Annotated in this window: 393 protein-coding genes, 4 tRNA genes, 2 pseudogenes and 3 riboswitches (2 of these 402 running past the window's edge); of the genes and pseudogenes, 223 read left to right on the top strand and 176 right to left on the bottom strand. The window is 37.2% G+C overall.

The annotated features are described in order from the left end of the window. From QOX35_RS02270 to metQ, 4 genes are all read left to right on the top strand, one after another. A protein-coding gene (locus QOX35_RS02270) for a cystathionine gamma-synthase (protein ID WP_283685617.1) crosses the window boundary here: on the top strand, positions 1 to 382 show its 3' portion. The gene continues 800 nt to the left of window position 1, outside the view; the window shows 382 of its 1,182 coding nt (coding positions 801-1,182); the start codon falls outside the window, past its left edge; its stop codon occupies positions 380 to 382. 420 nt (positions 383 to 802) lie between these two features. After that, positions 803 to 1,723: a hypothetical protein gene (locus tag QOX35_RS02265; RefSeq protein WP_283685616.1), complete on the top strand. Its 921-nt coding sequence runs from the start codon at positions 803 to 805 to the stop codon at positions 1,721 to 1,723. Positions 1,724 to 1,812: 89 nt separating this feature from the next. Beyond that, positions 1,813 to 4,383 (top strand): M14 family zinc carboxypeptidase, encoded by a 2,571-nt coding sequence (locus QOX35_RS02260; protein ID WP_283685615.1) that lies wholly within the window; start codon positions 1,813 to 1,815, stop codon positions 4,381 to 4,383. A 131-nt stretch (positions 4,384 to 4,514) separates the two neighbouring features. Continuing rightward, a complete protein-coding gene (gene metQ / locus QOX35_RS02255) occupies positions 4,515 to 5,318 on the top strand; it encodes a methionine ABC transporter substrate-binding lipoprotein MetQ (RefSeq protein ID WP_283685614.1) in 804 nt (267 codons plus the stop codon). A gap of 302 nt (positions 5,319 to 5,620) precedes the next feature. On the opposite strand, the gene QOX35_RS02250 is transcribed toward metQ, so the two are convergent. From QOX35_RS02250 to QOX35_RS02230, 5 genes are all read right to left on the bottom strand, one after another. Next, positions 5,621 to 7,540, bottom strand: a complete 1,920-nt coding sequence (locus QOX35_RS02250; protein WP_283685613.1) for a glycoside hydrolase family 43 protein — start codon at positions 7,538 to 7,540, stop codon at positions 5,621 to 5,623. A gap of 161 nt (positions 7,541 to 7,701) precedes the next feature. Next, a complete protein-coding gene (locus tag QOX35_RS02245) occupies positions 7,702 to 9,312 on the bottom strand; it encodes a glycoside hydrolase (RefSeq protein ID WP_283685612.1) in 1,611 nt (536 codons plus the stop codon). A 78-nt stretch (positions 9,313 to 9,390) separates the two neighbouring features. After that, positions 9,391 to 10,968: a RagB/SusD family nutrient uptake outer membrane protein gene (locus QOX35_RS02240; protein ID WP_283685611.1), complete on the bottom strand. Its 1,578-nt coding sequence runs from the start codon at positions 10,966 to 10,968 to the stop codon at positions 9,391 to 9,393. Between the two features lie 11 nt (positions 10,969 to 10,979). Then, entirely contained in the window at positions 10,980 to 14,024 is a 3,045-nt protein-coding gene (locus tag QOX35_RS02235) for a SusC/RagA family TonB-linked outer membrane protein (protein ID WP_283685610.1), read from the bottom strand. 35 nt (positions 14,025 to 14,059) lie between these two features. Beyond that, on the bottom strand, positions 14,060 to 15,529 hold the full coding sequence (locus QOX35_RS02230) for a hypothetical protein (protein WP_283685609.1): 1,470 nt from the start codon (positions 15,527 to 15,529) through the stop codon (positions 14,060 to 14,062). Positions 15,530 to 15,756: 227 nt separating this feature from the next. Here QOX35_RS02230 and QOX35_RS02225 point away from each other — a divergent pair, with 227 nt between their 5' ends. Continuing rightward, on the top strand, positions 15,757 to 19,812 hold the full coding sequence (locus tag QOX35_RS02225) for a hybrid sensor histidine kinase/response regulator transcription factor (protein WP_283685608.1): 4,056 nt from the start codon (positions 15,757 to 15,759) through the stop codon (positions 19,810 to 19,812). A gap of 109 nt (positions 19,813 to 19,921) precedes the next feature. Beyond that, on the top strand, positions 19,922 to 22,417 hold the full coding sequence (locus QOX35_RS02220; protein ID WP_502846752.1) for a glycoside hydrolase family 2 TIM barrel-domain containing protein: 2,496 nt from the start codon (positions 19,922 to 19,924) through the stop codon (positions 22,415 to 22,417). A 455-nt stretch (positions 22,418 to 22,872) separates the two neighbouring features. Here the strand turns inward: QOX35_RS02220 and mnmE are convergent, their stop codons facing one another. The 5 genes and pseudogenes from mnmE to QOX35_RS02200 all read right to left on the bottom strand — a co-directional run bounded on the left by mnmE (position 22,873) and on the right by QOX35_RS02200 (position 29,251). Next, positions 22,873 to 24,264 (bottom strand): tRNA uridine-5-carboxymethylaminomethyl(34) synthesis GTPase MnmE, encoded by a 1,392-nt coding sequence (gene mnmE, locus QOX35_RS02215; protein ID WP_283685607.1) that lies wholly within the window; start codon positions 24,262 to 24,264, stop codon positions 22,873 to 22,875. 260 nt (positions 24,265 to 24,524) lie between these two features. After that, positions 24,525 to 25,301: a carboxypeptidase-like regulatory domain-containing protein gene (locus QOX35_RS02210; RefSeq protein ID WP_283685606.1), complete on the bottom strand. Its 777-nt coding sequence runs from the start codon at positions 25,299 to 25,301 to the stop codon at positions 24,525 to 24,527. Positions 25,302 to 25,420: 119 nt separating this feature from the next. After that, positions 25,421 to 26,119 (bottom strand): annotated as a pseudogene (locus QOX35_RS16455) (amidophosphoribosyltransferase); the annotation flags it as partial. Between the two features lie 71 nt (positions 26,120 to 26,190). Continuing rightward, positions 26,191 to 27,316 (bottom strand): annotated as a pseudogene (locus QOX35_RS16450) (amidophosphoribosyltransferase); the annotation flags it as partial. Between the two features lie 171 nt (positions 27,317 to 27,487). After that, positions 27,488 to 29,251, bottom strand: a complete 1,764-nt coding sequence (locus tag QOX35_RS02200; RefSeq protein ID WP_283685604.1) for a DNA polymerase III subunit gamma/tau — start codon at positions 29,249 to 29,251, stop codon at positions 27,488 to 27,490. 137 nt (positions 29,252 to 29,388) lie between these two features. Between QOX35_RS02200 and QOX35_RS02195 the strand changes: the two genes are divergently transcribed. From QOX35_RS02195 to QOX35_RS02185, 3 genes are all read left to right on the top strand, one after another. Then, positions 29,389 to 29,583 carry a CDGSH iron-sulfur domain-containing protein gene (locus QOX35_RS02195; protein ID WP_135106486.1) on the top strand — a complete coding sequence of 65 codons (195 nt, stop codon included), beginning with the start codon at positions 29,389 to 29,391 and terminating at the stop codon, positions 29,581 to 29,583. A 133-nt stretch (positions 29,584 to 29,716) separates the two neighbouring features. Beyond that, positions 29,717 to 29,798 (top strand) — tRNA-Leu (locus QOX35_RS02190). 260 nt (positions 29,799 to 30,058) lie between these two features. Continuing rightward, positions 30,059 to 30,745 carry an Arm DNA-binding domain-containing protein gene (locus tag QOX35_RS02185; RefSeq protein WP_283685603.1) on the top strand — a complete coding sequence of 229 codons (687 nt, stop codon included), beginning with the start codon at positions 30,059 to 30,061 and terminating at the stop codon, positions 30,743 to 30,745. 163 nt (positions 30,746 to 30,908) lie between these two features. On the opposite strand, the gene QOX35_RS02180 is transcribed toward QOX35_RS02185, so the two are convergent. From QOX35_RS02180 to QOX35_RS02160, 5 genes are all read right to left on the bottom strand, one after another. Beyond that, positions 30,909 to 31,622, bottom strand: coding sequence for an RNA ligase family protein (locus QOX35_RS02180; RefSeq protein ID WP_283685602.1), 714 nt, complete (start codon positions 31,620 to 31,622; stop codon positions 30,909 to 30,911). Positions 31,623 to 31,757: 135 nt separating this feature from the next. Beyond that, positions 31,758 to 32,300: an RNA 2'-phosphotransferase gene (locus QOX35_RS02175; RefSeq protein WP_283685601.1), complete on the bottom strand. Its 543-nt coding sequence runs from the start codon at positions 32,298 to 32,300 to the stop codon at positions 31,758 to 31,760. A gap of 15 nt (positions 32,301 to 32,315) precedes the next feature. Beyond that, the gene (locus QOX35_RS02170) at positions 32,316 to 32,909 is read right to left on the bottom strand and encodes a hypothetical protein (protein ID WP_283685600.1); all 594 of its coding nucleotides are present in this window, start codon (positions 32,907 to 32,909) and stop codon (positions 32,316 to 32,318) included. Positions 32,910 to 32,912: 3 nt separating this feature from the next. Further along, positions 32,913 to 33,539: a peptide chain release factor H gene (gene prfH / locus QOX35_RS02165; RefSeq protein ID WP_283685599.1), complete on the bottom strand. Its 627-nt coding sequence runs from the start codon at positions 33,537 to 33,539 to the stop codon at positions 32,913 to 32,915. Between the two features lie 30 nt (positions 33,540 to 33,569). Continuing rightward, positions 33,570 to 34,967: an RtcB family protein gene (locus QOX35_RS02160; RefSeq protein WP_283685598.1), complete on the bottom strand. Its 1,398-nt coding sequence runs from the start codon at positions 34,965 to 34,967 to the stop codon at positions 33,570 to 33,572. 386 nt (positions 34,968 to 35,353) lie between these two features. Here QOX35_RS02160 and QOX35_RS02155 point away from each other — a divergent pair, with 386 nt between their 5' ends. Next, positions 35,354 to 35,983, top strand: coding sequence for a hypothetical protein (locus QOX35_RS02155; protein ID WP_283685597.1), 630 nt, complete (start codon positions 35,354 to 35,356; stop codon positions 35,981 to 35,983). A 4-nt stretch (positions 35,984 to 35,987) separates the two neighbouring features. Then, entirely contained in the window at positions 35,988 to 36,995 is a 1,008-nt protein-coding gene (locus QOX35_RS02150; RefSeq protein WP_283685596.1) for a helix-turn-helix transcriptional regulator, read from the top strand. A gap of 234 nt (positions 36,996 to 37,229) precedes the next feature. On the opposite strand, the gene QOX35_RS02145 is transcribed toward QOX35_RS02150, so the two are convergent. The 4 genes from QOX35_RS02145 to QOX35_RS02130 form a co-directional block, all read right to left on the bottom strand. Next, a complete protein-coding gene (locus QOX35_RS02145; protein WP_283685595.1) occupies positions 37,230 to 38,570 on the bottom strand; it encodes a DEAD/DEAH box helicase in 1,341 nt (446 codons plus the stop codon). Between the two features lie 171 nt (positions 38,571 to 38,741). Continuing rightward, positions 38,742 to 39,689, bottom strand: a complete 948-nt coding sequence (locus QOX35_RS02140) for a DUF6414 family protein (RefSeq protein WP_283685594.1) — start codon at positions 39,687 to 39,689, stop codon at positions 38,742 to 38,744. A 137-nt stretch (positions 39,690 to 39,826) separates the two neighbouring features. After that, complete coding sequence (locus QOX35_RS02135; protein WP_283685593.1) at positions 39,827 to 40,237, bottom strand: hypothetical protein; 411 nt, start codon at positions 40,235 to 40,237, stop codon at positions 39,827 to 39,829. Between the two features lie 203 nt (positions 40,238 to 40,440). Then, positions 40,441 to 40,860 carry a helix-turn-helix domain-containing protein gene (locus QOX35_RS02130; RefSeq protein ID WP_283685592.1) on the bottom strand — a complete coding sequence of 140 codons (420 nt, stop codon included), beginning with the start codon at positions 40,858 to 40,860 and terminating at the stop codon, positions 40,441 to 40,443. A 161-nt stretch (positions 40,861 to 41,021) separates the two neighbouring features. Between QOX35_RS02130 and QOX35_RS02125 the strand changes: the two genes are divergently transcribed. Further along, on the top strand, positions 41,022 to 41,261 hold the full coding sequence (locus QOX35_RS02125; RefSeq protein WP_283685591.1) for a hypothetical protein: 240 nt from the start codon (positions 41,022 to 41,024) through the stop codon (positions 41,259 to 41,261). Positions 41,262 to 41,471: 210 nt separating this feature from the next. Beyond that, on the top strand, positions 41,472 to 42,359 hold the full coding sequence (locus tag QOX35_RS02120) for an OmpA family protein (RefSeq protein ID WP_135105320.1): 888 nt from the start codon (positions 41,472 to 41,474) through the stop codon (positions 42,357 to 42,359). Positions 42,360 to 42,479: 120 nt separating this feature from the next. Here the strand turns inward: QOX35_RS02120 and QOX35_RS02115 are convergent, their stop codons facing one another. From QOX35_RS02115 to thiL, 4 genes are all read right to left on the bottom strand, one after another. Further along, entirely contained in the window at positions 42,480 to 43,211 is a 732-nt protein-coding gene (locus QOX35_RS02115; RefSeq protein WP_135105322.1) for a lysophospholipid acyltransferase family protein, read from the bottom strand. A gap of 84 nt (positions 43,212 to 43,295) precedes the next feature. Then, on the bottom strand, positions 43,296 to 45,911 hold the full coding sequence (locus tag QOX35_RS02110; protein ID WP_283685590.1) for a valine--tRNA ligase: 2,616 nt from the start codon (positions 45,909 to 45,911) through the stop codon (positions 43,296 to 43,298). 138 nt (positions 45,912 to 46,049) lie between these two features. Beyond that, the gene (locus tag QOX35_RS02105) at positions 46,050 to 46,976 is read right to left on the bottom strand and encodes a hypothetical protein (protein ID WP_283685589.1); all 927 of its coding nucleotides are present in this window, start codon (positions 46,974 to 46,976) and stop codon (positions 46,050 to 46,052) included. A gap of 81 nt (positions 46,977 to 47,057) precedes the next feature. Next, entirely contained in the window at positions 47,058 to 48,089 is a 1,032-nt protein-coding gene (thiL, locus tag QOX35_RS02100) for a thiamine-phosphate kinase (protein ID WP_283685588.1), read from the bottom strand. Positions 48,090 to 48,210: 121 nt separating this feature from the next. Here thiL and QOX35_RS02095 point away from each other — a divergent pair, with 121 nt between their 5' ends. Beyond that, positions 48,211 to 49,407 (top strand): MFS transporter, encoded by a 1,197-nt coding sequence (locus QOX35_RS02095; RefSeq protein WP_283685587.1) that lies wholly within the window; start codon positions 48,211 to 48,213, stop codon positions 49,405 to 49,407. On the opposite strand, the gene QOX35_RS02090 is transcribed toward QOX35_RS02095, so the two are convergent. The 4 genes from QOX35_RS02090 to sppA form a co-directional block, all read right to left on the bottom strand. Continuing rightward, positions 49,404 to 50,846, bottom strand: coding sequence for a transglutaminase-like domain-containing protein (locus QOX35_RS02090; protein WP_283685586.1), 1,443 nt, complete (start codon positions 50,844 to 50,846; stop codon positions 49,404 to 49,406). The two genes, QOX35_RS02095 and QOX35_RS02090, sit on opposite strands and share 4 nt — an antisense overlap. Positions 50,847 to 50,939: 93 nt before the next feature. Beyond that, positions 50,940 to 51,755: a purine-nucleoside phosphorylase gene (locus QOX35_RS02085; RefSeq protein ID WP_283685585.1), complete on the bottom strand. Its 816-nt coding sequence runs from the start codon at positions 51,753 to 51,755 to the stop codon at positions 50,940 to 50,942. Positions 51,756 to 51,783: 28 nt separating this feature from the next. After that, on the bottom strand, positions 51,784 to 52,869 hold the full coding sequence (gene lpxK / locus QOX35_RS02080; RefSeq protein WP_283685584.1) for a tetraacyldisaccharide 4'-kinase: 1,086 nt from the start codon (positions 52,867 to 52,869) through the stop codon (positions 51,784 to 51,786). A gap of 16 nt (positions 52,870 to 52,885) precedes the next feature. Continuing rightward, the gene (gene sppA, locus QOX35_RS02075; protein ID WP_283685583.1) at positions 52,886 to 54,640 is read right to left on the bottom strand and encodes a signal peptide peptidase SppA; all 1,755 of its coding nucleotides are present in this window, start codon (positions 54,638 to 54,640) and stop codon (positions 52,886 to 52,888) included. A gap of 643 nt (positions 54,641 to 55,283) precedes the next feature. Between sppA and QOX35_RS02070 the strand changes: the two genes are divergently transcribed. From QOX35_RS02070 to QOX35_RS02025, 10 genes are all read left to right on the top strand, one after another. After that, positions 55,284 to 56,024 (top strand): GDSL-type esterase/lipase family protein, encoded by a 741-nt coding sequence (locus QOX35_RS02070; protein WP_283685582.1) that lies wholly within the window; start codon positions 55,284 to 55,286, stop codon positions 56,022 to 56,024. Position 56,025: 1 nt separating this feature from the next. Then, positions 56,026 to 56,559, top strand: a complete 534-nt coding sequence (locus tag QOX35_RS02065) for a hypothetical protein (protein WP_283685581.1) — start codon at positions 56,026 to 56,028, stop codon at positions 56,557 to 56,559. A 20-nt stretch (positions 56,560 to 56,579) separates the two neighbouring features. Then, on the top strand, positions 56,580 to 57,269 hold the full coding sequence (locus QOX35_RS02060; protein ID WP_006841594.1) for an SGNH/GDSL hydrolase family protein: 690 nt from the start codon (positions 56,580 to 56,582) through the stop codon (positions 57,267 to 57,269). A gap of 325 nt (positions 57,270 to 57,594) precedes the next feature. Next, positions 57,595 to 58,380 carry a hypothetical protein gene (locus QOX35_RS02055; protein WP_283685580.1) on the top strand — a complete coding sequence of 262 codons (786 nt, stop codon included), beginning with the start codon at positions 57,595 to 57,597 and terminating at the stop codon, positions 58,378 to 58,380. A gap of 96 nt (positions 58,381 to 58,476) precedes the next feature. Beyond that, on the top strand, positions 58,477 to 59,580 hold the full coding sequence (ychF, locus tag QOX35_RS02050) for a redox-regulated ATPase YchF (RefSeq protein WP_283685579.1): 1,104 nt from the start codon (positions 58,477 to 58,479) through the stop codon (positions 59,578 to 59,580). 163 nt (positions 59,581 to 59,743) lie between these two features. Then, complete coding sequence (locus tag QOX35_RS02045; protein ID WP_283685578.1) at positions 59,744 to 60,565, top strand: alpha-1,2-fucosyltransferase; 822 nt, start codon at positions 59,744 to 59,746, stop codon at positions 60,563 to 60,565. 25 nt (positions 60,566 to 60,590) lie between these two features. After that, entirely contained in the window at positions 60,591 to 61,019 is a 429-nt protein-coding gene (locus QOX35_RS02040; RefSeq protein ID WP_283685577.1) for a GNAT family N-acetyltransferase, read from the top strand. Between the two features lie 34 nt (positions 61,020 to 61,053). Next, positions 61,054 to 61,848, top strand: a complete 795-nt coding sequence (locus QOX35_RS02035) for a M48 family metalloprotease (protein ID WP_283685576.1) — start codon at positions 61,054 to 61,056, stop codon at positions 61,846 to 61,848. Positions 61,849 to 61,992: 144 nt separating this feature from the next. Next, on the top strand, positions 61,993 to 62,643 hold the full coding sequence (locus QOX35_RS02030; RefSeq protein WP_135105339.1) for an HAD family hydrolase: 651 nt from the start codon (positions 61,993 to 61,995) through the stop codon (positions 62,641 to 62,643). 135 nt (positions 62,644 to 62,778) lie between these two features. Beyond that, entirely contained in the window at positions 62,779 to 63,636 is an 858-nt protein-coding gene (locus QOX35_RS02025; RefSeq protein WP_283685575.1) for an AraC family transcriptional regulator, read from the top strand. Positions 63,637 to 63,670: 34 nt separating this feature from the next. On the opposite strand, the gene QOX35_RS02020 is transcribed toward QOX35_RS02025, so the two are convergent. Next, positions 63,671 to 64,642, bottom strand: coding sequence for a polyprenyl synthetase family protein (locus QOX35_RS02020; protein ID WP_135105341.1), 972 nt, complete (start codon positions 64,640 to 64,642; stop codon positions 63,671 to 63,673). 358 nt (positions 64,643 to 65,000) lie between these two features. Here QOX35_RS02020 and polA point away from each other — a divergent pair, with 358 nt between their 5' ends. The 8 genes from polA to QOX35_RS01980 all read left to right on the top strand — a co-directional run bounded on the left by polA (position 65,001) and on the right by QOX35_RS01980 (position 74,329). After that, positions 65,001 to 67,802: a DNA polymerase I gene (polA, locus tag QOX35_RS02015; protein WP_283685574.1), complete on the top strand. Its 2,802-nt coding sequence runs from the start codon at positions 65,001 to 65,003 to the stop codon at positions 67,800 to 67,802. 119 nt (positions 67,803 to 67,921) lie between these two features. Then, positions 67,922 to 69,595 (top strand): putative glycosyltransferase family protein, encoded by a 1,674-nt coding sequence (locus QOX35_RS02010; RefSeq protein ID WP_283685573.1) that lies wholly within the window; start codon positions 67,922 to 67,924, stop codon positions 69,593 to 69,595. Beyond that, positions 69,582 to 71,267, top strand: coding sequence for a putative glycosyltransferase family protein (locus tag QOX35_RS02005; RefSeq protein ID WP_283685572.1), 1,686 nt, complete (start codon positions 69,582 to 69,584; stop codon positions 71,265 to 71,267). The genes QOX35_RS02010 and QOX35_RS02005 overlap by 14 nt, the downstream gene beginning before the upstream one ends. 8 nt (positions 71,268 to 71,275) lie before the next feature. Then, positions 71,276 to 71,491 carry a hypothetical protein gene (locus tag QOX35_RS02000; RefSeq protein WP_135105345.1) on the top strand — a complete coding sequence of 72 codons (216 nt, stop codon included), beginning with the start codon at positions 71,276 to 71,278 and terminating at the stop codon, positions 71,489 to 71,491. Further along, complete coding sequence (locus QOX35_RS01995; RefSeq protein ID WP_135105346.1) at positions 71,484 to 71,927, top strand: YqaA family protein; 444 nt, start codon at positions 71,484 to 71,486, stop codon at positions 71,925 to 71,927. Before QOX35_RS02000 ends, QOX35_RS01995 begins: the two co-directional genes overlap by 8 nt. A gap of 472 nt (positions 71,928 to 72,399) precedes the next feature. Continuing rightward, a complete protein-coding gene (locus QOX35_RS01990; protein WP_283685571.1) occupies positions 72,400 to 73,185 on the top strand; it encodes a radical SAM protein in 786 nt (261 codons plus the stop codon). Positions 73,186 to 73,210: 25 nt separating this feature from the next. Continuing rightward, positions 73,211 to 73,765, top strand: a complete 555-nt coding sequence (locus QOX35_RS01985; RefSeq protein WP_283685570.1) for an NAD(P)H-dependent oxidoreductase — start codon at positions 73,211 to 73,213, stop codon at positions 73,763 to 73,765. 297 nt (positions 73,766 to 74,062) lie between these two features. After that, positions 74,063 to 74,329 (top strand): hypothetical protein, encoded by a 267-nt coding sequence (locus QOX35_RS01980; protein ID WP_006841609.1) that lies wholly within the window; start codon positions 74,063 to 74,065, stop codon positions 74,327 to 74,329. Between the two features lie 108 nt (positions 74,330 to 74,437). Here QOX35_RS01980 and deoC read toward each other — a convergent pair whose 3' ends face one another. The 4 genes from deoC to QOX35_RS01960 form a co-directional block, all read right to left on the bottom strand. Continuing rightward, a complete protein-coding gene (gene deoC / locus QOX35_RS01975) occupies positions 74,438 to 75,301 on the bottom strand; it encodes a deoxyribose-phosphate aldolase (RefSeq protein WP_283685569.1) in 864 nt (287 codons plus the stop codon). Position 75,302: 1 nt separating this feature from the next. After that, positions 75,303 to 75,629, bottom strand: a complete 327-nt coding sequence (locus QOX35_RS01970; protein WP_006841611.1) for a nucleotide pyrophosphohydrolase — start codon at positions 75,627 to 75,629, stop codon at positions 75,303 to 75,305. Position 75,630: 1 nt separating this feature from the next. After that, positions 75,631 to 76,083, bottom strand: a complete 453-nt coding sequence (dtd, locus tag QOX35_RS01965) for a D-aminoacyl-tRNA deacylase (RefSeq protein ID WP_283685568.1) — start codon at positions 76,081 to 76,083, stop codon at positions 75,631 to 75,633. Positions 76,084 to 76,217: 134 nt separating this feature from the next. Further along, positions 76,218 to 77,060, bottom strand: coding sequence for a methylated-DNA--[protein]-cysteine S-methyltransferase (locus QOX35_RS01960; RefSeq protein WP_283685567.1), 843 nt, complete (start codon positions 77,058 to 77,060; stop codon positions 76,218 to 76,220). A gap of 174 nt (positions 77,061 to 77,234) precedes the next feature. Between QOX35_RS01960 and QOX35_RS01955 the strand changes: the two genes are divergently transcribed. Continuing rightward, entirely contained in the window at positions 77,235 to 77,990 is a 756-nt protein-coding gene (locus tag QOX35_RS01955) for an SDR family oxidoreductase (protein ID WP_283685566.1), read from the top strand. A gap of 81 nt (positions 77,991 to 78,071) precedes the next feature. Here the strand turns inward: QOX35_RS01955 and QOX35_RS01950 are convergent, their stop codons facing one another. The 5 genes from QOX35_RS01950 to QOX35_RS01930 form a co-directional block, all read right to left on the bottom strand. Next, positions 78,072 to 78,671, bottom strand: coding sequence for an HdeD family acid-resistance protein (locus QOX35_RS01950; RefSeq protein ID WP_283685565.1), 600 nt, complete (start codon positions 78,669 to 78,671; stop codon positions 78,072 to 78,074). 180 nt (positions 78,672 to 78,851) lie between these two features. Further along, on the bottom strand, positions 78,852 to 80,660 hold the full coding sequence (gene uvrC, locus QOX35_RS01945; protein ID WP_283685564.1) for an excinuclease ABC subunit UvrC: 1,809 nt from the start codon (positions 80,658 to 80,660) through the stop codon (positions 78,852 to 78,854). Positions 80,661 to 80,798: 138 nt separating this feature from the next. Next, a complete protein-coding gene (locus tag QOX35_RS01940) occupies positions 80,799 to 81,350 on the bottom strand; it encodes an adenine phosphoribosyltransferase (protein WP_135105355.1) in 552 nt (183 codons plus the stop codon). Positions 81,351 to 81,427: 77 nt separating this feature from the next. Continuing rightward, positions 81,428 to 83,302 (bottom strand): tRNA uridine-5-carboxymethylaminomethyl(34) synthesis enzyme MnmG, encoded by a 1,875-nt coding sequence (gene mnmG, locus QOX35_RS01935; RefSeq protein WP_283685563.1) that lies wholly within the window; start codon positions 83,300 to 83,302, stop codon positions 81,428 to 81,430. Between the two features lie 103 nt (positions 83,303 to 83,405). Continuing rightward, positions 83,406 to 84,146 (bottom strand): copper homeostasis protein CutC, encoded by a 741-nt coding sequence (locus tag QOX35_RS01930; RefSeq protein ID WP_283685562.1) that lies wholly within the window; start codon positions 84,144 to 84,146, stop codon positions 83,406 to 83,408. 263 nt (positions 84,147 to 84,409) lie between these two features. On the opposite strand from QOX35_RS01930, the gene QOX35_RS01925 reads away from it, so the two are divergent. Further along, the gene (locus QOX35_RS01925; RefSeq protein ID WP_283685561.1) at positions 84,410 to 85,291 is read left to right on the top strand and encodes a DMT family transporter; all 882 of its coding nucleotides are present in this window, start codon (positions 84,410 to 84,412) and stop codon (positions 85,289 to 85,291) included. Here the strand turns inward: QOX35_RS01925 and dacB are convergent. Beyond that, on the bottom strand, positions 85,280 to 86,725 hold the full coding sequence (gene dacB / locus QOX35_RS01920; RefSeq protein WP_283685560.1) for a D-alanyl-D-alanine carboxypeptidase/D-alanyl-D-alanine endopeptidase: 1,446 nt from the start codon (positions 86,723 to 86,725) through the stop codon (positions 85,280 to 85,282). The two genes, QOX35_RS01925 and dacB, sit on opposite strands and share 12 nt — an antisense overlap. An 83-nt stretch (positions 86,726 to 86,808) precedes the next feature. On the opposite strand from dacB, the gene QOX35_RS01915 reads away from it, so the two are divergent. The 8 genes from QOX35_RS01915 to QOX35_RS01880 all read left to right on the top strand — a co-directional run bounded on the left by QOX35_RS01915 (position 86,809) and on the right by QOX35_RS01880 (position 93,611). Next, positions 86,809 to 87,939: an AI-2E family transporter gene (locus QOX35_RS01915; protein ID WP_135105360.1), complete on the top strand. Its 1,131-nt coding sequence runs from the start codon at positions 86,809 to 86,811 to the stop codon at positions 87,937 to 87,939. Between the two features lie 63 nt (positions 87,940 to 88,002). After that, entirely contained in the window at positions 88,003 to 88,380 is a 378-nt protein-coding gene (locus QOX35_RS01910) for a DUF3127 domain-containing protein (RefSeq protein ID WP_283685559.1), read from the top strand. Between the two features lie 246 nt (positions 88,381 to 88,626). Next, a complete protein-coding gene (locus QOX35_RS01905) occupies positions 88,627 to 90,210 on the top strand; it encodes a hypothetical protein (protein ID WP_283685558.1) in 1,584 nt (527 codons plus the stop codon). Between the two features lie 2 nt (positions 90,211 to 90,212). Then, positions 90,213 to 90,665 (top strand): hypothetical protein, encoded by a 453-nt coding sequence (locus QOX35_RS01900; RefSeq protein ID WP_283685557.1) that lies wholly within the window; start codon positions 90,213 to 90,215, stop codon positions 90,663 to 90,665. A 46-nt stretch (positions 90,666 to 90,711) separates the two neighbouring features. Then, positions 90,712 to 91,254 carry a DUF6705 family protein gene (locus QOX35_RS01895; protein WP_283685556.1) on the top strand — a complete coding sequence of 181 codons (543 nt, stop codon included), beginning with the start codon at positions 90,712 to 90,714 and terminating at the stop codon, positions 91,252 to 91,254. A 311-nt stretch (positions 91,255 to 91,565) separates the two neighbouring features. Further along, on the top strand, positions 91,566 to 91,835 hold the full coding sequence (gene rpsO / locus QOX35_RS01890; RefSeq protein WP_006841625.1) for a 30S ribosomal protein S15: 270 nt from the start codon (positions 91,566 to 91,568) through the stop codon (positions 91,833 to 91,835). A gap of 226 nt (positions 91,836 to 92,061) precedes the next feature. Beyond that, positions 92,062 to 92,829: an acetylglutamate kinase gene (gene argB / locus QOX35_RS01885; protein ID WP_283685555.1), complete on the top strand. Its 768-nt coding sequence runs from the start codon at positions 92,062 to 92,064 to the stop codon at positions 92,827 to 92,829. A gap of 128 nt (positions 92,830 to 92,957) precedes the next feature. Next, a complete protein-coding gene (locus QOX35_RS01880; RefSeq protein WP_283685554.1) occupies positions 92,958 to 93,611 on the top strand; it encodes a porin family protein in 654 nt (217 codons plus the stop codon). A gap of 55 nt (positions 93,612 to 93,666) precedes the next feature. On the opposite strand, the gene thrC is transcribed toward QOX35_RS01880, so the two are convergent. From thrC to QOX35_RS01830, 10 genes are all read right to left on the bottom strand, one after another. Continuing rightward, complete coding sequence (gene thrC, locus QOX35_RS01875) at positions 93,667 to 94,965, bottom strand: threonine synthase (protein WP_283685553.1); 1,299 nt, start codon at positions 94,963 to 94,965, stop codon at positions 93,667 to 93,669. A gap of 195 nt (positions 94,966 to 95,160) precedes the next feature. Continuing rightward, entirely contained in the window at positions 95,161 to 95,697 is a 537-nt protein-coding gene (locus QOX35_RS01870; RefSeq protein ID WP_283685552.1) for a DUF4251 domain-containing protein, read from the bottom strand. A gap of 142 nt (positions 95,698 to 95,839) precedes the next feature. Then, positions 95,840 to 96,445, bottom strand: a complete 606-nt coding sequence (locus QOX35_RS01865; RefSeq protein WP_006841631.1) for an SIS domain-containing protein — start codon at positions 96,443 to 96,445, stop codon at positions 95,840 to 95,842. A gap of 166 nt (positions 96,446 to 96,611) precedes the next feature. Next, positions 96,612 to 97,118 (bottom strand): 5-(carboxyamino)imidazole ribonucleotide mutase, encoded by a 507-nt coding sequence (gene purE, locus QOX35_RS01860; RefSeq protein ID WP_006841632.1) that lies wholly within the window; start codon positions 97,116 to 97,118, stop codon positions 96,612 to 96,614. A gap of 7 nt (positions 97,119 to 97,125) precedes the next feature. Further along, a complete protein-coding gene (gene gcvH / locus QOX35_RS01855; RefSeq protein ID WP_135105369.1) occupies positions 97,126 to 97,506 on the bottom strand; it encodes a glycine cleavage system protein GcvH in 381 nt (126 codons plus the stop codon). Positions 97,507 to 97,531: 25 nt separating this feature from the next. Beyond that, positions 97,532 to 98,263 carry a hypothetical protein gene (locus QOX35_RS01850; RefSeq protein WP_283685551.1) on the bottom strand — a complete coding sequence of 244 codons (732 nt, stop codon included), beginning with the start codon at positions 98,261 to 98,263 and terminating at the stop codon, positions 97,532 to 97,534. Beyond that, positions 98,260 to 99,717 carry an RNA polymerase factor sigma-54 gene (gene rpoN / locus QOX35_RS01845; RefSeq protein WP_283685550.1) on the bottom strand — a complete coding sequence of 486 codons (1,458 nt, stop codon included), beginning with the start codon at positions 99,715 to 99,717 and terminating at the stop codon, positions 98,260 to 98,262. The genes QOX35_RS01850 and rpoN overlap by 4 nt, the downstream gene beginning before the upstream one ends. Before the next feature lie 52 nt (positions 99,718 to 99,769). Then, positions 99,770 to 100,282 carry a DNA-deoxyinosine glycosylase gene (locus QOX35_RS01840; RefSeq protein WP_283685549.1) on the bottom strand — a complete coding sequence of 171 codons (513 nt, stop codon included), beginning with the start codon at positions 100,280 to 100,282 and terminating at the stop codon, positions 99,770 to 99,772. Positions 100,283 to 100,288: 6 nt separating this feature from the next. Then, entirely contained in the window at positions 100,289 to 102,052 is a 1,764-nt protein-coding gene (locus tag QOX35_RS01835; protein ID WP_283685548.1) for a peptide MFS transporter, read from the bottom strand. 74 nt (positions 102,053 to 102,126) lie between these two features. Then, positions 102,127 to 103,488 carry an MFS transporter gene (locus QOX35_RS01830; RefSeq protein WP_283685547.1) on the bottom strand — a complete coding sequence of 454 codons (1,362 nt, stop codon included), beginning with the start codon at positions 103,486 to 103,488 and terminating at the stop codon, positions 102,127 to 102,129. A 239-nt stretch (positions 103,489 to 103,727) separates the two neighbouring features. On the opposite strand from QOX35_RS01830, the gene coaBC reads away from it, so the two are divergent. Next, complete coding sequence (gene coaBC / locus QOX35_RS01825) at positions 103,728 to 104,921, top strand: bifunctional phosphopantothenoylcysteine decarboxylase/phosphopantothenate--cysteine ligase CoaBC (protein ID WP_283685546.1); 1,194 nt, start codon at positions 103,728 to 103,730, stop codon at positions 104,919 to 104,921. A 264-nt stretch (positions 104,922 to 105,185) separates the two neighbouring features. Next, on the top strand, positions 105,186 to 109,028 hold the full coding sequence (locus tag QOX35_RS01820; protein ID WP_283685545.1) for a hypothetical protein: 3,843 nt from the start codon (positions 105,186 to 105,188) through the stop codon (positions 109,026 to 109,028). Here QOX35_RS01820 and mnmL read toward each other — a convergent pair whose 3' ends face one another. Further along, positions 109,029 to 109,952 (bottom strand): tRNA modification radical SAM protein MnmL/YtqA, encoded by a 924-nt coding sequence (gene mnmL / locus QOX35_RS01815; RefSeq protein ID WP_135105377.1) that lies wholly within the window; start codon positions 109,950 to 109,952, stop codon positions 109,029 to 109,031. It lies immediately after the preceding gene. 134 nt (positions 109,953 to 110,086) lie between these two features. Beyond that, positions 110,087 to 110,908, bottom strand: coding sequence for an aldo/keto reductase (locus tag QOX35_RS01810; protein ID WP_283685544.1), 822 nt, complete (start codon positions 110,906 to 110,908; stop codon positions 110,087 to 110,089). A gap of 232 nt (positions 110,909 to 111,140) precedes the next feature. Between QOX35_RS01810 and QOX35_RS01805 the strand changes: the two genes are divergently transcribed. The 7 genes from QOX35_RS01805 to tsaE all read left to right on the top strand — a co-directional run bounded on the left by QOX35_RS01805 (position 111,141) and on the right by tsaE (position 117,932). After that, positions 111,141 to 112,532, top strand: a complete 1,392-nt coding sequence (locus QOX35_RS01805) for a tryptophanase (protein WP_283685543.1) — start codon at positions 111,141 to 111,143, stop codon at positions 112,530 to 112,532. A gap of 383 nt (positions 112,533 to 112,915) precedes the next feature. After that, the gene (locus QOX35_RS01800) at positions 112,916 to 113,683 is read left to right on the top strand and encodes a 4Fe-4S binding protein (RefSeq protein WP_283685542.1); all 768 of its coding nucleotides are present in this window, start codon (positions 112,916 to 112,918) and stop codon (positions 113,681 to 113,683) included. A gap of 23 nt (positions 113,684 to 113,706) precedes the next feature. Beyond that, positions 113,707 to 114,291 (top strand): hypothetical protein, encoded by a 585-nt coding sequence (locus QOX35_RS01795; protein ID WP_283685541.1) that lies wholly within the window; start codon positions 113,707 to 113,709, stop codon positions 114,289 to 114,291. After that, positions 114,284 to 114,568: a winged helix-turn-helix domain-containing protein gene (locus QOX35_RS01790; protein ID WP_283685540.1), complete on the top strand. Its 285-nt coding sequence runs from the start codon at positions 114,284 to 114,286 to the stop codon at positions 114,566 to 114,568. The genes QOX35_RS01795 and QOX35_RS01790 overlap by 8 nt, the downstream gene beginning before the upstream one ends. A gap of 71 nt (positions 114,569 to 114,639) precedes the next feature. Continuing rightward, the gene (locus QOX35_RS01785) at positions 114,640 to 115,776 is read left to right on the top strand and encodes a glycoside hydrolase family 18 protein (RefSeq protein WP_283685539.1); all 1,137 of its coding nucleotides are present in this window, start codon (positions 114,640 to 114,642) and stop codon (positions 115,774 to 115,776) included. A gap of 129 nt (positions 115,777 to 115,905) precedes the next feature. After that, a complete protein-coding gene (gene porX / locus QOX35_RS01780) occupies positions 115,906 to 117,450 on the top strand; it encodes a T9SS response regulator signal transducer PorX (RefSeq protein ID WP_283685538.1) in 1,545 nt (514 codons plus the stop codon). Positions 117,451 to 117,515: 65 nt separating this feature from the next. After that, positions 117,516 to 117,932 (top strand): tRNA (adenosine(37)-N6)-threonylcarbamoyltransferase complex ATPase subunit type 1 TsaE, encoded by a 417-nt coding sequence (tsaE, locus tag QOX35_RS01775; RefSeq protein WP_283685537.1) that lies wholly within the window; start codon positions 117,516 to 117,518, stop codon positions 117,930 to 117,932. Here the strand turns inward: tsaE and QOX35_RS01770 are convergent. Further along, positions 117,929 to 120,631: a TonB-dependent receptor domain-containing protein gene (locus tag QOX35_RS01770; protein WP_283685536.1), complete on the bottom strand. Its 2,703-nt coding sequence runs from the start codon at positions 120,629 to 120,631 to the stop codon at positions 117,929 to 117,931. The genes tsaE and QOX35_RS01770 overlap by 4 nt on opposite strands. Positions 120,632 to 120,889: 258 nt before the next feature. Here QOX35_RS01770 and QOX35_RS01765 point away from each other — a divergent pair, with 258 nt between their 5' ends. Both QOX35_RS01765 and QOX35_RS01760 read left to right on the top strand, forming a co-directional pair. Further along, a complete protein-coding gene (locus QOX35_RS01765; protein ID WP_283685535.1) occupies positions 120,890 to 122,428 on the top strand; it encodes a glycine--tRNA ligase in 1,539 nt (512 codons plus the stop codon). A 28-nt stretch (positions 122,429 to 122,456) separates the two neighbouring features. Next, a complete protein-coding gene (locus tag QOX35_RS01760; RefSeq protein ID WP_283685534.1) occupies positions 122,457 to 123,035 on the top strand; it encodes an FKBP-type peptidyl-prolyl cis-trans isomerase in 579 nt (192 codons plus the stop codon). A 50-nt stretch (positions 123,036 to 123,085) separates the two neighbouring features. Here the strand turns inward: QOX35_RS01760 and QOX35_RS01755 are convergent, their stop codons facing one another. From QOX35_RS01755 to QOX35_RS01725, 7 genes are all read right to left on the bottom strand, one after another. Beyond that, complete coding sequence (locus QOX35_RS01755; protein WP_283685533.1) at positions 123,086 to 124,297, bottom strand: cofactor-independent phosphoglycerate mutase; 1,212 nt, start codon at positions 124,295 to 124,297, stop codon at positions 123,086 to 123,088. Positions 124,298 to 124,379: 82 nt separating this feature from the next. Further along, positions 124,380 to 126,821 carry a bifunctional aspartate kinase/homoserine dehydrogenase I gene (gene thrA, locus QOX35_RS01750; RefSeq protein ID WP_283685532.1) on the bottom strand — a complete coding sequence of 814 codons (2,442 nt, stop codon included), beginning with the start codon at positions 126,819 to 126,821 and terminating at the stop codon, positions 124,380 to 124,382. A 14-nt stretch (positions 126,822 to 126,835) separates the two neighbouring features. After that, positions 126,836 to 128,380, bottom strand: a complete 1,545-nt coding sequence (locus tag QOX35_RS01745; RefSeq protein WP_283685531.1) for a S41 family peptidase — start codon at positions 128,378 to 128,380, stop codon at positions 126,836 to 126,838. A gap of 80 nt (positions 128,381 to 128,460) precedes the next feature. Further along, the gene (locus QOX35_RS01740) at positions 128,461 to 129,069 is read right to left on the bottom strand and encodes an L-threonylcarbamoyladenylate synthase (RefSeq protein WP_135105388.1); all 609 of its coding nucleotides are present in this window, start codon (positions 129,067 to 129,069) and stop codon (positions 128,461 to 128,463) included. A gap of 108 nt (positions 129,070 to 129,177) precedes the next feature. Further along, positions 129,178 to 129,996, bottom strand: coding sequence for an enoyl-ACP reductase FabI (locus tag QOX35_RS01735; protein ID WP_006841656.1), 819 nt, complete (start codon positions 129,994 to 129,996; stop codon positions 129,178 to 129,180). A gap of 129 nt (positions 129,997 to 130,125) precedes the next feature. Continuing rightward, positions 130,126 to 130,521 carry a Dabb family protein gene (locus QOX35_RS01730; RefSeq protein ID WP_283685530.1) on the bottom strand — a complete coding sequence of 132 codons (396 nt, stop codon included), beginning with the start codon at positions 130,519 to 130,521 and terminating at the stop codon, positions 130,126 to 130,128. A 56-nt stretch (positions 130,522 to 130,577) separates the two neighbouring features. Beyond that, positions 130,578 to 132,389: a YgiQ family radical SAM protein gene (locus tag QOX35_RS01725; RefSeq protein WP_283685529.1), complete on the bottom strand. Its 1,812-nt coding sequence runs from the start codon at positions 132,387 to 132,389 to the stop codon at positions 130,578 to 130,580. Positions 132,390 to 132,640: 251 nt separating this feature from the next. Here QOX35_RS01725 and tamL point away from each other — a divergent pair, with 251 nt between their 5' ends. Continuing rightward, complete coding sequence (tamL, locus tag QOX35_RS01720; protein WP_283685528.1) at positions 132,641 to 134,953, top strand: translocation and assembly module lipoprotein TamL; 2,313 nt, start codon at positions 132,641 to 132,643, stop codon at positions 134,951 to 134,953. 69 nt (positions 134,954 to 135,022) lie between these two features. On the opposite strand, the gene QOX35_RS01715 is transcribed toward tamL, so the two are convergent. The 8 genes from QOX35_RS01715 to QOX35_RS01680 form a co-directional block, all read right to left on the bottom strand. Next, positions 135,023 to 136,063: a linear amide C-N hydrolase gene (locus QOX35_RS01715; RefSeq protein ID WP_283685527.1), complete on the bottom strand. Its 1,041-nt coding sequence runs from the start codon at positions 136,061 to 136,063 to the stop codon at positions 135,023 to 135,025. Positions 136,064 to 136,200: 137 nt separating this feature from the next. Next, positions 136,201 to 137,538, bottom strand: a complete 1,338-nt coding sequence (locus tag QOX35_RS01710; RefSeq protein WP_283685526.1) for a dihydroorotase — start codon at positions 137,536 to 137,538, stop codon at positions 136,201 to 136,203. A 243-nt stretch (positions 137,539 to 137,781) separates the two neighbouring features. Further along, entirely contained in the window at positions 137,782 to 138,003 is a 222-nt protein-coding gene (locus QOX35_RS01705; protein WP_006800744.1) for a DUF2795 domain-containing protein, read from the bottom strand. Positions 138,004 to 138,071: 68 nt separating this feature from the next. Beyond that, entirely contained in the window at positions 138,072 to 138,632 is a 561-nt protein-coding gene (locus QOX35_RS01700; protein ID WP_006841663.1) for a cob(I)yrinic acid a,c-diamide adenosyltransferase, read from the bottom strand. An 11-nt stretch (positions 138,633 to 138,643) separates the two neighbouring features. After that, positions 138,644 to 139,324: an O-methyltransferase gene (locus tag QOX35_RS01695; RefSeq protein WP_283685525.1), complete on the bottom strand. Its 681-nt coding sequence runs from the start codon at positions 139,322 to 139,324 to the stop codon at positions 138,644 to 138,646. Position 139,325: 1 nt separating this feature from the next. Continuing rightward, positions 139,326 to 140,051, bottom strand: coding sequence for a porin family protein (locus QOX35_RS01690; protein ID WP_283685524.1), 726 nt, complete (start codon positions 140,049 to 140,051; stop codon positions 139,326 to 139,328). After that, entirely contained in the window at positions 140,052 to 141,803 is a 1,752-nt protein-coding gene (locus tag QOX35_RS01685) for an amino acid ABC transporter substrate-binding protein (protein WP_283685523.1), read from the bottom strand. Between the two features lie 176 nt (positions 141,804 to 141,979). Further along, the gene (locus QOX35_RS01680; protein WP_283685522.1) at positions 141,980 to 142,711 is read right to left on the bottom strand and encodes a lysophospholipid acyltransferase family protein; all 732 of its coding nucleotides are present in this window, start codon (positions 142,709 to 142,711) and stop codon (positions 141,980 to 141,982) included. Positions 142,712 to 142,853: 142 nt separating this feature from the next. Between QOX35_RS01680 and uvrB the strand changes: the two genes are divergently transcribed. From uvrB to QOX35_RS01665, 3 genes are all read left to right on the top strand, one after another. Beyond that, the gene (uvrB, locus tag QOX35_RS01675) at positions 142,854 to 144,875 is read left to right on the top strand and encodes an excinuclease ABC subunit UvrB (RefSeq protein ID WP_135105403.1); all 2,022 of its coding nucleotides are present in this window, start codon (positions 142,854 to 142,856) and stop codon (positions 144,873 to 144,875) included. 362 nt (positions 144,876 to 145,237) lie between these two features. Next, entirely contained in the window at positions 145,238 to 145,474 is a 237-nt protein-coding gene (locus tag QOX35_RS01670) for a hypothetical protein (RefSeq protein WP_135105404.1), read from the top strand. Positions 145,475 to 145,539: 65 nt separating this feature from the next. After that, complete coding sequence (locus QOX35_RS01665) at positions 145,540 to 146,187, top strand: NAD(P)-dependent oxidoreductase (RefSeq protein WP_283685521.1); 648 nt, start codon at positions 145,540 to 145,542, stop codon at positions 146,185 to 146,187. Positions 146,188 to 146,305: 118 nt separating this feature from the next. On the opposite strand, the gene QOX35_RS01660 is transcribed toward QOX35_RS01665, so the two are convergent. The 5 genes from QOX35_RS01660 to miaA form a co-directional block, all read right to left on the bottom strand. Beyond that, a complete protein-coding gene (locus QOX35_RS01660) occupies positions 146,306 to 147,295 on the bottom strand; it encodes a PhoH family protein (protein ID WP_135105406.1) in 990 nt (329 codons plus the stop codon). Between the two features lie 253 nt (positions 147,296 to 147,548). Continuing rightward, positions 147,549 to 149,042 (bottom strand): glycoside hydrolase family 125 protein, encoded by a 1,494-nt coding sequence (locus QOX35_RS01655; RefSeq protein ID WP_283685520.1) that lies wholly within the window; start codon positions 149,040 to 149,042, stop codon positions 147,549 to 147,551. A gap of 38 nt (positions 149,043 to 149,080) precedes the next feature. Next, entirely contained in the window at positions 149,081 to 150,079 is a 999-nt protein-coding gene (locus QOX35_RS01650; RefSeq protein WP_283685519.1) for a glycosyltransferase, read from the bottom strand. A gap of 3 nt (positions 150,080 to 150,082) precedes the next feature. After that, positions 150,083 to 152,395: a GH92 family glycosyl hydrolase gene (locus tag QOX35_RS01645; RefSeq protein ID WP_135105409.1), complete on the bottom strand. Its 2,313-nt coding sequence runs from the start codon at positions 152,393 to 152,395 to the stop codon at positions 150,083 to 150,085. A gap of 268 nt (positions 152,396 to 152,663) precedes the next feature. Beyond that, on the bottom strand, positions 152,664 to 153,587 hold the full coding sequence (gene miaA / locus QOX35_RS01640) for a tRNA (adenosine(37)-N6)-dimethylallyltransferase MiaA (protein ID WP_283685518.1): 924 nt from the start codon (positions 153,585 to 153,587) through the stop codon (positions 152,664 to 152,666). A gap of 314 nt (positions 153,588 to 153,901) precedes the next feature. Between miaA and rsfS the strand changes: the two genes are divergently transcribed. The 4 genes from rsfS (at position 153,902) to QOX35_RS01620 (ending at position 158,204) form a co-directional block, all read left to right on the top strand. Continuing rightward, positions 153,902 to 154,261, top strand: coding sequence for a ribosome silencing factor (gene rsfS / locus QOX35_RS01635; protein WP_135105411.1), 360 nt, complete (start codon positions 153,902 to 153,904; stop codon positions 154,259 to 154,261). Between the two features lie 82 nt (positions 154,262 to 154,343). Then, complete coding sequence (ftsH, locus tag QOX35_RS01630) at positions 154,344 to 156,365, top strand: ATP-dependent zinc metalloprotease FtsH (RefSeq protein WP_135105412.1); 2,022 nt, start codon at positions 154,344 to 154,346, stop codon at positions 156,363 to 156,365. A 318-nt stretch (positions 156,366 to 156,683) separates the two neighbouring features. Then, positions 156,684 to 157,526: a phosphatidate cytidylyltransferase gene (locus QOX35_RS01625; protein WP_283685517.1), complete on the top strand. Its 843-nt coding sequence runs from the start codon at positions 156,684 to 156,686 to the stop codon at positions 157,524 to 157,526. Positions 157,527 to 157,847: 321 nt separating this feature from the next. Further along, positions 157,848 to 158,204 carry a DUF1801 domain-containing protein gene (locus QOX35_RS01620; protein WP_283685516.1) on the top strand — a complete coding sequence of 119 codons (357 nt, stop codon included), beginning with the start codon at positions 157,848 to 157,850 and terminating at the stop codon, positions 158,202 to 158,204. A gap of 9 nt (positions 158,205 to 158,213) precedes the next feature. Here QOX35_RS01620 and QOX35_RS01615 read toward each other — a convergent pair whose 3' ends face one another. Genes QOX35_RS01615 through QOX35_RS01605 form a run of 3 tightly spaced genes read right to left on the bottom strand, consistent with a single transcriptional unit; the run spans position 158,214 to position 161,277 of the window. Further along, positions 158,214 to 159,677, bottom strand: coding sequence for a hypothetical protein (locus QOX35_RS01615; RefSeq protein ID WP_135105415.1), 1,464 nt, complete (start codon positions 159,675 to 159,677; stop codon positions 158,214 to 158,216). Positions 159,678 to 159,725: 48 nt separating this feature from the next. After that, complete coding sequence (locus tag QOX35_RS01610; protein ID WP_283685515.1) at positions 159,726 to 160,199, bottom strand: CYTH domain-containing protein; 474 nt, start codon at positions 160,197 to 160,199, stop codon at positions 159,726 to 159,728. 1 nt (position 160,200) lies between these two features. Next, positions 160,201 to 161,277, bottom strand: coding sequence for a DUF4831 family protein (locus QOX35_RS01605; RefSeq protein ID WP_283685514.1), 1,077 nt, complete (start codon positions 161,275 to 161,277; stop codon positions 160,201 to 160,203). Between the two features lie 440 nt (positions 161,278 to 161,717). On the opposite strand from QOX35_RS01605, the gene QOX35_RS01600 reads away from it, so the two are divergent. The 11 genes from QOX35_RS01600 (at position 161,718) to QOX35_RS01550 (ending at position 172,908) form a co-directional block, all read left to right on the top strand. Continuing rightward, positions 161,718 to 162,248: an RNA polymerase sigma factor gene (locus QOX35_RS01600; RefSeq protein ID WP_006841683.1), complete on the top strand. Its 531-nt coding sequence runs from the start codon at positions 161,718 to 161,720 to the stop codon at positions 162,246 to 162,248. Positions 162,249 to 162,263: 15 nt separating this feature from the next. Beyond that, the gene (locus QOX35_RS01595) at positions 162,264 to 162,809 is read left to right on the top strand and encodes a hypothetical protein (protein ID WP_135105419.1); all 546 of its coding nucleotides are present in this window, start codon (positions 162,264 to 162,266) and stop codon (positions 162,807 to 162,809) included. A 12-nt stretch (positions 162,810 to 162,821) separates the two neighbouring features. Next, complete coding sequence (locus tag QOX35_RS01590; protein WP_283685513.1) at positions 162,822 to 164,126, top strand: DUF4097 family beta strand repeat-containing protein; 1,305 nt, start codon at positions 162,822 to 162,824, stop codon at positions 164,124 to 164,126. A 13-nt stretch (positions 164,127 to 164,139) separates the two neighbouring features. After that, a complete protein-coding gene (locus tag QOX35_RS01585; RefSeq protein ID WP_283685512.1) occupies positions 164,140 to 164,832 on the top strand; it encodes a GIN domain-containing protein in 693 nt (230 codons plus the stop codon). A 147-nt stretch (positions 164,833 to 164,979) separates the two neighbouring features. Beyond that, entirely contained in the window at positions 164,980 to 166,494 is a 1,515-nt protein-coding gene (gene gltX / locus QOX35_RS01580) for a glutamate--tRNA ligase (RefSeq protein WP_283685511.1), read from the top strand. A 7-nt stretch (positions 166,495 to 166,501) separates the two neighbouring features. After that, positions 166,502 to 167,743, top strand: a complete 1,242-nt coding sequence (locus QOX35_RS01575) for a 3-deoxy-D-manno-octulosonic acid transferase (protein WP_283685510.1) — start codon at positions 166,502 to 166,504, stop codon at positions 167,741 to 167,743. Between the two features lie 76 nt (positions 167,744 to 167,819). Beyond that, entirely contained in the window at positions 167,820 to 169,916 is a 2,097-nt protein-coding gene (locus QOX35_RS01570; protein ID WP_283685509.1) for an HD family phosphohydrolase, read from the top strand. Positions 169,917 to 169,957: 41 nt separating this feature from the next. Then, a complete protein-coding gene (locus tag QOX35_RS01565) occupies positions 169,958 to 171,145 on the top strand; it encodes a C1 family peptidase (RefSeq protein ID WP_283685508.1) in 1,188 nt (395 codons plus the stop codon). Between the two features lie 420 nt (positions 171,146 to 171,565). Then, on the top strand, positions 171,566 to 171,937 hold the full coding sequence (locus QOX35_RS01560; protein WP_228093879.1) for a DUF6249 domain-containing protein: 372 nt from the start codon (positions 171,566 to 171,568) through the stop codon (positions 171,935 to 171,937). Positions 171,938 to 171,939: 2 nt separating this feature from the next. Next, positions 171,940 to 172,497, top strand: coding sequence for an RNA polymerase sigma factor (locus QOX35_RS01555; RefSeq protein WP_135105427.1), 558 nt, complete (start codon positions 171,940 to 171,942; stop codon positions 172,495 to 172,497). A 21-nt stretch (positions 172,498 to 172,518) separates the two neighbouring features. Continuing rightward, positions 172,519 to 172,908, top strand: coding sequence for a hypothetical protein (locus QOX35_RS01550; protein WP_283685507.1), 390 nt, complete (start codon positions 172,519 to 172,521; stop codon positions 172,906 to 172,908). Between the two features lie 101 nt (positions 172,909 to 173,009). On the opposite strand, the gene QOX35_RS01545 is transcribed toward QOX35_RS01550, so the two are convergent. From QOX35_RS01545 to QOX35_RS01530, 4 genes are read right to left on the bottom strand one after another with little or no spacing between them, the layout of a single operon-like run. Then, positions 173,010 to 174,185: a M24 family metallopeptidase gene (locus QOX35_RS01545; RefSeq protein WP_283685506.1), complete on the bottom strand. Its 1,176-nt coding sequence runs from the start codon at positions 174,183 to 174,185 to the stop codon at positions 173,010 to 173,012. Then, complete coding sequence (nadD, locus tag QOX35_RS01540; RefSeq protein WP_283685505.1) at positions 174,175 to 174,768, bottom strand: nicotinate (nicotinamide) nucleotide adenylyltransferase; 594 nt, start codon at positions 174,766 to 174,768, stop codon at positions 174,175 to 174,177. The genes QOX35_RS01545 and nadD overlap by 11 nt, the downstream gene beginning before the upstream one ends. Then, positions 174,765 to 175,328 (bottom strand): guanylate kinase, encoded by a 564-nt coding sequence (gmk, locus tag QOX35_RS01535; protein ID WP_283685504.1) that lies wholly within the window; start codon positions 175,326 to 175,328, stop codon positions 174,765 to 174,767. The genes nadD and gmk overlap by 4 nt, the downstream gene beginning before the upstream one ends. A gap of 15 nt (positions 175,329 to 175,343) precedes the next feature. Further along, positions 175,344 to 176,216: a YicC/YloC family endoribonuclease gene (locus QOX35_RS01530; RefSeq protein ID WP_135105432.1), complete on the bottom strand. Its 873-nt coding sequence runs from the start codon at positions 176,214 to 176,216 to the stop codon at positions 175,344 to 175,346. 134 nt (positions 176,217 to 176,350) lie between these two features. On the opposite strand from QOX35_RS01530, the gene QOX35_RS01525 reads away from it, so the two are divergent. Both QOX35_RS01525 and QOX35_RS01520 read left to right on the top strand, forming a co-directional pair. After that, positions 176,351 to 176,710 carry an arsenate reductase family protein gene (locus QOX35_RS01525; protein WP_135105433.1) on the top strand — a complete coding sequence of 120 codons (360 nt, stop codon included), beginning with the start codon at positions 176,351 to 176,353 and terminating at the stop codon, positions 176,708 to 176,710. A gap of 7 nt (positions 176,711 to 176,717) precedes the next feature. Beyond that, the gene (locus tag QOX35_RS01520; protein WP_283685503.1) at positions 176,718 to 181,259 is read left to right on the top strand and encodes a translocation/assembly module TamB domain-containing protein; all 4,542 of its coding nucleotides are present in this window, start codon (positions 176,718 to 176,720) and stop codon (positions 181,257 to 181,259) included. A 42-nt stretch (positions 181,260 to 181,301) separates the two neighbouring features. Here the strand turns inward: QOX35_RS01520 and uvrA are convergent, their stop codons facing one another. From uvrA to QOX35_RS01505, 3 genes are all read right to left on the bottom strand, one after another. Further along, positions 181,302 to 184,094, bottom strand: a complete 2,793-nt coding sequence (gene uvrA, locus QOX35_RS01515; protein WP_283685502.1) for an excinuclease ABC subunit UvrA — start codon at positions 184,092 to 184,094, stop codon at positions 181,302 to 181,304. Between the two features lie 130 nt (positions 184,095 to 184,224). Further along, positions 184,225 to 184,713 (bottom strand): DUF5004 domain-containing protein, encoded by a 489-nt coding sequence (locus QOX35_RS01510; protein ID WP_283685501.1) that lies wholly within the window; start codon positions 184,711 to 184,713, stop codon positions 184,225 to 184,227. Positions 184,714 to 184,917: 204 nt separating this feature from the next. Then, the gene (locus QOX35_RS01505) at positions 184,918 to 185,508 is read right to left on the bottom strand and encodes a bifunctional nuclease family protein (protein ID WP_006841702.1); all 591 of its coding nucleotides are present in this window, start codon (positions 185,506 to 185,508) and stop codon (positions 184,918 to 184,920) included. A gap of 220 nt (positions 185,509 to 185,728) precedes the next feature. Here QOX35_RS01505 and QOX35_RS01500 point away from each other — a divergent pair, with 220 nt between their 5' ends. Beyond that, positions 185,729 to 187,522: a helix-turn-helix domain-containing protein gene (locus QOX35_RS01500; RefSeq protein ID WP_283685500.1), complete on the top strand. Its 1,794-nt coding sequence runs from the start codon at positions 185,729 to 185,731 to the stop codon at positions 187,520 to 187,522. A gap of 498 nt (positions 187,523 to 188,020) precedes the next feature. On the opposite strand, the gene QOX35_RS01495 is transcribed toward QOX35_RS01500, so the two are convergent. The 4 genes from QOX35_RS01495 to susR form a co-directional block, all read right to left on the bottom strand. After that, positions 188,021 to 190,207, bottom strand: coding sequence for a glycoside hydrolase family 3 C-terminal domain-containing protein (locus tag QOX35_RS01495; protein ID WP_283685767.1), 2,187 nt, complete (start codon positions 190,205 to 190,207; stop codon positions 188,021 to 188,023). Positions 190,208 to 190,342: 135 nt separating this feature from the next. Beyond that, entirely contained in the window at positions 190,343 to 191,797 is a 1,455-nt protein-coding gene (locus QOX35_RS01490; protein ID WP_283685499.1) for an endo-1,6-beta-glucanase, read from the bottom strand. A gap of 125 nt (positions 191,798 to 191,922) precedes the next feature. Beyond that, a complete protein-coding gene (locus QOX35_RS01485; protein WP_283685498.1) occupies positions 191,923 to 193,455 on the bottom strand; it encodes a M12 family metallopeptidase in 1,533 nt (510 codons plus the stop codon). 277 nt (positions 193,456 to 193,732) lie between these two features. Continuing rightward, positions 193,733 to 195,379 carry a SusR family glycan utilization regulator gene (susR, locus tag QOX35_RS01480; protein ID WP_283685497.1) on the bottom strand — a complete coding sequence of 549 codons (1,647 nt, stop codon included), beginning with the start codon at positions 195,377 to 195,379 and terminating at the stop codon, positions 193,733 to 193,735. 323 nt (positions 195,380 to 195,702) lie between these two features. Here susR and QOX35_RS01475 point away from each other — a divergent pair, with 323 nt between their 5' ends. After that, positions 195,703 to 198,921: a DUF2135 domain-containing protein gene (locus QOX35_RS01475; protein WP_283685496.1), complete on the top strand. Its 3,219-nt coding sequence runs from the start codon at positions 195,703 to 195,705 to the stop codon at positions 198,919 to 198,921. Between the two features lie 182 nt (positions 198,922 to 199,103). After that, positions 199,104 to 200,492: an alpha-L-fucosidase gene (locus QOX35_RS01470; protein ID WP_283685495.1), complete on the top strand. Its 1,389-nt coding sequence runs from the start codon at positions 199,104 to 199,106 to the stop codon at positions 200,490 to 200,492. 576 nt (positions 200,493 to 201,068) lie between these two features. Here the strand turns inward: QOX35_RS01470 and QOX35_RS01465 are convergent. Continuing rightward, positions 201,069 to 204,647 (bottom strand): glycoside hydrolase family 2 TIM barrel-domain containing protein, encoded by a 3,579-nt coding sequence (locus QOX35_RS01465; protein WP_283685494.1) that lies wholly within the window; start codon positions 204,645 to 204,647, stop codon positions 201,069 to 201,071. Between the two features lie 282 nt (positions 204,648 to 204,929). Between QOX35_RS01465 and QOX35_RS01460 the strand changes: the two genes are divergently transcribed. From QOX35_RS01460 to QOX35_RS01450, 3 genes are all read left to right on the top strand, one after another. Beyond that, the gene (locus tag QOX35_RS01460) at positions 204,930 to 205,646 is read left to right on the top strand and encodes a terminase small subunit-like protein (RefSeq protein ID WP_283685493.1); all 717 of its coding nucleotides are present in this window, start codon (positions 204,930 to 204,932) and stop codon (positions 205,644 to 205,646) included. 256 nt (positions 205,647 to 205,902) lie between these two features. After that, positions 205,903 to 206,766, top strand: a complete 864-nt coding sequence (locus tag QOX35_RS01455; protein ID WP_135105449.1) for an AraC family transcriptional regulator — start codon at positions 205,903 to 205,905, stop codon at positions 206,764 to 206,766. Between the two features lie 197 nt (positions 206,767 to 206,963). Beyond that, positions 206,964 to 208,271 (top strand): alpha-L-fucosidase, encoded by a 1,308-nt coding sequence (locus tag QOX35_RS01450; RefSeq protein WP_283685492.1) that lies wholly within the window; start codon positions 206,964 to 206,966, stop codon positions 208,269 to 208,271. Between the two features lie 85 nt (positions 208,272 to 208,356). On the opposite strand, the gene QOX35_RS01445 is transcribed toward QOX35_RS01450, so the two are convergent. Further along, on the bottom strand, positions 208,357 to 209,418 hold the full coding sequence (locus QOX35_RS01445) for a tyrosine-protein phosphatase (protein ID WP_135105451.1): 1,062 nt from the start codon (positions 209,416 to 209,418) through the stop codon (positions 208,357 to 208,359). 228 nt (positions 209,419 to 209,646) lie between these two features. Here QOX35_RS01445 and QOX35_RS01440 point away from each other — a divergent pair, with 228 nt between their 5' ends. From QOX35_RS01440 to QOX35_RS01420, 5 genes are all read left to right on the top strand, one after another. After that, positions 209,647 to 210,603, top strand: coding sequence for a tyrosine-protein phosphatase (locus tag QOX35_RS01440; RefSeq protein WP_283685491.1), 957 nt, complete (start codon positions 209,647 to 209,649; stop codon positions 210,601 to 210,603). A 291-nt stretch (positions 210,604 to 210,894) separates the two neighbouring features. After that, positions 210,895 to 211,299 (top strand): DUF5856 family protein, encoded by a 405-nt coding sequence (locus QOX35_RS01435; RefSeq protein WP_006841719.1) that lies wholly within the window; start codon positions 210,895 to 210,897, stop codon positions 211,297 to 211,299. A gap of 207 nt (positions 211,300 to 211,506) precedes the next feature. Then, positions 211,507 to 212,310: an N-acetylmuramoyl-L-alanine amidase-like domain-containing protein gene (locus tag QOX35_RS01430; protein WP_283685490.1), complete on the top strand. Its 804-nt coding sequence runs from the start codon at positions 211,507 to 211,509 to the stop codon at positions 212,308 to 212,310. Between the two features lie 4 nt (positions 212,311 to 212,314). Then, the gene (locus tag QOX35_RS01425) at positions 212,315 to 213,214 is read left to right on the top strand and encodes a CPBP family intramembrane glutamic endopeptidase (RefSeq protein ID WP_283685489.1); all 900 of its coding nucleotides are present in this window, start codon (positions 212,315 to 212,317) and stop codon (positions 213,212 to 213,214) included. Positions 213,215 to 213,263: 49 nt separating this feature from the next. Continuing rightward, the gene (locus tag QOX35_RS01420; protein WP_283685488.1) at positions 213,264 to 214,673 is read left to right on the top strand and encodes an undecaprenyl-phosphate glucose phosphotransferase; all 1,410 of its coding nucleotides are present in this window, start codon (positions 213,264 to 213,266) and stop codon (positions 214,671 to 214,673) included. 7 nt (positions 214,674 to 214,680) lie between these two features. Here the strand turns inward: QOX35_RS01420 and mltG are convergent, their stop codons facing one another. Beyond that, positions 214,681 to 215,694 (bottom strand): endolytic transglycosylase MltG, encoded by a 1,014-nt coding sequence (mltG, locus tag QOX35_RS01415; protein WP_283685487.1) that lies wholly within the window; start codon positions 215,692 to 215,694, stop codon positions 214,681 to 214,683. 22 nt (positions 215,695 to 215,716) lie between these two features. Further along, on the bottom strand, positions 215,717 to 216,940 hold the full coding sequence (locus tag QOX35_RS01410; RefSeq protein ID WP_283685486.1) for an S-adenosylmethionine:tRNA ribosyltransferase-isomerase: 1,224 nt from the start codon (positions 216,938 to 216,940) through the stop codon (positions 215,717 to 215,719). Positions 216,941 to 217,027: 87 nt separating this feature from the next. Here QOX35_RS01410 and QOX35_RS01405 point away from each other — a divergent pair, with 87 nt between their 5' ends. The 3 genes from QOX35_RS01405 to QOX35_RS01395 are packed head-to-tail and all read left to right on the top strand — an operon-like array spanning position 217,028 to position 219,014. Beyond that, a complete protein-coding gene (locus QOX35_RS01405; RefSeq protein ID WP_283685485.1) occupies positions 217,028 to 218,074 on the top strand; it encodes a DUF2027 domain-containing protein in 1,047 nt (348 codons plus the stop codon). A 33-nt stretch (positions 218,075 to 218,107) separates the two neighbouring features. Then, positions 218,108 to 218,692, top strand: coding sequence for an LEA type 2 family protein (locus tag QOX35_RS01400; RefSeq protein WP_283685484.1), 585 nt, complete (start codon positions 218,108 to 218,110; stop codon positions 218,690 to 218,692). Positions 218,693 to 218,738: 46 nt separating this feature from the next. Continuing rightward, positions 218,739 to 219,014, top strand: a complete 276-nt coding sequence (locus tag QOX35_RS01395; RefSeq protein WP_006841727.1) for a GNAT family N-acetyltransferase — start codon at positions 218,739 to 218,741, stop codon at positions 219,012 to 219,014. 79 nt (positions 219,015 to 219,093) lie between these two features. Here QOX35_RS01395 and galE read toward each other — a convergent pair whose 3' ends face one another. Continuing rightward, positions 219,094 to 220,128, bottom strand: a complete 1,035-nt coding sequence (gene galE, locus QOX35_RS01390; protein WP_135105460.1) for a UDP-glucose 4-epimerase GalE — start codon at positions 220,126 to 220,128, stop codon at positions 219,094 to 219,096. A gap of 108 nt (positions 220,129 to 220,236) precedes the next feature. Further along, positions 220,237 to 221,298, bottom strand: coding sequence for a S66 peptidase family protein (locus QOX35_RS01385; RefSeq protein WP_283685483.1), 1,062 nt, complete (start codon positions 221,296 to 221,298; stop codon positions 220,237 to 220,239). A 276-nt stretch (positions 221,299 to 221,574) separates the two neighbouring features. Between QOX35_RS01385 and QOX35_RS01380 the strand changes: the two genes are divergently transcribed. The 5 genes from QOX35_RS01380 (at position 221,575) to QOX35_RS01360 (ending at position 226,998) form a co-directional block, all read left to right on the top strand. Further along, the gene (locus QOX35_RS01380; protein WP_283685482.1) at positions 221,575 to 221,829 is read left to right on the top strand and encodes an outer membrane protein assembly factor BamD; all 255 of its coding nucleotides are present in this window, start codon (positions 221,575 to 221,577) and stop codon (positions 221,827 to 221,829) included. A 29-nt stretch (positions 221,830 to 221,858) separates the two neighbouring features. Further along, positions 221,859 to 223,553 carry a glutamine--tRNA ligase/YqeY domain fusion protein gene (locus tag QOX35_RS01375; protein ID WP_283685481.1) on the top strand — a complete coding sequence of 565 codons (1,695 nt, stop codon included), beginning with the start codon at positions 221,859 to 221,861 and terminating at the stop codon, positions 223,551 to 223,553. 328 nt (positions 223,554 to 223,881) lie between these two features. Then, positions 223,882 to 225,300: a tetratricopeptide repeat protein gene (locus QOX35_RS01370; protein ID WP_283685480.1), complete on the top strand. Its 1,419-nt coding sequence runs from the start codon at positions 223,882 to 223,884 to the stop codon at positions 225,298 to 225,300. A gap of 167 nt (positions 225,301 to 225,467) precedes the next feature. Next, positions 225,468 to 225,540, top strand: a tRNA-Lys gene (locus QOX35_RS01365). Between the two features lie 240 nt (positions 225,541 to 225,780). Then, positions 225,781 to 226,998, top strand: coding sequence for a site-specific integrase (locus QOX35_RS01360; protein ID WP_283685479.1), 1,218 nt, complete (start codon positions 225,781 to 225,783; stop codon positions 226,996 to 226,998). A gap of 218 nt (positions 226,999 to 227,216) precedes the next feature. Here the strand turns inward: QOX35_RS01360 and QOX35_RS01355 are convergent, their stop codons facing one another. Together QOX35_RS01355 and QOX35_RS01350 are read right to left on the bottom strand one after the other, a co-directional pair. Beyond that, positions 227,217 to 227,939 carry a LytR/AlgR family response regulator transcription factor gene (locus QOX35_RS01355; RefSeq protein ID WP_283685478.1) on the bottom strand — a complete coding sequence of 241 codons (723 nt, stop codon included), beginning with the start codon at positions 227,937 to 227,939 and terminating at the stop codon, positions 227,217 to 227,219. 2 nt (positions 227,940 to 227,941) lie between these two features. Continuing rightward, positions 227,942 to 228,970 carry a sensor histidine kinase gene (locus tag QOX35_RS01350; RefSeq protein WP_283685477.1) on the bottom strand — a complete coding sequence of 343 codons (1,029 nt, stop codon included), beginning with the start codon at positions 228,968 to 228,970 and terminating at the stop codon, positions 227,942 to 227,944. A 370-nt stretch (positions 228,971 to 229,340) separates the two neighbouring features. Between QOX35_RS01350 and QOX35_RS01345 the strand changes: the two genes are divergently transcribed. The 11 genes from QOX35_RS01345 (at position 229,341) to QOX35_RS01295 (ending at position 243,806) form a co-directional block, all read left to right on the top strand. Then, complete coding sequence (locus QOX35_RS01345; protein ID WP_283685476.1) at positions 229,341 to 230,696, top strand: TolC family protein; 1,356 nt, start codon at positions 229,341 to 229,343, stop codon at positions 230,694 to 230,696. Then, positions 230,693 to 231,757: an efflux RND transporter periplasmic adaptor subunit gene (locus QOX35_RS01340; RefSeq protein ID WP_283685475.1), complete on the top strand. Its 1,065-nt coding sequence runs from the start codon at positions 230,693 to 230,695 to the stop codon at positions 231,755 to 231,757. The genes QOX35_RS01345 and QOX35_RS01340 overlap by 4 nt, the downstream gene beginning before the upstream one ends. Positions 231,758 to 231,811: 54 nt before the next feature. Next, entirely contained in the window at positions 231,812 to 232,795 is a 984-nt protein-coding gene (locus tag QOX35_RS01335) for a hypothetical protein (protein WP_283685474.1), read from the top strand. Positions 232,796 to 232,812: 17 nt separating this feature from the next. Beyond that, complete coding sequence (locus QOX35_RS01330; RefSeq protein WP_283685473.1) at positions 232,813 to 235,920, top strand: efflux RND transporter permease subunit; 3,108 nt, start codon at positions 232,813 to 232,815, stop codon at positions 235,918 to 235,920. Between the two features lies 1 nt (position 235,921). Next, positions 235,922 to 236,812, top strand: coding sequence for a phospholipase A (locus QOX35_RS01325; RefSeq protein ID WP_283685472.1), 891 nt, complete (start codon positions 235,922 to 235,924; stop codon positions 236,810 to 236,812). Between the two features lie 540 nt (positions 236,813 to 237,352). Then, positions 237,353 to 237,694, top strand: coding sequence for an RteC domain-containing protein (locus QOX35_RS01320; protein WP_283685471.1), 342 nt, complete (start codon positions 237,353 to 237,355; stop codon positions 237,692 to 237,694). 159 nt (positions 237,695 to 237,853) lie between these two features. Then, positions 237,854 to 238,189: a helix-turn-helix domain-containing protein gene (locus tag QOX35_RS01315; protein ID WP_283685470.1), complete on the top strand. Its 336-nt coding sequence runs from the start codon at positions 237,854 to 237,856 to the stop codon at positions 238,187 to 238,189. Between the two features lie 304 nt (positions 238,190 to 238,493). Beyond that, positions 238,494 to 239,081 (top strand): BfmA/BtgA family mobilization protein, encoded by a 588-nt coding sequence (locus tag QOX35_RS01310; RefSeq protein ID WP_283685469.1) that lies wholly within the window; start codon positions 238,494 to 238,496, stop codon positions 239,079 to 239,081. A gap of 27 nt (positions 239,082 to 239,108) precedes the next feature. Next, the gene (locus tag QOX35_RS01305) at positions 239,109 to 239,915 is read left to right on the top strand and encodes a DUF5712 family protein (RefSeq protein WP_283685468.1); all 807 of its coding nucleotides are present in this window, start codon (positions 239,109 to 239,111) and stop codon (positions 239,913 to 239,915) included. Between the two features lie 130 nt (positions 239,916 to 240,045). Then, positions 240,046 to 243,063: a DNA methyltransferase gene (locus QOX35_RS01300; RefSeq protein WP_283685467.1), complete on the top strand. Its 3,018-nt coding sequence runs from the start codon at positions 240,046 to 240,048 to the stop codon at positions 243,061 to 243,063. Then, positions 243,060 to 243,806, top strand: a complete 747-nt coding sequence (locus tag QOX35_RS01295; RefSeq protein ID WP_283685466.1) for a hypothetical protein — start codon at positions 243,060 to 243,062, stop codon at positions 243,804 to 243,806. Before QOX35_RS01300 ends, QOX35_RS01295 begins: the two co-directional genes overlap by 4 nt. Positions 243,807 to 244,230: 424 nt before the next feature. On the opposite strand, the gene QOX35_RS01285 is transcribed toward QOX35_RS01295, so the two are convergent. The 6 genes from QOX35_RS01285 to QOX35_RS01260 form a co-directional block, all read right to left on the bottom strand. Then, positions 244,231 to 246,738: a nucleoside triphosphate pyrophosphohydrolase gene (locus QOX35_RS01285; RefSeq protein WP_283685465.1), complete on the bottom strand. Its 2,508-nt coding sequence runs from the start codon at positions 246,736 to 246,738 to the stop codon at positions 244,231 to 244,233. After that, positions 246,731 to 247,285: a hypothetical protein gene (locus QOX35_RS01280; RefSeq protein ID WP_283685464.1), complete on the bottom strand. Its 555-nt coding sequence runs from the start codon at positions 247,283 to 247,285 to the stop codon at positions 246,731 to 246,733. The genes QOX35_RS01285 and QOX35_RS01280 overlap by 8 nt, the downstream gene beginning before the upstream one ends. A gap of 15 nt (positions 247,286 to 247,300) precedes the next feature. Then, entirely contained in the window at positions 247,301 to 247,918 is a 618-nt protein-coding gene (locus QOX35_RS01275; protein ID WP_283685463.1) for an HIT family protein, read from the bottom strand. 279 nt (positions 247,919 to 248,197) lie between these two features. After that, complete coding sequence (locus QOX35_RS01270; protein ID WP_283685462.1) at positions 248,198 to 249,133, bottom strand: HipA domain-containing protein; 936 nt, start codon at positions 249,131 to 249,133, stop codon at positions 248,198 to 248,200. Next, complete coding sequence (locus QOX35_RS01265) at positions 249,123 to 249,458, bottom strand: HipA N-terminal domain-containing protein (RefSeq protein WP_283685461.1); 336 nt, start codon at positions 249,456 to 249,458, stop codon at positions 249,123 to 249,125. Before QOX35_RS01265 ends, QOX35_RS01270 begins: the two co-directional genes overlap by 11 nt. Then, complete coding sequence (locus QOX35_RS01260; RefSeq protein ID WP_283685460.1) at positions 249,455 to 249,676, bottom strand: helix-turn-helix transcriptional regulator; 222 nt, start codon at positions 249,674 to 249,676, stop codon at positions 249,455 to 249,457. The genes QOX35_RS01265 and QOX35_RS01260 overlap by 4 nt, the downstream gene beginning before the upstream one ends. 887 nt (positions 249,677 to 250,563) lie before the next feature. Between QOX35_RS01260 and QOX35_RS01255 the strand changes: the two genes are divergently transcribed. From QOX35_RS01255 to guaA, 5 genes are all read left to right on the top strand, one after another. Beyond that, positions 250,564 to 252,447 carry a fibronectin type III domain-containing protein gene (locus tag QOX35_RS01255; protein ID WP_283685459.1) on the top strand — a complete coding sequence of 628 codons (1,884 nt, stop codon included), beginning with the start codon at positions 250,564 to 250,566 and terminating at the stop codon, positions 252,445 to 252,447. 13 nt (positions 252,448 to 252,460) lie between these two features. Next, the gene (locus QOX35_RS01250) at positions 252,461 to 254,299 is read left to right on the top strand and encodes a hypothetical protein (protein ID WP_283685458.1); all 1,839 of its coding nucleotides are present in this window, start codon (positions 252,461 to 252,463) and stop codon (positions 254,297 to 254,299) included. 1 nt (position 254,300) lies between these two features. Next, complete coding sequence (locus tag QOX35_RS01245; protein WP_283685457.1) at positions 254,301 to 256,202, top strand: hypothetical protein; 1,902 nt, start codon at positions 254,301 to 254,303, stop codon at positions 256,200 to 256,202. Then, positions 256,199 to 256,897, top strand: coding sequence for a hypothetical protein (locus QOX35_RS01240; RefSeq protein ID WP_283685456.1), 699 nt, complete (start codon positions 256,199 to 256,201; stop codon positions 256,895 to 256,897). Before QOX35_RS01245 ends, QOX35_RS01240 begins: the two co-directional genes overlap by 4 nt. A gap of 538 nt (positions 256,898 to 257,435) precedes the next feature. Next, complete coding sequence (guaA, locus tag QOX35_RS01235; RefSeq protein WP_283685455.1) at positions 257,436 to 258,956, top strand: glutamine-hydrolyzing GMP synthase; 1,521 nt, start codon at positions 257,436 to 257,438, stop codon at positions 258,954 to 258,956. Between the two features lie 67 nt (positions 258,957 to 259,023). Here the strand turns inward: guaA and trxA (QOX35_RS01230) are convergent, their stop codons facing one another. Continuing rightward, positions 259,024 to 259,491, bottom strand: a complete 468-nt coding sequence (trxA, locus tag QOX35_RS01230) for a thioredoxin (protein WP_283685454.1) — start codon at positions 259,489 to 259,491, stop codon at positions 259,024 to 259,026. A 10-nt stretch (positions 259,492 to 259,501) separates the two neighbouring features. Continuing rightward, positions 259,502 to 259,666 (bottom strand): hypothetical protein, encoded by a 165-nt coding sequence (locus QOX35_RS01225; protein WP_167755448.1) that lies wholly within the window; start codon positions 259,664 to 259,666, stop codon positions 259,502 to 259,504. Positions 259,667 to 259,956: 290 nt separating this feature from the next. On the opposite strand from QOX35_RS01225, the gene mutS reads away from it, so the two are divergent. From mutS to QOX35_RS01210, 3 genes are all read left to right on the top strand, one after another. Next, positions 259,957 to 262,539, top strand: coding sequence for a DNA mismatch repair protein MutS (gene mutS / locus QOX35_RS01220; protein ID WP_185146742.1), 2,583 nt, complete (start codon positions 259,957 to 259,959; stop codon positions 262,537 to 262,539). A 206-nt stretch (positions 262,540 to 262,745) separates the two neighbouring features. Then, on the top strand, positions 262,746 to 263,687 hold the full coding sequence (locus tag QOX35_RS01215; RefSeq protein ID WP_135105468.1) for a UDP-glucuronic acid decarboxylase family protein: 942 nt from the start codon (positions 262,746 to 262,748) through the stop codon (positions 263,685 to 263,687). A 12-nt stretch (positions 263,688 to 263,699) separates the two neighbouring features. Further along, a complete protein-coding gene (locus QOX35_RS01210) occupies positions 263,700 to 264,359 on the top strand; it encodes a porin family protein (protein WP_283685453.1) in 660 nt (219 codons plus the stop codon). Between the two features lie 96 nt (positions 264,360 to 264,455). On the opposite strand, the gene QOX35_RS01205 is transcribed toward QOX35_RS01210, so the two are convergent. From QOX35_RS01205 to QOX35_RS01185, 5 genes are all read right to left on the bottom strand, one after another. Beyond that, on the bottom strand, positions 264,456 to 265,574 hold the full coding sequence (locus tag QOX35_RS01205) for a glycosyltransferase (RefSeq protein ID WP_283685452.1): 1,119 nt from the start codon (positions 265,572 to 265,574) through the stop codon (positions 264,456 to 264,458). Next, positions 265,571 to 266,608 carry a glycosyltransferase family 9 protein gene (locus QOX35_RS01200; protein ID WP_283685451.1) on the bottom strand — a complete coding sequence of 346 codons (1,038 nt, stop codon included), beginning with the start codon at positions 266,606 to 266,608 and terminating at the stop codon, positions 265,571 to 265,573. Before QOX35_RS01200 ends, QOX35_RS01205 begins: the two co-directional genes overlap by 4 nt. Positions 266,609 to 266,629: 21 nt before the next feature. Continuing rightward, positions 266,630 to 267,241, bottom strand: a complete 612-nt coding sequence (locus QOX35_RS01195; RefSeq protein ID WP_283685450.1) for a DUF4254 domain-containing protein — start codon at positions 267,239 to 267,241, stop codon at positions 266,630 to 266,632. Between the two features lie 33 nt (positions 267,242 to 267,274). Beyond that, on the bottom strand, positions 267,275 to 268,819 hold the full coding sequence (locus QOX35_RS01190; RefSeq protein ID WP_283685449.1) for a YifB family Mg chelatase-like AAA ATPase: 1,545 nt from the start codon (positions 268,817 to 268,819) through the stop codon (positions 267,275 to 267,277). Between the two features lie 88 nt (positions 268,820 to 268,907). Further along, the gene (locus QOX35_RS01185; RefSeq protein WP_283685448.1) at positions 268,908 to 270,044 is read right to left on the bottom strand and encodes a TlpA disulfide reductase family protein; all 1,137 of its coding nucleotides are present in this window, start codon (positions 270,042 to 270,044) and stop codon (positions 268,908 to 268,910) included. A 327-nt stretch (positions 270,045 to 270,371) separates the two neighbouring features. Between QOX35_RS01185 and QOX35_RS01180 the strand changes: the two genes are divergently transcribed. The 6 genes from QOX35_RS01180 (at position 270,372) to QOX35_RS01155 (ending at position 275,440) form a co-directional block, all read left to right on the top strand. After that, positions 270,372 to 272,534 carry a S9 family peptidase gene (locus QOX35_RS01180; RefSeq protein ID WP_502846751.1) on the top strand — a complete coding sequence of 721 codons (2,163 nt, stop codon included), beginning with the start codon at positions 270,372 to 270,374 and terminating at the stop codon, positions 272,532 to 272,534. Positions 272,535 to 272,545: 11 nt separating this feature from the next. Next, positions 272,546 to 272,995, top strand: a complete 450-nt coding sequence (locus QOX35_RS01175) for a GNAT family N-acetyltransferase (protein WP_283685446.1) — start codon at positions 272,546 to 272,548, stop codon at positions 272,993 to 272,995. A gap of 192 nt (positions 272,996 to 273,187) precedes the next feature. After that, on the top strand, positions 273,188 to 273,550 hold the full coding sequence (gene queD / locus QOX35_RS01170; RefSeq protein WP_283685445.1) for a 6-carboxytetrahydropterin synthase QueD: 363 nt from the start codon (positions 273,188 to 273,190) through the stop codon (positions 273,548 to 273,550). Further along, positions 273,531 to 274,112 carry a 7-carboxy-7-deazaguanine synthase QueE gene (locus tag QOX35_RS01165; protein ID WP_283685444.1) on the top strand — a complete coding sequence of 194 codons (582 nt, stop codon included), beginning with the start codon at positions 273,531 to 273,533 and terminating at the stop codon, positions 274,110 to 274,112. Before queD ends, QOX35_RS01165 begins: the two co-directional genes overlap by 20 nt. Further along, positions 274,112 to 275,026 carry a ribonuclease Z gene (locus tag QOX35_RS01160; protein ID WP_283685443.1) on the top strand — a complete coding sequence of 305 codons (915 nt, stop codon included), beginning with the start codon at positions 274,112 to 274,114 and terminating at the stop codon, positions 275,024 to 275,026. Before QOX35_RS01165 ends, QOX35_RS01160 begins: the two co-directional genes overlap by 1 nt. 78 nt (positions 275,027 to 275,104) lie before the next feature. Next, positions 275,105 to 275,440: a T9SS type A sorting domain-containing protein gene (locus QOX35_RS01155; protein WP_283685442.1), complete on the top strand. Its 336-nt coding sequence runs from the start codon at positions 275,105 to 275,107 to the stop codon at positions 275,438 to 275,440. A 60-nt stretch (positions 275,441 to 275,500) separates the two neighbouring features. Here QOX35_RS01155 and QOX35_RS01150 read toward each other — a convergent pair whose 3' ends face one another. Both QOX35_RS01150 and QOX35_RS01145 read right to left on the bottom strand, forming a co-directional pair. After that, a complete protein-coding gene (locus QOX35_RS01150; protein WP_283685441.1) occupies positions 275,501 to 276,175 on the bottom strand; it encodes a helix-hairpin-helix domain-containing protein in 675 nt (224 codons plus the stop codon). Between the two features lie 3 nt (positions 276,176 to 276,178). After that, on the bottom strand, positions 276,179 to 276,778 hold the full coding sequence (locus QOX35_RS01145) for a MarC family protein (RefSeq protein ID WP_252638010.1): 600 nt from the start codon (positions 276,776 to 276,778) through the stop codon (positions 276,179 to 276,181). A gap of 147 nt (positions 276,779 to 276,925) precedes the next feature. Here QOX35_RS01145 and QOX35_RS01140 point away from each other — a divergent pair, with 147 nt between their 5' ends. From QOX35_RS01140 to ubiE, 5 genes are all read left to right on the top strand, one after another. Further along, entirely contained in the window at positions 276,926 to 278,914 is a 1,989-nt protein-coding gene (locus QOX35_RS01140; protein ID WP_283685440.1) for an NAD(+) synthase, read from the top strand. 228 nt (positions 278,915 to 279,142) lie between these two features. Then, entirely contained in the window at positions 279,143 to 279,826 is a 684-nt protein-coding gene (locus tag QOX35_RS01135) for a porin family protein (RefSeq protein ID WP_283685439.1), read from the top strand. 282 nt (positions 279,827 to 280,108) lie between these two features. Further along, complete coding sequence (locus QOX35_RS01130) at positions 280,109 to 281,059, top strand: phosphoribosylaminoimidazolesuccinocarboxamide synthase (protein ID WP_283685438.1); 951 nt, start codon at positions 280,109 to 280,111, stop codon at positions 281,057 to 281,059. A gap of 6 nt (positions 281,060 to 281,065) precedes the next feature. After that, positions 281,066 to 281,632, top strand: a complete 567-nt coding sequence (locus QOX35_RS01125) for an ATPase (protein ID WP_006841758.1) — start codon at positions 281,066 to 281,068, stop codon at positions 281,630 to 281,632. A 42-nt stretch (positions 281,633 to 281,674) separates the two neighbouring features. Further along, positions 281,675 to 282,412, top strand: a complete 738-nt coding sequence (gene ubiE, locus QOX35_RS01120) for a bifunctional demethylmenaquinone methyltransferase/2-methoxy-6-polyprenyl-1,4-benzoquinol methylase UbiE (RefSeq protein WP_283685437.1) — start codon at positions 281,675 to 281,677, stop codon at positions 282,410 to 282,412. A gap of 8 nt (positions 282,413 to 282,420) precedes the next feature. Here the strand turns inward: ubiE and QOX35_RS01115 are convergent, their stop codons facing one another. Beyond that, the gene (locus tag QOX35_RS01115; protein WP_283685436.1) at positions 282,421 to 282,957 is read right to left on the bottom strand and encodes an HD domain-containing protein; all 537 of its coding nucleotides are present in this window, start codon (positions 282,955 to 282,957) and stop codon (positions 282,421 to 282,423) included. 213 nt (positions 282,958 to 283,170) lie between these two features. Between QOX35_RS01115 and QOX35_RS01110 the strand changes: the two genes are divergently transcribed. Then, complete coding sequence (locus tag QOX35_RS01110) at positions 283,171 to 284,319, top strand: hypothetical protein (protein WP_283685435.1); 1,149 nt, start codon at positions 283,171 to 283,173, stop codon at positions 284,317 to 284,319. 26 nt (positions 284,320 to 284,345) lie between these two features. Here QOX35_RS01110 and QOX35_RS01105 read toward each other — a convergent pair whose 3' ends face one another. After that, positions 284,346 to 285,239 carry a 3-keto-disaccharide hydrolase gene (locus tag QOX35_RS01105; RefSeq protein WP_283685434.1) on the bottom strand — a complete coding sequence of 298 codons (894 nt, stop codon included), beginning with the start codon at positions 285,237 to 285,239 and terminating at the stop codon, positions 284,346 to 284,348. 349 nt (positions 285,240 to 285,588) lie between these two features. Between QOX35_RS01105 and QOX35_RS01100 the strand changes: the two genes are divergently transcribed. Both QOX35_RS01100 and QOX35_RS01095 read left to right on the top strand, forming a co-directional pair. After that, the gene (locus QOX35_RS01100; RefSeq protein ID WP_502846750.1) at positions 285,589 to 286,551 is read left to right on the top strand and encodes an NAD(P)H-dependent flavin oxidoreductase; all 963 of its coding nucleotides are present in this window, start codon (positions 285,589 to 285,591) and stop codon (positions 286,549 to 286,551) included. Between the two features lie 179 nt (positions 286,552 to 286,730). Then, positions 286,731 to 288,116, top strand: coding sequence for an MltF family protein (locus tag QOX35_RS01095; protein WP_283685432.1), 1,386 nt, complete (start codon positions 286,731 to 286,733; stop codon positions 288,114 to 288,116). A gap of 22 nt (positions 288,117 to 288,138) precedes the next feature. Here QOX35_RS01095 and folP read toward each other — a convergent pair whose 3' ends face one another. From folP to QOX35_RS01080, 3 genes are all read right to left on the bottom strand, one after another. Then, on the bottom strand, positions 288,139 to 288,978 hold the full coding sequence (gene folP / locus QOX35_RS01090) for a dihydropteroate synthase (RefSeq protein WP_283685431.1): 840 nt from the start codon (positions 288,976 to 288,978) through the stop codon (positions 288,139 to 288,141). A gap of 146 nt (positions 288,979 to 289,124) precedes the next feature. Continuing rightward, entirely contained in the window at positions 289,125 to 289,949 is an 825-nt protein-coding gene (locus tag QOX35_RS01085) for an MBL fold metallo-hydrolase (RefSeq protein ID WP_283685430.1), read from the bottom strand. A 117-nt stretch (positions 289,950 to 290,066) separates the two neighbouring features. After that, a complete protein-coding gene (locus tag QOX35_RS01080) occupies positions 290,067 to 290,396 on the bottom strand; it encodes a zinc ribbon domain-containing protein YjdM (RefSeq protein ID WP_135105494.1) in 330 nt (109 codons plus the stop codon). A 355-nt stretch (positions 290,397 to 290,751) separates the two neighbouring features. Here QOX35_RS01080 and QOX35_RS01075 point away from each other — a divergent pair, with 355 nt between their 5' ends. Genes QOX35_RS01075 through bla form a run of 5 tightly spaced genes read left to right on the top strand, consistent with a single transcriptional unit; the run spans position 290,752 to position 294,062 of the window. Continuing rightward, entirely contained in the window at positions 290,752 to 291,327 is a 576-nt protein-coding gene (locus QOX35_RS01075; RefSeq protein ID WP_283685429.1) for a DUF5063 domain-containing protein, read from the top strand. Next, complete coding sequence (locus tag QOX35_RS01070; RefSeq protein WP_006841769.1) at positions 291,321 to 291,914, top strand: 3'-5' exonuclease; 594 nt, start codon at positions 291,321 to 291,323, stop codon at positions 291,912 to 291,914. Before QOX35_RS01075 ends, QOX35_RS01070 begins: the two co-directional genes overlap by 7 nt. Before the next feature lie 35 nt (positions 291,915 to 291,949). Then, on the top strand, positions 291,950 to 292,870 hold the full coding sequence (locus QOX35_RS01065) for a DnaJ C-terminal domain-containing protein (RefSeq protein WP_283685428.1): 921 nt from the start codon (positions 291,950 to 291,952) through the stop codon (positions 292,868 to 292,870). Positions 292,871 to 292,887: 17 nt separating this feature from the next. Continuing rightward, a complete protein-coding gene (locus QOX35_RS01060) occupies positions 292,888 to 293,175 on the top strand; it encodes a chaperone modulator CbpM (protein WP_006841771.1) in 288 nt (95 codons plus the stop codon). A gap of 5 nt (positions 293,176 to 293,180) precedes the next feature. After that, positions 293,181 to 294,062 (top strand): class A beta-lactamase, subclass A2, encoded by an 882-nt coding sequence (gene bla, locus QOX35_RS01055; protein ID WP_283685427.1) that lies wholly within the window; start codon positions 293,181 to 293,183, stop codon positions 294,060 to 294,062. 13 nt (positions 294,063 to 294,075) lie between these two features. On the opposite strand, the gene QOX35_RS01050 is transcribed toward bla, so the two are convergent. The 4 genes from QOX35_RS01050 to QOX35_RS01035 all read right to left on the bottom strand — a co-directional run bounded on the left by QOX35_RS01050 (position 294,076) and on the right by QOX35_RS01035 (position 298,403). Beyond that, entirely contained in the window at positions 294,076 to 295,713 is a 1,638-nt protein-coding gene (locus QOX35_RS01050; RefSeq protein ID WP_283685766.1) for a glycoside hydrolase family 32 protein, read from the bottom strand. Between the two features lie 21 nt (positions 295,714 to 295,734). Next, positions 295,735 to 296,520, bottom strand: coding sequence for a diadenylate cyclase CdaA (cdaA, locus tag QOX35_RS01045; RefSeq protein ID WP_006841774.1), 786 nt, complete (start codon positions 296,518 to 296,520; stop codon positions 295,735 to 295,737). 89 nt (positions 296,521 to 296,609) lie between these two features. Continuing rightward, positions 296,610 to 297,485 carry a GNAT family N-acetyltransferase gene (locus tag QOX35_RS01040; RefSeq protein WP_283685426.1) on the bottom strand — a complete coding sequence of 292 codons (876 nt, stop codon included), beginning with the start codon at positions 297,483 to 297,485 and terminating at the stop codon, positions 296,610 to 296,612. Between the two features lie 18 nt (positions 297,486 to 297,503). Then, positions 297,504 to 298,403: a DUF2156 domain-containing protein gene (locus QOX35_RS01035; protein ID WP_135105502.1), complete on the bottom strand. Its 900-nt coding sequence runs from the start codon at positions 298,401 to 298,403 to the stop codon at positions 297,504 to 297,506. 163 nt (positions 298,404 to 298,566) lie between these two features. Here QOX35_RS01035 and QOX35_RS01030 point away from each other — a divergent pair, with 163 nt between their 5' ends. Together QOX35_RS01030 and QOX35_RS01025 are read left to right on the top strand one after the other, a co-directional pair. Continuing rightward, on the top strand, positions 298,567 to 299,175 hold the full coding sequence (locus QOX35_RS01030) for a response regulator transcription factor (protein ID WP_283685425.1): 609 nt from the start codon (positions 298,567 to 298,569) through the stop codon (positions 299,173 to 299,175). 11 nt (positions 299,176 to 299,186) lie between these two features. Next, the gene (locus QOX35_RS01025; protein WP_006841778.1) at positions 299,187 to 299,891 is read left to right on the top strand and encodes a hemerythrin domain-containing protein; all 705 of its coding nucleotides are present in this window, start codon (positions 299,187 to 299,189) and stop codon (positions 299,889 to 299,891) included. Here the strand turns inward: QOX35_RS01025 and QOX35_RS01020 are convergent, their stop codons facing one another. Both QOX35_RS01020 and QOX35_RS01015 read right to left on the bottom strand, forming a co-directional pair. Then, on the bottom strand, positions 299,892 to 301,361 hold the full coding sequence (locus QOX35_RS01020; protein ID WP_283685424.1) for an oligosaccharide flippase family protein: 1,470 nt from the start codon (positions 301,359 to 301,361) through the stop codon (positions 299,892 to 299,894). Between the two features lie 9 nt (positions 301,362 to 301,370). Next, on the bottom strand, positions 301,371 to 301,874 hold the full coding sequence (locus QOX35_RS01015; protein ID WP_283685423.1) for a hypothetical protein: 504 nt from the start codon (positions 301,872 to 301,874) through the stop codon (positions 301,371 to 301,373). A 265-nt stretch (positions 301,875 to 302,139) separates the two neighbouring features. Here QOX35_RS01015 and QOX35_RS01010 point away from each other — a divergent pair, with 265 nt between their 5' ends. The 34 genes from QOX35_RS01010 (at position 302,140) to rplQ (ending at position 322,251) form a co-directional block, all read left to right on the top strand. Then, entirely contained in the window at positions 302,140 to 303,738 is a 1,599-nt protein-coding gene (locus tag QOX35_RS01010; protein ID WP_438358876.1) for an aromatic hydrocarbon degradation protein, read from the top strand. A 267-nt stretch (positions 303,739 to 304,005) separates the two neighbouring features. Continuing rightward, the gene (gene rpsL / locus QOX35_RS01005) at positions 304,006 to 304,419 is read left to right on the top strand and encodes a 30S ribosomal protein S12 (protein ID WP_006841782.1); all 414 of its coding nucleotides are present in this window, start codon (positions 304,006 to 304,008) and stop codon (positions 304,417 to 304,419) included. Positions 304,420 to 304,581: 162 nt separating this feature from the next. Beyond that, complete coding sequence (rpsG, locus tag QOX35_RS01000) at positions 304,582 to 305,058, top strand: 30S ribosomal protein S7 (RefSeq protein ID WP_006841783.1); 477 nt, start codon at positions 304,582 to 304,584, stop codon at positions 305,056 to 305,058. 23 nt (positions 305,059 to 305,081) lie between these two features. Then, positions 305,082 to 307,205 (top strand): elongation factor G, encoded by a 2,124-nt coding sequence (gene fusA / locus QOX35_RS00995; protein WP_135105507.1) that lies wholly within the window; start codon positions 305,082 to 305,084, stop codon positions 307,203 to 307,205. Between the two features lie 91 nt (positions 307,206 to 307,296). Further along, positions 307,297 to 307,602: a 30S ribosomal protein S10 gene (rpsJ, locus tag QOX35_RS00990; RefSeq protein ID WP_006841785.1), complete on the top strand. Its 306-nt coding sequence runs from the start codon at positions 307,297 to 307,299 to the stop codon at positions 307,600 to 307,602. Between the two features lie 38 nt (positions 307,603 to 307,640). Then, positions 307,641 to 308,261, top strand: coding sequence for a 50S ribosomal protein L3 (gene rplC, locus QOX35_RS00985; RefSeq protein WP_135105508.1), 621 nt, complete (start codon positions 307,641 to 307,643; stop codon positions 308,259 to 308,261). Next, on the top strand, positions 308,261 to 308,893 hold the full coding sequence (gene rplD, locus QOX35_RS00980; RefSeq protein ID WP_135105509.1) for a 50S ribosomal protein L4: 633 nt from the start codon (positions 308,261 to 308,263) through the stop codon (positions 308,891 to 308,893). Before rplC ends, rplD begins: the two co-directional genes overlap by 1 nt. A 12-nt stretch (positions 308,894 to 308,905) precedes the next feature. Next, a complete protein-coding gene (gene rplW, locus QOX35_RS00975) occupies positions 308,906 to 309,199 on the top strand; it encodes a 50S ribosomal protein L23 (RefSeq protein ID WP_006841788.1) in 294 nt (97 codons plus the stop codon). 7 nt (positions 309,200 to 309,206) lie between these two features. Beyond that, positions 309,207 to 310,031, top strand: coding sequence for a 50S ribosomal protein L2 (gene rplB / locus QOX35_RS00970; RefSeq protein WP_135105511.1), 825 nt, complete (start codon positions 309,207 to 309,209; stop codon positions 310,029 to 310,031). Between the two features lie 25 nt (positions 310,032 to 310,056). Further along, positions 310,057 to 310,326 carry a 30S ribosomal protein S19 gene (gene rpsS, locus QOX35_RS00965; RefSeq protein ID WP_006800257.1) on the top strand — a complete coding sequence of 90 codons (270 nt, stop codon included), beginning with the start codon at positions 310,057 to 310,059 and terminating at the stop codon, positions 310,324 to 310,326. Between the two features lie 42 nt (positions 310,327 to 310,368). After that, complete coding sequence (gene rplV / locus QOX35_RS00960; RefSeq protein WP_006841790.1) at positions 310,369 to 310,776, top strand: 50S ribosomal protein L22; 408 nt, start codon at positions 310,369 to 310,371, stop codon at positions 310,774 to 310,776. A 7-nt stretch (positions 310,777 to 310,783) separates the two neighbouring features. Continuing rightward, entirely contained in the window at positions 310,784 to 311,536 is a 753-nt protein-coding gene (gene rpsC / locus QOX35_RS00955) for a 30S ribosomal protein S3 (RefSeq protein ID WP_006841791.1), read from the top strand. Positions 311,537 to 311,557: 21 nt separating this feature from the next. Continuing rightward, positions 311,558 to 311,989, top strand: coding sequence for a 50S ribosomal protein L16 (gene rplP, locus QOX35_RS00950; protein WP_006841792.1), 432 nt, complete (start codon positions 311,558 to 311,560; stop codon positions 311,987 to 311,989). A gap of 5 nt (positions 311,990 to 311,994) precedes the next feature. Next, positions 311,995 to 312,189 carry a 50S ribosomal protein L29 gene (gene rpmC, locus QOX35_RS00945; RefSeq protein WP_135105512.1) on the top strand — a complete coding sequence of 65 codons (195 nt, stop codon included), beginning with the start codon at positions 311,995 to 311,997 and terminating at the stop codon, positions 312,187 to 312,189. A gap of 10 nt (positions 312,190 to 312,199) precedes the next feature. Further along, positions 312,200 to 312,457 (top strand): 30S ribosomal protein S17, encoded by a 258-nt coding sequence (gene rpsQ / locus QOX35_RS00940; protein ID WP_006800252.1) that lies wholly within the window; start codon positions 312,200 to 312,202, stop codon positions 312,455 to 312,457. Between the two features lie 2 nt (positions 312,458 to 312,459). Beyond that, positions 312,460 to 312,825, top strand: coding sequence for a 50S ribosomal protein L14 (rplN, locus tag QOX35_RS00935; protein ID WP_135105513.1), 366 nt, complete (start codon positions 312,460 to 312,462; stop codon positions 312,823 to 312,825). A gap of 19 nt (positions 312,826 to 312,844) precedes the next feature. Further along, complete coding sequence (gene rplX / locus QOX35_RS00930; protein WP_006841795.1) at positions 312,845 to 313,162, top strand: 50S ribosomal protein L24; 318 nt, start codon at positions 312,845 to 312,847, stop codon at positions 313,160 to 313,162. Continuing rightward, positions 313,162 to 313,725 carry a 50S ribosomal protein L5 gene (rplE, locus tag QOX35_RS00925; RefSeq protein ID WP_006841796.1) on the top strand — a complete coding sequence of 188 codons (564 nt, stop codon included), beginning with the start codon at positions 313,162 to 313,164 and terminating at the stop codon, positions 313,723 to 313,725. The genes rplX and rplE overlap by 1 nt, the downstream gene beginning before the upstream one ends. A 1-nt stretch (position 313,726) precedes the next feature. After that, positions 313,727 to 313,996, top strand: a complete 270-nt coding sequence (rpsN, locus tag QOX35_RS00920) for a 30S ribosomal protein S14 (protein WP_135105514.1) — start codon at positions 313,727 to 313,729, stop codon at positions 313,994 to 313,996. A gap of 65 nt (positions 313,997 to 314,061) precedes the next feature. Next, a complete protein-coding gene (gene rpsH / locus QOX35_RS00915) occupies positions 314,062 to 314,457 on the top strand; it encodes a 30S ribosomal protein S8 (protein ID WP_135105515.1) in 396 nt (131 codons plus the stop codon). 22 nt (positions 314,458 to 314,479) lie between these two features. Beyond that, entirely contained in the window at positions 314,480 to 315,034 is a 555-nt protein-coding gene (gene rplF / locus QOX35_RS00910; RefSeq protein WP_135105516.1) for a 50S ribosomal protein L6, read from the top strand. A 19-nt stretch (positions 315,035 to 315,053) separates the two neighbouring features. After that, a complete protein-coding gene (gene rplR, locus QOX35_RS00905) occupies positions 315,054 to 315,398 on the top strand; it encodes a 50S ribosomal protein L18 (protein ID WP_135105517.1) in 345 nt (114 codons plus the stop codon). Between the two features lie 5 nt (positions 315,399 to 315,403). Then, on the top strand, positions 315,404 to 315,922 hold the full coding sequence (gene rpsE, locus QOX35_RS00900) for a 30S ribosomal protein S5 (protein WP_006841801.1): 519 nt from the start codon (positions 315,404 to 315,406) through the stop codon (positions 315,920 to 315,922). A gap of 20 nt (positions 315,923 to 315,942) precedes the next feature. After that, positions 315,943 to 316,119: a 50S ribosomal protein L30 gene (gene rpmD, locus QOX35_RS00895; RefSeq protein WP_135105518.1), complete on the top strand. Its 177-nt coding sequence runs from the start codon at positions 315,943 to 315,945 to the stop codon at positions 316,117 to 316,119. 31 nt (positions 316,120 to 316,150) lie between these two features. Next, the gene (gene rplO / locus QOX35_RS00890; protein ID WP_135105519.1) at positions 316,151 to 316,600 is read left to right on the top strand and encodes a 50S ribosomal protein L15; all 450 of its coding nucleotides are present in this window, start codon (positions 316,151 to 316,153) and stop codon (positions 316,598 to 316,600) included. A gap of 1 nt (position 316,601) precedes the next feature. Beyond that, the gene (secY, locus tag QOX35_RS00885; RefSeq protein WP_135105520.1) at positions 316,602 to 317,918 is read left to right on the top strand and encodes a preprotein translocase subunit SecY; all 1,317 of its coding nucleotides are present in this window, start codon (positions 316,602 to 316,604) and stop codon (positions 317,916 to 317,918) included. A gap of 12 nt (positions 317,919 to 317,930) precedes the next feature. Next, the gene (gene map / locus QOX35_RS00880) at positions 317,931 to 318,731 is read left to right on the top strand and encodes a type I methionyl aminopeptidase (RefSeq protein ID WP_283685422.1); all 801 of its coding nucleotides are present in this window, start codon (positions 317,931 to 317,933) and stop codon (positions 318,729 to 318,731) included. A gap of 18 nt (positions 318,732 to 318,749) precedes the next feature. Then, positions 318,750 to 318,968, top strand: coding sequence for a translation initiation factor IF-1 (infA, locus tag QOX35_RS00875; RefSeq protein ID WP_006841806.1), 219 nt, complete (start codon positions 318,750 to 318,752; stop codon positions 318,966 to 318,968). 14 nt (positions 318,969 to 318,982) lie between these two features. Further along, positions 318,983 to 319,099, top strand: a complete 117-nt coding sequence (gene ykgO, locus QOX35_RS00870) for a type B 50S ribosomal protein L36 (protein ID WP_006841807.1) — start codon at positions 318,983 to 318,985, stop codon at positions 319,097 to 319,099. Positions 319,100 to 319,132: 33 nt separating this feature from the next. Continuing rightward, on the top strand, positions 319,133 to 319,513 hold the full coding sequence (gene rpsM, locus QOX35_RS00865; RefSeq protein ID WP_135105522.1) for a 30S ribosomal protein S13: 381 nt from the start codon (positions 319,133 to 319,135) through the stop codon (positions 319,511 to 319,513). A gap of 10 nt (positions 319,514 to 319,523) precedes the next feature. Beyond that, complete coding sequence (rpsK, locus tag QOX35_RS00860; RefSeq protein ID WP_006841809.1) at positions 319,524 to 319,913, top strand: 30S ribosomal protein S11; 390 nt, start codon at positions 319,524 to 319,526, stop codon at positions 319,911 to 319,913. Positions 319,914 to 320,018: 105 nt separating this feature from the next. Continuing rightward, complete coding sequence (gene rpsD, locus QOX35_RS00855; protein ID WP_006841810.1) at positions 320,019 to 320,627, top strand: 30S ribosomal protein S4; 609 nt, start codon at positions 320,019 to 320,021, stop codon at positions 320,625 to 320,627. A gap of 8 nt (positions 320,628 to 320,635) precedes the next feature. Further along, positions 320,636 to 321,628 carry a DNA-directed RNA polymerase subunit alpha gene (locus QOX35_RS00850; protein WP_006841811.1) on the top strand — a complete coding sequence of 331 codons (993 nt, stop codon included), beginning with the start codon at positions 320,636 to 320,638 and terminating at the stop codon, positions 321,626 to 321,628. Positions 321,629 to 321,636: 8 nt separating this feature from the next. Next, the gene (rplQ, locus tag QOX35_RS00845) at positions 321,637 to 322,251 is read left to right on the top strand and encodes a 50S ribosomal protein L17 (protein ID WP_135105523.1); all 615 of its coding nucleotides are present in this window, start codon (positions 321,637 to 321,639) and stop codon (positions 322,249 to 322,251) included. Positions 322,252 to 322,540: 289 nt separating this feature from the next. On the opposite strand, the gene pbpC is transcribed toward rplQ, so the two are convergent. The 3 genes from pbpC to QOX35_RS00830 are packed head-to-tail and all read right to left on the bottom strand — an operon-like array spanning position 322,541 to position 325,870. Further along, complete coding sequence (gene pbpC, locus QOX35_RS00840; protein WP_283685421.1) at positions 322,541 to 324,934, bottom strand: penicillin-binding protein 1C; 2,394 nt, start codon at positions 324,932 to 324,934, stop codon at positions 322,541 to 322,543. Continuing rightward, entirely contained in the window at positions 324,927 to 325,445 is a 519-nt protein-coding gene (locus QOX35_RS00835) for a GNAT family N-acetyltransferase (RefSeq protein WP_283685420.1), read from the bottom strand. The genes pbpC and QOX35_RS00835 overlap by 8 nt, the downstream gene beginning before the upstream one ends. Further along, a complete protein-coding gene (locus tag QOX35_RS00830) occupies positions 325,442 to 325,870 on the bottom strand; it encodes a C-GCAxxG-C-C family protein (protein WP_228093887.1) in 429 nt (142 codons plus the stop codon). The genes QOX35_RS00835 and QOX35_RS00830 overlap by 4 nt, the downstream gene beginning before the upstream one ends. 99 nt (positions 325,871 to 325,969) lie before the next feature. On the opposite strand from QOX35_RS00830, the gene QOX35_RS00825 reads away from it, so the two are divergent. From QOX35_RS00825 to QOX35_RS00800, 6 genes are all read left to right on the top strand, one after another. Beyond that, on the top strand, positions 325,970 to 327,013 hold the full coding sequence (locus tag QOX35_RS00825; RefSeq protein WP_283685419.1) for a lysylphosphatidylglycerol synthase transmembrane domain-containing protein: 1,044 nt from the start codon (positions 325,970 to 325,972) through the stop codon (positions 327,011 to 327,013). A 112-nt stretch (positions 327,014 to 327,125) separates the two neighbouring features. After that, on the top strand, positions 327,126 to 327,554 hold the full coding sequence (locus tag QOX35_RS00820; RefSeq protein WP_283685418.1) for a DUF2147 domain-containing protein: 429 nt from the start codon (positions 327,126 to 327,128) through the stop codon (positions 327,552 to 327,554). A gap of 20 nt (positions 327,555 to 327,574) precedes the next feature. Continuing rightward, a complete protein-coding gene (locus tag QOX35_RS00815) occupies positions 327,575 to 328,711 on the top strand; it encodes a glycerate kinase (RefSeq protein ID WP_283685417.1) in 1,137 nt (378 codons plus the stop codon). 17 nt (positions 328,712 to 328,728) lie between these two features. Next, positions 328,729 to 329,547, top strand: coding sequence for an alpha/beta hydrolase (locus tag QOX35_RS00810; RefSeq protein WP_283685416.1), 819 nt, complete (start codon positions 328,729 to 328,731; stop codon positions 329,545 to 329,547). Positions 329,548 to 329,580: 33 nt separating this feature from the next. Beyond that, positions 329,581 to 330,237, top strand: a complete 657-nt coding sequence (locus tag QOX35_RS00805; RefSeq protein ID WP_283685415.1) for a helix-turn-helix transcriptional regulator — start codon at positions 329,581 to 329,583, stop codon at positions 330,235 to 330,237. Positions 330,238 to 330,541: 304 nt separating this feature from the next. Continuing rightward, positions 330,542 to 331,039 carry a low molecular weight protein-tyrosine-phosphatase gene (locus tag QOX35_RS00800; RefSeq protein WP_283685414.1) on the top strand — a complete coding sequence of 166 codons (498 nt, stop codon included), beginning with the start codon at positions 330,542 to 330,544 and terminating at the stop codon, positions 331,037 to 331,039. Here QOX35_RS00800 and QOX35_RS00795 read toward each other — a convergent pair whose 3' ends face one another. From QOX35_RS00795 to tatA, 4 genes are all read right to left on the bottom strand, one after another. Next, entirely contained in the window at positions 331,040 to 331,990 is a 951-nt protein-coding gene (locus QOX35_RS00795) for an NAD(P)-dependent oxidoreductase (protein ID WP_283685413.1), read from the bottom strand. 10 nt (positions 331,991 to 332,000) lie between these two features. Continuing rightward, positions 332,001 to 333,290, bottom strand: coding sequence for a hypothetical protein (locus QOX35_RS00790; protein WP_283685412.1), 1,290 nt, complete (start codon positions 333,288 to 333,290; stop codon positions 332,001 to 332,003). A 140-nt stretch (positions 333,291 to 333,430) separates the two neighbouring features. After that, on the bottom strand, positions 333,431 to 333,853 hold the full coding sequence (locus tag QOX35_RS00785) for a hypothetical protein (RefSeq protein WP_135105535.1): 423 nt from the start codon (positions 333,851 to 333,853) through the stop codon (positions 333,431 to 333,433). Positions 333,854 to 333,954: 101 nt separating this feature from the next. After that, entirely contained in the window at positions 333,955 to 334,146 is a 192-nt protein-coding gene (gene tatA / locus QOX35_RS00780) for a twin-arginine translocase TatA/TatE family subunit (protein ID WP_006841825.1), read from the bottom strand. 252 nt (positions 334,147 to 334,398) lie between these two features. Between tatA and QOX35_RS00775 the strand changes: the two genes are divergently transcribed. After that, positions 334,399 to 335,007, top strand: a complete 609-nt coding sequence (locus QOX35_RS00775; protein ID WP_283685411.1) for a porin family protein — start codon at positions 334,399 to 334,401, stop codon at positions 335,005 to 335,007. A gap of 234 nt (positions 335,008 to 335,241) precedes the next feature. Here the strand turns inward: QOX35_RS00775 and QOX35_RS00770 are convergent, their stop codons facing one another. Beyond that, entirely contained in the window at positions 335,242 to 335,961 is a 720-nt protein-coding gene (locus QOX35_RS00770) for a DUF5131 family protein (RefSeq protein ID WP_283685410.1), read from the bottom strand. Between the two features lie 115 nt (positions 335,962 to 336,076). On the opposite strand from QOX35_RS00770, the gene ffh reads away from it, so the two are divergent. After that, on the top strand, positions 336,077 to 337,396 hold the full coding sequence (ffh, locus tag QOX35_RS00765; protein WP_006841828.1) for a signal recognition particle protein: 1,320 nt from the start codon (positions 336,077 to 336,079) through the stop codon (positions 337,394 to 337,396). Positions 337,397 to 337,471: 75 nt separating this feature from the next. On the opposite strand, the gene trxB is transcribed toward ffh, so the two are convergent. From trxB to QOX35_RS00750, 3 genes are all read right to left on the bottom strand, one after another. Continuing rightward, complete coding sequence (gene trxB / locus QOX35_RS00760; protein ID WP_135105539.1) at positions 337,472 to 338,413, bottom strand: thioredoxin-disulfide reductase; 942 nt, start codon at positions 338,411 to 338,413, stop codon at positions 337,472 to 337,474. 114 nt (positions 338,414 to 338,527) lie between these two features. Beyond that, on the bottom strand, positions 338,528 to 339,166 hold the full coding sequence (lolA1, locus tag QOX35_RS00755) for an outer membrane lipoprotein periplasmic chaperone LolA1 (protein WP_283685409.1): 639 nt from the start codon (positions 339,164 to 339,166) through the stop codon (positions 338,528 to 338,530). A 107-nt stretch (positions 339,167 to 339,273) separates the two neighbouring features. After that, the gene (locus QOX35_RS00750; protein WP_283685408.1) at positions 339,274 to 341,766 is read right to left on the bottom strand and encodes an FtsK/SpoIIIE family DNA translocase; all 2,493 of its coding nucleotides are present in this window, start codon (positions 341,764 to 341,766) and stop codon (positions 339,274 to 339,276) included. Positions 341,767 to 341,980: 214 nt separating this feature from the next. Between QOX35_RS00750 and QOX35_RS00745 the strand changes: the two genes are divergently transcribed. The 9 genes from QOX35_RS00745 to QOX35_RS00705 all read left to right on the top strand — a co-directional run bounded on the left by QOX35_RS00745 (position 341,981) and on the right by QOX35_RS00705 (position 354,860). Continuing rightward, the gene (locus QOX35_RS00745) at positions 341,981 to 344,827 is read left to right on the top strand and encodes a TonB-dependent receptor (RefSeq protein WP_283685407.1); all 2,847 of its coding nucleotides are present in this window, start codon (positions 341,981 to 341,983) and stop codon (positions 344,825 to 344,827) included. 205 nt (positions 344,828 to 345,032) lie between these two features. Then, positions 345,033 to 347,429: a TonB-dependent receptor gene (locus tag QOX35_RS00740; protein WP_283685406.1), complete on the top strand. Its 2,397-nt coding sequence runs from the start codon at positions 345,033 to 345,035 to the stop codon at positions 347,427 to 347,429. Positions 347,430 to 347,673: 244 nt separating this feature from the next. Then, positions 347,674 to 349,086: a S8 family peptidase gene (locus QOX35_RS00735; RefSeq protein WP_283685405.1), complete on the top strand. Its 1,413-nt coding sequence runs from the start codon at positions 347,674 to 347,676 to the stop codon at positions 349,084 to 349,086. Then, complete coding sequence (gene xseA, locus QOX35_RS00730) at positions 349,083 to 350,450, top strand: exodeoxyribonuclease VII large subunit (protein ID WP_283685404.1); 1,368 nt, start codon at positions 349,083 to 349,085, stop codon at positions 350,448 to 350,450. The genes QOX35_RS00735 and xseA overlap by 4 nt, the downstream gene beginning before the upstream one ends. Before the next feature lie 22 nt (positions 350,451 to 350,472). Then, positions 350,473 to 351,597 carry a TlpA disulfide reductase family protein gene (locus tag QOX35_RS00725; RefSeq protein ID WP_283685403.1) on the top strand — a complete coding sequence of 375 codons (1,125 nt, stop codon included), beginning with the start codon at positions 350,473 to 350,475 and terminating at the stop codon, positions 351,595 to 351,597. A 95-nt stretch (positions 351,598 to 351,692) separates the two neighbouring features. Then, a complete protein-coding gene (locus QOX35_RS00720) occupies positions 351,693 to 352,688 on the top strand; it encodes a WG repeat-containing protein (protein WP_283685402.1) in 996 nt (331 codons plus the stop codon). An 86-nt stretch (positions 352,689 to 352,774) separates the two neighbouring features. Beyond that, positions 352,775 to 352,972 carry an exodeoxyribonuclease VII small subunit gene (xseB, locus tag QOX35_RS00715; RefSeq protein ID WP_252637950.1) on the top strand — a complete coding sequence of 66 codons (198 nt, stop codon included), beginning with the start codon at positions 352,775 to 352,777 and terminating at the stop codon, positions 352,970 to 352,972. After that, entirely contained in the window at positions 352,969 to 353,643 is a 675-nt protein-coding gene (locus QOX35_RS00710) for a 2-C-methyl-D-erythritol 4-phosphate cytidylyltransferase (RefSeq protein WP_283685401.1), read from the top strand. Before xseB ends, QOX35_RS00710 begins: the two co-directional genes overlap by 4 nt. Positions 353,644 to 353,792: 149 nt before the next feature. Further along, positions 353,793 to 354,860 carry a M20 family metallo-hydrolase gene (locus QOX35_RS00705; RefSeq protein ID WP_283685400.1) on the top strand — a complete coding sequence of 356 codons (1,068 nt, stop codon included), beginning with the start codon at positions 353,793 to 353,795 and terminating at the stop codon, positions 354,858 to 354,860. Here the strand turns inward: QOX35_RS00705 and QOX35_RS00700 are convergent, their stop codons facing one another. From QOX35_RS00700 to QOX35_RS00690, 3 genes are all read right to left on the bottom strand, one after another. Next, on the bottom strand, positions 354,861 to 356,828 hold the full coding sequence (locus tag QOX35_RS00700) for a KUP/HAK/KT family potassium transporter (RefSeq protein ID WP_135105551.1): 1,968 nt from the start codon (positions 356,826 to 356,828) through the stop codon (positions 354,861 to 354,863). Between the two features lie 123 nt (positions 356,829 to 356,951). Further along, complete coding sequence (locus QOX35_RS00695) at positions 356,952 to 358,724, bottom strand: ABC transporter ATP-binding protein (protein ID WP_283685399.1); 1,773 nt, start codon at positions 358,722 to 358,724, stop codon at positions 356,952 to 356,954. A gap of 4 nt (positions 358,725 to 358,728) precedes the next feature. Beyond that, positions 358,729 to 360,453: an ABC transporter ATP-binding protein gene (locus QOX35_RS00690; RefSeq protein WP_283685398.1), complete on the bottom strand. Its 1,725-nt coding sequence runs from the start codon at positions 360,451 to 360,453 to the stop codon at positions 358,729 to 358,731. A 329-nt stretch (positions 360,454 to 360,782) separates the two neighbouring features. Between QOX35_RS00690 and QOX35_RS00685 the strand changes: the two genes are divergently transcribed. Further along, complete coding sequence (locus QOX35_RS00685) at positions 360,783 to 361,361, top strand: helix-turn-helix domain-containing protein (protein ID WP_283685397.1); 579 nt, start codon at positions 360,783 to 360,785, stop codon at positions 361,359 to 361,361. A gap of 22 nt (positions 361,362 to 361,383) precedes the next feature. After that, positions 361,384 to 363,036 carry an AMP-binding protein gene (locus QOX35_RS00680; protein WP_283685396.1) on the top strand — a complete coding sequence of 551 codons (1,653 nt, stop codon included), beginning with the start codon at positions 361,384 to 361,386 and terminating at the stop codon, positions 363,034 to 363,036. A 50-nt stretch (positions 363,037 to 363,086) separates the two neighbouring features. On the opposite strand, the gene QOX35_RS00675 is transcribed toward QOX35_RS00680, so the two are convergent. Together QOX35_RS00675 and prfB are read right to left on the bottom strand one after the other, a co-directional pair. Then, positions 363,087 to 365,855: an alpha/beta hydrolase family protein gene (locus QOX35_RS00675; protein WP_283685395.1), complete on the bottom strand. Its 2,769-nt coding sequence runs from the start codon at positions 365,853 to 365,855 to the stop codon at positions 363,087 to 363,089. Positions 365,856 to 365,881: 26 nt separating this feature from the next. Beyond that, a protein-coding gene (gene prfB, locus QOX35_RS00670; protein ID WP_135105557.1) for a peptide chain release factor 2 occupies positions 365,882 to 366,995 on the bottom strand; the annotation gives its coding sequence in 2 pieces (ribosomal slippage) (positions 365,882 to 366,931 and positions 366,933 to 366,995; 1,113 coding nt in all). Positions 366,996 to 367,285: 290 nt separating this feature from the next. On the opposite strand from prfB, the gene coaA reads away from it, so the two are divergent. Continuing rightward, a complete protein-coding gene (gene coaA / locus QOX35_RS00665) occupies positions 367,286 to 368,227 on the top strand; it encodes a type I pantothenate kinase (RefSeq protein ID WP_135105559.1) in 942 nt (313 codons plus the stop codon). Positions 368,228 to 368,241: 14 nt separating this feature from the next. On the opposite strand, the gene QOX35_RS00660 is transcribed toward coaA, so the two are convergent. Further along, positions 368,242 to 368,628: a VOC family protein gene (locus QOX35_RS00660; protein ID WP_283685394.1), complete on the bottom strand. Its 387-nt coding sequence runs from the start codon at positions 368,626 to 368,628 to the stop codon at positions 368,242 to 368,244. A gap of 133 nt (positions 368,629 to 368,761) precedes the next feature. Continuing rightward, complete coding sequence (locus QOX35_RS00655) at positions 368,762 to 369,838, bottom strand: aldose epimerase family protein (RefSeq protein WP_283685393.1); 1,077 nt, start codon at positions 369,836 to 369,838, stop codon at positions 368,762 to 368,764. Between the two features lie 426 nt (positions 369,839 to 370,264). Here QOX35_RS00655 and QOX35_RS00650 point away from each other — a divergent pair, with 426 nt between their 5' ends. Genes QOX35_RS00650 through folK form a run of 6 tightly spaced genes read left to right on the top strand, consistent with a single transcriptional unit; the run spans position 370,265 to position 374,583 of the window. Continuing rightward, positions 370,265 to 371,158: a cell division protein FtsX gene (locus QOX35_RS00650; protein WP_283685392.1), complete on the top strand. Its 894-nt coding sequence runs from the start codon at positions 370,265 to 370,267 to the stop codon at positions 371,156 to 371,158. Between the two features lie 5 nt (positions 371,159 to 371,163). Further along, complete coding sequence (locus QOX35_RS00645) at positions 371,164 to 371,421, top strand: DUF3098 domain-containing protein (protein WP_283685391.1); 258 nt, start codon at positions 371,164 to 371,166, stop codon at positions 371,419 to 371,421. A gap of 25 nt (positions 371,422 to 371,446) precedes the next feature. Next, on the top strand, positions 371,447 to 372,316 hold the full coding sequence (locus QOX35_RS00640; protein ID WP_283685390.1) for an undecaprenyl-diphosphate phosphatase: 870 nt from the start codon (positions 371,447 to 371,449) through the stop codon (positions 372,314 to 372,316). Beyond that, the gene (gene truB, locus QOX35_RS00635) at positions 372,316 to 373,011 is read left to right on the top strand and encodes a tRNA pseudouridine(55) synthase TruB (RefSeq protein ID WP_283685389.1); all 696 of its coding nucleotides are present in this window, start codon (positions 372,316 to 372,318) and stop codon (positions 373,009 to 373,011) included. Before QOX35_RS00640 ends, truB begins: the two co-directional genes overlap by 1 nt. Before the next feature lie 19 nt (positions 373,012 to 373,030). Further along, positions 373,031 to 374,080, top strand: a complete 1,050-nt coding sequence (queA, locus tag QOX35_RS00630; RefSeq protein WP_283685388.1) for a tRNA preQ1(34) S-adenosylmethionine ribosyltransferase-isomerase QueA — start codon at positions 373,031 to 373,033, stop codon at positions 374,078 to 374,080. Next, positions 374,080 to 374,583, top strand: coding sequence for a 2-amino-4-hydroxy-6-hydroxymethyldihydropteridine diphosphokinase (gene folK / locus QOX35_RS00625; protein ID WP_283685387.1), 504 nt, complete (start codon positions 374,080 to 374,082; stop codon positions 374,581 to 374,583). The genes queA and folK overlap by 1 nt, the downstream gene beginning before the upstream one ends. Before the next feature lie 120 nt (positions 374,584 to 374,703). On the opposite strand, the gene QOX35_RS00620 is transcribed toward folK, so the two are convergent. From QOX35_RS00620 to QOX35_RS00610, 3 genes are all read right to left on the bottom strand, one after another. Continuing rightward, complete coding sequence (locus tag QOX35_RS00620; protein ID WP_283685386.1) at positions 374,704 to 376,158, bottom strand: glycoside hydrolase family 10-like protein; 1,455 nt, start codon at positions 376,156 to 376,158, stop codon at positions 374,704 to 374,706. 2 nt (positions 376,159 to 376,160) lie between these two features. Next, entirely contained in the window at positions 376,161 to 377,480 is a 1,320-nt protein-coding gene (locus tag QOX35_RS00615) for a TldD/PmbA family protein (RefSeq protein ID WP_283685385.1), read from the bottom strand. 801 nt (positions 377,481 to 378,281) lie between these two features. After that, positions 378,282 to 378,818: an RNA polymerase sigma-70 factor gene (locus tag QOX35_RS00610; RefSeq protein ID WP_283685384.1), complete on the bottom strand. Its 537-nt coding sequence runs from the start codon at positions 378,816 to 378,818 to the stop codon at positions 378,282 to 378,284. A gap of 170 nt (positions 378,819 to 378,988) precedes the next feature. On the opposite strand from QOX35_RS00610, the gene QOX35_RS00605 reads away from it, so the two are divergent. From QOX35_RS00605 to QOX35_RS00580, 6 genes are all read left to right on the top strand, one after another. Next, positions 378,989 to 380,020 carry a FecR family protein gene (locus QOX35_RS00605; protein WP_283685383.1) on the top strand — a complete coding sequence of 344 codons (1,032 nt, stop codon included), beginning with the start codon at positions 378,989 to 378,991 and terminating at the stop codon, positions 380,018 to 380,020. Positions 380,021 to 380,280: 260 nt separating this feature from the next. Further along, positions 380,281 to 383,655: a SusC/RagA family TonB-linked outer membrane protein gene (locus QOX35_RS00600; RefSeq protein ID WP_283685382.1), complete on the top strand. Its 3,375-nt coding sequence runs from the start codon at positions 380,281 to 380,283 to the stop codon at positions 383,653 to 383,655. Between the two features lie 21 nt (positions 383,656 to 383,676). Then, on the top strand, positions 383,677 to 385,341 hold the full coding sequence (locus QOX35_RS00595; protein WP_283685381.1) for a RagB/SusD family nutrient uptake outer membrane protein: 1,665 nt from the start codon (positions 383,677 to 383,679) through the stop codon (positions 385,339 to 385,341). A 20-nt stretch (positions 385,342 to 385,361) separates the two neighbouring features. Further along, positions 385,362 to 386,723, top strand: a complete 1,362-nt coding sequence (locus QOX35_RS00590) for a DUF3863 domain-containing protein (protein WP_283685380.1) — start codon at positions 385,362 to 385,364, stop codon at positions 386,721 to 386,723. Between the two features lie 163 nt (positions 386,724 to 386,886). Continuing rightward, entirely contained in the window at positions 386,887 to 388,518 is a 1,632-nt protein-coding gene (locus QOX35_RS00585; protein ID WP_283685765.1) for a hypothetical protein, read from the top strand. Positions 388,519 to 388,599: 81 nt separating this feature from the next. Beyond that, entirely contained in the window at positions 388,600 to 390,030 is a 1,431-nt protein-coding gene (locus QOX35_RS00580) for a DUF3863 domain-containing protein (RefSeq protein WP_283685379.1), read from the top strand. A 543-nt stretch (positions 390,031 to 390,573) separates the two neighbouring features. On the opposite strand, the gene drt3b is transcribed toward QOX35_RS00580, so the two are convergent. The 3 genes from drt3b to QOX35_RS00565 all read right to left on the bottom strand — a co-directional run bounded on the left by drt3b (position 390,574) and on the right by QOX35_RS00565 (position 394,274). Next, positions 390,574 to 392,526, bottom strand: a complete 1,953-nt coding sequence (gene drt3b / locus QOX35_RS00575) for an antiviral reverse transcriptase Drt3b (protein WP_283685378.1) — start codon at positions 392,524 to 392,526, stop codon at positions 390,574 to 390,576. A gap of 1 nt (position 392,527) precedes the next feature. Beyond that, on the bottom strand, positions 392,528 to 393,700 hold the full coding sequence (gene drt3a, locus QOX35_RS00570; RefSeq protein WP_283685377.1) for an antiviral reverse transcriptase Drt3a: 1,173 nt from the start codon (positions 393,698 to 393,700) through the stop codon (positions 392,528 to 392,530). Between the two features lie 499 nt (positions 393,701 to 394,199). Next, positions 394,200 to 394,274 (bottom strand) — tRNA-Pro (locus QOX35_RS00565). 213 nt (positions 394,275 to 394,487) lie between these two features. Between QOX35_RS00565 and QOX35_RS00560 the strand changes: the two genes are divergently transcribed. The 5 genes from QOX35_RS00560 to sufB all read left to right on the top strand — a co-directional run bounded on the left by QOX35_RS00560 (position 394,488) and on the right by sufB (position 403,801). Next, the gene (locus tag QOX35_RS00560) at positions 394,488 to 395,216 is read left to right on the top strand and encodes a DUF5020 family protein (RefSeq protein ID WP_006841862.1); all 729 of its coding nucleotides are present in this window, start codon (positions 394,488 to 394,490) and stop codon (positions 395,214 to 395,216) included. Positions 395,217 to 395,229: 13 nt separating this feature from the next. Then, complete coding sequence (locus QOX35_RS00555) at positions 395,230 to 396,552, top strand: NCS2 family permease (RefSeq protein ID WP_135105587.1); 1,323 nt, start codon at positions 395,230 to 395,232, stop codon at positions 396,550 to 396,552. Between the two features lie 250 nt (positions 396,553 to 396,802). Then, complete coding sequence (ppdK, locus tag QOX35_RS00550) at positions 396,803 to 399,538, top strand: pyruvate, phosphate dikinase (protein WP_283685376.1); 2,736 nt, start codon at positions 396,803 to 396,805, stop codon at positions 399,536 to 399,538. Between the two features lie 196 nt (positions 399,539 to 399,734). After that, complete coding sequence (locus tag QOX35_RS00545) at positions 399,735 to 402,038, top strand: outer membrane beta-barrel protein (protein ID WP_283685375.1); 2,304 nt, start codon at positions 399,735 to 399,737, stop codon at positions 402,036 to 402,038. A 305-nt stretch (positions 402,039 to 402,343) separates the two neighbouring features. Next, the gene (gene sufB / locus QOX35_RS00540) at positions 402,344 to 403,801 is read left to right on the top strand and encodes a Fe-S cluster assembly protein SufB (protein WP_283685374.1); all 1,458 of its coding nucleotides are present in this window, start codon (positions 402,344 to 402,346) and stop codon (positions 403,799 to 403,801) included. Between the two features lie 68 nt (positions 403,802 to 403,869). Here the strand turns inward: sufB and QOX35_RS00535 are convergent, their stop codons facing one another. The 4 genes from QOX35_RS00535 to glsA are packed head-to-tail and all read right to left on the bottom strand — an operon-like array spanning position 403,870 to position 406,765. Then, positions 403,870 to 404,448, bottom strand: a complete 579-nt coding sequence (locus QOX35_RS00535) for a Maf-like protein (RefSeq protein WP_283685373.1) — start codon at positions 404,446 to 404,448, stop codon at positions 403,870 to 403,872. Continuing rightward, positions 404,449 to 404,910, bottom strand: a complete 462-nt coding sequence (locus QOX35_RS00530; RefSeq protein ID WP_283685372.1) for a methylated-DNA--[protein]-cysteine S-methyltransferase — start codon at positions 404,908 to 404,910, stop codon at positions 404,449 to 404,451. It abuts the gene before it with no gap. Next, entirely contained in the window at positions 404,858 to 405,931 is a 1,074-nt protein-coding gene (gene glsB / locus QOX35_RS00525) for a glycine N(alpha)-acyltransferase GlsB (protein WP_135105597.1), read from the bottom strand. The genes QOX35_RS00530 and glsB overlap by 53 nt, the downstream gene beginning before the upstream one ends. Beyond that, positions 405,932 to 406,765, bottom strand: a complete 834-nt coding sequence (glsA, locus tag QOX35_RS00520; RefSeq protein ID WP_283685371.1) for a lyso-glycine lipid O-acyltransferase GlsA — start codon at positions 406,763 to 406,765, stop codon at positions 405,932 to 405,934. Positions 406,766 to 406,906: 141 nt separating this feature from the next. On the opposite strand from glsA, the gene trxA (QOX35_RS00515) reads away from it, so the two are divergent. Further along, positions 406,907 to 407,335 (top strand): thioredoxin, encoded by a 429-nt coding sequence (gene trxA / locus QOX35_RS00515; RefSeq protein ID WP_283685370.1) that lies wholly within the window; start codon positions 406,907 to 406,909, stop codon positions 407,333 to 407,335. Positions 407,336 to 407,405: 70 nt separating this feature from the next. On the opposite strand, the gene QOX35_RS00510 is transcribed toward trxA (QOX35_RS00515), so the two are convergent. Both QOX35_RS00510 and QOX35_RS00505 read right to left on the bottom strand, forming a co-directional pair. Then, positions 407,406 to 410,060, bottom strand: a complete 2,655-nt coding sequence (locus QOX35_RS00510; protein ID WP_283685369.1) for a transglutaminase domain-containing protein — start codon at positions 410,058 to 410,060, stop codon at positions 407,406 to 407,408. A gap of 77 nt (positions 410,061 to 410,137) precedes the next feature. Further along, positions 410,138 to 412,948 carry a putative LPS assembly protein LptD gene (locus tag QOX35_RS00505; protein WP_283685368.1) on the bottom strand — a complete coding sequence of 937 codons (2,811 nt, stop codon included), beginning with the start codon at positions 412,946 to 412,948 and terminating at the stop codon, positions 410,138 to 410,140. A gap of 194 nt (positions 412,949 to 413,142) precedes the next feature. On the opposite strand from QOX35_RS00505, the gene QOX35_RS00500 reads away from it, so the two are divergent. Together QOX35_RS00500 and QOX35_RS00495 are read left to right on the top strand one after the other, a co-directional pair. Next, on the top strand, positions 413,143 to 414,420 hold the full coding sequence (locus tag QOX35_RS00500) for a M64 family metallopeptidase (RefSeq protein WP_283685367.1): 1,278 nt from the start codon (positions 413,143 to 413,145) through the stop codon (positions 414,418 to 414,420). A 105-nt stretch (positions 414,421 to 414,525) separates the two neighbouring features. Beyond that, entirely contained in the window at positions 414,526 to 415,230 is a 705-nt protein-coding gene (locus QOX35_RS00495; RefSeq protein WP_006841876.1) for a tetratricopeptide repeat protein, read from the top strand. 280 nt (positions 415,231 to 415,510) lie between these two features. On the opposite strand, the gene ahcY is transcribed toward QOX35_RS00495, so the two are convergent. Then, the gene (gene ahcY / locus QOX35_RS00490; protein WP_135105607.1) at positions 415,511 to 416,929 is read right to left on the bottom strand and encodes an adenosylhomocysteinase; all 1,419 of its coding nucleotides are present in this window, start codon (positions 416,927 to 416,929) and stop codon (positions 415,511 to 415,513) included. Between the two features lie 15 nt (positions 416,930 to 416,944). Next, positions 416,945 to 418,027, bottom strand: coding sequence for a mannose-1-phosphate guanylyltransferase (locus QOX35_RS00485; RefSeq protein WP_135105608.1), 1,083 nt, complete (start codon positions 418,025 to 418,027; stop codon positions 416,945 to 416,947). 162 nt (positions 418,028 to 418,189) lie between these two features. Between QOX35_RS00485 and QOX35_RS00480 the strand changes: the two genes are divergently transcribed. Continuing rightward, positions 418,190 to 418,273: transfer RNA gene (locus QOX35_RS00480), tRNA-Leu, on the top strand. Between the two features lie 82 nt (positions 418,274 to 418,355). On the opposite strand, the gene QOX35_RS00475 is transcribed toward QOX35_RS00480, so the two are convergent. The 10 genes from QOX35_RS00475 to QOX35_RS00430 form a co-directional block, all read right to left on the bottom strand. Further along, entirely contained in the window at positions 418,356 to 418,601 is a 246-nt protein-coding gene (locus tag QOX35_RS00475) for a hypothetical protein (protein WP_283685366.1), read from the bottom strand. A gap of 21 nt (positions 418,602 to 418,622) precedes the next feature. Further along, complete coding sequence (locus QOX35_RS00470; protein ID WP_283685365.1) at positions 418,623 to 418,877, bottom strand: hypothetical protein; 255 nt, start codon at positions 418,875 to 418,877, stop codon at positions 418,623 to 418,625. 33 nt (positions 418,878 to 418,910) lie between these two features. Next, entirely contained in the window at positions 418,911 to 420,182 is a 1,272-nt protein-coding gene (locus tag QOX35_RS00465) for a type II restriction enzyme (protein ID WP_283685364.1), read from the bottom strand. Beyond that, a complete protein-coding gene (locus QOX35_RS00460) occupies positions 420,175 to 421,023 on the bottom strand; it encodes a DNA adenine methylase (protein WP_502846753.1) in 849 nt (282 codons plus the stop codon). Before QOX35_RS00460 ends, QOX35_RS00465 begins: the two co-directional genes overlap by 8 nt. 147 nt (positions 421,024 to 421,170) lie before the next feature. Then, a complete protein-coding gene (mobV, locus tag QOX35_RS00455; protein ID WP_283685362.1) occupies positions 421,171 to 422,490 on the bottom strand; it encodes a MobV family relaxase in 1,320 nt (439 codons plus the stop codon). A 228-nt stretch (positions 422,491 to 422,718) separates the two neighbouring features. After that, complete coding sequence (locus QOX35_RS00450; protein ID WP_283685361.1) at positions 422,719 to 423,696, bottom strand: DUF8464 domain-containing protein; 978 nt, start codon at positions 423,694 to 423,696, stop codon at positions 422,719 to 422,721. A gap of 197 nt (positions 423,697 to 423,893) precedes the next feature. Beyond that, positions 423,894 to 424,958 carry an AAA family ATPase gene (locus tag QOX35_RS00445; protein WP_283685764.1) on the bottom strand — a complete coding sequence of 355 codons (1,065 nt, stop codon included), beginning with the start codon at positions 424,956 to 424,958 and terminating at the stop codon, positions 423,894 to 423,896. Between the two features lies 1 nt (position 424,959). Then, entirely contained in the window at positions 424,960 to 425,250 is a 291-nt protein-coding gene (locus tag QOX35_RS00440) for a helix-turn-helix domain-containing protein (RefSeq protein ID WP_283685360.1), read from the bottom strand. Between the two features lie 124 nt (positions 425,251 to 425,374). Then, a complete protein-coding gene (locus tag QOX35_RS00435) occupies positions 425,375 to 426,256 on the bottom strand; it encodes a hypothetical protein (protein ID WP_283685359.1) in 882 nt (293 codons plus the stop codon). Continuing rightward, on the bottom strand, positions 426,249 to 427,394 hold the full coding sequence (locus tag QOX35_RS00430) for a site-specific integrase (RefSeq protein WP_283685358.1): 1,146 nt from the start codon (positions 427,392 to 427,394) through the stop codon (positions 426,249 to 426,251). Before QOX35_RS00430 ends, QOX35_RS00435 begins: the two co-directional genes overlap by 8 nt. A 425-nt stretch (positions 427,395 to 427,819) precedes the next feature. On the opposite strand from QOX35_RS00430, the gene QOX35_RS00425 reads away from it, so the two are divergent. From QOX35_RS00425 to QOX35_RS00415, 3 genes are read left to right on the top strand one after another with little or no spacing between them, the layout of a single operon-like run. Beyond that, entirely contained in the window at positions 427,820 to 428,143 is a 324-nt protein-coding gene (locus tag QOX35_RS00425) for a hypothetical protein (protein ID WP_283685357.1), read from the top strand. Further along, positions 428,140 to 429,351 (top strand): PfkB family carbohydrate kinase, encoded by a 1,212-nt coding sequence (locus QOX35_RS00420; protein WP_283685356.1) that lies wholly within the window; start codon positions 428,140 to 428,142, stop codon positions 429,349 to 429,351. Before QOX35_RS00425 ends, QOX35_RS00420 begins: the two co-directional genes overlap by 4 nt. After that, positions 429,339 to 429,938, top strand: a complete 600-nt coding sequence (locus tag QOX35_RS00415) for a 7-cyano-7-deazaguanine synthase (protein WP_283685355.1) — start codon at positions 429,339 to 429,341, stop codon at positions 429,936 to 429,938. The genes QOX35_RS00420 and QOX35_RS00415 overlap by 13 nt, the downstream gene beginning before the upstream one ends. A 10-nt stretch (positions 429,939 to 429,948) precedes the next feature. Here the strand turns inward: QOX35_RS00415 and QOX35_RS00410 are convergent, their stop codons facing one another. Further along, the gene (locus QOX35_RS00410; protein ID WP_283685354.1) at positions 429,949 to 430,884 is read right to left on the bottom strand and encodes a 5'-nucleotidase; all 936 of its coding nucleotides are present in this window, start codon (positions 430,882 to 430,884) and stop codon (positions 429,949 to 429,951) included. A 4-nt stretch (positions 430,885 to 430,888) separates the two neighbouring features. After that, positions 430,889 to 431,293: a helix-turn-helix domain-containing protein gene (locus tag QOX35_RS00405; RefSeq protein WP_283685353.1), complete on the bottom strand. Its 405-nt coding sequence runs from the start codon at positions 431,291 to 431,293 to the stop codon at positions 430,889 to 430,891. Positions 431,294 to 431,532: 239 nt separating this feature from the next. Between QOX35_RS00405 and QOX35_RS00400 the strand changes: the two genes are divergently transcribed. Then, positions 431,533 to 431,769 (top strand): hypothetical protein, encoded by a 237-nt coding sequence (locus tag QOX35_RS00400; RefSeq protein WP_283685352.1) that lies wholly within the window; start codon positions 431,533 to 431,535, stop codon positions 431,767 to 431,769. Positions 431,770 to 431,844: 75 nt separating this feature from the next. Here QOX35_RS00400 and QOX35_RS00395 read toward each other — a convergent pair whose 3' ends face one another. From QOX35_RS00395 to pflB, 10 genes are all read right to left on the bottom strand, one after another. Further along, complete coding sequence (locus QOX35_RS00395) at positions 431,845 to 432,297, bottom strand: GNAT family N-acetyltransferase (RefSeq protein WP_283685351.1); 453 nt, start codon at positions 432,295 to 432,297, stop codon at positions 431,845 to 431,847. An 89-nt stretch (positions 432,298 to 432,386) separates the two neighbouring features. Continuing rightward, positions 432,387 to 432,758, bottom strand: a complete 372-nt coding sequence (locus tag QOX35_RS00390) for a hypothetical protein (protein ID WP_283685350.1) — start codon at positions 432,756 to 432,758, stop codon at positions 432,387 to 432,389. After that, complete coding sequence (locus QOX35_RS00385; RefSeq protein WP_283685349.1) at positions 432,724 to 433,146, bottom strand: hypothetical protein; 423 nt, start codon at positions 433,144 to 433,146, stop codon at positions 432,724 to 432,726. Before QOX35_RS00385 ends, QOX35_RS00390 begins: the two co-directional genes overlap by 35 nt. Before the next feature lie 288 nt (positions 433,147 to 433,434). After that, positions 433,435 to 435,312 (bottom strand): hypothetical protein, encoded by a 1,878-nt coding sequence (locus tag QOX35_RS00380; RefSeq protein WP_283685348.1) that lies wholly within the window; start codon positions 435,310 to 435,312, stop codon positions 433,435 to 433,437. A gap of 406 nt (positions 435,313 to 435,718) precedes the next feature. After that, the gene (locus QOX35_RS00375) at positions 435,719 to 436,714 is read right to left on the bottom strand and encodes a hypothetical protein (protein WP_283685347.1); all 996 of its coding nucleotides are present in this window, start codon (positions 436,712 to 436,714) and stop codon (positions 435,719 to 435,721) included. A gap of 396 nt (positions 436,715 to 437,110) precedes the next feature. Continuing rightward, a complete protein-coding gene (locus QOX35_RS00370; protein ID WP_283685346.1) occupies positions 437,111 to 438,091 on the bottom strand; it encodes a hypothetical protein in 981 nt (326 codons plus the stop codon). Positions 438,092 to 438,250: 159 nt separating this feature from the next. Continuing rightward, positions 438,251 to 438,739 (bottom strand): anaerobic ribonucleoside-triphosphate reductase activating protein, encoded by a 489-nt coding sequence (gene nrdG / locus QOX35_RS00365; RefSeq protein WP_283685345.1) that lies wholly within the window; start codon positions 438,737 to 438,739, stop codon positions 438,251 to 438,253. Continuing rightward, complete coding sequence (locus QOX35_RS00360) at positions 438,732 to 440,939, bottom strand: anaerobic ribonucleoside triphosphate reductase (RefSeq protein ID WP_283685344.1); 2,208 nt, start codon at positions 440,937 to 440,939, stop codon at positions 438,732 to 438,734. Before QOX35_RS00360 ends, nrdG begins: the two co-directional genes overlap by 8 nt. A 117-nt stretch (positions 440,940 to 441,056) precedes the next feature. Continuing rightward, a riboswitch (cobalamin riboswitch) is annotated at positions 441,057 to 441,246 on the bottom strand. A gap of 211 nt (positions 441,247 to 441,457) precedes the next feature. Next, complete coding sequence (gene pflA / locus QOX35_RS00355) at positions 441,458 to 442,177, bottom strand: pyruvate formate-lyase-activating protein (protein ID WP_283685343.1); 720 nt, start codon at positions 442,175 to 442,177, stop codon at positions 441,458 to 441,460. Between the two features lie 83 nt (positions 442,178 to 442,260). Beyond that, positions 442,261 to 444,492 (bottom strand): formate C-acetyltransferase, encoded by a 2,232-nt coding sequence (pflB, locus tag QOX35_RS00350; protein ID WP_283685342.1) that lies wholly within the window; start codon positions 444,490 to 444,492, stop codon positions 442,261 to 442,263. A 173-nt stretch (positions 444,493 to 444,665) separates the two neighbouring features. Next, a riboswitch (cobalamin riboswitch) is annotated at positions 444,666 to 444,868 on the bottom strand. Between the two features lie 166 nt (positions 444,869 to 445,034). Further along, positions 445,035 to 445,219: riboswitch (cobalamin riboswitch) on the top strand. A gap of 150 nt (positions 445,220 to 445,369) precedes the next feature. On the opposite strand from pflB, the gene QOX35_RS00345 reads away from it, so the two are divergent. From QOX35_RS00345 to QOX35_RS00335, 3 genes are read left to right on the top strand one after another with little or no spacing between them, the layout of a single operon-like run. Then, positions 445,370 to 446,212: a threonine/serine exporter family protein gene (locus QOX35_RS00345; RefSeq protein ID WP_283685341.1), complete on the top strand. Its 843-nt coding sequence runs from the start codon at positions 445,370 to 445,372 to the stop codon at positions 446,210 to 446,212. 2 nt (positions 446,213 to 446,214) lie between these two features. Further along, the gene (locus QOX35_RS00340; protein WP_283685340.1) at positions 446,215 to 446,721 is read left to right on the top strand and encodes a threonine/serine exporter family protein; all 507 of its coding nucleotides are present in this window, start codon (positions 446,215 to 446,217) and stop codon (positions 446,719 to 446,721) included. Positions 446,722 to 446,751: 30 nt separating this feature from the next. Then, positions 446,752 to 448,482 (top strand): phosphoenolpyruvate carboxykinase, encoded by a 1,731-nt coding sequence (locus QOX35_RS00335; RefSeq protein ID WP_135105689.1) that lies wholly within the window; start codon positions 446,752 to 446,754, stop codon positions 448,480 to 448,482. Positions 448,483 to 448,568: 86 nt separating this feature from the next. Here QOX35_RS00335 and QOX35_RS00330 read toward each other — a convergent pair whose 3' ends face one another. The 3 genes from QOX35_RS00330 to QOX35_RS00320 all read right to left on the bottom strand — a co-directional run bounded on the left by QOX35_RS00330 (position 448,569) and on the right by QOX35_RS00320 (position 452,195). Beyond that, positions 448,569 to 449,999 carry a TldD/PmbA family protein gene (locus QOX35_RS00330; RefSeq protein ID WP_283685339.1) on the bottom strand — a complete coding sequence of 477 codons (1,431 nt, stop codon included), beginning with the start codon at positions 449,997 to 449,999 and terminating at the stop codon, positions 448,569 to 448,571. 1 nt (position 450,000) lies between these two features. Continuing rightward, entirely contained in the window at positions 450,001 to 451,371 is a 1,371-nt protein-coding gene (locus QOX35_RS00325; RefSeq protein ID WP_283685338.1) for an MATE family efflux transporter, read from the bottom strand. 140 nt (positions 451,372 to 451,511) lie between these two features. Then, entirely contained in the window at positions 451,512 to 452,195 is a 684-nt protein-coding gene (locus QOX35_RS00320; protein WP_283685337.1) for a polysaccharide deacetylase family protein, read from the bottom strand. Positions 452,196 to 452,523: 328 nt separating this feature from the next. On the opposite strand from QOX35_RS00320, the gene lysS reads away from it, so the two are divergent. From lysS to QOX35_RS00280, 8 genes are all read left to right on the top strand, one after another. Next, the gene (gene lysS, locus QOX35_RS00315; protein ID WP_283685336.1) at positions 452,524 to 454,251 is read left to right on the top strand and encodes a lysine--tRNA ligase; all 1,728 of its coding nucleotides are present in this window, start codon (positions 452,524 to 452,526) and stop codon (positions 454,249 to 454,251) included. 30 nt (positions 454,252 to 454,281) lie between these two features. Then, positions 454,282 to 455,280, top strand: a complete 999-nt coding sequence (locus QOX35_RS00310) for an NAD(P)H-dependent glycerol-3-phosphate dehydrogenase (RefSeq protein ID WP_006841900.1) — start codon at positions 454,282 to 454,284, stop codon at positions 455,278 to 455,280. A 9-nt stretch (positions 455,281 to 455,289) separates the two neighbouring features. After that, positions 455,290 to 456,636: a glucose-6-phosphate isomerase gene (locus tag QOX35_RS00305; protein ID WP_283685335.1), complete on the top strand. Its 1,347-nt coding sequence runs from the start codon at positions 455,290 to 455,292 to the stop codon at positions 456,634 to 456,636. Positions 456,637 to 456,705: 69 nt separating this feature from the next. After that, positions 456,706 to 457,758 (top strand): dual-specificity RNA methyltransferase RlmN, encoded by a 1,053-nt coding sequence (rlmN, locus tag QOX35_RS00300; RefSeq protein ID WP_283685334.1) that lies wholly within the window; start codon positions 456,706 to 456,708, stop codon positions 457,756 to 457,758. Between the two features lie 75 nt (positions 457,759 to 457,833). Then, positions 457,834 to 458,919 (top strand): 4-hydroxythreonine-4-phosphate dehydrogenase PdxA, encoded by a 1,086-nt coding sequence (gene pdxA, locus QOX35_RS00295; RefSeq protein ID WP_283685333.1) that lies wholly within the window; start codon positions 457,834 to 457,836, stop codon positions 458,917 to 458,919. 35 nt (positions 458,920 to 458,954) lie between these two features. Continuing rightward, on the top strand, positions 458,955 to 459,650 hold the full coding sequence (locus tag QOX35_RS00290; protein WP_283685332.1) for a sugar phosphate nucleotidyltransferase: 696 nt from the start codon (positions 458,955 to 458,957) through the stop codon (positions 459,648 to 459,650). Positions 459,651 to 459,680: 30 nt separating this feature from the next. Beyond that, positions 459,681 to 460,550: a hypothetical protein gene (locus QOX35_RS00285; RefSeq protein ID WP_283685331.1), complete on the top strand. Its 870-nt coding sequence runs from the start codon at positions 459,681 to 459,683 to the stop codon at positions 460,548 to 460,550. A gap of 67 nt (positions 460,551 to 460,617) precedes the next feature. Then, on the top strand, positions 460,618 to 461,373 hold the 5' portion of the coding sequence (locus tag QOX35_RS00280) for a CDP-alcohol phosphatidyltransferase family protein (protein WP_283685330.1). It continues 162 nt past the right edge of the window; the window shows 756 of its 918 coding nt (coding positions 1-756); it begins with the start codon at positions 460,618 to 460,620; the stop codon falls past the right edge of the window.

Here is a 461,373-nt window from a genome sequence, read left to right as displayed (position 1 = left end):
TGCTTTATTAATTGGAGCTTTTTTAGAAGAACACCCGAATGTTAGGAAGGTTATTTATCCGGGTCTTAAGAGCCACCCTCAATACGATTTGGCAAGAAAACAAACAACAGGTTCTGGTGGAATTATCTCATTTGAACTAAAAGGAAATATAGATAATTCGAAACACTTTCTAGAATCTCTTCATCTATTTGCTCTGGCCGAAAGTCTTGGAGGTGTAGAATCTCTTATCGAACTGCCGGCATTAATGACTCATGCTTCTGTTTCGAAAGAAGAACGTGAAGCTATAGGTATAACAGATACCCTGATACGCTTGTCTGTAGGTATAGAAAATATAGAAGATCTTATTACTGATCTTAAAAAGGCATTGGATACTTATCTCTAAATTCATATTGCGTAGGATAGTGCCATTTGTTTCTATCCTACGCAATTGATATAGATCGTTGTATGCAAAATACCATAATTGTGGTATTTTATAAAGCCATTCATATTTTTATTTTTGTATCAGATAGTTTTATAAATATATCTTATAGAATATTGAAAAAATGAAAATCATTCGAAACAGCATTGCTAAGTTGAAAAAGCCAAACCAACAAGCATCACAACACAAAAAAAGTGATGATTATGTTGCAGGAATTATCTCTGTTCCTGCTCGTTCTTTACTATTACCTTCCTTCCTCTTTTTCTCAATGCGAATGCATTGCTGTTGATTCCAACTCTCCCTCTCAATATTTTACTATTTATTTTCATTTGATATTGTGCCTCTAGCAATATTGGCTCATTTTATATATAAAATTTCAAAATTATGAAAGCTATAAAGCAGGTTCTTGCAACTATAATATTATCCATTTTAGCATTATCGCTTAATGCCCAAAATACAATATCCGTCAAAAACCAAAAACTGGTTTCGCCATTAGTGAGTAAGTGGGTATCTGAATATAAGAATGTTAATCCAGGTCTAAAAATAGAAGAAGCTCATAAAAATAATTCAAATCCAGATATAGAATTAATAATAACTGATCAACCCGATAGTTTACTATATGGCAAAGATGTTTTTTATGTAGTGAAATATGCATTACTGCCAATTGTCTCCAAAAATTATATATATACAGAGAATCTCGAAAAAGAAAAGTATAACAAGAAAAAATTAAGAGAAATATTTTTCGAAAAAGACCTTTTGGATGAAGACGATAGTAAACCATCAAAACTGGCAGAACGATTTACAGTATATTCAGGCAATAGAAAAGAATCTGTAGCCAGTGTTTTTGCCGCACATTTTGGTTATCCGGCAAATACCTTAAGAGGGACAAAAATAGCAGGAGATGATATATTTCTACTAAACGCGATAAATAAAGATAATACAGGCGTAACATTCAATAGCCTATCTTATTTATATGATCTGTCTACCCGTCAACTAAAATCAGATATAAAGCTATTGCCATTAGATATAAAAAAGGAATATCGAGAAGTATTGGAATCGTCAACAATAGACGATGTGTTAACCCTAGTTGAGAATGAAGATTTAGACTTGATTCCAATACAAAAAATAGGTTTTGTAATTAACAGCTCCGCTGCAACCAAACCCGAAGTTAAAGATTTTATAAAATGGGTTTTAACTGAAGGACAGCAATATAATCACGACTATGGATTTCTTCGTCTAAGCCGGGATATTCAATTAGCCCAAATCCGGCAAATAGAATCTAAGTATCTTACGCTCAATAAATAGTAAAAAAACAGCTAAAACATCTCAGACAAATAACTCACCTCTTTCTCCGACGGCAAATTGGTATTGGAGGTTTTTAATCAAAATAGAATATGAAAAAACTTGCTATTATTATCCTGCTATTTATAGCAGGGCTATATTCCTTTGCTCAAAACGACTATTATTTCGGGAGGGATAATCTGTTCGATCCTAAAATACCTACCCCCGAACAGTTTTTTGGATTTCCCATTGGTTCGTCATTAGCCAGATATGACAAAGTTGTTGAATATTACAAGTTACTGGATAATTTATCCGATAGGGCGCAACTCGAAGTTATCGGGAAAACTTACGAAAACAGAGAGCAGGTTGTACTCATTGTCACAAGTCCTGACAACCAAAAGAATCTGGAATCTATACGTCAAAATCACTTAAAACTTATAGATCTTAAGAGTTCCTCTTCAAATAATGATCAGAAAGTCATAGTGCACTTAGGCTATAATGTTCATGGAGGAGAAATAGCCGGAACAGAAGCTGCAATACTTGCCGCATATTACTTTGTAGCTTCTACAAACAATGAAACAATCAAAAATCTGGAACAAGCAGTTGTTTTGATAGACCCAGCATTAAATCCTGATGGAAGAGACAGAGCTGCCTCATATTTTAATACATTCAAATCCTTTCCTCCTGTATCCGATCCGAATGATATAGAGCATGCCGGAGGATTTACCCCACATAGAGGAAATCACTTTTGGACAGATCTTAATCGTGACTGGTTTCCACTGGTACACGTTGAAAGTAAAGCAAGAGTTGATTTTTATCACAAATGGTATCCTAATATATATGCCGACTATCACGAAATGGGAAGCAACAGTGCCTATTACTTCGAGCCGTCGCCACCACGCAGCACATGGAACCCAACAATCCCCGAAGAAACATACAATGTGTTAAATCCTATATTAGCGAAATACTATTCGGAATCTTTGGATAAAATAGGGTCTCTTTACTATACAAAAGAAGATTTTGACAATATTTCACCAATTTATGGATCTACTTATCCCGATTTTCAAGGAGGTGTAGGGACTACCCTCGAAGTAGGAAGCTCAGCCGGAATAGAGATAGAAACCGAAGTGGGGGTAAGAAAATTCTCCCGAAACATCAAAGACAATGTTGTTACCAGCATAGCAGCAATAAAAGCCGCAGTAGCAGAAAAAGACGTATTATTCAAACATCAGAAAGATTTCTTCTCCAGTGCACTTTCTTTAGCGAATAAAAGAGCTGACAAGTATATTGTATTCGGAGACAAAAATGATAACAATCTGACAAAATTATTTCTCGATCATTTACTTAGCCACAAAATAGATGTGTATGAACTCCCTGACAAGTTTTCTCAAAATGGAAAAGATTTTGAACCGGGGAATGCTTATGTTGTGCCATTTTCTCAACCTCAATATCGTATTTTAAATGCTGTATTCGAAGAAAACACAACATTTGTAGATAGTATCTTTATGGACATTACAGCATGGAGCACTGTACATGGATATGGAATACCATTTGTGAAAGTAAAAGGAGCAGTAAGACAAGGACAAAAAGTAACAGATATCCCTCAGATAAAGAAAGGAGGAGTCAGTCAAAAATCTGACTATGCCTACATATTTAATTATACTGACTATCTAGCATCTAAGTCTCTGTACTATCTACTAGACAAAGGTGTTGTTGTAAAAGCCGCATACAAAGACTTTTCTGCTTCTGTAGCAGGGACAGAATATAAGTTTAACAAAGGAGCAATAGTCATACCTGTTGAATATCAAAACATATCTTCCGACCAATTGTATAATATAGTAAAAGAGGCGGCCGAGCTGACAGATATAAAAATATTAGGAGTAACAACTGGTTTCAGCACCACTGGTATAGACTTAGGTAGCAATAATATAAGAAGAGTAGAAAAACCTGTTGTAGCGACATTGGTCGGAAGTGGAATAAATTGGACAGATGTGGGTGAAACCTGGTTTTTGTTAGGCAACAGATTAAATATACCTTTAACCAAAATCAATGTAGCTTCAGCTGATTGGGCAGACCTCAATCGTTATACATCAATAATCTTATCAGATGGTAATTACAACTCGTTGTCTCCTAACTTTATCGGAAAGCTCCAACAATGGGTCGCTAACGGAGGAACACTTATCACATCAGAAGGTGCTTCTAAATGGGCTATTGATAATAAAATAGTAACAGGTTTCGTTCCTGATAGCATTCCGCGAAGCAAAAACGAATATAAACGATTAGACTATATTTCACAACGAGAAAACGAAGGTCCTCAGAGAATTGGCGGTGCTATATTCGATGCAGATTTGGATATAACCAATCCTCTTGCCTTCGGAATAGTATCGAGAGAGACATACGCAATCAAAACCAGTAATTACAAATTACCAAGACCTAAAAGTAATTACGCTACAGTTCTACAATTGACAGATAAACCTCAAATAAGCGGATTTTTGACAAAGAAAAATCAACAGGAACTAAAAAATGCACCGTTAGTAGTCTTCGAAAACAAAGGTAAAGGAACTGTTGTTCTGTTTGCGGAATCGCCTACTTTTAGAGGGTATTGGTTAAGTAGCGGACGAATATTGACTAACGCTATCTTTTTTGGGAGCAATCTTTCTTCTCCGGGACGATACAGACCTTAAGTTTTTTAAATTATAGTTAGATTAGTTGCTTTTGTAAAGATAAAAAGTTGAGGCTATTAATTTATTATTGGAGACAACGATTATTAATGGCCTCTCCAATTATTTACTAATTAATATAACAGAAAATCAATATGAAAATTATAAACGGATTTATTATTGTATCTGCGCTTACAATGCTACTCACTTCTTGCGGAGGTAAAAAGAACAACGACCCTAACTATATTAAAGTAGGTGTAGCCTCGGGACCTGAATATGTTATAGCTGAAGCGGCAAAAAAAGTAGCAAAAGAGAAATACGGACTTGATGTAGAACTAGTTCAATTTAATGATTACATAATGCCAAACACAGCATTAGATCAGGGTGATATTGATGCTAATGTTTTTCAGACGAAGCCGTTCTTAGACGAACAGATAACACGTCGCGGATATAAATTTGCTATTGTTGGAAATACATTTATATATCCTATGGCAGCATATTCAAGGAAAATTAAGAGCTTGGATGAATTAAAAGACGGAAGTACAGTAGTCATCCCCAATGATGCAGCTAACAATAGCAGAGCTTTGTTGCTATTACAAAAAGTAGGGTTGCTAAAACTTAAAGAAGGAGTAACAGCTCCAAGGCTAGTTGATATAGTAGAGAATCCTAAAAATCTGGAGATACTGGAACTCGAAGCCCCTCAATTACCTAGAGTCTTAGATGATGCAAAAGTAGCTTTGTCTATTATCAACAATAACTTTGCAGGGCAAGCAGGACTGCTCCTTAAAGATGGAGTGTTTGCCGAAGATAAAGACTCTCCTTATGTCAATCTTATTGTTACAAGAGAAGAAAATAAGGATGAGGAGAAAGTAAAAAAATTCGTTCAGGCATATCAGTCAGACGAAGTAGATAAAGTAGCTACCGAAGTATTTAAAGGTGGTGCCGTAAAAGGTTGGTAACCAAACGGGAGGAAAACGAACAGGAGTGAATCTAAAGAAAGAACTCATTCTCAAATTGTAATCATATGGTATCAAACTCATTAGCCTTGTATCAGTAGACCGATGGGCTAAATATAACGAAATGCCTGAATACTATTTTCCTCAGAATGTATTTCCAAACATTAAAGGTTTTCGCGGAGTATTTTTCCCCCGAGACGGATATGGAGGCATACCTATTTTGGATCTAATCAGACGAAGATAATAAAGAAAAATCCAGTGAAAGTTCACTGGATTTTCTTATCTATATTAATCTGGACTATAATCTATAACGAGGGTATCACTCTCCTTATACTTCCATCTTTTTCAAATTCAAGTCGATCCATACACACTTCACGTGAAGTCCCCGGGTAAACTTTCTTAATACCATCAGGACGAGATATACGGTGGTAAACAATATACCACTCATCTTTGCCGGGAATCTGTAAAACAGAGTTATGCCCTGTTCCAAAAATTGCTTTGGAATCATCTTTCATTATCACTATATTATCCGAAGGAATAGTCAATTGACCTAACGGTGATTTCGCTGTAGCATAGCGTACTTTATAGTTGGCACTACCAGTATCATCCTCTGACCACAAAAAATAATACAAACCCTTGCGATAGAATACATAAACAGCCTCTCTAAAAGTATTATCAGGAGTCATTACCTTAATAGTTTTCTTTTTTAGAGAGATCATATCAGCATTTAGCTCTGCTCCGGCCATATAGCCATTACCCCAATAGATATAGTTCTTTCGGGTCTTTGGGTCACAAAATACATCCGGATCAATCTCTTGTCCTCCATCTACACCTTTAGGCTTGAAATCAATAAGCGGACTTCCCGAATCTAAAAACGGACCTGAAGGATCATCGGCTACTGCAACTCCAATTTTCTTAGAACCTCCATCTTTACCTCCACTAAAGTAATAATAATACTTATAGTCATTCCCAACTTTCTTTTCTATAATACAAGGAGCCCATGCATTTCCATTTGCCCACGAAACATTGTTTTTCAAGTTTAGAATAACACCCTCATCTTTCCAATCTTTCAGGTTATCAGAAGAAAAAGTTTTAAAGTAATAGCCACCCCATCCGTCAAATCCATCGCTGGTAGGATAAATATAATATTTCTGAGTCTTATTGGAATAAAGAACATCGGGATCGGCATAATAACCTGCTAATACTGGATTATTTGGTATCAGAGGATAGCTCTCGGGTTTTCCCCATTTATCAATAAGTGACTCTAATTCTTTTTTTGTAATAGGAATAACAGAACCATGACGAGGATGAAAATCCATTGATATTTCATGATCTATAACTTTAAAACTCTCCAAATCGGTACTCTCACAAAACTGATATTTCCCTTTCATATATACATCGTACATCAAAATATACGTATCGGTATTTATCATTCTGAACACACTAGATCCTTCAACAGCATCAGATGTTTGCTGCTTATACCCTTCATGTTCTGTCCATCTTCCAGACGTAAGAGAAGTCGTTGTTGCCAGCTTGATACCATTTCCATGTCCTTCTGTTTTATAAAACATATAGAAGACACCACCTTTCAAAACAATATCCGCATCTATACACGATTTACCATTGGATGGAAAAAACAATTGCTTTGGCTCACCTACCAAGTCAGAGAAATCATTATTTGCGTATGCATAATATATAACATCCTCTCCTTCTCCATGCTTCATAGACCAGTATACCATATATTTACCGACCTCCGGATCATAAACTGTTTGTGGAGCCCATACTCTTTTCAGATCATCCTGACCAGAGTATTTTTTCTGAATATTAATTATACTTGATGTCCAATTTATTAAATCATCAGATTTCATCAAGATCATCGCCCTATTTGAATCCCATCCCTCAGACGAAGTCATATCGGTAACTACCATATAGAAGCATTTACCATCTTCTGATCTCAACAAATGAGGATCACGGACACCTCCGGTCGAACTTATAATCTTGGAATCAACAACAGGCTTATTGTTATTCAAAGAAAAATAGTTATAACCGTCTGCACTGATTGCATAATGGATAGCTTCTTCCTCTACCTGATTCCCGGTAAAATAGGTAAACAGATAAGCTACGTAGTCTTTTTCTTGAATACCCGTCCGATATTCCTGAGAAAAAATCACATGGGGTATAACAGACAAAAAAGTAACAAATAATATAAATCTCACAATTTTCATAATAAATTAGTTATCAGCACATCTATCAGAAAAAAGTAACAAAAGTGACAGTTTTCACAGAGTTTATTCATGTCACTTTTGTTTCTTATTTCATGTTTATAATTCTATAAATAGATAAATTTCCCGGATTTTATTTATTCCATAAAAGCACACTATATTTCTTATTTTAAATCATATACAACCGTCAATACAGAAGCCGGATTAACAAATATAGAGTTCCCTACATTCTGAACAACCGCCTCTGCCAAATCTTGAGTCTGACTTGTTGTATATGTTTTTATTGAATTCACCTCCGCACTACCAATATCAGCCCTCACATCATAGCGGGTTGAAGATAAATTGGTGTAAACAGCAACAAGTTTTTTACCATCGGGTGATAGATATGCGCTACCAAAGAGATTTTTGGATGTGTTTTCCATTTTAAGTTCCACTCGTTTATAGTCAGGACGGATAAACAAACTATAATTACCTAAAACCCACAAAGTCTTAGTCGCTTCGTGTGTACCGCTTTGTGTAATATCTCCGTAATCACCTCCTGCAGGAGTTACTTTTATCAGCAAGAATCTGTTCTTATGACTCCAACGCTCCAGATCAAGACTTGTCCAGTAAGACCATGATGAGACATTGGCATACACCAGATCGCAATGTATTACTTTCGACATATATAAGGCAATATCCATATACGAGGCATTGTCGAAGCCAACAAATTCATTCCCATAGCCATCGCCGAGCATACTCCATTCGGTTTGATAAACCTTCAATCCTGCTGCTGATGCCTTCGATGCCACTTGTGACCTTACATCTACCATTGTTTGCCAGCTTCCGTCTGTCCAATAGCTATGACCGGCAATAACTGGAGCCACATGAGTCAGATCTCCTACATAGTTAGACGAAGCATTATCAAACAAGTTATAGATAACATTTTTCCTTCCGGCATCGCCATCCGTTTCATATAAATAATTCCATGCACCGGATTCACCTAACAATATCTTAGTATTTAATCCTTTTGCCTCTATTGCCTTATCTATTTCTACGGTAAGCCTTTTTATTTCACTATTCTGCCAACCTGAACCTTCCTGTCCGCTTTCCCAATTGTACTGAGGTTCATTAACCGGGCTGATATAGGTAAAGTTTATTGCTTTATTCGATTTGAAGTAATCTAAAACAGTTGCTATATATTTAGCAAAATCATCGTAACTGTCATCCTTCAGATTTGAATAAGCTCCCATATCCGAATATCCCTTACCATTACGGGTTAGATATACAGGAGGAGTGTTACTAAACATGACGAACTGTTCACAACCATATTGCTTTGCCTTTTCCAGGAAGTACTGTTGTCCGGCTTGCTTTGTCCAGTCTAATGTACCATCAACAGGGCTCATAAATGATTCGGCACGTCTGGCTGGATCTTCTATTCCGCTGGCAGCACCTTGCTGAGCTGTACCACCACCTAGATTAAAACGCCATCCCGATAAACCTATACCTTCGGGTTGTCCATCAGCAACCTTGGCTGAAAATAAAAGCTTAGCAATCGCTTCTTTCTCTTCGTTAGCCCAATAGGTACCAATATAGTTAGGTGCCCAGCAATCGGATGCCGAAAAACTTTCTATTGTCTGATATGTCTGACTGAGATTGATAACCACGTTCTCTGAACCTTCCGGAGTTTCATTGCCGGAACCTTTATCAGGGGCTATTGTCGGGTCAGGTCCATCATTACAGGAAAAAGCAGCCAAAAGCAGCCAAGCGGATAATATATATCGTATTTTCTTCATAAATATAATGTTTAATTAATATAGATAGTGTACCCACCTCTGAGTACACTATCCGAGCCTAAATACCTCTTATCCCAATTAAAAATTAGGATTTTGAGCGATGCTTCCACCCGAAAGAAGAACTTCAGTGTTAGGTATAGGGAATAACAAGTCTCTGTTTTCCTGAAATGTTATACCTTTATTACTATTCTCTTTCTGGTTTGTTATTTCATATTCATCTGTCGATTCAATCATATTATACCTGACAAATGTCCCATTTTCACCCATAATATTGCATATCGCTTTCTTTCCGTTGTCATCTGTCCATCTGCGAATATCATATAAACGTTGAAATTCAAGTGCTAACTCAAGCCTTCTCTCCAACCTGATCGCATCACGCAGTGTTTTCCCGGATGCCGTTACTTCCGGCAGGCTCACCCTGTCTCTCACTCTCTTCAAAGCTTTACGAGCCTCGCTGTCATTCCCTTCTTCATTCGCAGCCTCTGCATACATAAGCAGTACATCCGCATAACGAAGTAAGCGATGATTCAAATTATTATGATCCGAATCATAAGGACTGGGACGCAAATCATGTGGTACATAAAATTTCCTGTTGATGCGAGCTGATTTGTGTTTATTTGGAGATATAACATAATCCTTACCCTCATCAGTATCGTCTCCGGGAACGTCGTCTCCATTTTTCACGATTGTCCAGCGAAGACGCTCTGTGTCACCTGCATCAATAAAAGCCTTCTCCAGATTGCTGGTAGGTAATCCCCAAGACCATCCCGAATCGTCACGAGAACCGGTAAATACAGGCAATCGCCCTCCAAGGCTATAGCTTATATCAGAACTATATTGTACTTCGAATAAAGATTCTATACTATTGTTATTCGCAATAGACCATACATCTTTAAAATTGGTACACAAGTCGTACTCCTGAGTATTAATCAAGTCTCCCAGTATTTTCAATGCCTCTTTGTATTTTCCCTGATACAGATAAGCTTTTCCTAAATATCCCATTGCTGCACCTTGTGTCGCACGTCCCAAATCAGCCGAAGAATACTCACTTTTAAGAGGTAAATCGGTAATTGCATCTTTCAGGTCTTGTTCTATTACAGCGTATGTACCCTCTACTGTTTCTCTTTGTATACCCTGAATTTCACTTGGTAACTTCATTCCGGTAATAACAGGAACTCCGCCGTAATTCTTAACCAGCTCAAAATAATTAAATGCGCGTAAAAACTTAGCCTCTGCTATAATTCTCTTCCGTAAATCCTCATTTGAAATAGGCGCTGTAGCTACTTTTTCAATAACAATATTACATCTCAATATTGACTTATAGCGATATTGCCAATAATTGCTTAAAGGCCCATCTTGCTTCGGGTTTCCATAATGAGCCATTCTTAGCCAGTCACTCTGAGACTGAGTTGTATTACCCATCCATAAGTCATCTGTAGCCATATCAAAGCCTACATTTGGTGCTGCTATCTGCCACCAACCATCCCAGAATATACCTTGGTAACATCCTGCCAGCTGCTTTAAACACTCCTCTTCACTTTGAAAATATGTATCGAGATTTTCCTGACCTAAAACAGGTTCATCCAAGAAGGAGGAGCAACTACTCGACAACAGCGCAAATGCTCCAAATATGAATATTTTGAATATATTTTTCATTTTATTTCTGATTAAAAGTTAATGTTAACACCTAGCAGGAATGTACGAGGATTAGGGTAACCCAAATTATCGATTCCGGCTTCCAACACACTGTAAGTACCATTCACGTTTGCTCCCATTGACGCTCTTTCCGGATCCATACCCGAGTAGCTAGTAATTGTGAATAGATTCTGAGCCGAAGCAGAAATACGAACTCCGATACCTTTTGTCATCTTCCTCGGTAATGTATATCCCAACTGTAATAGTTTGCAACGGAAATATGAACCATCCTCAACAAAGAAAGAAGAAACACGGCGATAGTTTAAGTTCTTGTCATTAACAGAAAGACGTGGATAAAAATTGCTTGTTCCTTCGCCTCTCCAAGCTTTGTCGTATGCATCTGCAAAAACGTTTTGTCCATCGGTTCCTGCATACAGACCTCCCATTGCGCTATTGTATATATCATTCCCGATTGTTCCATAGAAGTTAGACACTAAATCGAAATCTTTATAACCCAAACGGATATTTAATCCGATCATAACATCCGGAAAAGCTTTACCAATATAGGTTTTATCGCTTTCGTCCAATACTCCGTCATTATTTAAATCTTTGAAACGAATGTCTCCCGGTTGTGCATTGGGCTGAAGAAGTGTTCCATTATTACTTGTATGACTATTTATTTCTGTCTGATTCTGGAATATTCCATCAGCAATATAGCCATAGAAACGGCTGATTTCGCCACCCTCTTCATTTCGGATAATATAGTCATTAAAAAAGCCTCCTCTAAGTACAGGTGTATTATCTACCAGGGTCTTAGCCTTATTCTTCACTCCTGAAAGATTGATTCCGGCTTCATAGGTAAAATCACTTATCTTATCTCTCCAGTTAATGGATAACTCCCAACCTTTAGCTTCCATACTACCTATGTTTGTCCACATCTCACCATTCCACATCGGATAACCCAAGATTAGAAGATTTTGTCTTTTCATAAGCATATCCTTTGACTTCTTAGAAAAGAGATCTGCAGTGATTTCAAGACGGCTATCTAAAAAGCTGGCATCAATCCCCAGATTATAATCCTCTACTGTTTCCCATTTCAGTTTATTATTTCCTACTGAACTGATTGCAGTTCCTACATAACGATCTCCGTTAGCTCCGAAAACATAATCTCCTGCTCCTATCAAATTCAGGTAAGCATTGGGATCAATACTTTGATTTCCGACACGTCCCCATCCGGCTCTCAACTTAAGATTAGAAACAACGCTCTGGTTCTTCATAAATGCTTCTTCTGAAATTCTCCAAGCAACTGACACCGCCGGAAATGTAGCATATTTACTTCCTGATGGGAATTTAGATGAACCATCTACACGAACAGATCCTGTCACATAATAGCGGTTATCATAATTATACATTACACGTCCAAGATAAGATAGCAGTGAACTGTAAATATTAGTTCCTTCTGCTTTCGGATTTATTGTTCCGGCATTCACATATTGCAGTTCTGAGATGTTGCTCGGGATACCTTCACGAGAACCTACCAGATTATATTCAGCGAATCGTTCCATTGTATAACCAGCCATGAAATTGAAGTTATGCTTCTCTTCAATAGTTTTCATATAATTAAGGGTATTTGTCCAGTTCCAGTCTACCCAGTTATATGATTTACGTTCAGCTTTAGACTCTGCATTCTGTTCGAGATTGTCGATAAAGAATTTTGGCGTAAATTCATCTGTCATTCTAAAACGCGCATTTACACTGAACTGAGTACGAAAAGTCAATCCTTTTATTGGCTCTACACTCACATATGGATTCATCATTAAACCGTACTCATTGCTATGCTTGTTCTGACGGGCAAGAGTAGCTACCGGATTCCATTCCTGATTGTTATAGGAACGCGCATAGTTATTTAACGAATTTGAAGTCCAATCTTCTTTAGCTCTATATACAGGTGTAGTGGGATCCATTTTCATTGCTGCTCCGAACAAATTTGGAGTATCATCCCAACTTTCGTAACGAGGGGCAAAATCAATCCCGGCTTTTACTTTTTCTGAAAATTTATATTCAGTATTGAAACGTCCTGTTATACGCTCCCAGTAACCAACATCATATTGTGAGTTCTGACGAAAATAACCAAGGCTACCACTATATGTAAATTTGTCTATACCTCCCTGAAAACTGATATTATAGTTTTGTGTATATGCAAAATCATTTATTGTCTGATCCCACCAATCTGTATTTCCCGAACCTTCAGGCGTATTCCACACAGGAACGCTACCATCATTGGTATATCTTTCTTTAAATACTTTTTCGTAAGTTGTAGCATTTGCCATTTTAGGCTTATTCAATGTCTGAAAGCCAAAAGATGCATTTGCCTGAAATCTGGTTTTACCTGCACTACCCTTTTTAGTAGTCACCATAATGACACCATTTGAACCTCTTGTACCGTAGATTGCTGATGCTGATGCATCTTTCAACACTTCTATACTTTCTATATCATCCTGATTGAGAAAATTAATGTTAGTACCAATCGGTACACCATCTACAACATAGAGCGGACTAGAACCATTTATAGTAGTAACCCCACGTATAATAACCTGAGGTGAACTACCCGGACCACCTTCTCCCGTAATCTGTACTCCATTAGCCTTACCTTGGAGCGAGTATAGCGCATTTCCTGATGTTATACTTTTCAGATCATCGCCTTTTACTGTAGTAATGGAACTTGTAAGGTCACTTTTCTTTACTACACCATAGCCAATGACTACAACATCATCCAGTATCTTTGTATCATCTGCCATAGATATATTCCTTACTCCTCCCTGACCGACTTTTATCTCTTGCGAGACAAAACCTATCATTGAGAAAACGACAGTACCGCCTTGCGAAACATTCGGCAAACTATAATTACCATCTAAATCGGTCAGAACACCATTCGACGAACCTTTCTCTACAACTGTAACTCCGATAAGCGGTTCATTATCAACTGCTGATGTAACCTTTCCTGTTACAGCCACCTTATTTTGAGCAAAAAGATAGAGAGGCAAGGTTAACAATAGGAATATTAGATATTTTTTCATGTTAGATATATGTTATATTATTACTCAAATTTATTCTACTCACGAACTAGTTTTCCTCTACCTAAGTGAGCATCAAAGTATAATTTGTAGCTACCAGTCTGCTTGACAAGCGGTTTTGCCCAATTATCAAGAGTTGTATTAGGCTTGGTCCAAGCCGGATTTTTATAATTACCGTAGTAACCAAATATTTCCGGCTCCTGAGAGTCATCTACACGCCAAGTACAATAATTCCACCAACCATCAGAATGCCAATTATGAATAACGAAATTCATATTTTCACCCGCTTCTAAGGTTAGAGCTTTATCTAAATAAAAAAGGTGAGGATTGGTCGCATCTTGTACAAACCGTGTTACTTCTTTTGGATTAGAAGTCATATAACCGAAATAGAACTCCTGAAGCCAGCTACCTCCATCTCCCCAAGTATCCAGACTCACAGAACCAAATTTATGAGGAATAGGGTCAATTGCCTCAGCGATAGAATAAGTCTTAATATCATAAACCGCAGTTTTCACATTAAATGTAATTTCGTAATATACATTGGCTTGATTCAACACAATTGGTTTTGCAACATCTGGGTCATCTGTCAATTTTGTATTATCTACGGGATCAATACCGAAACAGATTGGAGTGAAGTCACTTTTTTGAGGAAGGAAGAATATCTCTGTGCCTGCCTTCCGACAATAGTAATTAGCTTTATATTGATAAGCTCCGGTACGTTCTATACGCATAGGCACGCCAAACACATCACTGTTCAGCTCGTTTACCGTTGCAACATCCGCCAGATACATTTTAGGGAAATCTGGCATTTCAGAAACAGTTATCACACTAGTCTTGGATGTTTCTAAACCAGATTTGTCTATCGCACGCAATATCAAATTATATGTTGCAACAGTTGAAGGCAATGTTACAGGATCATTAAATACCAGAGTCTTACTTGAGTTTGTAAATTCTGTTATTTCTTTTGAATAATTGAGTTCAGGGATATTAATTACAACAAGACCTAATGCTTTATCGTCTTCTACAGTAAACTTAACATTCAGTCTGGTTTGGCTTTTAAGAAGAACAGTAATGGCTTCATCAGGAGAGACAGTGAATACAGGATTGGTAAAATCACCATCCATTGTTACCAATACAGTTTCATTTACTGTACGACCACCTAAGTCTGTAACTGTTACTTCCACCGAAAAGCTATCTCCTTCAAGACCTTTTATCGTTTTGTATTTATAGTCTAAATCGAAAGAATAAACAATACTATCTAAGGTAAGATCTATTGTTTTATCCAAATTGAAACTTGTGTTTTTCAGATTGATTGACCGAAGACCATCTTTATCTTCTACCTTAGCTTTAATTACAAATTCGCGCCCGGGTTCAGTCTTGATATTAGATGTACTAAGGACAATAGTAGGAGGTAATCCGTCTACATCCGAATACTTATAATCATCACTACATGCGGTGAAGAAAAATAAAAGAACCATCAAAAAGCTTAAATACTTTCTTGTTTTCATGAAATTAGATTTTAGTTTATCATATATATATAACTCAGAAACACATAATTAAAATATACTTTACGGCAGATATGCTTCGAGTTAAATAACCAGAACAAATATATGTATTGCTTAACAACAGGCAGGGATATAAAACAATCATTAATAGGATTCAAATCAGTCAATAGCTAGTTTGAGGGTCTATATTCTCAAAATATAATTACTTTTGATATACTAATACAGATCGCATGAAAATAAAGCTTCTCTTTCTCTTTACCCTAATAGCTTTGCCAACTCAGGCTCAACAGTATAACATAAAACAGTTAGGCTTAGAACAGGGTCTTTCTTGTAATTATGTTGTAAGCGTCACTCAAGATAAAAGAGGTTTTTTATGGTTTGCCACCGAATCAGGGTTAAACAGATTTGATGGTAATAAGTTCAAGGTTTACAAAAAAAATGGGACATCAGAATCAAACAATATTAGCGGAAATGAACTGAATAAAGTATATGCTGACAAATATGAAGATAAAATATGGATCGCAACCCAGCGGGAAGGATTAAATATGTTTGATTGCAAAACTGAAACATTCAAACACTACAAACACACAACGGAAAGTAAAACAGGCATTATAACGAACGACATAACTGACATTACCTCCTCTAAAGATGGCAATTTATGGCTTTCTACATACCATAGAGGGGTGGATTATTTTGATAAGAAAACCGAAACATTTACACATTACAATCGTACCACCATTCCAAATATGGTTAGTAACAATGTATGGTCTGTAATGGAGGACAATAAAGGATTTGTATATATAGGGCATGTGTCATCCGGTTTGAGTATCTTGTCTCTAAAGGATAAGAAAATAAAGAATTTCAGGCATGATGCCAACAATAAAGAAAGCTTGCCTGGAGATGAAGTAAAAACAATATATGTAGATAAGAATGACAATATATGGATAGGAACAAACAATGGTTTGGCTCTTTTCAACAGTGATAAAGAATCATTTACGACATTCAGACATAACCCTCAAAACAAACAATCGCTCATATCCAATTATATATATACAATAAATCAGGTAAGCGATGGTAAACTATGGGTTGGTACAGAAAAAGGAGGAATAAGTGTTCTGGATTTGAAACAGAATATGTTTCTTACCCCTCAAAGTATTCCCTTTGAGAATATCTCATACGATGATGGTTACAGGGGGCTTTCTAATCCTACAATACGCAGTATATACCAAGATTCTTTCAACAATATGTGGATTGGCACATATGGAGGTGGAATTAACTTTATCAGTCATCACCCCACAGACTTTAATACATGGATCTATTCTCCTATACCCGGATTAAAAAACACATTGAATAACCCTACAGCATGGGGCATATGTGTAGACAAATATGATCGCATCTGGGTGGGTACGGATGGTGGAGGCATCAATCTTTTTGCAAATGGAGAAAGGGTACAGATATTTGATAAAAAAACAAATAGAATTACTGATGACGCCATATTGGCGGCAATTAAAGATTCTGAAGATAATCTATGGTTTGGGACATTCAACGGTGGAGTAAACATTTATGATCAAAAAAGAAACGACATACAAAAATGCCTGATAGACGACAAGAGCAGAGATATAAGGTGTTTCTTTGAGGATAAGGAGAAAAATATGTGGATCGGGTGCAATAACGGTTTATACAAATATAATATTATAACAAAACAAGGCCAACTCTATTCTACCGACAATTCCGATTTATCGGATAATCTTGTTCGTGCTATATCAAAAGATGACAAAGACCAGATATGGATTGGTTTTTTCGGTGAGGGTCTTGCTGTCTTTGACAAGAATCTCAAAATTATAAAAACATTCAAAACAGACAAAGGGTTCCCTTCCAACACCGTAGACAATATATACAAAGATAACAGAGGGCAAATGTGGGTTGCCACTGGAGAAGGCTTAGTATGCTTTACCTCCCCCGGAAAAACTGATGAATATATTGTCCTCAATACACAGAATGGAATTACAAACAGCCACATCAGAGCTATAACAGAAGACAAGCAAGGAAATATATGGTTTAGCACCAATAGAGGCATAAACAGATTTATTCCATCTCTAAATAAAGTTTATAATTACAATCATTATAATGGAATCCCTTTGGGTGACTTTATGAGTGGGTCTGTCACAAAAGATTCTAAAGGTACAATCTACTTCGGGTCTCAAAATGGACTATGCTACTTCAATCCTGAATCAATTCCAACAACAATAGAGCTACCTGAGACTATTATCACCGGATTCAGAATTTATGGAAACCAAACAAATACATTTGAAAATGAGATCTATAAACCCATAACATCCATTATCGAATTAAAATACAACCAAAACACATTTAATGTGTCATTCAATGTCCTTGATTATTCACTCAATCATTTAGTAGACTATGCATACATGTTAAAGGGCTTAGAAGATTTATGGTATAACACACAGGATGAAAATGCAATTACTTTCCGGAATGTTCCTCCCGGAACATACGAGTTGCAGATAAAATCGAGAGTAAAAAATCAGGAATGGTCAGACTCTATAACATCATTAAAAATTATCGTAAATCCGCCGATATGGCTTACTTGGTGGGCAAAGACCCTGTATATACTGACTGTATTAGGCATTGTTTTTCTTATACTTCGCTTTTATAAACGAAAGCTGGATTTGGAAAATACTCTCACTTTAGAAAAGAAGAACCATATACAGGAACAAGAATTGAATAATGAGAGACTTCGGTTCTTTACGAATATAACTCACGAGCTACGCACTCCCTTAACGCTGATACTTGGCCCATTAGAAGATTTACAAGCAGATACAAATCTACATGAAAAACATGCGTCTAAAATATCGGTCATATACAGAAGCGCAACACGCCTGTTGAACCTCATCAATCAGATATTGGAATTCAGAAAAACTGAGACACAAAACAAGAAACTTTGTGTATACAAAAGTGATATATCCCAATTAGTTCAAGAAATAGGATTAAGATACAGAGAACTCAACACCAACAAGCGCATTTCTGTTAATACTATAATAGATACTCAAAATATTAATCTATATTTTGACCCCGATGCAGTAATTACAATCCTAGAGAATCTATTATCCAATGCATTCAAATACACACAAAAAGGAAATATAACACTCACCCTAAGAGATGTAACTGAAAACAATATAAATTATACGGAAATAGAAGTAAGCGATACAGGAAAGGGTATTCCTACAGAATCGATATCCAAAATATTCGACAGATACTATCAGGCTGAGAGAGATCAACAACTATCAGGAACGGGTATCGGATTAGCTCTTGTACAAAATCTGGTATCAATACATCAAGGAAGCATATCAGTAGAGAGCAAGCCAGGAGAAGGTTCTATATTTCGTTTCAGAATATTGTCTGACAATACTTATCCCCACGCGTTACATATCAATGCTACTAACAATGATATTATTGAAAACGGCATTGAAGCCAAAGACACTGAAAATTCGGACTCCAAACAAATCATACTCATTATAGAAGATAATGAAGATATCAGGGACTACATTTACAGCTCCTTATCGGAACAATACAAAGTATACACGGCTAATAATGGAAAACAAGGACTAAAAGCAGCTTATAAACACATTCCTGACATTATTATAAGTGATATCATGATGCCTGAAATGGATGGTTTTGAATTAAGCAAGATTTTAAAAGAAGATGTAAGAACCAGCCATATTCCTATTGTACTTCTTACAGCTAAAGATTCAATACAAGACCGTACCGAAGGTTATAACATCGGTGTCGAATCTTATATCACCAAACCTTTCAGTGCCACACTATTGCAAAGCCGTATTGTAAATTTACTGGAAGCCAGAAAGAAAATTGCCGAACTGATAAACAATAATACGACAAATAAAAACGTCATTATAACGGAATCTTTAAGTAAAATAGATAACGAATTTATCGAAAAAGTAACCACGATTATCGAAGACAACTTGGATTCAGATAAAGTGGATGTGACTTTTATTGCAGACAAAATGAATATGAGCCATTCTACACTTTACCGAAAAATTAAAGCTCTTTCTGGCATATCTGCAAATGAATTTATAAGAAAAGTAAGAATACGCAACGCAGAACAATTACTTTTAACTGGTAAATATACAATATCTGAAATATCCTACATGGTAGGAATAAACAGTATCACGTATTTCAGGCAGTGTTTTAAAGAAGAGTTTGGTATGGTACCATCAGAATATATAAAGCAAATAATGAATAAGAAATGACTAAATGGTGAAATGACGAGTTTACTAATCAAACTTGCATGAAACAAGCCCCTCCATATTCTGACACATAGTCTATTTTTGTCATTAAATAAATGCAAATTATTATATCATGAAAATTACTACGCTATTTCTGACTACGATACTATCCATAACTTCCATTTCTATAATGGGACAGGTTTCTTTCGGTCAGTCCGAAAAAATTAATTCTTCTTGGAAGTTCTATCTATCGGATATCCCTGAAGCGAAGTCGAAAGCTTATGACGACTCGAAGTGGAAGTCAGTAGAGATTCCACATGACTGGAGTGTAAAAGAACAACTAAGCCCAACTTTGGCCAGTGCAACAGGTTATCTACCCGGAGGCATAGGATGGTACAGAAAAACAATAAATATCCCAAAAGAAAAGCAAGACGAAAAAACATATATTTATTTCGAAGGTGTGTATAACTATAGTGAAGTGTTCATTAATGGGCATCTGTTAGGAAAGCGCCCGAATGGTTATATCTCTTTTATGTATGACATTACTCCGTATATCGAATATGGAAAAGATAATACAATAGCTGTTCGTGTAGATCATAGCCAATCGGCAGACTCCAGATGGTATACAGGCTCCGGTATCTACCGTGATGTATGGCTCATTTATGCAAATCCGATACATATAGCTCAATGGGGTGTATATGCATATCCCGAAATGGATAAGAGTACAGGAATACTAAATATCGAAGTAGAACTAGAAAACAACACAACAGACAAATCCAATTTGACTATAGTTAATGAACTTGTTAGCCCTGATAATAAAGTAATCGCAAAAAACACTCAGAAATTATCAGTTGCAGGAAATCAGAATGGAAAAATTACGACAAATCTGAAAGTAAAGAATCCCGCATTATGGAATCTAAATAATCCGAATCTATATAGCCTCAAAACATCTGTAATTAAAGACGGAAAAGAAATAGATGCAACAATAACCAAGACTGGGTTCAGATCATTCACTTTCGATCCGAATAAAGGATTTGCTTTGAATGGCAAATGGATGAAAGTAAAAGGTGTATGCATCCATCATGATGCTGGGGTATTAGGTTCTGCTGTGCCTCATGATGTATGGAAACGTAGGTTACTAACCCTTAAAGAGATTGGAGTGAATGCTATCCGCACCAGCCATAATCCACAAGCTCCGGACTTATACAGCTTATGCGATGAACTGGGATTATTAGTTCTCAACGAAGCGTACGATGAGTGGGAGTATCCTAAACGAAAATGGCTCGAAGGCTGGAATGTAGGTACTCCGGGATTTCAGGGCAACTATTCTTTCTTTGAAGAATGGGGAGAGAAAGACCTTGCCGATTTGGTTCGCCGAGACAGAAATCACCTCTCTATATTTGCATGGAGCATCGGAAATGAAGTAGACTATCCGAACGACCCATACTCTCACCCTATATTGGATGGAGGAAAAAACACAGGTTTTACTCAGGCTACATTTGGCGGATATAAAAAAGATGCACCCGATGCAATGCGTTTGGGAGATATAGCAAAACGTCTAGTTGGCGTTGTTAAGAAATACGACGAATCACGACCTACAACAGCAGGCTTAGCCGGTGTTGCCATGTCAAATGAAACAGCATATCCGGGAGCATTGGATATTGCGGGATATAATTATACCGAAAATAGATATGAGCTTGATCATAAGAAATATCCTAATCGTGTTATATTTGGCAGTGAAAATCGTCATGAACTTGGAGCATGGAAAGCCGTAAAAGACAATGAATATATATTCGGTCAGTTTCTTTGGACAGGGATAGACTATCTGGGAGAATCGGGCAGATGGCCTTCCAGAGGATTCTATTCGGGACTATTAGACTTCGGAGGCTTCATCAAGCCGAGAGGCTATTTCCGTCAATCGCTCTGGTCTGACAAGCCGATGGCCTATTTGGGAACCTATCCTACTCCTGGCAGAGGTAGCAAAAGCCAAGTAAAGGATGTTTGGTCACAACTGGATGCAGAAAACGAAGGGAGTAACTATGAAGAAAAAATACCATCTATGGATGCATGGTCTATCTGGAATTACCAAGAAGGGCAGTCCATACGGGTAGTATGTTATACAAACACAGAAAAAGCCCGATTGCTGCTAGACGGAAAAGAAGTAGGACAAGTAAAAGATTATGATGACAATACAGGGATTATCTTTTGGGATATTCCTTATCATGATGGAAAGCTTGAAGTGATGGGAATGGATAAAAACGGGAATGAAACAGCTCGCTATGCAATACAGTCTTCAAGACAACCATATGCATTGGACATACAAGCAGCAGATAGAGAAATCAGTAAAGATGGCTTGGCACAGATTGTAATACAAGTAGTAGACGAGAATGGTACACCTGTTATGCTGTCCGATAATGAAATAACTTGCCAAATACAAGGCCCGGCTAAATTACTAGGATTGGAAGCAAGCAACAATGAAGATATGTCTGACTATACAGATAACAGGCATCGCACTTATCATGGTCGCATACTGGCTTATATACAGCCTACAGGCAAACAAGGTGAAGTAAAAGTAACATTCACATCTCCTTGGCTAAAGCCGGTGGAAGCGATTATAAATATAAAATAAAGACTCTTTTCTATATCGTAAAAGCGGCGAGAATAAAATCTCGCCGCTTTTTTATACTTAAAACGATATCTTTGTGCATTATTGCAGGCCGCTATAGCTTGTTGGTGATGCAGGTGTGGATAAATGGCAAACACCTGGTAGAGAATAATCATCGTATTCATTTCTAAAAGATAAAGCTTTCGACCTGTGGCTCATGCAAACTATAAATTTCATTTTTATCGCGTCATTTTTGATGTAAAATTCATATGAATAAATTCAATGAATCGCTGTAATTGTCCTTATTGGATAGTTTTCTTTCTAATTCTCTTACCAATCGACCTACAATAGTTCTGATTTTAAACTGGTTGCACGAGTTTCCTCCTTTATCTTTGGTATGATTGCTAAAACGAACATCAACATAAAGCTTTTTTAATGTTCGAGTGTACAGTATATTTATTTGATATTGTTTTACTAGGTTACTTTCCGATACAGAACTTACTAAAAATATTACCCAATATCTCATCAGTAGAAATTTGACCCGTAATTTCGCCCAGATAATACATGCATTCACGAATATCCTGTGAGAGAAAATCTCCCGATATTTTTAGGTCTAACCCTTCTGAAACACGCTTTATAGCAACCAATGCATTTTGGAGAGCCTCATAGTGACGAACATTCGTAACAATAATATCCTGCTCACTAATTTCAGGGATATTTGCCGTTTTTACCAATAAGTCTTCCAACAGATTAGTTCCTTGCTCATATTTAGCCGAGATGAAAACCCGTTCAGGAATTTTATCCAATAGAAGCTTTTCTTTTTCCGCTTTTCTTTCTGCTGAAATAATATCAACCTTATTGAATATAAGAATCAACTTCCTATCACCAACTACAGGCAGTATTTTTTGAGACAACTCCTCAATATGCTCATTTATAGTTTCGCAATCGGCTACCCACAAAACAATATTCGCCTGTTCTATCTTCTTAAATGTACGCTCAATGCCAAGGCTTTCTATCTCGTCATGAGTATCCCGTATTCCTGCAGTATCAATGAGTCTGAAAGTCAGTCCTTGTATATTAATCGTGTCCTCAATAACATCCCTCGTTGTACCATGAATATCGGATACAATTGCTTTTTCTTCATGCAAAAGGAGGTTGAGTAAGGTAGACTTCCCGGCATTTGTTTCGCCTATAATTGCAACCGGAATACCGGATTTAACTGCGTTTCCTATGCTAAAAGAATCGGCCAGCTTTTTTATATGTGATTCTATCTGGTGTGCTGCTTCTTTGAGGTGGTCTCTATTTGCAAATTCAACATCTTCTTCGGAAAAGTCTAATTCGAGCTCTATCAAAGAAGTAAAATTCAACAGTTCAGTACGAAGCTCAATCAGTTTATTACTAAAACCTCCACGCATCTGATTCATTGCCAAGCGATGTGTAGCGGCTGAAGATGATGCGATTAAGTCTGCCACCGATTCAGCCTGAGACAAATCCATCTTTCCATTTAAGAAAGCGCGTTGGGTAAACTCCCCCGGTTGAGCCAAAGACGCTCCTTTTGATATAAGAAGCTGTAATATATTTTGTTGAATATAAATAGAACCATGACAGGATATCTCTATTATATCTTCACCGGTAAACGAATGCGGATTTCGGAATACACTCACCAGTACGTCATCTAAAACAACGTTCTCTTTGATGATAGATCCGAAATGAACTGTATATGCTTTTGCTTCTGCAAGTTTTTTCGCCTTAAAGGATTTAAAAACAGCGTCAACTAATTCTATACATCCATTTCCCGACAGACGTATAATGGCTATCCCTCCTATACCTGCAGGTGTAGATATAGCTGCTATTATATTGTTTTCTTTCATAATCAATTCTTAATACGAATCAGCAATATGTTAAGTCCTAAAAAGTGACAAAGGTGACAAAAGTGACATGTTTTTACATTCTTTTTACTGTCACCTTTCTGCTTGCAATGCTCGGTATTCAGTATCACCTTAAATAGATAAAATTATACAGATCAAATAACTATTGCAAATTAATAAAACAAAGATATTAAATTGTTGGTTGGTTCTGAAATTATCCGACTTTCAAGAACATAATAAATTGATTATGAAATATAGCTTCCTCAGTTTTTCGGGGTTTCCTCGTAATTCTTTACTTCATAGAAATATATATTCTCACCCATCTCATTATGCTCCAGGTTTTCTCCCACTACTCTTATTATCCGATATGGTTTTTCGGATTTTTCTTTGGGTAACTCTGTCTGGATAATATAAGCACCCATGCTGGGATTATCTTTCCCTACATATTCCTGCACACGCTGTACAGAGTTGACTGCAACCTCCTTATCATCAATAAATACCTTCACTCTGAAAAATTCAGTTTTAACTGATACATCCATTTCTTTTTCTGCCTTAGCTTTATTTAGCTGCAATTCTTTGGAGTATGTAAGTACTTTTCCCACACTCATAGGTCGTGTGTATATAAAGAGGCCATTATATCCTCCCTCGACTTTGAATGCGTTTGTGCCATAAAGCTCCAGACGGTGATAACGTGGATTTATCGTCAGATCTCGATCTGCTATTACATTCCATGCCCAAAACTCAAGACGCTTGTCGTCGTCCGCCACTGCATCTCTTCGAGGATACTCTTTGGGACGAAGTGCATAAAAAGACTTATATTTCCCTTTCTTTACATTCTCCAGAGAGTAATAGCCGTCTTTATCTGAATACGTTTGATAAACAGGCGAAAAATCCGAATAATTAAGCCCTATCCAGCAACTGTCGATAGGATTTCCGTCGAAATCTGTAACCCGTCCTGATATTGTTACAAATTCTTGAGAATAAATGTTGCTGATACCTACTACGAATAAAATTAACAGAAATAGCCGAGTCCTTTTCATATTATATATTTAATGGTTTACATCTTTTATAATAAGACTATTCTAAGAAGGACATGGTTACATGAAAAGTAAATAAAAAAAGCTGATATAAAATCAGCTCTCTTATATATTTATTACCCTTAATAAGAGCGGTTGTTTTTTCCTTCTATATAATTCAAGAAAGCGGTGTTTACCATTCTGTTTCCACCCGGAGTCGGATAATTTCCTGAAAAATACCAGTCTCCCTTGTGATTAGGTGTCGCTTTATGAAGGTTTTCAATACTTTGGAAAACAATTTCTATTTCGCCCTTTGTTCCTTTTGGTGTTAGCATTTCAGCCATCTTTTTCGAAATATCTTCGTCTGTAAAAGGAGCATAAATTTCTTTCACATAGTTTACTATTTCCTCTTTTGGCTTATCCTTCTGAGCCAAAGATTTACGATACACTTCATCTATCACCGATTGCATTCCTCTTTCTTTCAGCAATTCGATGGCAGCCCTGAATGCAGCAAATTCATTCATTCTCGACATATCGATACCATAACAGTCAGGATAACGTATCTGAGGAGAAGAAGATACGATAACAATTTTCTTCGGATGAATCCGATCGAGGATCTTTATTATACTTTGTTTCAGCGTAGTACCTCTCACTATACTATCATCAATAACAACCAGGTTATCTTCGTACGGCTTTACCGAATCATAAGTAACATCATACACGTGTGCAGCCAAATCGTCGCGGCTCTTATCTTGTGCAATAAAGGTTCTTAGCTTTATATCTTTTATCACAACTTTTTCGGTACGAACCCGCATAGATAGAATTTTTTGCAATTCCTCTTCAGTGATAGATGCCCCTTTTTCTTTTATCTTTCTAAGTTTAACATCATTCATATGTTTATTGAATGCATCGGTCATCCCGAAGAAAGCAACTTCTGCCGTATTGGGAATAAAAGAAAATACGGTATGTTGAATATCCGAATCTATGGCTTTCAGAATTTGAGGCAAAAGAAGTTTCCCCAATTTCTTGCGTTCGTTATATATGTCAGAATCAGATCCTCGAGAAAAGTAAATGCGTTCAAATGAGCACGGAGAAACATTTCTAGGCTCTTGTATCTGAGAAAACATAACTGTACCATCTTTCTTTACGATAATGGCCTGTCCCGGGTTTAACTCTTTTATATCGGCAACATCAAGTCCTAGAGCTGTCTGGATAACAGGTCTTTCTGATGCAACAATAACAATTTCGTCGTCATTGTAATAGAAAGCCGGACGAATACCCGAAGGATCTCTGTAAACAAATCCATCGCCACATCCGATAAGCCCTCCTATAGTATAACCTCCATCCCATTTCTCACTTGCCTTGTTGAGCATAAAATGGATATCAAGATTTTTCTCTATCAGTGTGTTCAGCTCCTCTCCTTTTGCACCAGTACTCTTGTTGTGTTTATCAAACTGATATTGAACTTCTCTGTCTAGATAATGACCAACCGATTCGAGAAGTACAAATGTATCTGTATAGTCGCGAGGATGTTGACCTTGTGCCAACAACTCAGCAAACAATTCATCTACATTTGTCATATTGAAATTGCCGGCTAAAGCCAAGTTTCTTGACCGCCAGTTGTTACGACGCATAAATGGATGGACGTATGATATTCCGCTTTTTCCGGTAGTGCTATAACGCAAATGCCCTAAAAACAATTCTCCGGCAAAGGGAAGATATTTACTGGCATACTCAGCATCATTGAGTTTATCTTCCGATATTTTTTCATAGTTCTGATAAACGTTTGTGAAAATCTCTGAGATGGCACTTGATCCCACTGCTCTTTCTCTGAATATAAATTCATTACCGGGAGGTGACTCTAACTTTACAACAGCCAAGCCTGCGCCCTCTTGACCTCGATTGTGTTGTTTTTCCATTAGCAGATAGAGTTTATTCAACCCATATTGCCATGTACCATATTTTTGTTGGTAATATTCGAGCGGTTTTAATAAGCGTATCATGACGATACCGCATTCATGCTTTAATGGCTCTGTCATAAAAAGATCTCCTTTGTTGGAATTGTGAGAATAATTTTTTTTGAGGCTACAAAGATAGCACGATTTTTCCTCTCGTCCTAGAAATATATTTATTTTAAACCTTCGAGGTTTTTATCTAAAATTTTTATTTTGTTCTACCTTCTCAATCTAACTCTTTTTGTGATTTTCTCATTATGATAACTCCAGGCCAAACTCATCTTTCAACCTTCGCAAACTTTCGTTTTCTTCCATCATCAGATTAAACTTCTCGGCAGGCGTGAAAGCCAATTTTTTCTCATTATTTTCACTTATCCTAACCTCCATCCTCAGATGAGTATTACGAAGTTGTGCTCGCAGCCTTGACAATATATCCATCTGATATTCAAGAAGACGTTGTTCCTGAACAGGATTATTTACAATCACCTCAAACACCGTATTGGCGACAAGATTAGGGAGGCAATTGAGCATTGTATTTCTCAGATGGAGCTCTTCGGTCAAATTCTCAGCATACGCCTTCCATTCGTTGATAAGTTGGAGTGGAGTAAATCTGTCGTTAAGGACTTCTATTGTTATATCAGCTTTTGTCGTTTCCTCATCTTTTTTCTTTCCGAACGCTGAGATAGAAACACCAAAACCTCCGGCATTCGGTGTTGTTTTAGCAGGCTCTACACTGACAGTCGGCTCTTTGGCTGCGACAGAAGGTGTTACCCTTTGCTGAACGGGAGGTTGCTGAGCAGGCTGCGGACTCTGCGCCGTCGGCCTCTGATTTGTAGTCGGTGCAGCCGCTTGTACAGGTTGTTCCTGCTTGGAGAAGATCGGATCAATTACCTGCTTTTTTTTTTGATCTTCAATTCCTGCTTGAGGTGAAGATAATTGGCAAAGCCTAATTATTGTCAAGTCGGAGAGTAATCGCTTATTTCGGCTATATTTATAATTGAGGTCACTTTCGTTGACCAACTCAATGGCTTTATACAAAAATTCGTTGGTGCACTTCTTCGCTGTTTCTATGTAGCGATCTCTGATGGAAGCCCCTACTTCAAACAGTTCTGCGGTCTTTGCATCTTTGCAAAGCAATAAATCCCTAAAGTGCGAGGCAATACCTGTTATCACATTATTACCATCAAAACCTTTACTAAGGATCTCATTCAGGATCAACAAACCCTCTACCACATTATTAGTTAAAATAGAATCTGTCAATCGGAAATAATATTCATAATCCAGAACATTCAGATTCTCGATAACAGCTTTGTACGTTACATTACCCCCTGTAAAACTTACTACCTGATCGAAGATAGACAAGGCATCACGCATTCCTCCGTCTGCCTTCTGAGCCAAAACGTTCAAGGCTTCGGGCTCGGTCTGTACATGCTCCTGATCGGCCACATACTGAAGGTGCTCTACTGTATCTTTGATTGTAATACGGCTGAAATCGTATATCTGGCAACGAGAAAGTATTGTTGGAAGTATTTTATGCTTTTCGGTTGTAGCCAAGATAAAAATAGCATGGTGAGGCGGTTCTTCCAATGTTTTCAGAAAGGCGTTGAATGCAGCTTGTGAAAGCATGTGCACCTCATCTATTATATATACCTTGTATTTTCCTATCTGCGGAGGGATACGCACTTGCTCGATCAAAGATCGTATATCATCTACCGAGTTGTTAGACGCAGCATCCAATTCGTGTATATTGAAAGACCGCTGCTCGTTAAAGGCAACACACGATTCGCACCGATTACAAGTTTCGCCATCGGGAGTTGGAGACAGGCAATTTATGGTTTTCGCAAAAATACGGGCACATGTTGTTTTACCAACACCTCTAGGTCCACAAAAAAGATATGCATGAGCCAGCTTACCCGACATTATTGCATTCTTTAGTGTAGTGGTTAATGCCCTTTGCCCCACAACTGAGTTGAAAGTCATAGGACGGTATTTCCTTGCCGAAACTATATAATTATCCATTCTTGATTTTTCTTCTTTGGTATCACAAAGCTATGAAAAAAAATGGAAAGATAAAATGTAAAAGAAAGCAAGAGAGTGACCTTTTTAGCATCTAAAATGTTATATTAATATCAACGTTTTTAAAACTATCATCTATTATGGAAAAGAATGAAACACTATTGAAAATCAAAGTGATTCCTAATGCACCGCTATTGGTGGAAGGAACTGTAGAACTAATTTTAGCAGACGGAACCTCAGTTATCAAAGACAAACCACACCTTTGCCGTTGTGGCGGATCGCAAAACAAACCGTATTGTGACGGTACACATGCTAAAATTGGCTTTAAAGGCTAATTTATAGGAATTTATTTACGGGATAAGAGCATCTAAATTAAAATATTAGTTTAAATGCCCTTATTTTTTTATGATTAAGTGTTGGATGAAACACATTTTATTATATCTTTGTACCCGCTAACGCAAATTAGCCGCGGATGTGGCGTAATTGGTAGCCGCGCCAGACTTAGGATCTGGTGCCGAGAGGCGTGGGGGTTCGAGTCCCTTCATCCGCACTAGGCCGAAAGGCAAAACAAAGCAAATCCTTGAAAATCAATTGGTTTTCAAGGATTTTTTTATTCCCTGAATTTTACGAGAACAGCAAAATAGTGCATTTTTGAGCATTATTCCATAGCCAATTCGTAGCCAAGAATTATTTTTCAGTTCTGGCTACGAATTGGCTACGAGAATGACTTCAATTCATTGTTATACAACATTTTGCATAGAGTTAGTTTTTTGTTAAAAAAGTAATTTTACAACGACAAAAATCAATTTTATGGAAACAATTATGGCTAAAAAAAGAAACACGTTCAATGTAGTCTGTTTAATCAGAAAAAACAGGGTGATGAAAAACGGGCAGGTCCCTCTATTTATGCGTATTACTGTAAACAGTAATGTAGTCGATATTCCAATTGCCGGTAGTGTAAATCCTTCCCAGTGGAGCCAGGCACAAGGAAAAACAAGAGGCAATAGTAGGGAGGCACAAGAATTGAATTATAATATTCAATCCGTAAAATCCCGGATTCATCAAATCTTTTGTGACCTTGGGCTGGCTGGTAAGCCTATCACTGCACAGATTATAAAAGATATTTATTTAGGAAACCACAAAGACGAAGAAGAAGATGGTAAGACCTTAGTTGAGGTGCACTCCGAACATAATGAGAGATGCAGACAATTATTAAATATCGAATATTCACAATCAACTATTTATAAGTTTAATACTTCCCTGAAATATCTGAAAGAATTTATCATGATTATGAAAAAGATAACAGAATCAGATGCCAGAGTCTCGTACTTCTTTAACACCATAGATCGTATAACCCTGCTGCTCGAAGATTTACGAGCCAACCAGAAGCCTTTATTGAACGGCCAGCGTTTTATTACAGATGAAGATCGTTTTTCTATATCGTGCATCAATGCTGCAGCCCAAAGGATTTCTTTATCCTGTTCGTCTAAATTCTGAAAGGATGATAATTTTAGTAGCTCATTTAATACCATCTGAGTATGAATGACCACATTTCCTTCGGCATGATGGAGCTTGTGTTGTTCCACATGCTTCATTTCAGCAACCCACGAAAATTGCCTTTCAAGGGATGCCCAGTCTTTATTCTTTGTCAATTGCCAAATCATAGTTCGTCCTCCTTTCTATATTCTGTTTCCCAATACAGTTTTGCACGTTTCCAGTTACGAGTCCAATGCTCATCGGTTTTTACATGACCTTTACGGACATACTTGAAAACATTATGCATAAATTCCTTAACAGGATATTCTTCTATATTCCGTGTTACGACACCCTCACGCGTACAGTCTTCGCCTGTAAAAGGATTGAAGGAGCCGAAAACACTTTCTTCCTGTGCCCAATTTTCTATTTCAATCTGGAAAGATTCTTTCTTAAATTCTATTATAGGTTCGATAGCCAATTCAGGGACAGTAGGAAAATCGAACATTGCAGCATAAAATTTCACCTCTTCCCACGACAGCCATTTATCCAGCTGCCGTACAGCGAAAACAAAATAATATTCCTCGATGTGCTTATATTCAATCGAATGAACTGCATAAAGATTTTCGCCAAAGAGTTCTATATTTCCCAAGTCATTTTTCATCAGCTCCCAACGTTCTCTCAATTGGCTTGTCCAAGGTGATGTCGTGGGGGCAACGTGTGATCTGGCAAATACTCCAAACTGATTGAAACAATTATTCTCTCCATCCAGCTTCTCTGTATGTACAAGGGTTTCCATCCGTTGGATATCTTCCCAGTAAGTATGATTGAATCGGTCATCACTTGTTGTTCCCGGTGAAAAGGGAAAGTGGTAGGTACGACCATATTTTTGTGATAACATAATTGTAATTGTTTCGTTTATAAATATATAAATTTCTTATCTGATAAATTTTCAGGTTTATCAGACAGATAAAATAGGGAGCATATCCCTTATGAAACTAACAATTACATGATTTCTAATTTTTTATACTGTTATTTACTTCGATATATATTTCACATCTACATAATCTGTCAGCCAAACTCCATTGTCCGATTGATAAAAAAGAATGCCATCCTTATGCATTTTACCTGTCATAATGGTTAAGACAATAACTTTTCCATGCCGTGAACCGACCTTTGTTGCTGTTTCCTTATCCTTGCTCAGATGCACATGCTGGCGACTACCTTTTATTATGCCTTGTTCCATAATGGACGAAAGAAATCGGGTAGCTGTACCATGATAGAGAAATTCAGGTGGCTCTACCGGAGATAAGGCAAGGTCAATATTAATGGAGTGCCCTTGATTAGCTCTGATTTTATTTCGCTTTTCATTGAACGAGTAGCGTTGCTTATCATTCGTTTCCACAATTTCAATCAGGTCTTCCATTGAAAAGTGATAACGATACTTCTTGCATTTATCAATCATATCTTTCACATTCGCCCAACCTTGCTCGTCAAGCTCCAACCCTATTTTGTCGGGATCGTGTCTAAGTACGAGACTCAGAAATTTACCGATCCGTTTTTTATCTTGTTCTGTCATTGTTCTACTCTTTTATTAAAACGGAAAGTACTCAAAATACTTATTCCATATTTTCTTTTCATATACTTTTTCAAACTTAAAAGCGAAAACCTCTCCTTGTGGACACGTTCTTCTTTTTCGGGTTCTTATTCGGTCAATATGATGTCCTATTTCATGGGTCATTACTCTGAGTAGTTGAAACGCTTTTATTTGATTCTCATTAAAATCGCAGACAACAGAGTCTTTCTTGAGAATATATTTTACCTCCAATCGCTCGAATAAGTCTTTATGATCTTCAAAATATTTATAATTCATTTCCCTGCTCATTTCTTTTTCCCAAGCACATATGCAGATAACTCCATTTTGATACCACCCATCGCACATATTATTGCCTTCCGCTAATATTATAGCATCTAACTCAATTCCTATCTTTTCCTTATCAGGAAGAATATTCCAGAATTGAATTAAATCCCTTTTCTTAAGGAAATGCTTATATCCTTTTCCTGGCTTTTGGATATCTATTTGAATCTCACTCTGGCGAGTGTTCCAATAATTAGGAGTTTTTTCATTTCGGTTTTTATTGCTTACTCTGCCATTCCTTATTTTAGTTGCTGTTCGTCTTGCAAACATAATTTACTTTGTTAATGGTTCTTGTATCACTTTCACCGGATTCCCTCTTTCGAGGTTATTATGGTTATCCCAATTATCCTGTGCTTTTTGCATAGTCTGTTCTATATTCCATGCCGAAAGTTTAATTAATAGCCGCTCAGTTGCCAACTTCTTGTTTTGTAATTGCGACCGCTGATCAGATGCTGTTACACTCATTCCCGACGGAGCATGAGTAGCTCGTACAGCCGATTCTGTTTTATTGACATGCTGACCGCCGGGACCGGAAGATCGTAATGTTTGATAGGTGATATATTTTGTATCTATTTCACTCAGTTCTGTCGAAGTAAAGGAATTTACTCCAACAAACCAGTTTTTCCGTTTATGATAGATACGGTAAGGGCTTTGTGCTATCCATTGAATAGTTCCGTCCCATTCATCCACTATTTCATCTACCTTACTGCCTTCAAGAAATACAATTGCTGAAAACAGCGTGCGATTCATATCTACTTCCTCCCGTTCAATAACCTCAGCTATCAATCCCACCTTTCGGGCTTGTATCAGGATCTTCTCCAATACCAATGCTACTACACGGCAACATTCGGCAGGACCACGTCCGGAAGTTATTTGTAAGTATATTTTATTATTATTCATCTAGTTTGTTTAATAAAAGGGTCTGCGACCCTATTCTTTATTCATTCTTACTATCCGTGGCATAAATTTACCATGAATTTCTACTAATGACTCCTGTGCCGGCATTATACGGTCGATGTCTTTATAAGCTAGAGGCATCTCCTCTACACTACCACCGATAAGGGTCACTTCATTCTGAGAAAGCAGTTTTTTTAATGCCGATTGTGTAAACTGGCTTTTTGCTTTCTGGCGTGACATGGCTCGTCGTGCTCCATGTGATGCCGAGTTGAGCGATTGAATTTCGCCTTTTCCACAAACCAGATAGCCTGCTGTTGCCATACTTCCCGGAATAAATCCTGCAACACCTTCTCCTGCAGGAGTAGCCCCTTTGCGATGTACGATTGTGTACCTGTTTGGAGCAATCTCTTCTCGCCATGCAAAATTGTGATGATTGTTCACATTGGCTATGGCTTTCAAGCCTAAAGCCTTTGACAGATTGATATGTATCCGTTCGTGGCATGCTCGTGCAAAATCACCTGCCAAATTCATACTCATCCAATACTCCTGTCCCGCTTCCGTATCCAGTCCAAGCCATGCAAAATGCTGCGCCTCTCTCGGCAACTTACACACTTCGCGGGCAATATCGCTGTAGTGCCTTGCAATAGCTGCACCCATTCCCCTTGACCCTGAATGTGAGAGTAATGCCAGATAGTTTCCTTGCGGAAGATTCAAAACATTGTTTTCAACTAATTCAATCTCTCCGAATTCTACGAAATGATTTCCGCCTCCGGATGAACCTAATTGGCGAACTACTTTGCCATGTAATTGCTTCAGCAAAGAGGTTAATTGAAATTCACTTCTGTCCAGTATCTCATGTTCCTGCGGAAAATCTAGGCATCCATCCATTCCGAAGTGGGTGTATTCTTTCAAAGCCTCTTTGATCTGGTGCGAATAACGTTTCAGATAATCGGCTTTTGCATCAAATACCGTCAGGCTCATCCTGCAACCGATATCTACACCTACAGCATAAGGTATAACTGCATTTTCTACAGCCAATACTCCGCCGATAGGTAAGCCGTATCCGGCATGAGCATCAGGCATTAATGCCCCTGCAACTGTAATTGGCAGTCGCATAGCCAATTCCATTTGTTGTTTTGCTATACTTTCTATAAACTTACCGCCGTAAGTTTTGAATGATAAAGGTTCATCAAGTAGGTTGTAAACTGAAAAATGTTTCTTTTCCATAACCGGTGAAAAATGTTCAGCTAATTTGCCCCAAACTTCATTGTTTTTATACTTTTCGGGATTATTCAACAAATCGACTAAAGTTATTTTAATCTCTTCTTTTGTATTGTGTTTGCAGTACTTGCTGATTGTATTTATTGCCAGACTGCGAGCTATATTGTTGGTATATCCCAGTTTACTTAATTCTTTTGGTTGTATGCCCATGTTTGTTTGGTACACAAGAATATACAGGTATCAGACTAATCTTTATCCAAGACCAGATATCCTTTCATTTGTGATACAGTGCAGCCGAACGGATATAATAATCCCTCAAGCTGATATATCAGCAATTAATAATAAAATTTAATGATGAGTTTGAAACTAACCAATGTCTATCAACTTTGCAGCCGTGAATTGTGATAGATATGTTCAAATATTGTAAGGTTCATCATCCCGATAAACCAAATTAGTTTCTTTGCGTGTATGTTATTTTTTGACCAACATAATTATACCCTTTCTCTAAAATTTTAAGGGTTAGTATTCTATTTACGGATGCAAATATATAAAGGATTTTCATATTAACAAATTTTTAGAATAAAAAGATATAAATAATGAAAAAATTACTCTTCGAATTGTTTTATATTTCTTCAATACAATGTTATTCACAAATAGAATTATCTGAAATTACAGTTTACAAAGACACAATTATATCATCAAAAGTTAAGATAGTTGATTTCGGAAAATACAAAGGTTTTGTGTTCCCGAAAGAGTACGGACTTGTTAGATTTTCTCATCCTAAAGAGAAAAGAGAATGTTTTGATATTGATACAATATTGGTTCGTAAAATTGAGGAGGAACTAACTCGCCAATATTATTCTGCTCAAAAATATTTTATGGAGCAGAGATATAATGAAATCTATGAATATGAAAGAAAGTATCCAGGCTCATATATTTTGAAAGACTTAAAGAAAGAGGAAAAACAATATTGGAAAAGTTTCGAAAAGAATAAAGATAACATGGAGAAATATTTAGAAGATTCTGATCGGCAGTATATTGGCTATATATCAAACAAAGGGGAAAAAATCATTCAAATACAAATAACTCCTCGTCATTATAATTATGATGACAATTTTATGAAGAAAGGATTTAGCCCAATATGGTTAACTCAGGAAGGTTCTGATATCGAAATAATACACTATCATTTGTTTACCAATAAAATAACTATCAACGAAGATTATTAATCATATGCCAGTTAACCGTAACGCCCTCATCCGTTATAAAACGATAGATACTTGTCTGCGAAACAAATACAGGCAATGGACACTCGAAGATTTAATAGATGCCTGTTCGGATGCCTTGTATGAATATGAAGGTATAGACAAAGGTATCAGTAAACGTACTGTGCAAATGGATATCCAAATGATGCGCAGCGAGAAACTAGGTTATAACGCGCCTATTGTTGTATATGATAATAAATACTACAAATATGAAGATGAGGATTACAGCATAACCAATACCCCTTTATCAGAACAGGACTTAAAAACAATGTCGGAGGCAGTAGAGGTGCTTCGCCAATTCAAAGGCTTTTCTTATTTTTCAGGAATGGGAGATATTGTCAGTCGTCTTGAAGACCATGTAACATCTGCAAAACAGAAAACCATACCCGTTATTGATTTTGAGAAAAATGAAAGCTTGAAAGGATTGGCCTATCTTGATATTATCTATCATGCAATTGTGAATAAGCAGGTACTGAGTATGAAATACCGATCCTTCAAAGCCCGTTCTGCCAACACATTCATGTTTCACCCATACTTGTTAAAGGAATACCGTAACCGATGGTTTGTTTTCGGTCAAAGAAAAGGAAATCTTATCAACTTAGCATTGGATAGAATCCACCATATCGAAATAGCCGAAAAAGAAAGATTCATTACAAATGATTTATTCGATCCTCAGACATTCTTTGACGATTTAGAGGGAGTTACGAAGAACGTAGGCATGAAAGCTGAAACTGTCCGCTTTTGGGTAAATAAAGAAAATGCACCCTATGTTCAGACTAAACCTTTTCATAAAAGCCAACAGCTGATCGAGGCACAAGAAGATGGTTCTATGGTGTTTGAAATAAAGGTTGTTATCAATCAGGAGTTACAGAGAGAGTTCTTCGGATATGTAGATACCATAAAAATTTTATCTCCGCAATCATTGGGCGATTTTATGGCATGGAAATTCAGGGCGGCACAAGAGAGATATTTCTGATTTAATAATTGCATAATCATATTTCTTTCAAAGATCGAAGCAAAGGACTCTAAATTAAGGAATATGGCATATATCTGAGTCGTTTTCAGGTCGGAACAGGAAAAATATATTCCGTCTTATTCCTGTACTTCTCAAATAATCCAATACCCCGACACCATATCACACAAAAAGCGACAAACCAAAGAAATCTTCAATTTGTCGCTTTTTTATTTATTGTTTCCTAATGGCCGAAAATCAATCTGTCTTCTTGATAACGTTTCTTGCCACTTCTATCTTATATTTCTTACCCTTCATCTTCTCATCTCTGATATTACCCAAAAGAGTTTTTACGGCAGATGTTCGCACTGCCACAAAAGAGATAAAATCTTTAACGTCAATCAATCCCAAATCCGATTTATCCAACTTCCCTTTTTGCAAGAAGAAGCCGACAATATCGCTTTTATTTAGTTTATTCTTCTTACCTCCACTAATATATACAGTCTGATATTCAGGACGGTTTGGTAATTTCTTCCCCGGCGCAACTTTGAGAATATCCAAGGTATCGGAAATATAATCCAGCATTTTTTCGTCTTTGAATTGTATGATATACGAGGTTCCTGAAGCATGCATACGAGCTGTACGCCCGTTACGATGAACAAATTCGCTCTCTTTAGCCGGAAGGTGGTAATGTATCACATGCTTCATTTCGGGAATATCCAATCCTCTGGCTGCCAGATCGGTAGTAATTAAATAATTCAGACTCCCATTTCTAAATTGGATTAAGATTCTTTCCCTGTCATCCTGATCCATACCCCCATGATAATACCCAGCCTGTATGCCTTTCTTGTTCAATAAATCACTGATACGCTGCGTAACCTCTCTGTGATTGCAGAAAATAAGTGCGGGTTCGGAATTAAATGAACATATTAAGTGGAATAAAGATTCTATCTTGTCTTTTTCGGGAGATAAAACGAGTTTAATTGAAAGGTTATCGCTTTTTTCTTCTTGTATATAATCAAGAACCACAGTCTTTTGCATTCCTACAAATTCAGGAATTTCCACATCGGAAGTAGCCGAGAGAAGAACTCTTTTTTGCAGGTTGGGCAGTTGGCTGATGATTGTATCCATTTCCTCCTGAAAACCTAATTGTAACGATTTATCAAATTCATCGAGAACCAGAATACGAATAGAATCTGTATCAAAAGATTTCCGTTCCAGATGGTCGGTCAACCTGCCCGGAGTTCCGATAAGTAAAGCGGGAGGATTGCTTAGGTTTTTCAACTCGGTATCAATAGAGTGCCCGCCATAACAAACATTTACTTTGAATTGTGTACCCATCTTTTTCCAAACCTGCTCTATCTGAAGAGCCAGCTCCCTTGATGGAACAATTACAAGGCATTGTACTTTCTTTACATCTTCTTTCAGCAATCGGAAGATAGGCAGTAAGAAAGCGAGTGTTTTGCCCGAACCTGTAGGAGATAATAGCAATGTATTTTGACTATCTATTATCGCCTTTTGGGCGGCAAACTGCATTTTATTCAGATTGTCAATCCCCAGATTGGATAATATGGCTGTATGTTGATTTTCTGTATTCATCCCACAAAGGTAATATATTATCTTATAGCACTCTATTCCGTTTCTTATTTTCAATATTCGCTTTTATTTATATATCTTAAAATGAAAGAAGCGTACCTTAAGGCACTTCTTTCATTAGTTTCTTAATATTGATTGCGAACGAAAATCGTACGCTTATATAAATATTTCTAATTATAATTCACTATAAATTGCAATAGGGTCAATAATATATTCATTACTTAATCTGCCCAAAAAGAAATTCTCCATTCCAGTAAGAGAATTAATTACATTTTTTGCCCCTCTTTTTAATGTTGTTTTTTCATCTGTATCAGAAAAGTATGAAAATGCAAAATCGGGATCAAATGCTTCTTTTCCTGATTGGGTTAATATCCCTAATAAGATAAATTCTACTTCTGTCTTTCTTGAATATTTTGAAATTAAAATATCTTCTTCTTCTCTAAGGTATTTGCGGTTAAGAATGGAGGAATATATAATATTATTATCATCATCATATAAGTTTATTTCAAATAAGTTCTTATATCCATATTCGATTAAAATATCCATTCTTTTCAAAACTTCAGCATCAAGCATAAGACCTTGATTTATCAAGTCTTGGTGAAATTCCTTTTCCAATTTTTTAGTCATTTGAGAGAACTTAGCAATACTGTTTCTATCATTTTGCTTGCTTATATTTTCTTTCAAATTATTAAGTTGGTCTAATCCGTCCTTATTAGATATATATCCAATAGCTTCCCCTATCTTATTGAAATTCCTTAATGTTTCTAAAAGTACTTTGTAATCATTGAAAAGAATTTTTCCCTTCATTTTAACAAATGGTTTATCCTCAATATTATCAAAAGATTCACTAACTTTATTTAATCTAATTAATTCTTTTTCAAACAAATTGAAAGCATAATCATGTAAATACCTTTTCTCAGTAGACACCTTTTCTTTTAACAAAATATCTCCCATTACCTGACCACTTCCAATTTTACCCTTCTGAGTGTTATTTTCGCTTAAAGATTCCTTATCATTGGCTAATATATATTCTGTTAAGCCTTCGAATAACTGAGATGATATTGAATACATCTTATATTCATCAAGATATACAAATGATTTAATTCTTTTATTTTCTTCCATTTTCGAAATCTTTTTTGCGTTTCTCTAATCCTTTTTTATATTCGCTTATACTTTTATTTCGAGTATCTATAATACTTCTAATACCTATATATAAACCATATACGATAGCTATAAAACCTACTATTAATAATATGTAATCAGCCGTTTGCATTGTGTAACTGATTTAATTTTGAAAATATAGCATAACTAATAACAAAAGAAGTAATCCCTAGTAGTACTGCTACAATAAATGTAGAAAAATCACTGATTATTGGGGATGACTGTTGTTCTGAGAAATATAACATACCCAATATTGCAGAAAAAACTATTATCGCAATTATAGAAAATCCTTTGAATTTAGTTGCCCATTGATTATCTACACTTGCATTAAAATTTTCAATCTCATTAATATTAGAAAGATTCAAAGCCAATCCAAAAAACACAAAATCAATTGAATTTGCTAAAAAATCCCATGACCTTTCCTTTGAAAGAATAAATACAAAAATTCTTAATATAAAAGGCATAAGACCAATTATAACAGTATAAATTATCCACTTTATTTTAATCATATGAAAAAAATATGCTCTTTTACAAATTTAATAAACTTTACTTTTATATGTATGATAGATATAGATAATTTATTTTCTTATTATTAAGTCTAACCATTAAATCCATAACCTCACTCACAACCCTCTATAATTCCCCACCATATCCATAAAAAAATACCCCTTGAAAAATCAAAGGGTACTCCAACACTATATTCTTGTTAATTCTATTTTTTGTCTTTCAGAACTTCTTGTAGTAATTGCACTTTTTCTTGTTCGGCTTTTAGCATCCGTTCTAAAAGCTCTACTTTTTCATCATATAAACTAACAACCTTTTCAAGAGGATTAAATGTACATTTATAGTGTACAGCATAACTTACAGCTTCATCCTGATAAGTATTTCCAACAATACTTATAACACCCTCTTCACTAAAATTCTTTATAGCATCCACAGGAATACTAAGAGCAGTAGCAATTTTATCTAAAGTTTCATCATCAAGTTGTGGTGTTTGCTCAAATCTGGAAACAGTCTGTTGAGATACTCCCATACGCTCTGCTAAATCTTCTTGTTTTATGCCAAGTATTTCCCTCAGCCGTTTAGCATTATATCCGTAATCGCTTTTCTTTGTTTCGAAAGTAGTTTCCATATCTTATTTTATAGCTGTTATATTCGTACAACGATCAAAAATACAAAAATATACCTTATTGATAAGTATTTTACTTACAAAATTGGTTTTCTTACTTCTAGTATGGTTTAAATACATCGGATTAAAGATAGAACTTTGTACTTATTCATTAATAAAGAGATATGGAAAATAGTGCAAAGAGAAAAATAGATCTCGAACCACTTTATACATTTTTTACAGAGGACACCAACCCCAAAGCATTTGCAAAATTATTGGATGATCTATTACTCGAACATTTAAGAATGATTGTTATGCTGCAATTATCTGATGAAAAAGATAAGAGAATACACAAACTTACAGACGAATTTATCCTTTATATAAGGATATTAAGAGATATTTTGCCTTATTGCGATAAAAAGTAAGAGGCAAAATATTTTCTAATTTGCTGGATTCTAGTTATTCATTCCCTCAATTGATAAAGTACGAATAGTTAAATAATCTGACGTCTTATCATTTTACTGTAAAAGTTCAACTTCTGACGGTCTAACTCTTAATAAATCTTTTTTTTAACAACCAAATGGCGAGGCTCATTGTTTAAATATGAATTATAAACATATAAAATCAGACTAGCTATGAAGTATTCTTTTTCCTTGCTGGTATTAACTGCGAGCATCATTTTTACTAGTTGTGTTAGTAAAAAGCAGTTTACGAATTTAGAAACGGACTATAATCGCCTGCAAACAGAACAGAAAGATTTACAAAGAAATTATCAAGAGAGCCAATTGCAATTAGCCGAAAGCCGTACCCGGGTAGCAAGCCTTGAAGAACGATTGGCAGAAGCCCGAAAAAACAATGAGGATTTGCGTGCTGCCTATGCAGAAATGCAAGGTTTATTGAACAAGAGCCTTTTGCAAAACACGCAAGGCAATGTAAACATCACGAAGCTGGTAGATGAGATCAATTCGTCTAACCGCTTTATCCAGCATCTGGTACAGGCCAAAAACCGATCCGACTCTTTGAATATCGTAATGATAAATAACCTCACACGTTCGCTTACACGCGACGAAATGCAGGATTTGGATATCAAGGTATTGAAAGGTGTTGTATATATTTCTTTGGATGACAGAATGCTGTATCGTTCGGGTGGTTACGAGATAAGCACTAAGGCGGGAGAAATTCTTAGCAAGATTGCCAAAATCATTATGGATTATAAAGATTATAGCGTGTTGGTGGAAGGAAATACGGATACAGACCCTATTTCGCGTCCTAATATCCGAAACAACTGGGACTTGAGCGCTTTGCGTGCTTCTTCTGTGGTTCAGGCACTTCAAAACAATTATGGTGTCGATCCTAAACGTCTGACAGCAGCTGGACGTGGAGAATATAATCCGGTAGCAACAAACAGCACTGCCGAGGGAAAAGCTCTCAACCGTAGAACTCAGATAATTATCACTCCGGAACTGAATCAGTTTATGGAACTTATCGATCAGGCTCCAAAAGGCCCTTCGAATATAGATTGATTATTCCTACAACAAATAGCTTATATAAACCAATAAAGAGGTTATCCAACGAGTAAAACGTCATTAGCTAAACGTTACTTTTAGGATAGCCTCTTTCTCATACACAAGTATAAGTAACCTTTATTTGTTCTCCTCAGGCAAAGCAGATTGAATAGTTGAATACACTTTATCCATCAATTCTGCAATATCATCTGCTTTAAGATCCTTAGTTTCTATAGGGTCATGAAATGTCAATTTTATCTTTGCCGGACTCATTTTCCACGAGTGTATTGGCAAAACTTTATATGCCCCATCAATCGTAAGAGGGACAATAGGTAATTTCAAGCTCACTGCCGTTTGAAAAGCGCCTTTCTTAAATTCTGCCATCCGTCCGTCCGGTGAGCGATGCCCTTCGGGGAAAACTACGGTAGACATTCCGTCTTTCAGTGTATTTTTGGTATTTCTCATTGTATCTACAATCCCCTTTCTTGTAGTAGAATCTACAAAAACATGTCCCGCTTTTGCTGATGCAAAGCCTACTAAAGGCATTTTTTTGAGACCTTGTTTCATCAACCACTTAAAGTTGTGATCGAGATAACCATATATAAGAAATATATCGAACGCTCCCTGATGATTGGCTACAAAGACATACGATTGGTTTTTATCCAATTTTGAATTCCTATTCACCTTGATCTTCAACAGAGCAGCCATACAAACAAAACGCCCCCATATCACTCCGGGATAGTATCCCCAAAACTTATTGTTTCCTAAGGTCGATCCTATAATAATAGTAAGGGTACACCAAATGGTAGCTAATATTAATAGCGGAACAAATATGATCCATTGGTATAAGAGGTAGAGAATCTTTATCATTCGTTTAAATTTGAATAATTTTATTTGAAACTATATTTTGTGTAAAAAGGAGCTATCTGAACATAGCTCCTCTCCTACTTAATATCATTTGCTTAAGTTTGCAATACTTTCCTTAATCGTCTTTATCTTGCTTTCGGCATCAGCTTGCTTTTTACGCTCGTTTTCTACGATTTCGGGCTTAGCGTTAGCAACAAACTTCTCGTTGCTTAATTTCGCTGCAACTGATTTTAGGAAGCCTTCAAGATATTTAAGCTCGTCATTCAGTCTTTTCAATTCGGCTTCTATATCTATATTATTTCCAAGAGGAACAGAAAACTCTGTAGTGCCAACAAGGAAAGAAACCGAAGTAGGATCTTTTTCGGCAACAGTATTTATCGAAGTAAGGTTACCCATCTTAGAAATCACAGTATCGAAATCTGTATTATATTGTCCTATTACTTCTAACGATAATTCCTCTTTATTCGGAATGTTCTTTTGCAAACGAATAGTACGCACACCTGCAATCACTTCTTTTACTTTCTCGAAAGTATCAATCAAATCATTGCTGAAAGAAACCTCTTTCGGCATTTCAGATACCATGATACTCTCTCCTGCTTTGCGTTCGGCAAGAGCCTGCCATAGTTCCTCTGTAATAAACGGCATAAATGGGTGAAGTAAACGAAGCAGAGAATCGAAGAAACCTAACGTTGCTTCATAAGTCTTTTTATCGATAGGCTGTTGATAAGCGGGTTTTGCCATCTCAAGATACCAAGAAGAGAACTCGTCCCAGAAAAGCTTATAGAGAGACATTAATGCTTCAGAAAGTCGATATTTTCCAAACAAATCATCAAGCTCCGAAGCAGTCTTAGCCAGCACATTTTGGAACCATTCTATTGCTATTCTCGACGACTCAGGCTGTTCGATAGAGTCGCTTACCTCCCACCCTTTTACCAAGCGGAAAGCATTCCATATTTTATTATTGAAATTACGTCCCTGTTCGCAAAGGCTTTCGTCAAATGGCAAGTCGTTACCCGCAGGTGAAGTTAGCAACATACCCATACGAACACCATCGGCTCCGTACTTTTCCATCAGTTCGATAGGATCAGGTGAGTTACCCAAAGATTTAGACATTTTACGTCCTTGCTTATCACGAACAATACCTGTGAAATAAACATTTCGGAAACATGGCTGATCTTTGTATTCATATCCGGCCATGATCATACGCGCCACCCAGAAGAAAATAATCTCAGGCGCTGTGACAAGATCATTCGTTGGATAATAGTATTTGATATCCTTATTGTCCGGATTATTTATACCATCGAATACCGAAATAGGCCACAACCATGATGAGAACCATGTGTCGAGACAATCCTCATCCTGGCGGAGGTCTTCCATCTTGAGGTTTGGATTTTGCTTTTGAGCCTCTGCCAAAGCTTTCTCAGGGGTCTCTCCTACTACAAATCCACCTTCGGGCAGATAGTAAGCCGGAATCTGATGTCCCCACCACAACTGGCGGCTGATATTCCAGTCCTTTATATTTTCCATCCAGTGACGGTAAGTATTCTTAAACTTCGCAGGGTGGAATTTGATTGTGTCATTTTCCACAGCTTCCAATGCCGGCTTTGCGAGATCCTCCATCTTGAGGAACCATTGCATAGAAAGCTTCGGTTCGATAGGTACATTTGTACGTTCAGAGTAACCCACACTATTTGTATAGGCCTCTGTTTTTTCCATCAAGCCCAATTCTTCAAGATCTTTTTCGATTTTCTTACGTACATCGAAACGATCCATCCCTTCGTATTGAAGTCCATGAGAATTTAACGTTCCATTATCGTTGAAGATATCAATAACCTCAAGATTATATTTTTCGCCCAGCATATAGTCATTTACATCGTGGGCAGGTGTTACTTTCAAAAATCCTGTACCGAATTCCATATCCACATATTCGTCTTCGATAATAGGAACTACACGATTGGCAATCGGCACGATCACTTTCTTGCCTTTCATGTGTGCAGTCTTCGGATCATTCGGATTGATACATACCGCAATATCTCCAAAAATTGTTTCGGGACGAGTGGTAGCTATTACTGCATAGCCATCTTCACCTTCTATTTTATATCTTAAATAATATAATTTACCGTTTACTTCGTGATGTATAACTTCCTCATCCGAAACAGCGGTTTTAGCTGACGGATCCCAGTTTACCATACGTATTCCACGATAGATAAGACCCTTATTATATAAATCTACAAAAACTTTCAATACGCTTTCGGAACGTTTCTCATCCATCGTGAAGCAGGTGCGATCCCAGTCGCAAGACGCTCCTAGTTTTTTCAACTGTTCGAGGATAATTCCCCCGTGCTTGTGAGTCCACTCCCAGGCATGTTCAAGGAATGCTTCACGGGTCAGGTCGTTTTTGCTTATTCCTTCGGCAGCAAGTTTACCCACTACCTTTGCTTCTGTAGCGATAGATGCATGGTCTGTTCCCGGTACCCAACACGCATTTTTACCCATCATACGGGCACGGCGTACAAGTATATCCTGTATCGTATTATTCAGCATATGCCCCATATGAAGGACACCTGTGACGTTTGGTGGAGGTATGACGATTGTATAAGGTTCGCGACTATCAGGTTCTGAATGAAAGAACTTATTCTCTAACCAGTATTTATACCATTTATCCTCTACTTCGGCAGGATTATACTTACTTGCAATTTCCATATTATGTGGTTAATATATATTTTGAGATACAAAAATACAAAATAGTTGCTTATATATTTGTATTTTCCTTTTTATAAAAAGCCTCAGATACTCGAAGATGAATACCTGAGGCGAACTGTAAATGTAGAAAAGTTATAATTAATATGGTCTAATCTGTGATACTTTTGCTTTTACATATTCGTAAGTTGTTTTACTGCCCCATATGCCCTCTAGTTCAGAATTGGGACGATATACAGACTCTTTAGCATAGTATTCGGAGCTGTATCTATATATATTTTCTGCGAAAGGTGTTTCTTTGCCAGCATGCACAACATATATTTCTCTTATATTATGAATACGTCCTTCGTTTCCGAAAAGAGCAATAAACAACCATTGAGGGATATTCATATGCTTATATACTCCATTAAAGCTATCATATAAATATTTTTCTTCACTGGCGTACCTATCATCCAATAGTGAGATATAGTTGTACTGCGAAACATCGCCTTTACTATTATACTTATATTCCTCTGTATAATTAATCGTATTTTCTTCAGGAGGGTTAGAAAACCTCACTTTATTATATTTTACGGCTAAGCCCTTGGATAACTCGATAGTTTCTTTGAATTTTCCGTTCAGGGTAATTTCAATAAGATTATTTTTTTCGCTTTTTAGATCATATACTCGAATTTCGGTATGTGTAGAATAGTCATTATCCTTAATCCAGCTTTTTATCACATCTGTTTGTGTAATACCTACTAGATCTGTTGAGCTAAGAGACTTCTCAGATGTAGAATATACAGAATATTCCAATTTTCGGGAGATGCTGTATACTAATACATTTTTATCTGCTTTTTCGTTATTCAATCTACGATAAGTTTCCTTTAGTATATTTACCGGACGGTCAGAATTATCATATTCAAAAGTTGTAATATGCGTATAATCATACTGAGGCTCGGCATCATAAGACTGCTCTGTTTTTATTGTTTTTGGCAATAAACTATTATCACTTTCTATAGGCTCAGAAGTATCACATCCTGCAAAAAATATCAGGAAAAAAGAAGAAAGAAAAAATATCTTTTTCATAATATTGTAATTAAAGTTAATCATCTAATAAGATAGATGAATAACATGCATGATTTGTTGCGTCCTACAAAAATTATGAGCTTATTTCTCTCCTATCGAATCCCAGCCTTGCGCTTTTATTTCTATTTCTGCCCCATCACGGGTTTCAAGAATAAAGCCATTCCCCTCTTTGGTGATATGACCGATCACATGTACTCCCTTTATCTTAGATACTTTGTCGTGCATAAACAGAGGAACAGTAAACAACAATTCATAATCCTCTCCCCCATTCATTGCCACAGTAGTTACATTCATATTGAACTGTTCGGCCATCATGGCTGTCTGATAATCGATAGGTAGTCTTTCTTCGTAGATATGACATCCTACATTACTTTGTTTGCAGATATGTTTCAGCTCGGAAGATAATCCGTCTGAAATATCGATCATCGAAGTCGGCACAATCCCTTCTTCAGCAAGAAACTTCACAATATCTTTCCGGGCTTCAGGTTTCAATTGGCGTTCCAAAAGATACTCTTTTCCCGTAAAATCAGGTTGAAAATCGCTTTTCCCGTCGTATATGGCCTTTTCGCGTTCTAATAATTGAAGCCCCATAAATGCAGCACCCAAATCTCCTGAAACACAAACCAGATCTGTTTCTTTTGCTCCGTTACGATATACGATTTTTCCTTCTTCTCCTTCGCCAAGGCAAGTAATACTGATAGCCAAGCCGGTAAGCGAAGCCGAAGTATCGCCACCAACAAGATCTACGCCATATTCCTGACAGGCAAGGGCAAGACCATCATAAAATAATTCTAAATCTTCAACAGAAAATCGCTTTGAAATACCCAACGATACGGTCACTTGTTTTGGTTGCCCGTTCATTGCATAAATGTCTGAAAAATTGACTATCGCCGATTTATATCCCAAGTGTTTTAGAGGAACATACATCAGATCGAAGTGAATACCTTCGAGCAGCAGATCGGTTGTTACGAGTGTCTTCTTATTTCCATACGACAAAACAGCAGCGTCATCCCCTACCCCTTTTTCTGAACTTGAATTTTTTAGTTCTATATTTTTTGTCAGATGATCTATTAGACCAAATTCTCCTAGACTGGCAATTTCTGTTCTTTTCATTTATCTAAAAATTAATTGAATACAAAAATAGTCATTCTATCCTACAATGGCAGTAAAACAAACCGCCCTTTTTTATATATCAATATTTAAGTCTACATTTGCAGACTTTTACTCCATTTTGATGAAAACAACAACGCAAACAGGAACAGCTTTTGCTATACTTTCGATGTTGGCTGTATGCCATATGTTGAATGATATGCTGCAATCGATCATTTCGGCGGTATATCCCTTACTTAAAGATTCGTTATTGCTCAACTTTACTCAAATAGGGCTTATCACACTCGTCTTTCAGTTATCGTCCTCCATATTCCAGCCTGTAGTGGGGCTTATCACAGATAAACGACCTCAACCCTATTCTTTGCCGATAGGAATGGCATTTTCTATGATTGGAATCCTTTCGCTTTCTTTTGCAGGAAGTTTTATTCATGTGTTGATCGCCGTATTTCTTACGGGACTTGGATCATCCATCTTCCATCCTGAAGCATCCCGCTTGGCCTATATGGCTTCGGGAGGAAAGACAGGATTGGCACAATCTATCTTTCAGGTAGGGGGAAATTTCGGATCATCCGTAGGCCCATTATTAGCCTTATGGATAATTACACCATATGGTCAACAGAATATCAAGTGGCTGTCGCTTATAGCTCTTGTATGTATTGGTATTATGCTTGTTATAAGTAAATGGTATAAGAGCAATCTGTATAGACTGAAACCTACCAAAAAAGATGATAGCTCCATAGAAAAACAGTCTGTATATTCTTCGAGTAAAGTAGCTTTTGCCATCACGATTCTACTCATACTCATATTTTCAAAATATGTATATATGGCGAGCCTGAATAGTTATTACATGTTTTATTTGATCGATAAGTTTGGTGTTTCGGTAAAAGATGCACAACTATTTTTGTTTGCATTCTTATTTGCTGTGGCACTTGGTACAATTATAGGAGGTCCTATAGGAGACCGTATCGGACGAAAATATGTAATTTGGGCATCGATATTGGGTACAGCTCCTTTCGCTCTCATCATGCCTCATGTAGGACTTGTATGGACATGCGTACTGAGCATCTTTATAGGATTTATACTTTCTTCCGCCTTTTCAGCGATTCTGGTATATGCACAAGAACTTGTTCCCGGAAAAGTAGGGTTAATTGGTGGTTTATTTTTCGGACTGGCATTTGGAATAGCCGGCATAGCATCTGCCATACTGGGAAAAATAGCGGACGAAACCAGCATACAGCATGTATATGATATCTGTGCTTATTTGCCACTAATCGGATTGGTAGCAGCATTTTTACCTAATACGAAGAAGGAAAAAGCTTAGTTCAAATATTCTACATCAATGTCCCAATTCCATTGGTTGAAATAGATATTTCCTCCCCGCCATTCTAGTTCACCTCGCTGAAAATCGACAGTTTCGCTTCGAGGATATATTTTTTCAGGGAAAAGAGGCTGTGAATAATCATCATTTACAATCCAACGATATGCGTCGATACCGTTGGCATAGAAATATTTGATATCGTCACTCATTTCTAAGTCTCGTCTACCAAAAGACTGATCGACAGGCACCCAGCCTATACCCTCAAAATAAACCTCTGCCCAGTCATGTAAATTGAGCTCATTGGGATGCATCATAAATCCACTTTGCCATTTTGCCGGAATACCATTATAACGAGCAAGCGTAATGAAAAGTAAGGATACTTGCCCACAATCTCCATGATGGTTTTCAATCACATACTCAGGTATATTGGATATCGTAGAATATTCACGAGCACCTGCCCAAGGATAGTTATCACTAATGAAGTCGAATATCTTCTTAACTTTCAGGTATGGATTCGTTTCATTCCCTATGATCCGATCAGACAATCGTTTTATCTGATCAGTAAAAATTATATGAGCCTCCCTCTCCGCAGTATATTCTTTATACAAATCTGAATTCGTATCATAATCTCTTATACTTTCAGGTTTTATATTGAACCACTCGGCAGCCGAAGCATAAGAAAATTCGAATGAAAAGGTTAACGGCTTATCCTTTTCTGCTATTTTTTGCATATACAATGTCCGCTGAGCATAATCAGATGGGGATATAACATAGTTATTATCATTTACAGAGAGTAACTTTACGTCTGTCTGACGACGACTATCTTCGCGCGGATAAGGCAGCCAACACCGCACCATTTCTCCGGCTGGAACAACATTCGGCTTAAGGGTTACAGTATATTTTACTTTCATTTTCACAGGAGGCATTTGAGTGCTTCCTGTATTTTTCAAACCATCTACAATAGATGGTAAATGTGTTTTCAGTACATTCTGTAATTCATCTTTTTGGTTTCCGTCTACTTCCAATTTGCGTTTTATCGCTTGTTTATTTATTCTGAATAGATTTGGAGTAGCTCTGCTCATATACTTTTTTTCTCCATTGATAATCATCGATTCGAGAGATTTCTCATTTTCCCACTTGGAGAGCATCTTATCATTTACATCAGGATAATATTTTTTAATGAACTCAACAACATCAGATTTGTTTTTCGAAAAATCTATCGCTATCCTATCGAGCACATCTTTCTTAAAATTCAGATTATAAATTTCCTCCGACGATAAACTGTTTTGAGCAATGTACAGGTCTATCATTTTTTTCGATTTATCGAAGTTTCCCTTCGATATTTCAACATTTATCTGATTGATTGTTACTTGCTGCTGCGCATAAGATACAGTGGAAACACAAAAATATAGGATGATAATAGATAGAATGTATGCTTTCATAAGAAATGGATTTGAATAAAACCTATCTATAAAGATAAATAAAAAAGGATACAGAAATTCTGCATCCTTTATATTTCTAATATTTTCAATTTGTTAATTCAGTCTTTTTATAACCTCCTGCATAATATAAGCCATCTTGGGCTGTGCTATTTTAGCGGCTTCCTGCACATCTTCGTGCGTCACCTCTACAATCTTTCCAATGATACCTATATCAGTGATTATAGAAAATGCCAGTACTTTCATTTTTGCGTGATTGGCAACAATTACTTCAGGCACTGTAGACATACCAACGGCATCGCCACCGATAATCTTAAACCAATTATATTCGGCAGGAGTTTCGAATGTAGGGCCTTGTGTACCTATATAAACACCGTGCTGCAACTTAATATTATTTTCTTTGGCAATATTCATAGCCATCAGGCGGAGTTCTTTGTTATACGCTTCGCTCATATCCGGAAAGCGAGTACCAAGCTCTTTGTAATTCTTACCCCTTAATGGATGTTCGGGAAATAAATTTATATGGTCATCGATAAGCATGATATCGCCTATATCGAAGCTTCCATTCATTCCTCCCGCTGCATTTGATACAAACAAGTACTGAATACCCAATGCCTGAAAAACACGAATAGGGAATGTTACCTCCTGCATAGTATAGCCTTCGTAGTAGTGAAATCTTCCTTGCATAGCCAATACGGGCTTTCCGCCAAGCTTTCCAAAAATAAGTTTTCCGCTATGTCCTTCTACTGTAGAAAGTGGAAAATTAGGAATTTTTTCGTATGGTATTTCTTTCTTATCGCTTATTTCGTTTACTAATTCTCCCAAACCTGTGCCCAAAATAATAGCTATATTGGGTACAGTACCCACAACATTTTTTATAAACGATGCTGTTTCGTATATTTTTTCTAGCATATATTCTATTTGTTATTCCTAAAACAGTTTAGTTAAGTTTAAATCTACTGTCTTCTACGTGCTTTAATATTTTATCTTCAAAATCGTCTCCTTTGTCCATAAATGCAACTTCGATAGGAAGATAATACAGATATTTTCTTATTTCTTCATCTATATCTTTCAAAACTAATCGGCTTGCATCTTTTTCTGTAACCAGAATTATTTTTTTCTCTGAACTTATATTTCTAAACTTATCGGAAATATACTTTATGTCCTTTGTCTTAAAATTATAATGATCAGGATATGTTATTGTTTCTATTTTACGGGTATACTCCGATAGTTTTTTTATTATCACTTTAGGCGAAGCTATACCTGTAGCCAATAAAACAGTCTTGTTTCGTAAAAATTCTAACGACCTGCTTTCTCCGCTATTAGGAAATACAGGTTTTAATTCTAAATAATCCAAAGTAGTAAAATAGAGACTTTGATATGGGAAAGGATTCACATCATGCAAAATAATGCGATAATCGATAGGCTGCAAGTCCCGAGGACATTTAGTTACGATTATCATATTTGCATCATCTATCTTTAAAAAAGGTTCTCGCAAACGTCCTGCAGGAAGCAAAGTATCTGCATATATAGGACGATTGAAATCTGACAGGATAATTGTAAAAGAAGGTTTTACATAACGGTGCTGAAAGGCATCATCCAATAAGATTATTTGAGGTGGGTTCTTTAGCGATAAAAGCTTTTTTATACCTCTACGCCTGTCTCCATCCACAGCAACGATAACATCCGGAAATTTGTTTTTTATTTGGAACGATTCGTCCCCAATGTCTTTACTGGTCGTGTTGTCGTCTGCAAGAACAAATCCTTTGGTTCTGCGCTTATATCCCCTGCTTAGCACCCCTACCCTATATTTATCCTTCAACAAACGGATAACATACTCAGTATGCGGAGTTTTTCCCGTACCTCCTACAGTGATATTTCCTATGCAGATAACAGGAATATCAAACTCTTCCTGTTTGAGTATTCCCCAATCGAAAAACTTATTTCTAAAAAATACAATCAGCCCGTACAACCATGAAAATGGTAGCAGCCATTTGTTTATATGCACGGGCTGTTGTTTTATCATTATATAGTTACAATCTTTATCTTATGCTTATGTCATAAGGCATGCGAGCTTGAACAAAATCTTGCTCCTTTATCTCTTTTATAGTCTTGAATAATTCATAATCCTTACCAAGGTATTCTTTCATTGCCTTTGTTGCAAATTCTTCTTTCTGGTTGGATAATAAACTTTCTAAAAAGTCAACTTTTTTAGGATAATCCTGCAAAGAATAATCATCAAGTTTGGCAAGTTTTGCTGCTTCTTGTATCGCAGTATCTATATTTCCAAGAGCATCTACCAATCCTATCTTCAAGGCTTGATTACCTGTCCATACCCTACCCTGAGCAATATGATCCAGCGAATCTTTCGGGATATTACGTCCTTCTGAACAACGAGTTAAAAACAGATCGTAACCATGTTCAATATATTGCTGCAATATTACTTTTTCCTCAGGTCTCATCGGACGGGTAGCATCGCCAAAATCAGCAAATTTATTTGTTTTCACATTATCAAACGATAATCCTACTTTTTTAGTCAATCCTTCGAAATTTGGGAACATACCAAAAATACCAATTGATCCTGTCAATGTATTTGGTTGAGCAATAATTTTAGAGGCATTACATGCAATATAATAGCCTCCCGATGCAGCATAGTCTCCCATAGATACTACCACCGGTTTCTTTGCTTTCAGGTCGGTAATGGCTTTCCATATTTGTTCCGAAGCATAAGCACTTCCTCCGGGCGAATTGACACGGAAAACGACAGCTTTTACTTTATCGTTATCTTTCAGTTTTTCAATTTCCTTCACATATCTCTTATCAGTTATACCGTCTTTACCGGATCCATTGTTTATAGATCCTTCGGCATAAAGTATGGCAATAACATCTTTAGAATTACTTTCTTTTACAAAGGATACGGAAGTCATATCCTTGATAGATGCCATTCTCACGTCTTTCGCTTTTTCTACTTTAAGCAAATCTTTCAGATATTCTTTTACTTCTGTCTCATACATTAACGTATCCACAAGCCCATCACTAACTGAAGCATTGGCTAATTTGAATGTTTGTAAAGAATCTGTCAGTTGGTTTATTTTATCTACTGATATTTTTCTGGAGTCTGATATTTCGGATGTAATAGTAGACCATATATCGTTTATATATGCTGTAACCTGCTCTCTATTTGCATCACTCATTTTATCAAGCATAAAAGGCTCAACCGCAGATTTGAATGTACCTACTTTAAAGATCTGCATCTCGATACCTACTTTATCAAGCAACCCTTTGTAGAAAGTAGGTGAAGATGAAAGTCCATGCAAATCGAGATTACCCTGAGGATTCATTATTACTTTATCTGCTACTGACGATAAGTAATAGCATCCTTGTGAATAAACATCGGCATAAGCAATAATAAATTTTCCACTTTCTTTAAAGTCTGCTAACTGATCGCGTATTTCTTTCAACGAAGCATTAGAAGCAGCAAATGCACCGGCATTAATATAAATTCCCTTTATATTATCATTTTCCTTTGCTTTCTTTATAGATGAAAGAATATCATCCAATCCTATTTCTAAATCCGTATTTTGACCTATCAAGTCTAAAAACGAATTTGGTTCTACTCTTTCAGACAGAGTACCTTCAAGTTTCAATGTCAATACAGTATTATCTTTCAAATTATATTTATCAGATGAGCCGAAAGACATAGCGGCTATTATAAGAATAAATATAAAAATAAAAATACCTATAACGATGGAACAGCCTACTATAGAGGCTAATAAACTCTTAAGAAAACCTTTCATCTTTTACATTATTATATTAATGAATAACAAAATTATATATTTATCTGTGAATATGCTACTTAAATTAGTATTTCTTATCAATTGTTTCTTATTCTTCATTTACATATTTCGATTATCAAAAAAGATTGTTGATAAACTGTTGATAACTGTTAATAGATTTTTAAAACAAAATCAATTATTTTATGAAACTAAACAACATATATGAAATAAGTCGCAGATAACAATTAAAAATCACAGGCTTTTATCATTCTGCTATGAAAGGTTTATCAACAATTATTAATAGATTAAAAAATGAAAAATTATCAACAATCATAGTTATTAACATTGTTTTAATAAAGTTCATAATACGCTTTATATAAATAATTTGTATAATTTTACTCTGTTTAATAACTCACTTTTATAAGTGAATGAACTTTTAATATCGATATTTACAAGTATTCTTCAAAAAAAGAATAAACACAATTAACAGTCTATTACAAACACAATGATTTTTTGTTAAGTTTAAATTAAAAATTAATAATATATATAATGTTTAATAAACTCCTTTTAGTTTTTAAATATATCCTTTTTATAATAGCATGTTGTTTTGTTACCACCTCCAATTGGTGCAATCGGGTAAATAATCAGATCATTTATAATTGATATGAAAAAGAAATTTATTTATACCATTTTTGTTATATCTGTATTACTTAATTTTATATTGATACCATACATAGGATATCGGTTATACAAAGACAGATTGAATAACGATATCTTTAAGCTAAATGCTTATGCATGGGCTAACAGTCAACTGAAAATACCTGAAGTTAATGAAAATAGAGTAGTGTTTATAGGGAATTCTATCACTGAAAATTGGGTACATCTACGATATAAATTCTTTGTTGATAATAATTACGTATGCAGGGGAAAGGGTGGACAAACAAGTTCATTGATGCTTTTACGTTTTAGGCAAGATGTTATAGAATTGCATCCTAAAGTTGTTGTTATAAGTGCAGGTATAAATGATATAGCCGAGAAAACAGGTGAGTACGATCCTGTGTTTACGATGGATAATATAAAATCGATGGCCGAATTAGCTGATATGAATGGCATAAAAGTAATATTAGTTTCTCTTCTGCCATGCAAAGGTCATGGATGGGAACCTATTAAGGATGTACCAGTGAAAATAGATGAACTGAATGAACGTATAAAAATTTATGCTACAGAGAAAGGGTATTACTATTTAGATTTGAATACTCCTATGCGTGATAGTGAAAACGGAATGATAAATACTTATTCGCTTGATGGATTGCATCCTAACGAAGAAGGGTATAAAAAAGTAATGGAACCTTTGGTACAAAAGGCTATTGATAATATTTTGAATAAAAATGATAAAAACAAATGATATGAAAAAAGTAATTTTAATTCTTTCTTTAATATTAAGTACCGGTCTTGCGTATTCGCAATATGGAGGAAGTTATAAATCTGGTTCCGGCTTTGATCCTTCTAAACTTACTTTCGGAGGTAATATGAATTTACAATTCGGGAATTATACAGCTGTGGGTATTTCTCCTCAGGTTGGTTATAATTTTTCTAAATATTTTACTGCCGGGGTAGGATTAGGATATAACTATTTCAGAGAGAAAAATTATGATGTTAAATGGAGCAGGCATTATGTAAGTTTTAATGTTTTTGGACGTTTTTATCCTGTTGATTTTCTTGTCATAAGCCTTCAGCCCGAAGCCAGCCGTGTATGGGAGACTATAGAAAATAGTGGAAATAAATATAAAACTAATAAATTTGTACCGTCTGTTCTTATAGGAGGAGGTTTGCGGTACATGAATATGATAGCCATGATACAATACGATGTAGTACAGGACGAATATTCACCTTATGGTAATAATCTTTTCTATAGTATAGGATATTCATTCAATTTTTGAAATATAAATACTTATTTATCATGAAAAAAGTAATTTTAATTATGTCCTTTTTTTCCTTTTTTGGATTATTCTCTCAAGCACAAGAATTTAATAAACTTATAAATCTCGATAGGTATGCCGAAGCGAATGCTGCATTGCCTGCACCTGCCAAAGGTGAAAAGAGAGTTGTATTTATAGGAAATTCTATTACCGATGGATGGCCTAATGCACACCCTGATTTTTTTAAATCAAACAATTATGTAGGTCGTGGAATAAGTGGACAAACCAGCCCGCAATTGTTGTCCCGTTTTCGTCAGGATGTAATTAATCTTAAGCCGGTTGCAGTATTGATAAATATAGGTACAAATGATGTTGCTCAAAATACAGGTCCATATAATGAAGAATTTACTTTAGGAAATATCATGTCGATGGCCGAGCTGGCTGATGCTAACGGCATAAAAGTGATATTATCATCTGTAACACCTGCGGGCGAATATCCTTGGAGAAAAGAGATAAAAGATGTACCTCAAAAAATAATGTCTCTGAATGCGAAAATAAAAGCTTATGCTAAGGAAAAAGGATTTTCATATATAGATTATTTTTCGGTGATGTGCGACGAAAATAATGCTTTAAAAAGTAATCTAGGTACCGATGGAGTACATCCTAATGAAGAAGGTTATAAGATAATGGAAGCTACAGCTAAAAAGGTAATAGATAAAGTAATAAAATAAGATATTTTTATTCTTAATTATTTGGAGAGTATCCCTGTAAAGGATGCTCTTTTTTCTTTGTATAGAAGTATTTATCGATTATATATGCCTATATGTAGATATTGTTTTAATGATCATTACAATTGTTATAAACTTGGTTTTTAAAAATAAATGAAAACCAAAAATGATTAACTTTTTTGATACTTTATATACATTTATACATATAAAACATAATCCTTTATCCAGATATTTTTTATATCCGTTTCTACGTGTTCCGACCCTCTATTTTGTCAATTTGTTTGTTCCAATATATTTCAGGATAACAGCAAATAAGGATGAATATAAATTGAAAAAATCGGATAAAGCAAGTAATCGTATTATAGTTTCATTGACTTCTTTTCCTCCACGTATAAATAAAGTATGGCTTGTGATAGAATCTATCATGAGACAGGAATTAAAACCTGATAAGATTTTATTATGGTTATCTAAAGAACAGTTTTCCTCGTTATCAGAATTGCCAAAAAACTTACTTCGGTTACAGGACAGAGGACTTGAAATAAGGTTTTGTAATGAAAATCTGAAGGCACATACAAAATATTATTATACTATGCAGGAGTTTCCTGATGATATTATTATAACTGTTGATGATGACATTTTATATAATTCATATATAACACAACATCTTATCGAATTATCTGAAAAATATCCTCAAACTATTTGCTGTTGTCGCGGATGGGAAGTAAAGATTAATGATAGAAATCTGGCAAAGTATAATGAATGGAAAATGATAAATGATGCGAAGTCACCTTCTATTGATATATTCCCTACAGGTGTAGGAGGAGTACTTTATCCTCCTCATTCTTTGCATAAGGATGTCTTTAATATTGATTTATTAAGAGAATTATGTTTTTATGCAGATGATGTTTGGTTGAATGTTATGGCACATCTGAAAGGAACAAAATATGCTAAAACTGAATATTCGTCACACTATCTACCTATTAAATTTAAAAATAGAATCCGACTTAGGGATATAAATGTAACTGAATCTGGGAATGATACCCAGATAAATAATCTTAGGAATTATTATAAGAAGATATTGGATAAAGATCCTTATCATATGTTATTTAGATAATTATTTACGGAGATCTTTACTTCGTAAAATCAAAAAACTGTATGTCATTGATTTTTCACTACCTTTGTACCCTGAAAAAATAATTTATATAAAATAATGGCATTACAATGTGGTATTGTAGGACTTCCTAATGTGGGTAAGTCTACTCTTTTCAACTGTTTATCGAACGCAAAAGCACAATCGGCAAATTTTCCTTTTTGTACAATAGAACCAAATGTAGGAGTAATAACCGTTCCGGACGAAAGATTAAATAAATTAGCGGAATTGGTTAAACCTAATCGTATTTTGCCTACAACAGTAGAAATAGTAGATATAGCCGGGCTCGTTAAAGGAGCTAGCAAAGGGGAGGGGCTTGGTAATAAATTCCTTGCCAATATACGTGAAACAGATGCAATTATTCATGTACTTCGTTGTTTCGATGATGATAATATCACTCATGTGGATGGAAGTATAAATCCTGTGAGAGATAAAGAAATTATAGATATAGAGCTCCAACTGAAAGATTTGGAAACAGTACAATCCCGTATTCAGAAAGTAGAAAAACAAGCGAAAACAGGAGGGGATAAAGAAGCGAAACGTGCTTATGATATCTTGGTTCAGTTCAAAGAAGCGCTTGAGCAAGGTAAGTCGGCCCGTACTGTAAAATTTGATAATAAAGAGGATGAAAAAATAGCGAAAGAGCTTTATCTTCTTACATACAAACCTGTGCTTTATGTATGCAATGTAGATGAAGCCAGTGCTGTTTCGGGAAACAACTATGTAGAGCAAATACGTGAATCTGTAAAGGATGAAGATGCTGAAATTCTTATTGTAGCTGCAAAAATAGAGTCTGAAATAGCTGAATTTGAATCTTACGAAGAGCGTCAAATGTTTCTTGAAGAAATTGGACTTAAAGAATCGGGAGTAGCAAGGCTGATTAAATCGGCGTACAAGCTTCTCGGATTACAAACATATTTTACTGCCGGAGTTCAGGAAGTACGTGCTTGGACATTCACTTCAGGATGGAAAGCTCCTCAGTGTGCAGGTGTTATACATACCGACTTTGAAAAGGGATTTATTCGTGCCGAGGTTATAAAATACAATGATTTTATAACATTGGGTTCAGAAACTGCTGTGAAGGAAGCCGGTAAAATGAATGTAGAAGGAAAAGAATACATCGTTCAGGATGGTGATATAATGCATTTCAGATTTAACGTGTAAATCTGTAGGTATTTAGAATATTTTTATCATTGTTGCTAATATTCATGCTATTATACTACTATATGTGATATAGTGTCATGATTGATATTAGCAACAATTTTATTTTATAATCGCCTCCATATTTCTTTAATTTATAACTTTACAAATTCTCACTAATATTCTTATGATTATTAACTACGATTCTCCGGGTCAGTTGTGTAACAGAATATGGTCTCTTATTCCATCTATAGCTTATGGATTGAAGTACGAAGAGAAAGTATTGGTTATAAATTTCGATGAATATTTACCTGTTTTTTCCAATCTGAACAGAAATAAACTTATACGTTTTAAGTCTAAAAAACTTCTGCAAAGAGTATTCCTTTCACTCAAGGCAAGAGGATATATACAAAACGGAAGATCTAATGTATTCAGAAAATTATTCAATCTTAATTTGATAGAGGGCTGGTCTAATCGTCTTGGAAATAGAGAAATGGTAATAGAGCAGTCGGATAATATACGTCCTTTATTTGATTTCAAAAAAGATGCAGTGATTGCTGTAAACGACTTTCTATCTTCTCAAGAAAAAGCTACCATAGTTGGTGTACATATACGTAGAGGAGATTATAAAGAGTGGCTCGATGGTATATACTATTTCTCTGATGAAGCTTATTATAGAGCAATGAAAGATTTAGAAAAACAGCTTTTAGAGAAAGGAGAGAAGGTTAAATTTTTGATTTGTTCTAATGAAAAGATAAACCTCAATTCTTTTTCAGAATTAGATTGTTTTATCATACCCGAATCATCCTCAGAAAAAGATTTATACGCTTTATCTAAAAGTGATTATATAATAGGTCCTCCAAGTTCATTCTCGCAATGGGCTTCATTTTATGGAGAAGTACCGGTGTATTATATGATGTGTGAAAACCAAGAATTAAAACTTTCCGATTTTTCTAGAATCATATCTTTTAATACCTTTGAAAACGGAAATATTCTTGATATAGACTAAAGTTTAACCTAAATAATTTTACACTATGATTAGTTCTGCTGAGAAAAAAGATTACCCTGTATTAATAGATATTTGGGAGAGTGCGGTAAAGGCTACTCATGATTTTTTATCAGACGAAGATTTTGAATTTTATAAAACTCACATTCCCATCTATTTTCAACATGTTTCTCTATATGTTTATAGAAATAAGAAGGGTATCATAAAAGGATTTCTAGGTATAAGTGATGATAGCATAGAAATGCTTTTTGTAGAGAATGAAAGTAGGGGAGAGGGTATAGGTAAAATATTGATGGACTATGCTGTAAATACACTGAATGCGCGAAAAGTGGATGTAAACGAACAAAATACACAAGCCTTGGATTTTTATTATCATTTAGGTTTTAAAGAAGTAGGCAGAGACGAATATGATGGAGAGGGAAAAGGTTATCCTATATTACATTTAGAGAAAAGCTAATATTTTAAAATACGAATCATTAACATTTATTTTTATGAAAAAACTACTAATTGCCTTAACACTAATTTTAATATGTTCTCACACTGCAAATGCGCAGCTGGGAGGACTAAAAATTAATAAAAAGCATCTTGACGCAGCTACTAAAACAGCAAAGGCATTAACACTTACCGACGAACAAATAGCTACCTATTGCCAGGAATATATTGACTGGATGGATGCTCATAACCTGGTTTGTAAAACAACCGACTCTGATCCCGGAATGAAAGCCGTAGCAGATCGTCTCGAAAAAATAAAAGCAACAATGCCTTCAGATGTAAAACTTGATATTCAGGCTTATTATGTTGTAGATCAGAATGCTTTTGCTTGTGCAAACGGAAGTATCCGTGTATTTGCGGGCTTAATGGAATTGATGACAGATGACGAAATATTGGGAATAATAGGTCATGAAGTAGGTCATATCGTTAATAAGGATTCTAAGGAAGCATTCAAAAAAGCATTGCTTACGTCTGCACTCAAAGATGCAGTAGGTTCTACCGGAGATGTAGCAGCTACACTAACCGATTCTCAGTTGGGTGAACTTGGCGAAGCACTAGCCGGTGCTCAATTTTCACAGAAGGCAGAGTATGCTGCTGACGATTATGGTTATGAATTCTTAAAAAAGAGTGGTAAAGATCCGATGGGAATGGTAACAGCTTTACGCATTATTCAAAAATTGTCTGACGATGCAGGTGTAGATAAAAGCAAGGCTAAACAATTGTTTTCTACTCATCCCGAAAGTGGCAAAAGAGCAGACAAACTTGAAGCCAAATATAAGAAGGAATATAAATAAGAAATTATAGGCTACGATATCTTAAAAACGGGGACATCATCATGTTTCCGTTTTTATTTTATGATGATATATAGCAGGATTCCCAATAAAATTATCTTACTTTGTTCAGTTTTTATTATTAGCTAATAGTATTAATAAAATAAAATGGCAAAAAGTAAAATAACAACCGTACTGTTTGGTTTAGATGGTGTTGTCGTAGACACAGAGCGCGCTTATGATGAGTTTTGGAGTAAGATAGCACAAGAGAATGAGTTGAAAATTAATAACTTTTCGGACGTAATAAAGGGAATGACATTGAGTTCTATCATTGAACTTTATTTTACGATTTCAACTCTCGAAGAAAAACAAGCTATAAGAGATGCATGTTCGAAGATGGAACAAGCCATCGATTATAAAAAAACGGTTATTCCTGGCGTTCTTGATTTTATCAAATACCTTAAAGATGAAGGTTATAAAATAGGGCTTGTTACCAGTTCTCCTTCTAGCAAAGTAAAGGTTGTATTAGACCAGTTATCTTTAGGCGATACTTTCGATACAATAATTACATCTGATAGTATAAAGAAAGGAAAGCCCGACCCGATGGGATATGTATTGGCTAAGACAAATCTTGGAGTACAATCGGGAGAGTGCATCGTATTCGAAGATGCATTTACCGGTATCAAAGCTGCTACTTATGCATTTATGCGTGTAATAGGTGTATCTACAACCTTATCTGTCGATTTCCTGAAAGACTATACATACGGTGTGATAGCTGATTTTACTGATACAGAAAAGCTAAAAAGTTTGATGGCTTAAATAGTCTATAAAAATATAATAAAGAAGAGAGAGCATCTGAATGATGCTCTCTTTTTGTTAGTTTTCAATAAATAGCAAGTTTGGAAAAGTAACTATATTGCACTATATATAATTTTGTAACAGAAAGTTATAAGTATGAAGCAGAAAATATCAACCAGAGAAGATTATGCGAAACGTATTAATATCATTATCGAATACATAGGCAATCATTTGAATGATGAAATGGATTTGAAAGAATTAGCAGATATATCAAATTTTTCGGAATTTCATTTTCATCGTATTTTTAAAGCTATAATTGGAGAATCTGTAGGGACATTTGTTGTAAGAATGCGCATCGAGACTGCAGCTCGTTTATTAAGATATTCCAATCTTTCGGTACAAGATATTGCATATAATGTAGGATATAATACCCCTTCTTCTCTTACAAAAGTTTTTCGCCAGTACTATAATATTTCACCATCAGATTATAGAAATAACAAAAGTTATAAAATTATGAAACCATTGCAAGTATCTTCTGATATAAAACTGAAAAATCCAAAAGTAGTAGAGCTCGACTCCAAAAAAGCTATATATGTGCGTCTTCAGGGTGATTATCGTACTCTTGATTACGGAAGTGCATATAGTAAACTATGGTCTTTTGTAAAAGAAAATAAACTGTTTACCGCAGGCATCGAACATCTTACTATGTCTCATGACGACCCTCATGTAACAGATTCGGATAAGCTCATAACAGACGTTTGTCTTGTAATCCATAAGGAAGTGTCACCAAAGGGAGAAATAGGCGTAAAAAACGTTTTAGGGGGTAAATTTTTAGTGTTTACTTATATTGGACCTTATAATAATTTGTCCTCTGTGTTTGACACTATATTTAGATGGGTTCCTGATAATGGATATGAATTACGGATCGATCAGGGGTTTGAGAAATATTTAAATAATCCGGATCGTACAACTCCGGATAAATTGAAAACGGAGATTTATATCCCTATCCAATAAGTAAAAGAGCAACTTCCTTAAAGTTGCTCTTTTATTAATATACTCTTTTTATAATATAATCTACTGTGGCTTCGAGTGCTTCACGCACATCTGAATCAGGAATAGTTTCTATAATTTTTTCGGCTTGTTCCTTAAATTCTTCTATTTTCCTGTATGCATAATCTATTCCTCCATGCTCTTTGGCATAGTTGATCAGATGCTGAATATTTTCGTCTGTATAGTTATAAGAATATACGATAGATAGTATTTCCTTTTTTTCTTCTTCCGAAGCATTTTTAATAGCATACAGAAGAGGTAAAGTTATTTTCCCTTCACGTATATCATTTCCTGTTGGCTTGCCAATAGCATCGGTAAAATAATCGAAAATATCATCGCGTAATTGAAAACACAATCCAAATAATTCTCCCAAACGGGTAAATTTTTCTATTTCTTCTTCCGAAGCACTTACAGATATTGCCCCTATACGCATACATACCGACATCAGAGAGGCAGTTTTTTTCTTTATTACCTGAAAATACTCATCTTCGTCAATAATCAATTCTTTTACCAGCGAAAGCTGATTAAGTTCTCCTTCGGCCAAGTCGCGCCCTAAGTCAGATATATTGGATATGATTTCTATATTGCCTGTCAACACGCTCTTTATAAGAGCAGTAGATAAAAAGTAATCACCTGCCAGAACTGCCATTTTATTATCATAAATAGCGTTCAACGAAGCTTTTCCCCTTCTTATTTTCGATTCGTCTACAACATCATCGTGTATAAGCGAAGCTGTATGCAAAAGTTCTACAGTGATAGCAGCGTTGTAAGTAATATTATTGATCTCGCCACAGGCTTTAGCAGCCAGAAGTAGTAAAATGGGACGGATTCTTTTACCATCCGATTTCATAATGTGATCTATAATTTCCTGAATCCTTACATTATTGCAAAAAACAGAATCTTTGTAATAAGTATTGAATATTTTTAATTCTTCCGCTACAGGTTTAGCTATTAAAAGCTTTTTATCCATATCTTGTTTTGTTGAGTTGCAAATTTAAGAATATTTCGGCTTTAAGCATTATATATGGGTAACTTTACATACATATAAGGAATTTTTTAAAGAATAATTGCATTTTAATGTTTTTGAATTCTTTTTTAATACTTAGTATCCTCAAATAGTTCTTGATATTTGGTTCTATTACTCTGTTTTTTTACTTTTTTGTAAAGAAGAATATCAATAAGTAAAGCTGTTTATTTTTTCTTTCCCCCTCGGTTACGGATAGAGGGTCTTACGGTGAAGATTGATTATCTATTTTAATTTGTCTCTTTTGTAGTTCATCAGTTTTTCCTTAACTTTCCACTGTTTTATAATATAAATATATTCCCCAATGAAATTATTCCTATTAGACGCGTATGCGCTCATATACCGTTCTTACTATGCATTTATAAAGAATCCGAGGGTTAACTCTAAGGGTCAGAACACATCTGCTGTGTTTGGTTTTGTAAATACATTAGAGGAACTTCTTCGCAAAGAAAACCCGACACATATTGCCGTCGCATTCGATCCTCCGGGAGGAACGTTCCGTCATGATGCTTATGAGAAATACAAAGCGCAGCGTCAGGAGACTCCTGAAGATATAAAGGCGGCCGTTCCTATTATCAAGGAGATTATTGCAGCTTACAACATCAAAGAGTTGGAAGTTCCTTATTATGAGGCTGACGATGTAATTGGTACTATTGCGAAGAAAGCAGAAAAGGAGAATATAGATGTTTATATGATGACTCCCGACAAGGATTATGGTCAGCTTACATCCGATCATATATTCATGTACAAACCAAAGTTTGCAGGATCGGGATTTGATGTATTAGATGCTAAAGCCATCATGGAGAAATATGAGCTATCTTCTCCCGACCAGATGATCGATTTACTGGGTCTTATGGGTGATGCTTCAGATAATATACCGGGATGCCCGGGAGTAGGCCCTAAAACTGCTCAGAAACTGTTAGAGGAATACGGAACTATCGAAAACCTTCTTGAACATACATCGGAGATTAAAGGAGCATTAAAACAACGACTGGAAGATAATAAAGAGCAAATTATATTCTCAAAATTTCTGGCTACTATAAAGACCGATGTACCTGTCGATTTCAACAAAGATGAATTTGCTCGTAGAGAAATAAACGCTGAAAAAATAAGTGCTCTTTTTGAAGAGCTAGAATTCAGAACGCTTATCAGCAGGGTTCTCAAGACTGATGGTATCCCATCAAACCCTGTGAGAAATACTACAACGCATGAAGCTATACAGGGCGATTTATTTGCCGAATTATTGCCGCCTGTAGACTCTTCTTCAGATAATACAACCGTTAACTATTCCGCGTTACAGGAGCTGAAAGATATACCTCACTCTTATCATCTTGTGGAGGAAGAGAAAGAGATTTTGGAACTGATAAGTACTCTTTCTAATCAGGAATCTTGCTGTTTCGATACCGAGACTACAGGTCTCGACCCTATAGTGAGCGAACTGGTAGGGATGTCCTTTGCCTTCAAAGAGGGAGAAGCTTATTACGTTCCCGTTTCTGCCGACTTTGACCAAGCGAAGAAACTGATAGATAAATTCCGTCCGTTTTTTGAAAATGAGAAGATACTGAAAATAGGACAGAATATAAAATACGATATTATTGTTCTCAAAAAATATGATATTCATGTACGAGGCAAATTGTTTGATACAATGATTGCTCATTACCTTATCAATCCTGAGTTGAGACACAATATGGATTATATGGCAGAAACATATCTGAAATATAGAACAATACATATTGATGAGCTGATAGGTGCTAAGGGTAAAAATCAGCTGAATATGCGTTCTCTGCGTCCTGATCAGATTAGTGATTATGCATGTGAGGATGCAGATGTTACATTGAAACTGAAAAGCATACTCGAAAAGGCGATTGAGAAACAGGATTTAAGTAAATTATTCTACGAAATAGAGTTACCTCTTATTTATGTTCTTGCAGACATGGAATTTATAGGAGTAAGACTGGATACGGTTGCTTTAGGAGAGTATTCAAAGACTCTTACCATCGAATTGCAGAACATCGAATTGGAGATATATAAGCTTGGAGAAACAGAATTTAATATAAATTCGGCTAAGCAGGTAGGAGAGGTGCTTTTCGACAAATTAAAGATTGTAGATAAGCCCAAAAAGACTAAAACAGGACAGTATGTAACCAGTGAAGAGACATTGGAAAGCATTAAAGATACGCATCCGATTGTAAATAAAATATTAGAATACAGAGGTCTTAAAAAACTTCTGAGTACTTATATTGATGCACTTCCGCTGCTTGTTGACCCCAAAGACGGGAAGATACACACATCTTTTAATCAGACAGTAACAGCTACCGGAAGACTAAGTTCTACGAATCCCAATCTTCAGAATATTCCTATACGCGATGCACAAGGAAGAGAGATTCGGAAATCATTTATTGCCGATGAGGGATGCTTGTTTTTCTCTGCCGACTACTCTCAGATCGAGCTTCGTATTATGGCACATCTTAGCCAAGACCCGTCGATGGTAGAAGCCTTCAATAGCGGGGAAGACATACATGCTGCTACAGCCGCTAAGATTTATAAACTAAAGATAGATGAAGTGACAAGTGATATGCGTCGAAAGGCAAAAACAGCCAACTTTGGTATCATATACGGTATTTCTGTTTTTGGACTGGCCGAACGACTTACCATTCCAAGGGGAGAAGCCAAAGAGCTTATTGACGGTTATTTCGAGACTTATCCGAAGGTGAAAGAATATATGGATAAATGCATAACTGATGCACGCGAGAAGACCTATGTAGAAACTGTTTTTGGACGAAAAAGATACCTGCCAGATATCAACTCACGCAACGCAACTGTACGTGGTTATGCCGAGCGAAATGCCATAAATGCTCCTATACAAGGGAGTGCGGCTGACATTATAAAAGTGGCGATGAATAATATTTTTAAACGCTTCGAAAAAGAGAATATCAAATCGAAGATGATTCTTCAGGTACATGATGAGTTGAATTTTAATGTTCTTGAAAATGAACTTGATAAAGTTCAGAAGATAGTAATTGAAGAAATGGAAAATGCATATAAACTGGCTGTTCCACTAAGAGCCGATTGCGGAAAGGGAAAGAACTGGCTGGAAGCGCATTAAAGTATTATATGGTTTTAATAATAAAGAGGTTCTTGGTTTTTTACTCACAATGACAATTTAGATGTATAAAATAGTGAAATAAATCTTTCTGATTATCTTTACCCAAATTTACTTGGTTTATGAATGATCTTTTAGAAAAAATAATGCAAAGCAAAAGGTATCAGTTTTTGGTATTTTTTGCTTTGTTGGTTTTTCTGTCTTTGTTGATGATGTATTTTTATCAGCCCTTATGTCCGGGGCAGGATTTCTTTTTTCACTACAGGAGGCTACAGGCATTGATGGATGGTCTGAAAGATAGTCCGTGGCTCATCTATCTCGATTATAGTGCCATCGATGGTTATGGCTATCTTACAAAGGCTTTCTATCCCGACTTTATACTTATACCTTTTGCTTTGATTGGTAATCTTACCGATGCTGCGTTTGCATATCAGTTTATGATATTTACCATGACTATTTTGTGTGGTGTATTCACTTACATAACAGTCAATACCATTTATAAAAGTTCGTATGCTGCTGTAATAGCAGCACTGTTATATACATTTGCTGCTTATCGGTTGCTTGATATATATCACAGGGCTGCAATAGGAGAGGCCTTGTCTTTTACTTTTGTACCTATTGTCTTTTTGGGATTGTACCATATTATCAAGGGTGATTATAAGAAATGGTACGTTTTGGCTATAGGTTTTAGCCTGATGATATTTACGCACCTTATATCATCGGTTCTGATGTTTGTGACTATACTTATCTTTTTAGGGATTTACTATAAATCATTGCTAAGAGAGCCTAAACGTATAAAATATCTTGTTTTTGCAGGTGTTGCAACTTTGATTGTAACCGCTTACTATATTTTCCCGATGATGGAGCAAATGCTTTCCAATACGTTTTATTATGAGAGCAGGGGATTGATGTCTAAAGCTCAGGATTCTGCACTCGGACTGCATTGGATTATCTGGGGAATGTTTGTCGGGATTATTATTCCGGAGCAAGCTCTTATTCCCGGTGTAGGTCTCTTGCTTACATTTGGTATCATTTTGCGGTTGTTTGTATATGAAAAATCGAAAGAATTAAGGAGCCTTGATATCGCCGTTATTGTAGGTTTTATCTATATTATCGCTTGTCTGCCGATATTTCCCTGGTCGGTATTTCCGTTCAGCTTGTTGAACTTTATTCAGCTGCCATGGCGTTTGCTTGAATTTTCGTGTTTCTTTTTTGCAGTGGCAGGGGGATATTATTTATCACGAATTTTAAAGACGAATAAGCGATTTTTGGCTGGGGGGATAATGATTGTTGCCGGAATAGCTTTGGTGCTTGTAAACGATGCGCAATCATACAAAAACTATCGTTGTGGGCGACCTGTTACTCAGAGTGCAGATATTTCGAATGATTATCATTTAGGAGGACTGGAATATATTCCCGATAGAATACCTTCTGTAGAATATCTTCATCAGAGAGGGGACAGTGTGAAATCAAATTATGGAGGGATGCAGATATCTGACTTTAAACGGTCAGGAAGAGTAACGGCTTTTAACCTGAATGCAACCAATGGTGAAGCTCTGGAATTGCCTTTGATTTACTATAAAGGTTATACCGCCCGTCTTGAAGGGAAGGCTATTCCTGTTTCGGAAAGTTATAATGGATTGGTTCAATTGACTGGTAATCAATCGGGTATGGTAGAAGTATATTATGGGGGAACTATTATACAGAGAATAAGCCTGTGTATAACTGTTTTGAGCATATTGAGCTTGTGTCTTTTTATATTTTTACAGAAAAGAAGAGAAAATGAAGCTAGATAGCCTTATAGCAGATAAGAAATATCATTTTTGGATTTTCTTCTCTGTTTTATTATTTCTTTCTGTTTTCTGTTCTTTTGTATACGGAACTCAGTTTTTGGGTGGCGATGACTATTACTTTCACAATGCTCGTTTCGAGGCCTTAATGCAAGGGTTGAAAGATGGAACATTTCCTTCCTATATAGACTATCAGGGGCTTTATGGCTATGGCTACCTTGTAAAAACATTTTATTCCGATTTTATTCTCATTCCATACGCTCTATTAGCTAATTTGACGAGTAAGGATTTTGCCTATTGGTTCCTTTATTTTTCTATGACAATGATGTGCGGAACTTTTATGTACATTTTTGTTCATAGAGTTTATAAGAGTGTGTATGTGGCATCTGTGAGTTCGATACTGTATACTTTTTGTTTATACCGTTTGCTCGATTTATATTATAGAGGAGCATGGGGCGAAGCCTTTTCATTTACTTTTCTGCCGATTGTTTTTCTAGGACTTTTTTATATCATTAAGGGTGATTATCGGAAGTGGTACGTTATTGCCATTGGATTTTCTCTGATGATTTTTACGCATGTCCTTTCCACTTTGCTGTTGTTTATTACAATAAGTATCATGCTGGTTGTTTATTATAGAGATATGATAAAAGAGCCCAAACGTATATACTATTTGATTTTGGCAGGCGTGGTTACAATCGTTTTGACGAGCTATTATTTGTTTCCGTTTTTTGAACAGCTCTTATCCGATACGTTTTACTTTCAGAAGTTTAAATACTCGCCTTACACTACTGCACAGAGCAGGCTCGATTGGTTGACCATCTTGAGAGGTTCAGTTGAAGGCTTTACGCTCGGTCAGAAATCTACAGGGATAGGGTTGTTGCTCCTTGCTCCGTTATGCTTGCGCTTTTTTGTGAGAGGAAATAAGGAACAAAATAAATATATAAGAAGTATCGATATAGGGGTTCTTATCGGGTTGTTTTATATTGTTCTCACATCCACTTTAACACCCTGGACACGCTTCCCTTTGTCTTATCTGAGTCTGATACAGTTCCCGTGGAGGCTATACGAGTTTGTTGTTTTCTTCTTTTCTGTGGCAGGAGCTTATTACATATACTTGCTGTGTAAAAAAAAGAATATTCAGCTTGTGGCGTTTTTATTATTGGTCGTTTTAACTTCAGTTGTTATTGTAATTGATGCTTCAACGTATAGAGAAATAAAGGTAGAGGCTCGTTTATCCGATAAAGATTATTTGAACGAAACCACTCATTATACAATGGCGGGAATGGAATATTATCCTTCAAGAATGCCCTATCCTGATCCATTTATCCTACAACGTGGAGATAGCGTGACGTCTCAGCTAAAGGAAACAGAAGTATATAACTTTGAAAGATTTGACTATATTACCCGGTTTGATATAAAAACCAATGTAAAAGACAGTATCGAATTGCCTCTCATTTATTATAAAGGATATGCTGCGTCCCTCGACGGAGTAAGTATTCCTGTTACAGAGAGTAGCCAAGGTCTTGTGCAGATCCCTATCGATCGATCGGGTAGGGTAGAGGCTTATTATAAAGGAACTTTGGTACAAAAACTAAGTTTTTATATTACTATTCTAAGTATATTTGTGCTGTGTTCATATATTTTTCTTCAAAGAAGAAAGGACAAACATTTTAAATAATAACGAGTATGCGTAATTTTATTTATCTAGATCTCTTATATCCTGTCTTTATGTTTATTTTCGGTATTATAATGATATCGAGCCCTCGCTCTTTGATGCGTAAAGCAAAATACGACGAAGAAAGCCTCAAAACCGAGTCGTGGGTAAAGAAACTCGGGATAGGACTGTGTGTATTTGCTGTTGGTTTTGGGATATACATATTCTATAAGTTGAAATATGCTTGACGGATTTGTAGAGTATGGCTACATAGGTCTGTTTTTGGCATCCTTTCTTGCGGCTACTATATTACCTTTCGGTTCCGAAGTCGTTTTTGTAGGTCTTATTGCAGCCGGTCTTAACGGTTGGTCGTGCGTTCTCATCGCTTCTGTGGGAAACTGGTTAGGGGGAATGACTAATTACTATTTAGGACATCTCGGAAAGGTAGAATGGATAGAGAAATACCTGAAAGTAAAGAAAGATAAAATAGATAAAATGCAGCGATGGTTGGAAGGGAAAGGTGCGGCGATGGCATTTTTTAGTTTTCTGCCCGTTGTAGGTGATATTATAGCCCTTGCCTTAGGCTTTATGCGTGCCAATGTTTATATCGTAAATGCAACCATGTTTGCCGGTAAGTTTGTGCGCTATGTACTGATAATGTATGGCGTAAATTGGATTATCTAATTCTATAGATTCCTATTTTTTCATGTTGAATAAAATGCCCCGTTAAGTAAAACAAAATTCCTCTCTATTTCTGTTTATTCTCAAAAATTATCTATTTATATCTATTCTCTTATCATGCTGAGGATGGAAAGATCAATTATTGTAAATTATATGAAGGAGAATATAAAGTGACAGAATAAAGCAACTAAATAAGTGTCACTTTTGTCACCTTTTTATATTTAATATGCATTATATCAGTTTATTATGTATATTTCTGGTTGTCACCTTTTGAAGTAAAATATTGTTGTGCTTCGTTTCATGTGGAACAAAAAATGGAATTTGTTAATTTTTAGGTCTTTATTCTCGCTGTATATCTTATTTCTGTTAAAACTCCAAGATTGTAGAACTGAAAAATCAATATGTTTATATTGCAGAGAGTGATAAAGCAGTAACTTTGTATATTATTAAAAATTAGAGCTTAGAATAAAATAATATGTCGACAATATTGTTTCATGAAATAGTGTTTGGTCCTATACACAGTCGTCGTTTAGGGTCATCTTTGGGTATGAATTTGCTTCCGTACGATGGCAAGTTATGCTCGTTCGATTGTATCTATTGTGAATGTGGGTATAATGAAAATTTCAGGACAAAGACTAAATTGCCTAGTCGTGAAAATGTTAAAGCTGCTCTGGAAGACAAGCTGATGCATTTGCAAAAAGAAGGAACAGCATTGGACGTAATCACTTTTGCCGGAAATGGAGAACCGACGATACATCCTCAATTTGCTGAAATTATTGATGATACAATCGAACTTCGGGACAAGTATTACCCTCAAACTAAAATCAGTGTGCTTTCGAATGCTATGCATGTCGGAAAGGAGAAGGTGTTTAATGCACTCAAGAAGGTAGATAATAATATACTTAAGCTTGACTCGGCATGTATTGATACTGTGCAGTTGATAGATCGTCCTAATTCGCCTGAGTATAGTATAGAAAAGCAAATAGAACTTTTTAAACGTTTCGAAGGCAATTTTATTATGCAAACAATGTTTGTAAGAGGTAGTCATAAGGGTAGGGTAGTGGATAATACAACAGAGAGCGAAGTTTCGGCTTGGTTAGAGGCTGTTAGAGCCACAAAACCCCGCGAGGTTATGATTTACACTATCGACAGAGAAACCCCTGAAAAAAACCTTGAAAAAGTGCCTGTGGAAGATTTAAGAAAGATAGGAGACCGTGTTGAAGGGCTTGGTCTTGGTATTGAAGTTTTGGTTACAGCATAAGTTTGAATTATATAAATAAAAAGATATGGTAACAATCGTTTTTGCTCATCCTTGGCATGGTAGTTTTAATAAAGCAATATTGGATGCAATTATTGACGAATATGATAATAATAATGTGGCTTATGAGGTATTAGATCTCCATAAAGATAACTTTAATCCGGTGTTTACAGAAGATGAATTGTCTGTATATAATAAAGGAAAAGTACTTGATCCATTAATTCTTAGATATCAGCAAGTGATAAAAAAATCTGACAAAATGATATTTATTTTCCCTAATTGGTGGAATACTATGCCTGCTATTTTGAAAGGTTTTTTTGACAAAGTGCTGTTGAAAGATTTTGCTTTTAATTACGAAGGAGGCTTCAATGCTCTTTTGGACATAGAGCAATCCCTTATTATTACTACGTCTGAGCATCCGAGCCCTAACTTTAAAAATACGATCGAAAATGGCCTTATTGGAGATATGCTCAAGCCGGTTGGTATCCGTAACAGTCTTTGGTTGAGCTGTGAAGGAACATCAAAAGGAACTGACGAGATGCGAAAATCCTTTATTGATCGTGTAAGACAGGCGATTAGGTAATGCTTTGTTGGACTTTTATAGGCTACTATTTTTACTTTTGATAGTGGATTCTGACATTTTGATCTAATTATATGTTAAATTAAGTTTTTTTCAGATTTTTTGATTGATACAGTATCTATTTTTATTTTGTAAACAGTGCATTTGTATACCATTTAAACGAAGAAAATATTCTTTAGTAATACTTACACAAAGTGGCTTTTTTTTTAACGCGGTTTAACCTGTGTTAATTCAAAAACCAGCATACATTTGTTGCGTATTTAAACAGTATAGTTTAACACTTTTAATTAAGTATTATTTATGAAAAAGATTATTCTTTCAGGTATCATGGCTATCGCATTAATCGCCTCTACCAGTGTAATGGCTCAAGATGTAAAAACAGCTAATCAAGCAAAAAAAGCCCCTAAAACAGAAGTTAAGGAAGCCAAACAAGCAGCTAAAACTGAAGTGAAAGAAGCTAAAGAAACTGCAAAAACAGAAAAGAAAGCAGCTAAGACAGAAGTGAAAGCAAAAAAGGAAGAAGCTAAAGGTAACGTGAAAGCAGCAAAAGCTGAACTGAAAAAGTAAATAGCTCACTGTGAACCTTTTCACAGTTATCAGAATCTTATTCTGAAAATAAAAGATCGGTACGATTTTCGTGCCGATCTTTTTTATGTGTTTGGTTATAGGTATGCTCTACTTAATACTTTCCAATAGGTTGTTAGCTAATCTGCTTGCTCCTATACGGAAATATTCTTTATTCAGATATTCATCGCCCAGTACTTCTTTTACTATCGTATAGTACTTTACGGCATCTTCTGTTGTGGAAATACCTCCTGAAGCTTTAAATCCGGCTTTATTCCCTGTTTTCTGGTTATATTCTTTAATTGCAGTACACATAACGTATGCTGCCTCGAGAGTAGCACCTTCATATACTTTTCCTGTTGAAGTTTTTATAAAATCAGCACCTGAGTATAATGCGAGGATAGAGGCTTTCATTATATTCTTAGCGCTTTTTAGTGCCCCTGTTTCAAGTATTACCTTTAGCTTTGCTTCACGGCATGCGTTCTTTATTTCGTCTATTTCTTCACAAACGTCTTCGTAGTTTTCTTCTAGGAAGTATCCTAGATTGAGTACAATATCTATTTCATCGGCTCCACTTGCAACAGCAAGTCCTGTTTCTGCTATTTTAACTTCGGTAAATGTTTGAGATGAGGGGAATCCACCTGCTACTGAGGCTATATTTACATTTGCCGTTAAAGCTTCTTTTACTGTTTCTACAAAATTGGGGAAAACGCATATTGCTGCTACATTGTCTACATCGCTTGATCCTTCGAAGTCGTTTACTGTTTCTGTAAAATTCCAGATTTCTTCGCGCGTATCTGTTGCATTCAATGATGTGAGATCTATGCAGGAATATATCCTCTTATATACCTCTTTGGTATTATTCTGATCGAATTTCTTACTGATTATCTCATTCACTTTCTGAGTGATATCAGCATCCTTAATGTCTGTTTTATATTTTTTTAGAGTATCTCTGTATTTATCTACTTCTGCCATTCTATTTCAATTTTTCGTTGTTTATATGCCTGTCTTTATCTCTGTTAGTCTTTTTTTCAATATTCTTTTTTAGGGCGTCTGTGAGATCTATCCCTGTTTGATTTGCGAGGCAGATAAGTACCCACAGTACATCGGCCATTTCGTCACCAAGATCTTTGTTCAGATCAGATTTCTTGAAAGATTGATCTCCGTATGTACGCGCCATGATGCGGGCTAATTCGCCCACTTCTTCGGTGAGGATAGCCATGTTGGTTAGTTCGCTGAAATAGCGTACGCCCACGGTTTTTATCCATTGGTCTACTTCCTGTTGTGCTTCTTTTATTGTCATATTATTCTTTTACTTTCGAGTCGATCCATATAGTAACAGGACCGTCATTTATGAGTTCTACCTTCATATCTGCTCCAAATTCGCCTGTTTGTACCGATTTACCTAGCTTGTTCTCTAAAACGGCACAAAATTCTTCGTACAAAGGTACTGCTATTTCGGGTTTGGCTGCATATATATAGGACGGACGATTTCCTTTTTTAGTGGAAGCATGTAAGGTAAATTGCGATACTACAAGTATTTCGCCATTGATATCTTTTATTGATAAATTCATTACACCTTCCTTATCGTCAAATATCCTGAGGTTTACAGCCTTGTTGCAGAGCCACTCTATGTCGTCTTTACTATCTGAATTTTCTATGCCTACAAGGATAAGAAACCCTTGATTTATTGCTGATTTTATACTGTCGTTGATTGTAACTGATGCTTTACTTACTCTTTGTATTAATATCCTCATGTTTGATAAAATAGAGTCGCATAATTAGATATGGACTTTAAAATTAGAGATTAATTTGCAAATATACCTAAGTTGCTTCATTTATTACTAACACAAGTTGAGGTTAATAATTATTTGTATAATCCACTATATTACTATTGATATACTTTAGCAGCTTCCCACCCGATCATAGATGTCTTGCGGATATGTCCCCAATGATAGTCTCCCAGAGCCCCTGTAGACTGTATTATTCGATGGCAAGGTATGAGGTATGCTACGGGGTTTTGCCCCACAGCATTTCCCACTGCCCGACTAGCTTTAGGGCTCTTTATGAGATTAGCAATATTCTGGTATGACGATAATTGCCCCATCGGGATATTTAGTAAAGCTTGCCACACTTTAAGTTGAAAATCAGAACCTTTGATGTGTAATTTTATTTTATCAAGACTCTCCCAATCCAAATTGAATATCCGTATTGCATTCTTTTGGATTTCGTCTGCTGAATTCTGATAATTTGCTTTAGGAAAAATACTTGTGAGGTTTTTAATTGCTTCTTTATGGTCTTCTGCAAATGACATGTGGCAAATTCCTTTTGGGGTTGAAGCCACAATTATTTTTCCAAATGGACTGAGAGCAAAGCTATAGTTTATAGTAAGATAGCTTCCCTCATTTTTGTATTCGGCAGGGGTCATTCCTTCTATATTTATTAATAGATCATGCAATCTGCTCGTGCCTGATAAGCCAACTTCGAATGCGGTATCGAATAGTGTTGCTTGTGTTTCTCTTAAGATCTGTTTTGCATGTTGTATGCTTATATACTGTAGGAAGCGTTTAGGGCTAACACCTGCCCATTCTTTGAATAATCGCTGAAAATGGAAGGGACTAAGATGGATATGTTCTGAAATCTTATCCAAACTAGGCTGATATTTGTAGTTTTCACTAATATATTCTATTGCCTTTTTGATGCGATTGAAATCTAATGATTCTTGATTAAGCATAGTTTTGGTTTTTTATTCTACAAAGCTACATCGTAGTTTATAATTATAGAATCCATTTCTTGCTGAATTTGTTCGCTTTTAGTCTAATTACTTTTCCTCTATAATAGCAAGAAATGGATTTTAGGCGACTGTATGACAGAATATATTTGTACTGTTTAATTAAATAGAACAAATATGAAAAAGCTAGAAGGAAAGGTAGCCCTTATAACAGGAGCTACAAGCGGTATAGGTAAGGCGACAGCTATCGATTTTATTGAGAACGGAGCAAAAGTAATTTTTACAGGACGCTATCAAGATACAGTAGATAAAACAATGGCTGAATTAGGAAATCAGGCTATAGGTTTCGTTTCGGATAGTGGGAATATGTCTGACTTATTGGCTATTAATGAAAAGATCAAGTCGATTTCACCTCGGATAGATATCCTGTATGTAAATGCAGGTTTTGGGAAATATGCGCCTATTGAGGCAGTCACAGAAGAACATTTCGATGACATGTTTAATGTGTTGGTTAAAGGAACTTTGTTTACGGTACAACAAGTATTACCATTGATGGGAGAGGGGAGTTCCATAATATTGAATTCTTCGAACGTGACAAAGATGGGAATGCAGAATTCTTCTGTTTATTCTGCTGCCAAATCGGCGATTTTATCCTTTGTGAAGACATTTGCGGCAGAATTATCTTCGAGGAATATTCGTGTAAATGCAGTAAGTCCCGGGCCGGTAAGTACAAATTATTTCGATCGATCTAATCTTTCTAAAAATCAGATAGATAGTATTGTAGAATATGTGTTACCTCAAGTTGCACTAAAGAGGTTTGCGCAGCCTTCTGAAATTGCTAAAGTGGTAACATTCCTTGCCCCTGATGATGCTTCTTTCATACAGGGAGCAGAAATATCTGTCGATGGCGGTTTTCCGGAGGTTAGGATATAATCTATATATGATTAGGGGTGTCTTAAAAGTAGACACCTCCCAATCTTTTGTTCCAAAAAATTAAATGTTATCCCATTCTACTTACTCGTTATGTATTTCTTTTTCAATATTTTCCATTTCCTTGTGAAGAGATTTTAATCTCATCCCAAGGTATATTCTGAAGAAACCATAAGAGATGAACGAAATACTAATGAGCGCTACTATAAATCCTGATGTTAGAACAGGACTCATTATGAAAATAAATGACAGAATCACACCCAAAACAGCTAATGTTAGCAACCATCCCCAGCCTTTAGCTCCATTTCTTTGTAATTCTACGGCTCCTCCTATTCCCCAGATAGACTGGAACATTACCCAGAATCCAACAAAATATGAGAGTACAATTGCTATTACTGCAGGGGACATTGATATAAGAATGATACCGAATAATAAGTCTATAATACCACTTACTAAAGTCCATCCCCAGCCCTTGAGTGTATTTCTATTTGACACAGCAAATATTATTTCGAAAACACCACTAACAAAGAAAGTTACGGAAAATACAATTGATAATGCTGTAATTGTAGTCCACGGTGATGTTAAGCACCAAATTCCCAGCATTATAGCTAGTAGTCCGATTAACAATGAAACCCACCAGTATTTGACGGCTTGTTTTACAGAATAAAATAAATCATTTCTCATGTGTACGTTATTTTTAATTAGTTTATGTGTTATAATATTATAACGTCTACGAACTTATTTAGTTTCGAGAAAGTTAAATGTGATGAATGATTATACGCTATTTTAGAGCGAATCTTTTTAGGTATAATTTACTTTATTCTTTCTTAAAAGTGTAAAGTTTTATTGTACAGTTATTTAGGCTTATGACTCTTTTTCTTCGGTAAAATATTTCTCAATTAATGTAGCTTTGTGTTTACCGACTACTTTTTCGATTTCCTCGTTAGACGCTGATTTTATTCTTTTTACACTTTTGAATTCTTTCAGTAGAAGCCGTTTAGTCTCTTCACCAATGCCTTTGATATTATCTAATTCAGATTTTACCTGCCCTTTGCTCCTTTGGTTTCGGTGAAATGTAATGCCAAATCTATGTGCTTCATCTCTAAGGTGTTGTATAATCTTTAAAGATTCACTGTTTTTGTCTAGATAGAGTGGGATAGAGTCTTCCGGGTAGTAGATCTCTTCAAGCCTTTTTGCTATCCCGACAATGGCTACTTTGCCATAAATACCAAGTTCTTTTAACGATTCACAAGCTGCACTTAGCTGACCTTTGCCTCCGTCGATAACAATAAGCTGGGGTAGAGGACTTCCTTCTTCTATAAGTCTGTGGTATCTGCGATATACAACTTCTCGCATTGTTGAAAAATCGTCAGGCCCAACTACTGTTTTAACATTGAAGTGGCGATAGTCTTTTTTTGAAGGTTTTCCCATTTTGAAGACTACACATGCCGACACGGGGTTGGTTCCCTGTATGTTAGAGTTGTCGAAACATTCAATGTGTGATGGCAAGTCTTTGAGGTTCAGGTCTTTTTGCATTTCTTTCAGAATGCGAGTACCCCTTTGTTCCGGATTTAAGCTTTCTGCTCTTTTTAATTTGTCTAGTTTGTATTGCCTTACGTTCTGAGTTGAAAGAAGCAATAGTTTTTTCTTATCGCCTCGTTGAGGAATATTAATTTCTACACCATCTAATTTCAGGTCGGGAAGAAATGGAACAACAATTTCTTTCGCTGTAGAGCCAAATCTTTTTCTTACCTCAATAATTCCCAAAGCAAGCAATTCTTCTTTTTCTTCTTCTATCCGTTTTCTATATTCGAATGTATATGCCTGTATAACAGCACCATTATACACATTCAAATAATTGATATATCCTGCATCTGCATCTTCGTCATAACTGAATACATCAATGTTATATTTGATTGAACTTACTACGGTTGATTTATTTTTGAAATTCTCAATTAATATAAATTTTTCTTTCAGTTTATTTGCCTCTTCAAATTCTTGCTTCTCGGCTAGCGCCTGCATTTCTGAATAGATAGATTCGCTTACAAGATTGGTATTCCCTTTTAAGATTTCCTGAATAGCATTTACATTTTTAATATATTCTTCAGAATTCTGTAAACCAACGCAAGGACCTTTACATCTTTTTATATGATACTCTAGACAGACTTTATATTTTCCTTCTGCAATTTTCTCCGGCGTAAGATTTAATGAGCATGTACGAATAGGATACAATTTGTGAATCAACTCCAGGAGAGTCTTTACACTCAGCACATTAGAGTATGGACCAAAATATTTAGAGCCATCTTTTAATATTTTTCTCGTTATTTCTATTCTAGGAAAATATTCATTCCTAATAACGATAGACGGATATGATTTGTCATCTTTCAGCATTACGTTGTATCGTGGCTGAAATTCTTTGATCAGGCTATTCTCCAGTAGGAGAGTGTCTTCTTCCGATTCAACAATGATATATTTGATATCTTTTATCTTGCTGACCAGTATTCTTGTCTTTGGACTGTCCTCATGGTTTTTTGTAAAATATGAAGAAACCCGTTTTTTTAGATTTTTTGCTTTTCCTACATATATGATTACTCCCTTGTCGTCATAATATTGATAACAACCAGGCTTCTGGGGAATATTTCTAATGATATTTTTCAAATAATCATTAATCATCTTGCTCTTTTCTTTACTTATTGTATTTTACGTGAAATTATTAATTTGTTTTCTATACTACAAATGAATATCTATTTATAATCAAAAAGAAAGGGAAGAATTCTTTTTTCTCCCCTCCTCCTAAATTTTTTGTAGAATTTAAATCTCGTAATGAATCAAAGAATTAATATCAATCTCTGCAGGGAATAGCTTTCTACCTTCTAGTGCATCCAGCTCAATGATAAAGTTGACATATATTTTTTTTACACCCATGTCCTTTACTAATTTGTATGCAGCATACATTGTGCCTCCTGTAGCCAATAGGTCATCATGGATCAACACCACGTCGTCTTTTGATAGAGAGTCTTTGTGTATTTGAATTTTATCTACTCCATATTCTTTTTCATATTCCTGTTCGAATACTTCTGCAGGTAATTTTCCGGGTTTTCGAATTGGGACGAAGCCGGCTCCAAGTTCTAAGGCCATAATTGGCCCCATGATAAAACCTCTCGATTCTATACCAACAACTTTTGTTATTCCTTTATTCTTGTATTCGTCTAAAAGAACTTCTGTAAGATTTGATAGAGATTCTTTTGTTTTAAATAATGGAGTGACGTCCTTGAATTGAATTCCGGGTATCGGGAAGTCGGGTATGTTTCTTACCGTTTCTCGGAGGGTTAAAAGCTTTTCTTCCTTTTCTTTTTTGTCCATTTTTTTGTTTAGTATTAGTCGTGTTTCACGTGGAACAATTTTTATTTTAGCATACGTTCCACGTGAAACATCTTCATTTATCTGCCTAGTAGCACAAGAAGAATAGATATGTCGTTGGGTGAAACGCCGGGGATTCTGCTTGCTTGAGCAATTGTTTCTGGGTTTATTTTTGATAATTTTTGTCGTGCTTCTGTTGATAGGGAAGAGATATTTTCGTAGTCAAACTTGTCTTTGATTCGAATGTTTTCCAGTCGTGTTATCTTTTCTGCTATCGTTTGTTCACGTTTTATATAGCCATCATATTTGATTATGATCTCCGCTGCTTCGATTATTTCTTCCTTTCTGTTCGGGATTTTGTCAAGTTCTGCTTTGAAGGCAGGGATGTATTCTGCGATACTTTTTATTGTAATTTGTGGCCGTGTGATTACATCTTTTAGCTTCATGCCTTGCTTAAGAGGGTTGGTTCCCAGGTTGGATAATCCTTCGTTGATGTATTCCGGTTTCAGGGAGTAATTAGCCACGAAGTTTATTATCTTTTGAACCTCTTCTTTTTTCTCATTTAATAGAGCAATTCTTTCTTGTTTTGCCAGACCTATGTTGTATCCTTTTTCTGTTAGACGTACATCAGCATCGTCTTGACGAAGAAGAATTCTATACTCTGCCCTTGATGTAAACATCCTATAAGGTTCGTCTACGCCTTTTGTTACAAGGTCGTCTATCAGTACACCTATATATGCTTCATCTCTTTTTAAGACAAATTCGTTTCCGCCATGGGTGTTGATATGTGCATTTATTCCGGCTATTAATCCTTGTCCTCCCGCTTCTTCGTAACCTGTAGTTCCGTTGATTTGACCGGCAAAAAACAAGTTCTTAACGAGTTTTGTTTCCAATGTATGTTTTAATTGAGTAGGGTCGAAGAAATCGTATTCTATTGCATATCCGGGTCTATATATGTGTATATTTCTGAATGCCGGTATTTTCTGTAAAGCCTCAATTTGAGTATGGAGTGGGAGAGAAGATGAGAACCCATTTAAGTAGTATTCTTGTGTGCTTTCTCCTTCCGGTTCGAGAAATAGTTGATGAGATGTTTTCTCTTCGAAAGTAACTATCTTTGTTTCTATACTTGGGCAGTAACGTGGTCCGATACTTTTTATCTGCCCGTTGTATAGTGGAGAATCATCCAATCCATCGCGTAATGTCGAATGGGTATCATCGTTTGTATATGTTATCCAGCAGCTAAGTTGTTTCAGTGTGCGTGGCGCATAGTCAAGGTATGAAAACTTGTGGAAGTCATCATCTCCTTTTTGCTCTTCCATCAGACTAAAGTCAACGCTTCTTCCGTCTATACGGGCTGGGGTTCCTGTTTTCATCCTGTCGGTGGTGAACCCAAAATCCCTCAATTGTTCGGTGATTCCGAATGAAGCGGGTTCAGAAACACGTCCTCCTCCGAGCTGTGTTTTGCCAATATGCATTAACCCATTCAAGAACGTTCCGTTGGTAAGAACTACCGCTTTGGCCGAGAATTCCACACCCATCGCCGTTTTTACTCCTGTTATTGTTTTGTCTTGAATAATGAGTGAAGTGACAGTGTCTTGCCAAATAAAAAGATTATCGGTGTTTTCAATAATCTCTCTCCACTTCATAATAAATCTGGCTCTGTCACTCTGAGCTCTCGGGCTCCACATTGCCGGCCCTTTCGATTTATTAAGCATGCGAAACTGTATTGCTGTCTTGTCTGTAACGATGCCCATTTGCCCTCCAAGCGCATCGATCTCTCGAACGATTTGTCCTTTTGCTATTCCCCCTACTGCAGGGTTACAGCTCATTTGGGCAATCTTATTCATGTCCATTGTTATGAGCAAAGTCTTCGAGCCCATATTGGCTGCCGCTGCGGCTGCTTCGCAGCCTGCATGACCTGCCCCAACGACAATTATATCATATTTGAAATTCATCTTATTTAAAAGGGGATAATAATTATTTGCACTGCAAAGTTAGCACTTTTTGTTTTCTTTTTTATGTGCTAGTTTACAGTACAATATAAATTAACAATATTCTTTATGCTTTGTTGGAATTTTCTATTGCTAATTTTATTTTTTCGGCATCTGATAGCAATATCGAATACTCTTCATTGAAGTTGTCGAAGACGGGAGATTGGTATTGCATTTCTCCTGTATATCGACTCCTGAAAGAACCGTGGAACTCTTTCAATCCTGTAGCCTTTGCAAGATCTACAATGTTATTTTCTGTAATTCCTCCACCCGGCATAATGATGATACGGTTGTTTGCTTTTTCTATTAATTGCCTTAAAATATCTTTTCCTTCAGGGGCTGTTTTCATTCCACCGGAGGTAAGTATTCTATCGCATCCAAGTTTGATAATATCTTCGAGAGATTTATTCAAATCAGAGCATCTGTCGAATGCTCGATGGAAAGTAGTACTCATGCCATATTGGTGAGCAATCTCAACCAGTTCTTTATTTCTTACTTTGTCTATTGTTCCATCAGTATTCAAGATGCCAAAAACAACTCCGTCACATTTCGCTTGTCCACAATGATGGATGTCTCTTTTCATCATTTCAAACTCGAGATCATTATATAAAAAATCACCTCCGCGTGGACGTATAATTACATTCACCTGTATATTCAAATTTTTCCGTGTGAATTCTATTTGCGAAAGGGCAGGGGTTGTCCCTCCTTCTTCGAGATTATCACATAATTCTACCCGAACAGCTCCTCCTTTTTGAGCTTCGATTGCTGATTGTGCTGAATTTGCACAAACTTCGGCTACTATATTCATCGTAACTTTCTTATTATTAATTGATTATTCTATTTTTTGTTTTTGAAGTTCCAAATATAAAGAATAATTTATTATTTAAACAAATATTCAGATGCTTTGGTTATGTGATGCTTAATTGTCTTAATTATTATAATTTTTTGATTTTATAATTGTAATTACAATATAATCAGAATGTTAGTTTTGTTTCTTGTGTGGCGATATCGAAAATATGATAACAATGAAAATGAAATATTAACTTTGCTGACTTTCGCACTGAAAATATAATGAGTAAATCAAAAGGAATTGCATTAGCGTTGATATCATCCGGAACCTTCGGGCTTATAGCATTTTTCTCTATTCCCTTATTGAAATCAGGGATGCATATTCCTTCTATATTGTTTTATCGTAGTTTGTTGGCGGCAGCTTTTCTGGGTATTGTATGTCTTATTCGGAAAAGAAACTTTAGAATCTCTCCTAAATTGGCTACTCAGCTGTTATTCTTGGGGTTGCTTTATACGATGACATCGATGGGTTTAATTTACTCTTATAATTTTATCTCCAGCGGAGTCGCTACTACTATCCATTTCCTTTACCCTGTGGTAGTTGCGTGCATGATGATCATATTTTATAAAGAGAAATTATCTCGTAACTTGTTGTTTGCAGCCGTCTTGGCTTTAGTTGGAGTTGCTTTGTTGTGTTGGAGCGATACAGGATTTATTAATAACAAGGGGCTTTTGTCTGTATTAATGACTGTTTTTACATACTCTGCTTATATTGTCAGCTTAAACAGAAATAGTATAAAAAGCCTTGATCCGGAGGTGTTTACTTTTTATGTAATGCTTTTTGGAGCATTTATTTTCTCTGTGTTTTCATATTCTACCACAGGTATAGAAATAGTTCCGAATGCCATGTCGTGGTTTAATCTGATAGGATTGGCCTTATTTGCGACCGTTCTTTCGGGATTGGCTTTGGTTTCGGCTGTTAAGTATGCCGGATCTACCATTACCTCCATACTCGGATCGATGGAGCCTGTAGTGGCTACTTTAGTTGGCATATTACATTTTGGAGAACCATTCGGGTGGAATAGTTTCTTCGGGCTCGCTCTTGTAATAGGTGCTGTTACATTGGTAATAGTTACAAGCAAGGAAAAATCCTTAGAAGATTGATAATAAAAGGGCGTCTATTGCTTTTACTATCTCGCTGCGTGATCCCGTAAATTTATTTACCATAATTGTAAATGCATACTTTTCGTCTCCGTTTATGTAATAACCCGCAAAGCATTGCACTCCTCCAATACTCCCGCTTTTCATCGAAATTTTCCCTTCCAGCTGTGTGCCTTTCAATCGATTTCTTACTGTACCGTCTTTTCCTCCTTTTGGCAGGGATTCTAAGAAGGTATCGGCGTATTTACTTTTTGTCTGCATATAAACGAGAAGGTCACACATAAAGTTGGGGCTTACAGCATTAGCCGGAGATAATCCGCTTCCATCGTACATTATTAGTGCCTCTGTATCTAATCCTTTGCTTTTCCACAGATCGTTTACTCCTTCTATCCCTGCATCGAGAGCCGAATAATAAATATCTTTGTTTTTATCTCGTCCTATTGTGCGTATGAGGTGTTCGGCATAATGGTTGTTACTTCTTACATTGGTATCCTTTATAATGTCTTTCATAGGGAATGAGAGGTGTGTATAGAATACCTTTTCATCGAAATATTTCTTTTCTTTCTGATGCTTCTGCCTAAAATATTTTTCATAGGTATTACTCAGCGTACCTACTTCATATTTGTTTTCCTGCAATAATTTCCTTATTGTCTGGCCTAAATAAAGCCCCGGATTCGGGATATCTCCCTTTATGCTGAATGATGCCTTTCCTGCGGGGATATCTCCTGTTAGAAGCCTTTTATTTGACATGGGAGACCCATGTATGTATCCGTTATCTGCATCATTATTATTCAGCTTGAGTCTATTTTGGAAATCGATGTTTATTTCCGGTTCAGTTTTTACAATCAGGGGGCAGGTATCCTCATTTAGCGTATTGAAGTAAAGTTTATATGTATTGTCGAAGATACTTATTCCGTATGATCCTGAAGCATAGTAATTTCCGATATCCTGATATGTCCATTGCTCCGAAATACCGTCATATCCAAAATAATCATCTATAATGGTGATATCGATTTTGTCGTTGGAATGAAAGTTTTCTTTTATTTTGTCTAACCACAGAGAAAGAAATATGGAAGGAGTATTATCCAAAAATTCTGTTCCTAAGGTGGGATCTCCGTATCCATGAATAAGCAAACCATTTTTATTGTTTTTATCCTTTGCCAATGTTGTTTTATATCTATAGTCAGGTCCGAATACTTCGAGTGCGCTGGCCGTAGTTACGACTTTGAGTATCGATGCCGGAGTATAAGCTTTATCCGGATCGTTTGATATTATTTCTTTTCCCGAGAAATCTTTTACGCAAATTCCAACAGAGGCGTGTTTTAAACCTTTGTTATTTAAAAATTGTTGTAGGCTTTGTTCTCTTGTTTGGGCTGACAAAGTGTAATGCGCTAGAACAAAGAATATTAATAAATACTGGATTTTCAAATTCTTCATGAGCAAAATGCTGAAATTAAATTAGAAAAATAAATATCTTTGTAAAGATATATAAATAAAATAATTAAGAAGCTAAACAGATTATGAACCAGCCTTTTGAAAAACCTTTTACATTCGACAGGACCATCCGTATGCTCATTAGTGTTATTGCAATAGGAGGAGCTTTATATTTTCTGTATATTTTGAAGGATGTTTTGCTACCCTTTCTTATTGCATGGCTATTGGCGTATATGCTAAATCCCTTGGTTCGATTCTATCAAAAAAGATTGAGGTTGGCTCACTCTTTGGCTGTTGTTCTAACGCTTCTTTCCGTTGCCGGATTTATTACTCTATTGGGCTTTATATTAGTTCCGCTTATAGAGAATGAAATATGGCAAATAAATGGTCTTATCGCTACTTATGATTTGTCTTCTATCAGCCATGATGGTATTCCTATGAGTATTGCAGATATATTTTCGCGTTATGTAGATTTTAAAGAAATACAAGATAGTTTATCCAGAGACAATCTGATAGAAATTGTTCAATATCTGAGTCCTGCTGTTGAAGCGATATTCTCCAATACTATTTCTTTCTTAGTTGGTCTTACTGTCGTTTTTATCGTCCTTTTGTATTTAATATTTATTCTTCTCGATTATGATAAAATAAACGAATTGTGGAGATACCTCATTCCTCCCAAATATCGTCCTGTCGTAAATCGTATTACTTTGGATGTGGAGACCAGCATGAATAAATACTTCAGACATCAGGCTTTTATCTGTGTGATTCTTGCTATTCTGTATGCTACGGGATTTCAGCTTATCGGATTACCGTTGGCTATTATGTTCGGTATTATTGTAGGACTTGTGCACATGATTCCATATTTGCAGGTTATCACCTTCCCTCCGGCAATATTGCTTTGCTGGTTGCGAGCTTCACAGACAAACGATAGCTTTTGGATGATGCTCGGGCTAGTCGCACTTATATATATTATTGTTCAGTGTATCATGGATTTATTTCTTGTGCCTCGCATAATGGGTAAGGCGATGGGGCTCAATCCTGCGATCATTCTTCTTTCCCTTTCGGTGTGGGGGTCATTGCTCGGCATCGTGGGAATGATTATCGCAATACCTCTTACAACTTTACTTTTGTCATACTATAAAGAATTTATAGCTTCCGCCGAAAGGATACAGGCAGAAGAGAATGCAAAGCACAATATCCCTACCAATGAAACTTGATAGGTGCGGATTTTTTTGTACTTTTATGCTCCAATTTGAAAAATATAAAAGAAACTAACTATAATGCAATTAACAGCGAAATTGATTCAAGTGATGCCTGTACAAACGGGTATGGGTAAAAACGGAGAGTGGAGAAAACAGAGTATAATACTGGAGACAGACGGAATGTACCCTAAAAAAGTATGTGTTACATTGTGGGGTGACAAAATTAACGAGTCTGTTTTACAGGTTGGTAATATTCTTGATGTATCGTTCGATATAGAAAGCCGTGAGTATAACGGCAACTGGTATACAGATTTACGTGCATGGAAGGTTGATCCGGCAGGAGCAGCAGCTCCCGAAGGTCCCCAGGCGGGATACGGTGCCGCACCCCAACAATCGGCTCCTTCTACACCTGTAGATTTTAGCAGTGGTGGCGATGGTGACGACCTGCCATTCTAAGTAGAAATATAGAATGTATATAATTTAAGTGTGTAAAAGCTTGTTATCCATTTTGGATAAGGCTTTTACACATTTTTTTGTGTATAAAAGTCATATTTTATTCTTATCTTATTTTTTTTAATGGTCTTTAAATTAATAGAATAGCAAAATAGAACTGTGCTAAAAAGTCATATGACGAGATTTAACTATCTTTTACATATTTATTCTTTATATCTTCGTTAGTATAAAACGTTAAAGAACTTGCTTATGAAACACAAACAAACTTCTCTACGATGGATAACCCTGTATCTCCTATTGTTTATAATTATGTCTGCCTGTAGCTCCGATCATGAAGTGTACGGTGATGAGCCGAAAACTGTAGAACCCCTGACTGTAGTTGAAGCAAAAGGCTTGTATGAGCAATATATTGGAAATACGGCTCGGCTTAAAAGTCAAAGAGAGAATGGAGAAGAAATAATACTATCTCCGGAGTGGGATTCAGGGTTATTATTCAGTGACAGTACATGGTCGGTGGTTGAATTTTCTTTTGATGGTAAGGGGCGTAAAACAATCTACTTTATGACAGAGGAAACAATGGAATCTGTAATAGACAAAGATGATATAAGTGCTGTCAGGAATGTATTACGGCTAGTAGTTATGCGTAATCATGTAACAGGAGAAAACTATATATTTAATATGGTCGTTATTCCTGAATTGAATTATATGAAAAAGAGAGGGGATTTTGATGAATGTAGATATTTGCAGGGTTTATATGACCTCGATGGAACGGTATTATATTTTAATGCTGATGGGGATTTTGTAAATGGATGGATATACCGTAATGGAAGAATAGTAGAAAGTATATTACAAGGACGTGATTTTTCTGGACAGAAAACAAAATCTTCTACATGCTATACATATGTAAGAGCGACTTCGGATGGTGGTTATGAAGTGGAGATTGTTTGTGGCAGAAAACCCATAGACAATGAGACAGTTGAAGATGATATGGGAGGTGGAGGTCTTGGGCCTGTAGACATTGGAAACCCCAGTGTAGGTCCTATAAATACAGGTGGAGGAGGCTCTTCGGGAACAGGCACGAGCACTAGTGGTAAAAACCCCGAAAAACGTACAGACTGTACCGATAAAGCTTCTCAAAACTCACAAAAAGCACAGGGTGCCTTAGGTAATATAGCGGTTAAATCGCAAATAGAATCGTTGCGTATAAACGCCAAGACTAACAGTGCGACCGAATATGGGGTAGGTATCAGTTACGACCCCGGATTTGGGACTTACAGTATTACCGGAGGAAAGGTATGGCAGGGTACGCCGGGAACGAATAATACCGGTATAGGGGCTTCTCGGTATACCGTGTTTACAGCTCATACCCATTATACAGGCCTGAATGCCGCGCCATCCTGCGGGGATGTCATTGCCACTGTCGGATTTTATAAGAGTGCGAGAGAGCAGGGAGGCAGCTATAAGGGAACAGTGACCTTTGCTGCTGATGGTAAGGAATATATGATTTATGTAAACGACCCTTCCGCACTAGAGAGGTTTTATAATGGATTTACAAACAATGACTTCTATGAGCGAGGGGGTAAAAATGGAGATGAGTTTAAAAATGAGTCAGAATGGGCAAAAGCGTATAAAGTGGCAAAAGAGTATATGGAAGATAAAGGTTATTCCCAAAATGACGCGCAATCATACGCTTTGTCCCATATTCTTGACCAATACAATACAGGACTGAAAATATCATCCCGCCAAGGTGCCATAGGTGAATTTAAGGAACAGAAAACCGATACGCAAGGTACCGGAAAGAATACAAAGTACACTCCTAAAATATGTCCATAATTATGAAAAAGATTTTATTATTTATACTGTTATTAACGGCTACATTGTATGCAGACGCGCAGTGTACCCAGCCTTATAAGGCGTTTAATCAGTTTGCCAACGATACTACGGCATTTCTGCGTTATAATTTTAAGACGCGAGCCGATTGTTATAAAGGAAAAAAGGTGGCAGATGTACTGAAAGATTTGCAGCTAACACCAAAGATGTTTATATCTGAGCCTTCCACACGAGTAAATAAATATGCAGGTATTTGTATATATGTTAGTAATACCACTATGTTAGATATTCTTCAGTATCCAGGGCGTAAAACCCAGAGCATATATATATATTGGCCTGATTTAATGGATGATACTGAAAAAACAAAATTGCGCAGAACCTATGATAATGGAGGAGCATGGATTCAGCAATACTATGATTTCTTTAAGAACATGATTGTGGGTGAGGTGAAATATTAATAGATAAGTGCGACAGGGCTTCGGCTCTGTCTATATCTCCATAATTATGAAAAAGCAAATAATATTTCTAATCACTTTCATAATTTCTTTCTCCAGTTTCAGCCAGAAAGTTTCTAGATTAAGTAATGATTTTAAAATATTGGAAGGTACATGGGTCGCTACATCCGGTAATAAATCGTATGAAATAGCATTTGTAAAAGGGACAATTTATGAAAAGGATATGAAAATAACTTTGGAATCAATTTTTGGTTCAATAAAGTATCTTGAAAATAATAAGGTAATAAAAACCACAGATATAAATAGCTTGGAATCTATCCAATTACAAGTATTTCATAAAGACGAGGGTCTGAAATTTGAAGTTCGTTATAACGAAACCGATGATAATAAAGTAATTCATGGGAAGACCTATTTTGATGTAAGCACTGATGGGAAAACGGCACATTGGTATATGTTAAGGAAGATTTCAGGATTGAACTCCACGAAGGATAATTTTGACATACCTAAAGAATTGATCTTTATCAGGAAGCCACTAACCAAAAGCCAAATTGGAGAACAGGCTATGCCACATTTTGAATTTCCTGAAAAATAAGAGTTTGATTTATAAAGAAATAAGAGAACGACCTATTCGCAATTTCAAACCTTTTACATTGCATGATACCATTAATATCTAAAATAATACCTTGATTTATAAGCGGGCTATAAACTATAATCCTCAAACAGACTACGGTATGGATGTTGATATACCTTATATATATTTTTCCGTATGGAAACAGAGTATGGGATAAGGCTTATTTAGAATAATATAGTATTTTTAGTCTTAAAAAAGGTTTGCTAATTCTTTGTCTGTCAAAAAATAAATCATATCTTTGCACCTCGTTTATAAACAATTAAATAATTACTATGTATTTAGATTCAGCTAAAAAGCAAGAACTCTTCGCAAAGTACGGAAAGTCTAACACTGATACTGGCTCACCAGAGGCTCAGATAGCATTGTTTTCATACCGTATTTCGCATTTGACTGAACACTTGAAGTCAAATAAGAAGGACTATAACACAGAAAGATCACTTAAACGCCTTGTAGGTAAACGTCGTCGTTTACTTGATTATCTTACTGCAAATGATATTGAAAGATATCGTGCGATAATCAAAGAACTAGGTATCAGAAAGTAATTCTTTCCAGCGAAATTTTAAAGAGATTGTTTCATCCGATTCAATCTCTTTTTATTTTTGTGTGCTCTGGACGAATTTTCTCTATTATTTTGATGAAAAAATATCTAATATTGTAATACGTTCTGTAATCGGTATAAAAAGTAACACCTAAAATAAGGGACAAAAAGTGTCACTTTTGCCACCTTTTGGGGAATAAAGTTCGAACAGCATAAATTATTTAATTGAAATGGATAAGCTTACGATTATAAAAGTTGGAGGTAAGATTGTAGAAGAAGAACAATCTTTACGTCAGTTATTGAAAGATTTTTCTCTGATAGAAGGTTACAAAGTACTTGTGCATGGGGGAGGGCGTTCTGCTACCAAACTAGCAGAGAAACTAGGTATAGAGAGCCGCATGGTAAATGGAAGGCGTGTAACTGATCGAGATACATTAGAGATTGTAACAATGGTATACGGAGGCCTTGTAAATAAAAATATTGTTGCCGGGCTGCAAGCTCTAGGAGTAAATGCCTTAGGCCTTACCGGTGCTGATATGAACATCATACGATCGGAAAAACGACCGGTGAAAGAGGTTGATTATGGCTTTGTCGGTGATGTGAAAGAGGTAAATGCTGAAACATTGTCTTCGCTTATCCAACAAGGAATAGTGCCTATTCTTGCCCCGCTGACTCACGATAAAGAAGGAAATATACTAAATACCAATGCTGATACTATAGCCGGAGAAACAGCGAAGGCTTTAGCTCTTAAGTTTGATGTAACCCTTATTTATTGCTTCGAAAAGAAGGGTGTACTCATGAATGAAAATGATGATGAGAGTGTGATTCGTGACATAAATAAAGCTACGTTTGAGCAATTGGTTAAAGATGGAATTGTACAAGGAGGAATGATCCCCAAATTAGAAAATGCCTTTCAGGCGATAGAAAAAGGAGTGAAAGAAGTGATTATTACAAGTGCATCCGAATTTGGAGAAAATACGGGTACACGAATTTGCTAATGCATCAGCTGTATTCATTCTAAAACCAAAACTAAAGGGACTTTTATTTGATTACTCTAGTAGAATATAGTAAAAAAAAGTATATTTGTTTTGATCTTATTCAATTTACAAACTTAATTAATTAACTTATGAAAATGATCGTTAGAACGACCTTGATTGTGGCTGCAATTTTGCTTACTATCGGAGTAAATGCTCAAGACAAACCTTTGACTTTTGGAGTAAAGGCCGGAATGAATATTTCTAACTTTAGCGGAGACTTTCAAGATACAAAAGCAAAGATTGGATTTAATGCCGGGGTAACATTGGACTTCGCTTTAACTAACGATCTTTATTTACTTACCGGCTTGGAGTTTACATCAAAAGGTGCAAAAGTAAATGAGGATACTAATCTAAAAATGAACTTGTCTTATCTACAATTGCCTGTTCATGCGGGATATAGACTAACTGTAGCAAACGGCACGCGTATTGTTTTTCATGCAGGACCATATATAGCTTATGCTGCAGATGGTAAATGGAAAGTGAAAGGAGTAGAAGATGGTGTAGGGGTTTTTGGTGATGAAGCAGAAGCGGCAGGTCTAAAGATGAAAAGATTTGATTTCGGATTAGGTTTTGGCGTTGGTGCTGAGTTTGGTAAGTTTAATGCGGGAGTTAATTGTGATTTCGGTTTAGTAAATATTGCTGATTTTGGAATGATTGATCTTGAAGATTTGGGTAAATTGGATGCTAGCAGCGTATCAGTGAAAAATATGAATGTGGGTATTTCTCTTGGATACAAGTTTTAATAAACTATACCCATTATATACACAAATAAGCCCGATTTTATCGGGCTTATTCTTTTTATTTCAATAGATATTCTTTAAACTCTTCAAATGTTTTTCCCATACTGATGCTTTTCTTTTCACCTTTCATAAAGGCTTGCAATTTTTCCGGTATGGCAACCGATTTCTCGATAATGGCTTCTACCGTTTCCAGAAATTTTGCAGGATGAGCCGTTTCTAAAAAAACGCCCGTTTCGTCTGCTGCAAGTGAGTCCTCTAGTGCTGAATATCCACATGCCCCATGGGGATCAAGTAGATAGCCTGTTTTTTCGTATGTATCTTTCACCACTTTCCTGATTGTATCATCATCATACCATTCTCCGGTAATTTCTTTTTTTATCTTGTTCCAAGAATGTTCGTAAAGATCAAGTACACGTACAAAGTTACTGGGATCACCTACATCCATTGCATTTGCTATAGTCTGTACAGATGGGCGAGGATTGTATTTTCCTGTTTGTAGATATTCATAGAAAATATCATTACTGTTATTTGCTGCAATAAATCGCCTTACAGGCAATCCCATGCGTTTGGCTATAAGTCCTGCCGTAATATTGCCAAAATTGCCGCTAGGGACGCAAAAAACGATATCCTCGGCCTTTTCTTGCTTCTTCAGCTGAGCGTAAGCATTAAAGTAATAAAACGCTTGCGGAAGGAAGCGAGCGACATTGATCGAATTAGCAGACGTGAGATTTAGCTTTTTATTTAGTTCATCGTCTAAAAAAGCTGTTTTAACCAGAGCCTGACAGTCATCGAAAGTGCCATCTATCTCAATGGCTGTTATGTTTTGTCCCAGTGTGGTAAACTGACATTCTTGTATCGCACTTACTTTTCCTTTGGGATACAGTACATATACATGTATTCCGTCAACGTCTAAAAATCCGTTTGCAACCGCACTACCCGTATCTCCCGATGTGGCAACAAGGACTTTTACATCCTTTTGACCTTGTTTTTTGATAAAATATCCTAGCAGGCGAGCCATAAATCGACCTCCTACATCTTTGAAAGCGAGGGTAGGGCCATGAAATAGCTCGAGGCTGTATATATTATCATTTACATGTACAACTGGCGTATCGAAGCTTAGCGTGTCATATACTATTTCTTTCAACGTTTCGGACTCTATATCTTCGCCAAAAAACGCATCGGCTACGGTATACGCTATTTCCTGAAAGCTCATATTGCCAATATTATCGTAAAAAGATTGTGGCAATATCTTTATTTTTTCAGGCATATAGAGCCCTTTATCGGGGGCCAAACCTTTTACTACCGCTTCCTGTAAACTGACATCAGGAGCAAGTTTATTTGTACTATAATATTTCATATTCATCAGGTTAATGAAAGGCGAAAGTAATAAAATGAAAGGAAAGAATCAATTAAAAGATTTTTTTATTTGTAAAAGGACTATAAATAGGTTAATTTGTATTGATAAAAAAAGCTGTGGCTAATCACTGCTTCTTCTTATTCTTTCTTTATCTATTTTCTTAAAAGGGTTAGTATAGAATAGCTCGAACCTGTCTTATAACGCACGTCCCTTAAATACATTCGAATCTTCTTCGTGATAAAGGCTTCCGCGGAAACTTATTCTATTACTGTTGAAATTAGGGGTTACTACCGCATCACATTTATTGTCTCCTTTATATATTCTGATGAAGACATTCGCTGACACTCCTATGCCCTGCACCATCATGCTGAATGTAACAACTCCTTTCTTATCGGTTTCCATCTTTACGCTCGAAACCCTTCCATCTACAGTAATTCCACCTATTCCGTTTGGACCTGCATACGGTGAGTTGAATGCCATTTGGATAGTTGCTTTGTCTCCATTCATGGATATGAAATTGGTATTAGGTGTTACATAGGCAAAATTTCCATGTTTAAAGTCAATTCTGTCTGCCTCTAATACAAACTTCCTCTCATTTAAAGCCTGGATTGCTTTTTCCCCCCAATAAGCTCTTTCACTGTCTGCTGCTGCCTTTTGTGCAGGATCCTGCTGTGTTTTACACCCTGTGAAAAACAACATGCTTGTAACTAAGATAAATACAATTTTTCTCATAGCATTTCTTTATAATAATTATATAACGCTATAGAATAAAATTAAGTTTTGTCTTTTTGAAATAATCACTCCCAATCTATATTAATTTAAGATTATTGCCTAAGTTATTAATATAGAATGATCTGTTTATTCCTGTCGATTTTTATTTGCAGTCTTCTCTCGACTTCTGACCTAAATACCCGCCATGATGACGTTTTGCATAGTCAACCTTCGTAAACCCTATTCTTTTCATGGTTCCCACTACAAGGATATCTCCTATAACGGTCATTACTGTCGTTGAGGTAGTTGGCGTTAAACCTAGGGTGCAGACCTCCTCAGGGCGTCCTGTGTGAATAAATACGTCTGCCTTCTGAGCAAGCAGGCTTTCCGAATCACTGGTTATGACAATAAATTTTATGCCCGGAATCAGATCTTTTGCCAATGTAATAAGCTCAATTATTTCTCTTGTCTTCCCCGAGTTGGAGATAGCTAATACAATATCATTTTCTTGTAGGATACCTAAATCTCCATGTTGAGCCTCGCTTGGATGTAGAAATACAGCCGGTGTTCCGGTCGAACTGAATGTCGTGGCAATATTCTGCGCTATCTGTCCGGCTTTGCCCATACCGCTTGTCACAAGCTTGCCTTTTTTCTGATTAACTTGTTCTACAATAAGGTCTATGGCTCTACTATATGCATCGCTGATAGGAATATTCAATATCGCAGAAGACTCATGTTCTAAAATAGAGCGTATTTCGTTTGTATCCATTTAAATTTTTTTTTGCCAAAGATACAATATTATCCCGACTTTTTACAATAAGTGCTCAGGCTGATTATAAGCCCAATTTTACAATTTAAAATAAGAAAGCATGGATAATATCCATGCTTTCTTCTCTATGTTTTTACTTACCGGAAAGAATCCAAGAAAGAGTATCTTAGTTTGTCTTGAATTTAAACTGAATTTTTGACAAGTCTTCGTTTGCCTTTTCAATTTTTCCTTTCAGATTTTCTTTGTAAGCAACCAGCTTATTGTACAAGGCTTCGTCGCCTGTGGCAATCATCTGCAATGCAAGAATTCCCGCATTTAATGAGCCATTTATACCTACAGTAGCAACCGGTATTCCCGGAGGCATTTGTACGATAGCCAGCAACGCATCCATACCATCTAGCGAAGCATCGATAGGAACTCCGATTACCGGAATCGGTGTCATAGATGCAATCACTCCGGGTAAATGGGCAGCCATACCGGCAGCAGCGATAATTACTTTTATACCTCTCTCTTTTGCTCCCTTAGCGAAAGCTTCTACACGTTCGGGAGTACGGTGTGCAGACAAAGCATTGATTTCGAATGGAACTTCCATCTCGTCAAAAAACTTTGCTGCTTTTTCCATTACGGGAAGGTCTGATGTACTTCCCATAATTATACTTATAACAGGTTTCATTTTTTAATTATTTACCAATTAGGTTTTTGTAATCAGAAGCAGAAAGCAATGTATCTAATTCAGAAGCATCGCTTACCGCTATTTTAATAATCCATCCTTTTCCGTATGGATCTTCATTTATTAGTTCGGGTTTTTCTTCCAATTCAGCATTTACCTCCAAAACTTCTCCGGATACAGGCATCAAAAGGTCTGATACTGTTTTCACAGCTTCTACACTTCCGAATACACCGTTTTGTTCTATAGTTTCACCTTCGCTGGTTACATCAACATATACGATTTCGCCCAACTCACTCTGAGCAAATTCGGTGATACCTACAAGGGCAGTGTCGCCTTCTACTTTTATCCATTCGTGGTCTTTGGAATACTTCAAATTCTCAGGAAAGTTCATAATTCTTTTATTTTTAGTTTATATATTATAAGTTTCTCAGAAACAAAATCAAACTCCAGTATGTACCGATATATACCCACAGATAGGAAACAACCGATCCGACCAGAAAACCCACATATACCTGTGCCGGAGTACTTCTGTTGAGCATCAGACGCGATACCCCTAAACACCCTGCTAAGATAAACAAAATCATGAATAAAACAGGTAGGTTGAGTCCTTTTATATTGTAGCAAACTGACAAGATGCAACCAATCATTCCTCCTATAGCTATCATATACGTGCTTATCTTCCAAAATCGTGAAATAATAGCATATATAACCAGCAATATTAAAGGAGTAAGGATAACGGCAAGGAACCAGATATACAATTTGGCAGAAAAGAAATAATAGAACAAAAGGGCATAAGAGAGGAAGAATACACTGAGAGGCAAAATCCACTCGCTCCTGTTGTCCAGATGATAATCCTTGATAACATGTGTCAATCGCAGGAAGTAAATACCCGAAACCGGAATAATGCACGAGAAAAAGATTACAGGAGTCATGAATCTTATAAACTGATTGGCAAAAAGGAATGTAAAATCAGTAGATAAAAAGATAATAGCCACACTGTATATAACCATGAAAACAGGATTTAGCACAAACGAAATTATTTGTGGTAAAATAGCCTCTTTCTCTTGTGGTGGACTGTATATAATAGATGCTCTCTGCTCTATATGGTTATTTTCTTCAACTAACGTGTACTCCTTTTCTTCTTTCATATTTCTTTTCTTAGTCGGGCGACAGGCAGATTCATCTGTTCCCTATATTTAGCTACAGTACGGCGTGCTATGATGTATCCTCGTTCGTTTAATATTTCTGATAGCTTATCGTCTGTCAAAGGTTTCTTTTTATCCTCATTTTCGATACATTCCTTTAGAATTGCTTTTACCTCACGGGAAGAGATTTCCTCTCCTGTGTCGGTTTGCATAGACTCTGAAAAGAAATACTTCAACGGGTATATTCCAAAGCTTGTTTGCACGTACTTGCTGTTACTAACCCGAGAGATTGTAGATATGTCATAGCCGGTTCGCTGCGCAACATCTTTTAGTATCATGGGTTTCAGCTGCGATTCGTCTCCCGTAAGGAAGAAGTCATATTGCATATCCATTATTGCTTGCATAGTTCGTTGTAGAGTATCTTGTCGCTGTTTGATGGCGTCAATGAACCAACGGGCTGAGTCTAGCTTTTGCTTTACAAATAATACTGTATTCTTACTGTCGAGAGACATACTTTCTTTGTTGTCCGAAAAACCTTTGAAAAGTTCAGAATATTCGCGGCTGACTCTCAGATCGGGTATATTTCGGTTATTCAAACTCAGAAATAGTTCTCCTCCATACGAGTCTATCGTAAAATCGGGTACAATCGTGCTGAGAGTAATAGATAAAGAGTCGCCCCAATTATTTCCCGGCTTGGGGTTCAGGGTTGTGATTTCCTGAATCACTTCTTTGAGTATCTCTTCGTCTATACTCAGTTGTCTGATTATCTTATCATAATGCCTTTTGGTAAATTCATCGAAAAGGTTGGTTATGATATTTATTGCATAATCTACAATCTCTGATTTTTCTTTTCTTCCCAGCTGTAGCAGCAAGCACTCTTGCAGATTGCGTGCAGCAATTCCGGCAGGTTCAAAGTCTTGAATAACTTTAAGTATCTCCTCCAGCCTTGAAACGGGGATATCTATATTTTGCTGAAAAATAAGGTCATCTGAGATTGCCGATAAAGAGCGGTCGAGATAGCCGCTTTCGTCAATGTTGCCGATAATATATTCTCCTACCTTTTGGTTTTCATCGTTCAATTCGCATTCTCCGAGCTGTTCGATAAGGTATTCATGTAGAGATGCTGCTACTGAAAACGGAATTTCTTCTTGTTTTCCTACTCCTTGTCTGTTGTTGTCGCGGAGTTGGTAATCAGGTATTTCGTCTTCGTTCATGTAGTCGCCTAGCGTGAGGTCTTCCTGCGAAATATTTGTATCGTCCTCCGAACCATATTCATCGTCATATTCGGAGTTATCATTGGGTTCGAGCCCTTCCTCCAACGCCGGATTTTCTTCGAGCTCCTGTTTTATTCGTTCTTCCAATTCAAGTACAGGCAATTCGGTTAGTTTTATAACTTGCATCTGCATAGGCGAAAGCTTCTGCTGTTGTTTGAGCTGTAATTGTTGTTTTAGAGCCATAAATACTACTGAATTCTATTAAAACAAAGATAATAATAAAAACAATATTACATTATCGATAGTTTTCTATATAGTAAGAATTCACAATCTCTGCCAATATTTTCCATTCTTCTATTTTCTGATCCAAAGTCATTCTTGCATTCGCCGAACTCGGAGAGGGCAGGGTGATAAATTTCTTTTTTGTATCGAAACCTACATATTTTTTATAAAATTCTTCCGCTTTTTTACTGGTGAAAAATATGTGTTCGATCTGAGGATATTCTTTGAAAAATTTCTTGAAATTGTTAGGCTTTTCATTTTTGATGCTGCTGTCTAAGCTTCCCTTTCCTTCGCACGATTCGAGGACATCCCATATTGCTATATTCTTCTTTATAAGGAAATCGCTTTTTTCTTTGTAGCTATCCGGTAACTCTTCCCCGAAGAGGGTGAAAATTATTCTCCAAAACTGATTGCTTTTGTGCCCGTATCTTTCTTGTTTGCGTAAAGATTCCTCGCTCGGCATTGTTCCAAGAATCAATACCTTGCAATCTTTATTTACGATAGGGGCAAATGCAATTTTTCTCATATCTCATTATTTTATGCCATGCATCATTTTCAGTAATCTTCTGGAAAGAAAGAAAAGAATGACCGACGCTGCTCCTGCCATAAATACGAATAACATGAAGAAGTCATAAAGATTTGATATCTGATAGCCTATGAATGTTTTTGGATTTTCCAATTGTTGCTTTTCCAAATTCCGTTGTACTTCAGTTTTCAGATTCTGATTTTCTATTTTAGAAAATGTTATTCGATCGAATGGAATAACCGCTGTCCCGTCTTTTTGAGTTACCAACTCCTTAAAATCTTCAGGTAATAAAGTTAATGAATTTTCTTTTTCTACCGATTGTACCAACGAAAGCTCGATAATTGGCTCAGGATAATAACTGCTTAATGTCCCTGCAAACTTATTCGCAGCAGCCGTACTCAAATACCAAACAGCCATAAGCAGCGACGCAAATCGGAGTGGAGCCAGCTTGTTTACCATCGATAATCCTATAGGCGATAAGCATAACTCTCCGAAGGTATGTATCACATAGAGGCTTATAAGCCATAGCATACTTACTTTTACTCCCGGAGCGAGCCCTTTTACTCCAAAAGCGATAATCAAATATCCTAATGCTAATAGAAATAAGCCGATAGCCTGCTTAATAGGCGATGCCGGTTCTTTTCCTCGTTTGCCCAGCTTTGTCCATAAAAACACAAACACAGGAGCAAAAACAATGATGGAAAGAGCATTTATTGCCTGAAAGTATGATGTAGGAACAGTCCAGTTTAATAGTTGAATATGTCTTTCGGTCTGTTCTTCGGCAAAATAGGTAAGAGATGCTCCTGCCTGTTCGAAGGCAGCCCAGAAGAAAATTACGAAAAATGCGATGATATAGATTACCCAGATACGTGACTGTTCTATTTTTGTAAGTGAAGAGTCTGAAATAATATATCCGGGTGCTGCGACAGCTATAGAGAAAATGATAGCTCCGATAATATCTGTTTCGAGAACAGAATAAAGCAGGAAGAATAATAAAATCCACACCATCCCCCAGATTATTATCTGTCTCGCATTCCCTTTTTTGTTTTTTGTTTCAGAGAAGTCAGACTCTTTTACTTTTGTCTTCAGTAGGTCTTTGTTGTTTGGGATCACCCCGATCGCCTCTCCTGATGGAGTCACCAGATATTTATTCTTGAAAAAGATGAAAACTACAATACCTAAAAGCATGCCTATACATCCTGCAAGAAAACCCCATTTGAAGTCGGACGGATGTCCGGTATCACCGAAGAAACCGCAAACTAATGGTGCAAAGAACGAGCCTACATTTACTCCCATATAGAATATCGTATATGCCGAATCTTTGCGACTATCTCCCGGCTCGTATAGTTGCCCAACCATCGAAGACATATTTGGTTTAAAAAAGCCGTTGCCTAAGATGAGGAATCCCAATCCCGAGAACATTAACATGGTTGCTATGTCTATACTTTCGAGGAAGCTGCCCGATAGAAACAATAGAAATTGTCCGATAGCCATAAGCGAAGCCCCTACGATTATAGAGCGTCTGTTGCCCCAATAGCGGTCGGCGATATAGCCTCCAATAAGGGGGGTAAGGTAAACAAGCCCTGTATAACTTCCGTATATCTGCCCGCTATATGCTTTGTCGAACAATAATGCTTTGAGCATATATAGAGAAAATAATGCCCGCATGCCGTAATAGCTGAAGCGCTCCCACATTTCGGTCGCAAATATGAGATAGATACCTTTAGGATGCCCTTTGGGTGAAGCGGCTAATTCTGTCTCAGAATTCATGGATAGTCTAAAATTAAAAATGATTATTATTAAAATGAATAGACCCGGATTTTTGTTTATCCGGGTCTAATTCTTTATTTCTTTATGTTTGGTAATTCAAGCCCGTAGCCCTTTGCCTTATCCTCTCGTTTGAGTAATATGGCGACTATAAGTGCCAATATCCCAAAGGAGGTGAATATTATCATGGGTAGGGTATAGTCGTATGTGAAACTTCCATCAGGTCGCTGTCCTGTAACACAATACTTTTCTAATACTTTTCCGATCAGGTAAGGAACACCCATTAATCCCCAATTTTGTACCCAGAAAATCAACGCATAAGCTGTACCCAATTTATTTTCAGGAATTATTTTAGGTACAGAAGGCCACATAGCTGAAGGCACAAGTGAAAATGCAATACCTAACAATACCATCAAGGCTGTTGCAAACCACCATACATTAAGGAATGGAATAGCAAATAAGAAATGGACAACGATAAGCAAAATAGCGCCTATCATCATTATAGATGCGCCTTTTCCTTTTTTGTCATATACACCTCCAAAGAACGGAGTTAAGAATATTGCTCCAAGTGGAAGTATTGCCGGAATGTTTCCTGCAAATTCAGGCTCCACGTTGTACTTGTTTATCATAAGGTCAACAGCATACTTCAGGAATGGAAATACTGCCGAGTAGAAGAGTACACATAATAATGCGATTAACCAGAAGCCTCTGTTTTTTACAATATACAGAATATCTGATGCTTTGAAAGGATCTTCCTGGCTTTCGCTTGTCTGAGCAATTGAAGCATCCAGCTTTCTGTCCATTACGCTGAATACGAGAAATGCGATTAATCCGATACAAAGTAAAACAAGTCCGAATAAGATAGGTGCAGAAATACTATTGAAATATTTAGCAATAGGTATAGCTCCCGATAAAGCCAAAGTTGTCCCTATACGTGCAACCGATACTTGCAGACCCATTGCCAGAGCCATTTCATAGCCTTTAAACCATCTCACAATTATTTTAGTGACAGTAATACCGGCGATTTCGACTCCCATGCCAAATATTGCAAATCCAATACTTGCCACCATAACCTGGGAGCTAATCCCGAAGATAGAACCCTCGAAAGTTTTTCCATAAGCTACTGCGTAGTATTTCAGGGCACAGCCAACAACCATTAGTATGCATGCTCCCAGACCGGTAAAACGCACTCCCATTTTATCGAGAATAATACCTCCGAAAATGAGCATAAGCAAAAACACATTGAACCATCCGTATGCACTGGTGAAAAATCCGTAGTCAGAACTATCCCATCCCAGCTGGCTTTCAAGCATTGGTTTCAATGGAGCCATAACGTCAGTAATGAAATAGCCACAAAACATAGTGAGGGCAACAACTCCCAATACGGTCCATCGGGCTGCTTTGGAGTCACTCAATTTTTGCCTTAGTATTTCGGTCATAATTAATTGATTTTTGAGTAATAAATATTCGGTTTTTGATTTTTTTTGTGCAAAAGTATCGAAAAGAATTATAATAAAGTGGCAATCTGCTAAAAAACATAGGTTAAAACTAGTTAGCAAGTCAGCCTTTTAGTACTTACACAAGGTTCGAAAAGGAGGGAGGGTGTAACTTATCTTTCGTAATGGGCTACTTATTATCCAAAAAATGTATCTTTGTTTCTAAAAATAAAACTAAGGATATGACCTTAAAGGATAAACATATTGTATTGGGTATAACCGGTAGTATTGCGGCATATAAGGCTGCTTCGCTTGCTCGTTTGCTTATAAAAGCAGGAGCCGAAGTGCAAATAGTTATAACACCTGCAGGAAAAGAATTTATCACCCCTGTTACATTATCCGCGTTGACAGGTAAACCTGTCGTTAGCGAGTTTTTCACGGCAAATGATGGTACATGGCATAGTCATGTTGATCTGGGACAATGGGCCGACCTGATGCTTATCGCACCGGCTACTGCTTCTACACTTGGCAAGATGGCAAATGGCGTTGCCGATAATATGCTTATCACCACCTATATGTCGATGAAAGCACCCGTAATGATAGCACCCGCTATGGACTTGGATATGTTTGCCCATCCTGCAACTACTCGCAATTTGGAGATTCTTCGCTCTTATGGCAATATTATTATTGAGCCTGCTGCCGGAGAGTTAGCAAGCCATTTGATAGGCAAGGGGCGGATGGAAGAACCTGAGAAAATATTATCTGCTGTTGAGGACTTTTTCAATCAACAAGAAACTCTTTCAAAAAAAAAAATACTGATAACGGCCGGACCGACTTATGAAAAAATAGACCCTGTACGTTTTATCGGGAACTATTCATCGGGTAAAATGGGTTTTGCCTTGGCTGAAGAATGTGCACGTCGTGGTGCAGAAGTCGTTTTGGTTGCAGGCCCTGTTTCACTAAAAGTAAATCACCCCAATATAAAAAGAATTGACGTGGAGTCGGCAGAGGAAATGTATAATGCGTCGGTAAAAGAATTTCCGGGAATGGATGCCGCTATTCTTTGCGCTGCCGTGGCTGATTTTCGTCCATCGGAACAGTATTCTCAAAAAGTAAAGAGAGGAGAAGATTTATTGACGATCTCTCTTGTTCCTAACAAGGATATTGCCGCATCGCTTGGTAAAATGAAGAAAGCAAACCAATTGTTGATAGGCTTTGCCTTGGAGACAAACGACGAAGAGACAAATGCCCTGAAAAAAATGGCAAAGAAAAATCTCGACTATATCGTACTTAATTCGCTTAATGACGCAGGAGCAGGATTTAAATATGATACGAATAAAGTTGCTATTTTGAAGAAAAATGGAGAGCGAAAAGATTTCGGGCTAAAATCTAAATATGATGTTGCCTCTGATATTATTGATCACACTATGCAATAAACGATATTCCTCAAATTATTTTTTTGATATATAATTATCTAATATAAGAAGGCTTTACAGAGTATGTAAAGCCTTTGTTTTTAATTTTTTAAGTAGAAAGTGACAATGCGAAAACGTATTTAAAAGTGTCACTTTTGTCACTTTTTAGGAACAATCTATATTTATATGTGTTTCATAATTAATATCTTGGAGACAAGAAATGTTGATATAAAATGAATACATTTATACGGATATTGTCACTTTCTTATTTGCAACTTGTGTGAGATGGCTAAAAGTAGACACAAAATATTAAAAATTTCACTCTTTGCACTTGCTCTGCTTGTTGTGCTTGGCCTTTCTGTGAACTGGTATATGACTTATCGCCTTAAAGACAAGTTGAATAAAACATTGGCGGAAGCAGTATCGAATGCAACAAATGGTTTTTATCGCTTTTCCTTCGAGAAGCTCTCTGTAGGGTTTCTTTCGGGAGAGCTTTCTATATACGGTCTACAACTTGTTCCCGACTCTCTTGTATTTGATCAATGGCAACAGGGAGATAGCCTTCCCAAAGTATATTATAAAATTAATGTTGAAGAAATTCACTTCAAAGGTGTTAACCTGACTTGGCGCCGAGATTATAAAAAGTTGAAGTTTAATCTCTTTGAGGTAAATTCGCCGGATATAAAAGTTTTTGAACCTACATATTCAACAGATACTCTCGATGAGCAGCATAAAAATAGAAAGTCGCAAACACTATATCAAATTGTATCTCCTTATATAAACCGACTTGCAGTAAGTAGGATCAACCTCACCAATATGAATGTTTCATATACTGTGGTCGATTCTGTATCACCTGTTGTCTACGGATTGAAGGAAGCTAACTTTTTTGCATTTAATTTCTTGTTGGATGAAAATTCTTCAGAATCGGGAAAGCTTCTGTTGTGCGATAATTTTGAGTTCTCGGCAAGTACTCCGCAATCTCTTTTGTATAGCGACGAAATTATTCTTAATACGAAGAATATTCAACTGAGTACGATCGATTCCATTATTCAAATTGACGGTGTGGATATTCACCCTAAAGATGAATTTTGGGCACGTCGTCTTGAGAAAACGGGAGATTATCTAAAAGCTACAGTGGATGAGGTGAAGGTGAAAGGGGTTGGATTTGAAAGGAGAAAAGGATTAAATCACCTTCATGCCCGTACTTTCGATATCAGGTCTACAGACATACAGTATCATAGCGTACAGGGAGCATCGGACGACTCTATCCCTGTGGAAGAGAAGAGTCTGCAAGATGAGCCTTGGTCTTTATATACAATACTGTCTCCTATTCTTTATCGGACATCTATAGACAATATAAGTGTAGAAGAAACCAAATTTAATTATGTACATACTCAAAATAACATTACGGATGTTTATACGCTCGGAAAGTTTGATTTTCATGCCAATGATTTTCTTGTAGATTCTCTTTCCGAAAAGTTGAGGAAATTCTGGTATGTGGATAACTTCACGATGATAGCAGATAATATTAATGGAACACAAAGAAGCAATAATTCTGAGTTAAATGTAAAACGCTTGTATTTAGATACGAATACTGAAAAATTTGAAATATCAGATATAAAAATCAAACCTTTATCTACCAATACTAAGAAGGATTATTTGTTCGGAGATGTGAAGTCTATAAGTGTTGATGGACTCGAATATACCGCAGGAGTTTCTGCTGAGCTTCTTAATATTGAATCGCCAAATATTGAATATTTTAAATTAACGGAAAAAAATAAAGGTAAATCAAAAGATAAAAAGAAGGTCTCACCCGAGAATGTCCTTGATTTTTTTACACCGTATTCCGATTTCTTATCTGTAAAAAGAATAAATCTGAAGAATGCAAATCTGATATATCATAATAAGGAAGACGATGAAACCTTTCGTCTGAAAGATCTGAATTTCCATGCATCCAAATTTCTTATCAGTAAAGAGACTCGGGTGACTTCACCCTATTTATTTACAAGTGATGATATAAGTCTTTCCTTTAGGGATTTTGATAATCTTCTATTCGGGAAGAAATATCAATTGCAGATAGCTGCTGTTGATGTATCTACCAGCACGGGGGAAATGGTGTTGAAGGATATCAAGTTAACTCCGCAAGCCAAATCTTGGGAACAGGCTTCCGTAGTTTATGATATTGCTTCGCCCCTGATACAGATTACAGGATTTGATAATATTGACTACTTCAAAGATAAAACAATCGCTGTTAAAGACTTTTTCGTAGAAGCTCCTCAGATAAAGGTAATGAAAACAAAAATAGATGGAGGTGATAATAAGAAGAAGGCCCTGTCTCCGGGAAAGTCTTCTTTTTTAACGAAGCTTTCTGTCGATAATTTGTCTGTAACTGATCCCAATTTTACTTATATCGGTAAAGAAGAAGATAGTTTGAGAGCTGAATTGACTGCGTTTAAATTAGATTCTTTGAAATGGAATATTCATCACAATTTGAATATCGCAGAGTTAATGTTGCAGTCTCCACAGGTATATTATGCGAATAATAGCAAAAAAGAAAAATTAGACAAAGGGGCAAGTCGTAAAATAGATCTTGAAATCCTCGGTAGAAACATCAATATAGGTAAGCTTGTCGTTTCGAATGCAAGTGTTAATCTGAATCGGCCTTCAGATACGCTTGATTTCAAGATTGCACAGTTTGATTTTTCAGGCCTTAGCTGGATTATGAAGGAAGATGGTTCTTCGTTGGATTTGGCTGCTATCAATTTTTATAAACCGACTTTGGATATACGCAAGCACTCTATAGAAAAGCAGAATATAGATTCGCAAACTGTCTCTTCACGAAAGGATATTTATTCTTTTATTGCACCCTATCTTCATAATCTGTCAGTGGGAGAGTTCAATCTTACGGATGCCAATCTCAATTACTCTAATTCTAAAACAGATAACAAAGAAGAAAGGCAAAAGCTAAACGAGACCAGCCTCTTTCTTCGTGGTCTGAATTTAGATACACAAAAGAGGAAATTTGACCTCGCTGATATTCGTTTTAATACCAAAGACCTTTCTTTTCCAATCATGGATGGATTCTATACTCTTAGTTTTGGTAATATTAATATAGATAAGAAAGGGCAGATAGCGGATGTATCCGATCTGAAGATGAAATCTACTTATCCCAAATTTGAATTTGCATACAAACATCCGAAGCATAAAGACTGGTTCGATTTTACAATGGGTAAGTTTCAGCTTTCAGGGCTCGATTATTCAGCACTGACTGCCGATAATAAGATAAAGGCTAAGCACTTGAAGATAGATGATGTTGTTTTGTTGAACCTTAAGAATCAGCAAATAAAGATAGAGCATAATATTATGCCGTTGATCTATGAGAAAATACAGAAACTGCCTGTTAAGCTAGATATCGATTCGGCAAATGTTAATAATTTCTCTGTGCTGTATGAAGAGCTGCCCAGAAACGGCAATATGTCAGGTAAGATTCACTTTGACAATATGAATGGTAAAATAAGCGGCTTGAGAAATATAGCTTCTTACCCCGAGCAATTTATTCGTTTAGATGTAGATGGTAAATTTATGGGAGGTCCTTTTACCGCTCGCTGGGATATCCCGGTAAGTGCTGATTATGATTGTTTTGTATTAGAGGCAAATATGAAGCAGTTTGATATGACGAGATTGAATGGTATATTTCTCCCTTTAGCAAAAGTTGAGTTGCAGAGTGGTATATTGCAGGATTTCTATTTCAGGACAGAGGCTTCCAGTATAGATGCCAGAGCCAATATGCTGTTTCGGTATAATGATCTTAAATTAACCCTATTCAAAGATATAGAAATTGAAGAGCAAAATAAGCTTTTGTCAAGGATTGCCAATATTCTTGTACGGTCTAATAATCCGAATAACAAGCGGTCAAAACCTCGTGTGGCTGATGTAACGCTCGATCGTGACCCTTATCACTCCACATTCAATTACTTTTGGCAGATATTGCAGCCTGCTCTTGCCGAGTCGGTAGGTGTTTCGCAACAAAAGCAAAACATGGCGAAAAAAGTAACTCAGTTTTTCTCAAAGGTCAAGAATTTCTTTACCGGAAAAAAGGAGAGTAAAGAGAAAGAAGATAAAAAGTAATTATTTACGATACAACCGTCCCTGCCACGTCTTTCTTTCCTCAAACTTTTTCAATACTTTGGCGGTGAATTCGAAGTTTTTCAACCCCCAATCAGGTGCTATCAGTAGTTGTTTCGGCGATTGAGAAATGAAACGCTCTATGATAAAGTCAGGATTAAGTTTCTCCGCAAAGTCGATACATAGGTCGATGTAATCGTCTACCTCGAACAGATTGAACCATTCGGGATGCTCCCGATATTGCCTTGCCATTACTGTTCCTTTTATCAGTTGTAGCTGGTGTAGCTTTATAGTTGTAAGTGGAAGCTTGGCTACTACGTCGGCATGTGCCAGTACCTGCTCACGGCTTTCATGAGGCAGCCCGAGAATAAGATGTGCTCCTGTATATATTCCTTTGGCTGCTGTTTTGAGTATAGCTTCTTCACTTTCCTGATGCGTGTGTCCACGATTGATAAATTCAAGAGTGGAATCAAGCGTTGATTCCAAGCCGTATTCTATGATGAGGAAAGTTCTTTTATTTAGCTCAGCGAAATAATCGAGTAACTCGTCCGGCATGCAGTCGGGGCGTGTGCCGATAATCAATCCCACAACATTGGGATATGATAATGCCTCTTCATACAGTTCAATCAGTTTCTCGATACTATCATAGGTATTTGTATATGACTGAAAGTATGCGAGGTATTTCATTTCAGGATACTTGTAAGAGAAGAAAGCAATACCATCTCTGAGTTGGTCGCTAACACTGCGTTGCTTTCCTCCATACCCCGGGCTAAAGCTTTGGTTATTGCAATATGTACATCCTCCTACGGCTTTCGACCCATCCCTGTTTGGACAAGTAAATCCCGCATTTATCGATATTTTTTGAACCTTATATGGGAAGTGTTTTGTAAGAAGCTCTCCAAATTCTTTATAGAATTTATTTTCCATTCGTCTTTTTTATTTTGGATGCAAAGGTAATGATATGCGAAATGAAATTATTATAAAGCTCATATTTTAACCACTTGGCGTATATCATTACCTATTCCCTTAATCGCATTTAGTGCATTGCGTGGTAAGCTTTCTTAGAAATTTACATGATCCGGATCTGGTCCAATACGCAGATTTTTATTTAGCGAATTTATGCTTTTGATTTCATCATCGTTCAGACTAAAGTCAAATATATTCAGATTCTCGACCATGCGCTTCTCGTTTGCTGATTTAGGTATAGTAACTACTCCACGTTGGTAATCCCAACGGAGTATTATCTGAGCCGGAGATTTGGAATACTTGTCTGCGAGGTCAGTTAATATCTTTTCGTTGAATAATCCGGTCTGATTCGCCGCAAAAGGGCTCCATGCTTCTACACGGATACCTGCTTTCTTGCAATAGTTCAAATCATTTTCTTGTACAAGATATGGGTGCAATTCTATCTGATTTACGGCAGGAGTTATGGTCGATTCTTTCGCCAATCCCTCCAAGTGGTATTGCTTGAAATTGCTAACGCCAATTGCTTTCACTTTACCAGTTTCATATATTTCCTCAAACTTTTTCCATGTTTCTATGAACTTCCCTTCTACAGGCCAGTGAACAAGATATAGATCGATGTAATCGAGATCAAGCTTTCTTAAGCTGGTCTCAAAGGCTTCTTTTACCTTGCCGCTTCGCTGGTCAGAGTTCCACATCTTTGTGGTTACGAATATTTCTTCCCGAGGAATACCCGAGTTTTTAATTGCTTTTCCTACAGCTTCTTCGTTGTGATAATACATGGCTGTGTCAATATGCCTGTATCCAACTGACAATGCGGTTCCGATCACCTTTTCAGCTTCCTTGTTGTCTTCCAAGCGGAATACGCCTAGTCCAACCCATGGTATATCTATACCATTATTCAATTTTACTTTTTCCATTTTCTGTGTAATTTATATTTGATATTTATACATTATTCGGAGAGTAACTAATTTAACAAATAAAGCAAGGGAATTGTTCCTTTTTTAAATTATGACTATTTGTTTCAAAAAAGAAATTAAAACGAATAAATTTTGCTTATTAGCCACTTCCTTGCATCTTTTTCATTTGTTTATCAGATATTTATTTATAAATTGCGAAATCTAATTTTTAGCATTACTATAAACTAATATCATGTCAGAAAACTCTTCTAAGATTAAATTCTACAGTGGAGAAAGTATTCCGCTGGAATTGCACAAGGTGCGTGTTGTACAAAAATTACATTTAGTCGCAATTGAACGTCGTTTGGAAGCTCTTTACGAAGCCGGATTTAATACATTCAGGCTCGACACAAAAGATGTTTTCCTGGATATGCTTACCGATAGCGGTACCAATGCATTGAGTGATCGCCAGATGGGTGCTATGATGATAGCCGATGATGCTTACGCCGGATCGCAAAGCTTTGTCCGCTATCAGAAAGCTGTGGAGGAAGTACTCGGTAAAAAATATCTTCTTCCCGTACATCAGGGTCGTGCCGCAGAGAATATCATATCCAACGCTTATATTCGTAAGGGAAGCATTGTGCCGATGAACTATCACTTCACTACAGCAATGGCACACATTACCCAATATGGAGGTAAAATCGAAGAATTGCTCTATGATGAAGCCTATGTGATAAATAGCAAGCATCCCTTTAAGGGGAATATGAACCTTGAAAAGTTGGAGAAATGCATCAACAAACATGGTGCTGCCAATATTCCTTATATCCGCATGGAAGCGTCTACCAACCTTATTGGAGGACAACCTTTCTCGATGGAAAACTTTCGGGGTGTGCGTGCTATTGCCGATAAATACAAAATACGCCTTGTCCTCGATGCTAGTTTGCTAGGAGAAAATGCATGGCTCATCAAGCAACGTGAGGAGGAGTTTAAGAACAGCTCGATGGCTGAGATTATCCTTGCGATGACCGATCTTGCTGACTTGGTTTACTTCTCGGCACGAAAGCTGAGCTCGTCTCGTGGGGGTGGTATCTGTACAAATGATTACGCCATCATGAAGGAGTTGGAACCGCTTGTTCCTCTGTTCGAAGGATTCCTTACCTATGGCGGTATGTCGGTTCGTGAGATAGAAGCCATTGCAATCGGATTATATGAAACATTGGATGAAGGCATGATATGCCAAAGCCCCCAGTTTATTGAATATCTGGTTAATGCTTTTGAAAAGAAAGGCATTCCTGTCGTGACACCTCCCGGTGTATTAGGCGCGCACGTCAATGCGATGGAAATCTGTTCTCATATCCCTCAGAAAGAATATCCGGCGGGTGCTTTAGCCGCTGCGTTTTTCCTTATCTCGGGTGTACGTGGTATGGAGAGAGGGTCGGTATCTAACCAGCGTGATGAATATGGAAACGAGACTTATGCCGATATGGAATTACTTCGCTTGGCTGTTCCTCGCCGTGTGTTTACTCTTTCACAAATCAAATATGTAGAAGACCGAATGACGTGGCTGTATGAGAATCGGAATCTGATAGGAGGGCGAACCGCCTGTCCTTCGCTTTTTTATGGGAGGGCTCGAACCGATAAATGATTGGCCGCAGCGATTGATGGCTAAATTCCGAGAAGATTTTGGAGATAGTTTATAAAAGACTCGAAATAATATCACTACGGCATGGGCTTTATCGCTTATGCCGTTTTTATTTTCTATGTCTTTTGTCGAAGCGGAATTATTAAAAGGTGACAAAAGTGACACTTTTTATCCTATTTTTTAATGTTACTTTTCTTTATTGTGCAGCTACTAAAATATCCGATTATATCAAAGAACTCTTTATATAAGATAATTTTTAGAATAATAAATCTTCTATGATTCCAAACCACAAATAACTTTTTTTACTAAAATATTAATTGTCAGTTTGTTTTATAATATAAAATATTTTATATTTGTATATATATTATAAAGTAAAATTATTGCTTATGAAAAAGCTTTATAAAGTTAATTTCTTATCCAGATTTATATTTTTGTTGATAACACCCGTTTTTTTTCAATTCTTTGTATTGGGATTTATCTGGCATTCTATCTATTGGGGGGTAATAACAGTAACGCTTATTCTCTGGACTTTTTTTATCCTTGTTTCTCCTTTATTCGGGAGGATCGGTTGTGGGTGGTTCTGTTTTATGGGTACTACTTCAGATATGTCCGGTCAATGCACTTTTTTTAAGATGAAATGGAAAAAACCTCGGCTTTGGCTTAGGCTTCTGTTGTTGATTTTATTTTTTGCATCCGCATTTGTGTTTTACATTCTTAATAAAGAGCGGGGGCTTACTCATGGCTTTGCAATAATACCGTGTTTCTTGCCTCTCAATTTCGATATGCATTACAAGGTCGTTTGGATGATAGACATTTTTAGTGCTGCTATAATCTCATTTTTTCTTAGTAGAAGATGGATGTGTAAAAATATGTGCGGGGTAGGGACATTATGTTCAGCGGGGGCAAATTATTCACGGTTACTTCCGGTTGTAGATGAGAGTTGTTCTTTATGTGGGAAGTGTGAAAAAGAATGTCTCGTTGCTATTCCTATAACCGACTACATAAAAAACAACGATGGGCTGATAACTAATTCAGAGTGTATCTTGTGTGGAAAGTGTACCGAAGTTTGTCATTCCCAATCTATTTCGCTTAAATTTGTGTGGAACAGATCGGCACATAGAGCTAAACGAAAGAATGTTCAACAGAAAAATTAATATAAATTTACCACTTTAAAACTATGGAAGATCGTAAGATAGATGAGGTTGAAAGTCTTGAACTTATCACATTGATGATAAAAAATGCTCGGACTAATTTAAGGGCGAGGATAAATTGCAACATTCTACTAGGGTGGGGTTATACGGTAGTAAGTATTTCCTTATTTGTTTGTTTTTTTAAGGTCTATAAAATTTTTGTATATTCTTCTTTTCTGTGGCTTTTGATTCCTGTTATAGGCTTTTCCATTGCAAAATATTTTTCCTCGAAAGATAAAGCCAGTGTAAAATCTTATCTGGATAAAACAATTGACTATATTTCTGTCTTGTTTGCTATTGTATGTAGTGTTCTTGGTCTATTGGCTATTTGGATTGACTTTTCTATTCTTTTTATAGAAGGCGTTTTATTCAGCATGTGGATAATTATTATTGGAATACTTATTAAATATAAGCCTGTGATATATGGAGGTATTGTAGGTCTTGTTATTTCGTTTTGTGTATTATTGGTTCGCGGAGAAGTTTGCTCTATCTTTGTCTTTGCCTTCATTCCTGTTTTTTCTTTAATTATACCTGGTCATATCTTTAAAAAGTCATTATCTGAAAATGTTTAAAGGACTCAATCCCATACTTCATTCCGAGCTGCGACTGGCTGTTGTTTCACTTCTGATATCTATTCAGGAGGCAGATTTTATGTATATTATGGAACAAACTAAGTCTACAGGCGGTAATCTAAGTGTTCAGATTGAGAAATTGAGCAATGCCGGATATATTGAAGTGACAAAAACGTTTAAGAATAAGAGGCCTTGTACTATTTGCAAGATTACAGCTGATGGAATAAGGGCCTTTGAAGAATATGTACAGGCTATTAAATCATATATTGAAAAGTAAATCTTCTTTACTAACTAATTAATTTTTTCTTAGTTTTGTATTCAAAGCAAACTATCAAAAAAAATAATAGCATGAAAAACATCTTTACGTATGGCATTCTATGTGCCCTTATTTTCTCTGGTTTCTGTTCGTGTGGCAAGAAGTCAAAGACATCAGGTGAATCTTCACGCCCGGTTATTATCGCTTATGTAGGAGGATATAATGGTTTAGTGGATGTAGACAAAATCTCACCTAACAAAATTACGCATATCAACTATGCCTTTGTCGATGTAAAGGATGGAAAAGCATTTCTTACCAATGAGGCGACCGATACGACGAATTTCAGGAAGCTAAACGAATTGAGGCAGCAAAACCCTGATCTCAAAATCTTGATCTCTATCGGAGGCTGGTCTTGGAGCCGTAATTTTTCGGACGCCGTGCTGACTACTGAAGGACAGAAAACATTTGCTAAATCTGCGGTGGAAATTATGAAAAACAATAATCTCGACGGGGTAGACATCGATTGGGAATATCCTGCTCTTGCGGGTGATGTGGGGAATGTATACCGTCCCGAAGACAAGCATAATTATACGTTGATGTTTGCTGCTATCAGAGCTGAGCTTGATGCTTTGGAAAAAGAGACTGATAAGAAATATCTATTAACAACGGCTGTTGGTGGTTTTCAGCAGTTTGTAGATAGTACCGAAATGAATAAAGCACAGGAATATCTCGATTATGTAAATATCATGACCTACGATTCGCAAAGTAATGAACAAGCAATACACCATACCAATCTCTATCCTTCCGACAAATATCCGCAAAAGCAAGGGGCTGATGTTGCCGTAAAAGCTTATTTAGCCGCCGGTGTTCCGGCCGAAAAGCTAGTGATGGGTATTGCTTTTTACGGACGAGCTTTTAATCTGAAGAAAGGAGCGTCTAAAGGTATTGGCGATCCTGTTGCAGAACAGATAAGGGGTAGGGGGTATACCTACATCAAGGATAGCCTTGTAAATCAGAACGAGTACTATCGATATTGGGATGAGAGTGCACGTGCACCATACTTGTTCAATTTCTACAAAGGAGTATTTGTTACTTACGACGATGAGGAGTCAGTAAAAGAAAAATGTAAGTATGTATTGGATAATAAAATGGGAGGCGTAATGTTTTGGGAATATAGCTCCGATCCTAAAGAATATTTGTTGAACGAAATAAACAAGGTACTTAAATAATAAAGTTTAACAGTATCAAATTTTCATATTGAACTTCTGTTTGTACTTTTGAGAATAAAGTGCAACGAATGATATAGCAAGCCACTTTATATTCAAATAATGTGGTTTGCTTTATTTAATAGATTATAAATGAGGAAAAGACGGATACTTTGGGCTGACGATGAAATTTATATGCTACGATCGCATATCCTTTTTTTAGAAGAGAAGGGATATGAAGTCACTCCAGTAAATAGTGGTCAGGATGCTATTGATAGTATAAAAAGCGAATCTTTCGACATTGTTTTTCTTGACGAGAATATGCCCGGTGTTTCGGGGCTCGATGCATTGAGCATCATCAAAGAGATCAACCCCAATATTCCCGTTATTATGATTACAAAAAGCGAAGATGAGGGGATTATGACTCATGCTATTGGGAAAAAGATAGCAGACTATCTTATCAAGCCCGTCAATCCCAATCAAATCCTCCTTTCCATCAAGAAAAACCTGCATAAGGACGATATTGTTTTAGAGGTTACAGTTGAAGGTTATCGCGAAGAATTTAATAAAATCAGTGCACAGATAAATGATTCGAATACGTACGAGCAATGGGTTGACATTTACAAAAAGCTTGTTTATTGGGAGCTTGAGCTGGCAGCATCAGACAGCCCTTTAATGGACTTGCTTCGGATACAAAAAAATGAAGCTAATAATAGTTACTGTAAGTTCGTAAAGAAGAATTATGAGTCGTGGGTACAAAATCCGGATAAGAGACCTTTGATAAGCCCTGAGCTTTTTTCGCAGAAAGTATTTCCACTTTTGGATAATGGCGAAAAATTATTCTTTATCCTTATTGATAATTTCAGACTCGATCAGTGGTCTGATATAAAAGACCTTTTGGCAAATGATTTTACAATTTCCGAAGACGAATACTTAAGCATATTACCCACTGCGACTCAATATGCACGCAACGCCATTTTTTCGGGGCTGATGCCTTCCCAAATGGCCAAATTGTATCCCGACCTTTGGGTGGATGAAGATGAGGATGAAAGTAAAAACCTCAATGAAGAAGCCTTACTGCAAAACCAGATTGAGCGATACAGGAAAAATTATACTTTCTCATACAATAAGCTACTGTCCTCTTCATCGGGAGAAAAGCTGCTGCAAGGGATGGATCGGCTAAGCAATAAGCAACTGAATGTAGTTGTTATCAACTTTGTGGATATGCTTTCCCATGCCCGTACAGAATCAAGAATGATACGGGAACTTGCATCCGACGAAGCAGCCTATCGCTCTTTGACTCGGTCTTGGTTTAAACATTCGAGTACAATGGATATTCTGAAGAAGGCAAAAGCAATGGGATATAAAATTATTTTGACTACCGATCACGGAACGATACGGGTAAAAAATCCGCTCAAGGTAATTGGCGATAAGACGGTGAATACGAATATTCGTTACAAGGTAGGGCGCAATCTGGATTATGACCGCAAAAAAGTATACGACATTCATTCTCCTGAAAAGATAGGCTTACCCGCATTGCATATCAGCTCTAAGTATATCTTTGCTACAGGCGACGATTTTTTTGCTTATCCGAATAATTATAATTACTACGTGTCTTATTACACAGATACCTTTCAGCATGGGGGCATTTCGCTCGAAGAAATGATTGTTCCTTTTATTACTTTGATCGGGAAATAACAGAAAATTTGTTTTCCAAAATATATCTTTGCAATCAGAAGTTACATTGTAGAATAATTTTGAATATGAATATAAAGATAGAATCATTAGATAAAATAGACGAGGCGGCTGTCGAGTTTATCCGTGCTATGGGCGATAATACTGTATTTGCTTTTCATGGAGATATGGGAGCAGGCAAAACGACATTTATAAAAGCTATCTGCGAGAATCTCGGAGTATCTGATACCATCAACAGCCCTACGTTTGCTATCGTAAACGAATACCGTTCCGACAGTGGAGAATTGATCTATCATTTTGACTTTTATCGTATCAATAAAATTGAGGAGGTTTTTGATTTTGGCTACGAAGATTACTTTTATAGCGGCAGCCTTTGCTTTATTGAATGGCCTGAGAAAGTTGACACTTTACTGCCAAAAGATACGGTAAATGTTTATGTCAAAGTACAAGAGGATGGAAGCCGGGAGGTAAGTCTGAGTATTTAATTGTATTCTAGTTCATCTATATCGCCATCATTACTTTTCCCCTTACTCTTGATAATATTAAACTTATAAGAGAAGCTAAACATGAAGTATCGGTTGATACTATTTGTGCGCGAGTCTGACATGTAGTTACTGCTTACATAGCGTGACAGATTATTTCTGTCGTTCAGTATATCATAGAATTCAACCTTCAGTGTACCTCTTTTCTTTTTCAGGAATAGTTTTGAGACAGAAGCATTCCAAAGTATTTCTTTCTTCTTAAAATCATTGCCATACCCTGCATAATATGTCATATTGAGGAAGTTCTGTATCGAAAAATCGTAGGGTAGTTTCCATAACACAGAATGTTGGATATTGTAGTTGGATGTGTTTCTATCCTGCACATTCGATAAGTTATTCTTTGTTATGTTATATGTCATACCCAGTTCGAGGCGTGTTTCAAGTTTGTCAACCTTAAACTTTCCTGAAACTTTTTCGCTAAGTACTATATTATGCGTTTTCGCTTCTTCACCGTTCGTGTAGCCAATATTTTTGTAATAGTTGGCATAGGTGCTGTTGTCGATCGTGAATTTCTTGTTTCGTAATGGGGTATTGAATATAAAATTGATATTTGCGCCCATATTACCGCTTACATTTCTATATGTATTTGTACTGTTCCCCAAATCATCTATCAGAGTATAGTCTACAATGTTGTTGAATGTATAATTGAATCCTCCCGAAAGCATCATATAACGATTTGAGGCGTAGTCAGATTTCCGATAATATACATTGAAGTTGTTGCTATAGCTTGGTTTCAAATTTGGGTTTCCATAATATTTAGATAATGCACTAACGATAACCGTATCGGCAGATAGCTGAGTGATCCCCGGTTGACTGGTCGATCCCGAATAGCTGATATCTAGGTTGGTGTGATCGTTTGGTTGGTACGAAAAGTTTAGAGTTGGCGAAAAGTTGATAACATTCTGTTTCAAATTTTCGATGATAGAATCGGCAATGCTTACCTTACTCCGCGAATATGACGGATCGATACTCAATCCTATCGTATAATTGTATTTTTCCTTAGTCGTCTGAAAGTTCAAACTTATATTTTGGTTCACATATCTATTCTCGGTATTTCGTGCATAAGCTGTATCCAGAATTGTATAATTGCCTGCACCATCTTTTTTGCGGACATCACGCATCCGCTCCGAATTATTTACCCCATACGAGTATGCAAACTGCAATCTATGGTCTTTTCCCAATGGCTCTACATACGATAGGGATAAAGTGTAGTTGCTGGTATTATTATCTGTCTTGTTCTGCTGGTCTATTATTTTATCATCTTTTCCTTCGCTATAGGTCGTTTGAGAATAATTAGTTCCTTTACTGTTATCCTTTCTGATAGAATTATTGAAAGTAAAGCTTACTGTCCTCCCTTTATCATTCAATTTTCGGCCGATAGTTACAAAATTATTTATGTTGTAACCATCACCTTTCGATTGACTATTCGAATATCCCGACGTGGTATCCTTTTCGGCTACGTAAGAAAGATTGGTCGAACTTTGAATATTCTTTGTGTTGTTAAGACTGATGTATGACCGTGCAAAAATGGTAGTGAGTGAATCGGGTTTCCATTGCAGGTTCATTCCTAAGTTTGCATTTTCTCTTTTGCTGCGGTACGATGCATCCTGTTTGGAGAAACGATCGCCCGAAGATAAGAAAGTCTGAGTATTGGTTTTTGTTTCCATCAGGTTGTCGTTATTTGCATAGCGGATACTGCCGCCTACTCTGATTTTTTCTGAAGGCTGGAGATAAATATTTGCGCCCAGATTTTTATTCTTCTCAATCCCGTTGTCCATACCCATCGGATACCCATTGTCATTGGTATTACTCATTTCTCCCACCAAAGATACCTGATTGTCGTTGCGCATGTAGTTTATTATTGCTTTATTGGCATATCTGTCGTCACTCCCATATCCGGCTTTTACTTCTCCAAAGATGCTTTGTTTCAATTCTTCCTTTACAACGAGATTCAGTACTTGATCGGGATCTTTATCTTTAAATCCGGTTACTTTTGCTGTTTCAGACTCCTCTTTATAGAGTTGGAGCTTTTTTATCATGTTTGCGGGTAGGTTTGCCAATGCCATCGGAATATCATTTCCGAAAAATTCTTTTCCGTCTACCAGTATTTTTTTTACAGGCTTTCCATTTGCCGATATATTGCCCTGTGCGTCTATCTCTACTCCGGGCATATTTTTTATTATGTCTTGCAGCATATCACTCTCCTGAGATTTGTATGATGTGGCATTATACTCGATGGTGTCGCCTTTGACCAATATATCGGGGACCTTCGCTTCTACAATGGCATCTTTGAGCTGAATGGTATTTTCTACGAGATAGATATTCCCAAATGAATAGCCTGGATTTTGTGTAGAAATATTAAAGTTTTGTAAAAATCTTTTATATCCTAAAAAAGAAGCTTCCAAAATGTATTTTCCTGTCGTAACCGATAGTTTGAAATTACCTTTTTCGTTGGTTGCAACCCCTTTTATGTAGCTGCTATCTGCCTCATTAAGCAATCTGACGGTGACAAATGGGATAGGATCTTTTGTTATTGAGTCATATACAGAGCCTTGCACATATCCTGATGGGTTGCCTTCAACTGTTTGAGCCACAGCTGAAAGGGTTGTAAAGATGAATAGTAAAAGATATAAATATCTCATCAGAATACATTTGTTTTAGTGACAACGAAGATAAGTTTTTTTATATAGAGTGTAAAATCAATGGAATTCGTTAAGCACCCTTCTGTTTTATATCAAAAAAAAATGCTTACTTTGTGCAACTTATTCATTTTAGGTCAGATCTGTTTATTGCCTGTTTAAGTATAATCTCTTTCAGAATGATTATAGCTTACAATATAAGGCATTATATATGTTCTGTTTGTTTATTTATTAGATAACGTAAAAAAGAGTCATAGGAATATGTCAGAAGATGTTTTTAAGAAGATAGTTTCCCATTGCAAGGAGTATGGTTTTGTTTTTCAGTCTAGTGAAATATATGATGGGCTAAGTGCCGTATATGATTATGGGCAAATGGGTGTAGAATTAAAAAACAATATCAAAAAGTACTGGTGGGACAGTATGGTACTTTTGAATGAAAATGTTGTTGGTATTGATTCTGCTATCTTTATGCACCCTACTATCTGGAAAGCATCCGGACACGTTGATGCGTTCAACGATCCTTTGATTGACAATAAAGACAGTAAAAAGCGTTATCGTGCCGATGTTCTGATCGAAGACTATTTGGCTAAGATAGACGACAAAGTAAATAAAGAAGTAGAAAAAGCAGCAAAACGATTTGGTGAAAATTTTGATGAAGCCATGTTTCGTCAGACCAATCCTCGTGTATTAGAAAATCAAGCTAAGCGTGATGAAGTGCATGCTCGTTTTGCAAAAGCATTGAATGATAGTAACCTCGAAGAATTACGTCAAATCATTCTCGATTGCGAGATAGTTGACCCTATCAGTGGAACACGTAACTGGACTGAGGTTCGTCAGTTCAATCTTATGTTTTCTACAGAAATGGGATCTACTGCCGATGGTGCAATGAAAGTATATCTTCGTCCTGAGACTGCACAGGGTATTTTTGTAAACTTCCTGAATGTGCAAAAAACAGGGCGTATGAAGATTCCTTTCGGTATTGCGCAGATTGGTAAAGCATTCCGTAACGAGATTGTAGCTCGTCAGTTTATCTTCCGTATGCGTGAGTTCGAACAGATGGAGATGCAGTTCTTCGTTCGTCCGGGAGAAGAGCTCGATTGGTTTGCAAAATGGAAAGAGTTTCGCATGAAATGGCATAAGTCGCTTGGATTCGGCGATAACAAGTATCGTTTCCATGACCATGACAAGCTTGCTCACTATGCAAATGCAGCTACTGATATCGAATTTGAAATGCCATTCGGATTTAAAGAAGTAGAAGGCATACACTCTCGTACCGATTTTGACTTGGCAAGCCATGAGAAGTTTTCTGGTAAAAAATTACAATATTTCGATCCTGAACTCAATAAATCATACACTCCTTACGTTATTGAAACGTCTATCGGTGTAGACCGTATGTTCTTATCTACACTTTCGGCTGCGTATGCAGAGGAAGTATTAGAAGACGGAGAAACGCGTGTAGTATTAAGATTGCCGGCAGCTCTGGCTCCTATCAAGCTTGCTGTATTACCTTTGGTAAAAAAAGACGGCCTTCCTGAGAAAGCACGTGAAATTATTGATGCTCTGAAATTTGACTTTAAATGTCAATACGATGAGAAGGACAGTATCGGCAAGCGTTACCGCCGTCAGGATGCGATAGGAACTCCTTACTGTGTTACTGTAGATCACCAGTCATTGCAGGATAATACTGTAACAATCCGCTATCGTGATACAATGCAGCAGGAGCGTGTGGCTATAGACAAATTATCGGATATTATTGCTGATAAAGTAAGTATGAAGAATTTATTGAAAACAATTGGCTAAACCCGATTGTAACCCATATGATGAATATATGAATAGAAGAATTTTAATATTAGCTGTTTTATTTGGTGTTCTCATCTCTTTCGGCTCATGCGTGAATGATGACGATGACAGCACTGTAAGTCAAGAATGGAAAACATATAATGAACAGCAGGTAAGAAATGCCTCTTCTTCAGGATATACAGCCCGCCCTTCGCAAAGTGGTAATGGAAGTGTATATTGGAAATCGATAACTGATTTCGTTCCCGGGGATGAGCCTTCAATAGATCGATTTCCGATCTTTACGGATAGTGTTTCTGTAAGATATGAAGGTTGGTTTTTCCGCTTGGACGATACGAAATATACATTTGATAGTACCGAAGGTGATAAAAATGGTATGGTGCTTAGGACTAGAGTGAATGGTGGATTAATTGATGGGTTTGCTACCATGCTTCAGAATATGAAAATAGATGAACAAGCTGAGGTTTGTATTCCTTACCTACTTGGTTATGGTACTGTAGGATCATATAGTAGTGGAGTACAAATAATACCCGGATATACAACACTTTGGTTCAAGATTAAGCTTCTGAATATCTATGATGAGAAGAAAAAAGAATGGGTGAAGAAATAAGGCTATAGAGAAAATAATAAAAAAGGAGAAGGTTCAACCTTCTCCTTTTTTCATTTATCGCTAAATAATGTTTCCATAAATTCTTTCCCTCGTATCAATCCGTATGCTCCCTTCGGAGATTCGAACTCATCGTAAACTTGTACACTATCCGCTTCTCCGTTCGAGCGGTATATAACGAACGGTATAGGCTTGTTTGTATGAGTTTTTATAGCACATGGGGTAGGGTGGTCAGGTAGAATAGCAATTGTTACAGGTTCGTCCCAGTCTTTTGTCGCTTCATATATTGTTTTTACAACCCGATTGTCAAGATATTCGATTGTTTTAGTTTTCAGTTCATAATCGCCTTCATGTCCTGCCTCGTCACTGGCTTCTATGTGTAGATATACGAAATCGTCTTTTTTAAGGGCTTCTATCGCAGCTTCTGCCTTTCCTTCATAGTTGGTGTCATACAACCCCGTTGCTCCTTCTACATGGATTAATTTAAGCCCTGCGTATACACCAATGCCCATGATTAAGTCTACAGCAGAAATTACCGATCCACTTTTGATTCCGAATAGTTCTTGTAATGTTTGCATCTGCGGGTGGTAACCCGGAGACCATGGCCAAATACTATTTGCAGGATCTTTACCCTCTGCAATGCGCTTCTTGTTCACAGGATGGTCTTTGAGCAGTTCATGAGATTTTATAATGAGCTGATTCAGATAATCGGCTGTTTCTTGTGCTTCTGTCGTTTCTGCTTTTATTAGAACCTCCTTGTATGGTGTTCCTGTAACATCGTGGGGAGCAGTACAATCGAGATTCTTATTTCCGCCTTTTAGTTTTAAAAGGTGGCGGTATGAAACTCCCGGATAGAAGCTTACTTTCCCCTCATTTAGTTCTTTATCTAAGAAAAGAATTAATTCTTTAGCTTCTTCACTTGAAATATGTCCAGCTGAATGATTCTTTATTTTACCATCTTCTATACAGATCAGATTGCATCGCATAGCCATTTCTCCGGGAAGTATATCCACTCCCATACTTGCTGCCTCTAGCGAACCTCTACCTTCAAATACTTTCGGAACATCATATCCCAGTACCGATAAGTTTGCAATCTCGCTACCGGGTTTGAAGCCCGCAGGGATTGTATCCAGTTCTCCACTTTTCCCCTTAGCCGCGAGCATATCTATATATGGTTTTTTTGCAGCTTGTAACGGAGTTTTACCTCCGAGTTGGGCAATAGGCTCATCAGCAGCACCGTCTGCTAAAATTATAATTGTTTTCATTTAGGATCTCCTTTACTTCCCCTATTGTCGTAATGGGGGAGTTAGTTATGTTATAAGTTTAAATAAAATCTTGCTATTTGAGTTACCTCACATTTGCAATGCTGATAATATCAGAGAATACGCCTGCTGCCGTGACACTCGCTCCTGCTCCATACCCTTTTATTATCATCGGATACTCGTTATATCTTTCGGTCGTAATTTGTATGATGTTGTTGCTGCCTTCCAAATCGTAGAATGGATGGTTTTGCCCAACTTCCTGGAGTCCGACTTCACAGTGTCCGTTCTCGTATTTGGCAACAAATCGTAAATGCTTGTGTTCGTTTTCGAGCTTTTTACGCCTTTCTTCAAACTCGGCATCCTGATTTCTGATCGTAGCCCAGAATTCTTCTATTGTACCGTCAAAATACTCTTGAGGTATGAATAGGTTCTTCTTAACTTCTGTCTGTTCTACTCGGTAACCAGCCTCTCGGGTTAAGATAACGAGTTTTCTTATAACATCCATACCGCTGAGATCGATACGAGGGTCCGGTTCGGAAAAACCGCATTCCTTAGCCATATAGATCGCCTTGCTGAAAGGTATATCGGCACTGATCGTGTTGAATATATAATTGAGTGTTCCCGAAAGTACAGCTTCTATTTTCACTATTTTATCTCCTGAGTTTACAAGAGAGTTCATTGTATTGATTACAGGAAGCCCTGCACCGACATTTGTCTCAAATAAGAACTTAATGTTTCTTTCCCGCGCTGTATTCTTTAGCTTTATATAATTATCATAAGCCGAAGATGCAGCCACTTTGTTGGCTGTAACCACAGAAATACTATGTGAAAGAAGATCTCCGTATATCTGAGCAACGGTTTCGCTGGCAGTACAGTCTACAAATACTGCGTTGAATATATTCATGTTGAGGATCTCGTCTCTCAGAATTTCCGGAGAGCTTGGTATTCCTTTTTCGTCCAGTTCTTCTTTGTATCTGTTCAGGTTAATCCCTTCACGACAAAATAAAGCTTTCTTTCCTCGGGCGATACCTACAACGTTCAGCTTGAGGCTGTATTGCTCTATCAGCTTCGGTTGTTGTTGCCTGATTTGTTCAATCAAATTTCCTCCAACTGTACCAATGCCGACAATAAAGAGATTGAGTACCTTATAGTCGGACAAGAAAAACGAGTCGTGAATAGAGTTTAATGCCTTCCTAAGATATTTGTTTTTTATAACAAAAGATATATTTACCTCCGATGCACCCTGAGCACAAGCGATGACGCTAATACCGCTCTTGCCTAATGTTTCGAATAGTCGGCCGGCAATTCCCGGAGTATATTTCATGTTTTCGCCAACAATAGCTACTGTAGCAAGGTCTGTCTCCAGTTGTACACGGTTGATACTTCCCAATGCTATTTCTTTTGCAAACTCTTCTTCGAGAACATGTACTGCCAGTTCTGAGTCTGCAGTGCGTACCCCAATAGACGTGCTATTCTCGGATGATGCCTGAGATACTAAGAAAACACTGATGCCATTATTTGCCAAAGCCCTGAATATTCGGTAGTTTACACCGATAATACCTACCATTCCGAGTCCAAGAACTGTTATCAGGCATGTGTCGGATATGGATGATATACCTTTTATCATCGCCTTTCCTTTCTTTATATCCCCGTCGTGAGAGATATAAGTTCCGGGAGCTTCGGGCTTAAAAGTATTTTTTATGCGAATAGGTATATTCTTGTGATAGACAGGGAAAATCGTTGGCGGATAGATTATTTTTGCTCCGAAATTACAAAGCTCGGTGGCTTCGGTGAACGTAAGGTTCTCTATCACATGAGCACCATTGATTACCTTCGGGTCGGCAGACATAAAACCATCTACATCAGACCATATCTCTAATATATTAGCATCGAGTGCTGAAGCAAATATGGCAGCAGTATAATCCGATCCTCCACGACCCAGATTGGTGATCTCTCCTGTTGTTTTGCATGTGGATATATATCCTGCAACAAGAATCCTTTTTGACGAATTTTCGAAAGCATCTCTTATCAATTTGCTTGACAATTCGATATCGGGTATATGTTTTCCGAAGGAGGAATCTGTTTTTATTAACTGTGTGACATCCAGAAAATCAAGATCGGAGAATGCAACGCTTATTATCAGCGACGACAGGCGTTCGCCATAGCTTACTATCTTATCCGATGTTTTTGCCGAAAGGTCGTTTATAAGAAATACTCCTTTGAATATATTACTCAACTCTTCCAATAGTTTATTCACATCCGCCTGTAACGAGGGGCGGGCCTCTTCCGGAATATCCAGCTTACTGACTACTGTAATATGGTGCTCGATAATTTCACGAAACTCCCGTTCGTAAGAATAATCGCCGGCTGCAGCCAGATTAGAAATGAGCAACAATTTATCTGTGATTCTTTTGAACGCAGAGACAACCACAACTATGGGTTCTTCTATTGTCCCTATTATCTTTTTTACATTCGCTATATTAGTAGCGGAACCTACGGATGTTCCGCCAAACTTCATTACTTTCATTCGCTATTATGGTCTTATTTACTTTTGTTTAGAGTTGAGAACTTATCTTGGTCTATTATAATTCGTTGAAGATGTTCATTATGGCTAAGTTTAGGAACTCTAATGGCTCCTTGACTCGACTTCACAGTTTTTGCAGCTTTCTTCACGCGAGAAGTTCCCGTTGTTATTTGTGCAATTGCCTCGGCAAGGAGTGGCTCCGAAGTATCTCCCAGTTCGGTTAACCCGCCTCGCCATTCTGATAGAAGAGGGCACTGAGTTTCAACTCTATTTCCGTTGTCGTCTACATAATAAGCAGATTGCATTGTATATCCTTCCTCCCATTCCGAAACCTCAGAATCCGGTGTTAGTCCATTAATATAATCACCTTTCCCATTTGCATCAGTAAGTCTGGAAATTAGAGGCTGTAGTTGCCATTTAATTTTTGAATTATCTGATTTCACAGTCATGGATGCTTTATCTTTCCCTACAGTTGTTTTTCCAATCTGGAAAACTGTCATATAAGGTTTTAAGCCATGTATAACCAACTCGCTGGCGGATGCTGTATATTCAGTAGCAATCACATACAGACGGCTAAGGCTCAGTTGCGGAATAGATGTACTTGTTCCATATACTTTGTTCAGGAAATATTCATTAAGAGCATCATTGCCATATTCTTTTACAATAGAGTCTTGAAAATGAGTGTTGTATTTTTCTTTTGCAAATATATTGCTGGTCTTTCTGTTTGGAACCAAAGCACTAGCTAAATCCATAGCAGAGGTAAGATATCCTCCCGGATTGTAGCGAAGATCAAGTACAAAATCTGTTATTCCTCCTTGGCTTTCGCTTAATGATCGAATGCTTTCAATTAGTTCGATGTCATATTCGTAGTTATTTTCGTCGCTTTCATCAGCACTTCTTTCAAATCCGTTATACATCAAATATCCTATTTTAGTTCCGGGTATAACTTTGCTTATGAATATTGGTGATTTTTTAGACTCTGCTGCTTGAAATGTTTCTAGCTTCACTTTTTCACCTTTATTGTTATATATCCAGAGCGAAAGCGATGTGTTTTCTTTGAGAATAGTTGAATAATTATCGTAGTTTACATCTGTATCATTCACTTTGTATATTACCTGACCTCTTTTTAATCCTTTGCTTTCAGCCGCAGCCCCTTCATTTACATAGAGAACAAAAAGACCTATAGATGTATTTTGAGAGCTGGAGGTCGCAAAGTAATTCATTGGTATATATTCAAATCCTAGATTTGCATCAGCATATAATGCCTTTGTTTTTTTAGAAGTGTCTTCCTCTATCCATGAAAAACGGTCGCCATCAACCTTTCCATAATTATAGAGTATACCATAAAAGAATTTTTCAGGATCTTGCGTGTAGTCGGGGGATGAAGGCAAATTTGTATTCCACAGGTACAAACTTTTCATCTTGTTGTAGGCCCACTGGTTTGTGAGTTCGTTGTCGGTTAATTCTTTGGGAGGAGTAATCGGATCTTCCTCTTCCTTATCTCTACATGCATTGAAAGATAATAGAATTATTGCTAATAAAAATATGCTTTTTGCTTTCATAAATGACAAAATAGTTAGCCTTGGGTGGATTTTTGTCCTCGAAAGGCAGAATTTTACAAATGTATGTATTTAATGGTTTCTTACAAAATTAATTCACCTTTCCCCTGACGAATTATTTCCGGCTCATCACCTGTGCAATCTACAACTGTAGAGCCTTCTATACCCCCAAATCCGCCATCGATAACGATATCTATCTTGTCTTGATATTTCTCGTAGATGAGTTCGGGGTCGGTCGTATATTCAACCACTTCATCTTCGTCTTTTACCGAAGTGGTGAGTATCGGGTTTCCTAGGTTACGGACAAGCTCTCTTATTATGTTATTATCAGGAATACGTATCCCCACCGTTTTTTTGTTTTTATATATCTTCGGCAGAGATGATGTTGTATTAAGTATAAACGTAAAAGGTCCCGGTAAATTTTTCTTCATCAGTTTAAAAATAGCATTATCTACTTTTGCATATTCGCTGATGTTGCTTAAATCATAGCAAATGATGGAAAGATTACTCTTTGCCGGATTTATATCCTTCATCTTGCATATCTCTTCCACCGCGCGTACATTGAGCGCATCACAGCCGATAGCATAAACTGTGTCTGTTGGGTATATAATTAGTCCGCCATCTTGCAAAACAGATACAACCCTGTCAATTTCTTTCTGATTGGGGTTTTGTTCGTATAATTTTATAAGCATGTCATCCTTTATATTTTTTTATTAAAATCAAAAGTAATGATTAATATGAAAAAACGGCCCATAAATAATTATTTATGGGCCGCTCGTCTATTTTATTGTTTTATATGCTTATTTCTTCTCGATATAATCTTCAACAATTGCCTGAGTTAGACCCATATTAGAAAATCCTCCGTCGTGGAATAAGTTTTGCATCGTTACCATACGCGTCAAATCAGAGAACATCACAATACAGTAGTCGGCACAAGATTCTGCACTGGCATTTCCAAGAGGAGACATTTTTTCTGCAAAGTCGAAAAATGCATCCATTCCGCCAATACCTTGTCCGGCAGTAGTTAAAGTAGGCGATTGTGAAATTGTATTCACACGTACCTTCTTATCACGACCATATATATAACCAAAGCTGCGACCGAATGACTCAAGCAATGCTTTTGCGTCTGCCATATCGTTGTATCCGGTAAATGTACGTTGTGCAGCAATGTGAGTAAGAGCTACAACGGAACCACCTTCTGCAATTGCATCCAGTTTTTTCGCTACCTGCATCATTTTGTGGAAAGAGATAGCTGAAATATCCAATGTTTTATCTAAAAATCCATAATCAAGGTCATCGTACTGTCTTCCTTTACGGAGGTTGAGTGACATACCAATTGAGTGAAGTACAAAATCAATTTTTCCGCCAAGGGCTTCCATAGACTGAACAAAGACTTGCTCAAGATCTTCTACGCTAGTTGCATCAGCAGCAATAACCTTAGCATTCAGCTTTTCGCTCAAAGCCTTGGTCTCACCCATTCTTACAGCTATAGGAGTGTTTGACAATGTTATGATTGCACCTTGTTCTACAGCTTTCTCAGCTACTTTCCAAGCAATAGACTTCTCGTTTAATGCGCCGAAGACAATTCCTCTTTTGCCTTTTAATAAATTGTTACTCATGTTTATATCTATTTATTGATTATTAGCTACTTATAAAAATACGACGATAGCTTATAATAGTTTATCGCACAAAAATAGTAAAAATGTGCAATAGTAAAGCCAGAATCCATCTAAATTTACATGTACGTCTTATTTATAATTCTCCAGATCGATTTCCATAAAGTCCGAAACCTCTGTTTCCCATCTTTCTTTTACAAATTTTACATGCTCAGGATTATCGTTATATGTTTTATATGCAGTAGAGTCGGCAAATTCCATATAAAAACAGAAGTTGAAATTCGTCTTTTTACTTGCCTGACGGAATACCTGGAAATTTTTTACTTCGGGTATAGCTGTTAATATCTTTTTGCCTTCTTCCAGAAATTTAGCTGTTTTAGGATCATCCAACTCGTGTTTAAGATTAAAAACAACTACGTGTCTGATATTCGTATTCGTGCTTTCAGCTTCTTTCTTTTCTTGTTTGCTCTTATCGGAGCAAGCATACAGAGGGAGGAATAGTAAAATGAGCAGAATTAAGTTTTTCATAAGCGAAGTGTTTAATAATTTAAGATATTACTAAAGTAAATAATTCTATGTAGGTCTTAATACAACCTTTTTAAAAGATCTTCTCTTTTCAATCTCTTTAATTCCTTTATAATTTGCGGACGGTAACCTTTATCATACCAAAAGAAGAATTGGCGTTGTGCCAATTTTTGTTCTTTTGTCCGTGCTGTATATACTTTTTCCAGCGTATACGGATGATACCCTGTATAGTATATTTCTGTAGCTACGGTCATAGGAGATGGGGTGAAATCTTGTATCTGTTCCAGTTTGAACCCCAAGGGCTTGGTAGCAACGGCCAGCTCAGCCATATCTATCTCTGTACACCCGGGGTGTGAAGATATAAAATAAGGAATGAGCTGTTGCTTGAGTCCCGACTCTTTATTTATTTTCTCAAATATTTTCTGAAAAGTGTAAAATTGCTCGAAGCTCGGCTTGCGCATATAGCTGAGCACTTTGTCGGATGTATGTTCCGGAGCAACTTTAAGACGTCCTGATACGTGATTTACAATCAGTTCTTTGGTGTACTCTTCAGATATCTTATTCAGCCTATCATCTTCATTCCGGTGCAGAAGCATATCGTAACGTACTCCGCTACCAATAAATGATTTCTTTATCTTAGGTATTTTATCTACAGCCTTGTATATTTCCAAGAGGTGAGAATGGTCTACATTCAAATTCTTACATATCTTGGGATGAATACATGAGGGGCGTTTACATTTCGCACAGATGTTTTCATCTTTTCCGTTCATCTTATACATATTGGCAGAAGGGCCTCCAAGGTCACTTAGGTAACCTTTAAAATCGGGCATGTCCGTTATTTCCTTTACCTCTTTGAGTATAGATTCTTTAGATCGTGAAGCGATGAATTTGCCCTGATGGGCTGATATGGTACAAAATGCACAGCCTCCAAAACATCCACGGTGCATATTGACCGAGAATTTTATCATCTCGAAAGCCGGAATTGTCTTTCCCTTATATTTGGGATGGGGTAGGCGTGTATATGGAAGATCAAAGGATGCGTCCACCTCTTTTTCCGACATCGGAGGGTAGGGTGGGTTGATAATGACAGACTCCTCACCACATTTCTGAATGATGCGAGAAGCATTTATCATATTCGATTGTTCTTCTACAACCTTAAAGTTTTTTGCTTGATTCAGTTTTTCTGACAAGCATTCTTCGTGTGAAAAGAGATAGATATCCTTTTCCTTTCCATCCGGTGTTTTGTCCCATAGATATGCGGTTTGTGGAATATCTTTGAGGTCTTTTATCGATTTGCCGCTCTTTAGTTCCCCGATTATAGCTCTCAGAGGTAGTTCTCCCATTCCATATACCAACAGGTCGGCTTTGGAATCTACTAATATTGACTTATGAAGTTTATCGTCCCAATAGTCATAATGTGTTACCCGGCGTAGTGATGCTTCTATCCCTCCTAGAAGGACAGGGATATCGGGGAAAATCTCTTTTAGAATATTGGTGTATACAATCGAAGGTCTATCTGGTCGCATGTCAGCTCTTCCATCGGGTGTATAAGCATCATCAGAGCGTAGCCGTTTGTTTGCAGTATAATGATTGATCATCGAATCCATTGCTCCGGCCGTTACTCCGAAGAAAAGGCGAGGCTTACCCAATTTTTTAAAATCACGTAAATCGTCCCGCCAGTTAGGTTGGGGTACGATTGCCACTTTTAGCCCCTCAGCTTCTAAAATGCGGCCGATCACAGCAGCACCAAAAGAGGGGTGATCTATATATGCATCTCCCGAGAAAAGGATAACGTCAAGTTCATCCCATCCTCTGAGGTCAATCTCTTTTTTTGTTGTAGGTAACCAGTCAGTAAGACGATATTCTTTCATAATCAGATGCAAAGGTATTGTTTTTTTGTAGTTGAGGTATTTTTAGGAATGATTCTTAACATTTTATTTATTCATCGTTATATCCAAAACCGCTCCATTTTCTTTTTCTTGAAGAAAGGAAAATTGTCATCAAAAGAACACGATTCTTTCAGCTTTTATTATAGATAACATGGTCACAATAAATGAAACTTAGTATTTTAATGTTATCTATTTATTAAACATTATATCTTTGTTGTATGTTAATATTTGTAATGAAAAAAGTTTTATCCATATCATTTATACTCGTTCTGATTCTTACGGCATGTTCTACTACCAAAAACATTCCGGACGGAAGCTATTTGTTGGATGATTTTACCATAAAGCATGATACAAAGAATGCAACCTCTGACTTGGAAGATTTTGTTCGCCAACAACCAAACACAACACTGCCCCTTCTGGGAAAGGTAACCCTAAAAATCTACAATATAGCCGGAAGCGATTCTTCATGGATAAATAGGAATATCCGTAAACTAGGAGCACCGCCTGTAATATATAGCTCGGGACAAACTTGGCAATCAAGGAACCAACTTCTTAAACAGTTGAATAACCAAGGATATTTGAATGCCGAGGCAGATACTATATTGAAGATAAAAGGGAAGAAAATGTCTGTAACGTACGACCTTAAAGGAGGTAAACCCTATACTGTTCGTGACTATAAATATACGCTTAGCGATACCACAATGACACGTATCTTGACACGTATCCCAATGAAACCTTACATAACGTCTGGGGATATGTTTGATATGGAGCTCCTTGAGGAAGAAAGGCAAAGAGTGAATAGTATAATGCGAAATGTGGGTTACTATAATTTTTCGAAAGAATATCTCTATTTCAAAGTGGATTCTACACTCAACTCACATCAGGTAGATTTATTTCTGGATGTATACCCTGCAAAAGATAGTTTGCCTTACCCTCGTTATAAAATAAACAATGTAACGATAATATCCGGCTTGAATTCAACTGCTGATGCAAGAGGGCAAAATGATGGGTTGGTGAGTGCAAATAGGTGGTTCTTTAGGAATGCAGATACTGTGGACTATAAAGGAATAAAAATTATCAGGGGACGAAATAATTTCTTACGAAGTTCTACCATTGTTCGAAATAATTATCTACGTAAAGGAAGCTACTTCTCAGATATGGCTCTGAATGGTACATACGAGGCATATACCAAAATGGGAGCAATAAAGCAGGCAAATATATCTGTAGCCCCATCGACTCAAGATAGCACCCATCTGCTGGATGCAACGATAGTCTTGCTGCCGGCTAATGCCCATTGGTTTAAGGCTGGACTTGATGGGACTAATTCGGCAGGAGATATCGGTATTGCCCCAAGTATAACATATCAGCATCAGAATCTTTTTAATGGAGGAGAGCAATTCAATATAAAGCTGAAAGGGGCCTATGAATTTATTGCCGGAAAGGAGAAGAATGACTTGTTGAATCAAAACTTCTATGAGTATGGGATAGAAACCGGACTTACCTTTCCGATGTTCTTATTCCCTTGGCTGAAAAAAAGTTGGAGAGAACAACCTTCCGCTTCTACCAGAGTCTCTGTTGGTCTTACCAATCAGCATCGTAAGGAATATACACGTCAGTTCTTCAATACTTCATTGAATTACGGTTGGTCTACATACAATAATAGATTACGTCACACTCTTGATCTGTTTGATATTAACTTCATGCGGATGCCTAGTATGTCTGACGATTTTAAAAAATATCTTGACGATGACAAGAATGCCTTGCTACGAGAGAGTTATCGAGATCAACTCGTTTCGCGCATGGCATATAGCATTACGCTGGTGAATGCACGCCGATTGAATGCCCTTTATCCGACATATGCTATCCGAAGTTCTATTGAATTTGCGGGAGGGTTGCCTCGACTTGTTACCACTCTGAATGGAGCAAAAATTGATCAGGAAACAGGGCAGAAAAAGATATTGGGTGTTGCCTATGCCGAATATATAAAAGGTAGTGTAGAATATTCCCGAACTTTTTATTTCTCAAAAATACATTCATTGGCTTATCGTGTCGGGCTCGGTTTAGCTCACCCTTATGGTAATTCGGATGTTTTGCCTTTCGAAAGGAGATTTTTTGCCGGAGGAGCAAACAGTATCAGGGGGTGGAGTACCCGATCTCTTGGTCCGGGATCTTATAGACGTGCCGAAAAAACAGAAAGTGATTTTGTAAACCAGACAGGTGATATGAAGCTGGAATTTAGTATAGAGAATCGGTATAAGCTGACACCTCTTTTCGAATTTGCTCAGTTTATTGATGCCGGCAATGTTTGGACTTTAAAGAATTATGAAACTCAACCCGGAGGACAATTTGAATTCAAGAACTTTTATAAAGAAATTGGCGTTTCGTACGGATTGGGTATTCGCTTAGATTTGAGTTTTCTGTTATTGCGCTTCGATGCAGGTATGAAAGCGTATGATCCGGGGCTTCTACAATCTGAACGATTTGTGTTGTTCAAGCCACGATTAAACCGCATGGCATGGCATTTTGGTATAGGATATCCATTCTAAATAATATGTATAAAACAACAAAGCCAATCCGCTATGATTGGCTTTGTTGTTTATATCCAGTCTTATGGGTTAATTGTCTATACCTTGAAACTTGAAAGGCTTGGCATCTATAAAGTCTTTGATTGTGTTTCCTGAATAGGAATTTCCGTTTACCAAATCAAGCATCTTTACCGGAGCTTTTTCCGAAAAATTTATGTCTTTGAAATCAACCCAAACGACATTCGGGTATAGCGTCGATTCGAAATAATACACTTTGTTCTTCTGATCCGAAACTGTTCTCCATCTTGTAGAAGAAATATTCGGCTCATTCGGTGTAGTTATACCATAAGGTACAGAAGCATTGCGAATAACACTAAACACACTGGCCACAGCGATACGTGTATCGTCTGTTTGAGGGATTGTGTTGATATAATAAGATGCTCTTACAAAACGGTCTGCTGCACGGTTTGTGCCGGGAAGGAATGTTAGTCCTCCAATATTTTTCCAATAATCGTTTAATGCCAATTGCTGATCGAAAACAGGCGAATTGGTCATTACCTGATATGATCTGTCGTGGTGTATTTTCAATTCTCCGTTGATATACTCAAATATAGCATTATCGCCTGTGGCATCGGATATAGATAAGTGTAAAGTAGCCATACGGGAACCATCATGCATCATGTCGGATATGACTTCGAAATCTCTCTTTTCCATCGCTGTAACGGCTTCGCTTACTGTTCCAAAGTTGTCGAGCATATATTGTACCCAAGCGGCGATAGACAATGCGGGTTTCTTGCCGTCCCAATTCGGATAGGAAGACTCTGCTAACCAAAGAAGATTGGCTACCAATCCTTTCTCATTCATGCCATCGGTGCTACAGATATCATAGGCAGAGGCTATAACACTGCCATACTTTGAAGTCCATTTCATAGGATTTTTGCCCACTTCGCCACTACGTTCCATTCCTCTTGGGAATATCCATAGGTTGCTACGACTGTCCTCTTTCCAGTCCATAGACCGGGCTGTGAGGATCGTGTTGTTTGGGCCTTGATAAACAACTCGTGTACAAGCATCTATTCTGCCAAACTGAAGCGCAAGAATGAAGCTAAGAACAATACCAAACTTTTTCATAATTAGATTGAAGTTTATGAGTGAATTACTCTCTATTTAACAATTTAACTTAAATGAAAGTTTCGCATTATCCCTATTTTATCCTAGTGATCTTATGCTTTCTCTTTTTTGAACGATTTTTTTTGAGTGAATAGAGGTTATCGATCAAACTTCAACATTTCTCCTCTTACTTCGTTTACGACTCCGTTTTCGAATGCAATTTTTCCGTTCAAGAATGTTTTTTCTATCGTGGTAGACATTGTTTCACCCTCTAGTGGAGCCCATTTGCATTTATACAGAATATTATCTTTAGTAATCGTATATGGTTTATTGGGGTTTACAAGTACAAGGTCTGCAAAGTACCCTTTGCGGATGTATCCTCGTCTATGTATTTGGAACATTATAGCAGGAGCGTGGCACATCTTATTTACAATCTGCTCTTTTGATATTTTTCCTTTTTTAGATAGTTCCAGCATCATCTGCAATGAGTGTTGAACCAATGGTCCTCCCGATGCTGCTTTCGAAGCTCCTCCTACTTTTTCTTCTATCAAATGCGGAGCGTGATCTGTTGCTATCACATCAAGCTTTCCTTTTATCAGGCCTTGCATAAGAGCTCCTCTGTCTTGCCGTGTCTTTACCGAAGGGTTCCACTTTATGCGCGTGCCGTATTTTGAATAGTCTTCGTCCGAAAACCAAAGGTGATGTACACACACTTCTCCGGTTATTTTTTTCTCTGTAAGCGGTTTAATGTCAAACAGGCTGATTTCTTTCTCGGTGGAAAGGTGAAGGATGTGCAGGCGGGTCTGATACTTATCGGCTAGTTCGACAGCTTCGGCAGAAGAGCGGTAGCATGCCTCTGCGCTACGTATAAGCGGGTGGTACTGAATTGGTATATCTCCACCGAATTCTGCTTTATATTTTGCCAGATTTTCTCTGATGATCTCTTCTTTTTCGCAGTGTGTAGCAATGAGCATGTCTATTTCGGCAAAAATAGCTTGCAATACTTTTTTGTCATCTACAAGCATGTTGCCGGTTGACGATCCCATAAAGACTTTTACACCACATACTTCTTTTTGATTTACCTTCTTTAGCTCGGCGAGGTTGTCGTTTGTAGCACCCATATAGAAGGAGTAGTTTGCGTAGGATTTTTGTGCGCCTATCTCAAACTTTTGTTCCAGTAATTCTATGGTTGTCGTTTGCGGATTTGTGTTTGGCATTTCCATAAATGACGTTACTCCACCTGCTATCGCAGCACGGCTTTCGCTCGCAATATCTCCCTTGTGAGTTAGTCCCGGCTCACGAAAGTGTACCTGATCGTCTATTACTCCCGGAAGCAACCATAAATCTTTGGCATCTATTACTGTTGCTTTGTTGAGAATTGTTTCAGGAACTTCTTCCGATCTATATATTTCAGATATAATGTCTTTTTCTATCAATACGGAGCCTACAAATGAAGTTCCTTCGTTGATAATGGTGGCTTTATGTATTAGTATCATATTGGAGATATTTCTTGCAAAGATAAGAAAAAGGAATATTATTGAAAGGAAGTTGCAAATTACTATCAGTGAAATCAATCGTAATAGAATTTAGGTTATGCGATAGTGGTAATGGGTATGTGCATGTTGCATTGATATATTACATGATGATCGAACTTGAATACAAAAAAGAGATTAAAGCAATTACAAATTACCCTAATCTCTTTCTTATTTGTTTTTATAGCCTTTTACAACGTGTGGAGCTTAATACTCATCCTCGTTAAAAAAGAAATCTTCTTTGCTTGGATAATCAGGCCAGATGTCTTCGATGGTATCAAAGATTTCATCTTCATCCTCAATTTCCTGTAGATTTTCTATTACTTCAAGAGGTGCACCCGAACGTTGGGCATAGTCAATCAACTCCTCTTTTGTTGCAGGCCATGGTGCATCTTCTAGTTTAGATGCCAATTCTAGTGTCCAGTACATAATATTTTTATTTATTTTTATTTTTTGCCAGTTTGCTTATATTTTCCGCAAAAATATAACAATATTTCTTATATCAAAGCCTGATTCCAAAATATTTCATTTCCTTTCTTATTGCTCTCTTTTCTAGCGAGTAAGAAAAAGTAGTCTGAGAGCCTGTTTATGAACATTAAGACCAGATCATCCACCGGATATTCTTCCTTCACTTTGTATACGCAACGCTCAGCACGTCGGCAAACGGTACGGCAAATATGTGCCCGCGCAGCCGATTCGCTTCCTCCCGGTAAGACAAATTGCCTCAACTGAGGGAGCTCGCTATCCATCCTGTCCATTTCATTCTCGAGGGTGGCTATATCTTTGTCTGTAATGATGCTGGCTGCTTTGGGTGGCATGGCTTCTGTTTCCGTTGCCAGATAAGAACCTACAGTAAACAACTTATGCTGAATAAAAGATAATATTTTCAAGTCGTGCTCATCTTCTATCTTTTCTGTAAGAAACCCGACGAACGAATTGAGCTCATCTGTTGTACCATATGCATCAAGCCTCACATGAGCCTTTATCACACGTTTACCTCCTACAAGGGAAGTTGTCCCTTTGTCTCCGGTTTTGGTATATATGCCACTTTTCTTCATTTTCGTTTAGTTTAAAAACTGATTTTATATTCCCATCGGTAAAGAGTCTTGTCAAAAAATACAATACCAATGTTGAATAAGTCCAGTATTACTGTTCTGCTATCCATGCTTGTGATGCATTTCCATAACGTTTGGTTGCGTCTATTTGTTCTTATGCCTCTTACAATTATAAATGTTTTTTCGTGACAAATATTATCCAAGTATTTGCAAATATCTGATGATAAGAGACTATAGTTATTTAAATCGATAAGGATACAGTCTTGCTTTTCTTGTAGTTCGGGCAGCTGTGGATTCGTCAATAACTCTATATTTCTGTTCCATTCACTGTATAAACGTTTGGCAATACTATATTTTCTCTCGCTTGTTTCTATACTTATACACTTTGTATTACTCGATGCTGCTGTCATACAAATTGTATTCACTCCATATCCTGCACCTATTTCGAGTATTCTCTCTGCATTGAAATAATTAACCAATCGAAATAAAAGTAAGTTGTACTTCTTCAAGTGCAAAAAAACAAAAGGATCTATAATAGTTCTTATATCATCATAGATATGATAAGGTGTTTTTTCTTCAATTACTTTATTTATCAGATTGAAAACAAAGGGAGAATGTATGCCATGACCTCTATGATGGCGTATCTTATAAAGTATTTTTAATCCTGTTTTCGAGAGCTTGTATATGCGTGGCATATCAGAATAGCTTGACGTAATAGGTTAACTTACCGTAAATAACTCTGTTTGCCGATCTCGAAAAGTAGTCGGCTTTACTGCTTTTATAAATATCTCCTAACCCGAAAGAGTATCTTCCTTCTAAAGCAAAATTGCCGATACCCGTACGAAATTCTAGTCCAAGACCTGCCATTAAGGCATAATCGATTTTATTCTCAGCCATACGATAATATTGGTTGGTTTCGAATGATGGAGACACTCCGCTAGCCAAATAGTTTTCGAGCTTGTCGTTTATTTTTTCACTGTCACTTATCAGAAATCCAATTTTAGGTCCCAGATTGAAAAAGAAGCGTACTTTGTTTCCGAAGTAGATATGCGTGAGTACGGGTAATTCAAAATAGTTCAATTGGTGAGAATGTTCAAAACCTAAATTTGCAAATACGTCATTCTTGCTGAAATTTTGTTTCCACCCTTCTTGGCTATAGTTCAGCTCGGCAATGATACCGATGTTTTTTTCAGAGATGTATCGTATAGCTATACCTCCGTGATACTGCATCTGGTTTTTTGTCGAGATGCGCATCTTGTTGGCATTTTCAGAGTTTGGGACGGATTGAAAATCCACAGATGAAAATGTTGGTCCGAATCCTACGCCTATGTTCCACTCAGGTTTGAAGTCTTTATTTTGTCCATACATGAATGAACCAAAAATAAAAGGTAGAAGCAATAATAATAAATATCTATTTACCATTTAATCAGTGATATCTATTTTTTCGAGACTGGAATTATCTTTATAGTGGATAAAGTATATACCGTTGTTTACATATCCTCCATTTTTTTCATTTGCTTTTTCGAAGTAAATGCAAGACTGTAATGTGGGTACATTTATTTTGGATATATTATCTTCGAAAGAACTTCCATACTGTTTTAATGCAGTTAAGAAGTAAAGACCTGTATCATATCCAAGATATCCCCATTTAGGGAACGAGTTAATCAGATTCTTATTGTACCACTGTTTGTAGTCATCCGCAAAGTTTTGCACAGCACTTTGCTGTTCGTTGAGGAAGAATATGCTGTAAATGTACGCATCATATTTATGGAGATTCTCTACCTGGCTGTTATATACCTGCCATTCGGGATAACCAAAGAGGCTGAACGAGGTATCATTCGAAACATTCAGCACTGCTGTTATTCTTCTTAATGTTGCTTCGGAAGACGATGTAGGTACGATTATATTGTTTGTAGCATTTGCTGCAGCTTTGAGGTCTTCGCCCAAATTGCTCGATTTTGTGATTGTCTTCGATTGAATTCCCGCCTTGCTGAGGCTTTTCTTTAGATCGTTTACAAAATCTATTTTATCATTATTTGAACCATCTTCCGATACGAATATTATATTGTAATTTCTGAATCTTTTTACAAAAGCAGAAGTCACTTCGGGATACAATGATGAATGCGATGACGTCATTTGGAATAGCAGAGGTGTGCCTGTTATCTCGCTGGAAGAGCCAAAAGGTATCACATACTTTATGCCTGTTTTCTTAGAGAATTTCACTAAGGCATCTATCTGTTGTTTCGATACTCCTCCTATAATGAGGTGCATGTTTTTCATCTCATTTGTTTCCAAAAGGCTTTCAAGTCTTTTGGTGTTTTTTTCAGAGCCTGTATCGAATGTATATATCTCAGCATTCAGTCCCTTGCTTTTCAGGTCTTTCACTGCCAGTAAGAACCCTTCGTAGTATTCGGCAAGCTTGTCTTTTGATATACTTCCGCTGTTGTCTGTGAATGGCAACAGGATACCTACTCTTACGGTTTCGCCTTTCGTCGCACGAGGAGCTTCGCTTTTTCTGATGTTGTTTGTTTGCGATAAGTTGTTTTTAGATGTGGCTTCACCGGCAGGTATGATTATTGTCATACCGTTTCTCAATCCTTCTGTTCTGAGTGATGGATTGGCATCCAATAAAGCTTCAACGCTTACATTGTTTGCTTTTCCAATGCTATATAGTGTTTCTTTCTTTTGTACTTTATATTCTTTGTTTGACCTGCTTGCAGCTTGTCCGGCATAGTTTGAAGTAGAAGAGCTTCCTCCAAACATCGGAATTCGGATGGTCTTACCTATACTGAAAGTACTTTCAGTAAGTCCCGGATTTGCATTTTTCAGGTCGTCTACCGATATTTTATAGAGGCGTGAAACCGAAAATAGCGTCTCCTTTGCTTCTATCAGGTGGTTGCTGTAACTTGCTACGGCTTTCGCTTTCGATAGTAGAAGTTTGTCACCGGCCTTAATACCTTGCTCGGCTTTTGGGTTCAACTTATATATTTGCTGTACGGAAGTGTTATGTGCAGCAGCAATAGAATATACAGTTTCTCCTTTGGCTACAGTATAGGTGGTAATTTCATCCTTCGGTGTTTGAGTAACGGAAATTGATGTATTATATGCATACGAAAGGCTTGAATGACAAGCTATCAGTATGAATGATAAAAATAATATATGCTTCAATTTCATTTCTAAATTTTGTTATATGGTTAATCGCAAAAGTACAAAAAAATGAATGTTATCTTGTTATTTACTGTTGTGATGTTTATTATGAATTAATTTTCTAACATTTATTAGGGTTCAGGCTCCTCTGTATAAGCCTGTCTAAGACGGTTCTGTCTTTTGTATAGTTCTTTAAAGTTTAATTATTTATATTTTTCCCAAAGTCCCGAATATACAATTTCCCGACAGTTATCTATAAATTCAGACATATTGTCTTCATTCAAATCTTTTGTCGAGATAGGCTCGTGTATTATCAGTTCCAGTTTACATGGGTTCAAGAAATATGTATTTATTTTCATCAGGTCGTAAGGCCCGTTTACGGTTACAGGAACAATCTCCAGATTCATTTCTTTGGCAATAATGAAAGCCCCCCTTTTAAATCGTCCCATCTTGCCTGTTTTTGTGCGTGCACCTTCGGGAAAGATCACCATCGATGATCCCTCTTTCAATTCAGCTTCCGCCTTTACTATCGTATCTTTCATCGATTTGAGGTTGGACTGATCTACAAATACATGCCCTGCAATCTCGGATGCTTTTCCTACAAAAGGAAGTTTACGCAGTTCTTGTTTTTGAACCCACTTTATATTTTGATTCAGATACCCGTAAATCAGGAATATATCGAAAGCCCCTTGGTGGTTTGGTACGAATATATATGATTTGTTTGGATCTAGATTCCCGTTTCTGACAACATTTATTTCGCACAGAGCAAGCCTGCATGCAAGTTTAGACCAATATTTGGGTGGGTAGTATCCCCAGAAAGTCCTGTTGCCGACCAGGCATCCGATCATGACGGTTACGGCCGTGACAATAGTAGCTAAGATGAAGATAGGAGCAAAAATAAATAGCTCATAGAGGAATAGAACAATTTTTTTCATACTCAAAATATTCCGTTTGTAATACAAAAATACATTATTTAATTTGAATACATTTTTCATCATGAGTAGTTAATCCTATTTATTTAAGAATATAAATGCAAAATTCTTGTTATCTTTGATTTAGGAAAGAGGAAAATAACAGATGGATTTTAAATTAACTTCAAATTATAGCCCAACAGGAGATCAGCCGGCTGCGATAGCTGCTTTATCCGAAGGGGTTTTACAAGATATTCCGTTTCAGACATTGTTGGGAGTCACCGGCTCAGGAAAAACATTTACGGTAGCTAATGTTATTCAAAATGTAGACAAGCCCACCTTGGTGTTAAGCCATAATAAGACACTTGCCGCCCAGTTGTATAGTGAGTTTAAGACATTCTTTCCCGATAATGCGGTCGAATACTTTGTTTCATATTATGACTATTATCAGCCGGAAGCATATATTCCGTCTACGAATACTTACATAGAGAAAGATTTATCTATCAACGATGAGATAGAAAAGTTGCGACTGGCAACTACAACGTCTCTCTTATCGGGTCGTCGTGATATAATTGTTGTATCTTCTGTGTCTTGCCTGTATGGCATGGGAAACCCCGAAGACTTTGAAAGCTCTACAATTAGTTTAAAGGTGGGGCAGAAAATTGTACGTGATGTTTTTCTAAGATCATTGGTTAGTGCTCTGTATTCACGTAACGAGGTTGATCCCAAAGCCGGAAATTTTCGTGTAAAGGGCGATACAGTGGATGTTTTCCTTGCATATGGAGATCCTATTGTGAGGGTTGTTTTTTGGGGAGATGAGATAGAGAGTATAGAATGTCTCGATCCACTCACCGGAATAAAAATCGATAGCTATAATGATTTTAGGATTTACCCTGCAAATCTATTCGTAACCACCAAAGACCGTATGGATAGGGCAATTGGGGAAATTGAGATAGATCTGGGACGTCAAGTAGATTTCTTTCAATCGATAGGAAAACCGTTGGAAGCTAAAAGGCTTTATGAACGAGTAACTTACGATCTGGAAATGATCCGTGAAGTAGGACATTGCTCCGGTATAGAGAACTATTCGCGTTATTTTGATAATCGCAAACCCGGTACACGTCCATTCTGCTTGCTGGATTTCTTCCCTGATGATTTTCTTTTAGTCGTTGACGAAAGTCACGTGACTATTCCCCAAATACGAGCTATGTATGGAGGAGACCACTCCCGCAAGGAGAATCTCGTGGAATATGGTTTTCGTCTTCCTGCAGCTTTAGATAACAGGCCATTGAAGTTTGAAGAGTTTGAATCTCTTGTACCACAAACCATTTATGTGAGCGCAACGCCTGCCGATTACGAGCTGTTAAAATCAGAAGGAGTAATTGTGGAACAATTGATTCGTCCCACTGGTCTTTTAGACCCTCCGATTGATGTGCGTCCGAGTTTAAATCAGATTGATGATCTGATGGAAGAAATACAAATGCGTGTTGAGCAGAACGAGCGTACACTTGTAACAACTCTTACAAAACGTATGGCTGAAGAGCTGACAAATTATTTGTCAAACAACGGAATAAGTTGTAGCTACATACATTCCGACGTGGATACTCTCGATCGTATTCAGATTATGGATAGCTTGCGAACGGGAGAATTTGATGTACTTGTAGGTGTCAACCTTCTGCGTGAAGGGCTTGACTTACCCGAAGTTTCGCTTGTTGCAATCTTGGACGCTGATAAAGAAGGTTTTTTACGTTCACATAGGTCTCTCACTCAGACAGTAGGTCGTGCAGCCCGTAATGTAAATGGTAAGGTTATTTTCTATGCCGATAAGATTACGGATAGTATGGCAAAGACTATCAATGAAACCAATCGCCGACGAGAGAAGCAGATGGCGTATAACGAGGAGCATGGTATTGTACCTAAACAAATACAGAAAGCCCGCACATCCGTGTTCACGCAGCGTAAAGGAGAAGATTCTGCTACTCCTCAGCCATACAATCAAGATAGCATACTTTCTATAGCCTCGGAAGACCAGATGCAGTATATGAGTGCAGAGGAACTAAAGAAAGCTATTGCAAAAGCAAAAAAGCAAATGTCTGCGGCTGCAAAAAAGCTCGAATTTCTTGAAGCTGCCCAATACCGTGATCAGGTGATTAAATTAGAAGATGAATTAAAAAGCAAAGGGAAGTGATCAGCTTCCTTTTTTCTTTTGTATTTCCGCCGCTTAATTATTTCTTTATTCCTCCCGATTTTATCTCATATAATCTCCGAAAAATAATAGCGTTTGTTAAGTTTTTTATTTTCATTAACTTAGCGTATGGTGGTGTTGGTAAAGTCTAAGATTTGTTATTTATCATGCTTTTGCCTCTTTATTTGTAAAGTTTCTATAAAATATTTGGAAATCTGCACTTTAAATGTTATGTTTATCTATTTCACATAAATATGACAGTTTTCCAAAACTACATGTGATGTGATTTTTGGTGAAGTAGAAGAATATTCTGCTTCTTTAAAAATTTGCATTAATCGTACAATTAAATTAAAAAATCAAATAAAATGAGTGTACAACAAACAACTCCTAAAGCAGGGAGAAGAACTGCTATGAAAAGGACTGAAAGACAGACTCCGGAAGATACGTTAAGAAGAATAATAGAAGAACACAAAAAAGATATGGGAGAGACTGTATGGCTGAAAATTGATGACAGAACCCATATCGAAGTGGCTGCCAGTCTGACCGAAGATGAGCGAAACAAAAGAGTAGAAAATTATCTCGAAAATATAGGTCGCAGATAGTAAGAGCGATAAAATATAAAAGGGAATTATTTTTTCAATAACATTATAAATCAATTGTATATATTATGAAAGTAGCATTAATTGGGGCAACCGGGTTTGTGGGTTCTCAACTATTAGAAGAATTGTTGTCGAGGGATCATGACGTGACAGCGATTGCACGAAATGCTGATAAAATCACAGTGAAGAATGATAAACTAACCGCTGTGAGTGTTGATATCAAAGATACAGATGCCCTTACAGAGGTGTTAAGAAACAATCAGATGGTAATATCTGCATATAATGCCGGTTGGGACAATGCGAATCTTTATAACGATTATATTGATGGTTATGAATCGATACAAAAAGCGGTTCGTGCAGCAAATATCAGACGCTATTTTGTAGTAGGCAACGCCGGAACTCTATATATAGGAGGAACTCAATTGGTAGATACTGATGATTTCCCCGCTAAAATGAAAGAAGGCGCAAAAGCGTCACGAGATCACTTTGATAAGCTGAGGCGAGAAACATATCTCGATTGGGTATATCTTTCTCCACCTACAGAAATGAATGAAAATATAACTACAGGACGAACAGGACGATTCAGAATGGGAAAAGACGAGCCTGTAATGAGAGATGGTACGGCCTCTATTTCTGTTCAGGATTTGGCTATCGTTGTTGCTGATGAGGTTGAAAATAGAAAACACTCTCGCCAGCATTACACTGTAGGATATTAATTACGTCGCATACACAACTATACTATAAATGCAAAACGGGTACAATGTAACATTGACATTGTACCCGTTTTTATTCTATATGACGTTATTTATAGTCTATAAAAGCTTTTAAGAGAGGTCATGCCTCTTTTTTATCATACTCTTTCTTTTCTTTTTTCTCTAAGGTTTTTTCTCGTTTATCCTCTTTCTCGTATGCTTCAACAATTCGTTGCACCAGTTTATGACGGACGATGTCTCCTTTGTCAAATTCAATATGACCAATGCCTTTCACGTCTTTGAGTACACGTAAAGCATGTTTAAGCCCAGACTGTTGAGAGGGTGGGAGGTCTATTTGAGTAACATCTCCTGTTATGATCATCTTCGCATTCATACCAAGGCGTGTCAGAAACATTTTTATCTGAAGTACAGTTGTGTTCTGTGCTTCGTCAAGTATGATTACTGCATCGCTAAGAGTTCGCCCACGCATAAAGGCTAAAGGCGCAATCTGTATTGTTTTATTTTCAATATAGTCTTTTAGTTTTGCCGGAGCAATCATATCTTCTAGTGCATCATACAATGGCTGTAGATACGGATCTATTTTTTCTTTCATATCTCCCGGCAGAAATCCAAGCTTTTCTCCGGCTTCAACAGCAGGACGACTCAGAATAATCTTTTTTACCTCTTTGTTTTTCAATGCTTTTACAGCCAAGGCGATTGCCGTATATGTCTTACCCGAGCCCGCAGGACCGATACCAAATACCATATCATTTTTATAAAAGCTATTTACAAAATTCTGTTGGTTTGGTGTGCGTGCAGAGATAGGCTTCCCGTTCACTCCGTATATAATCAGATTCTCTTGCTTTACTACATTGGGAGAGTTGCCTTTAACGATATCTATAATGTCTTCTTGAGTTAGCTTATTTCGGTCAACAGAGAATTTCTCCAACTCTCTGATCTTTTCTTCGAATAAAGGAACATCTTCTGCATTTCCTGTTACTTTGATAGCGTTTCCCCGTGCAACGATATGTAATTTAGAAAAGAGCGTTTTTATTAATTGTAAATTGGAATTATTTATGCCGAAAAAGACTACAGGGTCTACGTGTTCTAAAATAATTATTTGTTCTATCATTCAGTTTAATTATCAACAAAGTACCATAATGATTTTAACTTGGTTAGTCGGGTTCTATATAATGTAATGGTTCACAAATATAATTATAATCTTCAATATTTTAGGTTTTTCTTAATTTAAACAAAAATGTATTTTAGAAAGCGAATCATTCTTGTTTCAAAGAAAGGTTGAAGCAAAATATTATTGCTGTTATAGAAAACAAAAAATCGTGCAAGTAAAACTTGCACGATTCCTTCATATTTTAATCTTAGTCTTACTTTATATCATTCAATAAGCCAACTTTACCTTCGTTTACCAATTTGAGGATTAACTCTCCAAACAAAGTATTTTGCCAAGCAAACCATTCACGAGTAAATTTGTTCGGATCATTTACATTAAATGATTCATGCATAAATCCTGTATTTGCATCGGTGTCTATCAGCATTTTTATGCACCATTTTATTTCCTGATCATCCTTGCTTGTAAAGGCTTTCATCATAAGACTCATAGGCCATGCCATGTCGTAACCGATATGCGGTCCCCCGATACCTTCACCCGCTTTTCCACGGAAGAAATAAGGATTGTCTTCGCTCCACACATATTTGCGTGTGTTTTGGTAGATAGGGTCATTTGCATCTACATCTCCCAAGTATGGCATAGCCAAAAGGCTTGGAACATTTGCATCGTCCATCAATAGGTGATTACCAAAGCCATCAACTTCGAATGCATAGATTTTACCATACTTCGGATGGTTGTAAACGGCATGTTCTTTTAATGCTGTTTCTACTTCCTGAGCAAGATCGCTACACTCCTTAGCCTGAGCAGGTTTTTTGTTTACCTCGGTCAATATTTCGGCCGCTTTTCTGAGAGAAGATACAGCAAAGAAGTTAGATGGTACAAGGAATTGCAGTGTGGTTGCATCATCCGACGGACGGAATGAAGAAACAATCAATCCTACCGGTTTCACCGGAGCGCCTAATCCTCCATTGTTTAATGTATCCAACGCTCTGTCTGTTACACGAAGGAAAGAATAAGGGCCTACACCATCTTTGCGTTGTTGTTCTTTAAATGTTTGTAAAACCAGCGTGATTGCTTGTAGCCATTCTTCATCGAAGATGCTTGTATCACCTGTGGTTTTCCAATAGTGATATGCTAAGCGGATAGGGTAGCATAGCGAGTCGATTTCCCATTTACGTTCGTGCAATTCCGGCTTCATCGCTGTACCGTCCGACATCCACTGATGATCGGGGTTCGGATCATACGGATCAAGAAACGCATTTGCATACGGGTCGATGATGATGCACTTAAACTGACGGCGGATAACTCCCGCCAACATTGCTTTTAATTCAGGATCGCTATTTGCTAACTGTACATAAGGCCAAACCTGAGCTCCTGAGTCACGTAGCCACATAGCATGGATATCACCTGTATATACCACAGTGTCATCTTTTCCGTTGCTCTTTCTGTGTCTTACCGTTGTGTCAAGTGTATTCGGAAAACAGTTTTCAAACATCCATGCCAGTTTTTGATTTTTCAGCATTTTCTTGATGCGTACTATTTCGCTTTCTACAGCTTTGGATTGGAATAGACGTTTGTCTACCGCAGGACGGTTGCTTTTGTAAGGATCATCCTTTTTGATAGCAGTGTTATCCTGAGATAAAACTGTATTGTTTTCTAATTTGATCAAGGTACTAGCTTCGGCCGACATTGCTGTCATAATGGCTAGGCATAGTCCTATGATTCCTTTTTTTATGTAGTTATTTTTCATAATTAGTACATGTTTCTAAAAAACATTTAATCAATAATCTATTTTCGGGTACCGAATTTAATCAAAAATGAGAAGATAACAATAGTTGGTTTCATCTCTAATAAGGCTGATAGATTTTCTTTTTTGTATAGAAATCTAAACTGACTCATTATCAGATTGTTTTTTCTTAATGCATTAATCTCTCCAAATGCTTTTCTGAGAGGAAATAGCAGGATGGCTTGACGAGAGGCACTATAAAATGAACGAACTACATTTTTGGATAGGAAAGCATTGCATTTGCTTTCACTAATCCCTTTACTTTTCAGAAATTTATACAATTCCTCAAAAAATGAAATTCTGTTTTTGATGGATCGATAAGCGTATACTTTCCCTGTATTGTTAGAATGAAAGACATGATAATATAAAAAGTCGGGAACAAGCCCGATCTTATCTATTTTATCGTATACATTTATGAAAAAAATGCTGTCTTCGGAACAAATGTTTCTTGAGTCTAAGAAAGATAGTGCATTTTGTTTCAGGAAATCAGCTTTATACAGATGGTTCCATATAACGCACGAAATTTTATCGCTGCATACATTTTCATAAAACCATTCTTTATCCGTTGCATTGGTAGAATTATCAGGATATTTATATCCTTCTTCTACATATTCGGATTTCACTTTATAAACACACAGAAAGTTACACCTTACAACATCTAAACGTTCTTCTTCTGCTTTTTGATATAACAACTCATACATATCAGGCTCGCAATAATCGTCGTGATCGAAGAAGCCGATGTATTTTCCTTTGGCTGCTTCTATTCCTTTATTCCTGCTGATCCCTGTATGGAGATTTTCGCTGTTATAAATCAGTACTATTCTTTTATCTTGTGCAGCAAAACCTTCAGCAATATTATTGCTCCCGTCGGTAGGGCAGTCGAGAACCAAAATGATCTCAATCTCTTTCAATGTTTGATTAACAATAGAAGTCAAACATTTTTCAAGATATTTACCCGCATTATGAACAGGAACAATAATACTGACTTTAGGCTGCTCCATTTCTTATTTTTTCTTTTTTGTATTCGTTACCTTATATTCTTTCGAGAACGAATATGGCAAGTCGCTGTCGCTTGTTCCTCTGTTTTGGTTGGCAGTAGGAGACATTTTATAGCTGATGTTTGCTCCGCCAAGAAGATCTCCGTGTGTCACGTAGTTCTTTGTATATGGCTGTCCATTTACTGTCATGCTCTCCACATAGCGGTTTGCTTTGCTGTTGTTATCTGCCTTTATTGTTACTTTCTTTCCGTTCTCTAGGTTTAGAGTTACAGATTTGAATAGTGGCGATCCTAAGATATATTCATCCGATCCCGGACATACAGGGTAGAATCCTAATGCAGAGAATACATACCAGGCAGATGTCTGACCGTTATCTTCGTCTCCACAATATCCGTCAGGATTAGGTGTATACAATTTATCCATCACCTCACGTACCCAGTATTGGGCTTTCCATGGTTCGGCTGAATAGTTGTACATATATATCATGTGTTGGATCGGCTGGTTACCATGTGCATAGTTACCCATGTTCATAATCTGCATTTCGCGGATCTCATGAATTACACCTCCGTAATAACTGTCATCAAATAATGGCGGTACATTAAATACCGAGTCCATCATGCGGTTGAAGCCGGCTTTACCGCCCATCAGATCGATCAATCCTTGAGGATCGTGGAATACCGACCATGTGTAGTGCCAGCTGTTACCTTCGGTGAAAGCATCACCCCATTTCAATGGATTGAAAGGAGATTGGAACTTACCGTCTGCATTCTTTCCTCTCATCAACTTATGTTCAGGATCGAAAAGGTTTTTATAGTTCATCGCACGCTTAGCGTAGATCTCGATTTCTTTTTCAGGTTTACCCAGCTTCTTACCGAACTGATAGATACACCAATCGTCGTATGCATATTCGAGTGTACGTGCTGCACTCTCATTGATCTTCACATCGTAAGGTACATAACCCAGTTTGTTATAGTGTTCCCAGCCTAAACGTCCGGTAGAACTAACAGTAGGATGTACAGCGTTTGCTCCGTGAACGACTGCTTGCCATAGAGTTTCAGCATCGTATCCACGAAGTCCTTTCAGGTAAGCATCAGCTACTACAGAAGCAGAATTGTTACCCACCATGCAACCACGGTGACCAGGACTTGCCCATTCCGGTAAGAATCCACTTTCTTTGTAGGTGTTCACTAATCCTTCTTGCATCTTGGTGTTCATTTCCGGATACATCAAGTTTAGGAATGGGAACAAGCAGCGGAAGGTATCCCAGAAGCCTGTGTCTGTAAACATATAGCCCGGAAGAACTTCTCCGTTGTAAGGGCTGTAGTGCACCACCTCGTTCTTTGCATTTATCTCATAGAAAGAACGTGGAAATAATACTGAGCGGTATAGACAAGAATAGAATGTCCGAAGATTATCAATGTTATTGTCTTCTACTTGGATACGTCCCAATGTTTTGTTCCATTCTGCACGTCCTTGCGCAGTTACCTGGTCGAATGATTTTCCGTCCAATTCTTTCAGATTTTGTTCTGCTTGTTCAGGGCTGATGAATGAAGAAGCAATGCGGGCATGTACTTTTTCTCCTCTCTTGGTAGAGAAGCCTATAATACCACCAGCGTGGCTGTCTTTAACTTCCAGGCTTTTGGTAGAAAGAACTCCTCCGGCAACAGAAGCTGTATATGTAAATGGTTTGTCGAAAACGATTACAAAGTAATTTTTGAAGTTTTCAGGTACACCACCACTGTTACGTGTTGTGTAACCTATAATCTTGTTTTCGGCAGGAATAATTTTTACATAAGACCCACGATCGAAAGCATCAACTACAACGTATGAGTTTTGCTCTTCGGGGAATGTAAAACGAAACATAACCGCACGAGATGTAGGAGCCATTTCGGTAACTACATCGTGATCGGCAAGATAAACCGAATAATAGTACGGTTTAGCTATCTCCGCCTTGTGTGAAAACCAGCTGGCACGTCTTTCCTGATCAAATACAGGTTTGCCTGTTACCGGCATGATAGAAAATTGACCATAATCGTTGATCCATGGACTTGGCTGGTGTGTTTGTTTGAAGCCGCGAATTTTGTCGGCATCGTAGGTATATGCCCAGCCGTCGCCCATCTTTCCGGTCTGAGGCATCCAGAAATTCATTCCCCAAGGCATCGCGATAGCCGGATAGGTGTTACCCGTAGATAACGAATACTTCGATTGGGTGCCGACTAAAGGACTAACATAGTCGACCGGCTCATAATTCTGAGATTGAATAGTCCCCAGAAAGCCAATTAATGCTAGGAATAGAATTCCTATTTTCTTTTTTTTCATTGTTGATTGAGGTTTTTAAGTTGCTTTTATGATTTTGTGATATTTAGATGTTTTGTTTTGAAACTTGAACTGCATTGTTTAGATAATAACATTTATACTCACTTAGAGAAGCGAGAGAAACTCATGCTAAAAAGGTTGTTGAAGTATATTAAAAATAAACTTGCAGTTAAAATTTCTATTCTCATCGGGCATTGAAAAATAATCATTTCAAAAATACATTAACAAAGGGAATTAGTACTTAGCTTTAAATTAATATTAACAAAAAAGACTATTCGTTCATGTTAATTAACAACTTCGTTTTGTCTATCTTTTCTTTCATCGGTAATTCTGCGTTTATCCAATGGATATCTATTCCTCTTTTCTCCATTCCTCTAAACCATGTCATTTGTCTTTTTGCAAACTGGTGGATAGCAATTTCCAATTGCGAATACATATCTTCGTAGCTCAACTGCCCGAGTATATATAAGGTAACATATTTATATTCCAATCCGTAATAAATTAGGTCGTCAGGTTTTACTCCTTGAGAGAGAATATCTTTTATTTCTTCTATCATTCCATCCTCAAGTCGGGCTTTAAGACGTTTTGATATTTTTTTTCGACGTAATTCACGGTCGATATCTACTCCAATTACTAAACTATTGAGGGGAGGAAATTCATTCTGCTCCAACGGGTGAGCCTTTTTGTACTCTTCTATTTCTATTGCTCTTATTGCCCTTTGAGCTGTATCGACATCAGTTTTGTTATGTAACGTTTTATAGCTCTCTAGTATTTGTGTGAGTGCCTGTAAACTATAGTCTGCATATTTTGACCTGAGTTCCTTGTTTTCGGGAACGTTTACTAATGAATATCCTCTAAGCACCGATTCTACATAGAGCCCCGATCCTCCACATAGGATAGGGAGTTTATCCCTATTTTTTATGTCTATATATACATTGTGAAAATCGTGCTGATATTCGAAGATATTATATTTATCGCCGGCTTCACGAATATCAATCAGATGATAAGGTATATTTTCTCCGTTTATTACATAATCTGACAGATCTTTTCCTGTTCCAATATCCATCGAGCGATATACCTGCCGCGAGTCTCCGCTTATGATCTCAGTGTGGAGTGTATGTGCCAGATGGCAGGCAAATGCTGTTTTGCCTGATGCCGTTGGTCCTATAATGGTGATTAGATCATAATTCTTCATAAGTACAAAGTTAGAATGAAATTTATATTTTCACTTATAATAGGATATCTGATTCCTTCTTGTGTCTCAAAAAATGACAAAACTGACAGGCATTTATATTCTGTTTCTCATATAAAAGCTATTTCTATGTAAATAAAAGATAAAAATCCTTATTAAAGTAGGTATTAAGGTTTCTAAACCCGAAAGAAATTTAAGAACTTAGTTATCTTTACACAATTAATTATTTGTACTTCTATAAGATATGAGTGGTAAGTTAAAAAAATCACTTTATATTTGTAGGCTAAAACAAAAAAAGAGACTCTATAAATTAACGAATGAAAGAAGGAAAAAGCTTAGTAAACAATATTGTGGCTGCATGCCAAGAGAAGAAAGCTAAAAATATCGTCATTGTCGATATGACAGAATTACCGGGTACTATTTGTCAATATTTTGTGATTTGCGAAGGAAACACTCCTATACAAGTATCTGCTATATCAGAAGAAATTGTTGATTACCTCAAGAAAAAGAAAAAAGAACGCCCTTTACTGATCGACGGATTACGTGAAAGCCGTTGGGTTGGTATAGATTATGGTACGGTTATTGTTCATGTATTTGTGCCCGAATTGCGTGAGTTTTATAATATCGAACATTTGTGGGCGGATGCAAAACTAGAATCAATCCCTGATATTGATTGAGATAAAGCATATTTAAACAAATCTTATTTACGCTTGTTATAGTTTTGAAAACAAACTAAATCACACATTGTGAGGAAAAAATATGGATAATTATAATAAAGGAGAGAATAGCCCCAAAAAACCAAATCTGAAAGGACCTAAAATTCCATTCAATCTCTATTGGGTATACCTCATTGTATTTGCTGCCATTATAGGTATGTATTTCTTTTCGGATAACACCGTAACGAAAGAAGTTCCCTGGTCTGACTTTCAGGGGTATGTAAAAAATAATAGTGTCAACAAAATAATAGTAGACAGAAAGAACAGTACCTTAAAAGCTTTTGTAAGACCTGACTCTGTAAAGAGCGTGTTTAAAGGCGAAGCCGACAGGGCAGGTACTAATCCGGCTATTATTGTGCGTATTCCTTCGGCAGACAAGTTTGCAGACTTCTATGAAACAGTGAGAGCCGAATATAAATATGATATTGATGTCAGCTACGAAGATAGTACCAACCCTTTAGAAATCCTTGTCGGGTTTTTGCCTGTGATTCTTATCTTCGGTTTGTTTATCTATATGATGCGTCGTATGTCGGGCGGTGGTTCCGGCGGAGGCGGAGGCGTATTCAGTGTTGGAAAATCGAAAGCTCAATTATATGATAAAGGCTCAGACCTTCGTGTTACGTTCAAAGATGTTGCCGGATTGTCTGAAGCTAAAGAAGAAATAGAGGAAATCGTTGAATTCCTAAAAAATCCTTCCCGCTATACCGAAATTGGTGGTAAAATACCAAAAGGAGCCTTGCTTGTTGGCCCTCCCGGAACAGGTAAAACATTGCTTGCAAAAGCTGTTGCCGGCGAAGCGGATGTTCCGTTCTTCTCATTGTCAGGTTCTGATTTTGTGGAAATGTTTGTAGGAGTTGGAGCCTCTCGTGTAAGAGACCTATTTAAGCAGGCAAAAGAAAAATCACCTTGTATTATATTTATCGATGAAATAGATGCGATTGGGCGTGCTCGTGGTCGTAACCTGAATATGGGTTCGAATGATGAGCGTGAGAATACATTAAATCAGTTGTTGACTGAAATGGATGGTTTTGGTACAAACAGTGGTGTTATTATTCTTGCAGCAACAAACCGTGCTGACATTCTGGATAAAGCCTTACTGCGTGCCGGACGTTTCGACCGTCAGATAACAGTTGACTTACCCGATTTGAACGATCGTAAGGAAATATTTAAAGTACACCTTCGCCCTGTTAAGATTGACGACACGGTTGATGTAGAGTTCTTGTCAAGACAGACTCCGGGATTTTCTGGTGCTGATATAGCTAACGTTTGTAACGAAGCTGCATTGATCGCTGCCCGTAAAGGGAAGAAAGTTGTGCAGAAGGAAGATTTTACAAATGCAGTAGACCGTATTATTGGTGGGTTGGAGAAAAAGAATAAGGTAACAACCTTAGATGAACGCAAGACAATTGCAATCCATGAGGCGGGACATGCCACGCTAAGCTGGTTCTTGCAATATGCAAATCCATTGGTAAAGGTTACTATTGTTCCTCGAGGCAAAGCCTTGGGTGCTGCTTGGTATCTGCCGGAGGAAAGACAAATCACCACTAAAGAGCAAATGTTGGACGAAATGTGTGCTTTGCTTGGAGGTCGTGCTGCCGAAGAGGTCTTTATCGGGCATATATCGTCGGGTGCTGCTAACGACTTAGAGCGTGTAACGAAGCAGGCTTATGCGATGATTTCATATCTTGGTATGAGCGAAAAGATGCCTAATTTAAGTTATTATGACTCGTCGGGTGAGGCTTACGGCTTTACAAAACCATATAGTGAAGAAACGGCTCTGTTGATAGATACAGAAGTTAGGAATATGATCAGTGAGCAATACGAGCGTGCGAAGAAACTGCTCCTTCAACATGCTGACGGACATGGAAAATTAGCAAACTTATTGATTACAGAAGAAGTTATTTTTGCTGATGATCTGAAGAAAGTATTTGGTGAACGTCAATGGGTTTCTCGTTCGGAAGAATTATACAAAGAAGCCGAAGAGTTGCCTGATAATATAGAAATAGAGATAAAGAAGAACGAAGATGTCCCCGGAATTATTTCGGAAGAGGATCAGTCTGAATAATTCATTGTCTTAATTTATAAATGTTTACAAGTATATCAATTTAAAAATATACTTTAGTCAAAGAAAGGATGTTGGATTTAACAACATCCTTTTTTTTATATTTAGGCCTTAAGTGCATAGCTTCACAACTACAAAAACAGACACGATGCATGCAAAATAAACAACACTTGTTATTGCGAGTGTATTTGCAATAATAAGCCGACGATTACTGATTTATTTACCTGAGAATGACGAATTAGCTGAATATCCTCAGTAGTAGGGAAACATGATATTCTTATTTTTACTACTTTTGCCTCAAACTAATAAAACTTTATTATTTTGAGATTACCTAACATTGCCGTTCGTATTATTGCCGGAGCCGTATTTGTAGGGCTGTTACTAGGTGGTATCCTTATAAATGAATATACATTTTGTATTATATTCTCTCTCATAACTGTATTGTCGTTATATGAGTTTTATGGGCTGATCGAAAAAGGAGCAAATGTTCTCCTTACCCGGGTATGGAATGTGCTTGGAGGTTTTTTCCTTTTTATCGGTAGTTTTTATTATTATACAGTCGATGCTTCTGTTGTAACTTTCGTTCCTTATTGTATCTACATATTAGTTTTATTTGTTGGTGAATTGTATCTTAAGCGTCCCGACCCTATACGCTCTATAGCATATTCTTTGTTGGGGCAATTTTATATAGCCGTGCCTTTTGCGCTCACTAATTATTTGGTTTTTGCCTACACTCCGGGAAGCTATCACTATGTATATGTTTTAGCTTTATTGGTGTTTATTTGGGTAAATGATTCATTTGCTTATCTCACAGGAATGACTTTTGGTAAACATCGCTTATTTGAACGTATATCTCCTAAAAAATCGTGGGAAGGTTTTATCGGAGGAGCTGTAGTTTCTATCGGCTCTTCATTCATTTTTGCTCATTATTATCAAAATCTGTCCACTTTGGGATGGATAGGATTTGCCGCTATAACAATAATATTCGGAACATGGGGCGACCTTTTCGAATCGCTTATTAAACGCACCTTAGGTATAAAGGATTCGGGTGGAATGATACCCGGACATGGCGGTATCCTCGATCGATTCGATAGCACAATATTGGCTATACCGGCTGTTTTCTTATACCTGATTTTGATTAACTATTCTAAAAGTTGCTTCTAAAAAATATTGATTTCAGATTTTTTGTTGCTAACTTTACTATGCTTTAACTAGTCCTTAAATAAAATGTAATAATATGACAAAGAAAGTATTAGCCATAACTCTAGTTGCTGCGGTCTCAAGTGTTGCGGTATATGCCTATATTCAGAAAAAGAAAAAAGACAGACGTAAAAACCTATCAGTCAACTTTATTTAAAAAGCTTTGGTTTAAGGCTCGCTATTATTAACTAGACAGCTACAATTAAAAGAATTGTAACAGTAGAGGTATTACCTCATACGAGTCCATTATAAAGGCAGCATATCCATGTTTTAAATAAAACCGTGATGATTGATGAACTTTACAATTTCTATTTGGATAAAGATGAGCCTCAAAAAAGCTGCTTGCTGGCATTGCGAAGTATCATACTAACCCAAGACGAGTGTATTTCCGAAACACAGAAGTGGGGAATGCCTTGCTTCTGTTATAAGACAAAAATTCTGTGTTATCTTTGGGTTGACAAAAAGACAGATGAACCATATATCCTCTTCGTTGAAGGAAAATACCTGAACCATCCCCAACTGGAAGCGGGTAGCAGATCTCGGATGAAAATATTCAGAGTTGATCCAAATCAAGATTTACCTCTTGAGGTTATAAAAGAGCTTTTGAATGACGCTTTGGTACTTTATACAAGGGTAAGATAAAGTGAAGGATTAATTCAGTTCACTTACATCATTTATTCCGTTGCGGTCAAATAATACCCTGTATTTTTTATAGTATTCATCCTCGTCGGATTTACATTGTATAATAAAGTACAATGAATATACCTTATTTCCTTCTATCGTTTCATATCCTTTCTCTGCATCTGATAAGTAGAGTGGGATAAATGGATTATCCATTTTATGAGTGAAATTTATCAAGTGGAAACGCGTAATATCATTAATTCCCGATAGACGATATTCTTTGTATTTTTCTATCTCATCCTTCGATAGGTTTACCCATTTTCGGTATAAGATTATTTTTTCATCATACACCTGGTTCTCAGCTTCTACCAGTGGCGTTCTTGCCCTGATATTTCGTACTTCATCCGGCAGTTTATTTTCCTCTATAAAATCGAATGCCTCCTTTATCCAGCCAATCTCTTGCTTACGTATACTCAGCTTTAGTTTAGAATCAAAGTATTTTTTACCCAGCTTAGACGAAAAATAGTAGCGCATCATATCTTTGATCCTATCTTTGAACATATAACTAAAGACAAGGATTACGAAAAGGTCGGTAGTGAAATTTCCAAAACGCAGTGTGGCGAAGAAAGATACCATCGTAGCAAATATCATAGCGATTCCCGCTGCAACACTGTAGTATAGCTGCTGGGCAAAAAGTCCGTCTTTTTTTCTGATAATCTGTAAGAATAAGTCACTTTCAACGAATTTTTTCAGAATATTCCGTTGCGTGATTACCAAACTATTGTGTTTTTCCTGCCCTTTCTCAAGTAGCATAAACCCTCTTTTCTTTTTATGGGCTTTTTCCCTTTCAATTAAGGTGTATAGCCTTTCTTTGATTGTTTCGAATATCGGTTTGCCTTTTAGTATTTTCATAATCTGAAAGGCATATTGCTCTATGATATTACCCAGAAAGTCATCTCCGAATAGAAACAACTCCCGCTGTTGCTTTGTCATCTCGGGATTAGAAAGTTCTTCCCACTTTTCTCTGTATTGTAATGCTATTTCTTTCACGTTGGCAATATAAGCCTCTACATGAGAAACTATTTTTTCGTCTGTTGCTGTACTTCCGATAATCTGTACATGTCGTCTCAATGCACTCTTTACGATGCAGACGAACATTTTTATTTGGTAAGAAAAACTTTCTGTGAGATCTTCATTATTTGGGTCTACAGCCAGATCATCCAATGCTTTCTGTAAGCGGGGAAGAGGGCCACGTCCTGCCTTTAGTATTTCTTCGAGAGAATAAACGGGGGTAATCAGGCGAAGGTTATTTTTTACATCTCTGTAAAAGTCATCTTTCTTATATGTAGACCGATTGATGTCGAGGCTGTTAGGGAGGAATATCCACGTATTGATCCTGAACTCATTTATATCCTTTTGATGTTGGTCGGTTATAAAACCAATTTTGAATTCTAAGGCGAAATTATCGTGAACTTTTACTTCTGTATCTATCATATTTTCTCCTCCTGTTACTAAATATAATCCGAATTTAAGAAGAAAAGCTTATAATTGCCATTTAGAATAAGGAAGTTTTGTCAGAGAAGAATTATAATAGCGGAGATCGCCTGTCACTTCTTCTCCCAGCCAGTCGGGCTTTTCAAACTGTTCGTTTTCTGAAGAGAGCTCAATCTCGGCCATAACAAGACCTTGGTTTTCACCGTTGAATTCGTCTACTTCGAAGGTATGCTTGCCGCTCTTTATATAATACCGGATTTTATCTATAATTCCCGGTTCGCACAATTTTAGTAATTCCCGGGCATCGTTTATCGAAATTTCTTTTTCCCACTCAAAGCGGGAAATGCCTGATTCGTTGCTTATCCCTTTGATCGTGATATATGCTTTTTCTCCTTTTATCCGCACCCTTACCGTGCGCTCCTTCACCGAAGAAAGATATCCTTGCACGATTTCTTCATGCGTATAGGCATATTCTTTGTAGTTTCCTTTGACCAAAAACTTGCGTTCAATCTCCCAAGCCATATTACTGGATAATTTGTTTTACAGCTCCCAGCTCAGGATAGAAAATCACTTTGATTGGTAATTTATTGTTATCAAACATTTTCGGTGTCAGCACATCCTGAATTCCATATTGAACGATGTCGCATTCTTTTTTTACATAATCCTTGCTGTTGTATGTTATTTGCAAGCTGGCCTTGTTCGGGATATTGTATATGATTCCGGCAGAGAATTTCTTCTCCAATTCTTTTTGTTCTTTAGGTGTCAGTATTTGTTCTTCTCTCGGGTCTTTGTTTTTGAGAGACAAATATACAGGTGCTCCTGCCAGATCGTTGGCATCCACGACTCCAAGCTTAGACGAAAATCTGAAAATGATTCGATTATCTATATTTTTCGTATCAGGGATTATCGTAAATTCTTTTGTGCCTGTTTCTTTCGATTCGGTTCCTGCAAACATTGCGGTGAGTGCCTTTTCTTGTTCATCAAGTTGAGTCATTACCAGTTTGTAAGCATTGCCATCAGGAGGCATATTGTCTGCTTCGCCTGTAATTATATTTGTGCGGCTTTCGCGCAATCGATAGATTTGTTTTGCGATCAGTTCGGCTTGTTTTGCTGTAGAACCTGCACGTAGAATCTCTTCGGACAGGAAGCTGCGTGGGTTTAATGTCGTTTCACTCACTTTAGCCGGAGCTTGTATTGCTTCTTCTTTGGGGAAAGTATAGTCATCGTTGATCGCACATATCACACCATCCTTTGTCAGTGTGACAAAAGGTGCAGTTGTATTCGATCGAAATTCTACCAGATAAGACTTGTCTTTATCTACTATTCCTTTTGTGGTAGCATCTATATTGTCGATAGTATAGGTTACGCTATTTTCGGTTATGGGATTGGTTATGCTCAGGTATCGCTCGGCATATTGATAGAATTCACCGGCTTTTTTCGTGGTCTTTGTATAGTTTACGGTGACTATAACAGAGGTTTTAGGTAATGAGTACGCCACACCATAATCATTTCCTTTCACTGCACTCATTTTAACTGTATTCTGTGCAGGTAATGTGAGAGCTCCTATTGCAAGCAAAAGAAATAAGCTTAGAGACTTCATTCGTTCTTTATTTTATAATATTAGTCTCACAAAGCTAATTATTTTTTATGGATTTCCGACCTACAACTATCTAAACCTTAAAGCTTCTGTTGGAGTAATGATTAAGGGCAAGCAGGTGGGCGTTACAAGCAGTCTGTTTTTATCTGAAATTTATTTATCTCTTTTCTAATTAAGTAACTGGTAAAAAATAGAGAGATGCTTTCTTATTGCGAAAAACTCTGTGTTACTTTTTTTACTCTGTGTTTTAAAAAAATGAATAAGAGTAATGCTGCAACAATTCCTTTTTAATTATGAGAAAAAATAAAAGTACGGAGGTATTTGAATTATTATTGAATGCTTAATTCTTAAATTTATCATTTTCTTGAAAAATAATTCTTTTTTTTGTAACACTTCTATTTTCGATCCGTAGATGTTATTAGAAGGGTAACCTAAAACATTAAATGATAAGCTTCGATTCTAATATTATAGATCAGTGTAGGAAGGGTCAACATTTGGCTCAGATGCAGATTTACTCTACTTTTTATAAGAGAGTTTATAATGCATGCTATAGGGTTCTGTATGATAGTCTCGAGGCAGAGGATGCAATGCAAGAGAGCTTTCTGAAAGCGTTCTCGAGTTTGGACAACTATAAAAATTCAGTTCCTTTCGAGGCATGGCTTGTAAGGATAGGTATTAATACATCTATTGACAAGCTGAGGAAAAGAAACTTGGAAACTGTCGATTTCAACGAGAATATCAACTATGATATAGTAGACTCGGATGATAGCGAAGAGTGGGAGCAGATATTGGATCGTGTAGAGCAGGTGAAAACTGCAATAACGAAGCTGCCGGAGTCGAGCCGGTTGATTGTAAATCTTTACCTTATAGAGGGGTATGATCACGAAGAGATTAGTGAGATTCTGAATATAGCGCCCGGAACGGTGCGTATACAATATATGAGGGCAAAACAAAAATTATTGGAACTCGTCTAAAAAAGGAGGGAAGGTATGAATGACATAAGAAAAAAAATAGACAGAAACAGAGATTTGTTTGACGATCAGGAACCATCATTCGGACACATGGAGCGATTCGAAGCTCTATTGAAAAGTAAGAATGAAGAAAGCTTGAAGAACGAAAAACGAGTGAAACGGGTACGGTTTATAAGTGCCATATCTGTGGCGGCATCCATTGCCATACTAATAGCCGTTGTTGTTAGATTCTCTACACCTGACAATACGGGAGGGAATATTCCTGCACCGGAGGTCATTGGAGCAACAGATGAATTTAAAACAACAAATGATTATTATAATCAGAAAATGGAAGCAAAGATTGCTGATATAATGTGTAAACTCGCATATACAGATACCGAAAATCAGGCGCGACTGACCAAGGATATACAGAAAATAATAGATGGTAATAATAATTTTATCAACGAAATCTCTAAAAATGAAGATAAGGATATGGCTATTCATTTTTTGGTGAAACATTATAGAACGAATATCCATGTACTCGAGAATATAGATCAAAAATTAGGAAAATATACCAAATGCTAATATAATTAAGGGATGAAAAAGTATATATTGTTTATCGGTTTGTGCAGCCTTGCTCTAATTCAATTAGGAGCATCGGAAAAGATAAAGGGTGATCAGCCTCAAGACTCTATTAATGGTAAAGGAAGATTTAATATAGAAATTCCGAACATAGAGATTCCGGATATGGATTTGGACTTCGATGCCCTTAATTTTGATTATAAGTTTGACTTTAACTTTGATACTGCCCAGTGGTTGGCATGGAAGGACGATTTTGAAAAATCCGGTGTCAAAAACCTCAAGGAATTGGAGAAAAACTTGAAAGTGAATAAAGAAAGATTGTCGGAATTGGGTAAAAATCTGAAGTCCAGATCCAATAATGATAACTTGAAAGTCTTTTCAAATAATCAGAAAGGCAAAACTCCCGATCGAGTTGAGACTAAAACGTACTCCAACATTTCAGAAATCGATATCTCTCATAAATATGGAAATATATTTGTAAGGGAATCCCGATCCAAGAATGTAGAGTTAGAGATTCAATATTTTAACAAACTTAATCAGAGAAATCCTGTTAGAATTTCAGAGGATAAAGGAGTGTTGGCTATAGCTAGTCTTGGTTCCAGTGTAAATCAAATCGACTTAGTGATAAGTATTCCACGCAATGTTAAACTTAATGTAGATCTAAAATATGGCAGATTAAAAATGAATGAGTTTAATGCACCTTTTTCAGCCAATTTGTCTTATAGCACCTTCGATGCAGAAAGCTTTTCGGGAGCCAGACCAACCATTAAGGATAAGTATGGAAAAGTGACGATAAGCAAATTGCAGGATGCCGTTTTGTCGACTTCTTATTCGAAAGTAAAGATAGATAAGGCGAATAGATTAGACTTGTCGGGAGCTTATAGTGACTTTGTATTGAATGATGTGCAAGCTATTTCGGCTCAGTTGTCTTCTACCTCGGGCGATTTTAAAATAGGCTCGTTGGGAGAGATGGATGGTAAATTTAATTATGCCGACATATCGATTGATAATCTCCGCTCCAGAATGAATGTAATTTGCAACTATTCTGATGTAAAGGTTAATTCAATATCTCCAAATACAAATATCAATGTAAAAGGTAATTACTCTGATGTGGTATTAAGCGTTCCCGATAACGTAGGAGCTTCATTTAATGTTGTACTGGTGCAAGGAGATATGACTGTGTCGAAAAAATATACGGTGAAATACACTGAGCAAACCGAAACCTCGACTACAGTTATTAAAAAAGGGCAGATAGGAACTAAAAGACCAACAGCTACCATTACTGTATCGAGCAATTATGCAGATGTAAAAATAAAATAAAACTAAACTAGAAATGAATATTATGAAATTTATCGGTATCTCTATATTAAGTATCATCGTATTGTTTGTCTCGTGCGGATCGTCTAAAACCTCACATGTTGAAAAAATAAATCTGAGTTCTTATAGCGGTATTGAGGTCAGGTCGGGTATTGAGGTTTATTTCTCTTATGGGAAAAGCCATACTGCGCAAATAGATAGCCCCGAGCCCATAGATGTATATGTAGAAAAAGGTATTTTGAAAGTTGATAGAAAAGGTAAAAGCAATAAGAGAGTGAAAGTATATCTTACGGCAAACAATATAGAATCTATAGCACTTTCGGGAGGATCAAAGTTTTCTACCGACGAACTCAAAAATAATAGGGGAATATCTATAGCAGCATCAGGTGGCTCTAGTTTCGATGTAAAGAAACTGGAATCGAAGAAATCTAGTATTGCTGTTTCGGGTGGCTCCCGTTATAATATAGATGAAGTGAGGTCAGAAACGTTAAATATTGCCTCCTCCGGTGGAAGTACTTCCTCTTTGGATATAAAGAGTGCGAGGGCTGTAAGTGTGGCGGTAAGCGGAGGCTCTAATGTTGTCTTGACAGGATCGGTTGAAAGTCTTTCGGTTGTCAGCTCGGGAAATGCCAATGTGGATATTGTAAATCTTAAGTATAAAGATATTCAAACAAACACTTCAGGCAGAGGACGTATTCAAAAAAGATAATCGTAATTTAGTGAATATATAGCGCCGGAAATTAGATTTCCGGCTTTTTTATTTTCATCTCTGGCATTGTTTTTATTTCTTCTGCCACTATTCTTACTATATTGCAATATTTTGTATAATTTTGTAGCCTCTTTAAAAAAATAAAGTATGTCTCAAAAAGTTAGGGTGCGTTTTGCACCGAGCCCAACCGGACCACTTCACATTGGCGGGGTACGTACGGCATTATATAATTATCTCTTTGCAAAAAAAAATAACGGCGATTTTATCCTTCGTATAGAAGATACCGATTCGCAACGTTTTGTGCCGGGTGCAGAAGAATATATCATCGAAGCTCTCACATGGTTGGGCTTAAAGTTTGATGAAGGTACACATATTGGAGGTACTCATGCTCCATATCGGCAATCGGAGAGAAAAGAGATTTATAAAAAATATGTAGATATACTTATCCAAAAAGGAGCAGCTTATATTGCGTTTGATACTCCCGAAGAACTGACAGCTAAGCGTGAAGCTGTGAGTAACTTTCAGTACGATGCTTCTACACGGGGAGAGATGCGAAACTCGTTGACCCTCTCTCAAGAAGAAGTACAGTCACTCATAGATGCCGGTAATCAGTACGTAGTCCGATTCAAGATTGAAGCAGGGCAAGAAGTATTGGTGAATGACGTTATTCGTGGAGAAGTAAAATATAACTCATCGGTACTCGATGATAAAGTTCTTTATAAATCGGCAGATCATTTGCCTACATATCATTTGGCGAATATCGTAGACGATCACCTGATGGAGATAACACACGTTATCCGTGGCGAAGAATGGTTGCCTTCAGCTCCTTTGCATGTATTATTGTATAAGGCTTTTGGCTGGGAAGATTCTATGCCGCAATTTGCACACCTTCCGCTTTTGCTGAAGCCCGAAGGAAATGGAAAATTGAGCAAGCGTGATGGCGACCGTCTAGGCTTTCCTGTTTTTCCATTAGAATGGAAAGACCCGCAGAGTGGTGAGATTTCGTCAGGCTACCGTGAAAGTGGGTACCTCCCCGAAGCTGTAATCAATTTCCTTGCTCTTCTGGGATGGAATCCGGGTAATGATCAGGAAATAATGTCGATGGAAGAACTTATTCAACTTTTTGCATTGGAGAAATGTAGTAAGAGCGGAGCCAAATTTGATTATGAAAAAGGGAAATGGTTCAACCACCAATATATCCAATTAAGACCAAATAGCGAGATAGCCGCAATTTTTTACCCTATATTGCAAGATAAAGGGATAGAATACCCGTTACAATATATAGAAACAGTTGTAGGTCTGGTAAAAGAACGAGTAAGTTTCGTAAAAGAATTGTGGGATCAGGCTTCTTTCTTCTTTGTGGCTCCAACTGCTTATGATGAGAAGGTTGTGAAAAAACGTTGGAAAGAAGAGTCGCCGTCTCAATTGAGCGAGCTGGCAGAAGTTCTGAAAGGAATTGAAGACTTCTCTTCTCACAATCAGGAAGAAATAGTGAAAGGCTGGATTGAATCGAAAGGCTATCATCTCGGCAATATAATGAATGCATTCCGTCTGGCTGTTGTAGGGGAGTCGAAAGGCCCTCATATGTTTGATATTACGGCAACTATTGGGAAAGAAGAAACAATAGCCCGACTTCAAAAGGCAATCTTAAATATTAAATAACAAGAAGATGCTGTTTTTTTACAATTTTGCAATATATCTATATGCGTTGATTGTCCGTCTTATTTCTCCTTTCCACAAGAAAGCTAGAAAGATGATTGTAGGGCACAAGCAAACTTATCGGATATTGAGGCAGAACATAGATGCAAATGCTGAATATATTTGGTTTCATGCAGCTTCTTTAGGCGAGTTTGAACAAGGTCGTCCGATTATGGAAGAGCTGAAAAGAACACACCCTGAATATAAGATATTGCTTACATTTTTTTCTCCTTCGGGCTACGAAGTAAGGAAAGATTATCCGCTGGCAGATGTGGTTTGCTATTTGCCTTTTGATAAGAAACGGAATGTAAAGCGTTTCTTGAAGATTGTTCAGCCAAAGATGGCGATATTTATAAAATATGAATTCTGGTATAATTTTGTAAATCAGCTTTATAAAAGGAATATTCCGGTGTACATGGTTTCAGCGATCTTTCGTCCCAATCAGATATTTTTCCGTTGGTATGGAAGCGATATGCGCAAGTTGCTGAAAAAATATACATGTATATGCGTGCAGGATGAAAACTCCCGGAAACTGTTATCAAATATAGGTATCACAAATGTTGAAGTTTGTGGCGATACCCGTTTTGATAGAGTATTGGATATTCAAAAACAAGCCAAGCAACTTCCTATAGCCGAGGCTTTCGAGAAGAAAGCCAAGTCTGAGAATGAGAAGATATTTGTTGCCGGAAGTACCTGGCCAAAGGATGAGGATATACTGATCCCATACTTTAATATGACTACAGACCTTAAATTGATAATAGCTCCGCACGAGATTGATGAAGCTCACTTGAAGTACATCGAAAGCAACCTGCAACGTCCTCATATCCGCTATTCGAAGGCAACGCCCGGAATGATGGCAGACTATGACTGTTTGATTATTGACAATTTCGGACTTCTTTCGTCTATATATAGCTACGGACAAGTAGCATACGTAGGAGGAGGGTTTGGTGTTGGTATACATAACATATTAGAAGCTGCGGTTTACGATTTACCTGTGATATTTGGCCCGAATTTTAAAAAGTTTCGTGAAGCTCAGCAAATGATAGAATGTGGAGGAGGTTACTCAATTTCTGATTATCAGGCATTCCGTGGTTTGATGGATGAGTTTCTTCAGTATGACGGAACACTGAATGCTGCCGGGTTACATGCCGGTAATTATGTACGCTCCAATGCCGGGGTTGTGAAACGTGTAATGGCGGTAATCAATCTTTAGAGGCTTCGATTTTGGCCTGTATCTTTTCTTAGAATAAAAATAATCTTGTAGATTTGTAATTTAAACCATAGTTTTTATGGCAAAAATCGACTATTATATCAGCAAGATAAAGATACCTACATCTGTCTTGTTCATCGCTGCAATCATTATTATTGTATATTTTTTACCGCGCGAGGGTAAATATAAATACAGTTATGAAGATAATCGGCCATGGCAATACGGCTTGCTTACAGCACCCTTTAAGTTTCATATACATAAGTCTGATGCACAGATACAAGAAGAGAAAGATAGCATCATGCAGACTTATCAGCCCTATTATCTGGCAGATGCGACAATCGAGAAAAAAGCAATATCTCAGGTTGTTCAGGATGCCAGGGCAAGAAGTATTCCGGAGGATTATATAACCTATATAAACAGGAAATTTACAGAAATATACAAAGCCGGAGTGATCTCTGCCGAAGATTATGAGCGTATTCAGCAACTGAATAAAAAGCAATTAATACTTCGCAGCGAAACAGCAAACAAAATTGCTGCAACCAGGCATATTGCATCGTTTTATACACCACGCCAGGCTTACGAAAAGATCATTGATGACGCTCCCGCCCATATTGATATAGGACGTCTCAAAACTTTTAATCTCAACAATTATCTGATAGCTAATATTATATACGATGAGAGGATGTCGTTGGGTATCAAGAATGATATGCTGCAACAGGTTTCTTTGTATGACGGAGAAGTACAATATGGCGAAAAGATTATAGATAGAGGTGAGATCGTAGATGCACGCCTCAAAAATATTCTGGATTCTTATATTAAAGAAGCAGAAGGGAAGGTAGGAACAAAGTCAAAACCGGGATGGCTTATCATGGGAGAGTTGGTTATGATCACCCTCTTTGTAATGGCTCTGATGATTTATCTTCGTTTCTATCGTATTGAGGAGTACAGAAATAAAAAGAATGTCATCTTTATGTTGCTTATGGTTGTTATTTTCCCCGTCATAACGGGAATAATGGGCGACTCGAAGATGTTTACTCTGATGTATGTCATTCCTTTTGCTATACCTACCATTCTCATACGTACATTTATAGACTCGCGTACAGCTATTACCACGCATACCATTACAATACTGATATGTGCCATTATGTTTCCTCTGGCTCAGATGGCTCAGTTTATCACAGTTCAGATGTTGGTGGGATATATGTGTATCTTTAGCTTGCGGAATCTTTCTGAGCGTTCCCAGCTGGTTGTATGCGCCCTTCTGATACTCGTTACATATATTGTGTCGTTTACGGGCTGGATTTTATGTACCGAAGGAGATATAGCATTGATAAAAGAAAATTCGAGGGTGTATATTTATTTCTGTATCAACTTTGTATTTGTCACCTTCGCTTATCTGCTGGTTTATGTTTGCGAAAGAGTCTTTGGCTTTATGTCGGAGGTGAGTATGATAGAACTCTCAAATACAAACAGACCTCTTCTACAGCAACTTTCGGAAGTTGCTCCCGGTACATTCCAACATTCTATGCAGGTATCTACATTGGTTGTTGCCGCTGCGCATCGTATCGGGGCTAATGCTACGCTGGTGCGTACAGGAGCCTTGTATCATGATATCGGTAAAATGGTAAATCCGATTTTCTTTACCGAGAATCAGGTTGAAGGCATCGATCCACATGCCGGACTCACAGAAAAAGAGAGTGCCCGCATTATAATAGATCATGTGGCCGAGGGTGTAAGAATAGCTAAAAAGAATAACTTACCGCAACAGATAATAGATTTCATAGAAACTCACCACGGTAAAGGAAAAGCAAAATACTTCTATAATTCGTATGTAAATAATCATCCTGACGAAATCGTTGATGAAGAAGACTTTACTTATCCTGGACCAAATCCGTTTACACGTGAAACCGCTATTCTTATGATGGCTGATACGGTGGAAGCTGCATCGAGAAGCCTTAAGGAGAATACGAAAGAAGCTATTACCGAATTGGTAAACCGTCTTATAGATTCTCAGCTGAGCGATGGTTTGTTCAAGAATGCCCCGATTACCTTTAAGGATATAGAACAGGTAAAAGAAGTGTTTTGCGACAAGCTGGTCAGCATGCGTCACTTACGTGTTGCTTATCCCGAGCTGAAAAGAGGAGAGAATAAAGTACCTCGAGAAATAGAACAATAATGTGCTCAATTTTAAATAAATTTTTAATCCATTCACTTGTTATGAGAAAATTACTTATTTTGCCTTTATTCCTGCTTATCAATCTGATTGTTTTTGCTCAGGAAGAGAACACAGCGTATCAGTTCACTGTGGTGAAACAAAACCCGATAACATCGATCAAAAATCAAGGGAATAGCGGAACTTGCTGGAGTTTTTCGGGAGTAGCTTTTCTTGAATCTGAGCTTCTTAAAATGAACAAAGGAGATCACGATCTTTCTGAGATGTATATTGTTCGTCGTAATTATGCCGATAAAGCGGATAAGTATGTAAGAGTAGGAGGTAATCTAAACTTTGCACAAGGTGGTGCATTTGCCGATGTTGTAGAAACTTTAGATGAATACGGCGTAGTTCCTAATGAAGTGTATGCCGGTCTTAACTATGGTGAGACTATTCATAATCATGGTGAATTGGAAGCTGCATTGAGTGGCTATGTAAAAGGAATTGCCGACAAGAAATCAAGTCGGATTTCTCCGGTATGGGGTGTTGGTTTCAACAGTGTTTTGGATGCTTATCTGGGTGCTGTGCCAAAAGAATTCCAATACAAAGGCAAAACATATACTCCGCAGTCTTTAGCTCAATCTTTAGGGCTTACAAGCAAGAATTATGTATCTATCACTTCATTCACACATCATCCGTTCTATGCTCCGTTTGCTATAGAAATACCTGACAACTGGCGCTGGGCTCTGTCGTATAATGTACCTATGGATGAAATGATACAAGTAATAGACAATGCAATAAATAACGGTTACACTGTGGCATGGGCTTCGGATGTAAGTGAAATTGGATTTACCCGCAATGGTATCGCTGTTATCCCCGATGATGAGGCTCCTGAAAACATTGGTTCAGATCAGGCTCATTGGTTAGGATTGTCAAAAAGCGAAAAAACTACCCGTTTGAAAGCAAAAGTAGATCAAGGTCCGGTAAAAGAAAAGGTGGTTACACAAGAAATGCGTCAGGCTGCATTTGATAGCCAAGAAACGACCGACGATCATGGTATGCAAATATTCGGGATTGTAAAAGATCAGAATGGTACAAAATATTATCTTGTGAAAAACTCATGGGGTGAAGCAGGTAAATATAAAGGGATATGGTATGCTTCAGAAACATTTGTGAAGTACAAAACAACAAATATAATGGTTAACAAGGCTGCTGTTCCAGCTCCACTTGCGAAAAAATTGAATCTGAACTAATAGATTTTTATTATATAGTATATAGCCGTGGGAGGTTTTCTCCTGCGGCTATTTATTTTTAGGTGGAGTAATTCTAAATTTCTTTTAGTATTTGCTTAATAGCTACAAAGAGAATAATATAAAATTGTCTTATATTGTATTCTCTTTTTTAGTGTGTAGAAAGTGACAGGTACAAAACATATCAAAAAGTGTCACTTTTGTCACCTTTTTATTGTTTATGTGGCGTTATGTATTTTGTTATCAGATGTTTGTATACGTTTTTGTGATTTATTTTATTGTCACCTTTTGTGTAGGAAAATATAGAGATAAAGGTTAAAATAACGATTTCAGAAAAATATTACATAAAATCTGTAACCACATGAGACTATGTGTAGTCATATATTCGAAAACAGATTATTAACAACAAAAAATAGAAATATCATGGGTGAATTAGTACCAATAATTGCAATTTTATGTGCAGTAGGATTGCCGGTCGTTTTAGGTGGAATGGTTCTTTTAAAACTTTTATCATCAGATAAGAAAGTTCGTATGGAATTGGCGAAACAAGGGATTATACCTCCACCGGAAGTAAAAACAGCTCCGAACAAATACAGATCTCTTCGCAATGGTTTTCTGTGTGTCGGAATCGCTATCGGGTTGGCTTTAGGGGTTTTCATCGCACCAAGCTTTGCTCTTTCTTTAGATTTTCAATATCTTGTAATAAGCAGTAGCGTGCTGTTGTTCCTTGGTCTTGCTTACGTTGTGTTTTACTTGGTGGTGAAAGACAAAAAAGAATTTGAAGACGCTGAATAAGGATGGATGAAAAGCAACTTATACACAAAGTCCTGAAGGGAGATACGTCTGCCTTCGGGTATTTTGTAGACACATATCAGGATATGGCTATAACTATAGCCTATCGAGTATGTGGTAACAGGCAGGATGCAGAAGATATTGTGCAGAATGCTTTTGTTAAGGCTTTTCATAATTTGCATACATTTAGGGCTGACAGTAAGTTTTCGACTTGGTTCTACAGAATTGTTTATAATACGGCAATTACAGAAACCCGTAATACGGTTTACAATACAGAGTTTGTTGATTATAAACAGATTGATTTGGATAATTCTTTCTCGGATTGGGATACAATGTCTCAGGTAGAGGATAACGAGAGGAAGGCTATTGTAAATGAGGCTATGGATAAGATGCCTAGAGATGAAGGGCTTTTGCTCACATTATACTATTTGGAAGATAACTCGGTGAAAGAAATAGCACAAATAACCGGGCTGACGGATGTAAATGTGAAAGTGAAGATGCATAGGGCACGAAAGCGTTTCGCAGATATTCTGGAACAGATGATGCGGTACGAAACCTCTTAGAGATATTAAAATATAGAATTGATGAATAATAATAAAAAATATAAATACAACGATATGAATATGCAGGATGATAAAATAAGAGAGCTTCTTTCGGGCACCAGAATGAAAGCAAGCGACAATCTTAAATACAGGATCATGCATCAGATAGAAGCCGAAAGAGCATTAATGCATGAGAAGGCTAAAGTGCAAAGCTCAAGCCCTTTCATCGGGAATATGTTTGCTATTTTCGGTGTGATGTATGCCCTGATTGCGATAGTTGCTTTGGTAGTCTATTTTGCCGCAGGGAAAGATGCTTTGCAGTCTGCCATGTTTTTTGCTCCTATATTGCTAATCGCTTCTGCTTGCGGCATGTTCGGATTTATTTCGGTATATGACGATCGACGCAGGAGTAAGCATAAAGCTGTGAGCTGATAGTAGTGAAGGTGTGAGATATAAAAATGGGCTTAAAGCATTTGCTCTAAGCCCTATATATATTTTAAATGGAGGAAGAAGTCGGCGTATACTAATCGTGATTAAAGCTCTATAATTTCTTCTTCCAATATTGTCAACTTCTCAAGGCCATCTTGAGTTACCAAATATGTGTTTTCAATACCTACAGCTCCTACTTCAGGGATCACAAATTTAGGTTCGAGGGCAAAAACAATGTTTGGTTCCAGCAATTCTTTCGAACGAGGGGTTAGTACTGGAGGCTCATTGATCTCCAATCCTACACCGTGACCAACAAATTTAGCTTGTTGCTTTGTTCCCATAAAGTAAGGTTCCAGATTGTTCTTAACCACTGCTTCCATCGCAATATTGTATAACTCGGCACAGCTTACGCCGGGCTTTGCGATGTCCATTACCTTATTGCTGATTTCTATAGAGACCTGATGTGCACGATAAGCCAGATCGAGTGTCTTACCTACAGAGAACACACGGGTCATGTCTGTCATCCATGGGGTGTAGTTTCCGGCCATATCTACCATAATGGTATTCCCTTTCTTTATCTTTTGACCCGACGCACCTAAAGGTAAAATGGGGCTTGTTCCGGCTCCGCCAAGAGCAAAGTCGAAAGGGGATGGAGCTTCTGCATTTTCTCCTGTAAGAAGGCTACCCATGTAGATATCCATGTTTTCGCCGTAGCTACGGAAAAGTCCTAATGATCCGTGCAAGCGCATCAGACGTTCTATTTCTATCTGAAACTCTATGTCCGTCATGCCGTCTTTATAAACAGAAGGTATCATCTTATAAACGGCTTCATGCTTACGGGCGCAAAGTCTTACTTGCTCCAATTCGAATTCGGTTTTTACACTGCGTACTTTACGCATCAGGGTAGATGCATTCGCAGCTTCCTTTAGACTGAATGTATTCAGTAAACGGCTGCATTCACCGAAGGAAATCACATCTGTTTCAATCAAGACAGATTGAGGAATAGAGCGTCCGAGGTTCTTTAGCTCATCAGTTATCTGTTCGGGTTTGCGGATATAGATCGTATTATCGAAACTGACATCTTCGGGGCGCTTTACGAAATGTACCGGTTGTCCTTCTATCGGTAAATAGTAGTAACCATTATATACCATTCCGGTCATGTAGAATACATTTACGGCAGTAGTCAATATACAGCCTTCAATATTCATCGACTGCATGGTACTTTGCAAGCGTTGTTGACGAATCAGTAAGTCTTTCGATAAATCTTCCTTATAGCTCATTTTTATAGTGTTTATATAGTCCTTTTTCTATAATATAGTCATATACGTTTTCGGTAAGAAAAGGACGCATGTTCTTACCCACTTCTATACCCTCACGTATGAAGGTCGATGATATTTCTATGATTGGCGAGTCTAAGGCTTCTACCTTTTGCTTTAGCCTATCGGGTATTTTTATCCGGAAGCCTAAGCGAGGATATATCTTAAGCTTATAATTCTCCAGAATCTTATCCGTTTCATGCCAGCTTTCGAAAATAGCCCAATTGTCGGCTCCAATAACGAGCGTGAAGTCATGCTCGGGATACTTTACTTTCAAAGCATCCAGTGTATTGATTGTATATGATGGTTTGGGCAGATCGAACTCGAAGTCACTCGCCTTTATTTTGGGATATCCTTCTAAAGCCAGCTTCGTCATTTCTAAGCGTACATATTTATCCGAGAGATCATCCTCCGATTTTAAAGGATTAAGAGGGCTTACTAGCAGCCAGACTTCTTCTATATCGGTATATTCTACAATGTAGTTTGCCAGAATAAGATGCCCTACGTGAATAGGGTTGAATGAGCCGGAGAATATGCCTATCTTCATGTTGCAAGAAATTCTTTTACCACTTGTAATGCTTTTGCCTTTGCCTCTTCCAGATTGTCATTCTTGATAATGACATCAAAGTGAGAAGCGAAGGTTATTTCATATTCTGCTTTTGCTACCCGTGCCTCTATTATCTCGGGAGAATCGGTTCCTCTGCTTATCAGTCGGTTGCGTAATTCACTGATGGATGGCGGTTCTACAAATATAGAGAGCGCCTTATCTCCGTAGTATTTTTTTATGTTACATCCTCCTACCACATCGACATCGAAGATTACATTGCCGCCATTATCAAAGATTCTTTGTACTTCGGCTTTTAGCGTTCCATAGAATTTATCTTTGTATACTTCTTCGTATTCAAGGAATTCGTTATTCTCAATTTTCTGACGAAACTCTTCGGGTGTGTGAAAGTAATATTCTACTCCATGTTTTTCTTCTCCGCGAGGCAAACGGCTTGTGGCCGAGATCGAAAACCGGAGGTTTAAATTTTGCGAAAGCAAGTAGTTTACAATAGTTGATTTGCCTGCACCCGAAGGAGCCGAAAAGATGATTAATTTGCCCATTCTATCGCTTATTCCTTACAATACGTTCAACACCTGCTCTTTTATTTGTTCGAGCTCATCTTTCATTTTCACAACAACCTGCTGCATTTCGGCATGGTTCGATTTTGAGCCCATCGTATTTACTTCACGTCCTATTTCCTGAGCTATAAAACCAAGCTTTTTACCTTGTCCTGATCCTGATGTCATTGTTTCCAGAAAATATTTAAGGTGGTTGTTCAAACGATTCTTTTCTTCGTTTATATCAAGCTTTTCGATATAATAAATCATCTCCTGTTCGAAACGATTTTTATCATAATCGAAATCCTCTATTTTTTGTAGGGCTTCTGAGATACGACCTTTTATTTTGTCTACACGTTCTGCTTCGAACGGTTCTATATCGGTCAGAAGGGTTTTTATGTTAGATATTTTTTCTTCGAATAGCTTCTGAAGCATTGCGCCTTCCTGCTTACGGAATGCATGCAACTGATCAATTGCTTCGCTGATAACATTCGATACCATAAGCCATTCTTCCTCGTCTACTTCCTGTGCTTCATACTTCAAAACGTCAGGTAAACGCAGCAAGACTTGAAACCAGTCTTGAGGAACAGCAACCCCCAACTTTTCGCAAGATTCTTTGATCTGATTATAATATCCTTCTATGATACTTTGATTGATCTGTGTAGCAGTTTCGCTGCCTATGTTTTCTATATATATGAGAAAATCTACCTTTCCTCGCTCTAATTGGCGAGATAGCAGATTGCGGATTTCCATTTCGTGCTCCTTGTACAGATTTGGTAAACGTACCGATAAATCGAGTTGTTTACTATTTAAGGATTTTACTTCAACAGTAATTTTCCTTTTATGAAGTTCAGCAGTTGATTTGCCAAAACCAGTCATTGATTGTATCATGCTGTAATTTTTAATTTTAGGTACAAAAATACACAAATTATTACGTGAGAAGTCAACTTTAGCTAATTAAACTACGTTATTCATCCGTAAACTTTTATTTTTGTATATTGTTCAAATATAAAATGACATATACAATGACAACAACACTCTTTTTACAATACCCTAAATGCAGTACTTGCCAAAAAGCCGCTAAATGGCTTAAAGAAAATAATGTAGAAGTAAACAGCAGAGACATTACCAAAGAAAACCCGTCGAAGGCAGAATTGTCTGAATGGATAAAGAAAAGCGGACTTCCTATTTCCAGATTTTTTAATACTTCGGGGAGAATCTATAAAGAGAATAATCTCAAAGATAAGGTCAAATCAGCATCGCAAGAAGAATTAATAGACATACTATCTTCTGACGGAATGGTAGTAAAACGTCCGATTGTAGTAGGAAAAGATTTTGTTCTGGTAGGATTTAATGAAGAAGAATGGATTCAGAAGCTGAAATGAAATAAGTATGGAGGAAATAGATCAGAATACTCATATACACGAAGAATTACCAAAGAAGAAAAGCTTGATAAAGAAGTTTTTCAAAATTCTGATGTATATAGTTCTATCGCTGATAGGTCTTAATATTCTTCTTTATGTACTTCTTTCTATTCCTTTTGTTCAGCAGAAAGTTGCTAACTATGCGGTAGATATTCTAAAAAATACACTGAAAACAGAAGTTTCCATCGATGAAGTTCGCCTTAGCCTGTTCAATCATGCAACCCTAAATGGCATATATATAGAAGATCGGGCAAAAGACACCTTGCTCTATGCCAAACATTTGGATGTAAAACTAAGTCCGTGGCAATTAATTAAGAGCAATACACTAGCCATTACAAGTATAAGCCTCGATGATTTTCTTATCAACGTTAATAAAAAAGATAGTGTTAGCGATTTCAATTTTCAGTTTATTATAGATGCTTTTTCGGGAGATACGGTTAAGGCAGATACAACAAAAAGTACACTGAAGATTGTCATCACGGATGTTGATATAAAAAATGGCAGGCTGAATTATGATGTTCTTTCGGACTCGGTAACGCCCCACCTATTCAATGCTTCTCATATCTCATTATACAATCTGAATATTAATCTCGATCTGAATTCTATTGACCCTGATAGATTGGATATTACATTAAATAATCTTTCGGCGAAAGAAATAACCGGTCTTGAAATTAAAACGCTGGAGGGACAGCTCTATTCGGATAAATCGCAACTTTGGGTAGACAATTTATCTTTAAACCTACCTAATTCGCATCTCAGAACCGATAAAGTGAGGTATAACTTATCCACGTCCGAATTTGAAGTGCAAACGGAGAGTGCTGAGATATCTCCGATTGACTTATTGTCTTTTCTTCCTCAGTTGAAGTTTCTAAAGAATAACATTATTCTCTCTACGAGCATTAAGGGAACATTGCCTGCCGTAAATGTTCAAAATATAAATATTGCTTATGGCAATGATGCATTATTAGAAGCAAAGGCTTCAATCTCAAATTATGAGAGATATGGAAGTGCCGATATTTTCCTTTCGATCGATAAATTCAAGGCTTCTACCTCGGCTGTCACTTCTTTTGCGAGAGTTGGAGATTCTACTTTTATAGCTCCTGACATATTCAGGGAGCTTGGAGATCTTTACCTGAAAGGAAATGTAAAGGGACAATTGAGCAAGTTTAAGCTGGATGCTGAGGCTTGGTGTCGTCAGGGAGCTATCACGGCGAAAGCAAGCGGAGGAGCAGATAGTATATTTTCACGCTTCAATGTTGCTGCAACATTAAATACCCAGAACTTCAATCTAGGCAAATTGCTGGGAGATACTTTGGGGTTGAAGCGTTTATCCGCTAAGATAGACGTGAGAGCAAGACAAGCAGAAAAAGGACCACTGATAGCACAGCTGCAAGGTGAAATTGCATCTATACAGTATGGAAAAGATACCTATCGAAACATTCCTTTCGATGCTTATTATAATGCGGCAGAAATGGGAGCATCGGCAAATCTAAATTCTCCCGTAGGGAAAGTATATGCAAAGGCAAGTATGACCCAAGCACGAGTGCCCGACATTAATCTGAGATTGAAAGTAGACACCCTGCATATCGATCGCTTCTATAAAGATGAAAACTGGGTTAATCCACGTTTATCCCTTGTGCTGGAAGGAAGTATGAAAGGGTTGGATATAGATCAGATGGAGGGAAAGGCTGTAATTGACAGTCTTAATCTATACGATGCTAATTTTAATTTCAAGCCCGGAAAGTTTACATTGGAAATGGGTAAAAGGACAGAGAATGATAAATTTATAAAACTGACATCTTCTCTTCTTACCGCTAATATTGATGGGCAATATAAATTCACATCTCTTTCGGACGAGTTTTCTGAATTGATGAATAAGTACCTTCCGGCAGTTTTCCCAAAAGTAAAAAGAGTGAAAAAAGATCAGAATAATTTTACTTTCAATCTAACGGCGAATAACACCGAAGAACTGGGTCGGATATTATCACTGCCTGTTGATGTTATTGAACCTGCAAGCATAAGCGGGAGGATAAATACAATAGATAATGTAATCACCGCTAAAGGAAATATTCCATATGTCAAATTTGGAGAATATAATATAAAAAGTACGACCATTGATGTAATTAATCTCGACTCTGCTTTTAATATTTCCGCCGGAAGTGACATCCTTATGCAAAAAGGTATGTATTCATTGGCCTTAAATGTCAGGGGTGCAAATAATGTAATGCGTTCTGTGGTCAATGTAATGAGTGATAAAACGAATATAGATATTGGCGGAAAAGTAGATGTATTAGCACAGTTTAGCAGAGATGAGAAGAATGAATTACTCTCTTATCTGAAGGTCAGCCCGTCTGATATAATGATAGATAAGCTGGCTCTAAATCTACTTCCCGCAGAAGTCTGGAATAAAGGAGAGCGTACCGAAGTTCACAATTTGGGAATAGGTGTCAACAAGAAAAAATACATCGGATTGAACGGAGTTATTTCCAAAGAAGTAGGGGATAGCTTGAATATTGATTTCAACCATGCTGAGATAGGGGAATTGTTAGAAGCATTTGACATAAAAAATATCCGAGGATGTATACATGGAAATGTACTGATGACAAAAATGCTTGATCAACCTGAACTCTATACACGTAATCTGGAAATCGGAGATATTGTAATATTCGCAGATACTTTGGGAACAATGACTGTAGATAGCCATTGGAGTGATAGCTACGGAGGGGTAAGGTTAGATGCTATATTGGCAAAAGGAGATAAAACTTTTGCCGAGGTAGACGGTACGGTATATACCAATCAGGATTCTCTCGATTTGCAGGTCAGAATGCAGCAAATGCCACTCAGATGGATGCAGCCATTTGTTGCTGATATGCTAAACAAGATAGATGGAAGTATCAGCACCAATCTGATGATAGAAGGATCGACTAAAGCTCCTAAAGTTCGCGGTTTTCTCGGGTTTAACGATACTCAGATAGGAGTGGATTATACGAATGTGGTTTATACGATATCCGATACTATACGTGTTAGTCCCGATAAGATAGGGTTTGATAATCTTACCTTAAAAGATAGTCGAGGAAATACGGCTAATGTAAATGCTACGTTGACTCACAAGAATTTTGGAGATATGAAGTATCAGCTTGATATGCGGATGGATAAGCTGATGGTACTAGATACCGAACATCGTACAGACAGTTTGTTCTATGGGCGGGTTTTTGCATCCGGGCAGGTGAAAATAACTGGTGATGAAAAGAATATAAATTTGGATATGCAGATAAAGAATGATAAAAATTCAACTCTGAATATTCTATTGCCTCAGCGATCAGAAGCTTCTGATTACAAGAGTATTGTTTACATAAATGTTCCCGAAGAAAAATTGAAAAACACGATTGGTAATATCGTGAAAGACGCTCCTCTGCCTATTAAGTTGAGAGTCCGGCTTGATGTGACGCCGGATATTAATCTGGGGATAGTTATTGATCCGCTTACAGGAGATCAAATGCATGCCAAAGGAGCAGGACGAATAGATTTTACATATGATATGCAGAGTGAAAATATGTTTGCGTATGGAGACTATACACTGAGTGACGGCTCTGTTCGGCTAAATCTGCAAGGAATAAAAAAGCTTGACTTTAAGATACAGGATGGTAGTAAGCTCAACTTTACAGGAGATCCTTTGAAGACGAAGTTTAATATAACCGCTTATCGGAGAGTAAGAGCCAACTTGAATACATTGGACAATAGTTTTGCCCTTAATGGAAGCACAACCAAGGTAGATGTTGATTGTATTCTTAAAATAACGGGGAATATAGATAAGATGGATGTGTCTTATAATATTAGCCTTCCGGGTGCTGACGACGACACAAGACAGAGGATAAACAGCTTGATTAGTACCGATGAGCAAAGGGTGCGACAGTTTGCGTCCTTAGTTGCCACAGGGTCATTCTATTCAAGTATGGGAAATAGTGGTGTTAACTTCACAAATAGCTTGTGGTCGTCACTTGCTTCCAGTACCCTTTCGGCAGGATTGACGGCATTGGTGGGTAACATGCTGGGCGATAAGTGGCAAATAGGGGCCAATGTAGAATCTGATGACGGCTCATTATCGAATATGGACATGAGTGTGAATCTTTCTCGTAAATTCTTGGACGATAGATTGACCTTTAATACGAACTTGGGAATGCGTACAGATCATGCAACATCTGCTGACAATTCTTTTATTGGCGACTTTGATTTAGAGTATCAATTAAGCTCTTTGTGGACTCTCAAGGCGTATAGCCATATGAATAATCAGTTTTATCGTCAAGCACCTACTACGCAAGGGGTAGGGATAGAGTACAGTAAAGAGGCTGCAACGTTGAAGCGCTTGTTCCAATCTTTCAAGCCGAGAAGGCGTAGGGTACAGCAGCAACAGACAGAAAATGGAGCAGCACAAACACCATTACCCAGCGATTCGACACAGGTAAAAGTAGAACGGCAACCTATTATAAATGAACAAAAAAAGAAACAGTAAATAGCTTATTTACTGTTTCTTTTTTATGGGATATCTGTTTTATTATTGGTTCAATTTTTCTTTCAAGAAGCGGCCTGTATAAGATTCTTTGCATTCAACGACTTGCTCGGGTGTACCTTCGCAAACAATGTTCCCTCCCTCTTTTCCTCCTTCAGGACCAATATCAATGATATGATCTGCATATTTGATTACATCCATGTTATGTTCTATAATAACTATTGTATGCCCTCTTTTAATCATAGAATCGAAGGCTTTCAATAATGTTTTTATATCATGGAAGTGAAGACCTGTAGTTGGCTCGTCAAAAATAAAGAAAGTCGGTTCCGGCTTCTCATCGGCTAAATGGAACGCAAGCTTTACCCGCTGATTTTCTCCTCCTGACAGAGATGAAGAAGACTGACCTAGTTTGACATAACCCAGACCCACGTCTTGTAGCGGTTTCAGGCGTTTTACTATTTTCTTTTCTGTGTTGCCTTTTCCTCCTTCAAAGAATTCGATTGCCTGATCGATTGTCATTTCCAATACCTCATAAATATTTACGCCTCGGTATTGTACATCGAGTATATCCTGTTTAAATCTTCGTCCTTTACATACTTCGCATTCGAGCATCACATCTGCCATGAATTGCATCTCTACCAGAATCTTGCCTTCACCGGCACACTCTTCACACCTTCCCCCCTCTACATTGAAAGAGAAATAGGCCGGAGTAAAATGCATCTGTTTGGCAAGCGGTTGCTCGGCAAAGAGTTTTCGTATTTCATCGTAAGCCTTGATATATGTAACCGGGTTTGAACGAGACGACCGGCCAATCGGGTTTTGATCGACCATTTCGATTTCTTTTATCAAATTCAGATCACCTTCCAGTCCATTATATTGTACGATTTGGTCTCCTTTTCCTTTATAATGACGCTCCAATGCTGTATAGAGCACATCCGTAACCAGCGATGATTTTCCGGAGCCACTCACCCCTGTTATTAAGGTCATTACATTCAAAGGAAACTTTACATTGATATTTTTAAGGTTGTTTTGTCGTGCCCCTTTCACTTCAATGTAATTGTTCCATTTACGGCGAATTTTCGGAACTTCTATTTTCTCTTCTCCATTCAGGTAGCGTACCGTATAGCTGTCAGTATGCTTGCGAAGTCCATCTACATCTCCTTGATATACGACTTCTCCTCCCAGGCGTCCTGCCTTAGGGCCTATGTCTATTATATAGTCTGCTGCACGTATTATTTCTTCATCATGCTCCACTACTACCACTGTATTGCCGATAGCTTTTAGTTCTTGCAGGACGTTAATCAACAGGTCTGTATCTCTCGAATGCAAGCCGATACTTGGCTCATCTAATATATATAACGAGCCCACAAGGCTGCTGCCGAGAGATGTTGCTAAATTGATACGTTGGCTCTCTCCGCCTGACAATGAATTCGAAAGACGGTTCAAGGTAAGATAGCCCAGTCCTACATTAACGAGGTACTGAACTCGTACATTTATATCAGTCAACAGGCGCTTGGCGATTGCAGCGTCTGTTTCGTCCAATTCTAAGTTCTGGAAGAACTCTTGTAATTCTGTAATAGGCATCAGAACCAAATCAGCGATGGTCTTTCCTGCCACTTTTACATACAGAGCTTGAGGTTTTAGCCGTGCTCCTTTACACGAAGGACATGTAGTTTTTCCACGATAGCGAGCCAGCATAACACGATATTGAATCTTGTACTGGTTTTCTTCAACCATCTGAAAAAATGCGTCAATCCCATGCAGTCCTATAGCACCGTGCCACAATAGGTCTTTTTCTTTATCCGATAGTTCAAAGTAAGGTCTGTGTATAGGAAAATCATAGCGGGCTGCAGATTGGATGAACTCCTTTTTCCATTCGCTCATTTTTTCACCTTTCCAGCATACGACAGCATCTTCATAAACAGACAAGCCTTTGTTGGGGATAACCAGATCTTCGTCAATACCCATTACTTTTCCAAATCCTTCGCATACAGGACAAGCACCTACAGGGCTGTTGAAGCTAAACATCAGATCACTGGGTTCTTCAAATTGAATTCCATCAGCTTCGAAATGTTTAGAAAAATTGAACATCTGAATTTTATCACCCGTATAAAAGCGGACGATACAATCCCCTTCTCCTTCGTAAAAAGCTGTTTCTATGGATTCCGAAAAACGACTGATATTGGCAGAATCTTTATCACATGTAAGGCGGTCGATCAGAAGAAGCAGATCATCCGGGTTTAATTCTTTCTTTGACGCTATTAAATCTTCTATTCGCTCAAATTGACCTGAGATTTCAACTCTGGAGAATCCTTCTTTGAGTAATATCTCCAACTGTTCGGTCAGTGTTCTGTCATTCCGAAGGATTATCTTAGTCAATATGGCTAAACGGGTATCTTCGGGGAAGGATAGCATCTTTTCTACAATGTCGCTTACCTGATGCTTTTTCACCACTTCGCCTGATACCGGAGATACGGTCTTTCCGATGCGGGCAAATAATAATCGCAGGTATTCGTATATTTCTGTAGATGTCCCTACCGTTGAGCGGGGATTGCGTGCGCTCACTCGTTGTTCGATGGCTATAGCAGGTGGAATCCCTTTAATATAGTCACTTTCGGGTTTGTTCATCCTGCCAAGAAACTGACGGGCGTATGACGATAGGCTCTCTACATAACGGCGTTGTCCCTCCGCATAGAGTGTATCAAATGCCAAAGAAGATTTTCCTGAACCCGAAACACCTGTGATAACAATAAATTTATTTCGAGGGATTTCGACATCTATATTTTTTAGGTTGTTAACCCTTGCTCCTTTTATGAAAATATTTTTTTCTGCTGCCATAGTTCTAAAAAATGGATACAAAAATACGAAAAATTAAGCGCATATTTATACTCATTACAAACTTTGACATAAAAGGCAAAAGCCATTCTTTTTTAGAGAATGGCTTTTTACAATATTGACAAACAGCTTTTTATTTTGTTATCTTGCTGAATGTATCAACTCGTATGGCTTTCTTGATATCGGCTTTGTCTATTTCCAGTTTTTCCGCAACCTTTTCTTTTACATCTTCCGAAGCAATAATATCAGTGTTTTTATAAGATAATGCTTGTAAACTTTGCTCATGCTTCAGTGTTAGGATATTATCTTTCAATGTATATTTACCTTCTATTTCTACCATTTCCTTGTTCACAGCTATCTTGGCTTTGAATGTGCTGTCGAGTTTGAATGCATATACGTTATTTGCAGCATCATTCATTTCTTTAATAGCAGCTACTACTTTTTCTTTTATCTCCGGCTTAGTAACCTCTACTTCGGCATCCGTTTTTGTATGTTTCCATGTACCGGAAATCACAGATACATCATTACCGTTGTCTTTATTGTCGTCATCGCTACACGACATAGCACCAAAACTAAAAATAGAAGCACACAAAGCTAATCCTAGAATTTTTCTAAGTTTCATAATTTATTTCTTTATAATTAACAAATAATTTTTTACTCAAAGAGTGATATCAACCTCTAAAAAGAAACCTCCGGATTTGTTTCTTTTAAAAAGATGATCGGGACACGCTTTTCGTTGCATAAGCGAATCCTTATAAAGCTTAAAAAAGGTTTAGGTTATGGAAATAATTAGTGTAGCATATTTATTATAAGCTAATTGCGAAAATTACTTAGGGTCATCTTTTTTCTTAAGTAATTCGTCTCGGAGCAAGGATGCCAGTTCGTAGTCTTCTCCGTCAATAGCATCTTTAAGAAGGCTCTCCAATTCTTCTTCGTTTAATAAAGAGTAATCCAGTGCCAAATTATCTTTTTCGTTTTCCGACGCATTATCTTCCGACGTGTTGTCATCAAATACAACCGCCTGTTCTTGCATAATAATTTCGGAGGTATATACCGGTGATTTGGTTCTTAAGGCAATGGCTATTGCGTCTGATGTTCGTGATTCTATTTCTATTATTTCTGTTCCCTGGCGCAGTATCATTTTAGAGAAAAATACACCATCTTCATATTTGTAAATATTCACCTCGAGCAGTAGAATACCAAGCTGTGCCAATAAAGTCTGAAAGAGGTCATGTGTTAATGGACGAGGTGGGATTGAACCCTGTAGTTTGAACGCAATAGATTGGGCTTCGGGTGTGCCTATAACGATCATTAAGCGGCGTAACCCATCTTCTTCAGCCAATACTAGTCCATACGTTCCGGATTGAGACTGGTTGAAAGAAAAGCCAAGCACAGATAGTTTTATTTTGTTTTCCATTTATATTTCAAAATTATATATTTATTTCATTACTTTGATACAAAGCCCCGTTGTTTTAAAACATTTTACTTTCAGAATATCTCTAGATTCTATTTTTTTGAGATTTTCTTATGTTAATAGCAAAATTTATTTTATTTTGCATTGATTTTGGTATATAACAAAATAATAAGACAATAACACAAATTAAGAGGTGCCCTATAAACTTATAAACTACACAAGGATGAGAAGACTATTTCTGATTCTTTTCTTCTTATTAGCAGTATCTACCGTCAATGCTTTTAGCATAGACAGTATATACGTGAAACAATACAACAGAGTGCACTACTTCTGCTCTGATTCTGTTTTCTATAAATTAGCTCATCATGGATTTATTAAAAGCGTGGATGACTTGTCGGATTATTACGAGGATATATTTAATTATCTTCCTTTAGACAAACAGCTTAAGGAAATATCAAGGGTAAGGCAAGATGCAAAGAAGTATAATTCATCAGAGTTGGATATAGAAGCAGACTATATGTATGCTTTAGTTCTACCTGTGGGTGAAAATAATGATATCTCTTACAAAATAGCCAAAATGGAAGAGGTTGTTAAAAAGGCAGAAAGACAAAACAATATGGTAATGAAAATTAGGGCGATGGAAGCCATATTTAATATATACTGGAAGTCTTCTTTATATGCTAAAGCCTTTGCTCAAACTTACGTTATAGACGAACAACTAAAAAATATCACCGGTGAAGAATATCCCGGAAGAGGGTATGCTTATTATCAAATAGGGAGGGCATATTACTTTTTTCGTAACTATGATAAAGCTATCCCATATTTGCGGCAAGCTTTAAAGCCTCCAAAATATTATTTCGATCGTTCCAACTTGTTGGCTCGAAATGCAATTGGCTCGTATTATAATTTGATTGGGAATATAGATTCGTCAGAGTATTATTTCAGATCGGCATATTTTAGTGTAGATAATGTAAAAATGAAGCCGGTTATCGATGCAGTATCGCTTAGTAATATAGGAAAATGTTTGATTAGTAGAGGTAAGCCGGATGATGCAATCCCATATCTTCGTGCCGGACTAAACCGGATGCTCATGGATAATGATTATGAGCTGGCTTCTGATGTTAGTTTAGAATTAGCCAAAAGCTATCTTTTGAAGAATGATTTAAAAAAAACGAAGACCTTAATAGATTCTACTCAGTTATTTATACGAAGAACCGAAAACACAGATCTTTATCAATCATTGTATCCTCTGATGTGTTGTTACTATTCCAAAGTCGGGAATAAAGAGCTGGCACTTGCTTTTTTTGATTCTACGCTGATGATTAATAAATATTTTCAGGATAAGTATAGTAGCTTGATACTTCTAAAGGCTGAACAAGACTTATATGAGACCAAGGCTCGGGTAATGAATGAGGATATGAAAGCCAAGGAGGATGCTTTTAAATACAAAATATTCTATGGAAGCATAATTATACTGATTATTTCGGTTGGACTTATCTTTTCTATCGTATTGTATCACAGAAATAGGATGGCATATAGGGCTTTGGTATATAAAAACCAAGAGTGGGCAAGCGAGATGTTGCCTTATGCTTCTTATGAGTCTGCGGATGTATTACAGGAAGATGACAAATCAGAAGAAAAAGCGATAGAAGAGGAGCAACCTACACAAGAAGATGTTGCTTTGATGAAAGAAGTGCATGAACTAGTTTCGAAAGAAAAGATTTTTAAAAATGCTGATTTGACTTTAGATTTAATGGCTAAACAAATGAGTATAAATAGAAATTATTTATCGAAAGCAATTAACCAAACTACAGGGAAGAATTTTAATACCTATATCAACGAATACAGAGTAAAAGAAGCTATAAAGATTTTATCAAATGAAAAGTCTGATGTCATTTCTATTGATGCTATAGCCTTTGATGTCGGGTTTAATAACCGCACATCTTTTTATCAATCCTTTAAGAAAATAACGGGACTTTCTCCGTCTGACTTTAGAAGTAATAAACCTACTGTATAAGCCTCTAAAGGTCTGTCGAATAATCTTATGTTTGCTTGTAAGTTGTTGTTTATTATGCGTTTATATATCTTGTGGTAAGGAATTATAAATATTAACCAATGTGTTGAATTTATCACTTACCTTTGATATTATTAAATTCCATAACAGAGGTCCCAACCTTAGTTAATTGAATTATTATTCTCAATTACACAACACACTTTACAAAACAAATTCAGTATGAGGGGCAAATCGAAAAAGATTTTGCCCTTTCATTTTTTTAGAGGTAATATGATGCGTTTGTATACATGTGCTTAAGCTTTTTATGTAAATTCCCGACATACTTTGACAATTAGGATTATATGGTAAAATGTGAGGACAATCTGTAAATATTTATAAATACTTATATTTATTGTGCTTATTACTAGTGTTTTATTTGATGGAAGCTTTTACATGCTTTTATACAAAAAGAAAAAAGCACAGATCTTTTGACCTGTGCTTTTCTGTCGTTATGTAAGAATTTTATTTTAGTTTAAATCCTACCTTCGATTTTATATCTGTTGAAGATGCACCGATGATTGCTTCAAAGTCACCATTTTCGGCAACCCAGTCATGTTTATCCGCATCAAAGAAGCTTAGGGCTGACTTGTCAATCGTGAAAGTCACCGTTTTTTCTTCACCTGCTTTCAGGTTTATTTTTTCAAAACCTTTCAACTCTTTTACAGGGCGGGGAAGAGATGATTTCAGATCGCTTATATACAACTGAACTATTTCTGCACCGTCTCTGCTTCCTGTATTTTTTACATTTACAGAGAATGTGATTTTTCCATCTGCTGTCATTTCTTTCTTATCGGCAGATACTTTTCCGTACTCGAAAGTAGTATAGCTAAGTCCGTGTCCGAAAGAGAATAAAGGGTTGATTTTTTCTTTATCGATCCAACGGTATCCCACGAAGATACTTTCTTTATAAGTAGCTTCTTTGTTCACACCCGGATAGTCGCCTAGCTTATGAGCTCCGTTGTCTTCGAGCTTCACAGGGAATGTGAAAGGCAGTTTTCCCGAAGGGTTTGCATCACCTGTAAGAATTGAAGCCAAAGCCGTACCTGATTCAGTACCGTTATACCATGTTTGAACAATAGCCGGAACTTCGTTTATCCAAGGCATTGCTACAGCATTACCCGAAATATTCACAACAACAAAGTTTTTGTTTGCCTTTGCCAGCTCTGAAATTACCTTATCCTGACCATAAGAGAGACTCAATGATTCGCGGTCATTGCCTTCACTATCCTGTCTGTCACTTTTGTTTAATCCTCCGATAAATATAACCAGATCAACGTTCTTGGCAAGGCTTGTTGCTTCTGCTATCAGTTCGCTTGCTGAGCGTGAGTCGTGAAGGTCTCTCTTTAGCTTTACGCCGTTGTATTCGCTTGTAGGGTCACCTACATAGCCACGAGCATATATAACTTCCGCTTGTGTTCTCACACGATTGATTATTCCGTCCAGCGGAGAAATTTCATATTTAGCTTTTAATGAAGAGCTGCCTCCTCCTACTGTCATTGGCTTAATTGCGTTTTCTCCAACTACGAGTATTTTTTTCGTTTTATTCAGGTCGATTGGTAATACCCCGTTGTTGTTCTTCAACAATACAATTCCTTCTTCTGCTATTTTGCGTCCTGCCGCTGCATGCTCAGGTGTTCCGAAAGAGCCCCAAGGACGTTTTGTGTTCATTGTAGTACGGAATGCAAGACGAAGAATATTGCGAACTTTTTTGTCTACTTCTTCTACCTTTACTTCTCCCGATTGTAATAGTTTCAAGAATGGTTTTGCCAGGTAATAATTGTCATAGGCATTGCTTGCCCCTTCGCTTAGTCCATCAGTCCACGAACCGAATTCCATATCCAGACCATGATAAATAGCTTCCTTTGTGCTGTTTACTCCACCCCAGTCGGATACAACCACTCCATCAAAGCCCCATTCTCCTCGTAAAATGTCATTCAGTAAATATTGGTTGTGGCAAGCCCATTGTCCTTTATATCTGTTGTATGCACCCATTATAGCCCAAGCTTTTCCTTCTTGCACAGCCGCTTTGAAAGCCGGAAGGTATATCTCGTATAGTGCACGATCATCTACATTTACATTTACTGTATGACGATCTATCTCCTGATTGTTGAGAGCATAATGTTTTACACATGCTGCTACTCCATTGGCCTGTACTCCCTGTATATAAGGCACTACCATATGCGAAGCCAGATAAGGATCTTCTCCCATATACTCGAAGTTTCTTCCATTGAGTGGCGTACGGTAGATATTTACTCCCGGACCAAGTAGTATATTCTTGTTACGATATCGAGCTTCTTCTCCGATGCTTTTTCCATACAGCGCAGACATATCTTTACTCCATGTTGCAGCCAGACATGTAAGAGCCGGAAAAGCGATACACGAATCGTTAGTCCATCCGGCCTGATCCCACTCATCCCACAAAACTTCGGGGCGAATACCGTGAGGACCATCTGTTGCCCAATTCTCAGGAATGCCTAAACGGGGAACTCCTGCCGAACTGAATTTAGATTGTGCATGGCACATGGCTACTTTTTCTTCCAGAGTCATTCTGGAAAGCGCATCTTCAACTCGTTGTTCAATAGGTTTTGTTTCATCTAAATAGATAGGCGTTTTGTTTTGCCCTATCATATTTAAGCTTATAGCTCCCATGATTAGGATGCCTAACAGCGTTTTTCCTCTTTTCAGCATAAGTATGTAATTAATAATTTAGTATTTTCTTCTTTTTGCAAAAATTGGTCGCAAATATAATCTTTTTATTATTCAGCTTTTAATATTTGAACCGATTCATTTCCAAATGCATGAAATTACAGAACTCGCCGGTACGTTGTAGCTGAATGATTTGTTCCCAAGTTGTACTGTAACAGTGTGCTGTGCAGGGGTGTCATTTAGCAATACGATAGAATAGGTTTTGTCGGGATTTTCAAATGCCGAATAATAGATCCCTTCTACTGTTTGTCCTTCCGACTTAATGCGATGGCTACCCGGTTTTATAACTTTTGACAGATGAGCCATTGTATAGTAATGACTATTTTTGTCTGTTGTTTTATAATCGTTAGAGTCTATCGTGATGCAACCCAAACAAATATCACATCCGCCCGGACGGTCGGGGCCATGCTTGTCGTCAAGCATATAGTTCCACATGATAACAGCTTTGTTATAGTTGTTGATCGTACCGATACAAACCTCACGCATGTTCCACATCAAGTCTTTTGCAAATGAATATCCTTCACCCCAAAGCCCGATTGACATTTCTGTGAAATATAAATTCTTGTCAGGACGGCTGTTGTGAATCTTCAGCAACTCCTCTTTATCACCTCCATAGGCATGAAAAGCAGCACCATCGATATATTTTGCAGCATCCGCGTCTTCATATATTTTCAATGGATATTGTTTCTGATCGAAGTTTTCGGCTTTATCTTCATCGTAGTTGTAATTATGATCATACACCAATATTTTAGTTTTTATGCCTGCTTTTTCAAATGCAGGGCCTAATGCAGATTTTACAAAATCTCGTTGTTCCTGCCAAGTCATATATAGAGACATGGAATTACCTCTGTTCAACGGCTCATTTTGTATTGTTACAGCATCTATCTTGAAGCCTTCTGCTTCCATTGCCTGAATATATTTTACAAAGTAGGCAGCATAATCCTGATAATATTTAGGATTTAACTGTCCGCTTGTCCAAGAGTCGAAAGGTTTTAGTTCTTGCAGGTTGTTTACCTTCATCCATTTAGGGCAAGACCAAGGTGAGGCCATAATTTTCACATCCGGATTAATTGCCTTTATTTCTTTCAGAATTGGAAACAGATCGCGTTTGTCATATTCATGCATAGCGAAATTTTCTATTCCCGGTTTGTCACAATATGTGTATTCGTCTAACGAAAAGTCCGAAGCCCCCAGTGATATACGGATATAGCTGTATCCGTACCCATTCACCGGATCGAATGTTTCTTTCAGTAGTGTAGTTCTGTCCTCGGCTGTCATCTTTAAAAGATTATAACAACTTGACCCGGTTATGGCTGCACCAAAACCGTCCATTTCCTGATATTTCTCTTCAGGATATAGTGTTATTATATTGTCAGTAGCTTTTGTGTCTGATTTAGCAGAAAACGCTACCGAGTCTTTTTGCATTGTCTTTTCTTTATCTGCCGTAGTAGTGTATATCTCTACATACTCCTTCTTCTCGGTACAAGAGAATAGGATAGAACAGAAAAGCGCTGCGTAAACAATTTTTTTCATGAGCATTTAAATTATTCAAATTTCAAAAAGGAGTCTGCATAGAATGAATTCTATACAGACTCCACCAAACAATCTTATTTCAATATGTAACTTCTTTTAATGGACAGCATAAAATTGAGAGTAATTTATATTCTAATGACTGCTAAGTTAGTGTTCGCTAAGTCCTTCAGCTTACATGTAACGATTAATTCGGTACTACCTACACCTCCGGATGTCAACTTGACATCGGCTATTTGTGGTCTAAACTCTATCAAAGGATAAGGTAATGATATGAATAACCTGACTGTCGCATCTTCTGAATTAGAGACTAGATCTGGATCATTCGGTCTCAAATGAGTAGCTATAACGCGTCCACCTGTTAAAGACCAAGGTTTAGAAGATGAGTTTGCAATCTTTCCATTTACTTCAACTTTAATATGGGCGGTACCACTTCCTGACCCTTTAGAATTTGAGGTAAGAAAAGCAACCTCAAGATTATTTGGTGCTGTATCTTGAATTACTTTAATGAAGATTTTTTGATTTGTAACTCGATGATTTAGAACAATATTTGCCTCTCTCTTATATATGGTCCTATTCTCATCTACCTGATAAGTAAGCTGCACCAACCCTAAAGCTGAATAACTTTGAGGTAAAGGTTTTATACTTGATACTCTAACCCAGTTGGCGGAATTAGTTGAAACATAGAAATCGGTAGAAATGGCATTCTCATATCTAGATATAAATTGTAAATTGTAAACCCCACCCTTAACATCATAAACTTTCTCAACAAATGAGTTTGGAGATATTTTTGATTTGTATAAATAACTGTTTACAGCATTTATATCTCCAATTGACAGACTGTCTCTCTGAGCATTGAATATTTGTCCATTTTTTTTTACAATTGTGGGACTACCGTTTCTAGAAGCAGCATAAGAACCATACAACATGATAGAATTAAAATCAAATGGGCCGTAAGGACGGCTTCTGTCAAACCAATTGATAAAGTTATGTAGCTTATTGAGTTTAATATTACTCCAGTTGATCTCTATATACTTACCTCTATCGTTTCGTGTATGTTCATGGAATAATCCTATGGCATGTCCTATTTCGTGGATTGCATTGCCTGCACTTGCCCACGATGCTATTTTTATCTGCTGTCTCCCACCTTGTCTTCCAATGCGAGAGTTTGTATCGTTTGAAGTAGGTATAAATTCAATATAGTCTCCTATTTTAGAATTTATAAATCTGAGATTTGTTTTCTTCTCCCATTCTTCTATAGCATCATAGATTCTTTTAGGATTAGGAAACCCATCTTTTATTGTATAATAAACTATACCATTTGGCCATTGTCGTTTTTCACGAGTATGGACATTTGATTTTGTGAGGGTATCACCTTTTAAAGTGCTTTCGTTTATCATATCTTGTATATCTTCTTCTGTTAAGAAAATATCTCCTTGGAATAAATAACCACCAAGAACCTCTTCTACTTCCAGACCATTCCCAAAATCGATAATTCGACCTCCTTCAGATGAGTCTTCTATTTCTGTGGTAATGGAACTTGTACTTTTCGTATAGGCATCAGAGTTTGATTTAGTATTTTCCGGATTAGTGTCAATACTATCTGTGCAACTTGAAAGAAACATGATAAAACTTATAAATACATAATAACGCAATTTCATAATAATTTAGATTTAAATTAATCAAAAAGCTTTCATCTTGTATATAATATGCCTTTGCTTATTATATATAAGATAAGACCTAGCATAACATAGGTCAGAGTTTATTTTATTGAAAAATATTAACTATATATAGTTTTATAAATCTAGATAATTAAATGACTACAACTTTTCTTTGAGTCAAAAAAGTAGTGCGGGTTAACTTATATGTGTCTATTTATTAGTTTGTTATTTGTTTTTGTCTATAGTTAAAAAGTAGTCATTTTGAAGTGTTTTTGGGTTATCTGTTTTTCTGTATTATGCCAATTCTCATCACTAAGTTTTCAAACTCGTCACGCGATACAGCCGCTTTATTGCGGGCTTTGGTGCGGTAGTTATAGATGGTGCTCAATGAATAGCGAAGGAAGCTTGCAATCTTTACACTATCTGTTATTCCTAAACGGATCAGGGCAAATATCCGCAATTCGGTATTGAGTAATTCTCCGGGCTTAAGAACTATCTGTTCTTCGCTTATAAGAAGGGTATTGAAGTCTTCTACAAATGTGGGATAAAGACTTAAGAATATATTATCAAAATTTTTATATAATTCTTCCAGCTCATTATCAACAAAGGCTGTTGACTTTAGTGTTTTGAACAAATCATCCAACTGATTATTCGCCGCCTTCTTGTTTAGAGACTTGCGATAATCTTCTAATTTGGTGATATATGTTGAGCACAAATCGAAGAAATGCGCAATATATTCCTCTTTTATATGATTTGATTCAGATAGCTGAATATTTACCTCTTTGAGTTGCTTGTTGGTGTCCGTAATTCCCTGATTCAAGTCGATCAGCTTTACATTCGCTCGATACAATTCTTTCCTTATTCGTGAAACTCTCTTCATTTGTTTGTAGACGTATATCACAGCAACGATAAGGAATACAGTAAGAATACTAATAAGTATAAGGTATAATTGTAGTTTACTTTTTTGTTTTGCCTCTTTCGCCTGATAGGCTGTATTGATAATTGAGTAAAACTCTGAAATGCCTATTGTCCTGAATCTTACATTGCAAAAAACAGCATCGTCGATAGATGACTTTGTAAATTTATAAGCCTGATCTATGTCCCCTTCTTCATAGTAAACCAACGCCAGACTTTGCAAGGAGGCGTTATCTTTTATTGAGTTTTTAATATCCGATAGGGCTGAAAGAGCAAAATATTTTTTTTGCAGGTCTTGCTTCTTTTTATTCTCATAGACTTTACCCAATAGATATGCCACAAAAGCATAATCCGGGTCATCTTCCGGTATTTCATCCATGAGTTTTAGCAGACGGTTTTCGGCAATTTCTATTTGTCCTTGATAGAATATTTTCTCGGCATATGTTATCCGATACCTCACAGAACTAGAGTCTAAAGCTGTGAGCAATGAGTCTCTATAAGCTTCATTTATCTGAAAATAAGCGTGTCTGTCATTGCTTTGCGCATAATGTCCGTAAAACTGACTATTGGATTCAAAGTAAAGTGGAACTAATTTTTCGGATAATGATTTTCTGTCAATATGATTTAATATATCTTTTGCTTCGAGGTACATGCCTGTTGCAGAGTATAATAGCGACAAGTTTAGATTGGTTTCGTTGATAACGTCCATGCTATTTAACTTCTTCGCTATATCTTGATTCTTTTCCATATAGTAAACCGCCGAATCCATTCTGTATTTCCTGTATTCTTTCGACAGTTTGAAATTTATATCATATTCTTGTGCAAGAGAGAGATCTGATATGTGTAAGAGCTGTTTAAGGCTATTTATCTTTTGCTCTTTCTTTTCATCATAGTATTTTTTGTTATTTATTGCTTTATTCAGTTCATTAATATAACTGTTCCCTATATCGTTTGCAGATACGATAGTAGCAAGAGAATATAAAAATAGGATGATTGGGAGTTTTCTCATATCATAAAGAGCTTATGAAACAGGATCAGACTTTTTTACTTAATAGTGCGAAGTTAATCAAAAAAATGTATCAATATATTTTATTTAATTTTTTCATTTATTCAAAAAAGATAAAAATTATGAGCTATAAGTACAAATAAGAATTTGTTTGCATCTTTTTTATCCCGAATAAGTAAGCATGACAGGATATTATAGTATTATATCGACTATAGATTGACTTTGTTTGCGAATTATTATGTAATATTATAGGGGCATTTAGTTTAAGATTTGTCTATTGATAAAACGATATTCTGACTATGAAAACAAATAAATATCTGAACACTATGAAAAAGTATCTCTTGTTAATCACTTTTATATGGATAGGCATCTATTGTTTAGCCCAACAGGTAAATCCCGGTAGTCCTACAATACAAGTGAAGGATCTGCAAGCAACCGAATTGCCGATTCGTATATCGAACGTAAACATAGATATAAAAGTAGTAGGTCCACTTGCTGTTACTACAGTTGAAATGACTCTCTATAATCCCAATAAACGTGTATTGGAAGGCGAATTACAATTTCCCTTGGCAGAAGGACAAAATATTTCGCGGTTTGCTCTCGATATAAATGGAAAGCTCAGAGAAGGAGTCGTTGTAGAGAAAGCTAAAGGGCAGGAAGTGTTTGAATCGATAGTCAGACGAGGGGTAGACCCCGGATTGTTGGAAAAAACAAAGGGAAATAATTTTAAAACGAGGGTATATCCTTTGTTTGCCCGAGGGACAAGAAAGGTTGTGATTGCTTATGAACAAGAATTGCCGAAAACAGGTGATAATTATCGTTTCTTTCTTCCCGTAGAATACGGAAATAACGAGCTTGATAAATTTAATCTTCATATTACAGTATTTGGAAAAGAAACCCAACCAAAAATAGATAAAACACCTTGGGGAGGCTTTACTTTTAGTAATGAGGGAGATGTTTATCAGGCATCTTATTCTGCTCAAAAGTATAAAGGAAAAGGACAACTCGTGTTTTCTGTTCCTGTAAAAAACGATGCTCTTACTTTTCTTGAAAAAGGTATTATTAGCGGTGAAACTATTTTTTATTCTCAGGTTTTCCCCCCGCTGAAAGAACAATCTCGAGAGGTGCCAAAGCGTATTGCCTTGTATTGGGATGCGTCATCGTCGATGGATAGACGGAACTTTGATTTGGAGGCTAATATGTTATCCGGCTATTTTAAAGAAATAGGAAATGTTACTGTAGATCTTCATACTTTTAACTGTTTTCTGGGTAAGGCTCAGACTTTCAATATTCGGAATGGAAATTGGAACGCCCTTAGAGAAACATTAGAGAAGGTTTCTCATGATGGAGCTACTCGGTTAGGAGCTTTGGATTTTGCAGATGTGAGTGCGGATGAGATATTTTTATTCTCTGACGGGTTAAGCAACTTTGGAGAACAGATACAACAGATAGGTGGTACACCAATCTCTGTCGTTTGTTCTTCTTTAAGTGCAGACCATAGTCTGTTGAAGTACTTGGCAACTGCCAGCGGAGGAAAATATATAAATCTTTTACAACAGGCTCCGTCTGATGCCGTAAAGTTACTGTTGAATCAAAACTTCAGACTGATATCCGCTCTCTATAATAAAAAAGAAATTAGTGACTTTACAGCGTCAACTCTTATTCTAAATTCCGAATCGGGGTTTTCGGTAACAGGAAAATTGAAAGTCGCAAAAGCTTCTATTACTCTTAATTTTGGAATAGGTGATAAAATTACATATACAAAAACTCTAACTATAGATTCCCGAGATGTGGCTAATTATGGAAATATAGTAGAGCGAGTGTGGGCTGAAAAGAAAATAACTCAGCTGGATATGTTATTTGATAGAAATAAGGAAGAAATCGAAGAACTTGGAAAGAGATATAATATTGTTACTCGTAATACATCATTGATTGTTCTCGAAAATCTTTCTGATTATATACAATACAGGATTGTGCCTCCAGCCGAATTGCTTGAAGAGTATAATAAGAGTGTAATGCAGATAGAAAACGATGAAAAAGCAGCCAGAGAAAGACAAATAAACGGAGTAATCTCCCTTTTTAACGGTAGGAAAACATGGTTCGAAAAAGATTTTACTCAACAACCTGAAAAAGTAGTATCTAAGACGCGCTCAATAGCCTCCCCTTTTCTAAATGTTCAAAGTGGCTCGGTGAGAGGTGTTGTTGTAGATTCTTCCGGTGTGCCTATTATAGGTGCTACGGTAATAGTACAAGGAACAGATACCGGATCAATAACCGATCTAGATGGAAAATATTCTATTAATGCACGGAATGGGGATATATTGGTATTTAAATTTATTGGGTATGAGCCGAAGGCCGTAAAAATAGAGAACAATGTTGCAAATGCTATTCTTGAAGATAGCCAGATGATGCTCGAAGAGGTAGTAGTAGGTTATGGTATAGAAAGAAGAGTAGATGTGACAGGCTCTGTAAGTACTGTCTCTGCAGATGAGCTACAGTCACTCTCTAACGCTTTGCAAGGCAGGATGCAAGGTGTTCAAATAACAGAGGACACAGGAGCAGGCAATGAAATAGGGATAGAGAATACTGAAAACGGAATTTCCAACCAAGGATATCAAAGTGAAGATGTGAAAGCTGCAATAGAACTAAAAACGTGGAAATCGAATGCTCCATATATAGCCAAATTAAAATCGAAATCGGATGAAGATTTATATCCGGCCTATCTGGCTATTAAGGAGGAATATAAAACAACGCCTTCTTTCTTCTTAGAAGTAGCTTCGTTGTTTGAAGAAAGAGGGTTGAAAGAAAAAGCCTTAATAATTCTATCAAATCTGGCAGAGTTGGAAGCAGAAAATTATAGACTATTACGAGTCTTGGGTTATCGCCTGAAACAGCTTGGCTATAATGAGTATGCCATAGAACAATTTAAGACAGTATTAAGGCTACGCCCTGAGGAACCTCAATCTTATCGAGATTTAGGTTTGGCTTATGCTCAGAATAATCAATATCAAGAGGCTGTAGATATGTTGTACAAAATAGTAGAAGGAAGTTGGGATGATAGATTTCCTGAAATAGAGGTGATTGCCGTTGAAGAAATGAATCAGGTGATTGCTGAAGCAAATCGTAAAAAAGTGACGTTGAATTTATTGAATGTAGATGAAAGATTGATATATAGCATGCCTATGGATATACGCGTAGTTCTCAATTGGGATACAGATGATAGCGATATGGATTTGTGGGTAACAGACCCTTATGGTGAAAAGTGCTATTATAAATATAGGTTTACTAAAACAGGTGGTCTTATGTCATGTGATTTTACCGGAGGATATGGGCCAGAAGAGTTTATGATAAGAAAAGCCGTCAAAGGAAAATACATGATTCAGGCAAATTATTATGGTTCACAAGAGCAAACCGTTATAGGACCAACTACAGTTTATTTGGATATCTACACATATTATGCAACGGGTGAGGAAAAGAAGAAGACAATTACTTTACGTTTGTCTCAGAATAAAGAGGTGATAAATGTAGGAGAAGTTGAGTTTTGAAGATACATGTTATAGTTTATAACATATATATTGTTTTGAAGGGGGTGGAGATTATGATTCTAAGATGAGTCTTCCTCCCTTCATTAATGAAATAAATAATTACATATATTTTCTATATTATTTTCTATTTCATCCTTCTCCAAAATACTTATATTCGCATAAATTAAAACCCTTTATTTATTATGAAAAAATGCCCATTATTAATTCTTAGCCTGTTTTTTATTTTGTCCGGCTATTCTCAAGTAAAATCATTACCCGATCTCCAGCAAGAGTTTATAAACCTGCGTTTTGGAATGTTTATCCATTTCAATATCCCTACCTTTATGAGTGATGATTGGGCCGACCCTGATGCTTCGCCCTCAATTTTTAATCCTCAAAAGTTAGACTGTAATCAATGGGCCAAAACAGCAAAAGAAGCCAACATGACTTATGGATGCCTTACCACCAAACATCATAGTGGCTTTTGCATTTGGGATACCAAGACTACAGACTATAACGTGATGAATAGCCCATTGAAGCGCGATGTTGTAAAGGAATACGTAGATGCTTTCAGAAAAGAGGGTCTGGGGGTAATGTTGTATTACTCCATCCTGGATACACATCATAAATTACGTCCGGGCTTTATTAGCCCTAAGCATATAGATATGATAAAGGCTCAGTTGACAGAACTCCTTACCAACTATGGCGAAATAAAAGCCCTGATAATCGACGGGTGGGATGCTCCTTGGTCACGCATTTCTTACGACGAAATACCTTTCGAAGATATATACTATCTGATCAAGTCTTTGCAACCCAATTGCCTTGTGATGGATCTGAATGCAGCAAAGTATCCTACTCAGGCGTTATTTTATACAGATATAAAATCGTATGAACAAGGTGCTGGTCAGCATATTTCTAAAGACAGCAATTCTCTGCCGGCTCTGTCTTGTCTGCCAATAAATTCGGCTTGGTTTTGGAAAGAAGATTTTCCTAAAACGCCAGTAAAAGATCCGGTGAAATTGGTTAATGACAATATAATCCCATTCAATAAGGTCTATTGCAACTTTATTCTTAATGCTGCTCCGAACAGGGATGGATTGATAGACGATAATGCTGTTGCCGCTTTTCGCCGGATAGGTAAATTGTGGAAAAATGAAGGAGCATTAAATAACTTGCCCAAAAATGAAGCTCCGATTATCTCTTCGAATATAGCAAAGTTTAAGCCGGCAAATTCGAGTTGGAGCTGGGATATGCAGCTCATGGATTTTGCGAATGATGATAATTTCAAAACAGGATGGGAGTCAAATCCATTGGTAAGCAAACCATGGCTGGAAATAGAGCTAGGTAACAATGAACAGCCATTCAATATGATTACAATAACTGAGAAAAATAACAATAACGATATACAATCTTATAAATTGGAATACCTCCATAATGGAAAATGGCAGACTATTTTTTCAGGCACAAAATCGGATGTCATTAAAATAAATAGGTTTGATAAGGTATGGGGAAATAAAGTTCGCATATCAATAGAGGAATCTAAGGGCTCTCCAACTATAGCAGAATTTGGAGTTTATAACGAACGAAGATAAATTGAAAAAGAGGAGATTTCTTAAAAATCTCCTCTTTTTTTTATTTCTAGATTTTCGATAAAGTAGGTGTCTCTATTCTATCGTTCCTCAGATTTGTTTTGCTCAGCTGGCTCTGTTTTGTATCAAAAAAAGCCTTTCTTTCCTTATATATCAGAATCTCAGTTGTTATCATTGTTATACAATAAACGACAAACGGAATAATTATAAAGTACGGAATATATTCTACATTTCCGTTAAAGCTGAAATTACTTAAAGCGAGAATTAGCAAATAAAGGAAAAACACGATGTATGAAGCTTTCTGTATTGTTCTATATTTCTTATACCTTTCCATAATCAGTGGCATTTAATATGTTACAAACTATAAGAAATTGTATTTTCTTAATGATCAAACGAGAAGTATATTCATACGCAATCCTTTCTTTAGAATCGTTTTTAATTTAGGTTAAGAGTAAATATAAGATTTAAAATGCAGATTTACAAATATTTTATAGAGTATTCACAATACGTCATACCCTCAAATAAAAAGGCTTGTAATGAATTTTCACTACAAGCCTTTGCTATTCTGTTAATGTTTGTTTATTCCACTCCTTGTATTCTGAACGAATAACCTAGGTTCTGATTAGCCGGAATCATGTATTGCGGCAGTGGCAGAGGTCCGCAACTTGCGTTACCTAGACCCTGTTGTATACAATCCAGACTTAAATAAACTTCGGGTTTACGGATCTCATTCAATTTGAAATCATGCACGGCTTCCCACAACGCCTGATCGGTGAAATGCAGAGCACTAAATCCTAACCTGTCTTTCGATTGGATTTTAATCCCTTTCTTATTTTGGTCTGTGATGGTAACCCATCTTACATCTTCCCTATTACCCATGCTTTGCGCTCTCACATAGTGCTCTTGCTCCATTCCTTTTGCAGTGGTCTGATATTGCCCTATGTATGCAGAAACCTTTCTGTCCCAATAGTTTTCGTGAGGGCCACGTCCATAATAACGAACATTTTCCATCCCTTCCGGCAATACGACTTGCAAGCCCAAGCGGTGAACAAATGATCCTGCAGAAGTAGACGTGAAATTCGCATCTACATCAATTGTTCCATCTCCGTAGATCGTATACTTTACAGTATATGGGATTCTTACTTCCTTCGAGCTTTTTATTGTAGCTGTAGTGGCAGACAGAATAGTTACAGATTTTTTGTCCGGCGACAGTTGATAACTGAACATCGGTTTGTCATTCTCTGTCGTATAATAGTTCTGATCGGTGTATTTGTCGTTATTCACACTACGGTACCAATTGAGGTTAAATCCGCTTTGGTTGTGTATCATTTCCTTTCCTCCATACTGAAGAGAAGTCATTATACCTGTTTGTGTGTTGAATGCAGTCTTGAAATTACGTCCGCCTATTACAAGGTTATCACCTTGTGTGCTCACTTGTACGTCACTCATCGATGACGTATCAACCGAAGATAAAGGCTGTCTGCCGTTCAGAGCAAACTGTGCTGATGCCATTTCATAACCTGCTTTTTCCCAATTTGTATCGTTCTTTAGCGTGAAGTATATATTCAATAGATACTCGCTTCCGGCATCCATATTTTTATTATATGGGACAGTGATTACCGTTTTTTGGTTCGGTGCTAAGTCTATCGAAGGCATTGTTCCCGATTCGGATTTAACACCATCTTTAAGAACTTCCCATTTTATATTAAACTCATTCAGATTGGTAAAGTCATACTTATTTTCAATCTCAATTTTGCCTGTATTCAACGATAGTTCACGGAATTTGATGTATTGATATATTTTCTTTATCTCCAGCAGCTTTGCTGTAACCCTACGATCGGGAGTTGTTAATCCGTTACATACAAAGTCGAAGTCATTTGGCTTGTCTCCAAAATCACCTCCTAGGTAATATTGATTGTCGGGTTTTCCGTACATGTTCAATCCCTGATCTACCCAGTCCCAAACGCATCCGCCTATCATACGTTGCGATTTGTTTTCTATATAATCCCAATATTCGGCGATGTTGCCCGGAGCATTCCCCATCGAGTGAACATATTCGCACAAGAAATAAGGTTTGTCGGTATCTCTTTGGTCAAAGGCAGCCATACGTGCCAAATCGGGATACATGTGAGAGTCTATATCGGCTACTTCATTCTTGCCTTCATAGTGAACGGGGCGTGATGGATCGAGCAGCTTAGCAACTTTATACATCTCATCAAAGTTGTCGCCATTTCCACCTTCATTGCCCAAAGACCAGAAGATAACGGACGGATGGTTCTTGTCTCGTTGTATCACTCTTTCTATTCGGTCTTTGAATGCAGGAATCCAGCTCGGCATACCACTTATCGAATGATTGCCATGATTTTCGAGGTCGGCCTCATCCATTACATACAATCCGTAGTAATCGTATAAGGCATACATCCTTGGGTCGTTAGGATAGTGGCTTGTGCGTATTGTATTCAGATTATGTTGCTTCATCATCACGATGTCCTGTATCATCGATTCTACAGGCACAGCTTTTCCAAATTTAGGATGGATGTCATGTCTGTTTGTTCCTTTAAAGAAAACCTGTTCATTGTTGATATAAACACGTTTATTCTTTATCTCTATTTTTCTGAATCCAAACTTCGAGGACATTGCTTCCAATACATTTCCATTATTGTCTTTTAGTGTAATGATTGCAGTATAAAGGTTCGGCTTTTCGGCAGACCATAGCGACGGGTTCGTAACACTAGCTTGTATATCATACTCCTGTTCTTGGTTTGCTTTTAATGCTCCAACAGGTTGTGTGATATTTGCCACCTCCTTGCCTTTGGTATCTAAAAGTGATACACCTAGAGTTGTCGCTTGAGAAGCTTTTTTATCATAATTCTTTATCGAAGCTTTCACTTTGAAAAGGGCAGAGCTGTAATCATCACCTTTAAAATCTGACTGTAAGAAGTAGTCACGTACATGTACTTTAGGTGTTGCGTATAAGTACACCGGACGATGAATTCCACTCAGGCGGAACATATCCTGATCTTCTATATAGCTAGCATCCGTCCAGCGATAAACTTCGGCAGCAATGGTGTTTGTCCCTGCTTTAACGTAATTTGTAATGTTAAATTCGGCAACATTGTTCGCACCTTGGCTATAACCTACTTTTTTACCGTTTATCCATACATATATTCCACTATATACACCATCGAAGTGTAAGATGATTTCTTTGCCATCCCAATCTGCCGGAATAGAGAAATCACGGCGATACGATCCTACGGGATTTACTTCTATCTCGTTGGTGTATCCTTTTTGCGGTTGTATAAATGGAGGATTATTCTTGAATGGATAAGTTATATTCGTATAGATGGGTGTTCCGTATCCGTGCATTTCCCAGTTGGAAGGCACAGGTATTTCTTTCCAAGACGAAACATCATAGTTTGTCTTGTAGAAATCTTTAGGACGTTCCGAAGGTTTTTTTACCCAGTGAAATTTCCAATCACCATTCAGAGATAAGTACAAGGACGATGATGGTTCTTCCCAAGGTTTATCGAAGCTTTTATCTTTTTTAAGGCTTTCTACAGAAGGGAAGGGGATATAGGTTACATGTCCGGGCTTTTTGTTTATTGCAAAGATTGTTTCATTCTCCCAGTCGTTTTTACTTGGTTTTAACTTTTCCTCTTTAGGCGGTTTGATATTCGTAGGAACCAGCCTCCATGTTTGAGAAGAGTTTGGAAGTTGCGACAACTGCGCACCGATGGCATCCTCTCCGGTGAAAGCCAGTGCCATTTGGCTCGCTTTATGAATGATGGCAAAAGCACCTGTACCTGTTACATTCAATTGCCATTGCTGGTTTATGTTTGACTTGTTACTATCCCATTGAATGATTGGATTACCATTCCCTGTTGTCGTATTGTTGTTGTCAATACTTTTGTAAATAAAGGGGTTGGAGATCATGTAAGAACCGTTTGTCAACTTTTCTATTTTCCATACTTGCCCTTGGCTGCTCTTTTCATTTTTGGACAAATAAAGAGATGCGGCATTGTCGTGCACGTCTCTGTTATCTACTATAAAACCTGAGGGGCTGACAATCTTGTATAAGATGTTTGGGTTTATTTCCTGAGAGAAGAGTTTTGGGCATATTAACATACTCAGGAAAAAACAAAAATAAATAATTCGCATTCGCTTTAATTTTTAATAAATTCTGTTTTCTGATACTTTAAGGGTGTTTTTTCGAATGTTAAAGATAATATTTATATTCATAATAATACTAACCGCTGCCCCACATTCCCGATATATTGTATATTCTCTCATCAATTCATTTTTCTGGCAACTGTAGGGGCGATCCCTTGTGATCGCCCGAATATAAACGGGCAGAGACAAGCCACTGCTCCTACCTCTTTCGTGCTTATTCATCACTTTTCTAAATAATTATCTATTATAAACAACATTATTATAACAGATATGGCAAAGTACACAGAAAGACTGGCAGAAAAGATTGTCTCGCTAATAGAAGAAGACACATACTCTATCACAGAGATTTGCAAACACCTGAAAATAACCCGCAAATCATTCTATGAATGGAGAGACAAGAAACCCGAGTTTAGAAAAGCAATAGAAGCGGCAATTGAAAGCAGGGATGAGACGCTGGCAATCACTGCCCGCCGATCGTTAAAGAAAAAGCTGGAAGGTTATATCCTCACCGAGATACGAACGACCTATGTGCCTGACAAAGAGAATCCCGACAAACTAGTACTGAAAACCCGGGTAGTCAGACAAAAAGAATATGCCCCCGATACACACGCTATCAGGCTGGTATTGTTGCACAACGAAACAAAGGAAGAAGAGAACAAAGAGCACAGCCAACCCTTAACGATAATCGTACAAGACCCCAAAACGAGAGATAGTTTGAATGAGCTGCGTGAGAAGCTAATGAATAATAATGTACCGGTCGAAAAGAAAATAGAAAAGGAAGAGTTTATTTCTGAACCTACCGAACCGATATCGCATTCTGATAATTTGCAGGATGTACAGATTGAAGAGGAGGACGAAACAATAACCCAAGAGAAAGAAGAATCGGAATATGTCTTTATCAGGGATTATTGCCTCCCTCCGCCCCATCTGTACCGAAAAGTGAAAAGGAGCGAAGTGAAAGAAGGTGACATAATGAGACCGGACTGAAAAGTGTCACTTTTGTCACCTTTTTCTCAAACCATAGCGTAAAAAGAGCAACATAGCGTTTCTTGCAATGCAACAAATACGTGATTCTTTTTTTAATTAGTTAATAGAAAGATTATAGTATGCTGAGGTAATCCGAAAAAGACGATTATAAATCCTTTTTAGTACTTATTAAAAGTTTACATTCGCTTATACTGAAAATTTCTCCTAATAAATGAATATCTTTGCATAAAATCGGGAAATAAAAACGACAACCTGTATGTCTAAAACCGCAGAAAGACCTAAATTTATATTGCTGAATGTCGGTTATTCGGAGCTAAATGCAAACTGGAACTGGAAGTCAGTGTATAGTCCTTTTGCCCGTATATATTATGTAACCGGCGGCAAAGCGATCACATACATCAATGGAGAGCCATTTTCTCTGAAACCGGATCATCTATATCTTGTTCCTCCGTTTACAATGCACGACAATGAGTGTGATAGCTTCTTTTCGCTTTACTATATTCACTTTTATGAAGAAACGGTGAGAAAGGAATCGATATTCGATCAATATGATTTTCCGATAGAAGTTAAATCCGACTCATTAGGCTTAATGCTCAACAAGCGATTGCTTGAAATCAATCCGGGAAGGCATTTGAGGCATTATGATCCCAAACTGTATGATAACCCTCGTACATTTGATCAGTATGTGGCAGATAACAGCAAGATGTCGATACACTCGAGATATGAAACGCAAGGAATTTTGTATCAGCTTATATCCAGATTTTTCACATTAGCTAAAACTAAATCGGATAATAAAGATGTGCGCATAAGCAATACACTCAGGTATATACATGAAAATACAGGGAAGGATATTACATTGGCCGAGCTTGCAAATGTAGCTTGTGTTTCCGAAGATCATTTGATTCGGGTATTTAAGAAAGAAATGAACTGCACACCCCTCAGATATGTGAACATGAAAAAGATAGAAAAGGCTCAACTTCTTCTGCTTACTACCGATATGCCGATAAGGGATGTGGCAATGGAGCTGTCTTTGGATAATATCTCTTATTTCAACAGGGTTTTTAAACATCATATAGGAAAGACTCCCAGCGAATACAGAGAGACATATAATAATTTATAATCAAACGCTTGCCGATCGTTTTTATACTATGTTGAGAAATATAGGTGATAGATAATATCGAATTTGTACTATTGGTTTATCGGAAAAGTAGAAGTGGGTGACACTCTAATTGTTTATTTTTGTATCTACCTCAGGCATATAAAAAGCTCATATTAATTAAATTGAGAATTGACCTTAATGTCTAAAATAAAAACAAAATGAAAAAGTATTTTTTATTGTTTGCTTTAATATTCGTTATGGCAAATTTGTCGGCACAATCGAAAGCCGTAAAACCCGATGTTAAGTGGTTTGAAGATGCCCGCTTTGGTATGTTTGTCCATTTTGGACCTTATAGCGTGCTGGGTGATGGCGAATGGGTGATGAACAACCGCCCGATAAAAACGAATGAATATAAGCGACTCCAAGATTTCTTTAATCCGCAGGAATTTAATGCGGCAGAGTGGGTTCGGATAGCTAAAAGCGCAGGTATGAAATATATTGCGTTTACCTCCCGTCATCATGATAGTTTCAGCAACTGGGATACCAAGCAATCGGACTGGAATATAATGAATACCCCTTATGGCAAGGATATTGTTAGGCAGCTAGCTGATGAATGTCATAAACAAGACATGAAACTTGTATTGTATTATTCGATTCTGGATTGGATGCGTTCCGACTATCAGTATGAAACAGGACGTACAGGAAAAGGATCGGGACGTACAGAAAAAAGTGATTGGAACAGCTATATTAATTTTATGAAAGCGCAGTTGACTGAGTTATTAACCAATTATGGACCAATAGCCGGTATCTGGTTTGATGGTCATTGGGATCAGACAGAACATGAAAATAGAACAGATCAGTCTACTTATGTTGATTGGCATTACCCTGAAATATATGAACTGATCCATCGCCTACAACCTGAATGTTTGATAGCAAACAATCATCACTTACCTCCTTTTGAGGGTGAGAGCTATCAGATATTTGAACGTGATGTGCCGGGCGAAAATAAAGGAGGGCTGAGTGGACAAGAGGTGTCTAAACTTCCGTTAGAAACATGTCAGACCATAAATGGATCTTGGGGGTTTGATATTACTGATGATAAATATAAATCAACAAAGGAACTTTTGCATTTGCTTATCCGTACAGCTGGGACAGGCGCAAACCTATTGTTGAATGTAGGCCCAATGCCGAATGGAAAGATTCAGACGGAATGTGTAGAAAGGCTTCAGCAAATGGGAGAATGGATGGATAAGTACGGATATACTATATATGGTACAAAACAAGGCTTTACCCTCCCTCAATCGTGGGGAGCAATAACCAATAAGGGCAAGACCTATTATATTCACATCCTGGAGAAAGATACTCCGTCCGTTACATTAAACATTCCTAACATAAAGTCGGCGAAGTGGCTGAATGTAGATTCCAAGCTTGTTTGGAATAGAGATAAAAAGACCGGAGATGTGAAATTTACAATCGATGGAAAGCTGGATGATATAAGTTCGATTATAGAAGTAGAGGTAAAATAACAGGCTATAGCAAATACAAAAACGAGACTTGGATTTCTAGTTGATTGCATCCAAGTCTTGTTATTATATAAGTCTATTGTTTCGTTTAGTGCAGTAATATCGCTTTCAGCTTTTTCCTCTTTTCGGGAGTCAGCTTCAATTCATGGAGCATGTAGTCTTCTACCGATCCCCGTTTCTCTCTGATGCAGGAGATACCATATTTCAGATATGCTAAATCTGTTCGTGAAAGCATTGTGAAAGCTTCTTGCCGCGATTCTGAAAGGCTATCAGCATTCCTTACCAGCTTTGTGCGGTCGATCACCATATCTGAAGCCATATAGTCGTCTTCTATTATATCCATAGGTACATCGAGTGCTCTGAGCAGGAAGAATGTAGCCAGCCCCGACTGGTCTTTGCCTAAGTAGCAATGAAAAGCGATCGGGTAATTGTTTTCATCGCATAGGTAGTCGAAGAATTCTGCATACTGACTGGCAAAGTTATTGATCATATCCTTGTATGTGTCCTGTGTATATATAATAGCATCACCACGAAGGAATCGGCCATCCATCACTTTTTGTGATATAGAGTTGTATCCATTATAAGCAATAGGAATGCGGATGTTTTTGAAGGCTGTATATCTTTCTATATTTTTCTTCATTATATCCTCCGACCTGAGGTCGATGACGGTTTTTATTCCTAGGCTACTCATTTCTAAACTGTCATGAGTTGTCATGCGGAAAAAGTTTCCGGAACGGAATATCTTACCCCATCGCACGCGTTTGTTGTCGTTTGTGATGTATCCGCCAATGTCTCTGAAGTTTTGAATACTATCCATTTCAAAGAATCGGTTTGTAACAACCTCAGAGAGTACGCCTGCGACCTTTATGCGGAAATATTTTCGTTTTTCAACAGTGTCCGATTCATTCTTTATAACGGCAATGTAGTCATTCGAGTTGGTTATCAGTTTTGCATTTGAAGGAAAAGAGCTGTCATTATCCGAAACGAATATTTCAACAGGTGTGTTGTCTACTTCGGGATACAACTCCCATTTCAGGATGTAATTTCCTTTACGATCCTGTTCACACATTACTGTCACCGTAGTTGGGTTAGGGGAGCAGTTGTATAAAAATAGTATGCTTATTAACGAACTTATTAGCTTAATCTTCATGAAAATAACTATTTATCACACTGTTGTATTTCAACAAAGATACATTAGTTGTAAATCCTTATCAACACTTTGTGTCTTTTTTGTAAACATTTATCTTTTTTTACATATTCTCTGTTTTAATCGGCCAGTTAGCAATATTTCAACTAATTCTGTATATTTGTCATGGTTTTATAAAAATCCTCTTTAGCATTTGCTATCATTATCAAGAAATGAAACTTTAAGGAATCAATGGATACGGCTATATTAAAGGCGCAAATAATACGTGATAAGTATACTAAAGCCGCAAGTTTCAGACTGGAAACTGAAGGTAATTGGTCCTTATACGCCGGCGATTCATTCGATAGTATAAACCATAAAGAGCCTATACTTATCGGTAATGGTAGTGGGGTATATCCTTTGAATGTGAGCACATCTATTCGTATCTATTTTGAGCTGCATAACAATGGCGAAATTCTAAATCTGTCTGAACGCCATCTCCCAATGGAAGGGTGTTATAATTTTCGGGACTTAGGCGGCTTCAAGACCAAAGACGGTAGATATACTAAATGGGGTAAATTGTTTCGTGCAGATGAATTGTCCAGCCTGACTGAGGGCGATGTCGCTTATTTGGCAAGTATTCCTATAATATCCGTTGTAGACTTTAGGGCACAAGCTGAAACCAAACGTTATCGAGATAATTTACCTTCAACAGTACAATTTACGTATCCCATTGCCATTACTCCCGGTAACCTGAGTAGTGAGGGAATACAAGCGAATCTTCTGAAAACGAATATCGACAGCCATATGAAGCACATGAATCGTCTGCTTGTAAGTGATCCGGCATGTGTGCGAGCTTATCGGATCTTCTTTGCTATTATACAAAATAATCTGAGTGCTCCATTAGTCTTTCATTGTTCTGCCGGTAAGGATAGGGCCGGTATGGCAGCAGCTCTTGTTCTATACGCATTGGGAGTTGATGAAGAAACTATTATGCAAGATTACCTTTCTTCTAAAATATACCTGAGTGATAAATATGATGCATTCATTGCTAAGTATCCACGGGCAGAACCTATTTTTACTGCCAAGCGTATGTTTTTGCAAGCAGGTATTAACCAGATAAAACGAGATTATGGGACTATCATGAATTTCCTTACTAAGGAGTTGAAGGTAGATCTTATAAAGATGAGACGCCTTTACCTAGACTAACGTTCTTCCCTCATTTGATATAAAATCACATCCACTCTAGGGGTAATATATCAATATCTTCCTGAATTATGTTTTTTTAAACATTCAGCACCATAATAGGCTTAATAGAATAAACAAAGAGTTGCATTATATCGTTTTATAATATGCAATGCATTACTTGTATTGAGAGAACGATCATAGGCGACGTCTATGTCAGTATCTAGATATTCAATTGTATATATTTGGAATTCTCTCTTTTTATTATTATATTTGTCTATATAAAAACAATATTAATAAATAAATTTTATCATCATGAGTACTTCAACATTAAAAGAAAAAAAGAATGTATCAGTAAATGCTGATATTGCAAAATTTGTTGGAAAGATGTTTTCTTTCAACAATAGTTTAAAACTTTATCATTGGCACGTTACAGGCAAGGGCAGCTATGCGCAACACATTGCATTAGACCAAGCTTTGGAAGACCTTCTTGACGTTACAGATCGTCTTGTAGAAACATCTTATGCAGTAAAGGGCGATTTGGATATTGTAATTCCTGAAACAGCTAATCCTGCAGACATAGTAAAACATGCCGAGGAGTTCTTCAAATATACTGAATCTCAGAGAGAGTTGTTTGCAGAAGCTTTTACACAGGCAATTATAGATGACTATCAAGAAGCTATACAGCAATTGCTCTATCGTCTAAAACGTCTCCAATAATTGATCAATAGTTTCCGCAATGATAATAATATTGAAAACGGGAGTCTAGAATAATAGACTTCCGTTTTTTCATTTAAAAGAGAAAACGAACATCTTTAATTTCATATATTTGCAAATAGGTAAAAACTATACCTAAGTATTAAATGATAGGTTATGAAATTCTATAGATTTTTTGCTTTGTGTCTTTTAATCATACTTCCTTTTCAAATGAAGGGAGAAAATGGTGTAATATATCAGAAAGAAGACTCTTTGACTTTTGTTCGCTACATTGAGCAATTTAAACCACAGAAAGACCTTCCCTTTAATCAGTTATTGATAAAAACTGCTAAGTTTTTTCTTGGCAAGCCTTATGTTGCATCTACTCTGGAGGCTTCAGACAACGAAACTCTCATTATAAATCTGAGAGAGTTGGACTGTACAACTTTTGTCGAAAATTGTATTGCTCTCACACGTGTCATAAAATCAGAAGATAGTTCTTTCGAAAACTACTGCTCTTGTTTAATCAATATGCGTTATCGTGGTCGAGAAATTAAAGGCTATACTTCTCGTCTTCATTATACAAGTGATTGGATATATGAAAATGAAAGAAACAATCTATTGAGAAATATCAGTACAGATATCGGAGGTAAAATTGTAAATCATCCGCTGAGTTTTATGTCGGGACATCCTCAATCGTATAAACATCTGAAAGATAATGAGGTAAATGTTTCAAAAATGAAAGAAATAGAAAGAGCAGTGAATAACAGGGATAATTATAGAATCATTCCTGTTGAATCTATATCTAAAAATAAAGAAAAAATAGAGAGTGGCGATATTGTTGTATTTGCGACCTCACTTCAAGGTCTCGACTATTCTCATATAGGTATTGCATATTGGCAAAACGGAGAACTTCATTTTATACATGCGTCGAGTAAGCAGAAGCAGGTTGTGATAGAGAAGAAGACTTTGGTTGAGTATTGTGCCGACTCAAAAAGCTGTTCAGGAATAAGTATACTCAGGATCAATAATTAATAAAATGGAGCAAAATAACAAAGGCTTATTATACGGAATGGGTGGTTGGGCCCAACTTTTCTTTTTTATTTTCTTAGCTTTCTCAGGGCTAATATTTACAACTTTAATAATTTCTCTTAGTGGACACTTGGACGAATTGAACCAATCTGTAAAGATTACAAGAATGGCATTGACTGTACAGACTGCATTTTTCTTTATCATACCTTCGCTGGTATTTGCTTTTTTATCACAGAGCAATACTAAAGAATATCTGAAAATAGATGAATCTTACAATGTTACTTTTCTACTATTAGGAGTTTGTTTAATAGTCGTAATACAGCCTCTTATCAATTTTATTGGATACTATAATCAGCAGATCGTATTACCCGAATCGATGTCTGCTATTCAGGCTTGGATGAAAGAGAATGAGCTGGCAGCAGAAAAAACGACAGGTCTTTTATTCCTCGATAAATCAATGGGCGGGCTTATCCTAAATTTATTAATTATTGCAGTGGTTGCCGGGCTCGGTGAAGAGCTCTTTTTTAGAGGGTGTTTGCAGCAAATCATACAAAAAATAGTAAAGAATCAACATTTTGCCGTTTGGATAGCTGCCATCGTTTTTAGTGCAATGCATTTTCAGTTTTATGGATTTATACCTCGTGTATTACTCGGAGCTGTTCTCGGCTATATGTTTGTTTGGTCAGGGACAATCTGGGTTCCGGTTGTGGTACATACTGTAAATAATGTAATAGGAGTTGTACTCGCATTTGTATATTATGGAACACCTCAATACGAAGATTTGAGTGTTTACTCTTTGGAGAAAAATATGTGGATTACGATACTTAGCCTTATTTTTACTGTTATCCTTATAATATTTATGTACAAGAAGCGATATAAGACACCTGAAAATGCGGAATTACGTTAAGTTTTAGTGACAAATAGTTATATTTGCATCTTTATATTTGTATACTGCTATGAATGTAACAGAAGGAAAAGACGGATATGGATTTATGATTGATTGGATAATTCGCATTGGCGATTTACTTCTTATCAACATATTTTTTTTAACAGCATTTTATATCTACCATGAGCCTATACACATGACGACTGTGTATTCCGAAGAGTTCATGATAGCATTTTTGCTTATAAACCTATGCTATTTTTTTGTAGCTTCCTTTGTAAATGTTCAGATTGCAACCAATGTTATATATTTAGATAATATCGCGCAGAAATCTACTATATTTATTGCGCTATATGCATTCTTGGTTACTACCGGATTTTCTGTATTCAACGTAGTTGCTATCCCTGTTATGCCATGGATTATCGGCTTCTTTATCCTTGCTACATCGTTTATTATTTGGCATATTATTTTCAGAATAGCCCTAAAATATTATCGTAGAAAAGGTTACAATTATAGGCAGGTTGTTATAATCGGAGGTGGTACGAATGGGATAAAAATACATGAATCACTATTGTTCAGTGACTTTGGATATAAAGTAATGGGTTTCTTTGACGATAACCCGGATAAGAAAGATGTATTGCCAAATTATTTAGGAAAGGTGTCTGAAGTTAGAGCATATGTTCAGCAGGTGAAGATTGATGAAATCTTCTGTACCTTACCTAATAACAAGGAAGAGACGATAGTGGATCTAATTACTTATTCTGAAAAGAATATGATTCGTTTCCATTTAGTTCCTGAGTTTCATAAATATATAAAGCGGCGTTTTGCTCTAACGTTCTTAGAGTCTACTCCAATTCTTAGTCTTAGAAACGAGCCTTTGCAGCATTTTTCTAATAGATTGGTAAAACGGTCTTTTGATCTTATTCTTTCTGTATTTGTCCTTCTTACAATATTTCCTATTGTCTATATCATATTTGGAACAATAATCAAGGCAACATCGAAGGGGCCGGTCTTTTTTAAGCAGAAAAGAACAGGAAAGGGAGGTAGAGTATTCAACTGTTATAAATTCAGGTCTATGCGCCCGAATAAGGAAGCTGACAAATTACAAGCTACTTCAGGAGATCCGCGCGTGACAAAAATAGGCGCTTTTATGCGGAAAACAAGTATAGATGAATTTCCTCAATTTATCAATGTCCTAAAAAATGATATGTCAGTTGTAGGACCACGCCCACATATGCTTAAGCATACGGAGCTTTACTCTTCTATTATCGATAAATTTATGGTACGCCATTTGGTGAAGCCCGGAATTACAGGGTGGGCACAAGTTACAGGATATAGAGGCGAAACCAGGACTGTTGAAGAAATGGAAGGTCGTGTGGTTAGAGATGTTTGGTACCTCGAAAACTGGACATTTTTCCTCGATCTGAAAATCATTTATCTGACCATTGTAAACGTCTTTAAAGGAGATCAGAATGCTTTCTGATCATTCATTATTTGATTCCTCTAGCATCCAAAGCTTTGATATATAAAGACCTGTTTCTTAAATGCTCCTGATAGTTTGCCGCAAAATTATGATATCCTGAAAAGTCTTCTTTTGCACACATGTACAGATAATCATGTTTTGTATAGTTTAGTACAGCATCTATCCCTTTGATGGATGGAATACGAATAGGCCCCGGAGGCAATCCTTTTACTCTATAGGTATTATATGGAGAATCAATTTCAGTATGCACATTTAAAATACGGCGTAGACTAAAATCGCCAACAGCAAACTTCACAGTAGGGTCTGCTTGCAATACTTGCCCGATGTGTAAACGATTCATATATAGACCTGCAACTTTAGGGTATTCATCCGAATATGTACATTCTTCTTCCACAATAGAAGCAAGCGTAGAAACCTCAACAGGTGTCAGCCCTATTTCTTTTGCCTTCTCTAAGCGATCGTTAGTCCAAAATTTTTCATATTCTTTCTTCATTCGCTGTAGAAAATTATCGATGGTTACATCCCAGTAATATTCGTACGTGTTGGGTATAAACATGGCCACTACAGTTTGAGGATTAAATCCGAGTTCTTTGCATTTAATAGAATCTTCCAGTGTGTTAAGTAAAGTTTCTTTATTTATCATTAGCTGCTCTGAGATGCGTTGAGCTAGATCTTCCTTTGTCCGTATATTATTAAATTTGAGTTTTACCGGAGCTTGATGCCCACTCCGTAAGTCTTTTATTAAATCATATACACTCATGTCCGGCGTTACAGCATAGCGTCCGCTTCTTATATTCGATTTGTAATCTAATAAAAGAGCGAGTATGTCAAAGCTCGAAATGCTTTTTATTTTTGCACTATCCTTTATCTCTTGGTGCAATGTATTATAATCTTTGTCATCATCGATATATAGATATACAGTTTTATCTATATTGAATCCGGTGCTGAAAATCCGGTATCCATAAAAGAATAAACCTATAACAAGAATGGCTAGAATAATATATGTACTTTTCTTTTTCATAAATTTTATTCTTTAGTTTATGTTAATCTTTTAATAATAAAGAACTATCCCCATAACTTAGAAAACGATAATCAGAGGAGAGAGCATGTTCATATATATTTTTCCAATTATTGTTGCCTAAAAATGCTGATACTAACAACAGGAGTGTACTTTGAGGTTGATGGAAGTTGGTTACTATGCCATCTACTATTTTGAACTCATAGCCGGGTGCAATGATAATTTGAGTATCTGCAATCAGCGTGCTTAGTGAATTTGCCTCTAAATAAGCTAAGATATTTTTTAATGCATCCTTTTTTGATAGCCTGTTGTTCGAATCATTGTAAGGCATCCATTGTGATACGTGCACATGTGATTGCTTTTGGTTTTCGAGTGATACTCCCATATAGTAGAGGCTTTCCAGTGTGCGAACGGATGTTGTGCCTACTGCGATTACTTTTCCTTCGAATCTTATTAGCTCTTCAATGAAACTCTTTTGTACGGATATAAATTCAGAGTGCATTACATGATCTCCTATTTCATCCGATTTTACCGGGCGAAAAGTTCCGGCTCCTACATGGAGAGTAACCTCCGCCAGTTTCATGCCCTGCTCCTTCAATGACTTCATGACTTCGGGGGTAAAATGAAGCCCTGCTGTAGGTGCGGCAACAGATCCGTCTATTTTAGAATATACGGTCTGATATGTTTGTTTGTCTTGTTCTTCCGTTGCCCTGTTTAAGTATGGAGGGATTGGTAATTCTCCCACAGCATCAAGCAGCTCTGAAAATGTCACTCCTTGATTATCCCACTCGAAGTCTATAACGTGAGCGTCACCATGAGATCCTGTACGGGTAGCCGTGAAATTTACAATTTGCTCATTTACGTTTATTTGCCGGGTAAGGCTTCCCTCTTTCCACTTCTTTAGGTTACCGATCAAGCATACCCATGAGCATTTTTCAGTTTGTTGAAAATTTAGCTGATAGTCGTTCGGTATACAAGGTTCGAGACAGAATATCTCTATCTGAGCTCCGGTTGTTTTCTGAAAATGAAGCCTTGCTTGTATTACTTTGGTATTGTTGAATACCATAAGACAATTTTCGGGCAGAAAATTATTTATATTACTGAAAACAGTATCGGTTATTTTCTCGTTCTTATATACAAGAAGTTTTGAGTTATCCCGTTTAGTCAGGGGATATTTGGCAATACGGTCATCCGGAAGATTATAATTATAATCTTGAATATGTATTTTTTGAGGGCTGGATATTTCCACTTATTACTTTTTTTATCCGACAAAAATAAGGAACTTTGCGTGAATAAAAAAGCTGAATAATAGCTTAAAAAAGAATAATTAAGATTTATGAAGATCGGAGATAAAGTTCGTTTCCTCAATACTACAGGTGGTGGTGTTGTACGGGGATTTCAGGGAAAAGATATTGTGTTGGTAGAAGATGAGGAAGGGTTTGATATTCCCGTTCTTATCCGTGAGACAGTCTTGATAGAGCCTGCAAACGATATGCAGGTGAGACAATCGACCAAATCTTCTCAGCAAACGTTTGTTCAGCAAACATCAACCATAAAGCAAGAAGAGGAATATAAGCCCGAGGAGACAAAAGAGGGAGAGCTGTTGACTGTCAATCTTGCTTATCTGCCTGTGGATATAAAGAGCCTTAGTAGTACAAACTTTGAGTGCTATCTTATCAATGACAGCAACTATTATCTGTCGTACAACTATATGGGTAGGGCTGAAGCAGGATGGGTTAGTAGAGCTACAGGGGTTATTGAGCCGAATACGAAACTCTTTCTCGAAGAGTTTGAGAAAGCAGAGTTGAATGATATAGAGAAGGTCTGTTTACAGTTTTTTGCGTATAAAAAAGGGAAACCCTATTCTTTAAAAAACGCATATTCTGTTGAACTTCGGATTGATACAGTTAAATTTTACAAGCTTCATAGCTTCAAAGAAAATGACTATTTCGAAGATGATGCTATGCTGTATTCTATTGTTCGTCGCGATTTGGCAGAAAAAGAATTTATTATTTCTCCCGAAGAAATAGCTTCTGCTATGCATGAGAAAGAAGTCTCGCAACGTCCTCGCATACAGCCAATCGTAAAAAAAGAAAAAAGTACAATTATTGAGATTGATTTACATGCGGATGAATTAATCGATAATACCCAGGGGCTGTCTTCTTCTGATATTCTTGAATATCAAATTAACAAATTCAAAGAGGTGATGGATGAAAATAAGCGGAACAAAGGGCAGAAGATTGTATTCATACACGGTAAGGGTGATGGCATACTAAAGAATGCTATACTGAAAGAATTAAGCTCAAAATATAAATCAGCATATTATCAAGATGCTTCCTTCCGTGAATACGGCTATGGAGCAACGATGGTCACTATAAAGTAATTTCGAGAAAATGTAATAATTACAGACTAAAAAATGAAGAAGAAAATCTTATCACTACTTATCATCATGGCTATATTTATTAGTTGTGATAGTGTTCAAAAGAGTTTGTCGGGTACATATAACATGATAAACTGCGAGTATAACTATCAGTCAATCTCGGGTTTGACTGTTTCGGGTATTAATTTATCGAATGGCCTCTCTGTAACTTCTATACCAAAAGTAACCTCTATTTTGAGTGGAAATGCTTCCTCTATTCCTTTGAATTTCACATTAAACCTGGATGTGAAAAATCCGAATACGTCTGCTGCTATGATGAATGGGTTGCAGTACATAATAAGTGTTGACGATATTCAGCTGACTACCGGCTCTCTGAATCAAGCACTGAGTGTTGAAGCCGGACAAACCAAAACCTTGCCTATTGCAATAGGGGTAGACCTGGCAACTCTGATGAAGAATAACTCTAAAGATGCGGTTGTGAACATTGCTAAAAATTTCATCGGTATAGGAAATAAAGAATCTAAGGTCTTTGTACAGCTCAAACCAACATTCCTTATTGGTAATGTTCCTATCACTTCACCATCGTATATACCTTTGGTATTCAATTTTGGAGGGAACTAAACAGAAGGATAGATTGTTTATACTTTGTAATCAAACAAGTGGAAATATGGAATATAATATTAAGCATAATGAACTCAAGAATCGTTTTGAGACAGAAGTAGAAGGTAAGATCGCTCTTGTGGACTATAGAGTGAATGACGGAGTTTATGTGGTGACTCACACCGAAGTTCCAAAAGAGTTGGAGGGTAGGGGTATTGCAGCAGCACTGACTAAATATCTGTTAGACTATGTTCGCGAAAACGGACTGAAAGTTCATCCTGTATGCCCTTATACAAAAGTATATATACAAAAACATCAAGAATATAATGATCTTTTGGCGTAAAGGAAATGTTTATCAAAAAGGATATTAATAAAAAAGCAGCTGATTAATCAGCTGCTTTTTGTATTGTATATTGAAGCGATTACATAATTCCTTTTTCTCTTAGCTTCAATTGCCAATTCCACGCAGACTTTATTGTGTCTTCTATGTTTTCTTTGGCAGTCCATCCTAGTACGGTATTTGCACGTTTAGGGTCGGCCCATATCTTCTCTATATCACCTTCACGGCGACCTACTATTTTATAGTTTAATTTTACACCCGATACCTGTTCAAATACTTTGATAAGTTGCAGAACCGAAACTCCGACGCCTGTACCAAGATTGAATATTTCAACTTTTTCCAGTGATTTCTTTCCTGTCATACGATCTATTGCTATCACGTGCGCTTTTGCCAAATCTACAACATTGATAAAGTCGCGAATGCATGAACCGTCAGGAGTGTCGTAATCGTCTCCAAATACACTTAACTGTTGACGTACTCCTATTGCAGTTTGAGTGATATAAGGCACAAGGTTTTGAGGGACTCCGTTTGGAAGCTCTCCTATTTCTGTCGATGGATGCGCACCTATTGGGTTAAAGTAGCGTAGTATTGTACTTTTTATATCAGCACCCGAGCGTACCACATCTTTTATTATTTCTTCATTTATTTGTTTGGTATTACCATAAGGCGATTCCGCCGGCTTCACCGGGGCTGTTTCGTCTATCGGATTCTTGTCCGGCTCGCCGTATACGGTGCACGAAGATGAGAATACAATGTTTTTGATACCAAATTCAGGCATCAGATCGAGTAGATTGATCAACGAATTCAGGTTGTTTCTATAGTATAGTAGTGGCTTTTGAACCGATTCGCCCACTGCTTTACTGGCGGCAAAGTGTATAATACCATTGATATCCGAATGAGTAGTAAACAATTTTCTCAATCCGTCGATATCGTTGCAGTCCAGTTTTTCAAAAATAGGGCGTATGCCTGTTATGCGTTCAATGCCATCAATGGAATCTGCTGTCGAATTAGATAAGTCATCAATAATAACGACAGAATAGCCTGCGTTTTGTAACTCTACTACAGTATGAGAGCCAATATATCCGGCACCACCCGTAACAAGAATTTTTCCTTTCATTTTCAGTGTTTTTTAATTGAGCCTTAAAGATACAAAAAACATGTTGTTTGCAACTATATAATTCTCTGATCTCAACGAAACTTGTATAAAAATAGAAGAACGAGTATCTTAAATAACAGATCTTTCGAGTAGTTTTACTGTCATATTCGTTGCATCTAATTCAGCTTTTATTCCGATGGGAAAAGTAAAGTTATTATCGATGTGTCCAAATGATAATCCATGCACTGCCGGAATATTTAATGGCTTAATCCGATCCTCGATTACTTCCCTGAGCGTAAATGAATTTGGAGCGGTTGACTTTTCTGATTTGTCACAATCTTTATTAACTCCGATTGCAATTCCGGCAGCTTTAGTTAATTCTCCTGTAGCTATCAGTTGCGTCAGCATTCTATCAATTCTGTATGGTTCTTCTCCAACGTCTTCAATCATCACGATTTTGTTCTTTAAGTCTATTTGATAAGGAGTTCCTATCATAGAACAGATCAGAGTCAGATTGCCCCCTGTTAGTTCCCCTTTCGCCTTGCCGTGATTTATTGTATATCGTTCGTATATCTTCTCTTCTTCCGCTTTCAGGAGATCTTCCGGTGCACTTACTATCGTATATCTGTCGGTCGGATTAACTGCAATATCTTTGAATTGTTTTCTCGAATAATCGTTATCCAGTAGCTTAGCCACAGGACCATGAAATGTTATCAGTCCTGTCTTTTTATATATCGAATTGATGAGGGCCGTATCGTCGCTAAATCCCATAATAAGCTTCGGGTTTTTCTTAATTAGGTTGTAGTCTACCATATCAAGAATCCGGGCACAACCATATCCTCCGGCGGCAAAGATTATTCCTTTTATTTCAGGATTTTTAATCATATTGTTAAATTCCTCGGCTCTTTCTTTGTCCGTTCCACTAAAATAGCCATACTGGTCGAGGATCTTTTCTGAATATACAGGCTCAAAGCCAAGTTGCCTTATATTCTCTATGGATGATTGCAACCCGTTTTCGCTTAACAGCCAAGCCGGAGCCATCAGCCCGATTTTATCGCCGAGGTTTAATCTCGCGGGTTTTATGACTTTATTCGTTGCTTTGTATGCTTCGTTTCTTGCTGCCAATTTGCTGGGAAGCAACGAAACCAAAGACAAACCAATCCCTACATTCAAAAAGCTTCTTCTATTCATATCTCTTATTTATGATTTTGCCGGAGCATTTATCTTCCATAAGATCATGTTCGTTAATGTTCTGACAAATGACTAACTTAAGACAAAGATATAATATTGGCACTGTTTTCGTTTAAGGATTTCCATATTCTTCATTGATTAAAATTTAAACGATTACTCAATCCTCAAAAAATAATCTATGTGAAAGTGTAAAATGCATAACCTTCAACTTATAACTCACAACTTACAGCTCATAATCCAAAAAAACATATCTTTGTATCTTAATTTTTTTATGAAATGAAACATCTTGTGTCTTTTATTTTTATTTTATTTATGTTCGTCTCCTGTTCGTCATTGGATAGTGACGCAAAAAAAGCGGCCGAACTGAATAAAGAATCCTTGAAATATGTAAAAGAACTGGATTTAGAAAAAGCGGAAAAATTATATATGGAAGCTCAAGAAATTATATCTGAATACAAGGGCACGGATAAAAATGAGGAATTTCTGCAAGCATATTACAATTACCTTACAGAAGAAACAAAAGCAAACTAATCTGGGAATAAATAAAATCCTATACTTATATGTCTGAAAATACGTTGAATACGGAAGAACCTAAGAAGAGTCTTAATTTTATAGAGGCTATTGTTGAGAATGACCTGAAAGAAGGTAAAAATGACAGCCGTGTACAGACTCGTTTTCCGCCCGAACCGAATGGATATTTACATATCGGGCACGCAAAAGCTATCTGCATAGACTTTGGTATAGCACAGCAGTATGGAGGAGTATGTAACCTTCGGTTTGATGATACCAATCCTGTAAAAGAAGAAGTGGAATATGTAGATTCTATCATGGACGATATACACTGGCTGGGATATGACTGGGCGAATGTATATTATGCATCCGATTATTTCCCTCAGTTGTGGAATTTTGCAGTACAATTGATAAAAGAAGGAAAAGCTTATATAGACGAACAATCGGCCGAAGAAATAGCGAAGCAAAAAGGAACTCCTACCGAACCCGGAGTTGCCAGCCCATACCGTGACCGCCCTATTGAAGAAAGCCTCGATCTATTTCAAAAGATGAACGAAGGTGTTTTTGAAGAAGGAAGTATGGTGCTTAGAGCTAAGATAGATATGGCTGCTTCGAACATGCATTTCAGAGACCCTATCATATATCGTATTATCAATCGTCCGCATCATCGTACCGGAACTACATGGAAGGCTTATCCGATGTACGATTTTGCACACGGACAATGCGATTATTTTGAAGGTGTGACTCATTCGTTGTGTACGCTTGAGTTTGTTCCTCATCGTCCGCTTTACGATTGGTTTATAGATCAGTTGGCAACAGACAGCTATCGCCCTCATCAATATGAATTCAATAAATTGCAATTTACATATACTTTGCTTAGTAAGCGCAATTTGAGAGCGATGGTAGAAGAAGGTATTCTTAGCGGATGGGATGACCCACGTATGCCTACCATTACTGGATTCCGCCGGAGAGGGTATACTCCTGAGTCTATCCGTATTTTAATGGATAAGATAGGTTATACGAAGTATGATGGTGTTAACGATATTGGCTTGTTTGAGTTTGCTATACGAGAAGATCTCAATAAAAAAACGACTCGTGTATCAGCTGTTCTCGACCCTGTTAAGCTTGTGATTACAAACTATCCTGAGGATAAGACAGAAGTGATGGTGGCTCAGAACAATCCTGAAGATGAAAACTCGGGAAGTCATGATATCTTGTTCTCTCGTGAACTGTATATAGAGCGTGACGACTTTATGGAAGATGCTCCTAAGAAATATTTCCGTCTTACGCCGGGTAATGAAGTGCGTTTGAAAAATGCTTATATCGTAAAATGTACAGGCTGTAAAAAGGATGAAGTAGGAAATGTGATAGAGGTATATGCTGAGTATGATGAGTTCACAAAAAGCGGTATGCCCGAAAGCGGACGCAAAGTGAAAGGAACTATACATTGGGTTTCCGTTCAAGATTCTTTCGATGCTGAGGTGCGTTTATACGACCGCTTATTTATGGTTGAAAATCCAGCTGATGATGGAAGAGATTTCAGAGAGCTTTTGAACCCTGATTCATTAAAAGTGCTTAAAGGCTGCAAGATGGAGTCTTATCTCAAAAGTGCGGTGGAAGGGGACAAATTCCAGTTTCAACGTACAGGCTATTTCTGTGTAGATAAAGATTCTACTCCCGGGAATATGGTTTTTAATCGTACTGTGTCTCTTAAAGATTCTTGGGCAAAGGCAAAAGATAAGTAATTAATTTTATCTATTATATAGTATTGCGTTCTTTACGTTGTGAAAATATTTCAGGCGTATGGAACGCAATTGTTTTTAGGTGACAGTTTGAAGTATCGTAAAAAGTTTCACTTTTTGGGAGATCAGTAAAATGCTTATGTATTACATATTTTTGTTGTAATTAGATTGCGTTAGGTCTTGGGGTATATGAACATTAGCCCGATGTCAGAAGCTTTGGTTTTAAATTCATTAACTATAACGAGGTGGATTAAAGATTGATATTGCAAGTTGCACTGAAACAATTTAAAAAAGAGTTACCTTTGTAGCCTTTTATTGATTAATTATAATAATGTCGAAAAAAGATATATCAATACTTGTAACAAAATATGAGCAGTCGGTAGAGTCGGGCAAGCCTATTTATCTTGATGCAGACGAATTTGACGAACTGGCAGAATATTATGATTCTCTCGAGAAAACAGATGTAGCAAGGAGGATTGTTGATGCCGGACTGACGATACATCCGGCTAATAGTTCTTTGCTGGTGAAGAAGGCTAAGTTTGCAGTCTACGACGGTAAATATGCGGAAGCTTTAGAGATCATAAATATGTCGTCATCTGAATATGACTTTGATCTCTATCTCCTTAAAATAGAATGTTACCTCCAACTCGAGCTTTATGTGGAAGCATATAAGCTGACCGAAGAAATGCTAGAGAAAGAAGAGGATGAAGATCCTGAAACGATCTTCGCCGAGCTAGGTTTCCTTCATGTTGAGGCTGACTGTTTTAAAGAGGCTGTTTCTTACTTTGAGGAAAGCCTGAAGCACAATCCCGAGAATACAGATGTATTGTCTGACCTGGCCTATTCGTACGAAATGCTGGATAATTTTGATGCAGCAATAGAGACTACAAATAAAATTCTGGATATTGAGCCGTATACGTATGAGGCTTGGGTTAATCTGGGGAAACTATATTCTCTCAGAGAGGAGTTTGAGAAGGCGATAGATGCATTTGACTTTGCTCTTACCATTAACGACTCGGATGACAATGTGCTCAAGTTAAAGGCTCATTGTTTGTCATTGGCCGGAAGAGCAGAAGAGGCTATTGAGATTTTTAATGAACTATTGCAAACGAGTTCAGGGGATATCTCTATATATTTCCTGTTGGCAGAATGTTATCAGTCTCTTGATATGTTTGACGAGGCCTTGTCGGCTCTGGAAGAATATGAAAAGTTGAATGGAGAGACTTCTGAATCTATTTCGAGAAAAGCATACGTTTTTCTACAGCAGAAAGAATATAATAAGGCTTCACAGATAGTGAAGAAGGCACTGGCTTCAAATCCTGACTTTTTTGACTTGAATATGATTGCAGGGGAGATTGAGTTTAAGCAGGAGCATTATGATAAGGCAAGAGAATATTATTTAAACATCTACACTGAGGATAACGAAAATTTTCATCTGACCGACAGGCTGGCTCTGGTTAGCATCAAGGAAGAGGATTATGAGAAGGCAGCTTATTATACAGAAAAGCTATTAGACCTCGATCCCAATAATCTGGCAGTGAAAGAACGATTGGCATTGCTCTATTTTGAGATGGATGACAATGAGCATTTCAATGAAATATTGGATCAGTTTACCGACAAGGAGCTTCTTTCGTTGTTTCAGCTTATTTATATTCCGCAAAATCCGAACTTATTTGATAGGGATACTTTGATAATTTATCTGAATAAAGCTCGTGAGGCAAGAACTCTATTCAAAAATTTGAAATATTAACATTTTCCAATCATTGTGTATAGTGTATTATTTTTCAGATTATTATCTGTCAAGTCTAATGATAAAGAATAGCGAATTGAAGGAATGTAGGGAATTTTTTATTCCATTTATTTGGTAAATAAATATTTTCAACTACCTTTGCACTCGCTTTGATAAAGCAACAGGGAGATTCCGTAGCTCAGCAGGTAGAGCACATCACTTTTAATGATGGGGTCCTGGGTTCGAGCCCCAGCGGGATCACTAGCAAATGATGCAAAAAGAAGTAAAACCTTGATTTTCAGTAGAAAGTCAAGGTTTTTTCTTTTGTCCAAATAGGCAGAAAAGGGCAATTTACGACAGTATATACATGCCTAAATCGTGGACAAGCAAGCGTGTGAAAAATGGTCCACGATTTTGAGTATTAGTCATTATTTGTCAGCAACTTACATCATGACTACTTGATGGTTTAAACGTAATTTTAACCACAAAAAAAGTAGTAAAATGAAACAAAAATCCTTTCATGTTTTATTCTTTCTCAAAAAGAATAAAATCAAAGCAAACGGAGAAGCCCCTATCGCCATGAGAATCACTGTAGATAAGCGATTCTGTGAAATGTTTGTCCGAAGAAGTGCATTAGTAGAGAATTGGGATCAGACCAAAGGAAAACTAAAAACCAAGGACAGACTATCAACCGAGATTAATATGTATATTGATACGGTCAGAGCTAAAGTTCAGAATATCCATAGGCAACTCGAAGCCGATGACATTGAAATATCCGCAAAAGAAATATGTAATCGCTTTTGTGGTGTTGAAGAGAAACACAAAACTCTGATAGAAGTTTTTGAAGAGCATAATAAAGAGATTAAACAATTAGAAGGTAAAGGCTATGCTCAGAAAACTATCATTCGCTTCGAGGGCACAGTAAGATATTTGAAGGAGTTCTTAAAGAAAGAGTATAAGAAGTCCGATATCAATCTAAAGGATGTTGATCTACCCTTCATTCAAAAATTTGATACCTTCTTAAAGACTGAGAAGAATTGTGCTCAGAATACAGCTATCACCCGATTGAAGCAGGTAAAGAAAATTATGCGTATAGCGTATTCTAATGACTGGATACAGAAAGACCCTTTTATGACATACAGATTCAAGTTTGAGGAAACTAATATCGAGTTTTTGACACAAGAAGAATTGAATTTCATCATTCAGAAGGATTTCTCTATTGAAAGACTAAGCACAGTCAAGGATATTTTTCTCTTCCAATGTTTTACGGGATTGGCATTTTCGGATATTGAGCAACTAAAGTCTGAACATTTGGTAAAGGACAATAATGGCTCATTGTGGATTCGCAAGAACAGACAGAAAACAAATAATATGTGTAATATTCCTTTAATAACAGCAGCAAAGATGCTTATAGACAAATATGCAAACCATCCTGACTGTATTGAAAAGAATGTATTATTTCCTGTGCCTACCAATCAGCGCATGAATTCCTATTTGAAGGAAATTGCCGATTCGTGCGGAATTACGAAGAAGCTTAGCACGCATGTAGCCCGACATACAGCGGCAACGATTGTATTTTTAGCGAATAAAGTATCGCTGGAAAATGTAGCTAAAATACTCGGGCATTCGAATGTCCGTACCACTCAACATTATGCCAAAGTACTGGATAGTTCTATAATGAGAGACATTCAAGAAGTAGATAAGAAATTCTCGCTCTAACTCTCTTTTCTTTCATCTGAACACGAAGATATAAGCAAGAGAATAATTCAGCAAGGTCAGGCTCTCCGAGTTTACTCAAAGAATCTTCCTTTTTTCAAAAGAGTATTCTTTGGTAAAACCTTGCTTTTATTATTCTCTTTTTAAATGGGTGGTTTATCAGCTGAAGAGAAAAAGTAATATTCAATATTGTAAATTGATAGAATAAAATAGATAAAGCCTTATTTGCCTAATCGATCAAATAAGGCTTTCTTATAACTACTTCCAATTGGAATTGTTTTTCCACCTATTTTAAGCATATTTCCTTCTATCATTTCTATAGCTTTGACGGCTACAATATATGATTTATGAATTCTGACAAAGCGTTCAGAAGGTAAGATGTCTTCGAGATTTTTCATTACATACAAAGCTGTTATTCTTTTCTGTATAGTATGGAAAGTAACATATTCACGCTGTCCTTCAACATATAATAAATCAGTATATTCGATTTTATATATTTTAGCTCCGTCTTTTACTATAATAAAATCATCGCTATCTACAACCGCTAGTTTTATAGGGTTAACAGTACTCTGCGAAGTTCCGTCATATCTACCTTTTGCTTTATACATAGCTTGAAGAAAGCGCGGAAATTCGACTGGTTTCAATAAATAATCAGCCACATCAAGTTCAAAGCTTTCAACCGCATATTCAGAATATGCAGTTGAAAAAATGATAATTGGTTTTTTATTAAGGCTACGAGCAAATTCCATTCCAGTCATATCAGGCATCTGAATATCTAAGATTAAAAGGTCTATATTCTCTTTTTGCATTATTTCGATAGCCTCGAATATATTTTCACAAGTCTTTATTAAAGTCAGAAATGGGACTCTAGCGACGTAGTCTTTTAAGAGTTTTCTAGCATGAAACTCGTCATCAACAATTAAAACCTTCATCATATTTTTCATAATTAGATATTGATAATCAATTCCGTTTTATAAATATCATTCCCATCTTCAATATTCAGTATGTAACGATTTTTATAGAGAATATTTAGCCGGCTTTTCATATTTTCTATGCCTATACTACTCCTCTTAATTGGTACCTTCATCAATGTTTGAGTATTTTCAGACGTAAATTTAATCTGATTTTTCTCTACTATTATATTAATGTGGATATAACTATTCTGATGTTGTAACGGGCAATGCTTAAAACAATTTTCGATAATGGGTTGAAAAATCATCGGTGACACCAATACATCTCCTATTTCATTCTGATAATTAAAGACAATGTCCCGATCTGTCTCAAAACGAGCTTTCTGGAAATCAATGTAGTTTTCTATGTACTTGATTTCGCTAGATATTGGTACTTGATTTGTTTCACAATCTTCTAATACATAACGTAACATCTGAGACAACTTCATGATATACTTAGAAGCGTTTTTGTTGTCGAAATAGGTCATGGAATAAATATTATTGAGGGCATTGAATAAGAAATGAGAATTTATTTGGGTTTTCAACATCTCCATTTCCATATTTTTATTTCTTGCTAACACCTCTTCCTTGTGTTCGTTCTCTTTCTTGAATTTCTTTACAAAGTATATTACATTAATAATAGCATATGTAAGCATTACAAGAGCTAAGTACTTCAGTCTGATGTCGCCGATATAACGCTCCATAACTAGTGAATTGATAATTTCGCTCAATAAAGATTCTATACTTGCACATACATACACAATACCAAATATCATGAAACAAGATGCGACAATATAAAGCAAATATCCTTCACTTCGTTGTTGTTCTATGAATTTTGGAATCAATAGATAATGAGTTAACAGATAAGTGAGAAGAGAAGGAATAAGCAAAAATAGAACCAAAACGAATGACTGTAAGATATTATGCTCTATAGTATTCTTTACGAATATAAATAGGATAAGCATAATCAATATAACTGTAGCTCGTCTGGAATAAAGAGTTGTTATTATTGTTTTGAAATTCATACGTGTCTGATCTGTTGGTGGTATATATATATTATCAAACGAAATATTTAAGGAGAGATTACATTTTAGGTCTAAATATAGACTTATATATGTGTAACCCTTTTATCTGTTTGTATTTTACTTAGTAAACTCTATACTAAATGGATAATCTAAATCAAAAGTATTAAATATTAGCTCTATTATTCAATGTATTCTACCAAAATGGTAATTGACAGCACAAACGGTTTAATTTACCCTATAAAGCGATTATTAATTGCTATTTAGTGATTTAATTGTGTTTATACTGATTTATTCTGCATTCATTGATTTTATTTTATTCGTTAGGCCTTGCTGAATAGTTTTACACCAAACTAAAAAAAAGGTGTATAAAATGAAATATCAGCTTAAGAAAATTTATCCTTTATTTTTCTTGTTATTATTCGTCACAAGGATCAACGCTCAAGAATCTCTTAGAGGATATACATTAGAAAAATGCATTGATTATGCTTTAAAAGGAAATAATGTAATTCAGCAACACAATTCTGAAATTGGTGAATCTGAATATAAAAGAAAAGAGCAGCAATCACAACTGTTACCTCAGGTTTCAATAAATAGCCAGTATGATAGATACATCGAGATACCATCTACGATACTTCCAGGGGAAATTATCGGACAGCCCGGGGAAAAGATTTCAGTACAGGCAGGTACTAAAAATGTTTTGGATCTTTCAGCTAGACTAGAGCAAGTTATTTATGATCCCAGTTTATTTCAGGGAATAAAGATAGCGAGAAGCAACGTAGAACTGCAGCGACTTCGAAAATCTCTTACCGAAGAAGAAGTTATTTATAATGTAAGCCATGTATTCTATGAAGTAATGAGTTCCGAAGAAGAATTACGAGTCGTAGATACAATATCACTAAAGCAAGAAGAGCTATTTCAAATAATCCGTCAAAAAGTCAGTGAAGGGGCTTCCAGACCAATAGATTTGAATCGGATTCAGGTGAATATTAATAATCTAAAACTTAGAAAAAAGGGATTGATTAATGTGATCTTTCAGCAGAAAAATTATCTAAAGACTCTGATCGGAATGCCTATAGAAGATTTATTTGAAATTAATTATACTTCTTCAGAATTGATTGAAATAGCTGATATTTTTCCTTCAGTAACAGGCTATAACTATATCGGACTCGATATACTAGAAAAGCAGAAAAGCATTATAGGAATACAGATTGAGCAAGAAAAACGGAAATATTTGCCGGTATTGTCAGGATTGATCGCTGGTGGATATCAGTTTCAATCAGATAAATTTCGAATAACAAAAGACCCTTGGGCCAGCTCTGTGGTTGTTGGATTGAGGCTTCGTTTCACAATTTTTGATGGCTTTGCAAAACGGAATAAAATTAAACAACTACGTTTCCAGCAGCAAAATGTCGATTTTCAAATCAGGGAGAAACAACTGGAATTAGATGCTAACCAACACAATGCTATTAATCAACTGCAAACATCTTATGAATCCATTAATGAGCAAAAAAACAATCTCCTACTAGCAGAAGATAATTATAACAAAACTAATCTACTATATCAAGAAGGTTTAATTGACATCACGGACGTATTTAATACAGAATCGACATTATTCAACTCAAAGATATCGTACATCAAAGAACTGATCAACTATAAAAAATCACACATTGATTTGTTAAAATCGCAAGGAAGATTAAGAAATAATATTAAAGCTGTAATAAGATGAAAATGAGAATTATAATCCCAGTATCGATTCTCTTTATAGGGTTGGTAGTTTGGAAATTATCTACTAATAAAAAAATGATGGAGGATAAATTAGAACAATCAATGATTGTTAATACGACTATACCTGTTATCATCGAAAGACCCCGGTTTTCAAGGCTAAATAATGATATTATGCTCAACGGAACTATTATTCCGGATAAGGAGGTCTTTATCCTTTCAAAAGCAGAAGGCATATGCATACATAAATACAAAAAGACAGGTGACAGAGTTCAAAAGGGTGATGCAATTATACAAATTGAAAATACTGTTTTGAAAAAGAGTTTGACTATCGCTCAAGCTGATTATGCTAAAATTTTAAAGGATATACAGCGCTATCAATCTTTACAAACACAAGGAGCGGTATCCCAACAAGAATTGGAAAGTAGCCAGATGTCTTTGCGTGAGATGGAGGAACATATTACAAACTTAAAAGATCAAATTGAAAATACAACTATAGTCTCACCTAGCTCAGGTATTATATCTAAGACTTTTGTAGAAGAAGGACAATTAGTAACAACTGGAGGAGAAGTTGCTCATATCATCTCAGGATCGGAATTGAAATTACAAGTAAATGCAACTGAAGAAGATGTCCTCAAAATTAGTAAGAACCGGAAAGTTAAAATTCAGGTACCATCTTTAGAGAATGAATCCTTTTCTGGTATTGTGGATATCATTGCACCTAAAGCAAATAACTTACATTTCTACACTATTGATATTAAACTAGAAGGTATCGATGAATCCTTAAAACCGGGAATGTATGCTAATGTAAATATTCAGCCCTTAGAAAAGGAAACCCAACAAATTATTATAAGTCGAAAAGCCATTGTTGGTGGACTGAAAAGGCCCTATGTCTTTATTGTTAAGAATGAAAAAGCATATAAAAGAAGTGTGCAATCTGGCTTTTATAATGATAGAGAAATCGAGATTAAATCAGGAATATCTATTGATGATGTTGTCGTTAATAGTGGGCAAATAAATCTAACTGATGGTGTACCTGTTTCCATATTAAGTAAACAAGACTAAGGGGATCTCCCAAATAGATATTCAATTGATAATAATACTTTAAACTTATTTTTTATGATAGGAACGAAATTTTTTTCAGCTATTCTTATTTTATCTTTTCTATGTTCTGCATTAAATGCACAAGAAAGTGATAACAATAAGGCTCAAATACAGAAAAGTATCAATGATAAATTTTCCGTGACAAGAACATTTGATCTTCAGATAGATCAGTACCTTCCTGCCAATTTTGATTCTAAACTTTTCGGCCAAGATTATCAAAGTGGAGAAGTGGCTAATTACACAAAATTGCGATTAACAACAAATATACCAATTATAAAGAAGCCTAAATGGACTGTTACCGGAACATTGAGATATAAATATAATTCGCTCCAATTTAAAAAGCTGGAGAATAGAATAAATCCTGATATACCGTTGCATGACTATAAAGATGACTTCCATTATTTTTCAGGAACTTTAAGTTATACTTATTTTTCAAAATTATTTAATAAGCCATTTATAGTAAATGGGAGTTTGGGTTACGATGCAAGCGATAAAGGTAGCGGACGTTTAAAGGGTATTGTTGGAGGCACATTTGTATTAAAAAAGACTGATCGTACTAGGATAAGTTTAGGTGCTATTGTATTTATTGATCCAGCAGCCCCTATACCAGCAGCTCCTATTTTTGCCGTTGAACACCAATTCCGAAATAGTGCATGGACTATGGACTTGATATTACCGCAAAGGCTACTCTTTAAAAGAAGTCTGCTTAAAAATGGTCGAATATCAATAGGAAGTGAACTCGGAGGAGATAATTTTTATGTTTCAAACACAGGCTTTGGCTCTAACTCTATGTACGATTTTAGACAAATGGAGCTAAAAACGGGAATTACTTATGAGTATGCAGTGAAAAATCTGATATTTTCATTTAAAGGGGGAATGTCTAATATGTTTCAAGACCAGCTAATCGAAAAAGGTAAATTATCTAAAGATTACATTTTCGAATTAAATCGTAAAACATCTGGCTATTTTACTTTTGGAGTATCCTACAATCTTTTTTAATTACCATATAAATAATTATGAAGATTGCTAAAATATCAATAACAAGACCCACTGCTGTTATTATATGCTGTGTTGCCTTAGTCCTATATGGCATTTATTCTTTAATGAATATTAATCAAGAATTAATGCCAGCGATTTCCACAGAAACAATATCAGTCAGTACAACATACCCTGGTGCCGGAGTGCAGGATGTAGAGAATTCTGTTACCAAGAAAATCGAGGAGGCTGTTTCTTCTTTAGAAGGAATAGACAATATCATGTCTACTTCTATGGAGAGTTTCTCTTTAGTAACCATTAAGTTAAAGCCTGGAGCAAAACTCAGTAAGATAATTCAAGATGCGCAAAGAAATATAAATGCGATACGTTCCGATCTACCCGAAGGAGTCAAAGATCCTTCGATAACCGATTTCAAAATAACCGATATCCCCATTATGACTATTGGTGTAACATCCTCTATTGAAGAAATAGAGCTGTTTGAAATTGTGGATAGAGAAATTAGACCACAAATAGAAAGGATTCCTGGCGTGGGAAGAGTTTCTCTTATTGGAGGGTTGGAAAAAGAAGTACAAGTCAATATTAACGAAGACAAAATAAAATCATATCAATTGTCCGTAGACCAAATTGCAAGAACTTTGATTACTTCTAACATGGACTTTCCCACAGGGAAACTTAGCAATGATGAAAAACATCTACAGATTCGATTAGAAGGTAAATTTGAGAAAATTTCAGACATTGAGAATATTGTGGTTAAGCGGCTTGAAGACGGAACAGTTGTTAAGATAAAAGATATAGCAGAAGTTGCAGATACATATAAAGAAGTAACTACCATAAATAGAACCAATGGAATTCCGTCCATTGGTATTACAATACAACGTTCAGCTGATGCCAATACAGTCGAAATATCAAAAGCGATAACCTCCCAACTGGAATTACTAAAAGCTAAATACAGAAATGAAAATATTTCTTTCGTAGTCGCAGTTGATAATGCCGAATTTACTATACAAAGTGCCGATTCGGTAATGTTCGATTTATTTTTAGCTATTATTCTGGTGGCAATAACGGTATTCCTATTCTTACAGAGCTTTAGAAATTCAATATTTGCAGCTATTGCGATACCTCTTTCTCTCATTATAACCTTTATTCCAATGTTCTTATTAGGATTTAGTCTGAACATTATGTCTTTGCTTGGATTAACACTGGTTATTGGAATTTTAGTCGATGATGCAATTGTTGTGATAGAGAATATCCATAAACATTTAGAGAAGGGGAAAACAATAGTGCAAGCTGCTTATGATGGTGTTAAAGAAATCGGATTTACGGTTATGTCGATAACACTTGTAATTATGGTTGTATTTGTACCGATCTCTTTCACAGAAGGTATCATTTCAGATGTATTCCGCCAATTTGCATTGACCATTGCATTTTCGGTTCTGGGAAGTTTAGCGGTATCTTTTACAGTTGTTCCGTTGCTTTATTCCCGTTTTGGTAAACATGAAAGTATCGGAAAGAATTCTTTTTTCGGAAAGTTCCAATCATCATTTGAAGAAGTGATAACATATATAGCTACTTGGTTTAGTAAGATACTCGCATGGTCATTTTCTCATAAAATAATTGTTTTGGGAAGCGTTGTTATATTATTTTTTGGTTCCCTGTCTCTTTTAGTTCTAGGGTTTATTGGTAGTGATTTTGCACCTCAAGGAGATCAAGGACAATTTGCTATTAAATTGGAATTACCTCGTGGGGTAACGATTGAGCAAACTAATCAGATAACCCTTAAAGCTGAAAGCATTGTAAGAAGCAGTAATGTTGTAGAAAATGTTTTTACAACGGTAGGTGCTGAAGAAAATGGACAGACACAACCTAGGTTGTCTGAGTTACGGATAAAGCTAATTCCTCATAAAGATCGCAAAATATCATCTATTGATTTAGCAAGAAAACTAAAATTAGAACTGCAAGGTACACTTCCTGATGTTATAGTCAGCTTGGGAATGACCGACATAATGGGAAATATAGATGCATCTCCAATTGAATATTATATTACAGGACAAAGTATAGATTCAGTCCAAACTGCTGCAAACTTATTATTGAATAGAATGAAAAGTATAGAAGGTCTTATTCATCCACAAATATCTTCTAAAGAAGGGAATCTTCAAATCAGTATCATTCCGGATCGTGATAAAATGGCAGACTTAGGCATATCATTCGACAATTTGGGGAGAACTTTAAACCTTGCTTTCAGTGGTAACACAGATTCTAAATTATTAAGAAACGACAAAGAATATGATATTAATATCCGACTTGATAGGGTTGATAGAGAAGATATCCGGAATGTAGAGAATCTCTCATTGCTAAACGATTTCGGTCAACTTGTTTTATTAAAGCAGTTTGCTAAGATTGAAGAGACAGAAGGTCCAACTCTTCTAGAGAGAAGAAATAGAACCCCATGTATACGCATTACTTCACAAACTGGAGGCAGACCTATTGGAGATATTGGAACTGATATAAATAAGGCTGTGGAGAGTTTGGACTTATCTGATCAGATCGATATAATACCTGGTGGAGAACTTGAAACACAGGGTGATAGTTTTAGTTCATTAGGTATTGCTTTAATTGTATCTATCTTCCTTGTATATTTTATTCTGGTTTTGCTTTATAATAGTTTTGTTTACCCATTAGTGGTTCTCGGTTCTTTGCCTTTAGCCATGATAGGTGCACTTTGGGCTTTGGCATTCACAGTGGAAACACTTAATATTTTCACCATTCTTGGGATAATTGTACTTATCGGACTTGTGGCTAAAAATGCTATTTTGTTAGTGGACTTTACTAATCATCTGAAAGCTAAAGGAATCCCTTTAAAAGAAGCTTTATTGGAGTCCACAAAACAACGATTTAGACCTATAATTATGACGACATTAGCAATGGCTGTAGGAATGCTCCCTGTTGCATTAGCCTCAGGAGCTGCAGCTGAATGGAAAAATGGACTTGCCTGGGTTATTATTGGAGGGTTAATAAGCTCTATGTTCTTGACATTAGTAGTTGTACCGTTAGTATATTATTTGATTGATAGGTCTCTAACTAAATTTAACTCAGATAAAAATAAGAAAGAAATATTTTTAGAAGAATAAGATGCAAGCATATAAAATATTAGTCTTATTCTCTCTTTATTGCATAACAATCTATTCTTTAGATGCACAAGTTACACTAGATAGTTTGATGAGAAATGAAGCTCCTAGTTCTGTGAAGGAGCTACTTTCTCCCAATCATATTGAACTAACAGTTGATGAATCAATTGAGATCGAGGATCGTAGCCCAGCATTTGCTGCATACAGAGATAATTTCTTTATAACAGGCGTACCCTTGAACCGAAGAATAATAAATAGTTCTGCAGATGCTCTTTTTCAAGTCAGTATCAGACAGCGTCTTACTAAAACAGTTTTACCTTTTAATACATTTGCTTATTTAACATATACTCAAAAATCATTTTGGCAGATATATGAAGAATCGAGCCCGTTTAAAGACAATAATTACAATCCGGGAATAGGTTTAGGAAAATACATTATTCATGGGGATAAACTAACGGGGGCTGCTTTTCTCCAACTTCAACATGAATCAAATGGTAGAACTGGAGATGAGTCCCGTAGTTGGAACTTCTTAAGCCTTACAGGGAAATATTTCCTTAATTCTTGGATAAGTCTCCGTGCAGAAGCATGGATACCATATGTTGACGGTGAGAACAATAAAAATTTGATTGATTATAAAGGATATGGGATATTTTCAGTTAATGTAATTAACTCGTCAAAACGCTGGTGGTTATCTTTGGATATAACACCACGAAAAGGCATCGGAAATGGGAATCTTGCTTTAGGAATAGCTTATAGAATAACTGAAAAATCATACCAATATACATTCGTTCAATTTTATAACGGATATTCAGAAAAGCTCTTAGAGTATGATAAATATTCTAACTATTTAAGAATTGGCATCTGCCTCAAACCAGACTTTTATAGTATTTATTAAAGAATAAAATAAAAATATATGTATTACTTATTGCTTGAACTATTGAGCCATGCTATGCAGAAGAGTCTCGATGTTGAGAAACCAGAAAAAAGATATAGTAATGATCCTAAAAGAGAAATTATTCAAAAGACTAGGATAAGGAAGCGTTCAAGGAATAAAGGTTTCTCAAATTGAGTTTTAAAAAACATGTTTCATTCGTAGATAATTAGAATCAAGAATACTATAAAAAGTACTTCTTATTTATTAATTAATACATTCTGTATATTATGAAACAATTGATGATGTCGAGGTTATTTGAGCACTTATCTGCTCCCTCGAAAAAAGTATCTAACTTTGAAATGCAACATGCCTATGAAACCTTCTTAGAACATGTATTAACCTTAAATCAATCTAATCCTGATTATCAAACGATTTATCAGAGATTAAATTTTACTCGTGTAGAGTTTCAATCATTACAGTCACAAATTACATACGAGCAGGGGAAAAAATGTCCTAAGAAAGCTGTATTTACAAAAAGCTATTTCTGTTATAAACTCAGAGTTGATTCTGTTAGAAACAAGGTTTACCCATCCTGAACGATTCATAAAAGAGCAGACCTTTAAATCCGATCTACATATAACCCCTAAGTCAAAAGACTTGGGGATTGTCGCATTAGCAGAGATTGTCGAAAGCCTCTATCTAAGTCAGGAAGTCTTGAACAATGAAGGTAAGCCAGCAAGTAAAAGTCAGATTGGCAATAAATTCGAACTGATCTTCAATGTTTCTTTTGGCGACATCTCAGATAAGACCTGTGAAATATATAAACGAAAACCATTCAACCGAACGAAAGCTCTCGATTTCCTTCGTAATATGATCATGCGTAAGGATAAAGAAACAAGATGAAAAATAATGCATTTATAACATATTGTATATAAGCATATTTCAAACAATCATTAGAGGGGTAGTTAACTATCCCTCTATTTTTCTGTCTCCAATTGTCAGTCCTTTGCCTTACCAATCGATTGGAATTAATCAGAATATTAATTTCAAAAACAAAGAATTATGTATTTAGACAATGAAGACTTTCTATCATGGATGGAAAAGCTATCTAAAAAGCTTACAATTATAGGCAGTGATCTAAAAGCAATGATGGCTACAGGAGAAGCATTTAACAATGAAGATAAACTACTGGATAATCAAGATCTCGCTTTTCTTCTCAAAGTTTCATATCGGACACTTCAAAGATATCGGGACAGTGGTCAACTTCGCTATTTTCTGGTCAGACGAAAGACATTCTACCGTATGGCTGATGTTAAAGATTTTATTCAATCCTATGCCTCAAAAAAAGAGATTGTAATGTTCAATAAGGGCATAGAAGATGATAAAACCTTGAAATGATTCTGCATTTACTCATCTAAGCAGAATGAAGCAGAAGGGTGAGGGCTGTGTTTGGTTCATCACCCTCCCTAAAGGCTCCGCATTTAGCAGAAACACCCGCGCTCAACCGCTTCGGATTGTTTAGCTAAATTGAGCAAGAGGGAACTGGACTATCGTCCTGTTCTCCTCTTGCCCTTCGGGACAAAGCCTTCGGCTTTAGTGCTTTATAAAAAAGCACTGTTATAACACTTGCTATAACTGGAATTGATAGACAATTCTAATTAAGCAAGTTAGATATATGAATAACTATAAAATAGTTATAACAATGGAAAAGCAGAATAGAAAAACCATATTTACCACCATAGCCATAGATAAAGAAACAGATCGAATTATAGAGAAACTCTGCAAACGCTATTCGCTGAAAAAAGGAGAAATTACAAAACTCGCTTTTCAGTATTTAGATAAAGCAAACATCGATCCGAGCGAAGCACCTGAATCGACAAAAGCTGAACTTCGGAAGATCAACAAACGGCAAGATGATCTGATCCGTTTTATTCGCCATTATGAAGAAGAACAGCTCAATCCGATGATACGCACAAGTAATTCAATCACCACAAGATTTGATAGTATTGTCAAGTCGATGGAAGACATTATCCTTTCTCATCTTAAAGCGAATCAGGAAGGGCAGAGCAATCTGCTAAAGATGTTAAGTGAGAAATTTACAGGGCATGCAGATGCAATCAACAATCAAGGGAAACAGCTATCAGCAATCTATAAGAATCAACAAAAAGATCATAAAAAATCACTTCAATTAATCAGTTTGTATTCAGAACTAGCCACAGCTGGGCTAATGGATGGTAAACGAAAAGAGAATCTAAAAACAGAAATTATCAATCTGTTAAATGAACAATAGCATCCAACACATACAAGAATAGACTAAATGAATATAGATTTTCCACCTCCATCCAAAGGAACATACAATAATGCAGGGAGTAGCAGACAACTTACAGCATATCTGGAGCATGAGGATTTAGAGCGAATAGAGAAAGGTATTTATACAGAAGGCTTCTTTAATCTTACAGAAGAGAATCTCTATAAATCACAAGTAATAAAAGACATCGACAACAACAAAGCTCAGTTACTGAAAACAGATGCGAAGTTCTATGCTATCCACATTAGTCCATCGGGAAAAGAACGGCAAGCAATGGGAACAACAGAGCAAGAGCAAGCCGAAGCCATGAGAAGATATGTTCGGGAGGTATTTATCCCTGAATATGCCAAAAACTTCAACAAAGGATTATCGGCAGAGGATATTAAATTCTATGGAAAGATTCATTTTGACAGGGATAGATCCGAAAGCAAGAAAGGTAATATGCATTGCCATATTATTGTCAGCAGAAAAGATCAAACCAATAAGATCAAACTCTCTCCACTGACTAATCATCGAGATACTAAGAAGGGGGCTATCAAGGGTGGTTTTGATAGAACTAATCTCTTTCAACAAACAGAACAAGGTTTTGACAAGCTATTCAATTATGATCAACCATTTGACGAGAGCTTTAAATATTACAATACGATGAAGAATGGCACTATTATAGAACAAATCAAAATGCAAGAACGAATGGGTAAATTCAGTAATTTATTACATATTGAAGATTTAAACACAATAAAACAATCATTTAATCAAACAATTATGCAGAAAAAGCAAGAAGAGGAAAAGAAAAGGAATAGGGGGATGAGGAGATAATGATATAGCATGTCAAAAATCACAATATGTTACATGTTTTAAATAAAATTATCTATAGTTACAGCTAGATTATACCTTAAATAAAGTGTTATATTTGTAACATAGTATATTCTACACTATAAATTTGACAATGAAGGATTTTTTTGAAAAAATAGATTTCTCTTTTGGAACGGATACTGCTGAAATAAAACCAAACAAGATTATTATTTCTAGTAATTTATCTTTATCCCAAAAGTTAGAAGGAAATGTCTTTGTCTATGATAGCCCTCAATATACTAAGAGTTCATTTTATGTAATAACTATTCCGCTATCTGACAAAGAGTTATTTGAACTACGTCGCTATATCTGGAACGAAAACAAGTATGACTTATATTTCTTAGCTGAAAAGCCTGAATCAAATCTAGTAACAACACTTTTTTATGCTAAAACAGCACCCAATGAAGTAAACATTAAGATAGCAAGTTTTAATGGAAGTAAAGAAGAGGAAGAGGAGCTAGATAAAATAAAGAAGCATAATTTTCAGACAGGGGCTTTTTGGCTTCACTATTCAAATCTTCTAAATAAAATAAAAGGGAAGAAATCTATTGATGAAGAGCTTGTAGAGCAACTAAAACAGCTTAAAGATCTATTAAATACCGAGTTAAGTAAACAACAAATAGAAAATCCTGATGAAATTGTTCAAGCATTAATTGATAGAACACTCTTCATTAAGTTTTTAGAAGATAATCATATTATTAATTTATTTTTCTACAATTATCATTTTTCTGATATAGTACTTTCATCTAATGAAGTTAGTTACAAAACTCTATTAGAAAATAATAACATTAATGCAGTAAATAAATTATTCGATTTAATTAATCAGCTATTTAGTAATGTCCTTTTTGAAAGTCCTCATATTGATGCAAGGTACATGACAAAATCCGTAATGGAATTAATTTGTAAAGCAATAGGGCAATATGATTGGGGTACAGGACAGTTATCATTATTTGATTTTCAATTTGATGTAATCCCAATCGAGTTTATAAGCCATATATATGAAGTCTTTTTAGAGAAAACTCAGCTTGATGAAGGGATTTATTATACCCCAGATAAGCTTGCTCATCTGATAATTGATGATGTTATTACAACCCAAGGAACTATATTAGATCCATCGTGTGGATCAGGGATGTTCTTAGTATTAGCATTCCGAAAGTTGCAAGAGTTAAATCCGATAAATTCTAAAGACGTTCATAAAATTATCCAACATAAAAACAATTTAATAAAAAGCTATATATATGGTATTGAAAAAAGTAATACAGCTTGGAGGCTTACTGTATTCTCTTTATACCTAGAGATTCTGAAAGATATTCCAGCAGAAGATATTAAAACATTTATTCAAGAAAAGATCCTGAGTCATTCGCAATCTCCTATTTTTACTGACTTTTCGGATAATATTGTTAATAGGAATGCTCTTGAACTTAATCCCAATAAAATACCACATCAAGGAAAATTCTTTGACTATATTGTGGGGAATCCACCATTTTTTCAGATAAAATCGAATAATGAAGAAATTAAATTCATAAATGATTATTCTTTAAAGATTGGAGAAAAAGTACAATATGCAAAAGATATAGTTGGATACAATCAGATTTCCCAAGCCTTTATGCTTAAACTAAAAGATTGGGCTTATGAAAAAACTCAATTTGGTTTTATCCAAAATAGTTCTAATTTTTATAATGAAAAATCTCAAAATTTTCAAGAATTTTTCTTTAGCGAATATAATGTAAAGAGTATTTACGAACTTTCAAGAGTGAGGGACATACTTTTTCGGAAAGCCAAAGAAAATGTTCTTGTAACTATATTTAATAACAAATTAAATATCAATAATATAGTAAAATATTATCCTGTGTATAAAGTACTATTCTCTTCTTTATTTGATCTCGTTATTATACAGGAAGATAAACGCATTGATATACCACAAAAGAAGATACTTGGGAAGGAGATTGTTTTACGAGATTATTTAATTGGAAATAATTATGATTTACAGCTAATCAACAACCTCTCTAAAAATGCTATATTAGAAGATTTTATTATAAAAACATCTAGTTTTAAAGGAGCTGAGAGGGCTACAAATAAGCAAGTATATGAATATTTCAAGCTAAAACCGAGTGAAATAAGCAATTTGTCCAAGGATGACAAAAGTGAATTGCAGAACAGATTCGCATCTGATCGATACTTAAAAGAATCTATATCCGCTAAGTATAATGTTCCATATTTATACAAGCCGGAGAATATGATCTCCGATTTTTCGATTAAAGGAACATTTAATGGATATATGAATATAGACGATGTTAATGATGAAAATTTCCAACGGCCACGAAAAGATCCTTCTATATATCAAGGGGAGAAAATTCTTTTAAATAGATTTGGGAGAAAGATTGAAGCTGCTTATGTTAATTATGATCTTATTTTTTCTAATTTAATTTATGGTATTAAACTGCAAGATGAAAGTAAGTATTATCTATTAACAGCAATTTTAAATTCAGATGTAGTCAACTTTTATGTATCTCTTAAATTCAGAAAACGGGTCGATAATAATTATTCAAACCTAGATACTTCAGCATTAAAGAATATACCTATTCCTTGTCTATCTGACAAAAGTCTGACTTCTGAAATAACAGAGATCGTTCAAAATGCACTAATAAAAAAACAGGTATATGACAAAAATAAATTAAATGACTTGATCTACGACCTGTATGATTTAAGCTATCTTGAACGACAAAGGATTAGAGATTTTTCATCAATGCAACAGAATGTGGGAAAAATTCATTTTGAAGGTTACAAACATACTATGCTTTCTACATTAAGCATCTATTTTCATAATCAATTAATAATTGACATATACGAAAATGGATATTTAGGTGTTGATATTGTTATTGTCGCAATCTTTTTAAATAATAGTGATGAAACAATGCCTAGTTCTGAGAAAACCTTTAAATATATCTTGGATAAGATCGTTAGCGAGTATGATGAGAACATAACTTTTCTAAATGAGAGAATTATTGGGAAAGATTGTGTCTATCTCATTAAAGATAAACAATTTCAGAACTGGACGGAGACGAAAGCATTTGAAGATGGTAAAGATATACTTAAGTTAATGCAGCCATGAGAAAAGGTTATATAAAGTTACCTGTATTGGAGATCATGCCTGATAGTCGAACTGAATTAAGATCTTTATCAGATGAAGAATGGATAAGATATGTTCTTTATTTCTTGCTAAAATATTATCAAGAGGTTGATCATACAGAAATACGAAGCCTTATTAATTTAGAAAAAAGTAAGAAGAGAGCAGAGATTGAATATGCCATAAAGAAACATATTAGAAATTGGTTAAAAAGAAGATGCAAAGAATTTGATATTCATGAATTTATTATAAACCTTGAACCAAGTACAGAAGGTAATATCGAAGGTTTTTATGATTTAAAATTTGAACATAGTCAATGGCGAAATAAATATTTTTCTTTTGAGGCTAAAAATATTGGAAAATCTAATAGTATAACATTATCCAAGTCAATAGAAGAATATATTTATGTAAAGAATAAGGATGATGGAGGTGTGTATCGCTTTATGAATCAGAAATATGCTCCTTATTTGAACTTTGGAGGGATGCTAGGTTTTGTTATTGACAAAAGTGATACTAGTTCTATTGTAAACTTATTAATCGATAATATAGAATCTATTTATAATGATAGTTTTATTGGTAGCCTATCTGGAACTAAAATTGTAAGAAACTCTATTTTCAACAGTGCTAATACATTTAGTAGTTTTCATACGATAAAAGATTGTAAAACAAATAACCCAAAAGACTTTAGGCTATATCATATCATAATGAACTTTGCAGAAGTTGATTGATTATTCTAAGACTATCTCATAACTCTAATTTACTTCTGTACATTGGAGTAGGAGCAAGTTCAGCGCCAAATAGAATTAATACCTGATAACCATACCTATTCATAAAGTTTGCTTGTCCTGTTCTAGATTTTAAACAGAATGTAGTCATACCCCTTCCTTTTCTGAGAGGTCTATTTGAGTTAGGTCATATCGCTTTCGTATTTGCTTAACGTCTGCTGATAACAATCATTTCCTGAATTATATCTGTCTAGGTATATTATGACAAATAATCACAAGAATATACCTTATAGGGCATAATTATTATTTCAAGAAAATAACATATAGTTATTTACTATATACATTAGAAATCTCTCTTTAGTTTATTGCGCTTGTAATTAATCGACAATGTGAATATTACCATTTCGTTCTCTATTCAATTCATAACTTAGTCTTCGGGAAATTCAATCTTATATTGCGACAAATCTTCTTTTGGCCTCTCATGTAAAAAACGGATTAAAATCTCTCTGTTTTTATAATTAATTTCTATAGTTTTATTCTCAGCAATACTGGAAGGTAACTTTATGGATAAAGGATCACTGATATAAGGAATATGTAGTATAGAATTGTCAAAATATATGTTCTGATTTTTTTTTGGAATCAGTTTATTTGCCTTTTTTTCAATCATTTCAGATTTAAATAAGGAAGACTTTTCTTCTTCAGCTTTAACCTCAATAGTATCAATTAATGCAGAGTCTTTCGTATCGAGGAGGAATACTCCTGTATCAAATCCACCCTTACTTTGAGCCTTATTATCTGCAATTTCTTTTATATTTTCAATGTCTATATTAAATACAGAACATGAACTCCGAATTATTTCGTATAAATCGGCTAATTCTTCTATAATTGCTTTGTCGGTCGATTCCCAATAAAACTCAAGAGCTTCCTCTATTGCTTTCTTTTTTAAAAAAAGGAGTCGTTCTTTTGGCTCAATTTCTAGTGTAGTTGTTTTTTCACCTTTAGATTCAATATTCAGCGGTATTTTATCTCTTACTAATTTATTAAAAGATTGGGATTTATACTGAGGCTCAAAATAATCAACACATTTAACACGAACACCATTCTTTTTTAATATATAATAAGGATGAGCCAAAATGCTACCTTCCAGTTCAACTGGGATATTATTCTCTTTCGAGAAATGAGCTATTTCTTCTACAATTTTTTTATCTCTTATTATTTCATCATCAGGTTTCAACTTCAATGTATACTTTAGAGATAAATCCCACTTTTCTATATGTAATTTACTTATATCTTCCTTGGTCTCAATTAAAATATAATTGTTTGAAAAGATGGAATCTGAGAATCTCTCACTATTCTCCGTAACTTCGTCTGTTGTATAAAACCAAGGAATAATTTTATCATATCCTGTTGATTTATTCACATCAACAAAATACATAACTACTACTGATTTTTTTAAATAGTTTGCAATTTTTACTGTGTATTGTGCAATAGTCAATCGTTCCTTTTTAGTTAAGGATTCTTTCCAATCATAATTTCCACTTTTCTTTGAAAACCATTTGCCATCACTTCTTACATCTAAATATTCACTTTTACAGCGAATATGTTTCATATCAGTTATCAATTTCCCGTCTTGAACTGTAACCTCAAAAGAATCGTGAGGATGATAATATAAACCATCAACAATACCCCATGTGGAGTCTATTCTAGCTTTATTAGGCCTATTGGGTTTTGTTAAAACTAAAGCACAAGATCGAGATAATATAAATCTGTGTATCAAAAAACAGAAATTTCCAATCGGAATATCAGAATTAAGAAATTGTATTACATTTTTCAATAAATAGTTTATGGCATCATCTAACTTAAATATAGTGTCTGTTCTAGGAAGTAATACTCTTTTATGTTCTTCTTCTTCAGCTATATCAGTACGTATTACAATTGGACATTTTAATAATTGTTTTAAATCTTTTTTCAAGTTTTTTGGAATAATACCATCTCTTAATTGTTCGATTACATTTGTATCATCTAATATATAAATTTCACCACAAGGAAGATTTAAGGATGCAAATGTTTGTACACAGTTTGTTTTAGGCCACTTTCCAAAAGAAGATGCTGAAGCTGGATTAAGAATCTCCATTTTCAGATCATTTTTTCCTTCCTTAAGATTAGATATTCGCCAATCAGAACCGGGCTCAGATGTTTCACTCAAATCACCCTCTACATCACATTGAACTAAATATAATTTGGACTTATCCCATACCCATTCTATATGTAGCCTCTTTTTCTCCATTTTTGAAAAAACATATGTGGGTACGCTCTTTAAGACTTTCTTAAGCTCAAGTATATTTTTACAATTTAAATTAATGTTAAGAGTTTCCTCTTTCGTTTGTTTTACTCGTTCGCTATTTTTATAACGTCCTTTAGCATCATAATATTCTATCAACCAATCGTCATAATTTCGGCTAATACGCCTTTCATTTGATATATGACCAACTAGTTTAGATTCCTTATACTGTTGTATAATAACAGAAAAAGAGTTATTGTCAAATTCAGAACACGCTTCTTGATTTTTCTCCCAAATTTGTATGATTTCGTTGTATAGATTATCTTTTGAAATATTACCATCGCTGCTAAAATAGTTTCCACGTTCTTTATAGGTTTCTATTTTAGCACTAGACCTAATTATGAAATTATTAATGTTTAAAGAATCAAAAAGGGAGAATATATCCTTTGAAATAGATAAAAGTATTTTTTTTGCGCGTAATTTGTCTTTACACCATTCATCATAAAGATTAGATTTTATAATTATAAAAGGAAGTGTTTCTTCTTCGATATATTTTAATAAACCATAAGCTTTTTCGCCAATTAGAGTTTTTTCTATATTAGGTTGTACACTACTGTGTCCAAAATGATTACTATATACATAATATTCAGCCATTTTTTGCAAAGAAAACATTTGCTAATTCTGATAATTTTCCAATAGCGTTATCAGAGAAATATCCCACAAGAAATCCAATTCCACATGATTTATGTATTGAATAAGTCTGGGCTTCATTAAAAATATCAGAACTGAAAATTACAACTATAAATAAGGCTAATAAACCGGATAAATGTGGTGTTAGTATTCTCCATAATCTTCTATCTATATTCCAAAAACCTCTTGCTACTGTATGATATAACCATTTTCCAGCAAAGACAATACCTCCAAAAGTTCCTCCTACCCATGCATAGAAATAACTATGTACTTTAGATGACATAATAAATTTATTATCGATAAACTCAGAAAGTATTATGACCCCTATAATAATACTAACGGAAGCCATTGCAATCATTAATACAAGAAGATATTTTTTCTCCCATGAAATATGACCTAATGCAATCTCATCATATCGAGATTTCCAATCCTTGCATTCACGTCCATCAGTAGGGACTTTCTCTTGCTGGACTTTTTCTACATCACATGGTTTATTATTTGTGTTTTCCATAGATGATAATTGAAATTAGACTAAGACTTGGAAATGTTTTCTATAATTCCTTATTGTTTTTTCTATATTATCAAGAAATGGTTCCTTCTTCCAGTCATATTTATCTATTAACCCTACAGATGAAGCTATTGCTTTTCTAAAAAGTTGACTTGGGATGTTATCGCAAGTTGTAATAAATGATTGCTTTTGTTGATCTCGATAATATAAATAAGGAAGTCCTTCCTTTATATAAAAAATAGATTCTTTCAAATCTTCTATTTGCTTCCAATTATATTTAAGATCAAACTGATCCTCAACTGTTTTGAGAAGATTCAAATTAGTAGGAACAATATGAATATGAGCATAATCAACTCCACAACCAACCATGGAATTTGCACAAAATGCGCCATTTTCAAATATTACAAAATCTCCATAAGTTTCCTTTACGATCATTTCTATTTGTGATAATAATGCACTTAATTCATCAAATAGACATAAGTTAGTCATATATCCAAATGAAACATAATGCTTTTTAGGAATTATAAGTAACCACCCTTCAACAATAGAACCTAATGTTGGTATTACTGCAAAATTTTCAGTTTCTAAAAGAATCTGATTGAATAATTGCTTATCGTGGAATTTTTTTTCACTCATTGCTATTTTCTTAAAAGAATAAAGATATACAAAGTTAATATAAACTTTAAAATGAAATGTGAAAATGTAAACAATCCGTGTTAATCTTTCTTCTCTTATTGCCTCTATTCATCTAAATAAGGGAAGTAAATCCAATATTTACTTGAAATAATCATATTTATTGATTTAACATAGAATATTTGCTCAAGTATCTAAAGGGATATTTTTCAACTTCCTTTAGAGAAACTTACTAGGATGAACATCTTTTATTATATCAATGAGACTATCCATTTTATATTTCTATATTCTATTTTGAATAAGCTCTTTATACTGCTTTTTCATACTTTCACTCAAAAATGACCCATCAATAAACTTCAACCACAGCGGAATAACCTTTTCAAATTTAAGAAAGATATTTTCTCCTACTTTTTTGTCCAAACCCGATTTTGCAAAAGCAGTTTCAAAATCTGAACGTTTTAGCTTTCTCTTTTTACCATTGAGAGTGAGGGCTAATTCTTCCGTATCCTCAGGCATCACAAGCTTTGTCGAAAGCATATCATAGGCAGGAGTCAAAGAATATATACCCTTTTGGATACTGTATAGTGAAAAGTTTTTCAAGTGCATATCGGAATTGCCAGTCAGCCAGCAAAAATAAACTTGTTCCCAAAAGTTGACTAAATCCAACATTGGTACGTTTGAATACTTTGAAATTAACTTGGCTATTTGCTCATACGAACCTTTATATTTATACTCGGTTAATCGTTCTGCAAGTTGGCACATATCTTCCATTGGATATTTATTTCCTTGCTCATCCCGATCTATACGGCGAGTAATATAGCATAATTGATTATCAGCAAAGCGTATTAACGAATGAGGTACAGTTTTAATTTTAGCTATTTCAGCAAGATGCATGGTTAAGTCTTCCAACTCAGGCAAATTCGGATACATATCTGTTTGAGGTTTCAAAATGTATCTACCCCATAAACCTACAATTGTAAAACGTTTTGGCTCATTCTTCTTTTCCGAAGGTTCTATATCCAATGACAATTTAGGCTGTACTCCTGTTATTGTAGTTTGACTGCGAACAACCTGTTCGGCCAAGACAGAAATATTCTCTTTCGTATAAGGTAGTTCGGGAACGGTTGTTGTTCCGAATATCTTTTTCGCACAAGCAGGATGAAAATCCGTTTGCCCTTCTTTCAGATCCTGATAACAATACAAACATCTATTCTTCATCGCTTTCGGCATTTACAGGTACAACACTAACAGCCCCGATACAATCTTTACAGCAAGCCAATAACAAAGACATCCTATCTCGCTGATTGATCTTCCAACTGCGTTCGGCAATATCTAATAGCCATCCTTCAGGTATCAAGCCATCAAAGAATGGAAATAATACTTTATCGTGATACGGCTTACTTTTCAATGGCATCGTTAGGCTAACCGCTTCCGAGTCTGAATCATTCAAATAGTCTGAATCATACTGAAAAATAAAACCATTCTCATCTTCGGTTAGCATTCCTGCTAACTTCTCATACATAAATATCTTAGCTTGTTTCATAACTCTAATTTATTTCTGTCCATTGGAGCAGGTGTAAGTTCAGCACCAAATAGAATCAGTACCTGATTGACTTTATCCATTCGTAAAGTTTGTTTGCCTTGTTCCAGTTCACGAACAAAACGGAGTCCAACTCCCGCTTTTTCAGAGAGGTCTATTTGAGTTAAGTCATATTGCTTTCGCATTTGCTTAACATATGCGGACAATGATAATTTCTCCATAATTATACCCTTTGGGTGCTAATTTAATAAATAAATATGTAAATACACCTCTTAGGGTATAAAAAAATAATATAAAACAGACATTATACCTTTTAGGGGATAATTACAGATAAATTCGAATAGGAAATATTGTATTCTTAAAGTAAAAATTCCTACCTTTACAGTACCGCCACAAGAAGTTGTGAAGTAAGCAGAAAAATAGTGAAATACAATCGTAGCCTCGGTCAAGGACTACTTTTTAGACATCATGCAAACTGGCTTGTATAGCCGAGTTCAAGATATACGACCCCTCCCAGCGGGATCACTAACTAAAAAAGCCTTTCAGAAATGAAAGGCTTTTTTATTTTTGCTCTATTTCTTCTATTATTACTAAGAATTGTATTTACAAATTCATTGATTTTTGTGGTGTGATATTTACAAGGTCAAAAAAGTGAGAGTTTAATATTTTATATATACATTTTAGCCAATCTGAATAACAAAAAGCTTTTTTTCTTACCCCTCTGAATTGGCTTCTAAAAGCTTTAATGGGATCTATGAGGCAGTTTGATGATGAGTTTAGTAACTCCTATTATTACTAAGATTATAAATAAAGATTAATTTAAGGGGGGGGAGCCTAATCCAATATTGATTACAATTTCTCAAAAATAATTACTAACCGTCCGACTTTTAGAGAGTTATTCGATATAAATAATATTCTATTTACTGATTTAAGGGTGTCTTCTCCTTTGAGAATATTCGCTAAAGAAATACACAGGAAAATTGAGAAAAGATGAATAATTTAGAAGCAGAGCGATGTGGTGAAAAATTAAAAAATAAAAACTTAAATTATATTAATATATTGAAATAAATACTACATTTATGCCCGAATAAAATAACTAACTATTCCTATGAAAAACAATAACACTATATTTTATTTATTGACCTTTCTTGTAGTTTTCTTATATTCTTGCGAATATGATAAAGATATAGTTTATATAAAAGAATTAACACCTCCTAAAGATTCAGTAGAGCTAGATATTGAATTATCTCATGTTCTTCCCAATAATACAATCTATATATATGAGTATACCAAGCTGACATACACGATAGATTCCAAAGGTAAAGACATACTTGATTTTAAGATATCTTTTGATGGTTCTGCAGAGATTCATGAAAATAGTATTTACCTGTATCCTTTAGCAGATAACTCGGTAAGAAAATTAACATTTGACGTACAACTTAAAACACATACAGGAAGTATGGCAGATATTTTGGGATATGAAAAATATGTGGGAAGGTATGAATACAATATAAAATTTGTGAAACTTGAAGAGAATTTTAAGACTAATCTACGTGGCAGCAAATCAGAAGAAGGATATTTACAGTTGAATTGGGATACACCAGTATTTGACAATGCAGATCTTGTAAAATATGAACTAATTTATACGGACGACATTACAAAACAACAAGTAAAACACGAAATAACAGACCCCAAGCAGACTAGTTTTATTGACAAAAATTATATCTGGGGCTATAAGACCTATGAATTACTGACCTATTATAAAAACAAGGATGTGAATTACGAGTCTCTAAAGTCTGATTACTTTAGTCCGGAATATTATGGATTTAAAAGTAACCCTAAATTCACCTATGAATACCTAGACAGTGAATTCATGAATGTATCGTGGGCAGATACAGGGTACAAGTGCAAATATTTGATTATCGACGCAGATGGAACGAAAACAGAATGTGAACAGAAGCAACGGAAAGTTAAGATGCAGCGTTTCCGGTTCCCTTCTGATGGAAATCGCTTCAAGCTTTACATACTACCCTTTGATATGCCATATAGTGACTATGATAAAGGTATATTTATTGATTGCGATTCTTATTGGTATAATATAGGAGAATATTCAGCAATTCCTCATGCTTGGAATATTGCAAAAAATGAATATTATAATCTCAATAATGGAGAGTTAAATGTGTTTTCAATTTCTAATTCCACAAAGAAGAATAATCTTTTCCTTCGTGAGGTGGACGGTGCTGATTTCTTTAATATTTCTGTGTCAGACAAAACCTCGCAAGTTGCAATTTATAAATGGACTCTCCCGATGCCAATAAGCACTTCAGATTTGTTTATATATGAGAATAATAACTTCACAAATCCGTTGCGGATAGAAAATGTAACTCGAAACGCTACTCCATTATTTTTATGTGATAACTATACTCTTTTTTATAGTGATCTATTTTGGCTGGGAGATACTAACTACGAAAGATCTTGTATAGTATTGAACAGTAAAACAGGAAATGAAATCTTTAGACAAGTATTACAAAATAGAGAATCTCAGTTTGCCGTATCTCCTGACGGAAAATATTTATGCGATTATTATAAAGCACATCTCATTATCTATGAAATAGAGAACAACAAAGCTGTACAAATATACTCTTATACAAATGCCGAATATAGATACTTAACTTGTCAGTTTAACTATTATAACCCGAAAGAGTTGATCTTAGGAGGAGATATCGAAACTGCAATTTTTGATGTTGAGTCACTTACCAATAAAAATTCAATAAAAGGTAAATTTTTATATCAAGATCCTATTACCGGCAACATCGCTTCTATGGACGAGCATTATAATCAAAATTTTCTTTTAAATATATACGATAAAACATTATCTCAAAAATTAATTAGAGTTCCATTTAACTATTATACATCTGGCAATAATTCATTCTTCAATAACAGGTTATTTTTTAATGATGTGCTGGCATATCGTTTAGATTTACCCTTATAGAAATTCTTAAATTATGAATAAATATAGCACTTTCTTAACTCTATTTGTGATTGTACTCTTTTTTGGCTGTGAATATGACAAGGATGAGATTTATCAGAAGGATATTACTCCGCCAGAAGAGATATCAATAGATATAAATTTGGATGGTTTAGAAAATGGAGAAACTCTATATATTTACCGAAAGACGAAGATCTCATACAATGCTGATTTCAAAGGTAAGGCTTTTCTTAAGTATGAAGTCAAATTAGGAGATAAAAACTTATATTTACCAGAAGATGGAATCCTTTATTTCGATCCATTCGATTACAGAGGAGTAGATGAATTAAGTTTAACGATAGATGTAGAGTTAAAGACAGGGACAAATAGCATAGCAGAGAATCTAGGTTTAGAAAAATATCTAGGGTCATTTAAGTACAAAATCAGATTTATTCATAATGCTGATTTATCCTTAAAGTTTGAAAACAGTATTACTCAAGATGGAAATCTGAAAATCAGTTGGAAACCTCTCGATTTGAAACAACTGAGAGTAAACAAATACGAAGTCTATAGTTACAATGGATATGAACAAAAGTTGTTAACTACTATAACTGACACGGAGAATCCTTTTTTTGTTGACAAATCGCACGTATTAGGCAAACAGGATTATTTGATCTTTACATATTTTGAGGATGATAGAATAGAAAAACTATGGGACTATCATACAGTTCAGATCGAATATCCCTCAGAAAGCTTAGATTCTGAACCAATAGGGCTTGATAAAATGAAAGTGTGGTGGGATAAACATATTTATAATTGTTACTATGCATTGGAGCTAGAAGATGGAACCATAATTGATTGCAAAGGAAACACAGAAGTAGAAATAAGCCACACTTATAAATTTCCTATATACAAAGACATAAAATTACATATCTATCCGGTTGACCACACCGGAAATCTTTCTTCAACACCCTATTCTAGCCAAGTGTTACAATCTAACAGAGTTAAGGATGTTTATGTCTCAGGAGGAATAGCGTATGACATAAAACATAAAGAATTGTATATAAGAGATCAATATAAGCTTTTGGCACTTGATCTGTCAACAATGGATGCGATTCCAAATAGAGTTATTGATAGACCTTATGATTGGGATTGGTGGAGCCAATATATGTATTATTCCGAATTTCATGAAAAATTGTTTTATATTGCAAGTGACTACAAGATTAATATATATGACAGAAATCTTAAGATTCAATCTTATATAAACTGGGAGAAGACAGCATTGAGTAAATTTACAGTTTTGCATGCCAGAAAAGACGGAATATTAGTTTTTGGATATGTTGATCCTAATGGACATTGGACTAATGTATACAATCTTACAAACAACCGATTAATCTATCGTGAAGGTCCGGATGTCCTTCGTAACTATGCGAAAAGATCTATGTCAAAAGATGGCACTTATCTTTGTGTATCAGAAGATAACTACATTCAAATATTCGGTTTTAATAATATAGAAATGTTCAATATAAATTCAATATCTACTTATCCTATAAACTTTCAAGAATGTATTTTTAGTAAAATTGACGATGAGGAGCTTTATGTAATAGAAAAAGAACAATTTTATAGGATGAATGCTTTGACTAAAAACAGAACATCCTATATTGTCGGAAGATTTATAACTGAAGATCCCTTTACCGGGAATATAGCATATATAAAAGATGATAATACATTTGTTATTCTTAATCATGAAATGAATAAAGAAATATACTCGACCCTGGTAAGTAGGACATGGGATTTAGGGTTGTTTAACAATATACTTACGACAGATAAGAGTGGCAAATTCTATTACCTTGATCTAAATCCGTACATCAAATAATATGAAGAATATTAATATAATATCAATATTATTATTGATCTTTTCCGTTTTCACCGGGTGTGAATACGATAAAAATGATATATATATTGTTGATATCCAAAAACCGGTAGAGAAAAGAATAACATTCAATCTTGCAGATCTGCCTTCAGGAACAACGATTTATATTTATCAGAAAACAAATTTAATGTATGACCTGAATCTACCCGAAGGGGATATATTAAAACGAAAATTAACTTTAGGAGGTAGAGAACTTCTATCTACTGATGGTTATATTGTATTAGATCCGAAGGATTATAATAGTAGAACTGTGGAAAAGCTTACTCTTGATGTCGAAGTAAATTCCGGTTCAGAAAGTATTGCAGGAAAACTCGGTTTAGAAAATTATATTGGGACATTTGAATATGAAATTGTTTTTATTCCTGATGCCGTACTAGGTTTACAGAATATTGCTCATCACAAAAATAAAGATGATTATTTCGAACTAACATGGAGTAAGCCTCAATTGGAGCAGTATACGGTAGAGAAATACAGAATAACATATTATCATGACCGTACTGAATATATAGAAGAAATACTAAATCCGGATCAAACAGTTTTTGTTGATACACGGGCGGTATTTGGTTACTTACATTACAGGATAGAAACCTTTTTCAAAGAAAGTTATCGACAACCTTGGGTCGATAATTATACTACCTCTATTGAGTTTCCCAAATATTCCGTTAAGTTTGAATACACGGGCATAAATTCGGGGAGAATATCCTGGCCAAAGAATGAGTATAAGTCTAAATATGCATTTGCCAGAGGATACTATGGTGATATAATTTACGAAGGGACAAATAACTATTTTGAAATTGAAGATTTAGCTGATTTTTCAACAAAACATGGTGTTGGAATTTTTCCTATAAGTTACGCCGGAGAATGGGTAGAGCTTTATGTTCTGCCTATGAGTGCTAATACTGTTAATCGAAATATGCCCATACATTATGATGAACTACATAGCCAGAGCTTAATTACAAGGAGCAGCGATTATGAAAATTATATTGCGTTCATAGATACAACCAAAGATATTTTATTTATAAAAAATCAAGATGAATTATGGTCTTATAATAGTAATACTCTAGAGGCGATTGACAATCGATATTTACCAAATACAATGACTACAAACTGGAATGTCCATGGTTTTTGTTCTGAAAAATCGTCTACAATATTTATTCCGAATTATGATTGTATTGACTTGATCAGTTACGACCTAAAAAATCATGAAAAGATACAGTTCGAGTCTACAGAAGCACTGAATTATCAGTATGCTTATCTTGGAACTAATGATATTGTATTTATATATTCGAAAGAATCTCCAAAGCTTTATGCATACGATTTAAATTCAAGAAAATTAATTTCTTCTTTATCTTTAGATAATATGTGGGGTAATGTTGTTGTCTCTCGAGACGGAAAATATGTGTGCTTATACAATGATATTAGAGCTTTAGTTTATAAGTTTTCGGACAATGTTTTCTCTCTACTCTATACAGAAGAGTTTCCTAGTTACGGATTGGGGAGTTACGATTCTAAAAGTATTTGTTTTAATGAAAAAATATCTAATCAGCTGATCGTAACATATTCTCCTGGGACATACAGTAATGAGATGTATACTGTAGATATAGAAAACAATTCAAAATCCGAGAAGAAACGATATTCTTATAGATGCTCTGACCCTTATACTGGGAATATTGTAGCTACATATGGTGCAACTTGTACTGTTTTTGACACAACATTAACCAAAGAGCGTTTATCTTTAAAGAATTCAGAAACAGACTACCTTATTAATAACTTATTCCTGAAATCAGGATGGGGCAATCGAAAAAATCTTTATTATCTAGACATAACTAATTATTTGAAAAAATGAAAAAATATATTTTCTTAATTATTACTATACTATGTAGTATATATGCTCAAGCACAGTTTACTGTAAGCTACTCTTTAGGTTACGCCACTCATGATTTGGATGGAATGAAAAGTTTACTGAAGGATATACAACAAACACCTCCCGCATCGACTATCGGAGCAAAAAATGTCGATAATTTTTCCACGAATCAACTTATCCATATTGTAGATATAGGTTACAGACTTGATATGCATGAATTCGGACTAAAAGGAGGTGGATATAGTTCAACTGGAGGAAAATTGTCATTGAAGGATTATTCAGGCGAGTATTCCAATCGTTTTATAGTAAATGGCGTTCGCTTTGGAATATATTATAAAAATTATTTCTATACTTATAGAAATAAGAATGATAAGGCTGTTTTTTCTTTTTTTGGAGAGATTTCTCCAGGACTTTATTTCTCTGAAATTAAAAATAATGGCTTTTTTGTCGTTCAAGATAAAGAGTTAGACTCATTCGATGATAAATATTCCAAGACAAGTTTTGCATTTCTCTTCCAAGCCGGAGCGAAATATTACATAACTAAAAATATTAATTTACATTTTGCCTTAGGTTATGATTTTGTAGGTAAAGCAAAAGTTGAGGATTTTAAACCTAAGGAAGCAATGGTCAATTGGAGTGGAATAAGGTTTACAGGTGGTGTTGGCTTCTCTTTTTAATATAGGTTACCATCCGAGAATGTAATACGAAGAATTGAGAATATGCTTGTTGATGCTTGATTATAATCGACTAATTTATGGATTGCCTCGCTCTAAATAGCCCTACAGATTTATAGACAAAAATACATTCTCTATCCTTGTACAGTCATCACAAGAAGTTGTGAAGGAATCAGAAAACAATAAAATTGAATTGTATCCTAAGTTACGGACGGATCACTTCTTAGACATAAATAAACCCTAAAAGTTTGTCTAACTATTAGGGTTTATTTTACTTTGATTTTAGAAAGTCACTCTTATTTTATTTCTATTATATACTATGCCAATTTATTAGCCCTTTTCAAATATCTCATTTGTCATTTAAAGGATAACCAACATACATATTTTCTCATCAGAAACTATAGCATCCTTCCCAAACATCAAAAGGTAATATGACACAGAAGTTTCAAGATCGTAAAAAAATAAAATAGCTCTTTAGTAAGAGCAAAAAATGATGTATCTTTGTGCGCATTAAATAAACATCCCTTACTTATCTATATTTATGCACGAAAAAATCATTATTCTTGATTTCGGGTCACAAACCACCCAACTTATTGGTCGCAGAGTAAGAGAACTCAATACATACTGCGAGATAGTGCCTTACAATAAATTTCCATTCGGAGACGAAACTGTAAAAGGAGTTATTCTTTCGGGAAGTCCATTTTCGGTAAACGACTCTGATGCGTTTAAACCTGAACTTAGTGAAATAAGAAAAAACTATCCTGTTCTGGGTATTTGTTACGGAGCACAATATTTGGCTTATACATCGGGCGGAAAAGTAGAGAAAAGCGACTCTCGCGAATACGGGAGAGCTCATCTTGCGAAAATAGACTCTTCGGAGCCTCTGTTTGATGGAATACAAGCAGGCACGCAGGTTTGGATGTCGCATGGAGATACTATAACATCTCTTCCTCACGATTTTAAAACTATAGCCAGTACAAGTGATGTAGAGGCTGCTGCATACAAAATAGATGGAGAACCGACATGGGCTGTACAATTTCATCCCGAAGTTTTTCATACAACAGATGGTACACGTTTGTTGAGTAATTTCTTGAATATATGTAAGATGAAGCGCGACTGGTCGCCTGCTTCTTTTATAGATACGACTGTCGCAGAACTCAAAGAGCAATTAGGAGACGACAAAGTGATACTTGCACTCTCGGGAGGAGTAGACTCGTCAGTAACGGCAGTCCTTTTGAATAAGGCAATCGGTAAAAACCTTACGTGTGTGTTTGTTGATCATGGCTTGCTTCGTAAGAATGAATTCGAAAATGTTTTGAAAGATTATGAGCATCTTGGTCTTAATGTGATAGGTGTTAATGCTAAAGATCGTTTCTATAAAGCTCTTGCAGGTGTTACTGATCCAGAGCAAAAGCGTAAGATAATAGGTAAAGGCTTTATTGATGTTTTTGATGAAGAAGCACATAAACTCACTGATATAAAATGGTTGGGACAGGGTACTATTTATCCTGATATTATAGAATCTTTGTCGATAACAGGAACGGTAATCAAATCGCATCATAATGTTGGTGGTTTACCTGAAAAGATGCACTTGAAGTTGGTAGAACCTCTTCGCCTGTTATTTAAAGATGAAGTACGTCGTGTCGGTCTTGAGCTGGGTATGAAGGAAAATCTTATCAAACGTCATCCATTCCCGGGTCCGGGTCTTGGAATTCGTATCCTCGGCGATATTACTCCTGAGAAGGTTGAGATTGCTCAGAATGCTGATGATATCTATATCTCTATGCTACGCGAATGGGGGTTGTACGATAAAGTATGGCAGGCAGGAGCAATATTGTTGCCAATCCGTTCGGTAGGAGTAATGGGCGATGAACGTACCTATGAGAATACAGTCGCTTTACGCGCCGTAACATCTACAGATGCTATGACTGCCGACTGGGCACACTTGCCTTATGAGTTTTTAGCTAAAGTCTCTAACGAGATTATCAATAAGGTGAAAGGTGTAAATCGTGTCGTTTATGATATATCATCAAAACCACCGGCAACCATCGAGTGGGAATAAGATATTGACAAAATATAAAAAAGGACTTCAATTTGAAGTCCTTTTTTGTGTCATATACAAAAGTCTTTTATTCCTTTTCTAACAAAACTTTGTCTATAGCTTCTTTTAGGGCATTTTTAGGGAGGGCACCTTGTGCCATCTGTGGCGTTCCGTTCATCGGGATGAATAGTAGGCTTGGTATACTTCTGATTCCAAATAGAGCAGATAACTCAAGCTCTGCTTCCGTATCTATTTTGTAAATATATATTTCCCCATCATATTCTTTTGCTAATTCCTCCAAAACAGGAGCTACAGCCTTACATGGTCCACACCAGTCTGCATAAAAGTCTATTAAGGCGGGTTTGTCTCCTAAGTATTTCCATTCGTTCGGATTGGCTTCGTAGTTAGCCACTTTCTTTAAAAAATCTATTTTGTTTAAATGTATTGTTTTCACTTTGTTTTCTGTTTTAGCAAGTTCCTCTGTCTTACTACTGCTGTTTTGAGCATAAGTTGTAAGCGAGATTCCTGCGATCAATACTAGTAATAATAATCTCATTCTATTTATATTATTTTTCTTTGTTTATTTCTTTCGATCCGGCATATTGCTGATTCTCATCTATCTGGCAATATCCTGTTATGCAGCAGGAAGTATTCACTGCCACGATAAAGATACCTAAAATAAATTGCAAAGAATGAGTAGCTACCCACTTCTTTATATACCGTTTCATCATTTTTTCTTTTTCTAAAAACAGCTACAAATATAATATATATTTTCCTTTAGAATATATTTCTGTGGTTAAATAAAATGAATAATGATATGCAGAACCTGATAGCGATTAAACCGTAAGAGGATTTAGAAAGATAAAAAACAAATAAGTTTTAACTCCGTTTTTCGAAGCCAAAATAAAGATTCATCACACTTTCATTTATTTTTTTCTATCTTTGTTTTCTTATAATTGATTCATAAAAACATCTAAACTATATAAATACTGTGTCAAAAAAGGTAGCTGAAACCCCACTGATGAAACAATATTTTGAGATCAAGAGCAAGCATCCTGATGCTATATTATTGTTCAGAGTAGGAGACTTTTACGAAACATTTTCGGATGACGCTATCGATGCTGCCGAGATATTGGGAATCACGCTTACGCGTAGAGGAAACGGTACTGCTCAGTTTGTAGAATTGGCAGGATTTCCACACCATGCATTGGATACATATTTGCCAAAGTTGGTACGTGCCGGAAGGCGTGTCGCTATTTGTGACCAATTGGAAGACCCTAAGCAAACGAAGACCCTTGTAAAGAGAGGTATTACCGAGCTTGTTACCCCCGGGGTCTCTATTAATGATAATATACTAAATCATAAAGAGAATAATTTCCTTTGTGCCATTCACTTTGCAAAGAACACCTGTGGAGTTTCTTTTTTGGATATTTCTACCGGAGAATTTCTCGTTGCAGAGGGTACAAAAGAATATATAGATAAACTACTTACAAACTTTTCTCCTAAAGAGGTGCTCTTAGAGAGAAGTAAGAAAAAAATGTTTGAAGAGTCGTTTGGCTCTCGTTTTTTTATTTTCGAGCTCGACGATTGGGTGTTTACCGAAGATACAGCAAAAGGTCGCCTTTTGAAGCATTTCGAAACCCGCAATCTGAAAGGTTTCGGTGTAGAGCATCTGACAAACGGAGTTATTGCTGCAGGGACAATTCTTCATTATCTAGATGTTACTCAACATACTCAGATAGGGCATATAACATCTCTCTCTCGTATAGAGGAGGATAAATATGTACGTTTGGATAAGTTTACAGTGCGTAGCCTTGAAATTATCTCAACGATGAATGAAGGAGGCAAAAGCCTGTTAGATATCTTGGATAAGACAGTCTCTCCAATGGGTGCACGTATGCTTCGCCGTTGGCTTGTATTCCCGCTCAAAGATGTAAAACCTATCAATAGCCGCTTATCCGTTGTAGAATACTTCTTTAAGGATATCGAACTGAAAACTTTGCTCGAAGAACAGCTTGCGTTGATCGGAGACTTGGAACGGATTATATCTAAGGTTGCCGTAAACAGAGTTTCTCCGCGCGAAATCGTTCAACTCAAGGTGGCATTGAAAGCGATAGAACCGATACGAAATGCATTTTTGGCTTCGGACGAGCCAAGCCTGAGAGAAATAGGAGAAAGGCTCAACCCTTGTCCGGTGATACATGATCGTATCGAAAAAGAAGTGCAACCCGATCCCCCTTCTTTGATTAATAAAGGAAATATAATAAGAAAAGGAGTAAATCCCGAACTGGACGAACTTCGAGATATAGCCTACTCCGGAAAAGATTATTTATTAAAGATACAGCAACGGGAAACTGAAGTTACAGGCATATCATCCCTGAAGATTAGTTTTAATAACGTATTTGGCTACTATATCGAGGTCAGAAATACTCACAAAGATAAAGTCCCTGAAAGCTGGATACGCAAACAAACGTTGGTAAATGCAGAGCGTTACATTACTCAGGAGCTGAAAGAGTATGAAGAGAAGATACTGGGAGCTGAAGAAAAAATTCAGGCCTTGGAATCTAACCTATTCAATGAGCTTGTTCTTAGCATTGTAGAGTATATACCGGCAATACAGGCAAATGCAAGCCTTATTGCTCAGACCGATTGTTTACTTTCTTTCTCCAAAGTTGCAAAAGAGAATAAATATATCCGTCCCGAGATAAATGATACGGATGTTTTAAAGATAAAGAACGGTCGTCATCCTGTAATAGAGAAGCAATTACCGCTTGGGGAAAGTTATATTGCCAATGATGTATCTCTGGATAGTAACAAGCAGCAGATAATAATTATTACCGGGCCTAATATGGCGGGTAAGTCGGCATTGCTTCGTCAAACTGCACTTATTACACTGATGGCACAGGCCGGAAGTTTTGTCCCTGCCGAATCGGCTCAAATAGGATTGGTGGATAAGATATTTACTCGTGTAGGAGCTTCTGACAACATCTCTGTAGGTGAATCTACGTTTATGGTAGAGATGAACGAGGCTTCTGATATTTTGAATAACTTATCACCTAAGAGTCTTGTTTTGTTTGATGAATTGGGGCGTGGAACAAGTACCTATGACGGTATTTCTATTGCATGGGCTATTGTAGAATATATTCACGAACATCCTAAGGCAAGAGCAAAAACCTTGTTCGCAACGCACTATCATGAGCTGAACGAGATGGAAAAATCTTTTAAGCGGATAAAGAACTTCAACGTTTCGGTTAAAGAAATAGATAATAAAGTTATATTCCTCCGTAAACTTGTTCCCGGAGGAAGTGAACATAGCTTTGGTATACATGTGGCTAAGATGGCGGGAATGCCTCAAAGCATTGTTAAAAGGGCGAATTCTATATTAAAGCAATTGGAATCGGATAATCGCAAACAAGGTATATCGAAACCGATTAAAGATATTAAAGAAAACAGAGAAGGGTATCAGCTAAGCTTTTTCCAACTTGATGACCCTGTTCTCAGCCAGGTAAGAGATGAAATTAAATCACTCGATGTAAACAATCTGACACCAATGGAGGCTCTAAATAAACTGAATGAGATAAAAAAAATAGTATCCGGTAAATAGGAGTAAATATACTCTAGATACGTATAACTTTATAAAATAATAAGAAAACTTGCTGATCAAATTCATAAATAGAATCTGATAAATTCAAACTATTGCAAAACTGTACTTTAGGTAGTTTTTCTTTCAATAAAAAAACTATATTCGTCAAGTTTTTTTGTTTCTTTGTGTTTTAGAATAAATTAAATAACAGCTATTTCTGTAAAATAATGAATCGCAAAAAGATATTGGTCACCGGTGGTGCGGGATTTATTGGTTCACATCTTTGTGAAAGACTTTTGAAAGATGGGAATGAAGTTTTATGCTTAGATAATTATTTTACAGGCTCAAAAGATAATATCATACACCTTTTAGATAATCCATATTTTGAATTAATCAGACATGATATAGTTCATCCTTTTCATGCAGATGTGGATGAGATATACAATTTGGCTTGTCCTGCTTCTCCTGTACATTATCAGTACAATGCGATAAAAACAATAAAAACGTCTGTAGTAGGCGCCATCAATATGCTTGGTTTGGCAAAACGGCTTAAAGCGAAGGTGCTGCAAGCTTCTACAAGTGAGGTGTATGGCGACCCCAATGTACACCCTCAGCCCGAATCTTATTGGGGGAATGTAAATCCGATAGGTATACGTTCTTGCTATGATGAAGGAAAGCGTTGTGCCGAGACCTTATTTATGGACTATCACCGTCAGAATGGAGTGAGAATAAAGATTGTACGCATATTTAATACTTACGGACCTCATATGAATCCCAATGATGGGAGGGTTGTATCTAATTTTATTGTGCAAGCACTCAAGGGAGAAGACATTACGATATATGGTGATGGGACTCAGACCAGAAGCTTTCAGTATGTAGATGATCTTGTTGAAGCGATGACCCGAATGATGGCGACCGACGACTCTTTTATTGGTCCTGTAAATACAGGAAATCCGGGAGAGTTTACAATGCTTGAACTTGCAACCCTTATTCTCGAACTTACAGGTTCAAAGTCGAAACTGATATTTATGCCTTTACCTAGTGATGATCCTAAACAGAGAAGACCCGATATAACTTTAGCAAAAGAAAAGCTAAGCTGGGAACCGAAGGTGCAACTGAGGGATGGGTTGATTAAAACGATTGACTATTTTGACAAAATCTTAACATAATGTGTTATAATAATGAATGCAATTTACAAAACAACAAAACTATTAGCTGTAATGCTTTTGCTAGTAACAGCCGGAAATGCACAAGATAATGTAGCGATTGTAGGAGTAAGAGCCGGGATAAACCTTTCCGGACAAGATGGAGTGCCAAGAGGTGAGCTGGACAGTTATGCCAAAGTTGGCTTCAATATAGGCATGACGGTAGATTTCAGATTATCAGATAAAATGTATTTGATAACGGGTATGGAATACACAGTAAAAGGTTCTAAAGGCAAAAAATATGTAGAGGCGACATCAGATGCTCCGGGTCACTATTTTATTAATAACGATAAGCCTGCTTATTTACAAATACCGCTTCATGTAGGTTACCTTTGGCCTATAAACAGGGATTTTCGTTTGATGTTTCATGCAGGACCTTTTATTGCATATGGCTTAGGTGGCAAAACGAATTGGACATATGTCTATGACGATAAGGAGTTTAGAAAAAAAGAAGACTTCTTCGGTATTGGTGTCGGAAAATTTGACTGGGGATTAGGAGGCGGTATTAATGCCGAATACGACAGATATGTTTTGGCTATAGGATACGATCGCGGATTGAGAAATTTTGCACCCGGATATAATGATGGAAAAGCCAGAACAAGAAATATGTATATTTCAGTAGGATACTTATTTTAAACGCAAACAGGATTATGAAACTCAATAATCATTCTTGCCTATAACGAGCCGAGGAAAATTCATTTGGATTTTTAGGAGTGCACTAGAAGGCAGATGTTACAAGCGGGATAAAGAAGATTCGGTAAATTGGATGAAGCTTTTCCAGGATAATCGTTTCTTCTCTTCTTTAATTTTTTCCCTATAAATAGAGATCTTTTTTTCATCCGAAAAGAATTCCAATACAGCTTCGGCAATGTCTGTATTGGTTGCAGTCGGTGCTACTACCCCAATTTGAGCATCTTTTACACTATTTCCTAGTTCTCCCACATTTGTCGCTATTATAGGGAGTTCCATCTGTATGGCAATCGCAGTAACCCCACTTTGTGTAGCAGACCGATAAGGTAATACTAAAACATCTGCTGCCGAGAAAAAAGTGGCGACCATATTATCCGGAATATATTGCTCGAATACTTTTATATTATCCTTTAATCGAGACTTCTCGATAAGTTTTTTATACTTTTCAAAATCGCCATAGCTTTCTCCTGATATGATAAGTTGGAAGCTATCGTCAAGATAGTCCATTGCTTCTATAAGTAAGTCGAGGCCTTTATATTCTCGGATGAGACCAAAAAATAAAAGATTCTTTTTGTCACTTCTTATTCCCAGTTTATCGCAAGCTCGCTCTTTTTCTATCGTTTCGCCATAATTATCATATATCGGATGCGGATGTAAAAATATATTTGCCCCTTTGCAAAGCGATAATACATCTTTCCTTACTGTTTCACTTAATACGATGAAAGCATCACATCTATTGAAAAATAGTTTTGTAAGAGGCTTATCTATAACTCGTTTTTCGTGAGGAATCGCATTATGTACAAGTGCCACTATTTTTATCTGCTTGTTTAGCATCAGGCAAACAGAGCTGTAGGCAGGCACCATAAATGACATCCAATAGGAGATGATCAGTATGTTAGGCTTATATTTATTTATTTCCTTTGCTGTTTTTATATAGCTGAAAGGGTTTATACTATTCAGCGTACGACAGCTTTCTATATCCGAATATTCATTGTCCGGAACATACTGGCTTTTTCCCGGGAATAGAAAATTAGGGTATAATGTTGTAAATGAAAATGCCTTCACCTCATTGTTTCCCGATAGCCCTCTGTAGAGCAATTCGCTAAATTGGGCAATTCCGCCTCTGTAGGGAAAAAATGGTGATAGGATAGCTATTTTCATGATTCTTTTTTATTCAGTTCTTTATGGATACGGGATACGACCATATCTTCCGAAATTCTCTCTAAGCAAGCATAATCTTTTCGTTGGCAGGGTAGGTCTCCATATACCGAGCAGGGTCTACATTCAATATCTATTTGAATAGCATTGTCTAAGTCCTGATTGAAACCATAAAACCCTAACGACGGGTGTGTTGCACCCCAGATTGATATTACGGGAACCTGAACAAGAGAAGCCAGATGCATATTTGCAGAATCCATTGAGAGCATTACATCCAGATATGATATGAGCATAAGCTCTCTTTCCAGATTTAATTTTCCCATTGTATTTACTGTATTTGGATACATTTTAGCCCATTTAGACAGAACTCTATCTTCCTCTTTCCCTGCACCGAACAGAAATATAGTAATATTCCCTTCTTTGGATAGTTTGTCAATCACTTTTTCCATTTTTTCCAGAGGGTATATTTTGCCCTTATGCTTAGAAAAAGGAGCAATTCCCACCCATTTCCCCGTTTTTTCGGTAGCTATAGCCCTTAGGCTAGAAAAGTCTTTGGGTATAAACTGTAATACATTCGTAAAAATCATGGGAGCAGGAAATCCCAAATCGTCAAATACTTTTTGATATCGTTCGATAGTACTTTTTAAAGGGGGCTGTAAGTTCTTATTAGCAATCATTTCTCTTTTTTCTTTACGCCCTTTGTCTATATAAGCCACTTTACGTCCTGTCATTTTCATAAAGAAACGGATGGCTTTAGATCTCAGAACATCATGCTCGTCGGCAACATGAGAAAAACCAAGAGTTGCAACCCTCCTGATTATTCTAAACATTCCTACTATGCCCTTGTGTCTGCCGGTAACGTCTACCGGAATAACATTAATGTTGAAGCCTAAGTTTTCGAATAGAGGGGCAAAAGCTTTACGCGTCATTACCGAAAAACGGTCTTGGGGGTACTTTGCTGCAACAGAAAAAATGACAGGTACAAGAATTGCAACATCCCCAAACGAGGAAGTGCGGATTACTAATACTTTAGCCATAATTGCAAAATTAGTGTTAGGTTATTTTGATTCTTTTCCATATAAAACAGGATTAAGAGCAGGGTCGTTATACATTTTCATTTGCTTGTATACCTTCATATACTTGTTTCCTGCTTCTATGTCCTCTAATAATTCTTCAATAGCTGTGGATAAATCTTCACGCTGGGCTAACAGTATATCTAATTTTTTAGAAACCTGTTCGTGATGATTTGCATCCGAATCTTTTCTATCTACCTCTTGCTGCATGTGATATATTTTGAGAGCAAGTATCGATAAACGGTCGATAGCCCATGCCGGGCTTTCTGTATTGATACGGGCATTTGGTTGTATCTTTATGTCTTTATATTTATCAAGGAAATAGCTGTCGATTAATTCAACCAAGTCAGTTCTGTCCTGATTCGACTTATCTATTCTTCTCTTTATTTTTAAAGCTTCTGTTGGGTTTATTTCAGGGTCGCGAATAATGTCTTCCAGATGCCATTGAACTGTATCAATCCAATTTTTGAGGTACAGGAAATACTCGATAGTTTTTTCTTCAAACGGGTTGTTTATTGGAGTATCAACATGATCTGCCTTATGGTAATCATTTATTACTTGCACAAAAATGGAATTACTTAATTCGGTAAAAGTCATGATCTAGATTTTTAGTATTACTTATTTATTAATTTATTTTTTACTCGCCCACGTTTCCCTATCCAAATTTCGGTAATTTATTGCTTCTGCCAAATGTTTTGAATGAATTTTTTCAGAATTATCCAGATCCGCAATGGTTCGAGACACTTTTAGTATCCGATCGTATGCTCTTGCTGATAAATTGAATCGATCCATTGCTGTTTTTAATAATTGTAATCCCTCGTTATCGGGTGAAGCATATTTAGCGAGCATTTTGGGTGTCATCTGAGCATTGCAGTAGATACCTTCTTCATTCTCGAAGCGTTTACTTTGGTGTTCTCTAGCAACAATTACTCGCTCTCGAATAAGGTTGCTTGCCTCAGCAGGTGTTTTATCCGATATTTTTTCAAATGGAACAGGTACTATTTCTATATGAATATCTACCCGGTCGAGTAATGGCCCCGATATCTTATTCAGATACTTTTGCACTGCTCCATTGGGGCAAACACATTCTTTTTCGGGATGATTATAGTACCCGCATGGGCACGGATTCATCGAAGAAATCAGCATAAAGCTTGCAGGATACTCCACTGTAAACTTTGAGCGTGATATGGTTATTCTTCTATCTTCAAGCGGCTGTCTCATTACTTCGAGCACACTCCGGCTGAACTCGGGCAATTCGTCAAGAAATAATACTCCGTTGTGAGCCAAACTTATTTCTCCCGGCTGAGGATATGCCCCGCCTCCAACCAGTGCTACATCAGAAATTGTATGATGTGGACTGCGAAACGGACGTTGAGCCATCAGTGCTGTTTCTGTGCCTATTTTTCCGGCTACGCTGTGTATCTTTGTTGTTTCAAGGGCTTCATGCAGGGTGAATGGTGGTAGGATGGAAGGCATTCGTTTAGCCATCATCGATTTCCCTGCACCGGGAGGACCGATCATAATGAGGTTGTGACCTCCTGCTGCGGCAACTTCCAATGCTCGCTTTACGTTTTCTTGTCCTTTTACGTCCGAGAAGTCGAAATCGAATAGCTGTTGGGCATTATAGAACTCGGTGCGAGTATCTACGATTGTTTTTTCCAGATCGTAATCTCCATTAAAGAAGTTTACTACCTCTTTGATGTTGTCTACACCGTATACCTCAAGGTTATTTACAACTGCTGCCTCCCGTGCATTCTTATTCGGCAATATAATCCCTTTAAATCCCATTGTTCGAGCCATTATGGCTATCGGTAAAACACCTTTAATGGGGAGTATGCTGCCATCGAGAGAAAGTTCTCCCATTATTATGTATTCTTCAAGTTTGTCCGGCTTCACACTGTCTGATGCCGCTAATATTCCGATAGCTAAAGGCAGATCGTAAGCTGTGCCTTCCTTGCGTATGTCGGCAGGAGACATGTTTATGACGACTTGTTGTCTTGGGAATTTGTATCCGTTTACTTGCAAGGCCGAAATAATACGTTCATGACTCTCCTTCACTGATGCATCAGGTAGCCCAACCAGCATGAACTTAATTCCCTTCGAGCAGTTAACTTCTATGGTGATAAGTGTAGCCTCTATTCCTTGAACAGCAGCTCCAAAAATTTTGACTAACATCTATTATATTGTATATAGTAGTAAAGTTGTACTTTTATTAGTACTACACAAATATAAGGAAAAAAAAGGAATCCTTAAGTGTTAACGACTATTTGCCGGAATCAACCAGCTCATCCATCTTTTTTATTAAAGCGGTAACGGGGAAATCTCTGTCGGTTATATTACCCGAAGGCGATATAAGTACATTGTATGGTATCTCGCGTATATAATAAGTATCGAATTCCTTTGCAGACCATCCGCCTTTTACGGGTATGATCGTCCATTTTACAGAATCTGTGAAACTCTTTGATATCGGTTCATCTTCTATATCTTTGATTATGGATATGAATTCGATATTCTTTTTCTGTTTCTTCAATTCGTTATAAACCTTTACAGCATCCTTTTTTTCTAACTTGCACACTTCACAAGTTGTAGAAGCAAATGTTAATAGCACATATTTCCCTTTAAAGTCGGACAGCTGTACATTTTTTTCATTTGCATCTTTCAGGTTGAAAACCGGTGCTATTGCTCCGATCGATGATCGTTTTACTTTATCTCTAAATTGTTTTAGGTCGGCTGTCAGTTGGAAGTCAACCGCTTTTCCTTTTATTAAAGCGAGGTTTTCATCGAGGCGGGGAATAGATGATTCGTCTTTGAAAAACGTGTTAATTAACATCACGCTTGCTATCTTCTCAGGATTTGTTTTTATATAGTTAGCCGCAATGTTAGATAATTCGAAGTTTATATTCTTCAATTCTACTACGTAGTCTTTAACTTTGAGGGTATCATTGTTGTCTGAGTTTTTTCTGTCGGCAGCAATCAAGATATCCGCCCGATTCTTTAGCAACTCTTTGTTTTGATTCTTAAATGTTGTGAGGTCATCATTCACATCACCGCCCTTCACGTTTATCAAGTCGGGGTATAATGCATCTCCTTTGAGCTCTACATCCCATCCTTTGTTTACAAGTATGTAGGTGCTTTTTGTATTCTGATTGAAATAAAGGGACATTTCTGTAAGGGTGTCAACTGCTCCTTTGAACGAAAATTCTCCTTTTGCATTTATCGGAATTGTATCTATAACAACGGAGTCGCCGACTTCATGAGACATTAGGAAATAATTCCCTGTAAGATTCTCCAGTTTTCCGGATATCTCATATTTCGATGTCGCTTTTTTGTCACAGGATATCATTACTGTAGCGCAAAGTGTAACGATTCCTATGTAGCGTAATGCATTATAGATAGACATTCTTCCTGATTTTGTTAAGTTATATATCTTCCCCTTGATATTTTGAACGTGTAAAGATACTATTTATTATTTAAACGTTTAAAAAAATAAAATTGTTCTAAAAAAAACTAATTTAAGCAAGGCTGATGAACTTATTTCTTTCTGTTAAAATAGATTTGGACTGAAAAAGAGTCGTTTATATTCAGAATATTTGATCTTTAACCCTTGATCTTTTTCTTGTTATTGTCTTTTCTTTCCCTTATCTGGTATACTGTTATATGCTCTTTGTAAGAAACGAAAACATTTAAAATCATTATCTTTGCTCGTAAAAAAACAAATTGATATTGTATGAAATCATTCGGTTCTCTTTTTTTTCTTCTTATAAGCATATTGTTTCCTATGAAATCTTATAGTCAAGAAATTCCTTTATCTCTCGAAGACCTTATTCCGGGAGGTAAAACGTACAGCAAGTATCGTGCCGAAATGCCTCGCCGGGTAAGTTGGGCTGGTGATAAACTTACCTACGTTAAGGGGGATTCTATTATGATAGCGCCTAATACGGAAAAGGAAACAGCTCAGGTTTTACTTACAGTTAAGGATATTAATGCCAATAGTGGTTTGGGCGAAGGAGAGAGCGTTAAGAGTTTAACTTACGTTCAGTTTGTTTCTGCAACGTCAAACAATTTGATGATCGTTTCTCCCGAAAAGATCTATTTGTACGATTTTGTAAATAAGAAGTTGGCAGGAACTTTTTCTTCTACAGAAAAAATGGAGAACCACGACCTGTCAGATAAAAGTAACAATTTGGCATACACGATAGAGAATAATCTTTTTGTACAAACTCCTGACGGGAAAAAGTATGATGTCACAACCGATACTGACAAGGGTATTGTAAACGGACAATCTGTCCATAGAAATGAATTTGGAATAAATAAAGGCACTTTTTGGTCTCCTAAAGGGAACCTTCTGGCTTTTTACCGTATGGACGAAACAATGGTGACAGATTATCCTTTGGTTGATGTTTCGACTCGTATTGCTCAACTGAAAAATATAAAATATCCGATGGCAGGAATGAAAAGCCATCATGTCACAGTCGGCGTTTTTAACCCTGCAACTCAGGAAACAGTATTCCTTAAAACAGGTACTCCGAAAGAAAAATATCTGACAAATATATCTTGGAATCCCGATGAAAAAAGTGTTTATATAGCAGAAGTAAACAGAGGGCAGGATACATGTGTGCTAAGAAGCTACGACGCTTTGACCGGAAAACTGCAGACGACATTATTTACAGAGACTCATCCGAAATATGTAGAACCAGAAAATCCTGTTCTGTTTTTGAAAAATGATCCGAATAAATTTATTTGGCAAAGTGAACGTGATGGGCACAATCATTTGTATCTGTACGATATTAGTGGCAAGTTGCTGAAGCAAATCACTACGGGAAATTGGGATGTCACTTCTGTACTCGGATTTGACGAAAAAGGAGAAGCTCTGTTTTTCGTGTCAACGGAAGAAAGCCCGATAGAAAGGCATATTTATAAGCTTAACCTGAAAACTGGGAAGAGAGAAAAACTGTCGAAAGAAGAAGGTGTGCACAATGCCATGCTGAGTGCTTCGGGAAAATACGTATGTGATATTTATACTTCACAAAATAATCCGGGTAAAGCAGGCGTTACGGAGACAAAAACAAATAAAACCTATATCTTCCATACAGCAAAGAATCCTTACAAGAATGTGGAGTTGCCTGAAATTACGTTAGGTTCGTTGAAAGCCAACGATAATAGTACTGATTTGTATTATCGAATTGTTAAGCCTCTGAACTTTGATCCGAACAAAAAATACCCTGTAATAGTTTATGTCTATGGAGGTCCGCATTCGCAATTGGTAGATAACTCATGGCTTGGTCAGGCTAGAGGTTGGGATCTGTATATGGCCGAAAAGGGATATATTGTTTTTACAATTGATAACAGAGGTACAAGCTATAGAGGGATAGATTTTGAGAATATCACACATCGAAGACTTGGTGTTATAGAGACTCAAGATCAGATGACAGGTGTTGAATACTTGAAATCTTTGCCTTACGTAGATACTGAAAGAATAGGCGTTCATGGATGGAGTTTCGGTGGATTTATGACTCTCAATCTGATGCTTCGTCACCCTGAGACTTTCAAGGTAGGTGTAGCCGGAGGGCCTGTTACCGATTGGAAGTATTACGAAGTGATGTACGGCGAACGATATATGGATAGTCCACAGGAAAATCCTGAAGGATATAAAGAAACGAGTATGGTAACACGTGCGGGAGATCTGAAAGGACGCTTGATGCTTATACATGGAGACGAAGACCCGACAGTAGTGATGCAACAAAGTCTGCAATTCCTAAATTCTGCAATAAAGAAAGGAACGCACCCCGACTTCTTCATCTATCCGGGGCATGGTCACAATATGATAGGGCGTGATAGAGTGCATCTGCATGAGCATATAACTCGCTATTTTGATGATTTCTTGAAATAACTGATAAGTAAATGACAATAACCAGAACTGATTCGTCTAATAAAGATTTTATCGAGCTTATACCATATCTCGATGCGGAACTAGACGCAATGGATAGGGAGGCTCATACGATATGCAGTCAGTATAACGGTGTGGAAGCTATAAAAAATGTCGTTCTTGCTTATTCGGAAGGAATAGTTGTCGGGTGCGGAGCAATCAAAAAGTACTCGGAGGACACGATGGAAGTAAAACGAATGTTTGTAAGACCCGAATGTCGCGGCAAGAGTATTGCTTCAAATGTCTTGAAGGAATTGGAAGTTTGGGCTTTAGAGTTGGGGTATTCAATATGTATTCTCGAAACCAGTTATAAGCTCTCCGATGCGATAAGACTTTATGAGAAAAGCGGCTATATGCAAATACCTAATTATGATCAATATGAAAATGTTGATACTAGTCGATGTTTTTGCAAAAAGCTGAAATAAATACCTCGAATAGAAATTGACTCGAACAGATACATTTCTTTCTAATAATTATCTATTAATAGAAATGTGGATATGAGGGGAGTCTCTTGAAAGGTTATTTGTAATTTTGATAAAAAAGGCAACAAATGAAATCAACGAAAAAGGTGTTACTTTTGTCACTTTTTAGTATTTAATAAATTTAGAATAAGGTACATGTACAAAATAAGCAAACAGTTCTCTTTTTCGGCCTCACATATTCTTGAGGGACTCCCTCAGGAGCATCCTTGTTCCCGATTACACGGGCATAACTATGTTATTACCGTGCATTTGAAGTCAAAGGAATTGAATCAAGTAGGCTTTATAAAAGATTATAGAGAACTAGACAGTGTAAAGAAATATATTGACGAGAAACTCGACCATAGGCACTTAAATGATGTTTTGTCCTTTAATCCTACGGCAGAAAATATTGCCCGATATCTGTATGATACATTTGTGGCGGATATTCCTGAGCTGTACGCTGTAGAAGTTTCTGAAACACCAAAAACAACCGCAATATATGAAGCTGATAGTAAATGAGATATTCTACTCCTTGCAGGGAGAAGGGGGGCGTAGCGGAGAGGCTTCTATATTTATAAGGCTTACAAAGTGTAATCTTGCTTGCAGCTTTTGTGATACCGACTTTGCCGACGGCGATGTGATGACTATAGATGAAATACTGGAAGAGATAAAACAGTATCCTTGTAAGTGGATTATATGGACAGGAGGAGAACCGACTATCCAGCTCAAAGATGAATATCTTGCTGTTTTCAGGAAGCACGGCTATAAACAAGCAATAGAGACAAATGGTACGCGCCTTGTGCCATCCTTGATCGATTATATTACATGTAGTCCCAAGCAAGACTATGAAACGATAAAAAGCAGGATTCCTGTAGTAAACGAAATAAGAATTCCTGTTAAAGTAGGAGATACAATTCCTGATACTTCTATTTTTCCAAAGGCCGACAATTATTTTTTAAGTCCGATTTTTGATGCAGACAAAATCAACTTGGAGAATGTAGACTATTGCGTAGAACAAATAAAGTTGAACTCACAGTGGAAGCTGAGCTTACAAGTTCATAAGCTTATACATATCGAATAATGGAGAAGTTTGAACTCGATATACTAGGCTGTGGCTCGGCTACTCCAACTACTCTGCATAATCCTTCATCGCAAGTGTTGAACATAAGGGATAAGCTCTTTATGATAGACTGCGGGGAGGGTACACAGTTGCAGTTTAGAAGAAGCAAACTGCGTTTTGGGAGGCTTAATAGTATTTTTATATCCCATCTGCATGGCGACCATTGTTTTGGTCTTATCGGGCTGATCTCTACATTAGGGCTGCTTGGGCGTACGGGTGATATTACGATATATTCCGTAGCCGGACTGGAAGAAATATTGCGACCCGAGATTGACTTCTTCTGTAAGGATAATCCTTTCCAGGTGAAGATAGAAACTTTCGACCCTAAAAAGAGTGAGCTAATATATGATGATCGTTCTGTTTCGGTGACTACAATTCCTTTGAAGCATCGTGTCCCATGTGCCGGATTTCTTTTTCGGGAGAAGCAAAAGGAAGCGCACTTGATTCCCGAGATGATAAAGTTTCATAATATCCCCATTCGGGAATTGGCTAATATAAAGAAGGGTGCTGATTTTATAACAGAAGAGGGTAAGGTTATTCCTAACTCGCATCTGACAATTCCTTCCGAGCCTGCACGTTCTTATGCTTATTGTTCAGATACAGCTTACAATGAAAAGATAGTGCCTATTATAGAGGGGGTTGACTTGCTTTATCATGAGGCTACCTTTGTAGACGAAGATGCTGCAAGAGCCAAGGCCACAGGGCACTCTACTGCCTCTCAGGCTGCACAGATAGCAAAGCTGGCAAATGTAAAAAAAATGATGATTGGTCATTTCTCGGCACGATATCCTGATAATCAGATTTTGCTGGATGAAGCAAGGAAAGTTTTTCCGAATACAATTCTTGCTAACGAAGGGTTACGTGAAAAATTGTAAAAACAAGGTTTTTTTTATTCTATTTTATTCTTTTATAAGCTTTAATATCTATATTTGCGTTTATTAGGAGTATGATTAATGGCAGGAATTAGAAAAATATTATTCATTGCGTTGTTTGCAGGGCTCTCTTTATCAGCCAATTCGGCTAGGGCGGAGTTTCCTTCAGACCCATTTCGTACTGCCGGTGAACAGCAAGATAATACGATGACTTTGGAGGTTGTGATCAATGGTATCTCTAAAGTTACAATGGAAAATATTCCAACGACCGGCTATCTTGAAGTTTATAGTATATTGGGTGTAAAGGTAAGAAGCATAAACCTAAGAACATATCTGGGTGTGTGCAATATCGAACTTCCTAAAGGCATATATATATTGAAAGCCGGAAAGGTTGCCCAAAAGGTAATAGTGAAATAAGTTTTGGCTTATTATATTTATTTAGTGAAGGCAGTAAGATTTCTTACTGTTTTTTTTGTTTTAATCAAAAGACAAATAGGGTGTTAGCCTTTTTATATCGGCTTCTGTAAATTCTTCGAGTAAAGACAATCTGTCCATAGACTCTATTTTGCCTTTTCGCTCTCGTATATCTATGATGATTTTGGCTCGTTTGTATTTGATATATGGGTGTTTATTCAACTCTTCAAAAGAGGCTGTGTTGACTTGTATCTTTTTAGTATTGTGCGTGATTTTCAGATATGGTATGATTTTGTTGAATAGATCATCGTCCATCCCCCATACTTCCTTCAACTGATTCAGATTGTTGTATCCACCCAGTAGATTGCGGTATTTTACTATCCTGTTGGAAAAAGCACTCCCTATGCCGGGTATCTTCTTTAGATCAGTAGTGTCGGAACTATTTATCTCTATTGTTTCACCGGTTTTTAACTTCTCCTGATGAGCATATTCAGTGTAATGTGTGCTGTCTTTCTGTATATGATTTTCTTGTGGATAGGAGTTTGTTGAATCCGTGTCTTTTAGTTTTTCTATAAATGCTTCAAATTCTCTTTCTGATTCGGGACAGATGGTTTTATCATTCTCTTTCTGAATGGAAACGAGAATGTATATTCCACCCGAGATAACGATAAGGATTAGTAATAATATGATTGCTATCCTATCTCCCTTATGGATATATAGATAATCCTTCCAGCTCATGTGTTATTTACCGCTGAGGCTTTCTATCAGGGTATTTATGTTTGAGGTAAACAGGCTTACTGATATTGCCATTACGATGACTCCAAAGAATTTACGCAACACATATACTCCACCTAATCCCAGCAGCTTTTCTACTACCTTCAGATACCTGAGTACAAGAAATACAATTATCATGTTAAGAAATAAGGCAATAATTATATTCGATACATCATAATCTGCACGCATGGATAGCAGTACTGTAAACGTTCCCGGACCGGCTATTAAAGGGAATACAATCGGAACAAGAGTCTTTGATCCTCCCGGTGCATCATTCTTAAATATTTCGACTCCAAATATCATTTCTATCGAGATGATAAATATGACTAATGCTCCTGCAACGGCAAAAGATGATACTTCTACATTGAACATGTTAAGTACCCATTTGCCCACAAATAAGAAAGCTGTCATTATTATAAAAGAGTAGATTGCAGCTTGCAGCGGGTTTATATCTCTGCCCTCTCCTTTGAAACCAAGAAATATAGGAATTGATCCGGATACATCGATTAGTACGAAAAGCACAACGAATGCGCTCAGAATTTGTGTTATGTCAATATTAAAGTCCATAGTATTTGCTTTTTTAGGATTACACAAAGGTAAATAATTTTTGATGCATCAAAAAAGTTAAAGAGAAAATAGTATGCAGGCTAAATATGTTTTATAATAAGTGATTAATAAAAAACTTTTGTAAGTTTGTAAAAATATAATATTTGTATGAATAATCACGGATTTGTAAGGGTGGCAGCAGCTTCTCCGGCTTTGAAAGTAGCAGACTGCGATTACAACACTGACGAAATCATAAAACTCATAAATAAGGCTGAAGAAGATAACATTTCGGCAATAGTTTTTCCTGAACTATCCATTACGGCATATACTTGCGGAGACCTCTTTCTACAAAGTTTGTTGCTTGAAGAAGCCTTGAAATCGCTCAATCGTATCTGTGATGCTACCGGCAATCTGTCTATTGTGGCGTTGGTAGGTTTGCCTATAGCCGTATCCAATCGACTTTATAATATGGCGGTAGTAGTTAGTGGCGGACGAGTTATGGGGGCTGTTCCTAAAACGTTCTTGCCTAACTATAATGAGTTTTACGAAAAACGATGGTTTTCATCATCCGAAGAATTAAAAGAAAAAACAATTACCTTATGTAACCGTTCTGTTCCTGTGGGAGTTGATCTTATCTTTAAAACGGAATTGTTTAATTTCTCGATTGATGTTTGTGAAGATTTATGGACTCCGATACCGCCATCAAGTATTTCTTGTCTCAATGGCGCAGAGGTCATTTTTAATCTTTCGGCGAGTAACGAAACTACAGGTAAACATCTTTATCGAAAATCTCTCGTTAGCCAACAATCGGCACGTTGTATTTCCGGATATGTATATGCTGCCTCGGGTAACGGGGAGTCTACTACCGATATAATTTTTGCCGGGAGTAGTATGATTGCAGAGAATGGTTCGATTTTGACTGAGGGAGAACGTTTCTCTTTTGATAGTAAAGTTACTGTTGCAGATATAGATATTGATCGGTTACGTATTGATCGATTGAAGAATAAATCATTTTCCTTGTCCGAATATACAGCTATAAAAGGTATTGAGTTTAGAGACGTTTTTGTGTCTAAAAACCTTATATCAAAATCTATTTCAGATAAATTGGGTAAGGATAAAAAAGCAGATATAAAAAAATACGCACTGAGGCGATTTGTATCTCCTACACCTTTTGTCCCAACAAATGATGGGACGTTGAATGAACGTTGCGACGAAATATTCTCAATACAAGTTAGCGGCTTAGCCAAAAGGATGCTGCATACGAATATTCAAAAGGCAGTAATTGGTGTTTCGGGTGGTCTTGATTCTACATTGGCATTGCTTGTTTTAGCCAAAACATTTGACAAACTGAATATATCCCGAGAGAATATAATCGGTATCACAATGCCAGGCTTTGGGACTACCGATCGTACTTATACGAATGCAATTAAGTTGATGCAGTCGTTAGGAACAACGATTAAAGAAATATCTATAAAAGATGCCGTAATTCAGCATTTCAAGGATATTGAACATGATGTAAATACCCATGACATAACTTACGAAAACTCTCAGGCTCGCGAGCGAACACAAATCCTGATGGATTATGCGAATAAAGTAAATGGGCTTGTGATAGGAACGGGAGACCTCTCGGAATTGGCATTAGGATGGTGCACCTATAACGGTGATCATATGTCGATGTATGCAGTGAATACGGGTATTCCGAAAACACTTGTTCGCACCCTAGTAGGATGGATTGCTGATACACATATGGATGAGTCGTCTAAAGCTATACTTCTTGATGTAATGGATACACCTGTTAGTCCCGAACTGCTTCCTATGGATGAAAACGGAGAGATCTTGCAAAAGACAGAAGATGTGGTAGGGCCATATATCTTGCATGACTTCTTCTTATATTACGTGTTGAGATTTGGGTTTCCTCCTTCAAAAATATATTTTCTAGCTAAGCATGCCTTTGCAGAGCAATATACTAATCAGGAGATATTGAAATGGCTTAGAACCTTCTTTTGGCGGTTTTTCTCTCAGCAGTTTAAGCGTTCGTGTCTGCCTGATGGGCCGAAGGTAGGGTCAGTAAACTTGTCCCCACGTGGTGATTGGCGGATGCCAAGTGATGCTTCTGTGGCTTTGTGGATGAAAGAATTAGAAACGTTGCAACCATAGTTTATTATATTTAAAGACAATTATTTGCTTAACAAAGAGATATTTATATTATTTGAATTATTGAAAAGGCTATCATGAACTTTTTCATATAATGGAAGATTCATAATTATACAACACACACATTAGGTAAAGCTGAGAATGTAGATATAAAATTATAGTATATTTAATCCTTAGTACCTAAATACCTCTCGATCTTTTTGATCAAAACTTTATAATCAGAAAAACTATATGACTACAACAAGACTTTTTTCAACGATCTTTCTATTGCTTTATTTTACTTCTTTGTTTGCTCAGGATGAACCCCCTTTCCGATTTGGAATAAGAGGTGGAGGTAATTTATATAGTGGAGTACTAAGTGTCGCTCCGGAAATCAGCAAAAAATTACATGCTGGCTATCAGATTGGATTGACCGCTGAATATGAGTTTAGAGACAACGTTTATCTGCAAACAGAAGTCGGCCTTACAACAAAGGGCGTAGTATACAAAGGTTCCGAAGTTTTGGAAGGGGGAGTAAGGCAGTGGACGCAAAACTTCACACTCAGATATGTAGAGGTGCCTTTTTTAATTGCTTATAAACCTGAAATAGAGGAAAATGTTAGTCTGTATTTTCATGGCGGACCTTATTTCGCCTACGGCATAGGAGGTAAAACAAGGCTAAAGATAACTCATAAGCAAGCCGAAGGTGAAGATGTTGATACTAGCCAAGATTCATTTGGAGAAAATGGATTTAAAAAATTAGATATTGGCATAAGGTTTGGTTCAGGACTTGAATTTGAGAAATATACTATAGGATTTGATTTTGAATATGGTCTCACAAATATTAGTCGTAAAGACACTAAATTGAGTTCTCTTCTCAATGATAGAGGATTTAAAAATAAGGGAGTATGTTTATCGTTAGGGTATAAATTCTAAAAAAGAAGTGTAAAGAATATAAATTTGAAAGAAGAAAAAACGATAAATTGAAATTTTATTAATTCTTACAAAAAGTCTCTTATTCTTTCTTTTGCCATTGTTTTTTTAACATAGTTCTATTACCTTTGGAGAGAGTAATCCGGAATTTGTTTGTCGTTGATAAACAAAGTGATAAAGATATTCTAATGAAAAGATAAGAATATAAAGAAATAAATATACTCAGGAAAATGAACGGCTTTGGCGTTTATATGTTATAAACATGGAAATTAAAAATTAAATCAAATGAAGAGTACTCTAGTTAATACCAATTTCCATTTTAATGGGCAAACAAATGTCTATCATGGAAAAGTAAGGGATGTATATTCTGTAGGTAACGACCTATTAGTGATGATTGCAACAGACCGTATTTCGGCTTTTGATGTTGTGTTACCAAAAGGTATCCCATACAAAGGGCAAGTGCTGAATCAAATTGCTGCGAAATTTCTGGATGCTACAGCCGATATTGTTCCTAACTGGAAATTGGCAACACCTGATCCTATGGTAACAACAGGGTTGCGTTGCGAGCCGTACAAAGTAGAAATGGTAATTCGTGGCTATCTGACCGGTAGTGCTTGGCGTGAATATAAAGCAGGAGCAAGAACTCTTTGTGGAGTGTCACTTCCTGAGGGGATGAAAGAGAATCAAAAATTTCCTACCCCGATCATTACTCCTACAACAAAGGCAGATGAAGGTCATGATGAAAATATATCTAAAGAAGAGATAATTGCACAAGGATTAGTAAGTAGAGAAGAATACGAGCAACTTGAAAAATATACTTACGCACTCTTCCAACGCGGTACAGAAATGGCTGCGCAAAAAAAACTGATTCTTGTAGATACAAAATATGAATTCGGTAAAAAAGATGGAAAGATTTACTTGATAGATGAAATTCATACACCAGACTCTTCTCGCTATTTTTACGCTGATACTTATCAAGATCTGTTTGAAAAGGGAGAAGAACAACGACAACTATCTAAAGAATTTGTTCGCAAATGGTTAATGGATAGCGGATTCCAAGGTAAAGAAGGACAGACTGTTCCGGAGATGACAGAGGAATATTGCAATAGTGTATCGGAACGTTATATCGAACTATACGAGAAGATAGTTGGAGAACCGTTTATAAAAGCCGATGTAAGCAATGTTTCAGAACGTATCGAAGAAAACATTAGCAGATATCTAAAAAAGAGAGGATAGAAACGGATGCCAAATCTCTATATTATAGCTGGCTGTAATGGTGCGGGAAAAACAACCGCATCATACGCCATGTTTCCTGAAATGCTCGATTGTAAAGAGTTTATCAACGCCGATGAAATAGCCAAAGGATTGTCTCCATTTCAGCCGGAGAAAGTCGCTATTGAAGCGGGTCGTATCATGCTTATGCGCATGAACGAAATGATGCGTCTTCAGGAAGACTTTGCTATAGAGACAACATTGGCAACTAAGTCGTACGTCAACTTTATCAGACGGGCGCAAGCCGAGGGTTATTTTGTAACACTTATATACTTTTGGCTCGAATCGCCAGAATTGGCAATAAAAAGGGTAGAGCAGCGTGTGCGTTTTGGAGGGCATCATGTTCCTGATGATGTCGTAGTAAGACGCTACTTTGCAGGAATGCGAAACTTATTTTCGCTATTTATTCCTATCTCCGATTATTGGCTTTTGGTTGATAACTCAACCGATCCATTCAGAATTATTGCAGAGGGGAACAGAACTAAAATACAGGAAATTCAAGATGAAGATACTTTCTTCTATCTCAAGAATGCTTGATCTTCAACTGAAGTCTACTTCAATTATATTCCATAAAAGATAATGAGCTATAAAGCCGAAAAAGTAGTACCTTATTCCTCTACTGAGAATAAGGGAGCACAGGTAGAACGGATGTTCGACTCCATCGCCGAAAACTATGATACCCTAAACCATACAATGTCCATGGGCATAGATATAGGCTGGCGTAAGAAGGGTTTGTCTATGCTTAAAAAGAATAACCCTCAACATATATTGGATATCGCCACCGGTACAGGAGACCTTGCTATACAGGCTTATGATATATTATCTCCTCAGCATATACTGGGAATCGATATATCTGAAGGCATGATGAATGTTGGGCGTCAAAAAGTAGCGAAAGCGGGTTTGTCTGATAAAATCAGTTTCGAGAAGCAAGATTGTATGGCTTTGAGGATTGAAGATAATTCGTTTGATGCAGCAATTGTGGCTTTTGGTGTTCGTAACTTCGAAGGTTTAGACAAGGGATTGAAAGAAATACTACGAGTTCTTAAGCCGGGAGGTCAGTTAATGATTCTAGAACTTAGTACTCCCCAACATTTTCCCATGAAGCAGGCATATTGGTTGTATTCTAGATTATTTATACCTACAGTTGGGCGATTGATCTCAAAAGATAAAACAGCCTACTCTTATTTGCCAAAATCTATTGAAGCTTTTATTCAGGGAAAAGATATGACAGAGACCCTATTGAAAAATGGTTTCCGAAAAGCAATATACAAGACTTATACGCTTGGTGTTTGCTCTATGTATCTGGCTGAAAAATGATTTCTCTTTTATAAAAAAGCAAGACTCCATTCATCAAATATTTTAACGGAGTTTGTCCCATGCTTTTCTAGGCCTTTTCTTATTTTGTCTATTGACTTTTCTACTCCCAGGTTTGTCTTTGAATAAAAACAATCGGCAAAACAAATAATCTTTTCCTCAATGCTCATTGGTTGCATATTGCGGTGCGGTAAAGGCAGGTTCTCTGCTTTTATTTCTTCGAGAGAAATGCCCACGCCTGTATGTCTTTCACAAACCAATGCATGACGGTGATATCCTTGGGCATCTAATAACTCACGTCCCAAGTATCCATGACACACATACGGAGCTATTCCATTACACTCGATAGAAGGAGCGTTGGTAAGGAAAATACCTATATCATGAAGCATGGCGGCTTCCTTTATAAACTCAATATCAGCATTTAGTTCTGGGTGTTTCTTTGCGATCTCCAGGGCTTTGTTCATTACCTCTTTGCTGTGTCTGATCAGTATCTTGTATAAATCAGAATCTTTCTTATAATATTTTTCTATAATAGCGATCACGTCCATGACATATAAATATTTATTGAGTACGAATTGTGTAAATTTGTAACATGTCTTATATTCAATATTAGAAACAGTCAATATCAAAAAAAGTTTTGTAATTTAGTAACAATAAAAATAGCCTCATGTCAATTGAGGATATATGGAAAATGAGATTAGTAAACAAACCTCGAAAATGATTGTTTACATCCTGAGAATAAACAATAAAACAACATAGTTATGTCAGATAGTGGCAATAATGAATGTCCTCTTTGTGGTAAAGATACACAAGATGGTGAAATATTCTGTCGTGACTGTCAGGAAATTGCACAAAATTCTTACCCCTCAGGTTTGCTGTCGGCAGATGCAGAGGCAGTAATATCCGCTGAGCTTGATGAAGAAGCCCATCAAGGCGAAGTAAATAATTTAGATAATGCTTTAGATAAAGATGAAACTTCTCCTTCGACAGAGACGGAAGATAAGAATACATTTTTCCGTAAAAATAAGAAGCTGTTAATATTCTTCTTTGCGGGGCTCATTATTTTCATGATAGTTGGGGTGATAGGTGGTTACTTGCGTCAACAGAATTTGAATACGTTGGCAACTGAAACTGCATATTGGAACAAGTGTATCGAAGAAAATACGCCTTTGGGATATTCTAAATACTTGGTGAAATACCCCGAAGGTAAATACAGTGAGGAGGCTTATCAAAAGATTGTAGAACTACGTGACAATGAACGAAAAACTTGGGAAAAGCTCAGAAGATCAAATGATATAGATGCCCTGTTTGCTTTTCTCAAAGATCATCCTGAAACGCCTTATCTAAAAGATATTCGGCATGTGATAGATTCGTTAAGTTGGATTGCAGCTCAAGCTCAAAATTCAGCAGATGTCTATTTGGCTTATCTAGAGAATTCAAAACTTGGGCGGATTGATGGAGAGTACATTGCATTGGCTCAGGAACGTTACGACTATCTTAGTCAGCTGAAAACGCTCGAAGGAAAAGATCTGGATGAAGTGAAGAAAACCTTGACAGATTTCTTTAGTGCCATGTCTACTATTAGCAGTAAAGGAATTCAAAAGTTATCAGTAGATACCTTAAGCCAATTCTATACCTCTAAAAACCTATTGAGTAAGCATATCGCAGATTCATTGACAGTAGGTCGTAAAGCAGATAAAATACGTAGTGTGCTTTACACTCCTGTTACAGACTCTATAGAAGCTATCCTTGACAACAAAGGCGTTTGTTTTATTACATTGCCTGTGAAGAAGGAGGTAACTTATTCAGATAGGAAAAAGAAGAAAGATCTTAGTCAGTCTACTCTAAGCATAGAACTTAATAATAAGAAATTGCAGGCTATCTATAAAAAGTCTAAAGCTACAAAATAAAGATAGCATTCCTTTCCTTCTTATTATCAATTGAAATACTGCTGATATTCTGCTGGGAGTTCTTTTATCTTTTTGATCTCAATGTCTTTATAGAATACTTCTCCGGCTTCGCTCTGTAATTGTATTCTGCCTTCTACTAATGGCTTTGTTTCTCCATTGTCCAGATAGCGAAGATTGGATAATGCCATTACTACATTGCCGTTCACAATATGTAAGCTTTTGCCTTCGTAGCATATAAGCTCGATATCGTTCCACTCATCTTTGGGTTTCTCTATTGTGCTTTTTGCTGCGCAGTAGTAGCCGTTCGGAGAGTTAACCCCGATCGGGATCAAAGAGGCTGTATTATCGAATACGACTCTCGATGAATCTTTTCGGGCACGGACATCCATTTGAGTTTGACCTATGCACCAGTAGTCTCCACTACTGCCCTCAGTTCCGGTTTCTATTAGTTGAAATTCATGACTTGTCATCCATGTTCTCCAATAGTCGGCACCACACTCTCCGATGGAATGGTATAATATTCCCGAGTCTAAAGACTTATTGAGTCTTGGCTCCCACTTCTGATTTCCCCATTTCATCTTTAGGCGGAGATGATAATTTCTATAACTTTCCTTTGTGAAAACACATCCGTAAACTTCTCCTTTTACCTTTAGTATTGGTTTGTCACCGTCCTGTATTACCGTAAATACATTTTTATAATTGTTGTTATATCCTATAGGTTTGATTGTATCTCCGTTTGCATCTAAAGGAACACTGCCGTTGTAGTTGTCTTTCATCTCATAACTCAGATACATATCCCATTTCGACAAATCTTTATCAAGCAAAGATGTCCATCCGGTCTCTTTTTGTTCTTTAGATCCGCATGAGATAAATAGAGCGACTAACAATAAATAGCTTAATTTTGATAATATGTTTTTCATAAATAGTAATGATAATGTATTGAATGATTGACTGTTCAAATATATGGAATTAATTCGATTGTTTTTTGAAAGTCCTATATATTCTACTCAACAGATTCTAACAATAAAGCAAAAGGTGACAAAAGTGACACTTTTTAGACCCTTATCTATTGTCACTTTCTGAATTTGCTCTGCTCTCTTTATCCTTGCTTGTCATATATAGGAACGAAGCACTTCTACTATTATAAGATAATTTATTTACATAAAAGTACGTTGTAATCTTATATTCAACAAAAAGAGTGAGCTTTAGTCTTTTTATTATACTTCCATTTTCAATATTTTCCTAAATTTGCAATACGTAACAAATTGAATGAAAAGAATGAATAATAGAATTACATCTTTATTTGGTATAAAATATCCGATTATATCAGGAGGTATGGTTTGGTGTAGTGGTTGGCGTTTGGCTTCGGCAGTCAGTAATGCCGGAGGACTTGGGCTTATAGGAGCCGGGTCTATGCATCCCGAAACATTGCGCGAGCATATACAAAAATGTAAGGCAGCTACAGATAAACCTTTTGGTGTGAATGTGCCATTAATGTATCCTGAGATAGAAGCGATTATGGATATTATTATATCCGAAGGGGTGAAGATTGTATTTACATCGGCAGGTAATCCTAAGCTTTGGACTAAAAAGCTTCAAGATAATGGAATAAAAGTGGCACATGTTATTTCCAGTTCTAAATTCGCCTTAAAATGTGAAGAGGCAGGAGTAGATGTTGTCGTAGCCGAAGGGTTCGAAGCCGGAGGGCATAACGGACGTGAAGAGACTACCACAATGGTGCTGATTCCGCAAGTAAGGAAAAGTATATCGATACCTCTTATTGCAGCCGGAGGGATAGGTACGGGGAGTGCTATGTTAGCTGCTTTCGCATTAGGGGCGGAAGGTATTCAGATGGGTACTCGATTTGCTCTTACACAGGAAAGTTCGGCTTCTAAGGAGTTTAAGGAATTGTGTATAAATCTTAAAGAAGGGGATACCATTCTCTCATTGAAAAAACTTAGTCCTACCCGACTAATAAAGAATGATTTTTACAATACAGTACAGGAAGCAGAAGACAGGGGAGCAACAGCAGAAGAAATGCGTGGAATTTTAGGACGTGGACGTGCTAAGAAAGGAATTTTTGAAGGAGACCTTTCGGAAGGCGAACTTGAGATAGGACAAGTCAGTTCACTGATTGAAGACCTTCCTACAGCCGCAGATGTAGTAAATAGCGTAATTGAAGAATATAACGCGAAAATTGAAAGTATGATTTCGCAAGACATGAAATTTTGATAATAAAAAATAGGAATTGATACGGAGGTTTTCATAAAATTGGAAGCCTTCGTTTCGGTTCGTTTAGTACTTCTTAAATAGGAGAGCTACAGAATATAAACAGATACGAAGATAGCCTGATCTTATTTTTATAATAAGATTAATTTATATATAATACCTAAATCTCAACTGATAAAAACATGAGAAAACTCTGTTGTATATATGTACTGATAGTTCTTTGTCTCTTTTCGGCCTGTAAAAAGAAAGAACAGAAGACTCCCTATGATTTTGAGCAGATCAAACAAAAGAAGGAACTAACCATTATTACGCTCAACACCTCTACATCTTACTTCATATACAAAGAAGAGCCTATGGGGTATGACTATGACCTCGCTCAGGATTTCTGCGACCATTATGGGCTGACATTGAAAGTAAAGGTAGCGGAGAATACCAACAAGCTTGTGGAGATGCTGAATAATGGTGAAGGCGATCTCATCGCCTATGCCGTACCTATCCAGACAGGACTTAAAGATTCTATCCTATATTGCGGACTGCAACAAATAACCCATCAGGTATTAATCCAACAGGCAAATAAGGGAGATACTATAATAAAAGATGTAACGGGCTTGATTGGCAAAGAGGTGTATGTGGAAGACAACACAAAATATTATCAACGCTTGCTGAATCTGAATTCCGAACTGGGAGGAGGTATCAACATTCATCCTGTAAATGAGGATACGATTACCAGTGAAGACCTCATCGAAATGGTTTCGCAAGGAAAGATAAAATATACAATCTGTGATGAATATATTGCCAAGTTGAACAAAACATATTATCGCAATATAGATATATCGCTTCAGATCAGTTTCGACCAACGCTCATCATGGGCTGTGCGGAAAGATTCTCCCCAGTTGGCAAAAGCATTAAATGAATGGTTCCAGCAGAATGGGAATACTCCTGTTTATAAAGGAATTACTAAAAAGTATTTCGAGCTGAGTAAGCAGACTTTCGAGGGTGAGTACGAAATCCCGAAGAATTTACCTAAGGGCGCAATTTCTATTTACGACGAACTGTTTAAAAAGCATGCTAAAGGAACAAAGTACGATTGGCGTTTTTTGGCAGCGATATGCTATCATGAGTCTCGTTTTCAAAATAATCTTACTTCATGGGCGGGAGCTGCCGGAATAATGGGATTGATGCCACGCACAGCAGCGTCTCTTGGTCTGAAAAGTGAAGACCGGATGAATCCCGATTTAAGTATAGGTGCTGCCGTAGAGCTACTCGATAGACTAGACAAAATATTTGGTAAAGTAAGTAGCATAGAGGAGCGGGAAAAGTTCTTGCTTGCAGCTTATAATGGAGGAAATGGGCATATAAATGATGCGCAGGCTCTGGCTCAAAAATATGGCGCTAACCCTTATATATGGGAAGGAAATGTGAAGAAATATTTGGAGTTGAAAGGAAATCCCGAATATTATAATGACCCTGTATGTAAAAGTGGATACTTCAGAGCCGGACAAACGACACGTTATGTGAATGATGTATTGAGAACAATGGAACGCTTCAAAAGGATAAGTCCAAAATGATAAAAAGAGAAAAGGGTATTTGCTATAAGCTGTACCCTTTTAATTTTTCTGTAATTTTTATCGTTTCTACTGCTTCTTTTACGTCGTGCACACGTAAGATGTCAGCTCCGTTTTGTAGAGCGAAAGTGTTTAGTATGGATGTCCCATTAAGGCTTTCTTCGGCTGTTGAGTCTATTAAATTATAGATCATTTTCTTTCTGGAAATGCCAACAAGTAAAGGAAGCTCAAAAATAGAGAAGCCTTTCAATGAAGCCATCAACTCATAATTCTGGTCGATGGTTTTACTGAATCCAAAACCCGGATCTATTATAATATCGTTTACGCCTTTGAGGTGTAGCTCGGCTATCTTTTTAGAGAAGTAGTAAAAAATATCTTGAATCAGATTGTCGTAATCTGTCAATTGGCTCATTGCTTGAGGTGTGCCTCGCATGTGCATAAGAATATAAGGAACATTGAGCGAAGCAACGGTGTCGAACATATTTTTGTCCATTTCACCTCCCGATATATCATTTATAATGTCAACACCATGTTCTTCTACACAAAAACGAGCGACATCGCTATAGAATGTGTCAACCGAGAGAATAGCGTCGGGAAATTCTTTATTTATAATATTCAGTGCCGGTTTTAGGCGTTCTATCTCCTCTTTTGAGGACAATAATGTAGACGAAGGGCGTGTAGACTGTGCTCCTATATCCACAATTTTGCCTCCTTGTGTTAATATTTCTGCTACACGGGCAACAATCTCTTGTTCACCCTGTTTGCGACTCTCTGCAAAAAATGAATCAGGAGTAATATTCAATATTCCCATCACAATAGGTTGCGACAGTTCTAGCAATTCTCCTTTTATATTAATTGTTTTCATGCAATTCTCCCTTTTACTAAGATGTAACAAAAGTAACAGATTTTCTGCGATTATTGCTATCTTACTTTTTTCATATTTGAAGCTAAGTCTTCAATAAAATAGAGAGGTGATATTTCTTGTGATGTTCAACGCTAGTGAGATGTCTCTTAAAACTCTCTCAGTCCCGACACTTTATAGCGGCTCAGTGTTTCTAGTTTTACGTTCTTGCCTACTACCACTCCATTATCATAGAGGGCTTGTTCCACGGCTTTAAAAGCTATTTCGGGGTGATTATTGTCTTGGCTGAGGTGGCAAAGCCAGATATTTTGAAGATTTTCGCTGTATATGCTTGCAATAAACTGGGCAGATAGACGGTTGCTAAGATGCCCCATGCCATTGCCTATACGTTGTTTCAGATAGTAAGGATATTTACCCGCCTGAAGCATATATTCGTCGTAGTTGGCCTCAATTACCAGGTGATTTGCCTTCGCGGCATATTCTTTTATCGTATCGGTAATCCGTCCGATATCTGTTACTAATACAAACGTTTGTTCGTCGAACTCAATGTGATAACCTACGTTTTCTATACTGTCGTGAGGAACGTCAAAGGCAGTTATCTGAAATTCCCTGATAGAAAATGCTTGTTCTTTTTCTATAATCTTTCTTGAGTGCACCAAGCTTGCTCGTACAGCTCTGTTTCTTAATATACCGTTATGTACGGTTTCCGTTGCATAAACAGGGATATTGTATTTGTCACCCAGGCATCCCACTGTTTTGATGTGATCAGCATGGTCGTGGGTTACCAATACGGCTATAATTTTATCGAATGAGACACCGTATTCGCGCAAGGCTTTTTGTATCGAACGTATCCCTATGCCGGCATCGATGAGTACACCATATTCATTCGTTCCCAGATAGTAGCAATTACCACTGCTACCACTACCCAGGCTGAAAAATTTATATTTATATTGAGGGAATAGGCTGTACTGCATAATGAATGCAAAGTTATATAGTCCTCCCTATAAAAAAGACTTATATTAGGTTAAAAAATAGACGCAAAGAAAAAAATATCTTTTATTTATTTTAATATCCGAAGGGCTAGCAGGGTCTTATTTCTTCAGGAAGCATGTTTTAAGTACGATGCTCGATCCGTCTATCTTACAATCCACTTCAGTTGGTTCTTCTGTAAGACGGATACTTTTTACCTTCGTACCTCTTTTTATTACCATCGATGATCCTTTTACTTTCAGATCTTTGATTACTGTAACCGCATCTCCGTCTTGTAGCTCTGCGCCGTTGCTGTCTCGTGGTGTCATATCGTCTGATTCTGCTTTCGCTTCGCCTGTCCATTCATGAAAACAGTCGGGACAAATAAACATAGTACCATCAAAATATGTATTTTCCATGCTGCATGCAGGGCAATTTGGAGTATCTCCCATTTCGTGCTAATTTTTATAGTGTTAAAAAATGAATTATATTCTTTTTCGGTAAGAAATATAGAATATAATATATTTACTAATTATTTGAAATAAGGTGCAAAGATAAGGCAAATAGCAAGTGCATCCAAATAAGGAGTAGAAACGGGGGATGATTGGCAAGGATAAGGGATTTATTGATATTGCTTAATGAATGTTTAGTGATAATAAAATATATTATCCGAACAATACAGTTAACAAAATAATAGGTTAAATTTGTTACTTAAAGAAAAATCAACGATCTCTTTTGTGTAGATCAGAATATAATTTAGATAATATATATTGAGCTGGTAAAACGGCAGAAAAATTAAAATATACAATGGAGAACCAATTAAAAGAGATCGTTTATTCTCGTGATACAATTGAATTTGTAACAGTGGCAGTGCAATATTGTGGCTATTTTGAAAGCTTTGAAGATGTAAGCGAGGCGGAGTTGATAGATAAGCTTACGAAGCTTCTTCCACTGCTTTACTTAAAAGCTTCTCTTGTGCCCGAGACAGATATCATAAATGAAGACGAGGAACCTGAGATAACAGTAACTGAGGGAGATTATAGCTATATTTCTTCAAAGCTATATGATGTATTTCAGAATAATGATGCGTATCTTGAGGTTTTTCTTCAGGATATGAAATATAGCGACACTCCTATTACTGCCAGTATAAGCGAAGATCTCTCGGATATCTATCAGGATTTGAAGAACTTCATTACAGTTTTTGAAAGAGGAGTTACAGACAATATGAATGATGCGCTATATTTCTGTATAGAGAATTTTAAGTCATATTGGGGGCAGAAGCTGGTAAATGTTTTGAGAGCTTTGCACTCACTCAAATATACGATAGTAAATGATAACCTTGATGAAGATCTCGAATCTGCTGATACAAATGAATTATGGTAAACACTATATCCAAAGCTGAATTGTCTACTTATGCACAGGAAGTTTTTCCGGGTAGAATAATCGTAATACAAGAAGAAACCGAGGCGAAGAAAGCATGTGACTATCTTAGCAAATGTGAGGCTATCGGATTTGATACAGAGACCCGCCCTGCTTTTCGTAAGGGAGTGACGCATCAGATAGCACTTATGCAGTTGTCTACAATCGATACCTGTTTCTTATTCCGGCTCAATCTGATCGGGTTTCCTGCTTGTCTGGCCGAACTTCTTGTCAATCCTGCCGTTAAGAAGATCGGGCTGTCGCTGAAAGATGACTTCTCGGCGATACACAAGCGGATGAGTTTGGCTCCGGCTAACTTCGTCGAATTACAGTCTTTTGTTAAAGATTACGGTATAGAAGACAATGGCTTACAGCGTATTTATGGCATACTTTTTGAAAAGAGAATATCAAAAGGGCAACGCCTGTCAAACTGGGAAGTAGATGTACTTTCTGACTCACAGAAAATGTATGCTGCACTCGATGCATGGGCCTGTCTGAGGATATATAACGAACTTAAAAACAAAGAAAAAATAAATTCGGTCAGGAGTTGATATTCTGATGCTTCTGACTCATAATTGAAAAATATATGGCATTTATAGATTATTACAGCATTTTAGGTGTATCTAAAACTGCCAGTGGCGATGATATAAAAAAGGCTTACCGAAAGTTAGCCCGTAAATATCACCCTGACATAAATCCTAATGATGAGGAAGCAAAGAAGAAGTTTCAGCAGATAAACGAGGCGAATGAAGTTCTGTCCGACCCCGAAAAACGTAAAAAGTATGACGAGTACGGAGAGAACTGGAAGCATGCCGAAGAATTTGAAAAAGCGCGTCAGCAACAAGCTCAGAATGGAGGTTTTGCTGATTATAGCAGCTTTGGTGGCGACTTTGGCGGAAGAACATATAGCTTTACCGGTGAAGACGAAGGAGGGTTTTCTGACTTTTTTGAGTCTCTGTTCGGTGGTAGGGGCGCATCCAGAGGTTCTCGGACAAGCGCATTTAGAGGGCAAGATTATACTACGGAACTTCATTTAAGTTTGCGTGATGCCTCTGAAACCCATAAACGAACGCTTACTCTTAATGGAAAAAATTTACGGATAACAATTCCGGCAGGGGTAGCAGACGGACAAGTAATAAAGCTGGCAGGACAAGGAGCTCCCGGTAGAAATGGAGGCCCTAATGGTGATCTGTATATTACGTTTGTGATACAAGAAGATCCGAAATTCAAAAGAGTGGGCAATGACTTGTATACGAATGCAGATCTAAGCTTGTACACAGCTGTGCTTGGAGGAGAGGAAACGGTGGATACTTTTACTGGAAAAGTAAAATTGAAAGTTGCCGCCGGAACTCAGAATGGAACAAAAGTTCGTCTAAAAGGGAAAGGTTTTCCTGTATATAAAAAGGATGGACATTTTGGAGATCTGATTATTACCTATACGGTGAAAATCCCGACCAATCTGAATGCAGAACAGAGGGAACTGTTCGAAAAGTTAGCAAAGTCTTAATTTAAAGCGCCACAGTTATGAATTCAGAACTGATTATTATACACGAATATTGTATTCAAAACCAAGTAGAGCCCGATTTTATTGTGCAGCTTGAAAATGAAGGACTGATACAGGTAAGTATCGTTGATAACGAGCGGTATATACATATTTCGCAGTTGAGGCACTTGGATCAGTATGTACGTTGGTACTACGACCTGTCAATTAATGTGGCGGGGATTGATGTTATTCAAAACCTTTTGGATAAGATAGATACGATGCAGGATGAAATTTTACGATTAAAAGAACAATTACGTTTGATAGATTAATATTTATGAAGAAACTTTTATTTCTTTTTTCAGCCATAGTGGTTGCTTTTCCTATGTTTTCACAAAATGAGGTTTTGAGAAACAAGATTCAAAAAATAATTCAGGGTAAAGATGCTACAGTTGGTGTTGCTCTTATTGTAGATGGAAAAGACACGTTGACTATCAATAATAATTTTCGTTATCCAACCCAAAGTGTATACAAGTTTCATTTAGCATTGGCTGTATTAGATTATTTAAATAAGAATAATCTCACTCTGGATCATCAGTTGTATGTAAAAAAGGGAGACTTACTCCCCAATACTCACAGCCCGTTAAGGGACGATTATCCGCAGGGAGAGATGTATCTCTCTGTTGCTGATATTATCAGATATACAGTATCTAAGAGCGATAATAATGGATGCGATATCCTGTTTCGCTTGGTAGGAGGTACAGCTGTAGTGGATAGATATATAAGAGGTCTTGGCCTTTCTGAGTTTGCCATTGCTGCCACAGAAGAAGAAATGCACGGACCTTGGGAAGTACAGTATACTAACTGGTCTACCCCCTATACTGCTGCACAAGCTTTAGAAATATTTAGAACACACGATATTTTACCCCAGCCTTTCCACGATTTCTTATGGGATGCGCTGGCTGGGACTACTACAGGTGGAAATAAAATAAAAGCATTGCTTCCCGAAGGGACATTCGTTGCACACAAAACAGGGAGCTCGTTTCGTAATGCCGAAGGGTTGAAGGCCGCGGAAAACGATATTGCAATCATACAATTACCTGATGGTAGATATTATTCTTTGGTTGTATTTGTTGCTGACTCTATGGAAAGCAATGATGTGAACTGCGGTATAATTGCTCAAATCTCAAAAGTGGTGTATGATTCTCTTGTAGAATAGTAATAGCCGGATTTTACCAAATCGATTTTGCTGAATATACCTCCAGATTTTTGACCTCGATATTGTTTCCCCAGAAGTGGAACCCTTCTGTATTATTGCTATCGGGTTTGCGTTCCATCGAATATGAGAATATTCCTCCGTCGATAAATACTTCTACAGATGTGCGATCGATATAAATATCAGCTGAAAGTTCCATGCTCGTCATGTCTTGTGGCGAATAGAACATTCCGTTCAGCATGTTCCCATTCATATCATAATTTATCAGCCGTTGACCAAACAGGTTGAGCCCTGCATCTGTGGCGTGTGACAGCTTAATTGTTGTTTTGATGCGTAGGCAATCTGAATTGTAGAACTCTTTCATCTTGTTGTTGGCATCATCCGATTTCAGATTACTCCATTTTTGAATAGGAGTAAATAATTGTTCTGTCTCTTTTATCGGATTGTTTATCAACCTTGCGCCTTCTTTTGTGGTTTTTAGAGTTAGCTCGGTAGGGAGTAGCATCATTCCATTGAATGGCATATCGGGTTGATTTATGCGTCCCCATCCTATTTGTATGCGTCTGCCATCACTATTGGGGATGTTTGTAAATGTTTGTGCAGCGTAAATTGATCCCGAAGTATAATAATATTTGCCAGCCTCAGGAGTGAATCTCTTTCCGTCAAAAGAGCCTAGCATATATGTTCCCGAAGCTCCATACATCACCCATTTGGTATTGTTTTTGTTCCCGTCTATCGGTAGCTCAAATAGTTCTGGGCATTCCCAAAATCCTGTAACGTGGCTTTCGTAATTCCAATCTTTCAGATTTTTAGACGTGTATATTGAGTGCCCGTCTCTTTCATTCAGTACCATTACCCAATGTTTTGACGGAGTATACCAAAAAACTTTCGGGTCACGTGTGTCTTTGCTATTCCATTTGTCTTTTGAGTCTATAAGTGGGTTTTTGTCATATTTTGTCCATCTACGCCCTTTGTCGAGACTGTAAGCCATGCATTGTACTTGCTTTTCAGAGCTATCTGCTGTATAAAAGGCTATCATCGCAGGATTGTCTTTCTTGTTATATCCCGCTGTATTATCATAATCAATGATTGTTGAGCCGGAGAACATTGTCCCCAAATGATCGGGATATAGCGCTTCGGGCAATTGTTGCCAATGTATCAGGTCTTTGCTTACTGCGTGTCCCCAGTGCATGTTTTCCCATTCACGTTCGTAAGGATTATGTTGATAGAAAAGATGGTATTCACCATCGTAGTATATCAATCCATTGGGATCGTTTATCCACCCTCGTTGAGTAGTGAAGTGAAATTGCGGACGGTTCTTTTCTTTATATAGGTTTGCATGCCCTTCTATTCTGTCATCCTGATAGATTTTGCTTAATCCTGATGGATCACCTTCATAGCTGATGTTTATAGTCTTACCCTTATAGTCTGCCATATCGCAAAATACCCAGTAATCGGGATTGGCAGATAGGCGTATTACAAATGATCTGTCTTCTTTTCCATCTATACTAAAGCTCATCTTTTTTCTTTCTGCTTTCTGCGAAACAGGCAGGTTCAAGTATTGCTTCGTTATCTTTATCGGAATATTTCCGGCAGATAAAGAAAAACAAAATAGAAGTGAAACGTGTAGGAATAATAAATTTTTAATGGGCATTTTCATGGTATATTCGATCGTTTATGTTTTCTTCTTTTTTACCAAAATAGTTTCAGTGAGAAGTTCTTGCAGTCTTTCGGGTGATATATTCGTTTGTATTTTCCCTTCGCTGACAAAGGATATTTTACCTCTTTCTTCTGATATGACAATCGCTTTGGCGTCCGTTTCTTGCGATATGCCGAGGGCTGCCCGGTGTCTTAATCCGAGAGATTTGGGTATCTCCTGATTCTGCGAAATAGGAAGGATACATCCGGCTGCTTTAATTTTGTTTCCTGATATAATTAAAGCTCCGTCGTGTAAAGGCGTGTTTTTAAAGAATATATTTTCTATCAGACGAGTACTGATCTCGGCATCTAAGACTTCGCCTGTTTCTTCATATTGTCCTAACTTAATCTCTTGTTCGATAACAATAAGTGCTCCTGTATATGTTTTGGCCATATTCATACATGCTAAAACCAGAGAGGTAATAACAGGCTCTGAGAGGCCTCCACGTTCTTTTGAACTGAAGAACCGAGCAAAGAAACGGAAGGTGCGATTGGAGCCGAGCGTCATCAAAAAACGTCGGATTTCATCTTGGAAGATAATGATGAGTACGATGAGTCCAATATCGACAAATTTGTCGAGGATAGCACCCATAAGGCGCATTTCCAGAACTTTAGATACAAGTATCCATAAGATCATGAAAGCCAATACACCATTGAATATGGCTCCTGTGCCCGATTTGGAGACAATCCTATATAATTGGTACATTACTGTAGCTACCAATAGTATATCAATTATATCTTTTATTCCAAAGTTTTCGAGCATATATGCGATACTATATTACTAAAATTCAAAGATAAGTTATTTCTTCGATAGATAATTCAGAAAAGACATCAGTCTTCTTAAAAAATCTTTTATTCCAACATCAGATTCATAATAGGCTGATGGTCTTCAAAGAATCGTTGCTGTTTTTCTTCAAGCTCATGAACCTTGTATCCAAACAAGAGCCTGCACAGCAATCGTACGTCTGTTTCTATATCAAAAGAGTCTTCCGATTCTAATATCAACTCTACATTTCCGCAGTCTATTGAATATATTAGAGGAGTATCTCCCTGCGAACAATCCGTTACTTTTATTCTGAATTTCTTAGATAGATTATCTTTTGCATATAGGTCTAAAAGAGTCCATGCGTCTATCACACGTGCCATGCCCGGTAGATCCCTTTTTTCGGGGTATCCGTCCAGTTTATACTCCTTGGCTATAGCCTCAAAGTCATTTCTGTTTTTTTGAACACAAAAGTCTCTGAATCTGAATAATTGATCGAACGTTTGATAAGCCATATCGATATTATCGGAATATGTATCTAGTATTTCTTTGACAGGGATAATATCTTCTCCCTTATCGAATACTTGTTCATATTCGTATTTCTTATAAAAGTCATACAGCCATTCTTCTGCAGGAATCAGTATTGCAAGAGGTATATTTCTTTCGGCAAGAACTTTATGCGCTTCATGAAGCAGCTGTGCCATGTAGCCTTTTTTTCTGTGTTCGGGCAATGTGCATAGTCCTGCCATGTATGCAAAAGGAATTTCCTGCCGGTAGAAGTTTATTGTATACGGCAACATTTGAAGGCTTGCAACCGCTTCTCCTTCTTCAAAATATATCAGTGTATTCTCATGCTTGTATTTGTATGTGAAAAGGATATCGAGAAACTCGTCCGTATCCTCGAAGCATATTTTCCACATACGACGTACTAATTCTGCTGTTTGCTCATTGGCGAATTGTATCATGAGAACGATAATATAATGTTACACAAATGGAATAAGAATTCCTTCTTCTAATAATATATCAGGGTAATATGACATTTTTGCTTTACGAAGGTTTGTTATGCCCATATCTTCCTCTCTGTTGATATATTTGTATTCAGACGCTTCGTGTTCTATAAACTGCTGGTTGATAATTGTATATGCGCCGTTTACTTCACTGAAGGCTTTTTCTACATGCACAACGAAAGTATCAGCCGTAAGTTGCTCTCCTATCGTAAATGCCACAATCTTTCCATTAACACGGATCGCACCTCCACGAAGTTGCAGATATTCGAAGTTTTCGAGCATAATTTTGGTTGCAATATAATCGTATCGTTGAGAGAAATCCGCTTTTGAGGTATTTACTTCTTCCCATTCGTCGAGCATATATGCACACTCTTCCAGCTCTTTTTTGGAAGTCAGAGGAAAATATTCCCAGTCGGGGTTGTCTGCCTTAAATCTGTTGATGTGATTGCGCTTGCTTTGCAGTTTTTTGCCCGAAAGGTTAATTAACTTCTCAGACAAATAGATATACTCATCATTGTTGCGATCGGGCAGGTATCTGAACTCTCCCGGAATTTCGTTGCGTATTTTTTCCCACATTTCAGACGAGATGCCTTTCATCTGGAATGGTATTTTGTTTATTTTCGCATCTTCTTCTATTAATTTGAATGCATCTATAAGTGGCATTTTTCCGATGGGCATCATATAATATGTCTGTCCGTCGGAATCCTGGAACCGAAGAAATATAGTCCGGTGTTCTATTGCGTACACCGTTTTGAATTTTGCATTCCATGCGTAAAGGTTTGTAAAACAAAAGTCGCAGGCACGGTATTCGTTTCCTGCAAAAGCGGCATCTATTACTTTTTTATCAGAAAATGTAATCTGCTTAAAGTTGATCATAAATTAGGAACGTATTAAAAATCCTATAAACAAAACTACTATAAATATTGTTTAGAAACACAAGTCCGGATTATTTATATTATATAACATTTGTTTATAAAATAAAATATCACGAAATTTGTGACTTATAAAGAATCATTCTATATAAGAAAACTATCGAAAGATGTCTAAAACGAAGAAAGTGCTGGCTGTAGCCGAAACTTCATATATTATTCGTAAAGGTCTGGTTTATGTTTTATCTCAGCTAAATAGCGTCGGTAAAGTTGTAGAATTGAGAGAAATGGAAGATATAAATTATCAGATAAATATACTCAAACCGGATGCTGTTCTTATCAACCCCATGTTGCTGGGGCATACATCAAGGCATGATATCCGGCAGCAGCTCAATTTGGATAAACATACAGCAATAATAGCTTTGGTTTATAATCTTATTGATGAGCAGTTTTATCGTTCCTATGACGCAGTTATACGTATAAATGATTCGGAATCGAAAATTGAAGAAACTTTACTTAAATGTCTTGAGAAGGAAACAGGAGGGCAGTCAGACACCGAGGAGTTGAGTGATAGAGAGAAAGAAATTTTGATAAGTGTTGTAAAGGGCATGAGTAATAAGGAAATAGCCGATCATCATAGCATCTCTATTCATACGGCTATTACGCACCGCAGAAATATTACACGCAAATTGAAAGTTCATAGTATTTCTGGATTGACTATATATGCAATAATTAATAAATTAGTGGATATTTCGGAAATAAAATATCAAGACGAATAAACTTGTACACAATGCAGAATGTAACAATCATATTTAATAAGAAAATGAAAATGTCGGAGCTTATAGATGCCGACTACCACTTATTATTATTGCTCAATCGGTTAAATATTTCGCTTGGGTTCGGCGAAAAAAGTGTTGAGGCAGTTTGTAAAGAAAATGATTTTGATACAGATTGTTTCCTATTCCTTGCAAACTATCAATCAAATAAATGTATAACCAATATACAAGAGGTGTTCAGCAAATTGCCTCTTGCTCCGTTTCTCAGATACCTTAAAAATTCACACAGTTACTTTTTGGAAAGAAGGCTTCCGAATATTCGCCGTAAGCTTGAATTGGTTTTCCCCGAAACAGACAAAGCATTACAAACCGTTGTTCTTGATTTCTTCGACAATTATACCAAAGAAGTATTGGAGCATATGAGGTATGAGGATGATGTTGTTTTTCCTTATGTCTACTCTTTGATTGATAAAGATGCTAATAAGCAATACTCTATCAATATATTTGAAGAACGGCATAATGATATTGAGGGAAAAATAAATGACCTGAAACAGATATTGTTAAAGTACGTTCCGGGCACGACAGACCAGATGTTGATGGTAAATGTTCTTACCGAATTGTATATGTCCGAAGAGGAGCTCGAAGCGCATACCTTTATAGAAGACAATCTGGTTATTCCACGTGTAAAAGAAATAGAGAAAGAGCGCAAAAAGAAGTAATTACTCTTTCTTAAACCAACTACCCAAGTCTTTTAAGTTGAATACTTTCTTCAATTTGAAGAAGGCATACAGTATGGAGGCACATAATGTGATCCCTCCTAAATATTTGTATTGCGGGATATATATCACAATAAGAAATGTAATGCAAATCAGCATTAGATTAATCAATATCATTGAAATGATCGTATTAGTCCATTTGAAATCTGAGAGCTTACGTCCGATAATGTATACAAGAGGCAGATACACAATATAGGCAGCCAAATATGCGATTCCTGTCGCATCTAATCCATACAGCGGGTAGAGTATATAGGCGGAGAGAAGATATACGCTATGATATGCGGCTTCTGATATGAAAAACACAAATCCTCTATCCTTTACCAACATAATAAAGGCTATCGGCCAACTTAGTACTTTCAAAAATGAACCTGCTACTTGCCAGCATAAGAGTGTATTCGCCCCCGAAAACTTTCCGGAGTAGAGTACTGATAAAGCGAAGTCGGAGAACAGCATCATGCCTATAACAATAGGAGAAGCAATAATCAGTACGATATAGCTCTGTTCATTTATGAGTGCTTTCATTTTATCCTTTTCGCTCGCTATTGCCGAAAGACGAGGATAAAAGTCTGATCCCATCGATCTGAGTATGAGTGCAAGATATACATTTGTTATTGTCCATGCCGATTGAAATAGTCCTGCCGCTTCAATATCATCGGTTCGTGTGATGTATGCTCTGATGAGAAACATACTCACAGTACTTACAAGTCCTGCCGATACAATATAAATTCCAAGTTTTAGAGAGCTTAATCCTTCGTGGAAAGCTTCTTTATTTGAGATGCTAGCTTTCTCTATACTTTGTTTCTTGTAATAAAATTCAACACAGAGAAAAGATATTCCTCCCGATACGATAAAAGCAGGGATAATACCTTCCAGCCCGAAGATAAAATATATAGGAGTGGTGATAATTAAGCCTATTAAGCTACCCCATACAGCGGATTTTGCCATCTCGGGAATTTTACGCATCCCCTGTAATATGGTTGATTTGCCTGTTGTAAGTATTGCTAGAAATACGCAAATAGCCAAGCCAGCAATTGGTAGAGTATATTTGTTGCTGTCGAATGCCCAAAGACTAATTGGATAGCATAAGATGAGGCAAATGACAGAGCCTATGATTGCCGACCATTTGAACCAAATATTAAAACGTGATATCACTCTATTGAGGGCAGTCTGGTCTTTTTGGGCTTCGGTTTCGGCTATGTCTTTTACTCCCGCAGTATCCAGTCCGAGGCTGAATCCCGATCGCATCATGTCTATGATAGACTGGTATATGCCGATAATGCCTATCCCCGTGGGTCCTAACAATATGGCAATAATCTTGGTTCGGATGATGCCAATGAGAATAATCAATGCCTGGGATCCGCCAAAAATGGTGGTAGACTTTATTATCTGTTGATATGATGATTTCTTGCTCAATGTTATACTTTAAGGTTTGGTCTTTATTTCGAAGCTGTTTTTAATTGTCTCAAAGCTTTTGTTCAGGCTATCTTCCGTGTCACTTTGTATTATAATTAGGTAACTCTTGTTTCCTGCCTTAAGAGCGAACGTGTTTCCGTAAGATTTTTTAGAATCTCTAACGATTGTAAATTCAGAAGATAATGCATCATATTTGCCAAATTTGGATGGAATGATTTTCTCTGCTGAGTATTCAAACTTTGTTCTGTCTACATTTTTTTGATGCGTTTCTATTACTTCCTTTAAGTCTGTACTTTTTTCTGTAAATGTTATGAATATAATGTTATTTCCTTCTTTTCCTTTTATGGAATATGATTCTCCGGGTAATTCGTTTGTTTCTACAGTCCAGCTATGTGGATATTCGAAAAGTACCCCTTCATAAAAAAGTTTTTTTTCAGCATTGCCGCTAATGCATGAAAGAAAACAAGTAATTAACCCTATGTTTAGCGCAAGAAAGAGAGCGGATCTGTTCATGTTACTTTTGATGAATGATTATGCAAATCTATTATTTTTTTACTGTTTTGCGCTAAATATCAATGTCAAACGAAGATAAAATGCATCGATACTGTATTGTGGTTCTTAAATAATGTTCGGATTTCTGAATATTAAATATTAGTTGCATAGACAACATGTATTTGATAATCAATAAGATAATGTTCATTTTTAACATGGTTTCTTTTGAAACTAATAGATTCCTTATATCTTTGTGCCCAATTTTAATTAATTATATCAAATGAATATGAAGAAGACATTGGCTATTGCTGTTTTAGCCCTGTGTAGTACCTCGCATGTCTTTGCAGGAGGTATTCTTACCAATACGAATCAGAGTGCGCATTTTATCAGAATGGTTGCTCGTGACGCATCTGTGCAAATAGACGCCGCTTATACAAATCCTGCGGGGCTTGTAAAACTTAACGATGGTTTCCATTTTTCTTTTTCCAATCAGAGTGCTTTTCAAACAAGAACGATAACTTCCACTTTTGCTCCATTTGCAGGGTTTGGTGGCGATGCTACAAAAAGTTTTAAGGGAACAGCTTCGGCTCCGATCATTCCTAGTATTCAGGCTGCATACAAAAAAGGCAAATGGGTACTTTCCGGAAATATTGCAGTGACAGGCGGCGGCGGTAAAGCTACATTTAATGATGGGTTGCCTTCTTTTGAATCAACGATATCAATGTTGCCCGGTTTGCTTGCTGCGAGTGGAATTACCACAAATAACTATTCGGTAGATGCATATATGCGTGGTTCATCATTTATATATGGTGCTCAGATCGGAGGAAGTTATGCTATCAATAATATGTTTTCGGTATATGGCGGTTTTCGTCTTAATATAGTAAATAACAGGTACGAGGGACATTTGAGGAATATATCTTTTAACCCTCAACACCCCATGCTAAATCCGACAGGAGGCATGATGTCTGCTCAGACCTTTTTTAATGATGCTGCTTCGTTGGCGAAGGGAACTGCTGCAAATCTGAATCCTTTTATCGAAAGTGGAGCCGGTGCATATACTGTAGGCCAACTGATTACTGCAGGAAAGCTGTCGCAAGCGATGGCCGACCAACTAAGGGCAGGATTGAATATTGGCAATGCCGAGCAGTTTAATCAAATGCAGATACAGCAGGTTCAGGCCGGATATGTAATTGCAGGACAGGCGTATGAAAATAATGCAAAAGCTGTAGCTGATAAAAATCTTGATTCATCACAATCCGGATGGGGTATATCTCCTATTCTTGGATTCAACTTCAGTTATAATAACCTGAATGTCGGTATGAAATATGAGTTTCGTACAGCTCTCAACGTAGAGAATAAAACCAAAGTTGATGATACAGGCTTGTTTAAAGATGGAGTAAATACTCCTCACGATATTCCTGCTCTATTCACAGTAGGAGCTTCTTATCAGATTACACCGAAGCTATTGGCAAGTGTTGGTTATCACCACTTTTTCGACTCAGATGCTAAAATGGCAGACGATAAACAAAAGCATATAAACGGAGGTACAAATGAATATTTATTTGGAGCCGAATATAAAATAGACGACATGTTCTTGGTAAGTGCCGGAGGGCAAATCACCCGCTATGGTGTAAAAGATGAGTATCAGAGAGATTTAAGTTTCTCTATCAATTCATATTCTATAGGTTTAGGTGGTGCGGTAAATGTTGCCAAAAACGTTCTTATAAATGTAGGTTACTTCTGGACAACATATTCAGACTGGACAAAAGACAATCCAAAATATGTTGCAATACCAAATACCAACCCTCAGGCTTATCTTGCTGGGAAAGACGTATTCTCACGTACCAACAAGGTATTTGCTGCTGGGGTGGACTTTTCATTCTAACAGAAGCGTTTTATAAAAACTACGGAATTTTAGTGGCAAGATGGAATATTCAAGTTCCATCTTGCTTTTTTTGTTCAATTTTCTTTTCAAATATTTGTGTAATTGGCTGATTATGTCTACATTTGCAACCCGAATAATGCATGAAAAGGGCTTGTTCTGATGGCAATGTGTTGATTGTCATTCGAATAGTGTTCGTTTCTTGTGTTATTTGCTAATTAAATGTATAATTAAAAACTGAATTTAAAAAGTTCTAAAGATTAAAACAACATGCCTACAATTCAACAATTAGTAAGAAAAGGACGGGCGGTTTTGGTTGAAAAGAGTAAGTCTCGTGCATTGGATGCATGTCCTCAACGTAGAGGTGTTTGTATCCGTGTATATACAACAACTCCTAAGAAACCTAACTCAGCGATGCGTAAGGTAGCACGTGTGCGTTTAACAAATTCAAAAGAGGTGAATGCTTATATACCTGGAGAAGGTCACAATTTGCAGGAGCACTCAATTGTACTTGTTAGAGGTGGTCGTGTGAAAGACCTTCCGGGTGTTCGTTACCACATTGTACGTGGAACATTGGATACTGCAGGAGTAAATGGTCGTACACAACGCCGCTCTAAATACGGAGCAAAACGTCCTAAACCGGGAGCACCAGCGGCAGCTGCAGCTAAGGGTAAGAAAAAATAATTACCTGAGGCAATCCCTTTAACCGAGATTTTTAATTAAGTATTAAAACGGTTTAAGTTTATTGGATAGGCTATATATAGGTTGAGTAAATAGTTCGGCGGAACTTTTGAAGGCATCTAAAATTGGCAACCAAAAACAAAAACAAAATTTTTCAGTAAAAAAATGAGAAAAGCAAAACCAAAGAAAAGACAGATCCTACCGGATCCTGTTTTCGGTGATGTAAAGGTTACAAAGTTTGTTAACCACTTAATGTATGATGGTAAAAAATCTACTGCATTCGATATCTTCTATACTGCATTGGAGATCGTGAAGAAGAAATTACCAAACGACGAAAAAACTGCTCTCGAGATATGGAAAGCAGCTCTAGATAATGTAACTCCTCAAGTAGAAGTGAAGTCACGCCGTGTAGGTGGTGCAACATTTCAGGTTCCTACCGAAATTCGCCCAGACCGCAAAGAATCTATCTGTATGAAAAATCTTATCCTTTATGCTCGCAAGAGAGGTGGTAAGACTATGGCAGACAAATTAGGCGCAGAAATCTCAGATGCATACAACAATCAAGGAGGCGCATTCAAAAGAAAAGAAGATATGCATAGAATGGCTGAAGCTAACCGTGCATTCGCTCATTTCAGATTCTAACAAAAAGGAAGAGTTAAAAAACAATGGCAAAGGTTAATGACAGTTTAAAGAATACAAGAAATATAGGCATCATGGCGCACATCGATGCCGGTAAAACCACTACTTCTGAACGTATCCTGTTCTATACCGGTCTTACACATAAGATTGGAGAGGTACATGATGGCGCTGCCACTATGGACTGGATGGAGCAAGAGCAAGAAAGGGGTATTACTATTACATCTGCCGCTACCACAGCAAGCTGGAAGTATGACAATGAAATGTTTAAGATCAACTTGATCGATACTCCCGGACACGTTGACTTTACAGTAGAGGTAGAGCGTTCACTCCGTATTCTTGATGGGGCAATTGCTGCTTACGATGCTGTAAGTGGTGTTGAACCTCAGTCGGAAACAGTATGGCGTCAGGCTGACAAATACGATGTTCCTCGTATGTGTTATGTAAATAAAATGGACCGTTCGGGAGCAGATTTCTTTGAAGTGGTACGCCAAATAAAAGAAATGTTGAATGGTAACCCATGTCCGGTTCAGATTCCAATTGGAGCAGAAGAGCACTTCAGAGGAATCATCGACCTTATCAAAATGAAGGCGATGTACTGGCATGATGAAACAATGGGTGCAGACTATGAGTTGGACGAAATTCCTTCCGAATATCTAGCTGAAGCTCAAGAGTGGAGAGAAAAAATGCTTGAAAAAGCTGCAGAATGTGATGAAACGTTGATGGAGAAATTCTTTGATGATCCGTCTTCAATCACAGAAGAAGAAATTATCGCAGCATTACGCATCGGTACTCTTTCTATGCAGATCAATCCAATGTTGTGTGGTTCTTCTTTCAAGAATAAAGGAGTTCAACCGTTATTGGATGCTGTATGTAAATTCTTGCCTAGCCCAATAGATACTGTAGCTATCGAAGGAACAGATCCAAGAACAGGTGCTACTATCGTTCGCCACCCAAGCCCAAGTGAGCCGATGGCTGCTTTGGCATTCAAAATCGCAACAGACCCATTCGTAGGACGCTTGTGTTTCTTCCGTGTTTACTCGGGAGAATTAGCAGCCGGATCGTATGTTTATAACAGCCGCTCTGAAAAGAAAGAACGTATCTCACGTTTGTTCCAGATGCACTCTAACAAGCAAAATCCGAAAGACGTAATTGGTTGTGGAGATATAGGTGCAGGTGTAGGATTTAAAGATATTCGTACAGGTGATACACTATGTGACGAAAACAATCCGATCGTACTTGAATCTATGGACTTCCCAGAACCGGTTATTGGTATCGCTGTTGAGCCGATCACTCAGAAAGATGTGGATAAATTGGCTACAGGATTAGGTAAGCTTGCTGAAGAAGATCCAACATTCCGTGTTCATACCGATCAGGATTCAGGTCAGACTATTATCGAAGGTATGGGTGAGCTTCACCTTGAAATTATCATCGACCGTCTGAAACGTGAATTTAAGGTTGAATGTAATCAAGGTCGTCCTCAGGTATCATATAAAGAAGCAATTACTCAAACTGTTGATCTTCGTGAGGTTTACAAAAAACAAACCGGGGGTCGTGGTAAGTTTGCCGATATTATTGTTAAAGTTGGTCCAACAGATCCTGGATTTGAAGGAGAACTTCAATTTATCGATGAGGTGAAAGGTGGTAACGTTCCTAAGGAATTTATCCCTTCAGTTCAGAAAGGATTTGCTGCTGCAATGAAAAATGGTGTACTTGCAGGATATGCGCTAGATAAACTGAAAGTTGTTCTTATTGATGGTTCTTACCATACAGTGGACTCTGACCAGTTGTCATTCGAACTTTGTGCTAAGCTTGCTTTCAGAAATGCATGTGAGAAAGCCGGACCTACATTGCAAGAACCTATCATGAAACTGGAAGTAGTAACTCCGGAAGAAAGCATGGGTGATGTGATTTCTGACCTTAACAAACGTCGTGGTCAGGTAGAAGGTATGGAGTCTAGCCGTTCAGGTGCACGTATAGTGAAAGCTAAAGTGCCTTTGGCAGAAATGTTTGGATATGTGACTTCTTTGAGAACAATCACTTCGGGTAGAGCAACGTCAGCAATGACATTCTCTCATTACGAAGAAGTTTCGCCATCTATCGCACGTCAGGTATTAACTGAGGTTAAAGGTCGCGTTGATTTGATCAAATAACAAAAGAGACTGCAATTAGTAAATGACTCTTAATTGCAGTCTTTAATATTTTTATATAGAATTTATTTTAATAATTAACTAAAAACAAACGATGAGTCAGAAAATTAGAATTAAACTGAAATCGTACGATTACACATTGGTAGACAAGTCTGCTGAGAAAATCGTGAAAACAGTGAAAGCAACAGGTGCAGTAGTAAGCGGTCCAATTCCGTTACCAACTCACAAACGTATTTTTACTGTTAACCGTTCAACTTTCGTAAACAAGAAATCTCGTGAGCAGTTCGAACTATCTTCTTATAAAAGATTGATCGATATCTACAGCTCAACAGCAAAAACTGTAGATGCACTCATGAAGCTGGAATTGCCAAGTGGTGTAGAAGTAGAAATCAAAGTTTGATGAAAATTTATATTAGTTTAAATAAATAATTTAGAGAAATGCCAGGATTATTAGGAAAGAAAATCGGAATGACATCCGTATTCAGTGCCGAGGGAAAAAATATTCCATGCACTGTTGTCGAAGTGGGTCCTTGTGTTGTTACTCAGGTTAAAACATCTGAAAAAGATGGTTACGAGGCTGTACAGGTAGGCTTTGTTGAAAAGAAAGACAAACATACCAGCAAGCCCGAAATCGGACATTTCAAGAAAGCCGGGGTTGCACCTCAAAGACACTTGGCCGAGTTCAAGTATGAAGAGAAATACAATCTAGGAGACGTTATTACAGTAGACGGAATGTTCTCAATGGACGACCCTTTTATTGACGTAACTGGAGTGTCGAAAGGTAAAGGTTTCCAAGGGGTTGTTAAACGCCATGGTTTCCGTGGGGTAGGAGAAGCTACTCTAGGACAACATAACCGTCTTCGTGCTCCGGGTTCTATCGGAGCTTGTTCGTACCCTGCAAAGGTGTTTAAAGGAACAAGAATGGGTGGTCAGATGGGTAACAAACAAGTTACTGTTCAAAACCTTGTGATTATTAAAATAATTCCGGAACATAATCTTTTGTTAATAAAAGGTTCAGTACCGGGAAGTAAAGGTTCAATCGTTAGAATAGAAAGATAATGGAACTGAGTGTATTAGATAAAAACGGTAAAGAAACCGGTAAAAAAGTAGCGTTGAACGATGCTATTTATGCAATTGAGCCTAACGATCATGTTCTTTGGTTGGACGTGAAGCTATATCTTGCGAATCAACGTCAAGGTACTCACAAGACTAAAGAAAGAAGTGAGATGTCGGGAAGTACACGTAAGTTGATCCGTCAGAAAGGTGGAGGTGGTGCTCGCCGTGGTGATATCAATTCACCTGTATTGGTTGGTGGAGCACGTGTATTTGGTCCAAAACCAAGAGACTATGGCTTCAAATTGAACAAAAAAGTAAGAGTACTTGCACGTAAATCTGCCCTTGCTGCTAAAGCAAAAGAAAATCAAATATTGGTAGTTGAAGACTTGTCTTTCGACTCTCCAAAAACTAAGGATTTTGTGGCATTGGCTAAAAATTTGCAAGTGGCTGATAAAAAGATACTTCTAGTTTTGCCAGACCAAAATAAAAATGTATATTTGTCGGCTCGTAATTTAGAAAGAGTAAAAGTTGTAAAAGCTTCTGATTTAAATACTTACTCAATACTTAACTGTACAAGTCTAGTATTGGCTGAGTCTTCGGTTGCTATTATAGATAATCTTTTATTAAAAGCATAAGGAGAGAATACTATGGGAATTTTGATAAAACCAATTTTAACAGAAAAGCAAACCGCGATTTCAGAAAAGTTTCCGAATCGTTACGGTTTTCGTGTTGCTCCAAGTGCAAACAAAGTGGAGATTAAGAACGCAGTAGAAGAGCTTTATGGCGTAACAGTTAAGTCTGTAAATACAATTAACTACTCCGGAAAGCTAAAAAGCCGTTACACAAAAGCTGGTGTGATAAAAGGTAAAACTCCTGCATTCAAGAAAGCAATAATCACCCTGAAAGAAGGTGAAAGTATAGACTTTTTTAGTAATATCTAAATAAAAAATGGCAGTACGTAAATTAAAGCCCACAACACCGGGGCAGAGACACAAAATTATTGGTACATTCCAAGAAATCACTGCAAGTGTACCAGAAAAATCCCTTGTAGTCGGTAAAAAAGCGTCTGGTGGCCGTAACAATACCGGTAAGATGACTATGCGTTATCTCGGCGGCGGTCATAAGAGAAAATTCAGGCTCATAGACTTCAAGAGAACGAAAGACGGAATTCCAGCCACTGTAAAAACAATCGAATATGATCCGAACCGTTCGGCTCGTATTGCTTTGTTGTATTATGTAGACGGAGCTAAAACTTATATCTTAGCACCAGAAGGTTTGGAAGTAGGTCAAACAGTGGTATCCGGAGCTGATGCTGCTCCTGAGGTTGGTAATGCATTGCCTTTGGCAAAAATTCCAATCGGTACAGTTGTTCATAATATCGAACTTCGTCCTGGTCAGGGAGCTAAAATGGTTCGTTCGGCAGGTGCTTTTGCACAGTTAACTTCTCGCGAAGGAAACTACGCAATCATAAGAATGCCTTCAGGCGAAACACGTAAGATCCTTGCTACATGCAAAGCTACTATCGGTAGCGTAGGAAACTCAGATCACGGACTAGAGAAATCAGGTAAAGCCGGTCGTTCTCGTTGGCTTGGCCGCCGTCCTCACAACCGAGGTGTAGTAATGAACCCTGTCGATCACCCAATGGGTGGTGGTGAAGGTCGTGCTTCAGGAGGTCACCCACGTTCACGTAAAGGATTGTACGCTAAGGGTCTCAAAACTAGAGCTCCTAAGAAACATTCTTCTAAGTACATAATCGAAAGAAGAAAAAAATAATAACCTGATTAATCAATAGAAAATTATGAGTCGTTCGTTAAAAAAAGGCCCGTATATTAATGTTAAGCTTGAGAAAAAAGTCTTGGCCATGAATGAGTCAGGTAAGAAAGCTGTGGTTAAGACATGGGCAAGAGCTTCAATGATATCCCCCGACTTTGTAGGCCATACTATTGCTGTTCACAACGGAAATAAATTTATTCCTGTATATGTGACAGAAAACATGGTAGGACACAAGTTAGGAGAATTCTCTCTTACACGTACATTCCGTGGACACGGAGGTAATAAGAAAAAATAATTGGAGCAGAAGCCAGTAAATTAATAAAAAGTAAACATTAAAATGGGTAAAAGAAAACATATAGTAGCTGAAGCAAGAAAAGAAGCTAAAAAGACTATTGCTTTCGCCAAGCTGAATGATGTTCCTACTTCTCCACGCAAAATGCGCCTTGTTGTCGACATGATACGTGGAATGGAAGCATTTAGGGCTCTTGGTGTATTGAAATACTCAAATAAAGAAGCTGCTGCAAGAATAGAAAAATTGTTACGCTCTGCTATCGCCAACTGGGAAGCAAAAAATGAGCGTAAAGCAGAAAGTGGAGAGTTGTATGTATCATTGGTAAACGTAGATGGTGGAGCCATGCTGAAAAGAATGCGTCCAGCTCCGCAGGGAAGAGGTTACAGAATACGTAAACGTTCAAATCATGTGACCCTTCACGTAGATACACTTAATAAAGAAAATCAAAATTAATTAGCAGATGGGACAAAAAGTTAATCCAATAGCAAATCGTTTAGGTATCATCCGTGGATGGGATTCTAATTGGTATGGAGGCAAAAGATATGGAAATACTTTGTTGGAAGACAGCAAAATCCGTAAATATCTGAATGCCCGTCTGGCTAAAGCTAGTGTATCTCGCATCGTTATCGAAAGAACTTTGAAACTTGTAACTATCACAGTTTGTACAGCTCGTCCGGGTATCATCATCGGTAAAGGCGGACAAGAAGTAGACAAGCTGAAAGAAGAGTTGAAGAAGATTACAGATAAAGATATCCAAATCAACATTTTTGAAATCAAAAAACCAGAGTTGGACGCAGTTATCGTTGCCAACAATGTAGCCCGTCAGGTAGAAGGTAAAATCGCTTACCGTCGTGCTATCAAAATGGCAATTGCTTCAACAATGAGAATGGGTGCAGAAGGTATCAAAATTCAAATATCAGGTCGTCTGAATGGCGCAGAAATGGCTCGTTCCGAAATGTACAAAGAAGGACGTACACCACTTCATACATTCCGTGCCGATATTGATTATGCACATGCCGAAGCACTAACAAAAGTTGGTTTGATTGGTATTAAAGTATGGATTTGCCGTGGAGAAGTTTACGGTAAGAAAGACCTTGCTCCTTCATTCACAGCTGCCAAAGATGGTGGACACTCTGGTAACAGAGGTGGAGACAACCGTCGCAACGACAGAGGTGACCAAGGAAAAGGTTTCAAGAGAAATAAGAGAAAGTAATTAAAAAACGTTTGAAGTAAAATGTTACAACCGAAGAAAACAAAATTCAGAAGACAGCAAAAAGGTCGTATGAAAGGCATTGCTCAAAGAGGGCATGAATTGGCTTTCGGTTCATTTGGCATCAAAACCCTGGAAAACAAATGGATCACAGGACGCCAAATCGAAGCGGCTCGTATTGCAGTAACTCGTTACATGCAGCGTCAAGGACAAGTTTGGGTTAGAATTTTCCCTGACAAACCTATCACAAAGAAACCTGCCGAAGTACGTATGGGTAAAGGTAAGGGATCGCCGGAAGGTTTCGTTGCACCCGTTACACCAGGAAGAATCATATTCGAAATCGAAGGTGTATCTTATGATGTGGCAAAAGAAGCATTGCGCCTAGCAGCACAAAAGCTTCCTGTGACTACAAAATTTGTAGTTCGCAGAGATTATGACTTAACTCAAAACGCTTAAGAAGTATGAAAATTGCAGAAGTAAGAGAGCTTTCGGACAAAGAATTGAATGAAAGACTAGATGCTGAAAAAACAGCGTTAGACCAAATGGTGTTAAACCACAGTGTATCTCCATTGGACAATCCGACTAAGATTAAAGAAAAACGTCGCGATATCGCACGTTTCCTTACAGAGTTGCGCCAAAGAGAACTAAAAAAATAATTAAGAGCTGATGGAAACGAGAAATTTAAGAAAAGAAAGATTCGGGGTCGTTTTCAGTAACAAGATGGATAAAACCATCACTGTGGCTGTAAAATGGAAAGAAAAACACCCTATTTATGGAAAATTCGTTAACAAAACGAAGAAATATCACGCTCACGACGAAAAGAACGAGTGCAACATTGGCGACACAGTACGTATTATGGAAACTCGTCCGTTGAGTAAAACAAAGAGATGGAGATTAATAGAAATAATCGAAAGGGCTAAATAATTATGATACAACAAGAATCAAGACTAGTAGTTACTGATAACAGTGGAGCTAGAGAATGCTTATGTATCCGCGTATTAGGCGGTACAAGAAGACGTTATGCGTCTGTAGGGGATGTGATTGTGGTTGCTATCAAGAATGTAATCCCTTCGAGTGATATTAAGAAAGGTGCTGTAACAAAAGCAATGATCGTACGTACAAAAAAAGAGATCCGTCGTCCCGATGGTTCTTATATACGTTTCGATGATAATGCTTGTGTATTGCTAAACGCAGCAGGTGATATCAGAGGAAGCCGTATTTTCGGACCGGTTGCCCGCGAACTTCGCGCAACAAACATGAAAATCGTTTCATTGGCACCAGAGGTACTATAATTCAAAAAACTAAAAAGCAATGAGTAAATTACATATCAAAAAAGGCGATATAGTTTATGTGAATACTGGTGTCGATAAAGGAAAAACCGGTCGTGTGTTGAGAGTCTTTGTAGAAAAACAACGCGCTATCGTAGAAGGCCTTAACATGGTATCGAAACATACTAAGCCTAATGCTAAAAGTCCTCAAGGAGGAATTGAAAAGAAAGAAGCTGCTATCCATATCTCTAACCTGAACGTAGTAGACCCTAAAACAGGAAAACCTACACGTGTGGGCCGTAAAGAAGTAGATGGTAAGCTAGTACGTTACGCTAAAAAATCAGGGGAGGAAATTAAATAATGAGCAATACAACAACTCTTAAGACTGAATATAAAGACCGTATTGTTGCTTCTTTGATGACAGAATTCGGTTATAAGTCAACAATGCAGGTGCCTGTGTTGAAGAAAATAGTTATCAACCAAGGTCTTGGTCTTGCAGTTGCAGATAAGAAAATTATCGAAACAGCAGTTAACGAAATCTCAACCATCACAGGTCAAAAAGCTGTTGCGACATACTCTAAAAAGGATATCTCTAACTTTAAGTTGCGTCGTAAGATGCCGATTGGCGTAATGGTAACATTGCGTAACGAAAAGATGTATGAATTCCTTGAAAGACTTGTACGTGTAGCACTTCCTCGTATTCGTGACTTTAAAGGTATCGAAAGTAAGCTTGACGGACGTGGAAACTATACACTAGGTATCGAAGAGCAAATTATCTTCCCGGAAATTAATATCGACAACATTAGCCGTATTTTGGGAATGAATATTACCTTTGTAACTTCTGCAAAAACAGATGAAGAAGGTTATGCTTTACTTAGAGAGTTCGGATTACCATTTAAAAACGCAAAAAAAGAATTGATATAAGATGGCAAAAGAATCAATGAAAGCTCGCGAGGTAAAAAGAGCTAAACTGGTTGCTAAATTTGCAGCTAAAAGAGCGCAGTTGAAAGCCGATGGCGATTACGAAGCGCTACAAGCTCTACCTAAGAATGCTTCACCTGTACGTCTGCACAATCGTTGCAGCCTTACAGGTCGTCCAAAAGGGTATATTCGCCAGTTTGGAATTTCCCGTATCCAATTTAGGGAAATGGCTTCTAAGGGGTTAATACCGGGAGTTAAAAAAGCAAGTTGGTAAGAAATTATTTTAGTATAGAATTAAATATTGTTCCGGTTGCGGAATTAATTTAAATCAATTTAAACATGACAGATCCAATAGCAGATTATTTGACGCGTGTTAGAAACGCTATCATGGCTGGACACAGAGTTGTAGAAATTCCGGCGTCAAATTTGAAGAGAGAAATTACAAAAATTCTCATGGAAAAGGGCTACATCCTTAATTATAAGTTTGTAGACGAGGGTCCTCAAGGTTCAATTAAGATTGCCTTGAAGTATGATCCGGTAAATAAAGTAAACGCGATTAAGAAATTAATCCGCGTATCGTCTCCAGGTCTACGTAAATACGTAGGGTATAAAGAAATGCCTCGTGTCCTTAACGGACTCGGTATAGCTGTAGTATCTACCTCTAAAGGAGTGATGACAGACAAGGAAGCTCGCGAACTGAAAGTTGGTGGCGAAGTAATGTGTTATGTTTATTAATTAAGAGGGAGGATAGAAAGTTATGTCAAGAATAGGAAAATTACCCGTAAATCTTCCGGCCGGAGTAACAGTTACTGTTGGCAAGGATAACGTAATTACAGTAAAAGGACCTAAAGGGGAACTATCGCAAGAAATTAATTCTGATATCAAAGTCTCTGTTGAAGACGGATTGTTGTCTGTGACACGTCCTTCTGATGATAGAATTCATCGTGCGTTACATGGTCTTTACAGATCATTGATTAACAACATGGTTATTGGCGTTTCTGAAGGATATCGCAAAGAGTTGGAATTAGTAGGGGTTGGTTATCGTGCATCAAATGCAGATCAGCTTCTAGAATTATCTTTAGGATTTACACACAACATCCACATGATGTTGCCTCCTGAAGTGAAACTGGAAACTAAATCGGAGAGAAACAAAAACCCTCTAATTATACTAGAATCTTGTGATAAACAGCTGATTGGTCAGATTTGTGCAAAAATCCGCTCATTCCGTAAACCGGAACCTTACAAAGGTAAAGGTATACGCTTTGTTGGTGAGGTTATTCGTCGCAAGTCAGGTAAGGCCGCAGGTAAATAATTCATAAACTGTAGTAATCATGGTAACAAAGACAGAAAGAAGAAATAAAATAAAGATGCGTGTACGTGGCAAGATCCACGGAACAAGCGAACGTCCACGCCTGACTGTATTCAGAAGCAACAAGCAAATTTATGCGCAAGTTATCGACGATTTGACAGGTAAAACTTTGGCGGCAGCATCTTCTCTGAAAATATCAGAGAAAGCTCCTAAAAAAGAAATAGCTGCTAAAGTTGGTGAACTTATCGCTAAAAGTGCTCAGGAAGCTGGTATTACAACTGTGGTATTCGACCGTAACGGTTACCTGTATCATGGTAGAATTAAAGAATTGGCAGATGCTGCCCGTAACGGTGGACTTAAATTTTAATAGAAATGGCAGGAGTTAACAATAGAGTAAAATCGACAAACGACATCGAGCTAAAAGATAGACTAGTAGCTATCAACCGTGTTACTAAAGTAACAAAGGGAGGTCGTACATTCAGCTTTGCCGCTATCGTAGTTGTAGGTAATGAAGATGGTATCGTAGGCTGGGGCCTAGGTAAAGCGGGTGAAGTAACTACAGCCATTGCTAAAGGAGTTGAAGCTGCAAAGAAAAACCTTATCAAAGTTCCAATTCTTAAAGGAACAGTTCCTCACGAGCAAATCGCTCGTTTCGGTGGATCTGAAGTTATGCTTCGTCCTGCTGCTCCCGGTACAGGGGTTAAGGCAGGGGGTGCGATGCGTGCCGTACTTGAGAGTGTAGGAGTAACAGATGTATTGGCTAAGTCGAAAGGTTCGTCTAACCCTCACAACCTTGTGAAGGCTACTATCGAAGCTTTGGGCGAATTGAGAGATGCTTACACTGTAGCTCAGAATAGAGGTATTTCTATGGAAAAAGTGTTTAAAGGTTAATTTGCAAAGAAAAAACTATTATGGCAAAAATTAAAATTAAACAAGTAAAGAGCAGAATCAAATGTCCTAAAGACCAAAAGATGACATTAGACGCTTTGGGTCTTAGAAAGTTGAATCGTGTTGTAGAGCATGAAGACACACCGTCTATCAGAGGTATGATCAACAAGGTGAGCCATCTGGTTTCTGTTGTCGAGTAATTTAGTTTAGTAAGATAAAAAAATATAAAATATGAGTTTATCAAATATGAGACCTGCTGAAGGATCAACTAAAACCGGAAAGAGAATCGGACGTGGTACCGGATCTGGTTTAGGTGGTACTTCCACAAGAGGTCATAAAGGAGCTAAGTCCAGATCAGGTTATTCCAGAAAGTTTGGATTCGAAGGAGGTCAGATGCCGATTCAACGTCGTTTGCCTAAATTCGGTTTCAAAAACATTAACCGTGTTGAATACAAAGCTATCAACCTGGATGTTTTACAACGTTTAGCTGATGCTAAGAAACTTACTAAGATCGATGTTCAAACATTGATCGAAGCCGGTTTCCTATCAGGTAATCAATTAGTAAAGATACTTGGAAACGGAGCCCTTACAGCTAAAGTTGATGTAGAAGCACATGCCTTCTCTAAGTCAGCAGAAGCAGCTATTGAGGCTATAGGTGGAACAGTAACAAAACTGAAGTAAGATGGGATTGGTAAAAACACTGGAAAATATATGGAAGATTGAGGACCTTAGAAAAAGGCTCCTCATCACCTTCTTTTTCGTAGTGATCTATCGCTTCGGAGTTCACATCATCCTTCCCGGAGTAGATCCTCAGCAGCTTGCAAACTTGCATTCGATGACTGCCGGAGGTTTGCTCGGAATATTGGATATGTTCTCGGGAGGTGCATTTGCCAATGCGTCGATCTTTGCATTAGGTATCATGCCTTATATCTCGGCATCAATCGTTATCCAATTGTTGGGTATCGCGATACCATATTTTCAAAAGTTGCAGAGAGAAGGCGAAAGCGGACGTACCAAGATGAACCAATATACACGTTATCTGACAGTGGCAATCCTTGTATTCCAAGGACCTGCATACCTGTTGGGAGCGTTAGGACCTGCAGCCCCTTCTTCATGGGATTTTCTTATTCCTTCTACAATTATTCTTGCGGGAGGTAGTATGTTTGTTCTATGGTTAGGAGAGCGTATCACAGATAAAGGTATAGGTAATGGTGTTTCTTTCATTATCCTTGTGGGTATCATATCACGTCTTCCACATGCGCTGATCGGTGAATTTACTTCCCGATTGAGCAACCCTGCGGGAGGATTGGTTATGTTTTTGGCAGAAATAGTATTTTTGTTACTGGTTGTTTGCGGAGCAATATTACTGGTACAAGGTACTCGCCGTATACCGGTTCAATATGCTAAGAGAGTAGTGGGTAACAAACAATATGGCGGAGCTCGTCAGTATATTCCACTTAAGGTAAATGCAGCGAACGTAATGCCTATCATCTTTGCTCAGGCAATAATGATGGTGCCTGTTATGTTTGCAGGATTCTCTACCGATAAAACAGGTTTTCTAGGGTCTTTTACCGATCATACAAGTGTAGTATACAATGTTGTACTTGCCGTACTTATTATTGCTTTCACATGGTTCTATACTGCTGTTACCATCAATCCGGTGCAAATGGCAGATGAACTGAAGCGCAACAATGGTTTCATTCCGGGTATCAAACCGGGCAAAAAGACAGCAGACTATATCGACTCGATAATGTCCCGTATAACATTCCCGGGATCATTATTCTTGGCATTGGTTGCTATCATGCCTGCATTTGCAAGTACTTTTGGAGTAAGCCGTGAGTTTTCTCAATTCTTTGGGGGAACATCGTTGCTGATTCTTGTGGGAGTTGTTTTGGATACACTGCAACAAATTGAGAGCCACCTATTGATGAGACATTACGATGGCTTATTGAAATCTGGTAGAATCAAAGGACGTTCGGGTTCGATCGCAGCTTATTAAGGAGGTTTATAAATGATATTCCTGAAAACAGACGAAGAAATTGAATTGATGCGTGAAGCTAACCGCCTGGTGGGTATGACCCTGGGCGAGGTAGCTAAACATATTAAGCCGGGGGTAACTCCTGCTCAGTTAGATAAAATTGCTAAAGAATTTATATACGATCACGGAGCAATCCCTTCTTTCTTAGGATACAAGGGCGCTCCGGGAACCGTAGATTTTCCGGGTGCTATATGTGCTTCGGTAAACGATCAGGTGGTACACGGTTTCCCTACTGATTATATTCTTAAAGATGGAGATGTGATCTCTGTTGATTGCGGTACTGAGAAGAACGGATTTTGTGGCGATTCGGCCTATACATTTTGTGTAGGAGAAGTTGCGGAAGATGTGAAAGCTTTGTTGCGGACAACAAAAGAATCTCTTTATTTGGGTATAGAAAAAGCTGTAGAAGGTAATCGTATAGGAGATATCGGTGAGGCTGTGCAGACATATTGCGAGAAACGTGGCTATTCGGTCGTTCGCGAACTGGTTGGACATGGTATAGGTCGCAAGATGCACGAAGCACCCGAGGTTCCTAACTATGGTAAACGCGGTACAGGCCCTTTGTTGAAAAAAGGTATGTGCATCGCCATAGAACCGATGATTAATATGGGAAGCAAGAATGTCGTTTTCGAAAATGATGGGTGGACTATAAGAACTCGTGACCGTAAACCTTCGGCTCACTTTGAGCATACAGTCGCTATTCGTCAGGGAAAAGCAGACATATTATCTACATTTGAATTTGTTGAAGCTGTTTTAGGAAGTAACGCAATTTAAAAAACCTTTTATTTATTTATGGCTAAACAATCGGCAATAGAACAAGACGGAGTTATAGTTGAAGCACTATCAAACGCTATGTTTCGTGTAGAACTCGAAAACGGTCACGAAATCACAGCACATATCTCAGGAAAGATGCGTATGCATTACATTAAAATACTTCCCGGAGATAAGGTACGTGTAGAGATGTCTCCTTATGATTTAACAAAAGGACGGATTTCATTCAGATACAAATAAAAAAAACATAAGATATGAAAGTAAGAGCATCAATTAAGAAGCGTACTGCTGACTGCAAGATTGTCAGAAGAAAAGGTCGCTTATACGTGATTAACAAAAAAAATCCTAAGTTCAAACAACGTCAGGGATAATTTATTAATTTTGCAAATTAATCTAAAAAATATATGGCAATAAGAATAGTTGGGGTCGATTTACCACAAAATAAGAGAGGCGAGATTGCCTTGACATACATTTATGGTATCGGACGTAGCTCTGCTAACAAAATCCTTGCTGAAGCAGGTATTGATAAAGATATCAAGGTAAAAGACTGGAACGATGATCAGGCCGGAGCTGTGCGTGAAATCATCGCTGCTCAGTTTAAAGTAGAAGGAGACTTGCGTTCGGAAGTACAACTAAACATCAAGCGATTGATGGATATAGGTTGTTACAGAGGTATCCGTCATCGTATCGGTTTACCATTGAGAGGTCAAAGTACTAAGAACAACGCCCGTACACGTAAGGGTAGAAAGAAAACTGTTGCTAACAAGAAAAAAGCTACAAAATAATTAATTTGATATGGCAAAAAAAACAGTCGCAGCGAAAAAGAGAAATGTTAAGGTGGATGCAATTGGCCAGGCTCATGTGCATTCTTCTTTCAACAATATCATTATATCGCTTACAAACAATGATGGGCAGGTTATCAGCTGGTCATCGGCAGGGAAGATGGGTTTCAGAAGCTCAAAAAAGAACACTCCTTACGCAGCTCAGATGGCAGCACAGGATTGTGCTAAAGTAGCATTTGACCTTGGACTAAGAAAGGTGAAAGTATACGTAAAAGGACCGGGCAACGGACGTGAGTCTGCTATCCGTACTATCCACGCAGCAGGAATCGAAGTAACAGAAATCGTTGACGTTACTCCACTTCCTCACAACGGATGTCGTCCTCCAAAACACAGAAGAGTTTAATCAAATTTAAAAATTGGATCTTAAATTGTGATTTGATTACAAAAACCCTCTCTGTAGTCGCGGCTGCACAATTTTAGCTTCATTTCATTATTAATTAGAAAGAAAATGGCAAGATATACTGGACCAAAATCAAAAATCGCCCGTAAATTCGGAGAGCCAATATTCGGACCTGACAAAGTTCTCTCAAAAAAGAACTATCCTCCGGGACAACATGGTAACGGAAGAAAAAAGAAATCGTCCGAGTACGGTATTCAATTACGTGAAAAGCAAAAAGCAAAATATACATACGGAGTACTCGAAAGACAGTTCCGTAATATGTTTGACAGAGCTCTTGCTTCACGTGGAATCACAGGGGAAGTATTACTTCAGATGTTAGAATCAAGATTAGATAATGTTGTATTCCGTCTAGGAATAGCTCCGACAAGAGCAGCAGCACGTCAGCTTGTTTCTCACCGTCATATTGTAGTAGACGGATCTGTGGTAAATATTCCTTCATATTCACTAAAACCAGGCCAATTGGTAGGTGTTCGCGAAAAATCAAAATCACTTGAAGTAGTAGGCGAAGCACTATCTGGTTTTAACCATAGCAAATACCCTTGGATCGAGTGGGATCAAGCTACGATGACAGGAAAATTCTTACATCTTCCTGAAAGAGCGGATATCCCTGAAAACATTAAAGAACAGTTGATCGTAGAGTTGTATTCTAAAAATTAATTAAATTCATGGCTATATTAGCATTTCAAAAACCGGATAAAGTATTGATGTTAGAAGCGGATGATTTCTTCGGAAAATTCGAATTTCGTCCGTTAGAACCCGGGTATGGTATTACCGTGGGTAATGCTTTACGCCGTATTCTGCTTTCATCTCTTGAAGGTTTTGCTATCACTTCTATAAAAATCGACGGTGTCGAACATGAATTTGCAACCGTACCGGGTGTTATAGAAGATGTAACGAATATAATATTGAACTTGAAACAAGTTCGATTCAAGCAAATCGTAGAAGAGATTGAAACAGAAAAGGTAAGTATTACTGTCTCAGGTACCGAAGTATTCAAAGCTGGAGATATAGGGAAGCATCTGTCAGGATTTGAAGTATTAAACCCTGATCTTGTAATTTGTCACTTAGACAAAAGTGCAAGCTTCCAAATAGAATTGAATATTAACAAAGGCCGTGGGTATGTACCTGCTGATGAAAATCGTAGTCTGTCCGACGATGTTAATGTTATAGCTATCGATTCTATTTATACTCCCATCCGTAATGTAAAATATGCGATAGAAAACTATCGTGTAGAGCAGAAAACGGACTATGAGAAATTAGTAATAGAAATAGCAACCGACGGGTCTATTCATCCAAAAGATGCTTTGAAAGAAGCAGCTAAAATCCTTATCCATCACTTTATGTTGTTCTCTGACGAAAAGATTCTTCTTGAACAAAACGAAGTAGATGGTAACGAAGAGTTTGATGAAGAAATCCTGCATATGCGCCAGTTGCTTAAGACTAAGTTATCTGATATGAACCTTTCGGTTCGTGCACTTAACTGTCTGAAGTCAGCAGAAGTGGAAACACTTGGCGAATTGGTTCAGTTCAATAAGAATGACCTTCTTAAATTCAGAAACTTCGGTAAAAAATCGCTTACCGAGCTTGATGAGTTATTGGATAGCCTGAGCCTTTCATTCGGTATGGATATTTCTAAATATAAATTAGATAAAGATTAATAAGCGACATGAGACATAATAAAAAAATTAATCATTTAGGACGTAAAAGTGCACACAGAAATGCGATGTTATCCAATATGTGTACTTCTTTGTTACTTAGTCCTAATAAGCGCATCTTTACGACTGTAGCAAAGGCGAAAGCTTTGAGAAAAGTGGTTGAGCCTATTATTACTAAGTCAAAAGAAGATACAACTCAATCGAGACGTTTGGTTTTTCAGGAACTTCAGAGCAAAGCTGCTGTGACAGAACTGTTCCAAAATATCTCGCAGAAGATAGCCGACCGTCCGGGAGGTTATACACGTATCATCAAGACAGGTAATCGTTTAGGTGACAATGCTTCAATGTGTTTTATCGAATTAGTAGACTATAACGAAAACATGTTGAAAGAGAAGAAAGCTGCATCTAAAGGTAGAACTCGTCGTTCGAAGAAAAAAGAGGATGATGCTCCTGCTGTAGAAGCTAAAGAAACTGCAAAAAAAGCGAAAGCTGAAAAAGCAGAAAAGGTAGAAAAAGCTGAAGAAGTAGAAGCTTTGGAAGTTGCACCAGAAACTTTGCCGGTAGTTGAAGAAACTGCTGCGCCAGAAGCTCCGGTTGCAGAAGAACCTAAAAAAGAAGAAGAGTAAGAAATTACTCTTTTATATAAAAGAAAAAAAAGTATCTGGGGTTCCAGATACTTTTTTTATTTTTTAAATCGCAGTTTTTAATATGGGCATATTTTAAATTGCGATTTCTTTTTAATATAGTTTTTGTACACTGTGTTTTGTATGAAGGCTGAGAAGTCTCTAAAAAAATATATTATAAAGATGCATTTCTTTTAAAAACGTTGCATAGAAATGCTGTAAAAAATAAAATATTTTTCATTTAATTATATAACTGATTGTTGTATAGGTTTTTTGTGGTGTATTTATTTTTTTATTTTATTGTGAATTTTGTGGAAAGACTAGCTCCGGTATCGTCTACTACGGTCAAAGTATGCTCTCCTTTTTCCGGAATATATTCTTTTTTGTGAAAGATTTCAGTCTCTCCTATATATTGCCCATCAAGATGCCAGAACACACGGCTCTGAGGATTTCTGTGAGCCAGCTCAAATACAAGTTGTCCGGGAGAGCCATCCAACTGTTTAGGTAGCGAAATAAGGGCATTAGGGAAAGGATAAATAAACTCCATAGGTTTTACATCCGAATCTTTGATGCATTCGGGAGAATAAGGAGGTAGGGAACGATAAGAAGGGTGTTGCTCTTTGTAGTACCATTCCCACGATGGCGGCAGAATGAACCACGATGTATGTATAATACCTCTACTGCCTGCGCAGTTTTCGTAAACCTGATAACGCATATCCTCCGATAGGTGGACAAGTTTATGATATGGGCATGGCTTTGCTTCCAGTCCTTTTTTACAAATCCACATCGTATCTATTTCTGTTTCGGGGCAATTCATGCTTTTCAAGAATCCACTTTCGTGGCATATCTCTGCTCTTACAAGATCTCGATCAGGTCTTTCGAACCAACGGCTTTGCGGTAATGAACTGAATATGTCGAACATCACCATGCCCGCAGTACGAGCACCTGTTAGCCCGGGGCGTCCTTCTCCGTCAGAATTTCCAACCCAGACGCCAACTACATATTTGGGATTTACGCCCACAGCCCATCCGTCACGAAATCCAAAGCTGGTTCCCGTTTTCCATGCTATTTTTTGTATAGATGGTATCGACCGCCAGTCTATTTCTTCGGGGCGGTTTAGGTTTGTCAGTGCATCGAATGTTTGCCAGATTGCTCCTGCCGAAAATAACGGATTCCTAATACGATCGCCTTTCTCTCCATTATTTTTATTCAGTATATAAGAGGGTTGACCCATTTCATAATATCTGCCCTCCTCATTATAGAAGTTTAATTGCTGCGCCATATTCAAGTACATAGAGCTTATATCCCATAGTTTCCCTTCAGCACCGCCTAATATAAGAGACAGACCATAATTGTCGGCAGAACGGTTGAGTGTAGTCATCCCCGCTTTTTTTAGCAGGTTATAGAATTTGGGTATGCTATAGTTGCGAAGGGATACTACAAACGGGACATTTAGGGAGCGTGCAAGAGCCTCGGAGGCATAAACGGCTCCATCGTATTGCAAGCTGAAGTTCTTGGGCGCAAACCCTCCTATATTGATCGGTATGTCGGGTAGGAGTTGATTGGGGAGTAATTCTCCCTCTTGCAACATAGCACAATAGAGAAAAGGCTTGAGTATACTGCCTGTACTGCGAGGCGCTTGTATAATGTCTACCTGATTGGCGGAGATATCCTTCTCGAAGTCAACGTTCCCGCAATAGGCGACAACCTCATTCTTTTCTACATCGAAAACTATTGCTGCTATATTTTTAATTCCATTTTGGGCAAATTCTGCATTCCAGCGGTTAAGGATAGATTCTGTCTGTTCCTGTTGGTATTTATCTATGGTCGTTGTTATATGTTTACCTCCATCCTCTTTGTATATGCGGGTAACGAGGTGCGGTGTTATCTGGGGTAGTGCATAAGGCTGAAAGGGTAAGGGTTCGCCCACTGCCAGTTCGTAGTCTATTTTCTCTATAATACCTCGCTGATGAAGTGTTTCCAGTAACTTGTTTCTTTTGTTCAGAAGCTTATCTCTGTTTTTACCGAAGTGCATCAGGCTCGGAGAATTGGGGAGCACGGCGAGGGTTGCTGCTTCTGCCCATGATAGTGTTGCCGCCTGATGTCCGAAGTATCGCCACGATGCAGCGTCAATTCCTACCACATTTCCTCCCATCGGAGCATGAGATGCATACAGATTGAGTATCTCGTCTTTGGAGTATGAAAATTCGAGTCGTGTAGCCAATATCATCTCTATAAACTTCTCTCCGAATGTACGATTCTCTTTCCGCGATAGACGGATAGTTTGCATGGTGATGGTACTTGCTCCGCTCCTGATTTTTCCGCTGCTGATATTCTGTTTTATAGCACGTGCTATTGCTAAAGGGTTTACTCCCCAATGTGCATGAAAGTGTTGATCTTCGAACTCTATCAGGCAGATCTTGTATTTTTCAGGGATAGAATCGCTTGTGGGAAAACGCCATTGCTGATCGTCTGCAATACGTGCGCCAAGTAGCTCTTCGTGCCTGTCGGATACAACTGTACTATATGGTACATGGAATAGTGGAGAAGGTAAACAAAATATATACCACACAAGAAGAATGAGACAAATGGGAATCCCTATTTGGTATTTCTTTTTTGCTCCTTTATACTTCTCCCATAAGCGGAAAATAAAAGCTTTGCTCTTTTGTATATATTGTTCAATCATGTATTCTTATAGCATATTTGTGTTCGATGCAATCTTCGCCTTTGCAAACTAGCCGGGTTTCGAAGTCCGGAACTTTAACCATACCCAACGATTGCATCAACCTGACAGAAGCGATATTTCTTGAATCAGTGATCCCTATTATTTCTTTTATATCTTTATTTTTAAGGAAATAACGAATAAGAATGCTCAATGATTCTCTTGCGAGCCCCATACCCTGATACTCGGGCGAAATATTGCAACCGACTTCTGCTATATTTTCGCTAATCTTGAAAGCGCAATCACCTATCACTTTTCCCTGATACACGATAGCCAAGCCTATCCATTGATCTTCTTCGTCCAAATCAGGATTACAGCATCGGCTGACAAAATCGTGTGCTTGTTCCATGGTAAAAGGTTCCCAATATTGATATTTGGCAACTTCGGGTAACGAGCGATAATTGTATATGGCCTCAGTATCGGTTTTTAAGATTGCTCTTAGTTTTATCCTTTCCGAGTGTAGAGCAAAATTCATTTCTTTCTGATTAAATGTTCTTCGATAAGTTCGGCGGATAACTTAATGAATTTAGAACATCGTTTTTTACCATCGGCAGGTTCGGGTTCTTTCTCCAATTCGAGTAAGAGATTCTGACAGATGACTGATTTGTTTTCTTTCTTAAATTCATTCATTAGGTATTGTGCCTTATCAAATGAATATTGTTTCCCTTCCTGATCGTTGGCTTTTGCCGTTCCTGTCTCCAGCCCGGCTATCATTGTCATGGCGGATACAGCTCCGCACATTTCGCGAGTACCGGCCATTCCGCCTCCGAATGTACAGGATAGTTTCAGAGCTGTTTCAGGATCGATACCATATATATCCGCATAAGCTGTAAAAACAGCTTGAGCGCAATTATAACCGCTGTTGAATAAAGCGATTGCTTTTTCTACTCTGTTTTGCATATCGTTCATTTGTTATTAAGAGTTCGGCTATGTAAATGTACGAAAGAAAAGAAAAAGACGAAATGTTTTCTTATTTTTGTACGTTTTCAGATTTTAAATATGGAAAAAGAATCTCAAGGATTTAGTATATGGAAGATATTGCTCCCTACCTTCATCGGTATAGGAGTTATCATATACATGCTTAGCCGCGAGTTTGATATGTCTGATCTCAAACAGATATCCATTACAGAACATACTGTATTCTGGATATGTATTGCCTTTTGTTTTATGTTGGGGCGTGATATCGGCTTTACAATCCGTTATCGCTATCTTACCGAAAAACAATTGTCGTGGATGCAATGTATCAAAGTCACTCTATTGGCTGAATTCGGTTCGGCAATAACACCTTCGGTAGTAGGTGGTTCTACAATGGCTGTTGTTTTCTTGACAAAAGAGAAAATTCCTGTCGGGCGAAGTACGGCAATGGTTTTTGTTACGTTGTTGCTCGACGAAATGTACTTTGTTGTTACATTTCCTATTCTACTTCTTTTTATCCCTTTCGATACTTTATTTTCCGATCATTCGGCCCTTGGTAACGGAGTATTAGCTTTGTTTGCAGTTGCTTATCTTATAAAAATGATTCTGTGTACACTGCTGATAATTGGGCTGTTTTTTAGACCTCAGGCAATACGCTGGCTTATTATTAAGTTCTTTCGATTGCCTTTTTTGAGGCGATGGCACAAAACTGCAGTGAAGGCGGGCGATGATCTCGTTATTAGTTCGAGAGAAATAAGAGGAAAAGGCATCTCTTTTTGGTGGCCTCTGATACTCGCTACCATCTTGTCTTGGGGTTCACGATACCTGGTAGTCAATGCTATCTTTATGGCATTCTTTACTGTGCATGACAACCTGCTTATCTTTGCCCGCCAGTTTGTGATGTGGATTATGATGGTAGTAAGTCCTACACCCGGAGGAAGCGGTTTCAGTGAGTTTATCTTTAAAGAATACCTGAGCGAATTTATACCATTAGTAGGGGTTGTGCCGTTGATGATCCTCTTGTGGCGATTGCTTACCTATTATAATTACCTGTTGGTGGGGGCATTGATTGTTCCTCGGTGGGTGAAGAAATCTTTTGGAAAACAACAAGAAAAGGAAGAGAACTAAATCTCTTTACAATATTTATTATTTCAGACTTCACTTTTAGAAAGTTTCAAAATAAACTATTCTTTATTTTTGACTATTTTCGCAAACGAATAACCAATTAAAAAATTATTGTATGAAATTAAAACTAATATTGCTGTCGGCGTTCTTTATTTCTATACTTACTGCAAATGCACAATCTGTGATTGGTAAATGGAAAACATTTGATGATGAAACTAAAGAAGCTAAATCGATTGTAGAAATCACCGAACGTGGTGGTAAAATCTATGGAAAAGTGATCGAGATCCTCAATCCTGCCAAGAAAGATATAAAGTGTAAAGACTGTTCGGGGGCCGATAAAGACAAACCCGTTCTTGGGCTTGAGATTCTAAAAGGGTTATCTAAAGATGGTAAAGAATATAGTGATGGAAAGATACTAGACCCTTCGAATGGCAAACTGTACAAATGTACGGTATCGCTTGACGGAAACGATAAACTGAAAGTAAGAGGCTATGTAGGTATTTCAGCTTTTGGAAGAACACAGGTCTGGACAAGAGTGAAGTAAATCTGCGAAGTTGCTAATCTGTGAAAAACCCAATTTTTGTATTAGCTCCCGATTCGTTTAAAGGTTCCATGACAGCCAAGCAAGTGTGTGATGCGATGGAAAGAGGTATAAAAAGAATCTACCCTGAAGCAATATGCATCAAAATACCAATGGCAGATGGAGGAGAGGGAACTGTGCAATCTTTGGTAGATGCTACCGACGGTAAGATATATGAAGAGCCTGTAACGGGTCCGTTGGGATCGGCAGTCTCTGCTAAATATGGAATTCTGGGTGATGGATCTACTGCCGTTATTGATATGGCTTCGGCAAGTGGGCTTTACTTGATAGATAAGGGTAGCCGCAACCCACTTGTGACCACTACATACGGCACAGGTGAGTTGGTTAAGGCATGTCTCAACAGAGGTGTAAAAAAAATAATATTGGGAATAGGAGGTAGCGCTACCAACGATGGTGGCGCAGGCTTCGCCCAAGCGTTAGGAGTCAGATTTCTTGATAAGGAAAATAGAGATCTGCCGTTTGGCGGATTAGCTCTCCGAGAATTGGATAAGATAGACGTCTCATCTATAGATATGCGATTACAAGATATCAATATTGAGGTAGCCTGTGATGTATCCAATCCTTTGTGTGGAGAAAACGGAGCCTCTTTTGTTTTCGCACCGCAGAAAGGAGCTACTGCGGAAATGGTAAGTGTGCTGGACGATGCCTTGCTACAGTATGCAGAAGTGATTAAAAATCAACTGGGCAGAGAAGTGAAAGATGTACCGGGAGCCGGTGCTGCCGGAGGTCTCGGAGCCGGATTGCTAACGTTTACAAATGCACGTTTGCAGAAAGGCATCGATATTGTAATAGACTATACTAATCTTAAAGCTGCGATAAAAAAGGCTGATGTGGTATTTACCGGTGAAGGTAAAATAGATTCTCAGACCCAATATGGGAAAACACCTTATGGTGTCGCTCAACTAGCACGAGCGGAAGGGAAAAAAGTAATAGCTATTGCAGGAGATCTGGAAAAAGGAGCACAGGAGTTATATACTTCTGTCTTTGACTTTATAATTCCCATTAAACCTGAAAGTGTTTCCCTGGAGGAATCGATGAAAAGAGGAGAGGAGTATGTAGAGCAGGCTATTGCAAACTTCTTGACGAAGCATGAACTATAATTATTGACTAAAATATTATGAAAAAACAAGCTGTTTTATTTTTACTTGCAATCTTTGCTTTGTGTTCTGTACAGGCTCAGACTGTGGATACAATTGAGGTATTCAGTCCTAAAATGAACCGAAGTATAAAAAATGTAATAATTCTTCCTGATGGATATAAGAAGGATGGTACGGTTAAATATCCTGTGCTGTATCTTCTGCATGGCTACTCGGGACGTTATGATTCGTGGGTGTCGCTCAAGCCAACACTACCGCAAGATGCTACCCGATTGGGGATGATCGTTGTTTGCCCCGATGGACAAAATAGTTGGTATTGGGATAGCCCTATCGATCCTAAGTTTCAGTTTGAGACCTATGTGAGCAAAGAATTAGTGCAGTATATCGATCAAAATTATAAAACAATTACTTCTCCCAAAGGCCGTGCGATAACAGGGCTTAGCATGGGTGGTCATGGAGGTTTGTGGCTAGGTATAAACCATCCCGATGTTTTTGGTGCATGCGGGTCGATGAGCGGAGGTGTAGATATACGTCCTTTTCCAAACAATTGGGATATGAAACTGCGTATAGGTTCGTATAAAGAGAATTCCGAGTTGTGGAATAACCATACGGTGATCAATCAACTGGATAAGATAGAACCGGGTTCGTTATCTATTATTTTCGATTGCGGAACAGATGACTTTTTCTATCAGGTAAACGAGCAATTGCACAAAGAAATGGTATACCGAAATATCAATCATGATTATATCGTTCGTCCGGGAGGACATACCGGTGAATACTGGAATAACGCAATTGATTATCAAATGCTATTTTTTTATAAGTTTTTTAAGCAGAAATAACTAACTTTACTGTTCTTTGCATCAAATGAATAAATGGAACAGAAAGATGTTATAATAGTAGACCGGCAAGGTATAACCCGTATCGGGATGGAGACGCTAGTAGGTGAGACAAAAAAAGCCTCTTCGGTACTTTTCACGGAAAGCAAATCCGAATTGGTAAGATTGTTGAGCTCTCACCCCGAAGCCGTTGTGATACTGGATTATACCCTGTCTGATTTTATAAGCGTAGATGATTTGCTGAATGTAGGTTATCGTTTTTCGCATGTAAATTGGTTATTATTCTCCGAAGAACTGAGCTATGAGTTTCTGCGCAGATTGACATCTACAAGTGAAGCCTACAGTATTGTGCTCAAGTCGTCGGGGCTCGACGAGATAAATATTGCGCTGGCTCATGTATTAAGGGGCGAACGTTTTATTTGTGCAAGGGTTGCCAACCAATTACTACAAGCACAGAAAGCACCTACCGATACTGTGGATTATATATTGACCTCTACAGAAAAAGAAATACTGAAAGAAATAGCCATAGGGCGTACCACAAAAGAAATTGCGGCGAATCGCAATCTTAGCTTTCATACCATCATTACCCACCGTAAGAATATCTTCCGCAAGCTGGAAGTAAACAATGTGCACGAAGCAACGAAATATGCGATGCGTGCAGGGCTGATTGATATGGCAGAGTATTATATCTGATTCTCAGATAATAGTTTATTTATAAAAGCTTTTATTTTATGTTACTCTTTTGTCATTTTGACGGAGGTAGGATCTTTGTCGCTAAATATAGATGCTTCTTTACCTCAGCATGACAAAAAGAATGTGCAGATACTAACCTTTTTTCTGATTACTTAATATTAACAAAATCTACATATCAATTCCCGAACGAAATTTATCTGTCATCTGTTCTAAAAAAGCGCTTTAATTAGCGTACTAGGCAAATAATTATATCTTTGTATAAATCGTTATTAATCGATTAATATAAACCAAAACGAAAGAATAAATGCAAAATATTGACAATCAAAAAGAATATAAAGTACTCTTCGTCTGTTTAGGGAATATCTGCCGCTCACCTGCTGCGGAAGGAATTTTCAAGACGATGGTAAAAGAGCAGGGGTTAAGTGATAAAATTACAGTTGATTCGGCGGGAACGTCAGGATATCATATCGATGAATTGCCCGACTTGCGAATGAGAAAGCATGCAACAAGGAGAGGGTATACGCTGGATTCTTTGTCTCGTAAGTTCACGGTTAATGATTTCGATCGCTTTGATCTTATCTTAGTGATGGACGACAACAATCATCGTGATGTAATGCGACTAGCACCCGACTTGGAATCGGAAAAGAAAGTATACCGTATGATGGATTTTTCGCAAGACTTTGTACACGATCACGTACCCGATCCTTACTACTCGGGCGCTGACGGCTTTGAGCTGGTTCTCGATCTGCTGGAAGACTCTTGCGATGGGCTGCTGAATAAAATAAAGAAAGGTGAATTGTAACTAATTCACCTTATCTATTTGTCCTCCTTCAAAGAAGTTGATTATATTTTTTACCACTTCGTGAGCCATATCCCGCCGTGCGCTATAAGTGCCTGTTCCGGCATGAGGGGACAGAATGGCATTATCTAATTCCAATAGTTCCGGGAAAATCTTAGGTTCTTTTTCGAACACATCAAGACCTGCCGCATATATTTCTCCTGTTTTCAAGGCTGTGGCAAGAGCTTTCTCATCCACCAGTTGCCCACGGGCAGTATTGATAAGTATAGCACTGTTTTTCATTTTCTTGAATTCGGCTTCTCCCATCAGGTGATAAGTTTCGGGTGTAGCAGGTGCATTAAGCGATACCACGTCCGACTCTTTGAGGAGTGTGTCGAAATCTACATAGGTGGCGTTATACTTCTCTTCAATGTCTTTTGGCAGCCTGTTCCTATTATGATAAATGATGTTCATGCCCGATGCTAAGGCTCTGCGTGCAACCGCCTGCCCGATACGCCCCATGCCATATATACCAAGCGTTTGTCCATAAAGCGAAACCCCTAAATCTCCATATATACTCCAATCGAGCCTGACGCCTGAGTGCAGCTTGTGATTGTAATAAGCTACTTTACGAGCTGTTGCCATCATCAGGGCAAAGCACAATTCGGCTGTGGGCTCTAGTACCGATTGGGGGGTATTGGTTACGGCAATGCCTTTCGAGGCGGCATATTCCACATCTATATTGTTATACCCTACGCCATAGTTGGCTATCAGTTTTAGGTTTTTTGCCTTATCTATAATCTCTGCATCTGTCTGAAACGAAAAATTAGGGACGAATACGTCTATGTCGGATATCCGTTCCAAAATTTCATCTTTTGTGAATAGCTTGTTTTCGGGGTATATAATGATAAACTTTCCTTCAAGTCCGGCAAAATCTTCCCGCTTGAAATTATGCCCCATCAATATCTTTTCCATCTTAATGTTTTTAATCTTTTTTCAAACCAAAGTTTCCGTTTGTAATAACTACTGAGTACCCTTTGTTTAGCTCTAACGTCCAACCATTCCCCGATAATTTATATCCATCCATATTGGTCGGATTTGTTATTGTGATTGTTTTCCAATCCGAACTTACTAATGCTCCATCGGTAACTGTTAATGTGCCCCATTCATCTATAACTCTAACGTTAGGGTATACAGTACCTTTATTTTCAAGAGGCATAATGTTACGAGGGTCGAAGTTTATCCTCATTTTTTCCAATCTTATTTCGAAATGAGGCTGTTCGATAAATTTGGATTTGTATTCTACTATAAGTTTCTGGATTTTTTCTTCGCGGATTACCTCTTCATTTGTAATCTCAGTGCCATTATATGAGTTCGCAATTTGGCTCACGACATCCTTCAAATTTGAAGGAATTTTCACTTGAAAAGCATCAATAAGAAAATTACTGAGATTGGTATTATCATTTATACTTCTGTTCCAGCCTTGCTTCCTCTTATTCAATAAATAGCCATAGACAGGGATCGTCTGATAGGCGAAAGAGCGTACAAAGGTGGGATTTTTCATAGATCTATCAATGTTCTTCACAAAGTGTTCTCCCTTTTGTTTTTCGGGTCTTCCACAACTTGCTTCGCCTGTATATTCGGCAAGACCTTCATTGAGTTCTAGTTTATTTTCCTCGGTATCCGCCCCGGAGAAAAGAGATTGCCTGTATTTTCTGAATATAAATGCATTCGTCACATGCTCATTAATCTGGGATGTTGTCGATGCCGAAACTGCTTTTTTAAGAGCCTCTAATTCTAATCGCAAGTATATACGGCCATCTTTACTGTCAAGATGAGCACAGTTACCATTACTTTGGCTAAACCCCAGTTCCGGTTGTACAACATGGAACCGTTCATGAAGCAATAAACTTATTCGATCATATTTATTTTCGGGCAAAGGCAGCATCACTGTAGCCCAATCTGTTCCGTTCCATCGGATAGAAGTATTAGCTATATTTTCCTTTTTGGAGAAAATTCCGGTATAGATATGATTGTCTTGTTTTAGTTCGCCTAACGAGTCTTGTACATTCGCATAGATTTCTTTCGTTGCCGGATTAATCAACATTATAGGACCAAAGATATTTTTACCCCAAAGGTTCTTACTTTTCTTTGCAGCAACTTCTGCTTCCTTAAAGTATACATTCGCCTCATCAGTGCGTAAAGCCATTTTCTCTTGACCGAAAGAGTCTAGAGAAACAAACATTAAGATGATAAATAATATTCTTCTGCCCATTTTATACAGTAATTAAGTAGTTGGTAAAAAATAATGACTTATTTCTTGTATTGAAAGATCTCTGTGTGACACTTTTTACTCTGTGGTAAAAGAAGGGAAATGAGAATACGAGAGTAATTCCTTTTTATAACTTGCTTTATTTATAAAACACCCGAATCCACCAGTATTTCTCTTATTCGAACCCAATCTATATAGGGTCTATCAGATGTGGGATCATCTAAAACAAGTGGGCAACCCAGAGCCGCATCGTCTATGTAGAGATGCCCATAGGCCTTGGGCGATGATGTCCAAAACCGTTGGGTCGGATTTTTTTGGATGCCATACAAAGGTATGCCATTATCTTCAAACCATTTTACGGCTTCTGTCAGTACGTTTTCTTCAACGATGACTTCCTCACCATTTATTTTTTTCTTCTTTTTGCGGTCGCTGCGCATCGTAAAGAGTATCAGTCGATGACCCTTATCCGTTAGTTCTTTCAAAACAGGGATTGCGCCAATATCTTTTCCTATATTCGGGAACTCATGTGTTACACATGTCCCGTCAAAATCTATACATATATCCATATTACTTAAAACAGAAATAAAACGCTTTTGTTTACAAATCGAAAAACCCGGATTATAACTAATCCGGGCCTATATCAAAAGAATAATTTTCTGAGAAATTATTACTTGTTTTCAGAAGTTCCGTTTATATCGTCTTCAAGGCCATTTACACCATCTTTGAAGCTTTTTACTCCTTTACCCAATCCTTTCATGAGTTCAGGAATTTTCTTTCCTCCAAACAATAGTAAAACAACAATGGCAATGATGATGATTTCTCCGGTTCCTAAGTTTCCTAAAAATAAAAGAGTGTTCATCTGGCTATTAATTTATATCGTTATACATTTAGATTGCTAAAGTAGTCAGAATAAAATTATTCTTGATAACTTTTTACATCTTTTAAATAAAGGTTTTATTATACTGGGGTAAAGAAGTCCGTCGGCTTTTTTACGGTATATACAATAAAAAACATGGTGCTGATGAAGCTTTCTTTATATCCGATTTTTTGTCAAATAGAATTATTTGTCTAATTTAGGGTGCTTAAGAACCAGAACTAATTTATTAATATTATGAGAATTATTAAAATTTCTTTTGCTTTGCTCGTTGCTTTGGTAACAAGCGTTAGTATGTTTGCACAATTGCCTGTATCTCTAGGAGTAAAGGCCGGAATGAATTTGTCCGAGTTGCAAAATGTAGATGATGATAATAAGGTTGGTTTCAATATTGGGCTAACTGCCGAGCTTGCATTACCAAGTAGTTTTTATTTGGTGTCGGGACTTGAGTTTACGACGAAAGGAACCAAGGGTAAAAATGTACCGGTTAATGTTTCCGGTACTAAGGATAAAGTTACCTATAATTCGATGTATATTCAATTGCCTATACATGCCGGATATAAACTGGATTTAACACCCGGGACTAAACTCGTATTCCGTGCAGGGCCGTATTTGGCTTATGGAGTAGGGGGAAAAATAAAATCAGATGCAAAACTATTTGAAGATCAGGATTTCTTTGGGGATGATACCAATCGTTTCGATTTTGGAATTGGCGGAGCTGTAGGTGTTGAATTTTTAAATAAAATAAATGTTAGCCTTGGTGCCGATCATGGATTAACTAAAGTGTTTAAAGATACTAAAATCAAAAATCGGGCTGCATATATCAGTGTAGGATATAAATTCTGATCCGTTCTATTGTAAGCTTATTAAGAACTATCTGTCTTGATTTACTTTTTGCATTTTCAGCTATAAAGTTTATCTAATAAGAGAGAGTTCTTTGATATAACAGGGTGACAAAAGGTGGCACTTTAAAACATGCTTAAAAGTGTCACTTTTGTCACTTTTTGATTGTAAGTAGCTGATATTTAGTGAATATGTCTTTGGCTGAATTGTCACTTTTTAGACTTTTATCGACACTTTTTATGGTTTATAGTTGATTCCGGCTTTGCGTGCCTGAGCATGTTGCAGTCTTCTGGGAACATTATAGAGCCTGCCATCTTTTATCAGTCGCGAACCGGTTTGCTTAAACCAGAATGATATGTTATTCGCTATACATAGCTTGTGCAGTTCCATAATCCAGTCGAAATTGCAAGGGCGTGCATTTTGACCCGATTCGCCTCCGGCTGTAATATGCTCTACCCATGACCCGATGTAAGGGTTCAGGTCTATCCTTTCCAAGAGAGGTTCGCATATAATCATTTTGTGTTTGATGGGAGCAGCTTTGTAAATAGGTAGCCTGTAATCGGCTCTGTCTTGATTTTCTACGGTGCAGCAAATGGTGACATTGTCGTAGCCATCGCCCCAATCGTCGGGAAGCCCTACTGTCAGCCGATCGATGCGTTTGGTTATCATCAGAAAGGTTAGGTCGCTTCGTTCCCGTATCATTCGCCAAGCTTCGGGACGCCATTGATCTGCGTCTTTGTTGAAGAAGTCGGATGTGAAACAGGTATATACTTCTGTGCCGGATGGTATTTTGTATTCTCCGTTTCTCTTTTTCCTGATGGGTACATCGAAGTTTTTTGTTTGGGTTACAATCGTGCTATCTATGCCTCGTCTTGCATCACCACGATACACATAGCAGTGTTTGCAGCCTTCGCTTATCTTGTGGCAGCCGTGCCACGGATTCCATAGTGCTGACATAATCATTCTTTGTGACTTCAAATATAAGAAAAGCATAGTGAGTTTTTCACTTTATACCAAAAGTTTATATCTTTGTGCACCCATGTAAATTGATTATAAATAACAACCATATAATATGTTCGAAAGTTTAAGTAATAGATTAGAGCGCTCGTTTAAGATACTGAAGGGTGAAGGTAAAATCACCGAAATAAATGTTGCGGAAACCCTAAAGGATGTTCGCCGTGCTTTATTAGATGCCGACGTAAACTATAAGACAGCAAAACAGTTTACCGAGACTGTGAAGGAAAAGGCAATGGGGCAGAATGTGCTTACTGCCGTTAAGCCTGAGCAATTGATGGTGAAGATAGTTCATGACGAACTTGCTGCCTTGATGGGAGGAACCGCTACAGATGTTCATCTGAAAGGCAATCCGGCTGTAATCCTTATGTCGGGTCTTCAGGGTTCGGGTAAGACTACTTTCTCTGGTAAGCTTGCCAAGATGCTGAAGTCTAAGAAAGGTAAGAATCCGTTACTTGTAGCCGGAGACGTTTACCGTCCTGCTGCGATCGAACAGTTGAAGATATTAGGAGAGCAAATCGAAGTTCCTGTATATTGGGAAGAGGGAAGCAAGAACCCGGTACAGATCGCTCAAAATGCAATTAAGCATGCAAAGCAAAACGGCAATGACCTTGTCATCGTCGATACCGCCGGTCGTCTGGCTATTGATGAGGAGATGATGAAAGAGATCACAGCGATTAAAGATGCTGTGAAACCTGATGAGATTCTCTTTGTAGTAGACTCCATGACGGGACAGGATGCGGTGAATACTGCGAAGGAATTTAATGACAGGCTCAACTTCGACGGGGTAGTGCTTACCAAGCTCGATGGTGATACGCGTGGTGGTGCTGCGCTTTCTATCCGCTCGGTTGTAGACAAGCCGATCAAGTTTGTGGGTACAGGTGAAAAGATGGATGCATTGGATGTATTCCACCCTGAGCGTATGGCAGACCGTATCTTGGGTATGGGTGACATCGTTTCACTCGTAGAAAGAGCACAGGAGCAATACGATGAAGAAGAAGCTCGTCGCCTACAAAAGAAAATAGCAAAGAACCAGTTTGACTTCAACGACTTTATCGGACAGATACAGCAAATCAAAAAGATGGGTAATCTGAAGGATTTGGCGTCTATGATTCCGGGAGTTGGTAAGGCTATTAAAGATATGGATATTGATGATGATGCTTTCAAGAGTATCGAAGCTATCATTTATTCGATGACACCCAAAGAGCGTTCAACTCCTGAAATCCTGAACGGAAGCCGCCGTGAGCGTATCGCTAAAGGTAGCGGAACATCTATCCAAGAGGTGAATAAGCTTATCAAGCAGTTTGACCAGACTCGTAAGATGATGAAGATGATGACTCAGATGAAGGGTGGTAAAATGCCGAATATGAGAAGGTAATTCTTTATAGAATGATATATAAAAAGAAAATCCGGATCGTATGATCCGGATTTTCTTTTTTAGTATATAGATGTCTTACAGGCCTTTTTCGCTTAAGTATCTTTCCGCTTCTATCGCAGCTTGACAACCACTTCCGGCAGCTGTAATAGCTTGACGATATATAGGGTCGGCTACGTCTCCTGCGGCAAAAACGCCTTCTACTCCTGTTTTTGGAGTACCTGGTGTTGTGATAATATATCCTACAGGGTCGAGGTTAAGCTGCGCCTTGAATATGTCCGTATTAGGCTTGTGTCCGATAGCAAGGAAGAATCCGTCGATCTTGATATCGAACTTTTCTTCGTTAGGTTCACCTAGGTGTCTTACTACATGTACTCCTTCTACGCCATTTTCGCCAAATAGTCCTGTAGCGTTGCATTCGAATAAGATCTCTATTTTAGGATTTTGCATAGCTCTGTCTTGCATCACCTTCGATGCACGCAGATGTGCTTTACGTACAATCAAATACACTTTCTCGGCTAGTCCAGCCAGATAGATAGCTTCTTCACAAGCAGTGTCTCCACCACCAACAACGGCTACAACCTTCTTGCGATAGAAGAATCCGTCGCATGTAGCACAAGCAGAAACACCCATGCCAGCATATTTAGTTTCGTCTGATAGACCTAAGTATTTGGCACTGGCACCTGTTGCTATAATAACAGTATCTGCTTCAATCACTTTTTCGCCGTCGATAGTTACTTTGTGCGGATGAGAAGAGAAGTCTGCCGCTGTAGCTATGCCAAAGCGTATATCAGCGCCAAAGCGTGTAGCCTGTTTTTTTAGGTCTTCCATCAGTTCGGGGCCGGTAATACCTTCAGGATATCCCGGAAAGTTTTCAACCTCGGTAGTTGTTGTTAATTGTCCTCCGGGTTGTATTCCTTCATATAGTACCGGAGAAAGATTTGCTCTCGATGCATAAATAGCTGCAGTGTATCCCGCAGGTCCTGAGCCAATAATGAGGCAACGTACTTTTTCGTTCATGTCTTATATTTTTTATATGTTTTGTTTATATTTTATGCAAAGATATAGAATTTGCTTATATCTCCAAAGGTTATTCGGTTCGTATTTTCTATGTAATGATAAACACAATCTATGTTATCTAAGGTCTACTATTTCTGCACTGGGATAATCTTTCTTATTGAAAGAAAAAGTAGCATCGGAAATATTAGTTCCTGTTTGATAGCTTTTTATAGATAAGATATTTTGTATGCCGGCTTTATCTGTTAACGTGATCTTTGAGAATACATTGCTGGCTTTATCTATTTGTACCAATATTTTGGTGATGTCTGCATTCTTCTTTTGGGGAATCAGTTCTATCTCCAAAACGGTTTTTCCTCCTATTCTTTTTTCTCCTTTGTAGGATAGATTATAGCCTTTCTTATAAATACTGAAAAGCATAGAAGGGCTTATTCCTTGTAGCTCTGCACCTGTAGGGTTGCTGATGTTCACTTCTTCAGTATCTTTTACATACACCCATTGTGTTTTACCGTCGAACCAAGTAATAGCATCGGGTATCTCTATCTTGAACTTGTCTCCCTTCATATAAGCCTTGCCATCGTAGCTATATACGAGTTTAGCCTTTGTGTCTTTAGAGTCTAAAGTAAAGCTTGCTATAACCCCTCCGGCTTTGTTGTATGTTTCGGCCGCTTTATCTAAGATCGAGCGTGCATCTTGTGCAGAAATACTCAGCGTGAATACTAAGAGTGATATAAGGGAAAGTAACTTTGTTTTCATCTTTTGTTATATTGTTTAGCCTTTTTGACTTTGTTATTCATTAAAGGTTTAAATATTAAACTAGCCTATTCTTTTTTCCGGCAGAATGATTTGACCATTAAGGAGGCTTAGCCAAATGAATTTAACTTCTGTTCTAAACTGTATTCGTCAGCAATAAGAACATCACGAGCCTTGCTTCCTTGCGTTGGTCCTACTATCCCTGCTGCTTCCAGTTGATCCATCAGACGACCTGCACGGTTGTATCCGATAGAGAATTTACGCTGTATTAGCGATGTAGATCCTTGCTGGTGAACTACGAGAAGACGTGCAGCCTCTTCAAATAGTGGATCTCGATCGTTGAGGTCGATATTTCCAACTTTGTCTTCGCCCATTTCTCCTATATATTCGGGTAGTTCGAATGCGCTCGAATAACCCTGTTGGTTTCCTATATATTGAGCTATACCTTCTACCTCAGGAGTGTCGACGAAGGCGCACTGGATACGTACAAGGTCGCTGCCCTGTGAGAAGAGCATATCTCCACGTCCGATCAATTGATTGGCACCCGACATATCAAGTATCGTGCGGGAGTCGATCTGCGAAGTGACACGGAAAGCCATACGGGCGGGGAAGTTCGCTTTTATAGTTCCTGTAATGATATTTGTTGTCGGACGCTGTGTTGCGATCACCATGTGCATACCTACGGCACGAGCTTTTTGGGCAATACGGGCGATAGGCATTTCTATCTCTTTTCCGGCAGTCATTATCAGGTCGCCAAACTCGTCGATGATAATAACCAGATAGGGGAGAAAGCGGTGTCCTTTCAATGGGTTTAGTCGGCGTTTGCGGAACTTCTCATTGTATTCTTTTATATTACGTACTCCGGCATTCATAAGCAGCTCATAACGATCATCCATCTCTTTAGTCAGAGAGTTTAGCGTCTGAGTTACTTTGGTAACATCGGTGATAATTGCTTTTTCTGCGTCAGGGAGTTTTGCCAGATAGTGTTTCTCTATTCTTGAATAAATATTGAACTCCACCATCTTTGGGTCAACCAACACCATCTTCATTTCGGCCGGATGCTTCTTGTATAGTAACGAAGTTATTATGGCATTCAATCCTACCGATTTTCCTTGTCCTGTTGCTCCTGCTACCAGTAAGTGAGGCATTTTGCATAGGTCGAACATGAAAATCTCATTCGTGATTGTCTTCCCTAAAGCAACGGGGAGATCGAAAGCACATTCCTGAAACTTGCGAGACGCAATTACAGACTGCATCGATACTATTTGAGGATCTTTGTTCGGAACCTCAATCCCTATCGTTCCTTTACCCGGCATAGGGGCTATAATACGTATACCCAGAGCCGAGAGACTAAGGGCTATGTCATCTTCAAGGTTGCGGATCTTAGAGATACGTACACCTGCTTTTGGTACTATTTCGTATAAGGTGATTGTAGGCCCTACTGTTGCTTTGATGGATGTGATCTCGATGCCATAATTTTGTAGAGTCGTGATGATCTTACTCTTGTTGGCATTCTGTTCCTCCATGTCCACTCCTTTGCCTGTCATGTCATATATTTTCAGCAATTCTGTAGATGGGAAATGGAAATTGGATAGATCTTTGGTCGGATCGTATTCTTCCATCTCTTCGCCTTCGGGCAAGAAGTCCGGAACATTTTCCGTATTTGTAAGCGGCTGAGGATTTACCGGAGGAGTAAATGTGTTTTGTGTGGGAGTAAATTCTTCATCCTCAGGGATAACAATCTCGAAGTCGTTGTCTATCTTCATCGAAGTTGCCGGCTTGTCCTTTGTTTTCTTATCCTTTGTTGTAGCTGTAGGCAATATGAAGTCCTCCCCGAAGTCCTCCGTTTCGGGCGATTGATCATCCTCTTTTTTCTTTCTCCTTAGAAAGCTAAACCAGCTTTTCTTTTCTTCAGCCGGAAGCTCTTCTTCATATACCTCTTCTTCCTCTTCATATATCTCTTCTTCCTCCTGATTAGAGTTTTTTAGTGGGTTCTTAAATAGTCCACGGAAGAATTCCATAGAAGCTTTCTTCGTAATGATAAGGAATATAATGAGTAGAAGAATAATAATCATAATAACGCCCGGTATGCCCAATGCGGCTTCCAGTATTCTTTCTACCTCCATTCCGTGAGCACCACCCCAAAGGATGTTGCTTCCGTCGTTTATCAGTCTCGAAATAAAAGCACATGTAATAGAACCCCACACAAGAGCATAAGCCATAAGCAGGAATGAACGGATAGCCGAAATGTTGACGACACGCATCAGCTTCAAGCCCATCAGGATGAGATATACAGGTATAAGCAAAGAGAATACTCCAAACCAATTGTTTATAAGCTTTTCTGCTACGAATGCACCTACAACGCCTGTCCAGTTGCTTATTTCCTGTTTGTGAGAAATAAGATCAAGAAAGAATTTATTTGTTACCTTGCTTTGGTCGGCAGCACCTGTAAAGAAAAATGATATTTCTCCCAGTAGTATGTATGCCCCAAAAAATGAGAGACAGACTCCCAATAAGAATTTTGTACGCTCTTTTTTTATGAATTCGATGAAAGAGGTTCTTTTATCTTGAGTTTTCTTTTTCCTGACTGTTTTTTTTGCCATATAGTGAAGCGGTAAAGCTTTTTATTTTTCTTTTAAGTAGGTTATATTCGATACAAAGATAACTCTTTTTCAGAAAGATTATCCTTGCTGTTTCTTCTTTTATAAAGATATAAAAAGATAGTAAAATAAAAAGATTTATAAAAAATAGAAATATAATTAAACCTTTTAATGTTTTGCCAGTCACAGAAATCAGTCAAAAATAATTAAAAGGAAAATGAAAAGGAATATCCCCATACTTTTATTTCTATGTGCATTTTTAGGATTGAGTGCACAATCGCAGACCACAGCGATAACAGGAACAGTATTCGACAATGAAATGAAAGAGCCGATAGAGATGGCCAGTATAAGAATCCTAAATGCTAAAGATAGTGCGTATGTAACTGGTACAGTGACGGACGAGAAAGGAAAATTCAGCGTAGGAGTCAGACAAGGACGCTATATTGCTCAAATATCATTTATCGGATATACTGATCAGTACTTCAAAGCAAATGCCCAAAAGTCTGTGTCCCTTGGAGATATATACATGAAGGAAGATGCTATTATGCTTGGGGAGGCTGTAGTGGAAGCTAAGGCTATAGAGGTACAAGTGAAAGGCGATACCATAGAATACAATGCCGACTCGTATAAGGCGCAGCAAAGCGACGTGGTAGAAGATATGATAAAACGAATGCCCGGCGCTGAAATAGATGAGAATGGAAAAATAACGATCAACGGAAGAGAAGTAAAGAAATTCCTTGTGGACGGAAAAGAATTTTTCAGCGATGACCCCAAAGTTGCATCTAAAAGTTTGCCCGCTAATATTATAGATAAGCTTCAGGTACTTGATCGTAAATCTGACATGTCTCAGATGACCGGTTTTGATGATGGCGATGATGAAACTGTGATCAATCTAACGATAAAGAAAGGTATGAAGCAGGGTTTTATGGGCGATACTTATGTCGGCTATGGCAGTAAAAAGCGTTATGAGGCAAATGGGGTATTTAACTACATGCGCGATAATACTCAGTTTACACTGTTAGGAGGATTAAATAATACAAATAATGCCAGTTTCTCAGATTTTGCCTCGAGAGCATTTAGTGGACGAGGCGGAGGACGATTGAGATTCGGAGCGAACAATGGAGTCGCAAAAACACTGAATGGAGGGTTGAACTTTGCTACTGAGTATTCGGACAAGCTAAAATATGGAGGAAATGTTCGGTATGGCTCTGTTGATAATGATGTGTCTAGTATTACAAGCCGAAGATTTACAGGAACGAGCCAAACACAAAACGGGAATTCTCTTGGGAATAATAAAAGTGATAACTTCGGTGCAAATTTTCGCTTCGAATGGACTCCCGATTCATTAACAAAGATCGTTTTCAGACCCAATATTCAATACAATAAGAACATAAATGATCAGACAGCAGAGAGTGAAACGTCATTTGCCGATAGTCCTGAGAGAGACTACAAGGAATCGTCTTGGAATACGGTTGATGGGAAAGGTCTTTCTTTGAGTGGTAACCTTGATATCAGTCGTAAGTTGAATAGTCAGGGACGAGTATTGAGTTTCAGTTTTTCGGGAGGTCTGAATAATTCGGATAGCGAAGGTTATGATTACTCTCATTCTATCTATGCAGACCCTCTTAAGAATGATTCGATCAGGGATCAAAAGTCATTGCAAGATGACAAAGGTTATAATTGGCGTGCATTTGTTTCGTATGTAGAGCCTTTGGGTAGAAACAATTTTTTGCAATTAACTTATAATGTCCGTAACAATCATTCTGAAACTGACCGCAAGGCATACAATAAAGATGCTGACGGAAATTATAATGTGATAGCGGAAGAATATACACGCAATGTGAAGAATGATTTCCTTAATCAGAATGTTTCTCTGAATTTTAAATCGATTAGAGAGAAATTTGACTATACATTGGGCGTTGGATTAGAACCATCAAGATCTAAGACTAGTATTTTTCAGCCCAGCCAACCGGAAAAAGGTATAAAGCCACGTAATTCGCTGAGTTTTGCTCCTAATGCTCAGTTTAATTATAAATGGGATAGAAGAAACACACTCCGGGTAGATTATAGCGGAAGAACATCGCAGCCTACCACAACTCAGCTATATGATGGTATTATCTCTCAAAGTGGATTTGATGTTACTTATGGTAATCCCGATTTGAAGCCAAGCTTTCAACATAGTTTGAGAGGACGATATCAGAATTTCAATACAAACAGAAACTCTAACTTATCAGTCTTTACAAATTTCAATTATACGATGGATGCTATCGTGAACGTTTCTACATACAAGGACCAGGGACGTGAAATGACTTATAAGAATGTAGATGGTAATATGGATGGATTTATGGGAGTGACATATAATACTCCTCTGCGAAATAAGAAGTTTTCGATTAATACATTCACAATGGGGAGATATGCTCGCAGCACTACATTTATAAATGCAAAAGAAAATAAGGCGGATACATATAACTTTAGAGAAAATATGACATTGCAGTTTCGCACCGGTTCTCTTGATGATCAGGTAAGAACGTTGAGTGATGCTCGCTTTTTGTTGAATATAGGCGGTAACTTCGGATATAACAATATAAAAAATACCATTTCAACCGATCAGGATAGAGAGACATTTAATTATGGAGCGAAGGGTGACTTCACCACTTATTTACCTTTGGGTCTTACTTTGCAATCCGATATTCAATATTCGACTAACTCGGGTTATACTAGCGGATATAAGTTGAACGAGTGGTTGTGGAATGCTTCGTTAACTTATAATATGGACTCGATGCTAAAAGGTATATTTAAAAATAAGTATACAGGAAATGCTCTGTTGCGCTTCAAAATATATGACATCTTACAGCAGAGAAGTAATATAAATATCGATCAGAATGCATTATATATACAGGAGTCCATATCTAATACGATCAACAGCTACTTCATGGTCAATTTTGTGTATAAGTTCCAGATCTTTGGAAAAGGCACAAAAAGAGAAGATATGGATGGAGGAGATAGAGGCTGGGGAGGTAGAGGCCCCGGAGGTCATCCGGGAGGAGGCCCTATAGTGTTTTAAATACATAAAAAAGAAAATCCGTAATTTAAATATTGCGGATTTTTTGCTTTTATAAATATGGAGCTGTAATCAGTGAAAAATATTGTAATGTGGATTTGGAATAGTTAAAATACCTAGAAATGGTGATTGTAGGATTTTCTTGATTTTTATACCTTCGCGTCGCATCCAGAAACAACAATTTATCTATTCTTATTTTAAACACACTATGAATTTTCTAAAACGTCTTTCTAAACACTTTCTATTGTTTATTCTTCTTCTATTTTTCTCTTCGTTCATACATGCTAACCTGATCAGAACAGATGCCAATATATTTGGCCATGTAGTGAATGCAAAAACAGGTGAGCATATCCCATTTATAAATGTTGTACTCAAAAATACAACAATAGGTGTATCTACCGATGCTACTGGACATTATGCATTAACGAACTTGCCCGAAGGAAAGTTTATAGTTGTAACACAGGGAATCGGGTACAAACCGCAGGAAAAAGAAGTTGAACTCAGAAGAGGCAAGTCTATAGAAATAAACTTTGAGGTAGAAGAAGATGCCCTTAATCTTAATGAAGTAGTGGTAACCGCAGGGCGTACCTCTCAGAAACGTACCGAAGCACCTGTAATTGTGAACACGATAAGTACAAAAATGCTTGAGACCACGCAATCGGTTGTATTAGGTGAAGGACTTAACTTTTGTACAGGGCTGCGTTATGAAAATGATTGTCAGAACTGTGGCTTTTCGCAGGTGAGAATGAATGGAATGGAAGGCCCTTATTCGCAGATATTGATAAACAGCCGTCCTATATTTAGTGGTTTAGCCGGAGTCTATGGGCTTGAACTTATTCCGTCTAATATGCTTGAACGTATCGAGGTAGTCAGAGGCGGCGGATCTGTTTTGTATGGCTCGAATGCAATTGCAGGAACAATAAATCTTATACTTAAAGACCCGAAAACAAATAGCTTCGAAGCGGGGTTAAATACATCTCTTGTAGGAATGGGGGTAAACGGGTCGAATGGTTCTGTAGCAGATTATAACGCTACCTTCAATGCTACATTGGTAACCGAAGATCATAAAACGGGGATCTCTGTTTTCGGAAATATGCGAGATCGTAATATGTTTGATGCAAATGGCGATAGCTTTTCTGAAATAGCACCGATGAAGAATACGGTTATAGGAACTCGTATTTTTTATCGTCCTGCATACAGAAGTAAATTGAGTCTCGACTTTTTTAATATCCGAGAAGAGCGTAAAGGTGGAAATAAGCAAGACTATCCCGACCACGAAAGAGATATCTCTGAGTCGGTAAAGCATGATATGATAACCGGGGCATTGACATACGAACAATATTTCAGAGAGAGTGACTTGCTTACAGTGTTCGGTTCTGGACAATATCTTGATCGGGATTCTTATTATGGAGCCAAACAGTCGTTGAGCGATTATGGAAATACAAAGGATAAAACCTATAATATGGGTGCTCAATATAAGCTGTCCGTCAACGATATCTCTACATTAATAGGTGGAGTGGAGCATACCGGCTCGCACCTTACCGACATGAAACTGGGATACCCCGAATATAAACTGAATGACGTAGGTACAGATATCATTGTCACTCATGTGCCGAATCGCATAGTGTCTGATCAAGCTTTGAATATTACAGGAGCTTTTGCACAATATGAGATAAAAGTAGGAAAAGCAAAATTCCTTGCCGGAGCACGTGTAGAGCATTATTCTATCGATGATAAGCAGGCCGACAGTGATAAATTAGGAACGGTAGTTGTGCCTCGGGCAAGTATAATGTATGACATTTCATCGTATTTACAAACCCGTATTGGCTTCTCAAGGGGATATCGTGCTCCGCAAATTTTTGATGAGGATCTTCATATAGAAACATCGGGTTCTCGTCAGGTGATCAACAAAAACGACCCTCATTTAAAACAAGAAAATAGCTCTAGCTTTACATTGTCGTTCGATTTTAATAAAAAAATAGGAGGAATTAATACAAATATTCTGGTAGAAGGGTTCTATAATAAACTGCATAATCCATTCAGAAACGAAATTGGTGAGCCTGATGAAAATGGAACAGTGATTTATACTCGTATCAATTCAAAAGATGGAGCTGCTGTTCAGGGTGTAAACCTAGAGGTGAAGCTTATGCCGTCAGATAAATTAAGTCTGAATGCGGGATTTACTCTTCAGTCGAGCCGATACAAAGTGAGTGATGAAACTTTCGGTGAAAAGAAGTTTTTCCGAACGCCTGACGCTTATGGATTTTTAGCGTTGGATTGGGAGTTTGTTCGCAACTTTGGAGTGTCTGCAACGGGGAATTATACAGGCAAAATGTTAGTTCCGTATTTTGGCCCTGAGATAGCTAACCCCGAGGCCGGAGAATTGCGCAAGTCAAAAACCTTTTTTGATACAGGAGTTAAGTTCCATTATGATATGAGGCTTGCGGGTAATATTACTATAGAGTGGTTTGCAGGAGTGAAAAATATTTTCAATTCATATCAGAATGACTTTGACAAAGGTATCGATCGTGACCCTTCATACATTTATGGCCCTAGCTTGCCACGAACAGCTTTCTTAGGTTTCAAGATAGGGAATTTGCTGTAACGAAATTCCTTCTCTTTATTCTATATAATTAGAGGTAATTAATTATTCTTTGCGAATAAGATATTACCTCTTTTTCAATTTTATAACTTAGGGCCTTTAAGCTGTTTAAATTTTTCATAACATAAGCTTTCTTCAAATCATTAATATAATTTGTTTTACCTTCTATATTTTACAAATAACGATACATCTTATACCAACTAAAAGCTATTATCCTTATTTTTGTATAAAACATACGAATAAAGATATGAAAAGAACTACATTTTTTGTTTGCTTCTTGCTAGCAGCTTCACTTTCTGTATTCTCTCAGGAATATAACTATAAATTCCGCCTTACACTCAAGGATAAAAAAAGCGATTATTCTATTGATAAGCCGGAAGACTTTCTGTCCGCTAAGTCGCTTGAAAGAAGGCAGAAATATAATATAAAGATCGATGAAACCGATCTTCCGATATCTCAAGAGTATATAAAAGTGATTGAAAGTATTGGAGGAAAAGTTGTAGCACAGAGCAAGTGGCAACGAACAGTTGCTGTTCATTGTTCGGATAGTACAATGGTTGATAAGTATAAGGCGTTGCCTTTTGTGTCGGATGCATTGTTTGTATGGAGAGGTAAGCTGGTAGAAGAAACAAAGAAGGATAGTATAATCGCATATCCGGCTGTAGAAACTGTTGTGTTTGGCGATTATTACGCAAGAGGAAAAAACAATATCAAAATTAATAACGGACAATACCTCCATGATGCGGGGTATAAAGGTAAAGGGATGACAATTGCTGTAATCGATGCCGGCTTTAATCATTTACCTCAAATCGCAATGTTAGACAATTTGGATATCAAAGGATACAAAGGCTTTGTTTACGAAAATGAAGATATGTTTAATAGAGCCAACCAGCATGGATTAAATGTGTTGTCTTGTATTGGAACGAATAAGCCTATGCAGTTTGTGGGAACAGCTCCTGAAGCTAGTTTTTGGTTGTTGGGTTCTGAAGATGCTCGCAGTGAGTATCCTATAGAAGAGGATTACTGGGCAGCGGCTATCGAGTTTGCCGATAGTGTTGGCGTTAATGTGGTGAATACATCGCTCGGTTATAATAGTTTCGACTATCCGGCAAAAAGCTATACACATGAAGACCTGACAGGAAGAACGGCTCTTATCTCCCGTGCGGCTGACGCTGCAGCAAAGAAAGGAATATTGGTCGTTATCAGTGCGGGTAATTCTGGGGATTCGGAATGGGAGAAAATAACACCACCTTCTGATGCCTTCAATATATTGACGGTAGGTGCTGTTCAGAAAGACTCTGTTATAGCTCCGTTTAGCTCAAGAGGCTTGACCGAAGATCTTAGGATAAAACCCGATGTAATGGCTCTCGGACAAGGAGCAACAGTAGTTGGAGACAATGGGTTGGTTACATATAAAAGTGGAACTTCTTTCTCTTCACCTATCATGTGCGGTATGGTAGCTTGCTTGTGGCAGGCTTTTCCCGCATTGACCAACAAGGAGATAATAGAGGTAGTAAGGCAATCTTCTGATATTTATGATCATCCGAACAAGGATTATGGTTATGGTATTCCTGATATGAAAAGGGCGATGGAAATAGCACAACAGTTGGTTGATAAAAAAACAGCAGTGCAACAGCCAATAAAGAAAGGAAAAAAATGAACCGTCCTGCAATCTCTCTTTATGAATTGAATAATCTCATCAAGGGTGTCTTAAAAGATACACTTCCCGAAGTTTTTTGGATTCGGGCTGAGACAAGTGATGTTCGTGTTAATCAGAATGGACATTGCTACCTCGAGTTCATAGAGAAGGATATAAACGGGCGAGCCCTTATCGCTAAAGCCCGAGGAATGATATGGGCAAATACATTTTATATACTCAAGGCGTATTTCGAGAACACGACAAAACAGACCTTTTCATCGGGACTGAAAGTTCTGGTTCAGGTAAGTGTTGAGTTTCATGAATTATACGGATTCACGCTCACGGTTCACGATATCGATCCCACTTATACATTGGGAGATCAGGCGTTAAATAGAGCTGCAATAATCAAACAATTGGAAGAAGACGGAGTTCTTTCCTTAAATAAAGAACTTGAGTTGCCTATTCCCACAAATAAGATTGCAATTATATCTTCTCCCACAGCAGCAGGATATGAAGATTTTCTCGATCAATTGGCAAATAATCCTTATGGGTTTATTTTTTATACCAAGTTATTTCCGGCTCTTATGCAAGGTGAGCGCACCGAAAGCTCTATAATCTCAGCATTGGAGCGTATTTATGAATATCAGGACTGTTTCGATGCCGTGGTTATTATTCGGGGAGGAGGAGCGACTTCGGATTTGAGCAGCTTCGATTCTTACCTTTTGGCGGCAAGCTGTGCACAGTTCCCTTTGCCTGTAATAACAGGAATAGGGCATGAGCGAGACGATACGGTTCTTGATATTGTAGCGCATACACGTATGAAAACCCCGACTGCTGTTGCAGAATTTTTGATTTCGAATATTGCGGAAACAGCGATGGAATTGGACGAAATGGCTCATGATATTGTTTCTGTTGTTACGCAAAGACTACAGGATGAAGCTGTACGTTTAAGTGTTTTTGAAACAAAGAATACATTCTTACTTAAAGCATGGCTCAAAGAGCAGGATGCAATCTTAGCTTCTGCAAAGAATGTTTTGGTAAGAGGTTTGCAAAGTTCACATAAAGAAAATCAGAATAAGTTGTCTTCGTTTCAGGATGTCCTTGTCAGGGAATCGCAGCAATTAAATAAAGAGAGTATAAACAATCTTACAGTGTTTGAGAATACTTTAAAACGAGTTGCTTTGCAAAAATTTAAGGATGAAAATACGCAATTGGAGATGTTTGATAAACATCTTCTTCTTGCCTCTCCCGAAAATATTCTGAAAAAAGGATATACTTTGACTATGAAAGATGGGAAAGTGATAAAACAAAGCAGCGTAGTGAAAAAAGGAGATAAACTGACTACTGTATTTGCTGATGGAAAGCTTGATTCTATAGTGAACTAAATTTTAGAAATATCATATAGATATGAAAAAAAGTATTTTGTTAACCTGTATTATTTTTTTTCTTATTAGTTGCAAAAATAACAGTTCGGATAGTTTTGTGCTAAAAGGGTCGATTGAAGGGGTTGATTATGGATTGGCCTATTTGAAGTATACGATCGAAGGAGAAAATCAATGGGTCGAAATTAAAGATTCTGCAAAAATAGAATCCGGAAAATTTACCTTCGAAGGAAAAACGAAGACACCTTCGTTTGCTACTTTAGTAGTGAATGATTTGACTTTTCGTTTCTTTGTTGAACCAGCAAAAATTCAAATCAAGATTTTGAATGATAGCTTAAATAGCTTTGATGTAGAAGGGTCGAAGACTCAAAAAGAATATGAACTTTTATTTAATGAAGATCTTAAAGCGTTGTCTAAAGAATTCATACATGTTCAGATAAAACCTGATACCTCTGTAGAAAAGAAAAGAGTTGTTGATGCCATAGTAAAGTCTCAAAAAGAATTTATTATGAAATATACTGATTCATATATAGCTCCACAACTTATACGAGATTTGCTATTTTCTAAAATGATAAATGTTAAGGACGCTAGACATTTATATATATACTTAGGCGATAACTTAAAAAACACTTTACGAGGAAAGGAAGTTGATTATTACATACAAGGTAAAGAAAATACACAAATAGGAAGTGTTGCCCCTGATTTTAGCGCTCCTGATATGATGAATGGTGAAATAGTAAAATTATCTGATTATAGAGGGAAATATGTACTACTTGATTTTTGGGCTAGTTGGTGTACATACTGTATTGAAGGAATGACTCATCTGAAGAAAATACAAGAGAAATATAAGGATAGAAATTTTGCAATAATTGGAATCTCAAAAGATGATAATAAAACAGATTGGATTAATTCAATAGAAAAATATGAATTGAATCGTTGGCCTCAGGTCTCTTATGTTCAAAGTTTTGAAGCCCATTCTCTCGGAATGATAAATAGAGATGATATAAATCAAAAATATCAGGTCAATGGAATTCCACAATATTATCTTCTTGATGAAAACGGCAAAATCATAGGGTCTTGGTTTGGATACAGTGAAAACAACAAGCAAAATATGGATAAAATGCTTGATGATGTTTTTATAAACAAATAAGATTTATTTATAAAACGATTATTAATTTTAAAGATTTGAAAAATATCAATAATAGTATAATACCTTTCTCCTACGCATTCAGTTTTCAAGAGGGGATGGCACACATTATACGAAAATCGGGTACAGGGTTTATTAATAAGTTCGGAGAATTGGTTGTTCCTTGTATCTATGAAATGGCTTTCAGTTATTCCGAAGGCTTGGTAATGGTGCAAAAGAACGGAAAATGCGGATATCTTGATAAAACCGGTAACGAAGTTATTCCTATCGAGTATGAAGATGCTGATGTGTTTTCGAATGGATTAGCTGGGGTATGCAAGGATGGTAAGTGGGGATTTATCGATAAAAAGGGATTATTGGTGATTCCTTTCCTTTATGATACGATAAACTGCTTTTCGGAAGGCCTCTGTGGTGTTTTTAAGGATGGTAAAGCCGGCATAATTGACAAGCAGGGTAACCAAGTTGTGCCATTTGTCTATGATGATATATTCGAGTTTAGCGAAGGACTTATTTGTGTTTGTAAAGATGATAAGTGTGGATTCATCGATGCTTTGGGCAATGAAGTTATTCCCTTTATATATGATCGCTCGGAAGGTGTAAAATGTAAAGGGAGTCTGATTTGTATCGCTAAAGATAAGAAGTGGGGAGTGATCGACAAGGTCGGTAATGAAATAGTCTCTTTTATATATGACGATATTGCTCCCGAATATTCAGAGGGATTAGCTTATGTCAATTTAAACGGAAAATACGGCTTTATTAATGAAAGGGGAGAAGAAATCATTCCTTTTATATATGAAGATTTATCTAATTTCTCAGAAGGGCTTGCAGCTGCAAAGATGGGTGGTAAATGGGGATTTATAAACAAGGAAAATAAAGTAGTTGTGTCACTTATTTATGAGAGAGTATATTCTTTTTCCGATGGATTAGCGCTAATTATGGAGAAAGGGCGAAATGCCTATTTTATAGATAAGTTTGGAGAGGTAAATATTGCACTCAAGAGAAGTTATACACTTCTTGAGAAACTAAAGTTTGCAATACTTACTTTGGCTGTTGCTACGGTTATATATATGCTGATTAAAGCAATCGCTAGTTAATAGAATTGGAATAAAAAAAGAAGAATTGAGTTCGGTAATAAATAATAGAAATAATTATAATTTGTTCTTGTAACTAATAATGAATTATGGCAAAGAAAGAGCAAACATACGGAGAAGCAATGCAGGAGTTGCAGGACATTATGGGCAGTATCGAAAATGACGATTTGGATGTAGATATCCTTCTCGAAAAAGTAAAAAAAGCGGCAACCCTTATTAAGTTTTGTAAAGATAAACTGCAAAAGACGAACGTAGAAATACAAAAGATTCTGGACGAAATAGAATGAAAAAAAATGTCATTATAGTAGCCGGAGGAAAAGGGCTGCGCATGGGGAATGATTTGCCGAAACAGTTTATTCCTATCGGCGGTAAACCTGTACTTATGCGTACAATAGAGGCTTTTTATAGGTTTGATCCGGATATAAATATTATTTTGGTGTTGCCTGTCTCTCATCAGGACTATTGGAAAAGCTTGTGTGAAGAATATAACTTTTCGATAGAACATACAATTGGCAATGGAGGAGAAACTCGTTTCCATTCAGTGAAAAACGGGTTGGCTCTTGTGGCTGACGGGTTGGTTGGCGTGCAAGACGGGGTTCGCCCTTTTGGCTCGGTGGAAATGATAAAGCGGTGTTTTGATGCTGCAGAGGAAGAATTCCCTGCCGTTATACCTGTTATAGACTCTACCGACAGCCTCAGAGAAGTTGTTGATGAGGATAAAAGCCGAATTGTTGATCGGTCTAAAATACGGTTGGTACAAACGCCTCAGGTCTTCGATGTGAATGTTCTCAAAAAAGCGTATCAAACGGATTTCAAAGAAACATTTACCGATGATGCTTCGGTTGTAGAAGCTATGGGCGTAGATGTGCATCTTGTAAAAGGAGAAGTAACTAATATAAAGATCACTACACCGTTGGATTTAAAGATCGGTGAACTAATTATACGTGATAAAGAATAAAGTGTGTATACTTCGTTCGAATAGCTATAATAAATACTCAAAATTATCTAATATAAGTGCTTGATGCGCTTCAATAATAGAAAAAGTAACAATTCAAAACAGTAGAAAAAGTGTCACTTTTGTCACCTTTTCACTAAAAAGTAAAATCTATGGAACAAGATATTGATGCTTTATACTACAATGCAGTCGACCTATTGAAGGAAATGATAAGTACTCCGTCTTTCAGTAGAGAGGAGCATAATGTAGCAGAAGTAATAATTTCGTGCATGCGTAAGATGGGATTTACTCCCGATAGAAAGGGAAATAATCTTTGGATTCGGAGCAAGGACTTTGATCCTTCAAAACCTACTATTCTGCTCAATTCGCACATGGATACCGTTCGTCCTGTATCCGGCTGGACAAAAGATCCTTTCTTTCCCGAAGAAGATGGTGACACACTCTACGGATTGGGAAGTAATGATGCGGGAGCCAGCTTGGTGTGCTTGTTGCATGCTTTCTTTATGTTGACTCAAAAGAAACAAGATTATAACCTGATTTTCTTAGCGTCGTGCGAGGAAGAGGTTTCCGGCAATGGCGGAGCGGAGGCTGTTGTCCCCGAACTTCCGCAGATTGCGTTTGGTATTGTGGGTGAACCTACCCAGATGGATCCTGCCATTGCAGAGAAAGGTCTCTTAGTCCTTGATTGTACATCATACGGAAAAGCGGGACATGCTGCCCGTAACGAAGGAGAAAATGCCATTTATAAGGCAATTAAAGATATCGAATGGTTTCGGACGTACGAGTTCCCGCAAACGAGCGATTTGCTTGGGCCTGTAAAGATGACTGTAAGTATGGTGAGTGCAGGAACACAACATAATGTAGTACCCGATAAGTGTGACTTTGTTGTAGATGTAAGAAGCAACGAATTGTACAGTAACGAAGAGCTTTATCATATTATAGATAAGCATACAGATTGTGAGGTAAAACCCCGGTCTTTTCGGCTCAATTCATCGAGAATTTCTCTCGAAAATCCATTTGTTCAACGTGCTATTATTATTGGAAAAACTCCTTATGGATCGCCTACTTTGTCTGATCAAACATTTATGCCTTTCCCTACTTTGAAGATGGGACCCGGAGACTCAGCCCGCTCGCATACAGCAAACGAATATATCCATTTGAGTGAAATAAGGGAAGCTATAGAGCTTTATGTGAAGCTGCTGGATGGACTTCGAGTTTAACTATTCCGCTTCATTTGCTTGGTTCAGCAGGTCTTTCAGTTGCTCTTCGGTATGGTCTACTTGCCTTAAAGGTACTGTCTCAACAACAGCAAGAGATGGATCTATATCATACATCTGTGTGTCTGAAGTTGTTAATCTCTTTACAAGGTTGTAGCATCCTAAGATAATCTGTCTTGAAGGGTTCATGTGTACATTGCGGAATATACGGTCTACGATCATAAACTTAAAGTCTCCTCGTTTCTCTTTTGCATCTTGCATAGATGGGTATCGAGACGTTAAATCTACAAGACCTAGTCGTTCCAACTCATTGGTTATTAGGTTTACATATTTGTCGGTATGTATTCCTAGTTTAAACCCTGCACGGATATTCACACGGAAAATCTTCTTAGGGGCATATATTGTTGTTTCGTAACTGAATTCATAAGGCTCATCGGTTCTTTTTATTCTTACAAACCAATATGTATCAGCGCGTTTAGGTGTTCGTTTAAATAGAGAATAAGCAATCTTGCTCTCCAAAAAGTTCTTATTATTCGCCTTCACTATATACACCAGATGGGTCGCTGCTTTAGGTATGGTTGTGTCGTCACTTATCTTTAATAATTGGCTGACGTAATGCTCATCTACCTGATCATAAACTGTATAGTGACGTTTAATACGACGCCCGTTATACCATGAATACATCAGAAGCAGTAGTACTCCTGCAATTATAATAGGGATAAATCCTCCGTGTGCAAACTTTTGCATATTTGCAAAGAAGAAGCTGAGTTCTATGATAACGAAGAATAGAGTGAGTGGGATAGTAAACCACAATGGTCTCTTCTTTTTCATAAAATAAAGAAATAGCAAGGCGCTTGTCATCAGCATGCTGAGGGTGATAGCAAGACCATAGGCCGCTTCCAGCTTCATCGAAGATTGCATTGTGAGTATGATGATAAGACAAAGTACCATCATCATATAGTTGATGGATGGGATGTATAATTGTCCTTTGATGTTAGTAGGGTATTGTATCTTTACATTCGGCCAGATATTCAGTGATATAGCTTCGCTGATAACGGTGAAAGATCCACTTATCAACGCCTGGCTGGCAATAATTGCCGCTACGGTAGCCATTATTACGCCTGTGAGTCTGAACCACTCGGGCATCATAGAGAAGAAAGGATTTACATCAGGGGTTACATGTCCGCTGTTGATAATCCATGCTGCCTGTCCTAAATAGTTGAGTATAAGAGCTGCTTTGACATAGATCCAAGAAATGCGTATGTTTTTCAATCCACAATGCCCTAAGTCTGAATACAAGGCTTCTGCCCCTGTTGTACATAGAAAGATAGCACCGAGTATAATCATAGCCTGTGGTACTTCTATCAGAAAATGAATGGCATACATGGGGTTAAAAGCTCTGAATACAGTTAGGTCGTGCACGACCTGACTTAGACCCATCACAGCCATCATCGTAAACCAGATGATCATCAGTGGCCCGAAGTATCTTCCCAAAGAGCCTGTCCCGAAGGGTTGTACCAGAAACAAGATGAGTACTATAGCTACTGTAATAGGGATAACCGGTATGTGCGGAGCTATCGGTTGAAGACCTTCTACGGCAGACATAACGGTCATGGCAGGAGTTATAATACCATCGGCAAGCAATGTAGCTGCACCTATACCTGCGAGGATATAAGCCCAGCGGTATTTTTGGCGGATAAGGGCATATAAAGAAAGAATACCACCTTCACCTTTATTATCGGCACGAAGGGTGATGATGACATATTTCAGAGTGGTTTGAATTGTCAAAGTCCATATCACACAAGATATAGCGCCGAGAATATATTCCGCATGGCTGTGTTGCCCGGCAGGTAGGGTGTTCAAGATGGCTCTCATCACATATAAAGGCGATGTACCAATATCTCCAAATACGATACCTATTGCTAAAACGACACCTAATGCGCTAAACGGAACTTTGTGATTCTCTTTCATTATTCTAATTCGAAAATTGGGCTAAAAGTACAAGATTATTTAAATATGAGGATAAGATATATTGTTAATTTTACTCCTTTAGGTTTCTATCTGATTATTATATGGCTTTTTAGCATAACTTGACTAAAATTCCTCAAACTGTTCCTGGTAGAGACTGTAATACTTCCCTTTGAGGTTAAGGAGCTCTGTATGTGTCCCCTGTTCTATTATCTGACCATCATCGAGCACGAGTATTCTGTCTGCGTTACGTACGGTAGAAAGTCTGTGTGCTATGATAATGCTCGTACGACCTTCCATTAGTTTGTCAAGTCCTTTTTGTATAAGGAGTTCGCTTCGGGTATCTATGTTGCTGGTAGCCTCGTCGAGTAAAAGAATAGGAGGGTCAGCAATAGCTGCTCGTGCGATATTCAACAATTGTCGCTGCCCCTGACTGAGATTTGCGCCATCATTCTCCAGCATCGTGTGATATCCTTTTGGTAGACGCTTGATGAACGAATGAGCCGCTGTTAGTTTTGCCGCTTGTATTACTTCTTCATCTGTCGCTTCCGGTCGTCCAAAGCGGATGTTTTCACATACCGTTCCTGTAAATAAATGGGTATCTTGTAGTACGATAGCCATCGACTGTCTAAGGCTTTCTCTTTTTATATTATGTATTGATATTCCATCTATTGTTATTTCTCCCGATTTAATGTCAAAGAAGCGGGGAAGCATATTTAATATAGTTGTCTTTCCTGCGCCTGTTTCTCCCACTAGGGCTATTTTCGTTCCGGGTGTTGCATGCAGTGATACTCCTTTCAGAATTAGCTTGTCTTGTTTGTATCCGAAATAAACATCTTTCATCTCCAGATCACCTTTCACATCATTAAGGGTCATCGCATCCGGAGCGTCTTTTTGTTCGGGAGCCTCATCTATTACCTGAAAGATACGTTCTGCTCCTGCCATTGCCGCTTGTATGCTATTATAAAGGCCGGCAAGCTCATTTATAGGACGACCAAACTGACGGGAATATTGAAGAAATGCAGCCAATCCACCGACATCAAAGCCTCTGAATATAGCAAGTAGCCCGCCCACTATAGTAACAACTACAAAGTTTAAAGTATTAAGGTTCTGCATCACAGGCATCATCATCCCCGAGTAAAATTGTGCTTTTTTTGATTTCTCATTTAGCTTTTGATTCAGTTGTTCGAAGTCTTGTTCCACCTTTTTCTCATAACCGAATACTTTTATAACTTTTTGCCCGCTAATCATTTCTTCTATATACCCGTTTGTGTCTCCCAGTGTATCTTGTTGTGCTTTGAAGTATTTCTTACTTCGCGTTACGATCGTTTTTGCACTAAGGAACATGAGAGGGATGGTAATCAGGGTAGCTAAAGTTAGTATAGGGCTTATATAAATCATAAGCGTGAATATCCCTACCAGCATCAGTGAGCTGGTCAGCATATCCGATAAGCCATCTGTAAGAGCATTGCTCACCTGATCTATATCATTTGTATATCGGCTCATGATGTCGCCATGCTGATGCGTGTCGAAATACTTGATAGGCAGCTTTTCCATCTTCTTGAACAGATCTGTACGCATACGGGTTACTGCACGTTGACCTATTCTATTTAACAGCCTGTATTGTATATACACAGCGGCTACACCTATCAGATATATAACTCCGAGAATAATGAGTATATGCAGTAGTCCTTCATAGTTTCCCGGAATTATATAATTGTTGATGATAGGACGTATCATATATGAACCAACAAGGTTACACCCAATGCTGATAATGATAAGAGAACCGATAACGATCAAAAGGTTTTTATCCTTAGCAAGATATGTCATTATCCTGAAGAAGGTTTTCTTAGCTTCTATCGGCTTGCCGCTCTGTTTATAGTGATCTCCGTGTGCCATATATTCAGTAGACTATTTGTTGAGAGTTGTATATCTCCTGATACAACTTCGACTTTTCTATTAGTTCGTCAGGTTTACCAATAACGTCTATTTCTCCATCCTCCAGTACTATCACTCTATCGGCTGATTGCATTGTATTGATACGTTGTGTTATAATAAAGACAGTTGTATCTTTTAAGAGATTGTTAAGATTATATCTGATTTTCTGTTCGGTTTCCGTGTCCACAGCACTTGTGCTATCATCCAGGATAAGGATTTTGGGCTTACGTAATAGTGCCCGTGCAATACAAATCCGTTGCTTCTGTCCTCCTGATACATTAATACCTCCTCGTCCGAGAAGAGTGTTATACCCATCTGTAAACGATACGATGAAATCGTGTGCTTGAGCTGCTTTTGCCGCTTCTTCTATTTCCTCTATTGTTGCATCGGGTCGTCCCCAACGGAGATTATCTATAATTGTTCCGGTAAAGAGTTCATTTTTTTGCAGTACCATTCCTATTTCGGCATGCAATTCTTCCAGATTATAATCCTTTACATTAACTCCATCTATGAGAATCTCTCCTGCCGTAACATCGTAGAGCCTTGGGATAAGCTGAAGCATAGAACTCTTAGCTGAGCCTGTTGCTCCTACTACAGCGATTGTTTCACCTTGTTTTATTTGGAAATTAATATCTTTCAATACATCGTTTTCACCGCCATTATATCGGAAAAAGACATTCCTGAAAATAACTTCTCCTTTTGTTATTTTATGCTTGTTTGATAAACCTTCTTCTGTATTCGTAAGTGAGGGTTCTGTTTTTATAACTTCGAGTATACGCTCTGATGAGGCCGAAGCTCTCGCGATATTTACAATCACCATTGAGAGGAACATCAAAGCCATAAGTATTTGCGTCATGTAATTGACAAAAGAAATAAGCTCTCCCACTTTAAGATTGCCCTCTATCGCTTTTGCTCCACCTACCCAAAGGACTACGATAACAGATATATTCATTATAAGTTGCATGACAGGAAATATTGCTATAATAACATTGGATGCATTCACTACCATGTTTTGCAGATCTTCACTTCTTTTCTCAAATTTCTTAGTTTCAAAATCTTCTCTTACAAATGATTTAACGACACGGATGTTGATCAGGTTCTCTCTTACCATGGCATTGAGTTGGTCAATCTTTTGTTGTACTTTCATAAAGAGTGGAAGTCCTTTATACATGATGAGGAAAATGCTAATACTGAGTATAGGTACAACCCCCAACATGATAAAAGCAAGATCGGTATTTATTTTTATAACAAAGAAAAAAGACATAACTAACATTAATGGTGAGCGTAAAAGTAAGCGCATACTCATTAATACAACTTGCTGTATATGACTGATGTCGTTTGTTAGGCGGGTGATTAATGAAGCGGAATTAAATCTGTCGATTTCGGTAAAAGAAAGCTGCTGTATTTTCGAAAATAATTTGCTTCTAAGGTCAGTGCCAAATCCGATGGATGCTTGCGAAGATACATACACATTAATGATGCTTACAATAAGCCCCAGGATGGATATTCCCACCATGTATGCTCCAATCTCTGTGATAACGGATAGGTTACGGTGCACCACCCCATCATCTACAATCTTAGCCATAAACCAAGGCTGTATTGTTTCACACAATACGGTGATCAATACAAGAACCGGGCTTATAATCAGGCTTGTTTTGTATTTTTTAAGTATCTGCCAATATATTTTCATATATGTATAATCTGTTAAGGACAGATATTGTTCAATAATTACAATTCTTTATTCGCATGGCAAAAATAGGAATAACTTCTTAAACTTATTTAGATTCGAAGAATCTCTTATATGTTATATTGAATAAAATTTATGTAATTTGTTATATGTCTGAAATATAGATGCTTATATTCTTGTTTGGATTCCTTGTTTGAGAAACAGTTGTGTTAAAGAAATATATTTATGATAGGGTTTTTTAATATCCTCTTGACTATTAGTCATACTAATTAAAGAAATATCATATTTTTGTATATCACACTAAAAATAAATAATAAACATACTATCTATTCATGAAAACGAATAAACGCATCGGGGAGAGGATTTGTGAAATCCGTGAATCGAAATCAATATCTCTTGCTGATATGATAGAGCGTTCGGGCTTAGACGAGAAGCAAGTTGTTACAATAGAAGAGACAGGAGGAATTCCTTCTTTGGCTCCGCTGATAAAGATAGCCCGTGTATTAGGTGTAAGATTGGGTACTTTTCTTGATGACGTGGATGAGACTGGTCCCGTAATATCTCGCAAAGAACAATACAACAAGAGTATAAGCTTTTCTACAAAAGATACTTCCTCTGTTAAACACATGGATTACTACTCTCTGTCTTCTACAAAATCGGGGAGGCACATGGAGCCATTTGTTATACAGATTGAGCCAATAAAAAAGGGTGTTGATTTTATTCTTTCCACGCATGAAGGTGAAGAATTTATTTATTGTCTCGAAGGTGTTGTTGAGATAAACTATGGCACTGATGTATATTGGCTTGAAGAAGGCGATAGTATTTATTACGATTCTATCGTATCCCATCATGTACATGCCGGAGGTGAAAGTGGAGCTAAGATTTTAGCGGTGATTTATACTCCTTTATGATAATACCTTCAAAAATCATGAAATGCAACTATCGGAAAGAACAATAGGAGAATGGCTCGAATATTGGGCAGAAAAAACTCCTGAAAAAGAATATATAGTATATTCAGATAGAGATCTTCGTTTCACATGGAAAGACTTTGATGAGCGGGTAAATAATATGGCTAAAGGGCTTTTGGCTATAGGCGTTAAGCCCGGTTCTCATGTTGGGATATGGGCTACAAACGTTCCCGACTGGTTGACTTTTTTGTATGCAGGAGCCAAGATTGGAGCGGTTTTGGTTACGATCAATACCAATTATAAGCAGCACGAATTAGAATATATTGTCGATAATGCAGATATAGATACTCTTTGCATTACCGAAGGTGTTTTCGATGGGAACTACATTGATATGGTTTATGAAATGGCACCCGAGTTAAAAACAACTCAGCGAGGCTACCTCAATGTAGAGCGTTTCCCTAAATTAAAGAATGTCGTTTTTATTGGGCAGGAGAAATACAGAGGAATGTATAATACTGCCGAGATATTGTTGTTAGGTAAAAATGTGTCGTGTGATGTCTTAAATAAAACGAAGCGTACCGTAAATTGTCACGATGTAGTGAATATGCAATATACATCAGGTACTACCGGATTCCCTAAGGGAGTAATGCTCACTCACTATAACATTGTAAATAATGGGTTCTTTACAGGCGAGGCTATGCAATTTACAGCGGATGATAAATTGTGTGTATGCGTGCCTCTGTTCCATTGTTTTGGTATTGTTTTGGCAACGATGAACTGTCTAACTCATGGTTCTACTCAGGTAATGGTTGAACGTTTCGATCCGTTAGTGGTGTTGGCATCTATACATAAAGAACGATGTACGGCTTTGTACGGTGTGCCGACAATGTTTATTGCAGAGCTGAATCATCCGATGTTCAATTTGTTTGATGTCAGTTCTCTGCGAACAGGTATTATGGCAGGCGCTCTCTGTCCTATAGAGCTAATGCGCCAAGTAACAGAAAAGCTTCATGTAACACATATTACAAGTGTCTACGGGTTGACTGAATCTTCTCCGGGAATGACGCACTCTACCACTGAAGACCCATTTGAAGTACGTTGTACGACTGTTGGTAGGGAGTACCCATATACAGAAGTGAAGATTGTAAATCCTGATACAGGTGAAGAGTGTGCTATAGAAGAGCAGGGTGAGGTCTGCTGTCGAGGCTATCTTGTGATGAAAGGTTATTATAAGAATCCTGAGGCAACAAACGAAGTAATAGACAAAGATGGTTGGTTGCATTCGGGCGATTTGGGTGTAAAAGATAAGAATGGATATTATCGCATTACGGGACGTATTAAAGATATGATAATACGGGGCGGCGAGAATATTTATCCCCGTGAAATAGAAGAATATCTTTATCACATGCAAGGCATAAAGGATATTCAAGTAGCCGGAATACCTTCCGAAAAATATGGAGAAGAAGTAGGTGCTTTTATTATATTGCAAGAGGGGGCAGATCTCCTGCCTGAAGATGTAAAAGCCTTTTGTCGAGGAAAAATAGCTCGCCACAAAATTCCGAAATATATCTTTTTTGTAAACTCTTTCCCTCTAACAGGAAGTGGAAAAATACAGAAATTTAAACTTAAAGATATTGGCCTCAACTTGCTGAAAGAGCAAGGAGTGGATGTAATATAAAAAAATAGGCTGGAAATCATTCAGCCTATTTTTTTATATATTAGTATCTCTTATTCTAAATCAAATCCATACGTCCTTCCTTTCTCTGTAGCCGGAACACCCGTTTTCATCCATACAGGCATTGGGTCTCCTTTGAGATAATGATCAAAGAACTGTTGTAGGCGTATACTTAAATCCTTCGAATTTTTGCGTTCTTTCAAATTGTGGGCTTCGTTGTTGTACTGTAACATCCATACAGGTTTCCCCAAACGCCGTAAAGCCATAAAATACTCTATTCCCTGATACCAAGGCACAGCATCATCGTTGTCATTGTGCATAATCAGGAGTGGTGTCTGAACCTTATCCGCAAAGAATATCGGCGAATTCTCTTTATAAAGTTCGGGAGCTTCCCACATCGTAGCACCTATTCGAGACTGTGTTTGTTCATATTGAAATTGTCTGCTCATTCCACTGCCCCAACGTATACCTCCGTATGCACTAAACATATTGGATACGGGAGCCCCTGCGCCGGCAGCTTTAAACATATTTGTGCGTGTGATAAGATAAGCGGTTTGATATCCTCCCCAACTTTGCCCTTGTATAGCCATATTGGCTTTGTCTACCCATGTGTTTTTTGCTAATTCTTCAGCACCTGACACAATCGAATTGTAAGCACTTTCACCGGGGTGTCCTGTTGTGTACTGTATGTCGGGCGTGAAAACAATATAACCTCTGCTACAATAAAACGGTATATTGATAATAGAGCGACTTGGAGCAGGGGGGAAGTACTGATACAGTTCGTCCGAATGCTTTTCGTAGAAGTAAATCATCACCGGATATTTCTTGTTCGGGTCGAAATCCTCAGGCTTGTATACTATTCCCTGTGTTGGTTTCCCATCAAATGTAGTCCATGACATCAATTCGGCAGTTCCCCAGTTGTATTCTCTCATTTGTGGATTTATATCGGAAAGCTTACTTTCAGTTTTCCATAAATTGCTTGTAAAATATAAATCGGGTGAGGTGTTAAAGTTACTTTTCGTATAAGCAAATACTTCTTTATCTTTTGCCTTTACAGGTGTGCTATAAGAGTATTTTGCAATAGTGAGAGGCTTAATATTGTTTTTAGCCAATTCATAAAAGCCATTTTCTTTTGTTGTATTATCAAATGCCGAGAGAAATAGTTTTTCGTTTGGTTTTATAAACCTGCTTTCGGGATCGGTTTTGATATATCGCAATGTCACTTTTCTTTCTCTGCCTAAACCTTTCGTAATATTCTCAGGAGTTTTTATTCCTGTCGGGTCTAATTTCCAGATATCATACATGTCGTAAACAAGTAAAGCGGCGTCATTCTCCATCCATGCTGCATATCCGTATGGAGAAGGAGCTGTAGGGATGTCGTTTTTCTCATCCCAGAAATTCACATTCAATTGATCTGTCAAACAAACTTCCTTCTCATCTCTTATCGAATAGGCATAGTACTGAAGGGTATTTATATCATACCAAGCCAGAACATTGCCCAGAGGTGAAAGCATAAGCCTAGCTTGTAATCCTGTCTTGATCTGCTTTTTTGTATGATTGTTTAAATCGAAAATCCAGATATCATTTTCCTGATTTGCTCGATAGTCCCATTGAGTCTTTAGTTGATATTTCAGGTCTGAAGTTCCGATGGCGTATTGCCCGTTATTTTCGTCAGAGATACTAATATCGGGTATCTCTTCTGTTGCTAATTGATAGAATGTATTAGATTCCAGGTCAATGTAAGACAGAAATGTTTGCTTCTGTTTCTTTTCCAACTGTACAAGCTGCTGAGGTTGGATAAGTGGTTCTTGCCAGTGCCAGATGTCAAGCTTTGCTTTTTCGAAATCGGGAATAGTCGTGTCTTTTGGTAAGACGATAGGAGCTATTCCTAGCAGCAATCTTTTCTCATTCTTACTGAACAGTGGAGTATAATTATCACTTACAGTCCATTTTTCGGGGACTCCCGCGGTGTTCTTATCTGCAACTATTTTTGCAGAGTCTAAAGCCGGATCAAAATAAAAAAGACTATAATCTTTAATTTCCTTTTTCAGGCTATCTGATGTTGCTAAATAAGCAAGCTTGTTTCCCGATTCGGATAAGGTAAGATTCTTATAAATTGTTTTATTTATAGAAACCGTATCCTTGCGTAAATTATTCAGGTCTACAAAAAGGACACCCGGTTTATTAACCGTATCTTTTGCTGAAGGCTTCAATATTGTCGCAAAGCTTTTACCATTGCGGCTAAAAATATATTCTGTCGTGTTTTTTATGGTATCTTCTTTCGATGTATAAAGATTGCGGAGTACAAGCGTGAGGGCTTTAGACTCTTTTTTATCTTTAGATTTTAATGTGTCGTCTATTGTATAAGCAATGTAATCGGAAAAATCTTTTCCTATTTTGAAGCTCTTTACATTCGGAATTTTAGAAACTATAAGTTTGTCCAGCGAAATTAGGGCTAAAGAATCTTTTGGCATCTTTTCATCGGCCGTTTTCTTTATTTTGGCTTGGCGTGTTACTGCATAAGGTGCTTTGATCTGCGCTATTATGTGTTTCTGATCCGGCACTATTGAGTAGGTATATGCACGTGGAATTTTCAATTCCTGCTTTGTCTTGAGATTACTAATCAGAAGATAATCATCTCCTTCTTGTTCTTTGACTACGGTCGCCGTATAAATACCGTCATTTGTAATACTAATATTGGATATACTTTTCCACGAATCGTAGACCGTATGATCTAATACTTTCTTTTGTGCATTTCCCTGCAATGCTGATAGTACAGCAATACAGAGAAAGACACATTTTAAATATGTCTTTCTTGTCATAACTATAAGATTTATAATGAACAGAATCAGGCTTCTTCGCCGAATTCCATTAAATATTCTTTGATAAAATCATCCAGATCCCCATCCATCACGGCATTTACATTTGATGTCTGGTAATTTGTCCGGTGATCTTTTACTCGGCGGTCATCAAACACATAGCTTCGTATCTGAGAACCCCATTCTATTTTCTTCTTGCCTGCCTCTACTTTCGACTGTTCGCGGCTACGTCTTTCCAATTCTAATTCATACAATTGAGATTTCAGTAAGCGTATCGCATTGTCTTTGTTTCCAAACTGAGAGCGGCTTTCTGTGTTTTCGATAACGATTTCTTTTTCTTCGCCGGTTTCAGGATCTTTGTATTTATAGTGTAGACGCACACCTGTCTCCACTTTATTTACGTTCTGTCCTCCTGCTCCACTCGAACGGAATGTGTCCCATGTAATGTCAGACAGATTGATGTCAATATCTATAGTGTCGTCGACCAAAGGAACCACAAAGACAGAAGCGAACGAAGTCATACGTTTTCCTTGTGCATTGAATGGAGATACTCGTACCAAACGGTGAACTCCATTTTCGGACTTGAGATATCCGTATGCATATTCGCCTTCTACCTGCAAGGTTGCTGTTTTTATACCGGCCTCATCGCCGTCTTGCCAGTTGGTTATAGTCGTTTTATACTTCTTGTCTTCACACCAACGTTGATACATGCGGAATAGCATCGAAGCCCAATCTTGTCCTTCGGTACCTCCTGCACCACTGTTTATTTTTAATACAGCTCCTAGTTTGTCTTCCTCACGGCGAAGCATATTTTTCAATTCGAGATTCTCTATAAGGCTTAGAGCATTTTTATATGCTTCGTCCACCTCTTCTTCGGTAGTAATACCTTCTTTCTGAAAATCGAATGCAAGCTGTAACTCATCTGTTGAGGCCTTTACTTCATTATAGCCTTCTATCCAGCCTTTCAGCCCACGTATAATTTTCATTTGAGCTTCTGCTGTTTTTGCATTATCCCAAAATCCCGGAGCTTGAGTTCTTAGTTCTTCTTCTTCTAGTTGTATTTTTTTCGCATCGACGTCAAAGATACCTCCTCAGCGCGTCCTCGCGCTCCAACACTTCTTTGAGTTGGTCTGCAGTAATCATAAGATTAATATTTAGTTGTTTCTATGTTTTTAGAGGTGCAAATGTATTAAAAAAACGTGTAAGTGACAATTTGATAAATAAATAAATAATTAGAAAACAAACTCTATGCCACGACGAGAGCGGGATGTTTTTTATATTCGGCATATATTCTTCAAATTTCTGCTAAAGCATGATGTAATGCTCATGTATCGCACTATTCTGCTTATAAGAGAAAAACTTAAAATGTACGACATATAACATTCGGCTTACAACTTTTGCATACCTTTGTACCAGTTATCAAAAGTAAACAAATGGCAACTCTTCCTATTAGCCCTTATATGATTTTCACTCGCGAACAGTGGGCTGCGTTACGCGACTCCGAACCGATGACTCTCACCTATGAGGAATTGCTAACTCTACAAGGAATTGACTACGAATTGTCGATAGATGAGGTGGAGGATATTTATCTGCCTCTATCGCGTCTGTTAAGCTATTATGTACATGCACGTGTGAGTCGTCAGTCCGTATTAATGCGATTTCTCAATCAAGGAGTACAGAAGATTCCTTTTATAATAGGTATTGCAGGTAGTGTGTCGGTTGGGAAAAGTACTACTGCGCGTGTCTTGCAAGCATTGCTTAGCCGATGGAAAGAAAATACAAGAGTGTCATTGGTAACTACAGACGGATTCCTTTATCCGAATGCTACTCTCGAAGAAAAAGGAATAATGCTGAAAAAAGGATTTCCCCAATCATACGATATAAAGCGTCTTCTTCAATTTGTAACAGATATAAAATCAGGTAAAGATCGGGTAGAAGTGCCGAGATACTCTCACTTGGTATACGATATTATCCCTAACGAATATGATATCGTTGAGCAACCCGACATCTTGATTCTGGAGGGACTTAACGTATTGCAAAGCGGAATGGATTACCCCAGCGAAAAGCCAAGGATATTTGTATCCGACTTTGTCGACTTTTCTATTTATGTTGATGCCGAAGAGCAGTTGCTCGAAGATTGGTATATTTCTCGTTTTATGAAATTCAGACAAGGGGCATTTACCAACCCTCGGTCTTATTTCAAGAGCTTTTCGGAGCTATCTGAGAAGGAAGCGATGAAAACGGCGAAAACGATTTGGAGAGAGATTAACCGCAAAAATCTGAGAAAAAACATTTTGCCGACAAAGGAAAGAGCCAACCTCATACTTCACAAGGGAGAAGGGCACTCTGTTGACTTTGTAAGGTTAAGGAAATAATTACTACATCTTCCTTATTCGTTTTCATTAGTATCGAGACAGAAGAGATGCCCTTCCGGGTCGATCATTGTTCTTGAAGTTTTGTAGTATTGTTCGTTAGCAAGTTTTGCTCCAGATTCTATCGCAAATTGTACAGCTTCTTCCAGATTGTCCACATAAAAATCTAAATGTAGCATTTGCCCTTGTTTTCCTTCTTGCCAAGGCCAGACAGGAGTAGTATAGTTTTCTACTTCCTGAAAAGCTATCACCATACCGGAGGGAGATGTTATAGCTGCCCAACCATTTGCATGAGGATGCGTGCACTCCCAGTTTAAGATTTTGCTATAAAACTTGGACATAACTCCAGCATCGGCACAATCGATAACAATGTTTACTTTTTTGATTGGGGCTTTGGTTTTCATGTTGCAGAATTAAGGAATTATATGTTTGTGTTCCACCAAATAATATCTTATTTAATTTATGAATAAGAATGGAGCGAAAAGGCTATCTTTTATTGATGTATTCTTCGCTCCTTCTTGAATGACAAAGGTTATCTTATTTCTTTATTGTAAATCGATGTACAGTTTTGCTTTTGAACGTTTCTCCGGGTCTGAGTATTACACTCGGATACTCTGGTTTGTTGATACTATCCGGGAAATGTTGAGTTTCGAAACATACAGCTGCACGCATCGGATAGCGGTGTCCGTGTTTTCCTTCAAAATTACCTGTCATCCAATTACCTGTATATATCTGAACACCCGGTTCGGTAGTCGAAATATTCATTTGAATTCCTGATTTCGGAGAAAAACATTCTACTGCTAAGGCCAATTCATCCTCTTTTTTATCTAATACCATTGTATGGTCGTAGCCTTTCCCGAAATGTAACTGTTCGAAGTCGTCCTCAATTCGTTCTCCGATAGTATGAGGAGTAGTGAAGTCGAACGGAGTTCCTTTTACAGGTTCAGCTTTTCCGTAAGGGATAGCAGTATCGTCCGTTGGGAGATAGCTAGAGGCATGCATGACCAGAATGTGATCGTTTATAGTAGGGTCTCCTTCGCCCGAAAGATTGAAATATGAATGATTTGTAAGATTCAAAATTGTTGCCTTGTCTGTTGTGGCCTCGTAGTCTATATCAAACGAATTGTCATCGGTCAATTTATAGATCATTTTTACATTCAGATTACCAGGAAATCCCTCTTCTCCGTCTTTGGATAGATATGTCAGCTCCAGAGTTTGATGATCCGTTTGTTTTGCATCCCATACCACAGCATTAAAACCTTTAAGCCCACCATGTAGGTTATTTGGCCCATTGTTTATTGCCAATTCGTAGGTTGTGCCATCGAGCGTAAATTTTCCTTTGGCAATGCGGTTTCCTGTTCGTCCGCATACAGCTCCAAAGTATGGCTCTTCAGAATTGAGATATTCGTTTAGATTATTATGTCCGAGAACGACATCGATGAGTTGTCCGTTTTTATCAGGTACGGATAAGGAAACTATTTTTGCTCCGTAATTAATGACGGTTGCTTCCAATCCATTCTTGTTGGATAATACGTACATTTTTACATCTTTACCATCTACTTTCCCGGCGAAGTTTGTTGGACTTAATTTTGATTTGGTTAATTCTGTTTGCATGATATTTTTTTAAGTTATACGAGCTTTTTTATAAATGATAAACACAAATATAAGGCTATTTTTAACAAAAAATATTTTTCTTCCCCTGAATGTGAATCTAACCATATCTAAAAAATAAAATTGCTATACTTATATGTCGAACCTGTATAGTCATTGGTTGGGCGAATCTTGTGATTTTATTATGTTATAGGTAACGACTATGAGAGTTGAGAATAGTCTTAGTCTGATGGAAGTGTTTCAAAGTCTTAAATTAAGCAATAAACCAAAACAAATGGAGTTTAATGGTGTTTATTCTTTAATTGCAAAGAAGTATTTATTAAAAAAGATAAAAATACTACTATAAGATGTATTTATTTTGTTTCTTTGCAGCGAATTTGGGTGTTTTGTACTCATTCACTAAATACTACTTATTTGTCTTTGTACAATATGTCTGATAAGCATCAGTATAAAACGATATCACTATTTACTACAGGGGTCATTACTACGATTAGTATAACTCTTGTTCTTTTTCTTTTGGGTTTGACTTTTTTGGTAGGATTTACCGCTAAAGGCATAGGTTCGTATCTGAAAGAGAATATGGGCATCTCGATAGAGCTTGCCGGAAATGTAGATGATGCTTCTATCACGAAGATACAGAAAAACTTGAATGCAAATCCGTATGTTAAGTCTGTCGTGTATATCAGCAAAGATGAGGCGAAAAAACAACTGGTAGAAGATCTTGGTCGTGATCCGGAAGAGGTGTTAGGATATAATCCTGCTCATGCCTATTTCGATGTGTTTATTAAGTCTGACTATGTAAATCCAGACAGCATAAAAAAAGTAGAAGCAAGTCTTAAGGTTCAAAATCTGAAAGGAGCTCAGATAGTAAATAATATCGTTTATAATGAAAGTGATATTATAAATGCAAACTCTAAACTCTCTTTAATTGGAACTATATTGGCTATACTGGCTGTGATACTTGTGCTCATATCCTTTACGCTGATACGAAGCATTATTCAGCTGAATATATATTCAAAGAGATTTTTGATAAATACAATGCGATTGGTGGGTGCAACAAACTCTTTTATCAGATGGCCTTTTATGTGGCGTATGGTAATTAGTGGTGTTGTTGCTGCTATCTTGGCGAATTTAGCTATTACGGGAGTAATATATTATATTACAAGCATAATTCCTGATATGCTGTCTATTGTGAAAATGTACGAATTGTTGATTGTATATGGGCTTGTCCTTATCTTTGGCATACTTATAGCAGCATTTGCCACAGCATTTTCGGTGAATAGGTATTTAAGAATGACTACAAATAAACTTTATCACGTTTAAAACATATGGATAAGAAAGATTTTGCTTTTGGCAAGCTAAATTACATCATTTGTGCTGTGTCGGTTGTAATTATTATAATTGGGTTTATCCTGATGACAGGGCCATCTTCCAGCATCGAAGGCGGATTTGAACCGGACATCTTTAGTGCCAAGAGAATCGTTGTGGCTCCAATGGTGTGTCTTGCAGGGTTCTTGCTGATGATTGTCGGAATACTGTATCCTCGTCGTAAGAGTTTAGCTGAAGAGAACAAAGAGCACAACTGATTAATTACAAAACTAATAAATAACGATGAGTATTTTTGAGGCAATTATAATTGCTATTGTAGAAGGGCTTACCGAGTTTCTTCCAGTATCGTCAACCGGGCATATGATTATTGCTCAAAGTCTTTTAGGGATCGAAAGTAGCGAGTTTGTAAAGGCTTTCACTGTTATTATACAATTTGGTGCGATTTTGTCTGTGATTGTTTTATACTGGAACCGCTTTTTTCGCTTTAAAAATGATAGACTAAGAGCGGATTTTAAGAACATATTCAGCTATTTGTTTTATAAATTAGAGTTCTATTGGAAGTTGCTGATTGGTTTTGTTCCGGCTGCTTTTTTAGGATTGATCTTTAGTGATAAAATAGATGAATTGCTCGAAAGTGTAACAGTTGTAGCTATCATGTTGGTGCTTGGCGGTATTCTGATGCTGTTTGTAGACAAATGGTTTAATAAGCCGAAAGAAGACTCTCAAGAAATAACATATAAGAATGCGTTTATAATTGGTTTTTTTCAGTGTATAGCTATGATTCCCGGAGTGTCTCGTTCTATGGCTACTATCGTAGGGGGGATGAGTCAGGGCTTGAGTAGAAAAAATGCAGCAGAATTTTCCTTCTTCCTTGCAGTTCCTACAATGGCTGCTGCTACCGGATGGAAAGTGTATAAGCTGATAAAAGCACCCAATGGAGGAGCATTTGATTTTGATTTCAGCATATTACTGGATAATATGACTGTGCTTATAATAGGAAATGTAGTAGCGTTTATCGTAGCGCTGTTGGCTATTAAATTCTTTATAGGATTTGTAACCAAGTATGGATTTAAATTTTTTGGCTGGTATAGAATTGTAGTTGGAGGAATTATTCTTATCCTTATGCTGGCAGGACACGAATTAACAGTATAATGGATTTTATATCAGGAGCGGTCTTATATATAAATAAGCCACTAAATTGGACATCATTCACCCTTGTGCGCAAATTAAGAAACAAATTATGCCGCAAGCTGGGTATTAAGAAATTAAAAGTCGGTCATGCCGGCACTCTAGACCCATTGGCTACGGGTGTTATGATCGTTTGTACAGGGAAAAAGACAAAGTTGATAGAATCGTTTCAATATCAGACTAAAGAATATATTGCAACGATCAAGCTTGGAGAAACAACTCCTTCATTTGATTTGGAAACAGCAGTAGATGGCGTCTTCCCCGTAGAACATATAACGCAGGAGCTGGTTGAGGTTAAACTTAAAGATTTTATTGGAGAAATAGAGCAAGTGCCGCCAACATATTCTGCCTGTAAGGTGGATGGAAAAAGGGCATACGAATTTGCGAGAGAAGGACAGGATGTAGAGTTGAAACCAAAGTTGTTGGTTATAGACGAAATCGAGCTTCTCGACTACTCCTTTCCCGAAATAAGAGTTAGAGTGGTATGTAGTAAGGGTACATATATCAGAGCTTTGGCTCGAGATATTGGAGTTGCGTTAGGCTCAGGTGCACATCTTACCGCACTGGAGCGAACACGAATAGGAGAGGTTACTCTTGATCAGTGTATTGAGGGAAGCCAGATAGAAGAATTTGTGGACGCACTAATTATTGATAAATAATAAATTTAGATAAAGAAACATGAAACTTTCTCAATTCAGATTTGATCTTCCAGAGGAATTGATCGCCACTCATCCGTCAAAGAACAGGGATGAGTCACGCTTGTTGGTTGTCAACCGTAAAACCGGGGATATTGAACACAAAAGTTTTAAGGATATTATTGACTATTTCGACGATAAAGATGTTTTTGTTTTCAACGATACGAAAGTCTTTCCTGCCCGTTTATATGGAAATAAGGAAAAGACCGGAGCTACAATAGAGGTATTCTTGCTGCGTGAGTTAAACGAGGAATTCCATCTGTGGGATGTACTTGTTGATCCTGCTCGTAAAATACGTATAGGAAATAAATTGTATTTTGGTGACGATGACTCAATGGTTGCCGAAGTTATAGATAATACAACTTCGCGTGGACGTACGCTTCGTTTTTTGTATGATGGTCCATCCGAAGAGTTCAGAAAAGCACTTTATGCTCTTGGTGAAACTCCAATCCCTAAATACCTGAACAGAGGTGAAGAACCCGAAGATAAGGATCGCTATCAGACTATATTCGCTAAAAACGAAGGTGCTGTCGTAGCTCCTGCTGCCGGACTTCACTTTAGCCGTGAGTTAATGAAACGCTTAGAAATTAAAGGTGTTCATTTTGCATATATAACTTTGCACTCGGGCTTGGGTAATTATAGAGATATTGACGTAGAAGATCTTACAAAGCATAAAATGGACTCGGAGCAATTGCTTATTACTCAGGAAGCGACAGATATCGTCAACAAAGCAAAAGATGAAGGTCGTAGAGTATGTGCTGTTGGAACTTCGGTGATGAGAGCTGTAGAAACAATAGTGAGTACAGATGGTTACCTGAAAACAAATGAAGGGTGGACAAATAAGTTTATTTTCCCTCCGTATGATTTTGGTATAGCCGACTCTATGGTTACTAATTTTCATTTGCCTCAGTCTACATTATTGATGATGACTGCAGCATTTGGCGGGTATGATCGTATAATGGATATATATGAAATCGCTGTAAAGGAGAAATATAAATTCGGAACTTACGGAGACGCAATGCTTATCATTTGATGATACTCGAAAAAGAAAAAAAGCATAATGTTTATCTGGGACTTGGCTCCAACTTGGGAGACCGAGGAGAAAATCTGGATAATGCAATAGATTATATAGAAGAGCGGATTGGCGAGGTGATCGCCACTTCCGCTTTTTATATTACCGAGCCTGTCGGCTTTGAGTCTGCTAATCAGTTCTTGAATGCTGCATGCAGAGTGGAGACTAAACTTACTCCTATTGAAGTATTGCAGGCTGCTCAATGGATCGAAAAAGAGATGGGGAGAGATGTTAAGTCTCAGGGTGAAAGATACACCGATCGAATTATAGATATTGATGTCTTGTTATACGAAGATGTAATTCTGGATTCTGCTGATTTGAAATTACCGCACCCTCATATTCACGAAAGGTCTTTTGTTTTATTTCCTTTAGCTGAGATTGCAGGGGAATATATGCATCCGATTCTTCATAAGACAATCAATCAATTAAAGGATGCCATAGTGCCACCGACTTCCATAGCGTAATAAGGGATAGTATTATTGTATTGAAAATATATAAATCAGCAGTTTACGATAAAACTGCTGATTTTTTTTTATGATTTTCTTATAAATTATGACTGAAATCAAAACTCACCTGATGCCTGCCTATTGCTCATTTGCTGAATGAGAGAAAAATGCAGGAAAGGTAACCGTACTCTCATTATGGTATCTGTCTGAAGCTGTTACGGTATAATAATACCCAAAATCGCCCTCTTTGATTGTAAAAGCATAGCTATTTGTTCGTAGACCTGTTGATAATATATTGCCTGCATTGTTGGTGTCTACGGGTTCTTTGTCTGATACATACACGGTATATGTGTAATCTCCATCTGCTGTTGGTGGATTCCATTTAATGTTTAGCTTGTTGTCTTTGTCTTTAAAGACTTGCAAATCAGTTGGGGAATTCGGCGCAATGTTGTTTAGCCATGTCAGTGGCGGTAGCTTCGCCGGAGTAGGGTAGTAGGTGTGTATAGAGTCTAAAACTCCTTTTAGATTGCTGAGAACATTCGCTGTTCTGAAATATGCTGCTCCGGGGATCTTTTTATCCCGAATGTATTGCATCTGGTTCGTAATATCTTGTAGCGGCCACTTTAATTCATCCATCTGATAAACACCCAGTCCCGGAGCAATAAGCCTTCCGTTACTATTTGCAATCCAGTCGTTAAGGAACGGATAAAAATAATGATCACGGTAATACATCATTGGGAAAAGTAGGTCGTGTTTTCCACTTTTCAGCCAATGTCCTGCATCCTGAAACACTGTTTCATAAGCTGTCCATCCATCGTTGGGTGATATCTCTGGCAGAACTTTGTATCTTCCTAAAGGGGAACTACTCACTTGTACCCATTTTTTTAAAGCCTTTACCGTATCGTATGCTTCACTGATCAGCTTGTTGATATTTTCCCTACGCCAATCATATAGATTCATCCCGTTTCCATATTTTCGGTAGGTATCGTCATCGGGAAATTTGCGGGAGTTACTCGGATAGCGGATATAATCGAAATGAATGCCATCTACATCATAATTCTGAACAATCTCCTTCACTATAGATACGATCAGATTGCGTGTTTCGGGCATTCCGGGATCGAGATACCATCTTTCTCCTATAGCCTTGTAATATGAAGGTTTGTTTTGTACTACTGTGGCTTTTCTTCGCCTTCCTTTGCCTGTATATCGCACTGTGGCTTTATCCATAGGATAGGCTATAACCCATGCATGGCATTCCATCCCTCTTTTGTGACATTCTTCTATAGCGAAGGCTAAAGGGTCGAAATTGTCATCATGATTGAAATATGAACTAAGAGGTTCTATCTTAGATCGATAAAAAACATATCCTTGAGCTCTTGCCTGAAAGAGGACTGTGTTGAAATTCGCTTCCCGTAATTTATCCAGAATTTTTTTTAATTGTTCTTTCTGAGCCTTGACGCTGGTATGCTGGGCAGGCCAATCGAGACCCCAGTTTGTTGTTAGCCAAACGGCACGTATTTCGGTAGCAGGAGCTTGAGAAAATATATATAGAGGAAGTAGTAAAAGTAGAAATAAGATGTGGAACGGTTTCATATTTATAATCCGCTAAAGTTTACATTGTTGAATAAAAGCGATGGAATGCGCCAAGAGGAAGTCTCACGGGGATCGTTTCCTGCTTCTGTAAGACTATCCCAAAGAGACAGCATATTTCCGGTTATGTTCATTTCTCCCAATGGAGTTGAAATCTTTCCGTTTTCGATCAAGAAGCCCTCTATACCAAACGAAAAATCTCCGGTAGTAGGGTTGCTGTTGCCTCCGTTGAAGTTGGTAACCCATATTCCTTTTTGGACAGATGATAAAATGGTATCGAAACCTCTTTCTCCCAAAGACATTTGAAGAATAGAAGGGGAAGATATGGTAGGGGCTACTCCTATTTTCAGAGAATTGTATGTGTCTATGAAATAATTTTGCAGAATACCTTTCTCTACAATTGTTCTATCTTTTGTCTCTACGCCTTCACCATCAAACCATCGCGCTCCAAAGGAACGTTTTAGGTGTGGTGTATCGTAAAGTGTAAAGATGTCAGCCGTTATCTTTTCTCCCATTTGGTTTAATAGGAAAGAATTTTTCTGTTGAAGTGCTGTCCCGTACATTGCGCTGATAAGTGGAGATAATATACGCGACGAAGTGGTATTGTCTAACAACATGTCATACTTGCCCGATTTTATCTTTTGTTGTCCGATCTTGCGTAATGCTCTGTTGAATGCAATTTTTGCTATCCCACTTTTTTTCAGATCTTCCCAATATACAGCACTGTCGTACCAGAAGGATTCGGCACGAGCGTCACCATCCGTTTTCAGTGATACTTCTACCATCAGGTTAAACGCTGAGTCTACACATTCGGCTTCAAATCCATTGCTGGAAATCATATATTCTGCTCCTACGCCATCATCGTATGCCGAGGTGACAGAGATTATACGATTGTCGCTGCCATGTATTTCCTCTACAGACTGCTTTATAAGATTTAACTTCTCATTTGTTGGAATGGACTCAAAGCTTTCATCACAGAGGTCTAAATCCGTTTCGTCTCCTCTGAAATATCTTTGCGTGTCGGGCAGTTGGCGAAAAGGGTCTTCCGATAAATATTTAGTAGACGTGATGCCTTCTTTTATAAAAGACTCTAATCCTACTTTTTCTATCCGATTGGTGGAAAATGAGCCGTATCTGCCATCTATAAATAATTCTATATAGAGTTTGTTTTCACTGCTTTGGTGAAGTTTATCTAATTGAGTGTTTCTGTATTCGAAAGAATTGTTGTTTGCCGTGATTACTGAAACCCGAGCTCCTTGGCATCCATTAGCCAGAGCTAGTTCCATAGACCATTGGGCAATATCTTTGTGTTGCTTACTTATCATATCTTTGTTGTTGTGGATGCAAAAATACACAGATTTAGTGTAAAAAAGAGAAAAAGTTAGAATAGAAACTTTCTTAGTATACGAATTAACGTTCTCTAACTAAGCTGTTGTGATTCAAAGTCTGGACAATGTTTCTGGGGAAAAGATTCTGATTTAATTTCTTAAAGCTCAGTCAAGTTGCTGAGGAGTGTTATAGTGTGTACTTATAAATAGAGATTGAGGGGTATTTATTATAGCATATCAAACGCACAGCAATCATTCTCTCTTATATAATAAAAAAAGCGACACCGAAGTGCCGCTCTTGATGTTTTCACAACGGAATAATCCTTATTGTGATTTGAAAGCAAATCACAACCAGTTCGGAATATCAGACTCATCTGGAAAAGATGTATTTCAATGAACTAAGATACAATTTTGAAAGCAAATCACAACTTAAATTTCTTTGACAAAAATTCGTCAAAAGATGTATTTCAATGAACTAAGATACAATTTTGAAAGCAAATCACAACGGACATGAGCGGGATACTTCCACAATAGTTGATGTATTTCAATGAACTAAGATACAATTTTGAATACAATTTGCAATTGATGGCTCAAGATATATTAAGCAGATAGTCTTGTCGCTAACTTAATAGTACATTGTAAGTATGCGAGTACTCTATTGAAAAATGTATCTATTCCCAAGCGCGTATTGACGATAATTTGTAATGTTCTTATTGTCCGTAAATAGCAGACGCTATAGTAATAGTTCTTTATATACCTATCTCGACTTCTATAGCACATTGTCTATCGTAAATCGGTTTACAGAAGCATATAATCCTTCAGCTTAACACGAAGTATTTTTAAAGATTTTGTTATACGATATTCCACCGTTTTTATAGATATTCCGAGGTTTGTAGCGATCTCTGCATTCGTATTTTCTCCAAACCTGCTCATTTCAAAAACTTCTTTGTATTTTTCAGGCAATTCTTTAATAGCGGACTGTATTCTGATTGCCAGTTCTTCTACCATGTAATAATCGGGGTCTTCGAATTGCTCTTTTAATTTTTCATATAATATTGCATGTACTCTTTTTCTATATTGTTCATTCCTGATTGCATTAAAAGTGCGATTTTTGGCAGCAACGAACAGATACGATTTCAGAGACGTTTCAACAGTCAGATATTTCCTTTTCTCCCATATATGCAACATGAGATCTTGAACTAATTCTTCAGCCTCAACGTCAGAAATAAATTGTGAAACATATTCACAAAGAGGTGAATAGAACTTAACAAACATTTCTTTATAAGCCCTAGTATCCCCTTCTAAAATTCCGTTTAGAAGCAATTGTTCATCCATAATATTTAAGGTGCGGGCAAAGGTAATTTTTTCATCAATAATAAGTATATAAAACTTTCAAGAAAAGTAGGGCCATTAAAATTAATAAAAAATTTGATTTGTAGTTTAGGGTGGTGCACAATATATGTGTCGTATATATAGAAACATGTAGTGAATAGGCTTATAAAAAAATGGAATTAAACGAAAAATCATATATTGAGATACCAGATGAGTCATTGCTCCTTAGATATATTACCGGAGAAGTAACGCAAGAGGAGAGTTTATTGGTCAAAGAATGGAGTGGGAAAGACTCTGCAAATGAAGAGCTCCTTATTCAGCTGGCACGCATGTATTATGCTCAAAGAACACAACAGCGGATTAAGAATCGTGATACTGAAGCCGCATTTCGAATCGTAAATAATAAAATCAAGAAAAAAGGAAGGCGTTTATTCCTCCAGCGGGTTGGCGTAGCAGCATCTTTGATTATCGGTATTCTAGGTATAGGTTCTTTCTTCTTTCAATATCTAGGCTTGCGCGAGAGCTTCCTTCCATCTATGATTACAGTAGAATCGAATGATAACTTCCGTACTCGTCTGGTGTTACCCGATGGAACCGAAGTTTGTCTTAATTCGGGAAGCAGCATCACATATCCGTCCCATTATACCGACGGTGAACGAAATGTTACTCTCTCAGGTGAAGCATATTTTAAAGTGACTCATAATAAAGAGAAACCTTTTGTTGTGAGTGCTTTGGATAAGAAGTATAAAGTTAAGGTACTCGGAACAGAGTTCAATATGCAGGCCTATAAAGACGACAATGTTATTCAGACAACACTTATATCCGGAAGTGTTCAGGTCGATATTCAGGGGAAGAACACGAAGACGGTTTTGTTGCCTTCGCAAAAAGCAATCTACTCCCTACAGAATAACGAATTGGAGGTAGTAAGTGCTAATCCGGATAGAGAGACAGACTGGATGTATAGCCGTTTGGTATTCAAGAAAACACCTATGCCGGAGGTACTGGCGCGATTGTCCCGTTTCTATAAAGTGGAGTTCGATGTGAGAAATAAAATCATAGATACTTATACATTTACCGGAACCTTCGAAGACAGACCTTTGTATCAGGTGTTGGATTATATGAAGATATCATCACAAATAGATTATAATATAACTTATGAGAAAGATGAAAAAGGTACTAAATCTGTCGTGGTATTGAGACGATAGAACGGAAAGAAAATAACTCGGATATCTTTCAAAATCAACTAACCTTAAAATTTAACAGCCTATGAAAAAATAACCAGAAGGAATCTAATAAAAAAACACGGAAACATGTTACCAGCATATTTCCGTGCTAAAAAACAAATCTGAAAAACAATTTATTTTTTTACTTAAAGCATAACAAAAATATGAGAAAAATCCATCATCTCCAACAACCTTGGAGATATTGTAACCGTTTCCTCGAGTTACACAAAATTCCTCTTACTATGAAATTATCGTTGACATTACTTATTCTGTCAATTAATGTCTCTTTTGCAGCCCATTCGTATGCTCAACAAGTAACATTATCCCTTGACATTCAAAACAAGAAAGTCGTTGATGTTTTGGACGAAATCGAAAAACAATCGGAATTTCGATTTTACTACAATAATAAACTGGTCGATGTAGATCGTACGGTATCTGTAAAAGTGAAGAAGAAAGCCGTGTTTTCTATTCTGGACGAATTGTTTTCAAATTACAATGTAGAGTACAAAGTAATTGATAAAGATATCATCCTTACTGAAAAAAATAAGGGTGAAAATAAGACCCGCGAAGCACATCAGCAGCAAATAGATATAACGGGTATAGTTACAGATGCAAACGGAGAAGTATTACCCGGGGTAAGTGTTGTCGTGAAAAATACTACATTCGGTACAATTACCGACACAGATGGCAAGTATACCATAAATGTTCCCGACAGAAATGCTGTTCTGATCTATTCGATGATAGGTTTTTTGAAATATGAAGAGCCTGTGGGTAATAGAAGGTCTATAAATATATCACTGAAAGAAGAAATCCGCGAAATGGATGAGGTTGTTGTGATAGGTTACGGAACTGTAAAAAGAGCCAATCTGGGAGGAGCTGTCGCTACAGCCGATTCGAAAGTATTCCAGTCCCGTCCTATCCAAAATGCAGCCTCAGCACTCCAAGGCGAGGTTCCGGGTCTTACTGTGATACGTACAAGTGGGGCCCCCGGAAGTAGTCCAGTTTTGCGTGTACGTGATATCTCGTCTGTCAATGGAGGAGCTCCGTTGGTATTGATTGATGGCGCAGAAGGAGATTTGGGTACAATAAACCCTGCCGATATCGAGAATATATCTGTTCTCAAAGACGGGACAGCAGCTATCTACGGGGCGCGTGCTGCTGACGGGGTTGTACTGATTACAACAAAAAATGCGAACAGGAACCAAAAATTAAAGGTAACCCTCGATGCATATTACTCGATAAAGAAACCGGCACTGTTGAAAAAACCTGCCAATCTTTATCAGCATGCTGCTATGGCTCTTGAAATCACAGACGGCAGTTTTCCTATAGAATATACCCAAGATGAACTACAACTCATTCTTGAGGGCAGCGATAAAATTATTCCAGCCGGAACGACTTGGGGACGCTGGGGCAATGCATATCCAAAATTCTACAAAGACCAAAATTGGAATGAACATATTATAGGAAATGGCAATATTCAGAATTATAATGTCAGCTTTTCCGGAGGGGGAGATAAATATACATATCTCATTTCTTTGGGCTACCAGAAAGAAGAGGGACTACCTAAATTCGGAATAGATTCGGATAAGCGTTATTTTGTGCGTGCAAAATCTAATATAGAAATAGTAAAAAACCTGAACTATGACCTTAATATATCCTACGAGGCTAGTGATAGGGATTACTCTTCCAGTATTAGTCAGGGACAGAATATATGGGAATTGATATACAAAACTCGCAGTTGGGCACCTGTATACAATCCGGCAGGAAATTTCTATACTTTCGAAGGATTTGACAATCCGGCACAAGTATTGCAAGATGGGGGCGAGTCTCGTCGGACAGCCGGAAACTTTACGTTCAACAACCAATTGCGTTGGCAGGTTATAGACGGGCTAAACCTTACAGGGCGTGCTATAGTTCGCAAGAGCGATGCAGATGAGTATATCGTCCAGAAGATGCTTTACAGCTACAATTGGGAAAATGTAAATCATCGGACGGCAAGAAAGCCTAATAGTGCCGAGCGTAATTATGCCAAAACGTTGTCTAAAAACTTTACATTGTATGGAGAGTACAAAAAGACATTTGCTCAAAAACATGATATAGGTATAATGTTCGGAGGGTCTCATGAATCTGCCGACTATGACAAATTCTGGGCAAAGCGTATCAATTTCGATCAGCAGGAACAGATGCCTATCAGCATGGGTAGCCCCGAAGATCAGGATGCAGCTAGTGATGGTAACGCATGGACCATTAACTCTTTCTTCTCGAGGCTTAATTATGGATTCGCTAATAAGTATTTTATCGAAGCTACATTACGTGGCGATGGTTGTTCTCGATTTGCGCCGGGTGAACGTTGGGGATATTTCCCGGGAGTAAATGCAACATGGCGTATAGGTGAAGAATCATTTATAAAGCCGCTAAATATTTTCGACGACCTCAAATTCAGGGCTTCCTACGGAAAAATGGGAAATCAATCTAATATAGGCCCTTATGATTTTATCGAACTAATTAATATCAGCAGAAATTATTATCCGTTCGGTAATGGGGCAAAAGGTCAGATGGCGAATCAGTCGAATCTGGTTTCTACTTCCCGTACATGGGAGACTATCAGGTCTGTAAACATCGGTACAGATTTCAGTTTTCTGAATAACAGACTATACGGGTCTTTCGACTACTTCTGGAAAACCAATGAGAATATGTTGATTTCCATTACTTATCCTTCCATTTTGGGGATCGCAGCTCCTTCTACGAACAGTGGAGAACTGAAAATCCACGGTTGGGAAATTATATTAGGATGGAGAGACCAGATCAGTGATTTCAAATATTCGGTAAGAGCTAGTTTAAGTGATGCTCAGAATGAAATAGCCAAAAGAATCGGGAACTCTATAATAGGATATGGAAATAACAGGACGCCTGTAGGCTATCCAATGGATTCATATTTCGGATATGTATTTGATGGTATTATCCAAAATGACCAGGAACTTGCCGAATACAAGTCTCGTTTCCCTAATAGCGGAACCGTACAGGATAAAAGGATACAAGTAGGAGATGCCAAGTATAAAGATCTGAACGGCGATGGTAATCTGACTGAATATGCTGATGGCGATGGCGACCTTGTTTATTTAGGGAATACTAATCCCCGGTACAACTTCGGATTCAATCTCAATGCTGAATATAAAGGCTTCGACTTAGGTGCATTCTTTCAGGGAGTAGGCAAGCGCACGATGTTCCTCGAAGGAGATGCCAGTAAACCGTTTAATGCACCATGGTATCAGTCGGCAGAATACTGGTATGGAAAAACATGGACGCTTGAAAGAACCGATGCCAAGTACCCGGCTATATCAAACGATGGTACCAGAAAAAATTATAACTATTATATCTCTACCAACACCAAGCATAATGTAGGATATATCAGGTTGAAGAACTTGCAGGTCGGCTATACTATCCCTAAAAAGTATACACTGAAAGCGAAACTGGAGAAAGTCAGGATATACTTCAGCGGGGAAGACCTCTTTGAAATACACAATGCACCCGGCGGATGGGACCCTGAAGATGGAGGTAGTTTTGTGAGTTATCCGTTTGCCCGTAATTACTCGTTAGGTGTTAATATCGTTTTCTAATTTTTGCTAAAGTACATAATCATGAAAAAATATATATCAACAATTTCCGCGCTCATTGCTATTTTAGTGGCAATGTCAAGTTGCCAGGATATGGATTTGCTTCCGAAAGAAAACCTAAGTGATCCTCAGTTTTGGAAAACCCCGGCCGATTATAAAAAAGCGGCAAATCTCTTGTATGACAGGATGGAAAGTTTTAATACAAGCGACAGTGAAAGTGATATTGCTTACGGCGAAGGAGCAAATAATGTAAGTAATGGAACATATATCGCAAATTCTTCGGATGGAAATTGGAATGACAGGTTTACTGATATCCGTAATTGTAATAAAATTATAGAGAAAAGTGAAGCCTACGAGGGCAATCCTTCCGAAATAGAACATTATGTAGCCGAAGCCCGTTTTTTCAGGGCCTATACTTATTGGCGTTTGATGAAGAGATTCGCTGACGTGCCTGTCATTACTAAAACTTTAAATGTGGATTCCCCTGAATTATTTGCTCATAGAGATTCTCAGGACAAAGTAGAGGATTTTATACTTTCGGAACTGGAAGCAATCTATACTAAACTGCCAAAACAAAGTGAGCTTGCAGCCGATGATAAGGGGCGTGTAACACAGGGCGCAGCCTTAGCTCTGAAAGCGAGAGTTGCATTATTCTCTGGAACATGGGCCAAATATCATAAGCACCGGGCAGATTATAAAGGACTGTTGGAACAGGCGGTAGCTGCAGCTGAAAAAGTAAGGGCAAGTGGAGAATACTCCTTATATGAAGGCTCAGGTGCCGAGAGCTATCGTTATCTGTTTATAGAAAAAGGAGACGATGCGCCGGAAGCGATTCTTTCTAACCGCTACTTTAAAGATATACGTATGCACTCGCAGGCTCACGGTGTTTATTGGGGGCAGAGGGGTACTCCGACCAAAAAGCTTGCCGAGATGTATCTGTGCAAAAGTACGGGCTTGCCTATAACCGTCTCCGGGTCAGGGTTCGCAGGATATAAAAAAATGGCTGATGAGTTTAAAAATCGTGACCCCCGTATGACTCAGACGTTCTTGATACCGGGGACAATATTCCTGAGCCCGCAGGATGGTCAGTTGGTCAGTGCTCCGGGTTTTGAAACCCGTCCGAATACGAAGACAGGATATAAGTTATGGAAGTTTATGGGAGAAGAAAGAACCGGAGTAAACGATTCGTATTATGATTATCATATCATCCGTTATGCGGAAGTATTACTTATCTTGGCAGAAGCCATATTCGAAAAAGATGATAAAATAAGTAATGAAGTCCTGAATAATACGATCAATGTAGTCCGCTCACGAAAGGGAGTAGAGATGCCTGTCCTTACAAATGAATTTGTACAGGTAAATGGACTGGATATGCGGACTGAAATACGCAGAGAGCGTACGATAGAGCTTGCATTTGAAGGATTTAGACGAGATGATCTAAGGCGATGGAAAACGGCGGAAACTGAATTGGTTGGAGCTCTGAAAGGTTTCAGGTATAAAGATAGTGAGTATGCAGAACTGAAGGTGCTGGATGATGAAAGTGCAAAGAAGCTGGACGAAAATGGTTTTTATATTGTAGAACCTGAGACAAACCGTAAGTTTATAGCACCTAAAAATTATTATTATTCTCTGCCTTTGGATGAAACAAAACTCAATCCGAACTTATTACCAAATAATCCGGGGTGGTAGAATATATTAACGGTTATAAGATGACAAAGAAAAGTTTATTTTTAATTCTATTAACCTTTACTTCAGTTTGGTGTGGCTCTCTTTCTTCCCTAAAAGGACAGAGTAAGGGGGAGCCGACACCGGCTGTACTGATGGAAAATCGTTTCCTCACCCTGAATACAATAATCCGTGTAAATCAGATCGAGGTAAGCAGAGACAGAAACGAAGGACTGGACGAACGTTCCGAGCATACTCCTGAGCGTATAATCGCATTCCGGGAAGCTGTATCTTCTGAGTTTCCGGGTGCAAGGATAACATGGGCATTCAGTTGGTTGGCATTGCATGACGAAACCGAAAATTATAAGAAGATTCGTGAACTGGTAGTCGGATATCACCTTAAGTATGGTGACGATATTACATTCATACCGGGCGCATACTTTGCCAATGCTTATAATACTCGCGAACAGGTAAATAAAGACTTGCAGGATGGACTGGCTAAGGTAAGTGAAATAGTCGGAAACGGATTCCGCCCCAAAAGTGTTGTCGCCGGCTTTCTGTCTGCCGAAAATCAACAATTCTTAGCTGAAAAAGAGGGAATACATGTATGTCAAGGCAATATATGGAGCCAATTTTCTATCGATAATCAGGATGGCGACGGGGCAGTTTCTTATCCTTTCTATCCATCGAAAGAACATTTTTGTAAGCCCGCTCAAGGCAAAGATGACTTTATTGACTGTGTGAATCTGGATGGATGGACAATGGATTTCCTCTCGGCTCGTAGAGCTGGTTTTGCCGACGGTTTCAACAGCCGTATGGGGGTAGGTCCTATCGAAACCTTAATGGCCTATGGGAAATTGACAGGACTAACGCAGATGCTATATACTTCCGCTATGCATTATGACAGGGGATTTGAGCTCAACGGATTTGCTTGGGTAACTAATTGCTGGGAACTGTCTCTTCCAATAGATATATCAGGCCTTAAAGACTGGCTGAATGAGATAAAACGAAACTGGCCAGATGTTAAGTTCATCACTCAGGGCGAATTCGGCTTATTGTGGAGGGATTATTACAAGGATAATTCTTTCAATTACCGTTTCGAGCAGAAGGGCTCAGGTATCGGAGGTTCTGATTCTAATCTGAAAATCAGATGGTTTATGAACAAGGATTTCCGTCTGGCGCTAGTTAAAGATTGGCAGAAAAACAGAACGGAAAATGTGATTGATTTTACCAACTATAATCTCAAGGCAGAAGAACCTAAGGATATGACCCGAAAATGGAGCCTGATGGGAGAAATTAATCAAAAACAGAGCCGTCCGCAAGATAAACCGAAGGCAATTGATAAAATATCTCCGGAAGGACTTGCTTTAATTAAGAAATATTACCCATATTTGCTTGTTGACTGATGTCCACAGTTACTAAAAATGCCCTGATTAAGTAAATAATAATAATCGGCTATTTATTCTTTTTATAGTAGGTCGGTTCTAAAATGAAAATTCTAATAAACAAATGATATTTATGAGTCTAAGAAAACTGACTGTTCTAGCATTACTCTTCTCCGCTGTGAGTATGAGTTGTACTACCAGTACCCCTAAAACCCAAAACGAAGGGATATCAGATGCTCCTCGGATAATCAATATTGTAAATTTTATCCGTCAGACCGACTACCGTGTTGAAAATGCAGATAGTCTTCTGTTCGAAACTGTTCGGGAGCAAATTAAGTTACTGGATAAGTATTCCTTTCCGGCCACATTCCTGCTTCAATACGATGCTTTGATTAATCCTAAATATCAGGATTTACTCAAGAATGAACTGAAACCGAATTCTGAAATTGGTGCGTGGTGGGAAATTACCCAGCCTCATGTAGAAGCTGCAGGTATAAAATGGAGAGGAGAACATTCATGGGTTTCTCATGCCAATATTGCCTTCACTACAGGATATACGCCCCAGGAAAGGGAAAAGCTGGTAGATGTATATATGGAGAAATTTAAGAAAATATTCGGGAAATATCCGCAATCGGTAGGTTCGTGGTATATCGATTCGCATACATTGGCTTACATGTACGACAAATATAAAATAATAGCTTCGTGTAACTGTAAGGATCAGGTGGGTACCGACGGCTACACACTTTGGGGTGGATACTGGAATCAGGCATATTATCCTAGCAAACTAAATGCTTATATGCCTGCCCAAACGTCAGAGGGACAGATACCTGTGCCTATTTTCCGCATGCTGGGAAGCGACCCTATTTATCAATACGATACTGGACTGGGGCACGACAGGCAGGGTGTCATATCTTTAGAACCTGTTTACCGCGAGTCGGGTATGGATAAGAAATGGGTGGAATATTTTCTGGAATCGATTGTCAACCAGCCTTGTTTGGCTTTCAATTATGCACAGGCAGGACAGGAAAATTCTTTCACATGGAATGGCATGCAGAAAGGATTAGAAATGCAGTTCCCCATTTTTGATTCACTAAAGAAATTGCATAAAATTAAAATACAGACATTAGGCGAATCGGGTAAATGGTTTAAAGAGAAGTTTTCAACCACTCCGGCTACAGCAGTGACTACCATGACCGATATCCGTAATGAGGGTAGAAAAACAGTTTGGTTCAACAGCCGCTACTATCGTGCCAATCTTTTATGGGAAGGAAAATCTTTCCGTTTCCGCGACATTCATCTTTTCGATGAGAAATTCGAATCTCCTTATCTGAATAAACCAGGAGAAGGAAACCAGTTCTTATATTATACGCTTCCGTTTGTCGACGGCTTCATGTGGAGTGTAAACGACGACCGGGCAGGACTGTACATAAAGAGTATAGATAAAGACGGAAATAAGAAGGAAGTATTGTTGAACGAGCCTGTAGTAACAGAAATAGCCAAAGATGTGCTGCAAGTGGAATGTAAGGATGACAACAAGAATGTTTTCAGAATCATATTCCATGAAGATCTGTTTGAGGTACGCTGTGAAGCTGCTGAAAAAGAATTTCGCTGGGTACTCGAACTTAAAACTGCCGAAGGAAAAGAATTGCCATTCCGCTCCATAGGCAACAATCGTATCAATGCTGAATTTATGAACTACAAATACAGTATTACATGCAAAGCAGGGATAGTAGAAAGGGGGATTGCTGCCAACTATGTCTTTCGTCTGATACCTGTAAATAATCAACTAGTTGTTGATTGTACAAATAAACGATGAAATGAATTACAGTGCATTCGCTTTTCTTGAATGCACTGTGTTTTTTAATTCTTTCCGAAAGATTTTGTAAAACAAATAAATATGAACAAAAATATTCTTTTGTCAAAGATTATATTCCTCTTTATAATTTTTGCTTTCACCAACTTCCTAAAAGCCTCAGAGCCTTTTATTAGCTCTAATAATGAACCTATTCCGCTCAAAGGAAATAGATTTGTAACGCTTTGTATTATGATACGTACCACCCCTTGGGAAGTTTCGCGGGATGTAAAACTGCATCCACGTGACGAGGGAGACTGGCATACTCTGGACGGAGTTCGCTCATTAAGAGAAGCCTTTGCCAAGAATAATCCGGATGGGCGATTGACCTGGGGTTTTACAATGAATGCATTGGAAGACCAGCGTGAAAATTACAAGCAGATCCGTCAGTATGTTGTAGAATGTCAGAAAAAATATGGTGACGAGGTCTCTTACTTTCCGGGTTATTTTCCGGCGATGTATCTGCCTCGTGAGAGGGTAAACCGTGAAATGTCTGAGGCAATCCAACTGATATCCGATATGGTTGGGGATGGATATCGCCCCCAGTCAATTATCGGTGGATTTTTATCAGCCGATAACTTAAAATATCTTGCCGAAAAAGAAAAGATCCATACGGCACATGCCGTCATCTGGAGTCAGCATAATATAGACGGAGGAGGGGCTGACGGTTCTCCGTCATACCCATTCTATCCGTCAACAGAGCATTTCTGCAAGCCGGCACAAAGTAAAAATGATTTTATAGACTGCGTGAATCTTGATGGCTGGACAATGGATTTTCTATGTGCTCGTCGTAGTGGGCAAAGCGGACATGGTATTGAAGGATATAATAGCCGACGTGGAGTAGGCCCGATAGAGACATATAAAGGCTGGGGCCTCGACTTGGGACATTTGGAAGTTATGCATACACAATCCATTCATTTTGATAAAGGTTTTGAACTAAACGGATTTGGATGGGTGACTAATATCTGGGAAGCCCAAATGGTTCATGAGTTTGGAAAGGAATTTATATGCAAAGCGATGGAAATGTGGGTAAGCGGGACAAAAGAGCGCTGGCCGGATACTCATTTTGTATCTTTTGGAGAGTTTGGCAATATCTGGCGTGAATATAATAAGACGAATGATGACTGGAACTATAGATTCGAGGAAAGAGGGTCGGGGCTTGGCGATTCGTATAATAATCTGGAGATAAAATGGTTCATGAATAAAGAGTTCCGATTGGCTTTGTTACGAGATTGGCATAGAATGACTCCATTTCATGTTATTGATTTTACTCGTTACGATATGGAAGCAAAAGAACCTTCTGATCCTACACCTCTAAAACCCGTCAAAGACTGGAGTTTAATAAATGTGATGAATCAAAAAGGATTACGACCTCAAGACAAACCTAAACTTTTGGAAGAACTAGACCAGAAAGATCAGGATTTGATAAGAAAGCATTATCCTGAATTGTTTGATGATAAAAAGGATTTACAGTGAATAGCTTTTAGCCTTATGAATAAAGCTTTAAGAGTTTGTTCCTTATTCAGACTTACCTATATTTATGCTTAGTCCACAATTTTTTTGGATTGATTAGCAAAGAGATTTAAATAGAAACAACGGATACAGGTACGCCATAGCAGCGTACATTATTCTGCCTTTTTCCATTTGTTGGAATCTTACCGATTCCAACAGACAGGACATAACAAGTACAATATCTTAGAATCTCCCTATTATGTGAGTATTATTCTGATAACAAAGATATAATATTTTGAATCTATAAAGATGAGGTAAGTATAATTTTAAGGAGATTAGAAAGTAGTATTATATCCTAAATAATTGATCAAACTGTTATTATCAGTATTATTTAAGAAAAGATTGGCGCATCTAGTTATCGTGTGTGGTGTTCAAAAATATACAAACATTAATTGAACTCAACTAATCCTATTTCTCATGTATACTGACAAATGCGGATTAGAGTATTAATGATTTTCAGATTCTAGACCCCGAAAATCTTCGACTGTTTGCACCAATCTTTATATTTTAGTAAGTAGAACCCCATTCTTTCTTCTTGAGAACACGTTCTAAATCAATTTCTGTATCCCAATCCATAAACCATGTTTTATAATTAGAGATATTTGCTATCTCCTTTATCTCATCACCAGCTTTTGCATAATGAGCATCTCTTACTAACCTCTTTTTTATATCAATATGAATAAATGGACAATTAATAAAATCAAAAAACAAAAGAGTTAATTCCGATTTAGTAAAAGGGTCATTATCTTTATTAAACTTATGAATAACGGACTTCTCTAAGTTAGCTTTTAGTCTTGCATATAAAGGATTATCTGTAATATAGTATAATAATGTCACAATATGAAAATAATTCAATTTATCATAATCATGTTCAGACTTTAAGTTAAACAAATCTATAATTTTTTGTTCACTTAATAAATATATCTTATCTAATTTTTTGAGAGCAATTAATAAATTCAAAGTTTCGATATTGGTTTCATTTTTCTTAGACTTACGTTGAAATATAGTCATCACAAAGTCTGCTTCCCTGTGTATTTTTGAAAAAATATTATGTCTTACGTCTTCATTTTTACCATCCAAAAATTTACAAGTTAATACTATTAATTGAGCAAGTTTAAAAGTCGTACTTGAAGTAATGTTTAAGGAATATGCATAAAAACTTATATCTAATACTAATAATAAAATCTTTTCGATAATAGAAATTGGTTTTTCCAGTTTACTATCCTTAAATATTTTTACGATAAATTCTTTACAATAACGAACTATGTCTTTACTTAAAATATCGTATGTTAATCCATTTCGTTGTACAATGCATTGAAAATCTTTTATGAAAGATTGAGATACAGCATAAGGACTTCTAAAGTCTTTTAGTTGTTTTATTTTTTGTTTATTGCCTGCATCGTTTTCTACTTCATCAAGAACAATTATAGAGCTTCGGAGGCTATCCCATAGATACCTTAATTCTCTTTTGCTTACAGCTATATTAGAAATAAAAGGGGTTGTTCTTTTGGTTGTCTTGGATTCATTTATATATAATTTGAATTCCTTCAATTCCTTTTTGTATGTTTTTAAAATGAAATCTTGAATGTTTTCATCATTTGTAAATAAGAAATAGTCATCAACATAGCGTCGTATTTCATAATCCACGCCAAATTTAACACCTTCTTCATTCAATTTTACAAGTAGATTTAGATCTATTCTCTGCAAAATTATTTCAGCGAATATTCTAGAAATCTCTGGACCAACTACTATTCCATTTGTTTCATTGTAGTTAGCTTGTTGTATTATTTTATCAAAAGTATTTTCAAAAGATATCTTTTTAGCATTTCTTTTAGAACTTTCTTTATCTTTTACAGCCCATGTGACGGAATGAGTATATATATTGTAAAAGCATTTATTTATATCAAATTCCAACATTAAATTGAAACGCTGTTCTAAACGCTGATATTCATTTCTTTCATAAAATTTGTATATTAAATCTATGGGTTTATAGGTAAAGTATGATTTAAGTAACTTTGTTTCCTTGTCTAATATATCTGGTTCAACTTCTACTTCAGCATTTTTGTGTTCATCTTCTTCAAATACAAAATCTGGTGTATAACAAAATCTGGCAATTCTAGAAACCCTTCTTAAAGAGAACGGACTTTTTGAGCATAGATGAATAATTACAGAGTCGTATTTTTTATAAAAATCAACAAATGGAATCTGATTTATGGGATGAATAACACTTAAGGTTCTAGTATCTCCTAAAACAGATTTTCGAACTTCAAAGTTGAAGGGAATTCCATAATCAGAACTATTTTTTATAGATTTGATTTTACCTGCAAAGTAATCAAAGTTTCCAGATGAAACAATAGAATAAAACCCATCATTAGAAAACAACATAGGAACTTCATATGGTAAAAGTTCTGTAAGAAGAACTCTATTAATATCATCTTTGTTAATCTTAACCTTACTCATTTTACCAGCATTTTTTGATATTACTCATTTCTTCGAAAGTAAATGATATATATACTTTTTTTAAAAATCCATGTTTGAAAGAGTACTTTGATAATATATCCCTTTGGTGCGAAGATAAATTAGCATTAAGTTTTATACCTAAAGAGCCATTTCGACTATATAATAGCTTTCTATAAAATATATTCAATTCATCAAAAACTCTTAAATCTGTAATATGCGAATAATTATAATAAAGACCTGCTTTTAATTCATTCCCATCATTACTCTTTTTTACGCTAAAATTTCCAGTTAAAAATTTTATTCTTTTTTCTAATAAATCAAAATCTGCATTTTTTAGATAATCAAGAAATGAGTATATAATTCGGCTTTTTATCTTCTTTACTTTCTTTTCAGCAATAGAAAGAGATAAAGATTTATTCCTGCCATTCGTCGTTGTTGTAAATCTATATCCTAGATATTCTAAAGGGTATGAAGTTTTTATATCACTACCATTGTAAATAGCAGTTTTTTTCTCCTTCTTTTTTAAACCCTTTTCGAGATTAAAATTAATGTTTTTATTGATATCTTCTATAACACTTTTATCATTACTAAAAATTACAATATCATCCACAAAGCGAGCATAGTAATATACTCCAATTATTCGTTGAACCCATCGGTCAAATTTCCGCATATAAATTTCTGAAAGTGTAGCACTTATATTCAATCCTCTAGGTATTCCCGTTATTCCTTCTATTTTATCATTAGAGAATAATTTATCAATAAGGTACAATGAATGAAAAGATAACATAGAATCATTTTTTAGCTTTGATATTATCTTTTCCTTGTCAATACTTTCATAAAACTTTTCAATATCAGTTTTTAGAATCCACATTGGACCATTTTCCTCTAAAAGTGTCTTTACCTGTCTTATTATTATTCGCCTATTTGCCTGTTCATCCTTATATAATCTTTTGAGATTATCATTTAGTTTTCTTAATATTAATTTTTGAGGTAAATCTTCGGTCAAATAATAATCTCCAACTTTATTGATTTGAAATTCAAACGTTCCAGATATAATTTTTTCAAAATTCTCATCAATAAGCTTTAAAAGACCATCTTTTGTTAAATCATAGTCTTCCCACTCATCCTGTTTGCAAAGCCTCATTAATTGTTGACTAGAAAAGTTCTGATTCATAAATAAATTTTCTCTTTATGTGAAATGTAACCTTCCTTTAGCAAAATAATCTATCTATTATCTCATTTTAAATGAGAATAGTATAGCTGATTCGACAAATATAAATAAATATATTTTAGTATTTTTTTAGAATGCTTATTTTATTAATTGTTTTTTAGTGATTGGATGTCTTAGCAAGAAGTAAAGAATGGGTATAAGTCGCTCTTTATATATAATCTAACAAAAGAAAGACTAATAATGTGGGTGCTCACTTTATTGTACACCCATTACGTAATTATATTCTCACTGAAGGGATAATCAATATTCTATAAATCAAAATTACCTTTTTATTTATAGAATGTAAAACATGGTTTTGCTACTTATTTGCCTTTTCATGTCCTTGTTTACAGAATAGGGCAATTTTGTATCTGTATGTTTGAGAAATCTCTTTTTTTATAAAACGGAAACTATAACATAAACAAAAAGACCTAACTATAATTAGTTAGGTCTTTTTGTTTCGTCGGGATACCAGGATTCGAACCTGGGACCCCCTGCTCCCAAAGCAGGTGCGCTAACCGGACTGCGCTACATCCCGTCTTTTGCTTATTGCGGTGCAAAGGTATGACATTTTTTTATATTTCAAAATAAAAAATAAAAATTTACGCATAATTTATTTTAAAACTAAAAAACGAAGCTGGGAAAGGATTCTACATATTGTTGAAAAAAAACGATTGTTAAATCTTCTTCGACAAATATTTAATTCTTTTTTTTACTTATTTTTGCATTTTTAATAATAAATTCTAATAATATGGCAAAAAAGGTACTATTCACATTAATCGTATTAATGGCTTCATTCTATGCTTCGGCACAGAATCTTCAGTTACATTTCGATCCACGTCATGCCCTACATGGAGACAAGATTTCTGGAAAAAACTATTTTACTGCAACCTTTGAGATGTTCAAACCCGACAAATGGGGTTCTACTTTCATGTTTGTCGATTTGGATTTCAACCAAAGCAGAGGTAATATAGGAACAATGTACCTTGAAATTGCCCGCGACCTGAAGTTGGGAAAAAGCCCAATTATGGCCCACTTAGAGTTTAATGGTGGTGTAGGTAAGGCAGAGAACTTTGGTTTTTCTATTGCAAATGCCTACTTAGCCGGAGCATCTTATGCTACAAATATTAAAGGCGTAAATCTTGGAACTTATTTAGTGTATAAATACAATGCTTTCGAGAGAGTTAGTAACGATGTTCAGTGGACAGTAACATGGGGAGCTAATCTCTTTGATAATAAATTCACTGTATGTGGATTCCTTGATGTTTGGACTCAGGATAAAAACCCGGTTCATGGAGTAGACCGAGGTGGTAAAAAAATAATTCTGCTTACAGAACCTCAATTCTGGTATAATGTTAATTCAAACTTGTCTTTAGGTACAGAAATAGAGATAAGCAACAACTTTATTAACTCAGCTAATGGGTCTCGCTTAAATGAACCATATATAAATCCTACTATTGCTGCTAAGTGGAACTTTTGATCATTAATAGAATATGAAAAACTTACTAGAAAAAACATTTAAGCTTTCGGAGAATAATACGACTATACGCAAAGAGTTTCTTGCGGGTCTTATCACTTTCCTTACTATGTCTTATATCCTGATTGTAAACCCAAGTATATTGTCTACTACAGGGATGGATAAGGATGCGTTGTTTACTGCTACAGCTTTGGCAACTATTTTCGCCACCCTTATGATGGCATTATATGCTAAACTGCCAATTGCACAAGCTCCCGGAATGGGATTGAATGCATTCTTTGCTTTCACAATTTGCGGTGTAATGGGATATTCTTGGCAATTTGCACTCACAGCAGTATTTATTGAGGGGATTATATTTATACTACTTACGTTCTTCAATGTTCGTGAACTAATAGTAAAAAGTATACCAAAAGTATTAAAAGACGCAATACCTGTAGGTATCGGGCTGTTTATCACACTTATTGGGTTGAAAAACGCAGGAATCGTAGTTTCAAGTCCTGCTACATTGGTTGCATTAGGAGATTTTTCTCAACACAGTATATGGATTGCCTTTTTAGGACTATTTGTTACAGCTGTACTATTCGTAAGAAATGTAAATGGTTCTATTTTGATAGGGATCGTTGTAGCAACTATATTTGGTCTTATTTTGGGAGATGTTAAATTGCCAGAAGGAAATGTAATTGATACACCTCCATCTATTGCTCCTATCTTTGCTCAGTTTGAGTGGGATCATATTTTATCTATCAACATGGTTATCGTTGTATTCACCTTGTTGTTTGTAAACCTCTTCGATACAGTAGGAACATTGATCGGTGTGGTATCAAAAGCAGGACTTGCAGATGAAGACGGAAATTTCCCTCAAATGAAGAAAGCCCTGTTCTCTGATGCTCTAGGTACTACCGTGGGTTCTATACTTGGTACAAGTACAGTTACTGCGTATGTAGAAAGTGCATCGGGTGTAGCATCGGGCGGTCGTACCGGACTTACCTCTGTAAGTACAGCGTTGTTTTTCATCTTAGCACTATTTTTTGCACCATTATTCCTGATGGTTCCCGCTGCTGCAACCTCACCGGCTTTGATTATTGTTGGTTTGTTTATGATTTCGTCTGTTGCTAAGATCAATTTCAGCGACATGAGCGAAGGTTTGCCTGCATTCCTTACCATCGTGTTTATGCCTTTTACATACAGTATAGCAGAAGGTATTGTTTTCGGTATGTTAAGCTTTGCGTTTATCAAAGTTTTTTGCGGAAAATCAAAAGATGTATCTGTTACAGTGTACGTGATTGCAGTATTATTCCTTCTAAAATTAGTGTTGGATGCAATGCATGTTATAGGATAGTGTATATTTGTTAAAAAGCGAGGTTTCGCTTACAAAAAATAATATTTTCATGTAATCCCGGCAAGGTCTCTTGTCGGGATTATTATGTTTTATAACCATATTAAATTACTCTAAAATACTTTGTTATCCGGTTATTTTTTCATAATATTGAAATCGATTGATTGTAACAGATAGTCAGTCGATTTTTGCACTATACGAATATCATGAACATGTTAAATACTATTATCTAACCTTTTAAAATCGTTACAGTATGAGTGGAAAGTCTGTTTATGTCTTTGGCGGTACAGTTACCGAGGGAAACGCGAAAATGAAGGAGTTACTAGGAGGAAAAGGTGCTAATTTGGCAGAAATGAGTCTAATGGGAATACCTGTGCCTCCGGGATTTACAATCACTACAGAAGTGTGCAATTTATTTTACAAGGAAGGTAAAGAAAATGTTATTAAACTTCTTACAAATGAGGTGAAAGAAGCAATACATCATATCGAGCGTGTTGTGGGAGGTCCTAAATTTGGTGATGATGAAAACCCTCTTCTGGTTTCGGTTCGCTCGGGAGCAAGAGCTTCCATGCCGGGGATGATGGATACAATCTTAAACCTAGGATTAAACGAAAAAGCCGTAGAAGCCATTGCGCGTAAGACACAGACTCCTCGCTTTGCTTGGGATTCATATCGTCGTTTCATACAAATGTACGGTGATGTGGTGATGGGTTTGAAGCCTGTAGAAAAGGATGATGAAGATGTTTTTGAAGAAATTATAGATGAACTGAAAGAAAAGAAAGGTATAAAACAAGATTCAGAATTCGGAACAGAAGATTTGAAGGAGCTTGTTGTACGTTTCAAAAAAATAATAAAAGAAAAGACCGGACAAGACTTTCCAACAGACCCATGGGTACAACTTTGGAATGCCATCATGGCTGTATTTGAAAGCTGGATGAACGAACGTGCTATCTTTTATCGCAAACTGAATAATATTCCTGCCGAGTGGGGTACTGCCGTTAATGTACAGGCAATGGTATTCGGTAATATGAATGATAATTCCGGTTCGGGAGTAGCATTTACTCGTAATGCTGCTACAGGAGAATCCCGGTTCAATGGTGAGTTCCTTATCAATGCACAAGGTGAAGATGTGGTTGCCGGTACACGTACTCCTCAGCAGATTACCTTACAGGGGTCTTATGACTGGGCAAGACAACAGGGCATCACTGAAGAGGAAAGAAAGCAAAGAGGGTTGTCTCTGGAGGAAGTAATGCCTGAAGCTTACAAGAGCCTGAATGAAATTCAGAAAAAGCTTGAATTGCATTATAAAGACATGCAAGACCTTGAGTTTACAATACAAGACAACAAGCTATGGTTGCTTCAGACACGTAGTGGAAAACGGACAGGTGCTGCTGCTGTAAAAATTGCCATGGATATGTTAAACGAAGGTTTGATATCCGAAGAAGAAGCTTTGTTGCGTGTTGAACCTCAGAAGATAGATGAATTGCTACACCCTGTGTTCGAGCCGAAGGCGTTAAAAGCTGCTACAGTTATAGCGAAAGGGCTTCCTGCTTCTCCGGGTGCAGCTACAGGGCAAATCGTTTTCTTTGCGGATGATGCTGAATGGCAAACAAGCCATCATAAAAATAAAAAAGTTATCCTTGTCAGAATAGAAACTGCCGCCGAAGATCTAAAGGGTATGGCTGTTGCCGAAGGTATCCTTACTGCTCGCGGAGGGATGACTTCTCACGCTGCCGTTGTTGCTCGTGGTATGGGTAAATGTTGCGTGTCCGGTGTTTCTGATCTCCGTATCAATTATAAGAGACGTTCTCTGATGATTGATGATCGTGAGTATCGTGAAGGGGATTGGATCTCTATCAATGGCTCTACAGGAGAAGTGTATGACGGTAAGGTAGGAACAAAAGATGCCGAATTAAGTGCAGATTTTGCCGAAATGATGAAACTTACAGATAAATATTCCCGTCTGAAAGTAAGAGCGAATGCCGATACTCCACACGATGCTTCTGTTGCTCACAACTTTGGAGCTGTAGGAATTGGTTTATGCCGTACAGAGCACATGTTCTTCGAAGGAGATAAGATCATTGCCATGCGTGAAATGATTTTGGCAGACAATGTAGAAGAACGTAAGAAAGCATTAAAAAAGCTGCTTCCTCTCCAGCAAGAAGACTTTGAAGGTATATTCGCAGCTATGGAAGGACTTCCTGTAACAGTTCGTTTACTGGATCCACCGTTGCATGAATTCTTACCTCATGATATGAAGGGTTTGGAAGAAATGGTAGAAGCAATGCAGATTTCTGAAAGTAAGATAAAACAAAAGATTTCATCATTGCAAGAAATGAATCCAATGCTCGGACATCGTGGTTGCCGTCTTGCAAATACTTATCCTGAAATTACTGAAATGCAGACAAGAGCCATTCTGCAAGCTGCTCTGAAACTGAAGAAAAAAGGAATAAAAACTCATCCTGAAATCATGGTACCATTGACTACGTCTTTGAGTGAAATGAAATTCCAGGAAGATATCATTCGCAGTACTGCTGAAAAGGTGTTTGCAGAAATAGGAGATAGAATCGATTTTGAAGTAGGAACAATGGTGGAAACGCCTCGTGCCGCTATCACAGCTGACAAGCTTGCCGAATCTGCTGAATTCTTCTCTTTGGGAACAAATGACCTTACTCAGATGACATTCGGGTTCTCTCGTGACGATGTGGGTAAATTCCTGCCTATTTACTTAGACAAAGGTATTCTAAAAATAGATCCATTCCAGGCTATAGATAGGGAAGGTGTGGGACAACTTGTACAATCTGCTGTGACTAAAGGCCGTCAAACCCGTCCGGGCATGAAAGTCGGTATTTGTGGTGAACATGGAGGTGAACCATCTTCTATCGAATTCTGCCATTGCGTAGGATTGAACTATGTGAGCTGCTCTCCATACCGTGTTCCAATCGCACGCCTAGCGGCAGCACAGGCTGCTATTAACTTTAAAAGTTAATTAACAACTTCTGATATATATAATGGCTGTGAGGAAACATCACAGCCATTTTTTTATATATAAAAATCGTTGTGAATTAAAATTATATAGAAATCAAAAAGATCGAAAATGACAATATTTTCAAATTAAAGGAAATCTCTTGTAACACTATGGCTTTTCATTTCGTGTAAATAGTATAAATAATTAAACAAAAAGAATGAAAGCTATATTATCCTTACTTTTACTTATTATCGTCAGCATCTCGGTAAGTGCGATAGATATAAAAGGGCGTATTGTAGATCTGAAAACAAAACAGCCTATTGAGTTTGCTACAACAGTATTGCTTAAAGTGGATTCCACATATATCACCGGATCTCAAACAGACACTACAGGTTTGTTCTTGATTGCGGGGCAGTTTCAAAAACAAGATTACATCCTTAAGGCCTCTTACATGGGCTATCGTACAACATTTATCAAGATTAATAATCTTACAACACATATCGATTTAGGTGATATAGAAATACAGGAAGATGCGAAAACTCTTGGTGAGGTCATTGTAACAGGGAATCGGATAATAAATAAGATAGATCGTCAAATACTTATGCCCGACTCAATGCAGGTAAAAACATCTGTGAGTGCATTCGACTTGCTTAGCAATATGGCAATACCCCGATTGAATATAGATGCTGTAAACAGGACTATAAAAATTAGCAACCAAGAAGTTCAACTCCGCATCAATGGAGTCAGGGCTTCTGTACAAGAAGTTGCAGCTTTGAGATCACAAGATATCCTTCGTGTCGAATTTTTTGAAGATCCCGGAGTACGTTTTGGAAATGAGAATGTAGGTGCTGTATTAAATCTGATCGTTGACCGACAGAAAAATTATGGAGGGTATGTGTTTGCTGACGGACGGAATTCTCCATATGTAGGGTTTGGAAATGATAATCTAACTTTCAAGACAAACTATAAAGCCTCAGAATTCGGACTCAATTATTTTATTAATTATAGAAGCTATGACAAACGCTGGTCTGATCAAACAGAGACACTGAATTTTCCGAACAATCCGATCACCAGAGAACAGAAAGGTATTTATGCCCCTATGGATTATCAATATCAATACTTGAATCTATCATACAATCTTACTTCCCCTGATAAGTATGTATTTAACGTGTTGTTTAAGAATCAGTTCTACAATTATAAAAATCAAAGTGCACAAAATATATTATATTCCAATAGTCTAAATAAGACACTCTCCTCCTCAAGAAATAAAGGGAATGAATATACTCCTGTACTCGATATATACTTCAAACGAGAATTGAAGAATAAGCAATCACTTGCTGTAAATCTTGTAGGGACATACATTGGTTCCAATAGTGACCGTAGATACAAAGAAACTGAAGATGGCGAAGTGCTTTCCGATATTTTCAATAAAATAGACGGTAATAAATACTCACTTATCGGTGAAGCCGTATATGAAAAGCAGTTCGAAAGTCTATCCTTCTCCTCGGGAATAAAACATACACAAGGTTTTGCTGATAATACATATGAAGGCGGAGCAAATACTATTACTAAAATGAAAAATGCGGAATCTTATTTGTATGCTCAGATACAGGGAAAAATAGCTAAAAAGTTAGGCTACACTATCGGTATAGGTGGAACTCGTCTGTTTTTCAAAGAAGGGAAGAAGGATGCTACCTATTATACCTTCCGCCCTTCCGTTCAACTTAGTTATCCATTAAATGATAATTTTTCGTTGAAATATTCATTTATAGTGAATACACGGACTCCTTCCTTGGGGCAACTAAGTGGTGTGGAACAACAAACCGATACTTATCAGATAAGTAGGGGAAATCCTAACCTAAAACCATATAACCTCTATAACAACAGATTGACTTTAAGTTACAATAAAGGAATATTTGATATAAGTACAGTTATCGGTTATATGTATTTTGATAAGCTTATAGTAGACGCGTTTAGTATAGAAGGGGATAAGGTGATAAGCTTTTCGGATAATCATAAGGGAGAACATTACTTATTCTTAAATGGAGATGTTACTTTGAGGCTTATTAAAGATATATGGACTGTTACCGGGTGGTTTGGAGTGCATCGGGATATATTTAAGTCCAATTATGGTAATACACATGTACACAATTTTATGCATGGCGGAGCTCGTTCAAACCTTATATATAAAAACTGTTTATTGACAATGGGAATGTATACCAGATATAAAGAGTTATGGGGCGAAACAATCTGGTATGGTGAAGACTGGAACTATATAGAAGCCGGATATAAGTACAAAGAAGCACAACTTTCGGTTGGGATGTCATATCCGTTTAAGGATTACTGGAGTGCAGGAAGTCGTAACGTTTCCAATATTAAGCCATCGACGTCATGGTCGTATATAAAAGAAAACGGGCACATGCTTTATTTGCGCTTTTCATGGAACGTATCGTTCGGTAGAAAGCATGAAGCAGGGAAAAAGAGCTTGGAGAACTCAGATTCAGACAAGGGAATATTATAAACGTTCTTAAAAATTCATAACACTATTAAGATCAATTTGGATTTGAAGCGTGTCGGCTCTTCTGATGGGATATCAGGAGAGCCGACTATTTATGTTGTACCGGTTAGTCCTATTGTTATAAAAAGGAAAAAACTAAACAAAAGCCCGTTCTATGTGTTCTATCAGTGATGCAAAATATTTATATATGTATAATTTATGAATAGAATGTAATATCTTTGCAAACTGGCAATAAGCATTCTGCTTACAACCAATAATTGACTTTAACAGCCTATAGCCTACGGCTATTCGCTAAAATAAAATTAATCATGCAAGAAACTCAAGATAAAATTTTAGAAGACGTTACCACCGGAGATTATAAATACGGTTTTGTAACGGATATTGAAACTGAGGTTATTCCAATCGGACTCAACGAAGATGTTGTACGTCTGATTTCAGCGAAAAAAAATGAGCCGGAGTGGTTGCTCGAATACCGCCTTAAAGCATATCGTCATTGGCTTACAATGAAGACGCCAGAATGGGCACATCTGGAAATTCCGGAGATTGAGTATCAGAGCATCAGTTACTATGCAGCACCAAAGAAAAAAGACGGACCGAAAAGCCTTGATGAAGTAGACCCTGAGTTGTTGAAAACATTTGATAAACTCGGAGTTCCGCTTCATGAACGCGAAATATTAGCCGGTGTGCAAACTATGGCTGTGGATGCAGTTGTAGATAGTGTTTCCGTAAAAACTACATTTAAGGAAGTGTTGGCCGAAAAGGGTATTATATTCTGTGCTTTCAGTGAGGCTGTACAGGAACACCCCGAATTGGTTAAAAAATATCTTGGTTCTGTAGTTCCATATAGAGATAATTTCTTTGCTGCGCTCAACTCTGCCGTATTCAGCGACGGGTCTTTTGTGTATATTCCTAAAGGTGTACGTTGCCCGATGGAGTTGTCTACATATTTCCGTATTAATGCGGCTAATACAGGGCAGTTTGAGCGAACTCTGATCGTTGCTGAAGATAATTCATATGTTAGCTACCTTGAGGGCTGTACAGCTCCTATGCGTGACGAAAATCAGTTGCACGCTGCTATTGTAGAAATCATAGCTCTCGACTACGCAGAAGTAAAATATTCTACTGTGCAAAACTGGTATCCGGGAGATAAAGATGGTAAGGGTGGAATTTATAACTTTGTTACTAAGCGTGGTATATGTAAAGGAAAAGGCTCTAAGATCTCTTGGACACAGGTAGAGACAGGTTCCGCCATTACATGGAAATACCCATCATGTATCCTTGCAGGAGATGATTCTATAGGTGAGTTTTATTCTGTTGCGGTAACCAATCATTATCAGCAGGCTGATACAGGTACCAAGATGATACACCTAGGCAAAAACACAAAGAGCCGTATCGTATCCAAAGGGATATCAGCAGGACTTAGTCAAAATATATATAGAGGTTTGGTTAAAGTTTCACCAAAAGCAGAAGGTGCGCGCAATCACTCGCAATGCGACAGTTTATTACTCGGTGATAAGTGTGGTGCGCATACATTCCCTTATTCAGATATAGCAAATCCGGGAGCTATCATTGAGCATGAAGCTACTACTTCTAAGATTAGTGAAGATCAAATTCTTTATTGTAATCAGCGCGGTATAGGAACTGAAGAAGCTGTGGGGCTTATAGTAAATGGCTATGCTAAAGAGGTAATGCAAAATCTTCCGATGGAATTTGCTGTTGAAGCTCAAAAGCTATTACAAATCAGTCTGGAGGGTAGTGTAGGATAATAAAATCAGGATATTGATAATAATACAAGAAAAGACGGTTTGAAGCCGTCTTTTTTATTTTGTATAACTCAAAACTTTTTCAGTTCTCTATATAATCTTTGTATCGGTAATCCCATTATATTAAAATACGATCCTGAGATATACTCTACAGCTACATATCCTATCCACTCTTGCACTCCATATGCTCCGGCTTTGTCGAAAGGCTTATAGTTGGAAACGTAATATTCAATTTCATCGTCATCAAGTTTAGAGAAGCGAACTTCGGATGATACACCAAAAGAGACTTGCTTGTCTTTGGTTGTGATGCATACGCCTGTCATTACCTGATGCGTTTTTCCGGAAAGATCGCGTAGCATTTGCTTCGCATCTGTTTCATCTGATGGCTTTCCATAAACTTTTCCATCGAGTAAGACGATTGTGTCTGCAGTTATAAGTAATGTATTCTCATCCAGTTGATTGAGGTAAGCATTAGCCTTTTCTTTCGCAATATAGATAGCGATATCCTCTCCTGTAAGGCTGTCCGGATATGACTCATCAATATCAGGTAAAGTTTTTATCTCATAGGGTATGTTTAGTCCACTCAGAAGTTCTTTTCTACGAGGCGAATTGGATGCTAGAATTATGTTATATCGTGAGAGGTTTAGCATTTACATGAAGTTATAATAATTTTCGAGTTCAAGAAGAAGAAGTTTTATATCTGTTCCATATGCATAGCCACCCAATCGTCCTCCTTCATTTACCACACGGTGGCAAGGGACTATAATGGCTAGATTATTTTTTCCGTTTGCAGCACCTACAGCTCTACATCCTTTTGGTGAACCAATAGCGATAGCTTCATCTTTATACGAAACAGTTTTGCCATAAGGGATTGTGCTCAGATATTCCCATGCTTTTTGCTGAAACGGTGTACCGTTTTGTTTTAGAGGTAAGTCAAAAACTTTACGTTCTCCGGAGAAATATTCTTCCAACTGCTTTATTGCATTATTCAAAAGTGGTGAAGAGTTGGCTTTTTCCTCCCCTTCTTGGTGAATAATCCTTACCGATGAAATATAACCGTCAGTTTCTCTTATCTCGATTAATCCTACGGGAGATTGTAAAAAAGCCTTCATTTTTTCTTTTCTTCGGTTTAGGCCTATCTTCGTATTTTGTCCAACTCCAGTTTATCATTTGTCGAAGTCTCTTCAAAAAGCGTTTCGAAGGTTTATCTTTTAAGTAGGACTCAATATGTCTTTTTTTCTTTTCTTCTAATATCTCATCTACATTGATGAGGATTCCTGTTTCCTCTACATTGCCAAAAGTATCGTTTACTGCCGTTCCAAAGACCTTCATTTGAGGGGAAAGACTCATGTAAGCATTTACAAGTGGAGGAATATTGAGATCTAATTTACGAACGGAAGTGTTTAATATTCGATAGTCAGACTTGAACGACTCTCCATCAAATAGCCTTCTCAGCTTGCTCTTTTCGGTCTCTATCGTTAAGGCTTGCTTTGGCCATACAAGCTTCTCGGGATCCGGGAAATACTTATTCAGAAAATACAGAATCATATCCCGTGCTTGTGTATTGTATGTGTCGTACATTGTTACCTTCCCAAAAAAATACTTCATGGAAGGGTCTGCCACAGATAGGGCACCTAATCCATCCCAAAGATTATCTAATGCGAAGATACCTCTCGAACCGGCTAGTGTTGATTGATATTCGAGCGTAACAAACGAACGTCCAAGCTCGAATGTATAAGGGAGATATTCCTTAATAAACCTTTCGGAGAAATGGAACAAATGCGATGTTGCCAATATGGGTTCGCCATTTTCATCGAAGCAAATATCAGGCCCGCATATAAAGCGATATCCACCGATTATCTCTCCTGCTTCCGGGTTCCATACTATTAATTGTTTGTATGGATTGTCCATTTTGTCGTACTCGTCTATATCTACAGACTTTCCTGTTCCTCCGCCATAATACCGGAATGCTATCTCACGCAGACGGCCTATCTCCAGCATCACATTCGGCGAATTATGATGTGTGACAATATAGATTTCATTGTTAGCCTTATTTGTATACCTGAGAAATTTATCCTTTGTCAGTTCGGCTCTCAATAAATCCTTATTTATCGGTGCGATAACAGTTTCCATTTATTGCTTGTTTGTTTTTGCCAAATTATATGACTTTTCCTTTACATACTGCGCCCATTGCATAGCACTCTTTGAATTGTCAAAGAATGTATATGGTATAGGTTCACCAAATGTTATGGAAAAACTTTTATTTTTATTCTTAAACATTTCGTCAGGCAATAGGATCAACTCAATATTAAATTTTATGCCCAGACGCTTTCTTATATTTGCAAATCTATAAAAGAAATTTGAATTTTTGCCCTCAAAGTGCACAGGAACTACGTCCCTTCTTGATTCTACAGCTTTCAGAATAAAATTTTTCTGCCAATCCAAATCATGAATCTTGCCATTCTCTTGTCTGGAACATAAGCCCGCAGGGAAGGTAATGATTTGGTTGTCCGATTCATAGGCTTCATTTAGGCTTGTGGTCGCTTGTTTCGACTGACGTCCATATTTATTGACCGGAAGAAAAATAGGTTGCAGATTCTTAATAAAGTATAAAACATCGTTTACTACGTATTTTATTTTTTTATCGAATCGGTCTCCAATAACCGCAGATAAGCAGATGCCATCGAGCCCGCCTAAAGGGTGGTTTGATACAAATATATACTTTTTCCCGTCTTGAATATTTTCTAGCCCCGAGGTCTCTAATGTAAGATTGAAATATCCTACAACCGCTTGCATAAAATCCACTCCATACTTATCAGCATAGATCGTAAGTATTTCGTTCAGTTCATCTAAATGGATTTTTCGCTTGAGGTAGTTTATTGCAAAACGTGGTACCTTATTATAAATCTTGGGAGCTTTCTCGGCAAGTACTTTATCTAAATCTAGTATTTGAGGTTCGTGATTCATTCCGTATTATATACCTTTCTGATGCAAAAATAGTTGAATTTAATATATATCATACCGAAAAATGTATAAATAGTTATAACAAGAACATTTTAATAGATAAGAACTATTATATTTGCCCAAAATCATATAAAACTATTAATAATGAGACGTAAAATAACCCTTCCAATACTCGGCATAGTTCTTATGACTTTGACTGTTTTATTGGGAAACAATAGTGTGTTTGGGAATAACAACACTACGAATAATGATACTCCTATTGTAACGCTTACCTCTTCTAATTATGAAAAAGAGACCGGAACAGGATTAGTATTTGTTGACTTCTGGGCTCCGTGGTGTGGTCCATGTCGCCGAATGGCTCCTATTCTCGAAAGTGTAGCTAAAGAATACAAAGGATCGGCAAAGGTTGGAAAGATAAATGTTGACAACTACAAGAAGTTTTCGATAGATAAAGGGATTGAGGTATTGCCTACTATTGTTGTATATAAAGATGGAAAGGAGATTACCCGCTTGAGAGGTTTAGTCTCTAAAGAAGACCTTGTGAAAATAATTACAGAGCATACAAAAAAGTAAGCTGTTACTATAAATAACAAAAATGGCAGATCTGATGATCTGCCATTTTTTGTATCTTATATTTCAACTGTTATTTTGTTCCTTTCTCCAACTCTATTGTCTTGATTATATTCTCTCCGATACCAATGCGGTAACCTTGCGAAGAATACAAAATACCTCCATTTGTAGAAATATATACTGTAAGCGGGAAGTTGTTTGAAAATTCGATTTGCAAAGCTCCCGCTACTGTATTTAACAAAGTCCTGTTATGATCAGTCATCCATAATGATTGCTTAGGTAGACCTTTAAAGACAGAAGCATCAAACGCTTTACTTAGCTTGTCGTCAGGAATAGCAAACAAAATTCCTCCGCCCCATTCTTCAATGGCTTGTTGTACGGCCGGAAGGTCTTGCAGGACGTGCTTAGTAGGTTCTTTGTCCGGATCAGCAAAGCAGATCATCAAACCTTTGCCGTTCGTTAGTTCTTTGATTGACTTTTTACTACCGTCTTGTAATGTGACAACTGTGTTCGGATCTACGATACCTTGTACCTGAATGCGACCTTCTACTTTCGGTAATTCGATTTCGAATGTTTTCGCTTCATTGCCTTTTACTTCAAAGTAGCGTGTACTTATCGTTACAGAACCATCATTTCCACGACTACCTATCATCAAACGATAGTAGCCTGCATCCACTGTTATTTTAGCCGGTAGATCTTTTATGCTGTTTTCATAATCGAGAGTAATAAAGTCTCCATTGTCGTATCGGGCAATTGTGAAATGAGTATAATAACCCGGCTTCACAATATTATCCTTTGCATTTGTAAACTGAATTGTAGCCTTTGGCTGTTCTTCGGCTTGCTTATCAAAGAATACATCAGTCCATGCAGTTTCCCCCTTTAGATATTGAGGGCGTCCTGTTGCACGATCAATACGTGCAGGGATATTCATAGAACGACAAAGAGCAACAAATAATATATCCCTTGATGGTTTATCTGAAACTTTCAATTCATATACGCCTCGTGGAGAGATCGGGCATTTGAAATAATTTTGTTCTTCATCAATTTTTATGTTTTCACGAACAAAGTTTATTACTTCATTAATATCGTTTCTCGATTTGTTTATAAAATCTTCCGTTAATGCTTTTTTGAAGAAGCTTCGCCACGGACGAATCAATTCTTGTGATATTCTTGGAGAATAGATGCTGCCTACCAGAGGGCTGTCTTCTGCTAGTTTCTTTTGTGTCGGATCTTGTCCGATAGTAAGGTGATCTAACAGGTATGCAGCCGGAGTATCTCGTAAATCTTTATCGGAAAGAGATAATAAGAATGCATTCAGATATGGATTATCTTTCTTAGCCTCCATGAAAGAGGATATTTCCTGCCAGTTTCCTTGCGATTTGGATAAAATATTCCAAGTCTTATCAGGGTTTAGCTTATTTTTTTCTGCAAATTTCTTAGCATCCGATTCGCTAATAAAGGTTGCCATATATGCATTGCGTATCGAGTCTTCGTGAGCCAGACGCTTTGCATTTTCTGCAATCTTTTCGGGTGCTAATTCTTTTATGGCTTGTTCTGCCGGAGCTTCCATTACAATGGTTTCATCTAAGCCTTTTCCCGGTTTATTATTTAATGTAACTGTCACTTCTCCCGATTCAGGAGTAGATTTAGCATATCCATATATATCGCCCTTATTTGCCCAAACAAATATGTTTCCCATTCCTGAGATTATAGAAGCTGTTCCATCGGTTTTAGTAGTACTTGTGGCAATAGGGTAAAACTCAGCATAATTGTACACTTTAAATTTTACGGTTGCACCTTCTACAGGTTTACCGGCTTCGTCTACTATTTTTACTTTTACATCGCGTGTATTCGTATAATTACCAAGCAGATTGATAACCGAATAGAGGTCTGTTTGTACATTCTTTTCCTCAGGTCCATTGTACAGTCCAAAAACATTCGTGTGTACCATCATAGCACGTTTTACCGGAGCAGAGAACCACGCTACATCCAATTCTGGTTCTGGTTCGCAAGCTCCTATATAATGCCATTTGCCATCTACCCATGCTTCTACCCATGCGTGATTGTCGTCGGTGTGTACCCAACGTGGCGTGTAACACTGGCGGGCAGGGATGCCTACAGCACGAAGAGCAGCGGTAGTGAATGTGGATTCTTCGCCACAGCGTCCCCAAGATGTTTTAGCTAAAGCCAGAGGAGCTGATGTGCGTCCGTCTGTTCCTCGGTAAGTTACTTTTTCGTGACACCAGTGATTTACCTCCAATACTGCTTTTTCCATTGTCAGCCCTTTTACTTTATCTTTGAGTTCATCGAAGAACACTTGTCGGGCAGTATCTAGGTTTTCGTTATTAACACGATAGACCAATACAAAATGTCGGAATATATCATCCGGTATTTTTTTACCCCAATCGAAGTAATCACGAGCTTTGAATGCTGCATCTACTTGACCAAGGAAAAAATCCGCATCATAATCTGCAAGATCCGAAAGAGGCATATAAGCGTATAGGAATTCTAAAGCCTCACGTTGTTCCAGAGTGAGGTCTTGTTTATCTAAAACAGAAAACAATTGTTCACTACGTCCTGCCGCAAGGTCTTTGCGTTTCATAAACTGTTGGTGTACTTGTTCCCTATACTCTTTATCTTTAAGGAAATGCTTGTCTGCCGAACTGCATGCGCCTAAGATAAAAAGAAGAGGTATCATTAATAGAGAACTGAAAATGATTTTTTTCATCTTTGGTGATATTTATAGGTTTAGTAAAAGACAAATACTGATAATACTTTGCATAGCTCAAAGTATTATGAAACATATTAATCCCAATTAGGATCATAGCTGGAAGCTCGCCCGCGTTGCTCGTATTTCAAATCCTGAAGCATTGAAGAACTTGCACGCAACGATACATAATATGATTTGTATTGACCCACAGGGTTGAAACTTGCAGAAATAGACCAACAGTGTAGGTTGCGAGTAAGATTACAACTCATGTATGCTATTTTGCCGGCATCGAAGTCATAACTGGCATTGAAATTGAAATTCCAATTTTTCGTCGGTTGTATATTTCCGTTCAAGCTGAGGGCTTTAGTTAACGTACCTCTATATTCTGCGTAATCGTTTCGAGCTGCTTGCTTAGGTAGTTTATTCGTATTATAATTCATTGAGAAGCTGATGCCCAAATTCCACTTGATCTCATTTTTTACATAACCATCTTCATCATACTGGTTATCATCTTTTTTTGCCTCCATCAAGCTTTTACGTTCTTCTTCTTCTCCGGGTGCGGCCAAATTATTTTCACTCTGTGTGGATTCATCTTCTTTCTTTTTAGAATCCTTGTCCTTGTCATCGCCGCCTCCAAACCATTTTTTGAATGTATCCTGATTAATAGATGGCGATATGGAATATCCTGTACTTTTCAATCGTCCAAACCCTTTCCCGTTTGAAATACGAAGTTCATTCACTCGTCTCAAACTGGTTACTTCCCCTGCATCGTTTGTCTCAGCTCTATAGAGATATGGGTCGAATGCCGCATTCAAATTCACTGTGAATGATTTGCTGAATTTCAGGCGAAGCCCCATATTGATATCACTCCATTTGAATTCTTTGGCCATCATGTTGTGACTGAAATTAATCCCGAGATTATCAATCAAACTGATCTTCTTTATAGAGTCGTTGGAGTCTCTGTATTTCATTTCAAGATTGTTGTCGAAGCTGAAATTAATCATTCCTTGGGCTCCTTGGCTTGGTACACCAAACATACCTTGTTCATATGGAGAATATTTATTTCCTGTATCTCTCCAATTCCCTTCCGAATCATAGTAATATAACTTCTCATAAAATCCGAATTTTTGACTACTGAAATCCGGAGCATAACTTAGACTTATGCTAGGGGTGAACACATGGCGGATCTGAGTGTTCTTTGAAAATATAGGAGTGAACATCCCATACAGCTTGGTTTGAAAACCAAGAGAGAAATTGAAATCATAAACGCGGTTGAATGAATAGGTTGTATCTTCAACTACCATGCGGCGTTGATCAGCATCCCATCGCTTTTCTATTTTGCTTGTATACCATCGCTCGGTATAGTTGAAAGACGGAGTGATATTTAGGTAGTTTAACGCACTGAAAGTAGCAGACACAGGGATTGTATGTTTCATTGCATTATTCCAGTCTTTTTGCAAGTTAGACTGAAATAGCTTGTTTTCTTTTGTCGTAATACTATTTCTTAAATCTCCCGTATAACTCAATTGTATCTTCTCGTACCATTTTTCTGCGCCTACAGCATCTTTCCTTTTAAACGGAGCTATGCGGCTCATCGTAACTGTAACGTTAGGCAAGGTAAGAGATATTGTTGAGTCTTGTGTACGTTGGGCTGCACTAATATTGGCAGAGAAACTCCAAGGGGAATTAGGTATCTTTTGGGTTAGTGTTACATTTGAGCTTTTTGTATTATTCGTTCCCATAGGGGTGTAAGCTGTATTCAGGTCATTACGGTCGTAAGAACTGGTAGAGAATTGTACACTTGCCGATAACGTCCTAAACATATTTGACTTAGGGTCTTGGCTGTGTGTCCAGTTGATTTTTAGGTCTTTTGCCAAAGAGTAATCTATTCCCTTTTCACCAAGTTTGGTAACTAGATATCCTACATCAAATCCCCCCGAATACTTATACCTTTTTCTGTATGATGAGCGGGCATTGATTCCCCACGAACCTTTAGTATATATTTCTCCGGTCACAGCTAAATCGATATTATCATTGATCGCAAAGTAATAACCTCCGTCTCTTAAGTTAAATCCTCGGGCGAGCTCATCTCCATAAGATGGCATAATAACTCCCGAAGAATATTTTTCAGAAAATGGGAAAAATCCAAACGGTAAACCGATAGGAAGAGGTAAATCTTCAATAACAAGATACGCAGGGCCTGTTACGACGTTCTTTTTAGGTCTCACCTTGGCTTTTGTCAGTGCCAAGTAAAAGTGAGGGTGTTCGTGATCGTCGCAAGTGGTATATTTTCCCTCTCTCATGAAAAACGAATTGTCGTCGTTCTTTTTTGCTCTGCTTGCTACAATGTATCCTTCTCCTTGAGTGGTAATCACATTTGTAATATAACCTTTCTTTGTTTTAAAGTTATATTTCATTGTTTTTGATTCGTAGTCTGTTCCTCCATCTGTAAATACTGGGAATCCAAATTCTTTTCCTACAGAATCGATACCGTATGTGGCATAAACAAGGCTACTATCCATGTTCATCCATATCTTTTCTCCTTTGAGTGAAATATCGGTGTATTTCACAACGCTTTCGCCATATAGATATCCCCAATTTCCTGCTGTAAGAACTATAGAGTCATTGGCTGTATAGTCTACTACAGCATCCAAAACGGCTTTCTTTTTCTTTATAGAGTCGGACGGAAGGGAGTCTCCACGCATCTGTATAGAATCATTCTGAGTCTTACGAACCGGGTCTCGACTTAAACGAACCCGAGGTGATGCAGAGTCTGTAGGCAATGAGTCTTGAGGGTTATCGAGATGTGTTATACGTGACTCTATACGAGAAATTTGTGCACCCCAAAAAGGCACAGAAAAAAGAATAAGCAGAAACGTATACGTCAACAACTGAATTTTCCTCATGTAGAGACCTCTAACTATATAGTGTATTCGGATGCAAAGCTAATCAATTATATAAGAAAGCATAATATGAAAAATCAAAAAAAGTATAAATTTTCATCTTCCATCCTAAGAATCAAATTGAATTGATAGAAACTTTATCCTTAAATATTGTGATTAATTTTTTATCTTTGTTCTATTCTAAAACGAAGCTTTTCATGAAATATTTTCTGTTAACCCTGTCACTTTTCCTTCTTGCACTAGGGGGATATTCTCAAAACTTTGAAGAATACTTTGAAAATAAAACGTTGCGTGTGGATTATATATTTACAGGCGACAATGTCTCTCAAACCGTTTCTCTCGAACAATTAAACCAATTGCCCCAATGGGCAGGACGCCGTCACCATCTTGCAGAACTGGAAAGACAAGGAAACGGGCAAATCAAAATGACGGATCATAGAACCGGGAAATGTATTTATCTTGAATCCTTCAGTTCGTTATTTCAGGAATGGCTAACCATCCCGGAAGCTGGTACAGTAAGAAAAAGTTTCGAAAACACATTCTTATTGCCATATCCCAAAGATAAGGTTGATATAGAGGTAAGTTTGCGAGAAAAAGACGGTTCGTACAAAACCGCTCTTAGGCATACTGTCGCTCCTGACGATATCCTAATAGGGAAAAAAGGATTGAAAAATACCCCGGCTTATACCGTCATACATCAAGGTGGACCTGTAGATAAATGCGTCAATGTCGTTATTCTGGCAGAAGGTTACACGACTTCTGAAATGGAAAAATTCAGACAAAATGCAAAAACGGCATGCGAACAGATTTTAGCACATAGCCCATTTAATCGTATGCAAGATAAGTTCAACTTTATTGCTGTAGAAACAGAATCGAAGGACTCCGGTGTAAGCGTGCCTCGTAAAGGCAAATGGAATGAAACGGCTTTTCATTCCCATTTCGATACCTTTTATTCTGATCGTTACCTGACTACTACGAATGTAAAGGATATACACGACCCAATTGCAGGGATACCTTATGCTCATATTATTATATTAGCGAATACTGATGTATATGGCGGTGGTGGTATTTTTAATGCCTATACATTGACCACGACGGGGCATGCAGACTTCAAGCCTGTTGTTGTTCATGAATTTGGTCATAACTTTGGTGGATTGGCCGATGAATACTATTATGAAAATGATACGTTTAGCGATAGCTATCCTTTTGGTGTAGAGCCATGGGAACCAAATATAACAACGCTTGTCGATTTTAATTCGAAATGGAAAAGCTTATTGGTAAAAGACACTCCAATTCCTACGGATATAAAGTCGGCTGATAAATATCCAATAGGTGTCTTTGAAGGAGGAGGCTATTCGTCTAAAGGGATATATCGTCCTGCTGTTGACTGTAGAATGAAGACAAATACTTGCAAAGATTTTTGTCCTGCATGTCAAAAGGCACTTGAACAACTCATTAAATTTTATACCGAATAAAAAAAATATAGTTAAGGATTTTATTTATAAGGATAAAACAGCTATTTTTGTCGCTGCTAAATTTGAAATAAACAGAATAATATAAATATTTATAACAGATTAAAAATGTCTAAAAAGAAACAAGCTGAATTGCGTGAAGAAAAAGACTGGGAACGTATTGGAACAGCAGTTGCAGAATCAGAACGTTTCATTGAAAAATACCAAAAACAATTACTAATAGGTATTGGTGCTATAGTTGTGGTCGTTAGTGCATTTCTTGCATACAACTATTTTATTGTAGGGCCAAAAACTACCGAAGCTCAGGTGGCGATGTTCAGAGGTGAACAGTACTTCAGAGCCGGACAAGATTCATTAGCTGTTTTTGGAGATAAAAACGGATATGTAGGATTTGAGTCAATTATAAGTGACTATGGTTCTACTAAAGCCGGAAAACTGGCTAAACTATATGCCGGAATCTGTTATGCAAATATGGGTAACTACGAGAAAGGTCTTGAATACCTGAAAGACTATAGCGGTAGTGATAAAATAATATCACAACTGGCGAATGGTGCAATCGGCGACTGTCTAGATAATCTAGGGAAATCAGATGAGGCTGTTTCATATTATATCAAGGCTGCTAAAGGTGTAGATAATGCTTCTCAAAGCCCTATGTTATACAAAAAAGCAGGTCTTATATATCGTAATCAAGGAAACTACGATAAAGTAATTGAAGTGTTTTCAATTATAAAGAATCAATATATGAATTCACCTCTTGCTATTGAAGCAGACAAATATATTGATGAAGCTAATATTTTGAAAGGACAGAAATAATAGATCTTATATATATTATACAAAAGAGTTCCGCTAGACAGCGGAACTCTTTTTTTTATATTACTTTTCAAAATAATAATTATCTAACTAAAAGGGATCTTTGAAATAAAAGTAAAATAAGAGTGGTAATCAGAAACTAAAAAAGGTGACATAAAGAACATATTAAAACCTGTCACCTTTGTCACTTTTTGAATAAGGAAGCGAGCGCTAATACCGTATCACATATTGCAAAAAAAACGGGCTTTAACCATAAAGCCCGTTTATATTGATAGGTGATATCTTAATATCTGTAATGTTCAGGTTTGTACGGACCTTCTACAGGAACCCCAAGATATTCAGCTTGTGCCTCAGTCAGCTTGGTTAACTTCACTCCAATTTGTTCAAGGTGTAGGCGTGCAACTTCTTCATCCAAATGTTTAGGCAAACGATAAACGTTCACTTCATAGTCGCGTACCCATAACTCCAATTGAGCTAAAGTCTGGTTTGTGAATGAGTTACTCATCACGAATGAAGGGTGGCCGGTGGCACAACCTAAATTCACTAAACGACCCTCAGCTAAAAGGAATATAGAATGTTCATCAGGGAATGTATATTTATCTACCTGCGGCTTAATGTTTACATGTTTAATGCTAGGGTAGTTTACAAGCTTGTCCACCTGAATTTCATTGTCAAAGTGCCCTATGTTACAGACTATAGCCTGATCTTTCATGCGAGACATATGCTCTATTGTTATAATATCCTTGTTGCCTGTTGTTGTAACAAAAATATTACCTTCTTTCACGGCCTCTTCCATTGTTGTCACTTCAAAGCCTTCCATTGCTGCCTGCAAGGCGCATATCGGGTCTATCTCAGTTACAATGACACGAGCTCCGTACGAACGCATAGAGTGAGCGCAGCCCTTACCTACATCTCCATATCCTGCAACAACTACAACCTTACCTGCAATCATCACGTCGGTAGCTCTCTTGATGCCATCGGCTAATGATTCGCGACAACCATAGAGGTTATCAAACTTAGACTTGGTTACCGAGTCGTTTACATTAATAGCCGGAACAAGCAGTTCGCCTCGCTCCATCATTTGGTACAGCCTGTGTACTCCTGTTGTTGTCTCCTCAGATACTCCTTTCCAATCGGCAACTGTACGATGCCAACGATTGTTGTCTTCCTTAAGGATACGAGATAAGGTATCGAGTATTACTTGCTCTTCGTGGCTCGAAGCTTTTTTATTCAGGAAGTCAGCATTTTCTTCGGCTTTATATCCCCAGTGGATAAGCAGTGTAGCATCGCCGCCATCGTCTACTATCAGGTTAGGGCCTTTCCCTTCAGGGAACGCTAAAGCTTGCTCTGTACACCACCAATATTCTTCAAGGGTTTCTCCTTTCCATGCAAATACGGGTATTCCCGCTGCTGCAATAGCTGCTGCTGCATGGTCTTGGGTAGAGAAAATATTACAACTAGCCCAACGTATATCGGCTCCTAATTCTTTCAGGGTTTCGATAAGTACAGCTGTTTGCACAGTCATATGTAACGAACCCATGATACGAGCGCCTTTCAGCGGTTTTGTTGCTCCATATTTCTTGCGAAGTGCCATTAATCCCGGCATTTCATGCTCTGCTATTTCTATTTCTTTTCTCCCAAAGTCTGCCAGATTGATATCTGCTACAAGGTAAGGAAGATTTGGTAAAAGTTCTTTTGACATATATTTATTTGATTGTTATATATATTTTTCTCCGTATTTTAGCTTTACGTCAGCAACGAACTGTTTGATACGCTGTTCTTCCGACTTCTTGCAAATAAGTAGTACACCGTCTGCTTCAGCTACAATGTAGCCCTCTAATCCTTGTATAACGCCTAATTTGCCGGCGGGCAATGTCACAACATTTTCGGCACTATCAAAAAATATAGTGTTGGCAATGAGCGAAGCATTGGCTTCATCATCTTTTTCGGATATTTCGTAGAGCGATCCCCAAGTTCCTAAGTCAGACCAACCGAAATCCGCTGCCTGTACATATACATTTGTAGCTTTTTCCATTATGCCATAATCTATTGATATATTCGGGCAAAATGGGAAATTCTCATCAATGAAGGCTTTTTCTTTTTCTGTGCCAAAGGCATCGATGCCGCGGTCGAAACGGGAAGTTATCTCAGGAAGATATTCACGAAGTGCGCTTAAGATGGTTTTGTTATTCCAGATAAAGATACCTGAATTCCACAGGAACTCTCCGCTTTCGAAGAAGACCTTGGCCAGTTCCAAATTCGGTTTTTCGGTAAAGACCTTAACCTTATTTACTCCGTCCAGCTTTTCTTCACTCATTTGTATGTATCCATAACCTGTTTCGGGACGACTAGGCTTAATGCCGAGTGTCAACAACGTATTGTGCTTAGATACAAATTTGTAAGCGTTCTGAATAATAGAAAGGAATTCATCCTCTTTCAGAATCAAGTGATCGGAAGGAGCAACTACAATGTTTGCTTCAGGATTAAAAGAGTTGATATGGTAAGTCGCAAAAGCAATACATGGGGCTGTATTGCGTCGCATTGGCTCTAACAATATCTGATTGGGTTTCAACTCAGGCAGTTCTTCTTGTACCATCTGAGCATATTCATTATTGGTGACTATAAATATGTTCTCAAGAGGAAGGATTCTTTTAAACCGGTCTACAGTCATCTGCAAAAGAGAACGTCCTGTTCCAAAGAAATCAAGGAACTGCTTTGGACGGGCTTCGCGGCTAAAGGGCCAAAAACGGCTGCCAATGCCACCACCCATGATCACGCAATAATTGTTCTTGTTATCCATGTTTGTTTTAAAAATTTATACAAAGTTATATCATACTAATATACAAACAAAACGATTAGGGACAATAGCGAAATAAAATTATACGATTCTTTTTCAAAAAAGTTATACTTGATCTTTTGATATATGAAAAATATGTGTACTTTTGCACCGCACTAGGCACAAGCCCAGATGGCGGAATTGGTAGACGCGCTGGTCTCAAACACCAGTGGATTCACTTCCATGCCGGTTCGATCCCGGCTCTGGGTACAGGAAAAGCCTGATAATCAGCTGATTGTCAGGCTTTTTGATTTTCAAGAGGGACAGAATAGGGACGAAGATCGAGGAGATATTATAAGTCTTTACATAAAACTCCTGTTCTTGGAGGATTGCCTCCACGACAATTTGTACAATAACTTTGTGCTCCTTCAGGAGAGCTGCTAGACGATCTTTTGTCGGTTACACCAAAATCCTCCTCATATTTATGATAAACATGATAGCTTCCGTTGGCGACTGAACAACTTGGGCAAGACTTTAATGTCTTATTTTCCCTATACTGAGAAGTATTCAGTTCTTCTCCACAATGATTACAGACCATAATTGAGATTGTTATAAGTTGTTATTGATATGAATCTTCTACCCCTTTAAGATAACCAAGAGCATAAGCTGCATGTGGGCTTTTATGCCTACCAGGGCCTGCCTGACTTTCCTCCAATGCGTCTAAATCCATACTCAGCTGTTCATTTCGTGCAAATCCGTCATTATATCCTTTCTCAAAAGCACACCCCACGCAGCGGTGTCTTCCTGCTCCTCCTTGATCAAAAGGCAGATTTTCAAACCTTAGATCATACCGATGTTCTTTATTACAAGCCATATTCACATTATAGTTTAAATTTATTAATGAAACTTATTCTTCAGCAAGATCAATTATCCAATTAATCCAAGACAAAACAGTTGAGGCCCTACGATAATAAGTTGAATCTGAATCTATATTATATAATTTAGATTGCTTCATTATTTCAACAATTTCATCTTTTGAAGGAATGTCACCATCCTCGAAGTACTGATTAAGAGTATTTTTAAATGCGTCATGAGATAAAATGAGTTTTACAAATTCAAGCTGCCGATCAATAATTGACAAACTAAAAATTCGCTGTCCGTTGCTTGTCAAAAAACATCCGTCATTACGATTATAATCAACAAGTCCAAGATATTTTGCAGCATTGGAATAATAATCTGTTTGTCTTGCATCAAAATCGTAGTTCAGGGTTATATCCTCTTTAGTTATAAATTCTTTCTGTTTTAATAATTCACATAAGTTAACGACTCTCTCAAAGCTATCAGCTTGAGGAAAAGGCAATTCAGGCTCCTTTACTGTCTTAATGTTGTGTAGTATCTCCTGAATCGATTCAATATTGATCGCACCTTCTTGAACAGCATATTTTTTATGCTTAACAAGTTTTATTGAGTTATAAAAATTTACGTCTTCAAAAGTATACTCCCTAAGGTGAAATACACCATTTGAATAGGTCAAAAATATTGGACGAACTGGTTTAGAGATCTTACCATTCCAAAGTCTGAAAGGATAATATAGTTGACGAATCAGAAAATCATCAGAAATGTAGTTCTTTGCCTCTATTAAATTCAACGAATTATCACCTTCATATCCGCCGTCAATTTCTATCTGTGAATTTTCAACTTTGATTTTGGACAAGCCGCTGGCAGAATTTATATTAAAATCAAAAGATAAAGAACTCATTCTCCCACTAACAGTCGGAAATAATTTATCTTCGCCAGTAAAATCATGTAGGATTTCCGCAACAAATGCACAGTTAATGGCTGTTGCCTCGCTTGTTATATCTTTATAATCAATGCTTTCTAAGAATGTCGGAAAATTTATTGGGGTAATCTCAATATCTTCTTCTATAAAATCACAGAATGTTTCAAATTTCCCTATTTCATATCCTCCTCTTGAGGTTGGTAGCACGGATAGTTTATTCTCATCAAATAAAACAGGTAACTGAGACCTATGATCAAATTTTGTCATTAAACGAGCCTCTCGAAACTCATTTATATGAGATGAAGCAATTGAAACACTACCATGAGCAGCTATCGCATCAAGAATCTTATGCTTTTCAAATATTTTTTCCCAAGCAATATCGTTTTTAGATTTACTCATAATTTCTTATTAAAACTTCATCAACTTCGCCTCTCTTTTCTGCATCTGAGTTAATTGATCGAGATGCTTTTACAATATTTATATTGTAGTTTTTATATTGGTCTTTAATAAAAGGATGTGCAGAATTAGATAGTAGGAATTTCACCCCTTTTTTATGTAATTCGTCGCACGCTTCTCTTAACCTAAGTTGGTCGAAAATATTCCATCCGCCCTGTATATACCCTGTAAAATTAGAACTTTCAGATAGAGGATGATAAGGGGGATCTAAATACACAAACGCCTTTTTATCAACATCCTTAAGCACATCCCAATAATCGCCAGTAGTTAATTTAACATTATTGGAGTTTAAATAATGTGATACTGCTTTGAGTACGGGTTCGTTTACGATATTGGGGTTTTTATATCTTCCAAATGGCGAGTTAAATTCACCTGCGTTATTAACTCTATACAAGCCATTGAAGCACGTTTTATTTAAATATATGAATCTTGAAGCCCTTTGAATCTTACTCATCTGATTAAAAGTTTCAGTCCTATCTACCTGCCTAATTCTATAAAAATAATCTGAATCATTTTCATGCGTCATTAAATCAGCAATTAACTCATTGAGATTATTTTTAACAACCTCATATACATTTATTAAATCTGTATTGTAATCATTAATAATAGCATTCTTTGGCTGTAAGTTGAATAATACAGCACCCCCTCCTACAAACGGCTCAACATAAGTATAGCCACTCATACTCTTCGGCATTAACTCAACGATCGACGTCATAATCTGTCTCTTGCCACCGACCCATTTCACAAATGGTGTAATTAATTTATTCTTTGCCATTATTTTAATACTAATTATTGAGAATCACTCTACTGTTTGCAAAGGTAGAAATTATTTTTGTAAAGTTTCTCCTTTCAGTCCTTTTTTTGAAAGAATAACAGGCTTGATAATTAATGGGTTAAAGCATCTGGAGTAGATAAAATACCAGTAACCATGTTACCTTTTCATCCCTCTATCTTGCGTTGGCTTAATGTTAATACCAATAGATTTTAGGAACTCCTGTTGCTTCTCCTTGAACCAACTGAAAATATCAGTCCCATTGATTGTGAGGCTTATTTTCGAGGGTTGTTGTGGATCTTGCTCCAACTTAAGGGTTGCATTTTCAATATGGAATTTCTTGCTATGTTCCGACGAGTAAAGTTCACCTGAACCGACAACATCCTCACGATTGAACAGTCGCTTTATCATATCTTTGGGCAATCCTATGTTTCTCAGAAATTTCTCCCAATTGAGTAAGTTTTGTATATGAGGAAAATATTCGAAAACTTTCTCTAATTGTTCCGACAACTTGCCAATAGCGGATTTATGTTCTGCTTCCGTGGTGCGGATGTGTGATTTCAATTGATTGATTTCATTGCCCAAATTTTCTTTCAACTCTGCATTTTCGGATTTCAACTCTTCGACTTCGCTCTGTAATCGCTTAGTTTTAGAACTGCCAAGTAGCGAACCCATCCCATCCATGATAGATGCTCCTACATCGGCAACACTGCTTTTGAGCCTCTCCTTACTAACTTCCGATTTTACTTTGTCGAGTTCCTGTTTTGCCTGCTCCTGCTGCTCTAATAGTTGCCCGACATTCTCTTTTAGTGATTCGTTCTTAACGAACAACTCTCGATACCATTCAGAAGTGGAGATGTGCCTTGCCTCCGAGCCATCAATACCTCGTTGTAAACCATATTTCGCCATTGCTTCGGCATAGGTGTCTTGATATTCTTTGAGTTTGGTGCGGCTCATCACATCATCAACGCACAGACGCACTGCCGAAGTGTCTTTCTTGCGGTACTTCTTTTTGCCTGCCGATTTTTCCTGTTCTACTTTTGCCTTTCTTCTTTCGCCCGTGATGATTGGTATCATCGTGGCGTGAATGTGTGGAGAGGTTTCATCGAGATGCAAAGATGCCGAAACAATATTTTCCTTACCGAAAGTATCACGAAGCCACTTCATATTATCGGCACACCACTCATCGAGTTTGCCCTCTGATTCGATACGTTTCATATCTTCCTGTGAGCCTGTGAGCATTATGCGAACTACTTGCACTTGGTTTTTGCCAATCTTTCGGGTCAAGCCTGCGGTGTCAAGCCGATGCTGAATAGCTTCAGTACGGTCGCTGATACCATCGGGGTAGTCAATAAGTTCTTTGTTTAGGTGTGTAAGTGCCGGATCACAATTTGCCGGTATAACTGTGCGAGCAATATGCGCTGTCATAGGTGCTTCGTTGCCCGGCGATTTATCAAGGTGGAGTACTACGTAACCCATTATCGTAAATTTTAAACATTAAAAATGAGATTTTAAAATGGCGATACTTCGCCGTTGGGGTGTCCAGAGGGGTGCAACACCTTTGGCTTATTGGGGCTTTTTTAGTGTAGTGTAACGGAGCGTGAAGAAAAAGCCCTAATAAGCTATGGTATTTTCTAAATACCCGTTGGTCGCTGCGGAGCTGCCAATGAAAATTGAAAATATTGAGTAGCATCTCCCGTGAGATGCCTATAACTTCATTCGCCTTATTGGCTTTAGAGTTGGTTTCGGCTGCTCTGATTCAGTTTTGGAAACTTGACAATTTGACAAACTGTTTTCATGTTTGATTTTTTGCAAGTTTTCAATCTTTTTTCCACATAGGTAGTCGTTCAGGTCTTTATACTCTCGATATTGGCTTGATTGGTCTGATACTCTTATCCCATACCGTTGGCATATTTCATTTACAGAGCGTTTGCCTGCTTCATCATTATCCAAATAACAATAGATATGTTCGTACTTTTCTAACCTATCCAAAATCTTAGATGTATTATTGACGGAATTTAGTATAAAATAATTCCTATCCTGTAATGCCGATGGGTCAGGATTGTGTCGCAACCTTAAAACCAAGTATGAGAGAAAATCGGTTGCACCCTCAAAAATACAGCACGATGTTTTTCCGTTTTCTATGGCTGTTAATGCTTTGGGAGCAAAGCACCCTTTGAAATACTTGTTACGAAGCTCATAACCGCCCAACTCATTGCGAAAAGCAATAGCAAAGTAAGGTTTGTTGTTGTGCTTGTAATATACCTCTTGGCAAAACTGTTGTGCCAGTGATGTTGGTATCTGCCGTTCATTTAGGAATTGGAGCAGGGCTGCATTTGCCAACGGTTTAATGGTTATATCTTCAAATTGCTCAAAAGCCTCCTGTTGGCGAAAAGAAAAAGAGAGCGGTTTTAGAAGAGGAGTATTATCCTCAATAGTTTTCAGGGCAAACGAAACGCTATCAGTCCCATGTAACACCATTGCTAATTGAATTATATCACCACCTCGCCCTAATCCGAAGTCGTACCACTCATTGCGAGATTGGTTCACTTTGAAAGACGGTTCACTCTCTGTCCGAAGTGGCGACAGATACCAAAGATTATTCCCTTGTCTTTTTACAGGAGTAATACCACAACTTTGCAGATACTCCTCAATTGCTATATTTTTTGCTTGCTCTATAGTCATAATAATGATTTTTAATGTGATGATTTTTTTCTTTTCGCCAGCAAAATCTATTTGTGACGAATACAGTTGTTGATAGAGGTTTAGTTTATTTTGTATACATAGAATGCAGGATAAACTAAACCGCCTGTCGGAATGCAATTTTGAAAGGTTTACTTTGCTCTATAATATATGTACCCATATTAAACTAAACCAATTTGTTAGTAATAAAAATCAGGGTTGTATTTGTATTTTTTTCCTTCTTGCACTACCATTCGTTTGTTGGTTAGAAACACCTTTAACTCGGTAATTTTATTTCTGCCATAGCTATAGCCGATAGCAGCATAGGCTTTTTGCAGGGATTCTATCAGAGTGGCATAATTCTGTTGTTCCTCCTCCGAGAATGTGGCTACCAATGCCTGACGATGTTGTTCCTCTGTAAGAGCTTTATAGTCAAACCCTCTTTTCGGTGCTGTTTCGTTAGGTTGATAGTCTTCAATCAATTCTGGAAGTGCCAGCCCATTTATGCGAAAAGCAAACTTTTCAAACTCCATAGCCCGAATATGCACCGCTGAAACGATGCTGATGTCCTTGTCGAACTCATCTTTGGCTATCTGTAATATGGTTTCGGCTTTGTTGTTCAGCTCTGTGCCGATATGCCCACGAGAATTATCATCGCCTTTGTTTTGATGCAAAACGGTGTGAATATGAATTTGCAGTTCATCAGTCCATTGCATCAGCTTCGACATAAGTGTTGTGGCTTCGCTTGGACTATTGATATCATAAGCCAAATCACGAATACCGTCAATAACGACCAATCCCAATCCTTGTATGTTGTATATTGCTTTTTCGATGATGGCAATACGCATTTCAGGTGTAAATTTTCGTAACCCAAGAAATTCGAGATTTTCGGGTTGTCGGTCCAACGGCAGCTCTACCAATCGTAAAATACGCTCCATTACCCTGATACAGTGATATGGGCTTTGTTCTGTATCTACATAGAGGATTTTCCGCTTGTTTGGCGGCAATTCGGCACGATACCGAAGTACCGTACCGTTTACCATTGCTGCTGCTACAATCGCACATACATTGAAGGTCTTTTTGCTCTTTGCCTTGCCCGTCGATGCACTGAAATTACCTAACGTACCGATGACTGAACCGCCCACGTTTAACATTTCGGGCGGTTCCGGAAATTTATCGGTAATTTGCAATCGGGAACTTTCCCATAGGACGGATATATCCACAGGAGTAGCAGGCACGGATTTTTTAATTGCATCCATAGCCATACTATTTGCGTCCCTTACGAGGTGAAGCCACATAAGTTGCAGCTAAATCTTCAATCTCTTGTTTGGATTTGATAGGATTCTGGCGCAACCACTCCTCTAGCTCCGATTTCTCGAAGTATAGCATTTTACCTTGGGGCTTATAGTGAGGAATGAGTCCTGCCGATGTGAGTTTGTACAGGTAGCTCTTAGATAAGTGGAGAAAGATACTTGCTTCCTCGAAACTGAAAACACTTTTGTGAATAAATAGCTGCTCCTCTATATCAGAAACACGCTTTTCCAACGATTTGTCCATTTTAATTCGTTTTTATAGATTATTAAAATGGGGCTGCGCAACCCCTGTCTTTTGTCGACAGGGGCAAAGATATGTTGAAGTGGCAGGGGCGTTGTTTGAGATTGATTGAGGTCTTAACCTATTCTCAATCTCTTTTCAATTCTTTGATGTATTTGTCAATGATATGACAATCTTTAGGTGGGGATTCATTGTTTTGGCTTACTGCCGATGAGAAGTTGGCTTGTTGCAAAATAATGCCTTTACCCGAAGATATAAATAGCTCGTTCTTGGCACATACTGCCTGCCAATCTCTAACTATATAACTTCGAGTATCCAACTGATAAAAAAGGTAGGCAAGTAGTTTATTTTTGTTCTTTGCTACTCGAAGTGGTTCTTTCAGCTTGCACGAAAGAATATCCGTCATGGTTTGCGATGAAATTGAGGTACTAAAAATTCTCACTTCGTTTACGCATTCGGTAAGTATATCTATCTGCCAATCTTCGAATTTGCTTTCAAAATTCCTTGATTGCTCCGGTTTTTCGATTTTGATTTCCGGTTCTTCGGGAGTAACTGGTTCCGACAAATCTTCTTCCTGAACAAATCTTTTCAGATAGTTGATATATCGTACAAGTACTGCGTATTCTATAACGGAAGAAAAATATGGTAATTCGGCATCATATATTTGAGTGTTACCCGCATAAGTGGCAAAATCAAGCGACAAAGTGTTGAATCGTGTATATTTTTTCTTTTCGTCAGTAGATAATATTTCGATAAAAGTACTATCCCAAAGAAAATTAGGGCTATCTGTATGGTCTGCTACCGATTGTAAAATTGGGCTATGTCGGATTATCAACATTAATTCATCCGCAGCTTTCAGCAATTCGCTATCAACTACAGTTTGCCTCTGTTTCTCATTCAGATGCTCCAACTTGGCAGAAAATGAGTAAGAGCGCAATTCATATTCCCTACGGATACAGAGGTTTGCAAATTGTTGAACCCCGTCAACGACTGATTCCAATTTATTCATGATCTTGAGGTTTTAAGGTCAAATTAATTTCTGGCAACGCATTTACCGCCTTTTCTTTCAAAGAATCGACAGCACGAGTATATTTCTCCGTATGCTTCAATCCGCTGTGTCCGAGTAGAGAAGCAACAGTCTTAATGTCGGTTTGGCATTCGCCAAGCAAATTTACCGCAAATGAGTGTCGGGCGCAATGCCACGTGATGTGCTTGTCAATCCCAGCACGGGCAACCCACGTCCGCAGAGCTTTCAAACAGCCTGTATGACTTGGCAAATCGAATATAACCGTATCTTTATTAGGCTTTTCACCTATCAGATTAAATAAAGTTTGGCTGAGCGGAATGATTACAATAGAATTTTTAGAATGTCCTTTTGTTTTCGCCTGCTCAAATTTTATACGTTTTCCAGAATAATCCACATTGCTGTATTTTAAATCCACAACATCGCAATATCGAAGACCGGCATACAGACAAAAGAGAAATGCCCGTCTTACTTCTGTGTTTTGATAGGGTGTTTGTGCCAACACCTGTATTTCATCAAGGCTTAGCACATCTTTTTTTAGGCTATTTTCATCAACTATGCAGCGAATACCATTGCAGGGACTTCGTAATATTGTGCCTTTATCTACCGCATGGGTTATCACTTTCTTAAATCGCTGGTAGTAGCCCAATGCGCCCTCTCCAACTGAATTATCTTGTAAGTAAGCAACATAGCCTCTAATGATATCAGGAGTAAGTTCGTCAAACTTCATCTTATGTTTCCGATGCGGATTCTCTTTTTCTATAAACGCCTTGAATCGTTCAAAGGCACCGACAATCATTCGTATATCCTTTTTCGTATATGCAGCGATGTAGTTTTCAAAGTATTCGTACAGATACGCCCTTTGTTTCACAGGACTGACAAGTCCGAATGCGGAGTGGTTGAGTTCACTTTGTCGGGCTGTACGGATTTCTTCGGCAAGTCGCAAGGTTTCTTTGTTCTCGGCTCTCTCTGCTGTCGATTTAGGCTTTTCAACAACGTATAGTTTCAGGTATTCCTTAACCCTCACGCCGTCCCTGTAAATGTCCAGATAGAGTGAAATATTCCCATTAGCTAATGGTTTTTCTCTCAGCGTAACATTGTTCTTCTTTGTCCCTTTTCTCATAACGCAGTCTTTTATATAGTTCTTGACTATGTTTTCCTTTGCTTACAAAGGTAATAATTAAATTTTATTCGGGGGACAGAATAGGGACAAAGATTGAGAATAAATAGGAAAATAAGGGTTGTATTGGCAAAGATGAGAAAATGTAATATATTGATATACAGTAATATTAGTTGTTTTTATTTTCTGATATTTGATAGGTATTGTATCGGCTCTGGGTACAAAGATAAAAAAGAGCTGAAATCTTTTGATTTACAGCTCTTTTTTTATGTCTTTAAAATGCGAACTAGGAGCTTAAATGTTTCTTCATTATTTCTATTTAGATTAATATCAGTAATTGTGTGTCTATTTTGATGAAAAATAATAATAAATAATGTTAAATTATTTTATCTTTGTAAGATACTAATTATTAATCTAAAACTATACCTATGAGCGGAAGTGGAAGCGGATCAGGAGGATATACTCCAATGCCAAGTAGTGAGTTTAATTGTATCTACGGTGTTATTGATACAAATTTAGTTAGTGTTGATTTTGAACTTTTAAAAAAATATATTATTGGAGATACTTTAAATGTGGATATGTTAGGTAAAACTGTAGTTGTTGAGAATAATGATGGAGAAGTATTGGGGAGTGTATTGCATCCAAATTTGGGCGACTTGAAAAAATGTATTGAGCAGGGTAATGAATATCAGGCTGAAATTATTAAGATTCAACCAACAGTTTGTCATGTCAGAATATCACGAAAACAATGAATGATATGATTAATGTAATTGGTGGTACATATAGAGAAGTAAATTTAGATTATATAAGTAATAATATATATGGCTCAGGTCTACGTGCTGTAAAATATTTACTAGAAAGCTCAACTCTTAATGTCAATTTTTACACTGCTGGTAATGAGGATTCTAAAAAATACCTCAAAGATTTTAAACAAATCTACAAGGAACGTTTTGATTTTCAAATAGAAGGGACGAACAGTATTTTGACTTTTAAATACAATTTTGCGTTAGATAATCCTACGATATATCCTTCTCCTCAGTTAATTGATCAAAAAACCAATATTAATGTATCCGAAGGTAATATTATTTGTTTTGGGATGCTTGATGCATCTTTTTCAATCAATGCTAATAAAGTTGTTTATGATCCCCAAACTTCCATAAATCCAATTATTTTTTCAAAAGAAAATAAAGCTAAGGAAATAATTTATATAGTAAATTCAACTGAAGCAGAAGTTCTCTCGCAATCAAAAGCAAAGAAAGATATACTAAGATTTTTCTTTATTGAAGAAAAAGTAACAGCACTCATCATAAAGAGTGGTCCTAAAGGAGCTTCTTTGTTTTTAAACGAAGAAACGGAAATAGCAATACCATCTTATATAACAGAAAATGTCTATAAAATAGGATCTGGAGATATATTTACAACTGTATTTGGTCGATATTGGTTGGAAGGGAATTTACCTTTAGAAGATTGTGCTCGATATGCTTCAAAAGCAACGGCTTTATACTGTAACGATGAAAGTTATTTTATAAAAGAGTCCTTTTTTGAAAATTTCACCTTTAAAGAATATATTTATAAAGAATTACGTGAAAAACAAATATATTTAGCTTCCCCTATATTCTCATTATCAGAAGTTATATTAATTGATAAAATCAGGAATGCTTTCCAAGATATTGGAGTCAAGGTTTTCTCTCCTTATCATGATATTGGATATGGAGATGAGAGATTAATTGCAGAAGCAGACTTAAAAGGTCTTAATGACTCTGATATAGTATTCTCTGTTTTGGATGGCTTAGATTCTGGAACTTTGGTTGAACTAGGATATGCAATGGCAAAAAATATGAGAATAATAGGTTATCATAGAACTGAATCGATAGAATCATTATTAATGCTGGAGTGTGCTAATATTAGTTATTTTAAAGACTTGACAACGGCTATATATCAGACCATATGGAATTTATAAAAAGAGCAGTATTATTATCTGGTGGTGTTGATTCAATTTGTCTAGCATATCATTTAATGCCTGATTTGGCATATACTATTAATTATGGACAAAAATCAGCCAAAAGAGAAATATATATTTCTAAACTTATATGTGATAAATTGAACATTAGACATGAAATAATAGATATTGATTGTTCTTCTTTAGGATCGGGTAGTATGTCAAATAAAGAATCATTAAGAATCTCTCCTTCATCCGAATGGTGGCCATATAGAAATCAATTATTAATAACCTTAGCATTAATGAGAGCTATAAAAGATGATATAAATGAAATTCATTTAGCATCTGTTAAAAGTGATTTTTTTCACAAAGATGGAACTGGAAATTTTTATAATTTAATAAATGAAGTAACTGAATATCAAGAGGGGAAAATTCGAGTTATATGCAATACATTAGATTATTATAGCCATGAGCTAGCAAATAAATACAATGTTCCAATAGAATTAATATCGATGGCGCATTCTTGTCATCAGTCTAATATCGCTTGTGGTGTTTGCTCTGGCTGTTTAAAGCAATTAAGAGTACGCCAAGAATTAGGGATAGAATAAAAATAAGAGACTAAGTATTTGTTTCTTCTATTTTTTTCATCGGAGATGCTGTTAAATATGGAACTTTACCAGATGGTACGTATTTACTTGTTGTTTTTAAATGTGTTTCTTGATCATCAAAGAAAATATGAGCTCCAAACGCTTTTAGCACCTTATCTTTTGGCAAACCTCCTAAAAAATAAGCCTCATCAACATATACATTCCATTTACGCAATGTCTTGATTACTCTCATATGTGAAGGAGCATTCCGAGCTGTAACAATAGCTAAACGTAGTGGTGAATATTCAATTCTTGTCGGTAAATGTTCTTGTATCTTTGATAATTTAATCAATAGATTTGCGAATGGACCTTCATTTAGTGGATCATCTTCATGTGTAGATTCATATTCGTGGAATGATTCAAGTCCTTCAGTCTTATTTCTATATTCAGATTCATCGCTAAAAATAACAGCATCTGCATCAAATGCTATTTTCACTCTACTATCTTCGGGATTAAATTCTTGAGGAGGAGCATATATCATTGCAGAAGCACAAACTTTAGAATCGATAACAGCTTGTACGTCTTTTTCATCTTTTGATAAAAATAAATCAATATCAAAAGCATCAATATAAGGAAATAAAGGCTCTCCACCAGACAATGCTACTCTAGTAATATCTAGATCATGCTTTTTTATTGAATTCAACATTCTTACACCTGTTTCAGGACTATTTCGTGACATTACAATAACCTCTACAATATGTTTATCTGCTTGTTTATTTAATTCTAATAAACTTTTAACAAGATAAAAAGCTGTACCAGGGACTAACAAATTATCTTCATTGTCTTGCTGATATTTTCGATATGCTTCAATTCCTTGAGTATTGAATATTTCATTCTCTTCTTCTAAATTGAATAAAGCACGCGAAGATACCCCTATAACTAAAATATCGGAAAAATCGATTGGCATACTTTCACTTCCTCTCCTTCAATACCTCATGCAACAAAGAAATAGCCTCATCTTTGTCCTTCAGCATTCTTTCGTATAAAGCTATTTTTTCATCGTAAAGCTCAACTATTTTATCTAACGGGTTGAAAGTGTACTGATTGGTAATAGCATTATCTTGCCAAGTTCCAGAATAGATATTTATAGAGGTTCCTTGTTCTAGTTCAGTAATAGCCTCAACAGGAATATCCAAAACTTTAGCAATCTTCTCTAAAATATCCTGTTCGAGCTTATCCTTTTTCTCATAGCTCGAAAGAGTAGCTTGTGATACTCCTATTTGCTCTGCCAGAACATCTTGATTAATATTTCGCCATTCTCTCCAACGGCGAACGTTTGGACCATGATTGCTCTTTTTTATGCTTGTTTCTTCCATGTCTTTCTATTTGTGAATTTGTTTATATGCAAAAATAAGCATTTAGAGCAAATAATAATTTATTTGTGAGGATAATATTTTAACAGTTAGGATATTAATATATTATTTGTGTTTCTGATATCTTATTGTCTCAATTAATAGGATATAAGACGCTGTGCCATTTACTTTGCAATTGTGAATTATACAAACTCAAATATAGCAACCCTTACAAAAGTGCAGTAAGCCTAATACAAACATTTATGGAAAAATTAGAAAGAGGGGATATAAATCTGGAACCGATGTATACATTCTTTAAAGAAGATATTTCACCTAAAGACTTTGCTAAACTATTGGATGAATTTTTATATAACTATGTCATTCTATTCATACAGTCTCAATCTGATGCTATAATTAGCACGCATAAAGATACTCTCGAATTTATCCACTATCTAAAAACCTTACGGGATATTGTTCCTTTATGTGACAAAAGGCAATAAAGCGATCAAATTCTAAAGTACAGGTTTGAGAGTAGAATTGTTAAGGGTGCACAGCAATCCTGATAGAGAAATCTGTCAGGATTTTTTCATTTCATTTTTTAGATAAACCATGTCTATTAGTTGCTTGCCATTTTCAAATATTTGATGGTCGTAATTGTCTATGAAGAAGTTTTTTATGGTGTGTGAATATACAAAGCCAAATTTTTTGTAAAATGACAATATAGTAGGATCGTCGCCTGTTCCAACCAATAATATGTCACATTTGTCTTTGTAGTTGTCAATTATGTATCTCATCATTAAACTCCCGTATCCTTTCCCCTGTTCCTTTTGGTAAGTTGCAATATTTTTGATTTCGAAAGTTTTCTCGTCTTCTTGGGTAACGGCACAAACGGTTTTTAGATCAGTGTCGTATAACGCAAATAGTTCTCCTCTTTCTAAATATCTGTAGATCATGCTTTCCTGTTCATCGCCCAATAGCAGCAGATTCATAAACCGGTCTTTATCCTCTGTTATTTTTTTTATTTTCATTTTAGCAGCATGTTGATATTAATAACAAGGCAATATTAATAAATAAGGTTTAAAACGTCAAGAAATCGGTTTGAGAAAAGAATGGCTGTCTACTCGCTTACTTCTTCTCCGAACAGTTTTTTCCACTTGGCGACAGTATTGCGACTAAGTTTGTATTTTGTGGCTAGTTCTTTGTTATTTAGCATATTCTCTTTCTGATCTTGGAGTATTTGCTTTATACTTTTTTGGTCGTAAGCACGGTGACGTTGTCCCAAAAGTATTTCTTTGCGCCCTTGTTTATTTGAGAATAAAATCATATTAACCCGTATTACGTCTAAAGCAGTCCAATTCCTTTTATTTAAGTAATTGATGCAATTCGCCTCCCTATCGGGATACTTATCACGAATCATGTCGGCATATATCTTGTGGTATAAGGGTCTATTCTCTTTATTGTTCAATTTTTGTTTTTTCTTCCTCTCCATTCGGTTTGTTTGTGTTATTTCCATATTTTCTCATCCAGCGGTTAATTGTTGTTGAAGGAATATTGTATTCTTGCTGTACGTCACGTTTGTTTTTACGCCCACTTTCTATTAGTTCTAGTAGGTACATAATTACTTCGTGAGTATAGATGTTCTTCTTAAATACAGGTAGAGATGTGTTCTTTTCCCTATTTGTTTTATTGATATCCTGCGGAGCATAAAGAATAAGATGTTGACTATAGATTCGAAAAAAATCATACTCCAACAATTTACTCCAATGCAATAAGAGTTCACTCTCTAAAGACTTTCGATCAAACATATCTTTAATGTCTTCCTCTGATACTTTTAGGAAATTACATGCCCGGTCAATATCCACATTGCATTCCGACATGCGTTTTTGAATTAACTTTCCGATATGAATATTTCTAAAATTGTTAAGGTTTGGCATATAATCTTCTTTCGACAATAAAATGTTTAATATAAATTTTACCCGTTTATTTATTCCTAACCGGTTTTTATTAAAAAGGGAGATACAGAGATCTCCCTTTCCTACGCATAGCTTTGTTAATCAGGCCTTTTTAGGAAAGCCTGCCTAAGATTGAAAAGTCCCAAAAGCTCTAGAGATTGCTATCTTTAATTTAATAACTAGTTAAGCCAATCCCCTTGAGTTATCTTTTATTTAGTGAGGATTAATTCCACTGATTGCAGCCTTCTTCAAAGCCCAGGCCACAGCATTGAGCTCCAAAGCAGAGTTATATATAAACTGATTCCACGCTGTGCCCGGTCCATAATTTTTCGACAATGGTAATCCCTGGCTGTTATATCTTGACGGATAAGCGCCTGTACTGTTATCAGTTGTGGAAGAACCTACACTGTCTCCGAAATAAAGAAAGTTCTTGCTGTCGTTATACCATACGATCGAGTATTGTGGATCTTGTAACGTTTTGGATGCAGAACGCGCCGTACAAATTTGCACAGAGTTAGGAGGTAGCTCGGTCATTATCACAGAGCCGGTTGTCCCATTATCTTCCCCCCAATGCCTGTCCGAAAGATTTCCAAAAGGACCATTAATAACAGGATCACTTGGTAAGTTTGATATCACATATACATCGTCGTCTGTTTGCCCTCCGGATTGAGCAATAGCGGGGCTTATACCAAACAATCCGCTCATAAGCGTATTCACATCGCTACTAGTCCCATCAGCCGACCCATAAATTACACAGCCACCTTTATTAATGTAATCCCTTAACGCCGTAGTGAGAGCTGTCGTAGGGGCAGCACCGTAAGCAAAGTACAATACAACATCGGGCATAGTACCATTGCTATAACCATCATTAAGATACTTCGCAGCTGTATTTACAGTTGAGGTACTCCATAATTCGGTGAAACTTACTATTTTTACAATTCCATTAGGTCCAAAACTTATACCTCCATTGGTCAATGCCTGGCTCCTGGCAGTAGAGTTCCAAGAATAAGTACTTCCCGAACCAATAACGGCATAAGTCATAGCCGGCAAAGTCAAAGGTATTGTTGTATTACAGGTGTTATTCCCCTGTGGCGTATTTGCATTAATCGTTATCGGGAAATCAGAATTGACGGTAGGTGTCCCCGAACCAATAAGAGTGATAGTGTGTGTCCCGATAGTTAAATCACCACTGGCAGAAAAACGGATACCATTCGTCAAAGGAGTATTGATGTTATATGAACCGGCAGTGGTCACGGTTACGTTTAAAGCTATCGTATTTGAAGCTGTTAAAGGTGTTCCTTTCAGGTATCTTCCGTTTACCACTATGCTGGAGCAGTTTAGAGAGTAATTTGCTATAGCAGAAGATACTTCTATTTGAGGTTCACAGCCCGGAATAAGCCCTATGCCATTAAAGGAAAGTTTATCCGTTTGCGCATTCACAGGAGTGCCCTGACACGGGATATTCACAGTCATCTTCCCAATACTCAATGCAACCCCCGACTGATAAAAACTGTAGCCATTCCCGGTAGTTATAGTAATAGAGAAAGCTCCTACTTTTGTTACATTCAGATTTATACTTAGATAATTAGCTGAAGTAGTAGGTGTGCCTTCCACGTAGACTCCATTAATCTCTATATCGGAACAATTCACCGCATCGAACTTAGCATTTCCCATTTTGCTCTGGAAACAATTCCATTGCTCTCCATCCCACTGATTTAAACCTAAGCATAATTCTTTATCATCATTCTCTGTCAGGTTGTAAACGATCAAGCCCGTATGAGCCTTATCTAAAGCCTCCTTATTGGCTGCTCCGCTATAGGCAGTATTCGGTCCCGAAGCCGGATCATCCGGGTCTGCCAAGAACATGGGATAAAGAGCTTTTTTTTCTGATAAGGTTACTCGTGGTAAGGCTAAACCCCTATGCGCATTAGAGCTGGCATCGGTCACCGCATCTTTCTCTTTTAGTTGTAAGATAGATCCGGATATAGGCTCTTCACCCGAGCCGATTGAGACTTGCGCTTGTAGTGTAGATAAGGGCAAGAACAACATTATAAAAACGAGAAATGTTGTTACTGATTTGTTTCGATTCATAAGTTCTCTTTTAGTTTATTTCTATTAATTTGTGCTACAATCATATTTTGTTTTGTAAAAAACAGGACAGCATAAATAATACCTCACGTAACGATAGTTACAAATGCAAAACTTATTTATAATTAGGGTGATAGAGTAATTCGTCTTGATGATATGTCTAGATATATGTGCTACGATATTTTTATCTTATATCTTTATATTACCTTCATGCTGTTTGTCTGTTCGGGAATTTTTGACAAAATTGAGAGATTTATTTTGTGTAAATAATAAGCTATATCGACATCGCTGTTAATAATGTATCTATTTTAGAGCTTGTTGATAAGGCTAGGGAGGATATTCGATGTATTGACGTGAAAAAAAATTGAATATACATTGAATTGCAGGTAAACTTGTAGTTGTTAAATTTTTAATCGTCAGAAGTTGTATCCTCTCCCAACATTATTTCGACTGCTTTTCTCTGTTCATTAAAATATTCTTTTCTTATTAGATCGGCACTTCCCGTTATAAGAATAGAATATCGTTTCATCGATTCAATCCAGATTTGATGAACTTCCAGTAGTTGGGAGTCGAAGCTGGTAATACCACCTATCCCATAAACTCTAAAATGAGCTATTTGACTATTGTCTGACTTGATTAAAGAACAAGAAGATTCTATATTGATGCTCGAGATATAAACAGATATCTTTGATGATGTACCCAACTTGCCTTTCGCAGCTTTTGTTTCGAGATTGTTTATTAAGTCGAGGAGGTCTTTTTTTAGTAGTATGACTTCCGGTTTTGTTATCAATTTAAGCTTGGAGAAGAAAACTATATCCTTAATGTATGAAGTAAAAGTATTGCAGTCGAAGATGTATTCAGTATCAATAGTCTTACTCTCTTTTATAAATTCATGAACCAGTTTTGCAATTTCATCCGAAATTTTATACTCCGAAAAAGGCAGTTTATGTTCTATAGCTTTTGTTTGGTATAGCCATTTGTAAGATGCGACTTTCGCTAAAGTTTTATATTCCAGAAAAAGCTGAAAAGGGATCATGTTGGAGGCAATAATAAGTTTTGCATTTGTTGACTGCCGTGCTACTTTATGAAGTTCTATATATGATTCTGCAACTTTTTTGAGTGTATTTTCAAGGTTATCACTTATAATCATCTTTGTCTCAAAAGATGCATTCTTGGCGTCTTTTTTCTGATGATTGATAATGTCATCCAATGAAATGTTTAGGTCGTTAGATATTTTAATGAGTTCATCCATATTGAACATTACTTCTCCTCTCAATCTGCGATATACAGCTTCTCTTCCCAAGGAGAGCAAATTCATTAAGTAATATAAAATCTTGACATTGTCAGGAATTGCCAATTTTATTAATGTAACGAGTCTTTTTATAGCTTTATTGTTTTGTTGCATATATTATATTTTCTACTTCGTAGATATACTTTTTATAAAAGAAAAAGCTCTTTTATGGACTTAATATTAGAGAGTTTATTGTTCAGCCCATGGCCTTGCATAAGTATATTTGTAGAGCCCTTAAGTCTAAACTTTTCTGTATTCGATATAACGAATGAATATCGTTTGTCCTATTTTTTAGACAGTTATGGGTGGAAACAGTTTATATGATAAGATTGAAAAAACGAAGTGTAAAAGTGAAATATTAATCTGTATTAGACAATAGGCTGATTCGACAACAGTGTTTATTCTGTGTCTTTATTCGTGTTTTTCTATAAAGTGTAATAAGGTATGTCAGCACAAATTAAGGAAAAAGTTTAACCGTGCCTGCTATTGAACATGCGGTATAGGAAATAGTTATAATTTTTGCATTATAAATTCTCTTTGCTTGTTAAAATATTCGATTCGAACTAAATCCGCACTGCGTGTTATTAATGTAGAGTATCGTTTTAATGAATTAATCCAAGTTTTATGTACTTTACATATAGTCGGATCTTCAGTGTTTATACTGCAAAGGCCATATATGCGGAAATGTGTAACCTGATTATTATCCCATTCTAGAAATGTGTAAGTTGTATCTATGCTAATATTAGATATATAAACCGATATTTTTGAGGTTGGGCTAAATTTACCCGAAGCAGTTTTTATTTCGAGGTCGTCAATCAAGTTCAAAAATTCTTCTTTCAATAAGTTGACCTCTTCGTTAGTTATTAAATTTAATTTGTAAAGAAAAACAATGTCTTCAACTATAGAATTAAAGGTGTTGGGATCAAATATAAAATCAGAGTCAATGGTATTATATTCTTTTACAAATTCATGAGCAAGGCTGATTATTTCATCCGATACCTTATAGTCACTAAAGGACATCATATTTTCAACTGGTTGAGTTTGATACAACCATTTGTAAGATGGAATTCTCGCCAGATTTCTATAATTGAGAAAAAACTGATAGGGCATCGTGTTTGTTGCGATAGACATTTTGGCTTCAGGGTGTCTGTTTGCGAGTTTACACAATTCGACATGTCCATTTAATGTCTGTTTGAGGTTCTCCATAAGATGTTTTAAAGAAGTATCTTTTATCAGCATTTTTGTTTCAAACAAAATGCCATATTTTTCCATTTTTTCAGGATTTACAATACTATCTAAAGATATGTCCAAGTCTTTGGATATTAGTATGAGTTCATCCAGATTGAATGTTATCTCTCCTCTTAGCCTGCGATATACAGCTTCTCGGCCTAACGATAACAAATCCATCAGGTAATGGGCTATTTTGACATTTTCGGGAAGTGCAGATTTGATTCTATACACCAAGTTGTTTACAACCTCTTTATTCATCATAGACTCACATTTATTGAGATTGAGATATGTTTAGTGGTTAACTTTAATCTAAGTTTTAGTAAATCTTTTTTTATCGCATAAATTTATCATATTTATTTTAAAAATTGGTATGGATTTTATTCAAGAATGTGTTATTTTATCACTTTTTTTTGAAAGCTCTTATAGTTGAGGTGAATCCCCGTATTCATCCAAAGTTTGCACATTTATGATTCTTTGATTGCTGCTGCCTCTGAATCGTAGCTCTTCGCTTCGCAGTGTTTCAATATATCTGCCGTCTACCAAGAAATCGATAAAAGGAAGAATTTGAGAAAGCCTCTCTGATTTTAGAATGTTTTCATACAAAAATCCGGTATAGCACCAGATGTTTTTATCTGTTTCTGCTTTTATTCGTTGTGCAAGCTGTGTGAAACCTTCTACTTGAAACAGGGGATCCCCACCCGAAAAAGTAACGTTTGCAAATTCATCTTCTTTTATTATCTCTAATAGCTGCTCGATGGTGTGTGGTGTGCCATTTTCTATATCCCACGATTGGGGATTGTGGCATCCCGAACATCTGTGTGCACAACCCGCAGCGTAGATGGCTGTCCTGAATCCGGGACCATCTACGGTGGTGTCATGTATAATATTTAGTATTGATAATTTATTCATGAATAATGCGGTCGTTTAACTCTGCCAGTTTTGCGCTGTTCCATCGGCCTGTTGTCCCTACCAGATAACCTGTTATGCGTTGCAGGCGATCTATTTCGTCGCTACCGCATTTTGGGCATCGGGTGAGCTTTGTATCCGAATTTTCATAGCCGCATTTCAAACAACGGTTGCGGTTGTGATTGACTGATGCATACCCCATATTGTATTTATCCATCATATCTACTACTGTCAATATAGCATCGGGGTTGTGTGTGGCATCACCGTCTATCTCTACATAAAAGATATGTCCTCCTCGAGTTAGGTCATGATAGGGAGCCTCTGTCTTTGCTTTCTGATGTGCACTGCATTGGTAATATACGGGTACGTGATTGGAATTGGTGTAATATTCACGATCGGTGATGCCCTTGATTAGCCCAAAGTCTTTTTTATCACGACGGGTAAAGCGTCCGGCCAGACCTTCGGCAGGAGTTGCAAGTACACTGTAATTATGCTGATATTTTTCTGAGAATTCATTTACCCGATCTTTCATATAAGTTACTATCTCCAATCCGAGTTTTTGAGCTTGCTCATCTTCTCCATGATGCTTACCTACAAGTGCAACAAGAGCTTCGGCAAGTCCTATAAAACCAATGCCCAATGTGCCCTGATTAATAACCTTCTCTATCGTGTTCTCATCTTTTACCTGCTCGCATCCTTCCCATAATACAGACATTAGTAATGGAAATTGTTTGGGAGCGGCAGTTTTCTGAAATTCGAACCTGCGATGCAATTGTAATGCGGTCAGGTCGAGTATCTGGTTTAGTTTGCTGTAGAAGCAATCTATTCTTTCTTTTTCATTTTCTATATTTCTGCATTCTAAGGCAATGCGTACAAGATTGATAGTGGAGAAAGAGAGATTCCCCCGTCCGATAGATGTCTTTTTCCCAAAGCGATTTTCGAATACGCGTGTCCGACAACCCATTGTAGCTACTTCGTATTCAAATCGGCGAGGATTGTCTGCTTTCCAGTCTTCATGTTGATTGAATGTCGCATCCAGATTCAAAAAGTTAGGGAAGAAACGGCGGGCACTCACCTTGCTTGCTAGTATATAAAGATCATAGTTTTTGTCGTCCGGCAAATAGTTTACGCCTCGCTTCTTTTTCCATATTTGTATAGGGAAAATAGCCGTTACGCCACTTCCTACTCCTTCGTATGTACTGTGGAGTAATTCGCGAATAATACAGCGCCCTTCAGCGGAGGTGTCCGTTCCGTAATTGACCGAACTGAATACGACCTGATTTCCTCCACGAGAATGGATTGTGTTCATATTGTGAATAAAGGCCTCCATCGATTGATGAACTCTGCTCACTGTTCTGTTTATGGCATGCTGTATAATTCGTTTGTCTCCTGCTAAATCTTTGACGGAACAAGGGATATAATCTTCTATTTCTGTTTCGTACAAATGTTTGTATTCTATTCCTGTAGCTTGTTCGAGAACTTTTATTTCTTCAATAAAGCTTTTACGTACAAATGGAGCTAAATAAAAATCGAAAGCAGGAATAGCCTGTCCGCCATGCATTTCATTTTGTGCTGTTTCCAGAGAGATGCAACCCAGCATGCTGGCTGTCTCAATGCGTTTTGCGGGACGAGATTCTCCATGCCCTGCAAAAAAACCGTTTTGTAATATTTTATCTAAAGGATGTTGTACGCAAGTAAGACTTTTAGTCGGATAATAATCTTTGTCGTGTATATGCAGATAGTTGAGACGAACAGCTTCTTTTACCTCCGGCAATAATAAATAATCATCCACAAATGGTTTGGTGGTTTCGCTAGCAAACTTCATCATCATGCCGGCAGGAGTATCGGCATTCATGTTTGCATTTTCGCGCGTGATATCGTTTGATTTGGTATCTATAATTTCCAAAAACATGTCTCGCGTTTTTGCTTTGCGGGCAATGCTGCGTTTGTCACGATAGGCGATGTATTTTTTTGCCACCTCTTTGCGGGGGCTTTTCATCAACTCCATTTCTACCATGTCTTGTATTTGCTCCACTGTCATCTGCTCATTTCCCTGACAGGATACATAGTCTGTAATGCGTCTGATTAAAGTGGAATCTTCTCCTTGTTCGGTGTGTAGCATGGCTTTGCGAACTGCCGCCATGATTTTTTCCTCATTAAAACCGACGATACGTCCGTCTCTTTTTACAACTGTCTGAATCATATTCGTTATCGTTTATACTTTTATTGTATCAATTAAAATATAACTGACAGGAGCAGGGAAGTACACAGACTTATTTGGAGTTAATATGTTGTATAATTCTGCTGCTTTTCTCCCGAAAGCTAGAATGTATATACGGCAGGTCTTCTGACTTATTTCGCAGTTGGTAACCTTCCCATCAGTATTCGTTGACAGTGGTGTGAGAGTCCAACTACCTTTCTGAAATTTACAGCTACGGGGATAGTTCAGGTCTTTCACCTGATTCCCTTTTCAGCCGATTATATTCGGAACCGTATATGTTAACAAAGTTATATGATTTTACTTAATAAAAGACTTGATTGGATATTTTATTTAAGTGTTTTCTGATTTAAGTTTTCTCTGTTTGTTGTTAATTGGCTTTTTATGAGTTTGTTGTAATTTTATTATTGTTGAAAAGTTTTCTAAAAATAAAATTTTATATTCTTATTGATGACCTTTTTTTTGTTTTTGTAAAGAAAAATGTTTTATGAATAATCTATATATCAGACCTTAAGTCCATAACTTCGGAAAATATTTTCAGCCTTCTCTATTTCCGACTGTTCGGGAGGTGCAATGTCTTTAAGCTTGTAGTCTTCACCTAATTGCTCCCATTTATGCAACCCCATTTGATGAAAAGGTAGAATATCTACTCGCTGTACATTTTTATATACAGAAACTTGTTTTGCCCAGTCATTTAGGTCTTTTTCATCGTCGGTGAAGCCCGGAACGAGCACATATCTTAGCCATGCAGGTTTTTCAATTTCTGTGAGGTACTGCATGAAGCGAAGTGTTGGTTCCAGTGGTTTTGCTGTGAGGTTTTTATATTTATCAGGGTTGATGTGTTTAATATCCAGTAGTACAAGATCTGTGTGCTCTAAAACCTCTTTTACCTTATCATTTAATATATATCCTGATGTATCTATAGCTGTATGTAAACCTTCATTTTTACACATCTTGAATAACTCAATAATAAACTGGGGTTGTAGCAGGGGTTCTCCTCCCGAAATGGTTATACCCCCATTGCGTATGAAGTTTTTTACCTTCTTTGCTTCTTCAAAAGCCTCTTCCGGAGCTAGTTCGTACTTCTTATCGTTCATATTCCATGTGTCCGGGTTATGGCAATAGAGGCAACGAAGAGGGCAGCCTTGCATAAAAAATACAAATCTTATACCCGGGCCGTCTTTAGTTCCAAAAGATTCGAAAGAATGAATTAAACCTTTCATTATTTATTTTCTTCCAGCTAAGTGAAGTTGCCCCAAAAGTGTTTTTTTTGTTTTGGAGCAACTTTTTATTTATTAACGGAGTATCAGAATGATGTAGTAATCGTTCTGTTTATAACATCCAATTGCTGCTCTTTTGTAAGTTTTACGAAATTAACAGCATAACCTGATACACGTATTGTCAACTGAGGATATTTTTCAGGATGTTCCATCGCATCGATAAGCAGATTCCTGTCAAATACATTAACGTTGAGGTGGTGACCTGTTTGTAAGAAGTAGCCATCAAGAAGTCCGCTGAGGTTTTGAGCTTCTTCTTTTCTGTTTTTACCCAATGTATTTGGTGTGATAGCGAAAGTATATGAAATGCCATCATTTGCATGAGCAAAGGGAAGCTTCGCTACAGATGAAAGTGATGCTACAGCTCCTCTGGTATCACGCCCATGCATAGGGTTGGCTCCCGGAGCAAAAGGTGTTCCTCCACGTCGTCCGTCAGGGGTGTTTCCTGTTTTCTTTCCGTACACCACGTTTGAAGTGATGGTCAATACCGACTGTGTAGGTATCGCATCTTTATACATCTTACGTTTACGGATTTTGCTCATGAACTTTTCTACTATTTCCACAGCAAACCTGTCGGTCTTGTCGTCGTTGTTTCCAAACGGAACGTAATCTTTTTCTATAATATAGTCGACTGCGTCACCTTCTTCATTTCTTACGATGCGTACTTTTCCATACTTGATAGCAGCAAAAGAGTCGGCGATAATGGACAGCCCCGAAACGCCGAAAGCTTGTGTCCGAACGATATCAACATCATGCAAAGCCATTTCTAAAGCCTCGTATGAATATTTATCGTGCATATAATGGATGATATTTAATGCCTTTACGTAAGTTTCGGCAACCCAATCCAAGGTGCGGTCAAATTTCTCCCAAACTTCTTCAAAGTCAAGATACTCTCCTGATACCTTTTCTACCCAATGTTTTGGTAATACTTGAGCTTTGGTTATTTCATCTTTACCTCCGTTGATTGTATATAGTAGAGCCTTTGGTAAGTTCGCTCTTGCCCCGAAGAATTGCATCTGGTGTCCTATTCGCATTGGCGATACACAACATGCGATACCGTAATCATCGCCTAGTTGAGGACGCATTAGGTCGTCATTCTCGTACTGAAGTGATGAAGTGTCGATAGAAACCTTGGCGCAATAATGCTTCCAGCTTTCGGGCAAACGGTCACTCCATAATATTGTTAGATTAGGTTCAGGTGCAGGCCCTAGGTTGTATAGTGTATGAAGCATACGGTAGCTATTTTTCGTAACCATCGACTTTCCGTTGTTTGTCATACCTCCGATCGATTCGGTTACCCATACCGGATCTCCCGAAAATAGTTCATTATATTCATTTGTGCGAAGATAACGGACTATGCGCAACTTCATTACAAAATGATCAATAAGCTCTTGTGCGTCTATCTCGCTTATTAAGCCTGCTTGTAAATCTCTTTCAATATAGATATCGAGGAAAGTAGTTACACGTCCCAGGCTCATCGCTGCACCATTTTGGTCTTTGATAGCACCCAGGTATCCAAAGTATGTCCATTGGATAGCTTCTTGGGCTGTATTCGCCGGTTGAGAAATGTCGAAGCCATACGAAGCAGCCATACGTTTCAAGGCTAGTAATGCTTCTATTTGCGAACTTAGCTCTTCACGAAGACGAATTAGATCGTCTGTCATCACAATTGGGTCACATTCTTGGAAACGTTTTTCTCGTTCCGAGATTAATCGATCTACACCGTAAAGAGCTACTCTGCGATAATCGCCGATAATACGTCCACGTCCGTAAGCATCGGGTAGGCCCGTTAACAATCCATTGCTTCTGGCTCTGCGGATACTGTCGGTATAAGCAGCGAATACACCTTCGTTGTGTGTGCGTCTGTATTTTGAGAATATTTCTTCTGTCCCTTTGTCGAGTTTATAACCATATTCGGCCAAACTCTGTTTCACCATACGGAGACCTCCGTTAGGGAATATTGCTCTTTTTAGCGGTTTGTCTGTTTGAACCCCTACAATTTTTTCCAGCTCTTGGTCTATATATCCGGGTCCATAAGCATCAATTTGAGAAGGTATTCGAGTCTCGGCATCATATATGCCTTTCTCTTTTTCTTCAATAAACATTGTGCTTAACTTTTCCCATAGCTTGATTGTTGCTTCAGTAGGGTTTTGTAGAAAAGATTCGTCTCCTGTGTATTCTTTATAGTTTTGGAGTATAAAATCATTTACATTGATTTCCTCTTGCCACCGTGTGCCTTTAAAGTTTTTATATGCTTCCATTTGATTATAAAATAAATTTCTAAGTACTCAATTTTCAGAGCTTACGTGGAATAGAATAAGAAATAAATACAGACGTATTTAAATAAATGTAACAGAATAAAAATAAAATAGAGAAGGCTTTTTCTATTTGAAAAAATCCCATCCTAAATCTTCAGCTTTATTCATCGAAAGCTTCAAACTATATGGTCTTGGCAGGTCTTCTGACTTACTTTATCTTTAAGCATCCTTCCCATTCAGTGTAAGAACAGTGGATAGAGTATTGTTCAAAGTCTTTGGAGGAGCTTACAGCAGCGGGTCTGTCCAGGATTTTCACCTGATTCCCTTTTCATCATTTTCTATGGATATAGTAAATGACACCAAAACCTGTGACAAAGTTATATGTTTTTAAGCATAAAAATAAACATTTAATGCAAAAATGCTTATTGATTGAGACTCTTCTCTTTTTGTTTTCTTTTATATCTTTTTGTATAGGAAAAAATAAAAAAGATGTGCTATTTATTATTTTTTCCTATACCTTTGCCTCCCGAAAGTTCTTTATCATTATTCTTCAACCGCTAAGGTGCCTCAGATATTGAGGAGAATAGGGAATCAGGTGAAAGTCCTGAGCTGTCGCGCAACTGTAATCACCGCGAAAGTTTCTATTTAAAAATCCACTGTTTCGTGCAGAGATGGGAAGGAAAATAGAAATGGTGAAAGCCAGGATACCTGCCTTAAATCGGATTGACAATGCTTCGCGATAAAAGTGTTATGTCTAATAATTTCATTCATCCCTCTTGTCGGAGGAGATGTTATTATCCAGGTGTGTTCTTATTGCAGCATTGTGAAGTTCAAAAGAGCTTTTTACATTTATGTTTAATCGTAAAAAGTTTAGAAAGAAATGCGCGCAAACGTTCTTGATTATTCGCATGTTGATGATCGATGTGCAGATGTAGAAAACACACGTTCAGACAAAGAGTTGTCGTTGAAAGAATTTGTAGACATCATATTGGAGGTCAGTACCCTGTTGCTTGAATCGGGAGCCCACTGTGAAAGAATTAATAGGAATGTACAACGTATAGCACAGAAGACAAACTATAAAGTAGAAATGCTGATATCATTTACTGCTGTATCGGTATCAGTAACCGATATGGGTAATGAGGAAAACATAGTAACGGCCAATAAAAAGATAATACATCATGGGGTACACTTTGGAATACTCACCAATACCAGTTTGCTGACATGGGAACTTGCCGAAGATCGGATTTCTTTGCAGGAGTTGCACCAGCGTATAAAAAGGTTGAAGGATACCTCTCGTTATTCCGTTTGGCTTGTTCGCCTGTTTATTGGAATAGCTTGCGGATCGTTATGCCTACTGGCCGGAGGGAATTTAATAGATGGGGCTTTTGCTTTTGTAGCCTCTTTTGTCGGGCTTGCGGTGCGTCAGGAGATGATTAAGAGAAAGTTTAACCTGATGGTTATTGTAATCTGCTCAGCATTTGTGGCAACAACCATATCAGGATTGAATATCTTGTCGGGATTTGGTTATTTGCCTCAAACATCTATTGCTACTTCTGTATTGTTCCTTATTCCGGGAGTTCCTCTGATAAATAGTATAATCGATTTGCTTGAAGGGTATATCCCTACAGGTATTGCCCGTGGAGCATTCGGTGGATTTATTCTCTTATGTATCGCTGTGGGGATGTTTATTAGTATGACAATAATAGGAATAAATAACTTTTGATTATGCTAATAGATATATTGAAAGACGCTCTTCTTAGTTTTTTTGTTGCTATAGGTTTTGCACTATTGTTCGAAACGCCAAAGAAGGGATTGTTGGTTGCCGGTTTGCTGGGAGGGCTTGGTCATGCTATTCGTTTTACGTTGTTGTATTTCGACTTTGGCTTGATCTCAGCTACGTTAAGTGGCACTGTTGTGATAGGGCTTTTGGGTATCTATTGTGCTCATAAGATACATACTCCTCCGGTTGTATTTACATTGCCGGCTTGTATAACCATGATACCGGGCTTGTATGCCTACAAGACGATGCTGGGATGTATACGGATATATGAAGAGGGAACGACCAGTGCAAAAACAGCATTTTTATTGCATGACACGGTTTACAATTTTATATTGACATCTTCTTTACTCTTTTGTCTAGCAATCGGTATATGTATTGCCGCATTATTGTTTCGTAAAAAGAGCGTAAAGAAAATAAAGAAGATAAAAGATTTAGGGATAAAAATATTTTGATACTAATATATTAACTAATTAATAACAAAGATGCTGCAAGAATTTACATTAAACAGGGGTCGTGCTATCATCAATTTCTCTTTGAAGTATTGTGATAACAGACAGAAAATTTTAAGTAGTTACGCGTTTCATCGGGTGGTTGAATCCTTTATTTTCAGAATAAAGAAAGATAACCAGATTATTTACGATTATTTTATTAAAGATTTCAAAACTGATGAAGAGCTCACCTTGTCTTTGATAGAGGTGATGAAGCTTTTGACTGTATGTGAAATAGATGAGCTTTTGGTAGTAAATAATAAGTTTGCTCCATTCTTTAAGGATAAAGGCTTGTTTATAGAACTTATAGAAATGCTGTATAATTATTGGAGAAGGCTGGAAAGGGTTACTGTTGTTCATAATAATCGCATGGGTGATGGTCTTCAAAATGTGCGCTTTGTGCAAGCAAACCAACTTCTTAATGAGTTGATACTATCTATCTACAGACGTACAGAAGAAACCGTAATGGGATACAGTCATAGCGTATACCGTCAGACTATCGCAGGGGCGAATGCAGGCTTGATGCTTAACGATATGCAATGGAATTGCCCGATTGAATATAAGGGGCTTGCATCTATACCATTTATAGGAACAGTCGTTATCAATCCTCCTTATATTTCATATACGAAGAAGAACACCAGAGATGGTATCTTCCAGGAACATCAAACAAATCCATTGGCTAATTTGATTCTGAATGAGGATGAGTGGTTTTTGTACCCTGCAAAAGTTGGTAACTTGTTAGCTTTTGTCTATTTCCATAAAGATTTTATGTGTCATGGTTTAGGTCTTGCTAACTTGTTTGAGCTGGCTAAAGGCAATGATTATGTAGGTAAAAAACCCGATTTGATTTACGTATTTGGATATCCTGACGGCTATGAAGAAAAACGTACTTTCTATCATAAGGATAAGAAGAATGATATATTGATCGGTTATGCTAATTATTGCGATGATATCGACTATTTTGGTTATATGAAGAAGATGCTTCTTACGCTGCATAATATCAAGCAAATGGAAAGAGGAAATCTGCCTATTCACGGGGCTATGGTGAACATTGCTCTGAAGAATGGTAAAGAAGCGAATATTATCATAATGGGAGATAGTGGAGCCGGTAAATCTGAAAGTCTTGAAGCTTTCCGCACACTCAACGAAAAATATATACGTCACATGCGTGTAATATTTGATGATATGGGATATTTGCAATTTGAAGCAGACGGACAGATAAAAGGATATGGAACTGAGATAGGAGCCTTTGTCCGTACTGACGACTTAGATCCTGCTTATGCTTTCGCTCAGCTTGATAGAGGTATCTACACCAACCCCGATAGAATAAATGCACGAGTAACCATTCCGATATCTACTTATGAGGTTATATCGAGAGGGTATACGATTGACTATATGCTATATGCTAATAATTATGCCGAATCGGAAACAAAGATCAGTTTCTTTGAGGATGTTGATAAAGCAATAGAGGTTTTTGAAGACGGAGCAAGAAAGGCAAAAGGAACAACAACCGAGAAAGGGCTTGTTAAGTCTTATTTTGCAAATCCTTTTGGCCCTGTGCAAGAAAGAGATAAAGCCGAAAAGCTTGTACGTAAATTCTTCCTAGCTTTAGACGAAAGTGATGCAAAAATAGGAGAAATGCATACTTCTCTGGCCATTGATGGTAAAAGCAAAGAAGGTCCACGTGAAGCGGCTGAAGAGCTTTTCAGTATTATCAATGAGTAATTTGCAGTAGCTGATATTTAAAATAAAACAGGATCGATATTCACGAAGAAATCGATCCTGTTTTTTTTATGCTTAAATTTCTGATATTATTCTCCGCCTACAGTCAGCTTGCGCACTAAAACCGAAGGTAGCCCTTGTCCTACAGGTACACTCTGTCCGTCTTTCCCACAAGTCCATGTGCCTTCATCTATCTTCAGATTATTACCCACCATTGTAATGTCGGTGAGGACTTTGGCTCCGTTTCCGATAATATTTATATCTTTTATCGGTTGAGTAAGTTTCCCGTTTTCAATTAGATAACCTGTTTTTACGAAAAAGGTGAAATCTCCTGCTCCGATTTGTACCTGCCCATTGGTGAAATTATCTACATATACGCCTTGTTTAACTGACGCTATAATGTCAGTTTCGGGAATGCTTCCGTTTTCCATATATGTTACCCGCATACGGGGTAGGGGAGCATAACGGAACGATTGTCTTCGTCCGTTTCCTGTAGGTAATACATTATAATGCTTGGCACTTATTCGGTCGTGAAGATAGCTTTCCAAGACACCATCTTTCACAATATACGTTTTTTGAGTTTCCACTCCTTCATCATCAAAATTGATTGTGCCTCGGGCATTGTCTATGGTGCCGTCATCCACAACATTTATGTCGGATGAACAGATTTGTTTTCCAAGTTGATCGGAAAATATAGAGATATTCTTTCTGTTAAAGTCTGCCTCGAATGTATGGCCTATCGCTTCATGTAATAAGATTCCCGAACTTCCTGCACCCATCACTACAGGCATCTCACCGCCTTTGGGTTTTATGGCTTCAAACATCAGAGAGGTTTGTGCAACGGCTTCTTTTGCTAAAGTCTCTATCAGATCATTGTTTAAATACTCAAAACCTTTTCGGTAGGCACGTGAAGCATATCCGTTTTCTATCTTGCCGCCCTGTTCCATTGTACAAGATCCAGACATAAGGCTCATTGGGCGATAATCCCAGGTAAGGATACCCTCTGAGTTAAAGAATAGAATATAAGACGTAGAATCGTTCAGGCTGACAGACGCTTTGATGACCCGAGCGTCTAACTCGAAAATTCGATCATTCAATTTTTGAACAAATGATTTTTTGTCTGCTACAGAAATGTCAAGCCACGGCCTTTCTATTTTATAGTGGTTTCTGAAATGTTTCTCTTTTATCTCTATCGGAGTTATTCCTTTTGACCGAATAGAGGCTATTCCTGCGGCTGTTTTTGCAGCTTTCAGTAGTTCTGTTATTTCGGTGTTCTCTACATAAGCATACCCTGTCTGATCTCCCGAAACAACTCGTATTCCTACCCCAAAATCTATATTCGAGGCAGCACGATTTACTTCTCCATCACGGAGTGATATGCTATTGCTGAAAGTGTGCTCAAAAAATATGTCGGCATAGTCAGCACCTTTACCTAGAGCTTCATTTATTACTTTAAGCAAGTTATTCTCCGTTATGGAGAAATGATCTAATATATTTTGTTTGTTCAAATGATCTATCATATTATAATTTCTCTGCGGATTCTATTTTCTTAAATTTATTTATCTGCCATATAAACAAAGCTGCGGTCAGTAAAGTTGCCGAAAAGTCAGCTGTTGGCAATGAATACCATACTCCGTTTACTCCGAAAAATTGTGGTAATATAAACAGGGCTGGCAATAATAATAGGAACTGGCGGGTAAGGCTTAATAGAATTGATTTTCCAGCCATACCTATACATTGGAAAAAGTTTGTAACCACAATCTGGAATCCGACTAGTGGTAGCATAATCGTTACAATCCGTAAGGCTTTTGCTGTTTCGGTAGCTAAAGGTGGCGAAGGATTGAACGGTTTAACTATCATGTCCGGCAACAACACGCCTATAGCTAAACCTATGCAGCCAATAGCCACGCCGACTTTTATTGTGTAAAACAAGGTTTCTTTAACTCTCTGTATTCTTTTGGCTCCATAATTGTATCCTACAATAGGCTGCATTCCCTGAGTAAGTCCGACCATAATCATTACAATGATCATTATCAGGGTATTTGCTATGGCATAAGCTTCGATAGCAATGTTTCCCCCGTAAGTTTTCAGATTATTGTTGATAAAGAATACGACGATAGACGCTGCAACTTGTATGAAAAACGGAGACATACCGATGCTTGCCACCGCCCATACTATTTTTTTGTTTAAGCCAATATGCTTTCTTCGCAAACGCAACATGCTATTTTTGTTCATGAAGTGGTACATGACAAAACATAATCCGATAAACATTGAAATGATAGTAGCTATCGCAGCTCCTTTTATTCCCCATTCGAACCAGAAAATAAAAATTGGAGCTATTATAATGTTGGCTATAACGCCGATCAGCATTGTATACATTGCCTTCTGAGGATAGCCCGAAGCGCGCATCATGCTATTAAAATTGAAGCACATGGTCAGAAATATATTGCCGGGCAGGTAATAAAGTAAGAATTCTTTCGCATACGGAAACGTTTCTTTTGTGGCTCCGATTCTTAATAATATAGGATCGAGAAAAATAAATAACGTAGTAACAAGTACTCCTGTGAATAAAAGAGTCATAAGGAACGAGTTTCCTATTATCTTTTCTGCGGTTTCTTTATCTCCGCTACCCAAGCATATTGAAATACGGCTGGCAGAACCTGCACCTACAAGCATACCCACGGCGGCGGTAAGATTCATTATCGGCAAAACAATACCAAGCCCGCCAATGGCATGGTCTCCCAGATTAGGCCCGTGTCCGATGTAAATACGGTCAATAATGTTATACAAGGCATTCACCATAGTTCCTACTATGGCCGGCAATGCGTACTGCCAAAGAAGTTTACTTATTTTTTTGTTTTGTAATTCATCAATGTTAGCTGTTTTTGACATCTAAAAAGCATTTAACTGTTAAGGAGTGATTCCTCCCATCTTTTGAGCGTGCAAAGGTACAAAAAACACTACCATCGGCGTTGTTTTTTACATAATTAAGTATTTAACTTTGTTAATTTGAGGTTAAGCCTATCTAGTGTTTATTTACCTTTTATTACTTCTAGAAATTCTGATGGGGTAACGAATTTTACATTCTCCGATTCTAAAAACTCTACTATTTTCACAAAATTTTGCCATTGGTTTTCGTTCCAACTATTTGGATGCCCCTGTAGGTAGAAATAATTTAAATCTTTCGATTTTTCGCGATAAGCCTTAAGGAATTCATCATAATTCGGGTTATGTACCGGATATTCCATATCTAGAGTGTTGGGTAATACATATCCTTTGTAGTAGACGGGAGATATAGGACTTCCTAATGTCATTTTTATTTGAGGAAATTGAGCTAAGGCTTTGTCTGTGTTCGTGTTTGTGCTGCTCCAGTGAGGTCCCCATACCCGAAGCTGAAGTCCGAGTTTGGCTTTTGCAAGTCTGTCTGTCAACTGTAGAGCTTTGAACTGTTGCTCGTAAGTGCCTTCAAATTCGCCTATTGTATCGCCTTTGGTGCGGTTATAATAACCATGATTCCAGAATTCAATGAAACCTCTTTCTGCACGGTCGGTAATCCATTTGAAGTAAGTCGGGTTGTCTTCGGCAAGAGAAAATCCAATTATACCAAAACCTGCTTTTAGCTTTTTGTTTTCTATATAATCTGCGACACGTTGCCAGCGAGGGGTAACAACTCCTTCTGTGCCTCCTGCAGTTACATCATCTAGCTTTAAAATCACAATTTTCTGGTTTTGAGAAAATGCAGTATTTGTCAATGATATGGCACAGAACAATAGAAGCAGAGAAAATAATATCTTTTTGTTGTACATTCTTTCAGGTTTTTATGTGTAAAAATTAGAAAGAATAAAGAAACAAAATATAATTTTCTTTTCCTGTGTTTTGTCTCTTGATTTTTATATCCTTGTTAAATTTTGAATCGGAATGTGTTGTCTCTCAAATTTAAGTGAAAAATAAGATGTTTGTTTTCCATTATATTTCTTAACTTTGCGGGGTTATTCGTGTGCGAAAATATTATTAAAATAATAAAAATCTGAGGATAGATTAATAATGAATATATTGGAATTAAGCGAACAGGAGATAATTCGCAGACAAAGTTTAGATGAACTAAGAGCTTTGGGAGTAGAACCCTATCCGGCTGCATTGTATGAGGTAAATGCATATTCGAAAGAGATCAAAGAGAGCTTTCAGGATGATGCGGATAAGCGTTATGTGTCTTTAGCGGGACGTATAATGGGGCGTCGTATTATGGGTAAAGCTTCCTTTATGGAATTGCAAGACTCGGAAGGACGTATACAGGTTTATATTTCTCGAGATGATCTTTGTCCGGATGAAAATAAAGAGCTTTATAACACTGTCTTCAAGAAATTGCTCGATATTGGCGATTTCGTTGGTGTTAAAGGATTTGTTTTTCGCACTCAGATGGGCGAAATATCCGTACATGCCGAAGAATTAACGGTTTTGGGGAAATCGCTTCGTCCTCTTCCTGTCGTAAAAGTAAAAGATGGTGTTACCTATGATGGTTTTACCGATCCTGAGCAACGTTATCGTCAACGCTATGTTGATTTGGTTGTTAACGACAACGTTAAAGATGTATTCCTTAAAAGAACAAAAGTGTTCAACTCTATGCGTGAATTCCTTAATGGACATGGATATATAGAAGTTGATACGCCTGTGCTGCAAAGCATTCCCGGAGGAGCTACAGCTCGTCCTTTCATCACTCATCATAATGCACTGGACATTCCTCTATATCTGCGTATTGCAAACGAACTGTATCTAAAACGCCTTATTGTAGGCGGGTTTGATGGAGTATATGAGTTTTCTCGTAATTTCCGCAACGAAGGTATGGACCGTACGCATAATCCGGAATTTACAGTAATGGAATTCTATGCCGCCTATAAAGATTATAACTGGATGATGGACTTCACAGAGAGGATGTTGGAGAAGATCTGTACAGATGTTCATGGTACAACTAAGGTAAAGATGGGCGATAAGGAGATAGACTATAAGGCTCCATATCCTCGTGTTACGATGATTGACTCTATCAAACATTTTACAGGTTTTGACATTAGTGGCATGGATGAAGATCAGCTACGTGATGTTTGTAAACAGTTAGATATAGAGCAAGATGCAACTATGGGCAAAGGAAAGCTGATAGATGCCATCTTTGGTGAAAAGTGCGAAGGAAACTATATACAACCTACATTTATAATAGACTATCCGGTAGAGATGTCTCCGCTTACAAAGAAGCATCGCAATAATCCCGAGCTAACAGAGCGTTTCGAGCTGATGGTTAATGGCAAGGAATTGGCGAATGCATATTCTGAGCTGAATGATCCGATTGATCAGCGTGCTCGTTTCGAAGATCAGCTCAAATTGTCTGAAAAAGGAGACGATGAGGCAATGTTTATCGATCAGGATTTCTTGCGTGCATTAGAGTATGGTATGCCTCCTACAAGTGGTATCGGTATCGGTATGGATCGTTTAGTGATGTTTATGACCGGTCAGGAAAGCATACAAGAAGTGATGTTCTTCCCTCAGATGCGTCCCGAAAAAGCACCAAAGAAAGATGTTGTATCAAAATATAAAGAATTAGGAATAGCTGAAGATCTTGTCCCTGTACTACAAAAAGCAGGATATTTTACTGTCGAAAGCATGAAAGATGTCAATTCACAGAAGATAAGACAAGATATAGGCGAAGTCAATAAAAAATATAAACTGGATTTAGCACTACCTTCTGTGGACGAAGTAGAAGGATGGGTGAAAAAGCTTAGCTAATCCCCTTGTGTCTAATTAAAGTATGAATGAATGAGTTTTCCCGGTAAAATAACAATATTTGGAGGTGGTACATGGGCTACAGCCCTTGCCAAAATTATGCTTAATCACGAAAAGCATATAAACTGGTACATGCGCCGTCCTGAACAAATAGAGGATTTTAAGAAAACAGGACATAATCCTTCTTATCTTTCAAATGTTGAGTTCAATCTGGATAGAATTACATTTTATTCGGATATTACACAAGCAGTGGAAGATTCGGATACAATAGTTCTTGCTGTACCTTCTCCTTTCTTGAAAAGTCATCTTGAAAAGTTGAATACAAGTTTGGCGAATAAATTTATTATTTCAGCGATTAAAGGTATCGTCCCTCCTGAAAATTTGCTTGTGACAGATTATCTGGAGCAATACTATAATGTATCGCCTCAAAATATGGCGATTGTGGGAGGGCCTTGTCATGCCGAGGAAATAGCTTTGGAACGATTGACTTACCCTACTATCGCTTGTGCCGATATTCAGAAGGCAAATGCGATTGCTCAAGTCTTTAATAATAGATTTGTGCGGGCTTCGGTGTCGAATGACGTTGCGGGGATTGAACTTGCCGCAGTCCTGAAGAATGTATATGCGATTGCGTCAGGAATTTGTCACGGTCTGAAGTATGGCGATAATTTTCAGGCGGTATTGGTTTCCAATGCTATATCAGAGATGGAACGCTTTGTTGATATCGTTTCTCCTATCGAAAGAAGGATACAGGATTCTGCTTATTTAGGAGATCTTCTTGTAACTTGTTATTCTAGTTTTAGCCGCAATCGTACCTTCGGTGCAATGATTGGCAAGGGCTATTCGGTAAAAGCTGCTCAGGTAGAGATGGAAATGATAGCGGAAGGTTACTATGGCACAAAGTGTGTAAGAGAGATCAATGAAAAATATAATGTGGATATTCCTGTTGCAGATATGGTTTATCGTATATTGTATGAAAATTCTCCTGCACATTTAGAAGTGAAAACATTAAGAGAACAGATACTAAAATAAAGAAACAATATGGATAAGGTTATCAAATTAGACATTAGCAAAACATTAGGCTTTATAAGCCAAGCTGATATCAACAGTCAGGCAGCTCTTGCTAAAAAATGCAATGAGGCTCTTCACGATGGATCAGGCAAAGGAAATGATTTTCTAGGCTGGCTCAATTTGCCATCTTCTATTACAGATGCACAATTAAAAGATATTGAAGATACAGCAGCTGCATTGAAAGCCAAATGTGAAGTCATTGTATTGGTGGGTATCGGTGGAAGCTATCTTGGATCAAGAGCAGTTATCGATTCTTTATCAAATGCATTTGACTGGTTACAGAAAGATCGTAAGAATCCTGTTATTTTGTATGCAGGAAATAATATAGGTGAAGATTACCTTGTTGAGCTTTTAGCCTACCTGAAAGGTAAAGCTTTTGGAATTATCAATATTTCCAAATCGGGAACAACTACAGAACCAGCTTTGGCTTTCCGTATACTGAAGGCAGAATTAGAAAAAGCTGTAGGTAAAGAAGAAGCTAAAAACCGTATTGTTGCAATCACAGATGCGGCTCGCGGAGCTTTGTATACGTTGGCAACAAAAGAAGGTTACAAGAAATACGTAATTCCTGACAATGTAGGAGGACGTTACTCTGTATTGACTCCGGTTGGGTTACTTCCGATAGCATTGGCTGGTATCGATATTCGTCAGTTAGTAGCCGGTGCGGTTTATATGGAAAAAGAAACAGCACCAAGTGTGTCATTCGAGAAGAATATTGCTGAAATATACGCCGTTACTCGTAATGAGCTGTATAAAAAAGGCAAAAAGATAGAAATCCTTGCAAACTTCAATCCTAAATTGCACTACATCGCAGAATGGTGGAAGCAGCTTTATGGAGAAAGTGAAGGCAAAGAAAATAAAGGTATATTTAATGCTGCTGTAGACTTTACTGCCGACCTTCACTCGATGGGTCAATGGATTCAGGAAGGTGAGCGTTCTATTTTCGAAACTGTTGTTTCTGTGGCTCAGCCAAACGAAACTTTGACAGTACCGACTGATGAGGAAAACCTTGATGGGTTGAACTTCCTTGCAGGTAAAAGAATAGACTTTGTAAACAAGATGGCAGAGTTGGGTACTCAGATTGCTCACGTTGACGGAGGTGTTCCGAATATAAAAGTAGAGTTGCCTAAACTGGATGAATATAGTATCGGACAGTTACTTTATTTCTTCGAAAAAGCATGTGGTATAAGCGGTTATATTCTTGGCGTAAATCCATTCGATCAGCCGGGAGTAGAGGCGTATAAGAAGAATATGTTTGCTCTTCTCGATAAACCGGGTTTTGAAAAGGAAAGCGAAGCAATTAAGAAAAGATTATAAAATAAGCTGTTAGCCGATAGCCTTTAGCAATTTGCTAAGGGCTGTTTGCTAAAAGCTAAATACTAGAATATGGAAAATAAAAGGCACTTGCTGGGTATGACTATGGAAGATTTCTATGGTGTAGTGGGTGAGTGTGGTTTACCCAGATTTTCTGCCAAACAAATAGCAGACTGGGTTTACAAAAAAAGGATAACATCTATCGATGAAATGACGAATCTCTCTGTCGCAAACAGAGCTTTGTTGTCAGAGAAATATGATATAGGGCGGTATAACCCTCTCGAATTTCAACAATCTGTAGATGGTACTGTAAAATATTTATTCAAAACGGAAAAAGAAAAGCTGATAGAAGCCGTTATGATACCTGAGGACGATCGGGCAACGCTTTGTGTGTCTTCTCAGGTTGGTTGTAAAATGAATTGCTTGTTTTGCATGACCGGAAAACAAGGGTTTAATGGAAATCTAACAGCAAACGAGATATTGAATCAGCTCTATTCTGTTCGCGAGGCAGAGAGCTTGACGAATGTGGTTTTTATGGGAATGGGTGAGCCTTTGGATAATTATGAAGAACTGAAAAAGACACTCGAGATAATGACTGCTGATTATGGAATGGCGTGGAGTCCGAAGCGTATAACGGTTTCTACAACAGGTGTAACACCCAAGTTGAAACGTTTCTTGGACGAGAGTAACGCTCATCTGGCTATCAGTATTCATAGTCCTGAAAAAGAACAAAGATTATCGATAATGCCTGCAGAAAAAGCATTTCCTATTACAGGGGTAATGGATTTATTGCGGCAATACGATTGGACAAAACAGAGACGATTGTCTTTCGAATATATAATGTTTGACAACTTCAACGATTCTTTAATTCATGCAAAAGAGTTGGCACAGATACTTAGGGGAATTGAATGTAGGGTAAATCTTATCCGCTTTCATGCGATACCTAATGTCGACTTGAAAACTTCTACTAAAGAGAAAATGGAGGCATTCCGCGATTATTTGACTAAAAAGGGAGTGACCAGTACGATTCGTGCATCTCGTGGAGAAGATATTTTTGCCGCTTGTGGTATGTTGTCGACAATAAAAGGGGATGCTTTAGCTGCTCCTAAAAAGAATTTAGAATAATCTATCAAGCAAAATAAAAAAATGACCCTCGTGTAGTCTTCCTTTATGGAAGTAGAGAGGCCTAAATATAAAGCTATGATTAAAGTAGGAATAACACAAGGTGATATAAACGGAATAGGCTATGAGGTTATATTAAAAACCTTCGCAGATATCCGTATGGCTGAAATCTGTATTCCCGTAATATACGGATCAGCCAAAGTTGCCGCTTATCATCGTAAGGCGATGGAGTTGCAGACAGTTGCTTTCAATCAGATAAGTGATGTAAAAGACGCTGTTGTAAATAAGGTTAATATCATCAATTGTATCAATGAAGAGACTAAAGTAGAGCTGGGGCAAGCTACTCCTGTTGCAGGTGAAGCTGCATACCAATCGCTCGAAAGAGCCGTCGCCGACCTTAGGGATGGCGCAATAGATGTTCTTGTAACAGCTCCTATCAATAAGCATAACATACAACGAGAAGACTTTAAATTCCCGGGACATACAGAATATCTGGAAGAACGTTTTGGGAAAGATCAGGATAAAAGTTTAATGATTCTGGTAAAAGACTCTCTTCGGATAGCTCTTGTTACAGGACATATACCATTGTCGGAGGTTCCTAATACATTGACAAAGGAAAAGATAGTGGAAACAGCTACTCGCTTCGAACGAAGCCTTAAAAGAGACTTTAGAGTGGGGCGACCTCGTATTGCAGTTTTGTCACTGAATCCCCATGCCGGAGAAAATGGATTGTTAGGAAATGAAGAAAACGAGATTATAATTCCTGCTCTGAATGAGTTGCAAGATAAAAAGATACTTTGCTTTGGACCATATCCGGCTGATGGATTTTTTGGTTCGGGCGATTATACTCATTTTGATGGTATATTGGCTATGTACCACGATCAGGGATTAGCACCATTCAAAACCCTAGCGATGGAAGACGGCGTTAATTTTACTGCCGGTCTGTCTATTGTGCGCACATCACCTGCTCATGGTACTGCATACAGTATTGCAGGGCAAAATAAAGCTTCAGAAGAGTCGTTCCGTCAGGCAATATATATGGCTATTGATACTTATGGCAATCGTATAGAATATGATAAAGCTTATGCTAATCCATTGAGAAAGTTATATGTGGATAAAGGCGGTGATGATAGTGTTGACCTGATAAAAGAAGCAGAAGAATAGTATTTTACCTCTTAGTTAAAATTTAGTTAATAAAAATGAATTACGCTATAATTGCTGCGGGAGAAGGTTCTAGACTTGTCCAGGAAGGTGTTACTTTGCCAAAACCATTAGTAAAGCTAAATGGGGTGGAAATGATTCGTCGGCTGATTGATATATTTCTCAAAAATAATGCTTCTTCAATAAGTATTATTGTGAATGAAGAAATGACTCAAGTGCAAGACTATTTGAATAATCTCGAATTGGGTATTCCTTTTAATGTTGTGATTAAGTCTACACCCAGCTCAATGCATAGCTTTTTTGAGTTAAGAGATTTTCTTCGAGACGGAAAATTCTGCTTAACAACAGTAGACACGATTTTTAAAGAAGACGAGTTTTCTAAATATATTCAAACATTCATAAATGATTCGGATAGTGATGGTATGATGGCTGTGACAGACTTCATAGATGACGAAAAACCGCTTTATGTGGATGTAAATGACCGTATGGCAATAAAGGGCTTTCTCGATCATTCTGATAATTGTAAATACATCTCCGGAGGTATTTACGGTTTGACACCAAAGGCGATTGATACGCTTGAGGCCTGTTTAGACTCCGGGCAAGCTCGTATGCGCAACTTTCAGAGACAATTAGTCGCCGACAATTTACAATTAAAAGCATATCCTTTTGAGAAAATAGTAGATGTGGATCATGCAGGCGATATTGTTAAAGCAGAGAAATTCTTAAACAATTAATATAAAAGAGATAGGGACATTATAAACACTATGTCAAAGATAAAAGTAGCAGGAATCAAAAGGAAAACAAAATTCTCTCCCAATCATATAGGCAATGATGGTATGATATTCAGTGAGACAGCCGAATGTTTAAGAAATATGGGATATGATGTAAGAGAATATACAGAAGACGAATTTATTTTAAGTGAAGAGAATGAGCGGTATATCTTCAATATGGCTCGTGATAAAACAACCATCCGCAAACTAAAGAAAAGAGAAGAGGATGGAGCTGTTATAATAAATCCCGGAACCGGTATTGAAAACTGCACACGAGAGGCAATGACTCGCTTGTTGTTGGAAAACGATATACCATATCCAACCAGCCTTATCGTAGATGTAACCGATGATCCGAGTCAAGAACTGAAGAAAATGACAGCGGATGCATATTGGATCAAACGAGGTGATTCGCATGCCATTCATAGAGAAGATGTAACCTATGCACGTAATATACCCGAAGTGAAATCAATATTAAAAGAGTTCGCTTTGCGTGATATTCCGAATGCAGTGATCAACGAACATCTTGTGGGAGACCTTGTTAAGTTTTATGGAGTGGCAGATACTGATTTCTTCTATTGGTTTTATCCTTACGATTTGAGTCATAGTAAATTCGGACTTGAAGCAATAAATGGTGAAGCGCATGAGTTTCCGTTTGATGTAGAGGCTTTGAAGAAAGCATGTGATAAGGCCGGCGAGATATTAGATGTTAAAGTATATGGAGGAGACTGTGTTGTAGACGAAAGTGGCTCTTTTAAAATTATTGACTTTAACGATTGGCCGAGTTTTGCTCCTTGTAGGAGTGATGCAGCACCTAAGATTGCAGAATGTGTTCATAAGCAGATTCAGAGAGATTTGCAAGGATAATTATAATAAGGTTATATTTGCATTATACGGAAAGTAGTTTGTAATAAAAGTAGTATCAATAAATTAAATGGATAATAAACAACCGACACTTGAATCTACTCTAAAATCAACGGATACAGAAGAGTTTATAGATATTCATTTCTATCGTCCGATCGGTTATCGTTGGGCTCTATTGTTTCAGAAATTAGGTGTTACTCCTAATGCTGTCACCATAGCAAGTATCTTCTTGGGGATAGGGTCTGGGATATGTTTTTATTTCGACAATATATGGATATCTCTATTAGGGATATTTTTACTTGTATGGGCAAACTCTTATGATAGTGCAGATGGACAGTTGGCTCGCATGACAAAGCAGTTTTCTGCTTTGGGGCGTGTCTTGGATGGTTTTGCCGGTAATCTGTGGTTCGCTTCCATTTATGTAGGTATTTGCTTACGCCTTTATCCTGAATGGGGTGGATGGATATGGGTTTTAGCTTGTGTTACAGGTTATTTCCATTCCAAACAAGCAGAGATGGCAGATTATTACCGCAATGTGCATTTACTCTTCCTTAAAGGAAAATCAGGAAGTGAATTAGACAATTCGGCCGAGCTTACTGCCAAATTTAAAGAACTAACTTGGAGTAAAAACTTCGGAGCAAAAATTGTATTGTTTTTCTATCGTAATTATACCACGGATCAGGAAAATCGATCTCCAAGACTTCAGGTTTTATTTCGATTACTCAGAGAAAGATTTGGAGATGTTGCTCCTGAAAGTTTTCGCAACGATTTCAGAGAGAAAAGCCTCCCTTTGATGAAATATACCAATATTCTTTCTTTCAATACA

Origin of the sequence: Dysgonomonas sp. Marseille-Q5470 (assembly GCF_951230145.1) — a bacterium.
Lineage (GTDB): Bacteria > Bacteroidota > Bacteroidia > Bacteroidales > Dysgonomonadaceae > Dysgonomonas.
This window is presented reverse-complemented; position numbering and strand designations above follow the sequence as displayed.

Excerpts from the sequence above, each read along its gene's own strand:
- QOX35_RS02265 (WP_283685616.1), top strand. The coding sequence starts at position 803 with ATGAAAGCTATAAAGCAGGTTCTTGCAACTATAATATTATCCATTTTA.
- QOX35_RS02260 (WP_283685615.1), top strand. The coding sequence starts at position 1,813 with ATGAAAAAACTTGCTATTATTATCCTGCTATTTATAGCAGGGCTATAT.
- metQ (WP_283685614.1), top strand. The coding sequence starts at position 4,515 with ATGAAAATTATAAACGGATTTATTATTGTATCTGCGCTTACAATGCTA.
- QOX35_RS02250 (WP_283685613.1), bottom strand. The coding sequence starts at position 7,540 with ATGAAAATTGTGAGATTTATATTATTTGTTACTTTTTTGTCTGTTATA.
- QOX35_RS02245 (WP_283685612.1), bottom strand. The coding sequence starts at position 9,312 with ATGAAGAAAATACGATATATATTATCCGCTTGGCTGCTTTTGGCTGCT.
- QOX35_RS02240 (WP_283685611.1), bottom strand. The coding sequence starts at position 10,968 with ATGAAAAATATATTCAAAATATTCATATTTGGAGCATTTGCGCTGTTG.
- QOX35_RS02235 (WP_283685610.1), bottom strand. The coding sequence starts at position 14,024 with ATGAAAAAATATCTAATATTCCTATTGTTAACCTTGCCTCTCTATCTT.
- QOX35_RS02230 (WP_283685609.1), bottom strand. The coding sequence starts at position 15,529 with ATGAAAACAAGAAAGTATTTAAGCTTTTTGATGGTTCTTTTATTTTTC.
- QOX35_RS02225 (WP_283685608.1), top strand. The coding sequence starts at position 15,757 with ATGAAAATAAAGCTTCTCTTTCTCTTTACCCTAATAGCTTTGCCAACT.
- QOX35_RS02220 (WP_502846752.1), top strand. The coding sequence starts at position 19,922 with ATGAAAATTACTACGCTATTTCTGACTACGATACTATCCATAACTTCC.
- mnmE (WP_283685607.1), bottom strand. The coding sequence starts at position 24,264 with ATGAAAGAAAACAATATAATAGCAGCTATATCTACACCTGCAGGTATA.
- QOX35_RS02210 (WP_283685606.1), bottom strand. The coding sequence starts at position 25,301 with ATGAAAAGGACTCGGCTATTTCTGTTAATTTTATTCGTAGTAGGTATC.
- QOX35_RS02200 (WP_283685604.1), bottom strand. The coding sequence starts at position 29,251 with ATGGATAATTATATAGTTTCGGCAAGGAAATACCGTCCTATGACTTTC.
- QOX35_RS02195 (WP_135106486.1), top strand. The coding sequence starts at position 29,389 with ATGGAAAAGAATGAAACACTATTGAAAATCAAAGTGATTCCTAATGCA.
- QOX35_RS02185 (WP_283685603.1), top strand. The coding sequence starts at position 30,059 with ATGGAAACAATTATGGCTAAAAAAAGAAACACGTTCAATGTAGTCTGT.
- QOX35_RS02180 (WP_283685602.1), bottom strand. The coding sequence starts at position 31,622 with ATGTTATCACAAAAATATGGTCGTACCTACCACTTTCCCTTTTCACCG.
- QOX35_RS02175 (WP_283685601.1), bottom strand. The coding sequence starts at position 32,300 with ATGACAGAACAAGATAAAAAACGGATCGGTAAATTTCTGAGTCTCGTA.
- QOX35_RS02170 (WP_283685600.1), bottom strand. The coding sequence starts at position 32,909 with ATGTTTGCAAGACGAACAGCAACTAAAATAAGGAATGGCAGAGTAAGC.
- prfH (WP_283685599.1), bottom strand. The coding sequence starts at position 33,539 with ATGAATAATAATAAAATATACTTACAAATAACTTCCGGACGTGGTCCT.
- QOX35_RS02160 (WP_283685598.1), bottom strand. The coding sequence starts at position 34,967 with ATGGGCATACAACCAAAAGAATTAAGTAAACTGGGATATACCAACAAT.
- QOX35_RS02155 (WP_283685597.1), top strand. The coding sequence starts at position 35,354 with ATGAAAAAATTACTCTTCGAATTGTTTTATATTTCTTCAATACAATGT.
- QOX35_RS02150 (WP_283685596.1), top strand. The coding sequence starts at position 35,988 with ATGCCAGTTAACCGTAACGCCCTCATCCGTTATAAAACGATAGATACT.
- QOX35_RS02145 (WP_283685595.1), bottom strand. The coding sequence starts at position 38,570 with ATGAATACAGAAAATCAACATACAGCCATATTATCCAATCTGGGGATT.
- QOX35_RS02140 (WP_283685594.1), bottom strand. The coding sequence starts at position 39,689 with ATGGAAGAAAATAAAAGAATTAAATCATTTGTATATCTTGATGAATAT.
- QOX35_RS02135 (WP_283685593.1), bottom strand. The coding sequence starts at position 40,237 with ATGATTAAAATAAAGTGGATAATTTATACTGTTATAATTGGTCTTATG.
- QOX35_RS02130 (WP_283685592.1), bottom strand. The coding sequence starts at position 40,860 with ATGGAAACTACTTTCGAAACAAAGAAAAGCGATTACGGATATAATGCT.
- QOX35_RS02125 (WP_283685591.1), top strand. The coding sequence starts at position 41,022 with ATGGAAAATAGTGCAAAGAGAAAAATAGATCTCGAACCACTTTATACA.
- QOX35_RS02120 (WP_135105320.1), top strand. The coding sequence starts at position 41,472 with ATGAAGTATTCTTTTTCCTTGCTGGTATTAACTGCGAGCATCATTTTT.
- QOX35_RS02115 (WP_135105322.1), bottom strand. The coding sequence starts at position 43,211 with ATGATAAAGATTCTCTACCTCTTATACCAATGGATCATATTTGTTCCG.
- QOX35_RS02110 (WP_283685590.1), bottom strand. The coding sequence starts at position 45,911 with ATGGAAATTGCAAGTAAGTATAATCCTGCCGAAGTAGAGGATAAATGG.
- QOX35_RS02105 (WP_283685589.1), bottom strand. The coding sequence starts at position 46,976 with ATGAAAAAGATATTTTTTCTTTCTTCTTTTTTCCTGATATTTTTTGCA.
- thiL (WP_283685588.1), bottom strand. The coding sequence starts at position 48,089 with ATGAAAAGAACAGAAATTGCCAGTCTAGGAGAATTTGGTCTAATAGAT.
- QOX35_RS02095 (WP_283685587.1), top strand. The coding sequence starts at position 48,211 with ATGAAAACAACAACGCAAACAGGAACAGCTTTTGCTATACTTTCGATG.
- QOX35_RS02090 (WP_283685586.1), bottom strand. The coding sequence starts at position 50,846 with ATGAAAGCATACATTCTATCTATTATCATCCTATATTTTTGTGTTTCC.
- QOX35_RS02085 (WP_283685585.1), bottom strand. The coding sequence starts at position 51,755 with ATGCTAGAAAAAATATACGAAACAGCATCGTTTATAAAAAATGTTGTG.
- lpxK (WP_283685584.1), bottom strand. The coding sequence starts at position 52,869 with ATGATAAAACAACAGCCCGTGCATATAAACAAATGGCTGCTACCATTT.
- sppA (WP_283685583.1), bottom strand. The coding sequence starts at position 54,640 with ATGAAAGGTTTTCTTAAGAGTTTATTAGCCTCTATAGTAGGCTGTTCC.
- QOX35_RS02070 (WP_283685582.1), top strand. The coding sequence starts at position 55,284 with ATGAAAAAGAAATTTATTTATACCATTTTTGTTATATCTGTATTACTT.
- QOX35_RS02065 (WP_283685581.1), top strand. The coding sequence starts at position 56,026 with ATGAAAAAAGTAATTTTAATTCTTTCTTTAATATTAAGTACCGGTCTT.
- QOX35_RS02060 (WP_006841594.1), top strand. The coding sequence starts at position 56,580 with ATGAAAAAAGTAATTTTAATTATGTCCTTTTTTTCCTTTTTTGGATTA.
- ychF (WP_283685579.1), top strand. The coding sequence starts at position 58,477 with ATGGCATTACAATGTGGTATTGTAGGACTTCCTAATGTGGGTAAGTCT.
- QOX35_RS02045 (WP_283685578.1), top strand. The coding sequence starts at position 59,744 with ATGATTATTAACTACGATTCTCCGGGTCAGTTGTGTAACAGAATATGG.
- QOX35_RS02040 (WP_283685577.1), top strand. The coding sequence starts at position 60,591 with ATGATTAGTTCTGCTGAGAAAAAAGATTACCCTGTATTAATAGATATT.
- QOX35_RS02035 (WP_283685576.1), top strand. The coding sequence starts at position 61,054 with ATGAAAAAACTACTAATTGCCTTAACACTAATTTTAATATGTTCTCAC.
- QOX35_RS02030 (WP_135105339.1), top strand. The coding sequence starts at position 61,993 with ATGGCAAAAAGTAAAATAACAACCGTACTGTTTGGTTTAGATGGTGTT.
- QOX35_RS02025 (WP_283685575.1), top strand. The coding sequence starts at position 62,779 with ATGAAGCAGAAAATATCAACCAGAGAAGATTATGCGAAACGTATTAAT.
- QOX35_RS02020 (WP_135105341.1), bottom strand. The coding sequence starts at position 64,642 with ATGGATAAAAAGCTTTTAATAGCTAAACCTGTAGCGGAAGAATTAAAA.
- polA (WP_283685574.1), top strand. The coding sequence starts at position 65,001 with ATGAAATTATTCCTATTAGACGCGTATGCGCTCATATACCGTTCTTAC.
- QOX35_RS02010 (WP_283685573.1), top strand. The coding sequence starts at position 67,922 with ATGAATGATCTTTTAGAAAAAATAATGCAAAGCAAAAGGTATCAGTTT.
- QOX35_RS02005 (WP_283685572.1), top strand. The coding sequence starts at position 69,582 with ATGAAGCTAGATAGCCTTATAGCAGATAAGAAATATCATTTTTGGATT.
- QOX35_RS02000 (WP_135105345.1), top strand. The coding sequence starts at position 71,276 with ATGCGTAATTTTATTTATCTAGATCTCTTATATCCTGTCTTTATGTTT.
- QOX35_RS01995 (WP_135105346.1), top strand. The coding sequence starts at position 71,484 with ATGCTTGACGGATTTGTAGAGTATGGCTACATAGGTCTGTTTTTGGCA.
- QOX35_RS01990 (WP_283685571.1), top strand. The coding sequence starts at position 72,400 with ATGTCGACAATATTGTTTCATGAAATAGTGTTTGGTCCTATACACAGT.
- QOX35_RS01985 (WP_283685570.1), top strand. The coding sequence starts at position 73,211 with ATGGTAACAATCGTTTTTGCTCATCCTTGGCATGGTAGTTTTAATAAA.
- QOX35_RS01980 (WP_006841609.1), top strand. The coding sequence starts at position 74,063 with ATGAAAAAGATTATTCTTTCAGGTATCATGGCTATCGCATTAATCGCC.
- deoC (WP_283685569.1), bottom strand. The coding sequence starts at position 75,301 with ATGGCAGAAGTAGATAAATACAGAGATACTCTAAAAAAATATAAAACA.
- QOX35_RS01970 (WP_006841611.1), bottom strand. The coding sequence starts at position 75,629 with ATGACAATAAAAGAAGCACAACAGGAAGTAGACCAATGGATAAAAACC.
- dtd (WP_283685568.1), bottom strand. The coding sequence starts at position 76,083 with ATGAGGATATTAATACAAAGAGTAAGTAAAGCATCAGTTACAATCAAC.
- QOX35_RS01960 (WP_283685567.1), bottom strand. The coding sequence starts at position 77,060 with ATGCTTAATCAAGAATCATTAGATTTCAATCGCATCAAAAAGGCAATA.
- QOX35_RS01955 (WP_283685566.1), top strand. The coding sequence starts at position 77,235 with ATGAAAAAGCTAGAAGGAAAGGTAGCCCTTATAACAGGAGCTACAAGC.
- QOX35_RS01950 (WP_283685565.1), bottom strand. The coding sequence starts at position 78,671 with ATGAGAAATGATTTATTTTATTCTGTAAAACAAGCCGTCAAATACTGG.
- uvrC (WP_283685564.1), bottom strand. The coding sequence starts at position 80,660 with ATGATTAATGATTATTTGAAAAATATCATTAGAAATATTCCCCAGAAG.
- QOX35_RS01940 (WP_135105355.1), bottom strand. The coding sequence starts at position 81,350 with ATGGACAAAAAAGAAAAGGAAGAAAAGCTTTTAACCCTCCGAGAAACG.
- mnmG (WP_283685563.1), bottom strand. The coding sequence starts at position 83,302 with ATGAATTTCAAATATGATATAATTGTCGTTGGGGCAGGTCATGCAGGC.
- QOX35_RS01930 (WP_283685562.1), bottom strand. The coding sequence starts at position 84,146 with ATGAATATAGTAGCCGAAGTTTGTGCAAATTCAGCACAATCAGCAATC.
- QOX35_RS01925 (WP_283685561.1), top strand. The coding sequence starts at position 84,410 with ATGAGTAAATCAAAAGGAATTGCATTAGCGTTGATATCATCCGGAACC.
- dacB (WP_283685560.1), bottom strand. The coding sequence starts at position 86,725 with ATGAAGAATTTGAAAATCCAGTATTTATTAATATTCTTTGTTCTAGCG.
- QOX35_RS01915 (WP_135105360.1), top strand. The coding sequence starts at position 86,809 with ATGAACCAGCCTTTTGAAAAACCTTTTACATTCGACAGGACCATCCGT.
- QOX35_RS01910 (WP_283685559.1), top strand. The coding sequence starts at position 88,003 with ATGCAATTAACAGCGAAATTGATTCAAGTGATGCCTGTACAAACGGGT.
- QOX35_RS01905 (WP_283685558.1), top strand. The coding sequence starts at position 88,627 with ATGAAACACAAACAAACTTCTCTACGATGGATAACCCTGTATCTCCTA.
- QOX35_RS01900 (WP_283685557.1), top strand. The coding sequence starts at position 90,213 with ATGAAAAAGATTTTATTATTTATACTGTTATTAACGGCTACATTGTAT.
- QOX35_RS01895 (WP_283685556.1), top strand. The coding sequence starts at position 90,712 with ATGAAAAAGCAAATAATATTTCTAATCACTTTCATAATTTCTTTCTCC.
- rpsO (WP_006841625.1), top strand. The coding sequence starts at position 91,566 with ATGTATTTAGATTCAGCTAAAAAGCAAGAACTCTTCGCAAAGTACGGA.
- argB (WP_283685555.1), top strand. The coding sequence starts at position 92,062 with ATGGATAAGCTTACGATTATAAAAGTTGGAGGTAAGATTGTAGAAGAA.
- QOX35_RS01880 (WP_283685554.1), top strand. The coding sequence starts at position 92,958 with ATGAAAATGATCGTTAGAACGACCTTGATTGTGGCTGCAATTTTGCTT.
- thrC (WP_283685553.1), bottom strand. The coding sequence starts at position 94,965 with ATGAAATATTATAGTACAAATAAACTTGCTCCTGATGTCAGTTTACAG.
- QOX35_RS01870 (WP_283685552.1), bottom strand. The coding sequence starts at position 95,697 with ATGAGAAAAATTGTATTTATCTTAGTTACAAGCATGTTGTTTTTCACA.
- QOX35_RS01865 (WP_006841631.1), bottom strand. The coding sequence starts at position 96,445 with ATGGATACAAACGAAATACGCTCTATTTTAGAACATGAGTCTTCTGCG.
- purE (WP_006841632.1), bottom strand. The coding sequence starts at position 97,118 with ATGAAACCTGTTATAAGTATAATTATGGGAAGTACATCAGACCTTCCC.
- gcvH (WP_135105369.1), bottom strand. The coding sequence starts at position 97,506 with ATGAACTTTCCTGAGAATTTGAAGTATTCCAAAGACCACGAATGGATA.
- QOX35_RS01850 (WP_283685551.1), bottom strand. The coding sequence starts at position 98,263 with ATGAAAGAAGAAAAGGAGTACACGTTAGTTGAAGAAAATAACCATATA.
- rpoN (WP_283685550.1), bottom strand. The coding sequence starts at position 99,717 with ATGGCTCTAAAACAACAATTACAGCTCAAACAACAGCAGAAGCTTTCG.
- QOX35_RS01840 (WP_283685549.1), bottom strand. The coding sequence starts at position 100,282 with ATGAGAAAAATTGCATTTGCCCCTATCGTAAATAAAGATTGCAAGGTA.
- QOX35_RS01835 (WP_283685548.1), bottom strand. The coding sequence starts at position 102,052 with ATGAATTCTGAGACAGAATTAGCCGCTTCACCCAAAGGGCATCCTAAA.
- QOX35_RS01830 (WP_283685547.1), bottom strand. The coding sequence starts at position 103,488 with ATGACCGAAATACTAAGGCAAAAATTGAGTGACTCCAAAGCAGCCCGA.
- coaBC (WP_283685546.1), top strand. The coding sequence starts at position 103,728 with ATGACCTTAAAGGATAAACATATTGTATTGGGTATAACCGGTAGTATT.
- QOX35_RS01820 (WP_283685545.1), top strand. The coding sequence starts at position 105,186 with ATGGCTAAAAGTAGACACAAAATATTAAAAATTTCACTCTTTGCACTT.
- mnmL (WP_135105377.1), bottom strand. The coding sequence starts at position 109,952 with ATGGAAAATAAATTCTATAAAGAATTTGGAGAGCTTCTTACAAAACAC.
- QOX35_RS01810 (WP_283685544.1), bottom strand. The coding sequence starts at position 110,908 with ATGGAAAAAGTAAAATTGAATAATGGTATAGATATACCATGGGTTGGA.
- QOX35_RS01805 (WP_283685543.1), top strand. The coding sequence starts at position 111,141 with ATGTCAGAAAACTCTTCTAAGATTAAATTCTACAGTGGAGAAAGTATT.
- QOX35_RS01800 (WP_283685542.1), top strand. The coding sequence starts at position 112,916 with ATGAAAAAGCTTTATAAAGTTAATTTCTTATCCAGATTTATATTTTTG.
- QOX35_RS01795 (WP_283685541.1), top strand. The coding sequence starts at position 113,707 with ATGGAAGATCGTAAGATAGATGAGGTTGAAAGTCTTGAACTTATCACA.
- QOX35_RS01790 (WP_283685540.1), top strand. The coding sequence starts at position 114,284 with ATGTTTAAAGGACTCAATCCCATACTTCATTCCGAGCTGCGACTGGCT.
- QOX35_RS01785 (WP_283685539.1), top strand. The coding sequence starts at position 114,640 with ATGAAAAACATCTTTACGTATGGCATTCTATGTGCCCTTATTTTCTCT.
- porX (WP_283685538.1), top strand. The coding sequence starts at position 115,906 with ATGAGGAAAAGACGGATACTTTGGGCTGACGATGAAATTTATATGCTA.
- tsaE (WP_283685537.1), top strand. The coding sequence starts at position 117,516 with ATGAATATAAAGATAGAATCATTAGATAAAATAGACGAGGCGGCTGTC.
- QOX35_RS01770 (WP_283685536.1), bottom strand. The coding sequence starts at position 120,631 with ATGAGATATTTATATCTTTTACTATTCATCTTTACAACCCTTTCAGCT.
- QOX35_RS01765 (WP_283685535.1), top strand. The coding sequence starts at position 120,890 with ATGTCAGAAGATGTTTTTAAGAAGATAGTTTCCCATTGCAAGGAGTAT.
- QOX35_RS01760 (WP_283685534.1), top strand. The coding sequence starts at position 122,457 with ATGAATAGAAGAATTTTAATATTAGCTGTTTTATTTGGTGTTCTCATC.
- QOX35_RS01755 (WP_283685533.1), bottom strand. The coding sequence starts at position 124,297 with ATGAAAACAATTATAATTTTAGCAGACGGTGCTGCTGATGAGCCTATT.
- thrA (WP_283685532.1), bottom strand. The coding sequence starts at position 126,821 with ATGAAAGTAATGAAGTTTGGCGGAACATCCGTAGGTTCCGCTACTAAT.
- QOX35_RS01745 (WP_283685531.1), bottom strand. The coding sequence starts at position 128,380 with ATGAAAGCAAAAAGCATATTTTTATTAGCAATAATTCTATTATCTTTC.
- QOX35_RS01740 (WP_135105388.1), bottom strand. The coding sequence starts at position 129,069 with ATGCTTATAAAATTATACGAACAAAACCCCAATCAGAAAGAAATTGAC.
- QOX35_RS01735 (WP_006841656.1), bottom strand. The coding sequence starts at position 129,996 with ATGAGTAACAATTTATTAAAAGGCAAAAGAGGAATTGTCTTCGGCGCA.
- QOX35_RS01730 (WP_283685530.1), bottom strand. The coding sequence starts at position 130,521 with ATGAAAAACTTAATTCTGCTCATTTTACTATTCCTCCCTCTGTATGCT.
- QOX35_RS01725 (WP_283685529.1), bottom strand. The coding sequence starts at position 132,389 with ATGAAAGAATATCGTCTTACTGACTGGTTACCTACAACAAAAAAAGAG.
- tamL (WP_283685528.1), top strand. The coding sequence starts at position 132,641 with ATGAAAAAAGTTTTATCCATATCATTTATACTCGTTCTGATTCTTACG.
- QOX35_RS01715 (WP_283685527.1), bottom strand. The coding sequence starts at position 136,063 with ATGAAAAAGTTTGGTATTGTTCTTAGCTTCATTCTTGCGCTTCAGTTT.
- QOX35_RS01710 (WP_283685526.1), bottom strand. The coding sequence starts at position 137,538 with ATGATACTAATACATAAAGCCACCATTATCAACGAAGGAACTTCATTT.
- QOX35_RS01705 (WP_006800744.1), bottom strand. The coding sequence starts at position 138,003 with ATGTACTGGACACTAGAATTGGCATCTAAACTAGAAGATGCACCATGG.
- QOX35_RS01700 (WP_006841663.1), bottom strand. The coding sequence starts at position 138,632 with ATGAAGAAAAGTGGCATATATACCAAAACCGGAGACAAAGGGACAACT.
- QOX35_RS01695 (WP_283685525.1), bottom strand. The coding sequence starts at position 139,324 with ATGCCACGCATATACAAGCTCTCGAAAACAGGATTAAAAATACTTTAT.
- QOX35_RS01690 (WP_283685524.1), bottom strand. The coding sequence starts at position 140,051 with ATGGTAAATAGATATTTATTATTATTGCTTCTACCTTTTATTTTTGGT.
- QOX35_RS01685 (WP_283685523.1), bottom strand. The coding sequence starts at position 141,803 with ATGAAATTGAAGCATATATTATTTTTATCATTCATACTGATAGCTTGT.
- QOX35_RS01680 (WP_283685522.1), bottom strand. The coding sequence starts at position 142,711 with ATGAAAAAAATTGTTCTATTCCTCTATGAGCTATTTATTTTTGCTCCT.
- uvrB (WP_135105403.1), top strand. The coding sequence starts at position 142,854 with ATGGATTTTAAATTAACTTCAAATTATAGCCCAACAGGAGATCAGCCG.
- QOX35_RS01670 (WP_135105404.1), top strand. The coding sequence starts at position 145,238 with ATGAGTGTACAACAAACAACTCCTAAAGCAGGGAGAAGAACTGCTATG.
- QOX35_RS01665 (WP_283685521.1), top strand. The coding sequence starts at position 145,540 with ATGAAAGTAGCATTAATTGGGGCAACCGGGTTTGTGGGTTCTCAACTA.
- QOX35_RS01660 (WP_135105406.1), bottom strand. The coding sequence starts at position 147,295 with ATGATAGAACAAATAATTATTTTAGAACACGTAGACCCTGTAGTCTTT.
- QOX35_RS01655 (WP_283685520.1), bottom strand. The coding sequence starts at position 149,042 with ATGAAAAATAACTACATAAAAAAAGGAATCATAGGACTATGCCTAGCC.
- QOX35_RS01650 (WP_283685519.1), bottom strand. The coding sequence starts at position 150,079 with ATGGAGCAGCCTAAAGTCAGTATTATTGTTCCTGTTCATAATGCGGGT.
- QOX35_RS01645 (WP_135105409.1), bottom strand. The coding sequence starts at position 152,395 with ATGAAAAAAAAGAAAATAGGAATTCTATTCCTAGCATTAATTGGCTTT.
- miaA (WP_283685518.1), bottom strand. The coding sequence starts at position 153,587 with ATGAAGAATTATGATCTAATCACCATTATAGGACCAACGGCATCAGGC.
- rsfS (WP_135105411.1), top strand. The coding sequence starts at position 153,902 with ATGAAAGAAGGAAAAAGCTTAGTAAACAATATTGTGGCTGCATGCCAA.
- ftsH (WP_135105412.1), top strand. The coding sequence starts at position 154,344 with ATGGATAATTATAATAAAGGAGAGAATAGCCCCAAAAAACCAAATCTG.
- QOX35_RS01620 (WP_283685516.1), top strand. The coding sequence starts at position 157,848 with ATGATTGATGAACTTTACAATTTCTATTTGGATAAAGATGAGCCTCAA.
- QOX35_RS01615 (WP_135105415.1), bottom strand. The coding sequence starts at position 159,677 with ATGATAGATACAGAAGTAAAAGTTCACGATAATTTCGCCTTAGAATTC.
- QOX35_RS01610 (WP_283685515.1), bottom strand. The coding sequence starts at position 160,199 with ATGGCTTGGGAGATTGAACGCAAGTTTTTGGTCAAAGGAAACTACAAA.
- QOX35_RS01605 (WP_283685514.1), bottom strand. The coding sequence starts at position 161,277 with ATGAAGTCTCTAAGCTTATTTCTTTTGCTTGCAATAGGAGCTCTCACA.
- QOX35_RS01600 (WP_006841683.1), top strand. The coding sequence starts at position 161,718 with ATGATAAGCTTCGATTCTAATATTATAGATCAGTGTAGGAAGGGTCAA.
- QOX35_RS01595 (WP_135105419.1), top strand. The coding sequence starts at position 162,264 with ATGAATGACATAAGAAAAAAAATAGACAGAAACAGAGATTTGTTTGAC.
- QOX35_RS01590 (WP_283685513.1), top strand. The coding sequence starts at position 162,822 with ATGAAAAAGTATATATTGTTTATCGGTTTGTGCAGCCTTGCTCTAATT.
- QOX35_RS01585 (WP_283685512.1), top strand. The coding sequence starts at position 164,140 with ATGAATATTATGAAATTTATCGGTATCTCTATATTAAGTATCATCGTA.
- gltX (WP_283685511.1), top strand. The coding sequence starts at position 164,980 with ATGTCTCAAAAAGTTAGGGTGCGTTTTGCACCGAGCCCAACCGGACCA.
- QOX35_RS01575 (WP_283685510.1), top strand. The coding sequence starts at position 166,502 with ATGCTGTTTTTTTACAATTTTGCAATATATCTATATGCGTTGATTGTC.
- QOX35_RS01570 (WP_283685509.1), top strand. The coding sequence starts at position 167,820 with ATGGCAAAAATCGACTATTATATCAGCAAGATAAAGATACCTACATCT.
- QOX35_RS01565 (WP_283685508.1), top strand. The coding sequence starts at position 169,958 with ATGAGAAAATTACTTATTTTGCCTTTATTCCTGCTTATCAATCTGATT.
- QOX35_RS01560 (WP_228093879.1), top strand. The coding sequence starts at position 171,566 with ATGGGTGAATTAGTACCAATAATTGCAATTTTATGTGCAGTAGGATTG.
- QOX35_RS01555 (WP_135105427.1), top strand. The coding sequence starts at position 171,940 with ATGGATGAAAAGCAACTTATACACAAAGTCCTGAAGGGAGATACGTCT.
- QOX35_RS01550 (WP_283685507.1), top strand. The coding sequence starts at position 172,519 with ATGAATAATAATAAAAAATATAAATACAACGATATGAATATGCAGGAT.
- QOX35_RS01545 (WP_283685506.1), bottom strand. The coding sequence starts at position 174,185 with ATGAGCTATAAGGAAGATTTATCGAAAGACTTACTGATTCGTCAACAA.
- nadD (WP_283685505.1), bottom strand. The coding sequence starts at position 174,768 with ATGAAGATAGGCATATTCTCCGGCTCATTCAACCCTATTCACGTAGGG.
- gmk (WP_283685504.1), bottom strand. The coding sequence starts at position 175,328 with ATGGGCAAATTAATCATCTTTTCGGCTCCTTCGGGTGCAGGCAAATCA.
- QOX35_RS01530 (WP_135105432.1), bottom strand. The coding sequence starts at position 176,216 with ATGATACAATCAATGACTGGTTTTGGCAAATCAACTGCTGAACTTCAT.
- QOX35_RS01525 (WP_135105433.1), top strand. The coding sequence starts at position 176,351 with ATGACAACAACACTCTTTTTACAATACCCTAAATGCAGTACTTGCCAA.
- QOX35_RS01520 (WP_283685503.1), top strand. The coding sequence starts at position 176,718 with ATGGAGGAAATAGATCAGAATACTCATATACACGAAGAATTACCAAAG.
- uvrA (WP_283685502.1), bottom strand. The coding sequence starts at position 184,094 with ATGGCAGCAGAAAAAAATATTTTCATAAAAGGAGCAAGGGTTAACAAC.
- QOX35_RS01510 (WP_283685501.1), bottom strand. The coding sequence starts at position 184,713 with ATGAAACTTAGAAAAATTCTAGGATTAGCTTTGTGTGCTTCTATTTTT.
- QOX35_RS01505 (WP_006841702.1), bottom strand. The coding sequence starts at position 185,508 with ATGGAAAACAAAATAAAACTATCTGTGCTTGGCTTTTCTTTCAACCAG.
- QOX35_RS01500 (WP_283685500.1), top strand. The coding sequence starts at position 185,729 with ATGAGAAGACTATTTCTGATTCTTTTCTTCTTATTAGCAGTATCTACC.
- QOX35_RS01495 (WP_283685767.1), bottom strand. The coding sequence starts at position 190,207 with ATGGGAGCTATAAGCTTAAATATGATAGGGCAAAACAAAACGCCTATC.
- QOX35_RS01490 (WP_283685499.1), bottom strand. The coding sequence starts at position 191,797 with ATGAAAAAAATTGTTTACGCAGCGCTTTTCTGTTCTATCCTATTCTCT.
- QOX35_RS01485 (WP_283685498.1), bottom strand. The coding sequence starts at position 193,455 with ATGAAATTGCGTTATTATGTATTTATAAGTTTTATCATGTTTCTTTCA.
- susR (WP_283685497.1), bottom strand. The coding sequence starts at position 195,379 with ATGAGAAAACTCCCAATCATCCTATTTTTATATTCTCTTGCTACTATC.
- QOX35_RS01475 (WP_283685496.1), top strand. The coding sequence starts at position 195,703 with ATGAAAAAGTATCTCTTGTTAATCACTTTTATATGGATAGGCATCTAT.
- QOX35_RS01470 (WP_283685495.1), top strand. The coding sequence starts at position 199,104 with ATGAAAAAATGCCCATTATTAATTCTTAGCCTGTTTTTTATTTTGTCC.
- QOX35_RS01465 (WP_283685494.1), bottom strand. The coding sequence starts at position 204,647 with ATGCGAATTATTTATTTTTGTTTTTTCCTGAGTATGTTAATATGCCCA.
- QOX35_RS01460 (WP_283685493.1), top strand. The coding sequence starts at position 204,930 with ATGGCAAAGTACACAGAAAGACTGGCAGAAAAGATTGTCTCGCTAATA.
- QOX35_RS01455 (WP_135105449.1), top strand. The coding sequence starts at position 205,903 with ATGTCTAAAACCGCAGAAAGACCTAAATTTATATTGCTGAATGTCGGT.
- QOX35_RS01450 (WP_283685492.1), top strand. The coding sequence starts at position 206,964 with ATGAAAAAGTATTTTTTATTGTTTGCTTTAATATTCGTTATGGCAAAT.
- QOX35_RS01445 (WP_135105451.1), bottom strand. The coding sequence starts at position 209,418 with ATGAAGATTAAGCTAATAAGTTCGTTAATAAGCATACTATTTTTATAC.
- QOX35_RS01440 (WP_283685491.1), top strand. The coding sequence starts at position 209,647 with ATGGATACGGCTATATTAAAGGCGCAAATAATACGTGATAAGTATACT.
- QOX35_RS01435 (WP_006841719.1), top strand. The coding sequence starts at position 210,895 with ATGAGTACTTCAACATTAAAAGAAAAAAAGAATGTATCAGTAAATGCT.
- QOX35_RS01430 (WP_283685490.1), top strand. The coding sequence starts at position 211,507 with ATGAAGGGAGAAAATGGTGTAATATATCAGAAAGAAGACTCTTTGACT.
- QOX35_RS01425 (WP_283685489.1), top strand. The coding sequence starts at position 212,315 with ATGGAGCAAAATAACAAAGGCTTATTATACGGAATGGGTGGTTGGGCC.
- QOX35_RS01420 (WP_283685488.1), top strand. The coding sequence starts at position 213,264 with ATGAATGTAACAGAAGGAAAAGACGGATATGGATTTATGATTGATTGG.
- mltG (WP_283685487.1), bottom strand. The coding sequence starts at position 215,694 with ATGAAAAAGAAAAGTACATATATTATTCTAGCCATTCTTGTTATAGGT.
- QOX35_RS01405 (WP_283685485.1), top strand. The coding sequence starts at position 217,028 with ATGAAGATCGGAGATAAAGTTCGTTTCCTCAATACTACAGGTGGTGGT.
- QOX35_RS01400 (WP_283685484.1), top strand. The coding sequence starts at position 218,108 with ATGAAGAAGAAAATCTTATCACTACTTATCATCATGGCTATATTTATT.
- QOX35_RS01395 (WP_006841727.1), top strand. The coding sequence starts at position 218,739 with ATGGAATATAATATTAAGCATAATGAACTCAAGAATCGTTTTGAGACA.
- galE (WP_135105460.1), bottom strand. The coding sequence starts at position 220,128 with ATGAAAGGAAAAATTCTTGTTACGGGTGGTGCCGGATATATTGGCTCT.
- QOX35_RS01385 (WP_283685483.1), bottom strand. The coding sequence starts at position 221,298 with ATGAATAGAAGAAGCTTTTTGAATGTAGGGATTGGTTTGTCTTTGGTT.
- QOX35_RS01380 (WP_283685482.1), top strand. The coding sequence starts at position 221,575 with ATGAAACATCTTGTGTCTTTTATTTTTATTTTATTTATGTTCGTCTCC.
- QOX35_RS01375 (WP_283685481.1), top strand. The coding sequence starts at position 221,859 with ATGTCTGAAAATACGTTGAATACGGAAGAACCTAAGAAGAGTCTTAAT.
- QOX35_RS01370 (WP_283685480.1), top strand. The coding sequence starts at position 223,882 with ATGTCGAAAAAAGATATATCAATACTTGTAACAAAATATGAGCAGTCG.
- QOX35_RS01360 (WP_283685479.1), top strand. The coding sequence starts at position 225,781 with ATGAAACAAAAATCCTTTCATGTTTTATTCTTTCTCAAAAAGAATAAA.
- QOX35_RS01355 (WP_283685478.1), bottom strand. The coding sequence starts at position 227,939 with ATGAAAAATATGATGAAGGTTTTAATTGTTGATGACGAGTTTCATGCT.
- QOX35_RS01350 (WP_283685477.1), bottom strand. The coding sequence starts at position 228,970 with ATGAATTTCAAAACAATAATAACAACTCTTTATTCCAGACGAGCTACA.
- QOX35_RS01345 (WP_283685476.1), top strand. The coding sequence starts at position 229,341 with ATGAAATATCAGCTTAAGAAAATTTATCCTTTATTTTTCTTGTTATTA.
- QOX35_RS01340 (WP_283685475.1), top strand. The coding sequence starts at position 230,693 with ATGAAAATGAGAATTATAATCCCAGTATCGATTCTCTTTATAGGGTTG.
- QOX35_RS01335 (WP_283685474.1), top strand. The coding sequence starts at position 231,812 with ATGATAGGAACGAAATTTTTTTCAGCTATTCTTATTTTATCTTTTCTA.
- QOX35_RS01330 (WP_283685473.1), top strand. The coding sequence starts at position 232,813 with ATGAAGATTGCTAAAATATCAATAACAAGACCCACTGCTGTTATTATA.
- QOX35_RS01325 (WP_283685472.1), top strand. The coding sequence starts at position 235,922 with ATGCAAGCATATAAAATATTAGTCTTATTCTCTCTTTATTGCATAACA.
- QOX35_RS01315 (WP_283685470.1), top strand. The coding sequence starts at position 237,854 with ATGTATTTAGACAATGAAGACTTTCTATCATGGATGGAAAAGCTATCT.
- QOX35_RS01310 (WP_283685469.1), top strand. The coding sequence starts at position 238,494 with ATGGAAAAGCAGAATAGAAAAACCATATTTACCACCATAGCCATAGAT.
- QOX35_RS01305 (WP_283685468.1), top strand. The coding sequence starts at position 239,109 with ATGAATATAGATTTTCCACCTCCATCCAAAGGAACATACAATAATGCA.
- QOX35_RS01300 (WP_283685467.1), top strand. The coding sequence starts at position 240,046 with ATGAAGGATTTTTTTGAAAAAATAGATTTCTCTTTTGGAACGGATACT.
- QOX35_RS01295 (WP_283685466.1), top strand. The coding sequence starts at position 243,060 with ATGAGAAAAGGTTATATAAAGTTACCTGTATTGGAGATCATGCCTGAT.
- QOX35_RS01285 (WP_283685465.1), bottom strand. The coding sequence starts at position 246,738 with ATGGCTGAATATTATGTATATAGTAATCATTTTGGACACAGTAGTGTA.
- QOX35_RS01280 (WP_283685464.1), bottom strand. The coding sequence starts at position 247,285 with ATGGAAAACACAAATAATAAACCATGTGATGTAGAAAAAGTCCAGCAA.
- QOX35_RS01275 (WP_283685463.1), bottom strand. The coding sequence starts at position 247,918 with ATGAGTGAAAAAAAATTCCACGATAAGCAATTATTCAATCAGATTCTT.
- QOX35_RS01270 (WP_283685462.1), bottom strand. The coding sequence starts at position 249,133 with ATGAAGAATAGATGTTTGTATTGTTATCAGGATCTGAAAGAAGGGCAA.
- QOX35_RS01265 (WP_283685461.1), bottom strand. The coding sequence starts at position 249,458 with ATGAAACAAGCTAAGATATTTATGTATGAGAAGTTAGCAGGAATGCTA.
- QOX35_RS01260 (WP_283685460.1), bottom strand. The coding sequence starts at position 249,676 with ATGGAGAAATTATCATTGTCCGCATATGTTAAGCAAATGCGAAAGCAA.
- QOX35_RS01255 (WP_283685459.1), top strand. The coding sequence starts at position 250,564 with ATGAAAAACAATAACACTATATTTTATTTATTGACCTTTCTTGTAGTT.
- QOX35_RS01250 (WP_283685458.1), top strand. The coding sequence starts at position 252,461 with ATGAATAAATATAGCACTTTCTTAACTCTATTTGTGATTGTACTCTTT.
- QOX35_RS01245 (WP_283685457.1), top strand. The coding sequence starts at position 254,301 with ATGAAGAATATTAATATAATATCAATATTATTATTGATCTTTTCCGTT.
- QOX35_RS01240 (WP_283685456.1), top strand. The coding sequence starts at position 256,199 with ATGAAAAAATATATTTTCTTAATTATTACTATACTATGTAGTATATAT.
- guaA (WP_283685455.1), top strand. The coding sequence starts at position 257,436 with ATGCACGAAAAAATCATTATTCTTGATTTCGGGTCACAAACCACCCAA.
- trxA (WP_283685454.1), bottom strand. The coding sequence starts at position 259,491 with ATGAGATTATTATTACTAGTATTGATCGCAGGAATCTCGCTTACAACT.
- QOX35_RS01225 (WP_167755448.1), bottom strand. The coding sequence starts at position 259,666 with ATGATGAAACGGTATATAAAGAAGTGGGTAGCTACTCATTCTTTGCAA.
- mutS (WP_185146742.1), top strand. The coding sequence starts at position 259,957 with ATGAAACAATATTTTGAGATCAAGAGCAAGCATCCTGATGCTATATTA.
- QOX35_RS01215 (WP_135105468.1), top strand. The coding sequence starts at position 262,746 with ATGAATCGCAAAAAGATATTGGTCACCGGTGGTGCGGGATTTATTGGT.
- QOX35_RS01210 (WP_283685453.1), top strand. The coding sequence starts at position 263,700 with ATGAATGCAATTTACAAAACAACAAAACTATTAGCTGTAATGCTTTTG.
- QOX35_RS01205 (WP_283685452.1), bottom strand. The coding sequence starts at position 265,574 with ATGAAAATAGCTATCCTATCACCATTTTTTCCCTACAGAGGCGGAATT.
- QOX35_RS01200 (WP_283685451.1), bottom strand. The coding sequence starts at position 266,608 with ATGGCTAAAGTATTAGTAATCCGCACTTCCTCGTTTGGGGATGTTGCA.
- QOX35_RS01195 (WP_283685450.1), bottom strand. The coding sequence starts at position 267,241 with ATGACTTTTACCGAATTAAGTAATTCCATTTTTGTGCAAGTAATAAAT.
- QOX35_RS01190 (WP_283685449.1), bottom strand. The coding sequence starts at position 268,819 with ATGTTAGTCAAAATTTTTGGAGCTGCTGTTCAAGGAATAGAGGCTACA.
- QOX35_RS01185 (WP_283685448.1), bottom strand. The coding sequence starts at position 270,044 with ATGTCTATCTATAATGCATTACGCTACATAGGAATCGTTACACTTTGC.
- QOX35_RS01180 (WP_502846751.1), top strand. The coding sequence starts at position 270,372 with ATGAAATCATTCGGTTCTCTTTTTTTTCTTCTTATAAGCATATTGTTT.
- QOX35_RS01175 (WP_283685446.1), top strand. The coding sequence starts at position 272,546 with ATGACAATAACCAGAACTGATTCGTCTAATAAAGATTTTATCGAGCTT.
- queD (WP_283685445.1), top strand. The coding sequence starts at position 273,188 with ATGTACAAAATAAGCAAACAGTTCTCTTTTTCGGCCTCACATATTCTT.
- QOX35_RS01165 (WP_283685444.1), top strand. The coding sequence starts at position 273,531 with ATGAAGCTGATAGTAAATGAGATATTCTACTCCTTGCAGGGAGAAGGG.
- QOX35_RS01160 (WP_283685443.1), top strand. The coding sequence starts at position 274,112 with ATGGAGAAGTTTGAACTCGATATACTAGGCTGTGGCTCGGCTACTCCA.
- QOX35_RS01155 (WP_283685442.1), top strand. The coding sequence starts at position 275,105 with ATGGCAGGAATTAGAAAAATATTATTCATTGCGTTGTTTGCAGGGCTC.
- QOX35_RS01150 (WP_283685441.1), bottom strand. The coding sequence starts at position 276,175 with ATGAGCTGGAAGGATTATCTATATATCCATAAGGGAGATAGGATAGCA.
- QOX35_RS01145 (WP_252638010.1), bottom strand. The coding sequence starts at position 276,778 with ATGGACTTTAATATTGACATAACACAAATTCTGAGCGCATTCGTTGTG.
- QOX35_RS01140 (WP_283685440.1), top strand. The coding sequence starts at position 276,926 with ATGAATAATCACGGATTTGTAAGGGTGGCAGCAGCTTCTCCGGCTTTG.
- QOX35_RS01135 (WP_283685439.1), top strand. The coding sequence starts at position 279,143 with ATGACTACAACAAGACTTTTTTCAACGATCTTTCTATTGCTTTATTTT.
- QOX35_RS01130 (WP_283685438.1), top strand. The coding sequence starts at position 280,109 with ATGAAGAGTACTCTAGTTAATACCAATTTCCATTTTAATGGGCAAACA.
- QOX35_RS01125 (WP_006841758.1), top strand. The coding sequence starts at position 281,066 with ATGCCAAATCTCTATATTATAGCTGGCTGTAATGGTGCGGGAAAAACA.
- ubiE (WP_283685437.1), top strand. The coding sequence starts at position 281,675 with ATGAGCTATAAAGCCGAAAAAGTAGTACCTTATTCCTCTACTGAGAAT.
- QOX35_RS01115 (WP_283685436.1), bottom strand. The coding sequence starts at position 282,957 with ATGGACGTGATCGCTATTATAGAAAAATATTATAAGAAAGATTCTGAT.
- QOX35_RS01110 (WP_283685435.1), top strand. The coding sequence starts at position 283,171 with ATGTCAGATAGTGGCAATAATGAATGTCCTCTTTGTGGTAAAGATACA.
- QOX35_RS01105 (WP_283685434.1), bottom strand. The coding sequence starts at position 285,239 with ATGAAAAACATATTATCAAAATTAAGCTATTTATTGTTAGTCGCTCTA.
- QOX35_RS01100 (WP_502846750.1), top strand. The coding sequence starts at position 285,589 with ATGAAAAGAATGAATAATAGAATTACATCTTTATTTGGTATAAAATAT.
- QOX35_RS01095 (WP_283685432.1), top strand. The coding sequence starts at position 286,731 with ATGAGAAAACTCTGTTGTATATATGTACTGATAGTTCTTTGTCTCTTT.
- folP (WP_283685431.1), bottom strand. The coding sequence starts at position 288,978 with ATGAAAACAATTAATATAAAAGGAGAATTGCTAGAACTGTCGCAACCT.
- QOX35_RS01085 (WP_283685430.1), bottom strand. The coding sequence starts at position 289,949 with ATGCAGTACAGCCTATTCCCTCAATATAAATATAAATTTTTCAGCCTG.
- QOX35_RS01080 (WP_135105494.1), bottom strand. The coding sequence starts at position 290,396 with ATGGGAGATACTCCAAATTGCCCTGCATGCAGCATGGAAAATACATAT.
- QOX35_RS01075 (WP_283685429.1), top strand. The coding sequence starts at position 290,752 with ATGGAGAACCAATTAAAAGAGATCGTTTATTCTCGTGATACAATTGAA.
- QOX35_RS01070 (WP_006841769.1), top strand. The coding sequence starts at position 291,321 with ATGGTAAACACTATATCCAAAGCTGAATTGTCTACTTATGCACAGGAA.
- QOX35_RS01065 (WP_283685428.1), top strand. The coding sequence starts at position 291,950 with ATGGCATTTATAGATTATTACAGCATTTTAGGTGTATCTAAAACTGCC.
- QOX35_RS01060 (WP_006841771.1), top strand. The coding sequence starts at position 292,888 with ATGAATTCAGAACTGATTATTATACACGAATATTGTATTCAAAACCAA.
- bla (WP_283685427.1), top strand. The coding sequence starts at position 293,181 with ATGAAGAAACTTTTATTTCTTTTTTCAGCCATAGTGGTTGCTTTTCCT.
- QOX35_RS01050 (WP_283685766.1), bottom strand. The coding sequence starts at position 295,713 with ATGCCCATTAAAAATTTATTATTCCTACACGTTTCACTTCTATTTTGT.
- cdaA (WP_006841774.1), bottom strand. The coding sequence starts at position 296,520 with ATGCTCGAAAACTTTGGAATAAAAGATATAATTGATATACTATTGGTA.
- QOX35_RS01040 (WP_283685426.1), bottom strand. The coding sequence starts at position 297,485 with ATGATACAATTCGCCAATGAGCAAACAGCAGAATTAGTACGTCGTATG.
- QOX35_RS01035 (WP_135105502.1), bottom strand. The coding sequence starts at position 298,403 with ATGATCAACTTTAAGCAGATTACATTTTCTGATAAAAAAGTAATAGAT.
- QOX35_RS01030 (WP_283685425.1), top strand. The coding sequence starts at position 298,567 with ATGTCTAAAACGAAGAAAGTGCTGGCTGTAGCCGAAACTTCATATATT.
- QOX35_RS01025 (WP_006841778.1), top strand. The coding sequence starts at position 299,187 with ATGCAGAATGTAACAATCATATTTAATAAGAAAATGAAAATGTCGGAG.
- QOX35_RS01015 (WP_283685423.1), bottom strand. The coding sequence starts at position 301,874 with ATGAACAGATCCGCTCTCTTTCTTGCGCTAAACATAGGGTTAATTACT.
- QOX35_RS01010 (WP_438358876.1), top strand. The coding sequence starts at position 302,140 with ATGAAGAAGACATTGGCTATTGCTGTTTTAGCCCTGTGTAGTACCTCG.
- rpsL (WP_006841782.1), top strand. The coding sequence starts at position 304,006 with ATGCCTACAATTCAACAATTAGTAAGAAAAGGACGGGCGGTTTTGGTT.
- rpsG (WP_006841783.1), top strand. The coding sequence starts at position 304,582 with ATGAGAAAAGCAAAACCAAAGAAAAGACAGATCCTACCGGATCCTGTT.
- fusA (WP_135105507.1), top strand. The coding sequence starts at position 305,082 with ATGGCAAAGGTTAATGACAGTTTAAAGAATACAAGAAATATAGGCATC.
- rpsJ (WP_006841785.1), top strand. The coding sequence starts at position 307,297 with ATGAGTCAGAAAATTAGAATTAAACTGAAATCGTACGATTACACATTG.
- rplC (WP_135105508.1), top strand. The coding sequence starts at position 307,641 with ATGCCAGGATTATTAGGAAAGAAAATCGGAATGACATCCGTATTCAGT.
- rplD (WP_135105509.1), top strand. The coding sequence starts at position 308,261 with ATGGAACTGAGTGTATTAGATAAAAACGGTAAAGAAACCGGTAAAAAA.
- rplW (WP_006841788.1), top strand. The coding sequence starts at position 308,906 with ATGGGAATTTTGATAAAACCAATTTTAACAGAAAAGCAAACCGCGATT.
- rplB (WP_135105511.1), top strand. The coding sequence starts at position 309,207 with ATGGCAGTACGTAAATTAAAGCCCACAACACCGGGGCAGAGACACAAA.
- rpsS (WP_006800257.1), top strand. The coding sequence starts at position 310,057 with ATGAGTCGTTCGTTAAAAAAAGGCCCGTATATTAATGTTAAGCTTGAG.
- rplV (WP_006841790.1), top strand. The coding sequence starts at position 310,369 with ATGGGTAAAAGAAAACATATAGTAGCTGAAGCAAGAAAAGAAGCTAAA.
- rpsC (WP_006841791.1), top strand. The coding sequence starts at position 310,784 with ATGGGACAAAAAGTTAATCCAATAGCAAATCGTTTAGGTATCATCCGT.
- rplP (WP_006841792.1), top strand. The coding sequence starts at position 311,558 with ATGTTACAACCGAAGAAAACAAAATTCAGAAGACAGCAAAAAGGTCGT.
- rpmC (WP_135105512.1), top strand. The coding sequence starts at position 311,995 with ATGAAAATTGCAGAAGTAAGAGAGCTTTCGGACAAAGAATTGAATGAA.
- rpsQ (WP_006800252.1), top strand. The coding sequence starts at position 312,200 with ATGGAAACGAGAAATTTAAGAAAAGAAAGATTCGGGGTCGTTTTCAGT.
- rplN (WP_135105513.1), top strand. The coding sequence starts at position 312,460 with ATGATACAACAAGAATCAAGACTAGTAGTTACTGATAACAGTGGAGCT.
- rplX (WP_006841795.1), top strand. The coding sequence starts at position 312,845 with ATGAGTAAATTACATATCAAAAAAGGCGATATAGTTTATGTGAATACT.
- rplE (WP_006841796.1), top strand. The coding sequence starts at position 313,162 with ATGAGCAATACAACAACTCTTAAGACTGAATATAAAGACCGTATTGTT.
- rpsN (WP_135105514.1), top strand. The coding sequence starts at position 313,727 with ATGGCAAAAGAATCAATGAAAGCTCGCGAGGTAAAAAGAGCTAAACTG.
- rpsH (WP_135105515.1), top strand. The coding sequence starts at position 314,062 with ATGACAGATCCAATAGCAGATTATTTGACGCGTGTTAGAAACGCTATC.
- rplF (WP_135105516.1), top strand. The coding sequence starts at position 314,480 with ATGTCAAGAATAGGAAAATTACCCGTAAATCTTCCGGCCGGAGTAACA.
- rplR (WP_135105517.1), top strand. The coding sequence starts at position 315,054 with ATGGTAACAAAGACAGAAAGAAGAAATAAAATAAAGATGCGTGTACGT.
- rpsE (WP_006841801.1), top strand. The coding sequence starts at position 315,404 with ATGGCAGGAGTTAACAATAGAGTAAAATCGACAAACGACATCGAGCTA.
- rpmD (WP_135105518.1), top strand. The coding sequence starts at position 315,943 with ATGGCAAAAATTAAAATTAAACAAGTAAAGAGCAGAATCAAATGTCCT.
- rplO (WP_135105519.1), top strand. The coding sequence starts at position 316,151 with ATGAGTTTATCAAATATGAGACCTGCTGAAGGATCAACTAAAACCGGA.
- secY (WP_135105520.1), top strand. The coding sequence starts at position 316,602 with ATGGGATTGGTAAAAACACTGGAAAATATATGGAAGATTGAGGACCTT.
- map (WP_283685422.1), top strand. The coding sequence starts at position 317,931 with ATGATATTCCTGAAAACAGACGAAGAAATTGAATTGATGCGTGAAGCT.
- infA (WP_006841806.1), top strand. The coding sequence starts at position 318,750 with ATGGCTAAACAATCGGCAATAGAACAAGACGGAGTTATAGTTGAAGCA.
- ykgO (WP_006841807.1), top strand. The coding sequence starts at position 318,983 with ATGAAAGTAAGAGCATCAATTAAGAAGCGTACTGCTGACTGCAAGATT.
- rpsM (WP_135105522.1), top strand. The coding sequence starts at position 319,133 with ATGGCAATAAGAATAGTTGGGGTCGATTTACCACAAAATAAGAGAGGC.
- rpsK (WP_006841809.1), top strand. The coding sequence starts at position 319,524 with ATGGCAAAAAAAACAGTCGCAGCGAAAAAGAGAAATGTTAAGGTGGAT.
- rpsD (WP_006841810.1), top strand. The coding sequence starts at position 320,019 with ATGGCAAGATATACTGGACCAAAATCAAAAATCGCCCGTAAATTCGGA.
- QOX35_RS00850 (WP_006841811.1), top strand. The coding sequence starts at position 320,636 with ATGGCTATATTAGCATTTCAAAAACCGGATAAAGTATTGATGTTAGAA.
- rplQ (WP_135105523.1), top strand. The coding sequence starts at position 321,637 with ATGAGACATAATAAAAAAATTAATCATTTAGGACGTAAAAGTGCACAC.
- pbpC (WP_283685421.1), bottom strand. The coding sequence starts at position 324,934 with ATGATTGAACAATATATACAAAAGAGCAAAGCTTTTATTTTCCGCTTA.
- QOX35_RS00835 (WP_283685420.1), bottom strand. The coding sequence starts at position 325,445 with ATGAATTTTGCTCTACACTCGGAAAGGATAAAACTAAGAGCAATCTTA.
- QOX35_RS00830 (WP_228093887.1), bottom strand. The coding sequence starts at position 325,870 with ATGCAAAACAGAGTAGAAAAAGCAATCGCTTTATTCAACAGCGGTTAT.
- QOX35_RS00825 (WP_283685419.1), top strand. The coding sequence starts at position 325,970 with ATGGAAAAAGAATCTCAAGGATTTAGTATATGGAAGATATTGCTCCCT.
- QOX35_RS00820 (WP_283685418.1), top strand. The coding sequence starts at position 327,126 with ATGAAATTAAAACTAATATTGCTGTCGGCGTTCTTTATTTCTATACTT.
- QOX35_RS00810 (WP_283685416.1), top strand. The coding sequence starts at position 328,729 with ATGAAAAAACAAGCTGTTTTATTTTTACTTGCAATCTTTGCTTTGTGT.
- QOX35_RS00805 (WP_283685415.1), top strand. The coding sequence starts at position 329,581 with ATGGAACAGAAAGATGTTATAATAGTAGACCGGCAAGGTATAACCCGT.
- QOX35_RS00800 (WP_283685414.1), top strand. The coding sequence starts at position 330,542 with ATGCAAAATATTGACAATCAAAAAGAATATAAAGTACTCTTCGTCTGT.
- QOX35_RS00795 (WP_283685413.1), bottom strand. The coding sequence starts at position 331,990 with ATGGAAAAGATATTGATGGGGCATAATTTCAAGCGGGAAGATTTTGCC.
- QOX35_RS00790 (WP_283685412.1), bottom strand. The coding sequence starts at position 333,290 with ATGGGCAGAAGAATATTATTTATCATCTTAATGTTTGTTTCTCTAGAC.
- QOX35_RS00785 (WP_135105535.1), bottom strand. The coding sequence starts at position 333,853 with ATGGATATATGTATAGATTTTGACGGGACATGTGTAACACATGAGTTC.
- tatA (WP_006841825.1), bottom strand. The coding sequence starts at position 334,146 with ATGAACACTCTTTTATTTTTAGGAAACTTAGGAACCGGAGAAATCATC.
- QOX35_RS00775 (WP_283685411.1), top strand. The coding sequence starts at position 334,399 with ATGAGAATTATTAAAATTTCTTTTGCTTTGCTCGTTGCTTTGGTAACA.
- QOX35_RS00770 (WP_283685410.1), bottom strand. The coding sequence starts at position 335,961 with ATGTCAGCACTATGGAATCCGTGGCACGGCTGCCACAAGATAAGCGAA.
- ffh (WP_006841828.1), top strand. The coding sequence starts at position 336,077 with ATGTTCGAAAGTTTAAGTAATAGATTAGAGCGCTCGTTTAAGATACTG.
- trxB (WP_135105539.1), bottom strand. The coding sequence starts at position 338,413 with ATGAACGAAAAAGTACGTTGCCTCATTATTGGCTCAGGACCTGCGGGA.
- lolA1 (WP_283685409.1), bottom strand. The coding sequence starts at position 339,166 with ATGAAAACAAAGTTACTTTCCCTTATATCACTCTTAGTATTCACGCTG.
- QOX35_RS00750 (WP_283685408.1), bottom strand. The coding sequence starts at position 341,766 with ATGGCAAAAAAAACAGTCAGGAAAAAGAAAACTCAAGATAAAAGAACC.
- QOX35_RS00745 (WP_283685407.1), top strand. The coding sequence starts at position 341,981 with ATGAAAAGGAATATCCCCATACTTTTATTTCTATGTGCATTTTTAGGA.
- QOX35_RS00740 (WP_283685406.1), top strand. The coding sequence starts at position 345,033 with ATGAATTTTCTAAAACGTCTTTCTAAACACTTTCTATTGTTTATTCTT.
- QOX35_RS00735 (WP_283685405.1), top strand. The coding sequence starts at position 347,674 with ATGAAAAGAACTACATTTTTTGTTTGCTTCTTGCTAGCAGCTTCACTT.
- xseA (WP_283685404.1), top strand. The coding sequence starts at position 349,083 with ATGAACCGTCCTGCAATCTCTCTTTATGAATTGAATAATCTCATCAAG.
- QOX35_RS00725 (WP_283685403.1), top strand. The coding sequence starts at position 350,473 with ATGAAAAAAAGTATTTTGTTAACCTGTATTATTTTTTTTCTTATTAGT.
- QOX35_RS00720 (WP_283685402.1), top strand. The coding sequence starts at position 351,693 with ATGGCACACATTATACGAAAATCGGGTACAGGGTTTATTAATAAGTTC.
- xseB (WP_252637950.1), top strand. The coding sequence starts at position 352,775 with ATGGCAAAGAAAGAGCAAACATACGGAGAAGCAATGCAGGAGTTGCAG.
- QOX35_RS00710 (WP_283685401.1), top strand. The coding sequence starts at position 352,969 with ATGAAAAAAAATGTCATTATAGTAGCCGGAGGAAAAGGGCTGCGCATG.
- QOX35_RS00705 (WP_283685400.1), top strand. The coding sequence starts at position 353,793 with ATGGAACAAGATATTGATGCTTTATACTACAATGCAGTCGACCTATTG.
- QOX35_RS00700 (WP_135105551.1), bottom strand. The coding sequence starts at position 356,828 with ATGAAAGAGAATCACAAAGTTCCGTTTAGCGCATTAGGTGTCGTTTTA.
- QOX35_RS00695 (WP_283685399.1), bottom strand. The coding sequence starts at position 358,724 with ATGGCACACGGAGATCACTATAAACAGAGCGGCAAGCCGATAGAAGCT.
- QOX35_RS00690 (WP_283685398.1), bottom strand. The coding sequence starts at position 360,453 with ATGAAAATATATTGGCAGATACTTAAAAAATACAAAACAAGCCTGATT.
- QOX35_RS00685 (WP_283685397.1), top strand. The coding sequence starts at position 360,783 with ATGAAAACGAATAAACGCATCGGGGAGAGGATTTGTGAAATCCGTGAA.
- QOX35_RS00680 (WP_283685396.1), top strand. The coding sequence starts at position 361,384 with ATGCAACTATCGGAAAGAACAATAGGAGAATGGCTCGAATATTGGGCA.
- QOX35_RS00675 (WP_283685395.1), bottom strand. The coding sequence starts at position 365,855 with ATGACAAGAAAGACATATTTAAAATGTGTCTTTCTCTGTATTGCTGTA.
- coaA (WP_135105559.1), top strand. The coding sequence starts at position 367,286 with ATGGCAACTCTTCCTATTAGCCCTTATATGATTTTCACTCGCGAACAG.
- QOX35_RS00660 (WP_283685394.1), bottom strand. The coding sequence starts at position 368,628 with ATGAAAACCAAAGCCCCAATCAAAAAAGTAAACATTGTTATCGATTGT.
- QOX35_RS00655 (WP_283685393.1), bottom strand. The coding sequence starts at position 369,838 with ATGCAAACAGAATTAACCAAATCAAAATTAAGTCCAACAAACTTCGCC.
- QOX35_RS00650 (WP_283685392.1), top strand. The coding sequence starts at position 370,265 with ATGTCTGATAAGCATCAGTATAAAACGATATCACTATTTACTACAGGG.
- QOX35_RS00645 (WP_283685391.1), top strand. The coding sequence starts at position 371,164 with ATGGATAAGAAAGATTTTGCTTTTGGCAAGCTAAATTACATCATTTGT.
- QOX35_RS00640 (WP_283685390.1), top strand. The coding sequence starts at position 371,447 with ATGAGTATTTTTGAGGCAATTATAATTGCTATTGTAGAAGGGCTTACC.
- truB (WP_283685389.1), top strand. The coding sequence starts at position 372,316 with ATGGATTTTATATCAGGAGCGGTCTTATATATAAATAAGCCACTAAAT.
- queA (WP_283685388.1), top strand. The coding sequence starts at position 373,031 with ATGAAACTTTCTCAATTCAGATTTGATCTTCCAGAGGAATTGATCGCC.
- folK (WP_283685387.1), top strand. The coding sequence starts at position 374,080 with ATGATACTCGAAAAAGAAAAAAAGCATAATGTTTATCTGGGACTTGGC.
- QOX35_RS00620 (WP_283685386.1), bottom strand. The coding sequence starts at position 376,158 with ATGAAACCGTTCCACATCTTATTTCTACTTTTACTACTTCCTCTATAT.
- QOX35_RS00615 (WP_283685385.1), bottom strand. The coding sequence starts at position 377,480 with ATGATAAGTAAGCAACACAAAGATATTGCCCAATGGTCTATGGAACTA.
- QOX35_RS00610 (WP_283685384.1), bottom strand. The coding sequence starts at position 378,818 with ATGGATGAACAATTGCTTCTAAACGGAATTTTAGAAGGGGATACTAGG.
- QOX35_RS00605 (WP_283685383.1), top strand. The coding sequence starts at position 378,989 with ATGGAATTAAACGAAAAATCATATATTGAGATACCAGATGAGTCATTG.
- QOX35_RS00600 (WP_283685382.1), top strand. The coding sequence starts at position 380,281 with ATGAAATTATCGTTGACATTACTTATTCTGTCAATTAATGTCTCTTTT.
- QOX35_RS00595 (WP_283685381.1), top strand. The coding sequence starts at position 383,677 with ATGAAAAAATATATATCAACAATTTCCGCGCTCATTGCTATTTTAGTG.
- QOX35_RS00590 (WP_283685380.1), top strand. The coding sequence starts at position 385,362 with ATGACAAAGAAAAGTTTATTTTTAATTCTATTAACCTTTACTTCAGTT.
- QOX35_RS00585 (WP_283685765.1), top strand. The coding sequence starts at position 386,887 with ATGAGTTGTACTACCAGTACCCCTAAAACCCAAAACGAAGGGATATCA.
- QOX35_RS00580 (WP_283685379.1), top strand. The coding sequence starts at position 388,600 with ATGAACAAAAATATTCTTTTGTCAAAGATTATATTCCTCTTTATAATT.
- drt3b (WP_283685378.1), bottom strand. The coding sequence starts at position 392,526 with ATGAGTAAGGTTAAGATTAACAAAGATGATATTAATAGAGTTCTTCTT.
- drt3a (WP_283685377.1), bottom strand. The coding sequence starts at position 393,700 with ATGAATCAGAACTTTTCTAGTCAACAATTAATGAGGCTTTGCAAACAG.
- QOX35_RS00560 (WP_006841862.1), top strand. The coding sequence starts at position 394,488 with ATGGCAAAAAAGGTACTATTCACATTAATCGTATTAATGGCTTCATTC.
- QOX35_RS00555 (WP_135105587.1), top strand. The coding sequence starts at position 395,230 with ATGAAAAACTTACTAGAAAAAACATTTAAGCTTTCGGAGAATAATACG.
- ppdK (WP_283685376.1), top strand. The coding sequence starts at position 396,803 with ATGAGTGGAAAGTCTGTTTATGTCTTTGGCGGTACAGTTACCGAGGGA.
- QOX35_RS00545 (WP_283685375.1), top strand. The coding sequence starts at position 399,735 with ATGAAAGCTATATTATCCTTACTTTTACTTATTATCGTCAGCATCTCG.
- sufB (WP_283685374.1), top strand. The coding sequence starts at position 402,344 with ATGCAAGAAACTCAAGATAAAATTTTAGAAGACGTTACCACCGGAGAT.
- QOX35_RS00535 (WP_283685373.1), bottom strand. The coding sequence starts at position 404,448 with ATGCTAAACCTCTCACGATATAACATAATTCTAGCATCCAATTCGCCT.
- QOX35_RS00530 (WP_283685372.1), bottom strand. The coding sequence starts at position 404,910 with ATGAAGGCTTTTTTACAATCTCCCGTAGGATTAATCGAGATAAGAGAA.
- glsB (WP_135105597.1), bottom strand. The coding sequence starts at position 405,931 with ATGGAAACTGTTATCGCACCGATAAATAAGGATTTATTGAGAGCCGAA.
- glsA (WP_283685371.1), bottom strand. The coding sequence starts at position 406,765 with ATGAATCACGAACCTCAAATACTAGATTTAGATAAAGTACTTGCCGAG.
- trxA (WP_283685370.1), top strand. The coding sequence starts at position 406,907 with ATGAGACGTAAAATAACCCTTCCAATACTCGGCATAGTTCTTATGACT.
- QOX35_RS00510 (WP_283685369.1), bottom strand. The coding sequence starts at position 410,060 with ATGAAAAAAATCATTTTCAGTTCTCTATTAATGATACCTCTTCTTTTT.
- QOX35_RS00505 (WP_283685368.1), bottom strand. The coding sequence starts at position 412,948 with ATGAGGAAAATTCAGTTGTTGACGTATACGTTTCTGCTTATTCTTTTT.
- QOX35_RS00500 (WP_283685367.1), top strand. The coding sequence starts at position 413,143 with ATGAAATATTTTCTGTTAACCCTGTCACTTTTCCTTCTTGCACTAGGG.
- QOX35_RS00495 (WP_006841876.1), top strand. The coding sequence starts at position 414,526 with ATGTCTAAAAAGAAACAAGCTGAATTGCGTGAAGAAAAAGACTGGGAA.
- ahcY (WP_135105607.1), bottom strand. The coding sequence starts at position 416,929 with ATGTCAAAAGAACTTTTACCAAATCTTCCTTACCTTGTAGCAGATATC.
- QOX35_RS00485 (WP_135105608.1), bottom strand. The coding sequence starts at position 418,027 with ATGGATAACAAGAACAATTATTGCGTGATCATGGGTGGTGGCATTGGC.
- QOX35_RS00475 (WP_283685366.1), bottom strand. The coding sequence starts at position 418,601 with ATGGTCTGTAATCATTGTGGAGAAGAACTGAATACTTCTCAGTATAGG.
- QOX35_RS00470 (WP_283685365.1), bottom strand. The coding sequence starts at position 418,877 with ATGGCTTGTAATAAAGAACATCGGTATGATCTAAGGTTTGAAAATCTG.
- QOX35_RS00465 (WP_283685364.1), bottom strand. The coding sequence starts at position 420,182 with ATGAGTAAATCTAAAAACGATATTGCTTGGGAAAAAATATTTGAAAAG.
- mobV (WP_283685362.1), bottom strand. The coding sequence starts at position 422,490 with ATGGGTTACGTAGTACTCCACCTTGATAAATCGCCGGGCAACGAAGCA.
- QOX35_RS00450 (WP_283685361.1), bottom strand. The coding sequence starts at position 423,696 with ATGACTATAGAGCAAGCAAAAAATATAGCAATTGAGGAGTATCTGCAA.
- QOX35_RS00445 (WP_283685764.1), bottom strand. The coding sequence starts at position 424,958 with ATGGCTATGGATGCAATTAAAAAATCCGTGCCTGCTACTCCTGTGGAT.
- QOX35_RS00440 (WP_283685360.1), bottom strand. The coding sequence starts at position 425,250 with ATGGACAAATCGTTGGAAAAGCGTGTTTCTGATATAGAGGAGCAGCTA.
- QOX35_RS00435 (WP_283685359.1), bottom strand. The coding sequence starts at position 426,256 with ATGAATAAATTGGAATCAGTCGTTGACGGGGTTCAACAATTTGCAAAC.
- QOX35_RS00430 (WP_283685358.1), bottom strand. The coding sequence starts at position 427,394 with ATGAGAAAAGGGACAAAGAAGAACAATGTTACGCTGAGAGAAAAACCA.
- QOX35_RS00425 (WP_283685357.1), top strand. The coding sequence starts at position 427,820 with ATGAGCGGAAGTGGAAGCGGATCAGGAGGATATACTCCAATGCCAAGT.
- QOX35_RS00420 (WP_283685356.1), top strand. The coding sequence starts at position 428,140 with ATGAATGATATGATTAATGTAATTGGTGGTACATATAGAGAAGTAAAT.
- QOX35_RS00415 (WP_283685355.1), top strand. The coding sequence starts at position 429,339 with ATGGAATTTATAAAAAGAGCAGTATTATTATCTGGTGGTGTTGATTCA.
- QOX35_RS00410 (WP_283685354.1), bottom strand. The coding sequence starts at position 430,884 with ATGCCAATCGATTTTTCCGATATTTTAGTTATAGGGGTATCTTCGCGT.
- QOX35_RS00405 (WP_283685353.1), bottom strand. The coding sequence starts at position 431,293 with ATGGAAGAAACAAGCATAAAAAAGAGCAATCATGGTCCAAACGTTCGC.
- QOX35_RS00400 (WP_283685352.1), top strand. The coding sequence starts at position 431,533 with ATGGAAAAATTAGAAAGAGGGGATATAAATCTGGAACCGATGTATACA.
- QOX35_RS00395 (WP_283685351.1), bottom strand. The coding sequence starts at position 432,297 with ATGAAAATAAAAAAAATAACAGAGGATAAAGACCGGTTTATGAATCTG.
- QOX35_RS00390 (WP_283685350.1), bottom strand. The coding sequence starts at position 432,758 with ATGGAGAGGAAGAAAAAACAAAAATTGAACAATAAAGAGAATAGACCC.
- QOX35_RS00385 (WP_283685349.1), bottom strand. The coding sequence starts at position 433,146 with ATGTCGGAATGCAATGTGGATATTGACCGGGCATGTAATTTCCTAAAA.
- QOX35_RS00380 (WP_283685348.1), bottom strand. The coding sequence starts at position 435,312 with ATGAATCGAAACAAATCAGTAACAACATTTCTCGTTTTTATAATGTTG.
- QOX35_RS00375 (WP_283685347.1), bottom strand. The coding sequence starts at position 436,714 with ATGCAACAAAACAATAAAGCTATAAAAAGACTCGTTACATTAATAAAA.
- QOX35_RS00370 (WP_283685346.1), bottom strand. The coding sequence starts at position 438,091 with ATGATGAATAAAGAGGTTGTAAACAACTTGGTGTATAGAATCAAATCT.
- nrdG (WP_283685345.1), bottom strand. The coding sequence starts at position 438,739 with ATGAATAAATTATCAATACTAAATATTATACATGACACCACCGTAGAT.
- QOX35_RS00360 (WP_283685344.1), bottom strand. The coding sequence starts at position 440,939 with ATGATTCAGACAGTTGTAAAAAGAGACGGACGTATCGTCGGTTTTAAT.
- pflA (WP_283685343.1), bottom strand. The coding sequence starts at position 442,177 with ATGAAAGGTTTAATTCATTCTTTCGAATCTTTTGGAACTAAAGACGGC.
- pflB (WP_283685342.1), bottom strand. The coding sequence starts at position 444,492 with ATGGAAGCATATAAAAACTTTAAAGGCACACGGTGGCAAGAGGAAATC.
- QOX35_RS00345 (WP_283685341.1), top strand. The coding sequence starts at position 445,370 with ATGCGCGCAAACGTTCTTGATTATTCGCATGTTGATGATCGATGTGCA.
- QOX35_RS00340 (WP_283685340.1), top strand. The coding sequence starts at position 446,215 with ATGCTAATAGATATATTGAAAGACGCTCTTCTTAGTTTTTTTGTTGCT.
- QOX35_RS00335 (WP_135105689.1), top strand. The coding sequence starts at position 446,752 with ATGCTGCAAGAATTTACATTAAACAGGGGTCGTGCTATCATCAATTTC.
- QOX35_RS00330 (WP_283685339.1), bottom strand. The coding sequence starts at position 449,999 with ATGATAGATCATTTGAACAAACAAAATATATTAGATCATTTCTCCATA.
- QOX35_RS00325 (WP_283685338.1), bottom strand. The coding sequence starts at position 451,371 with ATGTCAAAAACAGCTAACATTGATGAATTACAAAACAAAAAAATAAGT.
- lysS (WP_283685336.1), top strand. The coding sequence starts at position 452,524 with ATGAATATATTGGAATTAAGCGAACAGGAGATAATTCGCAGACAAAGT.
- QOX35_RS00310 (WP_006841900.1), top strand. The coding sequence starts at position 454,282 with ATGAGTTTTCCCGGTAAAATAACAATATTTGGAGGTGGTACATGGGCT.
- QOX35_RS00305 (WP_283685335.1), top strand. The coding sequence starts at position 455,290 with ATGGATAAGGTTATCAAATTAGACATTAGCAAAACATTAGGCTTTATA.
- rlmN (WP_283685334.1), top strand. The coding sequence starts at position 456,706 with ATGGAAAATAAAAGGCACTTGCTGGGTATGACTATGGAAGATTTCTAT.
- pdxA (WP_283685333.1), top strand. The coding sequence starts at position 457,834 with ATGATTAAAGTAGGAATAACACAAGGTGATATAAACGGAATAGGCTAT.
- QOX35_RS00290 (WP_283685332.1), top strand. The coding sequence starts at position 458,955 with ATGAATTACGCTATAATTGCTGCGGGAGAAGGTTCTAGACTTGTCCAG.
- QOX35_RS00285 (WP_283685331.1), top strand. The coding sequence starts at position 459,681 with ATGTCAAAGATAAAAGTAGCAGGAATCAAAAGGAAAACAAAATTCTCT.